Origin of the sequence: Bradyrhizobium sp. CCBAU 25360 (assembly GCF_028128695.1) — a bacterium.
Taxonomy (GTDB): domain Bacteria; phylum Pseudomonadota; class Alphaproteobacteria; order Rhizobiales; family Xanthobacteraceae; genus Bradyrhizobium; species Bradyrhizobium ottawaense.
The window spans coordinates 451,987-788,144 of the sequence record NZ_LBJA01000043.1 but is presented as its reverse complement, the minus strand read 5'-3'; the positions used below and the strand labels follow the sequence as shown (position 1 = coordinate 788,144).

Here is a 336,158-nt window from a genome sequence, read left to right as displayed (position 1 = left end):
CGCCCGAGATGATGGCGGCCTGATACGGCGGCATCGTCGCCGACGGACTTGCAATTGGAAGTGCCCCCCGCAAAGGGGGAGGAAGCAGAGGTTCACATGCGAACTTGTCTCGTCGTTGATGATTCCAGCGTCATCCGCAAGGTTGCGCGCCGGATCCTGGAGGGCCTCGACTTCCAGATCCTCGAAGCCGAGGACGGTGAGAAGGCGCTGGAGGCTTGCAAGCGCGGCTTGCCCGATGCGGTGCTGCTCGACTGGAACATGCCCGTGATGGACGGCTACGAGTTCCTCGGCCATCTCAGGCGCATGCCCGGCGGCGATCAGCCCAAGGTCGTGTTCTGCACCACTGAGAACGACGTCGCGCATATCGCGCGCGCACTGCATGCCGGCGCCAACGAATACATCATGAAGCCGTTCGACAAGGACATTGTGACGGCGAAATTCCAGGAAGTCGGCCTTATCTGAGCGATCGGCCGGAGGCCGAAGGATGCTTCGGCGCTCGTTTTCAACTGTACCCTTTCAGTCTGAGTTGGTGAGTAATGAGTGTTGCGTTCGCAGGTAATTCGACCACGACCGGCTCGCGCGAAGCGGGGCCGCTGCGGGTGATGATCGTCGACGACTCCGTCGTCATCCGCGGTCTGATCTCGCGCTGGATCGGTGCCGAGCACGACATGGAGGTCGCTGCCTCGCTGCGCACCGGCCTCGAAGCGGTCAACCAGATCGAACGCATCAATCCCGACGTTGCCGTGCTCGACATCGAAATGCCCGAGCTCGACGGCATCTCGGCGCTGCCGCAGTTGCTGGCGAAGAAGCGCGATCTCGTCATCATCATGGCTTCGACGCTGACCCGCCGTAACGCGGAGATCAGCTTCAAGGCACTGTCGCTCGGCGCCGCCGATTACATCCCGAAGCCGGAATCGACGCGCGAGGCGTCGGCCGCCGACATCTTTCATCACGACCTGATCCAGAAGATCCGCCATCTCGGTGCGCGGCTGCGTCGCAAGGCCGCGGTCGCAAGCCCGCCGCTGGCGCCCGCAAGCCCGGCTCCGGCCCCGCGTAGTCCTGTTGCGCGGCCCACAGCGCCCGTTCCGGCGGTGCCTGCTGCGTCGTCAGGGGCGCTCACCATGCGCCCGTTCTCCCCTCAGGCGCCCAAGGTGCTGCTGATCGGCTCCTCGACCGGCGGTCCGCAGGCGCTGATGGCGCTCGTCACCGAGCTCGGCCCGGTGATCGACCGCTTCCCGGTGCTGATCACCCAGCACATGCCGCCGACCTTCACCACTATTCTTGCCGAGCATCTGGCGCGTTCGAGCCGTAAGCCGGCAGCCGAGGCGGTCGACGGCGAGCCGGTGAAGCCGGGACGGATTTATCTTGCGCCCGGCGGCAAGCACATGCGCGTGGTGCGCAGCGGCGCGGACACCGTGATCGCGCTCGACGACGGCCCCGCCGTCAATTTCTGCAAGCCCGCGGTCGATCCGCTCTTCACCTCCGCCATCGACATCTGGCACGGCAGCATCCTCTCCGTGATCCTGACCGGCATGGGCTCGGACGGTATGCGCGGCGGCAAGGACATCGTTGCCGCCGGCGGCAGCGTCATCGCGCAGGACGAAGCCTCCAGCGTGGTATGGGGCATGCCGGGCGCGGCGGCCAATGCCGGCATCTGCGCGGCGATCCTGCCGCTCAACCAGATCGGCGCCAAGGTCAACCGCCTGTTCGCGGGAGATCGCGCGTGACGCCGGTCGACTACGATTATCTGCGCAAGTTCCTGAAAGAGCGCTCCGGACTCGATCTGTCCCCTGACAAGCAATATCTGGTCGAGAGCCGGCTCTTGCCGCTGGCGCGCAAGGCGAGTCTGTCAGGCATTCCCGATCTCGTGCTGAAGATCAGGAACGGCGACGGCCGGCTTGCCACCGACGTCGTCGAAGCGATGACCACCAACGAGACCTTCTTCTACCGCGACAAGATTCCCTTCGATCACTTGCGCGACACCATCCTGCCGGGCCTGATCAAGGCGCGCGCGGCGCGCAAGAGCTTGCGCATCTGGTCGGCGGCGTCGTCGACGGGTCAGGAGCCCTATTCGATCGCGATGTGCGTGAAGGAGATGGGCGCAGCGTTGGCCGGCTGGCGCATCGAGATCGTCGCCACCGATCTGTCGCAGGAGGTGCTGGAGAAATCCAAGGCCGGAATCTACAGCCAGTTCGAAGTGCAGCGCGGCCTGCCGATCCAGCACCTGATGAAGTATTTCACGCAAGCCGGCGAGACCTGGCAGCTCAATGCCGACATTCGCGCCATGGTGCAGTTCCGCCAGCTCAATCTGCTGCAGGACTTCTCCCATCTCGGCACGTTCGACGTGATCTTCTGCCGCAACGTGCTGATCTATTTCGACCAGGACACCAAGGCGGTGATCTTCGAGCGGATGGCGAAGGGCCTGGAGGCCGACGGCACGTTGCTGCTTGGCGCCGCCGAATCCGTCGTCGGTATCACCGATGCGTTCCGTCCCATCACCGACCGCCGCGGTCTCTACCAGCTCAACCCCGCACGCTCCGGCCGCCCCATGGGCGGATTGATGCCGCAGCCGCTGAAGATTGCTGCGGCGAGGTGAGCTGCTTCGTCATTCCGGGGCGGCGCGTCAGCGCCGAGCCCGGAATCCATAACCACAAGCCATCGTAACAGGCAGGTGGTTAGACGCGGGGCCATTCGATCCGCCTGTGACTATGGATTCCGGGCTCGCGACTTTGTCGCGCCCCGGAACGACAAATCACAAAATCGCATGCGGCAGAAACCGCGAGCGGTTGCCGGTGATCGGGCTCTCGTCCTCGCGGATCGACAATCCGCACGGCTCGTGGTTCACCAGCCAGCTTCCCACCACCGGATAGAAGCCTGAAAAATTCGGCAGCGGCGAGAGCGCCTGGCGCACGAAACCTTCGGCGCCGTAGGGACCTTCCTGCTCGTCCAGCGATACGCCGCCGGACACGATCGTGACGTTGGCGCCTTCGCGCGACAGCAGCGGCTTGCGGACATACGATGTTCCGAGCTCCGCTGCCCGCGCGTCGTCCTCGAAGAACGCCGGCAGCAGATGGGGATGGTTCGGAAACATCTCCCACAGCAGCGGCAAAATGCCCTTGTTGGAGAGCACCGCTTTCCACGGCGGCTCGATCCAGCGCGTCGGCGCCTCCTTCAGCTTCGCGCCGAAGGAATCCTGGAACATCCATTCCCAGGGATAGAGCTTGAAGGCGAGTGCGATGTCGGCCTCGTCGAGATCGACGAAGCCGCCAGGCTCATCGCGCCAGCCGACCTCTTCGATGTCGAGCAACCTGGTCGAGAGGCCGGCCTGGCGCGCGGTGTCCTCGAGATAAGCGAGCGTGCCGGCGTCTTCCGAGTTGTCGGTGGTGCCGGTGAGATGGACGTGGCGGCCCGCGGCGATCTCCTTCCACGCCGCGATCAATCGCTCATGGATGGAGTTGAACTGATCGGCGCGAACAGGGACGATGCGGCGCTCGATCGCCTGCTCGAGCCAGGTCCATTGAAACACCGCGGCCTCGAAGATCGAGGTCGGCGTATCCGCGTTGTATTCGAGCAGTTTTGCCGGCGACTTGCCGTCGAATTTCAAATCGAGCCGGCCATAGAGGCTGCGGTCGTCGCGCTGCCAGCTCTCGGCGATCAGGCTCCAGAACGCTTCCGGAATCTGCAAGCGCCGCAAATATCGCTCCTCGCCGATGACGCGGCCGGCAAGCTCCAGGCACATCGCCTCGATCTCGGCGGTCGGCGTCTCGATGCCGCGCTCGATCTCGTCGAGCGTGAAGCCGTAATAAGCGCGCTCGTCCCAATAGCGTTCGCCGTCGATGGTGTGGAAGACGAAGCCGCATTGCGCCGCGGTCTCCCGCCAGTCGTCGCGCTCCAGGCAATTGATGCGCTGCATGGATCAACCGCCGCCCGAGAAGCCATGGCCGAACGAGCCGAAGCCGCCGCGGCTGACGCCGCTGTGGCCGGAATCGGACGACGACGTTCCCGCCGAAGAATGGCTCGAAGAATCGCTGCTGAAGAAGCTCGACCGCGACGACCAGCGCGAGCTGCTGCCGCCTGACGAGCTGCTGCCGCTGCTGCTTGTGCAGGTCGTGGTCGTCTGCCCCGGCACGGCGCCGGCTGTGGGCTCGCAATTCTGCCGCGGCATCATCGTGTAGGCGGTGGTGCCGACCGCGAGCGTGCCCATCACCAGCAGGGCGACATGGCCTGAGCGCTTCGTCGGCTCTTTGGCCGGCAGCGGCAATGGCTGTGGCAGGCGTGGCCGACGCTTGCCGAACTGCTGTTTGGACGGTTTGTCGGCCATCTCAATAGATCATGCTGGCGGCGTTGAGCAGGCCCGCGGCGAGCGAGGACAGCCCGAGCCAGATCGCGGGCGCAAGCTCGCCGGCGGCGATCCGCTCCGACAGCTTCGGCACCGGCACTCTCACGAGAAAGAATACGATGATCTGCACGATCAGCGCGATCGTCGCCCAGATCAGGCAGTCCAGTACATTGGCCGAATGCGCGATGGCGCTGACCAGCGGCGCCACGAAGCCGAGCAGGCTGAGGCCGAGCGCGATCGCCGCGGCGGGCTCGTTGTCGCGGATCAGCTGGAACTCGTTATGCGCGGTGATGCGGGTATAGACGAACAGATACGCCACGATCGCGATCAGCCCGGTGCAGAAATAGACCAGGAAGGCGGGCAGGCCGGCCAGTGATTGCAGGATCATCGTTCCCCCATCGTGCAGCGACCATTCGTCGGCGGGGGAAGCATAGCGGTTCAATGGCGGGACGGCGACGAAGCCGCCTTCACGTCCCCAAAAAACAAAACCCCGCCATTTGCGGCGGGGTCCAGGCTGGGAGGAGCGAGCCCGAAAGGGGCCCGCGACGTAAACCCAGAAGATCAGGCGGGAATGCGCTCTTCGTGCTCGTGCGGCTCGCGCAGCACGTAGCCGCGGCCCCACACGGTCTCGATGAAGTTGCGTCCCTCGGAAGCGTTGGCCAGCTTCTTGCGGAGCTTGCAGATGAAGACGTCGATGATCTTCAGCTCGGGCTCGTCCATGCCGCCATAGAGATGGTTGAGGAACATTTCCTTGGTCAGGGTCGTGCCCTTGCGGAGCGAGAGCAGCTCCAGCATCTGGTATTCCTTGCCGGTCAGATGCACGCGCTGGCCGCCGACTTCCACCGTCTTGGTGTCGAGGTTGACGACGAGGTCGCCGGTCTGGATGACCGACTGGGCGTGACCCTTGGAGCGGCGCACGATCGCGTGGATGCGGGCCACCAGCTCGTCCTTGTGGAAGGGCTTGGTCATGTAGTCGTCGGCGCCGACGCCGAGACCCTTGACCTTGTCCTCGATGCCGGCGAGGCCGGAGAGGATCAGGATGGGTGTCTTGATCTTGGAGACCCGAAGCTGCTTGAGCACGTCGTAGCCGGACATGTCGGGCAGGTTGAGGTCGAGAAGGATAATGTCGTAATCGTATAATTTACCGAGATCGACGCCTTCTTCCCCCAAATCGGTCGTGTAGACGTTGAAGCTCTCAGACTTCAGCATCAGCTCGATCGACTGCGCGACGGCGCTGTCATCTTCAATCAGCAAAACGCGCATGCCAGTTCCCCATAGTCGCCGCTCCTGGGCGTCAGGTCGGCCGCATTCGCGGCACTCAACAAAACGCCTTTGAACAACTGATTCGGATCCTGACAACAGATGGTTAACAAATCCTGATTCTGGAACGCAAGTCCCCCGGGTGCAATTTTTGTCGAATCGCCCTAAGGTCCTGTGCGCGAAGCAGCTTTCGTCACCCAGCTCAGTTCAAGTTCCACTTTAAGAGACGGGCCTAACCGACTCCCGCGACTCAGCCTTCTTCTGAAGGGGAGTCACGCTCAGTCACAAAGACAGTGACGCAATGATTAATGATGCGGGTAAACACGAAGTTAAGCGCCGTTCAGAAATATGGCGAAACTTAAGGTTTTCACCGTGAAGTCCCGGGGATCGCAAAGGGCGACCCTGGGGATGACCAAGGCGCGGTCCTTAATGAAGGCTCTCTTATGAAGGCGCTTGCCGAACAGATCGGCGACATCGACGGCATCAATATCTATGGCCGCGTCGTCGGTGTCCGCGGCCTGATGGTCGAGGTGGCCGGCCCGATTCATGCGATGTCGGTCGGCGCGCGGCTGGTGATCGAGACCGGCGCCAACCGTTCGATTCCCTGCGAGGTGATCGGCTTCTCCGGCAACAATGCTGTCGTGATGCCGTTCGCCGGCCTCGACGGCGTGCGCCGCGGCTGCAAGGCCGTCATCGCCAATGCCGCCAATCTGGTGCGGCCGTCGTCGGCCTGGCTCGGCCGCGTCGTCAACGCGCTGGGCGAGCCGATCGACGGCAAGGGACCGCTGCCGCAGGGCGCCTCGCCGATGCCGTTCCGCAATGCGCCGCCGCCGGCGCATTCGCGCAAGCGTGTCGGCGCCCCGCTCGATCTCGGCGTGCGCGCGATGAACACCTTCCTCACCTGCTGCCGCGGCCAGCGCATGGGCATCTTCGCAGGGTCCGGCGTCGGCAAATCGGTGCTGCTGTCGATGCTCGCGCGCAACGTCGACGCCGCGGTCAGCGTCATCGGGCTGATCGGCGAACGCGGCCGCGAGGTTCAGGAATTTCTGCAGGACGACCTCGGCGAGGAGGGCCTCGCGCGTTCGGTCGTGGTGGTCGCAACCTCCGACGAGCCGGCGCTGATGCGCCGCCAGGCGGCGTATCTGACGCTCGCGGTCGCCGAATATTTCCGCGACGAGGATCAGGACGTGCTCTGCCTGATGGACTCGGTGACGCGCTTTGCCATGGCCCAGCGCGAGATCGGCCTGTCCGCCGGCGAGCCGCCGACGGCCAAGGGCTACACGCCGACCGTCTTCACCGAGCTGCCGAAACTGCTGGAGCGCGCCGGACCGGGCCTGGGGGAGGGCGCCATCACCGCGATCTTCACGGTGCTGGTCGACGGCGACGACCATAATGAGCCGATTGCGGATGCCGTCCGCGGCATCCTCGACGGCCACATCGTGATGCAGCGCTCGATCGCCGAGCGCGGCCGCTACCCCGCCATCAACATCCTCAAATCCGTCTCCCGCACCATGCCGAAATCGGCCGACCCGCAGTTCTGGCCGACCATCCAGAAGGCGCGGGCGGTGATGGCGACCTATGCCGACATGGAGGAATTGATCCGGCTCGGCGCCTACCGGGCCGGCTCCAGCCCCGAGGTCGACGAGGCGATCCGCCTGCACGAACCGCTCGAGGCGTTCCTGCGCCAGCGCAAGGACGAAAATGCGTCTCTGGCGGACGGGTATCGCCAATTGGCGCAAATCCTCGGTAATTTGGAAACGGAACGCTAACTTTGTCAGGTCATCATCCCATCCCACAGAGTAGCAGAGCCGGTCTTGGCCCCTGTTGGGCCTGTGGGGAGACCGGTGACGTCCCACGTGCAGCGAGGGGACTTCTGGGGAGTACGAGTCGATGAAGTCACGAGATACCCTCATCCGCCTGAAGAAGTTTCAGGTCGACGAGAAGCGCCGCCGGGTCACCCAGATCGAGACCATGATCGCCGACTTCCAGCGGATGTCGACCGATCTCGAGCGCGAGATCACGACCGAGCAGGAGCGAGCCGGGATCAACGATCCCTCGCACTTCGCCTATCCGACCTATGCCAAGGCCGCCATTCAGCGCCGCGAGAACCTGACCCGCTCGGCGGACGAGCTCAAGGGCCAGCTCGACGAAGCCAAGGCCGCGCTGGCCGAGGCCTTCGAGGAGCTCAAGAAGGTCGAGCTCCTGGACGAGCGCGACCAGGCCCGCGAGCGCGCCGAGGAAAATGCGCGCGAGCAGGCCGATCTCGACAGCATCGGCCTGATGCGCGCCCGCATCGGCGCCGTCGCCTGAGCCGCTAGCCGCCAGACCATCCTGGAATTATTGCCAAACCCGGACCCGCAAGGTCCGGGTTTTCGCATGTGCTATCCACAGTGTGGCGCCGCACCCCTTGGTGGACGGCTTGGCCGCGCGCTATGGTAGCGAAGTGCCGGGGCCTGCGCGGAACGCGATGGCCCGCGTGTCGGGGGGCTGAATGCTGACGCCAGCAGAGCTGGTCGGGTTGATCGAGGCGGTGGCGAAGGGCGATCAGACGGCGTTCGAGCGCCTCTACGCCGCCACGCGCGCGAAACTTTATGGCGTCGTGCTCCGTATCTTGCGCCGACAGGATCTCGCAGAGGAGGTCATTCAGGAGACCTACGTCAAGATCTGGAACGGTGCCGGCGGGTTCAATCCGGCGCTGTCGTCGCCGATCACGTGGATGGCCTCGATTGCGCGCAACCGTGCGATCGACATCGTGCGCAAGAAGTCTGAGGTCTCGATCGAGGAAGAGCCTCAGGCGATGGAGGTCGCGGCCGACAGCCCCGATCCGCTGGCGCGCCGGGAGATGACCGAAGAGTTGAAGCGGCTGCTGGAATGCGTCGGCCGGCTCGAGCCGGACCGTCAGCGGCTCGTGCTTCTCGCCTATTACAACGGCTGGAGCCGCGAGCAATTGGCGGAGAAATTCGCCGCTCCCGTCAACACGGTGAAGACGTGGCTCCGGCGCAGCATGTTGGATATCCGGGAGTGCCTCGGACTATGAGGGTTTATACTGTGAGGGTGGTTCTGGACTGCATGTGATGGCCTACTCGGAGGACCATATCGCGCTCGCCGCGGAATATGCGCTCGGCACCCTCGATGCCGATGAGCGCGCGCAGGTCGAGACCATGATGGCGGTGGACCCGGCGTTCGCCGACATCGTGCAGGCCTGGGCCTATCGGCTCGGCGCCCTCAACCAGATGGTCGGCTCGGTCGAGCCGCGTCCGATCGTGTGGGAGAACATCAGGTCCGAGATCGCGCGCACGGCGCTTGCGCAGCAGCCGCCCGGTCTGGCCGACGTCGTACCGCCGCCAATCCCGCCCGTCGAGGCCGCGCCGCCGGAAGCGCCGCTGGAGCAGGGACCGCAACCGGAGCCGCAGCCTCCCGAAGCAGAGCAGCCCGAGCCGATGCGCTCCGGATCCGATGTGATACCCGACATCGCGCCGGTGTTCATGCCGCAGGTCCATGCGCCCGATCCTGAGGTCGTCCGGACGCCGCAGGTGCCCATCGCCGACGACACCAACGTGATCCGTCTCGAGGGCCGCGTGAAGCGCTGGCGCTCGATCGCATCCGCGGTCGGTGCGCTCGCGGCTGCGCTGCTGGTGACGCTATCGCTTCAGATCTTCCTGCCCGACGCGCTGCCGGGGGCTTTACGTCCGGCGCCGCGCATCCAGACGGTGGAAGTGAAGACACCGGCCGCACCGCTCGCCGCCGCGGCGCAATATGTCGCGCTGCTGCAGGGCCAGGGCGGTGGCCCAGCCTTCATCCTCACCATCGACGGCGCGACGCGGAATTTCACGGTGCGCAAGGTCGGCGCGACGCCGGAGCCCGGCAAGAGCTTCGAGCTCTGGCTGATCTCCGACAAGCTGCCGCGCCCGCGCTCGCTCGGCGTGATCGGCGCGGGCGAATTCACCGCGCGTCCGCTGCTCGCCTCCTATGATGCCGACGTCGTCAACGGCGCGACCTACGCGGTCACCGTCGAGCAGGCCGGCGGCTCGCCCGACGGCCGGCCGACCTCGGCCCCGGTGTTTTCCGGCAAGCTGATCGAGACCGTGCCGCCGTCCCAGCCGCAGGCGCCCGCGAAGAAATAGGTGCCGTTCATGCGGGCTACGACCCTGTCGTCAGGGTCCGCTTCGCCGTCGCATCCCGACAAGTCTGCCTCAATCCGCCCCCGATTTGAACCTCGCCGCAATTTGCGGCGTCAAATCCCCGGAATTTGCAGTCGGCGCCGCCGATCGTGACGCCGGAGAGGGGCTAGAAATCAGATGGATGCAGCGAAAACGTCCGGCATCTTCGTTCACCAATACACGGGACTGCCGCACGGCCCTGCGTTCGAACATTGGCGCGAGCGGGCTTTCGGGGCCTGCGGCCTCGATATCGGGCCGAGTCATGGCGACAGCATCGATTGCCGGCTCCAGATCAGCGTGGTCGACAACATCGCGCTCGCCATTCCGGAAGGCGCCTCCGCGCAATATTCCCGCACCCAGAGCCACCTTGCCGACGGCAGCGACGACCTCGTGCTGATCGCCGCACATGCCGGCCTCGTGCGTGTCGGGCAGAACGGCCACACCGTGGAGCTTGCGCCCGCGCAGATGGTGCTCGTCGACATGAGCATCACCGGCACCGTCGGTCACACCGATGAAAACCGCTTCACCACCATCCGCATGCCGCGCCGCGCGTTGCTCGACATCAGTCCGCGTGCCGAGGACAAGCTGTCGCAAGTGCTCAGCGACGGTGCCGTCGCAGAGACCATCTTCCGCTACCACGCGCTCGCTGCCAATCACGCGCCGCATCTCGACGCGGTGGGCCAGCGCCTGACCGCGCAGCATATGGTCGATCTCGTCGGCCTCCTGCTCGGCACCGATGCCGAGCATGCCAGCCTTGCGCGCGGCCGCGGCCATGCGGCGGCGCGCCTCGACCTCATGCGCGCCGATGTGATGGCCGCGCTCGGCCGCAACGATCTCTGCCTGTCCGAGGTCGCGACGCGCTCGGGCCTCAGCCCGCGCCAGGCGCAGCGCCTGTTCGAGCAGGCCGGCACGACCTTCACCGAATTCGTGCTGGAGCAGCGCCTGCTGCAGGCACGCAAGCTGCTCGGCGATCCCCGCGCCAGGACGCGCAAGATCAGCGACATCGCACATTCCTCGGGCTTTTCCGATTTGTCCTATTTCAACCGTGCATTCCGCAAGCGCTTTGGCGCGACACCGTCGGAATTGCGCGAGGCGTGAGGCGCGCCGGTTTCGTTCTGCGGATCACGGTTGGCCCGTTGGCGGCGATGAGCTATATCTACCTGTGCGGGTAGACCGCTCGATCGCTTGTTGTTCGCTCGTCGTTCCATTGGGAAAGTGCAGTCAACGGACATGGCGCGTATCGTCGTGCTCGGCGCCGGATTTGCAGGCCTGTGGGCGGCCATCGGTGCCGCGCGCAAGCGCGACGAGATCGGTGCTGTCAGCGACATCGAGATCTGCGTGATCGATCGCAATCCCTATCACAACATCCGGGTGCGCAATTACGAGGTCGATCTCCGCGAGGTCGCGATACCGTTGCCGAAGCTGCTCGATCCCGTCGGTGTCCGTCACGAGATCGGCGAGGTCGAAGCCATCGATCCGGTCTGGCGCGAGATTTCGCTGGTCACGAGCAGCGGCGAGCGGACGCTGGCCTATGACCGCCTGGTGCTGGCGCTCGGCAGCGAGGTGATGCGTCCCGACATACCAGGCCTTGCCGAGCACGCCTTCGATGTCGATACCTATGTTGCGGCGCTCCGCCTCGAGGACCATCTCGCCTCGCTCGGCCGCAGCGCGCCCGCGCCGGGGCGGTCGACCGTCGTGGTGGTCGGTGCCGGCTTTACCGGCATCGAGGTCGCAGCCGAGATGCCCGACAGGCTGGCGCGGGCAGGCATCGCCGGCAGCCGCCGCATCATCCTGGTCGATCCCAATCCCGCGGTCGGCGCCACCATCGGCGCGCTGGCGCGTCCCATCATCGAGACGGCGTTGGCCGCGCTCGACGTCGAGACGCGTCTCGGCGTGCGCGTCGTCTCGGTCGAGGCCGCCGGCATTCGCTTGAGCTCCGGCGAGTTCATTCCGGCGCAGACGGTGATCTGGTGTGCCGGGATGCGTGCGAGCCCTCTGGCGGCGCGCTTTCCGGACGCCCGCGACCGGCTCGGGCGCCTGCTGGTCGATCCCTTCATGCGGGTTGCCGATGTCGGTGGCGTGTTCGCGGCCGGCGACGTCGCCTCCAGCGTGGTCGACGGGCTGCATCCGACCGTGATGTCCTGCCAGTTCGCGCGTCCCATGGGTCGTTTCGCCGGCCACAACGTGGTCGCCGATCTCGCCGGCCTGCCGATGTTGCCGCTGCGGATCGACTGGTACGTGACCGTGCTCGATCTCGGCGGCTGGGGCGCGCTCTATACCGAGGGCTGGGATCGCGAGGTCAAGGCGACCGGTCAGGCTGCGAAGGCGACCAAGAACATCATCAACCGCAAGCGCATCTATCCGCCGCTGACCGGCAGCAAGGATGAGCTGTTCGCCGCCGCTGCGCCGACGGTGCAGGCACCGCCGCCGACTTACGGGGCTCCGCGTCGTTGAGCTGGCTCGTGCGTATCTGCCCCTCCGCTCACGACCAGATAATCCTAAAAACGGAGGAACGTCGCTCCCTGGCGAATGTTGGCTTGACGGAGACAAAATCTTCGTGAGCAGCGGACAGTCGCCGTCGCAGCAGGAGCGGCGTAACGCCCGCCTGGTCGCGCGATCTAGTCCATCCCCTCATCGCGAAAGAAACATATGAACAGATCAAAGCCGACCCATTTCCGCAATTCGCTGGATTTAAGAGATAAAGTGCAGGTCAGGATCCTGCGCAGGCGGCTCAAGCTATCGGATGAGCAATTTACCAACGTCGTTCGCAAGTCTGGCAGTTCAATCTCGGCCATCACCAAGGAGGCCTCTAGTTTGAAGTAGCGGACCGCCGGCCGCCGTTGCCAACGCGATCGTCCCCGCAGCCATTTCGAGTCAATGCAGTCGAGGCAGGCCCTGAACATGAAAATACAGGTTGGCTTCGAGATGACCTACGAATTCCAGCAAGTCACACCATTGATTGCTGTCGTCGGTATGCATTTCACCCGGGCATCCGACATCATCGTGCCGGATTATCTCATCACCGAGCCTCCCGTGCCGATCTCGCCCTACCGCGACGGCTTTGGAAACTGGTGCAATCGATTTGTCGCGCCCGCCGGCCGCATGCGTCTTTCCGCCAACGGCACAGTGCGCGATAGCGGGCTGCCTGATGTCATTGTGCCTTCCGCCACGCAATGCGCGGTGCAGGATCTGCCACCTGATACCATCGTCTATCTGCTTGGCAGCCGCTACTGCGAAACCGATCGGCTTTCTGACATCGCATGGAAGCTGTTCGAGAACGTGGCGCCGGGTTGGTCACGGGTCCAGGCGATCTGCGATTTCGTGCACAATCACATCGCATTCGGCTACCAGCATGCGCGGGCCACCATGACGGCTTGGGACGTATTCAACGAGGGCAAGGGCGTCTGTCGCGACTATGCGCATCTTGCCATTGCATTCTGCCGTTGCTTGAACATTCCAGCGCGCTATTGCACCGGCTATCTCGGCGACATCGGCATCCCGCCGCCCCACGCCCCCGGAGACTTTGCAGGCTGGTTCGAAGCCTATCTTGGCGGTCGCTGGTACACATTCGATGCACGCAACAACACTCCGCGAATTGGGCGCGTCCTGATTGCACAAGGCCGCGATGCGGCGGATGTTCCGATTGCCCAGACTTTCGGACCCAACACGCTCGTCAGCTTCAAGGTGTGGACTGATGAACTTGTGTAGAGCGCTCGCCTTGGGCGATTGGGTGCCAGGCGGCTGAGATTGATCTCGCTAACTGATTAGAAGACTGCTACACAGTTCGCATCACCGTGCGCTACGTGGCCGTTATCGGTGACTGAGAGCTTCGCGCTCCCGCCTCAACCCAAGAGAAGGCGGTCAGATGTCAGATTTCGACAAATTCGACATTCGTGAGTGGCTCGTACCACCTTTGTTGGTGCCGGTCTTTCTCGTGCTGCTGATTGCGGTGACGGCCATTTTGTAGCGGCAAGTCGGTTCAATCACCATGCGTCAGAACTGCAAACCGCGGCGTTGAGCCAGTTCAAGCTAACGGGAGCCCAAAATGGCAAACACGGCGATCATCAGGGATGCCTACGGGGTTCCGGCAATCTTCGTTGGTTCGAAGACTGGCCGGGACGATGCGCCCTTTGTTTTCGTGAGGGTCGGAGGTGAGGAGCGCCGGATGCGTTGGTCCGAATGGGATGCTCTTCCGGCCTGGACCGGCGAGCGTCCCACCTGGGCGAGTAAAACCAAATAGCTATGGAGTGTTCAGCATGAGGATGGTTCGAACAGGCACATGGACCGCGGCGCTCTTGCTGGCATTCGCACTGGGCACATTCACGCCAACAGCTTTTGCCGCCGAGCCGAACTGCCGTGCGATCGAAAGTACCAGCGCGCGCCTTTCCTGTTACGATGCGGCATTTCCTCCAAGAACCAGGAAGCCCGATGAAGCCGGCATCGACCCATCGTCAGGTTACAAAGATCCATTTCGTGCGGAAGAAGCCCGAACCGCCGCGAAGCTCAAGAATATTTGCCGCGGTTGCTGAGTCTCGCTTCCGAACATGCGCGCCAATTGAGAGAGCCTGTGAGATGACGAACGATGATGCCAAAGGTTGTCGAGTGGTGCGCCAACGAAAGCGTGCTCTTCATCTGGCTGGCACGGTATTGGATGGGAGGGCAGACCGCACAAGGCGCCAGTGGATGCGGATAGTTGCTGCCAGGAACCGAACAAAGCGCTCGCTATCCGGCAGATAAAGGCGCACTGTCCCACGACCATCGAGCGGCCCATAGCATCTATCGGTGGTGTGAACGCAAGTTGCGCTCCCGCTCAACCCCGCAGCGGAGCGTCATACATGCCGGCTCAACGGTCCCCACGACAATCCTTGACATTCGAATACCGCCTTGCGCAAGAGGCGATCAATCTCCGCCTACAGGCCAACGGGATGCCCGCTGGCGTCCGCCGCGCGGAGCTTCTGCGAAAAGCCCGCCAGATCGATGTTGCTGGGGAGCTCAACAAGTGGCTGACCTCGCCGGGCCTACTGCCGCCATCTTGAATTCAGGTCTCGTTCTCCTTCATCGGGATTTTGCTCTCACCCTCCCGGGGGCTGGTAAGCCGCCGCCTGCGCTTCATTTAAGCGGTCGGCGTTTTTCTCGAGATGGAAAGCCATTGGGCGCGACGTCTAGCGGCTGATCGTGATTTCCATGTAGCTTTCCAGGAACGCCGCTGGAAGAGCGGCTTTAAGCTTTATACCTGACTTGCGGTGCGGTTCGCCGACATCAGCCTTGATTGCAATCCTGGAAATTTGACACGGAGGCTACTGACCGAGACCAATTCGGTGGATGGGCCCAGCTTACAAGCCCTTGTGTTGCCCGACGGGCAAAACACCCAATCCATCGGTCAATCGGCGCCTTAAAAATATTCCACTTTACCGAATTTCGGAAAGGGCGTATGTGTCGTCGCAACCCGGCCCAAGGAAGAGGGGCGTATCGCGATCGTCACGAACGCGGGCCGGGCGGCGGTGGACGCTGATTGCATCGGCGCGAAGAGCTTTCGCAGGGCGGAGAGCCGTGAGCGAAAGCATCGCGCACACGACCGGTGTGATCGGCGTACGGCAAAATCGTGTGGTCCTGGCGCCCGGGGTCTGTGCGCCAAGTCTTGTGGTGATGTGTGCGGTCCAACCGGGCCCACGCATCAGCCATCCGCAAGGCGACGGGGGCAATAGTGCAACGCTCCCCGGGGAGATCACGACATAAGCCGTAAAGCCACTGCGCAGGGAAGGCCGGGATGTCCTGGCTACACCTGTATGCCGCTGTGCAGCTTCTTGTTACGCAGGATTCGCACAGTGGACCGCGGGTGCCAGCCGGCGCCCGGTCTTCCCTGCGCCCTCTCCATTCAAGAGGGTGAAGAGATCAAGCAAAGCTCGGGCGAGATCAGCCGCGAGGATGCGAAGGCGTGTCTCGGAGGCGTAGGATGGGTAGAGCACTTGCGAAACCCATCATGTTTCAACACAGGGGAAGTGTTGATGGGTTTCGCTGCGCTCTACCCATCCTACGAGCTGCGTCCAAATTCCGCTCTCATGCCCCGGACGCAGCGCAGCGCTTCTTCAGCGATGCGCTGCAGAGCCGGGGCCCACGTGGCAGCAAATGCTGTGGCTTCCTGGGTCCCGGCTCTGCGCAGCAGCGTAAGATCGCTGCAGCGCGTCCGGGACACGAGAGTGGTGGGCGCTGGTACTTCACACTCCGTCACGGCGTTCGCACAACAGAGCAGGCGGTATCGTGACGCGGCAAGCTGCAACATCCTTCATGACGCCGGCGTGGCGAAATCCACACGCCTCGCGCGCCGACAACTCCGTCATCAAATTATTGCTTGATGTGCCCAGGTTGTTTCGTCTAGCGTCACCCGCAGGGGTTGGGAATGGCATTCTGTCCATAGCAGCCCGTAGGATGGGTTGAGCCCTTGCGAAACCCATCATCCTCTGCCGCTGAAACGATGGGTATCGCTTCGCTCCACCCATCCTACGGCCGCTCTCAACTTCGGCCTTTCTCGCAAGGAGAACAGGCCGATGCCGGGCACCGGGAAGAAGACGCGTGGAGAGAAGCGGATGACGAAGACCGGAGCCGCGAAGCGGATCGAAGAGCCAACGCCAGCGGCAGCAGGGCAGGCGAGCGCCGGCCTCGGCGAAGCGTCCGGCAGCGCTCCGCACGCGAACGGCGCCCAGGCCGCAAACGAATCCGGGGCTTCCACCGCCGCCGCGCAAGCGGTCCCGCCGCCCAAGACCGTGTCGCAGGTGCTCGGCGAGATCACCTGGCTGATGACGCAGTCGCCGCGCCACAAGGCGATCCCGCTCGGCGATCTCGAATGGCTGGTGATGCCGGCGATCCTGCTGCAGCAGTTCCGCATCTTCTACAAGGGCGAGCAGCCGGTTGGCGTCGCATTCTGGGCGCTGGCGGATGAGACCGTTGCGAAGCGGATCGATGCGGGGGATGTGCGGTTGACGCCGACGGAATGGAAGAGCGGGGCGAACAGGAAGATCATCGATGTGGTTGCTCCGTTTGGGGGCGAAAGCGAGATGCGCGATCAAATAGAGCCCGGTAAGTGGTAAATTCGATGCCGCCTGTGTTCCGCGTTTATGCGTATCGATTGGCTAATGCAGCTTGGTGTGGTCGGCTGCTGTCTGTTGCCGCGAGCTGCCTAGAGCCTACCATTAGGGCGCTTCCGGCTGCATTGTTTTTCCTCAGCTCGCTTAGCTGTCTGAACTTTCCTCTATCTGCCGAGCCGAGTAGCGGTAACGGACTTATATCATCGTCAAAATACCTTTGGTCTATCCCGGAGGTCACGGTACTGGAGGTTGCTCCAGCGACGAACGGCACCGCGGTCCTCCTTCTTCAAGATCGTGAGAAGCGCCTGGCATTGTCGATCGGCGCGAGCGAGCTTAGCACTGGTACCCGCGTTCCAATTCTGAGTGCGAAGATGCTTGCTGCCTCCGCCATCCATTTGGCAGTGGCAGCGGACGGCTCGCTCTGGGTCGGGGGAACGCAGAACATCCGACGTTCGATCGGTGGTGCTCCTTTGTCTGATGGCTACATCGCAAAGCTCGACCCGGCCGGGCACGTGATTCGGGAAATTGAGGTTGCGCGCAATCGTGATAACACAATTGCTGATATAGCGGTTTTGCCCAGCGGTGACGCGGTGATCGTCGGGAGAGAAGACGACGCAAGCTGGCTCGCGCGAATATCTGGAGATGGAGAGATCGTTTGGGAGAAGACGTTCGGCGCGGGCAAAATCGCCTCGGTTACTGTATTGAATGATTTGATTGCGGTAGTGGCTTTCGAAGCTGTCGATGGCCATCCTGTCGGCGCTGCTGTGCGAGTCGCTTTATGGCGGTTTGAGACTGAAGGTCGACTTCTTGATCGTCAACTTGTCCGTGAAGAGCCGGCTCAAAATCCAAGCTCCGCTTGGCTAATGAAAGTTGTTTCCGGACGGGGCGACCTTTACGCAGCGACTGCGTGGACTGAGCCATGGTCGAAGCCTCCTTCGGCAAAGCCATTGAGCGTTGCGCGCATCACTCCGAAGGGCCAGATTATTTGGCAGAAAGACGTTCCCGATACTGTTGTGCCAGGTCGCCTAGGACCCATGCCGTGCCCTCGTACCGTTGTTGCTCCTCTAGACGGTGGTCTGATCACCTTCTGTGTCGCTGCGGAAGGTACAAACCTTTTTTATCTAGAGCGGGCAACGGCCCAAATCACCCGTGATCTTCTCCCCAATACGGTAGAGCGAGTGTGCGACGGATCGAATGGGCGTGCCTCGTTCATGCTCCCGCATTCCGATTCGAGCATTTTGATATTCGGGACCGGCGGGAGTTGCAGTTGGCTTCAAAAGGTCCAGCTCAGGAAAAAGTGAACAAGTCTTGCTGAGCCCGTAGGATGGGTTGAGCCCTTGCGAAACCCATCACTTTCTTCTCGGCCAATTCATGATGACAAATTATCGTCGCAACTTCGTCCCGGGAGGCAGCTTCTTCTTTACCGTCAATCTGGCGGAGCGCAGGCTTTCCCTGCTGACGGACCATGTCGAGATCTTGCGCGCGGCCTTCCGCGAAACACGCCGACGTCATCCCTTCACGATCGACGCCGTCGTTGTGCTGCCCGATCATCTCCATGCGGTATGGTCGTTACCCGAAGGCGATTCCGATTTCGCAACACGCTGGCGACTGGTCAAGTCAGCATTTTCTCGCGGCGTCGAGCGCGGTGAACGAATATCATCGAGCCGCGCCGCAAGGGGCGAACGCGGAATCTGGCAGCGCCGCTATTGGGAGCATGCCATACGCGATGAAGGCGATTTCGTGCGCCATGTCGACTACGTCCACATCAATCCGGTCAAGCATGGGCTGGTCCCGCGCGTATGCGACTGGGCATGGTCCTCGTTTCATCGCCATGTGAGGCTTGGCAATTATCCGGTCGACTGGGCCGGCGATCGTTCGGAGGATGCACACGAATACGGTGAAAGAGGAGAGGGCAGATGATGGGTATCGCTGCGCTCAACCCATCCTACGCGGGCCGGGAATGACGGGGTGAGGCGGGTGCTGAAATCGCGTTGCAGCGCGTCCGGAACACGAGAGGAGACAGTCGTGTGTTTGATGAATTTGGCGAGCGCGCCTGCAATCACACCCCCAGACATGAGAAAGCGCCCGTGGGGGGCGGGCGCTTTCTGTAGTCGACTTGGGGTTGGGGTCGTCTACATATCCACGTGGCGACTTTGGGGGGCTGGTAAAGAGCCGCGTGAATTCAAAAAACTCGTCAGATCTCCTTAGCGAACGAGGGATGCATTCGCGCTGGTGATAACAACCGGCTTGTCGGCCTTGATGACGCGGGCGGTCTGGGTCAGACCTTCGTCCGAACCCGTGCGTGCCGTGATGCCGAGGCCCGCCACCGCGATCCCTGCGACGAGGGCAACGACCACGACTTTCAAATGGGTCGCGCGATCTGCGCTGTAGATCGAGTGGTTCATGGAAGCCTCCTGCCGCCATCTACCCGAAGTAGTCGCCGGCCGTTTCAGGCAGGTTCATGCTTCCGGTGCCCAACAACCTAGTATTGGGGGGATTCGTTCCCAAGAGGCCATCACAAGAGCGTGACAGGACGTGAAAGATCGCGATCAAAAGCGACCCTTGATCGTGCATTTTTGCAATTATTTCAAAGCTGTAATGTGCCTGTCAGGCGCCTTGTCGAGGTTTGGTCCACAAGGCGCCAGGAACTCAGAAACCATTTGCCTGTGGCCGAAAAACACACGGCTTCTTAAGGCAAATCAGATGCTTCCGACAGTTTTCAATCTCGCCCTGGGGTGGATCTCGGCCTGCGACAGCACCGTCGTCTGGGCCCGGAACCGCTCAACCAGGGACCGGACGAAGGGACGAATTGCCGCAGAGGTGACCAGCACCGGCGCCTCGCCTTCGCGGGCGGCGCGCTCGAACGCCTCGCGCACGCCGGTCATGAACTCCGACAATTTCGAGGGCTGCATCGCAAGGCTGCGCTCTTCGCCCTGGCCGATGATGGATTCGGCAAAGGCCTGCTCCCACCGCGCCGACAGCGCGATCAGCGGCAGATAGCCGGCATAGGAGGTGTTCTGCGCGCAGATCTGCCGCGCCAGGCGGGCCCGGACATGCTCGACCATGGTGGCGGGATTGCGCGAGAAGGCGAGCGAGTCGGCGATGCCTTCGAGGATGGTGGAGAGATCGCGGATCGAGATGCGCTCGGCGAGCAGCAGCTGCAGCACGCGCTGGATGCCGGAGACCGTGACCTGTCCCGGCACGATGTCCTTGACCAGCTCGCCCTGCTCCTTCGGCAGCTCCTTGAGCAGCTTCTGCACCTCGCCGTAGGAGAGCAGGTCCGACATGTTGGCCTTAAGCAGCTCGGTGAGATGGGTCGAGAGCACGGTCGCGGCGTCGACGACGGTGTAGCCCTTGAGCGAGGCCTCCTCCTTGAGGCTGGCGTCGACCCAGGTCGCGGGCAGGCCGAAGGTCGGCTCGGTGGTGTGGATGCCGGGCACCTGCACCTGGCTGCCGCCGGGGTCCATCACCATGAACTGGTTCGGCCAGATCTTGCCGGTGCCGGCGTCGACCTCCTTGATCTTGATGATGTAGGTGTTGGCCTCGAGCTGGACGTTGTCGAGGATGCGCACCGCCGGCATCACAAAACCCATCTCGATCGCGAGCGAACGGCGCAGCGCCTTGATCTGCTCGGTGAGGCGGTCGGTGCCGTCGGGGCCGTTGACCAGCGGCAGCAGCGCATAGCCGAGCTCGATCTTGAGGTCGTCGATCTTGAGCGCCGCCGAGATCGGCTCTTCGGCCGCCGCCGTGCCCGCCGCACCCGGCGTTCCCGCAGCGGGTGCGGCCATGGCGGCTTCCTCGGCCTTGGCCGTCACCCGATTGCGGTTGCGGGCGTGCCAGGCGAGCGCACCGGCGCCGGTGCCGAGCGCCAGGAAGGGGAGGGTCGGGATGCCCGGCAGGGCCGCCAGCACCAGCATGACCGCCGAGGACATCGCGAGCGCCTGCGGATAGCCGGAGAACTGCTTCATCAGCGCCTTGTCGGCGGCGCCGGAGACGCCGGCCTTGGAGACGAGCAGGCCGGCCGCGGTCGAGACGATCAGCGCCGGCACCTGGGTGACGAGGCCGTCACCGACGGTCAGCAGCGTGTAGCTGCGCCCCGCATCGGCAAAGGACATGCCCTGCTGCGCCACGCCGATGATCATGCCGCCGACGACGTTGATGAAGACGATCAACAGGCCGGCGATGGCATCGCCGCGGACGAATTTGGAGGCACCGTCCATGGCGCCGAAGAAGCCGCTCTCGTCCTCCAGCTCCTTGCGGCGGTGCTTGGCGACCTTTTCGTCGATCAGGCCGGCGCCGAGGTCGGCGTCGATCGCCATCTGCTTGCCGGGCATGGCGTCGAGGTGGAAGCGGGCGGCGACCTCGGCGATACGGCCCGAACCCTTGGTGATGACGACGAAATTGACGATGATCAGGATGGCGAAGACGATGATGCCGATGACGAAATTGCCGCCCATCACGAAGCTGCCGAAGGCCTCGATGACGTGACCGGCGGCCGCCGTGCCCTCGTGCCCGTGCGACAGGATCAGCCGGGTCGAGGCCATGTTGAGCGACAGGCGCAGCATGGTCGAGATCAGCAGGATGGTCGGGAAGGCCGAGAATTCCAGCGGTGTCTGGATGAACAGCGAGGTCATCAGGATCAGGATCGAGAGCGTGATCGAGATCGCCAGGAACAGGTCCAGCACGATCGCGGGCAGCGGCAGGATCAGCACCACCAGGATGGTGAGGATGCCGAGCGCCAGCGCGATGTCGCCGCGCTTGAGGACGTTGACGATCTCGTTGAGGGAGGGAATCGAGGGCCTTGCGCTGCCTACGCCCTGTCCCGCGGTGACGTCGACCATGGTAGCTGCCTCCCCGCGCGACTGCCGTCCGCGCGCCCCAAATGTCTGCGCGGCGGCCGAAGGGCCGCCGTTCCGAAAGTGAGGCACCGCACTGGCGTCCACGGGAGCTCCCGTTTTACGCGGCTGACGACACTCGACTTCACCCGGCAATTCTTGCCGGGTGTATGGTTAGCAAAGGGTTAACGCGGGGGTGGGAAGAGGGGCGGACCGGGGTGTTTTGGGAGCCAAGGTCGTCATTCCGGGTTCGCGCCGCGCGCGCCCCGGAGTGACCGGGCAACCCCTACTTCGCCTTGTCGATCTTGGTCACCGTATACCCCGACGCCGCCTCCTCGGCCTCGAAGGTCACCTTGTCGCCGACCTTCACCTGCTTGAGCAAAGCGGGGTCCTTGACGCGGTAGACCATGGTCATGGGGTCCTCCATGCCGAGGCTCTTCGCCGGCCCATGCTTGAGCGTGATCTTGCCGGCGCCCTCGTCGATCTTTTTGACCTCGCCGTTGATCGCGGCGGCCCCCGCCGCGAGGGCGGCAGTGGTAAGGCCGACAGCCAGCGTCAGCGCTGCGGCAATGCGGATGATGCGGTTCATGGGAGGCTCCTTTGTCGCTACTTCACGGTGACGTGGCCGACCATGCCGTAGTCGCGATGGTCGGGAATGAGGCAGGAAAATTCGAACGTGCCGGCCTTGCTGAACTTCCAGAGGATCTCGGCCGTCTTGTTCGGCGCGAGCCTGACGCCGTTGGGATCCTCGTGCTCCATGTGCGGATGCTTTTTCATCTCCACCGCATGGGCGAGATTCTCCTTGGGCGTGGCGAGCAGGAATTCATGGTCCTCCTTGCCGACATTGCGCAGCACGAAACGGACCTGTTCGCCGCGCTTGACGTCGATTTTGGCCGGCGCGTAGTCCATCTCGTTGAGCAGGATCTCGATGGTGCGCGCGGGCTTGTTGGGATCGCCGGGTTCGCCGGCCGAAAAACTCGCGTGCCCGTGCTTGTCGTGCGCAAGGACCGGCGCGGTCGACAGCGCCGCCAGCGCGAGGCCGAGCTTGATCGTCTTCTTCATCGTCATCTCCAGTTGGTGGTTCATCGAAACGCTCACATCTTCATCTTGTGCGTCGGCTTGCCCGGCTGCCGCACTGGTGCCGCATCGGGCGCCTCGACCTCGTAGGCGACGGTGCCTTGCGGGAATTTGTACGGGCCGGGATCGCGATAATCGTCGCGTGCGAGGTCCTCGCGGATCTTCATCACCGTGAACATGCCGCCCATCTCGATCGGCCCGAACTGGCCGGTGCCCGTCATCATCGGCAGCGTGTTGTCGGGCGCGGGCATCTCCATGTTGCCCATCGCCATGCCGGTCGAGCCCATCGCCATGCTGTCAGGCGCGAGCTTGCCGACCGCCTTGGCGAGGTCCTTGCGCGACACGCCGATCAAATTGCGCACCGCGTGCCCCATCGCATTCATGGTGTGATGCGACTTGTGGCAGTGGAATGCCCAGTCGCCGGGATTGTCGGCGAGCACGTCGAACACGCGCACCGCGCCGACCGGCACGTCGGTCGTCGTCTCCGGATATTGCGCGCTCTCCGGAATCCAGCCGCCATCGGTGCAGGTCACCGCGAAGCTGTGGCCGTGCAGATGGATCGGATGGTTGGTCATGCTGAGATTGCCGATCCGCACGCGCACCTTGTCGCCGAGCCTGACCGGCAGCGGATCGATGCCGGGAAACACCCGCGCATTCCAGGTCCACATGTTGAAGTCGGTCATCTCGTTGACCTGCGGCAGATAGGTGCCGGGATCGACGCGATAGGTGCTCATCACAAAGACGAAGTCGCGGTCGACCGGCCGGAAGTTCGGATCGCGCGGATGCACGACGACCATGCCCATCATGCCCATCGCCATCTGCACCATCTCGTCGGAATGCGGGTGGTACATGAAGGTCCCGCTCTTCCTCATCTCGAACTCGTAGACGAAGGTCTTGCCCGGCTGGATGTGCGGCTGGGTCAGCCCGCCGACGCCGTCCATGCCGCTCGGAATGATCATGCCGTGCCAGTGCACGGTGGTGTATTCGGGCAGGCGGTTGGTGACGAAGATGCGGACCTTGTCGCCCTCGACCGCCTCGATCGTCGGGCCCGGCGACTGGCCGTTGTAGCCCCACAGATTCACCTTCATGCCCTCGGCGAATTCGCGCACCACGGGCTCGGCGACGAGATGGAATTCCTTCCAATCGCCGTTCATGCGAAACGGCAGCGACCAGCCGTTCAGCGTGACGACGGGGCGATAGTCGGGCCCGCTGACGGGATGCAGTGGCGGCTGCATCACCACCTTGTCCATGTGCGCAGCTTCCGGGATAGATGCCGCCTGCACGCGGCCCTGGACCGCGGATGCGCCGACGAGCGCGGCGGTGCCCAAAAACCCTCTGCGGGAAAACATGCCGGCCTCCATCTCAGTGGCCGCCGTCGGCAGGCGCTGCCGCGGCGATGGTGGTTGAAGTGTCGCCGCCCGCAGCAGGCGCGCCGCCGCCGTTGACGGCGGTTTGCAGATCGGACTGGGCGAGGAAGAATCGTTGCCGGGCGTCAATCGCGCCGCGCAGCGAGGCCAGACGCTGTCGTGCCTCGGTGAGCAGCGCAAAGATATCGACCTGCATGCTGGAGAAGCGGAGCTGCATCTCCTCGGTGATGATCTTACGCAACGGGATGATCTCGCGCTGGTAGTGGCTGGCGACGTCGTAAGCCGAGCGATAGATACGATAAGCATCGCGTGCCTCCGAGCGCACGTTGACGGCGCGCTCGGTCAGGCGGTTGAAGGCGAGATTGTAAGTCTCGGCCGCCTGCCGCACGCGGACTTCGCCGCCGTCGAAGATCGGGATCTGGAACTGCACGTCGAATCCGCGTTCGCGGAAGGGCGCGCCTTCGGGATCCCGAGTGCGGCGGGAGATGCCGGCGAGATCGAGCAGCGTCACGAAGCGCGTCGCCTCGGTGAGGTTCAGCGACTTCGCCAGCGCCGTCAGCTCCAGCCGGGCGATCTGCAGATCGATGCGATGGGCCACCGCATCGGCCTCGATCAAGGGCAGTGCCTGCGGCCGGCGCGGCAGCGGTGGCAATTGGTTGGGCAGACGGAAGTCGAGGCCGCCGTCCCACAATCCCATCAGCCGCGCGAGCTTTTCGCGCGCACTCGCCGCAGCCTGGCGCGCGCTGGCGAGGTCGGCGGTGGTCTCGGCGTAAAACACCTGCTCGCGGGCCTGGTCGAGCTTGTTGAGCGAGCCGGTCTCGCCGAGCTTGACCGCGAGCTGCGCTGTCGATTCCGCCGTCGCCTTCGCATCCGTCAGCAGCGCCACCATCTCGTTGCCGGCGACAGCACGCACGTAGGTGCCGCGGACGTCGGCGGCGAGCCGCAACGTCGCCAGCGCCGCGCGCAACTGCGCCTGGCGGAACCGGTCGCGGGCAATGTCGGAGCGGAACGGCAGGGTGGCGAGCGCAAGGATGTCGCCGACCACCTGGCGCTCGATCTCGCTGGCGCCGTTGCCTGATATCCGCGAGATCGAGAACACGGGATTGGACGGCAGGCTCTGCTCGACCAGATCGGTCTCGGCCAGCGCCAGCTCGTTATAGACGGCTTGCAATCCCTTGTTGTTGAGCAGTGCGATCTGAACGGCGGTCTCCACGTTCAGCGTCCGCGAGAGCAGTTGGCGGACACGTTCATCGACTGCGCCCGCTCCCTCGGGCGTGCGAACGAAGGCGACATCCTTGTTGATGGTCTGGCTCGTCAGCTCGGAGACCGCGCTCATGCCGCTGTCGGGCGAGAACGCGGCGCAGCCGGCAAGACCGGGTGCGCAAAGGCTGAGCGTGGCGAGAACGAGCAGGCCTCGCGCGAATTGATGTGTCATGGCGCGCTCCTACCGGTCTTGCTTCGGCTGCGGCGTCACGGCCTCGTTGCGGTCGCGCCATGGCGCCGGCGCTGCAGGCCGCAGGCTGGTGTAGGGCGCAATGGTCGACCCATAGCCGACAGGCGCGACCTTCGCCGAGGGATCAGCGGGATCGGCGCCGGCGACTTGCGTCGTTGCCGGCATGCAGCCGGACAGCGCCAGCGCAAGTGCGGCCAGCAACGGCCAATGGAATCGAAAGTGTCGTCCTCGCGCCGTAGATGCGGCGGCGGACGTCGCCACGGAAAGCGTCAGCATGATTCATCCCTGATCTGAAAGACCACAGGTCCGCGCGCGCAAACGCGCGTTCGGCCCGAAATCGTCGTGTCAGATCAGGCGATGGGAGGGCGGTAGTGCAGGGGCGGCGCCGTGCTGTGCAGGCTGGCCACGATCTCGGGGGCACAGGCGGAGACGGGCTGAAGCGGCTTGGCGAAGCCAGGCAGATCGGCCGGCAGCGCGCTGATGCACATCATCGCGCAGCACGGTCCGGCCGTGCCCTTGCCGCCATGATGATGCGAAGAAGCGGGCGCGTCCTGCGCGGCGGCCTGGTGATGCGCGTGTGCCGCCGCGTGATCGTGCGAGCTGCCGTCGTGCATGTGACCGCCCGGCATCTGCTGATGCACCGGTGCGAGATCGGCCAGCAGGGTCTCATCGAGACACGGCGCCGGGCCGCTGCCCCAGGCGAGGCTTGCCGCCGGCGCGAGCACGCAAAACAGATAGGCGAGGGCAATGAAGCGTCCCACCTTGATCCGCATCGATCGTGTCAATCGCAGCAACATTCCGCCGACATGCTTTCGCGCGGCGATTTGCTCACGCGGATTGCAAACTAATGGCAAATCGCGCGTTCGCCAAGCTGCTTCTTACCGCAGTGCACCGCGCATGCCCAATATCGCGCCACGATGCTTGACCCTGTGACGATCCGCGGGCCATGTTCCGCCCCGTGCACGCGCCAAATCACTCCGGACAAACGCCTGGAACATTCAGCCCTGATTCCCGTCAGGCCTGGATACGGCTTGTGCTTGCGCTGGTGATCGGCTCGATCGGTGGCGTCGGCATGTGGGCGATCGTGGTGATGCTTCCCGCGGTGCAGACGGAATTCTCCGCCACCCGCGGCGCGGTGTCGCTGGCCTTCACCCTCATGATGTTCGGCTTCGGGCTCGGCGGCGTGATCGCCGGCAAGATCACCGACCGATTCGGCATCGTGCCGGCAATGGCGATCAGCATCGCCTTCCTCGGCGTTGCCAATGTGCTCGCGGGGCTGTCCGGGCAACTCTGGCAGTTCGTGGCAGCCTATTTTCTGATTGGGCTCGGAACGTCGGCGACCTTCGCGCCACTGATGGCGGAGGCTTCGCACTGGTTCGAGCGCTATCGCGGCCTCGCCGTGACCATCGTCGCGAGCGGCAATTATTTCGCCGGAACGATGTGGCCCCCGATCGTGAACTGGGGCATGCAGGAGGTTGGCTGGCGCTACACTCATATCGGCATCGGGCTCGTCTGCGTCAGCCTGATGACGATCCTCGTGCTGGTCCTGCGCGCACAGATTGGTCACGACAAGGTCCACGACCACGCCAATGCGCCGCCGCCGCGCGTCGATCTCAAGCTGTCGACCAACACGCTGACGGTGCTGCTCTCGATCGCCAGCATTTCCTGCTGTGTCGCCATGGCGATGCCGCAGGTGCATATCGTCGCCTATTGCGGCGATCTCGGCTACGGCGTGGCGCGCGGCGCCGAGATGCTGTCGCTGATGATGGCCTGCGGCATCGTCTGCCGGATCGGCTCGGGCTTCCTCGCCGACAAGATCGGCGGCATCCGCACGCTGCTGGTGGGATCGCTGGCGCAGGGATTCGCGCTGGTGTTCTATCTGTTCTTCGACAGCCTCGCCTCGCTCTATCTCATCTCCGCGATGTTCGGCCTGTTCCAGGGCGGCATCGTGCCGAGCTACGCCATCATCGTGCGCGAGGCGATGCCGGCGAGCGAAGCCGCAACGCGCGTCGGCATCGTGATCTTCGCCTCGGTGTTCGGCATGTCCTTCGGCGGCTGGGTGTCGGGCATCATCTTCGATGCGACCGGTTCCTACGCCGCGGCGTTCGCGAACGGTGTGGCGTGGAACGCGCTCAATATCGGCATCGTCCTGACGCTGCTGATCCGCTCGCGGATGAAGTCGGCCAGGACCGGACCGGGCTTTGCAACCTAAGCCGCCTGTCCCGCCTTCAGCAGCGAGCAGCCGGTGATCTTGTAGCTGCCGTCCGCCTGCTGCTCGAGCGTGTACAGGGCCTCCCACGCCTCGCCATTGGCGTCGATGATATGAACGCGCTGTGCGATCCAGCCGCCTTCGCTCTTGCTGTCTCCGAACTCGAAACTCTTGTGCCGGTAGACCGGCGCGTAGCCGTTCTGCACCAGGGACATGAAGATGTCGGGTGCAGGGAAGATCTCCTTGATCGCCGGCGCGGCGTGGGAATAGGCCGCGGCCGCATCGTCGCGCGCAAAAGCCTGCTCCTGGGCGCGGATGACGCCCTGTGCCGTCGCGACATCGTCGGCGCGTGCTGAGATAGGGTTGAAGGCAATAATGAGAGCGACCAGCAAGGCGGCAATGCGCATGACAGGCTCCGCGTTGAAATCCCGGCAATGCTGATCCTAGCATGACCTCAGGGAAATACGGGCGCGCTATCGCTTCCGTTTCACCGCCGGCTTCGCTGGCTTGGCCACGCGCGCCCTGGTCTTGGCAGCGGATTGCACCCGCAGCCCGTCGACGAACACGTCGAGCAGGCGCAGCACCGAGGATTGCCATCCCGGCTTATCGTGCATGTAGCACATCCCGAAAAACGCCCGCAGCAGGTCCTCCGGAACGATGTCGGCGCGCATCTGGCCGGCTGCGACCGCGCGCTCGAGCAGCGAGCCGATCGCCTTGGTCAGCCGGTCCATCGAGAAAACGGCAAGTTCCGACGAGCTCTGATACGCCAGCGCCAGCGCGGCCAACATGCCTTTTTTCGTGGCGACGAATTCGACGGCGGACTGCAGCCAGCGCCGCAGCGCCTCGACCGGATCCTTGGCGCTTCGCAGATGCTCGGCAAGCTCGCTGAGCTGCTCGACCTCGCGTCGGTACACGGCCTCGAACAGATCCTCGCGCGTCGGAAAATGCCGATAGAGCGTGCCGATGCCGACGCCGGCGCGCTTGGCCACGGCCTCCAGGCTCGCTTCCGGGCCGCCCGCGTTGAAAACGGCCTTGGCGGCTTCGAGCACGCGCTCGCGATTGCGCACGGCATCGGCGCGGGGCTTCCGGGTCTGGTCGCTGTGGTCGTCCATATCGGGCAATGTAGATCACGAATTGGTTAGATTGAACCCTTGTTGAACCCTTGCCGGGCTGCATCGCGTTGGTGGCGCATGGGCTTTTGACCAATTCCAATATTTTTCCACCGGCCCTTGTTAAGCGGAGGGAGCCTCCGTATCTTCGCCTGGATGTTGGCCGGCTTCTGCCCGCGTCAACGTAGATCGACGGCGGCCACGGCGGTGGCGCGCTGCGCGATCACTCATGTCCAAATCTGATCGGAGCCTTGTATGAACCACTCCATCAGCCTCACCGTGAACGGTGCGCGGCGCGACTTCGTCCTCGACGATCCGCGCGTCACGCTGCTCGATCTCTTGCGTGAGCGCCTCCATCTCACCGGAACCAAGAAGGGATGCGACCGCGGCCAGTGCGGCGCCTGCACAATTCTGGTCGACGGCAAGCGTATCAACTCGTGCCTCGCGCTCGCGGTCAGTCATGACGGAGCCGATATCCTCACCATCGAGGGCGTTGCGCGCGGCGACCAGCTGCATCCGGTGCAGGCCGCCTTCATCGCCCATGACGGCTTTCAGTGCGGCTTCTGCACGCCCGGCCAGATCATGAGCGCGATCGGCATGATGCAGGAAGCGCAGGCCGGCAACGATCCCGAACGCATCCGCGAATGCATGAGCGGCAATCTGTGCCGCTGCGGCGCCTATGCCGGCATCGTCGATGCCGTGCTCGACGCGCAAGGACGCGCTGACGAAACCAAACAGAGGCGCCCGGCATGAAACCGTTCGATTATGTCAGGCCCGCCACCGTCACTGAAGCCGTTGCCGCCGCCGCCCAGCCCGGCGCCGTCTATCTCGCCGCTGGCACCAATCTGCTCGATCTGATGAAAGGTGGCGTCAGCCGTCCGGATCGTCTCGTCGACGTCACGCACCTCGAAGGGCTCGACGGCATCGAGCGCCTCGCCGATGGCGGCCTGCGCATCGGCGCCCTGGTGAGCAACGCCGATCTCGCGCATGATGCGGACTTCGCAAGGGCCTATCCCGCCGTCGCGGAAGCCCTTCTCTCCGGTGCATCCGCGCAATTGCGCAACGCCGCGACCGTCGGCGGCAATCTCTTGCAACGGACGCGTTGTGCGTATTTCTACGACACTGCCAGCCGCTGCAACAAGCGCGAGGCCGGCAGCGGCTGCGACGCCCGCGGCGGCGAGAACCGCACCCACGCGGTGCTCGGCTGGAGCGAGAATTGCATCGCCACGCATCCCTCCGACTTCTGCGTGCCGCTGGTCGCGCTCGATGCCGTCGTGGAGATCGAGGGACGGGATGGCCGGCGCGAGATCGCGCTCGACGAGCTGCATCGCCTGCCCGGCGATACGCCCGGGCGCGAGTCCGCGCTCGAGCCCGGCGATCTCATCGTTGCGGTGCGCCTGCCGCCGGCGGCCCGCGAATTTGCCGCGCATGCGCGCTACCTCAAGGTTCGCAAGCGCACCTCCTACGCCTTCGCGGTGGTCTCGGCCGCGGCTGCGTTGCGGATCGAGAACGGCAGGATCGCCGAAGCGCGGCTCGCACTTGGCGGTGTCGCCGCAAAGCCCTGGCGCGCCCGCGCTGCGGAGGACGTTCTCAAGAGCGTCGCGCCCACGGCCGACGCCTTCCAGGAAGCCGCCTGGCGTGCGCTCACCGACGCAAAGCCGTCCGGCGACAACGCCTTCAAGATCGAGCTCGCGCGCCGCATCGTCGTGCGCGCGCTGACCCTCGCCGCCGCCGGGACGCCCGCGCGCCTGCCCGCCCTGCCGGCCTCTCCCTTTGCCTCGACGTCCGGAGCCATCCATGCCTGAGCTCAACCTCACCAGCGCACCCGCCCATCTCAGGCACGGCTCGAACATCGGCCAGCCGCTGACCCGCCGTGACGGCGTCCTCAAGGTCACGGGGCAGGCGACCTATGCCGCCGACAATCATCCGCCCGGCATGCTGTTTGCGGTGATCGCGACCTCCAGCATCGCGCGCGGACGTGTGGCGTCGCTCGATGTCGCTGCCGCCAAACGTCATCCCGGCGTCGTCGACGTCATGACGCCGGACCACAAGCCACCGCTCGCCATCGACCCCGAGATCAAGACCAATCCCTTCGTGTTTCGGATGGAGGCTTTGCAGAGCAACGAGGTCCGCTACGCCAATCAGCCGATCGCCGTCGTGATCGCCGAGACGCTTGAAGCCGCGACGGAAGGTGCCGCGCTGCTGGCGCCGCGCTACGAGGCGCAGCCTCCGCTCATCGGCCTCGATGCCGGCGAGAGTTTTGTGCCGCCCGTCGTCGGCGTCGGCAACCCCACCGAAAATCACCGCGGCGATGTCGAGGCGGGCCTTGCCTCGGCCGAGACGCAAATCGACGCGACCTATGAGACGCCGCCGCAATATCACAACGCGATGGAGCCGCATGCGGTCGTGGCTCGCTGGGATGGCGACAAGCTGTCCGTGGACATGCCGACCCAGGGCCTGAAGCTGTCGCTCGCGCGCATCGCCGAGCTGTTCGGCATCGCGCACGACAAGATCCACATCCGCAGCCCGTTCCTCGGTGGCGGCTTCGGATCGAAGGGGCTCATGGGCGGTCCGCCGGTCCTCGGCATCATGGCCGCGAAGCTGGTCGGCAGGCCGGTCAAGCTGGTGCTGCGCCGTGAGCAGATGTATGGCCCGGTCGGCCATCGCGCGCCGACCCGTCAGCGCTTGCGCATCGGCGCCGACGGCGAGGGACGTCTGACCGCGCTCGATCACCATGCGAGGACCGTGTCGAGCACGTTCGACGATTTCTACGAGCCGGCGGCCGACGCCTCGCACACGCTCTATGCGGCACCTGCGATCCGCACCTCACATGACGCCGTGCGCGTCAACACCGGCACGCCGCTGTTCATGCGCGCACCGGGCGAGGCGACGGGATCAATCGCCCTGGAGAGCGCGATCGACGAGATGGCCTGGGCCTGCGGCATCGATCCGCTCGCCTTCCGCCTGAAGAACTATGCCGAGGTCGAGCCGATCACCGGCAAACCGTTCTCGTCAAAGGCGCTGCGGGCCTGCTACGATCAGGGCGCGGCGCGCTTCGGCTGGGAGAAGCGTCCGCTGCAGCCGCGGCAGATGCGCGATGATGCCGGCCTGCTGGTCGGCTGGGGCATGGGCACCGCGACCTTCCCGGCACTGATGTTCCAGGCCGAAGCGCGCGCGGCGATCCGCCGCGACGGCTCAGGCGTGATGGAGATCGGTGCGCACGACATGGGGCAGGGCGCCTGGACGGCCCTGGCCCAGATCGCCGCCGACGCCGTCGGCCTCGATATCGACCGCGTCGCGTTCAAGGCGGGGACATCGGACCTGCCCGATGCCGGCATCGCCGGCGGCTCCGCGCACACCGCGACCGCGGGAGCTGCGATCCACAGCGCCGGCGCGGCCGTGATCGCAAAGCTCGCCGATCTTGCCACCGGTGACGAGCGATCGCCGCTGTTCGGGGCCGGCAATGCCGGCGTGATCGCGCGCGACGGCCGGTTGATCCGACGCGACGACGAGAGCCGCGGCGAGAGCTACACGGAGATCCTCGCGCGCGCCGGCGTCGCCGAGGTCGAGGCGCGCGGCACCGGTGCGCCGAACCCTGCGGCGATGGAGGAATATGCGATGCATGCCCATGGCGCCGTGTTCGCGGAGGTGAAGGTCGATCCCGAGCTCGGCCAGGTCCGCGTCACCCGCATGGTCGGCGCCTTCGCGGCCGGGCGCATCGTCAACCCGCGGATGGTGCAAAGCCAGCTGTTCGGCGGCATGATCTGGGGGATGTCGTTTGCGTTGCACGAGGAGGCCGTCACCGACCGGCGCAGCGGCCGGATCATGAACGCTGATCTCGGCGAGTACCATGTCCCCGTGAATGCCGACGTGCCGCCGCTCGAAATGATCACGGTCGAGGAGCACGACCCGCATGTCAACGCGCTCGGCATCAAGGGCGTCGGCGAGATCGGCATCACCGGCAGTGCCGGCGCGGTCGCGAACGCCGTCTGGCACGCGACCGGTGTGCGCGTGCGCAAATTCCCGATCCGGATTGAGGAGTTGCTGACGCAGCGTTGAGGCGGCAGGCGGGGCGAGCCCTGCTCGCTCCGCAGCGGCGATCAGTTCACCATCCTGCGGAGAGCCTTGATCTGCTCTCTCTGCGCTTCGATGTGTTTTGCGATGGCCTTGCGCAGCTCGCGCGAGTGGAGCTTGTCGGTGTCGCGCAGGACTTCGTCGAGCGCAGCTTCCGCATTGACAAGAGTGATCTTCATGCGCGGGCCTCTGTTACGAAGCGGCCCCGGAATACCCTGGAGTCCGGGGCCATAACCTCAGCACCTCTAAGCCAGGCTGCTCGGCTACGGTTCGTAATATATAGCGGTCTGGCGCACAGAAATGAGATGGCTCAACCACCGTAAGATACCGGTGGCCGCCCGCAACCTTCCGGATGCGACTGTTCGCAATTCAGAACGTCGGCGGCGTGCAGGCCGAGATCACCTCGCACGGCTTGCCGCCGACGCAGCGGAACCGATGCGGGCGGCGGCTCTCGAAGTAATAGGCATCGCCGGGGTTGAGGATGCGCCGCTCGTCCTCGACGGTGACTTCGAGCTTGCCCGAGATCACGATGCCGCCTTCCTCGCCGTCATGGACGAGGTGGACGCGTCCGGTGTCGCTGCCGGGCTCGTAGCGTTCTTTCAGGATCTGCAGGCTGCGACCGAACAGATTGTCGCCGACCTGCCGGTACGAGATCGGCTTCTTGCCGACTTCGGTCAGCTCCTCGGCGCGGTAGAAGATCTTGCGCCTGGACTCCGGCTCCAGCGCGAAAAACTCGGCGAGCCCCATCGGGATGCCGTCGAGGATGCGCTTGAGCGCGCCGACCGAGGGGTTCATCTGGTTGGATTCGATCAGCGAAATCGTCGAATTGGTGACCCCGGCACGCTTGGCCAGCTCGCGCTGCGACAGCTTGTGGCGCGCCCGGATGAATCGCAGCCGTCCACCGATGTCGACGCTCATGGCCCAGGTCCTGTGTTGCAGGTGTTGCGGATCGCGCAAATATGGCCCGACAGCCCCAGCTAAATCAATGGCTTGCAGGTCACCAGAAAAGGACTTGTTGCGCATTCCAAGCCGTGGCTCTGCTAGAGGGTCAGCAAAGGAGCGCGGCCGTGACCCTTCATCAGATTCCGAACACTATCAAGACCGACTCGTTCTGGATGCCGTTCACGGCCAACCGGCAGTTCAAGAAGGCGCCGCGCCTGTTCTCCTCGGCCGAGGGCATGCACTACACCACCGTCGACGGCCGCAAGGTGATCGACGGCTCCGCCGGCCTGTGGTGCGTCAATGCCGGCCACGGCCGCAAGCAGATCGCCGCCGCAGTCGAGCGCCAGCTGATGACGCTGGACTTCGCGCCGTCGTTCCAGATGGGCCATCCGCTGGCGTTCGACTTCGCCGAGCGTCTCGCCGAGATCGCGCCGAAGGGCCTCGACCGCATCTTCTTCACCAATTCCGGCTCCGAATCGGTCGACACCGCGCTGAAGATCGCGCTCGCCTATCACCGCGCCAACGGCCAGGCGAGCCGCACCCGCCTGATCGGCCGTGAGCGCGGCTATCACGGTGTCGGCTTCGGCGGCACCTCGGTCGGCGGCATGGTCGCCAACCGCCGCGCCTTCGCGACGCTGCTGCCGGGCGTCGACCACATCCGCCATACCCACGATCTCACCCGCAACGCCTTCGCCAAGGACCAGCCGGAGCATGGCGCCGAGCTCGCCGACGATCTCGAGCGGCTGGTGGCTCTGCACGGCGCCGAGACGATCGCCGCCGTCATCGTCGAGCCGGTGCCGGGCTCGACCGCGGTGCTGCCGCCGCCGAAGGGCTACCTGCAGCGCCTGCGCGAGATCTGCGACAAGCACGGCATCCTCCTGATCTTCGACGAGGTCATCACCGGCTTCGGCCGTCTCGGCACGCCGTTCGCCGCCAACTTCTTCGGCGTCACGCCTGATATGATGACGACCGCCAAGGGCATCACCAACGGCACCATTCCCTGCGGCGCGGTGTTCGCGCATCGCAAGGTGCATGACGCCATGATGATCGGCCCGGAAAACGTCATGGAGCTGTTCCACGGCTACACCTATTCGGCGCATCCGACCGCCTGCGCTGCGGGCATCGCGACGCTCGACATCTACAAGGACGAGGGCCTGCTCACGCGCGGTGCGTCGATCGCCGAATACTGGCGCGACGCGCTGCATTCGCTGAAAGGCCTGCCCAACGTCATCGACATCCGCAATTGCGGGCTGATGGGCGCCGTCGAGCTGTCGCCGCGTGACGGTGCGGTCGGTGCGCGTGGCTACGACGTCATGGTCGACTGCTTCAATCGCGGGCTGTACTTCCGCATGAGCGGCGACTCCTTTGCGCTGTCGCCCCCGCTCATTGTCGAGAAGAGCCATATCGACGATATCGTGTCGATCCTTGGTGACGCCATCAAGCGGGTGGCCTGATAATTGCTCTCGCCGTTGCGAGTTGTTTCCTTGCAGCGGCGAGCGTGATGCCGCGGGAGTTTGACCAAGCGTGAAAGTTCTGATCCTCGGCAGCGGTGTCATCGGTGTCACCTCTGCCTACTACCTTGCGCGTGCCGGCCACGAGGTCACGGTCGTCGACCGTCAGCCTGAGCCGGCGCTGGAGACCTCTTTCGCCAACGCCGGCGAAGTGTCGCCCGGCTATTCCTCGCCCTGGGCGGGCCCCGGCGTGCCGGTAAAGGCGGTCAAGTGGCTGCTGATGAAGCACGGCCCGCTCGTGATCCGGCCGAAGCTCGATCCGGTGATGTGGGTCTGGCTGCTCAAGATGCTGCGCAATTGCACCAGCGCACGTTACGCGGTCAACAAGAGCCGGATGATCCCGATCGCGGAGTACAGCCGCGATTCCCTGCGCGATCTGCGCCGCGACATCGGCATCCAGTATGATGAGCGCTCGCAAGGCACGCTGCAGCTGTTCCGTTACCAGGCCCAGCTCGACGGCACCGCTGAGGACATCGCCGTGCTCAAGCAATACGGCGTGCCGTTCGAGGTACTGAGCCGCGAGGGCTGCATCGCGGTCGAGCCGGCGCTCGCAGGCGTGAAGGAAAAGTTCGTCGGCGGGCTTCGTCTGCCGCAGGACGAGACCGGCGACTGCCACATGTTCACGCAGGCGCTGGCCAAGCATGCCGAGGCGCTCGGCGTGCGTTTCATGTTCAACACCGGCATCGACCGCATCATCACCGACGGCGCGCGCGTCAGCGGTGTTGTGACCAGTGCCGGCACATTGCAGGCCGACGCTTACGTCCTCGCGCTCGGAAGCTGGTCGTCGCGGCTCGCCGCGCCGCTCGGCATTTCGCTGCCGGTCTATCCGGTGAAGGGCTATTCGATCACGGTGCCGATCAAGGAGGCCGCAGGCGCGCCGGAATCGACCGTGATGGACGAGAGCTACAAGGTCGCGATCACGCGGCTCGGCAATCGAATCCGCGTCGGCGGCACCGCCGAAATCTCGGGCTATTCGGACAAGCTCTACGATGCGCGCCGCGCTACGCTCGATCATTCGCTGACCGATCTGTTCCCGCGCGGCGGCGATCTCGCCAAGGCGACGTTCTGGAGCGGCCTGCGTCCGATGACGCCGGACGGCCCGCCGGTGATCGGCCCGACGCAATACGCCAATCTCCACCTCAACACCGGCCACGGCACGCTCGGCTGGACCATGTCCTGCGGCTCCGGGCGCGTGCTCGCAGACATGCTGTCGGGCAAGAAGCCGGACATCGATGTGAGTGCGCTGACGGTGGAGCGGTATCAGCACCGGTTCGGGTAATGTGCTTCCCGGCACGATAAGCTAGGCGGTTTACCGTTGCGCTTTGGAAAGATCGAAGCGTGAGCCGTGGGCTAAGAAGGTCACTATCGTCTCAAGCGACGATTCATTTTAGTCAGTGTTGCTATCCATCGCCTCATAGGCCAGCCCACAACCTCTGTCAGAGACTCAATCTTTTCATTCGACATCAAACCTGTGGGAGGGAATTCATCCCGAATCGGCGCTTGGTAGGTGCCAAACACCAAATCCCACACCGGAAAAAAAGGCCGCAAAATTGTGGTTAGCGTGTTGTGGCAACTTGGAATGATGTAAGCGATGCAACTGTGGGGAAGTAATAAGCCAGGCACAGCTTCCCAGCTGTATTGGGAGATTTAGATGTGTGAAAAAGCTAAAGCTCGCAATGATTCCGGAAATGACCCAGAAAGTGACAGGCGTTAGTCGGAAAGCAATAATGATGGGAAGGTGGATCAGAAAGGCTTGAAAAATAACTTCAGTCCAGTGTTGACGAAGAAAAGTCGTCACACCGAATTCTGTATCACTGTGATGTACGGCGTGCTGTTCCCAAAGGGATGGATACACATGCTGAGAGCGGTGCCACCAATAGTAAAAGAAATCGAAGATAAATAAGTAGAGTGCGGCCGCACCAATCTCAGAAACAAATTCCGTCTCCGAAAAGATGCGAAGGTCAATCCAGCCAACACCTACTAGCGAGCGTGCGATATTAGCTAAACCGGTGATGATGGGGGCTGCAATCAAGTAGCCTGAGAGCAGGACCAGTATCCCACTAGCAATATTGACGCACAGGTGATGCAACGAAATCTTGCGCTTGGCTGTGCATTCGATTGCAAGGCCGAAGGCAACGGCAAGCAGCCAGTAAACTAGCGGGGTGTCTTGGATGATCCCAAGCACTAGAGTTTCTCGATGGCTCGTTGGAGTCCAGTGGGTCCAGAAATGCGGGAAAAGCGATTTACACAATTAAAAGTTGATGTATTGTTGCACGGTTGTCTATCCAATGGAGATTGTCAATGGCTGAAATTTCCCGACGATCGGTTGTTCAGTTGAGTGTGGCCGGACTTGCCGCGGGGGGGCTAGCTACTTCTGCTTCGGCACGGCCAGGACGTGACGCCTGGTTTGAGGCAGTGAATGCTAGCTTCAATAGATTTGACCCAGAGGCACAGGCGAAGATTCTTGAAAATTCGGGCTGTCTTGATGCCGAAGAGTTCTCGCTTCGGTTGTCAAAGCGTTTTCCAACGCTGTCGGCCGGGAGTAATGCGCCCGAGAAACTCAATTTGCTTGCTCAGGGTTCTCCGAGTTGCCCCTACACCAAGAGCAATAGCCACGACAAGGATTGCTCGCACAGTCGCTCGTGAGTGACACAATGCCAAGTCCTCCCATGCGTCAACGGAGGACTTGGCGTCCTGGAGTGATCTTTCCATGAACCCGCATAAAATGGTGCCAACGCAGTTGGTGGTGAAGGTTGCGAGCCACTGCAACATAGCATGCAAGTATTGTTACATGTACTTCAGGGGAGACGAGTCGTACAAATCCACTTCCCGGCGGATATCTAGAGAGACTGTTGCGGTGCTCGGCCTGCGAATAAACGAATACATCGAGGAGTACGGTCTGGAGCACGTGATTGTTACTTTTCACGGCGGTGAGCCCCTCCTTGTTGGGAAGAGATATTTCAAAGAGATGTTGGATGAACTGCTGAGCATCTGCTCGGCAGATCGTCTCGGCTTTACAGTTCAAACGAATGGAACGTTGTTGGACAATGAATGGATCGAGCTGCTTGCGAGATACAAGGTCAATGTAGGGATTAGTCTGGATGGCCCGCGATTGATCAATGATAGGTGGCGGGTTGATCACAAAGGTAAAGGAACTTACGCCGAGGCTACCCGAGGATTAGTCCTTGCGCAGAGTGCCGCCGATTTGCGGTTTCGAGGAGTGATCACCGTTATCGATCCATCGATTTCGGGAAGGGAGTATTATGAATTTATGACGTCAGAACTCTGTGTTGAAAGGATGAATATTCTCCTGCCTGACGCCGATCACGATACCATGTCAACATACGTCAAGAGTTCACTCAACGAATTCTCTAGCTTTTTGATGGAGCTTTTTGACGAGTGGTGGAAGGACTATCCACGCACAAATATTCGCTTCTTTGAGGATATTATCAACAAAATAGTCGGAGCGGACGCCAGCTCTGACCTTGTCGGATCGGCTGAGTGTCGGTCGATCATTATCGACAGCGATGGCGATATTGAAGCCCACGACGTTTCGCGAATAAACAAGAGTGGGGCACATTTCGAGTTCAATGTACATCGTGACTCGATTTCGAGGGTCTTTGATGATCCTACTTTCAAGAAGTTGAACCAGACGGAACGGGTACCCCAAAAATGTTCCGAGTGTCCGGTCTACAATATCTGCAGGTCGGGCTTTGTACCCCACCGCTACTCGAGGGAAAATGGTTATAACAATCCAAGTATATACTGCGAAGTTCTGTTCAACTTGATCTATCATATTTACTTCAAGCTGCTAACTGACGGTTGCTCTCCCACGGTCCACGATGCTCCGCACTCACAGCCTCAGTGGGCCTAGGAGAGGGGGCTGCTACACCGCTATGAAGTCTGTCGCATGATCTATGCGATGCAGTTCCCTGTGGGCGCCTTGCTTGATCGTAAGCTCGGCTAGCCCGTCACGCAGTTCACCCACAGCACCACAGCCTTCGCATCCTCGGCCGGATTTGAAAACCGGTGCGGCCTTCGGCTGGCAAAGCGAAAGCTGTCGCCGGTCTTCAGCGACCATGTCTCGCTGTCCACTGTCAGCATCATCTCGCCCTCGAGCACGAGGCCGGCCTCTTCGCCGTCATGGGTGTAGAGCTCGTCGCCGGTGGAGCCGCCGGGCTCCAGATGCACCAGGAACAGATTGAGCTTGTTGTCAGCGCTGGCCGGGCTCAGCAATTGCTTCGACACGCCGGTGCGCCAGAGCTTCAACTCGGGCCGCTGCAGCCCACGCGTCACCACCTGATCGGAGGTGCCGTCGGCGCTCGGGCTTGCGCCGAACAGTGCGGCGATGCCGACGCCGAGCACATCCGCGAGCGTCGCCAGCACGCGCAGCGATGGTGACGACAGGCCGCGCTCGATCTGGCTGAGAAAGCCGATCGACAGTGAGGTGCGCGCCGCGACCGTTTCCAGCGAGAATTGCCTGACGCGCCTGAGATCCCGGATGCGGCGGCCGACCGCCACGTCCATCGCAGGCTCCGCCGGCTTGGTGACGGCTTTGGGCTTCACCCGCTTCGCCGGCTTGGTTGCCGCCGGTTTGCGCATTCGTTTGCCACCGCTCACGTCAAACCGCTTCCTTCATGTGCATGAAAACCACTTGCATCATCAGCGAAAGTGTGACCAAATTTTCATATTGGTGAAAATAGGCCGAAACGGCTCGACTCGCAACACCCGCGAGCGCCGCCATCGGCCAGACCCAAAGGAGGATGCGATGAAGCGTTTTGGTCTGGCCGCGGTCGCGGCGCTCGCACTGGCGGCCGTGACGCCCGCTTCGGCGCAGCAGGTGCTGAAGGTCGGCTCGACCCCGACAGGCATTCCCTTCACCTTCCTCGACACCAAGACCAACACCATCCAGGGCATCATGGTCGATCTCGTCACTGAAGTGGGCAAGGATGCCGGCTTCAACGTGCAGATCGAGCCGATGCAGTTCTCGGCGCTGATCCCGTCGCTGACCTCGAGCAAGATCGACATCATCGCCGCCGCGATGTTCATCACCGCGCCGCGCAAGGAGGTCGTCGACTTCTCCGATCCGATCTACACCTATGGCGAAGGCCTCGTCGTGCCGAAGAGCGACACCAAGGCCTATGCCACGCAGGAGGATCTGAAGGGCGAGACGGTCGGCGCCCAGGTCGGCACCGCCTTCGTCGACGCGCTGAAGAAGTCCGGCCTGTTCGCCGACGTGAAGGCCTACGACACCATTCCGGACATCCTGCGCGACGTGAACACCGGCCGCCTCAAGGCCGGCTACGCCGATTATCCGATCCTCGCCTATAACCTGAAGCAGGGCGGCTTCCCCGAGGTGCGTCTCGTCGACGGCTACAAGCCCGTCACCGTCGGTTCGGTCGGCATCGGCGTGCGCAAGGGCGAGACCGCGCTGCTCGGCAAGATCAACGCCTCGCTCGCCAAGCTGAAAGCCAACGGCACCATCGACAAGATCCTCGATAAATGGGGCCTGAAGGCTCAGGGCTGATCGGTAGAGACTAGGCTGCCCGATGAAAGGCTTCTGGCACGACGCCGCCGAGTTCTTCCCGATCCTGATGAACGGCGTCGTGCTGACGATCGTCGTCACCATCGGCTCGCTGCTGCTCTCGACGGTGCTCGGCCTGATCTGGGCGATGATGCGGGTCTCCGGCATCAAGGCGCTGTCGATGATCAGCGCCAGCCTGATCAACGTGATCCGCGGCATCCCGATCATCGTGCTGTTGTTCTACCTCTACTTCGTGATGCCCGATCTCGGCGTCACGCTGTCCGCCTTGCAGGCTGCGATCCTCGGGCTCGGCATCGCCTATTCGGCCTATCAGGCGGAGAATTTTCGCGCCGGCATCGAGGCGATCGACAAGGGCCAGATCGAGGCGGCGCAGTCGATCGGCATGGGCTGGTGGCTCACCATGCGCCGCGTGGTGCTGCCGCAAGCCGTGCGCATCGTGCTGCCGCCCTACGGCAACGTCATGATCATGATGCTGAAGGATTCCTCGCAGGCTTCGACCATCACGGTCGCCGAGCTCGCACTGCAGGGCAAGCTGATCGCGTCCTCGACCTTCAAGAACACCAGCGTGTTCACGCTTGTTGCGCTGATGTACCTCACCATGAGCATCCCGCTGATCCTGCTGGTCCGTCACTTCGAGAAGCGGGCCGGCAAGCGATGATCGATCTGAACGACGTCCACAAGAGCTTTGGCGAGAACGAGGTGCTCAAGGGCATCACGGCCTCGGTGCAGAAGGGCGAGGTGGTCTGCATCGTCGGTCCCTCCGGCTCCGGCAAGTCCACCATCCTGCGCTGTATCAACGGGCTCGAAAGCTACGACCGCGGGGAGATCAGCGTCGAGGGGCTCAAGGTCGACCGCGACGCGCCGTCGATCGTGAACATCCGCACCCAGGTCTCGATGGTGTTCCAGCGCTTCAATTTGTTTCCGCATCGCACCGCGCTTGAGAACGTCATCGAAGGACCGCTCTATGTGAAGAAGGAATCGCGCGCGCAGGCGCTCGAGCGCGGCCGCGCGCTGCTCGCCCAGGTCGGGCTTGCCGAGAAGGCCGATGCGCATCCGCCGCAACTCTCCGGCGGCCAGCAGCAGCGCGTCGCGATCGCGCGGGCCCTCGCCATGCAGCCCAAGGCGATCCTGTTCGACGAGCCGACCTCGGCACTCGATCCTGAACTGGTCGGCGATGTCCTCGGCGTGATGCGCAAGCTCGCCGACGACGGCATGACCATGGTGGTCGTCACCCACGAGATGGGCTTTGCCCGCGACGTTGCCGACCGCGTGCTGTTCATTGACGGCGGTGTCATCGTCGAGCAGGGGCCGGCCAAGGCGCTGCTCAACCAACCCCAGCATCCGCGCACGCAGGATTTCTTGCGGCGTGTGCTGCATCCGCTCTGACCGGACTTCGCCATGCCCGCGCGCCTGCCTCTGCCGCCCTCGCTCTATGCCGACACCGCCGTCGCGCCGGTTGCCACGCCGCCGCTCGATACGGACAAGAATGTTTCGGTCGCGATCATTGGCGGTGGTTACACCGGCCTGTCCAGCGCGTTGCATCTGGCGGAGCAGGGTGTCGAGGCGCTGGTGCTGGAGGCGCAGGAGCCGGGCTGGGGCGCGTCCGGCAACAATGGCGGGCACACCAATCCCGGCCTGAAGCACGATCCTGATCAGATCGAGGCTGATTTCGGCGCTGACCTCGGCCGCCGCATGATCGCGTTCTCCTACGGCACCACCAACTTCACCCATGACCTGATCCGCCGTTACCAGATCCCCTGCGAGGCGCGGCAGAACGGCACGCTGCGTGCGGCCTATAACGCGGCCAGCGCCGCGGCGATCGAGACGACGGCGCAGCAATGCGCCCGCCGCGGCATGCCGGTGACATATCTGAACCGCGAGCAGCTGCGCGAGATGACCGGCACCGACCGCTACATCGGCGCCATGCTGGATGCGCGCGGCGGCGATCTGCATCCCCTCAGCTACGCCCGTGGTCTCGCACGCGCCGCGATCTCGGCCGGCGCGAAGGTGCATGGCGAGACGCCGGCGCTGTCACTGCGCCGCGATGGCAGAAGCTGGCGCATCGAGACGCCGCGGGCGGTGGTTCATGCCGACAAGGTCCTGCTCGCCACCAACGGTTTTACCGGGGATCTCTGGCCCGCGCTCCGCCGCACCATCGTGCCGGTGTTCTCGTCGATCGCGGCCACGGCGCCGCTCTCCGATGCGGTGGCCCGCTCGATCATGCCGACGCGGTCCGTGTTGTACGAGAGCGGCCACATCACCGTCTATTACCGCATCGACCAGCACAATCGCCTGCTAATGGGCGGCCGCGGCCCGATGCGCTGGATCAAGTCGCCGCACGACGTCGCCTATCTCATGCGCTATGCCGAGCGGCTGTGGCCGCAATTGAAAGGCGTTGCCTGGACTCACGGCTGGAATAGCCGTCTCGCCATCACCGGGGATCACTATCCCCATGTGCATGAGCCGGCCGAAGGCATCCTGATCTCGCTCGGCTGCAACGGCCGCGGCGTCGCGCTCGCGACCGCGATGGGGGCGCAACTCGCGCGCCGGCTGATCGGCGGCGCCGAGGCGGAGATCGACATGCCCATCACGGGCATCAAGCCGATCCCGATGCACGCGTTCTGGCCGGTCGGGGTGACGACCGCGGTGATTACGGGCCGCATACGGGACCGGCTCGGCATGTGAAGAAGGCGTCGCCCGGTCAGGAGCGGCGCCTTGCATCATTGGCAGATATCCGACTTCAGCAGCGGCCTTGTTTCCACAGGCCGGGCGGGCACCCGTGACCGCGCCAGCCGACCTTGCGTCCGCGCGACCATCCGGGCGGTGAGCCGTGGTGATGATGGCCCATCGAATGACCATGGCCGTGCCCATGTCCGCCTCCATGTCCGCCACCATGGCCGCCCTTGGCCAGGGCAGGACTGGTGAATGTGAGGCCGGCTGCAAGGATCAGCGACGCGGCGAGCGCAAGTTTCTTCATCATGTCCTCCACTGGGGCGAGCGCACTTGTCCGTTCAAATCAATGAACGACGGGTAGGTAAGTTCCCTGCGAATGTGGAGGAGTCGTGACGCTCGCGGAGATGCGCGATGGCGCATCGAATCAACGCAAGCTGGCGCAGTCTGGCACTGATCTGCGCGTCGAGCGTGCCCCGGACGCTGCGCAGCAGCGTAAGAACGCTGCAGCGCGTCCGGGACACGAGAGAGGCTCGCGTCGTGGCCACATGGGCGCGATGACCCGTTGAAGCAGTTGCGCGTCTCTGCTAGCGCCCGCTTCTTATTCGACGAACGCTCAGGCTTCTGCCACCGCCTCGGCCCAGGGCTGAAAGATCTCGACCGCGCCGGAATTGACGTCGCCCTCGCGCATCACCACGCTCGGGCAGGCGAATTTTTGCGGCAAGGTCTGCACGCGGGTCTCTTCATAGTCGAAGCGCGCGGCCAGCGTTTTGCGCACGTCCTCCGGCAAACGAGCATCGCCGATCACCACCGCGCCCTCGCTGGCATCGATGCGCGGCTGGTGGATGGCGGCGTCGAGGTCCATGCCGAAATCCATCGCGAAGGAGACGAGCTGCATCACCGACGGTAGGATGCGGCGGCCGCCTGATGCGCCGACCGCGAGCCGCTTGCCATCCCTGGTCTCGGCGATCACGGGCGTGTAGTTGCAGAGACAGCGCTTGCCGGGCGCGAGCGAATTGGTGGTCCCCGGCGTCGGATCGAACCACATGATGCCGTTGTTCATGGCGACGCCGGTGTGCGGCGTCACATATCTCGAGCCAAAGGACGAGAGCAGCGTCTGAGTCACCGCGGCGATGTTGCCGTGTCGGTCGACCACGGAGAAATGCGTGGTGCAGGCGGGCGCCAGATATTCGGCGCCGAGCGAGCGTTTGCCGTCGGCATCGCCCATGTCCTTGAGCCGCTCGCGGAAGGCCGCCTGCAGAGCGAGTGCATATTCGACATAGGCGGCCGCGTCCGGCGCGCTTCCCGGCGTCAGGCTCTGCTGCAACAGGCGCAGCGCGTTCGCCATGGTGGGCCCGGCCGTGAGCTCAGGCGTCGCATACACCTTGCCGCCGCGATACGGGATCGCCAGCGGCTCGCGCAGATGCGCGCGGAAGGCGGCGAGGTCCTCGACCGACAGCGAACCGCCATCGGCCTTGATGTCGGAGGCGATGCTTCTGGCGAGATCGCCCTGGTAGAAATCGCGCGGTCCGGCCTCGGCGAGATGCGACAGCGTCGCTTTCAGCGTGTCCTGCGGCAGTCGCGTCTCGGCCTTGATGCCCCATGGCGCGCTCGGCGGCAGCCCATCCTTCAGGAACGCCGCCGCGCTGGCGGGATAGCGCCTGAGATCGGCGGCCGAGCCCGAGATCGTCACCGTGGTCCACCAATCGACCAGCAGGCCTTCGCCGGCGAGCCTGGCTGCCGGCGCGACCAGATCCTTCCACGGCATTCTGGCGTAGCGGCGATGCACCTCTTCCATGCCGGCGACGACGCCGGGCACGGCGATCGAACCGGGGCCGTGGATGTTGCGATCGTCCTTCACCCGCGGCCAGGGGAAGAGATCGGACGCCGCGCCCTCGCCACTGAGCGGATAGTCGGCAACGCGCAGGCTCTGCGGCGCGCACATGCCGTAGTCGATCACCTCAAAGCGATTTTCCCTGGCGCGGTAGAGCACCATCGCACCGCCGCCGCCGATGCCGCTATTCCAGGGCTCCAGCACATTCAGCGCCATGGTGGTCGCCACAATCGCGTCCACGCAGTCACCGCCCGCCGCCAGCACCTGCGCCCCGACTTCGGCCGCTCGCCGCGATTGCGAGGCGACGATGCCGCCCTTGGAGGTGACGGCGGGTTTGCGGACGGTTTGGTTGAGGCTGAACTGATGAGGCATGATGTCGTCTTGATCTCTGTTGTTCTGGCGCCAGCTGTGTTGGCGCGGAAGCTCAGCATTGGCGGGGCATCCGAAGGATGGCACATTGCCACCAACGAGAAAATCCTAAGGGAGACGCGACATGGCTGGTGTGAAACAGGCGCGGGATGGCGCGGTCGGGATCCTGACGCTGGACGAGCCGGCGAGCCTGAACGCGATGACGCCGGACCTGCTCGGCGCGCTCGCCGCCGCCATCGGCGAGATGGCGCAGGACGAGGGTATTCGAGCCCTGATCCTCACTGGCGCGGGGCGCGGTTTTTGCTCAGGACAGAATTTGAAGGCGTCGGAAGCGCTGGGTGAGGATCTTGCTGCCGGCGTCATGCGCCTCTACTGGCCCGCCTTCAAGGCGCTGCGCGAATGCCGCGTGCCCGTCGTCGTCGCCGTCAATGGCGTCGCGGCCGGCGGCGGCTTCAGCCTGGCGATGGCCGGCGACATGATCGTGGCGGCGCGGTCGGCGAGCTTCATCCAGGTGTTCAGCCGCATCGCGCTGGTGCCGGATCTCGGCTCGACCTGGCTGTTGCCGCGGCTGATCGGTCGCCAGCGCGCCCTCGAGCTGATGCTGCTGAACGAGCCGCTGACGGCCGAACGGGCCCAGGAGATCGGCCTGGTGCGGCAGGTCGTGGACGACGCGAAGCTGATGGACGAGGCGCTGATTCTGGCGCGCCGTCTGGCGGAGGGCCCGACACGCGCTTTGGTGGCAACGCGCCTGCTCGTCGAGGAGAGCGAGCATGCGACCTACGAGGCGCAATTCCGCCGCGAGATCGAGCTCCAGGCGGTGGTTCGCAAGAGCGCGGACGCGATCGAGGGGCGCAATGCCTTCGTTGAGAAGCGCAAGGCTACGTTTACCGGGAGGTGAGGTGGGGTCCTATCACCAAGCCGTCATGGCCGGGCTTGTGCCGGCCATCCACGTCTCGCTTAGGTGATCTAAAAACGTAGATGGCCGGGACAAGCCCGGCCATGACGAAGGAGAGACGGAGTTGGAAGCGGCGAGGCCGTAGCGCTCAGAGCGAGCGGTTCAGCCGGCTGCCCTGATACTTGGCGCGCCATTTGGGGCCCGGCCCGCGCATGTAGTGCAACTCGGGGCGGTAGGGGTCGCCCGCGACCCTGATCAGCGTCTGCCATTTGGCGGCGACGAAGTTCACGGGCTGGCGGAACAGGCTCAGTGAAGCGAGCAACATGACATCACCTCAATGCGGCTTGCCGAGCATGGCGGTGAAAGGAAGATCGAACAGATCCTCGCCGTCGGAGCCGCTGACATGGATCACCCAATCGCGCCAGTCTTCAGCGCCGGGCGTCTGGATCATCGAATTCATGATCTGGGAGGCACGGTCGCGCGCCTCCGTGAGATTGGAGACGGCGGCGCCGTAGCGGTCGATCAGCGTGCCCTCGGTGTTGGAGCAGTGAAAATAGACCTGGACCATATGCGCCTCCTGGCGGAGCAACTTGGATGGCAAATCGATACCACCCGAAGCCTTCGCGAAACATTCGGGTCGAGCCCGGTAAGGGAATCTACGGATATTGGTCGGCTCAGAGGTCGTTACAGGTTTAATCACAGGCGAGTGATGTTCGGCTGGACGGCGTTCGGACGGCATGAAACAGCTTTTTCGGGGGAAATCTGGGGGGCCGCCGTGAGCTACTTCACATCCAGGCGTGAACGCCGAAGCCTGCGCGCGTGTGCGGGGGTGTTGGCGGCCCTGCTTGGGCTCATCTCGGCGGCGTCATCGGAGCCGCTCCGCCGCAGCGGCTATGCGATCGGCGCGGAAACCTGCGGCAATGGCGATCTCGCTTTTCCCAGGATCCAGATCGACATGAAGGCCGGATTTTGCGCCGGGGTCGTCGTCAGCGAAGAGGATGGCCTGAAATTCCCGCGCGCGATCGTCCAGCTGCCGGGCCGGGAGCTGTTCGTGGTGGCCGACATGGGCGGCTGGGGCCACACCGACGGACGGCTGTTGCTGCTCGATCCGCGCGCGGCCCAGGGCCAGCGGTTCAGGGAGCTCCTGGCGGGAATCGAATATCCGTTCGGCCTCGCCATCGGTCCGGACAGGAAGCTCTACGCCTCGACCGCCGAGACCATCTTCCGGTTCGATCCCATCGCCGACAATCCGCGCGGCACGGTCGAGACCATCATCCGTCATATGCCGGGCCGCCGGATCACGCTGCCCAACGGCACAAGGCTCCAGGAGAGCGCGCATCCGCTCAAGCAGTTTGTCTTCGACTGGAACGGGCGGCTATTCGTCAATGTCGGCTCGCACAGCGACGACTGCATCACGCCGGCGCCGATCACAAAGCCTTGCGCGGCGGCCGAGGGCGCTTTCGCGATGGCAGCAATCTGGCTGTTCACGCCGCCTCCGGGTGGTGTCTTCCCGGCGCTGAAGCCCGGCGATGCCGATCCGCCGCACACCGTCTATGCGCGAGGCTTGCGCAATTCGATGGCGCTGGCGCTGCATCCGAAGTTTCCGGAGGCCGGCTACGCCTTCCTGCAGGGCGAGAACAGCCGCGACTTGCCCGACATCTTCAAGCCGAACGAGGAGATCAACGCGATCGAGCAGGGCAGGCACTATGGCTGGCCCTATTGCTACGATCTGTCGACGCCGAGCCCGGAATTCAGGAACGTGCTGCAAGGCGGGCTCTACAAATCGCTCTGCACGGCCAACGCGCTCTACAAGCCGCCGCTCTCGCTGATGCCGCCGCACGGCGCGCCGCTCGCGATGCTCTATTATCACGGCAGCAAATTTCCGGAGCTGGAGGGCAAGCTGCTGGTCGGCCTGCACGGCTATCGCCCGACCGGAAGCCGCGTCCTCGTCTACGACGTCGACGATCGCGGCTTCCCCAAGCCTTCCCCCGCGCCGGTGCGCTACCACGTCAGTTGCGCCGCGGATCCGGTGCGCAGTTTTCAGTCCGACGCCGGCGAGGTCGCCGCCGCGCCGTTCGACGAACTGATCGCAGGCTGGCACCGCGTCAACGGCGCGCGGCCGCAAGGGGCGCCGGTCGGCATGACGGTCGCGGAAGACGGCGCGATCTGGCTGGTCGAGGACAAGAACCAGACGGTGATCCGGATCGATCGTGCCGCGGGTGATCCGCCGCCACCGCTGCCGTGCGACATGCGCAGCCAGGCGATGATCGATCAGCTCGCGGCCTTCGTCGCCAGGGATGCGCAGAACAGCGCCCGGCTGACCACGCTGCGCAAAGGCCTCGTCGAGAAGCATTGCGTCGGCTGCCATTCCGATTTCGGCTTGAAGGGCGGCCAATCGGAGGCGGAGAAGGATGCAACGGTGCTCCGCTTCATGCTTTCGCAGGACGGCTGGATCTATCCCGGCGATCCCGACGCCGGCAAGCTGCGCACGCGGCTGCGCGGTCTCGGCGCGGAGAAGCTGATGCCGCCGGGCGGCGAGAGCCTGCCGAAGACCGAGCCCGGCTACAGACGTCTGCTGGACACGGCGGATCTGCTCGTCGCGACAATGGTTCCGGGTACGCGGATGCGGATCAAGCCGGGCCCGCCGCAGCGCAAGTTCTTTGGCAAAACCAGCAAGGAATGCGGCGAAATACCGGCCGGAAAGGTCGTTGTCGTGACACAAAGGAGCGCTGTAGACAAACCCGGCTTCAGCCGATTCTTCCGGCCGGCCGATCCCTATTTGAATGGCGAGTGCACCGACGGCGATGGCTATTACATCCGGCAGGAATTTCTGGTGCCTGTGCAGTAGCGTCCTACTCGCCGTCGCGGCTGCGTCCGCCCATGCGGAAACGAAGCTGTTCGAGAGTGCGCAGGTGACGCCTCCCGGCGAATACACCTTCGGCATCGAGGGCCCGGCGGCTGACCTCGAGGGCAATTTGTTCGTGGTCAATCTCGGCAGGCCCGGCACCATCGGCCGGCTGCCCGCCGGCGGCACCGCGTCGGAGCCGTTCACGGCGCTGCCCGATGGCAGTGTCGGCAACGCCATCCGCTTCGACCGGAGCGGCACCATGTTCATCGCCGACTACAAGAAGCACAACATCTTCGCGATTGCGAAGGGGACGACCGAGCCGGGCATCTGGTTTCACTCCGACGAGATGAACCAGCCCAACGACATCACGATCGCCCGCGAGGGCACGATCTATGCGAGCGATCCGAACTGGAAGGGCCGGGAAGGCCATATCTGGCGGATTACGAAAGCCGCCGACGGCACGGTGCAGGGACAGATCATGTCGGCGCCGCGCGCGATGGGCACCACCAACGGCATCGATCTCAGCCCTGACGGCAAGACGCTCTATGTCGGCGAATCCAACAGCGGCCAGATCTGGTCCTATGCGATCAACGGCAACGAGCTGACGGCTGCAAAACTCGTCAAGGCGTTTCAGCCCGACACCGTCGACGGGCTGCGCACCGACGTTGCCGGCCGGCTCTACGTCGCGCGCATTCTCAAGGGCACGATCGCGCTGATGAAGCCGAACGGCGCGGTCGAGCGGGAGATCGCGCTGAAGGCCAAGGAGCCGACCAACCTCGCCTTCGGCGGCAGCGACGGCAAGACCGTCTTCGTCACCCAGCGTCAGGGCGGCTTCATCGAGTCCTTCCGCACCGATCAGCCGGGCCGCGAGCACTGCCTGCAGCGCGGGCGCTGCTGAGCGCCGATTGCGATCTGCTTCCGCCGCAGGGCGAGACGGCATTCTTCTTGCTTGCATCTGGCCGCCGCAGCGATCAAGACGTCTGTGGCAACGCCTCAAAGCGTTTTCGAGCGAAGTGGATACCGGTTCGCGTGAAGAAAACGCCTCAAGACCAGAGCATGCAAGCACGGAGTGTTTGAGTGAAAGCCGTCCATACCGAACTGCACCGCAGCCACGATCCGCAATTCTTCCTGGTTCGCGGTGTCGTCAAGCGCACCACCGAGCAGCCGGAGCGCGCCGACCGCCTGCTGAAGGGGTTGAAGGACGGCAAGCACCAGCTGGTCGAGCCGACCACATTCGGACAGGGCCCTCGCGCGCGCATTCACAGTCCGGAATATCTGTCGTTCCTGAGCGAAGCCTGGGACGCCTGGACCGCGCTCGGCGATTCCGGTCCGGAGATGATCGGCAACATCCATCCGGTGCGCCACGCTGCGACCTATCCGACCCACATCGTCGGCAAGCTCGGCTGGCACACCGCCGACACCGCGGCGCCGATCGGTCCGGGCACCTGGGCTGCGGCCTGCGCCGCGACGGATGTTGCGGTCACCGCCGCGCAGATGGTGATGGATGGTGAGGATGCGACCTATGCGCTCTGCCGTCCGCCCGGTCATCACGCCTATCGCGACATGGCCGGCGGCTTCTGCTTCCTCAACAACAGCGCGATCGCCGCGGCGCATCTGCGGCAGAAGCACGAGCGCGTCGTGATCCTCGACGTCGACGTCCATCACGGCAACGGCACGCAAGGCATCTTCTACGCCCGGCCCGACGTCTACACGGTGTCGATCCACGCCGATCCCATTGCCTACTATCCCTATGTGTGGGGCTATGCCCATGAGCGCGGCGAGGGGCCCGGCCTCGGCACCAATCTCAACATCCCGCTCGCCATCGGCACCGGCGATGACGGCTACATCCAGGCGATGGACGTGGCGCGCAAGGCAATCGAGTCCTTTGCGCCCGGCGCGCTCGTCATCGCGCTCGGCCTCGATGCCTCCGAGCATGATCCGCTCAAGGGATTGGCCGTCACCACGCCCGGCTTCCGCCGCATCGGCCAGGCCATCGCCAGGATGGGCCTGCCGACCGTGTTCGTGCAGGAGGGCGGTTATCTCTCGGATATTCTGGGCGCGAACCTGACCTCGGTGCTGGCCGGATTTGAAGAGGCGCGGTGAGGGATCTTCACCTCTTCCCGCGTTGGTCGTCATGCCCGGGCTTGTCCCGGGCATCCACGTTCTTCGAGCGTGGAGCAAGGTGTGGATGGCGGGACAAGCCCGGCCATGACGGCGAGAGTGATCTAAACATCCCGCTCGCCGCGAGCGCCTTGCAGACGTGCTGCATCTCGGTCTCGTCGGCGACCATGTCGAGCATAATAGTGGTCAGACCCTTGGCCGCAAAGTCCTTCAGCTTCGCGCCGATCTCCTGGTAGCTGCCGACGAGATAGGGACAGTCGGCCTGGAAGGTCAGGAACGGCAGTAGCCAATAGCCATTGTCCCCGAGCTCGCCGCTCTGGCCGGCATAGAGATGCCGCTTCCACACGGAATCGGTGTTCTCCATGGTGAGCACGAGAAGCTCGCGATCGTCAGGGTTGTCGCGGAAACGCAGTTTTGCGGCCTGCCGCGCCTCCTCGCGTCCCTCGCGGGCGAAGATGCCGAAATTCATGCCGGGCGCGTCAAGGCCGCGATCGAGATCCGGCGGCAGCATCTGCATCTTGATGCAGCCGGTCTCCTTCGCCACGCGCTGGGCCGCCTCGGATTGCCCTGCGATCAGGAATTCGGGCATCAGCTCCGCCGGCAGGCGCGGGCGAAGCTGCAGATGGTGCGCACGGTAGAAGCGGCCCGCGAAATTCACCGGTCGCGGGCTCGCCAGCAACTGCCGCATCAGCCCCACGAATTCTCCGAGCCTGATATAGCGGTCGGCATGCGACTGGTCGTCGCCGAGCCCCTGCAAGTCGCTGACCGCCGTCCCCGTGATCATGTTGAGATAGACCTTGCGGCCGTGAAGCTGCGCCAGGGAGGAGACGAATTTCGCCGCGGTGAACGGGTGCATGTAGACCGGATTGACGGCGATCAGCGGCGAAGAGCGCGTCGTCGCAGCCATGATGTGCTGGGCCATCGCCCAGGGCTCGACGAACACGTCGTTGCCTTCGAACAGCAAAATGCCTTCGAAGCCGTTGCGGTCGGCGAACTCAGCCACCCGCATCAGCTCGCCGATATATTTCTGGGGGTCGCGGTTGCGCGAAATCGCGGGAAAGACGCGCAGCCGCGGCGGCGTCATTCAGCCGCTTCCTGGAGCGGCCAGGCATTGCGGCTGATGGGAAGGCCGCCGTTCGCGCGGGAGCCGTCGGCAATCGCGAGGCGATGCGAGGGCGAGGGCGAGCACAGCGAGAAGCGCCAGCCGTCGGGATCGTCGGCGATATCGGGCTTGAAGCTGATCTCGATGGCCTCGCGCGAGACCTGCATCGCGAAAGCGTCGAGCGGCAGATTGAGCCCAAAGCCCCTGGCCTTCAGATAGGCCTCCTTGAGCGTCCAATAGTCGAAGAAGCGCTCGGTCGCCGCGGGCTCCGGCAGTCCGCGCAGCGTTTCGACCTCCTCCGGCGCAAAGAAGCGAAGCGCGGTGGACAGCGGCGCCACCCGCCGCGACACGGTTTCGACGTCGACGCCGACGGACTCATGCCTCGACACCACGCAGGCGACGCAGCCGTCGGCATGAGACAGGCTGAAATGCAGCGCGCTCGAGGTCGCGGGCGCTGCGACAAACGGCCGCCCATAGCGGCCGGCTGCAAAGGACCAGTCGGACGGCGCGACGTTGGAGGCGATCTGCGACAGCGCCAGGCGCAGCATCGCATGCGCGAAAATATACTGCCGCCGATGCCGCTCGAACATGAAGCGATCGGCCCGGACCCGTTCGTCGACCGAGAGCAGCCGTCGGCACGCCTCGACCGCGCCCGGAGCGTCGATGGACTCGATCAGTCCGACAAAGAGTTCAATTCTGTCGTCCGCCATCAATTGGGCCTTTTGCGTCAGGCCGAGGGCAGATCCCCGGTCCCGACGGAAGAAACAACTGAGCAAGAATCAATCAAGCGGACCGCTTCTAGCGGTCCACCCGGGCGAATTCTTGTCGATTTGCAGGCCGGTTTACAGGCGCAAGCTTGTGCGAGACCTTAACTCGACACGCGAGCGGCCCATCCCCGAAAAGCGAAGCTTGAAGATTCGTACGGCGTCCCGGCCGACGAATCTTACCTCTTCTTCTTCTTGGCTTTCTTCGAGCCGCCAAGCACCGAAAGGCTGGCGTCGACGTCCTTCAGCGCGGACTGGAGTTTCTTCTTCTCGGCACCGAGCAGCTTCTGGAGGGCCTTGCGGTCCTTGTCGCTCAACGAGGTACCCTTGGTAAATTTGATGAAACCCATAACACTCCCCCGGTTGAAAATAATCGTCCAAATCAAAACGCCGGAATAATCTTGCGCGACGACGCCAAATAATCAAGATGCAACTTGGTCATGCACAGCTTTGACGAGTGAACCCGTATTCGTCCGTGATGTCATCCGCTCACGCCGCGTTGCGCGCGAGTAATCCGTCGAGCGGCGTGTTGGGCTGGGCGACGGCGGCCCCCAGCAGCGCAACGAGATCCTCCATCCACGCGCCGACCGTGCGGCCGTCGAGCAACTCGTGCTTGTAATTGCATGAGCCGGTGATGCCGGTCGGGCGCTCCTTGAGCATCAGCGACAGCCAGGTCTGGTCGATCGGGAGCACCGGCTGACCTTCGCGTGCGATGTTGCCGATCGATCCTGTCGTGAGATCCGGCAGATCGAGCGGCTGGCGCAGCGGGTTTTGCAGCGTGAAATAGACGTGGAGCAGCGAGGCCGGATCGATCCCCTCCCGCTCCAGATGGTCAGCCAGGATGTTGAAGGGCAGCTCTTGGCGCGCATGCGCGTCGAGCACGCTCCGGCGTACCCGCACCAGCGCCTGCGTGAACGACAGCTCCGGCGTGATCTTGGTGCGGACGATCACCGTGTTCTCGAACGGGCCGACGATTCGGTCGGTGTCCGGCTGGGTGCGATTGGCCATGGCGGTGGCGATAGAGATGTCGGTGCGACCCGTCCGGGCCAGCAGCAAGGCCTTCAGACCGGTGAGCAGGCACATGAACAGCGTGCAATTGTGCCGGCCGGCGAACGCCGTGAGCAGGCTGATCAGCTCACGATCCAGATTGACCGGATGATGCCCGGTGGACGCGCCCGGGCTTGATTCGCCGTCGAAGACAGGGACCGCGCCGCGCAAATTTTCCGTCCAGTCCGCCGCCTGCCGGCGGGCGGCGTCCGTGCCGCACCACCAGCGCTGCCAGCGTGCGACGTCCGAAAAGGCCGGGGGCTGGCTCGGCAGCGGCGCCGACGGATATCCGGCCAACGCCGCATAGCGGCTCGACAATTCCTCGAACAGCACGCCGATCGACCAGCCGTCGACAATGGCGTGATGCAGCGTCAGCAGCAGCACGTGATCGTCGTCGTGGAGCCGCAACACCCGGGCGCGGAGCAGCGGCGCGCGCGACGTGTCGACCGGCGAAGAGGTCTCCTGTTGGATCAGAAGATCGATCTTCCGGAGCTCCAGGGCCTTGCGCCGCTTGTTATTGTGAGCGTGACCGTCGCTGATCGTCTCGATGGTCAGGACACGGCCGACGGATCCGGGTGCGGCGATATGGCTGACCGGCTCCTCGCCGTTCCAGCCGAACGCGGTCCGCAGCGATTCGTGCCGGCGCACGAGGTCCTCGATCGCCTGTGCCAGGGCGGCCGCATCGAGCGGACCCTGAAGACGGAAGGCGAAGGGTAGGTTGAACAGCGGCAACCCCGGGAGGTTCTGCTCGATCCGCAACATCTGGTCCTGTGCGATCGAGAGCGTTGGCCCGCCGCTGTCGGCCCGGCTCGCTTCAGCCAGGCTCGTCACGCTTGCGACAGGCTTGCGCGGCGTCGCCGCCATGGCCTGGTCGACCCGCCGGGCAAGCTCCTCGATCGTCGGTGCCTCGAAGATGGTCTTGATCGGCAGCGACACGCCGAGCGCGCGGGCGATGCGCGCCATCGCCTGGCCCGCCAGCAGCGAATGGCCACCGAGGTCGAAGAAATTGTCGGTGACGCCGAGGCTTTCCACCTTGAGCAGGTCGATCCAGATGTCGGACAGCACCTTTTCAGTAAAGCGCCGCGCCGGCACGGGCGCGTCCGGTCCGGGCGCCTCGTGCTGCGTCGGCGCCAGCAGTGCGGACCGGTCGATCTTGCCATGGGCATTGAGCGGTACGTGATCCAGGAACAGGAATGCGGACGGGATGGCGTGGCCCGGCAACCGGCTCTTCAGGAATTCGCGCAGCTCGCTGGCGCTGATCCGGCTGTCGGGCTTTGCGACGATATGGGCGATCAGCCTGACGTCGCCGCTCGCCTCGCGGCGCGGCTCGACGATGCCGGCCCGCACGCCCGGATGGTCGGCCAGCGCGTTCTCGATCTCCTTGAGCTCGATACGGTAGCCGCGGACCTTGACCTGATGGTCGGCGCGGCCGAGGCATTCGATCGTCCCGTCGGCGCGGCGACGGGCAAGATCGCCGGTGCGGTAAAGCCGACCGCCTGGCTGGCGCGAGAACGGATCGGGCAGGAAGCGCTGCCGGCTCTGCGCGGGATCGTTGACATAGAAGCGGCCGATGCCGGCGCCGCCGATGCAGAGCTCGCCGATCACGCCGACCGGCTGCGGCTGCAGGTTGGCGTCGAGCACGTAGAGCTGGGTGTTCGGCAGCGGCGCGCCGACCGGAACGTTGCCCGTCGCGGTCGCCGGCGCTTTGGTCAAGCGGTGCAGGGAGACGTCGTCGGAACATTCCGACGCGCCATAGGCGTTGATCAGCGGCACTTTCGGGCAGCAGGCGAACCAGGCCCGGCAGAGCTCGACGGGCAGCGGCTCGCCGGTCGAGATCAGGAGGCGCAATCTCGCAAAGGCGCGCTGGACCTGCGCCTCGTTCATCCGTTCGACGATGACGCGCAAGAGCGATGGGACGATCTCGAGCACCGTGATGCCTTCGCGTTCGATCTCCCGCGCCAGCAGGATCGGGTCCTGCACGATCGCATTGTCGCAGACATGCACGCGCGCGCCGACCATCGGCCCCGCCAGGAACTGCCAGACCGAGATGACAAAGCTCTGCGGCGCGGACTGCGCGATGACGTCCCTGGCGGAGAGGCCGAGCTCGGCAATCAGCGAGGCCAGATGGTTCGACAGGCCGCGCTGCTCGATCATGACGCCCTTCGGCGCGCCGGAGGAGCCGGACGTATAGATGAGATAGGCGAGGCCGGAGGCTGCGCGCCGTACCGCACGGGCCGGCTTGGTCGATCCCGAGGCGATCGTATCTTCGAGTTCGGCCACCGGGATGCGCTCGACCAGCGGTTCGAGCAGCGCGCCGACCATGGGTGACCGCGCGCGGCCGGTCAGCAGCATGCGGGCGCAGCTCGATCCGAGAATGGTCGTGAGCCGCGCCGGTGGAAGATCGGGATCGAGATTGAGAAAGGCCACGCCCGCGCGCTGCACCCCGATCATCGCGGCGAGCAAGTCGGGGCCGCGATCCGCAAGCAAGGCCACCACGCTCTCGGCACCGATCCCTTCGCGCACAAGCCAGCGCGCAACCGACCGGCTGCGGCGCGCCAGCTCGCGATAGCTCAGGCAGGTGTGTCCGTCCGTTACCGCGATGGCGGTCGGCGTCGTCCTGGCCTGGCGGTCGAAGCGTTCACTCACATTGCCGCGGGTGGTGAAATTGGCCGGCACGCCCCGGCCTGTCGCCAGCAATTGCCGGCGTTCGGCCTGGTTGAGGAGCGGCAGGCGCGAGATGCGCTGCTCCGGATTAGCGATGGCAGCCTTGAGCATTGTCTTGAACTGCGCGGCCATGCCGTCGATCGTCGCGGCGTCGAACAGGTCGGTGGCGTATTCGAAGAAGCCGGTGAAGTGGCCGTCGGCCTCGACCAGCTCGAGCGTGATGTCGAAGCGCGCCACTTTCGGATCGATCTCCAGCCGCCGCGTCGAGAGGCCGGGAAAGCGTGCCGCCTCGATCGAGGCGTTCTGGAGGATGAACATGATCCGGAACAGCGGATTGCCGTCACTGCGGCGTGCGATCTGCAATGCGCGCAACACCTCCTCGATCGCAAGGTCCTGGTTGCGGTAGGCATCGAGCGTGACCTGCCGGACCCGCCGCAACATCTCGCCGAAGCTCGGGTCGCCGCCAAAATCGTTGCGCAGGATCAGCGTGTTGGCAAACAACCCGATCAGGCGCTCGCTCTCGATCTGGTTGCGATTGGCGATCAGCGATCCCGTCGCGACGTCCTCATGCCCGGTGTGGCGGAACAGCAGGCACTGGAAGACCGCGAGCAGCGTCATGAAGGGCGTGACGCCCTGATCCTGGCTCAATGCGCGGACATCGCCCGAGAGAGCCTTGGAGAACGCGAAATAGTGGCGAGCGCCGTGACCGCTCCAGGCCTCCGGCCTTGGCCGGTCGGTCCGAAGCGGCAGCGTGGTGACGCCGTCGAGCTGGCCTCGCCAATAGTCGAGCTGGTCCTTGGCTGCCGGCGTCTGTGCCCAGCTCTGCTGCCAGAGCGCGAAGTCGCGATATTGAAAAGCTGGCGCGGGCAGGGCCGCCACGCTCTTCTCGTGTGCGGCGGCATAGTGGGCGGCAAGCTCCTCCCAGAACAGGCGTTGCGACCAGCCGTCGGTGACGAGGTGATGGACATTGACCACCAGCGCATGGCTCGTCCTATCGAACGACAGCAGGGTGACTTTCAGCGGCGGCTCGCGCGCCAGGTCGAACGGATATTGCGCGAGCTTGAGCGCCTCGCGCCTGATCACTGCGGCCCGCTTGTCGGCAGGACACGGCTTGAGCTTGATCCGCTCGAACCGCGGCGGCGATTGCAGCACGAGCTGCGCCGGTTCGCCCTGCCGCTCGATGAAGACCGAGCGCAGCGCCTCGTGGCGTGCGCAGATCGCCGCAAGGCTTGCCTGAAGTGCGGCGACGTCGATCTGGCCCTTGAGCACGGCGACTTCGACGACGTTGTAATTGTAGCGGGTCGGATCGAGCCGCGAGAGCACGTACATCCGCTGCTGCTGGAACGAGAGCGGCGCGTCTGCTTCCGTCACCTGCCGCCAGGCCGGCAGTGCCGCCCCATGCCGGCTTGCGGCGGTATCGATCCGGGCTGCAAGCGCGGCGACCGTGGCGCAATCGAAGATGTCCTCGAACGAGAAGTCGATGTTGAAGCGTTCGCGCAGACGAGAGCGCATCTGCGTCACTGCGAGCGAATCCGCGCCGAGCGCGAAGACGTCCTGATCGACGCCGACCTGCGGCAGCTCCAACAGGCCGGCCCAGATCGCGGCGAGTTGTGTCTCCAGCGCGGTGCGGGGCAGCCGCGCCTCGTCGCCGTCCTCCGGCTCGGCGATCAGCTCGGCCAGCGCGTTGCGCTTGACCTTGCCGCTGCCGCCTTTCGGCAGGGCTGCCACGCTGCGGATCAAGCTCGGCACCTTGTAGGCAGCGAGCCGCTTGCGCGCGAACTGGCGCAGGTGATCCGAGGTCGCCTCGGCATCCGGTCGCAGCACCACGACGGCGGCGACGTTTTCGCCGAGCTTTTCGTGCGGCACCGCGAACACGCCAGCCTCCAGCACGGCCGGATGGCTGAGCAGGACCTCTTCCACCTCGAGCGGCGAGATCTTCTGCCCGCCGCGGTTGATGACGTCCTTGATGCGGCCGACGATGAAGAGATAGCCGTCAGCGTCGAGATAGCCGAGATCGCCGGTCCGGAACCAGCCGTTGCGGAAGGCGGCCTGCGTCGCCGCCTCGTCGTTGTAATAGCCGCGGCTCACGTTCGGTCCGCGCAACATGATCTCGCCACGCTCGCCGCTCGCAAGTGCGCGGCCCGTCTCGTCCATGATGGCGATCTCGGGGCCGGCAGCGCGCCCGACCGATCCGACCTTGCGCAGCTCGAACGGGTTGGCTGCGATCTGCGAGGCCGCTTCGGTCATGCCGTAGGTCTCGAGCACGGGAACGCCGAACGTCGCCTCCAGCCCTTCGAGGATCGTGGGCGCGAGCGAGGCCGAGGCCGAGCGGATCACGCGCAGCGACGACGATCGGGCGCGGTCCGGGTCGGATTCCGCCGCCGTCAGCAGCGCGCGGTGAATGGTCGGCACGGCGGTGTACCAGGTCGGTTGCAGCTCCCGCATCCAGCCGAAGAAGGACGGTGCATCGAAACCGTCGGTGCAGATCACGCTGGAGCCTGCGGCCAACGCCGTCAGAAGGCCGGAGATCAAGCCATGGGCGTGAAACAGCGGCAGGACGTTGAGCAGGCGATCGTGAGAGGTGAGCGACAGCACGCGGCCGGCATTGGCGGCGGACAGGCATACATTGCGATGCGTCAGCGGCACCATCTTCGGCCGCGCTGCCGTGCCCGACGTCAACAGGATGAACGCATCGTCGTCGCCGCGCGAGGCGCCCCCGGTCGCCGCCGGCCCGACCGTCGGACCGATGAATTTGCAGCCGCCCAGATCGTCTTGCGGTCCCGGCACGAAATCGATCACCGCGATATCCAGCGCCTTGGCGACGTCGCGGCTCGCCGAGTTCATGTCGGCCCGGGTCAAGAGCGCGGTCAGCTTCAGTTCGCTGAAATAGCGCTGCAACTCGTCCGCGGTCAGATCGGGATTGACGGGGACGCAGGCGCCGCTCGAGGCAACCGCGATCAGCGCCAGTGCGCTGTCGGCGCCGCGCGGCAATGCAACCGCAATCCGGTCGGCAGTGGTGATGCCGAGCCGGCGCAGCGTGTCGACAAGATTTTGCGTCACCTCGCCAAGCGCGCCGTAGTTGAGGACGGGTCGACCCGGAGCGAGGAGGGCGGGTGCCGCTGGCGTCTTGCGGGCGTAGAAATCGAGAAGGCCGCCGATATGGGCGAATGTCTTGGTTTCGGCTGCCGTGCCGCTTGATTTCTCCGGGGCTGGGAGTGTGACGTCCGACAATTCCGTTCCCTTTTGATCCGATTGAGCTATTCTTCCAAGAAGTCAGGGAACGCGTCCAGTCTGAGGTGAAGTTTTGGCCGCAAAATCTGTGGTTGAGGGGCCCTAAGCCCTTCGACGGAATTATGGTCGGGCGGAAATCACCATGCTGGAGAATGAGCCGGACACGGGAACGGATGGCGGGCTGAAGCGCTGGCTCGAGGGCGTCGGCCTCGGCCATTACACCGATCTCTTCGCACAGCACCGTCTCGATCTCGACGTCATTGGCGACCTGACCGAGTCCGATCTGGTCGAGCTCGGATTGCCCCTTGGCGATCGCAAGCGGCTGCAACGGGCGATGGCAGCGCTGTTCCAGGCGGAAACGGCCGAGGCGCCCGCGACAATGGTGCCGCAAACCCGCACCGAGGTCGGCGCTGAACGGCGTCAGCTCACCACCATGTTCTGTGACATGGTGGATTCCACCTCGCTGTCCGTGCAGTTCGATCCGGAAGACGTCCGCGACATGATCGCGAGCTTCCGCGAAACCTGCGTCCGCGTGGTCAAGCATTACGAGGGCTTTGCCGCCCGTTTCGTCGGCGATGGTATCCTCGTCTATTTCGGCTATCCGACCGCGCATGAGGACGATGCCGAGCGCGCGGTGCGCGCCGGGCTCGAGATCGTGCGATTGCTATCGACCGCACGCGCGACCGAGCTGCGCGGTGGGCTCAGCCACGCACCCGCCGTCCGCATCGGGATCGCGACCGGCCTCGTCGTGGTCGGCGACCTCGTCGGACAGGGTACCGAAGAGCGCGACTCCGCGGTCGGAGAAACCGTCAATCTCGCCGCGCGCCTGCAGGGCCTCGCGCCGCCCAATGGCGTGGTGATTTCCTCATCGACCCAGTCGCTGCTGAAGGGGAAGTTCGACTACCGCAATCTCGGGGTCCACGCCTTGAAGGGGATATCCGAGAAGACGCAGGCCTGGCACGTTGTGCGCGCCTCGCGGGTGGAGACCCGATTCGCCGCCGCCATGGGCACGCGACTGACGCCGCTGGTCAACCGTGAGGAGGAGATCGCGTTGTTGATGGGCCGCTGGGAGCAGGCCAAGGATGGTGACGGTCAGGTCGTGGTCAAGTTCGGCGAGCCCGGCATCGGCAAGTCGCGCATCATCCAGGAGATATTCGAGCGGATATCGGGCGACCGGCATGGACAGGTCTCGTTCCAGTGCTCGCCCTATTACACGTCCACTGCGTTCTATCCGTTCGCCGAGCAGCTCAAATTCTCCCTTGGCCTCGACCGCGAGGATGCCTCCGCGCTGTCGCTGGCGAGCCTGGAGAGCGCGATTGCCGCCGCTCATGGCGACATCGAGCAGGTCACGCCGCTGTTTGCCGCGCTGTTGTCGATACCGACCGGCGACCGCTATCCGCGGCTCGAGCTGTCGCCGCAGCAGCAGAAGGATGCGACCGTCGGGGCGCTGGTCAATCATTTCCTCGGCCTTGCGCGCGAGATGCCGCTGGTGATCGCGTTCGAGGATCTGCACTGGATCGACCCGACCTCCCGCGAGGTGATCGATCTCCTGGTCGACCGGGTGCAGAACCGGCCGATCCTGGCCATCATCACAGCGCGGTCCGAATTCCAGCCGAGCTGGAACGCGCATTCGCACATCACGACGCTGGTGCTGAACCGCCTGAGCCGGCAGCTGCGCACCACGCTGGTGGAGCGCGTCGCCGGCAGAGAGCTGCCCAAGGAGGTCGTCGAGGAGATCATCGTCAAGACCGACGGCGTGCCGCTGTTCCTGGAGGAGCTGACCAAGACGGTCCTCGAATCCAACCTGCTGACCGAGCGGCATGGGCGCTACGTGCTGTCGGGCCCGTGGCGGCAGCTCGCGATCCCGGCAACCCTGACCGACTCGCTGATGGCGCGGCTGGACCGGATGGGGCCGTTCAAGCGCATCGCGCAGATCGGCGCCACCATCGGCCGCGAGTTCTCCTACGAGACGCTGCATGCCGTCGCCAACACGCCGGCCGAACAGATCGAGGCGGCGCTCAATCATCTGGAGCAGGCCGGGCTGATCATGCGCCGCGGTCTTCCGCCCGATGCGCTCTACTCCTTCAAGCACGTCATGATCCAGAACGCCGCGCATGCGAGCCTGCTGCACAGCGAGCGGCGCAAGCTGCATTCGCGGATCGCCCAGGTGCTTGCCGAGATGTATCCGGAGAAGACCGAGCGCGAACCGGAGCTGCTCGCCCATCACATGACCGAATCCGGCCAGAGCGAGGGCGCCGCGAGCTTCTGGCTCAAGGCCGGCAAGCAGGCGGCCAAGAGCGGTGCCAATCTGGAGGCGATCGGCCATCTGCGCCGCGGTCTCAGCGTCGTGCAGGCCAATGCGCGGATGCAGGGCGCGGACGAGATGGAGCTCGAGCTGCGCATCGCGCTCGGCAACGCGCTGATCGCCGCCAAGGGCTACGCGGTCCAGGAGGTCGAGGAGAACTACATCCGCGCGCTCGAGCTCGGCCAGCAGCTCGACGACGACGAAAAGATCTTTGCCGCCACCCGCGGCCTGTGGGTCTGCCACTTCATCCGCGCCGATCTCACCCGCGCGCACGATCTCAGCGTCGAGCTGTTGAAATTCGCCAAGCGCGAGCGGCTCAACGAGCGGACGCAGCCGGCGCAGCAGACCGGCTATCTGATCGAGGCGCACCGCTCGATCGCGATGACCATGCTCTATCGCGGCCGTTTTGCAGCTTCCCAGCATCATCTGCACCGCTGCATCAATCTCTACAGCCCCGATCTGCACTCCGATCTGATGGAGCGGCACGGCACCGATCCCGGCGTCGTCTCGTTGTCCTATCTCGGCTACCTGCTGTGGTTCCTCGGCCGGCCCGACGCGGCGCGCCAGCACAGCGAGCAGGCGATCGCGAATGCCGAGAAGATCCGCCATCCCTTCACGCTCGCCTTCGCGCTCGTGTTCGGTGCGTATCTCTGCCAGCATTTGCGCGACGTCGAGGGCACGCGCGATCATGCCAACCGCGCCATGATCATCGCCACCGAACATAATTTCCTGCATTGGAAACAGCAGGCGGCGATCCTGCGCGGCTGGGCGCTGACGCAACTCGGCGAGGCCGATGAAGGCCTCAGCCAGATGCGCTTCGGCCTCGACGAGTACGAGGCGATGGATTCCTGGCTCGCCGGCTGCTGGTTCCGCTGCCTGCTTGCGGAAGCCTACGCCAAGGTCGGGATGCGCGAGGCCGCCTTGCGCGCGCTTGACGGTGCGCTCGCGACCGCGCGGCGGACCGGCGATCACTCCTATCTCGCCGAAGTCTATCGCCTGCAAGGCGAGATCACGCTGTCGGACGGCGACCCGGCCTCGGCGCAGGAGGCCGGCGATCTGTTCGCGCTGTCGCTGGAGATCGCGCGCAAGCAGGGCGCGTTGTCCTGGGAGCTTCGCACGGCCGTCAGCCTCGCGCGCCTGTCGCATCAGGCCGGCAGGCGCGAGCACGCGAGTCTGCTGCTCGTGCCCGTTGTCGGCAAGTTCAGCGAGGGCTTTTACACCCCGGACCTGAAGCAGGCGGTGCAGCTCGTCAAGGAGCTCGGTGCGGACGCACCGGTCCGCGAACGCGCCGATCCCTGACATGAGTGATCTTGCCGCCGCGCGAGCGCGTTACGTCGAGCTGATTGCAAAGCGCGAGCGGATTGCCTCAAAGCGCCTGCTCGAAGCGCTCGCCGCCGTCCCGCGCGAAGACTTTCTGCCGAGGGGCCGCTGGCGCATCAAGAGCGAGGCGGCGCGCAGCTACCGGCTGACGCCCGATGCGGATCCGGTTCATCTCTATGACAACGTGCTGGTCGCGATCGACGCGCGCCGCAAGCTCGACACCGGGCTGCCGAGCCTGTGGGCCCATCTTATCGACGTGCTCGACATCAAGGAGAAGGACCGCGTGGTCCAGATCGGCTGCGGGCTCGGCTATTTCACTGCGATCCTGTCGAAGATGGTCGGTCCGAAAGGGCGCGTGATGGCGGTCGATTGCGACCAGCGCCTGGCGTTCCGTGCTGCGAACTATCTTCGCCCCTATCGCAACGTCATCGTGTTTCATGGCGATGGATGTGAGGAGATCCGCGAGCCCGCTGACGTGATCATCATCCACGCCGGCTTCTCACATCCGCATCCGCTCTGGCTCGAGGCGCTTCGGCCGCGCGGCCGCCTGTTGGTGCCGCTGACCCAGCGGGACCGTGAAGGCGCCGCCCTCAAGATCACGCGCAAGGGCAGGGGGTACGAAGCCGAGGCGGTGCAGCAGATCCGGATCTTCCCCGGCCACGGCCGGGGCACGACCGCGCTCGACGACCGCGTCGCCGACTGGTGGCAGCGGGCCTCAGCGCTGGCGCCGCTGCGCTTTCGCGGCATCGAGCAGGGACTGCCGTCGGATGGCTAACGCTTCGTTTCATTTTACCTTGATTGCGAATGGAAGTATCCAACGCACCCCGACGCCGCTATGAGTACGGCCTGATGGCCATTTGAGCGCGCTCCATGCATTCCGTTGCCCTGCTGACCGCCAGCTATGCCAAGGATATCGAACGCTTTTCGCTGCTCAGCGAGAGCATCGACACCTGGCTCTCGGGATACACGCGGCATTATGTTCTCGTTAACGATGAGGATGTGCCGCTGTTCGCGCGCTTCGCCTCCGACAGGCGCGTCATCGTTCCGGCCTCGCGCTACTTGCCGAAATGGCTGTTTGCGCTGCCGCCGGCGCTTCAGTTCATCAGCAAGCGCCGCGTCTGGTTGTCGCTGCTGTCCTCGCCGGTGCACGGCTGGCACATCCAGCAGATCCTGAAGATCGCCGGCGTCCTCAACGCGCCCGAGCAGCGCATCTGCATCCTGGATTCGGACAATCTGTTCTTCCGCGAATTCGACGTCGGGCAATATGCCGGGGCTGAGAAGACGCCGCTGTTCGTCACGCCGAAGGACATCGGTGCTGACCACCCGTTGCATGGGCTGTGGCTGCGCACCGTCGATCTGCTGCTCGGCATCAAGGACCGCTCCTTCCCCGCCGACGATTATGTCGGCAATGCGTTGGTCTGGGACAAGGACACCGCGCGCGCGATGACTGCGCAAATCAAGTCGGCGACCGGCTTGAACTGGGTTCTGGCGCTGTGCCGGAAGAAGAAGTTCTCGGAATATCTGATGTACGGCCATTTCGTCGCGAACTCGCCCGGGCATCTTGCCGCCCATCGGGTCACCGAAGACAGCGTCGCGGTCTCGCATTGGGACGACACGCCGCTCGACCGCCCGGCTATCGAAGCGCTGATGCGTGCCGCCTCGCCCGAGCAGGTCGCGCTCTGCATCCAGTCCTATTCGTCGACCTCGGTCGAGGACATCCGCGACGTGTTCCGCCTCAGCTCGCGCGATCGCCGGGCTCCGAGCCTGTCGCCCGAAGATATGGGAGAGGCGGCCGAGTTCGAGGTGAAGACGCGCGGCTAAGCTCGCGCGTTCAGGCGTCCTTCGTGAACTTGCTGATCACGTCCATGAACGGCTTCGGCTTGAACTCGCCGTCGAGCGGCAGCGGCCGGTTCGGCTGCTTGTCCGCGCGGGCGAAGGTGCCGTTGATCCAGCTGTAGCGATCCGAGAGACCCCAGGTCAGGATCGAGCGCACCGGGCCGCTGGTCGAAATCGCCGTCAGCAGGTCGTTGACGCGCTTGGCGACGATGGCGTCGCGCTCCGCCGGGTTTCCGGTCAGCTTCTGGTCGTCGACGTCGAGCTCGGTGACATACACCTCAAGTCCCCACGAGCGCAGCTCGGTGACGAACTCGGCGAGCCCATGGGTGTCGATCTCGAGCTCGGCATGCAGATGCGACTGCAGCCCGACGGCGTGCAGGGGGACGCCCTGGTCGAGCAGGGCCATGATCAGATTGCGGTAAGCAGCGCGCTTGGCAATGAAGGAGTCCTTGGCCGACTCGATGTCATATTCGTTGATCGCGAGCTTGACGAACGGATCTGCCGCAGCCGCCGTGCGGAACGCCAGCGGAATCCAGCCTTGACCGAGATGCTGCGTCCAGAACGTGTCGCGCCGGTCCTTTGGACTGCGGGGATTGTCCGGGATCGGCTCGTTGACGACGTCCCACGAGGTCAGCTTGTCCTTGTAGTAGGAGACGACGGTGCCGATGTGGTCGACATAGGCGCGCTCGACGCCGCGGGTGCCCTTGATCTGCTTGGCCCAGTCCGGAATGTCGTGATACCAGGCCAGCGCGTGGCCGCGCATCGTCAGATCGTTGTCCCGCGCAAAATCCAGAATCGCGTCGGCGCGCTCGAAATTGAACGTGTGCGCATTCGGCCGCAGCATCGGCCATTTCAACTCGAGCACCGGGACGACCTGGGTGCAATAGGTGCTGATGGCTTCGCCGAGCCTGGGATCGGCTTGCAGGTCCCAGAGCGTGGCCGCTGCGCCGAACCCCGGACGGCGCTGCGCCAGTTTCGACGCCGGCGCCGCCGACGCGGATGCGCCCGCCGCGAGTGCTGCGGCGCTGCCGAGGAGAAATTCGCGTCTGTCGAGCCTGGTCACTTCAGTCCTTTTCGAACCAACGCACCATCGTACCAAGCGACGCCTCGCGACGCCGGGGTTTCGGCTTGTTGGGTTAACCTCTGCCGCTTGGAAGTCGGTTCCTTTTCGTGATCGCGCCTTGCCATCCGAGGAAGGGCAAATTTAACGCTAACGCGCGAAAGCGGCTCCAAGGCTTCATTCGCCGCCCGATCTGCAGACTTATGTGACATTCTTGAGCGATGCTGCGGCGCATTCGTTTGCCCCGCCAAGGCCCCATTCAAGGCCCCATTGATGAACGGCCGCCACACTCGCAAGACCGTTGCCGGTCCCATGCTCGCATGCTGAACCGCCATTTCTCGATTTATCTCGTCGCCTACATCCTGCCTGCGGCAGTGGGCTTCTTCGCGGTCACGGCCTATACGCGGCTGCTGACGCCGGCGGAGTACGGCGTCTATGTCGTCGGCATCAGCCTCGCCGGCATTCTGGGTGCGATCTTCTTCGCCTGGATCAAGCTGTCGGTGTCACGTTATCAGGCGATGTCGGCGGAGGTGGATTTTCGCGGCACGGCGATGGTGGCTTTCGGGCTCACGGTCGCGGTGCTTTGCGCCACGACCCCGCTGGTCTTCCTGTTCCGCAGCGACCTCAGTGTCGAGCTGCTGCTCGCCAGCATGTTCGTCGCGATCATGGCCAATGCGGTCGATGTCGGCCAGGAGTTCGAACGCGCCAAGTTGCGACCCTACCGGTTTGCCGCGATTTCGATCGTGCGCAGCGTGTCGAGCGTCGGCTTCGGCCTCCTCGGCATCTGGCTCGGCTGGGGTGGATTGGGCCTGCTGGCCGCGTTCGGCCTGGGGTCGCTCACCGGCATCATCCTGAACCTCGTCGGCGACCGCACCAGGATCGCCCGCTTCCAGCGCAGCCAGTTCATGCAGCTCGCGCGCTACGGCCTGCCGCTGACGCTCGCCGGGCTTTCCGTCGCAGTTTATTCGGCCTGCGACCGGCTGATTGTCGCCTATCTGCTCGGCAAGGATGCCGCGGGCATCTTTGGCGTTGCCGCCGACCTGCCGCGCCAGTTCATGGTCATGATCGCCTCCAGCGTCGCCGCGGCCACCGTGCCGCTGGTGTTCCGGTCATTGTCCGAGAACAGCAAGGAGACGACGCGGGAGCGGCTGACTGAAAGTCTCGAGCTGCTGCTCGTCGTCGTCACGCCCGTTGCGATCTGGCTCGCGCTGGCAGCGGATCAGGTCGCCGGCACGCTCGTCGGCGTCGACTTCCGCGCCGGCGTGTCGGCGCTGCTGCCGACCCTGGTGCTTGCCCGCTTCTTCGGTATCGCCAATCAGTTCTACGTGCAGATCAGCTTCCAGCTCGCCGAGCGGCCCTTCATGCTGGCGGCGCAATCTTTCCTCACGCTGGTGGTCAGCGTGGTCCTGATGTTCGCGCTGGTCGCCGGCTACGGCCTTTACGGCGCGGCGCTGGCGACGCTTGCGACCGAGGCGCTCGGCTTCCTCGTTGCCGTCGTCCTGATGCATCGCGCCCACCCGGTCCCGTTCGACCTCGGCCGCCTCGCCGGTATTGCGGCCTCCGCTGCGGCGATGGTGGCTGCGATCCTGGCTGCGCGGTCGCAAGCGGGCGGCACCGGCTTCGTGGCGCTCGTCATCGTCAGCCTCGCCGGCGGCCTTGCCTATGTCGGAGCGGCCTGGCTGCTCAACGTCGCCAATGTCCGGACGCTGTCGCTGCGCTTCCTGCGAGGCTTCAACCGTAAGGCTCTGGGCGTCTGACGGGCGTGTCCTCGCCGGCACAGCCGGACATTCTGCCGCAGTGACTGCCACCTGGTTCGGACCAATCCCGGCTGCAACCGACCTTCCGCCGGCTCAGGCCGTCGTATATGAGGGATTTGTCGCCGGACCGGGCCGAATATCGCCACAGACGGAACGTATGGCGGCTGCGATTTCTTAATTGAATGACCGCAATCTGATACATGATCGGCACGAGCGGGCCGGCATTTCGACCGAGGATGGCATGAAAAACCGACTGACGACGGCGCAACCCACCAAGGCGATGCGGCGTCGGGTGCCTCCCGGAATCGTGACATTGGCGGCAATGGCGGTCCTGGCGGCGGTGGCGCCGGCGAGCGCGGCCAAGCAGGCGCGCCAGCCGGCCGAGGCGGTGGCCCAGCGCCAGGCCGGCGATCCCATCATGGCGATCGTGTCGATCAAGAGCCAGCAGGTCACGTTCTACGATGCCGATGGCTGGATCCTGCGCGCGCCAGTGTCGACCGGCACAACGGGACGCGAGACGCCGGCCGGCGTCTTCGCCATCATCGAGAAGGACAAGGACCACCGCTCGACCATGTATGACGATGCCTGGATGCCGAACATGCAGCGCATCACCTGGAACGGCATCGCGCTGCATGGCGGACCGCTGCCCGGCTATGCCGCCTCGCACGGCTGCGTGCGCATGCCCTTCGGCTTTGCCGAGAACCTGTTCGACAAGACGTATATCGGGATGCGGGTGATCATCTCGCCGCACGATACGGTCCCGACCGATATCTCTCACCCCTCGCTGTTCGTACCGAAGCCGGAAGCGATCGCGGCAGCGCCCAGGCAGGCCGACAAGCTCTCCGTCGAAGCCGACGAGGCCACAAGGGCTGCCGAGGAGGCCAAGAAGGCTGCCTCCGCTGCCGCGAAGGAAGCTGCTTCGCTTCCTGCCGTTCTGCGCAAGCTGGAACAGCAGAAGGCCCGCGCTGACGCCGAGCTCGCCTTCGCCGACAAGACGCTCGCGAATGCCAAGAACGATCAGGCCCGCGCCAAGGCCGAGGAATTGAAGCAGAAGGCGGCGACCAAGGCCGCCGACGCGGCGACGCAGCTCGACGCCGCCAAGGCCGCCGCGCAGCCGAAGCGCGATGCCGTGGCCGCGACGAAGGAGGCCGCGAAGGCCACCGCGGCCAGGAAGGCCGACGCCGTGAAGGCAGCGACCGACGCAAAGCTCGCCGGTGAGCCGGTCTCGGTCTACATCAGCCGCTCGACGCAAAAGCTCTACGTGCGGCGAAACACGCATAAGCCAGCACCTGATGGCGGCGGTGAGGTGTTCGACACCAGCATCGAAGTCCCCGTCACGATCCGCAATCCCGAGCAGCCGATCGGCACGCATATCTTCACGGCGATGGCGAAGTCCGCTACGGGCCTGCGCTGGAGCGTGGTCACGATCGAAAACGGCGACGAGGCGAGGAATGCGCTCGACCGCATCACCATCCCGCAAGAGGTGTGGGATCGCATCGGGCCGACCGCATTGCCGCGCTCTTCAATCATCGTCTCGGACGAGCCGCTGAGCAGCGAAACCAATTACCGGACCGAATTCGTCGCGGTGTTAAGCGACCAGCCGCAAGGCGGCTTCATCACGCGCAAGCCGACCGCACCTGCCATGATCGCCAGCGATGACGGCTGGGACAACGGCGGTAACGGCTTCGGCTTCTTCTACCAGCGTGACCCCTACGTACAGCCGGCCAATCCGCGCCGGCAGCGCGGCCAGTACCAATATTATCAGTCGACGCAGCCGATGCAGGGAAGCTGGTGGTAGGACGCGCGGAATAGCCGCCCGGACGACCTGCAGTTACGGACGCGCTTCGATCACCACAGCCTGAATCTTGCCCTCCACCGGTCCGGCGCCATGACGCGTCCGGATCGCCTCGGCGACGATGTCGGTCGCGGCCTGAAGCGTGCTGGCTTCCCTCGCCTCGATCTCGCCGCGCAGCGGCGTGCCCTGGCAAAGGGCGAGCGCGACATATTCGGGCGATGGCGCGCGGCTTGTTTCAGCTCGCGTCTCGATCGAGATATCGCGGAAGCCGGCACGTTCGAGGTCGGCTCTGATGACGTCTCTGTCGTGATAGCCGTGGGGCGTGCGGACCATGAAGCGCGGCGGGTCGTCGGGAAACAGTTTGCCGAGCGCGACCGTCGCTTCATGCGTCAGCACATTGTCCTCGATCCGATCCCAGACGTTGAACACGAACGTGCCGTCCGGCTTCAGGACGCGCTTCACTTCCGCGTAAGCCTTGGTGCGGTCCGGAAAGAACATGGCGCCGAACTGGCAGCAGACCGCGTCGAACTCGGCATCACCAAAGGGCAGGGCCGATGCATCCGCCTGGCGCCAGCTGATGCGGTCATCGTCCTTCTGGCGCTGCGCGGCGACCGCGAGCATGGGCTCGTTGAGATCGGTTGCCACGTAACGGATGCCGCGCGGCAGCGCCGCCGCCACGGCGCGCGTCACTGCGCCTGTGCCCGCGGCGATCTCGAGCAGCACGGAGGGCGAGCGGGCGGCGATGCGTCTTGCGATGTCCTCCGCGTAGACAGAGAAGATCATCGGAACGAGATACTCGTCGTAGATTTTCGGAATCGAGCCGGCGAAAACCTTGTCAGTGTCGGACATGATTGCCTCGCTGAAGGTTCGGACACGGGTTCATGCGAATTTCCCATCACCAGCGCCATGCGCTGGTCGGCAAACGCGCGAGCGGGCACGCAGGCCATGTCAGCCCGCTGAAAAAGAAAGAGAAAAAGAATTTCATCACGGCCCCCAAGCCGGGATCTGCAACATTTGCGAGAATAGCCGGCCGGGGCCGCAAGACAAACTCTATTTGAGCTTGGCCGGCGTCTCCTGCGGCTGCGCAGCTCTGAGGCAGGCAAGCAATCGCTTGCCGGTCGTAAGGATGGGTTTTGCCTGTTGGCGGAGCGTTTGGGTCGATGCTCGTCCCACGACCACGGCGCGCGCGCCTTCCCAGTCGTCCTGCGCGTCGTTGAAATAAGATGTCAGCTTGTTGACGCCACCACCGAAAAAGAGCGCAAAGGTCACGCGGGAGGCAACGCTGGCATTGAACAGCAGGTCCGGCTCCTCTTCGAGCGGTTCGCCAATCAGTGCCGCATATTTTTGATAGTTGCCGCGGCCGGTCAACTGGATCATGCCTCGGCCGCGATAGCGCCAGCCGTCGGCCGGCTCCGTGTTTCCCATCTTGCCGCTGTAAATCCTGTTTGCCAGACCCTCGGGATTGTTGACGAACCGTGGCGCTTCGTCCTGGGGGATACGAAATACGGACGTCAGCCTTGTCGCGTTCCTGTAGACGAGATTTTCGGACAACATCCTGAAATCCCAGGTTTCGTAGGCCGCGGTGGCGAGAACATAGGCGAGCTGCCGCAGGTCAGTCAGCTCTGGATGGTGGTCCCATTCCCTGAGCAGCGCCTGCAGCGCATGGACCTGGAACGACTTCACCGGAAGTCCCGATCCGTCGGCGTAGCATCGGCTGATCGCCCTGATGTCGAGCCGCGACGGAACATCCTGACGAGCATCGCCGAGCTCTCGATAGTGGTTCTCGATGGCGATCTCGTGGGCGGCCAAGTCGACCGTCTCATCCAGCTCGTGCGCGAGCAGGACCTGAATGCAATCCGCTGTCGCGCCGCTGCGATCGCTCTGGGTGAAGTCTCGCCCGGCTTCACAATCCCAAAAACGGCCGCTCTGCTTTTCGATGATCTCGCGGGTCTTGTCCGACATGGTCCATCCGAGCGGGAGCGGGTAGTACGGGTTGCTCAGCGATGCGAGACGCAGATTCCTGACGATGCTGGTCTCCTGCGTCCCATGGACGTCGATGGCGAAGGACTGCGCGGACAGCGCCCGGGCGGCGCGGTTGATCGCGATGTAGGCCCGGGAGTCGCGTGTGTTCAGCAGCGCCTTGATCGGTTCGAGCATCTCCCCGAAACTGAACGAGGTACGCTCGGGATAGCTGCCGCCTCCGAGCACGATCAGTTTGATCGAGACACGGGGGCTCGGCTTCGCTGCACCATCAGGCGCATCATCGGCGGACTTGTTGATCTCCGCGATGGTTCCCCGCAGCGAGTCGATCAGATCCATGGCCGTATCGACACCGGAATTCTCGAAATAGCCGCCGTCGACCAGCCGCATCTTGTCGATGCCGGGCGACGAAGGGTCCTTTGCCGTCACGCTGGCTGCGGGCGAGACCCATGGAAATCGCGCGCTGACGAACGCGGCGGTGCTCAGGGGAACGTTGATGGGACCGGAGTTGGGTGGCCCGCCGTCCGGCGGCTTGAGGGATTGGAAGAACGACAGCGAATCGACATTGTCTCCGTTCGCCTCCCTCCCGAACGTGAACGGTGAAAATATCACGCGCCGTCCGCTCGCCGCATCGGTTGCGTTGAGCAGCAGCGCCGGCCTGCTGCCATCCGCCAGCCAGTGCGCCATGAACGGCTGCTCCAGCGGCCCGGCCGTCGCGCCGGATCTCGTCGCGCTTTCGAGCGAATATTCGAGCGCGCGGGCCCGGTCGAGCGGTCCGACCGGACGGAAGATGAAGCGCTGGAGAAAGTCGCCGAACAGCGTCGAGGCGATGAGCGGCGAAAGCAGGTCGGCGGAAAGCGCCTGTCGAACGTACCGCTCGTTCGGTCCCGGCGTTTCGATCGCCGCGGCCAGCGGAGACTGCCGTTCGAGATAGCTGGCGATCTTGGGGCATGCCGTCTCGCCGGCCTCCTTCTGCGCAACGGTCGCAAGCGCCGACGAGAACACCGAAGCGCCGATGCTCCCGCCGGATACGCCGCTGATTGCGAACAGGTGATGGCGAAAGGCCGGACAAAGATCCTGCAGCCGGGCCAGGAAGATCGCGCTCTGATAGGCGGCGTAAATGCCGCCGCCGCGGGCGGCGACGACATAGACGGGATAGTCCTTGCTGAACTGATCGCGGTCGGGGCGGAGTGAGAGCCATCGTGTGAATTCGGATGTCGCCGAATCAAGGCCCGACGCCGGTGCCGGACCGTCCAGTGTCCGGATCCCGTGGTTGTCGTTGCAGTCGATCCAGGACAGGACGACCGCCAGGCCGAGAAACAGCGGCAACCACGGCATGCGCGAACGGACGGTAATGAGGCTCGCATAGGTACAGAACGCGGTGATGCAAACGGCGAAGAGCGCGAGGACGACGAAGGGCCCGAGCGCGCCGGCAAACCCCGTCGGCCCGACGGCGAAGATCGCGGTGGTGGCAAGGATAAGCCCAATCGTGCCGAGCAGGAACGATCGGCTGCGAAAGCGCTGAACGTAGGATGGGTCGGCCGCGTGCCCCTTTCCCACAGCGTACCAGAGGCAGGCCGCAAGAAGTGTGAGAAACAGGACTGCGTAGCCGCTTCGGTGCAGCGACTGCCCGACCGAGATGGCGAGCGAGGCGTCGAACTTGTCGAAGGCGCTTCCGGGGGCGTTGTAGATCTCGTTCAGCTTGGCGTCGGCTTCGCCGAGCCGCAGCGGAATTGCGCCGAAATGCCCGGCCGCACCTGCGATCAGCGGGAGTGCTCCCAGCACGATCGGTGCGAATCTGGCAGTCCAGTTGAACATCCTCGTCGGTTTGCCGGAGAGCCGGGCCCGGCTCTCCAGAACCACCATGGCGGAGCCGAACCATATCAGGCTGCCGACGAGAAGGAGCGTCAGCCACAGCAGGACGAGGTTCAGGAACTTCAGGTCGGCGTAGCTGATGCGATAAAGCTCGACGATCTGCGCCGGCAGCGACAGGATCGCAGAAAAGACCAGGCTGAGGACGACGAACCATTTGAGATTGCGGAGCAACCCAAAGACCTGGTCTCGGCTCATCTTGCGCCCCTGATGATATCCCCGTCGAGCGGACCTCCGGCCAACGCGGTTTCAATCAGCGGACCCTACCACACAGGCGTGCAAGTGATGCACCGGCCTTGCCGGCTATGATTTTGCCCCACCGACCTCGCGGATCGGCCGCGTGCCGTCCCAGCTCATCGCGGCTTGCCGGACCTTCTCGAAGAACGGCCCCTTGGTGCCGCTGATGTCCGAGATCTCGATCACCGTGCCCGGATGGTCCTGCGTGTCGAAATAGGCAAAGCGCCCCTTGTCGCCGCCGATCTGGCCCTCATGCCCGATCCTGTAGCCGAGCCCGAGCGCCTTGTCGTAGAGGGCTTGATAGTCGTGGCTCCAGTAGGACATGTGCTGGAGGCCTTCGTGCCCGGCATCGAGAAACTCCTTGTACAGCGAGGGCGCGTCGTTGCGCTGCTGGATCAGCTCGATCTGGAGGTCGCCGGAATTTGCCAGCGCGATGCTCATCTCCACGGCGGAGTCCTCGCCGCGGTGACGAAACCAGTCGGTCTTGACGCGGTCCATGTAGTACCAGGGGCCGACACCCATCACTTCGATCCAGTGCTTCATCGCGGCCTGGATGTCCCGCACCACATATCCGTTCTGGCGCACCGCGCCGAAGATGCGGCTCATGCCCGCGCTCCTGTTCTCTGCCTATTCACGACGGGACCTCATCCTGACGGCCCGCCGCCGGCGGGCGTCTCGAAGGATGGTGCACGCGAGCTGCCCGCCACGTTCCTGCTCACTTGACCTCAATGCCGGCGTCCTTGGCAACCTGCTTCCAGGCCGCGATGTCGCGCGCGTTGAGATCGCGCTGCTCGTCGCCGGGGACGAATTGCGGGGTGATGCCGAGTGCCAGCAGCTTCTGCTTCACCACCTCGTCATCGAGCGCGTCCTTCAGGGCCCCCGAGAGCTTCTGTGCGATCGGCGGAGCGAGGCCCGCCGGCGCATACATCGCCCAGGACAGGCTACGATCGAACGGCACGCCCTGCTCCCCGTAGCTGGCGACATCGGGCAGGCTCGGCGAGCGCTCGCCGCAGGCGGCCAGCGCCTTGATCGAACCATCTTTCACCAACGGCGTTGCGGTGGCCACGTCGAGTGTGGCCAGCGAAATGTGTCCCCCGAGCAGGTCGCCGGCGAGTTTTGCGATGCCGTTGAACGGCACGTGGTCCATCTTGATACCGGTCTGCTGCATCAGGATCTCCGCGCAGAATTGGCCGGTCGAGCCGACGCCCCAACTGCCGTACTGGATCGGCTCGCCCTTCCTGGCCAGAGCGACCAGGCCCTTGATGTCGTGGGCGGCAAAATTCTTGGTCGCAACCAGCATGATCGAGGAGGTGCCGACGCGGCCGATGGTCGTGAAATCCTTGATCGGATCGTAGGGCAGTTTTGGATAGATCGCGGGGGCCAGCACATGCGTGGTCATGCCGCCGACGGTGATGGTGTAGCCGTCGTTTGGCGATGTCGCGACCATCTGCGTGCCGAGCGTGCCGGCCGCACCGGTGTGGTTCTCGATATAGATGCTCTGCCCCAGCGTCTTGCCCATCTTGTCGGCGAGCAGCCGGCCGACCACGTCACCGCCGCCGCCGGCCGCGTAGGGCAGCAGCATCCTGATCTTGTGCGTGGGATAGGCGGCGGGTTCTTCGGCGTGTGACGGCAGTGCCGCCGACAGCAATGCGAGAAACGAAAGCGTGACGGTGCGCAGCATCATGATGGCATTCCCTAATCTTCGAAACGAAATCTGTAGGCGTCGCCGTGCCGGACCACGTGTCCCGCGGTCGGGGCCGGAAAATGGCCGGTGAGGAGATAGCTCGGGGTATCCGCGAGCTCTTCCAGCAGCGCCATGCGCGTTGCGAGCGCCGCGGCCGGATCGACGTCGGCGGCGTTCGACAGCCACGGCGCGGCGCACTGGATCGGATGATGAATGACGTCGCCCGACATCACCGCGTGATCGTGGCCGCCGGTGAGGTGGATCTGCATGTTGCCGGCGGTGTGCCCAGGTGCCGGCGCAAAGCGCAAGGCCGCGTCGCGATCGCTAAACAGGTGATGATCGGTCTCGACGAACTCGGCAAGGCCGGCCGCCACCACCGGCAGCACGGAATCCTCGAACGAGCCGTGGTTCACCGGGCTCCTCGGCGCCGCATTGTGCGCGGCCTCGAAGTGGCGATATTCGGCGCGGCCCATCAGATAGCGCGCATTGGGGAAGGTCGGCACCCAACGACCGTCGATCAGCCGCGTTTTCCAGCCGACATGATCGACATGCAGATGCGTGCACATCACGAAGTCGACCTGTTCGGGCGTAACGCCCAGCGCCTGCAAGTTCTCGAGATAAGGCTGGTCGAGGTTGTTCCACGCCGGCACGCGCGGCCGCCTCTTGTGGTTGCCGCAGCAGGTGTCGACGATGGCGGTCCAGCGCGGCGTGCGCACGAGATAGGAGTGGTGGCTGAGGATGAAGCGGCCGGTCTCCGGCTCGATGTAGCGGTGATCGAGCCAGCTCCGGTTTTCCGCGATCACCTCGTCGGTGACGTTGGCGAACAGCCAGCTCTTGTCGAAGGCAAGCGCGGGGATCTCGCTGACGAGATCGACCCGCATGCTGCCGATCGTCACCTGCCGCATCGGTCAGTTCTTCAGGAGATCGCCGAACGGCACCCAGCGCGTGCCGTCGAAACGGATCAGCTGGAGGCTCGTCATCGGCGTAAAGCGCTCGGGCGAGTTGCTCACCGCGGTGCCGTTGATCAGCATCGGCAGCTTCACGTCCTTCATCGTGGTCGCCTGCTTCATCACATTGGCACGGGTGAGGTCGTTGCCGGAGGCCTTCAGCACCGTCACCAGCGTCTGCGCGATGGTGTAGCCGTAGACGTTGAGCCAGTCGCTCTTGTTGGTATCAGGCATGTACTTGTCCATGAACGCCAGCCATTCCTTGTAGCCGGGGTCATCCTTGTTGGCGGGATCGGTTGCGTCCTTCAGATATTGGCTGGAGATGACACCGGTGGAATTGTCCTTGCCGGCCGGCTCCAGCACGCCGCTGATCGAGGCCGAAACGTTGGAGATGATGGTCGTCGGCTTCCAGCCGATCTCGCCGATCTTGCGGATCGCCTGAGCCGCGAACTTCGGCGTCGCCGCGACCAGCACGACATCGGCACCCGCGGTCTTCAACTGCAAAATCTGGGTGTCGACGGTCGGGGCCGAGGTCTCATAGGCCGCGCGCGCGACGATCGCTTCGCCGCTGCCGAGGCCTTCCTCCAGCGCCTTCAGGTAATCCTTGCCGAGATCGTCGTTCTGGTAGAGGACGCCGATCTTCGCATTGGCGCGGCTCGCCTTGATGTATTTTGCATAGGCAATCGCTTCGTCCCGATAGGTCGGCTGCCAGCCGACGGTCCACGGGAAATTCTTGGGATCGTCCCACTTCGCCGCGCCCGAGCCCAAAAAGAGCTGCGGCACCTTGCGGTCGTTGAGATATTTGTGCACGGCGCTGTTGGTCGGCGTGCCGACGCCGCCGAAGATCAGCAGCACCTCCTCGCTCTCGACCAGGCGCCGGGTCTGCTCCACCGTCTTGGGCGGGCTATAGGCATCGTCCGCGATGATCATCTGGATGCGACGTCCGTTGACGCCGCCGTCGTCGTTCACTTTCCGGAAATAGGCTTCGGCCGACTTCGCAATCTGCGCGAAGGCCGAGACCGGGCCGCTCAGCGGCGCGGTGGTGCCGATCTTGATGGTCTTGTCGTCGGCGCCGGGATCGTATTCTGCGGTTTGGGCTGAGGCGATACTGGCCGCGAGCAGCGGCAACAGGATGCAGGCCGCAGTGAGGCGAGGGCGGGCGAAGCGCGCCATGGGTCGTCTCCCAAAAATTGCTCTCCGCCTCTCGATCGAGCGGAGTTGAAACGCGAGAACAGCGCCCGAAGCAGGCTTGCGGGCCGCGACCGTTGCCGCCAGAGTGGGCGAGACGAACGATCGTTCGTACGGTTGACTAGCGAACGATCGTTCGTTAGTCAAGTCGCATGGCTCTCCACACCACAAGCGCGGCGGAAGCGGCTGCGCCCACGACCCGTGAGCGCATCCTCACCGAAGCGCTCGACCTGTTCGCGCAGAGCGGCTATGGCGGCGCCTCGATGCGGGAGCTCGCGCGCCGCGTCGGCATCCGCGAGAGCAGCCTCTACAATCATTTCACCGGCAAGGCCGCGATCCTGGAGGCGATCGTCAGCGAGCACGGTCCGGCAAGCTCGGCGAGCCGGCTGGAGGAGCCGCGCTACAAGCAGCTCGCGCGCCAGCCCGCCGCGTTCTGCCGCCAGTTTGCGCTCGACCTCGTCGAGCAATGGTCCGATCCGCGCGAGCACCAGTTTCAGAAGGTCATCACCGCCGAGCGTAACCGTGTGCCCGGCATCCGCGCCAAGTTCGCCGATCATTTCTATGCTCGCGAGCAGAGCATGATGACGGATTATTTCCGCGGCTTTGCGCTCGCCGGCCTAGTCAATACGCCGGACCCGCGCGAGACCGCGCGGCTGTTCGCGGCCGGCCTGATCTACATCCGCCTCGAGCACTACGTGATGGGCGCCGCGCCCTCGCCGCGGCAGAAGGTGATCGAGGCGATCGACCGCTATCTCGCCTTCTTCCTGTCGCTGATCGGGGCAGGCGAGGACACCGACAAGAAACGAAAGCCTAAGGGAGAAACGCGTGGCAAGGCTGCCCCTGATTGATCCGGAGACCACGAGCGGCGATATCCGCGCCTCGTTCGACCGCATGCCGGTCAAACTCAATATCTTTCGCATGATGGCCCATGCCGAGGCCAACATGATCCCGGCGATGCGGCTCGGCAATTCGATCCTGCACAAGCAGAAGCTCAGCGCGGTTAACCGCGAGCTCCTGATCCTTCAAGCTGCTCAGTTAGAGGGCGGCGCCTATGAATGGCGTCAGCATGTTCCGATCGCGCTCGGCGTCGGCTGCACGCAAGCGCAGGTCGACGCGGTCGAACGTTCCGACTACGGCGCGGCTGCCTTGAGCGAGGTCGAACGCGCGCTGCTGAACTTCGGGCGCGAGGTGGTCGAGAACGTCCGTGTGCCCGAGGCGACCTTTGCTGCTGCCCGCAAGCATTTCAGCGACCAGGAGATCGTGGAATCCATCGTCGCGCTCGGCTTCTACATGATGATGGCGCGCCTGACCGAGGCGACCGAAACCGATCTCGATCCCGCAGCCGGCATGACGGTCTATGACGGCGGCAAGAAGTAGGCGGTCGCGATGACTGAAACCGACAGCAAGCCGGAGCGCTATGTTCGTCCGCCGAGCGCGGAATCGCTCGGTGAGGCGCCGGGCAGGGGACGGCTAAAGGGCCGCCGCATCCTGATCGTCGGCGGCGGCCAGCGCGTGTTCGATGCCGCCACCGATCCGATCGGCAACGGCCGCGCCATGAGCATTTTATGCGCGCGGGAGGGCGCGAAGGTTGCAGTGGCTGACCTCAACCATGCCTCGGCTCAGCAGACCGTCAAGCACATCACCGATGAAGGCGGCGAGGCCTTTGCCATCGCGGCCGACGTGACGTCCGAGGCTGACGTCCAGCGCATGGTCGAGGAAGCCCATCGCGCCATGGGCGGCCTTGACGGCATGGTGCTGAACATCGGCACCTTCGGCAAGACCGGCCTCGATAACGTCAGCCCCGAGGAGTGGAACAGGATCTACGACGTCAACGTCCGCGGTCCCATGCTGTGCTGCCGCGCCGCGCTGCCGAAATTCGACGATGGCGGCTCGGTCGTCTTCATCTCCTCGATTGCGGCGTTGAAGGCGGGATCGCAGATGGCGGTGTATGATTCATCGAAAGCCGCACTCGGCGGCCTCATGCGCAACATCGCTCATCTCGGCTCGCGCCGTGGCGTCCGCGCCAACCTCGTCTATCCCGGCCTCGTCGACACCCCGAACGGCCGCGAAGCCGGCGCCGGCCGTCCCAATCGCGGCAAGGGCCACGTCCCGTTCGGCCGCCAGGCCACGGCGTGGGAGATCGCCTATGCGGTGCTGTTCTTCCTGTCGGACGAAAGCGTCTATGTCACCGCGCAGACGCTCGCGGTCGATAGCGGCCTGAGCGGAATGTGAGAGCGGATACGTAGTCCGGATTGCGCTGCGCACCACGTGCACCCGCGCCCCATCCGGTGGGCGGGGCTCTTGAGCTTGCCGGGCGTCTATAGTAAGGGTTCGGCCGGGTCTGCAGTTCACCCAGGCGTCACCGTCCCGCGAGGGAAGCTAAACCTGCAAGGCTCAATCGAATCGACACCAAACCTCGTGCCGCGTCGTAAGCTGGTGACCTCCGACAATCCATCTGTGGAACGGCACATCGAGGATTGGTCATGACCAGAACCCCCATTGAATTCGTTGCGGGCGACATTTCCGCGCTCGCGAAATCCCTGCGCGCCCAGCTTCTGGAGCGTACGTCGCCGCCCGGTCACGTCGAACTCCTCAACATTCTTGCACGTGCGACGGGGCACAGGAACTATCAGCATTTCCGCGCGCGTGCGGTCGGCACTGCCGTGGACGATCGCGGCACGCCGGCACCACAAGTCGATGCGGTCGATCTGAAGCGCGTGCAGCGCGCCGCGCGCCATTTCGACGACCACGGCAGGCTGCTTCGCTGGCCGGCCCGCCACAGCCTGCAGCAGTTGAGCCTCTGGGTGTTGTGGGCCGGCTTCCCGCCGCGGTGCAGTCTGGCCGAGGCGCAAGTGAAGACGTTGTTGAGCCGTCAGCACGCTTTCGCCGATGATGCCTTGCTCCGCCGCGCGCTGTGCGATCACGGCCTGGTCTCCCGCACGGCCGACGGACGCGCGTATCGCAGGATCGAGCGTCGGCCGCCGACGGAGGCGGCAGCGCTTCTGCGCCACCTCAAGGCCAGCGCATCCGGACGACCGGAAGCCGCGACATGATCGCAAATCCGGACGCATTGCCGCTCGCCGGGCCCGCTCCGGTCTCGGTGCGGACCTCCCGCGGGACAGTCCAATGCGCAATCGCAGGCGAGGGGCCCGCTATCATGGCCATCCATGGCGGCATGGGCGGCCACGACCAGTCGTGGCTGCTGGCGCGCGCCCTCGCCGCGACGCTCAGGGACAAGCGGGTGGTGGCCGTGTCCCGCCCGGGCTATCTCGGCTCGCGCCTCGAGCTTGGCGCGTCGCCCGACGACCAGGCTGACGTCTATGGCGCGCTGCTCGATGCGCTGGGGATTTCGACCGTGGCGGTCGTCGCGGTCTCCGCCGGCGGTCCCTCCGCACTGCAATTCGCCGCACGGCATCCCTCGCGCTGCCGCTCGCTCGTGCTGGTATCGGCCTGCACGGGGAAACTGCAAACGCCGCCGGAGATCACCGCGCGCCTGCGCATGATGCGCCACCTTGCGCGTCTTCCCGGATTGCCCCGCATCCTGAAGTGGCGAAGTGAACGGAATCCGCAGGCTGCCGCGCGCCGCGCGATTCCCGATGACGCCATGCGCGAACGGACCTTGCGACATCCGGAGGCAGGGCCGCTGTTCCGTGCCTTGCAGTCGACGGTGTTCGAGCATCTGCACGCCCGGCTTCCGGGGACCGTCAACGACATCGCGCAGTTTGCCGCGCTGGGGGAGTTGCCCGAGGGATCGATCTCGGCACCCGCGCTCATCGTGCACGGCCGCGCCGACAATGTCGTGCCGTTCTCGCATGCCGAGAACGTCTGCCGGGCGATCCCGCAGGCAAAGCTGCTGGCGCTCCCCGACGGCGGCCACGTGGCGCTGTTCACGCACCTGAACGTGGTGCGCAAGGAGGCCGAGCCGTTCCTGGACGCACACGAACGCGCTTCCCTGCACCCTCATCGCATCGAGGATCCCCATGAAGACGACATTGCTCAGACCTGAAGACTACACCCGCTCGCCCTGGAAGAACGGCGGCGGCATCTTCACCGATATCGCGGACGCACATCGCGCTGACGCTGGGGTGAAGGACTGGAGCAGCCTGCTCTGGCGCTTTGCGAGCACGCCGATCGTGGCGCCCGGTCCCTTCTCCCATATGCCGGGCATCGACCGCTTGCAGATGGTGGTTAGTGGGCGCGGGCTGGTGCTCAACGCCCCCGGCCAGGAATTCGACGAGCGTGAACCTTTTACGACCGTGCGGTTCACCGGCGAGCTCGAGATCGTGACGGAGCTTCAGGCCGGGCCGGTCGAGGTCGTTAACCTGATGGCGCGGCGCGGTGCGGTGGAGATCGAGCTCGAAGCGCTCAGGGAAGCCGGCGATCGACCGTTGCATGCCGGCACGCATCTGGTTTACGCGCCGCACGGCGATTGCCGCATTCGCCTCGATGGAGAGGATCTTGCCATCCCCGGCAACGGCACGCTCAGGATCGAATTGACCGAGACATCGAGGCTCGCGCTCGTTTCGGGTCCGGTGGTGCTGGGGTCGATCCGGATCGTCGATTAAGGGGGCGACAGCCCCGACAGCCCGATGCGCACAATCCATGCAACTGGCTAGGTTGACGCGGCGGAGCCGGGGCACGATATCTGCCCTGATGCAGACCGCCGTGAAGGGCAGGATATGACCGCGCAAGACAACCACGCCCCCGCCACGCAGGCCGACGGTGTCGTCGACTGGCTGACCAACGGCACGCGCGACGAGCGCTTCATCGACAATATCTTCGCCGACATGTGCATCCGTCTGCAGCAGGCGGGCATTCCGCTGAAGCGGTCGACGCTCCATGTCCTGATCCACCATCCGCAATGGCTTGGCGCCCGGTTCATGTGGTCCGACGGCATGCGCGAGGCGGAGATCGCGCGGGTGGATTATGACGTCCGCGAGCGGTCGGAATTCATCGGCAGCCCCGCCAATGAAATGCAGGACGGCGCGAGCGAGGTGCGCGAGAATCTCGAACGCGATCCCTCGCTCGGCCGCAAGCACGCCCTGTACGACGAGATGCGCGAAAAGGGCCTGACCGACTATGTGGCCTGGCCGCTCTACCACACGCTCGGCAAGCGGCATCTCATCACCTTCGCGACCGACCGTCCGGGCGGCTTCGAGGATTCGCATATCGCCGCGCTCAAGAAGCTCCTGCCGGTGCTGGCGCTGGTCAGTGAGATCCGCATCAAGAACCGGCTGGCGCGCACGCTGCTGGAGACCTATGTCGGCTCCCATGCCGGCCAGCTGATCCTCGCCGGCGCCACCAGGCGCGGCAGCGGCACGACGGTGCGCGCCGCGATCATGATCTGCGACCTCAGGGATTTCACCAAGATTTCCGACAACTGGCCGCGCGACGACGTCATCGATCTGCTCAACGATTATTTCGACGCGATGTCCGAGCCGATCGCGCGGCACGGCGGCGAGATCCTGAAGTTCATCGGCGACGGCCTGCTCGCCATCTTCCCGCTTCAAGAGCCCGATGCCTGCGCGAACCTGCTCCACGCCGTGACCGAGGCTCGTCAGGCCATGACCGCGCTGAACGAGCGGAACAATGCGACCAGCCGCGCGCCGTTGAATTACGGTATTGGCGTCCATGTCGGCGATGTCATGTACGGCAATATCGGCTCGACCAGCCGGCTCGACTTCACGGTGATCGGTCCCGCCGTCAACATGGCCTCCCGCCTCGAAGCCCTTACCAAGCAGCTCGGTCGAACGGTGCTGCTGTCACGCGACTTTGCGGAGCTGGTGGAAGAGAAGTTCGAGCTGGAGCACGTCGGCAAGCACGAGGTGCGCGGCTTCAGCGATCCGATCGAGCTGTTCGCGTATCACGGGTAGGGCAACTGCCTCACCCGGGACGAATTCCCAGCGGCGGCATCTATTTGCGGTTCGTCCAGGGGGCGGAGGTCGAGCCGGGGCCGCCATTCGCCGGACCTGTGAGACCCGGTGCAGGCCCAGGCCCTGGGGTGGCACCCCCGTAACGCCTACGCGGACCAACGATCCTGCTCTTGCTGGTGCGCGTGCTCGTTCAGGCGTTCGGCGATCTGGTCCGCAATCTGCTCCGACTCCGCCGAGGCGACGGGCTCGCCCTTGCGTGTCCTGAGCTTGTCCTTGTCGGCCTCGATCGGGAAGTCGTCAGGCTTCAGTCCATCATCCTTGCCCATGGCGCGCCTCACTGCATCTCATGTCGGAAGAACACGTCTGGAGGCTGATCGTTGCTTGGACAAGAGAAACTTCCGACCGACGAATGGACGGGGCGCGGCTCGCGTTTGGGCGTTGTCAGCACGATCCCGGTGTCAGGCGCCGCTGGCAGCCCTGGCAAGCCCCTATTGCCGATGCAGGATTGTACGAATAGGCTTCCGCCTCGAAGACGCCCAAACGGTCTTTCAAATCGGCCGCACGTTCATGCCCAAATTCCTTCGCATCGGAGTCCTCCAGTCCAACGTATCCGGCTACACGTCGAAGGCGTGGTGCGTTCGGCGCGTCGGCTCGGCGGTGTTCCTGAAGTGGGGTGCCGTTGAGGTGCAGGGCGCCGGTGATGGACGAAGGGTCTACTGGACGCGATTGCCGCAGGAGAAGACAGTTCGCTGCGGCACGACGCAGCGCGCCCAGGACTACGCCAAAGCCGCCATCGCCCGGCGCCGCAGCCACCGCTACGAGCCGCTGGCCGGGCCGATCGCGCTCCGGCGCCGATCCGCCGAGCGGAGCGCGGAACTCAAGCAGGCACTCGCCACCATCCTGATCGTCGATATCGTCCGCTCCACCGAAAAGGCGGCAAAGCTCGGCGATGCGCGTTGGACCAAGGTCATGGGCCACTATTACGCGGCCGTGCGCAAGGAGCTGAAGAGTACGCGTGGCAAGGAAGTGGTGACGACCGGCGACGGCGTGCTGGCGACATTCAAGGCGCCGGCTTCCGGCGTCCGCTGCGCGACCGCGATTCAAAAGGCCGTGCGCACGCTGGGGCTCGACATCAGGGTCGGGCTGCATGCGGGCGAGTACAGTGTGAGCGGGGGCGAGATGGTCGGTCTCGCGTTTCACATCGGCACGCGCGTCGCCGCCAAAGCGCGCGCCGGCGAAGTCCTGGTCTCGAGCGCGGTCAAGGACCTGATGGCGCAGTCGGAGATCCGCTTCAGGGATCACGGCGTGCATCAGCTCAAGGGCGTGCCGGAGCGGTGGCGGCTGTTTCGGGTGGAGGATTGAAGGGATTGAGGCCTATCTGTTCGGATCGGTCCGGTCGCATTTGGGGCATCGTCCGTCCGCGGCGGCGGCGAGTTGGTGGCCGATCTCTTCCCTGAGAGCGTCTGCCTCGAAGGCCGTGCCGTCGCTCCTGAGGATTCGCTTGGCGCGTTCGTAGGCGTGGCTCTCGGCGGCGTCGTCGCCGACGCGAACGATCACCTCATCGTGGAAAGGGCAGACCGTGGTCGCACGGGTGGTTTCGAGCGCGTAGCGTACCACTGCGGTCAGATCGTCGACGTTGGCGGATATCATGGCTGCTCTCCTGATCGTGGCGGTCCCGATGGTGGCCTGTTTCCGGCGGCGGGGGTACCGTACGGCCGTGTCGGTCCGGTCAGGCGACAAGGGCGACGTCAATCCACCCCGGCTTCCTTGGAAGCACCGAGGCCGATCGCGTATTCTGTCCAGGGCTGCATTCAACCCGCGGCTTTTGCAACCCGCGGCTTTTGCCCTGGTTCCATCGAACCCGTCGGCGAAGCCGCTCGTCCGGAGCCGGCTCCTGGTCGCGGTCGGTCAGTCCACGTCTTGCGAAGCGGTGCCCGGAGTGCCTAGGAGTCCGGGCTCCGCTTCGTTCGGCACCGGAGCAGGAGCGCGGCCGATGTCATGCAGAGCATAGGCGTGAGCAGGGCCTTTGCATTGACCCATCTCAAACACAGGGAGGGCCCCTAAGGAATCATCCGCAATTTCGCCGGCCGCGGTTCGGGCGCATGAATAACGACATGCAGCGCCAGATTCTCTTCAGGTGCCCGCGCACCGGCATAAACGTCCAGCATCGGATCGATGACGAGCGGCCCGAGAGTTCCGAGCCGGCGGACAGCTATGTGTCCGTGAGGTGCCCGGCCTGCATGTCGCTGCACTTCGTCAACAGCACCACCGGCAAGCTGCTGGGCGAGCGAAGCGCGCAGCCCGCCTCGATGTCGCGTTCCGCCTGATCCGTCCGCGTTGATTGTGCAGCGACGTGGCGGAAGGGCAACCGTCAATGGATCGCCGCGTACATGATGGATTCCTCGGTCGCCTCCAGCGCGGAAAACTCCTCGACGACCTTGCCTTGCCTGCAAACCAGGATGCGGTCCGACAGCGCCATGATCTCGGGCAGGTAGGAGGAGATCACGACCACCGCCTTGCCCTTGTCGGCCAGCGAATTGATCAGCTCGTGAATCTCGACGATGGCTCCGACATCGACGCCCCGCGTCGGTTCGTCGAATATGATCAGGTCCGGATCCTGGATCAGCGATTTGGCGATCACAACCTTCTGCTGGTTGCCGCCGGACAATTCGACGACCTTGGCCTCGTCGCCGATGGCGCGCACCTTGAGCCGTTCGATCCAGGACTTTCCGGTCGCCGTGCTTTCGCGTCGTGACAGCCAGGCGCGTCCCTTGGGAAACTTGGCGAGCAGGCCGAGATAGATGTTGCGCGCAATGGATGCGGTCTCGAAAAATCCTTCGACCTTGCGGTCTTCCGTCACGTAGGCGATGCCGGCCTGCACCGCCGGGGCGGGGACGCGGTAGCGTACCGGCTTGTCCTCGAGGATCACCTCGCCGCCGTGGAAGAAGTCGCGCTTCATGATGCCTGCGACGATCTTGAACGTCTCGGTGCGTCCCGCGCCGACAAGACCGAAGACGCCGGTGATCTGGCCTGCAAACACCGACAGCGAATTATTCTTCACCATCGGCGCCATCTTCAGGTTCTGCACCGTCAGCACCCGCTTGCCCGAGGCGCGGACCGTCGCCTTGCGCGCGCCATAGAGCGTGTTGGAGAGATCCCGCCCCACCATCGCCTGGACGATGCGCGCCCGGTCGAAGCGGGAGGCGTCGTCGGTCACGACATGCCTGCCGTCGCGCAGCACCGTGATGCGGTCGGCGAGCAGCAGCGCCTCTTCGAGGGCGTGCGAGATGAAGATGATGGAGACCCCGCGCTTCTTCAGGTCCTTGACCAGGTCGAAGAAGTACTTCTTCTCCTCCGGCGTCAACGTCGCTGTCGGCTCGTCGAAGATGATCACCTTGGCCTTGTGCAGGACCGCACGTGCGATCTCGACCATCTGCTTCTTGGCCGCCCCTAATCCGCCGACCGTCGCGGTGGGCGTCACGTCGAAGTTGAGCGATTGCAGGAATTGCTGGGCCGCGATGTAGATGCCGCGCAGGCGATTGTAGAACTTCTCCTGACCGAGAAACAGGTTCTGCGCCACCGTCATCGTCGGCACCAGGCTGTTCTCCTGGAACACCATGGCGATGCCGAGGTTGCGCGCCTCCAGCGGAGTCCTCGGAGTGACGTCGACGCCGTCGACAATCATGCCGCCGGACGTCAGCGTCACGACGCCGGCCATGATCTTGGTCAGCGTCGATTTTCCCGCGCCGTTTTCGCCGACGAGGGCGTGGATTTCGCCGCGCCGAAGCTCGAAATCGACGCCGTCGATGGCGGGCACGCCGGCGTAGAGCTTGGTCGCCTTCGACAGCGACAGGACGAGGTCGTTCATGCGCGGGCCTCCTCGCCGAGGGATGCCAGCGGCAGCTTGATGACGCGCCCGGGGCCCTTGGCAATCATCACGAGGTCGTTGCCGACTTCGACGGCGGACACGATGCCGTGGTTGACGCCGTCGGCCCGGCTGTGGAGCGAGTAGCGTGGAAAGCCGTCGGCTCCGAGCCGGATGACGAGACCATACGACCGCGGCGGCGCCCAGGGCTTCATCACGCCCATGGTCTTGATGTGGGCGCCCTGCAGCGGCTCCTTGAAGGAGTGGCCCGAGCGCAGACGCGGCGCCACCCAGAACTCCGGGTCGATCTCCGCGATCATGCGGCGGCGATAGGCGGGCTCGCGCAGCACGAACTCGACCAGTTGGGTGCGCGCGGTGAACGCGGTGAGCCAGAAGCCGCCGCCGCTCGCTGGAGAAAGCCGGGATGGGTAGACGGGCAGGTGCCGCAGCAGATCCTTGCGGCTTCCGTCCGGTGCGATCGAGACCAGGCGATGCCGCCAGCTTTCGCTGACGAGTACGGCGCCGTTGCTTGTGATGGCGCCGAAAGCGTAGCCCAATCCGCCGGCAAGCTCGCTGATCGCGCCCGTCTTCGGATCGAGCCGCAGCAGCCGGCCGGTCCTGCCGAGCTCCATCAGATCGCGCGCCCAGTCGCCGACATCGTGCAACGACGATCCATCGGTTGCGATCAACCTCCCGTCGGCCGCGGGCGCCAGCGCATTGACGGCGTGCAGCCCCTGCGTAAAGGCGGCCCTGGGTGTCTCGGCCGTGGCGTTGTCGTAGAGCCGGACCTCCATGCCGCCGAGCGCGACGGCAAGGCCACCACCGGGCAAGGACGCCAGCGCGGAGATCGGCCGCTCGAAGCTGCGAACCGTCGTTGTAGAGTTTCCGGCCAAACGCGTCAGCCGCGCGCCATCGGCGATGAGCAGCGAGGTGCCGTCCGGGGCGAGATCCTCCGGCGCGTCGCATTCGAGCAGGATCTCCGCCTGCTCGAGCGCCTGGTTGGGCTTCAACGCCCCGTCGAACGACGGCACGGTGATAGCCGCCTCGCCACGGCCGAGGAAGCGGTTGGCGAATTCTCTGATAGCGACGATCACGACGGCTTCCCCCAGCGCTTGTCGTACTGAACGAAGTCGGGATCGGCATTGTCGAGCTTGAAGCGGCCGATCCGGTTGTTGGCGATGCCGCCGAGATAGAGATAGCCGCGATGCTCCCGCATCGAGGTGATCATGGGGTGGTTGAGGCCCTTGAGGTCCCAGAACGATTCCAGGATCTTGCCCTGCTCGTTGAACTTGACGACGCAGCCGGTGTTGATGTTCGGAAACAGCCATTCGTCGACCGGCACGCGCTTGGCCATGCGCCGGCGGAAGCTCGGCATCTTCCAGGCGAGATCCAGTGACGGACTGCGCATGCCGACCAGCGCCAGCCAGTAATTGCCGTCCGAGGCAAGGTTGATGTTGTCGGGATAGCCCGGCAGATTGTCCATGACGGTCTCGACGTTGCCCTTCTTGGGACCTGCGAACCAGTAGCGCTTGATCGAGCAGCCGAACGTCTCCGCGAACAGGATGGATTGCCCGTCGCTGGCGACTGCGACGCCGTTCGGGAATTTGAGCCCGCGCAGCGCGGTGTGGGTGGTGCCGGTCTTGGTGTCGTGGCAGATGATGCGGCCGTTGCCGCGCGCTTCCAGCCCGTCGACTGGCCATTCGTCCATCTCGTAGCGGACGGTGGCTTCGGAGAAGAAGATCAACCCGTCGTCTGTGATGTCGAGATCATCGGCAAGCCGGAGACGGCTGTCGTCGTTCACGGAGTAGATGCTGCGGTTGGTCTCGTCGGTGGCTTTCTCCACGGTGCCGTCCGGCTTGATGCGATAGAGGCCCATGCCGCCGATGCAGACATAGAGGTTGTCCTCTTTGTCGAACGCCATGCCGAGCGGCTGGCCGCCGATATGTGCGAACACTTCCATCCGCTCGTAGTCCGGCGGGAAGAAGCGGATGATGTCGCCGTGCCGCGATCCCGCGTAGAGCACGTCGTTGCGGTCGAGAATGACGTCCTCTGGCGCCTCGATCCGGCCGAGCCCGATCAGCGAGACGTCACGCAGCTTGTCGTTCTGCTCGAACGGCCCACCGCTGCCGATCTCGGTCGGCGGCGGTGGCGGCAGCGCGTGATAGGTCGGGGCGACATAGACCTTGCTGATGATGCGGGTGCGATTCTTCTGCCAACGGATGTCGACCATCGCCGCCGCCAGCAGGATCGTCGCCAGCGCCATGCGGTTGACGCCGCCGCGCGCATTCATGGCGGTCAGGCCGTTGGTGACGAGCAGGACGACGAGCACGCCGACCATCGATTTGACGACCGACCCCTTGCCGCCGCCGAGCGTGATGCCGCCGAGCACGGTTGCCGTCAGCACGATCACCTCGAGGCCGACGCCGATATCGCCGCCGACCGTGCCGAGCCGGGCCGCGAAGAACAGCGCGCCGATGCTGGTCAGCACGCCGCTCGCGACGTAGCAGAGCGCGATTGTGCGGCGGACCGGAATGCCGGAATTGTAGGCCGAGCGCCGCGAGCCGCCGATCGCGGTGATGTGCCAGCCCGGTCGCAGCCGCGTCAGGAAGACGTGGCCGAAGATCGCGATGACGATGTAGACCAGCGCGACGCTGGGAATGCCGAAAACGCTGCCGCCGCCGATGAAATCCCAGGACGGAATGTCCGGGAAAGCCGACGCGATGGCGTTGGAATAACGCTGGATCAGCAGATCGTAGGCCGAGCGATAGATGATCAGCGTGATCAGCGTGGTGATGAAGGCGCGCAGCCTGAGATAGCCGATCAGCACGCCGTTGACGGCGCCGAGCAGCCCTCCGACGATCATGGTGACGACCACCACGGCGGGGACCGGCCAGTTGAGCACGTCGAGCAGGTAGAGCGCGCAGAAATCCGTCAGGGCGAAGATCGAGCCGACCGAGAGATCAATGCCGCCGACGATGACGACCAGCGCCATGCCGAGACCGATGAAGCCGATTTCGCCGGCCTGCCGCGCCGTGTCGGCGAGGCTCGATGGGGACAGGAAATGCTCGAGCGAGCGGCTGAGCGCGAAGCCGACGATCAGCAGCAGGATCACCGGGATGGCGGTTTCGGTCCAGCGTTTGGACAGGATCTCGCCGAGGAGATGGTCCGGCCAGTAGCGATATCGGAGCCTCGTCAGTGTCTCGCGCATCTGCCTTCCGCTGATTCCATGAGCAAGGTTGCGCGTTCCGCACCCGGAGCGACGGAACGCGCAGCTTTAGTGTGCGATCACTTCTTGAGATCGGAGAGATTCCAGCACGCCGTCTGGGTGTCGGCGTTTTCTTTCGTGATCGGGATCAGCGTCGTGTATTCGGAGCCCTTGACCGAACCCGGCTTGGCGCCCGACGACAACAGCCATTTGATCGTGCCGGCCATCTGCGCGGCCTGCGTCGGCACGTCGTAGCTCATGTTGAGATCGAACGAGCCGTTCTTCACCAGTTCGCACGCGCCCTTGCGCTCGCCGCCGCCCGAGGTCGCCAGGAACACCTTGCCGGTCAGGCCGGCTTCCTTGATCGCGGCGGCGGTGCCGATGTCCATGCCGTCCCAGAAGCCGACGATGCCGCAGAGATCGGGGTTCTGCTTCAGCACCGTCTGGGTGATCGCCTTGGCCTTGGCGGCATCCCAATCGGCGGCCTGGCTGGAGACGACCTTGATCTCGGGATGCTTGGCGAGGATGTTCTCGACGCCCTTGAGCGTGTAGGCGCTGGCCGCCGCCGAGAGCGCGCCCTGGATGATGGCGATCTTGTTCGATTTGCCCTGGCAGGCCTTCACCACGCCTTCGGTCTGGCGCTCGCCGATCTCGATCCAGTTGGCACCGACGAAGGCCGAGCTGCGATAGGCCGAGCCCATGTTGATCTGGATGACGTAGATGCCTTCGTTCTCGGCGCGCTGCAGCAGCTTGGCGTAGGTCTGGACGTCGGGATTGTGGATCACCATCACCGCCGGCTTCTCCGAGATCAGCGAGGTGACGGCTTGCGCGCCGGCGTTCGTATTCCAGTTGGGATCGCGAATCACGAACTTGACGCCGAACGGCTCGAGCTCCTTCTTGAGGCCGGCGTACCAGCCTTCGGTCAGGTCGAAGTTCATTGCCACCGGCACGTAGGCGACGGTCTTGCCGGCGAGCGCTTCGCGGAAAGGCTTCTGGAACGGCTCGTCGAGGCCCTGCTGGGCAAGGGCCGGAGCGGCGCCGGCTGAAAGCGCCAATGCGGCGATGCTTCCAAGCGCGAATTTATGAACGCAGGCCATTGTCTTCCTCCTTGTTGGATACGCGTTTTTTTCAGGCAGATCAGATGTCGCCCTGTTGGGCCGTTTCTTCGTTTCGTGGGTTGAGCAGCGTGTCCGTGATGACCGCGACCAGGAGCACGAGGCCCTTGATGAGGTTTTGGCCGGCATAGGGGACGTTGAGGATCGTCATTCCGTTCAGCATCGTTCCGATCAGGAGCGTGCCGATGATGACGTTGACGACCCCGCCGCGTCCGCCCGACAGGCCGATGCCCCCGAGCACGACGACGAGGATGACGTCGTAGATCAGCGTCGAATTGAAGATCCGGGTCGGCATGGAGTTGACGGACGCCGCCAGCACGAGGCCGGCAAAGCAGCCGATCAGCGCCGCAAGGACGTATTGCAGCACGATGATGGGCCGCGACGGGATGCCGGTCACGCGCGCGGCGAACGGGTTGTCGCCGATCGCGTAGATGTAGGCGCCCCAGCGCGTCTTACGCAGCAGGATGAAAACCACGACGCAGGCGATCGCGAACATGACGATCGAGGTGGGGATGCCGAGGATGCTGCCCTGGCCGAGCCGCTCGAACCCGGCCATGCCGTCGCTCCATTGCACGACGTCGAGCTGGAAGAGGGCGGCCTGGCCGAGACCGGCGACGAACAGGCCGGTCGCCAGCGTCGCGAACAAGGGCGGCACTTCCGCATAGGCGATGAGCCAGCCGTTGACGAGCCCGATCGCGATCGACAGCAGGCCGGCGGCGAGCAGCGAGGCCGGCAGCGAATGCCCATTCTGCACCATCTGCAGCACGAGGCCGCCAGGGACCGCGAGTGCGGCGATCAGCGACAGGTCGATGCCGCGGCCGATCACGACGATTGCCATAGCGAGGCCAAGGATGCCGAGCACCGCCACGTTCTGCAGCAATGTCAGCATGTTGTCGGCGGAGAGAAAGCCGCTGAGGAAGACCGAGAAGGTCAGGAAAAGTGCAGCGAAGACCGCAAACACGATCTCCTGTTGGCTGATCCGAACGCGCTTCATCGCTTGCCATCCCTGGGATCGGCATCGCGCGTGCGGGATCGCCGTCTCGGCGCGCGCTTGCCTCCCCCCGTCCCAAGATTTGTTTTGCGCTTGATAAGCGAGGAGCCTCAAGGCGGCTTGCTTGAACGCGCAAACCTTTTGCGTTGGCGCGCAAAGAGTCTTGCGCGAAGCTGACAGGAACCTAAGATCGGCCGGCAGCTTTTGTGCGCTGCACAGCCAGACCTCGCTGCAACGGGCCACCATGGATCTCGTGTTTACGACCGAGGAGCTAGACCCCGCCAAGCGCTTCGCAGCCTGGCAAGATGCGATCTGCGACCACTATGTTCATGTCGACGTGAACGCGGTGAAGCCGGCCGACTACCAGGGCTTTATCCGCGAGGCCCAATTTGGCTCGGTCACGATGAGCGACGTCTTCCTGTCGGAGCAGCGGATATCGCGGCGCGACCGGCACATCGCAAAGCTCGACAAGGATTGTTACTACGTCCAGTTTCTGCAGCAGGGCAGCATGGACGTGCTCCAGGCCGGCCAGACCCTGGTGACCAGCCCGGGCATCGGCGCGATCTTCTCGGCCTCCGACGCCTACGATCTGGAGTGCTCGAACCAATTCCGGTCGTTGTATCTGGAGATTCCGCGCAAGGAATTTTCATCGCGCTTCGCCGAAGGAAAGATGCCGTCGGCGGCGACAATTGCGACGGGGCGGGGTCTGGGCCGGATCGCCGCCGAATTCTGCGCGCTGCTGGCATCGGAGGCCTCGAGCCTGGAGGAGACGGCGCGAACCCGGCTTGGTCATGAGCTGATGGACGTGCTGGCGCTCGCGCTGGACATGGGCGACAAGGACGAGTTCTCGGAGGACGCCACGGCCCGGAACGCGCGGCTGCGCTCCGTCAAGGCCTGGATCGAGGAGCACCTGACCGATCCGGATCTGTCGCTGGAGAAGATTGCCAGGAACAACGGCGTCTCGCTCCGGCATCTGCATTACCTGTTTCGTTCGACCGAGATGTCGGTGTCCGAATGGATCCTGAACCGCCGCCTGCAGCGTTGCTACGACGCGCTGATGCGCCCGGAGCTGCGCGCGCTGTCGGTGACCGAGATCGCCTATCGCCTCGGCTTCAGCAGCTCGTCGCACTTCAGCACGGTGTTTCGCAGGAAGTTCGGCCACAGCCCGTCCGAGCTGCGCCGGCGGCAGATGACGTCGATCGAATAGGAGGATCGCGCGCCGAGCCGCCGGCGATGGCGTTCGGCGGCAACGAGCCCCTGCAGACCGGCCCGCGCGTCCTATTTCTCGACGGCGCCCGTCCAGTCCTTGAAGCCGCCGAGGTTGTAGACCTTCTCGTAGCCCAAATCCTTCAGCAACTTGCCGGCCAGCGCCGACCGGCCGCCGGACGCGCAGTAGAGAATGACGCTCTTGCTCTTGTCGAACGCCTTGTCGTGGGAAGGCAACTCCGGATCCGCGCGAAACTCCAGCATCCCCCGCGAGACATTCACGGCCCCTGCGATCTTGCCACTGGCCGCCACCTCCGGCGCATCGCGAACGTCGACGACCAGCGTGTTGCCGCTCTTGATCATGTCAGTGGCCTGTTCCGACGTAATCTTGGGCACCGCCGCGTTGGCGGCTTCGAGCATTTGCTTGACGCTGGTTGGCATGGGTTGTCTCCGTTGGTGGCCTAGCGGGGAGGATAGCATATTGGCCGCACTTCGCCTCCTTCTGTTGGAGGAGCGTGCTCTGCTTGATCATGCACTCATTCCGCGGCCAATATCGCCCGAGCCAGCTCCGACGGATTCTCGACAGCCGAGAAGTGGCCGGTATTCCTGAGCGTCACCACCTGCGAGTTGGGAATGAGAGACCGTGTGCGCTCGCGCTCGTCGGGCCGAGACCAATCGCTGTCGCCATAGATGAGCGTCACCGGCGCCGAGATCTGCCGATAGTAGTCGCGGGCCGTGCTCCAGGATCGCCAGCCCGCCAACACCTTGCGTGCGGCCCGCTTGTATCCCGGGCGGTGGGCCACCTTGTCGAACTCGGCGAGCAGATCGGCCGGCAGCTTGCGCGGGTCGTGGTATCCACCACCCATGATCTTGCCGAGAACGATCTTGTTTTCGAGCGACGCGTTGATCGCCCCGAGCACCGGGATCTGCAGACTTCCGATAATGAAGTTCGCGAGCCAATTGCCCCGTCGAATTCCGTCCCCATAGCGAGTTTCGTAGTCGTAGGGGTTGATTGCATAGACCCGCTTTACGCGGTGTGGGAGGGAGGCCGCCACCGTGAGGACCAATGCGCCCCCGATCGACTCGCCGACGAGCGTTATATCCGAGAGGTCTAGCGCCTCAATGAAGCGGATGACCGCCTGCCTGAAATAGGGCTCGTTGAAGCTCGCGCCCGGATCGATCGGTGAGTGTCCGTGGCCGGGCAGATCGATGGCGTACACCGTGTGCGACCGGGCGAGGAGAGGCGCGAGGCTGCGGAAATACTCGAGCTGCGTCCGGATCGTATGGACGAGGAGTAGCGGAGGCCCGCTGCCGGTCTTGTGAAAACGCACACTGAGCCTCTCCGATAATTTGAGCAAACTCGGCCCGGCTTCGCTCACGTCAAGCATCCGATCTCTCCAAGTTTCGAGGGGGCGGTCGTTCAAGCGGCGGCGGCTTCACGGACCAGCGCGGCTGCGGCATCCAGAAGGGCTCGTGCGAGGTCGGTGTCGTTGACCGCGCGCGCCAGCGTCACGGCGCCGACCATCGTCGCGAGAATGGCCATGGCCTTGTCTCTGGACCCCTGGTCGCCGTCCTTGGCGATGAAGCGGCCGAGCACGTCGAGATGGGCCTTGATGCCCGCTTCGAACTCGGCCTTGACGTCGGGACCCTGCCGGGCGGCGTCCGCGCCGAGGGCCACGATCGGACAGCCGTCCATTCTCTCTTCGCGATGATCTGCACTGAGATAGAATCCGATCACTGCGCTGAGCGGATCGTCAGGATTGCGCGCGGCCGCGTCCGACCATCGGCCGGAAGCGCTCTCTAACGCGCGCTTGGATGCCTCGACCGCCAAGTCCTCCTTGGACGCGAACTGCTTGTAGAAGGCGCCCTGGGTGAGCCCGGCCCCCTCCATCAGATCCTTGAGGCCAATGCCGTCAAAGCCGCGATCCCTGAAGAGGCGACTTGCCACATTGATCACGGTTTGGCGGTTCTCCGCGGCTTGAACGCGACTGACGCGCATCGTGCTCCTCCATTTGGATTTCAGTCGAAATCTATGTCCAATATAGATGTCGAATGACATCTATCAAGTGGGCAGTTGCAGCTGGACCGGTGATTTCCTGAGATCACGTTCCCGTCAGGTCGCCAAATTTAGATTGTGGTCGACCTCTAATTCGATATAGAGTTCGAACGAAATCTAAATCGCACAGGAGACTGTCATGAAAAGGGGAACTGCCGTTTTGGCCGGTATTATGATCCCGGCGGGGGTGGCCACATTCGTCAGTCTCGGCATTTTCACCCCAAAGGCCTCTGCCGTGAGCGACCCGAGGCAGGAGCCGCCGATGGTCAGCTTGGTGAAGGCCGCGCGGGTGAACGGCTCCGAGCGCGGGTTCACAGGCACCATCGGCGCGCGGGTGGAGAGCAATCTCGGCTTTCGCGTCGCCGGCAAGATCGTCGAGCGGCTGGTGAATGTCGGCGAGCAGGTCAAAGCCGGGCAGCCTCTCATGCGGATCGACGAGACCGACCTCCGCCTTGCGCTTGCGGCGAAGCGTAACGCCGTAGCCGCGGCTCGCGCGGTAGTCGTGCAGACGGATGCCGATGAGCGGCGATATGCCAACCTGGTCAACGATGGATGGACGTCCAAACAGCGCTACGAGCAGGCGAAGGCCGCCTCGGATACAGCCAAGGCGCAGCTCGCCGCGGCCGAAGCCGAGGCAGGCGTCGCCGAGAACCAGGCGACCTATTCCATCCTGGTGGCAGACGCGGACGGCACGGTCACCCAAACGCTTGGCGAGCCCGGCCAAGTGGTCTCGGCCGGCCAGGCGGTCGTTCGGCTTGCGCAGTCCGGGCCTCGCGAAGCCGTGGTGGCGCTTCCCGAAACGATCCGGCCGGCGATCGGCTCGTTCGCCGAGGCCAGCCTGTATGGAAGCGATGGACGCCGCTACGCGGCGCATCTGCGCCAATTGTCGAACTCTGCCGACGCGCAGACCCGGACTTACGAGGCCCGCTACGTGCTCGGCGGCGAGGCGGCGGCAGCACCGCTCGGCGCGACAGTCACCATTCGGCTCGCAAGCCAGGACAGTCAGCCGGAAGTCCAGGTGCCGCTGGGCGCCGTGCTCGATGACGGCAGGACAACGGGCGTCTGGGTGTTCGACAGCGGCAGCTCGACCGTACACTTTCGCCCCATCAAGCTTCTGCGCGTGACCAGCGAAGCGGCCATTATCTCTGGATCAAGCTCAGCTGATCCCATTGTTTCGCTCGGCGCTCACCTCCTGCACGAGGGCGCTCGCGTCAGGACCGCCTCCGACGGCGGGAGCAAATGATGAGCTTCAATCTCTCCGCGGTCGCCGTTCGCGAGCGGGCCGTCACCCTGTTCTTTATCATTCTGCTGGCGGCAGCAGGCGCCTACGCCTTCTTCATGCTCGGGCGGGCCGAGGACCCGTCCTTCACCATCAAGACCCTGACGGTCACGACGGTGTGGCCGGGTGCGACGGCACGCGAGATGCAGGACCAGGTCGCCGAACCCCTGGAGAAGCGGATTCAGGAGCTGACCTGGTACGACCGGGTGGAGACGACGACGCGGCCGGGTTATGCGTACATGACGGTGACGCTGAAGGACAGCACGCCGCCATCGAGCGTCCAGGAAGAGTTTTATCAGGCTCGCAAGAAGCTCGGAGATGAAGCCCGCAAGCTGCCGGCCGGCGTGCTCGGCCCCTTCGTCAACGATGAATATTCGGACGTGAGCTTCGCGCTCTACGCCCTCAAGGCGAAGGGCATGCCGATGCGTGAGCTCGCCAGGAAGGCGGAGGTGATCCGCCAGGACCTGCTGCATGTGCCCGGCGTCAAGAAGATCAATATCTTCGGCGAACGTCCCGAGCAGATCTTCGTGGAGTTTTCCTATCCCAAGCTGGCAACGCTCGGCGTGTCGGCACAGGATATCGTTGCCGCCTTGCAGCGGCAGAATACGGTGACCCCGGCAGGTTCGATCGACACGAGCGGGCCACAGGTCTTCATCCGGGTCGACGGCGGTTACGACAGCGTGCAGGCGATCGCCGACACGCCGATCGTCGCTGCGGGACGAACCTTGAAGCTGTCCGACATCGCCGAGGTTCGTCGCGGCTACGAGGATCCTCCCACCTACATCATCCGGCACCAGGGCGAGCCCACGATCATGCTCGCGGCAGTGATGCAGGAGGGCTGGAACGGTCTGGCGCTCGGCAAGGCGTTGGAAGAGAGGTCCGCAGCCCTGGCGCGGACACTGCCGCTCGGGATGACGCTCGACAAGGTGACCGATCAGGCCGTGAACATCACCTCCGCGGTCGACGAGTTCATGATCAAATTCGCAATGGCGCTCGCTGTGGTGCTGCTGGTCAGCCTGCTCAGCCTCGGCTGGCGCGTGGGAATCGTCGTGGCCGCCGCAGTCCCTCTGACGCTGGCCGTCGTGTTTCTCATCATGCTGGAAACGGGCCGATTCTTCGATCGCATCACGCTCGGTGCTCTCATCCTCGCGCTTGGCCTGCTCGTGGACGATGCCATCATCGCCATCGAGGTGATGGTGGTGAAAATGGAAGAGGGGATGGACCGCCTCAGTGCGGCGGCCTACGCATGGAGCCACACTGCGGCGCCGATGCTCTCGGGCACACTCGTGACGATCGCGGGGTTCCTGCCGGTGGGGTTCGCGCGCTCGACCGCCGGCGAATATGCCGGCAACATCTTCTGGGTCGTCGGGTTCGCTCTCATCGTCTCCTGGATCGTCGCGGTGATCTTCACGCCTTACCTTGGTGTCAAGATGCTGCCCGCGATCAAGCCTATCGAGGGCGGCCACCACGCGATCTACGACACGCCGAACTACCGGCGCTTGCGGCGGGTCATCACCTCGGCCGTGCGCCACAAGTTCCTGACCTGCAGCCTCGTCGTGATCGCTTTCGCGCTGTCCGGCCTCGGCATGGGCGCGGTCAAGCAGCAGTTTTTCCCGACGTCGGATCGCCCCGAGGTTCTCGTGGAGGTTCGCCTGCCGGAAGGCACCAGCATCGAGACGACGACCGCCGCCGTCGAGAAGCTCGAACGCTGGCTGCATGATCAACCCGAGGCGAAGATCGTGACCAGCTATGTCGGTCAGGGCGCGCCCCGCTTCTTCTTCGCGATGGCGCCGGAGCTCCCCGATCCGGCCTTTGCCAAGATCGTCGTGCTGACGCCAGACGCCGAGGCGCGCGAGGCTTTGAAGCAGCGGCTCCGGGAGGCGGTATCACACGGCCTTGCCCGGGAAGCGCGTGTGCGCGTCACCCAGCTCGTCTTCGGACCCTACACGCCGTTCCCGGTGGAGTTTCGGGTGATGGGCCCCGATCCCGCGAAATTGTACGCGCTCTCTGAAAAAGCCGTCGAGGTCATGCGGGGCGTTCCCGACGTGCGACAAGCCAATCGGGATTGGGGCAATCGCACACCCGTGCTCCGCTTCATTCCAGATCAGGATCGGCTGAACCTCATCGGCCTCTCGCCGGCGGAAGTCGGGCGGCAGCTCCAGTTCCTCCTCACTGGCATCGCCGTCACGCAGGTCCGCGAGGACATTCGCAATGTCCCGATCGTGGCGCGCAGCGCCGGCGGTGAGCGGCTGGATCCGACACGGTTGGCCGACTTCTCACTGACGAGCCGAGACGGCCGTCTGATTCCGCTCGACCAGATCGGCCATTCGGAAGTCCAGCTCGAAGAGCCGATCCTGAAGCGCCGCGATCGCACGCCGGTCGTCACGATTCGTTCGGACATCAATGAGGCGACGCAGCCTCCCGAGGTCTCCAAGGACATCGTGAAAGCCCTCCAGCCGCTGATCGCATCGCTTCCGGCCGGCTATCGCATCGAGACCGGCGGCTCGATCGAGGAGGCCACGAAGGCCAATGACGCGCTCGCGACCGTCTTTCCCGCCATGATCGCCGCAACGCTGATCGTCATCATGCTTCAGGTCAGATCATTCTCGATGATGGCCCTCGTCATGCTGACAGCACCGCTTGGTCTCGTCGGCGTCGTGCCTGCGTTGCTGATCTTCAACCAGCCCTTCGGATTCAACGCGATTCTGGGACTGATCGGACTGGCCGGGATACTGATGCGCAATACCCTGATCCTGACCGAACAGATCAAGGAGAACCGCGCGGCGGGCCTCGACGACTACCACGCCGTCATCGAAGCCACGGTGCAACGCACGAGGCCCGTGATCCTGACCGCACTTGCGGCCGTACTCGCGTTCATCCCCCTCACACACTCCGTCTTCTGGGGATCGATGGCCTATACCTTGATCGGCGGCACGGCAGTCGGCACGGTGTTGATCCTGCTCTTCCTTCCTGCGCTGTATGCCGCGTGGTTCCGCATCAAGCCGACTGCGGATGAGATCCCTGTGAGCGCGACGGACAAACCGGAGTTGCGAACAGCAATGGCTGCCGAGTAGGGCTATCTCTGATCAGCCGGCGGCGCGGCAGCCTTCACTCGCTTCGCTCTTGATGTGTGGCGCTGGCTTGCCGGGCCGAAGCTCGCGGCCGAAGTCCGTCTTCGCGTCCGCTTTGCTCCAGCTACGCCGGACCGTTCGCCCTTCGGTCGTTGCGTGGCTGTGCCGCGCGTAGCCCGCAGGGCGAAGCGTGGTGGGCCCGGCAGGACTCGAACCTGCAACCAGACCGTTATGAGCGGCCGGCTCTAACCATTGAGCTACAGGCCCCGCCGCGAGACGGCTCGCGGGAACGCGCGGCCGGCAACGGTGCGCGGTTCGTTTACAGGGATGGGGGCGGGGGTGCAATGCTGGCTCTGGCTCGCGAGAACGCCGGGCGCGCAGTTTCGGATAACCGAATTTGATGACGATGTCTGTATATCCCCTGTTTTGCCCGACGGAGCAAACGCCCCGCGGCGGGCCGCTTTTTGTCCCCCGTAACCCATTGAAATTATTAGACTCGTCTACTGTGCATGGGGTTGTTTTGCGATATTTGATGGAGGGGGCCTCCGGGGTCCCCTCCGATGTCCTGCCGGCTCGCCGCTGAGCTGCCGCTAGTCCACCGAGACCCCGGCGAACTCCACCACCTTGCGCCACTTCTCCGTCTCATCATTGACCAGCTTGCCGAACTCGGCCGGCGTCATCGGCTTGGGGATGCCGCCGACTTCAGTGAGGCGCGCCACCAGCTTCGGGTCTTTCAGCGCTTCGCCGACGGCCTTGTTGAGGGTCTCGATCACCTCGCTTGGGGTGCCCTTCGGCGCGGAGATGCCGTAGAAGCCGACCGATTCGAAGCCCGGCACGGTCTCGGCGATCGCGGGTACGTCGGGCACGCTCGGCCAGCGCTGCGGCGAGGTCACGCCCAGCGCGCGGACATTGCCGCCCTTCACCTGCTCCATGGCCGAAGGCAGATTGTCGAAGATCAGCTGCACCTTGTTGGAGATGATGTCGGGGAAGGCGATGGCGGAGCCGCGATAGGGCACGTGCACCATGTCGCACTTGGTCAGCACCTTGAACAGCTCGGCCGACATGTGCACCGAGGTGCCGTTGCCGGACGAGGCAAAGGAGATCTTGCCGGGATTGGCCTTGCAGTAGTCGACGAACTCCTGAACCGTCTTCGCGGGGAACGCGTTGGAGACGACCAGCATGTTGGTGAGCTGCATGATGCTGGCCACCGGCACGGTGTCGCGGATGAAGTCGAACGGCAGCTTCTTGTAGAGCGAGGTCGAGATCGCGTTGTTGGGCGCGACGAACAGCAACGTGTAGCCGTCGGCCGGCGAGTTGATCGCGGCGGCGGCAGCGATGTTGCCGCCGGAGCCCGTGCGGTTCTCGACGATGAATTGCTGGCCGAGACGGTCCGACAGCCACTGCGCCATGATCCGCGCCACGATGTCGACCGGGCCACCGGCGGCAAATCCAATCAGCCAGTGCACGGGGCGGTCGGGATAGGCGGCGGAGGAGGGAGGCGTGGCGCTGAAAAGACCTGTGAGGACTGCGAGCCCAAAAAAACCGCACCGCAAAATTCGCAACATGACGCCTCCCATTGTTCTATTGTCGTTGGGCGATATGCTTTCACAAAATCCGCTCCCTGCCTACATCGCCGCAAGTCGGTGTTGACGCAGGCCCGCCGGGAATGACCATGAGATTCGCGATGATCGCTCTTGCTGCAGTGCTGCTCGCCAGCCCCGCTGCTGCTCAAACCGGAGGCACGGCCATTCCGACCACGACGATCAGCTTGGGCACCGCGACGCCCGGCGGCGGCTTCCCACTCTATGGCAACGCCTTTGCCGAAGTGATGAACGCGGCCGATCCGCAAATCTCCATCGCCCCGCGCAACACCAAGGGCAGCAACGAGAACATTCCGCTGCTGGAGAAGGGCGAGCTCGATCTCGCGCTGGTCGCAGGCGAGCCGGCCTATGAGGCCTTTGCCGGCATCGGGCGTGCGCCGGTTCGGCTGAAGATACTCACGGCGATCTATTCCAACCCCGGCATGTTCGTGGTGCGCGCGGACAGTCCCTACAAGACGATCCGCGATCTCGTCGGTCAGCCCGTGGCGTTCGGCGCCAAGGGCTCGGGCCTGCCGATCCTGGCGCGCTATGTGCTGGATGGCCTCGGGCTGAGGCAGGATGAGGACTTCAAGGCCATCTATCTCGATCGCGCCGGCGACGGTCCCGCGATGGTCGAGGACGGCCGCGTCGCCGCGCTCTGGGGCGCCGGCATCGGCTGGCCCGGCTTTGCCGCGGTCGCATCGAGCGCGTCAGGCGCGCGCTTCATCGCGCCTGATGTTGAAGAGATGACGCGCATCCGCGCCAAGCATTCCTTCCTGAAGCCGTTGCTGGTGCCGGCCAATAGCTATCCGAACCAGTCCGCGCCGATCGCCTCGCTCGGGTCCTGGAGCTTTGTGCTGACGCGCGAGGATCTGCCCGACGAAATTGCCTATCGCCTGGCGAAGACGCTGCACGGCGTCGAGACGAATTTCTGCAAGAAGCTCGCGCAGGCCTGCGAGACCACGGCGTCGAACACGGTTGCCGCAGCGCCGAGGCCGGAGCTAATTCATCCGGGAGTCGCAAAGTACTTCCGCGAGATTGGAGTTATGAAGTAGCTCGCGACCACACCCGCGCTCGTCATGCCCGGGCTTGTCCCGGGCATCCACGTTCTTCTGTCTGCGCGGCTAGACGTAGATGGCCGGGACAAGCCCGGCCATGACGTTGCAGCTAGCTTGCGTTGCCGGTCACTTCTTCACCATCGCACATGCCGGGTCCGGCGGACCGAACGCCTTGTCGCCCGAGATGGTCGTGAGGATCTTGTAATAGTCCCACGGATACTTGCTCTCCTCCGGCGTCTTCACCTGCACCAGCCAGAGGTCGTGGACCATCAGATTGTCCTCCCGCAGCTTGCCGTTGCGGGAGAAGAAATCCTCGATCGGCTTTTCGCGCATCTTGGCTGCGACCTTGAGCGGATCGTCGGTGCCGGATTCCTTGATGGCGTTGAGATAGTGCATCACGGATGAATAGACGCCGGCCTGCCACATCGACGGCATCTTGTTCATCTTGGCGAAATAGCGCTTCGACCATTCGCGGGTCTTGTCATCCATGTCCCAATAGAATGACGTGGTCAGCAGCAGGCCTTGCGCCGCCTGCAGGCCGAGGCCGTGGATGTCGGTGATCAGCGCCAGCAGCGCCGCCATCTGCTGGCCGCCCTTGAACACGCCGAACTCCGAGCCGGTCTTGATCTCGTTCATGTTGTTGGGCGGTCCGGCCGCGATGCCGATGATCTTGGCCTTGGAGGCCTGCGCCTGCAGCACGAAGGAGGAGAGGTCAGGCGTCGCCAGCGGCGGCCGCACCGAGCCCAGCACCTTGCCGCCATTGGCGGTGACCACCGCGGAAGCGTCGCGCTCCAGCGAATGGCCGAAGGCGTAATCGTCGGTGATGAAGAACCAGCTGTCGCCGCCGCGCTTGACCACGGCGTCCGCGGTGCCGACCGCGAGCGCGCGGGTGTCGAACACCCACTGGATCGCGTAAGGCGAGCAGAACTTGCCGTGGAAATCGGCGGTGCCGGTGGAGTGGGTGATGAACAGCCGCTTCTTCTCGTTGGCGATGTTCTGCACCGCGAGGCCGACCGCCGAGACCGGCACGTCGACGATCAGGTCGACCTGCTCGACGTCGAACCAGCGCCGCGCGAGCGAGGCGCCGATGTCGGCCTTGAGCTGATGGTCGCCGACCACGACGCTGATCGGCTTGCCGAGCACGGTGCCGCCGAAATCGTCGATCGCCATCTGCGCCGCCGTCACCGAGCCCTGGCCGGTCGGTGCAGAGGCCGGGCCGTTCATGTCGGTGAGCACGCCGATCTTGACGACGTTGTCGGAAACCTGCGCCGATGCCGCACCGGACAGCAGCGCCGCCGTCAAGGCGGCCGCGACCGGCAGTCCAAATCTGATTGGATTCATGCTTGTCCTCCCCTGTTCCGGCACGTTGGCCGGTGTTGCCCCGGGTATGCCCGGCTGAATTGGTTTCTTTTGCAACTATTTTGGGGCGGGCGTCAATGTCAGGCTGCGAAGCGGATCTGTCCTGCGGGTGAGGGATCGTAGCCGGTCAGCTCCTCGGCGCGCTGGCGCAGCCGCCGCTCGTTCAGAAATCCGATCAAGGCCTGCATGGCGGGGCGAAAATAGCTGCGCTGCCGCATCGCGAGGTCAAAATTCTCCCAGACCAGCGGCACGAAATCGAGGCCGGCCGAACGCGCGGCGGCGCGCGTCGCGATGCCGCAATCGGCCTGGCCGGCGCGGACCAGTTCCGCGAGATCCGGTCCGGTGAGGGCCGGCGTCTCGACCCGGCGCAAATCCCGCGTCGTGGCGCCCGCGCGCTTCAGCAGCACGTCGAGCAGCATCTGCGCGCCCGTGCCCTGTTGCCGCATCGCCATCCGGGCGCCGAGCGCGAGCACGTCGGTCAGGCCGTGCAGATGCTTGGGATTGCCTTGCGGCAGCACGAGACCCTGTTCGCGGCGCACGAACGCGACCAGCACCGCATCATGCAAATCCGGAGCGGCCCGCAGCGCTTCGACACTGGCATCCCCAGTGAGATCGTCGGAAGCATCCAGGCCGTGGAAATGTATCGCCGCCGCCATCACCTCGTTGCGCTGCAAGCGCTCGAGCCCGCGCACGCTACCCTCGCTCATCGATCCCAGGCCCGAGCCGGATTCGCGCAGGCTCCAATCCAGCAGCTCGTCCTGGCTGCCGCCCACGACCGGCGGCGGCTCCGCGATCAGCATGCCGGCCGGACGCGCGAGGCCAGAGAGCACCCAGAGATCGAGTTCGTGGCGCGGGAAGAGCCACTTCCCGGTCACCTTGGTACAGGGGATCGCGCCGGTGGTGACGAGTTCGTAGAGCTTGCGTTCGCCGAGCCGAAGATAGTCGGCGGCTTCGCTGGTCGTCAGGAATTCCATCCTGCATTCCTATGCAAATTCTTGCTTCTTTTTGACGTTCGACGCAGGTGGAATTCTGCATTTCAATTCTCGTCTTCCGGGACCATGCCTGATCATCTCGCTGCTTTGCAACACATCCTCACGCGCGTCTTTTGCTTTGGTGAATGATCCTGCAGCGTGCGCTCATCGCCGGCGATGGCAATCGGCATGCCGATCTGCGTTGCCGAAATTTCCCGAGCCGCGCGATTGCCGCCTTAGGTCCAAGCCCTGCCGCCGGTAGTGGCTTGATTTAAATTCTATCTGTTGTTGTTCGCATGGGGCGTCGCAGCGCGCAAACACGTCACGAGTGCGGCGCAATCGATCATCATCATGATCGCGTCATAGCCAATGGGAACCTGATCATGGGCCGCCTGTCCGCTGCATTCGCGCTCTTCTGCGGCCTCACCGCGGGCGTTGCGGCCTCGTCCGCGGAAGACCGCGCAATCGTGCTGGCCTCGACCGCATCGACGCAGGAGTCCGGTCTGCTCGACTATCTGCTTCCGATCTTCCGCGACAAGACCGGCGTCGACGTGACGGTGATCGCGCGGCGCGCCGACGAGGTGCTCGACGGGCCGCGAAGAGGCGAGGCGGACGTCGTGCTGATGCATGCGCGACCGCAGGAGGAGAAATTTGTCGCCGACGGGTTTGGCGTGAAGCGTTTCGACGTGATGTACAATGACTATGTGCTGATCGGGCCGAAGAACGATCCCGCCGGCGTCAAGGGCAAGGATATCGCGACGGCGCTGAAGGCGATCGAGGCCAAGGGCGCGCCGTTCGTGACGCGCGGCGATCGGTCGGGCACGCATGCTGCGGAGCTGGCGCTCTGGATCGTCGCCGGCATCGACATCGCCGGGGCCAAGGGCGCCTGGTATCGCGAGGCCGGGCAGGGCATGGCCTCGGCGCTCGACGCCGCGCGCGCCGCCAATGCTTATGTGCTGTCGGATCGCGGCAGTTGGATCGCCTTCAGGGATCGCGGCGATCTCGATATCGTCGTCGAAGGCGACCGGCGGTTGCTCAATCAGTACGGCGTGATGCTGGTGAACCCCGAGAAGTTTCCGAACGTGAAGAAGGATCTCGCGCAGACCTTCATCGATTGGCTGACCTCGCCGGAGGGGCAGACGGCGATCGCAGGCTACAAGGTCGACGGGCAGCAGCTATTCTTCCCCAATGCGGATAGGTCGGGCGGTTGACGGCGGTATCGCCGGTGGTTGCCAAACCGGGCGATGCATGGTCCACCATGGCGCATGACCCAGCGCCTGCCGCCATCGCTGACCCCGCTCGACACCGCGCTCGCCGCGTTGCTGAGCGCGCTTGAACCGCTCGCACCGGTGGAGTTGCCGCTGAGCGAAGCGGCCGGCTGCATCGCGGCGGGCACGCCGCTGCTTGCGGCCCATCCGCATCACGACATCGCCGCCGCGGACGGCTGGGCGCTCTGCGCCAACGATCTCGTCGGCGCGTCCTCTTATTCGCCGCTGCCGTTGACACAAGCGCCCGTGTGGGTCGAAGCCGGTGACGCGATGCCCGACGGCTGCGACTGTGTACTCGATGCCGACGCGGTCGATCCATCGGGGCCGCTCGTGCAGGTGCTGGCGGAGGGCGTGCCGGGGCAGGGCGTCAGGCGTGGCGGCAGCGACATCGCGGCGCGCACGCCGGCCGGCGCCGAGGGCCAACCGGTCGCCGCGGCCGATCTGCTGCTCGCGCGCGTTGCCGGCTTGGACAAGCTCGGCGTGCGTCGGCCCCGGCTGAGCATCGTCAACGTGCCGGGTGCAACGGCAACGATGCATATGATCGCCGCGATCGCGGGCGCCGCGGGAGTGGATGTGAAGACGCATGAGGCCGGCGCGCGTGATGCGGTGTCGATTGCCGATGCGCTGGATATATCCTCTTGCGATCTGATCCTGACGGTCGGCGGCAGCGGAGTTGGCCGCGGCGATGCGGCCGTCGCCGCGCTGGCTCAGCGTGGTCATGTGATCGCCCACGGTCTTGCGCTTCAGCCCGGGCGTACCGCCGCGGTCGCGAAGCTCGGAAAGGTTCCCGTCGTCGCCTTGCCGGGCTCGCCGGATCATGCGCTGGCGGTGTGGCTCGCGCTCGTGCTTCCGCTCATCGACCGATTATCGCTGCGCCGGCCGCGCCGGCAGGTGAGCCTGCCGCTTGCGCGAAAAATCGCGTCCAGCGTCGGCATCGTCGAGATCGCTTTGCTGGCCAGGGAACATCACGGCTGGACGCCGCTCGCCGTGGGCGAATGGCCGCTCCAGGCCATTGCCGGTGCGGATGCATGGCTGCTCATTCCTGACAGCCACGAGGGATTTGCGGCAGGCGTGCCGGTCGATGCCTATCTAATGTGGGAATGATATGGGTTTTGGCATGTCGATGAACCCGCAATCGCAAATCCGCAGCGCGCTCGAACAGGAGCAGTTCCTCAAGATCCTCTCGCGCGAGGAGGCCCTGGCGCGCTTCGAGGCCGCGTTGTTCCCGCGCGCCGTTCCGAGCGAAAAGCGCAAGCTCGGCGATGCGCTCGGCGTGGCGCTCGCTGAAGACATCACTGCGCCGATCGACGTTCCCCCTTTCGATCGCTCCAATGTCGACGGTTTTGCCGTGCGCTCGGCAGACCTTGCGGCGGCTGGCGAAGGCGCTCCTCGGCGCCTCACGCTGAACGGCGAGACCATCCACTGCGGCACCGCGCCGACGCTCCAGGTGGCAGCGGGAACCGCAACGCCGATCGCCACCGGCGGTCCGTTGCCGCGTGGCGCCGACGCGGTCGTCATGGTCGAGCACACCCAGCCGGTTGGCCTTGATGCGATCGACGTGCGTCGGGCGGTCTCGCCCGGGCAATTCGTGTCGTACGCCGGATCCGACATTGCGCGCGGCGAGGCGCTGCTGCGTGCCGGCACCATCATCGGCTCGCGCGAGATCGGCATGCTGGCCGCGTGCGGCGTCGCCGGGGTGACCGTCGCGCGGAGGCCGCGTGTCGCCGTGATCTCCACCGGTGACGAGCTGGTCCAACCCGGCGGGGCTCTTCCGCCCGCCGCGATCTACGACACCAACGGCGCCATCGTCACCGCTGCGATCGACGAGAATGGCGGAGAGGCGATCTTCCTCGGCGCCATTCCGGACGATGAGGCGAAACTCGAATCCGCCATGCGCCGCGCGCTCGCCGAATCCGACATGCTGGTCCTGTCGGGCGGCACCTCGAAAGGCGCGGGCGACTTGTCGCATCGCATCATCGGCCGGCTCGGCCAGCCCGGCATCATCGCGCATGGCGTTGCGCTCAAGCCCGGCAAGCCGTTGTGCCTTGCGGTGTGCGACGGCAAGCCGGTGGTGATCCTGCCGGGCTTTCCGACCTCGGCGATGTTTACCTTCCACGACATGGTCGTGCCGGTGCTGCGCAAGCTGGCTGGCTTGCCGCCGCGCTCGGATGCCAAGGTGAACGCGACCGTGCCGGTGCGCATTGCGTCCGAGCTCGGCCGCACCGAGTTCGTCATGGTGTCGCTGGTCGAGGGCAGGGACGGTCTGATCGCCTACCCCTCCGGCAAAGGGTCTGGTGCGGTCACGTCCTTCGCGCAGGCTGATGGCTTTTTGCGCATTGATGCGCTCGCCGACCAGATGCCGGCCGGAACTGAAACCGAGGTGACGCTGTTCACGCCGCATGTGCGCGTGCCCGATCTCGTCATCGTCGGCAGCCATTGCACCGGCCTCGATCTCGTCACCGCCCAGCTCGCGCATGCCGGCCTGGCCGTGCGCTCGATTGCCGTCGGCAGCCTCGGTGGACTCGCGGCCGCAAAGCGCGGTGAATGCGATTTGGCGCCGATCCATCTGTTCGATGACAAGAGCGAGACCTACAACTCGCCCTATCTCGTCGAGGGGCTCGAGCTCGTACCGGGCTGGCGTCGGATGCAGGGCATCGTCTTCCGCCCGGACGACAGGCGTTTCGAGGGCCTCGGTGCGAAGGAGGCCGTCGCGGCGGCGCTCGCTGATCCCGCCTGCATCATGGTCAACCGCAACCAGGGCGCCGGCACGCGCATCCTGATCGACCGGCTGCTCGGCGGTGCGCGCCCGGAAGGCTACTGGAACCAGCCGCGGTCGCACAATGCAGTTGCGGCAGCTGTTGCGCAGCACCGTGCCGACTGGGGCATGACCATTGCGCCGGTCGCCCAAGCGGCCGGCCTCGGTTTCATTCCGTTCGCGGAAGAGCATTATGACTTCGCGCTGGTCACGGCGCGCAAGGACCGGCCGGCGGTGCAGGCGTTTCTCGATGCGCTTGGCTCGAATGAGGCGCACGCCGCGCTGGAGCGGGCGGGATTCCGGCCTGCGTAGCGACGGTGCAGAAGACCTCGCGCATCAAATATTCGGCTGAAGGAGCGGACTGATACCGGCTGGGTCTGCAGCTACGATGCCTGGTCGGTGCGGCTGGCGGCTTGATCGGACTGACCGCGTTTGCGCTCCCGTTCCTCGGCTTCGGCGAGCGCACGCTGGGCGGCGGCCGACAACGGTTTCGGGTCCGGCGGGACTTCCACGGTGTCAGGCTTGCCCAGCTGCTTCGTGCGATCGATTGCGTCCGAAACATCGAACGCGATATCGACAACATCGAAAATGACTTCCAAGAGCGAGTCGGCCATGGCTCATCCGGGGCAACGTCCCAATCATTGGTCGTTCGCTTCTTAGGTCCGGTTCATAGCCAGGAGCTCAAGGCCATGAACAGGCAACGCATTAGGATGCATCATCCAGCGCCGCCAGCCGTTCGGCCTCGGCGATATCCTCGACCGTATTGGCGTTGAAGAACGGATCTAGCGGCTCGGTTGGCCACGTCACCGTCGCGAGCGGATAGCGCGCGGTCCAACGGTCGATCTTGCGGAGGTCCTCGACGACCAGTGCGTGCCTGAGTTCGTCGCGCAAGCCGACGCGCCACAGGCCGATCACGGGATGGGACTGCTCGCCTGATGCCGCCACCGCGAGCTGAGCGTTCTCCCGTTTTCGCGCTTCATGCAGGCGCGCGACCAGATCGCGCGGCAGGAACGGGCAGTCGCCGGCGGCGCTGAGCACCCATTCGACGCCCGGCCGGTTCGCCGCGGTCCAGTCGAGCGCGGCGAGGATGCCGGCGAGCGGACCGGGAAAGCCGGGCACGTCGTCGGCGACGACCTGCAGGCCGAATGCGGCGAAACGCGCGGGATCGCCATTCGCGTTGAGGATCAGTCCGCTGCACTGGGGCGAAAGGCGCGCGATCACGCGCTCAAGGATGGTGCGACCGCCGATCGTGCGCATCGGCTTGTCGCCACCGCCCATGCGCCGAGCCAGGCCGCCGGCGAGCAGCACGCCTTGCGTCGGCAAACTCTCAGTCGTCACCAGCTTCACCCTTGCGCTTGTGCTTCGCCGACTCTTCCTCGACGTAAGCGAGGTCCTGGTCGTAGACGATGCGTTCCTCGCCCGCGAGGACGATGAAGCGTTTGCCGCGGGTGCGTCCGACCAGCGTCAGCCCGACCTGTCTTGCGAGATCGACGCCCCAGGCGGTGAAGCCGGAGCGCGACACCAGGATCGGAATTCCCATGCGGACCGTCTTGATCACCATCTCCGAGGTGAGCCGCCCCGTGGTGTAGAGGATCTTGTCGCTAGCATCGACACCGTGGCGGTACATCCAGCCCGCGATCTTGTCGACGGCGTTGTGGCGGCCGACGTCTTCGGTGTAGCAAAGCGGGGTGCCTTCCTTGCACAGCACACAGCCGTGGATCGCCCCGGCCTCCAGATAGAGCGAGGGCATCGTGTTGATGGTCTGCGTCATCTGGTAAAGCCAGGAGGTGCGCAGCTCGGCCTTCGGCAGTGCGACGCTTTCGACCGCCTCGAGCAGATCGCCGAAGGCGGTGCCCTGCGCACAGCCCGAGGTCTGCGTGCGCTTCTTCAGCTTGGCCTCGAAATTGGTGTGGTGCGTGGTGCGCACCACGACCACCTGGAGGTCGTCGTCGTATTCGACCTCCGTGACCACGTCATTATATTTCAGCATGTTCTGGTTCAGCAGGTAGCCGAGCGCCAGATATTCCGGGTAATCGCCGATCGTCATCATGGTGACGATCTCCTGGGAATTCAGGTAGAGCGTCAGCGGCCGCTCCATCGGCACCTTGATCTCGACCCTGGCGCCGGTCTGGTCGGTCCCGGCCACGCTCTGGGTCAGGCGCGGGTCGGCCGTGTCAGGGACGATCAGGGGCACGGGGGCTTTGTCGATCTTCATCATGGCGGCGAGGTTAGCATGACATTCGGGTCAAGCCGATATAAGCATGCTGACGGAAAACGAAATGCCTCCGTTCGTCATTGCGAGGAGCGAAGCGACGGAGCAATCCAGAGTGCCACCGTGGAAGCAGTCTGGATTGCCTCGCTTCGCTCGCAATGACGGGGAGGGATAGCGGTTCCACCAAAACCAAGTCGCTCGCGGACACGGAGCTGGAATGAAAGTCATCGGCCTTGCAGGCTGGAGCGGTGCGGGCAAGACCACGCTGTTGACGCGGCTGATCCCGCATTTCAACGCGCAAGGGCTGCGCGTCTCGGTCATCAAGCATGCGCATCACCAGTTCGACGTCGATGTCCCCGGCAAGGATTCCTGGCGCCATCGCGAGGCCGGCGCGGCCGAGGTGCTGGTTGCTTCGTCAAACCGCTGGGCCCTGATGCACGAACTGCGCGGGGCGGCGGAGCCGCGGCTGCCCGAGCTCCTGAGCAAGCTTTCCGCGGTCGATCTCGTCGTGGTCGAGGGCTTCAAGCGCGAGCCGCATCGCAAGATCGAGGTGCATCGCGCGGCGAACGGCAAGCCGTTGCTGTTTCCCGACGATCCCGGGATCGCCGGGATCGCGGCCGACACCGCCATTGACACGGGGCTGCCCACTGTCCATCTCGACGATGTCGCGGCAGCTGCGGCGTTGCTGCTGCGCGCCGCGATGCCGGTCGAAGAAGCGGTGGCGAAAAGCGCCGCGATACGCTGACGAGGCACCATGGCGCAACTGTCGGACGATTGCTTTGCCTTCGGCGGCCCGATGATGTCGGTCGACGAGGCCGTCGGTCTCATTACGACGCGCGTCAACGCGATCGCCGATCTGGAGACGGTGGCGCTGGTCGACGCGGACGGGCGCGTGCTGGCGCGCGATGTCGCAGCGCCTCTGCCGCTGCCGCCCTTCACCAACTCGGCGGTCGACGGCTACGCCGTGCGCAACGCCGACATTCCTGAAGCCGCGGAGCGGGCGTTCCCGCTCGATGGCCGCATCCAGGCCGGCGGCCTCGCACAGGCGCCGATCAAGCCCGGCCATACCGCACGCATTTTCACGGGCGCGCCGATGCCGCCGGATGCAGAAACCGTCTTCATGCAGGAGGACGTTCGCATCGACGATGACGGCAAGATCGTGCTGCCGCCGGGGCTGAAGCCCGGCGCCAATGTCCGCCCCGCGGGCGAGGACATCCCTGAGGGCCACATCGCGCTGCGCGCCGGCCAGCGCTTGCGGCCGCAGCATGTCGCGCTCGCCGCCGCGTTCGGACTTGTCAGTCTCGACGTCATCAGGCGCATTCGCGTTGCGGTGTTCTCGACCGGCGACGAGTTGGCCTCGCCCGGCGAGCCGCGCGCGGCCTCGCAACTGTTCGATTCCAACCGCTTCATGCTGATGGCGATGCTGCGCCGGCTCGGCTGCGAGGTCAGCGATCTCGGCATCTTGCGCGACGAGCGGACTTCGCTCGCGAATGGCTTGAAGCAGGTGGCCGGTGATCATGACCTGATCCTCACGACCGGCGGCGTCTCGACCGGCGAGGAGGACCACGTCAAGGCGGCGGTCGAGAGCATCGGCTCGCTGGTGCTGTGGCGGATGGCGATCAAGCCTGGCCGTCCCGTGGCGATGGGCATTATCGACGGCACGCCGCTGATCGGATTGCCCGGCAATCCCGTCGCGAGCTTCGTGACCTTCGTCCATGTCGTGCGCCCGACGGTGCTGGCGCTCGCCGGCGGCCTGCCGGAGCCGCTTCTGCCGATCCCGATGCGGGCGGCTTTCACCTACAAGAAGAAGGCGGGCCGGCGCGAATATGTTCGCGTCTCCTTGCGGCGGGCGCAGGACGGCACGCTGGAGGCGGTGAAGTTCCCGCGCGAAGGGGCCGGGCTGTTGTCCTCGCTGGTCGAGACCGACGGCCTCGTCGAGCTCGGTGAGAGCGTCACGGGCGTCGAGCCAGGGCAGGACGTAGGCTTTTTGTCCTACGCCGATCTGCTCTAGCGGCCTTGCGTTGACGCCATCGATCGGTCCCGCCATGTTGCGCCCATGACCAGAACGACGCTCGATCTCACCGGACTGAAATGCCCGCTGCCCGCCCTGAAGACGCGCAAGGCGCTCAAGCCGTTGCAGCCGGGCGATCAGCTCGAGGTCCACTGCACCGATCCCTTGTCGGTGATTGACATTCCGAACCTGATCCGCGAGACCGGCGACAAGGTCGAGATCACCGAGCGCAACGAGGCGCGCATCGTGTTCCTGGTCGAAAAGAGCGACGCCCCGTAGAAAGGCGAATATTCACGGCGGCGACGTTTGACTATGTTGCCTGCGCGGGACACGGCCGGAACTTCGCTGCAATGCGAAAGGCGCCGATTGGTGCCGTGCATGAGCTCAAACCCAAGTCTCTCAAACCCAAGACCCTCAATCCCAAGACCCTCAATCCCAAGACCCTCAAACCCAAGACTCTCAAAGACGTCGGGCATGACTTTCGCAACATCGAGGGCAAGCGCTGCTGCAGGTCCCGCGGCGGGCCGCGAGCCTGCCGTCAAGCCCGGCAAGACGGCTGCAGGGCCGGAGTTCGGCGCGCTGGCGCAGGCCTCGATCCTGATCGTCGACGACGAGCCGGGCATGCGCAATTTCCTGGTGCGCACGCTTGGACCGCGCTGCAAGCTGGTGGACGAGGCGGCCGATACCGACCAGGCCTCGCGCAAGCTCGATTCCAACCGCTACGACGTCGTCATTCTCGACAACATCATGCCAGGCAAGAACGGCGTCGATTGGCTCGCCGAGCAGCGCGCCGTCGGCTTTTTCGCCGACGCCATCCTGATCACCGCTTATGCCGACCTCGACACCGCGATCCAGGCCCTGCGCGCTGGTGCGGCCGATTTCGTGCTCAAGCCGTTCCGCTCCAACCAGATCCTCAACGCGGTGGCACGATGCCTCGACCGTGTCCGCCTCCAGCGCGAGAACTATGTCCTGCGCTATGCCCTGCGTGCCTCGTCCGACCGCACCTTTCTGCGCGACAATCTGATCGGACAATCGGCAGCGACGCTGCGCGTGCGTGAGACCATCGCGCGCGTCGCACGCCTGCCGACCTCGGTTCTCCTCACCGGCGCATCCGGCACCGGCAAGGAAGTGGCAGCACGCTCGATCCACTCGTTGTCCGACCGCGCCGATAAGCCCTTCGTGCCCGTCAATTGCGCGGCGATCCCGCCCGAGATGATCGAGGCGGAGCTGTTCGGACACATCAAGGGCGCCTTCACCGGCGCCGATTCGGGGCGTGAGGGCTTGTTCCTGTACGCGCATGGCGGCACGCTGTTCCTCGACGAGATCGGGGAGCTGCCGCTGCCGATGCAGAGCAAGCTGCTTCGCGTGCTCGAAGACCGCCGCGTCCGTCCGGTGGGCTCCGAGCGTGAAGTTCCGGTCGACCTGCGTTTCATCTTCGCAACCAATGCCGAGCTTCAGAAAGAGGTCGAGAAGGGCCGTTTCCGAGCCGATCTGTTCTACCGGCTCAACGTGATGCAGATTCACCTGCCGCTCCTGAAGGATCGCGGCGATGACGTGCAGGAGCTTGCCGCCATCTTCATGAGCAAGCTGTCGGCTCAGCTCGGCATGCCGCCGGTGCCGATCGACGCCTCGGTGCGGGCGGCGCTCGCAAGCTATGACTGGCCGGGCAATGTGCGCGAGCTGCGCAATTTGATTGAACGCACGCTGATCCTCGGCGCCTTCCCCGACGATTTCGCCGGTCCCCGCAACGACGGTCAGTCGGCACCTGCCGACAGTCTCGCCGAGCTCGAGCGCCGTCACATTCTCGGTGTGCTGAAGGAGGCCAACGGCAATCGCGAGGAGGCGGCGCGGCGTCTCGGTATCTCGCGCAAGACCATCGACCGCAAATGCGCGTTATGGGATGTCTGATGGTGCCCGCCGCAGCGGTGAGCTCGTGCGGGGACGCTCCGTCCGATTCCGGTTGCTCGCGATCGCTCTGCTGCCGATGCTGGTCATCCTGCCGCTCCTGCTCGGCGTTGCGATCTATCGCTGGAACGCGAAATTCGACGCGGCCCTGATCTCCAAGGTGAACGGCGATCTCACCATCGCCCATCAATATCTCGCCCGCATCCTGGAAAAGACCGGCGTCCAGATCCGGGCGCTCGGCCTGTCGGCCCGCTTCCAGGAGGTGCTGGCGCCGGATGCGCGCGGCTCGCTGCGGGACCTGCTCGACGAGACCCGCAAGGAGATCGGTCTCGATTTCCTGTATCTGACCAACGATCGCGGCGACGTTCTGGCCTCATCGCCCCCGCTGCAGCATCAACCGAGAGGCGACTGGCCGATCATCATGTCGGCGCTGTCGGGTCAGGTCCCTGCGACCGGCGTCGATATTTTCGGCAATGACGAGCTGGCCGCAATTTCGCCGGCCCTGGCCGAGCGCGCGCGATTGGATCTCGTGCCGACCCCGAATGCGGTGCCGACCGACCGCAGCACGGAGACGCGCGGCATGGTCGTGCACGCGGCGAGCCGGGCGATGCTGCCTGACGGAGGCGCCGCTGCGCTGGTCGGCGGCACGCTGCTCAACCAGAATCTCGAATTCATCGACACGATCAACGATCTCGTCTACCGCGCTGCGAGCCTGCCGGAGGGCAGCCAGGGCACCGCGACGCTGTTCCTGGACGACGTGCGGATATCGACCAATGTCCGTCTGTTCGAGGGACGGCGCGCGCTCGGCACGCGCGTGTCGGCGGCGGTGCGCTCGGCCGTGCTGGGCGAGGGGCACACCTGGCTCGACAGTGCTTTCGTGGTCAATGACTGGTACATCTCCGCTTACGAGCCGCTGGTCGACAGTTATGGCAAGCGGGTCGGCATGCTCTATGTCGGCTTTCTGGAGAAGCCGTTCAGCGAAGCCAAATACCAGACGTTGGTGATCATCATCGCAGCGTTCATCGCGATCACCGCCGCGACCGTACCGATCTTCCTGCGCTGGGCGACCTCCATCTTCATGCCGCTGGAGCGCGTCACGGCGACGATCGGCGAGGTGGAGCGCGGGAACCTCTCCGCCCGCACCAAGATGCCGGTGTTGGGTGACGAGATCGGCCGCGTCGCGGTTCATCTCGACAGCCTGCTCGACCAGATCCAGGAACGCGACCGGCAGCTCCGGGAATGGAATGAGGAACTGAACGTCCGCGTGCTGGAGCGCACCCGGGACCTCGAGCACGCCAATCTCAAGCTCGAGGCAACCACCAAGCAGCTCATCATGTCCGAGAAGCTGGCTGCGATCGGCGAGATCACCGCCGGCGTTGCGCACGAAATCAACAATCCGATCGCGGTGATGCAGGGCAATCTCGACGTCATCCGCAGCGTATTCGGGGCCGATGCCGACAAGGCGAAGGTCGAGTTTCGCCTGCTCGACGAGCAGATTCACCGCATCAGCCAGATCGTGACCAAGCTGCTGCAGTTTGCAAGGCCGGAGGAATATGCCGGCTATGTCGAGCGCCATGCGCCGACAAGCGTCATCTCCGACTGTCTGCCGCTGGTGCAGCATCTTCTGAACAAGACCGAGATCGCCGTGGTCAGGGACGACCGCGCCAGCCGGCTCGTGCTGATGAACCGGAACGAGCTGCAGCAGGTCCTGGTCAATCTCATCGTCAACGCGATCCACGCCATGCCGGACGGCGGAACCCTGACGCTCCGCTCCTTCGATGCCGAGCGCGACGGCCATCAAGGCGTCGCCATCGAGGTCACTGATACCGGCATCGGCATGAGCGCAGACGTAATCGCAAAGATTTTCGACCCCTTCTACACCACGAAACGGCGGCAAGGCACCGGACTGGGCCTCTCCATCAGCCAGACGCTGATCAAGCGTCAGGGCGGACAGATCACGGCCGAAAGCCACCTCGGTTCCGGGAGCACCTTCACGATGTGGCTGCCCGAAGCGACCTGATTGGACATTTTGTCCTTGGATTCGGGACATTCTGTCCGGCACGGCACGTTGCGCTGCGGGAAGTCGTTGAATCGTCACGATGCGACTTCTGGCACGCGCGTTGCTCCTCTCAAGACAGGGTGTTGAGGGGGATGAGGGCGCGATAGCCGTCACGGCAACGCTGCTTGCGAGGCGAAGGGACATCGCCCGCGATCAGTTGCTTGCTCGGCGCGCAAGACGGATGCGCGCCAGACGATTCCACTTCGGCATGAATGAAGTCCGACCTGTCATGCGCGGCTGCCAAGCACGCACACGACCGGTCGCAAACCGATATGCCGGCAAGGCCGCGCTTGGGAGGGAATGCTTATGACGACTGCCGATACCGTTCTTGCACCGGTTGGTGCTTCCGGCTTCCTCGATCGTGAACGCACGATCGCGAAGGCCGGGTTCAATCGCTGGCTGGTGCCGCCGGCCGCGCTGTGCATCCATCTCTGCATCGGCATGGCCTACGGCTTCTCGGTGTTCTGGCTGCCGCTGTCGCGCTCGATCGGCATCACGCAGAGCAAGGCTTGCCCCGACATCTCGTTGTGGCAGGAGCTGTTCACCACGACGTGCGACTGGAAGGTCGCAAGCCTCGGCTGGATGTACACGCTGTTCTTCGTCCTGCTCGGCGTCTCTGCCGCGATTTGGGGCGGCTGGCTCGAGCGTGCCGGCCCGCGCAAGGCAGGTTTCGTTGCCGCGCTTTGCTGGGGCGGCGGCCTCTTGATCGGCGCCTTCGGCGTCTACGTCCATCAACTCTGGATCATGTGGCTCGGAGCCGGCGTCATCGGCGGCGTCGGGCTCGGCCTCGGCTATATCTCGCCGGTGTCGACGCTGATCAAATGGTTCCCCGATCGCCGCGGCATGGCGACGGGCATGGCCATCATGGGTTTTGGCGGTGGTGCGATGATCGGTGCGCCGCTCGCCAATCTGCTGATCAACTACTTCAAGACTGCAACGGATGTCGGCGTCTGGCAGACCTTCGTCGTGATGGGCGTGATCTATTTCATCTTCATGACGATCGGTGCCTTTTCATATCGGGTGACGCCGCCCGGCTGGCAGCCTGACGGTTGGACCCCGCCGAGCGAGAAGAAGTCGATGATCACCGAGCACCATGTGCACCTCAACAACGCGCACAAGACGCCGCAATTCTGGCTGATCTGGTGGGTGCTCTGCTTGAATGTCTCGGCGGGTATCGGTGTGATCGGCATGGCTTCGCCCATGCTCCAGGAAATTTTCGCCGGCAAGTTGATCGGGCATCCGGAGCTGACGTTCAGCCAGCTTTCGGTCGAACAGAAGGCATCGATCGCGGCGATCGCCGCCGGCTTCGCCGGCCTGCTCTCGCTGTTCAATATCGGCGGCCGGTTCTTCTGGGCGTCGATGTCGGACCTCATGGGGCGCAAGAACACCTACTACACGTTTTTCATCCTCGGCATCGTGCTCTACGCGCTGGCGCCCACCTTCGCGGCGATGGGCTCGAAACTGCTGTTCGTGCTCGGGTTCGGCATCATCCTGTCGATGTACGGCGGCGGCTTCGCGACGGTGCCGGCCTATCTTGCCGACATGTTCGGAACCCAGTTCGTCGGCGCCATCCATGGCCGGTTGCTGACGGCATGGTCGACTGCCGGCATCATCGGTCCGGTCGTGGTTAACTACATCCGCGAGTTCCAGCTCGCGGCCGGCGTGCCGCGTGATCAGCTCTACAACACGACGATGTACATCCTATGTGCCATGCTGATCGCCGGTTTGATCTGCAACTACCTGATCAAGCCGGTCGATCCGAAGTGGAACATGAGCCACGAGGAGGTGGCCCGCCTGCAGGCGGCCAGTGCGAAGAGCGAGGCGTCGGTCCAGCACGGCTCGTTCGGCATCGGCAAGGGCGGGCTGGATGCCAATGCGGCGCTGTTCTGGGCCTTTGTTGGCGTGCCGCTGGCTTGGGGCGTCTGGAAGACGCTGGAGAGCGCGGTCAAGATTTTCTGATCGCACGTTCATCCCGGCGGGAGCGCACCATGCGCGCTCCCGCCGCTCATTTCGATTGTTTCAAAACTACCCCTGGGGGAATTCGATGGTTCGTAAGCTCGTTTGTGCAGCCGCCGTGCTGCTCGTCGCCGGCGCCCTGCAATCCGCATCCGCACGGACTGCCGCGCCACCGGCTGCAATGCCGCCCGCCGCGACCGAGGCCAAGCCCGGCAAGATCAAGCTGACCGCGCAGAAGCTCAAGGACATGAAGGCCAAGTGGAGCGCCAACAAGTCGAAGCTCAGGGAGTGCCGCAAGGACGTGAAGGCCAAGGGCCTCGCGGGCGACGAGCGCTGGTTCTATATCGAGGAGTGCATGGGCAAAAGCTGACCCGTCAGCATCGGGGCGTTGAGGGGTTACCCGTGGTCCCGGAGCGGGAGCTCGATACGATTTCGCTATCGCAGCATGGGAAGCCTTTATTGATCTCCAGACCAATTCAGGCTTCGTTCTATCGATTGGCGCGTTGGACCAACGCAAGGTCGTGTCCGGGCAACGATCCCAGGGCTGCTCTTGGGCTGCGCTTAACCGCTTCCGCGAGCATGATAATTTGCTTGGCATCTGGCATGCCAGGGGCTAAGACTGGAGCCGTTCTAAAAGACGAGATCGAGACGAATCGATGAGCCACGACGACGTGCACAAGGTCCGCCCGTTCGAGCATCCCGGTGAGGGACGCAAGCGAGCCAAGGCCACGCCCAAGGGGCGGCAGGTCGATCCCACCGCCGCGCACGAGATCGAGCAGCTGCTCGGCGACAGGCCGCGGCGGCGTGATCTCCTGATCGAATATCTGCACCTGATCCAGGACAGATATCATCAGATCTCGGCCGCGCATCTGGCCGCGCTCGCCGACGAGATGAAGCTCGCCTTCGCCGAGGTGTTCGAGACCGCGACGTTCTACGCGCATTTCGACGTGGTGAAGGAAGGCGAGCCGGATATCGCCCCGCTGACGATCCGCGTCTGCGATTCTATCACCTGCGCGATGCTCGGGGCCGAGAAGCTGCTCGAGGATTTGCAGAGCTCATCGGGTCCTGGTATCCGCGTCGTCCGCGCGCCCTGCGTCGGCCGCTGCGACACCGCGCCAGCCGCGGAAGTCGGCCACAACTTCGTCGATCATGCGACCGTCGCCAATGTGATGGCGGCCGCGAAGGCCGGCGACACCCACGCGCATCTGCCCAAATATGTCGACTACGACGCTTATGTCACGGGTGGCGGCTACAAGCTGCTCAATCGCGTGCGCTCCGGCGAGTTGTCGAAGGACGATCTCTTGAAGGGGCTCGACGACGCCTCGCTGCGTGGCCTTGGCGGCGCCGGCTTCCCGACGGGACGCAAATGGCGCGCCGTGCTCGGCGAGCCCGGTCCGCGGCTGATGGCGATCAACGGCGACGAGGGCGAACCCGGCACGTTCAAGGACCGCGTCTATCTCGAAAGCGATCCGCATCGCTTCATCGAGGGCATGCTGATCGGCGCGCATGTGGTGCAGGCCTCCGATGTCTACATCTATCTGCGCGACGAATATCCGGCCTCGCGCGAGATTCTGGAGCGCGAGATCGCAAAGCTCCCGCCGGGTGGCCCGACGCTGCACATGCGCCGCGGTGCCGGCGCCTATATCTGTGGCGAGGAATCCTCGCTGCTCGAAAGCATCGAGGGCAAGCGTGGCCTGCCCCGGCACAAGCCGCCTTACCCGTTCCAGGTCGGCCTGTTCGGCCTGCCGACGCTGATCAACAACATCGAGACGCTGTGGTGGGTGCGCGACATCGTCGAGAAGGGTGCCGACTGGTGGAAGGGCCATGGCCGCCACGAGCGTCATGGCCTGCGCAGCTTCTCGGTCTCGGGCCGCGTCAAGAATCCCGGCATGAAGCTCGCACCCGCGGGCATCACCGTGCGCGAGCTGATCGACGAATATTGCGGCGGCATGGCCGATGGCCATCAATTCTATGCGTACCTGCCGGGCGGCGCGTCCGGCGGCATCCTGCCGGCGTCGATGGACGACATCCCGCTCGATTTCGGCACGCTGGAAAAATACGGCTGCTTCATCGGGTCGGCCGCGATCGTGATCCTGTCGCAAAAGGACAGCGTGCGTGCGGCCGCATTGAACCTGATGAAGTTCTTCGAGGACGAGAGCTGCGGCCAGTGCACGCCGTGCCGCGTCGGAACCCAGAAGGCGGCGCTGCTGATGCAGAAGCCGGTCTGGAACCGCGCTCTTCTGGAAGAATTGAGCCAGGCGATGCGCGATGCCTCGATCTGCGGGCTTGGACAGGCGGCATCGAATCCGCTGGCCACCGTGATCAAATATTTCCCTGACGAGTTCAAGGAAGCGGCCGAATGACCAAGATTACCTTCGAGCTCGACGGCAAGCAGGTCGAAGCCAATCCCGGCGAGACGATCTGGCAAGTCGCAAAACGCCAGGGCCGCGAGATCCCGCATCTGTGCTATTCACCGGCGCCCGATTATCGGCCTGACGGCAATTGCCGTGCCTGCATGGTCGAGATCGAGGGCGAGCGCGTGCTCGCTGCATCCTGCAAGCGCACGCCGTCGGTCGGCATGAAGGTGAAGTCCGAATCCGCGCGCGCGGTGTCGGCGCAGAAGATGGTGATGGAGCTGCTCGTCGCCGACCAGCCGGCGCGCGAGACCAGCCACGATCCGGATTCGAAATTCTGGCACTGGGCCGAGACGACAGGCGTCACCGAGAGCCGCTTCCCCGCCGCCGAGCGCTGGGAAACCGACGCCAGCCATCCGGCGATGCGCGTCAACCTCGATGCCTGCATCCAGTGCGGCCTGTGCGTACGCGCCTGCCGTGAGGTCCAGGTCAACGACGTCATCGGCATGGCTTACCGCAACCATGGCTCGAAGATCGTGTTCGACTTCGACGATCCCATGGGCGAATCCACCTGCGTCGCCTGCGGCGAATGCGTGCAGGCTTGCCCGACCGGCGCGTTGATGCCGGCCGTGATGCTCGACGACAAGCAGACCCGCGTCACCTATGCCGACAAGAAGGTGGATTCGCTCTGTCCGTTCTGCGGCGTCGGCTGCCAGGTGACTTACGAGGTCAAGGACGAGAAGGTGATCTACGCCGAGGGCCGCGACGGCCCCGCCAATCGCAACCGTCTCTGTGTCAAGGGCCGCTTCGGCTTCGACTACATCCACCACCCGCATCGCCTGACCAAGCCGCTGGTGCGGCTGCCGAACGCCAAGAAGGATTCCAACGACCAGGTCGATCCCGCCAATCCCTTCACGCATTTCCGCGAAGCGAGCTGGGAGGAAGCGCTCGACATCGCCGCCAAGGGTCTCGTCAAGATCCGCGACGAGAAGGGCGTGAAGGCGCTGGCCGGCTTCGGCTCGGCCAAGGGCTCGAACGAAGAGGCTTATCTGTTCCAGAAGCTGGTGCGTACCGGCTTCGGCTCCAACAACGTCGACCATTGCACCCGTCTGTGCCACGCCTCGTCGGTGGCGGCGCTGTTCGAAGGCCTGAGCTCGGGCGCGGTGTCGGCGCCATTCTCGGCCGCGATGGATGCCGAGGTCATCATCGTGATCGGAGCCAACCCGACCGTGAACCATCCGGTCGCCGCGACCTTCATCAAGAACGCAGTCAAGCAGAACGGCGCAAAGCTGTTCGTGATGGATCCGCGCCGGCAGACGCTGTCGCGTCACGCGACCAAGCATCTGCAGTTCAAGCCCGGCTCCGACGTTGCGATGCTGAACGCGATGATCAACACGATCATCACCGAAGGGCTGACCGACGACCAGTACATCGCCGGCTACACCGAGGGGTTCGAGGACCTCAAGGAGAAGATCAAGGAGTTCACGCCGGAGAAGATGGAGGCGATCTGCGGCATCCCGGCGCAGACTCTGCGCGAGGTGGCGCGAACCTATGCGCGGGCAAAATCGTCGATCATTTTCTGGGGCATGGGCATCAGCCAGCACGTCCACGGCACCGACAATGCGCGCTGCCTGATAGCACTGGCGCTGATCACCGGCCAGGTCGGCCGTCCCGGCACCGGCCTGCATCCGCTGCGCGGCCAGAACAACGTGCAGGGCGCATCCGACGCCGGCCTGATCCCGATGTTCCTGCCGGACTATCAGCCGGTCGGCCGCGACGATCTGCGCGGCAGCTTCGAAAAGCTGTGGCAGCAGGATCTCGATCCCGTCCGCGGCCTGACCGTAGTCGAGATCATGAACGCGATCCACGCCGGCGAGATCACGGGCATGTATATCGAGGGCGAGAATCCCGCGATGTCCGATCCCGATCTGCAGCATGCGCGCCAGGCGCTCGCGATGCTCGACCATCTCGTGGTGCAGGACCTCTTCGTCACCGAGACCGCATTCCATGCCGACGTCATCCTGCCGGCCTCGGCGTTCGCCGAGAAGGACGGCTCCTTCACCAACACCGATCGGCGCGTGCAGCTCGCCCGCCAGGTGATCAAGCCGCCGGGCGATGCGCGACAGGATCTCTGGATCATCCAGGAGATCGGCAAGCGCATGGGCCTGCCCTGGAATTATGCCGGTCCCGGCGAGGTCTTCACCGAGATGGCAGAGCTCATGCCGTCGCTGAAGAACATCACCTGGGAGCGGCTGGTGCGCGAAGGCGCGGTGACCTATCCGGTCGACGCTCCGGACCAGCCCGGCAACGAGATCATCTTCACCACGGGCTTCCCGACCGCGAGCGGCCGCGGCAAGATCGTGCCGGCCAAGGTCATTCCGCCCGACGAGATCCCGGACGCCGAATATCCGATGGTGCTGTCGACCGGCCGCGTGCTGGAGCACTGGCACACCGGCTCGATGACCCGCCGCGCCCAGGTGCTGGACCAGATCGAGCCCGAGGCGGTCGCGTTCATGTCGCCGAAGGACATGCACAAGAAGAAGCTGGTGCCGGGCGATTTCATTCGCCTGGAGACCCGCCGCGGCGCCGTCGAGGTCAAGGTCCGCTCCGACCGCGACGTGCCGGAGAACATGGTGTTCATGCCGTTCTGCTACGCGGAGGCGGCGGCGAACCTGTTGACCAACCCGGCGCTCGATCCGTTCGGCAAGATCCCGGAATTCAAGTTCTGCGCGGCCAGAGCCGAACGCGCGGAGATGCGGGACGCGGCGGAGTAGGGTTCGGTATTCGTTTGGCGGCGCGTTGCTGCCAAACCATCGGTGTCGTCCTGGCGAAAGCCAGGACCCATACCGCGTGATTCCATCGATTGCAGACGGTCGCAGTACCGCGCACCACTAATCTTCGCCAAATTCCTCCCTGGGGTAATGGGTCCTGGCTTTCGCCAGGACGACGGCTGAGAGCGTGGAGTTCGACTTCGTTCTCCGCCGCACCGGTGCTACACATCGCCCATGTCCAAAGCCACCCCAGCCACCCGTGCGCTTGAAGCCGCCGGTGTTGCCTTCACCGTCCACGCCTACGACTACGATCCTGACGCCGAGAGCATCGGCCTTCAGGCGGCCGCCGCGCTCGGTGAGAACCCCGCGCGCGTCTTGAAGACGCTGATGGCGCTGGTGGACGGCAAGCCGGTCTGCGTGATCGTTCCGTCCGACCAGGAGATCTCCATGAAGAAGCTTGCTGCCGCTGCCGGCGGCAAGTCGGCGCAGATGATGAAGCCGCCCGAGGCCGAGCGCGTCACCGGCTACAAGGTTGGCGGCATCAGCCCGTTCGGTCAGCGCAAGCCCGTGCGCACCGTGATCGAACAGAGCGCGCTCGGGCATGATCAGGTCTATCTCAACGGCGGCCAGCGCGGTTTGCAGGTGCGGCTGAGGCCGGCCGATGTGCGGGACGCGTTGAAGGCGGTCGTTGTCGACGTCGTGGCCTGAGCGTCACGCGCTTACTGCTTCTGCAACAGCTTCAGCCGGCAGCGCAGCGCCTCGCGGATGTGCGCGCGCGCAAGCTGCTCCGCTTTGTCGCCGTTGCGGGCCGCGATGGCGTCGATCATTGCCTGGTGCTCGCCGTGGCTGGACGAGGGGCGGCCGGTTACGGTGAAGGTGGTCGGGCCGAGCAGGGCGATCCAGTCCTGCAATTCCCGCGAAGCGTTGTCGAGATAGCGGTTGCGCGCCGCCCGGCAGATGGCCTCGTGGAAGCTGCGATTGAGCCTTGCCATCTCGGCCGCGTCTGCTGCGGGAGTTTCGACAAAAGCCTGCTCGATGTCGTGGAGCGCATCGACCTCGGGCGCCGAAGCGTATTCGGCGGCGAGGCGCGCCGCGGCACCTTCCATGATCTCGCGCATGGCGTAGAGCTCGAGCACTTCCGAGATGTCGAGATTGCGCACGATCAGCCCGCGGCCGCCGGCGGGCTCGACGAAACCGCGCGCGGCGAGCCGGCCGAGCGCTTCGCGCACCGGGGTGCGGCTGACCTTGAGCCGCTGCGCGACCTCTTCCTCGCGCAGGCGGTCGCCGGCGCGGTAGCTGCCGGCCTGGAGCGCCTCGCACAGCGAGCGGAAAACAGCTTCGCCAAGGGCAACGCCGCCGCCGCGCGCGATCGATCCGCCTGTCTTTGCCGGACGCCTCGCCATGTTCCCTCGAAGCAAGGCGCATCCTGCCCATGCAGAGATGACGCTTGCGGGGTCTCTGTATATCTTTGTATACAAAAGTACGCAATGGCGGTGCCGGTTGACCGGGGCCGCCGGCGGATAGAATGTCTCAACTTCGTCGCATCGGGCGGACGGCATGAGCAGCAAATACGACGTGCTGGTGATCGGCGGCGGCAACGCGGCGCTGTGCGCGGCGATCGCGGCGCGGCGCGGCGGTGCCTCGGTGCTGGTGCTCGAAGGCGCGCCGAAATTCTATCGCGGCGGCAATACCCGCCACACCCGCAACATGCGTTGCGCTCATGATGCGGCAACCGAAATTCTGACCGGCCCCTATACCGAAGAGGAATTCTGGGAAGACCTGCTGCGTGTCACCGGCGGGCAAACGGATGAAGTGCTCGCGCGCCACATGATCCGAGAGTCCAAGGATATCCCGAACTGGATCGTGGAGCAGGGCGTGCGCTGGCAACCCTCGCTCGGCGGCACGCTGAGCCTCGGCCGTACCAATTCGTTCTTCCTCGGCGGGGGCCGCGCGATGTTGAATGCGCTCTATCTCACTGCCGAGCGGCTCGGTGTCGACGTCGAATACGATGCCGAGGTCACCGACCTCGTGATCGAGGATGGCATGTTCCTGGCTGCACGCCTCAAGCGGCCGATCAGGGGCGAGACCGAGATCCGGGCGACCTCGCTGGTCGCCGCGGCCGGCGGGTTCGAGGCCAACATCGAATGGCTCAAGCAATATTGGGGCGAGGCTGCCGACAATTTCCTGATCCGTGGCACGCCCTATAATCGTGGCTCGATCCTCAAGATGCTGCTCGACAAGGGTGTGCAGGAGGTTGGTGATCCCACCCAGTGCCATGCGGTCGCGATCGATGCCCGCGCACCGAAATTCGACGGCGGCATCATCACGCGCCATGACTCCGTCGTGTTCGGCATCGTCGTGAACAAGCACGCGCAGCGCTTCTACGACGAGGGCGAGGACATCTGGCCGAAGCGCTACGCCATCTGGGGCCGGCTGGTCGCGGCGCAGCCCGACCAGATCGCCTACATCATCTTCGACTCCACCGTGGTCACCAGCTTCATGCCGACGCTGTTTCCGCCGATCACCGGACAGACGGTGGCCGAACTCGCCGGCAAGCTGGAGCTCGACCCGGCGGCGCTGGAAAAGACCGTCGCCGAGTTCAACGCCGCGGTGCGCCCCGGCACCTTCGACCACACGATTCTGGATGACTGCGTGACCGAAGGCATCACGCCGCCCAAGACGCACTGGGCGCGCAAGATCGAGACGCCGCCTTATCTCGCTTATCCGGTGCGGCCCGGCATCACCTTCACCTATCTCGGCACCCGCGTGAACAAAGAGGCGCGCATGCTGATGGCTGATGGCCAGCCTTCAGGCAACATGTTCGCGGCCGGCGAGATCATGGCCGGCAACGTGCTCGGCAAGGGCTATGCAGCCGGCATGGGCATGACCATCGGCAGCGTGTTCGGACGGATCGCGGGACGGGAAGCGGCGCGCCACGCCAAGAACTAAAGAAAAGACTTAAGGGAGGAACCATGTCGCGCCTTGCCATTGCTTCGATCACGGCGCTGCTGACCGTCGGGCACGCCTACGCCGCCGAGCCGATCACCCTGCGCGACATGGGTTCGTTCCACGTCGGCGGGCGTCTCGTCGAAATCTCCGGCAAGCCGGTGAAGGGGGTGGTGTTCACGCCCGGCGGCGTGCCGGCCAAGGTCGATCCCAATGGCACGTATCAGGTCGAGCAGATGTACGTGCAGTATTTCCTGCCCGCGAACGAGAAGGGTGCCTATCCGCTGCTGATGTGGCATGGCGGCGGACTGACCGGCGTCACCTACGAGACCACGCCCGACGGACGCGAAGGCTGGCTGAACTATTTCCTGCGCAAGGGGTGGGCGGTCTATAATTCCGACGCGGTGGAGCGCGGGCGCGCTGGCTGGGCGCAATACCCCGACATATTCAAGAGCGAGCCGGTCTTCCTCACCACCGCCAATCCGTTCGAACGTTTCCGCATCGGCGAAGGGTCAAACTCCTACGATGCCGATCCCGCCAAGCGAAAGCTGTTACCGGGCAACCAGTTTCCCGTCGAGGGCTACGAGAATTTCGTCAAGCAGAACGTGCCGCGCTGGACCACGACGGATGATGCGATCGTCGCTGCCTATATCGCCGAGATCGATCGCGTCGGCCCGTCCGTGATCTTGTTCCACAGCCAGGCCGGCAGCTTCGGCTTCAAGGTCGCACAAGCTCGGCCTGACAAGGTCAAGGCGCTGATCGCGATCGAGCCGGCCGGCATTGGCGATCCCGCCAGGGCGGATGTGCTGAAGAACATCCCGACGCTCATCATCTATGGCGATTATATCGAGCGCGATTCACGCTGGCCCAAGATCCGCGCCAACGGCATCGCCTTTGCCGACGCCATCAAGGCTGCCGGCGGCAGCGTCGACATCGTCGATCTCCCGCAGGCGGGCATCAAGGGCAATTCGCATATGGTGATGATGGACAAGAACAACCTCGAGGTCGCGGGCCTGATTCAGAAATGGCTCGAGACAAAGGGCCTAACGAAGTAAAGCCATGCACGGAACCAGAATCCTGGACGAGGCCGACCGTCTGATGACGGTCTGCAATTCCTGCCGCTACTGCGAGGGGCTGTGCGCGGTATTTCCCGCCATGGAAATGCGCCGCGCCTTCTCCGACGGAGACCTCAACTATCTCGCCAATCTCTGCCATTCCTGCGGCGCCTGCTACGTCGATTGCCAGTTCTCGCCGCCGCATGAGTTCAACGTCAACGTTCCCAGAACGCTCGCGATCGCGCGGGCCGAGTCCTATGCCGCCTATGCCTGGCCGGGCGCGCTGTCCGGCGCTTTCGCCCGCAACGGTCTGGTCATCAGCATCGTCGCTGCGCTCAGCATGGCGGCCTTCATCCTCGGCTTCGCCGCCCTGAACGACGGCAGCGTGCTTTTCGGCGTGCACAGCGGTCCCGGCGCGTTCTACAGGCTGATGCCGCATAACGCGATGGCTGCGCTGTTCAGTGCTGCGCTCCTGTTTGCGATCCTGGCGCTCGTGATGAGCGTACGCGCGTTCTGGCGCGACATCGGCACGCCGATCGACGGCCGGGCCGATGGCGGCTCGATCATTCAGGCGATCCGCGATGCCGGCGAGCTGCGCTATCTCCATGGCGGCGGCGTCGGTTGCTACAACGAGGACGACAAGCCGACCGACCGGCGCAAGCTGTATCACCACCTGACCTTCTACGGCTTCCTGCTGTGCTTCGCCGCCACCTCGGTTGCCACGCTGTATCACTATCTGCTCGGCCGCGAGGCGCCGTATCCGTGGTGGGACCTGCCCGTGGTGCTGGGCACGCTCGGCGGCATCGGTCTGATCATCGGCCCGGTCGGTCTGTTCATGGCCAGGATGCGACGCGATCCGGCGCTGCTCGACGAGAGCCGCTACGGCATGGATGTCGGCTTCATCGCCATGTTGTTCCTGACCGGCCTCACCGGCATGCTGCTTCTGGTCCTGCGGGAGACCGCCGCGATGGGGCCGCTGCTGGCGTTGCACCTCGGCGCCGTGTTCGCACTGTTCGTCACCATGCCCTATGGCAAGTTCGTGCACGGCATCTACCGCTTCGCGGCGCTGGTGCGTTACGCGCAGGAGCGTCGCGGCGAAGCCGGCTCTTGAGGGGCGTGCAGGGCTGACGTATCTCTTGGCCGTTCGCGCGCTGCGCGAATCGCTTGGGGAGCCCGTGCTCATGTACATGTTCCTGCCTTTTCTGCTGGCGCTCGCAGGCTGCGCCAGCGTCTGGCGCTCGCGCGCGGGGCTGAGCTATGCGCTCTGGAGTGCAACGATCCTCGTCACCGTCGCATGGTTCTTCCACCACGCGACCGACCCGCTGAAATTCTCGTTCTGATGGTGTCGAGATGAATCCTGTAGAGACGAGCGAGCAACAGCCGGTCGGCGCGATCCTGAACATGCTTGGGTTGCTCGGGATCTCGCTGATCTTGACCGTCGCATTCTTCTATCAGCTTGCGCTCCGTGAGCTACCCTGTCCGCTGTGCTTGCTGCAGCGGGCCGGGTTCATCGCGATTGGCATGGGATTCCTGTTCAACATGCGCCTCGGTGAACGTCCATCCCACTACGCGATGATCCTCGTGGCCAGCCTCGTCACCGGCTTCATCTCGATGCGGCAGGTGTCGCTGCATCTGGCGCCTGGCGATCCTGGATACGGCTCGGCGCTGTTGGGCTTGCATTTCTACACCTGGGCGCTGATCGCGGCCGTCGGCGTCATATGCTATGTCGCGCTCGTCTTCGTCTTGAAGGATGTGACCGGCAAGCGGGACGGGAATGCGCCCCCGAGCGGACCGGCGTCGAACGCGGTCTTCGCGATCTTTGCGTTGCTGGTTGCCGCAAATCTGCTGTCCACCGTGCTCGAATGTGGAGCGGGACAGTGCGATGACAACCCGGTTCGGTATCTCTTGCTCAGGTGAGCGGCGCGGTGCGGAAACGCCCATCGCGCAGGAAGGCGATGGTCTGCTCGATTGCGGCGGCGTGACGCGGAAGCCCGGTATGAGACGCCTTCACGACGACATGGTCGGTCATGCCAGCCAGCATCGCGCTCTGCACCGACACCCGCCCGTCATTCGGTTTCGGCAGAACAAGGAGGCCGGCGACGGAATCGATGAAGCGGTTTCCGGCGATCACGCCAACGGGGTAGTCCACGGTGGGCCGGGCGCGGATCGCAGTCGTAAGTTCAAGTCCAGCCGGGCCGTAGAACGTGCGGTAGAGGCGGGATCCGCTGAGGAGATCGGCGACCTCGCTGCCGCTGTTCGGCGTGCCCAGCATCACGACGCGGCCAAGCCGGGCCGGCCGGTGTTTTGGGATATAGGCGCGCGCGACGAGGCCGCCCATCGAATGCGCGACGAAATGCAGCGGCGCGTCGCGTTCGGCGAAACCGGAGATCGCGGGGTGAATGTCGTCTGCAAGGGCCGCGATCGCCTTCTTGCGGCTGGGATAGTCGATGTTGAGCGTCGCAAAGCCGCTCGCCTGGAGTGCCCGTTCCAGCTTCCTCAGGGATGCCGAGGTTCGCGCGATGCCGTGAAGCAGAACCACTCCCGGGCATCGCGCGTCGCCTGATTGAGGCGCCTCGCGCATCTGTCTTACGCTACCTCGCGCTCCGGCGAGGACGCCTGCTCGCGGGCCATCGTGGTTGCGGTGACGTAGTCGGTCTTGCCGGTGCCGAGCAGCGGCACCTTGTCGACCACCATGATCGCCGCAGGAACGGTCAGCTCGGATGCGCCGATTGCTTTGGCCTGGCCCTGCATCGCGCTGCGCTCGGCGGTCTTCTCCGTCGTCAGCAGCACGATGCGCTCGCCCTTGCGCTGGTCGGGGATCGACACGGCAACTGATGCAGCTTGCGGCCACAACGTCGCGGCGATGCTCTCGACTGCCGACAGCGACACCATTTCGCCGGCAATCTTGGCAAAGCGCTTGGCGCGTCCCTTGATGGTGATGAAGCCGGCCGCGTCGATCGCGACGATGTCGCCGGTGTCGTGCCAGCCTTCGGGAAGTACTTCGAGCACGCCGGGATTCTCGGCCCGCAAGTAACCGAGCATCACGTTCGGCCCGCGCACCGAGAGCCGTCCACCTTCCTCGATGCCGGGGACCGGGTCGAGACGGCTTTCCATCAGCGGCGAGAGGCGGCCGACGGTGCCGGGGCGGTTGGCCATCGGCGTGTTCATCGCCAGCACCGGCGCAGTCTCGGTGACGCCGTAGCCTTCGAGGATGCGGATGCCGTAGCGTTCCATGAACACCTGCCGCGTGCGGTCCTTGACCGCCTCGGCGCCGGCGATCACGAGGCGCAGGGTGCGGAAGTCGTAGGCATGCGCCGAGCGGGCATAGCCGGTGAGGAACGTATCGGTGCCGAACAGGATGGTGGCGCCGGTCTGGTAGATGAGCTCGGGCACGATCCGGTAGTGCAGCGGCGAGGGGTACATGTAGATCGGAATGCCCGCGAGCATCGGCATCATCATCCCGCCGGTCAGCCCGAACGAGTGGAACACCGGCAGCACGTTGAACACCTTGTCATTGGCGTTGGCATCGACCCGCGCCAGCGCCTGCGCCGCGTTGGCGAGGATGTTGCGGTGGGACAGCACCACGCCCTTGGGCGTTCCTTCTGAACCCGACGTGAACAGCACGACGGCGGGGTCGGTTGCCTGGCGGGCGACGCGCGGCGCGGTGCCGGCGAGCAGGCCCTTGATCTTGTCGGCCGTCCCGATCGAGGCGCGGACGTCCTCGAGATAGACGACCCGGGCTTCCGCGGAGATCGCAGCCATCAGCTTGTCGAGCTTGCCCTTCTCGATGAAGGCCTTCGATGTCAGCACGGTCTTGACTTCTGCGGCCTTCATGGCGGCGAGGACGTTGACCGGGCCGGCCGAGAAGTTGAGCATCGCCGGGACCCGGCCGATGTTCTGCAGCGCCATGAAGACGACGGCGACGCCCGCCGAATTTGGCAGCAACACGCCGACATTCTCGCCCACGGCGGTACCGGTCTCCAGCTTCCGGCTCAAGACCTGAGCGCCAAGGATCAGCTTGCGATAGGTCAGCTTGGTGCCGAGCGCGTCCTCGATAATGACCTTACCGGTGTCGCGATCGCGATAGGCGTGTCCGAGCGCCTCGAACAGCGAGTGATCGAGCATGGCGTTCTTGACGAGAGCATCGATCATCACGTCCTGAAGCGCGGCGCCGGCGGCATTGCGGCGTGCCTTGCCCTTCAGCGCCGGATCGACCGGAAGCTTGACGGGCGGCAGGATAGTGACCGTCACCCGCGGAAACCACGAGCGCTTGATCTGGCTAGAGTTGAGGTAGCTGAGATGCGAGCGCTGCGCGCCTTCGATGCGAACCGGCACGACCACCGCATCGGCCTTGTCCGCGATCATCGCGGTGCCGTCATAGACCTTCATCAGCGAGCCCGAGACAGTGATACGTCCTTCCGGAAAGATCACCACCGGCTCGCCGGCGGCGACCAGCTTGATCAGGTCGCGCGCAGCCAGCGGCTTGCTCGGATCCATGGTGTAGTGCTTGACGACGCGCAGGAACGGCTTGGCCCACCAGGCCTTGGCGATGCCGGTATCCACCGCGAAGCTCGCGTCGATCGGCAGCACGGCGTGGAGCAGCGGGCCATCGATCAGGCTGACATGGTTGGGCGCGATCAGCATGCGCGTGCCGGCAGGCGGCAGGTTCTCGAGGCCGCGAACCTCAGTGCGGAACAGTGCGCGGAACAGCAGCCCGCCGAAATCGCGCACGCCTTCCTTGCCCCATTTCGTCAGCACGAACCACACCGCGCCGAAGCTCGCGACGCCGAGCCCGAAGAAGATCCAGCCGATGTGGAGGCCGGCCGCCTGCAGCAGCGCGACGAACAGCGAGCCGACCACCATGAAGGCGGCCTGCAGTACGTTGCCGGCGGCGATGATGCGGGCGCGCTCGGATGGTGCCGACCAGGCCTGGACCGCGGCGAAGGAGGGAACGACGAACAGGCCGCCGCCGAATGCGAAGGCGACGAAGTCGACGAGCATACGCAGGCCTGCGAACGAGGTCGCGAAACCGGCCGCGGTGATGTCCTGGCCCTTGGCGGTCACGCCGATGGCCCAGGCGAGATCGAGGCCGGCAAACCCCATGATGATGGCGCCGATCGGCACCAGCGCGAGATTCGGGCGAACGTGGCTGAGGCTCGCGGCAAACAGCGAGCCGATGGCGATGCCGATCGCGAAGATCGCAAGGCACAGCGTCACCACGCCCTCGGTGCCGCCAACGACATCCTTGACCAGCGCCGGCAGCAGCGACAGCACGATCGCGCCGACCAGCCAGAACCAGGAGACGATCACCGTGCCGTCCCACAGCCGATGGTCGGCATGCAGGGTCTTGAGAAGGCCCACCGTCGAGGTCCAGGGATTGGCATCGACGGGCAGGTCAGGCGCAGACGGCGTCGTCTGCGGAATGCGTGAGGCGAAGGCCCATGACAACAAGGCCAGCACGACCACGGCGGATGCGACCCAGCCCATATGCGCGGATCCCGCCACGAACTGGCCGCCGGCGACGGTGCCGAGCAGGATCGCCATGAAGGTCGCGCCTTCGACGAGCGCGTTGCCGGTCGCGAGCTCGCCGAGCTCGAGCTGATCCGGCAGCATGGAATATTTCACGGGCCCGAACAGCGCGGCGATGGTGCCGAACAGGGCGAGCGCTGCGAACAGCAGCGGCACCGAGTGCAGGAAGAAGCCTGCGGCGGCAAAGCAAGCAGCGAAGATCTCGGCGAATTTGAGCCGCCTTGCGACGACGGATTTGACGTATTTGTCGGCGAGCTGGCCGCCGAGCCCGGACAGGATGAAATAGGGGAAGATGAAGACGGCGCCTGCCACCGTCACCAGCGCATCGCCGTGGCCGGTTGCGGCACTGTAAAGCAGGATGATGACGAGCGCGTTCTTGAGCACGTTGTCATTGAGCGCCGAGAAGAATTGCGCCCAGAACAGTGGGGCAAAGCGGCGTGACGACATCAATTCCCTGATCATGACTAGTCCTGTTTTGGGAAGGCAGAATGAGGTTCGTTACGTTGTCTTTGAAGCGTCACGACCGGAAGGGGAGGGGACGAACGATTGCGGGCACTGATCGCCGCCTGCCTTGTCCCCTCGATCCCTCTGATCCTGTTGGTCTCCAGGCGGTGTCGTTAGGTTCGCAAAATATCTGGGCGCCCTCACGGGGTATGCGCCGAGCGATGAGGAAAAGCTGAACCGCGTCACTGAAGTCTGGCGAGATCGGCCGCGAACATCGGGACATGGTAAGTCCTTCCTTGCAACCAGTTCTTGCATTCGAGCCGACCCGCGTGTGCAGGTCGCGTGCGCCTCAGGTGAGATGGGCGAGGTGACGAAAGGGCGAGAGGCGGCGGAGCAGGCTGAATCGGCGGCCCTCTTGACGGGCGCGCGTGCGGCTGGCCCGCCACATCCGGAAGGTCGCGCGGCGTTCGGCAAGCACGCCGGCAATGTCGCAGGCATTTGCGATGCGATCGATCGGCGTCATGGCGAACCGCAGCAGGGCGCGGCCAAGGCCAGTCACCAGGGCGGTGGCGTCGTCGACAAAGGTGGCGGCGATATCAACAGCGAGGGTTTGCATTTTGGTCGTCTCCAGGTTAGTTTGAACAATGTTCACATGAGTAGCTCGAAAATGAACAATGTTCAAGAAGAATCGCTGCGGGATCAGAAAAAAAATCGGCGACGGCTCCAGATCCTGGAGATTGCCCGGGGGATTATCGCAACTAAAGGATTGAGATCGTTGAAGGTTCGGGACGTTGCAGAGGCCGCCGGCTGCTCTGTCGGCAGCGTCTACAACGAGTTCGGCGACTTCGACGGGGTCATCCTGACCGTCAATCGGGAGACCGTTCAGGCCCTCACGGCCCGGCTTCGCGGGGTTCCGGCCGATGACTCCGTGCGCCAGCTCTACGGGCTCGCCGAGACCTATCTGGAATTCTTCGCGGAGCACGCCAATCTGCTGCGCTCGCTGTTCGAGCATCGGATGGAGGACGACCGTCCTTATCCCGACGACATCCTGCAGATGGTGATGGACGCTTTTGCGCTGATGCATCCGCCCCTGGTGCGGCTGCTACCGGATGCGGATGACGTGAAGATCGCGCTGTTGTCGCGCACCTTGTTTTCTGCCGTGCATGGCATCATCTCGCTCGGTCTCGAGGAGCGCATGGTGGCCGTGCCGCCGCAGATGCTGCGTCAGCAGGTCGAACAATTCATCGATGCGCATCTGGTGGGTCTCGGGATCGTGTCGTCGCGGTGACGACGGAGAGCGTCAGGCGCGCGCGACCTCGCGCGGTCGGGCTGCAACGACGATGACATCAGGTCTTCCGCCGTCGACCTGAACGCGGTTGCGTCCCTTTTCCTTGGCGCGATAGCAGGCGGCGTCCGCGCGCCGCATCGCGCCTTCGAGCGTGGTGCTGGCGTCGGCGATGCAGGTGACGCCGATGCTGGCGGTCACCGCAAAGTAGCGATCGTCCCAGGCGAAGCTGAACAGCTCGAGCGATCGCCGCAGCCGTTCGGCGATGTCGACCGCGTTCGCAGGCGAGCACTGTGGCAGGATCAGGCCGAATTCGTCGCCGCCCAGCCGGGCCACCAGGTCACGCGGATGCCGATCCTGTTGCAGGAGGCGGGAGACCTGGCAAAGCAGGCTGTCGCCGGCAAGGTGCCCGCAGCTGTCGTTGACGTTCTTGAATTGGTCGAGGTCGAGCAGGATCAGGCCCAGCGATCCCGCCGCGGCAACGTCCAGCTCGCTTTGCAGGCGCGCCTCGAAGGCGCGGCGGTTGGACAGGCCGGTCAGCCAGTCGTGCGATGCCTGCCACGCCAGGCGTTCCTTCTCGGCATGCAGGGCGTCTTCGAAGGCCTGCCGCTGCAGTACCAATCGCCTGGTGTGCCAGATCAGGAGCAGGATCAGCGTCACGGCGGTGACGATGTTGAGGCCGGTCAGCGTCAGCTTGATGGCGCGGGAGCCTTCGCCAAGCACGGTGGAGAACCGGTTGGCATGCACCGTGAACTGGGTGTTGAGCTCGGAGAGCCGCGACGACAGGAATTGCAGCCGGCTTGCGTCTCGAACAGGACCGTTCTCCAACTCGGACCGGATGACTTCGCCGAAGACGCTTAGTTCGAGCAGCATGGGGTCGGTGGCGGCCCACTCGCGGATCGCTTCCTGAAGGAAGCTGACGCGATTAAAGTAGCGAAACAGCCAGATCAATCCCGCGACGTCATCGGGATGGTTGCCGCCTTGCAGGAAGCCGATGCGGGCGGCCTCGACGTCGATCGGATCGCGCTCGAGCGCCCAGCGCGCGAACTCGTCACCGATGGGAACGGCAAGCGAGGCTTGGTATTGCGTGAACTGGCTGGCATCGCCCGAATGCAAATAGAGATTGAGGAAATAGACGGCGTTCTTCTGCGAGCGCGACCACATCGCTTCGCCCGCGACATAGGCGCGGACCGACGACATCACCTCGAGACTGAATCCCGCGATCGCCGCCTGGAGCACGACGACCATCACGAAAGGCGAGACGAGCTTGATGACATGAAGGAAGCTGTGTCCCTTCGTCGACGTCGCTGTTCTGCGAAACACCCTGCGTTCCCCAAATCGCGCAATGACCCCCAGCGGAGCGCTGCGCCTGCAACGCGAAGTAGAGGATATGGTTGCTTAACTCGGCCTGAAAGGCGGGGGAGACTGCATCGCAGGGTGAAAGCGCTGTGAAGCCGATATGCGCAGATCGCTTCAAATGCCGGTAAATCGGACAAAGCGGGGCATCGACGAAGCAATGCCTCGCATTCGTCGTGCGCAGTTTACCCGATCGAGAGAGTCTCGATGGCGCCGTTAGACCAGCACCGGCTTGCGGACGCGGCCGGCGTCGCCGAACACGCGCAGATAACGCTCGATCTCCGAGGGCATGCCGGTCGCCTTTTCCGGATTGTCGGAGAGCTTGACGGCCGGTTGGCCATCGACCGACGACACCTTGCAGACCAGCGAGATCGGATCGAGATTGAACGAGCCGTCCGGCGGGCAGCCGACGAAGTCGTTGGTGAGGTTGGTGCCCCAGCCGAAGGAGAGCCGCACCCGGCCGGCGAAGTGGTGATAGGTCTCCTCGATCGAGCCGACATCCATGGCATCCGAAAAGACGAGCAGCTTGTCCTTGGGATTGCGCCCCTTCTTTTCCCACCAGGCGACGATCTCCTCGCCGGCCTGGATCGGCGGCGCGCTGTCGGGGCGGAAGCCGGTCCAGTCCGCGACCCATTCCGGCGCGTCGCGCAGGAAGGCCTTGGTGCCGAAGGCGTCGGGCAGCGCGATCAGCAAATTGCCGCCATAAGTCTGGCGCCACTGGTCGAGAATGCGATAGGGCGCCCAGCGCAACTCCTCGTCGTCCCTGGCAAGTGCCGCGGCGACCATCGGCAGCTCATGCGCGTTGGTGCCGATGGCTTCGAGATCATTATCCATCGCGAGCAGGACATTGGAGGTTCCGATGAAGGACGGACCGAGGCCTTCCTTCACCGCCTCCACGCACCAGCGCTGCCAGAGGAAGCCGTGACGGCGACGTGTGCCGAAGTCGGACAGACGCAGATTCTCCAGCTTGCGCAGCCGCTCCACCTTCGTCCACAGCTTGGCCTTGGCGCGGGCATAGAGCACGTCGAGCTCGAAGCGGCCGCGGCCCTTCATCGCAGCGCGCGAGCGCAGCTCGTTGAGAATCGCGAGCGCCGGGATCTCCCACATCGTGGTGTGGGTCCACGGTCCGTGGAAATGCAATTCGTACTGGCCCTCGACCTTGCGCAGCTCATACTCGGGGAGGCGGAATTCAGCCAGCCAGCGGATGAAGTCCGCCGAAAACATGTGGGTCTTGCCGTAGAAGGTGTTACCGGCCAGCCAGATCAGCTCCTTCTTCGTGAAGCGGATGGTGCGGGCATGGTCGAGCTGGGCCCGCAGCTCGCCCTCGTCGATGATCTCGGCGAGCCGCACGTGGCGCGAGCGGTTGATGACCGAGAAGGTCACCTGCTGGTTCGGGTAGGACTCCCGAATCATTTGCAACATCAATAGCTTGTAGAAGTCGGTATCAAGCAGGCTGCGGATGATGGGGTCCAGCCGCCAGCTGTGATTGTAGGTCCGGCTCGCAATATCGGTCACTGTCATGGGGGGATTTTAGCGCGGCGGCCCGCGCGCAACCAGTGGGTTTGGCGAGGGGTGGTCTTCCGAAAGGCGGTAACGGCGATCAGGCCTTGGCAGCCGTCGCTGCGACCGTCTCGAGCTGGCTCCTGACCCAACGATGAGCCGGATCTTTCTGATAGCGCTGGTGCCAGACCATGAACATAGGCAGCTCGGCCAGCGTCCGCGTGCGGGACGCCAGCGGTATGCGCGTTTGCGCGAAGCCGCGCATCACGCCGGATGCGAGCAGGCTCGGCATGCTCGCCAGCATCTGCGAGCCGCGCAAGAAGGACGGCACGCCGGAAAAGCTCGGCACCGAGATCGCGATGTCGCGGTGAAGACCGTTGGCCGCCAGCCGGCGGTCGAAGTCGAGCCGCTCATTGTCGGTATAGACGACGGTGATGTGGCGCGCGGCGAGATAGGCGCTGCGGCTGGCCGGCGCGGTGCGTGCCTTCCCATCGAAGTAACAGACGTAATGGTCCTGGAGCAGGCGCTTCTGCACGATGTCGATGCCGGACGGCGGCAGCGGCGTGATCAGGAGATCGCAGCGGTTCTCGCGCAGCATCGCGGGCGAAGGCGATTGCGAGGGGATCACGCGCAGGTTCAGGCTCTTCACCTGGCCGGCGACATGGTCGAAGAACCGGGGCAGCAGCAGATCGCGCTGGAAGTCATTGGCGGCGACCGTCAGCGAGAGCTGCGCGCGTGGCGGCTCGAAGCTGACGCCGCCGGCAAAGCTCCGCATCTCGTCGATCAGTGCGCGCGCCTTCGCGGCCAACGCTTGCGCATGCGCAGTGGCGACGATGCCACGGCCGGATTTGGCGAACAGTGGATCGCCCGCGATCCGCCGCAGCTTGTTCAGGGCGTGGCTGACGGCGGACTGGGTCAGGCCGAGCCGGGTGGCGGCCGCCGTGACCGAGCCTTCCTCCAGCACGGCGAGGAACAGTTCGAGGGCGTGGCCGTCGAGCGCCAAATGATCGATTTCCTTCATGCAATATATTATAATCGATCTATTTATCTGTGGAATAGACCGGCCCATGATCTCCCGATAAGCCGTGCGTCCGGACCCGGGCGCCCCAGGGAGAGACACGATGAATGCCCAGGCGCCAGTCTTGCGGGATCCCCGCCTCAACCGCCCCGAGCCCTTGACGCCGCCGCTCAGCGACGGGGGCTTCTTCCAGCGGGATCGCTCGATTCATCCGCCGGCGCATGCGCCGGGTTACAAATCCTCGGTGCTGCGCTCGCCGCGCCAGTCGCTGTTGTCGCTGGAGGGTTCGGTCTCGGAGATCACGGGGCCGGTGTTCGGCCACAACGATCTCGGCCCGCTCGACAATGATCTGATCCGCAACTACGCCAAGGACGGCGATCCCGTCGGCGAGCGCATCATCGTCCACGGCCGCGTGCTGGACGAGACCGGCCGGGGCGTTCCGAACACGCTGGTCGAGTTCTGGCAGGCCAATGCCGGCGGCCGCTACCGGCACAAGAAGGACACCTATCTGGCGCCGATCGACCCGAATTTTGGCGGCTGCGGCCGCGCGCTGACCGACGACACCGGCTACTACTATTTCCGCACCGTGAAGCCGGGCCCCTATCCCTGGCGCAACTATGTCAACAGCTGGCGTCCCGCCCACATCCATTTCTCCGTGTTCGGTTCGGGCTTTGCGCAGCGGCTGATCACGCAGATGTATTTCGAGGGCGATCCCCTGATCCCGGTTTGTCCGATCCTGACGACGATCCCGGACAAGGATGCGCTCGACCGTCTCGTGGCGCCGCTTGACCTCAACGCCTCGACGCCGTTCGACTCGCTGGCCTACCGCTTCGACATCGTCCTGCGCGGCCAGCGCTCCACCTATTTTGAAAACCGCACCGCGGGGAACTGAGCCATGCCGCAGCCGCTCAACTATCTCAAGGAAACCGCCTCGCAGACGGCCGGGCCCTACGTCCATATCGGCTTGATCCCGGCGATGGCCGGCTTCGACATCTTCGAGAAGAACTTCTCGAATGTCCTGACAACGCCGAATACGGAAGGCGAGCGCATCACGCTGGAAGGCAAGGTGCTCGATGGCACCGGTACGCCGCTGCGCGACGTGCTGCTGGAGATCTGGCAGGCCAATGCGGCCGGCCGCTACAACCATCCGGCCGACCGTACGGCCGGCGCGCTGGAGCAGGAGTTTCGCGGCTGGGGCCGCGCCGGCTCCGACTTCGAGAGCGGTCTCGTCACCTTCGAGACCATCAAGCCGGGCGCGATCGTCGACAAGGCGGGCCGGAAATGCGCGCCGCACATCAATGTCTGGATCGTCGCGCGCGGCATCAACATCGGCCTCAACACGCGGCTCTATTTCTCGGATGAAGAGGCTGCCAACGCCGCCGACCCCGTGCTCAACCTGATCGAACAGACGGCCCGGCGTTCGACGCTGATCGCAAAGCGCAGCGAGCGCGCCGGCAAGGTCGTGTATTCCTTCACGATCCATCTGCAGGGGCCGGAGGAGACAGTGTTCTTCGACGTGTGAGGATCCGGCCGCCGTCCGGCAGGATCACTCCACCGGATCGCCGCGATTGATCGCTCCGCGGGCGAGGAATTGCGGCGACTGACGCATTTCGCGCGATCCCGGCCGATCGGCCGGATCGCGCCCGACCCTTTGTCTCAGTTCTGCCAGGTCGATGAATATGTCGGCCTGTCGGCGCAGGTCGTCGGCGACCATGGGTGGCTGAGTGGAGAGTGTGGAGACGACCGTCAGGCGGACGCCGCGGCGTTGCAGGGCTTCCACCAGCGAACGAAAATCCCCGTCGCCCGAGAACAGCACGATCTGATCGACGTGCTTGGCGAGTTCCATCGCACTTACGGCGAGATCGACATCCATGCTGCCCTTCACCTTGCGGCGGCCCGTGGTGGCGTCGACGAACTCCTTGGTAAGCTTGGTGACGACGGTGTATCCGTTATAGCCGAGCCAATCGATCAACGGGCGGATCGACGAATACTCCTGATTCTCGATGAGGGTCGTGTAGTAGAACGCCCGCAACAGCACACCCCGGCTTTGGAATTCGCCGAGCAGACGCCTGTAATCGATGTCGAAGCCGAGCGCCTTGGAGGTGGCATGTAGATTGGAGCCGTCGATAAAGAGTGCGATCTTCTCAATCGAAGACATTGTGCTCAAATCTCCAGTCCACACGAAAGCTGGCCGATCAGCTGTCAGAGTACGGTATGTCGGCCGGAAAATACTGAAGGCGCCGATGACTTACTGAAAAAGCGGCGCAGACGACCGGACAGGGGTGGCCGTCTTGCGCCAAGGTAAGGGAGGTTCCATGCCACCAGCGCCAGGGCGCCGAATGCAGCCACGCTAAGGCGCGAGCAGGCCCTGCTCAATTGTACTGAGGTAAGGGGCTTCTATGCAAAGGATAGGACCCGATATACGAAGGTAAGTGGCTGCGCCGGCAACAAGGGCCATTGCGGCAATGTCGCCTTCAAACATGGGCGCGCTCGGTCTTTCGTCCGGCGTGTCAAATTTCATCACCATGCAGCTGGGTGCGAAAGGCGCGCGGTGACACCCCCGTGGCCGCGGCATAGACCCGGCTGAAATAGGCGGGGTCCTCGAAGCCCAGCGTGTAGGCAATCGTCGAGATCGGCAAATTGGTATAGACGAGGTTGCGTCGCGCCTCGCGGATCAGCCGGTTGAGGATGAGGTGCGAGGCGGTATCACCGGTCGCCGCCCGCGTGATCCGGTTGAGATGTGTCGGCGTCACCGCCAGCGCCTCGGCATAGTCCGCGACGCTCCAGCGTTCCAGGTGATGCTGCTCCAGCAACGCCTCGAAGCGGCGGAACAGGCTGGACTCGACCGTGCCGTTGCCGCCGCTCTCGCTCGTGAGTGCGCGGGCCACCAGCCCGATCATGGCCGACGACAACGCCCGCAGCACATGCGCGCGGCCGAAATCGCGCGCGGCATGTTCGGCGAAGATCTGCTTCATGGTGGCGCGGATCTGCGGCGTTCCGCGCACCACGGCCGAGCGCGCCAGCGCACCGCGCAGGCCCTCGGCGGCGAGCAGCGCCTCGTCCAGAATTTCCGCGGCGATGGTCAGCACCCACCCTTGCGTATCAGGCACGAAGCGGAAGCCGTGGACATGACCGACCGGCACGTTGACGATCTGCGCCGGCTTCAAGGGCACCACCCGCCCATCGAGCGTCGCCTCGCCGCCGCCGCGCTCGATCAGCAGCACCTGGTGCAGCCGGGCATGGCGGTGCACGGCCAGGGTCCAGTCGTGCAGCACCGAGCGGGACGCGATGGTCTCGCAATGCACGACGTCAGGCAGATCGCCGGACTCGCCGAACAAATTGTAGACCCGGATCGCCGGGGCAGGGAGCGCGCCTCTCATGTTCGAATAGTACAAGACAATGGCGAAACCCTCCATCGGTCTGCGCCGCCAAATCTGCAAAAAAGTGCCGACGGAGGACGCAAGAATGAAGGTTCAGGTCTGTATCATCGGCGGCGGGCCGTCCGGGCTGTTGTTGTCCCAGCTGCTGCACCTGAAGGGCATCGACGCGGTCGTGCTGGAGAAATACAGCCGCGACCATGTGCTCGCCCGCATCCGCGCCGGCGTGCTCGAGCACGGCTTCGCCGAGTTAATGCGCGAGGCGCAGTGCGGCGAGCGAATGGACCGCGAGGGCGAGATCCACACCGGTTTCGAGATCGCCCATGACGGCGTGCTGTCCAAGATCGATCTGCACAAGCATTCCGGCGGCAGTTCGGTGCTGGTCTACGGCCAGACCGAGCTGACGCGCGATCTCTATGAGGCGCGGGACCGCCTCGGCGGCAAGGTCGTGCACAATGCGCAGGACGTGACGCCGCATGATCTGACGTCGGACCGGCCCTACGTGACCTATCGAGCGAACGGCGAGACTGTCCGTGTCGATTGCGACTATATCGTCGGAGCCGACGGCTTTCACGGCGTCAGCCGCAAGTCGATCCCGAGGGATGTGCTGCGCGAATATGAGAAGGTCTATCCGTTCGGCTGGCTGGGGGTACTGTCGCGCACCAAGCCGGTGTCGCCCGAGCTGATCTACGTGAAGCACGAGCGCGGCTTTGCGCTCTGTTCGCTGCGCTCGCAGGTGCTGAGCCGCTATTACATCCAGGTGCCGCTGACCGACAAGGTCGAGGATTGGAGCGACGATGCGTTCTGGGCCGAGCTGAAGCGCCGCCTGCCGGGTGAGGTCGCCGGCAAGTTGATCACGGGGCCGTCGATCGAGAAGAGCATCGCGCCTCTGCGCAGCTTCGTCGCCGAGCCGATGAGCTATGGCCGGCTGTTCCTCGCCGGCGATGCCGCTCACATCGTGCCACCGACAGGGGCGCGCGGGCTGAACAGCGCGGCGTCCGACATCTATTATCTCTACCACGCCTTGCTCGCGCATTATCAGAGCGGTGATGATTCCGGCCTTGCAGGCTATTCCGCCAAGGCACTCGCGCGGATCTGGAAGGCGCAGCGCTTCTCCTGGTGGATGACGATGCTGCTGCATCGCTTTCCCGACCGGCTCGAATACGAGGATCGGCTTCAGCAGACCGAGCTGGATTATCTTCTCTCATCCGAGACGGCGCAGCGCCTGCTCGCTGAGAATTACGTGGGCCTGCCGTTTTAAGGCGGCCGCTACTTCCCTTCCAGCGTATTCACCGGAGTCCAATCCGCAGGCGGCGGATTGGCGGTGAATGCCTGGGCGCGTTTTGCAAACAGCGCCGACGCCGGATCGGTCTTTGCCGTCTGCCCGAACGCATCGGCCGCCTTCGCAAACTCCCTTGCACGCCAGCACGCCAGTCCTTCCGCATAAGCTGCGGTCACCTTCGCCTGTTCGGCACTCTCCACGTCCCTCTCCGCCAGCGGCTCGAACACCTTGATGGCCTCGCCGCGGCCCAGCACCCTGATCGCGTCCAGCTCGCGCCAGGCGAAGGCGTCGCCGCTCTGCGTCATCGTCGTCTCCGAGGCCATGATCGCGGTGCCGTAATATTTGTTGGCGCCCTCGAGCCGCGAGGCGACGTTCACGGTGTCGCTCATCACGGTGTAATTGAAGCGGCGGCGCGAGCCGATATTGCCGACCACGGCTTCGCCGCTGTTCAGCCCGATGCGATGCGACAGGCCGTGACCGGCGAAGGCGGGATTGCTCGCATTGAGCTCCGACAGCTTCTCATGGCACTTCAGCGCGGCGCGAACGGCGTTGGCGGCGTGTGCGGGATCGTCGGCCGGTGCACCGAACATCGCGACGATGGAATCGCCGATGTATTTGTCGACGTAACCGCCATGACCTTCGATGATATCCGTCATGGCGGACAGATATTCGTTCATCAGCGTCACCAGTGCTCCCGGCGTCATGGTCTCGGCAATGGACGAGAAACCGCTGAGGTCGGAGAAGAACATGGTGACGTTGCGCATCTCGCCACCGAGCGCCGGCATCTTGCCGGAGGTGACCATGGTCTCGATGACCTCGGGCGCGAGATAGAAGGCAAAGCTCTTGCGCAGGAAGCGCTCGTCGCGATCGGCCAGCATGAATCGGTAGCCGATCATGATCGCGAGCGCGGCAAGGCTGGCGAGTGCCGGCTCCGTCAACGGCAGCGCCAAGGCATGGACGAACGCGCTGACGGCTACGGCTGCATAAACGAGGGTGAGGGCGGACCACGTGAGCAGCGCGCCACTCGGTGCGAGCAGGCAGGCTGCGCAGGCGATGATCGCCGCGAACGCGATCGTGAGAATGGTACGCATCGGGAAGCCGAGCTCGGTCACGGCATCGCGCTCGATCAGATTTCGGACCGCGGTGGCGTGCACGAACACACCGGCGATGTCGCTCCGGGACTTTTGCACGGTGCTTGCCGGCGCGGGCAGGGCACATCGTGCCGCCGGCGTGCCGTCATACCCGCCGGCCAGGCGCATCGAGGTGAGCTTGCGGTCCTCGAAATTCAGGACCGTACCAAGCAGCACGACCTTGCCGTCGAAAGCGCGGCGAAAAAAGTCGCGGTCACCCTTTTCGACGCAGGCGCGCAGATCGACGAAAGAGTAGGTCGGGATGTCGCGTCCCAGCCCCCGGAAGTTGAGCGCCATTGTATTCGGCACGGCACTCGGGATCGCGTAGCCGGACAATTCGGTCGCGCCAGAGGACGCAATCTCGGGCTTTGCGCCCGCCGCGCGCGCAGCGAGCTCGACCGCCATCGCGGGGACCGGCCGCCCCTCGATGGCAAAGCTCAGCGGCATCCGTCGGATGACGTCGTCGTGGTCGGTGTGGACATTGAGCGCCCGCACGGTGTTGCGCACGGCGACTTGCTGGGCGCGATAGGGCACTTCCGGATGGTCATTGCTCAGGATTTCGCCGAGCACCAATTTGCCGCTGTCGGAGATTTGCCGAAGCGCGATCAGGTAATCCCGATCGAATCCCTTCATGCGGCCGCCAACGGCGGTGTCGCCAAAAGGAATCTCCGATTGCTCGATTGAGCTCGGAAAGATGACGTCGAAGCCGATCACCTTGGCGCCGCCCTCGGTGATGCTGCCGAGCACCCGGCCGATCTCGCGCGTCCAGGTCTGCGTCGGCGATCCCTTGAACGGTGGTGTGTCGTAGGTTTCACTGTCGATCGCCACGACGACGACCGGCGATGTCGCGGTGTTGCGGCTGTCGCCGAGAAGCCTCCCGCGCATCGCCGTGAGGATGTCGAGCGAAAGGCCTTGCAGGGTCTGAAGCGGCGGCGACGTGAAGATCGCGCCCGTGAGGAGCGCAATCAGGGTCGCCGCAACGATGTCCCGTCCCCCGATCCGCCGCATCGCCCGGTCGCAGGCTGCTTATTCGAGCCGCAGCAGGCGGCCGATGATCGGGGTCGGCGCCGAGGTAGCGCTGGCATCGACCTGGAAGGTGTAACGCTTGGCCCCGAGGCTCGCGACATAGCTGCCGCCCGGGGTCAGCGATTTCCCGGCCTTGGCAAAGTCATAGAATTTGCCGCGGATCATGATGTCGTTCTTGAGCGGCACGCTGATCGTGGGTTCCTTGCCGTCGGTGCGCTCGATCACCAGCGTGCTGCCGCTCTTGGCCTGGATCAGGGGCGCGACGCCATAGATCGTCGGCAGCTTGGACGGAGCGCTCTTGGCGTCGGACCGCATGGTCCGGAACGTGGTCGCCGCACTCTGGTTCGCCTCGCGTTCGGAGAGCTGCGCCGCCTTGGTGTCACAGGGCACCTTGGCGCGCTGCACGTCGCCGAGCTGCACGGTGCTCTGCTCGGCGCCGACCAGCACGACGCCCTCGCTGATGGTCTCGCGCAGGCAGGATTTGAGATAGCTGAGCGTAATGCTGGCCTTGGGCCCGAGCTTGATGATCTTGCCCGCGGCGACATAGTCCATGAACTCGACGCCATCGACCTTGCCTTGCACATCCTCGACGATCGCGGCCGGCGTCTCTGCCAAGGCAGTGGCCGCAGTACAGAACGCGCCGACAACAGCGCCGATCAGGCTTCTCATGACTATTCTCATTCAATTCGACCGATAATTTGCTGGTCCCCGTCCCGGTCCGATTTTTAGCATCGGAGGCGCCCAGGCAAGTGTGACCAGAATCACTCTTTGATTATTGGTGCACTCTAGCAGGAAGTGGTTCAAGCCGGCCATCGCCGACAAAGGAGGGGGCCAAGCTGTTGGCCGGACGGCGAAATCAGGTGGCCGTGACAGCCTCGGGCGAACGGCCCTCGGCCGGAGACGCCATGATCGGAGTGAGCGGAGCCTCGGCCTTGTGAAACGGCGTCGCCCGCTCACCGGAGATCTCGACCACCTCGTCCCAGCGCGACAAGAAGGCCTCGACGCAGGCCGGATCGAACTGCCGCCCCTTGTTCTCGACCAAATAGCCGCGGGCCACCTCGATCGGCATCGGCTCTTTATATGGTCGTCGTGTCGTCAGCGCGTCGAAGACGTCGGCCACCGCGACCACGCGCGCGGCGACCGGAATCTCGTCTGCCTTCAGACCGTTTGGATAGCCCGCACCGTCCCAGCGTTCGTGATGGCCTGCGGCAATTTGCGCACCGAGCTGGATCAGCTCGCAACCGGAGTCCGCCAGGATCCGCTCGCCGATGGTTGCATGGGTGCGGATCACCGCCATCTCGTCGTCGGTCAGCCTGCCGGGCTTGAGCAGAATGTTGTCGGGAATGGCGACCTTGCCGACGTCATGCAGGGGCGCGGCCAGATAAATGTCGCGGCAAAGCCGGGCCGGCAGTCCGAGCTGCTCGGCGATGATGCGGCTGTACCTGGCAACCCGCAGCGTGTGCTCGCCGGTGTCGTTGTCACGGTATTCCACCGCGAGCGCGAGCCGCAGGATGATCTCCTCCTCGCGTTCGCCGAGCTTTCGTGTCGCGGCTGCGACTTCGCTGGCCAGATGCGCCGCACGGTCGTTGAGCTTGCGTACGGCTGCACCAAGCTGAATCAAATTCCGCAGGCGCACCGTCATCTCGACGCTCTGCGGCTGCTTGGGCAGGAAATCGGTTGCACCGGCCTGCAGCGCTTCCATCTTGACGTCATCGGTCTGTCGCGACGTGATCATCGCGATCGGGATGTCGGCACAGCCGGGCAGGGCACGGAAGGTGCGGATGAAGCTGATGCCATCCATGTGCGGCATCTCGTAGTCGACCAGCACGAGATCGAAGCCGCGTTCGCGCGCGCAGGTCAGCGCTTCCACGGGATCGAGGAAGGTGGTGGCCTCGACCAGGCCTTCAGCCTCGATGTGACGTTTCAGGAAGTTGAGGACGGAGCGGCTGTCGTCAACCAGAAGTGCTTGGGTCAGCATCGGCGGCCGGGGCTCTCTTCGCTGGCAAAGACACGAACCCACGCCATAACCCGAGCGAATTTAACGCGAAGCAAATGCGCCGTACGGGAGCAACCGCGCCGCGGATATGCGCGCCGCGCATGAAAGATTTCAGGAGGCTGTGCACGCCTGCATACAGTTGCGCGAATTCCGCGAGAATGTGACCCGTAGTTGTACGGATGCCCGTGTTAGGGGTTTGCTCACCGGATTCGCGTCAAACGAGTAGTGGAATTTTAGCAAAGGCGGGGCAGCGATGGCGCTCAATCCCACGGAGCCGAAGTGGTCGTTGCGGTTGCCCGCCGATTGCAGCATCGCGGCCATTCGCAATGTCTATGAGCTCATTCGCGAGGCGTTCGGCCGCCAGGAGCGGCTCGAGATCGACTGTTCGAGCGTCGACAAGGCCGACGTGACCTCGATCCAGCTTCTGCTGTCGACAGCCAAGACGGGGCAGGCCCAGGGCCGCCCGGTGGTGCTGACCTCATTCTCACAGTCTCTTCGCAACACCCTTCGCCGCGCCGGCTTCACCAGCGAGGCGATGATCGATCAGCATTTCCCGCAAAAGAAAGATGGCACCTAATGGCCACGATTCTGACCGTCGACGATTCCCCCAGCATCCGGCAAATGATCAAGGTGGTGCTCGAGCCGGCCGGTCACAGCGTGATCGAGGCCGGCGATGGTGCGCAAGGGCTCGCCAAGGCGCAGGCCGGCAAGCTCGATCTCGTGATCACCGACCTCAACATGCCCGTCATGAACGGGCTGGAGCTGATCCGGGCGCTGCGCAAGCTGCCGAGCGCGGTCGGCATGCCCATCGTGTTCCTGACGACTGAATCCAACGACACGGTGAAGCAGGAAGCCAAGAGCGCCGGCGCCACCGGCTGGATCACCAAACCGTTCAAGCCTGAGCAGTTGCTCGCCGTGGTCGGCAAGCTGGTGCGCGCATGAGCGCAATGGACCCGACCGAGGTCTTTCGTCAGGAAGCCAGCGAGCTCTTCGAAGTTCTTGAAGGGGCCCTGCTCGATCTCGGCCAGCGTCCCGACGACCGCGAACTGGTCGATTCCGCCTTCCGCGCCCTGCATACGATCAAGGGCTCGGGCGCCATGTTCGGCTTCGACAAGGTCGCCTCTTTCACCCACGAATTCGAGACCGCCTTCGACCGCGTCCGCAAGGGCGAGATCAAGCCGACCCAGGAGCTGATCTCGGTCGCGCTCGCCGCCAAGGACTACATCCGCGCGTTGATCGAAGATCCCCAGTCGACCGACGACATCATCGGCGAGGCCATCCTCGACGACCTCAAGCGCTTCGTCTCGGCCGACCAGCCGGGTGCAGCGGTGATGGAGATTGCCGAAGCCCCGCTGCTGGCTCCCGCCGGGAGCAACCAGGCCGGCTGGCACCTCTATCTGGAATTCGAAACCCATATCCTGCGCAACGGCTCGAATCCGCTCGACCTGCTGGAAGACCTCTGCAAGCTCGGCCCCTGCTTCGTCGTGCCTGTCACCGACGGCGTCCCGTTCCTCGACGAGATGGAGCCGGAAGACTGCTATCTGAAGTGGGACGTCAAGCTGCACGCGGCCTGCGACAAGGATGCGATCGACGACGTCTTCATGTTCGTCCAGGACGAGATGAAGCTGACGCTGTCGCCCCTGGAGCATGTCGAAGCGCCTGCGCCGGCACCGCTGTTCCAGCTGCTCGACGAGGAGCTGGCTCCGGTAGTCGAGCCTGCGCCGCCGGTCGAGGCTGCTGCCGCGCCGGTCGCCGAGCAGCTCGTCGCAAAGGCGGAGCCGAAATCGGAATCAAAGCCTGAACCGAAGCTCGAGGCCAAGCGCGACGATCGCGGCATCGCCACCGTTCGCGTCCAGGCCGAGCGCCTCGACGAGCTGATGGACCGCGTTGGCGAGCTCGTCATCGCCCAGGCGCGGCTGACCCAGCTCGCCGCTTCCGGCTCCGACCTCTCGATCAAGATGATCGCCGAGGAGATCGAGCGCCTGGCCTCCTCACTGCGCGATACCACGATGGGTGCGCGCATGGTGCCGATCGGCTCGCTGTTCGGCCGTTTCCGCCGCCTCGTGCATGATCTGTCGCGCGATCTGTCCAAGCCCGTCGAATTCGTCACCTCGGGAGAAGATACCGAGCTCGACAAGACCATGATCGAGTGCCTGGCAGATCCGCTGGTGCATCTGATCCGCAATGCCGTCGACCACGGTATCGAAGACACCGCCACGCGCGCCGCCAATGGCAAGACCGAGCAGGGCCGGATCGAGCTCGCGGCCGTCCATTCCGGCGCACAGGTGCTCGTCACTGTGAAGGACAATGGCGGCGGCCTCAACACCGCGCGCATCCGTGCCAAAGCCGAAGAGCAGGGGCTGATTGCGACTGGCGCCGTGCTCACCGATCATGAGATCCATCAGTTCCTGTTCCATCCCGGCTTCTCGACCGCGCAGACCATCTCGGCGCTGTCGGGCCGTGGCGTCGGCATGGACGTGGTCAAGCGTACCATCGAGAACATGCGGGGCTCGATCGACCTGTCGACCCGGCCAGGCCAGGGCACCACGGTGACGCTGCGCCTGCCGCTGACGCTGGCAATCATCGAAGGTCTTCTGATCCGCGTCGGCGAAGGCCGTTACATCATTCCGCTGTCCGCGGTCGAGGAATGCATCGAGCTGACCGCCGAGGACGAGCGCTCCCGCGGTCGAAATTTCCTCAACGTGCGCGGCAATCTCGTGCCCTTCCTCCGGCTGCGCGAGATCATGACGGCATCGGGCACGCCCGACCGTCATCAGAAGACGATCATCATCTCGACCGGTGAGACTCACGTCGGCCTCGTCGCCGACCAGATCATCGGCAACCACCAGACCGTGATCAAGTCGCTCTCAAAGCTGCATTCGGATGTCACGATGTTCTCGGGCGCGACCATCCTGGGCGATGGCACGGCGGCATTGATCCTCGACGTCGCGCAGCTCGTCGCGTTGGCGCAGTCGAAGGTCGAGAAGCAGCATATCAGCGAGGCGGCGTGATGAACGATGGTTTGGCTGGCGAACGGCAGGCTGACGCGATGCAGGTCGTGATGATCGGCCTTGGCGAGGAGAAGTTCGCGCTCGACGCCGGCCTCGTGCGCGAGATCATCGATCCCGTCCCCGTGACCAAGGTGGCAGGCGCGCGCGCCTTCGTTCCCAGCGTGATCAACGTGCGCGGCAACGTCATTCCGCTCGCCGACCTGCGCATCCGCTTCGGCATGCCGCAGCTCGATGATTCCGCCGATACGCGCATCGTGGTCATCGAGCTCGAGCTCGACAGCGAGCCGGTCCTGGTCGGCGTCACCGCCGACAAGGTCTACGAGGTCACGGAGATCTCCCAGACCGACGTGCAGCAAACACCGCGCGTCGGCATGCACTGGAAGCCGGAGTTCATTCGCTTCATTGCCAAGTGGCGTGAAGAGTTCGTCATCGTTCCGAACATGGAACGCATTCTAAATTGAGATGAGGTCTCGGGCGAGACCGGGGTAGGGGCTGGAAATGAGATTTACCGTCAAGGCAAAGCTTGCCAGTGCGTTCGGCGTGATCATCGTCCTGTCCGGGATCGCGGGCGGCGTGGCTTACATGAAGCTCGGCGACATGATGGCGACCGCCGACAGCATGGTTCTGCGCGCAAACCGCATGGAAAAGGCGACGCAGATCGAAAAGGACATCCTGCTTCAGCTGCGCGCCGAGAAGAACTCGGTGCTCGGCACGGAGGCTCAGGCCGAACAGTTTGCCGCCGAGGCCGCCAGGCTTCGCGAGGAAGCGATGAAGACCAGGGACGAAGTCTACGCGCTGGCGAGCGAGGGCGGCAGGAAGCTGCTCGACAGCTTTGCAGCCACATACGCGAAGATGAATACCTACCAGGAAGAAACGATCCGGCTGGCGAAGACCGACAAGACGAAGGCCATGGAGCGCTCGATGGGTGACGGCCGCAAGGTCGTCGCAGACGCGATGGAATCCATGGGCGCCTATGTCGCCAATACGAAGAAGCAGATGGCAGAGCAGGCCGTCCAGTCCAAGGCAGAGGGGCACCAGGCCCAATTCCTGCTGATGACGCTGATCGGCATCTCGCTGGCGGTCGCGATCGGGGCTGCGCTCTGGATTTCCATCTCGATCAGCCGTTCGCTCGGAAGGGCCGTTGGCCTTGCAGGTGCGGTCGCTGAGGGCGATCTCAGCCAGACCATTCCTTCGGCGAGCAACGACGAGATCGGAGATCTCATCAAGTCGCTGAATGGGATGGTCGAAAAGCTCCGGCAGATCGTCGCCGAGGCAATCACTGCGGCGCAGAACGTCTCCGCCGGAAGCCAGGAGCTGTCCGCGAGCGCCGAGCAGCTCTCGCAAGGCGCGACCGAGCAGGCTTCGTCCGCCGAGGAAGCCTCCTCCTCGATGGAGGAGATGGCCTCGAACGTGAAGCAGAATGCCGACAACGCCAACCAGACCGAGAAGATTGCGGGGCAGTCGGCCAAGGACGCCGAAGCCAGCGGTGTCGCCGTGGGCCGTGCCGTCGAGGCGATGCAGACCATCGCCGAGAAGATCACGATCGTGCAGGAGATCGCACGCCAGACCGACCTGCTCGCGCTCAACGCGGCCGTGGAAGCCGCGCGCGCAGGCGAGCACGGCAAGGGCTTTGCGGTGGTCGCCTCCGAAGTGCGTAAGCTTGCCGAGCGCAGCCAGGCCGCCGCAGCCGACATCGGGACGCTGTCCACGGAGAGCGTGAAGGTCGCCCAGGAAGCCGGCCAGATGCTGTCCAAGCTCGTGCCCGACATCAAGAAGACCGCTGAGCTGGTCGAGGAGATCACCGCGGCCTGCCGCGAGCAGGACGTCGGCTCGGCCCAGATCAACCAGGCGATCCAGCAGCTCGACAAGGTCGGCCAGCAGAACGCCAGCGCCTCCGAGCAGGTGTCGTCGACCTCGGAAGAGCTCGCCTCGCAAGCCGAGCAGCTGCAGTCCACCATCTCGTTCTTCCGGATCGAGCAAGCTGCGCGCCGAGAGAAAGCGGCAGCCGAGCCGATCGACCGCGCCGTCGGTCAGCTCCGGGCCAAGGCTGCGCACATGGCGGCCGCCGATCGCGGCATGAAGAAGCCGGTGCCTGCCCGCAAGCCGGCACGTGCGATGAAAGTCGCCGGTGGCGGTGGCTTCGCCTTCGACATGAATGACGGCGAAGACGATCGCGACGCCGAGTTCCAACGCTGATCAACCGGTCCGGCCTTATGCCGGACCGTGCCCATTCCCAATCTGGAATCCTGGACTGCATCATGGCCGCAACCTCGCAATATCTGACGCTCGGGCTCGCCGGCGAGACGTTCGGCATCAGCATCCGCAACGTCCGGGAGATTCTCGACATGCGGCCGATCTCGCGGCTCCCGCACGCGCCGAACTTTCTGCTCGGCATGATCGACGTGCGCGGCAGTGGCTATCCGATCGTCGATCTCAGGAACAAGCTCGGCCTGCCCAGCGTGGCCGCCACCGAAGCGACCCGCATCATCATCCTCGACGTGCCGATGAAGGACCGCCTCGTCGGCGTCGGCTTCGTCGCCGATTGCGTGTTCGAGGTCACCGACATCGACGAGCAGGCGATCGAGCCCGTGCCAGAGGTCGGCGGGAAATGGCAATCGGACTATGCCGGCGGCATCGGCCGCAAGGGCGAGAAGTTCGTCGTGATTTTCGATCTCGCCAAGCTGATGGCCAATGACGAAGTTCCGGAAGGCCGCGACACGGCTACAGATGCGCCTCGCGCCGCCTGAGTTTGCAAGAGTGAAGCGTGGTCACGCGTAATCACCCCAATTCGAACCAACGAGACTGAAAATGAGATTCACCGTCAAAGCCAAGCTCGCCAGCGCGTTTGGCGTCGTCATTCTTCTGTTCATGGTAGCAGGCGCCGTGAGCTACATGAAGTTGTCCGACATGGCCGCGACCGCAGATTCCATGGTGCTTCGCGCCAAGCGGATGGAGAAAGCAGCCGAGGTCGAGAAGATCATCTGGCAGCAGGTCAGGGCGGAAAAGAACGCAATTCTGGGAACGCCAGGCGAGGCCGAGGAATTCGCGGTGAACGCGGCCAAGCTCCGCGATGAGGCCATGAAGATCAGGGACGAGGTCCATGCCCTCGCCAGCGAAGGCGGCAGGAAGCTGCTCGACAACTTCGCCAGCGCCTACGCCCGAATGAACGTCTATCAGGAAGAGACGATCAGGCTGGCAAAGACCGATAAGACCAAGGCAACCGAGCGCTCGATGGGTGACGGGCGCAAGGTGGTTGCAGATGCGACGGAGGCGATGGGAGCCTATGTCGCCAATACGAAGAGGCAGATGGCCGAGCAGGCCGTGCAGTCCAACGAAGACAGCCGTCGCGCCCAGTTGGTTCTGATCGTCCTCGTCATCGTCTCGCTCATCGTTGCCGCGATCGGCGCAGTCTGGATCTCGCTCAATATCAGCCGGTCCCTCGCCAAGGCCGTCGGGCTGGCGGATGCCGTCGCGATCGGCGATCTCAGCCACAAGATCGATACGTCCAGCAACGACGAGATCGGCGATCTCGTGAAATCCCTGAACGCGATGACCGCCAATCTGAACGCCACCGCGGCCGTCGCCAACGAGATCGCGCAGGGCAACCTCACGATCGAAGCCAAGCCGCTGTCGGACAAGGACACGCTGGGCCTTGCGCTCGAGCGCATGGTGGAGAAGCTTCGCCAGATCGTGTCTGAAGCCCTGACCGCGGCGCAGAACGTCTCCGCCGGCAGCCAGGAGCTCTCGGCGAGCGCCGAGCAGCTGTCGCAGGGCGCGACCGAGCAGGCCTCGTCCGCCGAGGAAGCGTCCTCCTCGATGGAGGAGATGGCCTCCAACGTGAAGCAGAACGCCGACAACGCCAACCAGACCGAGAAGATCGCCGCGCAATCCGCCAAGGACGCGGAGGCCAGCGGCGCTGCCGTTGGCCGCGCCGTCAACGCGATGCAGACCATCGCCGAGAAGATCACGATCGTGCAGGAGATCGCACGGCAGACCGATCTGCTCGCGCTCAACGCCGCGGTCGAGGCCGCGCGCGCCGGCGAGCACGGCAAGGGCTTTGCGGTGGTCGCCTCCGAAGTGCGCAAGCTCGCCGAGCGCAGCCAGGCCGCCGCGGCCGAGATCGGCACGCTCTCGGCCGACACCGTCAAGGTGGCGCAGGAGGCGGGCTCCATGCTCTCCAAGCTGGTCCCTGACATCAAGAGGACCGCCGAGCTCGTTGAGGAGATCACCGCGGCCTGTCGCGAGCAGGACGTCGGATCGGCTCAGATCAACCAGGCGATCCAGCAGCTCGACAAGGTCGGCCAGCAGAACGCCAGCGCGTCCGAGCAGGTGTCGTCGACCTCGGAGGAACTCGCTTCGCAGGCCGAACAGCTTCAGTCCACCATCGCCTATTTCCGCATCGAGCACGGCGTGAAGAGCCAGGCACCGGCGCCGATCGACCGGGCTGTGAGCCAGCTGCGCGCCAAGGCGGCCAACATGGCGGCTGCCGAGCGGCCGGCGAAAAAGGTCGTGCAGGCCAGGCCCGCCCGCGCCGTGAAGGTTGCCGGTGGCGGCGGTTTTGCCTTCGACATGCATGACGGCGAGGACGATCGGGACGCCGATTTCCAGCGCTAGGAGTTTTGCGGGCCGGTCTGCCCTGGGACGGTGGACCGGTCTTCTTTCAGCGGTTGTTTAAACGCGTAGGATTCGAGATGGCCCGTACGGCCCGACATTCAGTGCAGGTGGCCGTCGCGGACCGGGGCCGGCGGCCATGATGCCCGCCGTACAGGATACGGCCGTGCATCTATCGGACCGCCACTTCCGCACCATCGCCGAACTGATCGAGGGCCAGGTCGGCATCAAGCTGCCGCAGGGCAAGCGGCTGATGCTGGAGGGGCGGCTGCACAAGCGCGTGCGCGCGCTCAACTTCACCGGTCTCAACGAATATGTCGAGAACCTGTTTGAGGCCGATCATTTCGATACCGAGCTCACCCATCTCATCGATGTGGTGACGACCAACAAGACCGACTTCTTCCGCGAGCCGCAGCACTTCACCTTCATGCGCGACGTCGCGATTCCCGGCCTGCTCAAGTCGCATGGACGCAAGAACGCGAACCTGAAGATCTGGAGCTCGGCGAGCTCCACCGGCATGGAGGCCTACACCACCGCGATGGTGCTGGACGACATGACGCGGAACGGATCGCGCTTCCAGTACCGCATTCTAGGGACCGACATCTCGACCGCGGTGCTGCGCCTCGCCAAGACGGCGATCTACACGCGCGACGTGCTCGGCCCGGTGCCGGAGCAATTCGTGAAACGATATTTTTCGACGTCGCGGGACAAGTCGCGCGGTGAGGTGCGGGTCGTACCCGAGCTGCGGCGCGCGACACATTTCATGAGGATGAACCTCATGGACAAGTCCTATCCGGTCGATCGCGATGTCGACATCATCTTCTGCCGCAACGTCCTGATCTATTTCGAGCGCGAGACCCAGCGCAAGGTGGTCGAGCAATTGTGCAGCCATTTGCGTCCGGGCGGCTATTTGCTGGTCGGACATTCGGAATCGATGATTCACAGTGCCGTGCCCGGGCTGAAGCAGGTTCAGCCAACCATTTTTCAGGTCTAGCCGGAGCGCAACCAAGATGCCGAGGGAGAAGGTTCGCGTACTGATCGTGGACGATTCGGCGTCGGTGCGCCAAATCCTGCAGACGATTCTCAACGACGATCCCGATATCGAGGTGATGGGAGCGGCCTCCGATCCTTTCGTGGCGGCGAAGCGCCTCCAGAACGAGATCCCCGACGTGATGATCCTCGACCTGGAAATGCCGCGCATGGACGGCATGACGTTCCTGCGCAAGATCATGGCGCAGCGCCCGATCCCGGTGATCATCTGCTCCTCGCTGACCGAAGAGGGCTCGAACGTGATGTTCGAGGCGTTCGAGGCGGGCGCGGTCGACATCGTGCCGAAGCCGAAGATCGATACGCGGCAGGCGCTGCTCGAATGCTCGACACGGCTGCGCGAGGCGGTGAAGTCGGCTGCGCGCGCGCGGGTGCGCCCGCGTGCGGAACGCCGGGCCATCGAGAAGAAGCTGACCGCCGACGCCATCATCCCGCCGCCGGTGCAGGGCAGGGTCCGGCCGACGACGGAGCGCATCGTCTGTATCGGTGCGTCGACCGGCGGGACCGAGGCGCTCAACGATGTCCTCGAGATGCTGCCGGCGCACTGTCCGCCGCTTGTCATCGTCCAGCACATGCCGGCAGGCTTCACCGCGGCCTTTGCCAAGCGTCTCGACGGCGTCTGCCAGATCAAGGTCAAGGAAGCCGAGGACGGTGAGCCGGTGTTGCCGGGCTGCGCCTATATCGCGCCCGGCGCCCGCCACATGCTGCTCCAGCGCATCGGTCTGCGCTACCAGATCGCGATCAAGGACGGCCCGCCGGTGTCGCGGCATCGCCCCTCAGTCGACGTGTTGTTCCGCTCGGCGGCCCAGCATGCCGGCGCCAACGCGCTCGGCGTCATCATGACCGGGATGGGCGACGACGGCGCGCGCGGGATGCTGGAGATGCGCAAGCTCGGCGCCTCGACGCGGGCGCAGGACGAAGAGAGCTGCGTGGTGTTCGGCATGCCCAAGGAAGCCATCGCCCATGGCGGCGTCGAAAAGGTCGTTTCGCTGCATCACATCCCGCGGGAGATCATGCTCTGGTATCAGGCCGGGCACGCCGCGGTGGCAGGTTGATGGCCATGTCGCCCGTTCCGGCCAACACACTTACCGAGGCAACCACCGCGATCGAGGACGTCTCCTCGCGCATCGAAGACGTCTTTGCGCGCGTCGGTCAGCAACTCGGACGCGGCCACCTCATCTTCAAGGAGCTGAACCAGGGCTTAGCTACGCTCTCGGGTGAGCTTTCCGGCGCCGAGATCGAGGGCGCCGCAACGGCGCTGCAGGAGATCGCGGCGCGGCTGAGCGAGTTGGCGCAGGCGCTGCCGGCGGAGAGCGCGCTGCTGGAGACGATCGGCAAGAGCACGGCAGAGGCGTCTTCGTTGCTCAAGCCGCTGTTCAAGCACATCGGGATGATCACCATCATCGCGCGCAGCGCGCGGATCGAGGCGGCCTCGCTCGACGGCGACCGCGAGGGCTTTCTCGCCTTCACCCAGGAAGCCTACGATCTCGGCAGGGCCGTGCAGCGCTCGATCGAAGGCTGCGCGCGGGACCAGCAGCGTCTGTCCGAAGCGGTTGCCACCGCCTCCGGCCGGCAGAAGGAGTTCGAGAGCCGGTATCGGGCCCAATTGGTGTCGGAAAGCGCCGAGCTCGGCGCGGCCTATTCGGGGTTACGCGACCAGCGCAGCAAGAGCAGCCATTTGGCCGACCGCGCCAGTGCCAGCACCAGGAAGATCGCCGAGGCGGTCGGCAGCGCGATCATCTCGCTGCAGGCGGGCGACAGCACGCGTCAGCGTCTCGAGCACGTGTCCCATGGCCTCGGCCTTGCGTCGGAATCCGCGCCGAGCCTCGTTCCTGAAACGGTGCCGAGCGATGACGGCGTGGGTGCGATTTGCCGGTTGCAGGCGGCCCAGCTCAGGGATGCCCAGCGCGAGTTCGGCGGTGACGTCGGTCAGATCGTCGGCGCACTGACGGCGATCCTGCACGATGCTGGCGTCGTCGGCCACGGCCGCACGCTGTTCGGCGGCGAGGAGGGCGGCTCGTCGTCGTTCCTGACGCGCATCAAGCAGACGCTGGCACACGCATCGACCCTGATCGCCACCTGCGAGAGTGCCGGCCGCTCGGTCGACGAGGCGCTCGCGATCGTCGAGGACACGCTGACGAAATTTCGCCAGGCGATCGCCGGGCTTGCCGAGGCGACCGTCGACATCACGCTGATCGGAATGAATGCCGGCCTCAAGGCGAGCCATCTCGGCAGCCGCGGCAGCGCCTTCGTCGTCATCGCCAACGAGCTCAAGGCGACCGCCGACCAGGTCTCCGCGGGGGCGGGGCGCCTGAGGCCCGTGCTCGATGGTATCGAGCGCTCGGCCAATGAGCTGAAGGAGCTCCGCGTGCAGGGTGATCCCACCCAGCTTGCCAAGCTCGAGCCGCAAATCCTTCAGGCGCTGCGCGAGGTCGAGGCCGGCAATGAACGGCTCGGCAAGCTGATGAGCCGGCTCGTCGACGAAGGCGCGGAGTTCGAGAGGCTGATGAATTCGGCTCAGGGTCTGATGACGAGACTCGGCGAAAGCTCCGCAGCCTTGCCTGCGGTCGCCACGCGGCTCGAGACTGCGAGCGCAGGCGCGCAGCGGCTACAGCCAGAGCTGCGGGATCAGGCGATCCTCGACGATCTCTTCGCGCGCTACACGATGGAGCGCGAGCGGGACGTTCATCGCGAATTCCTGCAAGCGGTAGGACTTAAGTCGATCGCCGCGACGCGCCGGGTCGAGGCGGTCGAGACCGCGGATGACGGCATAGAATTGTTTTGACGACGTCGCCGCGGGCTGCGGCGTCAATTTGACGGGTTGGCTTTGCAGGGCGTTAACCGTCGCGGAATACTCGCCGCGTCGGTCATTGTCGCGCCCCAGAGTTGGTTGCAAATACCAGTGAATTTTACGGCGGACATTTCCATGATGCGAGACGGCAAATATGCGGCCTGGTTCAGGACCCCGCGCGGCCAGGGCACGGGCATCGTGCATCTGGCGGACGGACGGATCTCCGGCAGCGACAGCTTCTTCACCTATGGCGGCTCCTATCAGTTCGGTGACGACCAGCGCTTCACGGCCGTCCTGACCACGCGGCGCTATGCCGAGGGGCCGCCGACCGTGTTCGGTCTGGACGAGGTCGAGGTCCGCCTCGCCGGCGTGTGCAGCGGTGCGATGGCGACCTGCTCCGGAACGGCCAGGGAAGCGCCCGACGTGATGTTCGAGGTGACGCTGATCTACAGCCAGGAGGATGCGCCGGCGACGGAGGCTCGAGGCGCCGTCGTGAAGCTCAATGACAAATTGCCCAAGGGCCTCGACAGCCGTTCGCGGCCGCGCCAATTTCCCGCGCCTTCCAGGCCTCCCGCATCTTAGTCTTGCGTTGACGCTATCGCAGCGAAGCGGGCTGCGACCGCGGCGCGGCAACGGTGCATTTAGGCGCAGAGATCTAGGATGAGGCGGCAATCAGGGACGGACGAGACCATGCCTCAGATCTGGATGACATACGACGAACTGGCGACACTCAGCGGCTGTACGCCGGCAGAAGCCAGAATGCGGGCCATCCATCTGTCGCTCGACCGTCGCAAGAGCCGCGACGGCGCAACGCGCGTCAAGCTTGACCTCGCGCTGACGGCCAGGTTCTTCGCGTCCGTTCGCGAGGCGGATTTCGATCTCGACGGCGCCATCGCCGCGCTCCAGAGCACGCACAGGCAGATGGCCGAACTCCTGGCCCCGACCGGGTTCCGCGAGCGCGGGGCAGCGTAGCCTCGGACCGGCGGCGACAGCGACGCCGGTGGTATCTCCGATAGCCTTTGGCGAATCAGGCATAGACTCGTCTCCGGAATTTCAAGCCGGGGCCGGGGTTTCAACCGCATCGGGCCGTAGAGCCTGTAGGAGAATGCCATGAGGAAAGCCAAGTATCGGGTCGGCGTGACGCTGTTGGGAACGGTGATGCTCGGTGGGCTGCTGATCGTCACAACCGCGCCGTCACGTGCGGAGGTCGTCAAGCTGCAGGCCGACCTCAAGGGCAGCAATGAAGTGCCTCCGAACGGCTCGTCCGGTTCGGGCAAGGCCGAGGCCGCGTTCGACACCCAGACCAAAGTTCTGACCTATACGATTACGTTTGCCAATCTGACTGGTCCGGCGATGGGCGCCCATTTTCATGGCCCCAGTGATGCGGGCAAGAACGCCGGCATCGCTTTGCCCTTCAAGACGGTCCAAAGTCCTATCCAGGGCAGCGCCACGCTCACGGATGCCCAGGCGGCGGACCTGTTGGCCGGCAAATGGTACGCGAACATTCATACGGCCGCAAACCCAGGCGGCGAATTGCGCGGGCAGATGATGAAGTAGGGGGATGTCGCCCTAAAGCGCGATGCGATTAGGATGGATCGTCATCACGCTTTAGGTTGTTACTTAAGCATGATCTTTCGGAAAACCGCTGCGCACTTTTCCGGATCATGCTTTGGCGCTGAAGAATTTGTCAGCGCCGTGGGCCTCAGGCTGGCGGCCGAGGTAAGAAGGCCAGGATCGTCTGGGCGAGAATGACGCCGACGGTGCCTCCTGCTGCCTTTTGCAGCACGTCCAGGAAACCCGGATCACGATCGGGGGTCAGCGTTTGCAGGACTTCCAGCCCCATTGCGACTGCGATGACGAGCGAGCAGGCCAAGGCGAGCCGGCCGGGCAACAGGAAGGCGAGCAGGAAGCCCAACAGGCCATAGGCGCTGAAGCGCTCGATGACGACGATCCAGTAGGCCTCGTGATGCCCCATCAGCGCCGGCCGCCCCGCCAACCTTGCCAAGGTGGCATAGGCGATGAGGGCAAGGCAGATTCCCGCGGCTGCGATGAGGTGATTTCGACGCATGGCCCACCATAGCGGCTCGAGGGCCATTCCGCTTCGAAAGACGAGAATATCGTTAAAGCGCCTCGTCGTTCTTCCGGGGCAAGGACTGCCCAAAACCTGGCCGCCATCGCCGGCCGGGAGGCCGTGCAGCGAAGATGGTCAGGCCACCAGGACGCCGCCGGCCGGCGCTGCGGATGCGGAGTGGCGGCGTGAATCGACCAACTCGCTGAATTTCGCAAAGGGCAGCGGTGCGGCGACGAGATAGCCCTGTCCTTCCTCGACGCCGGAGGCGATCAGGGCGCGGCGCTGCTCCTCGGTCTCGATTCCTTCTGCTACGACCGTCATGCGGAAGTCCTTGGCCAGCGCGACCAACATCTCGACGATCGTCGTGGTCGATGCATCCACGGTGATGGTGTCGACGAAGAACTTGTCGATCTTGATGGTGTTGGCGCCGAGCCCCTTCAGCCGCGACAGACCGCTGTGACCCACGCCGACGTCGTCGATTGCGACGCGGAAGCCATGGTCACGCAGCTCGGCCACGACGGTCGCGGCGTGCGCGAGATCGTCGAGCTCGTCGCGTTCGGTGACTTCAATCACGATCTGGCGTGCGGAGATTCTCGCCGCCAGGACCGTGCGACGCAGCGTCTCGACGAAGCCGGCACTCAATAGGTGCTTGGGCACGACATTCACGGACATCTTGAAGGTCTTGTCCGCCTTCAGCACGCCCTGCAGTTCGGCGAGTGCCGATTTCAGGATCTGCCAGGTCATCACCTGGATGCGCCCGCTGGATTCGGCCAGCGGAATGAAGTTCATCGGCGGCACCACCGAGCCGTCCCGACGAACCCAGCGCGCCAGAATCTCGCAGCCCGTGATCTGGCCGGTCCTGAGGTCGAAGATGGGTTGGTAGTAAGGCTTGAATTCGCCGGCCGCGAGGCCGCGATCGAGATCGGCGACCGGTCCTTCCATCCGGCGGCTGCGTGCCAGCAGGATGCCGAACAGTGCGCCAAGCCCAAGGGCCACCGCGAGCGCCGGCCAATAGGCCTCGCTGTTCCAGCTCGAAAGCACGGCGTGCTCGAGCCGGATCGTGGCGTGAAGCGGGAAGCGCGTGGAATGCCTGTCGAAGCTGATCGGCTCTGACAGGGGCCTGTCGGCGTCGAGCCGGAATTCGCCGAGCTTCTCGCCATTGCTCAAGGCGAGGATCACCTCGCTGTGTGCGCGCAGCTCGGCGGGCATGAGATCGAACAGGCCGGCGTTGATGCCGACGATGGCGACCAGCGCGGAGCTGCGATTGACGTCCCTGAGCACGCCCAATGCGTCGCCGCCGAACTGCTCCACGCGGAACAGCGAGAGCGTCTTGTCGTGCGAGGGCAGCATGTCGCGGCGATCCGCCCATCCCTTGTCGAACTCCAGCGTCTCGGAATAGGCCGAGCAGATCACCGATCCGTCCGGGTTGACGAGACGGACGTCCTTGATCGCCGAGCGCTGATAGACGTGGAGCCGGATGGCTTGCAGCGCTGCCGGTGCGCAGCTGGCAAGATCACGGTTGGCGAGTTCGTCGAGGCTGGCCGCGGCGAAATCGACCGCAAATTCGGAGCGGCGCAGAACGACCTCGGTCAGCTCGTTCAGTTGGTGCGCCTGCTGGTGGCGAATGACGCCGTCTGCCGCAAAATGGCCCGCCAGCCCGAACGCCATCGTGCTCGCAATAACGAGCGCCGCAAACGAGAGGTTCGGCCGCTGTAATCTCATCCGGTCCAGGCGGAAATCAGGAGAGGCTTTGTGACTGATCTTGGGAATTGATTTTGGGAATTGATTCTAGCCAGCGGGGGCTAAGATAGGGTTTAACGGGCGGACCGGTCCGGAAGGGCTACCGAGTGGTTGCCTGACTGATGGTCGCGCGGCCCGAGCATTGAAAGTTGAGCAGTATGATCAGGACGTTAAGCCTCCTCCTGTCGTTGGTCGTCGGAATCTCCGTGGCTTGGGCGCAGGGAACCAAAGACCAGCCATCGGGCAATCAGCCCACTACCCGCAGCGGCACGGCGACGAATTCCGGTTCGGACAGCATGGGTGGTGCTTTCAAGGGGACGGGGACACCCAACTACGGCACCAGCCCCGGGATGGGTTCCCAGAAGAAGACGCGCAACTAGGTCTGAATAGGCCGGGCGGACTGAAGGCAGGACGCTTGGTCGCGCTCATCGGGGGCGGGCGGAGACGGCCTCTGGATAAGCTCTGCCTGACCTGTCGGTGTGGGGCGCGGCGGGATCACTGGCGACCCGCAGCCGAAGCACCACAAAAGCGATGTTAATCGCCAGCCAAATCAACATTGCGGAAATGGCAAAATGGACCACTGCCAGACCTCACTGCGAAGTCTGGATAACACCCAGTGATTGCTTTGGTTCCGTCCTGCATTGTGAAAAGCTGGACGGGTCCTCGACGAACTGTTTCCAAGACTAGCCCTTCTTCCCGGTCTTAGGCTTCAGCGAAAGACCAAGCCGCAATGCCATGCGCTTGATCGCATCAGGCGAGCGTCCGAGAACCTTCGCCGCCTCTTCCAGCGAAGCCGAAGACTTGGCCAGCTCCATGAGCCGGCGGTCTTCTTTGAACGACCAGGGCTTGCGCGCCATAACCGAAATCATCCTCTTGTCGACACAACGACAAAGCCGCCAAGCGACCCATGTTCGCTCGACGGCTTTGCTTGGGTGGGGCCGGGCTTGGGGGAGCCCGGTGCGAAGATGGATATGCGATCGGTGAGACTTCGCAACAAACAACGCGGATTAAGCTAACTGCTCAACCTTACCGCGATGAAATCGACGCGCGACGCTCCGTATAACCACGGTGTTTCGCTGGCGAATCCGATGCGCGCCTTCCGACGGTCGCTTTCAGCCGCGCCGGTCCAACGTTTGAAGCGCCAAATGAACGAGGGTTCATGGTGTCGGCCTGTCGAGTTCTGGTAAAAAGAACTGAGCCTCTTCTCCGCGCTCTGTGCCCTCGCGTGCCGACCAATCTTCAAGCATCACGTTGCACAAACTTCATCTTCGTCTGACAAAAGTTTCAGCGGTGACGATCTTGAAGTCGACACAACGAAAAGATGAAAATGAGCGCGGGAGGAACGTTCCGGCAAACGTGGGAACATTCCAATGTTAGCTGCCTTGGTTTTGATTTCGATTTTCGCCGCGGGCTTTGGCTGCGGCTATGGCGTACGGGCGTGGCGTTCGCGGAAGCGATCGGCACGATATCGTCTTTACGCACCCTATACCCCCGCCTCGATGGAAGCCGGTCGTACCCAGCGGCCATCGTAACCGCGGGACTGCGCGCGTATTGCCCCATGGTCGTGGCGAAGTCGAAATAACCATGTGCGGTTAGGTTAATCTGTCGCCGTCCTTGAGGGCCCAGGAAAGGCAACCTAAGACGGATCAGTTCATTGCGAATTCGAGTCCTCTATTTCCGGAGGGCGCGCGGGTAGGCGTAGATGACGTGGCTGATTGCGTTGCTGGGCGCGACGACTTGCGCTCTTATTTTGATTGCGTTTGTTTGTAGCTATGGCCGGCATCTGAGAGATCTTCCAGGTCCTTGGATCATGAGCGAGGGTCATTCAAATGATTGATCAACGGCAGAACGCGCCGCGCAGATATTTTGTTGACGCGCAAGGGCATCGTGTTCTGATAGGCCTGTCGCTGGAGGAGACGGCGGAATTCGAGGCGCTGGATCTTGCACCGAAGGAAACGGTGCAAATCGTGGCCGAAGCCCGCGCAGGCACGGGAGCGGCCGCGGTTGACGACGTTCGGTGGCTCGAGCTCTATTCCAAGCACGAAGGAGCCTGGCGGGCCTGGATCGCACAAAGCCAGGCGGGGCGGACGCAGGATTTAGGCTTTGTTAACTATGCCTGACCGATGGTAGCGGCTTAGATCTCGAAAATGGGGATGGCCCACATGTTTCAGCTGTTCCTGAGAGCACGCGCGCACAACCTCCTCGGCTCCCGCCGTGAGGACAAGGGCTTCAAAGCCCGCTCCGCCGAGCGTGATGCGGAGACAGACCGCGCGAGGGTCGACGCCGTTATGGTCGCCATCGACACCGCGCTACGAGATGCGGAGAGGGAGCAGGTCGGCCTTAGTCGACGTGTCGATGACGCGCTGGCGCGAGCATCCGTCACCTTTGGAAACGGCACCGACGAGTACCTCGAGCGGGAGGCGCTCGACAATCATCACCAGGATCTCTTCGCGGCGGACATCTCCAATGGCCAGCGGCGGCTCAAGGAGCTGGCAAGCACCATTGCTCATTTGAAGTTCGTCAAGACCGCAATGCTCACGCGTTTTCCGAATTTCAAGCCGCCGCAGCTCAACAGCTAGTATTGGAGTTCTTGCTGCGCGCGCTCGGCCATCCTTCGAGACGCCCAGGGCAGACCGCGTGACAATTCGGCGCCGCTTTGCCGTTTGGCGCGTCGATCCTTTTTGCTATGGTCCCGGCAAGCATTCACGCTTCGAGGGAGCAGCAAGGTGCCGGTCAGGAATATGCGAAGGTTGGTTGGATTGGCATGCGTGTTGACGTTGGCTGCGCCGGCGACGGCGTCGGCCATCACTGCCGAAGTGGCGCGCGCATGCGAAGCGGCGGTGGCCAAGGCCTTTCCGCCCAGGCAAATCGGCAACCCGGCGGCCGGGAGTGCCAAGGGAACGGCCAAGGATCAGCGCGCATATTTCCAAAAATGCGTCGCGAACAACGGTAAGGTCGACGACGTGCCGGCGGAGGCGGCCAAGGACGGCAAGCCTAGTAAGTAGCGGCCGTCGATCTAACGCGGCGGCGGGCAGGGAGAATAGAACGCGCCGTTCGCCGCGTTGATGCGTTCGACGCATTGGTTGGGATCGGTGATCGTCCCGGCCACGGTGAAATCGTAGCCGATGCCTTTGACGACGACGATGTAGCGGCCCGGCGAAAGCGTGAAGCCGTCCTGCTCCGGTTGCAGCAACAGCATCCTCTGCTGATCCTCGACCGGCCCCACTTTGTAGGGGTAGGACATGCTGCGAATGACCCAGGAATCGCCCGCGCTGACTATGGCGGCCTTGCCGGAGGCATCGACGCCCATTGACCGGGACACCTTCGCGACGACTCGAACCTCGGTCACGCTTGCCTCAATGCTTCCGTCCGGCCTGAACACGATGAAGTTGACATCTCCGCTTGTCAGGGTCGTTGCACTCGGCGTGTTGATGGCCGCCGAGATCGCAACGCGGCGGTCTGGAATCTTCCCGGGGACCGGCTTCAGTTCCTGGAGTTGCCCCTCGTTCAGCGCGTAGACGCCGAAGGTCGTCGGCAAAGGCATGGAGGGGTGTGCAGGTGGCGCCGGCTCCTTTGCGCTGTCGGGCGATCGTTCGACACTCGCGCTCTCCGACGGGGTCGGGACGGGGGCCGGCCGGGGCTCGGGGCTGCCCGGCGCGCGCTCGGATGGCAGCACCAACTGTGACAGTGCGGCCACTTGCGTCCTCAAACGCGGCCAATAGATCACCGCGCTGCTGGCGCCGGCCATGAGCAGGAGAATGCCGGCCAGTCGAACCAGGAAAGTGAAGGCGCCGCTCCGCTTGGGCTGCGAAGCCACGGGACGGCGCGCGGCTTCCGCGTCCTTCGCAGCAGGCGGCGAAGCGGAAACGGGTGACGATATCGGAATAGGCGGGGGAGCGGGGGTCTGGACGGACGGGGGAACCGGAGCTGCGGTTGCCGCAATTTTTTGCGGCTCAGACGCGGCGCTACGCTCGAAGGAACGCTCGACCTCCTTGATGGCACGTTCGAGGACTTGCTGAAACTCGCGCGATTCCCGCGCGTCGGCATGCGTAAATTGCTCCATAAGCTTGACGCGCGCCAGCTCATAGACAATCTCCCGCATCTGCCGGGGATCGTCGGATACGGCGCGGATGCGGCTCGACAGGAGACGGATAAACCCGGCTTTGATCTGTTGCGCCGAGGGAGCGTTGGCTGCAGTTTCACCGGAGTCGGTCATCAAGGCCGATCAAGTAGCCCGGATAGGGCTATTTCGCTAGGTCTTTCCGCTTCAAACGTCTCGAGTTGAGCCGGTTTGGCTTCGATTGGCGGGTCCGCAAAGGCCTCGCGCGGTGTTCGAAGGTGCTTGCTTTTGGGCGAGAACCTGTGACATTTCGCCAAGCTCTTCTCTTTCTGGTGCTCGACCATGCGCGGCGTTCTAGCAGTCCTCACGGTTTTGACCTTCGTGGTTTCGCCTGCCGTTGCGCAAGGGACCAAGGATCAGGCCAACACCACGAGCTCGAGCATCATCACGACCCCCACGAAAAAGGCGCAGACCAATCAGGCTGCTTCGCGGCCGACCGCCGTTCGGAACCTTTCAGGCAGGCTGCCTGCTGGAAAGTCGGCCCAGGGTGTCTGGCGAGACGGCAAGCTGGTTGCCGTCCCCCGCTAAGGTTCACCCAACGAACCGTGAAGGAACGGTGATCGCCTCCCTGACGTTCATGCTCGGGAGATATCGTATGAAACGACCAGTTCTGATCGCCATTGCGTTGCTTGTGCCCGCCGCTGCCTGGGCCCAGGGCGTCAACGATCCTTCGACGCCCAACCGCAACGTGACCATTGTCAATCCGTCGCAGCCCGCGCCGCCCAACGCGACGCGTAACATCCCGAGCCGGATCGAGCCCCCCGTGACGAGGGGCGGCGGATACGCCCGACCCTATCACGGGAATAGAACCCGGGGCAGTGGCTCGAGCCGCCGTTAGTCGCGCTGAACACCGCCAAGACGCAGGGCCGGCTATTGCGGATTGACCTCGACCTCCAGTGTCGATGTCCCCGCAACCTGACGGTTCTTGCCCGAGATCAGCAGCGTGAACTTGTCGCTGCCGGGCGCCTCGGCTTCTGCCGAATAGCGGAAGCCGGACCCAACCACCGCCAATTGTCCCCGTGATGGCCCGCTCACGACCGATACCTTGAAGATCTGCATGTACGACCAGCGCAGGCCCTGGATGCACTCCGCGCCAGGCGCGATCGACATCGTCCATTTCACCGTATCGTGCGACAACGCGAACGGCGTCCGTTCCTTGATGCAGATGGGGCTCGCCTGCGCCGCGAGGCCAGACATGGCGGACGCCGCGAGGACAACACCTGACAGCAATACCGGTCTTGTACGCATTCTCGGCAACTCCACCAGCTTATGCCGAAATCTAACGGCGACGATTTAACGAGGTCTTGGAACGCAGCTGTTTGCCTTTGAGCCGCTCATCACACGTGGATCTCGGAAAGCGCGATCATCCGGTCGGCTCTCTCCAGATCCTGCCATCCTACCTCTGTTTTGCCCGACGGATCAAATCGGATTTCGGGAAAGGCGTAACTGATTGAAATGGTTGGCGCCGGCTACTGTGCATGGGGTTGTTTTCGACTTTTGATGGGACGGCGCAGCGTTCCTAAAATCTTGCAATTGGCAGCCGCATGAGATGAAGTTGAGGGGGCCGCTGGATGCTGCTCGGCCCGCTTGGGAGTCATCGGAGTGCGATACATTCGCCGCAAGTCCACATCGGATCGCTGGATATCCGGGCGCGCGCCGGTTCAGGCGGCCGTGGCCGCCGCTGTCGGATTCGCCCTCTCTGCCTACCCGCTCTCATGTCGTGCTCAGACTGAGCCGGAGCCATCCATCAACGACTATCTTCCACCAAGCGAGCCGGAAGTGACGCGCGACGAATGGCGGCAGCGGATCGAGGACGCACGGCGCCGAGCCAAGGAAGCTTCGCGCGAGCGGCGGGAGCATCCCGAGCTCTACAAGCCGATTCCGGAAGATCCGGACCTTGTCGCGACCGAACGCCTTCTCCGAGACGATAGCCTGCAGCGAGGCGATATCGTCACGACCAAGAAGGGCATGTTCGTCTATCAGGGGCGATCCGACCAACCGCGTCGCGATCAGGACTTCGTGCCGGTCAACCCGAAATCGGTGCGCTGAAATTCAGTACCGCCGCAAGATCTCGTTGAATTTGGGATCGGTCACTTTCGTGGTGTCGAGCAGCAGCGCCTTGCCTTGCGGAGTTGCCTGCACATAGGCCGCGATCAGCAGCGGCTCGTAACGCGAGCGATTGGCAAGCGCTGCGCGGATGTCGGATTGCGCCAGCAGCTTGATCTCCTCGTCCGTTGCAGCCGCGCCCGAGGTCACGGTCCGGACGCGAGCGAAGGCGACGTCGATCGGCACCGATCCGGTCAAGTAGGACATCTTCACAGCCGGCGTCGCCGCTTCGCCAGCCTGCGCCTGCAGCGTGCCGAGCGTGAGCCAGAGCGCGGGCCTGATTGGTGATACTTTCAAGGCAGCGACGACGGCGCTTTGGGCGGCCTTGTTCTCGCTGGCCCGCCCGGCCGCATCGGTTGAAGGACGGTGCAGAACGTCAGCGGCCAGTGCCGCCGCGTAGTTCGCGAGCAGGTCCCCATCCAGCGAAACCGATGCCAAGACACCGCCGGCGGCCAGCTTGGCCTTCTCGGGCGGAATCTCGCCCGAGAACAAATCACTCGCGCGAAAGTTCGGTCGGACGAGATCGCCGTAGAATTCTATGCCGGCATGAAGCGCCAGCACGATCGCGGTGCAGATGCCGATGACGCGAAGCAGGAACATGCGGTTCATGGTGAAATCGACGAGGCCTGTGAGGGCGAAGCGAGCACGGGATTGAAACGAGAGCAGGGCTCTTAAATTGCGAGCAGACTATCACCTTGGATCGTCAACAGCGTCAAGTTTCCGGTCGCATAGGCGCCGGTGTCGATGTTGATGCGGTTCGGGCGAATATCGGGCACGCTGACCGGCGTGTGACCGTGGACGATATATTTGCCGAAGCGCTCCTCGGACGCGAGGAATTCCTCGCGGATCCAGAGCAGGTCCTCATCCTTCTGGCGCTCGAGCGGCACACCAGGCTTGACGCCGGCATGGACAAAGAAGAAGTCGCCGCAGGTGAAAGACGAGGGCAATTGCTGCAGGAACGCCAGGTGCTCGGGCGGTAGTGCGCGCCTCAGTCCTTCGATCAGCTCGACCTGCTGCTCCGCGGACGGATTCATGGTCGGCGTGATGCCGTAGGAGACCAGCGTCAGGAGGCCGCCATAGTGGCGCCACTCCTGCAGGCGGGCCGGATCCTTGAGGACCTCGAGCAGGAAGATTTCGTGGTTGCCCTTGAGGCAAACCGTCTCGTGTGTTTTCGAGCGTTCGATCAACAGATCAAGAACGGCGCGCGAGTCCGGGCCGCGGTCGACGTAGTCGCCGAGAAAGACCTGGATGGCCCGTTCGGGGGCCGAGCGGGCCAGATCGACGTCGATGACGGTTAACAGCGATTGAAGCAGATCGGCGCGGCCGTGCACGTCGCCGATGGCATAGACGCGAACGCCGTCGGGAAGCCGAGGCTTGGTCTTCTTTCGAAAGCGTGAGGAAAGGCCCATCAGGTCGGTCGAATCGCTTCCAGCGTCACGAGCGGAACGTCGCGATGGCTCTTAGCAGAACAAGTCACACATCGGTATTCTTAATTGTTTCCGACCAAGGCGCCCGCATTTTGATTAAAGGATCGCGCGGCTTTTGAGCCGTATTTCAAGACGTCCCGCGTAGCGTCTCCCCAACAAGAACGGGGAGCGCGACATGCGCAAAGTTGTAAAGTTCCTGGCGGCCGTGGCCGCCATCGTCGTTGCTGCGGGGGTGCAGCAGCGCGCTGAAGCCGCATTCGTCGGTGCGCCTTTGGGGCTGCGCGGGGCCATCCAGTACATCAAGTTCGACCAGCCGACGCTGGCGCCAATGGCGTTCACGCTGTTTTGCCTGAAGTACAAGGACGAGTGCAAGCCGCGGCCGCAGCACATCGTGTTCAGGGGCGGGCGCCTGAAGCTTACGGCGGAGCGGCTGGCGCAGATGCAAGAGGTCAACCAGAAGGTCAATACCGCCATCCGTCCCGAGGCCAATCTGGAAGGGCTGCGCGGCGAGAAGTGGCTGCTGCATCCGACCAGCGGCGACTGCAACGATTACGCTGTGACAAAACGCCACGAACTGATCGCCAAGGGCTTTCCGGCGCGCTCGGTGCTGCTCAGCGAGGTCGTGACCACCTGGGGCGAGCATCATCTCGTGGTCGTGGTTCGCACCTTCGCCGGCGATCTCGTGCTGGACAATCTCTCCGGCCACATTCTGCCGTGGTCGAAGAAGCCCTATCGCTGGGTCCGCATTCAGTCGCCCAAGAACCCGAACTATTGGGCCTCACTCGGCGATCGCGCGGTCTGATCACCCGCGCTCTATCGTGATCCGGATTGGCTGACGCTCTGCGACAGCCCCAGTCCCACGATCACTGCAAGGCACAGGATTGCTGCGGGCCGCAGCAATCCGGGCCCTGCGAAGCTCTGAACCAGCGCAAACAAAACACAGGCTGCGGCGGCCGCAGGGAAGAACGAGTCGCGTCCGCGCTGCAAGGCGCCGAAGAACAGGCGCAACAGCGCGATCGAGCTCACCGCCAGAGCGGCCGCCAGGCCGATCCATCCCGTGCCAGCAAAGACCGCCGTGGCTGTCGACGGCGCGGTCAAAGCGGCTCCGACATCGCTCTGGTAGATCCGGCCCACCGCAGCAAAGGTCCCGGCGCCCGCGCCGAACCAGCGCGTGTCGGTCAACATCCGCTCCAGCGCGGCCCGCGTTTCAGCCCCCACATCCGGGACGAGCCGCAAGAGGACCGGTCCGGAGCCCTTTTCGAACAGGAATGACAGGACGATCGCAGCCCCGATCAAGGCGGCGGCCGACAAGGCGCCCGCTGCGAGCGGTGATAGATCGAGCCTGCGAATGACGAGGATCAGCAGGATCAGCACAATGCCAAAGCTTGCTGCGATCGCGCTGTTCGTGCCCGACAGGCCGAACACCGCAAGCGCGCTTGCCAGTGTGCCCATAAGCCCGCAAAGGCCGATCGCCACCGAGCGAAGGACCGAGTGATGCGTCTCGGCCCGTTCGGCAGCGAGCTGCATCACCGCCAGATTGAGCATGAGACCGAGGCCGGCCATGGTTGCCGTGAGATCAGCGGGAACGGTCGCCGCAAGCGCCGGCGACAGCCGATGCAGGTCCAACATCAAGGCGGAGACCGCGGTTACGCCGCTCAGCACAAAGAGAACCAGCTCGGCACGGCTGCGGTTGCGGACCACCAGGATGGTGACGCCGAGCAACGAGATCGCCGCAAGCGCCAGCAGCAGCGCGCTGACGGTCAGGCCGATATCGGCCGTGATCGGTCCGAACGGCAGGCCACCTACGGCATCGTGCGTGCTGGCCCAGATCGGATGGGCAAAGCTCAGTGGAAGAGGGGCGAGTTGGGCCGCGATGGACAGCGGAATGGCGATCGGGATCCAGCGGCCCCAGGAGGTCGCGCGGACATAGTGGTCGTAATCGGCTTTTCGCGCGCTCGTGGTGGCCGCCAACAAGCTTAGCGCGGCGGCCATCGTCCCGAGATACGCACCGAACTTGGCGCCGGCGATTTCGAGAGCGGAAGCGGAGACGATGGAAACGATGAGGGCAAAATAAGCGAGGGACAAACGGCGCGCTCGAAGGGAATCCTGAAACGGTCAGGTCACCATACAAGCGAGCGGGTGGTTTTCAAACAGAGGCCTGCCTCGGTCCAACGCTTAAACCTTAAACCGTGAACCTTGGGCCATTTGCGCGCGGGCTCGTCGCGGCGTTGATCGGCGAGATCAGCGGGTGGCCTTGATCGGACGGCCGAAGACGCGGGCGGCACGTGCGGCGGCAAGGCCAAAGCGCGCCGCCGAGCCGAAGAGATAGCCGCCCTGAAGGGCGATGGCCGCGAGTGCCACGCCTTTGAGGCTCTCGAGCAACGTGAGATCGAGCATCAAGCCGACCGGGACGGCGGTGAGCACCATGACGAAGGTCAACGGCAGCAGGACCAGGACGCGAAAGCGTTGGCCCAGTACGGCACCTACGAGAAAGCTGAAAATCAAAAGCGCGGTCATCCGAAACACTCTCCGTGCTTCGGACCCTAGGTTCCCCACCCTAAAAAGACCCTTAAGCTGTATGGCTAAATTTGGCCTATTGGCTGCAATTTGCCAGCAGCGAATGATAGGCCTCCCGCAAGCCGTTCAGGGCCACCACGCCCTTGATCTCGCTGTCGCTTTCCCTGACCACCACCGACAGCGAGGCCGTCGTCTGCCACTTGCCGGCGGCAAAGGCCGAAACCTCGTCGGGCAGCAGCACCGCGGCGCCTGCGGCCGCCATGCTGGCGTCAAAGGTCAGGGTACCGCCGCCGCTCGCGGCGATGGTGACCTTGGGGTGGCTCCGCGGCGGGAACGGCCGGATCAGGGCCACCAGCACGTCGATCTTGCCCTTTGGCGCACAGCGGACGATGAGGCCGGCAAAGTCCGGGTCGGATTGGGTGGTATCCGCGGTCTTCGTGATGGCCGCGAAGCTTTCGCCATCCTTGCCCCCTTGCGTGCGGCTGAACTTCCAGACGGAGGAGGGGGCGGCCACCTCGACAATGGGTGCGCCCTGGCACGAGGACCGCGCGCTGCCAGCGCAGGAGGTAGCAGAGCCCCAGGGGCGATCAGCCGCGCCAAGGAGGGAGCCTGCCAACAGCGGGACAAGAAGGAGGCCAGACAATGGGAGTTCCTATCCTTAACGGCCCAGACTTAGCAGAGCGGCCAGAGGTCAAGAAGCCTCGCGCTCGACACACGGAGCCCTTGAGTTGGGCGGTTTGCTCGCCGACCGGGCACACGAAATACAACAAATGGTCACAAAGGGTTAAACCAAGCCCCAAAGAGTGGCCCGCACGCAACAGTAGCCGACCGATCGCTCCATTAACCACCGGGAACCCTTGTCGCACCACCCCCTAGGCCGTACCAATCAGGGCTAATTGGGGTCTCTTGGGGCGCGCGATTCATGCATTCCTTTGCCAAGTCTTATTTATTCAAGCCAGCGCTCCTGATGGCCGCTTTGGCGCTCGGAGCGTGCTCGACCAATCCCGGCTCGGGTCCGCTGACGGACGACGTCAACAACAAGATTCAGACTGAAAACGCTCCCGCTTACGAGCTGGTGCCGCTCAATCCGGCCACGGTGAAGATCCTGCACACCCATGAGCCCAAGGGGCTCGCGGGGGCGTTCACGGACAAGCGGCCGCCGGCCAGCATCGTATTCGGCATCGGCGACGTCGTCAGCGTCACTATCTTCGAAGCCGCGGCAGGCGGTCTGTTCATTCCGGCGGAAGCCGGCGTCCGCCCGGGCAACTATGTGACGATCCCGGATCAGTCGGTCGACAATGACGGCTTCATCACGGTGCCCTATGCCGGCCAGATCAAGGCCGCGGGGCTTACGGCGGTGCAGATCCAGCGCGCGATCATCGACAAGATCGGCAACCGCGCCATCGAGCCGCAGGCGGTCGTCGCGATGTCCTCGCAGCGCACCCAGCTCATCAGCGTGCTCGGCGAAGTCAATTCGCCGGCGCGTTACCCCGCGAGCGCGGCGGGCGCAAAGGACAAGGTGCTCGATGCGATCACCCGCGCCGGCGGCATCAAGGGCCAGGGCTTCGAGACCTGGGTCATGCTGGAGCGCGGCGGACGGCGGGCCACCGTGCCGTTCGAAAATCTCGTGATGGCGCCCGAGAACAACGTCTATGTTCGCCCCGACGACAGCATCTACGTCTATCGCGAGCAGCAGAAGTTCCTGGCGTTCGGCGCCAGCGGCCAGAGCGGCGAGTTCAACTTCGATGCCTGGCGCATCAACCTCGGCGAAGCCATGGGCAAGGCCGGCGGTCTTCTCGATGGCCAAGCCGATCCGGCCGCCGTGTACATGTATCGCCGCGAGCCGCGCGAGGTTGCGGCCCAGCTCGGTATCGACGTGAGCAAGTACACTTCCGAGACCGTTCCGGTCATCTTCAACGTGAACCTCCGCGATCCCGGCGGCTTCTTCCTTACCACCAAGGTCATGATGAAGAACGGCGACGTGATCTACGTCTCGAACTCCCGCAACGTCGAAGTTACGAAATTCCTGCAGTTCCTGCGCGTGATCATGGCCACCGGCTCGGATGCGGTGAATCTCTCCAACGACGCCCTGATCTTCCGCAACAACGTCAAGCTGGCGCCGTAAAGGCCGACTTGATCGACCAGAAGCGATGGCACCGGGGCTTTGTCCCGGTGCCATTTTCGTTTAGCAAGCGGTTCTGCTGCCGCTACCAATTCGGGATTGGGTCAAAGCGCCACTGGGCACGGCGCGCCGATCATCGGTCACCCCGCATTGTTGCAAGGGGCTTCATGCGCTTTCGGACACTTTGCCGTCTTTTGGCTCTCGTCCCCGTCGGCTTCGGGCTTGCACCGCTCGGGCAGGCTCTCGGCGCTGCTGCAGAGCTAGGCGTCCGCCACCGCATCGACGTGATGGTCTCCGCGGAGCCTGACGCTCCTGTCTTGTCGCGCCTCAAGGGCGCCAAGGGCGAGCTGTCCTTCACGGTCCGGCTGTCGGCGAACTCCAAGGAGAGCAAGTTCTTCGGGATGCTGCGTCCGTCCTTCCCGGATATCGCTGTCCCCGATGGTGCGGGAAAGCCGCTGGTCCAGCAGACCAAGCTATGGGAGGAGGAGGTCTGCCATCAGCGCCGTGGCCTGCCCAAAGTCACGGTGACGCAGCTCGGCGGGCATTTCGGCGAGGGGGAGGGGCGGATCGAGATTTCCGCCATCAACCGGCACATCGGCGTCCTGGTCCCGCCCGACGAATTAACCCCTGGAATAAAACTCGATCCGGGCAGTGATAGCTTTGGAGTATTCTTGGCATTCCGGGCGCAGACCCGGAACAGCCGCCTCAACGTGGATCTGAAGATCTATCCGATCGATTGCTTCCTCTAAGCTCAAGCAAGGCCCGCCTTAAGACAGCACGATGCGCCTTTGGCCTCCCAACATAGACTGGTTCAGGATTCGTTGGTCATGGAGCCTGCCCGCGACCTTCATCCTGTTCTTTGTGGTGGCCGGCGCGCCGTTCCCGTTCGGCTCGACCAATGATCTGTCGATCGCGTTCTGGTGCCTGTGCCTCGGGGTAGCGGTGATCGTCGCGCCGACGCGCGATCTGCGGGCACCGCATCTGTGGCTGCTCGCCGGCATCGGCGTGATCGTTGCGGCTTACGCCTTCGTGCTGCACGAGCAGCTCTCCGACCATCCCTGGATTGCGCCATTCCAGCCGATCTGGAAGCAGGCCGCGGATCTGCTGGGCGTGCCGATCGCTCCTTCGGCTTCCATCGTGAAGAACGAGGCGTTCTTCGCGCTCGGCGCGCCGCTCGCCAACATCCTCGCGATCGTTCTGGGCATCACTGTCGGAGCGAACCGCGATCGCGCCCGCCGCCTGCTCTGGGTGATCGCGATCTCCGGTGCGGCCTACGCCCTCTACGGCGTGCTCTCGTTCCTGATCGAGCCCACCATGATCCTGTGGCGGGACAAGACGGCGTATCTCGGCAGCGTCACCGGCACCTTCATCAACCGCAACACCGCGGCGGCCTATTTCGGCTCCTGCGCGGTGATCTGGATGCTGCTGATCCTGGAGGATGTCCGCCGCCGGCTTCCTGAGCGGCACATCGAATGGAAACGCCTGTCGCTCGACGTGCGCACGATCCCGCCAAAAGAGATCCTGCCGCAGCTTGGCTGCCTGCTGATCTGCCTGATGGCGATGTTCATGACGACCTCGCGTGCCGGCGTCGGCCTGTCGCTGCTGGCGATGATCGTCTCGTTCACGCTCTTCCTCCGAAAAGACCTGCCGCCGCGCACCGGCATCTGGATCTCGCTGGGCTCGGGCCTCGCCGTCGCGCTCGGCCTCTTGCAGCTGCTCGGCGGCCGCGTCTCCAGCCGCTTCGACAGCCAGGGCCTGGTCGACGAAGGCCGCATCGAGGCCTGGAAATCGACGCTGCGGATCATCGGCGACAATCCCTGGTTCGGCACCGGCATGGGCACCTTCCAATGGGCCTTTCCGCCGTATCGCAGCCCCAACATCTCGATTCGCGGAATCTGGGACGCCGCGCATTCGACGCCGTTGGAGCTTGCCTCCGAGGTGGGCATTCCGATGGCGCTGCTGGTGGCGCTCGGCTGGGCCATCATGCTGCTGGTGCTGGCCAGGGGCGTGTTCGGACGCCGGCGCGATGCCATCATCCCGCTGGCGGCGGTGGCGACCGCGACGCTGTCGCTGCTGCATTCGTGCCTCGACTTCACGCTTCAGGTGCCCGGTTACAGCATTCCATTCTTTGCGCTTTTCGGCGCGGGCCTGGCGCAATCCTTCCGCACCAAGGAGGCCCGGCCGATGGCGGAGGCGGGCGCTACCAGCCGGCGAGGCGAGGGTCGTCCGACAACCGCGGACGCAGCCCCGAGCCCGGTGCCTCAGCTTCACAAAAGTGTCTAGATTTGAAGCAGTTGCGTCGTTTACGAAGTCTTTAGAATAAGTGGACAGCTCTTTTCTCTTCGGTTAGGTTCCGCACTGCACAGCCATTTGCCCGGGCCGAGGAAGCACATCGGGGCAGCTGATTTTTTGGAGGTTGATTTATGAGCGTTATCAGGATTGCGCTTCGCATGGCTGCCGCCGTGGCCCTCGCCGCGACGATCTCGTCGGCCGCCAGCGCCGCCGTCTACCCGCCGCAGCGCCAGCTGCCGGCCACCGTCATTTCCGACTTCAAGGCTTCCCCCAACAGCCTGCTGCAGCAATATCCGACCGGTGGCCCGCAGCTGATCTCGCGCGTGCGCGACCTCGGCGCCTCCGATCCGACCACGCTTCCCGGCCTGATCGCGCTGTTGAAGGATCCCGCGACCACCAAGGACCAGATGCGCGCGATCGTCGGCGGCCTCGCCCAGGTCGCCCGCATGGCGGCGTCGAGCGACCAGGCTTTCGCCAATGAGATCCAGGGCGCGATCGCCAACACCGGCAACGCCGACGTGATCGCTGCCTACCAGGCCGCGACCGGCGACGTCGCGATCGCCGCGACCGGCGGTGGCGGCGGCGGCGGCAGCTCCGGCTCGGGCGGACCGGTCGGCAATCCCGGCAACACCGGCGGCAGCGCGAACGGCGCACCGACCTTCGGTGGCCTGCACTATGCGACGACGGTCTCGCCGAACGCAACGGCCGGCGTGACGGGCACGACCAACGCCGCGAATCGGATCAGCACGCGCTGACCCGTATTTGCCCGGAGACGAAAAGCCTCCGCGCAGCCTCCTTCACGACCTAACCAAAGCGGCGCCATCGAGCGCCGCTTTCACGTTTGGGCCGTTAAGCTTCATGCAAAATGTCGTGCAAGCGGAGCTGTGCGCTGCATCATGCGCGTTCAATTGCGGACGGGATTGTGCTAGTGTTTCGCGGAGCGCGGGCTTTGGCATCAGGTTTGCTGCGGACGCATGCAGGCTTTCGGCGAACATTAATCCCAATAAGACACATCGATCCATTTTCAGGAATTGCTAGATGTTGCAGGTGAACAAGCCGACCTCGGAGATCAACCGTGATTTCGCCGAGGCCGACGGCTCGGCGTCGCAGACGCTGACCTCCTATCTCGACATTATCAGGCGCCAGTTCCCGACCATGGTCGCGATTGTCTCGGCTTGCGTGATCCTGGCGCTGCTCTATCTGTTCACCGCCGCGCCGCTGTTCACCTCGACAGCCTCGATGGTGATCGACACCCGCAAGGTGCAGCTGTTCCAGCAGCAATCCGTGCTCGGTGACATCGCAATCGATTCCGCGACGGTGGAGACGCAGGTCGAGATCCTGAAATCGGAGAACATCAGCCTCGCCGTGATCCGCGACCTGCATTTGATTGAGGACCCCGAGTTCACCGGCAGCGGAGGCGGCCTGCTCGGCACGATCATTGGGGCAGCGACGGGCCTGTTCTCATCAACTCGCGTCCCGTCCGAGTTTGAGCTAACGCGCAAGGCGCTTGGGCAGTTCGAGAAGAATCGGACCATCAAGCGGCTCGGCCTCACCTATGTGATGGAGATCGGCTTCACCTCGCGGGACCCGCAGAAAGCAGCGCGGATCGCCAACGCCGTTGCGGATGCCTATATCGTCGACCAGCTCGAGGCGAAGTACCAGGCGACCCGTCGCGCCAGCGTCTGGCTCCAGGACCGTATCAAGGAGCTGCGCACCCAGGCCTCCGCCGCACAGAAGGCGGTCGTCGATTTCAAGACCGCCAACAACATCATCGCCACCGGCAAGGGGCTGATGAACGAGCAGCAGCTTGCGGAGGTCAACAGTCAGCTGATCATGGCGCATGCGGCGACCGCCGAAGCCAAGGCGCGGCTGGACCGCTTGAACGATATCTTCAAGCAAGAGATTCCGGATGCCTCAGTGGCTGACGCGCTGAAGAACGACACCATTGTCAAACTGCGCGGGCAATATGTCGACCTGGCCTCCAAGGAGTCGATCTGGTCGATGAAATACGGTTCGGATCACTTGGCCGCGGTCAATCTGCGTCGGCAGATGGCCGAGATCAAGAAGAACATCATCGATGAGCTGAAGCGCATCCAGGAATCCTACAAGAGCGACTACGACATCGCGGTGACGCGCGAAGAAAGCATCAAGACCAGCCTCGCCAACGTCGTTTCGGAATCGCAGCTCACCAACCAGGCGCAGGTGCAGCTCCGCGAGCTTGAGAGCAACGCGCAGTCCTACCAGGCCATGTATGATAATTTCCTGCAGCGCTACATGGAGAGTGTGCAGCAGCAATCCTTCCCGATCACCGAGGCGCGGGTGATTAGCGCGGCGACCACGCCGCTGGTGAAGAGCTACCCGAAGACGCCGATCATCCTGGCCGTAAGTCTGTTCGGGGGTATGCTGCTGAGCTTCGGCGCCGCGATGGCGCGCGAATTCACAGACAAGGTGTTCCGCACGACCTCTCAGGTCGAGGAGCAACTCGGGGCCAATTGCATCGCCATCCTGCCCGCGCTCGGCAACACGGTCTCTGCGCAGGGACTTGGCGAAAAAGTGTTGGGCGGCAAGCTTGCCAGGAAGGGCAATCCGCAGCCCGATCTTCTTCGCTATGTCGTCGACAATCCGCTGTCGCGCTTCTCCGAGGCGGTGCGCTCGCTGAAGGTGGCGGTGGATCTCAACTCTATCGTGCGGGAAAACCGCGTGCTGGCAGTGACATCGACCCTGCCGAACGAGGGCAAGAGCACGCTCTCCACTAACCTAGCGCAGCTAATGGCGCATTCCGGCGCCAAGGTGATCCTGGTCGATGCCGACCTGCGCAACCCCTCGCTGTCGCGCGCGCTTAGGCCGGACGCGAAAGTCGGGCTGGTCGATTTGGTCGGGCAGAAGGTTCAGCTTCCGGATGCCGTCAGCCTCGACCCGCAGACCGGGCTCGCGGTGCTGCCGGCCGGCACCACCTCAAAGCTACTGCATACCAACGAGATACTGGCCTCCAAAGCCATGTACGAGGTGGTCAGCCTGCTGCGCTCGAAATATGATTACGTGGTGCTGGACATGCCGCCAATGGCTCCGGTGGTGGATGTGCGCGTCACCTCGCCCTTCGTCGATTCCTACGTCTTCGTAGTGGAGTGGGGCAAGACCAAGATAGATGTCGTGCGACACAATCTGCGCAATGCGCCGGAGATCCACGACAAGCTGCTCGGCGTCGTCCTGAACAAGGCTGACACCAAGGCCCTCGCGCGGTACGAGTCCTATCACGGCCGCTACTACTATCAGAAATACTACGCCCGTTATGGGTATGTCGAATAGCGCTCACTGGCTGGCAGTAACGACCCTTCGCAGCCATTTTCTGCTGTGCGGTCTGCTAGGCGTCATTTGGTCTTACGCTGCCTTGCCGTCGTTTCGGCTAACTGGGCCAGCCCGTAACGTTTCGGCGCGGATCATCGCGGAGGAGCGCTTCAAGCCGGGAGTCTTGCCGGAGATGCTTTCCCAAATGGAGGCTGCTCCTCCTCCCGGCATAGTGCAACCCGAGTATTATGAAGCCCAGGCGCTGATGGGACTAAGTACGGGCCAAATGGCCGCCCAGAGCAATAGCTCCGAGTTTGATCGCGAGATCAGTGGCGCGGAGCGCAGGCTCAGGGCTGCGCTTTCGGCCACCCCATCTAGCGCATTCCTTTGGCTGATGCTGTATTCAGTTGAGACAGCCCGCAATGGGTTTGACCGTGCGTACATCAGTCTTATTGAAAAGTCCTATATCGCCGGGCCGCATGAGGGGTGGATTGCGCTCCGACGCAATCGGCTGGCCCTGGCGGTATTTGCGCTGTTGAGCGATGTAACGCAGAAGGCCGTCGTTTCCGAATTTTCCGAGTTGGTTGACTCAGACTTCATTGACGCAGCAGCTATCAACCTGACCACTATCGGATGGGAACATCGCGCGTCGCTCCTTGCGGGATTAGAACAGGCCGATATCGCCAGCCGAGAGAGCTTAGCCCGCCGTTTATCGCGCGATGGCTTCGAGGTGGGAATCCCGGGTGTCGATCGCGACGATCGCCTATGGAGACGGTGAGAACATTAATGAAGCGGTCCTCAAGCTTTTGCGCTGCCCTGGAGGTAGAAGCGTGCGCGTATAACCAGCCCATGATTGCGGGCATACAGCCTTTGCGCGTGCCGATCTTGATATTCCACTGGGCAACGAAGTGTGCAGCCCATGGGTGTCGCTATCGATCATTCTCATTTTCTTTTTTGCGAGTGATCTTGGCTTCGTCATTGTCCCGGATAAGCGCATGACGATGTTGGCCTCTTCCGGCGAAACTGAGGAAGGTATTCGGATTTTCCGGAGCGCATGGGTCGTCGTGCTTGTACGCCCGACCGCGGCGAACATCGTTGCTGCGCCAACGAGTTGAGTCATGATTGTCGACGGATCTCAGCTTTCCGGCAGTGCTGATCAATTGGAGGCCGACGTCATAGTTGTCGGCGCAGGAGCCGTCGGACTCACGTTGGCAATTCGGCTGGCACAACTCGGCAAGTCAGTCGTCGTTCTAGAGGCAGGCGATACGTCTCCCAGCGTCGACTACATCCAGTCGAATGAAGGAATCAATTATGGCTTGCAGCATCGGGGCTTGCGCCAAGGCAGAATGAAGGCATTGGGAGGAACAACCCGCCTCTGGGGCGGACAATTGGTGCCGTTCGAAGCAAAGGACTTCGAGAGCCGCTCTTACGATGGCAAGAAACATTGGCCCGTATCGTACGCCGAGATCCAACCGTTCTTCAGTGAAGCTTTCGAGATCTTGGGCGTGGGAGAGGGGGTCCAAGACACGGAACGCGTTTGGCGAGCCGTAACAAAGAGACTTCCCGAATTTGGAAAAGACCTAACGTTGGGAATGAATCTCTGGCTGCCGCAGCCTGACTTCAGCCGGCTCTTTAGGCGCTGGTTGCATGACCCAAAGGGGCCGCAGATAGTCACCAACTCGGAAGTGAAGCGCCTGTTGTTCGAGGAGGGGCGTCGTGTTCGCGGACTTGAGGTTGCCATTGCCGGCGGCGAAGTCTGCCGCCTCGCCTGTCGGCAGCTCGTTCTCGCCAACGGCACATTTGAGGCGGTGCGTCTCCTGTTGCGCGCCGTCGAAACGCCCGGCTCTCCTCTTCAACATAATAAGAACGTAGGAAAGTTTTTCATCGACCATTTGCACGGAATTGCAGGAGCGATCGCTGTTAAGGATCAGAATCAGCTGCGCGATCTGTTTGATCACGTGTTCTACAACCGGCATAAATATAGTGTGAAAATTCGCACTACAGATGACTTTTCCGAGAGAATGAAGATTGCGAATTGCGTGGGCACCATCAACACACCCAATGGTGTAGGTTCGCTGTTTCGAGATTCGCTTATGTTGGCGCGGCGGATCGTCGACTTGTCGCAATGGCGGCAATCGCTGGCTGCAGCAAATGATGCCAGCAAAATGGCTCGCATTCTGCTCCCGCTTGCCTGGCGATACCTGATCGAACGCCGCGCGACCAGTTTGCTCGATAACGGCGTATTTCTCGGCCTCGAAATCGAGCAAATTCCTACCGCGGCGAGCTATATAAGGCTCGATGCGTCTCAACACCCAGATGATGCTCCGATTGCTCTCCACTGGGCATTCGATGGTCGGGAAATGCGAGCTGCCAACGAAGTCTGCAAGGCGATCGATGCAGAATTTCGCGCATCTGGTCTGGGCGAGATTCAAATCGATCCCCGCATCCTCGATGAAGACCAGACTTTTCTGACCAGCTGCCACGACTCTTATCACCATATGGGGGGCGCGTGTATGGGCGAGAATGCCGAGGAGGCTGTTGTGGATCGGAATTTGAAGGTGTTCGGCACTGACAATCTCTACGTCTCCGGCGCTGCGACCTTTCCTTCCGGAAGCTTCGCAAATCCTACGCTGACGGCAATCGCCTTCGGTATGAGGTTGGCAAAATCTCTTGGACAAATCTGATGTTGGATGGACAGATCGTCTTTGGGTGCGCGAGGCTGAAGGGAGGAGCTTATGAGCGAAACTCCGCTCGCTTAATCGAATATTGTCTGCGAGCAGGTATCCGCCATTTTGATACCGCGCCATCCTACGGAATGGGAACGGCGGAAAACGTTGTGGGGAATGTTGTTTCGGGGCTTCGTGATGTCTTCCTTTCCGCCAAAGTCGGTTCGGTTCGGCCAAACCACGCGATCCTTCGCACTTACGCGAGCGCTCTCAAGCGCTTAATGCTGGAGCGACCAAAGCGCTCTGGTCCGACCTCAGCTCCGCAATCTCGGGGAGCCTTCATCCATCAGCATAGATTCGACTACTCGCCGGTAGCGATAAGAGAGTCTCTGGATCGGACGCGTGGCCGTCTTCGCCGAGAGCGCTTGGACTATTTGTTCCTGCACGAAGTACCTTCTGTAGAGTTGATACGATCCGCTGTCGAAGTTCTCGAGCAAGAGAAGCGTCGGGGCGCCGCGGTGGAGATTGGGTACGCAAATGGTCGATGCTTCGATCGCGGCCTCGATGCGATGCTCCCATCCGGTTTTGTACCGCAGTTTGCGGCGCGGCCGTGTGATCTCCAGCTCGACGGTCCAGGGCTTTCTAAGCCTCACTTCCTGCATAGCATTGCTAGCGCTGGGTTTGCATTGCAAAAGTCGGATGCTGCGTTTGGCGACAAGATCAGCCGAATAGCAGTGCCATTAGCAACATCGGCGCGCTTGGATCTGGCTGCGGTCGAGATAGCGGTATTTTTCACTGTTCTGCATGCAGGCTTTCCCTCGGCAAAGCTGATATTCGCTTCGACTAGTCAGGAGCGTACCAGAGCTTTTGTGGAGGCTCTGGCTCTTATCGAGAACTCGATCGGTATTGCCGCTGTGCTGCGCGCCCTGTCCCTTTTAGAGGAGAGCGCCGGTGAATCTTAAGCGTGTGAGCATCGGCGTCGCCGCAAACGTCTATGACAAGCTGGTCATTGCTGGAGTACAGCTTCTCATCGTGCCCGTACTGGCTGTTCATTGGGGGGTAGAGGCATATGGAGCGTGGGTCATTCTTGCGGCGGTTCCAAGTTTCCTTTCTGTGAGCGACCTGGGATTTGCGACTGCTGCAGGCAATCAGATGACCATGCTTGCTGCACGCGGAAGACACGCTGACACAGTTCGCGTGTTTCAGAGTGCTTGGGTTGTCATTTTGGCGTCGTCGCTTCTCGCGGTCTTGGGAGCGCTGTTGATTGTCTGGGGTATTCCTTCTGCAGTGTGGCCAGGTTTCTCGTCGATGACGCCCAGCGCTACACGCGTTACGCTTTCGCTACTGATCGTGTACGCGATTGTTTCTCTTCAGGGTAGCATCTTCATGGCTGGGTTTAGGTGCGCTGGCTTATTTGCGCTGGGAGCATTTTGGTCTGCTAATACTATCTTGTTCGAGAATGTGTGTATGGTCGCCGTAGTCGTCCTGGGCTATGGGCCTGAGTATGCGGCTGTGACGCTCGTTGTGGCGCGCTTTCTTGCGCTTTTGGTCCAGAACCTCCTCTTAAGGATTAATGTTCCTTGGCTGAAGATCGGCTTTGAAAAGGCCGATCGAGTAGAGGCGCTTGGCCTCCTCAAGCCTGCTCTAGCGGTGCTTGCGGTTCCGCTTGGTCAGGCCGCATTCCTTCAGGGTACAACCCTGGCTCTCGGAGCCGCGCTCTCCAGCGCGGCTGTGCCGGTTTTCACCGCGACAAGAACTTTCTCGCGAATCGGCATTCAGCTCACGCAGTTGCTCACACACGCGATCATGCCCGAGTTTTCGGCCGCCGTCGCACGGAAGGACCGACGAAGCGAGTTTCTCATTGTGCTGTTAACCGTAAGCGTGGCGTTGGCTGTCGCGCTGCCATTCGCGATTCTATTAGTCCTGTTCGGTCCTCAGCTGATAGCCCTCTGGACTCGCCAACTCATTATTCCCAGCCGGGAGTTAGTCGCTCTGATGGCGCTGACGGTGGTGCTGGGGGGCTTCTGGAATCCCCTCTCGAACTTGATTTTGGCGATTAACCGCCATGCGGGGTTTGCTTTCCCATTTCTCCTTCTTAGCGCGTTGACGATGCCTGTAACTTTTGTCTGTTCTCGAATAATGGGTCCGACGGGTGCCGCGTTATCAGTCGCGTTTCTTGATGTGATCATGTGCTTGGTCATTGCGAAGCAGGCGAGGAGGCTGTTTTACCGCCCCGACAATCCATTGCAGGCGGTGGGGGCCTATTTAGCAGGCGGCCTAACCCGATTGAAGTCTTGGCATTGATCTCAGCCTGCGAGGATAGCTTTTGCCCCAAGTGACTCATCGAGTTTGTTTCGTCATCAATCATATTGGCGACTACCATGCGAGTAGGCTCTCGTCGTGTCAGGAGCGGCTGCGTTTGGCTGGCCACGAGCTGGTCGCGATTGAGGCATCGAGATCGTCCGCTTTCTATGCACACAGGCAGCGACGAGCTGCGGCTCTAAAGGATGCAATCCGCTGTATCAAGCTTATCGGAAGTTTAAGTAAGCGGGAGAGGGCTCTTTCTCTCTGGCGCGCCCTGAAGATGGCTCGTCCAAGCCACATCTTTACGATCGGCTATTCTGACGAGTTGGCGTTAACGTCGCTGCTTTTTGCCAAGGTGAACAGCGTGCCTATATTTTTCATGTCGGACAGCAAAGCGGATGATCAGGAGCGCAGTGCTTGGTCCGAATGGATCAAGGCCGGCTTGCTTCGCCTGTTCGATGGCGCACTCGTCGCGGGCGCTAGGCACCGTTCGTACTTTCGATCGCTCGGTATGAGCCGGCCGATTGAAATCGGTTATGACGTGATCGACAACACGTTCTTTCGAGCTCAAGCTGCCAAGCTGGAGCGGCGGGCTCCGTTTCTTCTCCGCAAAGGCATTTTGCCTGAACGATATGTCATTTGTGTCAGTCGGCTCGTCAGTCGCAAACGGGTCGACGTGGCTTTGCGCATATATGCCGCCAGCGGCGCTCCACAGTGCGGTGTTCGCTTCGTGCTTATCGGGTCGGGGCCTGAGGAAGCAGCGGTTTCGGAGACAGCAAAGCAGCTCGGGGTCGATAACATGATGTGTCACCTTCGAGACGTTCCGAACAGCATTATGCCTATCTTCTATCGGCGATCCGAGGCCCTGCTGCTGGCATCAGAGTACGATCAATGGGGTCTCTGCGTGAACGAAGCGATGGCCTTGGGCATTCCCTGCGTCGTAACCAGCCGGTGTGGCGTTGCTGGCGAAATCGTCGAGCATGGAAAATCCGGATTTGTGTTCTCGCCAGGGAGTGTTGAGACCGCTGCGGGGTTCTTGCGTCAGCTGCTGTCCGAAAAGGCCTTGAGAGATACAATGTCTTTGGCGGCAACCAACACAATCGATCAATGGGACCTGCTCCGGTTTAGTACTGGCGTAGCAACGCTAGTAGGGGGGCGTTCGGGAACATGAGCGAGAGCAGGATGGTGCGGAAATACTTAATCGTGAATGCATTTGGTCGTTCAAATCGCGGGGACTCGGTCCTGCTGGACGAATGCATCGAACAGATGCGGATGGTCGATCCGGATGCGACGATCATGGGCATACTGTTCGAAGGCATTTCCTCCGCGCAAGCGGCGCATCCAGGCGTGGACTGGAGTGAGCGCATCGGAAATTCGTCGCGATTTTCGGGGCCCTTGGGACGCCTTGAGCAGCTTGTGTACCTCTTTGTAGCTTGGTTTGCGTGTGCGACCGGCTGGTTTGGATTGGCGCAAGTCCTTCCGGAGAGCCAGCGCAAGACGTTGACGGCTTATCGGGCTGCCGACTTCGTGATCAGTGCGCCTGGAGGATATATTCACGACGTCAATCTGTCCTATATCATTGCGCTATTGCACATCCATTTTGGAACTCTAGTTGGAGCCAAAACTGTTCTAGCTCCACAGAGCATTGGGCCGATCAAATCGAAGCTTGGAGCTGCGATGACGCGCCTTGTCCTATCGCCATGTGCACTGATGTGCGTGCGCGAAGGTTATTCTCGGCAGTTCCTCGTCGCAGAGTTGGGCATTGCTCCAGAAAAGGTCGTGGTGGCTGGTGACAGTGCCTTCTGGAATTTGCACGTGACCGAGAACGGGTCCGAGATCGACCATCTTCTGCAGGAAATCGGTCTTAAAAGGGGCGAGCAATTCGTCGGGGCAACTGTTGTCGATTGGCCATTTCCCCATCGGACAAATCCCGCCGAAGACAAGGCCAGGTACGAGGACGGCCTGGTACATATTTTTGATAAGCTATATCGCGAGCACGGGCTGAGGACCGTCATCTTCAACCAGGTTGCTAGTGATCTGGACTTAGCCCAGAGGGTCGCGGAGCGTTCGGGAGCACATGTTCTCGTGCACAAGACGGAAACCGAGCCAGAAATCCTTCGAGCAGCCATCGGACGAGCGCGAATCTTTGTCGGGACACGATTTCACTCCTGCATTTTTGCAATGATGGAGGCGCGACCGTTAACCGCGATCTCGTACCTTCCGAAGACGGAGTTCATCATGAGGGATCTCGGTTTGGACGACCTGGTAATCGATATCGCATCCATTGACCGCCAGGTGCTGAGCCGTTTGGTCGCAGAGAGCCTCAAAGAGGAGAAGGCTGTATCTGTCCGTGTAAATCGAGCCGTTAATCACTACAGGAATACAAAGATGCGCTTCGGCGCGGCCCTGGCTGAGGTTCTGGAGACCGAGAAAGAGCCGCAAATGAAGGGGGCCGTCTCGTGACAGGCCGATCCTCATTCGCGGACAAAATTGCGGTCTTTCATCCGGGAACGCAGCATTCGTGGCAGACTGCGCTGGCGTTGCAGCAGCTTGGACGGCTTCAATTCTATGCGACGTCGATTTTTTATCAGCCGGACCGGTGGCCCTATCGGATTGAACGGATGATGCCGTCGCCAATCCGGGAGAAGGTGCACTACGAGTTTCGTCGATTCAGCAGTCCCGCGCTTGATACTAACCTCGTCAAGACTGTTGGAGTCTCTGAATGGATAGAGCGATTGGCTCACCGCGCCGGATTCCGGCAGCTGTCAAGAAGGATTGATCAGTTCGGAAATGCAAGATTTGCGGAACTGCTGAAATCGGAAATGGAGTCCTCCCGAAGCTTTGACCTGTGGGGGTATAGCAGCTCGTCGGTCCACGCGTTTCGGGCGGCGAAAGCCGCCGGAAGGGCTTGCATTCTCGATCGGACCATTGGCGATGGGCGAGAGCACAACCGGATAATGGATGATCTACACGAGACATATCCGGAATTCTTCTCCGACTCCTCATTCCGAATACCGGCCGACCGCATCGAACGAGACGACGAGGAGTATAGCCTGGCGGATGTGATCTTGACGGGGTCGCCGTTTGCTGCGGATTCCGTGAGGAAACATGCGTCTGACGGTTCGGTTGGAGATCGGTTGCGCGTGTTGAACTACTGCTTCGACGAACGCTTGTTCGGAGGATTCAACCGGGCTGAAGATACCCCCCGGTCTGGGCCCGTTCGCTTCCTGTTTCTTGGTCAGGCCGGTGTGCGGAAAGGAATTCATCTGGTGCTCAAGGTGTTCGAAAAGATTCCACGCGAGCTGGCATCTGTGCAGATCGTCGGAGATATGCTTGTGCCTAAAGCGATCTTCTCGAAGTATTCAGAACGAGTGAGCTATCAGCCGACTGTCCCGCGTGCGGATGTTCCTTCCATCATGAGGAATGCGGACGTCCTGATCTTTCCGAGCTACTTTGAGGGCTCCGCTCTGGTGCTTCTGGAGGCAATGGCTTCCGGACTGGCGCTCATTCAATCGAAAAATGCCGGCGTTGCGGTCACGCCCGAGACGGGCATCATGCTGCCGGAACTCACGGAAGAAGCGCTCCAATCGGCTGTGATGGAAGTAATATCCAACCGTGAGAGGCTGGCTTCCTTCAAGGCGAACGCGCAGCGTGAAGCCCAGAAATATACGTTCGCGCGTTATCGGTCGTCGATCGAATCCCTGCTGGAAGGACCATTCTAGCTTCGCTGAACCGTCCAACGTTTTGTTGTGGATCCAAACAATGCAAAGAGCGCGAACATGATGAAGCCGGTAGACCGACGAGTTGTCCTCGCAGGACTGGCCTCCGGAACGGTGTGGTTGGCTGGACCGGCGTGCTCTGAAGAGTCGTTCAAGCGATTGCTTCCGATCAGTCAGCTTCGCAGCGCGCAAATTCCATTATCGGTGACGCAAATAGAATGCCTCGGGGACGGGCCAATTCCCGTGAACCTGATCTTCGAAAGTGACCCGCGCATTGATCCTGCGTTCTTGGCTGCCCACCCTTCAGCCACCTTCACTGCCTCGGATGGCCGAAACTTCCGTCTGAGCCCTGAGACGGTCTTCGTCGAAGCGTTCGGCGCGGTCGGAGACGGCCGTACAAACGATCAGGCAGCGATACAGCAGGCTATCAAATATGCCGAGACGTTTGGTGCCGGAACGGTGCGGTTCAAGCAGCGCGCCTATGCCGTTTGGTGCCCAAAGCGGACTAGCGATCCCGATAAGAACAATGCATATGACGGTCACTCGATCATCATCGAACGTCCGGTCGCTCTCGTCGGACATGGGAACAAGACTCGAATTCTGTTTCGAAGTCAGGATGGCCGGGAACTTCAGTCGAATTGGCAAACTGTCAATGGAAAGGTCTGGCGCGGAGCCGGCATATTCTTGAAGGGGTGGCCATCATCTCCTTCGGATCGTTCTAAATTGCCGTCGGTGAGCCTCACCGATATGGAACTAGACGGCGGATGTGACCGAACGGACGTCTATAGCTATCCAGCCGATGTCTCCACCGGTGAGGGGTGGGACCTCACGCACAAGGGCCTTTGGGCCGAAAACGATCGAGCAACCGGTGACTGGACCCTGGTTCGCTCCAAGGTCGTGCGCTTTAGAGGAGAGGTGTTCTACCAGGGCGGTGCTCATCATGGGGCATTCATCGGACGGGACATTGTTATGGGGCAAACGAACGCGGATATTCTTAATCCGTGCGGAACGAATCTGGATATCGAGCGAGGTTACTTCTTTGATGGCAATCAGGGTTGGGAGGGCTGGGCAGGCGCCCATGGAAGATTAATAGCTTGCACCTTCGAGAACTGTAGGTCGATGGGGGGCCTTCAGGGGGGGAAAGCAAGGCCGAGCAAGATACGAGGTAATTCCAGAAACGAGCCAACGCGGTGCTATCCTGAAGAGCTTCCGTGGCTTGATCTGGAGATCAAGGTGATCGATTGCGGACCCGTCTATATCGGGAGCTGGGTCAGAGGGCGGATTGATATGACGGACAGCTTCCTGGCCCTGTCGACAAAGGTTTATCCACGAATATCGGATGTTGTCCTTAGTATCACTGCCCGTTGTCACAAAAAAAACATGCCGTGCGTTGTCTCGGTTACTGCCGGAGAAAGCGTTCCAAATCTGATCAAGGACATCGCGATAAAGATTCAGTTGGATCAGTCAGCGAGCCAGGTTCGTTTTGCGCGACTCGTATCTCAACATGGAAGTCTGGATGATACGTCTAACGTCTCCGTCACACTTGAGCCCTAGAGCGCGTTCTGCGCAACGCCTCCACAAGAAGGGTAGGACTTTGACTATATTGAAAGCACTAATATGGTAGAAAACCTCGTAGACACACCGCTGATTTATGCTGCGCTGTTCAACTTCGTGGTGTGGCTTGCGGTCGGCTTTGTGGTTGTCAAAGTCTGGCGCGCCCCAGTCTATCATCCCTTTGTGATATACCTGCTCTACCACTTCGTAGGGTTCATTGTTCGACCGCTTCTGATCTATCTTGACGGGAAATCATTCATCTGGCTGCGCGTCGGGATCACACCGACCTCCGAGGACATCATCCGCGTAACGGCGATTGCGAATGTTGCTCTTATTGCCGCGTTCCTCGGGTTTACGTTTGCAAAACGCGCCAAGAGCATCATTCCAACATTCGCTCCGGTTCGCTTTGTCGTCCTGCGGCCCGTCGCCTTCTATGCCGCAGTCTTTGTGCTGGGCGTGGCCGGACTCTACGGCACGTATCGGGCCTACGGCGACGCTGGGCTCCAGTCGGTCAATGCGTTTCAAGTTACGCGAGACGCAGAGGGTGGACAGCGTCTCGTTGGCATATCCGGATACACCTTGGCGCTCGCCGAATTTCTTCCTATCATTTGCATCATGCTGTATCTGTGCAAAGGGTCGATCAGGACGCTCTCGATCTTTTTCATAGCGGCATTCGTCGCTCTTCGCGCGTATATTGGCGCACAGCGGCTTTCGTTCGTCGTCGTTCTCGTCAGCGTATTTTTTGTGTCGCTCATCGAGGCTCGAAGGCGATATCCAGGTGCTTTGATCATCATTGGAGTCTTGCTCGGTGCTCTGTTGTTCGACATCGTCGGGCATGATCGCTATGTGGTGCGCCGGGTTGTGCTTGGCGATGCGGATATTTCGTCGATATGGACATCCTACGTGGCTGACCGCGGCAGCAAGAGCTCAATGGACGTCGTTGAGTTCGATAGCGCGACCGTAGCGGCGATGGTTGTCGACGAGCGGGCGGGTTATTCTTACGGCACGCAATATCTTCGGTTGTTATATTGGCCAATTCCCCGGCAACTCTGGCCGGACAAGCCGGTATTCACGTCAATCGTGAATCTCAATGAGTATGGAAACTTCTCGTCGATGACTACCACTCTCTATGTCGACGTTTACATGGTCTACGGGTTCGTTTCGTTGATCCCTATGATGTTCCTCTTGGGGGTTGTTCAGAGTCGTCTCTATGACGCGGCGGTAAGGACGACAAGTCCTCTCCTGTTCACCTTTTTCTGGATATTCCTCATCTATTTCAAAACTATCTTGAGAGACGGGGGCGTAACCGTAGTGTACTTCTGGGCCTTCTCGATGATCGCAGCTGCTATCTTGATCGTTGTCGGAGGGATCAGGCTACGTCGTGAGACGACGGGTGCGCGAGCGCGACAAGATTATCCGGCGGCAACAGCATTGCGTCCCAGTGGCTAGGCGGCCGTATTAACTTGAAGCGTCGTTCTAGGTCTTCAGTTGCCGGCCGGATCACGAAAACAATTGCTTCGCGATTGCAGAGCTGGATGAATGAACGGCCCCGTATGCGTCAATGCAGGAACGACGTTCGCCACGGAGGTTGGTCAGCTGCCCGGCCGCTTGTCGCAGATAGTCGACTGAATCCTGGACAAAGTTTGAGTCTGTCGGAACGATCAACCCGTTCGTTCCAACTTGGCTCGTTATACAGCCCCGATCGAACGCGATGATGAGATTGCCCGCTGACAAAGCTTCAAACACGACGGTCGGTTCGGCCTCGTGCGAGTACTGCGTCGGAAAGACGAAAATGTCGATATCCCGGTAGAACGTGTTTTTCGAGGATCCGTAAAGGGGTCCCCGATACTCAAGGGCGTCGCGCAGATCGCGAGTTGCATCCTCCACCAGCTTGCGATCTGCCTCACCCGCAATTGGTCCGGCAAGAATTGCCTTCATGCCAAGACCTTGGGTTCGTGCAGAACGTACCAGTTCCAGAAACGTATGGAGCCCCTTCTCTTTGGTGAGATTGCTAAGAAGCCCGATGGTGAGCGGTCCGGTCAGAGTCTGGAAGTCCCAATCGGGCTCGACGAAGGCCGAGTTCGAAAGGATGCAAGCCTTTGGCTCGACACCATAAGCCGAAGCAAATTTGGTGCTCATGATGGGGCATAAGAACACGTGCGTAAGAGCCGGTCCGCCGGCACGCAAAAGCAGGCGCAGGAGTGCTCTCGGTCGGTCGATGTAGGCAAAGCTGTGGTGATGTAGAACGGTCGGATAGCTGCAGACGCGAGCCAAAGCGGCGAGGAAGATAATATACGCCAAGCCCCAATCGCCTTCGCACACCAGATAACAGCGACGACCGGTCCTGAAGGTATGCCTCAATAGAACGGCGCCCGCAGCGAGTACCCGAAGGGCTCTACGGATGTGCTTTGATAGTCCCGTCTGCCCGGGCTCAGCAGCGATATTCGCTGTACGGACGGGGTGCGTGCCTTTGATGGCATCGATCATGCGGGCCGTAATGTAGGATAGTCCGGTTACGGGGGGCGGCAGCTGACCAATTGCCACTACGAAGTCGTCGTTTGAAGTCACGACGCCAAGGCCCGCTTGAACATGAAGTCAGCCTGGAGAGGACCTCTCGTTGGATCGACGTGCTGGTTGAAGACGCCCCGGATCTCAAAGCCCCGGTGTCGAAGAAAATCGATGACCTCGCCGACCAGCGCCTGGCCCTCGTAGAGCTCCATATAGGAGGCCTCGACATAGAGGGTATCAAAGGATGAGAGGAGTTCCTCGCAACCGCGCAGCACATCGAGCTCGAAACCTTGAACATCGATTTTGAGGAGCGCGGGAAACGCGATCTGATCCTCTCGCAAGAGAGTCGCCAATCGACGCAGTTCGACTTTCTTTGTCGTATTCACTTTTGTTCCGAACACGTCAACCTGCGTAGGTGCCGGTGCAAATATCGAGGATGAGTCGTTCGCGTTGGTCACATTCATGAGGGCATCGGTATCGGCAGGCCCGACCCCACAACGAAAAAGATGAACATTCGGATCACTTCTAAAGATGGTGCTGAATGTGTCCCAGCAATCCTCAAGCGGCTCGAAACTGAAGATGTTGGCTTCCGGATACTGCTCGCGTACGAACAGTGCAAACTGACCGACGTTGGCTCCTATGTCGACAATGGTCCTATACGGGACCCCCTCGAGTGCCGAGCGGTGTTCAATGCTTGCGGCGACCCCCCGCTTAAGGGCTCGCCGACCTGACGACGAACCGACGGCGTGTAGGAGCTTGCGGACCCGGACGATAAACAGATTCATTGATCAACGTAACGGTGAGAGGACGGGTCAGTAGGCGGTAGGGCGACCGAACGTGACAATTGCTGTTCCCAGCATGATTCTTACGTCCAACCACAAGCTCCAATTATTGATGTACCAGAGATCATATTCCACGCGCTTCTGCATCAGCTCGAGCGTGCGGGTTTCTCCGCGGTAACCATTAACCTGGGCCCAGCCGGTGATGCCGGGCTTGACGTGGTGGCGGAAGGCGTAGTTGCCGATGATCTGCTCATATTCGGTGTTGTGGGCGGCCGCGTGCGGGCGGGGGCCGACCAGCGACATGTCGCCCTTGAGCACGTTGAGAAGCTGCGGCAGCTCGTCGATTGAGGTCTTACGCAGCCATTTGCCGATTGGCGTGACGCGTGGGTCGTTCTTCTGCGCCTGGACGATGGTCGGGCCGTCCTCCAGCACGCGCATGGTGCGGAACTTGAAGATCTTGAACGCGCGCCCGCCAAAGCCGTGGCGGGTCTGACGAAAGAACACCGGGCCCTTCGAGGTCAGCTTGATCAGGATCGCAGTCACCAGCATCACGGGCGCGAACACCAGGAGCGCAAAGCTCGCGCCGACGAGATCCAGCGCCCGCTTGAGCGCACGTTCGCGAAAGGTCAGCGGCGCGCGGCGCAGCTCGGCGGTGAAGGTGTTGCCGGTGCCTTCAAGCGGATAGCGCAGGAAGCGCGCCGTGTTGGCGTCCGGCACCAGATGCACCGGGACGGGGAGGATCTTCAGCGCGTCCAGGATGCTGTCGATCGCGTGCTGCCGGCTCCAGTTCATCAGCAGGAAGACGTGCTCGATCCGGTTTTCGCGCGCATAAGTGATCAGCTCCTCGAAGCGCGGCGCCTGCGAGGAGAGCAGCAGCGGCGAGGCGAGCTCCTTGGCGGGAATCTCCATCACCCGCATCAGGCGGTAGCCGTGCTGGCCGAGGTCGTCGACCGCGTTGGACGAGGTGGCAAGGCCGAACTCGGCGATCATGATCGCGCGGCCGTTGGCGAAGGCGCCGGTGCGTAAGCCATGCGCGGTCCAGCGCGCGGCCGCGGTCTTCCAGGCGAGCAGAACGGAGAGGCCGACCAGATAAAACGAGATGGTGGTGCCGCGGGAGAACTCGTCGCTGACCTTCATCGTGAAGGCGATCGCCAGCAGCGCGCCGAACAGGCCGGTCCACGTCGTCAGCGTCATCCGGAATGTGCGGGCTAAGTCAGTGATGGCTTTCAGGCGGTAGCCGTGCTGCACGATGGTCAGAAGGATGAAATTGATTGCGACCAGGACGCTGGCCGCCGCATAGACATCCGCCTTGCCGAGCGTACCGGCGGTCGCGATGTGATAGCCGACCGCGCAGCCGATCCCGCTGAACACGATCAGCGCCGCATCGACCACGGCCATCAACCGCTCGACAACCACGGGACGCAGCCAGCTCGGCGCATAGCCTGTTGCCGGGGATAGCTCGACCGCAGCAATTTCCGTCGTAGAATCAGGGACGGGCACCGGTCGAGTGGAAAGAATCGTCATCTTGCCAAGCCCATTGACGCAAAATTCATTATCCGAACGCGCCGTGCTATCGGTCAAAATCGCTTTTAAAACAAGGCGAAGGGAAAATTAACCTTACCCCAGAAGCTTCATTGTAGCCCATCTCGCCTCGACTGATATGCTAAATTTCACAACCCGTTAGGAAGTTCTCGTTGCCCCGAACCCAGTCCCGGCGGCGGACCCGGCCGAAAGGGAGGCGTTACCTTGCCATTGGCCTCGCTGCGGCGGCATTGGTGGGGACCGCGCTGCTGCTTCTTCGCCCCGATGCGGCCCCCATACGAACTCCGACGGCCTCCGCGGCCGTCGCGGTCAAACTCCTCCTGGACGGGCCATATGGCGCGCGGTTTGCCGGCGAACTCTCTGCATCGAGGCAGGGGTACTTCTCCTCCCGCATCGAAATGGCGGCCCTGCCCGAAGACCCAGAGTTCGTCCAGACGATTGCACGCCAACGTGCCATCGGCGTGACGAGCGGCCAGAAGTTCCTGCTGGCGAGTTGGCGCGGCGTCCCTGTGACTGCGTTTGCGGCAAGCTTCCTCGATACCTCTGTCGCGATTTTCACGCTTGAAGCCTCGGGATTGCGGCGTCCGGCCGACCTGGTCGGAAAGCGAGTCGGATACCGTAGGGCGAGTGAGGGCGACGTCGTTTTCGACGCCATGATGGCGCAGCTCGGGCTTCCCCGCAGCCAGATTACCAAGGTGCCAGACCGCGACAGCTTCGAAGCTCTGCGGGGCGGGCAGGTAGATGCCATCATCGCCGCCATCGACGAGCAACCGGATCCATCCAGTTCGACGTTCACGAAGCTGAATGTCATCAAACCGCAAGACTACGGCATCCATGTTCCTGGCTTGGTCTACTTCGCGAGTAACGCTCTCGTCCATGAACAGCCATCCATGATTGCCGATGTCCTTCAGGGCCTCATCAGAGGATGGCAATTTACCTACGCGGACTATGCACGGAGCGTGCCCGTTCTGGCCGGCGCCGGGCCGGCCAGGCTGAATTCAGAGCGGCTGAAATTCGAGCTGCAGCAGCTACGTCCGCTCGTATTGCCGACAGGGGGGCGCATCGGCGATTACGACGAAAGCCGTTGGCGGACGCTTCGGGACATTCTCCTCTTCGCCAAGCTTGGCGAAGAGGACGTGCCGCTGGCCCAGACCGTCAACTATCAGTTCCTTCGAGATGTGTACCGACGTTCACCCGACCTTGCTGCCCCGGGCGCCTGGAGCGAGGAAAAATAGGACCAAGAAGCCACAGTTGCCCGCCATATCGCTATAAAGGCCCTCCCCAAGCTGCGCCGTCGGTTGCCTTTTTGGCCCTAGCCTTGGTAATCTAGGCTTTACTATTTAGGCTGGTTCGCGGTGGTCCTCGGGTTGCGGCCTAGTGGGGCGCGGGGAATGGACCAAATCCGCAGGGGCGAGGAGCTTTTTTGGGATGTTTAAGACCTTGATGCGAGCAGGCCTTTTGGCCGCCACCGTTTCCTTCTGCGCAGCGAGCGGAGCAAGCGCGGCGATGCAAATGCCGGCGCCGGCGACCCTGCTCACGGGTGCAAGCCAGGCGACGCCTGTCACGTTCTGGGCGCAGCCCTACCCATATAGATATGTGCCGTCGCGCCATTGCCCCTTGGTGCGGGTCGAGACGCCCTATGGCTGGTATATGGACCGCGTTTGCGCGCCCGTCGGCCCTGTCCTGCGTCGGGCATATTGAGCTTCGGCTGACCTGAGCGGCGAGCGCCGCTTTTCAGAAGATTTACAAGGCAGCCGCACAGCTCATGCGGCTGCCTTGCTCATTTTTGTTTCGCCGTGTGCTGCTCTTTTGTGCGCGCAGCACGGGTTCACCATGAATATCTTTGTCGGGCCGGGATAGGCTGTTGCATGGTGAAGATTGTGTTACCAGTTTGGCGGGCTGCATCGGCAGCGTGATTGCGTAATGCGGCGGTAGCCGGATCTCACGGAAGTGACGATCCGGCCAATCCAACGCCGGTAGAGGATACGATGACAGGGGTTTCAACCTACGATCTCACGGGCAAACGTGTCTTCGTCGCGGGTCACCGCGGCATGGTGGGATCAGCTGTCGTCCGAAGGCTCGCGTCAGAGAATTGCACCGTGCTGGTCGCCGACCGGCGTGAGCTTGATCTGACCAAGGAAGAGCCCACGCTGAAATGGCTCGAGGCCAATCGTCCAGAGGTCGTCGTTCACGCCGCGGCAAAGGTCGGTGGTATCGCAGCCAACAATAATTTCCCGGTCGACTTTCTCTGCGACAACCTTGCGCTGGAATTGAGCGTGATCCGTGCAAGTCACGCGGTTGGTGTGCGGCGCCTGCTGTTCCTCGGCTCGTCGTGCATCTATCCCAAGCACGCCAAGCAGCCGATCGCCGAAAGCGAATTGTTGACCGGGCCGCTCGAGCCGACCAACGAGTGGTATGCGATCGCCAAGATTGCCGGCCTCAAGATGTGCCAGGCGTATCGTCGGCAATATGGCGACGATTTCATCTCGGTAATGCCGACCAATCTCTACGGCCGCGGCGACAATTATCATCCCGATCATAGTCACGTCCCGGCCGCGTTGATCCGGCGCTTCCATGAAGCCAAGCTGGCCAATGCAACCAGCGTCTCGGTGTGGGGCACCGGCACACCGCTCCGCGAATTCCTCAACGTCGACGATTTTGCCGATGCCTGCGTCTTCCTTCTGAAGAACTATTCAAGCGATCTTCCGATCAATGTCGGCAGCGGCGACGAATTGTCGATCGCCGATTTTGCGAGGACAGTCGCGGAGGTCGTGGGCTATCAGGGCGAGCTCGCGTTCGATACGTCAAAGCCTGACGGCACGCCACGCAAGCTGCTCGATAGCTCGAGAATTCGAGGGCTTGGCTGGCGACCGAATGTCGCTCTGCGGGCCGGTCTCGCGGCCGCCTACGCAGACTTTTTAAAGGGCTCTGGACGTCATCTGGAAGTCAGCGCGACGCGCTGAGAAAAACTACGTAAGACTACAAGAAACTTTTTTATTCTGAACTTTTGATTTGGGCGGGGCTTTATGCGTGTTCTCTTGGTCGGCATCAACTATGCCCCCGATCTGATCGGTGTGGCAAAATACAACGCTGAGCTCTGCGAAAGCTTGGCCGCCGAAGGTCATGAAGTCAGGGTCATTACGGCACCGCCCTATTATCCAGCCTGGAAGATTCCTCCGGCGTTCAAGTCGTCGTACTTCAGGTCGAGAGATATTCACGGCGTTCGCGTGACACGTACGCCGATTTATGTGCCCGGACATCCCTCGGGCGCCAAGCGGCTGGTTCATCACGCTTCATTCGCGCTTACGAGCGGGGCGCCGGTCCTCGTTGAGGCGCTATCCTGGCGCCCCGACGTTATGATCGCCGTCGCACCATCATTAATGTCGGCTGCCTTCGTCTCATTCGTCGCTCGTTGCGTCGGCGCCAAATCATGGCTTCATGTGCAGGACTTCGAGGTGGACGCGGCATTTGATCTTGGTCTGCTACGCAATCCTAACTTGCGAAAATGGATGCTTCGAGCCGAAGCGGCGATCCTCAAATCGTTCGACCATGTTTCAACCATCTCTCAAGCGATGGTGGACCGGTTGAGAATCAAGGGGTTGAGTCCTGACAAGACAGCCGAGGTGAGAAACTGGATTGACACCAACGCGATCTGCCCGGGTTCGCGAATGACCAAATACCGTCAGCAGCTGAAGCTGGGCGCGGCCGATATCGTTGCGCTCTACTCCGGAACAATGTCGAACAAGCAAGGCCTTGAACTCGTGATCGAAGCTGCGATCGGTTTGGAGGAGAGCCATCCTCATATCCACTTCATCCTTGCAGGCGAGGGGCCACATAAAATGAGGCTGGAGCAGCTTGCTGCCGGACGTCGCAATGTCCATTTTCTCGGGCTTCAGCCCAACGAAAGTTTCAATCAATTGATGGCCACGGCCGATTTTCATCTGATCCCGCAGAAAGCCGAGGCCGCCGATCTGGTGTTGCCCTCCAAGCTTGGCGCGATCTTCGCGTCGGCTCGGCCGGTCATTGCGATGGCTGAAGAAGGCACGGGCCTCGCGGCGGAAGTCACGGATGCGGGCCTGGTGATCCCACCCGGAGATTCGTCCGCGCTTGAGCTTGCAATTTGCCAGCTCAGCGAGGCGCCGGCTCTCCGTGAGCATTACGGCGAAGAAGGAAGAAGGCGCGCGCTTGATCGTTGGGATCGACGCGCAATTGTGCACCGGTGGTCGGAGGCCATGGCAGGGCAGGGCAGTGCGACAGGGCAGAAGAATGTCGACTCGAAAAACGCTGCCGGCGACATTGGGCTTCCAGTGGAGGATGCCGTTCGGTCACCTTAAAGCATCTGATCTCAATTCGTTGTCGTCCAAAAAAATGAGCGCCGCGATGGGCGCTCATCTGGCTTCTTGCCTTGCTGGCCGATCTGCCAGGACTACTCGTGGCGCGGGAAATACCTAAAGCCGTGCTGCTTAATCAGCTCATCGCGTTTTGCGGATTCGAGATCTTCCTTCATCATCTCGCGAACGAGGCTCTCGAATGAGGTCTGGGGCTGCCAGCCGAGTCTTTCTTTCGCCTTGGACGGATCGCCAAGCAAAGTGGCGACCTCTGTTGGGCGGAAATAGCGCGGGTCGACCGACACCACGCATTTTCCGTTTGCAACATTGTAACCCTTCTCGTCGACGCCGGCCCCCTCCCATCGGATCTGCATGCCGACTTCGCTCGCCGCCACGTTAACGAAATCTCGAACCGAATGTTGAACACCGGTCGCGATGACGAAATCTTCCGGCTTTTCTTGTTGCAACATAAGCCACTGCATCTCGACATAGTCGCGCGCGTGTCCCCAATCGCGCAATGCATCGAGATTGCCGAGATACAACCGCTCCTGCAGGCCCAGATGGATCCGGGCCAATGCCCGCGTGATTTTTCGGGTGACGAAAGTCTCACCCCGGACGGGAGATTCGTGATTGAAGAGAATGCCGTTGCAGGCATACATCCCGTAAGCTTCACGGTAATTGACCGTGATCCAGTAGGCATAGAGCTTGGCGACGGCGTACGGCGACCGCGGGTAGAAAGGAGTGGTCTCCTTTTGCGGGATTTCCTGGACCAGACCGTACAGTTCCGAGGTCGATGCCTGGTAAAATCGGGTCGTCTTTTCCAGTCCAACGATCCGCATGGCCTCGAGAATTCGAAGTGTGCCCAGGCCGTCGGAGTTCGCCGTATACTCCGGCTCCTCGAATGAAACGGCCACGTGACTCTGCGCCGCGAGATTGTAGATCTCGTCCGGCTGCACCTGGCCGACAATCCGGATCAGGCTCGAGGAGTCCGTCAGATCGCCATAGTGGAGCCGAAAGGGCGGGTCAGGCTCGTGCGGATCGAGATACAGATGATCGATGCGATCGGTGTTAAACAGCGAGGTCCGGCGCTTGATGCCGTGGACCTCGTATCCCTTCTGCAAAAGAAGTTCGGCCAAATAGGCGCCGTCCTGGCCAGTGACGCCGGTAATAAGTGCTCGTTTCTTTGTCATATCAGTCCCAAAGATGGAAATTGGTGCTTACACGAAATTGACCTGGTTAGGGAGGGCGAAATGGAGCGAAAATCAAGCTTAGATTAACAGCGTTTGGCTCCAGCCGGCGCGCCAAAGGATCTCCTCCGAGTACGTGCGAGGCGCAGTGCCGTTCAAGGTGTCCGTCCCTCGTTTGATCGTAGTCGGGCGAGAGGCCTCCAAACCGCGGAAAGAACTAGATCGGATTCTTGACCATATGAGGCTTGGCCCCGTTGATCAGAAGGCCAGCTAGAAGGTCGCGACTTCCCGTGTCCACCGTTGTGGATCCGTTCCCGACTCCGCACGCAGGATAGTGAACCGATCCAAAGCATCTACAAGCGGCGTGACCACTGGACTCAGATTATCGAGTACGAGGACTGCTCTTCCCTCACGCACGAGCAGCACAAGATGGTGCTCTCCAGTCGCTCGCACGACGACCTCTGCGAGAAGGAGGGCCGAGCTGGGCCAGCCGGATCGCAGCAGCAGATGCCGCTTGGTGACGGCATAGTCGCCGCAATTGCCCTCGTCAGGGAATATCTGCCATTCCGCGTCACGTCGGCTTGCGGGCGGATCCTTCGGCGCTATGCCGAAGTTCACGATTGAATTGATTTGTGCGAGTTCTCGCCAACGCTGAATTGAGGAACGGAAATCTCGGACCCTGCGGTCGTCGTGACGCTGGCAATCGTCGGGATATTGAATGCAGAATTGTGAGAATGACAGCGGTGGCGTCACCGCTTGGGATTCGTAGTTCGAATAGGCGGGCTGGCTGCAAACGCAATACATTATGGCCAGCATGCGGACCGCATGCCTGATCATCAAAACTTCGCCTGGCATTCCTGATTGCTAGGCGAAGTATATTGCGATGCGGTGGAAGCGCTACGATAATTGTGAGGCAATCGATGCACAATCGTGGAGCAGCGTGCGCGCGCTTGATCTGAACGAGGTGAAGGCGGCCAGGGTATAGGAGTCTGTGGCCTCGAACACCTGCAAGATTTGGAGGTGTCTGCTCCCGCTCTGTCGTATGAAGCTGCTTGCGGAATGAAGCTAGGGTCCGTGCAAGACCTCGTCCGGATGTCCTCTTCGCCGGAACGTGACGTAAATCTTGGTGCAAAAAGCACAGTTGGAGGAACGGCTCCACAGGATCGCCGTCCATACCCGCCCGTTCGTCCCAAATACCGAAATCCGAAGAACCCGTCGGAGAATGGTGCGGTCGCGGCAGGCTACCGCGGTGGCTCCAACCGCAGCTCCGAGGCGGTCGGCAGTTAGACGATTTCCTCATCGAGCGGGCTTCGGTTCAAAAGCGCGAGACAAATTGAGCGGTGGGTCGCGATCGCGTCGGAAACGCGAAATACTGATCTGCCCACCTGATCAAGGTAAGCAGTTCAAAGCCCCGGCGTCGCCCGGGGCTTTTTGTTATCAGGTGGTGAGCAAGCTCCCCAGGGGAGCCAGCAATTCCGCGTCGGGGCCTTCAGGTACCCGTGAGCGGGCAAACGAGCGATAGGATGGAGGCCGGCGGAAGGCCTGACGATGTCAGTTTTTGGCCCGAAGCTGCCCCGGCTGAGCGCGGACCAAGGGTCCGCTTCAAGGGGAGAACGGACAGTTGCCGGCCTAGCTTCGTTCGTCCACCTGTGACCCTGAGCAGACCTCAGCTCCTTATAATTTCGGGGACGTCTCCTCGCGTCCCATTCGCGAATGACGCCGCGCGCTCTTCGGCCTGCGCTCAGCGAGGCGGCGCGGACTAGATATGCTGACGTTGAGTTTCTTCGCATTTGGATCCAAAGCCGGTCGGGCTCCGGCCCATTGCGATGCGGTATTTCTCGGCGCGACAATCTGTATCGCGCGCGACGAACAGCTGACCTATACTCACTTAGCCGCCTTACGACCTTGAGGGCCTGCCCATGAAGTGGCGAGGATTGATTGCACTTTTCGGCGTCGCGGCAATTGTCTTCCCTTGCGCGGCATACGCGCAAAAGGGCGCACTTCCAACAATTGGCTATCTTGGCTTCGACTCAGCCGACAAAAGTAAGGAGTTGCTCGACGCCTTTCGGGATGGTCTCCGCACCAAGGGCCTTGTAGAAGGCCAGAACGTCACCATCGAGTATCGCTTCGCGGATGGAAAGTATGATCGCTTTCCGGAATTGATCGCAGATCTGATTCAGGATCGCGTTCGAGTGATCGTCGCTGCCACTGGTACAAACGGAGTCTTGGCGACAACGAAAGCGACTAAGACGATTCCGATCGTGTTTGCAATTGCCATGGACCCGGTACTTCTTGGCGTTGTTTCCAGTTTGAACAGGCCGGGAGGAAACGCGACTGGCGTGAGCATGTACACTCCGCAACTGACCGCCAAGCGACTTGAGTTATTGGCAGAGTTGACACCGGGAGGCGGAACAATCGCTACGCTGGTAAATCCAACGAATCCAAACGCGAATGTAGTGGTATCGGATGCCGAAGCTGCGGCCAAGTCGCTTGGCCGAGAAATTCACGTCCTGGAGGCGAGCACCGATGAGCAAATTTATGCTGCCTTCGGCGAAATCAGAAACCGGAAGCATGCCGCGCTTCTTGTCAGTCCAGATGCATTCTATATTGCACGCCGAGAGCAACTCGCAGCGTTGTGCGAGCAGTATCGGATCCCCGCGACTTATGAATGGTCATTTTTCGTCAAATCCGGCGGACTTATGAGTTATTCGCCCCGCATCACCGATGTTCAGCGTCAGCTTGCCGACTATACAGCAAAAATTCTGAGCGGCGCTCGACCCGCCGACCTTCCGATTGAACAGCCGACTAGATTCGAGTTGGCGATCAATATCAAAACAGCAAAGAACATCGGCCTTACTATCCCGCCCTATCTCCTCGCTCGCGCCGACGAAGTGATCGAGTGACGCATGCCTCTGCTCCTAGCCCTGAGGCGAAGACCGCGGTTCAGCCCGGCATATCAGCAGTTAAGGCACCCCCGGACGTGCCGAGAACGCGACTAGATCGACACGATTGACCCAGGGCGGGCATACTGTTTGTAACTTCGATGTCGGCGTTGCGCTGTTTAGGGAACGTGGACCGCGGCTCGACTGAGGTTTACGCCATGGAGGCGCACCTAGCTTCAACGGAACTGGAACAATGTCCGGGCGATCTGATTGGGAAATTGTTGCGGCTGATGAGAGAGACAAGGAAGTATTCCTGGACAAGCGTGTTTATCAGTGAGGAACAGCAAATGGATGACGAACGAAAAGCATCAAAGGCGGAGGAACGGGCCGCTGAAGGCTTGCGCGAGGCAACTGTTAAGGAAGAAGCGAAGAGCGAGAGCAAGACGGGGCACGATCTAGCCAAGGGCGCTGATCGCTTCGAAGAACGCTCTAAAAGCTCCGATGGAAAAAGCGCAGAAGAAAAACAAAAGGGTAAATGAAAGAGCAGACCTGACGCGGCGTTTCCGAGCGGGCCTCCGCAATGACCCTGGGGGCCTTTACTCACGAGGGCTACATCCGCCCTCGCTAACTTCTCGTTCTCTTATTTGGGCTTGAGAATGAGGCGATCCGGGCGTGAAGCGCGCCTGGCGTGCAGCTAACTCGCGGCCCCGGCAGCATCGAGCCGGTTCATGGATAAATCGGAGCTTGCCGGATACACGCCGCCGACGACGTGGCGATTGAAGAAGATCAGCGCGCCCGGCTTGTGGCGGGGAAATCCAGGACAAAAGCCCGCTTCCGTACCCGGCGAGGTTGCAATTGAAGGCGGGCGCCGTTCTGAACAGCTCGCTGACCTATTGTTCTCGCTGGGGACGAATATCGCACGATATTCAGAACAACCGTTGATTTTGCTCAGACTCCTGCCTGATTTTGATTCCGCCATTCGGAGGTTCGATCCCTCCCGCCCCAGCCAGATCTCAAGCTGTTGAGTTCATTCGGTAAGCAGTTGCACTTTGGGCGCGTTTGGAAACACAGATTCTAAGGCTCGGTCCAGAATCGAACTAAACGGCGTAGCCAGGCTGGCTTATCTCCGAGGCTTCCATCCCAACATATACCGCGGAAGCTGCTCGGGCAGGTCTGTTTTGCCCTCATCGTAGAATAGGGTGCTATGGCGAACGAAGCGGACAACCGGTCGAGATGCGCATGTGCGGAATTGCAGCCGTGCCGCAGTCGGCCCAGCCGGCGGCCCCAGGGGGGCGGTCGTTGCCCCGCTACCGGGGACCATTACGACTGCAAATCGCGTGGTCTTCGTTTCCTTGGCGGACCGGAACGATAAAGACCCCGCACTTTCTGCTGTTGAAAAAGCTCCCCGCATACGTCACGCAACCATTGGCTTGCCGGGTCGTGATGGAAGCGGGCGTGCCAATATTGCTTCACCGTAAAGCCGGCGATCGCCAGCGGGCAGTCGAGCACGCTCAGTCCGTAATAATGAGCCAACGTTTCGCCAATGTGCCTTGGGAGGGTAGCGATCAGGTCAGTCGTGCCGATGATCGCGGGTAGCCCCAAAAAGCCGGGTAGCTCAAGCACGACATCAAGGACTATCCGCTGCTCCCGTAGCGCGTCCGCGAGCAACTGATGTCCGGTGCCGGAGCGAATGAGGACGTGTGCCTCCCGCCTGAAATCCTTTGCGGTGATGCGCTTGCGGATCCGGGCATGTCTTGCGTTTGCCAGGCAGACCCAATCCTGCGGAAAGAGTGCCTGTTGGAAGTGCCCCGCGTCGAGGTCCGAGATGTAGCCGAGCGCCAGATCGGCCTCGCCAGACTGCAGCATTCGTGGGGTATCGCCGCCGATCTGCGCCGCCTCAATGCGGATGCCCGGCGCAACGCGACGAACGTGAGCGAGGATGGCCGGAAGCAGCGTGATGTGGCTCGCATCCGTCATGCAGATGACGAAGCGGCGCTTGGCAGTCGCCGGATCAAAGTCAGAGCGAAGCTCCGCCAGACGACGCAGCATCTCCAACGCTTGTCTGGCCGCGCCGATGAGAGCCTCGGCGCGCGGAGTCGGCAACATTCCCTGTGCTGAGCGGATGAAGAGTGGATCGTCCAGTTCCTTTCGCAGGCGTGCCAGCCAGATCGAAATGGTCGGCTGACTCTGACCGAGTTTCTCGGCTGCCTTGGTGACACTGCCCGTGGTGAACAATGCATCGAAGAGCCTGAGCAGGCGAGGCTCCAGCAGTTTCGTCTCGGGGTGATCCTGAGGTTTCATTGCAAATGACAATAATGCATATAAGAATCATAGCATATCTTAATGTCAACCAGCCTGCTACCACGCGACCAACGCCGAGAATGGCGCTGGGGGAAGCGTTCGATGAGGATCTGCTTTATCGGAGCGGGGGCCTTAGGCTCGACCATCGGCGGCACGCTGGCGCGTGGGGGAGCCGAGGTCTGGCTAATTGATCCGTTCCAGGCCCATGTTGACACAATCAACGCCCGCGGGCTTCGCATGCGCGAAGGTAGCGCCGAGACCGTCGTGACGGTCACCGCCTGCACGTCCGCGGCCCAGGTCGGCGTCAAGGCTGACCTCGTCATCGTCCTCGTCAAATCCTACCACACGAGTGAGGCCATCCGGGCGGCCGCGCAGATCATCGGGCCGCACACGGTCGTGATGTCGCTTCAAAATGGTCTTGGCCACGAGGACATCCTGTCGGAGGAAGTTGGTCGTGACCGGGTCATGGCGGGCAAGACCTACGTTGGTGGCGTGCTGCTCGGCCCCGGTCACGTTCGCTCCGGGGTCATCGGCAAGGAAACCATCATCGGCGAGCTTGATGGACGCTTGACGGAACGCGCACGGCGAATTTCCGAGACGTTCAACCGCGCCGGCATCCTCACACTGCTCAGCGACAACATCCTGGGCACGATGTGGGACAAGCTGTTCATCAACGTTGCCGGAGGAGGAATTACTGCCATTACCGGCCTGACCTATGGCGGTCTCTATTCGCTGCCGATCCTGGAAGATTGCGCGCTGGCCGCGATCTCAGAGGGCATCGCGGTCGCGCGGGCGGCTGGCGTGAAGATCTCGATCACCGACCCGCGGCGCGCTTGGACGATGGCATCCGCTGGTCTACCGCCCGAGTTCAAGACGTCGATGTTGCAAAGTTTGCAGTCCGGCAACTTGACTGAGATCGACTACATCCACGGGTCCGTCGTGCGCTGGGGCGCCAGGCTCAACGTCCCGACCCCCGTCAATTCCACCCTTGTCGCGCTGGTCAAGGGCATCGAATACGCCCGCAGCGACTATCCTGGAAGGTCCTAAGACGATGTCGCTGCCCCGTGCCTACATCGAACACGTCGCCATCCGTGTGCCGGACGTTGATCGTCACGTTGGTTTCTTTCGTGAGGTGCTTGGTCTTCCCATTCGCGACGAGCAACCCGCCGATGGTGCCCGCCCGCGTCAGGTATGGGTGCTCGGAAGCGTGCAACTCATCGAGGATCCGAACTTCGTCGGACCGGAGGGGCGCCTCGCCCATCTCGGGATCATGGTCGACGACTACGAAGGTGTGCTCGCCCGTGCCGCCGCCTGGGGCGCCAAGGCGCTGCCTACGGGACCGAACTGGCTCGAACTGCCGGGCGGGCTGAACGTCGAAATCTTGCAAGCCAGTGCAGGCGCTGTGGAAGCGGCCCTGGCGATCAATCCACGGGCCTAAGGAACACGCGACATGACCGATGAGCGCTACTGGGACGATGCCAAGGTCGGCGACGAATGCGTCACTCCCTCAGTGACGGTTACCGAAATGATGGTGAATGCCTACGCAGAACTGACGGGCGACTTCACGCCTGTTCATGTCGACGAGGAATACGCCAAGACCACACCATTCGGTACGCGCGTCGCGCACGGGCTGTTTGGTCTGTCGCTGGCCGACGGTTTGAAGACCCGTGCCGACTACCGCTTCCTTCCCGGAATGTCGCTGGGCTGGACGTGGGATTTCAAGCTGCCGATCAAGCTCGGAGATACCGTGCATGTGAAGTTCCGCGTTGGATCAATGCGCGCCACGAAGCGGGAAGGGTGGGGCATCGTGGTGCTGCCCTCGGAGCTGATCAACCAGCGCGGCGAAGTGGTGCAGCTAGGCGAGCACCGGCTGATGATTCCCATGCGGTCGAAGACTAGCGTCGCGGGAGAGCGGGCATGACCGCGCAGGATCTGCCGCTCAAGGGCATTCGCGTCATCGACTACAGCCATTTCCTGGCAGGCCCGTTCATGGGCCGTTGCCTTGCCGCGATGGGCGCCGAGGTCATCAAGGTGGAGCGTCCGACGGCAGGCGATGCGGGCCGCGCCCATGGCTATTTCAAGGACGGACAGTCCGGCTACTTCCTGCAGCAGAACATGGGCAAGCAGGGAGTGTGCATCGACCTGCGCGATAAGCGCGGTCTTGACATGATGATGAAGCTGGTCGACACGGCCGACGTCTTCATCGAGAACTACCGCCCCGGCGCGCTCGATCGACTCGGGCTCGGCTACAAGGCGCTGTCGGCGCGCAATCCCGGGCTGATCTACTGCTCGGTCTCCGCCTATGGCCACACCGGTCCCTATGCCGACCGTCCGGGCTTCGGCCTGATCGCAGAGGCGATGTCGGGCGCTTTGGCGCAGCTGGGCTGCCCCGGCGAAGCGCCGCCGCTGCTGCGGATGCCACTCGCCGACATGTATACCGGCATTCACGGTGTGGCTGCCATCAATGCCGCGCTGGTCGGCCGCGCGTCGTCCGGGCGCGGTCAACACATCGATCTGGCGCTGTACGACTGCATGGTCTCGATGCACGACTATGCAGTGCAGCGCTACTTCCTCTCCGGCGGTACCGATCTGCCGAAGCAGACTGGAAGCGGACAGCCAGACTCGACCGTCTACGGCGTCTTTCCGGCAAGGGACGGCAATCTTGTCATCGCCGCGCAAGTTGATGATGCGTGGCGACGATTGGCGAGCCTGATCGGAGGAGACGCGCTGGCATCCGACGAACGCTTCACCACGCCTGCTGCGCGCAACGCCCACTATACTGAAGCTATGGAGATTGTGCGCACCTGGACGCTGTCGCAGCCCTCTCGGGACGTCTGTCTTGCGGCACTCGACGAAGCAGGCGTGCCGTCCGCTCCCGTGCAGACCATCGAAGAGGTCGTGAAGGATCCGCAGATCCACGCGCGCGGCATGCTGGTCGAGCAGGAACATCCTGTGCTCGGCAAGGTGACGTTACCGAACTTGCCCTTCCGCTTCTCCAACTGCGACACCACGGTGCGAATTCCGGCGCCGCTGCTCGGCCAGGACAATCGCCGCATTGCAGAGTCGCTGGGACTTTCGGCCGAGCTCGTCGAGGCGATGGTGCGTGACGGGGTCCTCTACAACGAACTCGCAGTGCAGGAGTGAGCGATGAGCGACCGTTATGCGGTGATCGGCAACCCGATCGGCTTCAGCAAATCACCTCACATCCATGGCACTTTCGCCAGAATGACAGGACAGGACCTTGTCTATGAGGCGATCGAGGGTCCCCTCAATGGCTTCAGCGGGCGGGTTGATCAATTCCGGACCGAGGGCGCCAAGGGACTGAACATCACTGCCCCGTTCAAGCTCGATGCCTTCGCCTACGCAAACGAGCTTTCAGAGAACGCCGACCGAGCTGGCGCCGTAAACTGCCTGAAGTTCGACGGCCATCGGATCATTGGCGAGAATTTTGACGGGATCGGCCTTGTGCGCGACATCACCATCAATCTCGGCGTCAAAATGGCCGGCCAGCGAGTCCTGATGCTCGGTGCCGGGGGCGCGGCGCGTGGCGCGCTGCTGCCGTTCCTGCGCCAGGAGCCGTCCGAGCTGGTTCTCGTCAATCGTACCTTATCGAAGGCTGTGGCATTGGCCGAAGAGTTTGCCGGTTGTGGTCCCCTGATCGTCAGCGGCTATGCTGAACTGGCCGATCTTGCCGAGGGTTATGACGTCGTGGTTAACGCGACATCGGCCAGCCTGCGAGGTGAGATGCCGCCACTTCCCGGCAATGTCTTCCGCGGTGCGAAGTTGGCGTACGAACTTGCCTACGGCAAGGGATTGACTCCCTTTCTGCAAGCGGCCCGCGCCGAAGGCGTAGCCAAGCTCGCCGACGGCGTCGGCATGCTGGTGGAGCAGGCGGCAGAAGCTTTTGCCTGGTGGCGCGGCGTTCGACCGAGCACGGCTCAGGTCATCGCCGAGCTGACCCTACCATTGCGCTGACGGGCTATGCCGAGCATTCAACCCAAACCCAGCTTCCTCGTCGGCCTGATCGGCAGCGGCATTGCTGCGTCCCGCACGCCGCCCATGCACGAAGCGGCCGCTGACGCCGCTGGCATCCGCTATCTCTACAGGAAGATCGATCTGGCCGAGTTGAAGCTCGGTGCGGAGGCATTGCCGGAATTGCTCACGGCCGCGAGGCGGATGGGCTTTGACGGGCTGAACGTGACCCATCCCTGCAAGCAGGCGATCATTCCGCTGTTGGAAGAGCTTTCGCCTGACGCGCAGGCGCTTGGTGCCGTGAACACCGTGGTTATCAGGAACGGTCGAATGATCGGCCACAACACCGACTGGTTCGGCTTCGCCGAGAACTTTCGCCGCAACATGCAAGGCGCGTCGCTCGGTCGTGTCGTCCAATTCGGCGCCGGCGGCGCAGGCGCGGCAGTCGCTTTTGCGCTGATGAAACTCGGCGTGCAGGAGTTGATCATTGTCGACTTGGACCTGGCCAAGGCGCAGAGTGTGGTCGACGGCTTGTCCCCCCGATTTGCAGAGGGGCGCTTGAAGGCCGGCCAGGATGTTGCAGCGGCCGTGGCTGCCGCAGACGGAATTGTCAACGCGACTCCGATCGGCATGGACAAGTATCCGGGCACACCGCTGCCGACGGCCTTGCTGCGTCCCGATCTATGGGTCGCCGAGATCGTCTATTTCCCGCTGGAAACCGCACTGCTGCGCGCGGCCCGTACCCTCGGTTGCCGCACCGTCGACGGTGGCGGCATGGCGATCTTCCAGGGCACCGAAGCTTTCCGCCTGTTCACGGGCGTTTCACCCGATCCAGACGTCTTCTTCTCAACTTTCGCATCCCTGGGAGGGTGACACCCGGCCGATGGGCGAGCGGCACGCACAACGCCCGAGAGGAAACGCAAGATGGGCTATACGCTCGATTTCTCGGTGGTTTGGCATGCCATGCCCGCGCTGCTGTGGGGGTGCGTGGGCACGTTAGGTCTGGCGCTTGCCGGCATGACACTGGCGATGATCATCGGCGTCGCCGGCGTCGCGGCACGCGATTCGAAGGCGGCTTGGTTACGTGCCATCGTGATCGGCTTCGTCGAGATCGTGCGCAATACGCCTTTCCTGGTGCAGATCTTCTTTCTGTTCTTTGCACTGCCGCTCATCGGATTGAAGCTCAATCCGACCGCCACCGCCATTATTGCACTCGGCGTGAATGGAGGCGCGTACGCCATCGAGATCATCCGTGGCGGCGTGCAGTCTGTTCACCAGGGACAGGTTGAGGCCGGCTACGCGCTCGGATTGCACAAAGGACAAGTGTTTCGTTTCATTGTACTCAAGCCCGCGCTTCGCGCGATCTACCCGTCGCTCACGGGGCAGTTCGTCATGCTGACGCTGACCTCGTCGATCTGTTCGGCCGTCTCCGCCGATGAGTTGACGTCGGTTGCGCAGCGCATCGAAAGCGACACATTCCGCAGCTTCGAGGTCTATTTCTTCGTCACCTTCCTCTACCTCGCGATCTCCTGGCTGCTGATGTCGGGCTTCGCGATCATCTCCCACCGTTTCTTCTCGTATCCGACGCGCTGAGAAGGGCAGATCATGACACCGCATTTCGGTCTTCCCGAGTTCGGCTTCCTCCTGCGTGGTCTGCAGTGGACGGTGCTGCTGACGCTGGTTGCATTCGTCGGTGGCTGTACCGCCGGCCTGATCGTCGCACTGTTGCGCACCTGCGGTCGCACGACTGTGGAATGGATGGTCCGGATCTATATCGTTATCTTCCAGGGCACACCGCTGCTGCTGCAACTGTTTGTGGTGTACTACGGCTTGGCGCTCCTCGGATTGAAGCTGTCAGCATTCGTTGCGGTGGCGATCGGGTTCACCGTCAACGCCTCGGCTTTTCTCGGCGAGATCTGGCGCGGCGCAATCCAGGCCGTGCCTCGCGGTCAGACCGAGGCCGCAATGGCGCTCGGTCTACATTATTCCTGGCGCATGCGCGACATCGTGCTGCCGCAAGCTATTCGCATCTCGCTGCCGGCGACCATCGGCTATCTCGTGCAACTCATCAAGGGCACCTCGCTCGCCGCCATTGTCGGCTTCATCGAACTCGCCCGCGCCGGTCAAATCGTATCGAACCAGACCTACCAGCCGTTGCTGGTCTTCGGCGTGGTTGGCGCGATGTATTTCATCCTCTGCTGGCCACTCTCATGGTGGGGCAGCCGGATGGAGGCCAGGCTCGCCCTGGCCAATCAAAGGTAGGAACGGCGCACCTGCCCAATCAAATACAGCCATCACCAGGAGGAGATACTCATGTTGTTTTCACTCAATCGCCGCCAGGTCGGCATTGCGCTGCTGACTCTGTCGGCCATCGTTGTCGCAGGCGGCTCGCAGGCGGGCACTCTGGAAGACGTGAAGAAGAAGGGCGTCGTCGTCATCGGCATTCAGGGCGATAATGCGCCTTGGGGCTTTGTCGACAGCTCGGGAAAGCAGGAGGGCATCGATGCCGACATGGGGCGTGCCTTCGCTGAATTCCTTGGCGTGAGGGCCGAGTTCGCGCCTCTGGCCGTTGCCAATCGTATCCCGGCACTGACCACAGGCCGTGTGGACATCCTGTTCGCGACCATGGCCATGCTGCCGGAGCGTGCGAAGGCAGTGCAGTATTCCAAGCCGTATGTCGCCAATGAGATTACGCTTGTCGCGGCCCAGGCGACGCCGATCAACAGCAATGCTGATATGGGCAAATATGTCATCGGTGTCCCGCGCTCCTCGACGCAAGATACGCAGGTCACCAACAACGCCCCGTCCGGGACCGAAATCCGCAGATTCGACGATGACGCGGCCACGATACAGGCGCTGCTCTCTGGCCAGGTCCAGGCCGTCGGTGCGAACTTGTTTTACCCGCAGCGTCTGAATGCCGCGAAACCGGAGCTCGGGTTCGAACCGAAGCTTCATTTCTCCGCTCTATACAACGGCGCATGCACGCGCCTGGGAGACAAGGAGTGGAACGAGACGGTCAACAAGTTCATCGACCAGATCAAGTCGAACGGCAAGCTGGCCGCCTTCTACGCCAAATGGATGAAGGTGCCGGTCCCGGTTTTCCCCGACACGGTCCCCGGCGTTCCTTTCGCCGTTCAGTAGTCCCTGCGAGCGGCCGACGCGCGATCCGCGTTGGCCGCCGCCCGACAGCGGAGGCCAGCATGCAGGACCAGATTCTGATCGAAATGAAGCGTGTGCAGAAGTGGTACGGCGGGTACCAAGCTCTCCGCGATGTCGATCTCACCGTGCGCAAGGGCGAGAAGATCGTGCTCTGCGGTCCGTCCGGTTCGGGCAAGTCGACGCTAATCCGCTGTATCAACCGCCTGGAGGCGATCCAGCAGGGCAGTATCGTGGTGAACGGTCATCGGCTGGACGACAGCATCAAGGCCATCGATGTCGTACGTCAGGACGTCGGGATGGTTTTTCAGAGCTTCAACCTTTTTCCGCATATGACGGTGTTGCAGAACTGCATGCTCGCCCCCATTCGCGCGCGCCGCATCGGCAAGGCCGAGGCAGAGGCGACCGCGCGAAAATACCTCGAGCGCGTGCGCATTGGTGAACAGGCCGAGAAGTATCCAGCTCAGCTTTCGGGTGGTCAGCAACAGCGCGTCGCAATTGCGCGCGCGCTATGCATGCAGCCCAAGGTGATGCTATTTGACGAGCCGACCTCGGCTCTCGATCCTGAGATGGTCAAGGAGGTGCTCGATACGATGATAGGCCTCGCCAACGACGGCATGACCATGATTTGCGTCACGCACGAGATGGGCTTTGCCCGCCAGGTTGCGGATCGTGTGATCTTCATGGCTGAAGGCCAGATCATCGAAGAAGGCGCGCCCGAGGCGTTCTTCCGCAATCCAGAGCATGCCCGCACCAGGCAGTTTCTTGGCGAGATCCTTGCCCATCACTGAATGGAGGTCTTTCGTGAGTCGTCTTGTCTACGTCCTCAACGGACCAAATCTCAATTTGCTCGGCAAGCGCCAGCCCCACATCTATGGCCACGAGACGCTCGCGGATGTGGACCGAGATTGCCGTGCGCTGGCCGGGGAGCTCGGCCTGGAGATTCGCTTTCACCAGTCGAACAGGGAATACGAGCTGATCGACTGGATCCACGAGGCGCGCGAGACGGCTGCCGGGATCGTGATGAATCCCGCGGCTTTCACCCATACGTCAGTCGCCATCCTGGATGCGCTGAACACATTCGAGGGGACAGTGATCGAGGTGCACATTTCCAACGTGCACAAGCGCGAGGAATTCCGTCACCATTCGTTTGTCTCCAAACGGGCTGATGGGGTCATCGCAGGCTTCGGCACCCAGGGCTATCTGCTCGGCTTGCGTCGCGTGGCCAAGCTGCTTGATGAGAGCAAGGGATAGCATCGTATGAGTGCACCCGTCCGCCTGTCGCTGATGGGAGCGGGTCTCATCGGCAAGCGACACGTCGAGCACATTCTCGCGCGGCCGGAGGCGGTACTGTCGTCGATCGTCGATCCGATGCCGGCGGCCCGAGAGTTGGCGGCGTCGCCGAAGGTGGACTGGTTTCCGTCCTTTCAGGACATGCTGTCCGAAAATCGGCCGGAGGGGGTGGTTGTCGCCAACCCCTAATCAGATGCATGTAGCCAACGGCATGGATTGTATCGCAGCTCGCATCCCGGCGCTCATCGAGAAGCCGTTAGCGGATGACGTCGTCGCTGCACATGCACTGGTCGAAGCCTCCGAGCGGGCGGGCGTGCCGCTGCTTACCGGCCATCATCGCCGCCACAACCCGATGATTCAGCGCGCTAGGGCGGAGATCGAAAGGGGCCGGCTGGGCCAGATCGTGTCGGTGCATGGCATGTTCTGGCTGATCAAGCCGGACGACTATTTCGATGTGGCCTGGCGTCGCGAGAGAGGGGCGGGTCCCGTTTTCCTGAATCTCATCCACGATGTCGACCTGCTACGGTACCTCTGTGGGGATATCGTGGCGGTACAAGCGGCCCAATCCAATCGGCTGCGTGGAAATGAGGTTGAAGAGACGGCGTTGATCCTCTCACTTCGCCTCCGGCGCATTGGGAACGGTCAATGTCTCCGATACCATCCAGTCGCCCTGGAGCTGGGAATTCACCGCCGGTGAGAACTCGGCCTACAGTCATACGCAGGAGAGTTGCTACCAGATCGGCGGCACGAGGGCATCGCTGGCTATTCCGCAACTCGATCTATGGCATCATCCTAGCAAGGCCAGCTGGTGGGCGCCGATTGAGCGCGAGCGGCTGAGCTACGAGAACGAAGACCCGCTTGCTCTGCAGATCGCCAATTTCTGCGGAGTCATCCGCGGTACGGCCGAGCCTGTGGTGAGCGGGCGCGAAGGGCTGAAAACCCTCACAGTGATCGACGCGGTCAAACGCGCGGCGGAAACCGGAGATGGAACGTCCGCATCTTTTTCTGAGCCTGATGACCACCAGCCGAAATCTTGCGGTTGCTGCCTGACGACCGCTTGTGGCCCGAAGGCGAAGATCGGCATGGTGTCCCGGACGTCGGCAGTCGAGGCCAGACCAGACATCGCAGAGACGCGCGTGAATCGACGCGAATGCCCCGATTCGGGCAGGAAGCGACAAAATCACTGATGATCGAGGTAGATCGGCAACCCTGCGTCTCCCGAGGCATGACGCGGTCTGTCACTTGCCTGCCCTGTCGCTTGCAGGTGATTACTTTAAGTATTCGGTGAAAGTTCCTGCAGAGTCGATTGCAGCGCACCAGGCGAATACCACGGCCGGGCCGATCATTGTACCGGGTCCTGGGTACATGCCGCGGAAAATGGAAGATGAATCGTTACCAACGGCATACAGCCCTGGTATGATTCTATCGTCGTGAGACATCACCCGAGCGCGAGCGTCCGTTCGCAAGCCGGCGCTGCTGGCGAGATCTGATGGCCATACGGCAACGGCATAATACGGACCTGGGCCGATCCGCCGGAGACAAGGGTTCGGCTTGTTGTCGGGATCGCCATTGAACCTATTCAATTCGCTGGTACCTCGGCCAAACTCCTCATCGATCCCCGCTTCGGCGTAGCGGTTGTATCGCTTCACGGTCGAAGCAAGCTGGTCGGCGTCAGTGCCGATCTGTTGAGCCAACTCTTCGATCGTCTGACCTTCAAGCAGATAACCGGCTTGCAGGTAGGAGGTCAGGCTTCTGGTTCCTGGGTGAACCAGCCCGATTCCAAAATCCCTGATGAAGGTTCTGTCGCAGATCAGGAAGGCCGGCGTCGCCGCAGCATTCGACGCCAGCATCGCGGCGACGAAGTCGTGGTAGGAATTAGCCTCGTTGACGAAGCGTCGCCCTGACCTGTTGACGGCGAGTAGTCCCGGCTTGGCACGATCGAGCAGGATATGGGGGAAGACTGAAAGGCGGCCGTCCGTCTGCCTCATGACAGAACTCGGCATCCACAGGGCCGGACTATCGAGGCCGCGCTCCAGGCCGGCGCCGATGCGCTCCCCGGCCAGGATGCCATCGCCAGTATTGCTCGATGGCGCGAGCGAGTAGCGGCGCGCCGCGTGCGGAAACAGCCGTTCGCGGAGCTCTCGGCTCCAGCCAATCCCTCCGGTTGCGAGCACCACGCCCTTGTGGGCGCGTATGGCCAGCTGTCCGTTTGGTGATGAGAGGACAGCCCCTACGATCGCACCGCGGTCGCTGATCAACTCGCTCAACCCCGTCTCAAAGCGAAGAGTGACATTGGCGCGCCGAATGCTGTCAAAAAGTCGAGCCACAAGCGCATTGCCCATAATCAGGCGTGTGCCGCGCCTGTAGTTGACACGATCCAGCGCATACCGGGTGAGCAGACCTGCGGCATGCCGAAAACTGGACCAGTCGCGGAAAGGCGCCAATAGCGGCGGAATGTCCGCCTTCCCAACCATCATCCCGCCGAGAACCATGAATTCGCGGCGTGGCGGTCTGATCCGGGCGAAGTCGTCTCCGAGCTCGCGTCCGTCAAACGGAACTGCTCCGAGTGCGCGGCCGGCGATCGCGGCGCCCGGAAGGTCTTTGTAGTCGGGATGGACTGGGGGCGCCGCGAACCGGACGCTCGTTTTCTGTTCGAGATAGTCGAGCACGATCGGACCCGCCTTGAGATACATGTCCAGGCGTTGGTCGGTCGCGTGCTCGCCGAGCATTGCAGCAAGATAGGTGCGGGCGCCCTCGGGCGTATCAGGCTTTCCGGTGAGCCGTCCTTGCCGAGTACCCGGGATCCAGACGGTGCCGGCGGAGGTTGCGGTCGTGCCGCCCACCATGTCCGACTTCTCGCAGAGGATAGCCTGAAGCCCTTCGAGGGCGGCCACAAGTGCGGCCGTCATGCCCGCCGCACCGGCGCCGATGACTAGGAGATCGGTCTCACCGTCCCAGGAGTGATTGGCTTGCACCATCCCAAGCCGCCTTCTTTCACGTCGCGCGCGCCCTCTCGACAATGACCTTGGCCGCTGCCAGCGCTCGGCGCGCCCGCGCTTCGGCGTCTATGGTCTTTGCCAATCGAACGGTCGGAACCTCGACACTGATCGTCAGACTGTCCGGCATCGCCTTAGTCAAGCTGACCAGATCGATGCCACCCTCGCCCGGAAACATGCGCTCCTCGCGCGCGGCATGGATGAGCTGTTCCGTGTTCAGCGGGCGCTCGGCCGGGCCGTCGCAGATCTGCCAATAATGAAGACGATCGGTGGGGATGGAGCGAAGGTCCGCAAGCGAGCTTCGCGATCGATCAAAATGCAGCGCGTCGACTAGAATGCCGGCCGCGGGATGAGCGAGGTCGCTGACGAGCCGCAGCGCTGTCCGCAGATCTGGAACGCTAGTCCATGGCATGAACTCGAGGTCGGACGTGAGGCCATACTCCGCTCCAGCTTCGCAAAACTGCCGGTAGCGTTCCTCGAACCTTGCCAGATCTGGATCATAGGATGCGACAAGGATGTGCTTGGCCCCGAGGCGGGCCCCGGCCTCGAAGAAGGGGGCGAAAAAGGCAATGTCGGTGTCCGGTCTGAACGCAACGACCTCGAGATCGGCGACGGTTATTCCCGTCGACTGCAACCGTTGCAAAGTTGCCCGTAGCAGCGGTGCATCGTCCATCAGGCGATATGCAACTCCGCCAGGCGTTGCGGGTAACAGCCTCAGTCCTACTTTGTCGTAGCCGCAACGGGCCGCGAGTTCAATCATCTCGGGAGGTGCCAGCTCGAGCACGGTCAGCGCAGCGAGAGAGAACATGGCCATTAGCCGAAATCCGCAATGCGGGCCTCGAGCGCAAACATTCCCAAATAGACTTCCGGCTCGCTGGCCCGGCCCATGACGTCAGGAGCTACCGTCCGCGCCTGCTGCAAAGCAGCCCGCAAGGAGGTAGCGTCGAGCGCCTCGATCACCAGAAGACCCGAGAAAAAGCCCTCATCCTTCCGCATGCCCTTTTCAATTGTCTGCACCGATGTCCGCGCCTGGTCGGTCGCGCCGATCTGGACGGCGGCGACCCCATCGCAGGCTACAAGCGCGTCGGCGAGGTTTTGCGGGCTGGCTGGCAGCTTTTCGATCCGCTGCGCCGTGATCGTGGCTCCCTCGCCCCGTCCTGCGCGCGCCACCATAACGCCGCCGCCGCGCATGAAATTGCCGAGCTTCGGCATGATGCGCTGTGACCACGGCGTCGGTGCGTTGAGGCGCGCCAGATAGGCCTCGCCGTCGAGCACTTCGGGTGCTTCCAGCTCATACAAAATGAAGAAGCGGTTGATGTCGTCCCTTGCCGCCCGGAACACACGCGATGCCAGGAATCCCCTCGTTGTCACGCGCTCGGTCGTGTGCTCACGCGTCAACCAGTGCCGGTAATTGGTCAGGTCGTGTGCCTCGACGTCGCTCCAGATGGCGAGAAATCCTCTGCCGCGCATCCCGCCCTCCATGCCTACGCTCTGCTGCCGGCCGCAAGCCCGTGCAGAGCCGACGGAATGGTACCAGGCAATTGCCCCAGCCGCTGCGCGGCGGCCAGGATCGCAGCAAGATAGCCATAAGGACCCAGGCCGCAAATGACCGCCGTGCAGGCACTCGAGGTGATGGAGTGGCGGTGCAGCTCGTCCCGCGCGTGAATGTTCGAGATATGCACCTCGATCTTCACGCCCTCGAAGATCTTCAGCGCATCGATCAGCGCGATCGAGGTAAATGAATAGGCCGCGGGATTTATGATGATGGCATCCGCGTTGCCATGGGCGGACTGGATCAGGCTGACGAGTTCGCCCTCTATGTTCGATTGATGGAACGACATCGAAACTCCGAGCTGATCGGCCAGCACCTGGCAGCTCGCCTCGATCTGCTCAAGCGTCGTCGAGCCGTAGATGTGAGGCTCGCGGATGCCGAGGAAATTGAGATTGGGTCCATTGAGAATCATGATTTGAGCGGCCATTTTGTCCCTCTTGTCCTTTGCCAACGCGCGACTAGCCGCCAAACCACTTTGCCGGGATCGTCACCAACCCCGGGAACAGCACCATCGCGAACAGGACGATGAGTTGCGCGATCATGAAGGGCCAGACACCCTTGATGATATCCTCCATGCTGATCCTGGAGACGCCGCAGACGACATTGAGCACGATGCCCACCGGGGGCGTGATCAAGCCGATGGCATTGTTGATGATGAAGAGCACGCCGAAATAGACGGGGTCGATGCCCGCCGCCTTGACGATCGGCATCAGGATCGGTGTGAGAATGAGGATCGTCGGCGTCATGTCGAGCGCCGTCCCCACGATGACAACCACGACCATGATCGCGAGCATCAGCAGCGTCTTGTCGCCCATGAAAGGCTTCAACAGGGTCACGACCTGTGCGGATATCTCCGACACGGTGATGAGCCAGGACGATACCAGCGCCGCAGCAACCAGGAACATGACGATGCTCGTCGTCACGGCAGAGGAGACGAAGATCGCGTAGAGTTGCGACAGTTTCAGCTCGCGGTAGACGCAGGTCGCCACGAACAGGGAGTAGACGGCGACGACCACCGCGGCTTCCGTGGGCGTGAAGATGCCGAAACGCAGGCCGACCACGATGATGACCGGCAGCATCAGCGCCCAGAAGCCGTCGACGACGGCCTTGACGATCTCCGACCACGAGGCCCGTGGCGGCGGCGAAAGGTTCTCTTTCCGCACCACCCACGCCCAGGCCAGACAAAGCCCTGCGCCGAGCAGCAGCCCCGGCACGATGCCAGCCAGAAACAGTTTCGAGATAGATACGCCCGCGGCGACGCCGAAGATGACGAAGCCGATGCTGGGAGGGATGACGGGAGCAATGATGCCGCCCGCCGCCACGAGGCCCGCCGCATAGGACTTCTTGTGCCCCGCCGCCACCATCATGGGCACCAGAAGGGCCGCGAGCGCCGCTGCATCGGCAGCCGCCGAGCCAGACAGCGACGCGAGGATGCAGGACGCAAGGATCGTGACATAGCCGAGCCCGCCACGGAAATGCCCCACCGCGACCAGCGCGACGTTGACGATACGCTTGGCCAGCCCTCCCTTGTTCATGATCTCGCCTGCGAGCATGAAGAAGGGAATCGCCATCAGCGGAAAGCTGTCGGCCCCGTTGATGACGTTCTGCGCCACGATCTGGGCATCGAACATGCCGATCGTGCTCATCAGGGCCACGCCGCAGACGATGAGCGCGAAGGCGATCGGCATGCCCAGAGCCATGGCGCCCAGCAGCGAGAATGTGAAGACGGCGATCGTCATGACTCGATCCCGGTGGACTGCTGGAGGTGGATGCTGCCTGGCGCGGTTCGATGAGACATCAGTGCTCTTCCGATTCCTTGACGGCCACCATGTCGGATTCGCTCGCCTGTCCCGTAAGCACGCGGAGGAGGTCGTAGAGAAGGATGACTGCGGCCGACACGCCGAAGATCACGCCAACCCCGTAAAAGATCGCCATCGAGAGACCAGTCGCCGGCGCGCGATCGTCGATGTTAATGATGGTCTGGCGCCAGCTTCCCGACAGCAACAGCCAGTCGGCGAAGAGCATCAGGCAATAGTTGATGACGAAGCATATGCGCTTGCCAGAAGCCGGCAGCATCCGGACGAGGCTATCGACGCCAAGATGAGCGTGTTCGCGAAGCGCGACGATTGCGCCGAGGAAGGTCAACCAGACCAGCAACCAGCGCGACAACTCTTCGGAAATCGTGATTCCGGAGTTGAAGCCGTAACGCAGAACGACATTGCCGAAGACCAGGACCACCATGACCGCGAGGCACGCGGCAATGACGGCCTTCAGGAACGTGCAATAGAGGTCGAGAACTCGCGCCATGCGTGACGTCCGGGCATCTGAGGGCGGAGCCGGCCACTGGCCGGCTCGGCCTGCGTTATAAAAGAAGTCGACTACTTCACGTCCTTGCGGATGCGCTCGACTTCTTCGTTGAAGAGCTTCACCGTCTCGGGACGAAGGTTGGCCGACGTCTTGTCCGCGACCGGCTGCGCCGCCTTCCGCATGCGCTCCGTTTCTTCGGGAGCGATCGCGTTGTACTGCATGCCCTTGGCCTGCAGCTCCGCCAGAGCCTTGTCGGTCTGAAGGCGGGTCTGCTCCTTCTGATAGCCGCGGCTTTCTTCATAAGCTTCACGCATCAGGCCCTGCTCGGTCGGCGACAGCTTGTCCCAGAAGATCTTACTCACCAGGATGATGTTCAGAGTAAAGGTGTGATTTGTGGCGGAAACGTATTTCTGCACTTCGTAGAATTTGTTCGAGAGAATGACCGTGTATGGATTCTCCTGGCCGTCGACGGTGCGGGTCTCGAGCGCCGAATACAGCTCACCGAAAGCCATCGGGACCGGATTTGCCTTAAAGGCACTGAAGCTTTCGAGATAGACCGGATTCGGAATCACACGAAGCTTGAGGCCGCTGAAGTCCTCAAGCTTGGTGATCGGGCGAGTGCTGTTCGTGACGTTGCGGAAGCCCAGGCCCCAATATCCGAGGCCAATCAGCCCCTTCGACGGCAGCGCATCCATCATCGCCTTGCCGAATTTGCCGGTCGCGAGAGCATCGGCCTGCTCGGTCGTGTTGAACAGGAACGGGAAATCGATCAGGCCGAACTCTGGAATGACGGTCGCGAGCGACGTCGTCGAGGCCGACAGCATCTCCTGCGTGCCGCCCCGTAGCGCCGATTGCTGTTGCAATTCGTTGCCGAGCTGCGAAGCGGCGAACTCGCGCACCTTCATCTTGCCCCCGCTTTTGGCCAGCAGGATCTCAGCGAACTTTTGCACGCCAAAGCTGACGGGATGATCGGTGTTGTTGAGGTGCCCCCACCTGATCGTCCGATCCTGGATGTCGTCGGCGGCGGACGCCCCGACCGTCAGCGCTACGCAGATCGCCGTCGCAGACAGCGCCCGTACCAACAAGCTCATCGTTTCCTCCCTGGTTTGACCGGGCGCGACCGGCGACTTCGGCGCTCGTTTCGTGCCTTTAGCTGTTTTTAGACATCATACATCGATTTGGATGTCAAATGATAGATCAAAGTTCATATGAGATAGCTGAGAACGTCAGAGGTGATTGCGGTCCTATAATCCTTGCGGTAAAGATGGTTCGGCTCGCCTCCCGGTGGAGCATGATCGGTCAAGCGAGATCAGAGGCAATGACGGCACTTGAGGAACGGCCCTTATCAGCGGGCGACAGCGGCTATCAGCGCATTCGGTCCGACATCATTTTCGGCGTGCTCAGGCCCGCGGGCCGTCTCAAGCTCGATGCGGTCAAGGAGGACTACGGCGTCAGCATCTCGACGCTGCGTGAGATTCTCAATCGCCTAGCGTCGGAAGGTTTTGTGGTCGCCGAAGGCCAGCGTGGCTTTGAGGTGGCGCCTATCTCGATCCAGAACCTGCGCGAGCTTGCCGATCTGCGGATCCTGCTTGAGCATCACGCTATGGCGGAGTCGTTTCGGGCCGGGGACGTCGAGTGGGAGGGCCGCGTGGTGTCAGCGCATCACAAGCTGTCAGCCACCGAGCGCACTGTCCTTAAGGACGGCGACGATCCCGAGTTGCGCAAGCGCTACGACGGCGAATTCCATCAAGCGCTGATCTCCAGCTGCGGGTCGCGCGAGCTTATGCATACTCACGCGATCGTGTTCGACAAATATTTCCGCTATGCGCTGCGCTATCGCGGCAGGGAGACGATCAACCAGCACAAGGCGCTGCTTGAATGCGCCCTGAAGCGGGACATCAAGAGCGCTAAGGCCGTCCTCAGCGAGCACATCAATGGCTGTGTCGCGCATGCGCTGTCCTCCTGGAAGGACAGCTGACTTTTGGGTCTGCCCCGGGATCAAATCGTCGATGCAGAAGAACGATCAATGAGCGCGACAATCCCGTTCTCCACGGTCAAGCTGGATGGCCTGCTCGACGACTTCAACATCGACATCTTGATTGTCACCTCGAAGCACAACATCCAGTACCTTCTCGGCGGGTACTATCACTTCCAATTCGATTACATGGAGGCGATCGGCATCAGCCGATATCTCCCCATCTTCGTCTACGTGAAGGGCGCGCTCGACAAGTCGGTCTACATCGCCAATCGGAACGAGGGGGACAGCATCCAGAACAGGACGATCGACGGATGCTGGTTGCCGGCGGTCGTGTTTGGATCGTCAACCTCGGTCGAGGCTATGACGCTCGCGCTCAAACACATCAAGACGATGGCGACGCCTGCGCTTCGTATCGGCGTTGAGGCGTCGTTCCTACCGCTGGACGCAGCCGACGTGCTGCGCACGGAGCTCCCGCATTGTCAGCTCGTCGAGGCCATGCGGCCGCTGGAGAAACTACGATCGATCAAAACCGCGGGCGAGCTGGAGATCCTCCGCGAAGCGTCCGAGCGGGTGGTCGCCTCCATGATGGAGGCAGCCAGTCAAACCGGCCTCGGGCAGAGCAAGCGCGAGATCATAGATCGTCTGCGGCAAGCCGAATTGTCCCGTGACATGACCTTCGAATACGCCCTGGTGACGATGGGAACGAGCCTCAATCGGGCTCCCTCGCACCAACGTCTCAAGCCCGGCGATATCATCTCGCTGGATTCGGGCGGCAACTACCGAGGTTACATCGGCGATCTTTGCCGAATGGCGGTGCACGGGACGCCGGACAGCGAGCTTGTCGATCTGCTCGCTGAAATCGACCTGATCCAACAGGCCGCGCGCGCCCCAATTCGCGCGGGCCTGATGGGTAGCGAGATTTACGCCGCCGCCACGGAAGCGCTGGCGCGGTCGCCTCACGGCAAGCAGCTGCAGTTCGTGGCCCATGGCATGGGCATCGTCAGCCACGAAGCGCCACGGCTTATGGCGACCGGCCCCATTCCCTATCCCGCCGACGACGCCCATGTACCTCTCGAAGCTGGGATGGTCATTTCGATCGAGACCACGCTGCCGCATTCGCGGCGTGGCTTCATCAAGCTCGAAGATACCATCGCCGTGACCGCGACCGGCTTTCAAGCCTTCGGGGATGACGCGCGCGACTGGTATCGGATTTCGGCATGAGCGCCAATTTGATTCCCGCGTCCAGAGTCGAGACTGCCGTTGCCAGCGCAGACATCCTTGGCGAGACGCCCCTGTGGTGCGATCGTTCCCGCAAGCTGTGGTGGATCGACATCGATAGAAGGCTGCACCAATCGTTCGATGCGTCGACGGGTGCCTACCAGACATCCTCCTACGATTGCCAATTCCTGGGCAGCCAGGCTTTGACGGCGGACGGCGCGCACCTGCTTGCGCAGGATCTGCGTCTGTTTCGCCAAGGTGCCGACGGCGCGCCGATAGCCCAAGTGTGCGAAGTCGAAGGCGGGCTTGACAACAGGCTGAATGACGGCCGCGTTGACGCGCGTGGCAGATTGTGGATCGGCACCATGGACAATCAGCTACACCGTCCGAACGGCTCGCTCTACTGTGTGACGGGAAACGGCGAGGTGACGCGGTCTTTCGGCGACGTGATCGTGACCAACGGGATCGCATTCTCGCCTGACAATCGCACGCTTTATTTCACAGACACGCGGCGCTACCGTACTTGGATGTTCGACTTCGATCTCGACGACGGCGTAATCCGCAACCGGCGCCTGTTTGCGGATTACAGTTCCTCGCAGCAGCGGCCAGATGGTGCGTGCGTAGATGTCGACGGAGGGATTTGGACGGCGTTCTTTTCGGGCGGACGGGTGGCGCGTTATAGGCCGAACGGCGAGATTGACACGGTCATTGACTTACCGGTGACGAATCCGACCTGCGTGTGTTTTGGAGGCAGCGATCTCAAAACGCTGTTCATCACATCGGCGAGGAAGTTTCTAGATCCGCATCAATTGTGGGCAGAACCTCGGGCGGGACATCTTCTTGCGGTCCACGGCATTGCCGAGGGGCTTTTTGAACATCGTTTCGTGTCCAGCTCCCGCTGAAATTGCATGTTCGCTACTGCCCATGGCTGACTTCGGCTTCGCGTGCGTTCCAAACCTCGTTCCTTGCGCTCGGAGTCGTGATGCATGTTTTTCAACGTCGTCAACACCAAGCCTGAAAGTTGCGGCAATACATGTGTCCGGTTGTGGCCCTCAGCTGACCAATCGCGGCATGGTGCGCGATGGCAGCATTTGACCTGGAGCGGAAGCCCGTGGGTCCTGGCCGGTAGTCATGATTGCCAATGTAGGCTGGATAGGAGCGGTTCAGTTGCGAAACCGCCGCCGCTTACCCACCCAGAATCTATTTAAATATGTGATTTAATTAGTTTGAAAATGTGATTTAATTTTAACAACGAAACGTTGTAAGTCATTGGGACGCATCTCCGCGGCAACCTGCAAACCACGAGGGAGGGGTCACATGGCTGTTCTCTTTGGCGACACAAGTGGATCACTCACGGGACGACAGCATGGCGCAGCGCAAACACTGGTTGGTTCCGATCCGACAAACACACTGTTCGGGGATGCTGGCGTGGACTTGCTCGGCCGCGCGATCGGCGGCAACGACACGTTGCTGACGTCCGGCTCTGGAAGCCTATTCGGTGATGCGGGCGGAAACATTTCTCATCATGCCCGGGGTGGCAGCGACACGTTGTCCGCTCAATTACCGGCGTCCGCTATAATTCCTGGCGAGACTTTCAGCCTGGATATGTACGGTGACGCTGGAGGCAATATCTCGGACTGGGCCATTGCGGGCAATGACATGTTCAATCTCGAGTTGCCCCTGGCCTTTACGCCCGGAGCGAGGGTGAATGCCTATGGCGACGCTGGCGAGATATTGTCCGGTCAGTCCAAGGGTGGTGACGACAACTTCGGTGTCACCGCTGGCGGACATCAAACAATTACCGTGTATGGAGACGCGGGTGGAAACCTGATCAATTGCGCGGTCGGCGGTAATGACACATTCGTTGGTCACATCGGACCGGATGGCAGTTTTGTGTTCTATGGCGACGCTGGCGGAGGCTTGCTCGGGCATACCCGCGGCGGCAATGACAGCTTCACTGCGAGCGGATCCGAGTACAACAACTATCTCTATGGTGACGCCGGAGGCGACATGGCCGGTCATGCGGCCGGCGGCAACGATAGTTTCGCTGTGAGCGGGATTAATCCGTTCAATTTCGTCTTTGGCGATGCCGGTGCAAATATGTCCGCTTCTGCCGCCGGCGGAAACGACAGGTTCGACGACTCTAGCGATGCAACACTCGCCGACCGAAATGTCTTTTCCGGCGATGCTGGCGGAAACCTGTCCGGCTCTGCCCACGGAGGGGACGACACGTTCAACAAGACCGGCTTAGGGGGAAGTACGTTCTATGGCGACGCCGCGGGCGACATGTCTGGTCGTGCCAACGGCGGCAATGACACATTCCAGGCCTCAGGCACGCAAAACCAGAATCTCTTCTACGGCGATGCTGGCGGCAATATGGGCGATCAGGCCGTTGGCGGCGACGACAGCTATCTCGGCGGCAACGTATTTTCCCAGCTCATCAATCAAGCATATGGCGATGCGTCGACTATGTCGGGCCGCGCGCTTGGCGGCAATGACACCTTGGTCGGCGGCAATGATCCGTATCCGCGTGCCGCGGACAGCTACGAGACCATTCTCGTCGGCGACGCCCAATCCATGTCCGACTACGCGCGCGGCGGCAACGACAAGCTGGTTAGCGGCACGGGAAACGATAACATCTGGGGCGATGCCCAGATGATGCTCGGCTTTGCCCAAGGAGGGAACGACACGTTCGTGTTCGATTTCGATAACGGGCACGATAAAGTCGAGGACTTCGGACAGGGACTCACGAATCGGGGCGCCGATCACATCGACGTCTCTGCGCTCGGTATCGAGGACTTCAGCGATCTGAGCATCTCACCGTTCGATCCTGTCACGCACGAGAGCACGGTCACGTTCAGTCCGGGCAACGACGTGGTTGTGCTCAGCGAGCAAACGCTCAGGCCTGAAGATTTCATTTTCGCGCCTTCTCAGTACGATCTGTTGACCTGAGCCGATACTAACACTGCCCGCATACCGCACATGCGTTCTAAACCTCGTTCCTTGCGCTCGGACCGTCTCGTCGTGATGCATGCTTTTTCAACGTGGTCAACACCAAGCCTGAAAGTTGCGGCAATACATGAGTCCGGTTGTGGCCCATCTGCGAAGTTGCGCCTCGGCGGTCGGAAGTCCGCTCGTTGAGGCAGAGCGGACCAGATTTGCTCAGTTCGAGGTCTTCGCATTTTGACCCGCACCGGACCTCGTCAAAATTTCAATGCCCGCGGCGGCGGGTCTCCGATACGACATGGGATATAGTTACATTTCATAATTGAGCTGCTTAACTCTCTAATCGACTAGTAAATATTTCAAACAAATCACAGGAAGCCGCAATGTCCTCTCCAGAAGAAGACGATCGGCGCGAGTTTTTAAGATCCTGCGGCAGGTTCGCCTCCGTAACACCTCCGAAGATCACAGCCTTGCTTTCGACCTCACTTACTAGTAGCGCAATTACCACCACCGAAGGCTGGGGTCGTGTATGCCTAATAACCGGCGAACTTGCTTCGGCAGGACGATCCGATCAATGCATTGCTGAAGCAAAGCGATACCGCGACAACGCTGCCGAGGCAGAACAACTGGCTGAACTCGCGGTGACGGCGGCCCGTCGCCAAACACTGACCATCATCGCTCGCACTTATCTCCGGGCGGCGGCGCAGCTGGAGAGCATCGCGGAGCGATTGCTTGAAGCGATTGCAGAAGTAAAGTCAGGTAGCTGACGATAGCTGCGGGCGCATCTGCGAAGTTGCGTCGCGTCTGTCGAAGGTCCGCTCGGCGCGGCAGCTAGGCGCTGCCAGTCCGAATACCATGGTCGCCTTCGCCGCCAAGGCCGGATCGACGGCTTCGGACGGCGATTCCAGTAACAGCCGGTTCGCGGCTGCACTTGTTGAGCAGACTCTAGCAGTCCGTGACAATCACGCCGCGGCTTCTATCGATGCTGCAACGCTAAAAGACGCTCTGCAGTGACGCTCTATGCGGCAGCCCGGTGGTGTGTGCGGCGAGAGAGTGTGCGTGACTACCTCCCCGCAGAAGCCAGCTGGCCTTGTCGTTGGTAAGGCGGAGGAGGTCGGGCATGCCGCGATCAAGGACGCATAAGTACCTACATCCCCACGGCCCGTCCCAAGGGCACCTTGGGCGGTTGCTAAAGTCTATATGACGGCGGCTTGCTCATTATCTCGAAGTGGTTACAATACAACCAATGTTAGAGTTTGGTTCTTGGATCTACCCATTGGCAAACAAGCATTGAAGAGATTGTTTCGGCTTATGTACGTCTGAAGAACCGGCAAGCGTTGGAGAATATGCGAGACCTTCGCCGCCAATTGCTCGAACAGCTACAGTCCACATCAAGCGTTAATCCGGCTGACTCTCGGGATGCATTACTTGATGACCTCCGAGTGATCGAGGATGGACTCAAGCAGCTTCAGCTAGGGCAGTGACACGGACTCTCCATTCACCGGTTTCAACGGGTGCCGGATATGACTTAGGTGTGCAAATTTTCAAAGATCCCGTTCCGGCCCTAAAGCGGACGCATCGGATCTGCTGCACAGCACGGAAGCTGAGGTCGTGAACAGAAGCACCCACGTAGATCTGCGAGGGCTGCGAGCCAGGAACGACCATTCATCGTGGGGTCGTCTCAACGACCGGGCCCGGGGCATGCTCATGGATTGGGCTCGCTGCCCACAACTCGCTTGCAACGGTCAGCGGCGAGATCTGCATGTTTCGACTACCACGCTTTTTCGTTTCCGTGCCGGTGCAGCTGTTGATGATGCGAGCGGCACAAGGGCACCGTAAATTCGTCACTGACCTTACGGCCGATAGAACTCGGTTGCGCGAATTTGAGATGGTGGGGATCGCAGGGCGTCTGCTTGCAGACAAGGCAGGGAGGGCTGCGCTTGCCAACGAGCGTTACTTGTGACCCTGAGGCGGACTTCGGCAGCCTCAAGTAAAAGGGGCTCGCTAAAAATCTCCACTGTCCGACGCAAGGTGCTAATCTCAGGCTCAATAGCGTGGCCATTAGAGGGGGCACATGCGACGACGGGACTTCCTGGGGCTCGGCGTTCTTGGCGCAGCCGGATCGACACTGTTTGGTCCGGGCTCCAGCGCGCAGCCTGTGCGAAAACGACCGGTCATCGCATGGGCAGGAGCTCCACCTCCGGGGATGAAGTTGCCCCAATTCATGGTGGAATTGGTGTTCGGCAATTTCGTCAAGGGGCTTTCTGACTTCGGCTACGAGCTAGGTCGTAACATCGATATCATTCGGCGAACGGACGTTTTCCCGGACCGGGTACCATCGATTGAGGAGATGGTGGCTCTGCTCAAGCCCGATGTCATCGCTGCGCCTGCAACACTGGAAGCCGTCGCTGCCCGAAAGGCAACATCGACAATACCGATTGTCTGCCCCGCGCTTGCCGATGCGGTCCATCTCGGCTTGATTGCCAGCGAAGCTCGCCCGGGAGGAAATGTAACTGGCATTGCGCCATACATCGCGGGTTTGCCGACCAAGCAAATTGAACTCGCGCGAGAAATCGTGCCAAAAGCAAGTCGGGTGGGACTGCTGACCAACATGAACGATCCCAAGGGTCCGCCTCAAGTCGGGGATTTGAGGGCAGCTTGTGTTGCTTTGAGCCTCAGCGTCGTCGAGGCCGATGCCAGTACGGCGCAGGACGTTCCAAAGGCGCTCACTGCGCTGGCGAGCGAAGGAGTCGATGTCGCGGTCGTCCTTCAGACCAATCTTCTGCTCAACATGAGCGAACAGATCGGCGCTATCGCCCTTGAAAAATGGCTGCCAACGGTCTTCGGCTATCGCGAGCACGTCATCCACGGCGGCCTTGTGAGCTATGGCGTTGACTTGCGCTGGTGTTATCGTCGCGCCGGCTATTTTGTGGACAAGATACGTAGGGGGGCTCAACCCGGCGATCTTCCCATCGAATTTCCAAGCAAGCTTTGGTTGGCAGTCAACCTCAAGACGGCAAAGGCTCTCGACGTGGCTATGCCGGCAGGGCTCCTCGCCCGCGCCGACGAAGTGATCGAGTGAGGAAGGCATACTTCCTGCTCACGGCCCCTGAGCGAACATACACCAGTCGAATTCCCACGGCTGGCGGCAGAAGACCGGACATTGCCACGTCCACCGCTGCTCTCCCGGCCTCACTCGTAAGCTCAACTTACGAGCTGTCTCGGGAATACCATCACGATGTTGATCTCCCGCTCCAACATCTTTGAGGCAATGATCGATATGTGCAACGCGAATTCGTCCTCGATCTTCGCGGCGGTGTCCTCATCCTTAGCGTAGACGAACGGGATGTCCCCATCGACTTTATCGAACCGCACGCCTGCGAAGAGACGGTCGAACGTCCTTGCGCCGACGATGAGCGCCATGCGGGCTTGAATTGCTTGGTCGTGGATATCGGAAGTTGCATACGTCGAATATCGGGCCGAAGCACACCGTGACAAGTGTTCAGAACTTGTGCTGGGGCTCGATCTTCCTTCGGAGCCGCCATCACCGCGCATCACCGGGCGGCGGCCGTTTGCAGCGTCTTCGCTCATCCCATGGCGCTCGCATCCATATTTGCGCCCGTTAAGGAACTCGTTACTAGTCGCTGTCACCATTTGCTGTATTAGGTCGCCACAGGCGGCCAGCGCAATTCCGAGAACCCAGTTTAATACTTCGACCGCCCTGTTGGCGGTCTCTTGAAGGAGAGGCCCAATGTTTAAGGGCTTCACGGTGGCAGTTGTGGCGCTGATTAGCACAGCGCAGCTGGACCGATATCTAACTAACGGTCGGTACACCGACGCGGCCGCGGATATGCTGCGGCAAATCAGGCACGCGTTTGGGTTTTAGATAACTCCTTTTAGCGCGGAGGCGCGTGATGGACATTTCATGGGCCGATCTCGATAGCGATCAAAAACGCGCCATTGCGATATTGGGAGCCGGACTTTCCATCGAACTCTGCGACCCTCTTGCCCTTCTGACGTTAAGCCGGCTCGGCCTGATCATAGGGTCCCATTTGACGGCTGCCGGCCACAATCTGCGAAGGGATGCCGTTGTGAAGAGTGTCGCGGGCTGATGGTTGCGGGTGACTAGGACTGGGGTCGGTGATGCCAAAGGCGATCGAGCTTATTGTGGACGGTTACGTTCGCCTCAATGACAGGATAGCTCTCGATGATTTGCGCATACAGCGCCGGAAGCTGGCCGTGGACCTGAAGGCACGCACCGGCTTTGACTGCCGGACAACCATTCAGCAGATCGAGGAAGATATCATCGTGATCGAGGCTGGGCTGGCGCAGCTGGATGATGCGGCGAAACCTAACCGCCCACAGAGCCTTTAGCGCTCGACCTAGATCATCCGCTCCTTGGTGATGCGCAAACTGCGAAGGTAATAGCCCTGTCTTTGAACGGCTGACTTGATCTCGCTGCTGACTTTGAGAACTCGTTTTCTGCTCTTGCGCCACTTATTCTGAGAGCAAACAATGGGTATTGCAGAGCCTGCGCTTAGAACCAGAAAGTCGCGCCTCTCATTGCGATAAACATCAAACACTTTCCGTCCCCGCTATTCGAATGAAAAGTAAGCTATGAAAGTATGGTTCGGCCCGTCTCCATTGACGAGCTTAGTATCTTGAATGCTTATTTGGGTGGTAAATCTGCAACGCCCGCGACTTTGCTTCGCCGCGTTCCGCAACTAATGCAAAGCCCAGACCGTCGTCTAACTGGAGGCGCGCGCCTTAGCGCAGGGAGTAAGAACCTACCGAATTCCGCCACAACTGAATGCAAATGCACGCATGCTCAAAGCCACCCGATGCGATCACTGCAAAGAGGAGTTCGCGCTAGAAGAGCTGACCGTTCTTGCGCCACCGGCGGGGGACGGCATGAGGCGTCGAACAATGATCCAGACAATCTCGCGTGGCTGTGCAATCACCATCGTTGGTCTTTTTTCGCTTGCTGCGCTGAAGGCGCAACCTGCTCACTGGGCAGGAAGTGAAAGGAAAACGCACCAACGCCTACATGAAAGACGCCGGGAAGAAGGCTGCGGTCACACGTGCAGCAAACGCCGCAGCAAAACTACGAAGCGAAGCGGCTCGAAAAGCCGTTGCCACACTACGAGCTAATGCGTTGAGGGCTGGAAATGGTCAGGCTGCTAAAACGTAGTACTAGCCGGCTGACCAAAGGCGTCTCACTGTTGCATCGGCTGATCGCGAAACAATCCCCCGTGCTCTTAATGCTGCAAAGCCCCTCGGGCCAGCCTTGGCCCCTAGGGGCTGGAGGGGACAGTGCGGGGCCAAGGCGGTCCGACGGCTGGCGCTGAGGAGCGCCATGCAATTGGAGGCTAGTCCCAGTCGGCGATACCGCTGTGTTCACTTGTGACCGGGAACAGATATTTGTAATGTTCCAACCAGGAACTTGGCGACTGCTATGAAAGACAGGCAGGTCCAGTCCGAGAAGCTTCGCCGAGACGCCGCTGAGTGCGCCCTTATTCGCAACCTGGCGACTGATCTCAAAAAGCGCGAGTTGTTGCCAGATGGGCTGAACACCTTGACGTGTCGCATCGGCAGTGGAGCAAGTTATTGCCCACAGCGGTGATACCGACATCATGGACCGGTGAAAGGCTGCCCTTGGCTAGTTCGAATTGCGATGTTCGGCTCAGTTCCGAAAGCTACATCGCAGTCCTGTGAGCGAAGGGCAGCCACGGGCCCATCCGTACATGAGGGATTGCGAAGAATCCGGTCTCACACGGGTTCGGCGCCGTTCAAAGTGCGATCCGACTGAAATTGTCCTTGAGCGTAAATCTGAATAGGGGCACGTGCTCCATGACCAAAGCTATTCTTCAACGCGGCCGGCGCAGCGGTCCACTGAGGAGGCGCTGATTCCTGATTTCGCGAAGGAGCAGCATGCGCTTGGTTTGTGCTGCGTTGAGCAGCCCCTCGAACAAGACCAGGACCTCGCGCGCCTGAACGTAGACTTCGGTGGTGATGGCGTGTTGGTCAAAGCCATAGGCCGCGAGCCGCGCCTCGATCTCGGACGCAGCGACGGGATCCATCCGCCAGCTCAGTGCATTTTGTAGCGTGTAGGTCTCGGCCTCCGCTTCGAACTCGGGATCAATTCCAACCATGTCGATGCGCCGCAGCGCCGCCTCAACCGCCTTGTGGCGATAGGCCTCGAGCAATTGATGCCGCAACATGCGGTAGCGCTGGATGTCCCAGGACAGCTCGGCGACGTCAATGGCGAGCAGCCACTCGATGGCAGACCGCGGCGCGAGGTCGGCAAAGATCGCCTGCCGGAGCGCCTGGTAGTGTTCGAGCTGTTCGCCCGGCAGCAGCAGGGGCGGGGGCGCCAAGGACTCAAACTCGGCCGGCAACGCCGTTATGGCTAGCGCGCGCCCGGTTGGGAACAGGCCGTTCATCGGGCGGCCTCCGACCCAAAGCTGATAGCCACAGGCGCGGCGGCGACGTTGGCAGGATCGTGGACGGGGCTCGCCGCCCACAGCTCCTGTGCCACCGGCAACGGCGCGATCTGCAGGTTCGCCCACCACGCCCGTTCGTTGCCGTGCTGATGCAGCTCCTGGTGATGCGCGCGGCACAGGGGGACAGTGAACTCATCGCTGACCTTACGGCCGAGCGCCCGGGCTTGAGCGAATTTCAGATGATGCGCATCGCACGGGGTTTGCCGGCACACCAGGCAGGGCTGCCCCCTAACAAACAACAGGTGCGCCTTGCTGCGTTTGCGCGGCGGCTCCTTGGGATAGGCGAGCCCGGCCTCGGGGAGCGCGGGTTGCAGCGCGGCCTCGGCGTCAGCAGCAGGCGCTGCGGGCAGGTTTGGCATGCCAGCCAAGTCGGCCGCTTGCTCCGCCTGAGCACGGCCAGCGTCCTCAAGCTTGGCCTGATAAGCTGCCTCGACGCGCCGGGCATCCGGCTCCTGCAGGCTGTTCTTGAGCGGGAGGCTCGCCATGGCCCAGCTGAGCAGATCGGTGCTGGCGGGCAGCGCTTCGAGCTGGCGCAACAGCTGCTCCCGGAGTGCGGCGGACTCGCCCGACCGCAGCACCGGGGCACGGTTGAGAGCGCCCTTGCCGGGCGAGGCCTTGAGGTTCGGCGGTGCGGGGGAACCCGCGGCCGTATCGGGGGCGTCTAGATCATCCTCGCCGGCAATCCCGACCAGCGCGAACAGGGCGTAGCGTCGCGCGTAGGTGAGCGCCGCGCCCATCCGATGCGGGGCCTCGACGTCCCGTGCGGCGCAGACCGGCCAGTCCGAGGAGATCCATTCGCCGGAGGAATGGGCGAGCAGGGTGGTGAGATGGATGTGGCCGGAGGTTGCCTCGACCCGGGTGGTCTGGATGGCGGCGATCTCCTGCTGGCTCAGCGTCTTGCGCACGATGTCGAGGCCGCTCGCCAGCGAGGCGTAGCGAAAGGTGCGGTCGTCATCGCGCAGGAACGGCGAGCGGATCTGAGCGGTCAGGGTCTTTTCCGGGTTGGTCAGTTCGGCTTGGGCGCGGGCCAGCGCCGCCGCGATCGCCCCGATATGCTCACTGGCCTGGTGCATGGACGGCCTCCATCTCCACCGGATCAAAGCTGATGGCCCCGGCCTTGGAGCGCTTGGCGCGAATGCCGTGGCCGAACGCTTCCTTCGCATCCTCAGGCAGCAGCTTCTTGAGCTCGCTCTTGGCCAGTTCGTGCTCGCCATGGGCCTCGCGGGTGCGCAAATAGGTCGCCGCGCATGCGGCCCAGAGATTGGAGGCGGTCATGTCGACCACCTTGACGGCGGCGAGCCGCGGCCGCGGGGTGTCGATGCCAAACAGCAGCGGGGGCTCGCCGCTCTGCACGCAGCGCCAGAACTTCTTTTCCGCGGTCAGCAGCAGGTGCTGGTAGAGCGGGTCGGCATGGACGGTGATCTCGACCCATTTGCCGCCGCCGGTGATGATCGAGAGCACGGCCGCGCGCGCCGCGACCACCCACATGTTGTGCTGCAGCTGCGCCATGTGCTTGTCGGCCGCCGCCTCCTCGGTAAAGGCCCAGGGCAGCATGAACTTGGCCTCGAACACCGCGCCGGTCGGCGCGACGATGCCGTCCAGCGTGGCCGCCATCCAGGCATGGACGGGGTGCCGCACCCGCTTCTGGATGTCGGTGATGACGTACCCGGTGGCGTCCTGGTACCAGCTGCGGTTGAGGTCTTCGGTGGCGATGCCAAGCTGAACGATCAGGTTGCGGGACAAATCTTGCGGCGCGCTCTCGCCGCGTTTTTCCTGCCACAGGCGCAGCAGCTCGTCCTGATCATCGCCCATGATGATGCGGGCGTCCGAGCCGCCGATGAAGGCGCGGCGGTCGTGGCGGTTGAATGTGATGACGGAACGGGGCGCCGCGGCGCCGTCGGTTGCAATCGTGGTCACCGGTCTCTCCTGGGTTACGCGGCTTGCCGCCGCACCACCAAAAGCCCCGCCACTGCGAGGGGAGAGACCGGGGCCAAGAGCCCCCGGCCGGTCTTGTGATTAACGCTCCTTTTGCGCGGGAATGCCAGTCCTTTCTGCAGCGAATTTGCTGTTCTTTTGGCCTTAAAACCCTTTATCTTTCAATGCGTTGGAGCGACCTTTCCAATGGCTATGATCAGCCAAAACCGAGGACCTGGGACATGGCGTCAGTTCGACAAATCGAAGCCAATCGCCGCAATGCCACACGCAGCACCGGACCGAAATCGGCGGGTGGAAAGACAAGGTCCAGTCAAAATGCGGTGCGCCATGGCTTGGCGCGGAGCGCGATCGGCGATCCGGCGGAGACCGCGAATTTTGCAGTCGCGATTGCTTCTGGGCTCGGGCATGGGGTCACCCCGGCCTCGGCGCTGGCGCTGGCGCGGTCCAAGCTCGCGCTGCTGCGGCTCCGCCGTTTGCGGCAGGACATGTTGGCCGGGCTTTTGGCCGACCCCATTCCGGCAGGCCTCAAACGCCTCAAAGCGCTTGAGCGCTATGAGCGGTACGCTTTGGCGCAACAGCGGCGGGCGCTTCGCTCGCTAGGCACCACGGAAGGTTGACGCGCGAGCACTTGGCTTCGTTCTGGAAATTGACCGCATTGGTCCACAGCTGCGGCGAAGCTCCTCAGGGCCACGTAAGTCTGGCGGAGCTTAGCGCGTGGGGCTGCTTGGGGCCCGAACTGCGCCCTGGTACCCATAACTATTCCACTAACAGCTTCACGGCTTCACCGCCGAGCGCCTGGCGACCGCGACAAATGCCACCACGTCGACGCCCTTCGCCGAAGGGGGCGCTGAGCGCCCCCCACGATCGTTTTGATGTTCACGTCTGGACCCGTCGCGAACTCGGCTCGACCACCTGCGGCTCGGGCTGCATGAGGGTGATGGAGAGGCTCGCGGCCTCATCAGACCCAACTCAGCGTGTAATCGTAGCCGTTGTCCTCGTAGGCCAGCGCCTGGCTGATGCTGTCGACCTGGTCGTCGTGGCGGCCCTGCGGAAAGGTCAGTAGCTCCATCTCGAGCTCGGCCAGGAACGACGCGTTTCTCGGAAACAGTACGCGTCCGGCGGCAAATTTGCTCTGCTGGACGTAGAGCCGACCAACCTTATCATGATTGATTTTGACAGGGTTGACGAAGCAGTCGCCCTGGTCTCGGAGTTCCTGCGCCAGGGCAATTCCGGTCGAGGCCTCTTCGACCAGGATCTCGTGCGGCTTGAAGCGCTTGGCGAGCTGGAGTGCGGTGTCGCGGAGGGCGGGATATTCGAACCGACCGCGCACAAGGTCGAGCAGGTAGTAATTCCCGTCAATGACCAGCCACGTCGTACAAACAGACCAGTCGTTCTGCGCGCCATTTTTGGCGGCCGTATCCCAACTCTGGATGACGCGGCAGCCCAGCACATCTCTTGAGGGGGCTTCGTCGTAATATCGCAGCCAAACGCGCTTGATCATGGCGCCGCCGGCCGGCACCGGCGCCTGCTGGTACTGCGCCGCAAACACGTCCGGCCCGAGCGTCTGGCGCAGCTTGCGCAGCGTCTTGATCGATTCATGGGCCGGATGCAGCGCCTCTCCTGACTTCCTGAAATGGAATTGGTTGGGGCCGATCGGGATCGCGGCGTCGGTCTCCGCGATCGCGGGCAGGCTGAGCACCTCCCAATCATCGGATGAACTGGTCAAAAACCCGGACAGATCGTCGAGATGAACGCGCTGCATCACCACGATCACCGCGCTGGTCTGCTTGTTGTCCAGACGCGACATCAGCGTATTCGTTACCCATTGGTTGGTGCCGGTTCTACGCGAGTCCGATTGCGCATCGATCGGCTTCTGCGGATCATCAATCAGGATCACGTCGCCGCCGAGCCCTGTCAACGTCCCCGAAACCGATGTCGTTCTGCGCGACCCGCGTCGGGTCGTGATCAGCTCGGATTCGGTGCTGCGCACGATGCGCATGTCCGGAAACGCGCGCCGGTACCACTCGGCATGCACGATGGATCGGAAGTCGCTGGCATGTTTGGCCGAGAGCTCATCGCCGTAGCTGATGGAAATGATGCGGCGGCCTGGCGAGAGCCCAAGCAGAAAGGCCGAAAAGGCCACAGACACCGTGATCGATTTGAGGTAACGCGGCGGCATGTTGATGATCAGCCGGGTGATTTCGCCGCGGCGGACGCGCTCCAGCTGATAGGCAATTGCATGGATGTGCCAGTTGGGCAGGAATTGAGCACCGGGGTTGAGGTGGAGAAAGCAGCGGTAGACAAAGCTGACGAAGTCAGCGCGTATGATGGCACTGAACAATGCGAAGTCGTGTTTGGTCATTCGGAATCTCCTTGCTTTTTGAATTTCTCGTAAAGTTGGTCGGCGTAAAAATCCAAAACCTTGCGGTCGTCGATATCGAGGACGTCGTTGGCGGGCTGCTCGGATGACGTTTCGAGCAATTGTTGGCGGTTGAGAAGGAAGGCGGCCGATTTGTCCTTGCCCCTCAGCGCGTCGTCCGCAAATCTGGTCAGGATGCCTTCGAGCACGGTGATCTTGCGCAGTCGTCCGTTTTCACGAATGTCGATTTTTCGGTTAAGAAGCTTGTTGATGATGGTCCACTCATTCTTGCTGCCCTTGGGCCGCCCTTTCGGATTGCCGCTCTGGCCCGGTTTGAACCGATGCTCGGCCGGCGGTTTGCCGTAGCCGACTCCATCTTTTGCGTCGGACGCGCCGGCGCGGCGCGGGGGCCTGCGGCTCATGTGCTGCTCCCCGCCGTGGCGGCGGCGCGCTCGGCGGCGACCTCATCGAAGGTCTGGCCGGTCACTGCGAGAATCGCATCGCGTTTTGTGACGTTCTGCCAACGGCGGATCGCGGCGTCGACATATAGCGGATCGATCTCCAGCCCATAGGCCTTGCGGCCGACGCGCTCCGCGGCGAGCAGGCTGGTGCCGGATCCCAGGAAGGGATCAACGACGAGGTCGCCGCGCCGCGTGCAGTCCTTGATCGCATCCGCGATCAAGGCGACCGGCTTCACCGTGGGATGCACCGTGAGATCGTCGAGGCGGCCTTGGCGGAAGGTATTGACGCCGGCATAGGTCCAGACGTTGGAGCGGTTGCGGCCATGGCGGCCCAGCTCAACATTGTTGAGATGCGGCCCATCGCCATTTTTGTAGAGGAAGATCAGTTCGTGCTGGGACCGGTAAAAGCTGCCTTGGCCGGCATTGGTCTTGGTCCATACCACCAGGTTCTGCAGCGGACCGAAGACGGCACGGCCCGCGACATGCATTTCGCCGATATGGCGCCAATCGACGAACGCAAAGTGCAGTGAGCCGTCGTGCGAGAATTGGGCGGCCAAGCGCATCCAGCGCGTGAGAAAGTTGGTGAACTCGGGCGACGACATTTCACCGGACCCAACCGCAAATTCGCGGTGCTTGATCTTGCCGCGGCCGATCGTTGTGGAAATTTGCACATTGTAAGGGGGATCGGCGATCAGCATGCGGGCCCGATCGGACCCCATCAGCCTCGCCCAATCGCTCTGATCGCAGGCATCGCCACACAGCACGCGATGCGTGCCAAGCTGCCACAGTTCGCCCCTGCGGCTGATGGGTTGCTCGCCGATTGTGCAGGACGCGTCAGCTGAATCGTGCTCCGAGTTGCCGAAATCGAGCATCAGCCCGTCGATTTCGGCCGGCGCAAACCCGGTGATGTCGAGGGTGAGATTGAAGTCTGGGAGAAGCGAGGCAAGTTCACCGAGTTCCTCGGCGAGCAGCTTGCGATCCCAGCCTGCGTTCGCTGGAATCTTGTTGTCGGCGAGCGCCAGCGCGCGCTTTTCGGGGTCGCTGAGCCCGCGCAGCACCAGAACGGGGACGTCCTTGAGGGAAAGCTTCTTGGCCGCCTCCCAGCGGGCGTGGCCGGCGATAATGCGCCGATCCTCGTCGGCCAGGATGGGATAGGTCCATCCATAGCGCAGGATCGAGTTTGCGACTTGTTGGATCTGCTTCTTGGAGTGTGTCCGCGCGTTCTTTTTCGCGCGCTTGAGGGACGGGAGTGGCAGCAGCCGTGTTTCGCCCCAGTCGAGCTGCTGCTCGGGCAGGGGGCGGGCGTCATTCGACGCGGTTGATGCTGGTTTGGAGAGGCGAGATTTGCGCCTGCCCCGCCGAAGTTTGTGGACGGCCTCCATCGTGGCGCGGTCCAGGGTCATGGGGAGCTCCATTTTGTTCAACGAAGCTCGTCATATTCAGCATTTTCATAACTCGCGCATCAATCGTGATCCAAGTCCAATTGTGGCAACAAAACGCCTCAAGTCGCTGCGGTCGATCCGAGGCGTCGCGTTCTGCGCGTTCTCGGTATCCGAATGCCGAACTTGCACATTGCGTCCGCTATCTTTTGTTCGGAGAGGTCCTCAAGTGCGGGGTCTTGGTCGAGAATGTAGCCGCGGATCTGCTTTAACAGGGGAACGCGGTCTTGGAGAGCCGGGAGCGCGCTGCAATCGAGCGCGTAGCAGAACCGCTCGGAGGGGAGCAGGTAACGGCACTCCGACTCAACCCCCATGAATGCGATCGTATGGCGGATGATACACCACTCCAGCTCCGTCACATGATATGGAAGCAATGACGGTGTGAGCTCAACGGCGCGAAGCCGCGTGCCATCCGAAAGTTGGACCGCGCCGCTCCCGTCGAAGGTCGCGCCGTCGAGTTTGAAGATGTCGAAGATTTCAAACCCGGCGCTAATTTGACGCTGTGCCCGGAAGAACTGAGAGGTGTGCAGTGCGATCGTTTCGTCCGCCGCACTCTCGACAAAGGCGCCGACCAGGCCGACAATTTGTTGCGAGGGAAGCCGCAAGCCGCCGACCCTGATTTTCCCGACCTGCGCGCCGTCGAATGCGCCATTTAAGAGCAGAACTTCGATCACGTCCGCGATCGTGCGCGGCTTGTCGCGTTGGTCCTCGTGAAGGCTTCTGTAACGGGGCAATGCGGGTCCTCAGAATTAACCTGGGACGCAACCGCAAAACGTCAACCCCGTAGCTCTACGGTCGTTCAGACCGGGATGGTCGAATCCGGTGCAGCTGAGGATTTCTTTGCCGGTTTAGACAAATGAGCTTCGGAAGACGACGCCCGGTCCAGACCGCTCAGCTGCACATCAAAGGGGGAAGAACAGATCGCGTCCGCGCCGCGAATAGGCGATGAGAATTAGCTCCTGACAGACCTCGGACCTTGGCTGTCCAGGTAAGCGTTCATTCCTGACGCGTGGGATCAGTTGACGACGGTTGCTGGACGCCAATTCAAGGGCTCGTCGAGCCGGCTCGAGCAGCCGCGGCCGTTCACGGCGCAGCTTCGCTAGCCAATCCCAAATTAGAGATGGCGCCCTTGGGAGCGCGTGAAACGCGAGCGTCATTCCACGCTAGTGGGTGACCGCAGATTTCGGCCTGATGCGCAGGCGGGCAAGCGACTGTTGGGACACCTGGCAGATCAGCGCGCCGCTCTTGCGCTTGAGCAGGTGGTCAAGAGGCAAAGCAGGAGCTTAGGTTCAAGCCACACAGTGGCCAGCGCACCGCCGCCAATGCCTCCGCTGCAATTACGATATCTCGGATACGCGGGTCATCGTAATGTCCTTTGATTGACAATCGATTGCGCGAAGCGAGAATGGAGCGACTTTCAACAATTGGCGGTAGGCGACAGCGACATTTTACATAATTTTACATAGCGCTTTGAGCGGCCGCCGGTCGTTTCGGGTGTACCAGCAATCGCGCCGGTGTTGGCATCGATCGACCTGCCGAGCCGGTCTCCGAACGGAATTTATTAAGATCGACCCGTGCATTTTCCAAACTCAGTTATTGCAGCGGCTGCTGCTTCCTTTTGCTGGTGGTGAAGGCCTATGCCTGACGTGTATGCCACCAAGGCGACGTTGTACGCCTGCCAAAGCGTGTGCCGGTCGATATCCGGGAAACACTTCAACACGAGCGGTTCAACGTTAGTGATCTGATATTCGTCCAGGCATTGAAGAATAACGCAGCTGACGTCGGCGATGCTATGCATTGCCATTGCTCCCTGTTATGGACATCAGCTGGTTCTGGGCTGCGGTCTCTTGGTCTGTTGCCAGGACGACACGTGCAGCCACAAGCTGAAGCGACCCCCGGCAGACATTGACCGATGGCCCGATCAGCTGCGTGGAGCTTCGTTCGCCCGCAAGGTGTGCGGCAAGCGCGACGCCCTTCCTCAGAGCCGGTCGCGTCCCGATGATGATGTGCGGACGCTGAACTCTGATGAACCGCCAGATCCGTTGCTATGGTGGAGTTGTTCGAGTCGCCTGTCGAGTTCTTGCTTTTTGGCAACGATCCTCGCCGCGAGAATCTGATCGACGTCCGTGTAGAGAGCCCACAACTCATCGGCGGACATCTGCTCAAATTGCGGTCGGTAATCACGAATTTCCAAGGTCCTACCCCCCGGTTGGGGCGGGTAGCAGCAAATTCAGTCGTCAAAGCCCGGACTCTTACGCTGAATCAGATGATCGCGTTGATGGCCGGGCCCACCGCGCTGCCGTCGTAAACCGCCTTCCTGGCTCTAGTTTCGCCTGCCACACCGACGATTCCGCGCTCCGCCTTGGCCACTCGGTCTCGAAGGTCCTCAAGTTCGGATACTTGAGACGCGAGTGCCTCAAAATGTTGGCGCAGAGCGAAATGACAACCATCCAGTCGCGCACGAGCGTCCATTGCACGCCCCCTCCATCATACTGCCCCAGAACAGATGGCCCGCGATTGGGACCACCCCCCAGACTAGTTAAATTGGGCCATCGGTTCTGCTCGCTTTCGCACGCTGGTCGTATGGTTTTCTCGGCGGATCGTCCCACGTCGATGGCTGAAAGCGGCAAGCAGCTACACTTGCCGCTCGGGCCTCACGGTTTTCGGAGGCAAAATGGACAGCTCTGGGCGACTGCCGCCCGCGGACAAGGCCGCCCTTGGATATCGCCATCGCACAAAGTTCCGCCAGCAGCTTACCCGGCATTTAGGGTTGTGCAGGGACCGCTGTGGGTCGTGTCCCCCGGAGGGGTGTTAACTCGGTAGAGCAAAGCCGCCCGGACGCGCGCCGCCAATAGCGCCGCAGCGGGCGGGCGGCTTTGCGGGCTCACCGGCAGTTCTCCGGCAGGATCGGGTTGCGACACGCCAACGCAACCGAGGAATTCCACCGATGACATGATGAACCTGCGCAGGCTCGTGGAGAAGACCTGATGCCGATCTGTTGCGTGAGATGATCGGCTTTGCCGCCAAAAGGCCGATGGAGCTGAAAGAAGGCCAGACCGGGGCCGCCTATGGCGAGACGACCTCCGAATGCCTGCCCAGCGCAATGGTTACCGCGAACGGATCTGGGAGACCCGCGCTGGTGCGGTTGAGCTGCGGATTCCCAAGCTGCGCAAGGGCTCCTACTTCCCTCGCTTTCTGGAGCCGCGCCGCAGCACCGCCGTGGTGCAGGAAGCCTATGTGCAGGGTGTCTCCACCCGCTCGGTGGGCAATCTGGTGCAGGCGATGGGCATGACCGGCATCTCCAAGAGCGAGGTCAGTCGGCTGTATGGCGCGAGCACATCGTAGTCCGAAGTCGGGCGCAACATTTGCCCGATCCATCTCTTCAATGGGTTAGATCCGAAGCTCATGATAGCTGATAAGCGTTCCCTTGTTCTTGTCGGCCTCTGTCTGAAAGCCCGCGGGGTCATAGATCGACCGCCGCAGCGGCTCGGCTGGACCGAAACTCAGCCCTATCGACGAAGACGACGCATGAAAAGCAACAGTATCGGAATACTTTGCACCATCGCGTGACTGTCAATTTGCGCGCTCGACGCGATTCAGGCCTGCTGCGGTGAAGGCTTTAGATGGGGGGAATGACCAGAATGATTGTGGGTGCTCTCGGCGCTGCTGTCGTATTGCTGATTTCTCCGAGCTCCGAAGCGTTCGCAGCGCGCAATTGCAGCCCCTCCGGGCGCGTATCTTGTACGGACGTCAGATACTATGTCGCGAAGTACTCAACGCCCATGGCCGAGATGTATGCTCGCGGCGCCACCGACGCACAGATCGAGCGGGCACGACGTTGTTTGGCGTCAAACGAATCGGTCGAAACCGAGCGCCACCGCTCCTACACCGAATGAGCCTGATCGCCTCGGTAAGGCCAGGCGTCGGTTGAACGCGGACAGGCTTTCTCTCTAACAATAGATCGACGAAATTCGTGCATTATCATCTTTTCAGAAGTAGCCCCATTTCTCGCGCCATTCGCTTGACTGAGCCGACATGCCGGCGAAGGGCCGCGGCGATCTCCGCCGCGCCGTACCGCCGGCGGCTCATTGCCGAAAGCTTCCTGCGTTCGAGGTCGCTCCATTCCTTCGGCTTCGATGCTTTCATGTTGTCATCTTGTCGCCGGCCTGAGGCGGGCGACATTGGGAAATTTACGGGTGCTATCTAGAGTTTGCCCGACGGGCGGAAGCGAGGGTGGGGTGCATCCTTTGCGGGGGGCTTGCTGGGCCTTGGTATCTGATTGTCTGCGCATGACGATGGTCCCGACGCTGTTGCGAATGGCCAGAACAACAAAGGACCCGCAGGTTGCGTCTGCTTGATCCAGCGCGCATCCGATCTAAAGGACTTGTCCAGTGTGACAACAAAGGCAGCGATGACTCAGGTTAAGCGCGCATTTCTTTGAACGGGCGTCATCCATAAGCAGACGCCGGCAAACAGCACGCGGTCGTTATTCCACACTTGGCCTACCTCGCCTCGAAGCGTGGATCACCAAGGAGGGCCCGCCAGTAGTCCGGCGGCAGGCGTGGGGTGGAATGGCGGACTAGCGTCGCCATCCGCTAGGATTTCGCGGCGGGCGGATGGAGTCTGACAGACGTGCTTCCCTAACACTAATCCCCACGCTCCTATTGACTCGCGTCACGAATGGGCAAATCCTTTCAACGATGGCAGTTGCCATCGCCAATTTCAGCACTACGAACTTTCGGCGCCACAACTTTTATCAGCGCCATCCGACCAAATTGCTTTCTGAACAGAAACGGAGGGGCCGATGCGCGCGCTCGTCTTGAGAACCGTCTCTCTTCTCACCCTCGCTACCCTGGGCTCGATCTCCGGCACGCCTGCCGCCCGCGCGGAAGACGGCACCGACGAGCAGTTTGGCAAGGTTCACTTCCAGACCTCCTGCAACGAGGTGGCACAACGGCGCTTCGACCGCGGGATGCGCTATCAGCATTCGTTCTGGTACCGGCCGGCGAAAGAGATTTTCGAGGAGACGTTGCAGGCCGATCCGGAATGCGCGATCGCCTATTGGGGCATTGGCCTCAGCTTGCTGTACAATCCGCATTTTCCTGCGCCGAAGGAGAACCTCACCGAGGGCCTCGCCGCGCTGCAGAAGGCCAGGGCACTCGGCGCCAAGAGCGAACGCGAGCGCGACTATATCGACGCGCTGCTGGCCTTTTATTCGGGCGACGAGACGACGACGTTTGGCCAGCGCGCGCAGGCCTATCTCAAGGCAACCGAAGCCGTCGCCACGCGCTATCCCGATGATGACGAGGCGCAGATCGCCTACGCCATCACGCTGAACGTCACGGCGTCACCAAACGACAAGACTTATGCCAACCAGCTCAAGGGCGCTGCCATCCTGGAGCCGATCTTCAAGCGACAGCCGCGGCACCCCGGCGTGGCGCATTACCTGATCCATCTCTACGACTATCCGGCGATCGCAGAACAAGGTCTCGACGCTGCCAAGCGCTATTCCGAGATCGCGCCGGCGGCGCCGCACGCTTTGCATATGCCCTCGCACATCTTCACGCGCGTCGGCTACTGGAACGAATCCATCGAGGCCAATAGCCGTTCCGCCAAGGCTGCCAAGGAGGGCAAGGACCCCAGCGAGCAGCTGCATGCCGACGACTATATGGTCTACGCTCTGCTCCAGCTTGCGCAGGACAGCCGGGCCCGCGACGTCATCGCGGACATGGTTGCGACGACGGGCTATGCGCCTTCCGTCCGCGCCGGTCCCTACGCAATAGCGGCCAGCCAGGCGCGCTACATGGTCGAGCGCGGCGATTGGCAGGGCGCGGCCGCGCTGAAGGCCGAGCCGAGCCGGTTTGCCTATGTCGATGCGATCACCTGTTTCGCCCGCGCCCTTGGCGCCGCGCGCTCCGGCAATGCAGACGCCGCAACCGCGGACATCGCCAAACTGGCGGAGCTGCGGGACAAGCTGCAGCGGGACAAGGATGCCTATTGGGCGGAGATCGTCGACATTCAGCGGCAGGTCGCCGCAGCCTGGCAGCTCAATGCCCAGGGAAAACAGGCCGACGCGTTGGAAGCGATGCGCCTTGCCGCCGATGCCGAAGACAAGACCGAAAAATCCATCGTGACGCCGGGACCGCTTGCCCCAGCACGCGAGCTCTACGGGACCATGCTGCTCGAGCGCGGCATGGCCACGGAGGCATTGGCCGCCTTCGAGAGCACCATGCGCAAGGAGCCGAACCGCTTTGGCGCGACGATCGGCGCCGCTCACGCCGCCGAGAAAGCGGGTAACACTGTGAAGGCCCGTCAATACTACGCTAAAGTCGTCGACATGGCGCGCAATGGCGACCCCTCGCGGGAGGACCTCGCGGCCGCACGAAAGTTCATGGCTCAAAATTAGCAAGAGTGCCGCGGCAAGCTACCATGCGCCTGACAACCAAATTCGTTGCGATCAGCGCAGCCGCCGCGCTGCTGTGCGCAGCCGCTGCGATCTGGATATTGCGATCCGGCGAACCGGCGCGCACAACAGCGGCATCCAGCGAGGTCCGCCCGGTGTGGACGGAAACCGACTGGCCTTTCAGCGCAGATCCCTGGGGCAAAGGAAAGGCGTTCCGCTGCAAGGCCGGGGATTGCGGCGGCGAGATCCAGCTCTACGTTCGCGCTAAGCTCGGCTTCTGCAATTGCGCCACGGGCGTCGCCGACGATGGCGACCTCGAGCAAATGGGCGACTTGGCGCTGATTGGCAAGGCAACGCCGCTCGGTGCCGGCCGAGAGATCATCGTCGGTCCGATGCGCGGCCGCAGCCGGGCCTATCGCCTTGAAGCAAATCGCAACGCCGCGCTCTCACTCGCCTTCAATCAGCGCTGCGACATGGTGGCAGCGACGGCTTTGGTTGGACCGGGCGCGCCCGCGTCACTGGAGCCGGCGGTGCTGGCGTTCCTCAATAGCGACCGCATGTTGAAATGGGCCGAGATCGCGCTTGGCTTATAGCTTAGAGCGATTCTGCTTCCGCCTTCGCAAAGCCATAGGACCTTCTAGATGCGCGCACCGAGCGCGCTGCGGTCACCGGTCCCGACCATTCCAGCAAAGTCACCGCTGTACGCCCCAGCTTTGACCAGCAAATCCGCAGGTGCGTAGTTCTTGGTGGAGGCAGAGGCGCTCGTTTCGTCGTCCAGGGAGAATAGTGTCTTGGCCGCGCCACCAAGATCGTTTGCCGGCACCCAAGATGAGAATGTCATGGTGCCCTCTGAAGCGCCCGCTGACTGCCTCGCGCGCGTGACCGAATGGAAGGACGCAACCGAAACAATAAAGCTCCGGAGCAATTGTGGCTCATCCACCTCCAGGCGGCGAGCGATCTTGTCGATCGGGTGTCGGCGAACCAGTTCTCCCCGACCTTTTCGGCGGGGGAATCGGCTTGCGCGAGGGCAAGACAACCATCACAAACAGAACGTTGATCAGGAGCCATATCCCAAGAATAAGAAGGACAGTACGCACGATAACGACCATAGTTTGATTTGAAATCTGCCGAACTTACCTCCTGCCTCATGTTCTAGGATGCAGCTGGCACCATACCGCGTGCGAAATCGTACGCTAGAGTAGGCCAGTCCACGAAGTTAATGCTGTCTTTGTTCCAGCTCTTTGAGCAAGGCGTGGAGAAACGCGCTGGCATGGTCGTGATTTGTATTGTCGTCCGCCCCGCTGAGCACGCCGCCGACAATTTCCGGTCCCGGTGCCTCAATGCGCTCTGACCAATGATCGAGGAGATCATCGGACGTGTCTTGGCCGGGCGTGAGTAGCTTCAGCAGCCGAGGTGCACGATTGTGCCCATTGCTCGGTCGGCCCGCGCATGCATAGAGCGCGAACAAGCTTCGGAAATCATCGCGGGATATTGTTCGCATGAACGCCCTTCGATGTGAAAACAATGCTCAGCAAATCACAGTGCCAGTATGCGCGTTTCCCGGCCAGCAGATATATATCGAAAGTGCTAGGTTGCCTGTCGATTCAGATCCAGGCTAGCCCCGGCGGTCGCAACGTAAACGACCACCGGGTTTCGCCGCGCTGATGTCACTGGATGTCAGTTTTTCTGCTTTGGCGGCACGTGTCCGTTCGGTTTACGACTCTCATGTTGCCTGACAGCCAAATGTAGCGCGGGCGCAACACCCCGCTGCTTCGGCTGGTCTTGCATAATGGTCGCCATCACGGGCTTTGAGGCTCGTGGGTCCTCGGCCCAAAATCGGATCGCCATACAATCAACCTGAAGAAGCCGCTGAAGGATGGACGCCACGCCACGGCAACTCTGGTTCGGCATCCGTATAAGTACGGGCGGCGCTCGCCTAGCGTTGGGCTTTGGTTTGCGCAACAGCAAAGCGCATCACGCACGCGAAATGGTTCGTTAGCTTTCCTGTGGCTAGCTGGGTGCGTGCCGATTACCGCCGATTGCGGCACATTGGAATGGGAATGCCGGCCCCGGCTGCTGACCCCATCCTGCGGCTGGGGCCGTGTTGAACTTTCGCAGCATCGTTCAAACCCGGTCCCCAACCATGCTTAGAGGCGTTGCTATCGCGCTATTTGGAATGGGCATCTTTTCGCAGCTTGATCGCGCGCTGTTCTATGGCCGCCATACTGACGCCGCGCTCAGGCTGATGCGGGAGATTGGCCGAGGCTTTGGGCTGTAGAGCGGCCTACGCCAAAATCGATGAAATCTCGAGACTTCATATTCTCAGGAGTAATCCGATTTCTCACGCCATCCCTTGACCGAGCCGGTATGTCGCTATTTCAGCGGCGTAATCTCACTGCGCGCCGAAACGTGCGGCTGGCGCTTAAGAGCAAGAGGCTATCAAGCGTTTCACACGTCATTTGTGTCGGAATGATTGATCGAATGACATGCGAGCGGCCGACGGTGGACTCGAACGCGGCCCGGTGAGCGGTCGCGAGCAAGACGATCGCCGGCATGCCGGGACACCGGCGAATCTTCGGTATGCCCGCCAATTCGCTTTGATCAATCCGGACGAAGGCCGTGTAGTACGGCGCATTCGTCTTCGGATGCCCACGCAAGTGATTAATTGCCGCCCGCTGGCGGCGTGAGCACGCCAGTGCTGCTTTTTCAAAGATGCTTGAATGCGGTGAAGTGAGTGCGCCGTTTTGTCAGCGATAGCGAACAAAGGACGCAGCGCTTCAAACTTGATGACCGCCGCGCAAGTCGTCGAACGATGTCACTCGATCACAGGCTTCTTTACGGTTGTTCGATCAAGGCCGATTTGCACCGCCCATCGCAAACGCCACGGCCCACGCAACGGACTCGTCGCCTCATCGGTCATGGAGATGCTTCTGCGAAGCTTCCGCTTCCTCGTCACGTCGCAGCAAGCTATCGTGCAAGTGGTTCAGTCCCGAGACTCCAACGAGAGATAGGCCTTTGTCGCGCACAGCGACCTGGTCCAGGTCCAGATCCGGCTTTCGGAGCGCCTATCTTCGTCGTACGATGCATCCCCCAAAAGCTCGGGGTGAACACGAGATGGCGCGAATTCCTCGGGGTGCAACGGTGCCCTGTTCGTCCCACTGGTTCTAACGCAATCGGCGGGGATTGAACAGCAAGTCGGCCAGCTCGATCACGTGCCGTCTCTTAGTCCGCCAGCAAACTGCTGTGATCAATTGGACCTGAGTGCATCTGCCAGTATCCATCTAGCGATGTTAGATCCAGAGATCAAAAGTCAGTTTCGATAGACGAAGCATTTGCCTAGTCCAGGACGTGGACGATGTCCAATCCTCGATCATTAGCTCCCGAGACAAATTCTAGCCGAGTTGTCAGCTACGTCGGTTGTCTGGTCGCAATCGGCGCCATCTATCTCGTCTTGGCCAAAGGTGGGCTTGCTCTCGCGTCCATTCATCCCAGTTCAACGCCAATTTGGCCGCCGACAGGTGTCGCGCTGGCGGCGGTGCTGTTGGGGGGATATCGGACCTGGCCAGCAATTTTTGCGGCAGCGTTGATTGCAAATGCGACGACGGCGGGCTCGGTTGCTACCGCAATCGCGATTGCGGCCGGCAACGCTCTTGAAGCGATTGTAGGCGCTTACCTCATTAATCGGTGGTCGAGCGGATGTAACACGTTTTCAACCCCCGATTCTGTCGCAAAGTTTGCGGTGATCTGCGTCGTCATCGCGACGCCGATCAGCGCCAGCATTGGACTGACCAGTCTGACAATCTTCGGGTACATCGAACAGAAAAGTTTCGCGGACGCGTGGATCACCTGGTGGCTGGGAGACGTGACAGGCGCACTGGTCATTACTCCCGTTATCGTGCTTTGGGCATCAAGCCGCTATCATGACTTCGAACGCCATGCGCTTCAGGAGACGGTTGGCGTCCTCACGACAGCGGCGGTTGTTGGACTCATTGCTTTCAGCCCTTTGATCGAGCAAACGCCCGGCCGAGATCCACTGGGTTTTCTGGCGATCTTGCCGATGTTGTGGGCGGCGCTGCGCCGCGGTCCACGCGATACCGCGACGGTCGCCCTGATGCTTGCGGGCATCACGATCTGGGGCACGCTCACGGGCGGCGGCCCGTTCGCAACTACGGACCTTAACGCATCGTTCCTGCTGGTGTTGATGTTCTTGATCAGCATTACCGTTCCAAGCTTGTTGCTGAGCGCCGATGTCGAGGTGCGCAAGAAAGCGGAGGAGCGTCTGCGCCGCGCGCGCGTCGAACTCGAGCAGAAGGTCGCAGAGCGAACGCAAGAGCTGGAGCTCGCCAGTGCCGCAAAGTCACGCTTTTTTGCCATGGCAAGCCATGATTTGCGGCAACCGTTACATGCATTAGGGCTGTTTGTTGCCCAGCTGCGCACGCCGCTCGAACCAGGGGAGAGGGCAAAGACGATCGAGCGGGTCGACGCAACGCGCAAGGAAATGGATGAAATGTTCAATTCGCTGCTGGACATTTCGAGACTCGATGCCGGGATGCTCATCCCTTACATTACCGAATTCCCGATCGGACGCCTGTTGCAAAAAAGCGAGACGGCGTTTGATCAGGCGACGCGAGAAAAAGGCGTGCGCTTACGGGTCAGGCCAAGTGACGCCTGGGTACGGAGCGACGCCATGCTGCTCGAACGCATATTGCTGAATCTGGTATCCAATGCTGTGCGCTATACGTTAAAGGGCGGGATCCTGGTCGGATGCCGTCGGCGCGGTGAAATGCTGCGCATCGAAGTATACGATACCGGTCCCGGCATTCCCGAGGATCAAAAGCAGAATATCTTTGGCGAGTTTTTTCAAGTTCCTGCTCCGGAGCAGAACCGGTCCGGCGGCCTGGGGCTCGGCCTTGCCATTGTCGACAGGCTTCGCTTGCTTCTCAACCATCCCATTGAGCTCGCTTCGACTGTGGGTCGCGGTTCGCGATTCACGATTCTGGTTCCGAAGGTCGACGAATGCGTCAGAGCCGCAGCGCCCGCCGACTTACCACACCCCGGCGCTTTTGCAGTCGACGGCAAGGCAATTCTTGTTATTGCCGATACTCCCATCGTGCAGGAGGGAACGGGCGGATTGCTCAGCAAATGGGGATGTTCGGTTCTTGCCGCCGGATCCGACGAAGCCGCACTGGTTCGACTTGCTGAGCGCGAACAACGCCCCGACCTCATAATCTCGGACTATCATCTCGCACGCGGGAAGACCGGAATCAGGGCAATTGAACAAATCAATGCGGCGTTTGGCTCGTCAATTCCTGCCATTCTCATCAGCGGCGATACGGCAGCTGAGCCACTGCGGGACGCCAAGGATAGAGGATACGTTTTGCTGCATAAGCCTGTCGACCCAATGCAGCTCCGCGCTGTCATGCACAAGCTGTTTAGGGATCACGATGGTGGGAGAGACGCTGGGGCAGTTTCATGATCCAGATTTCGGCCACTCCCAGCCCATTTTTCCGACCTTTATGATGGCCTCGGTGCGCGTCGCTACGCCGAGCGCCTTGAGAACGACCGTGATGTGATTCTTCACCGTAGGCACTGCCATATTGAGCATCCTGGCAATGACCTTATTGCTCTTCCCCTTCATCAGGAGCGCAAGTACTTCAATCTGCCGATCGGTCAACCCGAGCCCCTTGAGCGAGTCGGGCGCCATTGGCTTGTTTGCATGCCGTGGGCCCGCTGTCTTCTCCAGTATCTCCAACGGGATGTAAACTCCGCCGGAGAACACCAATTCAATAGCCTTGAGCATCACCTCGCGTTCCGTGGTTTTCGGAATGAAACCCAGCGCGCCGAATTTGAAGGCGCGCCTGACTGTGTCTTGATCATCGGAGGACGAGAGAATGACGACGGCAGTCCTCGCATAGCGATCGCGCAGTTCGCAAAGGACGGAGAAGCCGTCGCGATCAGGCAAATTGATATCAAGCAGAATGAGGCTGATGTCGGGATGCTCCTCGACGATGTGCATGGCCTCTCGGCCGCTCGAAGCTTCGAATATAACGGCTTCTCGCTTTAGTTGCTTCAGGACAGCGTGCAGCGCGGCCCGAATCAATGTGTGATCGTCAACAACAAGCACCTTCATAGAAAAGGTCTCCGTCTTCTGGCCGCCCGGAGATCAATAGGAAATCATATACCCACCTTCGAAATCGTCCATCTTCTATCTCGGCTCCGGCCGGCGGTTCGCCGTCAGGTAAGAAGGGAGCGGACTACGTGAAGCGCGCAGCTCGCGGGCCCCTTCTAATGCGAGCGATGAATTGCTCATCATATGTCTGACCAAGGTCAAACGGACGGCAGGACGGACGGTACCTTGGTCATAGGACCTAGGCACCTCTCTGTACCGACCTCCGGCCGATTTACAGGCTGCGGCGCTTGCACGATGATGACGACAGTCAGCCATTCCACCAGAGGGTTTTGCGCAGCCCGGCCATATCGTCATTGTCGCAGTTGCTGTTGTGGCCGGGTCGGTGTGAAGCAATTCTGGACTGCGTCGCTGTCAGAATCCCGCAGCGTGCTTTTTGTTACATTCAGTTCCTCTCGATCGTTCCTCTCGAAGCCTGCGCGTACCCTGGACGAGGCAAGCCAATGCAGGATCGGACCGCATCCCCGAAGCTATTTGCGGGCGCTCGGCCGGAGCTCAAAGTCAACAGCCGCGACCCTCGCATTGATGCCTGCCGCGGCATCGCGCTCTGGTGCATCTTTCTTGATCATGTCCCCAATAACATTGGAAGTTGGCTGACGCTACGGAACTACGGCTTCAGCGATGCCGCGGAAGTGTTCATGTTCGTCTCGGGAGTCACCTGCGCGCTAGCCTACGGCAAAGTACGGAGTTGCGAGGGGTGGACCAGCGTGATCCGCCGGACCCTGCGGCGAAGTTGGGACATCTATGTCGCATTTCTGCTGCTGACGCTCGCCTGCGCCATCTTGGTTCACCTCGCAGGCGGGGACCGTCTTGCTGATGAGAGCAATACGCGCATTCTGTTGGATCAGCCGGGCTCGGCGCTCGCCCACGCAGCGATTCTGCAATACCGTCCGGTCAATACCGACGTATTGCCGAACTTCGTGCTTCTCCACCTCTTTTTCGCGCCGTTGCTGTGGTTGCTGCTCCGAATGCCGAACGTGACGCTTGGCGCCTCGCTGGCGCTTTATGCGCTGGTGCAAATGTTCGGCTGGTCCATGCCGGCGTGGCCGAGCGGCCATTGGGCTTTCAATCCACTGGCCTGGCAGCTATTGGCGGTTCTTGGTGCGTGGATGATAATCGAGGGCGAAAGAGTGCGCCCCTGGCTAACGTCTCGCACGGTGCTCGTGCCCGCCGCTCTCTATCTGATCTTCAGCCTCGTCATCGCATTGAGCTGGAGAATCAAGCCGTTGGAAGCGTTGATCCCGCAGGGGCTGACCAAATTGGCTTACCCGCTAGACAAATCCAATCTCGATCCGTTGCGTCTATTGCATTTCTTGGCTCTAGCGGTTGTGGCGGTATGGTTCGTGCCGCCCAATCGGCAAGCATTGACGAGTGCGGTGATGCGCGGCGCCATCCTCTGTGGCAAGCACTCGTTGCCAATCTTCTGCCTCGGCGTCCTGCTGACGCTCGCTAGCCTCCTGGCGCTGCTCGACATATCGGAAGGGCTTGCGATGCAGATCACGCTCAGCGTTGGTGGAGTCCTCATGATGATCGTGGCAGCGACGCTGCTGAACTTGGTCAAGATCACGCCCCGGCTGCAGCCGACTGTTGCTCTGGCTGCAGGCGTGCGCGTCCCGCCGGCTGCCTGGGGCACCGTTGGCTGGCGCCCCTTGGAGGCGTTCCGCCGAGGACTGCGCGAGCTCGGATGGGCCGGCGGCCGGAATCCCGTCATCAATTGCTGGTTCGTGGATAGGCAATCCCACCGAGTGTACCAGGTGTTTGGCCTCGCAGACGGATTAGTACGGCCGAAGGCGGATGTCATCGCGGCGTCGCCGAAGCCTGCAGCCAGGAATGCAACAGCGACCATTCCATCGGCGGAATATGGCTTTTGACGCATCGGCACGGAAAAGTTCCGGCAGACCTCGAAGCCGCTCTGAGAGATCACTAGGAGGTGAAGGATCGCGTTTCTTCGCAGCGAGAGGCCGAATGTCTCAGCAACGGGAATCGTACGGTTCAGTCGCCATCTGGCGTTCCGCCGTGTTGCTGATGTACGGAGCCATTTCGAAGGTCACAGCACGCAGCCGCAGCGGGCAGATTGAGCATAGGCCAGGAGCCGAAAGTCAGCTTTGGCATGCACCGTGCAAAACCGGTCGATGATCGGGGTCACCTTGTCACTGTAGCCGCGTTGCCAGTGTCCGACAGGCGCGCCACTGAAGTCCGCCGGATATTTTTCCGTGCTCACGGCCAGGAGAGTCCCTGTTTGCCAGCGAAAATTCCCTGTTCCGATGCGACCGCGACGCTCGGGATTTCGGCGGATTTTCAAGTGGTTCCCGCCAACTCTCGTTGCCAAGGCGGGTCCTGAAGTGGGCGTTTTCCCTGTAAATTTCCCTGTTCGCAGGGAATGACCCGTTCGTTATGGTCAGCGCCCGCTCCATCGTGCGCAGCGCGCAATCGTGCGGTTCGGGGACCCCGGTCCCGGTCCCCGAGCTGGACGATGCAAATCAACCAAGTTGCGAAACCAGACTGACCAGCTCCGACTGGCGGTGCGCGCCCGTCTTCGAGAAGATCGACTTGAGGTGGTTGCGGGCGGTTTCGCGCGAGATGCGCAGGTGCTCGGACGCGCTGGCGAGCGATGTGCCGGTTGCAAGCAGCGCGGCCAGTCGCGATTCCGCCGGCGTGAGGTCGAAGGCCTGGCCGATCAGCGCCGGGTCCGGCGCCGCGCGCGGGATGAGGTTGGACAGGATCAGCATGGCGCGAGCGCCGAGGAAGACGGAGCGCGCGGCGCCGTCCACCGGCAGGATCCGCAACACGACCGGTGGCTTTGCCGTCCGGCGGACAAGGATTGGAGAGGCGGGCATGGCCGCGGCATCCGGCGTCGATCGGATCATGCTGATCAGCTGATCGAGCCTCGTCATCGCCTGCTTGTCGTGAACAACGAGGCGCCGCTCCCTGATGCGGATCTCGTTGTCGAATCCAGTTTCGGCTGCCGTGTTGGTGCGCAGGACCATTCCTTCCCGATTGAGGATCAATGCGGGCTGTTGGACCCGGTCGAGCACATCGGTCATCGAGGTGAGCGCGACCCTTCCCATCACCGTCGCGAGCGTGGCGGTCTCGGTCAGGCGCGGCGCCAATTGGGCAAGCAGTTGCTTGTCGGCGGCCTCGAATGCGCCTTCGTGGCCGGTTCGCTGGATCGTCAATGCCCACGCTGCGCTGTCGGCCCAGAAGCCGATGCCGGCGAACCACCGGTATCCGAACGGGAACAGCACCTCGTTGTACATGGGATCGGCGCGAATCTGCTCCGGGGTCATCATATCGAGGTCGGTCACGACCTCGCCCGCCATCATGCGCGGAAAAGCCTTGGCGCGCGGGTCTCTTAAGTGCCAGTTGTTCCTGAAGTAGAGATCGGTGGCCTCGGCGATCGATGCCGTGCGTGGAACGTCGGGGGTCCTGATGTCACTTTGAAGGAGTATGGCCGCCGACGCGCCCACCGCCCTGCAGATGTCATCCATGATGTCGCGCCATGCTTCAGGATTCACGGCGGCCTCGCCAAGTCGATTGAGGATCCTCGACAGTCCTGCACCGTCGATTTTGTCGGCTTTCAAGCGCGGTCCCCTTCGCCCAGCCCCGCACATTTCGTTGCAGCCCGGCATGCATCCTTGCTGCATGCCGGGCAGAAAGTCCCCGACATCTGAGGCCCTCCAACGCGTTTCCCTGACCGGCGATGCTTCGTGAGGAGGCGGCTCGAAGCAAGCCCCCTTGCCTGTTTTTCCTGAAAAATCGCACTTGACGAAAGTCTAGCGGATGGCTGCGGAAGGCGGCGGCGCCCGGACCGGAATGACCCATTCGGGTCATGCGTCCAGATGTGCCGGCGCTATTCCATGGACGAGGAATATTTGCTGCACCAGGAATTGAGATGACATTGCTTTGCTTGAGTCAGTCGGATTTCGGCGTCGGCTTTCGGCTCCCGATATCGAGCTGCAGCAGGGATATCTGGGCGCGTCAGAATGTCGCAGTTCGTGTCCCCAGGCGCGGCGCGAATTGTTCAGCCGCGCTATCAACGGTCGCAATCCATTTTCTCGGCAGCTTAAGCGATCTGGTCAAGGCCAGCTGGGGAGGCAAGGCGATCGCTTCATTCCATCCCGTATTGTGCTGCAGTTCGGCAAAGCTTCGACCCCATGGTCTGCCGAACTCGGGCGCAATCGCAAAGCCGGGACACACGCTCTCTCGGCTGCGCTGTTCAATTCACGCCGCGCTTAAGGTTAGCAGCTGTGCTGCCTTGACGCAGTCACGCAACAATGGAAACAATTTGCAATTATCAGAAGTCCTTCGCTCCGTGACAGGACTTCGCCGTTCGCCGTCGGGCAACGACGCCTCGTCGAATCGATACCCAATACAACCATAACAAGACCATTTCATTTCCAACTCGCGCCGTTGGGCTGACGGCGAACTTTGAGCATCAGAATGTTAAAGGGGGGCTCGCCATGAGCGACCAGACGATTTTGCGCGCCAGTTTTGTCTCGGAGTCCGCGGCCTTTCGCAACACCTTTGGTTGGTACAACAGCTCAACGGGGCTCGGCGGAGTCCTGTTTGCAAATGCGGATTCGCAAGGGGCTGGCGCCCTCACCCCCGGTGTCTCCCATGTCGACTTCGCGGTGAACACCGCCGATCTCGGCAAGATCCAGTTCTTCCTCATTCCGGATGGTGCGGCGCAGGGCCGCAACGATGCCGACGATCTCACCGGCGCCATCAAGGTCATCAAGCTTTCGGACGGCACCTGGGCGGTCGCCGATGTCGATGCCAACGGCAACGTCATCTACGTTGCCGGCAAGCCCGATCTGCTCACGGGCGCCGGCGCCAATGCGTTGTTTACCGAGACCTCCAAGAACGCGGGCGGCGTCGATTATGCCTCGTCGGTCACGGGCAGCCAGCAGACGGCAGCCAAGCTCGCCGGCGACACTGCCGACGGCGCGACCGGCACCATCGCCTGGGAGGATACCGCCGCGACGCGCAGGTCCAACGGCAGCTACACCGCGCCGGGCGACGCCGACTACAACGACGCCGTCTTCCAGGTTTCGCTCGTGCAAAAACCGGTCGCCAGTGCCGATGCGGTCACGATCGGCGAGGATGCCGGCGTCACCGCGATCAACGTGCTCGCCAATGACACCAACCCCGCGGGCGGGACGCTGCGCGTCACCTCCGTCAATACACAGGGAATTTTGGGGACGGTCAGCATCGCCGCCGACGGCCACAACATCGCCTATACCCCGGGTTCTGCGTTCCAGTCGCTGCGCGCCGGCCAGTCCGCGACCGAGACTTTCACCTATACCGTAACCAACAGCGCCGGCCTGACATCGACGGCGACGGCGACCGTCACGATCCAGGGCGCCAACGATGCCGCAATCATCGGCACACCCTCGGCTGCCGATGTCACCGAGGATTCCCGCAATCCGACCCTGAAGCTCACTGGGACGATCGCGATCTCCGACGTCGATCAGGGCGAATCGGCGTTCAAGACCACCGTGTTATCCGCCTTGGGCAATTTCGGCACCCTGTCCCTGAAGGCCGACGGCAGCTACACCTATTCGATCGCCAACAGTGCCGTTCAATATCTCGGCGCCGGCGAGACCAGGGTCGAGACGTTTACGGTCAGCGCGCTGGACGGCACGGCCAAGCAGGTCTCCTTCACGGTTCACGGCACCAACGACGCCGCCGTGATCGGTGCGCCCGCCTTCACCACCGTCACCGAAGACGCCAGCGCGCCGACGCTGTCGGTGTCAGGCACGATCTCGATCTCGGATGCCGACCAGAACCAGTCCACGTTCCAGGCCGGCGTGATCACGGGGCAGGGCAATCTGGGCGCACTGACGCTGAATGCCAACGGCACCTACAGCTATTCGGTCGCCAACAGCGCCGTGCAATATCTCGGTGCGGGCGACACCAAGGTCGAAACCTTCACCGTCAAGTCGTTCGACGGCACGGCCAAGCAGGTCTCTTTCGTCATCAAGGGCGTCAATGACGCAGCGGTGATCGGCACACCCACGGTTCACGACGTCTACGACAATCCGTCGGCGCTCGTGCTCACCGCGTCCGGCAGCATCGGCATCACGGACGTTGATCAGGGCGAGGCGGCGTTCAAGCCGGCCGTTGGCTCCGCTGCCGGCAATCTGGGCTTCCTGCTGCTGTCGGGCGACGGCAGCTATGTCTACGTTGTGGCCGAAAGTGCTGCGCACAATCTGGCGGCCGGCGCCGTCAAGGTCGACACCTTCACCGTGACCGCTGTCGATGGCACCACCAAGCAGGTCAGCTTCACCGTTCATGGCCCGGCCGGCGGCAATCACGCGGCGACGATCGGCGATCCCACCATTGCCGACGTGACGGAAGACCTTGCGGCGAACAACGCCGGGAATCTGACCGCGGTGGGCAGCATCTCGGTCAGCGACCCGGATGCGGGCCAGTCGTCATTCCAGGCCGGCGTGCTCACAGGGCCGGGCAATCTCGGCACGCTGAACCTCTCGGCCAACGGCGGCTACACCTACGCTGTCGCCAACAACGCCGTGCAATATCTCGGAGCCGGCGAAACCAAGATCGATACGTTCCGGGTCACCTCTCAGGATGGCACCTCCAAGGACGTCACGTTCACGATCCACGGCGAGAATGACGGCGCGACCATTGGCAATGTCGGGGATCACGAGGTCACCGAGGACGGCCAACTGACAGCGTCCGGGCAGCTGTCCATCGTCGATGCCGACCAGAACCAGGCCGCGTTCCAGGCCGGCACGATCACGGCACAAGGCAACCTCGGCACGGTGACGCTGCTGGCCGACGGCCACTACACCTATTCGGTCGACAACGCCGCTATTCAGTATCTCGGCGCCAACGACACCAAGACGGAGACTTTCACGGTCACGTCCGTCGACGGCACGACCAAGAATATCAGCTTCGATATCCATGGCACGCAAGACGCACCGAATCTGAGCGTACAGGACTCGTCGGGCGCCGCCGACGGAAACATCACGCTTCACATAGCGGCCGACAAGGTCGATCTGGGCAGCACCTTGTCGGTGAAGATCGAGGGGGTGCCGTCGAGCTTTACGGTACAGAACGGCGCAGCGATCGGGGACGGCGCCTGGCTCGTGACGGGCGACTCCATTCAGAACGTCGTCCTGATCCCGAACCATGCAGTCGGCAGCGCGGATCCGTTCACCCTGCAAGTCACCGCCATCTCCGACGACGGCGTTCATCAGGCGGTGAGCTCGGCCGAGCTCGCGCTGACCGTGACGTCCGGTGCCAACGAGATCAACGCGCTGGATATCGACGGCTATATCGGCGGCGCAACCGTATTTGCTGACGCCAACAACAACGGAATACTCGACGCAGGCGAGGCGCACACGACGACACGGGCTGACGGCAGTTTTACGTTGGCGGGCGGCTCCGGTCCGCTCGTGAGTATCGGCGGCGTCGATATCTCGACGGGATTGCAGGTCGCCGGCGTGCTGAGGGCGCCGGAGGGCTCCACCGTCATCACTCCGCTGACGACGCTGATCGCCGCACTGGTCGACAGCACGGCAAACGATGAGCACCCGCTGACGGCGGACCAGGCCATGAGCGCCGTGGCGGCGGCTTTCAACCTCGATCTCACCGGAGGTGTCGACCTGAGGTCGTTCGACCCGGTGCCCGATGCGGTAAACAACGATGCCACCGCGACCGCGGTGCTCGCGGCAGCCATCCAGGTCCAAAGCACCGTCGCTCAGGTGTCGGCCGTCGGCGTGGAGACGGGCGCGGTCATTACAGCCATTGCAAGCGCTATTACGGCGTCTCTGAGCGGCCCCGGCGCGCCCGTCTTCGATCTGGCATCGTCCGATACGGTTCAGAGCGTCGTCACATCCTCCGGCGTCGATGCGGCGGCCGCCGCGACGGTTATCGAGGTCGTTGCTGCCGCGAACGACAGCATTCAGGCGGCCACGAACGTCACTGAATTGGCGCAGGCCGGTCAGGTTGCTCAAGGCGCGGCTGCCGACCAACTCGCCGCGACCGATTTTTCGGATCAACAATCGATTGATCAGCTCACAAACCGTTTTGTCGAAAATCTCGACACTGAGGTTGCAAATGCCGTGCTGACCCCGGTCGGGAATGCCCTGTTCGGCTCGCTCGGCGATGACGTGCTTTCGGGCGGAGGTGGTAACGATCTGATCGATGGCCAGGACGGCAACGATCGCATCAGCGGTGGCGACGGAAACGACATCCTCTTTGGCGGCGCTGGCAAGGACTATCTCGGCGGCGGTTCGGGTGACGATATCCTCGACGGTGGCCCGGGCTTCGACCGCGCCGTCTATACCGACGCGACCGGCGGCGTCACGATCGATCTGGCGGCCGGAACGGCGTCCGGCGCCGGCGTGGGGACGGACACCCTCGTCAACATCGAAGCTGCCGTCGGCAGCGACTTTGCCGATACATTCAACGGGGCTGGCTTCACCGGCGATGCACATGTCCCGGGTAGCCCTGTCGGCTACAACGAGTTCGAAGGCAGAGGCGGCGACGACACCATCATCAGCAACACCAACAGCCAGGGCGCCGAGCTGACGCGCGTCTCCTATGTCAGTGCCACCGGCGCGGTGACGGTGGATCTCGCCGCCGGCTATGCCCAAGGTGATGCATCGGTGGGCCACGACACCCTCATCGGATCCGGCTTCAACGGCGTCTGGGGCTCTGCGCATAACGACACGATTCTGGGCAGCAACAATCCGATGTTCACCGCAGAGGTGTATTCGGGCTTTGCGGGCAACGACTACATCGACGGCCGCGGTGGCTACGACCGCGTGGACTACAACGTCGATCCGAACACCACGACGGGAATTACGGTCAATCTCGCCGCCGGATCCGTCACCGGCGATGCGACCGTCGGCACGGATACGTTGCGCGGGATCGAGGCGATCCGCGGCACCAACTTCGCCGATACCTACAATGCCACCGGTTTCGGCTCGGGCAGCGTCAACGCCGGCTCGAACGGGACGTTCAACGAGTTCACCGGCAATGGCGGCGACGACACCATCACCGGCAACGGCTTCACGCGGCTCGGTTTCAACAACGCGACGGCCGGAGTCCAGGTCGACTTCGTCACCGGCACCGCCACCGGCGATTCATCCGTCGGCACCGATCATTTCACCGGCGTCAACGCCGTCCAGGCCTCGATGTTCGACGACACGCTGCTGGGCGGGGCGACCAACGACACCTTCACCGGCCTCGCCGGCAACGACTATATCGACGGCCGCGGCGGCTTCGACGTCTCGTCCTACAACAACATCTTCTTCATCACGGGAAGCATCACCGTCAATATGGCGGCCGGCATCGTCACCGGAGACGCCTCGAACGGCACGGATACGCTTCGTTCGATCGAGGGCATTCAGGGCACCAACTTCGACGATACCTACGATGCGACCGGTTACGGGGTGGCCGGCGCGAATGTCGGCAACAACGGGACCTTCAACCAGTTCGAAGGGCTGAGCGGTGACGACGTCATCACCGGTAACGGCAACACGCGCCTGATCTTCGCCAACGCGACCGGCGGGGTGACCATCAATCTCGCGGGCGGCACCGCCACCGGCGACGGCTCGACCGGTCACGACACGTTCACCGGCGTCAACAGCGCCCTGGGCAGCAACTTTGCCGACATCTTCGACGCAACGGGATTCTCTGGTCCGAGCGGGACCTCGTTCCAGGGGCAGGGCGGCAACGACCAGATCACCGGCAACGGCGCGACGCAGATTCAGTACAACAACGCCACTGCCGGCGTGACCGTCAACCTCACTGCGGGCACCGCCGACGGCGACGGCTCGGTCGGCCACGACACCATCACGGGCGGCGTGTTCAATGTCCTGGGGTCCAATTTCAACGACACCATCATCGGCAGCGCCAGCAACGACAGTCTCTCCGGCAACGTCGGCAACGACATCCTGGATGGTCGTGCCGGCAACGACTTCCTCAGTGGCGGCGCTGGCGTGGACACCTTTGTCTATGCGAGCGGCGGCGGCTTCGACTTCATCCAGGACTTCGTCCATGGCCAGGACAAGCTCGATCTGACCGGGGTCTACGGCATCTTCAGCCTCTCTGACCTGCAAGCGCATGCGGTGCAGAGCGGCCCCAACACGGTCATTACCTTCAGCTCGGGTGACGGCCTCACGCTTCAGAACGTCAATCTGAGCAGCTTGACGGCGAGCGATTTCCTGTTCGGCGCGCCGGCCGCGCCGATCGTCGGCGACGGAAACGCGAACGACCTCGTCGGCACCGCCGATGCCGAATCCATCAGCGGTCTCGGTGGCAACGACCGCCTCCAGGGCCTCGGCGGCAGCGACCTTCTGGATGGCGGTGCGGGCTTCGATCGCGCCATCTATACCGATGCGAGCGGCGGCATCGCCGTCAACCTCGCGGCCGGGACGGCCTCGGGAGCTGGCGTCGGGACAGACACGCTCATCGGCATCGAGGGTGTGGTCGGCAGCGATTATGCCGATACGTTCAATGCGGCCGGGTTCACCGGATCGACCGGTCTGCCCGGCGTAGCCGCCGGCCAGAGCGAGTTTGAAGGGCGCGGCGGCAACGATAGCGTCATCGGCGATCTCAACGCCCTGGGGCAGGCGGTGACGCGAGTGTCCTATCTGAGCGCCACCAGCGCGGTCACGGTCGACATCGGGGCCGGGACCACGGATGGCGATGCCTCCGTCGGTCATGACACCTTCTCCAACGTCTCGACGATCTGGGGTTCGGCCTCCAACGACACGTTCTACGGCAGCGACAATGCGGCCTTCACCTACGAGACCTATGAAGGTCGCGGCGGCGACGACTATATCGACGGCCGCGGCGGCTACGACCAGGTCACCTACAATTCGGACACGACGACCACGTCGGGCATCTATGTTCACCTTGCCGCGGGCATCGTGAATGGCGACGCCACGGTCGGCACCGACACCATACGCAACGTCGAGGCCGCGCGTGGTACCAATTTCGACGACACGTTCGACGCGACCGGCTTCGGCCAGGTCGGGGCGACCAATGTCGGTTCCTCCGGGACCTTCAACGACTTCGCCGGCGCCGGCGGCAACGACACCATCATCGGCAACGGCTCCACCCGCCTGAACTACCAGATCGCGGCCTCGAGCGTCAGCGTCGACCTCGAGACCAGCGTCGTCGGGACCACGAATGCCGTCACGGTTGCCGGCAGCGCGACAGGTGCGACCGAGGGCACCGACACCTTCACCGGCGTCAATGCGGTGCAGGGCTCGACCTTCGCCGACACGCTGCTCGGAAGCAGCTTCAACAACAACTTCACCGGTCTTGGCGGCGACGACTACATCGACGGCCGCGGCGGCTTCGACGTGGCCATCTACAACAGCCTCAGCACGGTCACGGGCGGCGTCGCGATCGACATGGCGGCAGGCACGGCGACCGGTGATGCGTCGATCGGGACCGATACGCTGCGTTCGATCGAGGGCATTCAGGGCACGGGCTACGCCGACACCTATGTGGCGACGGGCTATGGCCAGCCCGGTGCGCTCAATATCGGCAACAACGGCACCTTCAACCAGTTCGAGGGCCTCGGCGGCGATGATGCCATCACCGGCAACGGCAACACACGGCTGCTCTACACGAATGCCACCGGCGGCGTCACCGTCAACCTGAACGCCGGCTCGGTCACGGGTGACGTATCGGTCGGGCACGACACCTTCACGGGCGTCAACAGCGTCTATGGCGGCAATTTCGCCGACACTTACGACGCGACGGGCTTCATCGGTTTCAATTCCTTCCAGGGCCTCGCCGGCAACGACCTCATCACCGGCAACGGCAGCACGCAGCTGCTGTTCGCCAACGCGACCGGCGGCGTGACCGTTAACCTCGCAAACGGTACTGTGGACGGCGATAGTTCGGTAGGTCATGACACCATTTTGGGAGGGGTGACCAGCGTTGCGGGCTCGAACTTCAACGACACGATCACCGGTTCTGGTGGCAACGACCAGCTGTTCGGCAACGGCGGCAACGATCTGCTCAGCGGTGGTGCCGGCAACGACGGCCTGAACGGCGGCATTGGTGCAGACACCTTTGTCTACGCTGCCGGCGGCGGCGCGGACACCATCGGCGACTTCCTGCAGGCGGACGCCGACAAGATCGACCTCACGGGAATCCCTGGTGTCTCGACCCTTGCCGACGTTCAGGCGCTTGCCACCCAACAGGGGCCGAACACGGTCATCAACTTCGGCAATGGCGACACCCTCACGCTGCTGAACGTGACGCTGTCGAACCTCACGGCTGCCGACTTCATCCTGGGGCAGGGCGTGCACCTCACCGGCGACGCCGGTGCAAATACGCTGATCGGCACCGCCTACGCCGACAATCTGAGTGGCCTTGCGGGCAACGATCGCCTCAAGGGCCTCGACGGCAATGATCTACTCGACGGCGGCCTCGGCTTCGACCGCGCCGACTATGTCGCGGCAACGGGCGGCATTACCGCAAATCTCGCGGCAGGCTCCGTGACAGGTCCAGGGGTCGGCACGGACACGCTGGCGAACGTCGAGGGGATCGTGGGCAGCGACTATGCCGACACGTTCAACGCGACCGGCTTTGCGGGCGATACCGGCATTGCCGGCACCAATGTGGGCTTCAACGAGTTCGAAGGCCGCGGCGGGGACGACAGCATCACGGGAGCGATGAACAGCCTGGGTGCGCTCCTGACGCGCATCTCGTATGCCAATGCAACGGGCAGCGTGACCGTCGATCTGACGGCCCACTCGGCGGCGGGAGATGCCTCGGTCGGTACCGATACCTTGGTGGGTTCGGGCTTTGCGGGTGTTGTCGGCTCTGGATCTGGCGACCAACTGCTCGGCAGTGCCAATGGCCCAGGAACCGTGGAAACGTTCGAAGGCCGCGCCGGCGATGACTTCATCGACGGCCGGGCTGGTTTCGACCGGGCGGACTACGCGCTCGATCCGGCCGCGGTGGGCGGGATCGACGTTCAACTGGCGTCGGGAACCGTGACGGGCGACGCCGCGACGGTCGGCACCGACACGCTGCGATCGGTCGAGTCCGTGCGCGGCTCGAACGCTGCGGACGTCTTCAACGCCGCTGGTTTCACCGGAAGCAGCCAGAATGCCGGTTCCAACGGGACGTTCAATGAATTCATCGGCATGGGCGGCAACGACAGCATCACCGGTAACGGCAACACGCGCGTTGCATTCACCAACGCCACCGGCGCGGTGACGGTCGATCTGCTGGCAGGTACCGCAAGCGGTGACTTGTCCACGGGCAACGATACGTTCAGCGGCGTCAACGCCGTGATGGCCTCGATGTTCAACGACACCATCAGCGGTAGCAACACCACCACGGCGACGGAAACGTTCACCGGCCTTGCCGGCGACGACTTCATCGACGGCCGCGGCGGCTTCGACATCATCAGCTACAACAACATCTACTTCTCCACCGGCGCGGTGACGATCAACTTCACGGCGGGCACCGCGACCGGCGACGGCTCGATCGGCAATGATACGTTCCGCGGGATCGAGGGCGCCCAGGGCACCACTTTCAACGACGTCTTCACGGCCACGAATTTCGGCGCCGTCGGTTTCCAGAACGGTGCAACCAACAACGTCGGCAACAACGGCAACTTCAACCAGTTCGAAGGCCTGGCCGGCAACGACACGATCACCGGCAACGGTAACACCCGGATCATCTATTCCAGCGCCACCGATGCCGTGACCATCAACCTGCAGGCGGGGACTGCGACCGGCGGCGGCTCAATCGGCACTGACACCTATGTAGGCGTCAACAGTGCGACCGGCAGCAACCTGAACGACACCTACAATGCCACAGGCTTCACCGGCGTCACCTCGGCAGGATCGTTCGGTACCTTCAACCTGTTCGAAGGCCTGCTCGGCAACGATACCATCACCGGTAACGGCAATACGCGGGTCTCGTATTCCCAGGCGAGCGGGGGCGGAGTTTCCGTCGACCTTTCGACGGGACTTGTGAGCGGTGCGGCCGGCGCCGACTTCATCACGGGAGGCGTCAACAGCGTCCAGGGTTCGAACCAGGCCGACACGCTGGTCGGCAGCTCGAATAACGAGTTATTCTTCGGCGGCGGCAGTGGCGACACGATCAACGCAGGTGGCGGCAACGACGGCATCACCGGCCAGGGCGGCAACGATACGATCGACGGCGACGCCGGCACCGACATGGTGATCTTCTCGGGTACGCAATCGCAATACACCGTCACGACGGCTGGAACGATCCAGGTTCAGGACAATGTCGTGAACCGTGACGGCACCGACGGTCTGACCAACGTCGAAGCGCTGCAGTTCAGCGACGCCATCGTGTTGCTGTCATCGGGCTCGTTGGCGAGTCCGATCGATCTCTCGACGCAACAGTTCTCTAACACGGCACCCGTGAGCGGAACGGCTGGCGATGATTATCTTCGCGTCGGAGCCAATATCTTCGGACACGGGATCAATCTGGGAGCCGGGACGGGGGATACCGTCCTGCTCAACGGCACCTTCGGTAACGGCTACACGCTCAATCTCTCGGGTGTCGAAAACCTGGTCGGCAGCGGCAACGACGAGTTCGTCAACCTCACGACGACCGCCAACGGACTGGTCGTCGACCTCGGGGGTGGCAATGATCAGCTCAATCTCGCGGGCGGCGCCAACACGCTTAGTCTGATCGGCGTCGAGGGGGTCGGCGGATCCGATTTCGGTGCGACGCCCGGCGTCAACGACGTACTCACCTTGTCGACGACGGTGACGGGCCTGAACATCAGCCTCGGCAACGGCGACAATACGATGAACCTCGCTGCCGGCGCGAACTCGTTCGTGAACATCTACGACGTCAATCACGTGAACGGAACCGCGAGCGACGACACCTTGACTGTCACCGGTGCGATCGCAGCGGTCAACGGCGTCGCGATCGACCTTGGCGGCGGCGAGGATACGATCGCCCTCAACGGAAACTTCGCTGCATTCGCCGCGACCGGCGTCGAGCACATCAACGGAAATTCGGGCGACAATTCACTCAGCTTGACGAACAATGTCGATGGCATCGTCATCGACATGGGCGGTGGAAACGATCTGGTGTCGCTCGCCAATGGAGTGAATTCGGTCAGCATCAGTGGCGTCGAAAACCTCAACGGCAGTGATTTCACCGGCAATCTCAACCCGTCGGACGATACGGTCACGCTTCTGAATACAGTGTCCGGGGTGTCGGTCAATCTCGGCGAAGGGACCAACGTCCTGAATCTCGCCGCAGGCAGCAATTCGTTCGACAATCTGTGGAACGTGAATCTGCTCAACGGGAGCTCGTCGGACGACATTCTGACGTTGCAGGGCAGCCCGGCGAACGTGATCGATCTCGGCGGCGGCAACGACACTCTGAACTTCAGCGCGAATGTCTACGACATCACGGTGACCAACGTCGAGACCGTCAATGCCGCCGCGAACTTCGACAGGATCACGATCGGCAATGCGTCAGGTAACACGACGATCACTGCCGGCGCGGGTGCGGATGAGATTTTCGCCAGCGCGGGCCATGACAACTTCCGCTTTGTCAGCACCGCGGATTCCGCCGCCGGCGCTGCCGATACCATTCACAATTTCGACGCCGATAATGACAGCTTTACGTTCTCGGGCATTAGCGTCGCTGGCGGTCACATCGAGTACGTGGAGAATGCGGCGCTGCTCGGTGCCAACCAGGCTTCGGCTCACCTGCAGAATTCCGGGCCGGGTAACGACTATCTTCAGATCGATATCGACGGCGACGGAACGAGCGATATGGACGTGAGCCTGCAAAATGTCACGGGCACGCTGCACAACGGCAACTTCCTGTTGGCCTGAGAGAGAACCGGCTTCGGAGAGGCGTTGGCCGCCTGCCGGCCTGTCTCCGGGAGCCACCGTCCTGGCAATCGCCGCGCGACCCCAAGCAAAAACCGCCGCCACCAGCTATCCGGTGGATCGGCGGTCTATAGTCGAAGGTCGCTGGGTCGAAGGTGGCTGGCCTCTCAGGAGGCTCTTAGCCAAGCGTTCCCGCGCTCACCGAACGTACCAATAGCCCCACCAGCGTTGGGACACTGGACGCGCCTGCGCCTTCATGGCGGCGACTTCCTCGACGGAGCGAAGCTGCGGGCCGTAGATCGCGGGCGGATAGACGTCATCCCACAGCACGACCCCGGTTTGGGCGTAGGCCGCCCGCTGATGTGCCGGCGCAAGCGCGAGCTCGGCGGCCGGCGCTACGGATGCTGTCAAAACGAGGCCGAGAGCGGACAGGGCAATGGATGGAATAAGAGCGCGGACGGTCATTGGATTGAATCCCTCGTAATATGAGATGCGAAATAATGCGACGGGTCCCGAATGGTTGCAAGGGCATGGATTGGCCGGTTGGCCCGAAATTTCCTGTTCGTGGGAAGGCGTGCCAGGTCCGTTCGACGGCAGCAGCCTTTGGACAGGTCGGGATCGCGAAGGCATCTCTCTATATAGAGTGACTCTAATAGAGCGATCTTGATCGCAGAGTTTGATGCACGGGAGGTTATGCCGCATGCACGTAAGAGGTCAGGCATGAACAATCTTTCGGCGCCCGAAGTCGGCAAGAACCATGATGTCGACACACTGCTCGCTCTTGATGAGTCCCGGACTATCTAGGGCGACTCCTATGACTTCTGCATTCCTCTCCGCTTTCATTTTCGGCGCTGGCCTCACCTTGGGATACGCGCTACGCGCTTGGCGCGTGCAACGAAGCCCTGCGAGCTCATCCCGCGGCGCCTCGCGCCGAATGACCGGACCGACTCCCACCTCGACGTTCGGCCACGCCCGACGAGCCTTTTAGGCAACGTCCGATTCGCTGACGGGATCTCACTGGTACGAATGGGGCATGACGAGATGAGCGAACCCAAGAAGGATGCGCCGCGGCGTTACATCGTCGATGGCGCCGGACAACGCGTGCTTGTCGGGCTGACGATCTCGGAGACGGTCGAGTTCGAAGCGCTGGATAATCCGAGCTCCCGCCCCGGCGCCGATTTGCTTGTCGAGGCGCGCCGTGTCCGCCAGGACAGACATGGGGAGCGCTGGCTGGAGCTTTACGTCAAGCACGAGCGAGCCTGGAACGATTGGATGGCTGAAACACGTGCGCGGCTGGAAAAGCCCCGCTTGCTCAACTAGATCCGCTCGAGGTCGATGCCCATGGTCCGATAGGCGAGCCGTCGCGAACCAAGGCTCCACGTCATACCGCGAGCATGCGGCTGCCCTGGATGCTCATCAGGGTGAGGTTACCGGTCGCATAGGCACCGGTGTCGATGTTGACGCGGTTCGCCATGAATTCGGCACTACGGACCGGCGTATGGCCATGCACGATATACTTGCCGAATTGCTCCTCGCTGCGCAGGAACTCTTCGCGAATCCAGAGCAGATCGCGCTCCGTCTGCTCGGCCAGCGGAACGCCTGGGCGAACGCCGGCGTGAACGAAGAAGAAGTCCCCGCAACTGAAGCTCAGCCGCAAATTGTCGAGGAATTCCAGATGCTCGGTGGGCATCGCCCGAATCAGATCGCGCATGATCGATGCCGGCTCGTCGCGCTTCAGGTCCGGCGGCGCAAGCCCGTAGGACATCAGTGTCTGGGTCCCGCCGACGGCAATCCAATCCTCGAATAATGAGGGATCTTCGAACACCCTCACCAGAAATGCCTCGTGATTCCCTTTGAGGAAGACTGCGTTGCCCCGGCGGCTCCGTTCGATCAGGACGTCGAGGGTGGAGCGCGTATCCGGGCCGCGATCGATGTAATCGCCCATGAAGACCTCGACCGCGTAGCGCGGTCGGCTGCAGGCGACGTCGGCGTCGATCACCCGCAACATGGGCTGCAGCAGATGCGCGCAGCCGTGAATGTCCGAGATCGCATAGATGCGGACTCCCTCCGGCAATTGCGGTTTGGGAATAGGCGGGCGTGGTCGGGCGAGAGATATCATGGCGCTCAATCGATCGGGTGGTTGAAAAATTTCCCCAAGTCGCCGGCACCGGAGAGCTTCCATTCAACACGAACGACGTGAATTCGGTGAGGGAGCGTCCTTGTTCTCCGGCTCGATCACGCCAAAAGAAGGGCGGCATTTTTTGCCGACCTTGTTCGGCGATCGGCAGCGCGAATGGCGCGGCCCGCGGGAATCGCATCGCTGAAGGCGAGCGTGCAGCAAAGATGCATGCCTGGGCGCGATTTCGCATCGCACGCCCAGATAGAAAATCATCGAAATTCTCGCAAATGACTCATTGTGCTTCGTCGAAGGATTGCATCGCCTGAAAGATGAGCGAAGAGGTGCTCGCGCGCTGGCCAAGCATCGCGGTGGACGTGGAACTTGATTCAAAATAGGGCAACGCGTTCGCTCGTATGTCATCACTGTGACGACATTTTCAGCGCGTCGAATTTCGCTGCGCATTTCAACACGACGCATGATCCCTGCGCCGCAAAAGTTTTGCGTGCAACGCCACAATGTCGCTGCGATCACTCAACACTTTCCGTGCGGGGCAGTGACGAGTCTTCAGCATCACGATGAGCGTCAGGCACACTCTCGATAGGCAGAGGTTCGAATGGCTGTTGCAACTTATGGTTCTGAAAACGCTCACGCGCTGTCGTCGACGCGAGGTGGCGCTCTTCAGAGGCCATTTCAGATCGTCGTCATGGCGGCTGACTTTCTGCTGATCTTGTTGAGCTATGCCGCCGGGGCTTCGCTGTACGGCGTCGCCGTCGCTTCGCCCACCGACGGCGCTTCGGTGGGAGCGGGGTTGTTTGTCGGCGTGGTGTTCGTCGCAGTCGCCTATTTCCGGGACGTCTATGCCACGCACCGGCTGCTCAACATCGTCTGGCAGCTTCGAAAGGCGGTGTTAATCTGGCTGACGTCGCTGACGATCCTTGCTGTTGCGGCGTTCCTGCTGAAATCGACCGACAATCTGTCCCGCGGCACCGTCATCGTGTTTGCCGTGATCGGCGGACTTGGTTTGGTCAGCCTGCGCTTCGTCTGGCAGGCGGTGTTCGGCACGAGCTTTGCGCGAAGCCGGTTGGTCGATCGCAAGGTGATCCTGCTCAGCCTCAAGCCGCTCGACTTCACCTCCAGCCGCTTCAAGGACCTGCGGCGGAATGGCTTCGACGTCACGCGCCATTTCGTGCTCGGCGACGACCGGGATGATGGCCATTGGGAGCGGCAGATTCGCGACGTGATCCGTCAGTCGCGCTCGGCCGACGTCGATGAATACCTGCTTGCGATCGACTGGAACGAATTGCCGATGCTCCGCAAGCTCGGGCCATATCTGCGCGCCGTCCCGCAGCCGATACGCCTGCTGCCGGACGATCCGGTCGCCGATCTGGTGGCTCGTCCCTTCCTGCCGGTCAGCGGAACCGTAGCGGTCGAAATCCAGCGGCCGCCTCTCACCATTCTCGAACGGCTGCAAAAGCGCTGTCTCGACGTCGGCGTGGCCCTGTTCGCGCTCGTAATCTTGACGCCGCTGCTGCTCACCGTTGCCGTGCTGATCAAGCTGGATTCCCCGGGAGCCGTCATATTCCGCCAGTCGCGCCGCGGCTTCAATGGCAGGCCGTTCGAGATCTGGAAGTTCCGGAGCATGACCGTCTGCGAGAACGGCGAAACGATTGCCCAGGCGACCAAGCGGGATGCTCGGGTCACCAAGATCGGGCGCTTCCTTCGTATGACGAGCATCGACGAACTGCCGCAGCTCTGGAACGTGCTGCGCGGGGACATGTCGCTGGTTGGACCGCGTCCGCACGCGCTGGCCCATGACAATTACTATGACGAGATCATCAGCAAGTACGTCTACCGCCATCACATGAAGCCGGGCCTGACCGGCTGGGCCCAGGTGAACGGCTTCAGGGGGGAAACGCCGACGATCGATCTGATGGAGAAGCGGGTCGAATATGACGTCTGGTACGTTAGCAACTGGAGTATCTGGCTCGACCTGAAGATTATGGCCCGGACGGCGTCCGCAGTGATGTTCCAGGAAGCTTACTAGTCGTTTGATTTCTTCACTGTCCGGAACCTGCCAGCTTAAGGGATCAGGTTCCGTCTCTCGACGACCTGCTGAAGAGCCGCATGATCGCGTCGCGCAAGGCAAGCAACGGCGGCACCAGCACGAAGAAAGCCCCCATCGCAACGGAAACGATGACATGGCGGATCGAGAAGGGTTCGTCCTGCTCGATTTCCCTTTGACTCGGGTCGATGGGCGCGGGTGAGAGCGTCGTCGCCATTGGCTGCGGACGCGGCTTGCGTGGGGGAACCACGATCAACACGAACAGGATGTTGAGCAGAACCCAAATAGTCAAAATCGTCAGGACGATCAGCATTCCGAGCCCGCCGGAAATGAACGACAAATATCAGCCGAGGTTAGCCTCAGGGAACCCAGAAAGAAAGATGCCCAAAGTTTCAGCATTTTAAAGCATCGAGGACCGGATTGTCTCGTCTTGCCGATGAATGGTTGCCAATTGGCGCACTGTCCTAGCCATCGCAGCCTTCGTCAATCCTTGCTTTTGGCTAGAGCAATAACTGCAAGTTGTGGATTCCGGGCGAATACGGAGGCCTCGGCAGTCCGAGGTGGGCTCGGCGCAATCCTCCGTTCGTGTGTGCGAAGGCGCACTCGCTGCTCTTCAGGCGCTAGTTTCGAAGAACGCAAAAAATTGGCCCGCTGCCAAATGGCAGCGGGCCCGTCGTCTTTAGAAATCGGCTGGGCGCGGCCTGCCGCGCCTCCGCCTAGGCATGCTCGACGTAGTAGCTGTTGTGGTGCTTGCCCTTGTACGCCTCGATGCGCTTGAGCATCTTCGGGTTGGCGCGGTTGAGCACGGCGCCGAGCAATTTCTTCTGCAGGACTTCCGACCCGGAAACCGACTCCTGAAGGGCGCTTCGTGTCGTTTGCCCCCACTCGATCACATAGACCATGGCATCGATCAGGAAGCTGACGGCCTTTGAATCCGCCACCGGCATCACCGGGGCAAGATCGATCACGATGTACTCATAGTGCTCCTTCAGCACCTTGAGCAGATCGGCCATCGCCTTCGATCCAATGACGTCTGCCGAATTGACCATGCGGGAGGCCACGACGGACGGCAAGAAATCCAGGCCTGTTTCCTTGCTTCGCTGCACATGGTAGCCGAGGCTGGCCGGATCGCTGAGCGCCTCTACCAGTCCGCTCTTGGCGTTCGGCGCGAGCTCCCGCGTGAGCGAGCGCGTGTGCAGATCGCCGTCGATCAGGACCGTGCGATGCCCGGTGAGGGCGATCAACTGGGCGAAGTTGGCCGCCACCGTCGTCTTTCCTTCCTTGGGAAGGGACGAGACGATGCCAATCACCTTGATCTCGCGGGTCAGGCGCGCAACGTCGATCGACACCTTGATATTGCGCAACGTCTCGGCAAATCGCGAGAATGGATGGTCGACGACGTAGCGGGACAGATCGGGTGGACCGGCCTTCCCGGACGTGGATAGCAACGCGCCGGTCTTCGTCGGCGGACGAATGTCCGGCAGGACCCCGAGGCACTTCACGCCGAGCTCGTCCTCGACCTCGCCGGGGGTCCGCAACACGTCGCTGAGCAGTTCACGGGCAAAGGCGGCGCCGAAGCCGAGGCAGAGGCCGCCCACCAAGCCGCCCACCAGCGCCAGCACCGTGCGCGGCGAGCTCTTGCGATCCGGCTTGGCGGCGGTGCTGATGAGGCGCGCCTCGCTGAGCGGGAAGCTCTGGTTCTGCGTGGCGCTCTGCAGCTTCTCGAGGAAGTTGTTGTAGAGGTTGCGGTAGGTGTCCGCGGCGCTTTCGAGATCGCGCAGCTTGACTGCAGCCTGGCCGGTATCGCCGGCCTGGGCGACGAGTTCCTTTACGTTCTTCTCGAGCGAGGCTTCCCGGCTCTTTGCGATCTCATAGTCGCTGCGATAGGCGTCGCCGATCCGATGCAGCTCGTCGGCGATGTTCTTGCGCAGCTCCTCCATCTTGTTGGCCAGATTGACCGCAGCAAGATGTTGCTTGCCATAGCGCCGGGACCAGTCCGCATACTGGGCCTGGAGGTCCAGATATTGCGCGCGCAGGCGGGTGATGACCGAGTTGTTGAGAGCATCGGTCACCGTCGATTGTGCGACGTCCTGGTCCGAAATCGCGGTGATCCGGTCGAGCCGGGCCTTGGCTTCGGCCGTCGACGCCCGCGCTTGAACCAGCTGGGTGTTGAGGTCCGACAATTGCTGTTCGGACATCAGGCCGCGGCTGGTTCCGACGATGTTGTTTTCGGCCTTGAAGGTCTGCACGGCACGGTCGCTGGCGGTTGCCTGCTCGCTCAGCTCGATGCTGCGCTGCTGAAGCCATTCGGTCGCCCGCTTGGTCGACTGATATTTGGCTTCCAGGGCGCCGACAAGGTAGGCGCTGGCGACGGCGTTGACGATCTTGGCGGCCTTGTCAGGGCTTCGCGAGCGATAGTTCAGCGACAAGACATAGGTCGTCAGGACACGTTCCGTCCTCAGGTTCTTCTGAACCTGCTCGACCACGGCATGCTCGAGTCGCTCCTGCGACGCCGGTTCTCCGGTGCCGAACAACGACATGAACTTGCCGAGGACGATGGAAAGTAAACCCGGATTGGAGCCATTGAACTCCGGATCGTCCGTCAGCTTCAGGCGACGGACCACCGAGAGGATCAGGTCGTCCGAGTTGATGACCTCGACCTGGCTGTCGACGTATCCGGTATCGATGAGGGCGCTGTTGGCGTTGCTGTCCTTGTCCAGCACCTGCGCCTGACGGGTATCCATCATGATGCGGGCATTCGCCGTGTACATGGGTTGCGCCATGATCAGATAGACGATCACCAGCGCCAGCGAAGCGCCGGTGCACACCGCGATGATCGGCCATTGCCGGCGCAGGACATCGGCCACGCGTTCGAAGCTGAGGACTGCTCCGCCGAATTCGATGCCGAATCTGTGACCCGACGGGAAATGTTCTCTAGGCTGATACATTTGTTAATTCGCTGCCTTTTGACGATCGCTGATCAATTCGGAAGGGGGACGGGCTTGAACGGGTTGGCCAGCTTGGTCTTCCACTCGCCGTCGAGCAGCGCCCCGCCTCGGGGCGGTTGCGCACGGCCCTTGTCTTGGGATTGGGCCTGGGCGCCGGAGGTGTCCTCGCCGGCGGCGGCATAGCCTGCTTGCACGTTGAGATCGCCGATCCGCTGCGTGAAATCCCTGATCTTGCGCGCAGCGTCCGGCTTCGTCGACGTGCACCGCCCTTCGGCGATCCTCAACGCGGCGCCAATGGCTGAACGGTCGGTTGAACTCGACGCCGAGATGAGGGTCTGCACGGACGGCAACACCGAGGGGTTCGTGGCGATAAAGGTGGCGAGCCGATATCTCAGCTTCTCCTTGTCATTGCGCAGCTGTTCCAGAAGCGAGGAGGGCGATTTTACGAACGTGTCGAGTTGGAGCTGCGAGGCACGATCCGTAAATTCGACACACTGGGCGCGGCAAGCATCGATGCTCGCCACCATCAAGGCAGAAGCTGCCAAGATGATCGGTAGCCATCGCGATCTCGCAAGACGACGTGTTAGTCCGCAACCCATCTGTGTCCCTTGCTCCCTGTTGCAATAGGAGAACACGTGAAACTTGGCAGGCAACTGTGTCAATTTTTGTGCGACGCAAAAGCTGCGTGCGCGTGCTCGGTGAGACAACGCGTGCATTGCCTGTTTCGGTCGGTTGCAAAAATGAAGATCTGCAATGCCTGCGAGATCGGCACGCTGGCGCCTAGGAATGTTGCAAACTGAAAACATAAGAGGCGTTGAAAGTCGAAGGGCCGCGAGCATGCGTCGCAAAACCGACACAAGTCGTCACGCGACTCATTGTTCCCCGCTTGCGAAAAATTATCGGTGCGATATGTGGCATCGTGCTTGCGGAGAGATCAACGTCTTTCGCGGTCGGCTTGATCGCAACAGCGCCGAATTTCGCGCACACTTTGCACGCAAATACTCGCAATCATCACGACCGAATTGATTTGCGCGCCGACGCATGTCGATCTCAGGCAAAAAGTGGCGTGAACTTGGCGCTCGCATGTCCGAATGATCTGCGAGGGTTGAAATTATCGTCGACCCTCATGCGTCGAATGCGAGTCCGCGATCGCAGAGATTGAACACGCGCAAGACCTGATACACACTGCTGCGGTGCAATAGCTACGGAATGTTGATGTGACGGAGATGGTTCATCGTGAGAAGGCGCATGTCCTGCCGCTCGATAGCATTCGGGGGATCGCCGCGACGTCGGTGGTGATTCACCATCTCCTGCTGATGCCGACTTTCCTCGCGGCGTTCCCGCACAATGCGTGGATCAATTGCTCGTTCTTCAGAAGCTCCTGGCTGCTGGTCGACTTGTTCTTTGTTCTCAGCGGGATCGTCATGTCGCTCAGCTACGTCGAGAGCGACTTCGGGCGCTTCTCGCTGCGTGAGTTCATGGCGCGGCGCCTGGCGCGGGTCTATCCGCTGCATATCGTCATGCTGATGGCAAATCTTCTGTTTCGCCTCCTGCGGATCGGTCTGGTCATGGCCGGTGTCGTGGTGGCCGCGCCGGCGGCGTTCGAAGTGAACAATGCCTATTCCTTCGGTCTCAACGTGCTGCTGCTGCATTCGATGGGGTTCATCGATTATCTCAGCTGGAATGCGCCGAGCTGGAGCATCAGCGTCGAGTTCTACACATATCTGGTGTTTGGCCTGATCGTGCTGCTGGCCCAGCGCATGCGTTCCCTGCTCTGGTTCTACGTCCTCTGTGGAGCCCTTGCGATTAGCAGTCTGGTCTTCATCATCTTCGTGCTCGACAAGAGGAGCCTCGGGCTTCAGACCGACTTCGGCATCCTGCGCTGCTTCGTGAGCTTCTTCCTGGGCGTGCTGACGGTGAGGATCGTCGATCGCCTGCCGGCCAAGCCGGGCCCTGCCGTGCAGGGCGTGCTGCAGTTCGCCGCCATGATCGCCAGCATCGCTCTGGTGTCCGTGGCGGAGACCAATCCTGCCGCGACCTTCCTCGCGCCGGTGACGTTCGCGATCTTCCTCGGCAGCTTGCTGGCCTTTCCGGATGCGCTGCTGGTGCCGCGGATGCTGGTGGCCGGGCCGCTGGTCTGGCTCGGGAAACGTTCCTACTCCATCTATATGGTGCACGCGCTCGTGGTGCTGCTCGCTGAATATTTCGTGCGGGCAGTGGGGGCGGGGCGGATCGCCGCGCTGGATTCGGTCTGGGCAGGCCTGCCGGCCACGCTGAATCTCGTCGTCTCACTGGCTGCTGTGCTAGCGGTCTCGCACTTCACCTATCTCTACATCGAAATTCCCGGCGGCAGGTTCATGCGAAATGTGCTCGGAAGCCGTCGGGATTTCGCGCGATCCCCAGCGCCGTCGGCGCGGCTGACGAACTGAGTCGGTCATGAGCATCCTCGCACTGCAACGGCCGCGACTGATCCTGATCAGCCTCAGCATCGAGGCGATCGCGCTCGGGGTCTATCTGGTCCGCGACGCCTTTGGTGGCGTGATCCGCTATTACACCAGCATCTATCACATGGATGCGCTCTGGTATCTGCCCGATGCGGTCGCGCTTGCGTGTCTGATCCAGTTCATCGTGCATTGCATCCTGCGCAATCGCAGCACCCTGGCCCTGTTGGTGTTGGTCCAGATCATGCTGTCGCTCGTGCTTGGCTATTTCATGATGGGAACGGCAAACGCAGCGATCTCGTCCTTCAAGATGATGCTGCCGGTGTTCGTCGGCTTCTGCTTCTGTGATGCGAGTCTCGGCTCGTACAAGAAGCTGCTGTCGGTCATCGCCGTGACCTTCTACCTCTCGGTCATCGGGGTGTTGCTGACGAAGTTCTACCTCATGCCCTGGGTCGGGTATAAATATGAGTCTTTTGGCGCGGTTCGGGAGGCGGGCCGGCTGTGGTGGGCCTATGGCGGCGACGACCAGCGGCTCATGGGTTTTGCGGCCGACAACACCATGGCCGCCTTCTTCATTCTCGTGTCGTTCGCGATCACCTCGATTCGCAAGAGCACGACGTGGTGCCTTCTGTTCGGCTCGCTCGCGGTCTATGTCATCAAGCTGACCACGAGCAAGACGACGATGATCGTCCTCGTGCTCTATCTGATCCTGCTCGTGTTCGTGCGTATGCTGCCGGAGAAGTCGCGCTTTCCCGCAATCAGGGGCATCGCGCAATGGTCCTTTGCCGCGATCTTCGTTCCGTTCTTCATGATCGTTATCGCTTCCGGCACCGCCGCCGTCCCGCACTCGACCCTGTTCAGCATCGTCGATCGCATCAACAACAGCTGGCAGTTGCCGTTCGTCTACATGAACCAGCTCATGCCGATCGGTCTGGTGACGGGCTGCGGCGCTGGCTGCTTCAACTATCCGCAGAAGCTGTTCTCGCCGCTCGCGCACTTCTGGGTGCCCGTCGACAATTTCTACATCGGGACCTACCTGATGTTCGGTCTGCCGTTCGTCGCGTTCATGGTGATGGTGTTCAGGGCGACATTCGGCGCGACCGACGTGTACAAGCTGACGCTGATCTTCGTCGTCAACCTGTTCACGATCACGGTGTTGAACTACGGCCCGGCGTCCGGCCTCCTGATCATCGCATTGAGCTTCAGCGACGTGTTTTCGCGCCGCGCGGCCTCCGCACGGGCGGGCGACGCCGTGCCGATCGTCATGCGGCCGCCGATGCCGTCTTTGGAAGGCTTCCGCCCGGACATACCGGCGGCGAGCGGAAGCAGGTGAGAACGAACGATGCATAAACGGCTCGCATTTATCGACACGCTGCGCGGCATTGCCGTGTTGTCGGTCCTGGTCCAGCATGTGTTCGAGGTGATCGTCGAGAAGCACCCGACGGGCGCCTATTACTGGCCCATCCACGATTTGTTCGGCTACTACATGAACTTTGGCCGGTTCGGCGTGGTGTTGTTCTTCTTCGTCAGCGGCTTCGTCATTCCGTTCAGCTTCCCGGACAGCGCCACGCCCGTGCGGGATTTTTCGATCAGCCGCTTCTTCCGGCTCTACCCGGCCTACTGGACCTCGCTCGTGGTCGGGCTCGTGACGATGCAGCTGATGGATTCGAAGATCTATCCGCTCGGGCAGATCGCCGCGAACGTGACGATGTTGCAGACCTTCGTGAACGTCCCGAACCTCTGGGTGTTCTATTGGACGCTGGCGATCGAGCTGCTGTTCTATGTCGGATGCACCATTCTGTTTGCGATGGGGCTGCTGAACCGGCGCTTCACGGCGGTGACGATCGTCGTTGCGGCCGCGCTGGTCGGAACCACCGCTGCGCTCCTGGTGGAGAACAGGGCGGTTTCCTCGGTGATGGAGGTCGGGCTGAATCTGTCGGCGATGTTCCTGGGCAAGATCATCCGCGACACCGTCATCGGCGGAAAGCTGCGATGGTCCCACGTGGCGGTCTGCACGCTCCTGTATGCGATCTTCGCCATCACGCTGGCCGACCGGCGGTTCGGAGGCGTGTACCACGAGAACTTCTTCTACAGCTATTCGATCGCATCGGCCTATGTCTGCGCGGCGCTCGTCTTCATCGGCTTTGCCGTGTTCGGTGAGAGAATGGCGTGGCGGCCGATGGCATTCGTCGGCGTGATCAGCTATTCGGTCTACCTGATGTCGCCGTTCGTGCTCGTCTTCATCCATCGCCTCGTCTGGTTCGGCGACGGGCCGCTCGGATGGTCGATCTTCATGACCCTGATCCTGGCGTTGTCGATCCTCGTCAGCTGGATGACGTTTACATTCGTCGAGAAGCCCAGCATCGCCTTCGGACAAAGGTTCCGATCAGCACGGCGAAAAAAGGTCGTTCTTGAGCCCGTCCTCAGTACTCAGGGTGCTGCAGAGTGAGTAACGCGCTGCACCAGCCGGGCGCCGCCTACGACGGATCGTTCGTTCCCTCGGTCCAGGGGCTTCGGGGGATTGCCGCGCTGAGCGTGCTGATGGATCATTTCTACGACATGCCGAAGGGGGGCATGTACGACATCCCGGATCCCGGCTTCCTGCCGCCGCTCTGGCTCTGGCTGCAATCGGTTATCAATGTCGGCGGGCATGGCGTCGAGCTGTTCTTCATGATCAGCGGCTTCCTGATCCCGGCGAGCCTGGTGCGGCACGGCTCGCTGCCGCGGTTCTTCTTCGATCGCGTCCTGCGCATCATGCCGGTGTTCGTGGTCCTGCATCTTGCGCTGTTCGCGATAGGTCCGATCGTCGGCTACAAGTTCTTCCGTGGCATCGATCTGACCGGCTATCTCGGGATTTTCGCGGCCAATCTGTTCTTCGTGCAGGACGCGCTTGGCTTGCCCATTGCCCAGCAGAATGCCTGGACACTGACCTATGAGTGGGCGTTCTACATCTGGTTTGCGCTGACATTCTCGATGTGGCGCGGCGGGGGCAAGCTGCTGGCGGCGCCCCTGATCCTGCTGGGTCTGGCCTGCCTGATGCACTGGCCGATCACGGCGTTCTTCTGCATCGGCATGCTGTTCAGCGCCACCGGGTTTCGCATCTCCATTCCCGGACGGGTCGGCCTGCTCGCGGGCCTCGCCTGCGGAGCCGCCCTGTATGCGAGCCTCGTGCTGTTTCACCCGTTCGTGGGACTCCTTCCCGGATTCCTGCTGTTCGGCATGGTGCTTGCTCCGGAGTCGGGCCTGGGCAGGGCTCTAAGTGCCCCGGCACTGCAATATGTCGGCAAGATCAGCTACAGCCTCTATCTCGTGCATCCCTTCGTGCTCTTTCCCCTGCAGGTGATCGGCCTGAAGCTGGTCGCCGCCGGCGTCGATCGCTGGCTGCTGTGGGCCGCGTTCATCGTGCTTGGGCTGGTGATGTCATTGGTTGCAAGCGCGATCAGTTATGAGCTGATCGAGGTCAGGTTGAGGCGCCTGCTGGACGGCGCGATCCGCGGCATGTTCTTTCGACCGCTGAAGGTCGGGCAATCGGTTTGAGCGACCGCGTGCCCGTCGCGGTCAGCTCACGGTACGGCCGGCGAGCTTGTGATAGGACCCCAGCAGCTGTCCGGCGATGTGGTCCCAGTTCAGGATGCCGGCCGCGGTTTGCCGTGCGCCATCCGTCAATGTCGCGGCAAGCGGCTTGGAGGTCAGCACGCGCTCGAGTGCATCGGCCAATGCAGCGGCATCCCCTGGAGGAACCAGCAGCCCGTTGACTCCGTCGGCGACGACGTCGGGAATGCCGCCGGTGGCGCTGGCAACGACGGGACGAGAATTGCCGTAAGCGGAGGCAAGCACACCGCTCTGTGTTGCATCCTTGTAGGGCAAGGCGACCACCGTGGCGGATTGAAACAGCTGTCCGGTGTCCGCGGGCGAAATGTAGGCGTTGATGGTCTTGACCGTCGGCATCGCTTCCATCCGCGCGCCGAGCCGTGTCATCTCGGGGCCGCGCCCGGCGACGATCGCCTCATGCGCCACACCGCGCCGGGCCAACATGTCTATCGCGTCGATGAAGACGTCGAGGCCCTTGTAGGCCCACATTCGTCCAAAAAACAGGATGCGAGCGGCTTCGGGCGCGGTGACCGCATCTCGGGCCGGTGGAACCATGAGCACGCCGTGCATGCTTGAGACCGTTCCGCCCTTGAAGTCGGGCGAGGCGCGACGAAAATCCGCAATACAGCTCTCGCCATGCGTCGTGACGATCGACGCGGCGGCACGCATGTGCCCGCGCCAGGCGTCTTCACGCGGCGAGGTGCCGGAGCCGCCTTCCGAATGCGGGATAGCATCGTGAACTGTCAGCACCAGGGGAATGCCGAGGGGTCGAAGGAACTGAATCAGCTTGGACGTATAGATCTCCGGAACTTCGTGACAATGAACGACGTCCGGACGAAACGAAATTATGTCGAGGAAAGAAGCCGGGATGCCAATCACGCCACCGCGGCGCAGGCTCAAATCGCGAACCCGGGTCTCGAAGGGAGCCGCCACGGCGATGTCGGCCAGTTCCCATTGCTGGTTGGCGTCCTTGCGGTTGAGCACGAGCCTGACGTCGCAATGGTGAGCCAATCCCGAAGCGAGCCGATAGGAATATTCCGCAAAATGCGGGGCGTAAATCGCCACGCGCAAGCGTTTGGAGCTACGGAGAGAACGCGGGGCCGGCGAATTCATCAAGGCATCCATTTTGCATCACATCGCAGAGAGCGATTGGAGTGTAGTCCACGATTTGAACTCACTTCCACTCTAAATCGGAATCGTGATGGCGCTCATCTGATTGCCATCACTCCGTCGTATTGTAGCGAGCAATCAGTCGCCGTTGTGAGCGGCGACAAGCGGTAGCGTGTCATCATCATTGCCGCGTCGTCTGGATCGGAATTGGGTCGAATTGTTGATGAACGTCACTCGAGGCAGGCAACATCAGGTCGTGGTGGCGCTGTTTTGGTCGCTCGCGCAGAATTGGGGCGGCCGCGCATTGTCGTTCGTGCTGTTCCTGGTATTGGCGCGACTGCTCGATCCCGCGGATTTCGGACTTGCGGCGCTGGTCGCCTTCATCCTGCTGCTTTTGAGCTCCATCGCGGAATTCGGCTTCGGTGATGCATTGATCCAGCGGCGGACGCTCGAGCCCGCCGATGTGACGCTGCCGTTCTTCTGCTCGTTTGCTGCCTCAGTGCTCCTGGCCGTTCTGATCGCATTGCTGGCGACGCATATCGAGCAATGGTTCGACGTGAAGGGGCTCGCGCCGCTGCTGACGGCCGCCAGTCTCTCGCTTCCGATCGGCACCGCGACCCTGTTCCAGGAGGCGCTCTACAAGCGCCAGATGGATTTTCGGGTGCTCGCAGTCAGGACCATGGTGGCGACAGCCATCTCCGGCGTCGTGGGGATCGCCTGTGCCTATGCAGGGTTTGGCGCCCTCAGCCTCGTGATCCAGGTGGTCGTGCAGAGCGCGATCAGCGGCTTATGGCTCTGGAGCCAACCGCGATGGTTGCCGATGCGCGGCTACGATCTGAAGAGCTTTCGCGAGCTCTCCGGCTACAGCATCCACGTCATGCTGAACAGGCTGCTGGACTTCGCCATCGTTCGGACGATCGACATGATCATCCTGTCGCTCTATGGCGTCGCCGCCCTCGGCATCTACACGGTCGGCGCGAGGGTCTACATCATCCTGATGCAGTTGCTCACCCAGGCGGTCATGGACGTGGCGCTGAGCGCCTTGTCCAAAATCGCGCACGAGCGGGACCGCATCGCGGGCGCCTATTTGCGCAGCGTCAGTCTCGGCGCACTGATCGGATCTCCGGTCTTCGTGCTCCTCGCGGCGATCGCGCCGGAGTTCTCCCTGCTGCTGTTCGGTGCGAAGTGGGGTGGCAGCGAAGCGGTGATGCGGCCGCTGATGCTGATTGGCGCGGTCCAGACGGTGCAGTTCGTCAACAGCGCCTATTTTGGCGCTCTGGGCAAGCCGAACTACGTCTTTCTGCTCAACATCCTCAAATTCTGTACGGTCGTGCCGGCAATGTTCCTGCTTCCCTCGCGCGACATTGGTCAACTGGCCACGATCTTCGCATTCTCGCAGCTCGTGGTGACCCCCGTCACGTTTGCGCTGGCGCTCCGGCTGTTGGGCTTGAGCTGGAGCCAGTTTCTGCGCCCCATTGCGGGATGCCTTTGCGCCATCGTTCTGGCTTACGGCGCGGTCGTGCTGTGCCGGGAGGCGACGCCGGGCATGAATCCCTATTTGCGGATTGGACTGCTGGCGTCCTGTTTTGGCGCGACCTATTTGACGGGCATTCTGCTGTTCTGGCGGAAGCAGCTCCTTTCCCTGATTGATTTCGTCGTGAAGCGCGGTGCGACCGCCTGATGAAGACGAGGAGGACGTCGTGAAGCAATTGATCCCGGTGCCCGTACGCAGGCAGCTCCGAGGCTGGCTCAACAGCGCGAAGAATACGCCGTTGGCACTCGATCTGCTCGAACTGCGCAGGTGGCAGATCGCCCGGAGAGACGTCGGCGTCAACGTCGCGCCGCGCAACGATCCGCGCCGGCTCGTCGTGCTGCCTTCCGATCCCTGGAGCGTTCGTCAGTCGCGGGGCGATGAGGCGATGATCGAAGCGGCCACCGGGGAGGTGAAGCGGACCTATCCGAACCTCGAGATCTACATCGTCACCGCGACGCCAACGGCCAGTGCGGACGTGCGCGCGATGGGTTTCAAGCCGCTCGAACTCTGGCGACAGCCGTTCTCATACGAGACCGTGGCGCAGGAGCTGTCGCTCACCAGGCCGGATTTCGGATTGGTTCTGGGGGCCGACGTGCTCGACGGCTACTATTCGCCGGTGGATGCCGCGCGCATGCTGCTCGTTGCAGACTTGATGGCTGCGTTCGGCGCCAAGGTCAGCGTGCTCGGCTTCAGTTTCAACTCCCGGCCGGCGAAGGCGCTGCGCGAGGTGTTCCGGCTGCTGGACCCGGGCGTGGTCCTGAATCTGCGCGATACAATATCTCTCCAGCGTTTCGACGATTTTGCCCGGAAACGCGCCCGTCTGGTTGCCGATGCGGCGTTCATGCTGACTCCGCGGGCGGATACGGCCGCGGTGAAGCAGATCGCTGCCACGATCGCGCGACAGCGCGAGCAGGGTCGCAAGGTCTTCGTCTTCAACATCCATCCGATGTTGTTCAGGAAGCCGGAGCCGGCCAAGCTGCGGCAAATGATAGAGCTCGCCGCGGGCGCCATGGAGCGGCTGTCTCGCGAGCACAATGCAAGCTGGTTGTTGCTCGCTCACGACTACCGCCCCGAGATCGCCGACGACAATTGCCTACGGCCGCTGGCTGACCGCCTGAAGCCCACGCTCGGCGATCACGTGCATCATGTCGATCAGGCGCTGTCGGCGGGCGAGATCAAGGCCGTTGTCGGTCTGGTCGACGGCGTGATCACCGGCCGCATGCATCTGGCGATTGCGGCGCTGGGGCAGGGAACGCCCGTCGCAGCGATTACCTATCAGGACAAGTTCCAGGGCCTGTTTGCGCACTTTGGCGTCAGCGAATCGCTGTTGCTGTCGCCGGCCCAATTCCTGGTCGACGACAGTTTTGAGAAGTTTGTGCTGCAGTTCCTTGGCGCGCACGAAGCCGTCGGTGAGAAGGTACGTCAGATGCTGCCGAATGTCATGGAGCTGTCCCGCGCCAACATCGCACCGCTACTGGGCGAGAGCGCGATGCGCACGGTGCAGGAGGCCGGCGGCAAGGTCGCCTGAACGCCCTTATGTCGCCGGCAGACGTCAGTTGACCGCCCGCTCGGTGTTTTCAAAGCGCACGGGGGTGTCGGCTGCGGCCCGCTTGCGCGAGGACGTGGCACCAATGTCGGCCCAGCGGTTGATGAAGCGCCGCGCCGGATTCTCGAAATAGGCGTAGGTGCGGTCCGCGGCGATGGTCAGGACCGCACAGCACGCCAGGGCGAAGAGGCCGAACTGATCGGGACGCAGTCCGAGCCAGATCCACAACGGCTTGAACACGGCAATGAGGATGGCATCGTGCAGCATGTAGATCGCATATGAGGTGTTGCCGAGCCGTCCGAGCAGGCGGGCGCCCGGAAACTCCTTGAAGGCGCTTTCGCCGACCGCAGTGAGCAGGATGGCGCAGGAGAACAGCAGGATGGCGAGGTCCGGCTTGGCGAAGACGTTGAGGACGAGCACGGAGAGGCCGAACGTGCCGATGCCGGCGAAGATCATCCGCTTGTGCCGGTAGGGATGCGACATCCGGAATAGAATGGCGAGCAGGATACCGTTCAGAAAGCTCGGCAGTGCGCGGAGCATCCCGTAATCGAAATTGGCGCCATACATTTGCGACCGTTCCTGCCAGATCGGCAAATGGCCGTGGGCAAGGACCAGATAGAGCGCGGCCACGATCGCGCCGAGCACGATCGGTTGCATCTTGCGTGCAAGCAGCATCAGCAGTGGAAAGATCAGATAGCAGAAGAACTCCGCGCTGATCGACCAGGACGGCGAGTTGAAGCTGAGATGGTCGGTGACGCCCCACGCCTGGAGCAGCAGAAGGTTGTACAGGAAGTCCAGCGGGGTCGAGCGGGCCGTGCGCTCCAGGCCGACGCCGATGAGCACCACGAAGATGAGCAAGCTCAGCAGATGCAGCGGATAGATCCGTGCAATACGCCGGATCATGAAGCGGGAATAGGCCGCCACGCCACGTGCATCGGACGGGTAGGAATAGGAGATCACGAAGCCGGACAGGATGAAGAACATGTCCACGAACAGGCCGTAGGACCCGTTCCAGGCCGGCGAAATGCCCGTGTCGATCAGCTTCAGGTGGAAGATGAAGACCCCGAGCGCAGCGACGAAGCGGTAGAAGTCGAGAACGACAAAACGTCTTGCTTCACTTGCTTCCATCGGGCCTCGAAGTCCTTGCGCGGTTCGTCTCGCTTCTAGAGACGAATTGTGACGCAAGTTCGCTGGATGGAGCGGGGAAGGTGGCGTGATCGCGGATCGGTCGGCCTTGAGTTCCTCGAGACCATCTTGTCCGGGAAGGGAACGACTTCATCGTCCCAATTCTGCCTCTTGATGAGGCAGGCGCCTAATGAGCGGGCCGGGACCTTGGCTGGTCCCGGCCCGTGTCAACATTTATGCGTCCTGTCGTCAGTGCGCCGTGCTCAGACGAACAAGAAATCGTGGCTCGTCAGGCTGCTGACATAGACGTTCTTCAGCAGGATCGAATCATTGGCCGAGAACGTGATCAGCGCATTCGTGCCGGACTGCGTGATCTGCAGGTGACTGTAGTCAGCGGCCAGGAGCTTCGAGATCTGGACCACGTCGTGGGTTGTGCCGTCACCGGCCTGGAAGTTGAGGATCTGGTCCTGGCCGTGATCGTAGGCAACCGTTGTCGAGTTTGGCGCGGCCGAGAACACGTCATTGCCCGCCCCGCCCTGGATCGTCACGCCGCCGGCGACGGCTGTGACATTGTGGGTGCCGTCGGCCTTGGTCTGGTCGAAGAATTGCAGCGCGCTGGCGGAGTTGTAATTCTCGTGCTGCGTCGTCCCGGTCTGTCCGTTGAAGTTGAACAGGAAGACGTCCTTCGAGCCGTCGGTGTTGTTGGCGATCTCCTGGGTCTTGGTGCCGGCGCTGTTGTAGATGTCGGTCAGCTTGCTGCCGTCGTCATGGATGACCTGGGTATAGTCCAGGGTGCCGTCGGCGTGCGTCCGGGTGAGCTCGACCATCTTGCCCGAGGCATCGAGGTGCTGATGCTGGGTCGTATAGGACTGCCCGGTGATGTTGTAGTTCCAGTTGTCGGATGTGCCGTCGGCGTTCTTGATGTAGGCAGCGCTCTTCACGCCGCCGGCATAGACGGTCGTGGAGCTGTAACCGTCGCTCTTGGTCGTTACCTCACTGGTGATGACGCCGTTGGCATCGTACCAGTCGGAGGTCTTGGTGCCGTCGGCGCTCTGCTCCAGCGTGAAGGCCAGGCTGTTGTCCGCGTGGGTGCGAACAATATCGGTGAGGAAGCCGGTGGAATCGTAACTGTCGTGCTCGTTCGTGTAGTTCTGGCCGACGACGTTGAACTGGAAGACGTCCTTCGACCCGTCGGCGTGGTAGTCGGTTTCCGTCTTCTTGACCCCTGATGCATCGTAGTTGGTCACCACGCTGCTGCCGTCGCTGTTGACGACCTGGGTATAGTCGAGCGAGTTGTCGGCATGCCAGCGGGTCACCTCGGTGGTCTGGCCGGATGGATCGAGGTGCTGGTACTGCGTGGTATAGCTCTGCCCGGTGATGTTGTAGCTGTAATTGTCGTGACTCATGTCCGCGTTGGTGATGTATGCCGCGGTCTTCACGCCATTGGTGTACACCGTGGTCGAGCTGTAACCGCTCGGCTTCTGGACCACCTCGCTGGTCAGCGCGCCGCTGGCATCGTACCAGTCCGTGGTCTTGGCCCCATCGGCGCTCTGCACCAGCTTGAACGCCATGCTGCCGTCGGCGTGCTTGCGAATCAGCGTGGTGAGGAAGCCGGTCGCATCGTAGATGTCGTGTTCAGTCGTGTAGGTCTGGCCGGTGATGTTGAAGAGGAAAACGTCCTTGCTGCCGTCGGCGTGATAGTCGGTTTCCTTGGTCCGCGTTCCCGCGGCATCATAATTGGTGACGACGCTGCTGCCGTCGCCGTTGATCACCTGGGTATAGTCGAGCGTGCCGTCGGCATGCTTTCGGGTGACGGCGGTGACCTTGCCCGTGGGATCGACGTGCTGGATCAGCGTGGTGTAGCTCTGGCCGGTGATGCCGTAGGCATAATTGTCCTGGCTGCCGTCGGCATTCTTCACGTAGGCGTTGGTCTTGACCCCGTTGCTGTAGAGCGTGGTCGAGGAGAAGCCGTCGGCCTTCTGGATCACCTCGCTGGTGAGGCTGCCGGCGGCATTGTACCAATCGGTCGTCTTGGTGCCGTCGGTCGTCTGAGTGAGCTTGAAGGCGAGGCTGCCGTCGGTGTGCAGCCGCGTCAGGCTGGTGAGAAAGCCAGTCGAATTGTAGACATCGTGCTCGGTCGTGTAGTTCTGGCCCGTGATGTTGTAGGTCCAGACATCCTTGCTGTGGTCGGCATGATAGGCGGTCTCGACCAGCTTGACGCCGGTGGCGCTATAGGTGGTGATCACGCTGCTGCCGTCGGCGTTGTAGACCTGCGTCGAGTCCAGCGAGCCGTCGGCATGGCTGCGGGTCACCGAGGTGACCTTTCCGGATGCATCGAGATGCTGCACCTGGGTGGTGAAGCTCTTGCCCGTGATGCCGTAGGTGTAATTGTCTTGCGAGCCATCGGCATTCTTGACGTAGGCGGCCGTCTTCACACCGCTCGTGTAGAGCGTGGTGGAGTAATAGCCGTCGGACTTCTGGACGACTTCGCTCAGAAGGGTTCCGGCCGTGTTGTAGGTGTCGGTGGTCCTGGTTGCGTCGGTGTCGACATGAACGAATTTCGTCTTCACGCCGCCGGTGTAGCTGATCAGGTCCTTGGAACCATCGGTGTAGGCGACGGTGGTCGAGGTCGGCTGTCCGCTCGCATTCAGGCCAGTGTCCGACTTCGACACAAGCGTTCCGCTGGCGTTATAAGTCTTGGTGTTGCTCCAGGTTGCGGCCGAGTTCGTCACCGAGAACGAGTAGCCGCCCTGGATCTTGGAGAGGGCGCTGCCGTAATGGGCGATCATGTAGTCCATGGTCGCCTTCGAGGCGACCGGAAGGACGTGCGAGTCGGTCAGCGTGATGGTCTGCAGGGCCGTGGAGTCGCTGAGGTCGGACAGTTGCGGCACGATCTCGGCGGCCGTGCCGCTGACAGTGGTCCTTGTATCCGGCGGAGTCGTGGTCGTTGGAGGCGCATCGATCTCGATGATCAGCGGGTGATCGCTGACCGGGATGGTGATCGTGCTGACGTCGGTGTAGCTGGCGATCGCCGTGGTCCCCGTCAGCGTGTCGTACACCTTCACCGAATGATGCACGCCGCCGAGATTTACCGTGACGGTCTCGGTCGGATTGGAAATCTCGGTGTCGTTGGCGTCCTTCCAGAGCTTCGGCTCCGCCCACACGACGAGCTCGTAGGCGCCGTTGCTCTTGCCGAGCACCATGCTGTTGCCTGTGGCTGGCATGTTGCTCAGGGTGTAGTTCAACGGATCAGTCGGCTGCAGGCCGCCCTTGCCGTCGTCGGCCAGAATGGTGGTCAGGTTGTGAATGGCGGTCGCGGCGAGCTTCGGCGTCCCGTCGGAATTGAACAGTCCGAAATTGGCTTCGGGATTGGTATTGCCGGCGGAGGAGTCGCGGTCGAACAGCTCGTAGAGATAAGTCTCGCTGACGCCGGCCTTGTAGGCATCGACCAGGGTGTTCAGGATCGATTTGGCCTGCACCGTCTCGTTGACACCGAGATATTGGGTGTTGGCTTGCGTGGTGTAGCCGGTCTCGGTGATGACGACCGGCTTTCCCGGGGCCGCGGTCATCACTGCGCTCAGTGTCGCCGCAATCGAACTGCCGGTCGTCAGGCTGGTGCTGACATAGGCATGGGCGTTGGCGTAGTCGACCGAGCCCGACATGTCGCCGAGCTGGCTGTAGCCTTGCGGATCGTTGTAGGCCAGTGACAGATTGTAGACCGGGATGCTGCCGAGCGCGGCGTTGGCGTTGACGGCCTGATAGAGCGCGCTCTGGAACTGAGCTGCGGCGGTAAGGCTCGAGCTGCCGTTGTAGCTGAAGGGCTGGTGATTGGCCTCGTTGAGCCCTTCGATGGCGCTGATGCTGCCCGGGTGGCTCGCCGCGAACTTCTGGAGCGAGGCGATGTAGTTCTGCAGCCCGGCTGTGCCCGTCTGGGGCAGCGCCGACGACACCAGGAAGTCGAACTTGTAGCCGGCAGCGGCCAGACCCTCGACAACGGGTTGCGCGGCCGGGCTGGTCCCCATCGCGTCGCGGAGATGGGTGACGCCGAGATACTCGAGGTCATCGACCATCAGCGCGAGATTGTTGTAGCCGGTCCAGCCGAAGCCGGCGTGCGTGTTGACGCCGATGGAGTCGATGAAGCCGCTGGCGGACAGGATGGTTTGATCGGACATTGCACACTCGAGTTTCAGCGCGAACGAAATTGCTCGCAGGGATTGCGTTCAAGCTTCTCTGTCGAGTGTGAATTTCAGATAAAAATGGAAGCTACAAATCGCGAGCGAAACGAGGTTCCTTGTGCAGGAACAGACTTGCTCTGTGTTGCAGCAGAATATTGATGCGATGCCCGGGCAGCATGGCGTGAGGAAGGCGCTTTCAAGATTTTCGCGATTTGCGCTGCTGAATGTATGCGCAGGCCGCGCGAATTGGATTTTATATGACAGATCTGAGCGAGCGGTCGGCGCGCTCGCGGCGCGCGAGATCGGCAAGGAGCAGCAAGACATTTTCTCGCTGGCCGTCAATCGAAGTATCTTCGTCTCATTCCTTCGCAGCTCGCGCTTTCCTGCACGGGAAGTTCGCAGATGCCGCTTCCATGGGCGGTTAAACCAATCAATTTGCTCGCAATGGTTGTGGTTGCTCAGGGATGGTGCAGCGTTCGCCGCGGAAACTGCTGATGAAGACCCGGTTCCGTATCGGAACCAGATTCGCTTCGCATAACGCTGGTGCGGCCAATCAGCCGCGGCGGGCCAGCATTAGAAAATCTCCGCGCCATCCGATGACCGCCGTTGCAATCGCGGCGATCGCGATCTTGCCGGCCAGCCATGCCGCGGGCTCCGTCGGTATCGAACCGAGCGATCCGATCAGGATTGCGGCCACCCCCGCCTGCATGACCAACGGCCAGCGCGGGAGCGCCTCAAACCGCAGCGTGGGGCCGAGTGCGACCAGTATGGTCGCGAGCGTCGCGAGCGAAGCACAGCTGACTGCCGCTCGCGGCGACAGGCCGGCCGATACCGCGACCGCGGCGAAGGACACGACGAGGGCGAGCTGGCCGGCCGCGACGACGACGAGCCTGGTCGCCAGCTTCTCGAGGTGGGGAACGACCGCGATCGTCGCCTGCAGATGGGTGTGCAGGAAATAAAAGGCGGCGACCGTTGGGGCCGTCTCCAGAAAGCCATCCAGGCTGGCCTGCGGCACCAGGATACGGGCTGCATCTGGAATAAATCCAATCAGACCACCGAGCAGCACGAGGGTCGTGCAGATCATGAATTCGAACATCCGCCGCGCCGACTGCACCGATTTTGCGCTGCCTCCGTGTTCGAAGTCGTTGACCACTTCCGGATAGCTCACGGTGTGGATCGCTGCATTGAGGACCCAGAAGGGACGCTGCAGGAGGTCAAGCGCAATCGAAAAGCCCGCCCCGGCTCCGGTCGCACCCAGCTGGCCGACGACGATGACACGGAGCAGCACCGGCACCGACAGATGGATAACCGACGCGCCTGCCGCAAGCATGCCGTAGCGGGAGAAATCCTTCCAGTCGGCCAGCATCGTCTGCAGCGGGACGGGCTCCATCGGCGTGCGATAGGCGACAAGGCCGGCGAGCAGGCCGAGGGCGTGACCCGAGGCAATACCGAGCAGCGCCGCTTCCGCCGTTCCCGAGATCATTGCCCCCGCGGCGGCTCCGATCAGGAGGGCGGTGGCACGCAACGCAAGCAGAAAGGATGCGATGCCCAGCCGGTCGGACAGGCGGACCGACAGGAAGTAGAGATCCGTCAAGCCCTGTAGCACGGATATGCCGAGACCCAAGGCGACGATCCGCGTCGGGAGCACGCTGGCCAGAGACGCGCAACTCCCGACCACGACGAGCGCGGCTGCGCTCGACAGGCCTGCTGCAAACAGCGACCACCTCAGCCGCGCCGCCTCGTTTTCTTTGGCTGCCGCCAGAAACCGCAACCCGGCCAGCTGCAGCCACTCGAACATCAGGACGCAGAGCAATTGGCTCGAGGCCAGCGCGAGGGAAAAGTTGGTGTAGTCGGCGGCGGGCAACAGATGGCTGATCGCGAAGATCAGGATGATCGCCGCGGCGCTCTGGTAGACATAGCCCGCCATCGCGAGGAGGCGTGTCATCGCGGAATGAGGCGCTCCTTGCCGACGATCGACGGCCCCTGCGACGCTTCGGCCGTTGCTGCGCGCACGTGCGACATCCGCTGCTCGCGCAATTGTTCATACAGGTTCTTGTATGAAGACAGCACGTCAGAGAATATCCATTTGTTGGTATCCGCGATCAGGCGCCGGCTGATCTCGTCGATCTTGTGCGGATCGGCTGCGACCGCGAGCATGCTCCTGGCCAGGGATTGTGGATCGGCTTCGGTCAGCCAGCCGGTCACCCCGTGCTCGATGACCTCGGGCATGCCGCCGAAGCGCGTTCCGAGCAGCGGCCTGCCGGCAGCCTTGGCATCTGCGACGACGAGCGGACCGGGGTCGTGCCAGATGGAGGGCGCGATTACGACGTCGACCTGCTTGTAGAAATCGTCCGGCACCACGAAGCCCATGAACTCGATCCGCGCATCAGGCGCGAGCGCCCTGAGGCGCCGTTGCTCCTCCTCGCTGACCCGTCCGGCGATCATCATGCGAATCCGATCACGGGGCAGCTGAGCAAGGGCCTGCATCAAATTGTCGATGCCCTTTTCCTCGGTGAGGCGGCCGATAAACCCGAACGTCACTTCCGTGGTGCAGACCGGCCGAGGGTAGGGCTCGCGCGGCGGCTCGGTCGAGGCGTTGCGGATCACTGTGCGGATCGGCGTCTCCGAGAACATGCCCATGTCGGTATGAATGGACAGGACGCGCTCGCTCACGCCGACCACGGCGCTGAGCCAATGCGTGGCGCGCTTGCGATGAAAGCTCAGAATTCCGCAGCTCGTGCAGGTGTGCTCGCAGGACCGTCCGTTCTCGAAGCGGGAGCAGCGCGGGCAGGTCAGATAATAGTCATGAAGCGTATGGAGCACGGGGACCCCGAGCTGGGCGGCAACGCGCCAGACCGCGGTGGTGAGTCCCGACAGATTGTTGGAGTGCAGCACGTCCGGCTTGAAGGCCCGGATGCGTTCCGCGATCAGGGGGGCCTGCATCTGCCAGTCGTCGATCGCGTGCCAGATGCTGCGCAATGCGACGTTCTTCTGCTCCGTGAAGGGCAGATACACGTTTCGCACCGGCGCGGAATAGACGTTAATGCCGTCGCAGGTTTCCGGAGCCTGATGAGGCGTAGATGCGGCCCGGATCACTTCCACCTCGTCACCGCGTTGCACCAGGCCTTCGGCGAAGCGCCGGGCGAAGATCTCCGCGCCGCCGACGATCTTTGGGGCCTGAGGCGTTGGATAAAGCGTGGACGTCAAAAGAACTTTCATCGCGTCAACCTCATGTCTGCAAATCGCGTCTACCGCGCCGGCCTGATCTCCAGGGCGGGAACGGCACTGTCATTGGCGGCAATCAGAACCGGTGTGCTCGAAACGGGGATCCAGACCCCGGACGCAGGCCTTGCCGCCTGGTCGCACGGCATCGCAAAGCTTGCGCCCTGTTGATCGCCCTTGAGCCGGATCTCGTAACGTCGGTCCGGGGCCTCGGACCAGACCGCAATTCTGCCGCCGGAAGTCGTCGATGCATTGATCGACACGACGCCGCTGGCGAGCTCGCGGCGCTCGGCACTCAGGCTGGGGCGAATGAAGGCCCAGGCCCCCTGGGCCGCGCAGGCAACCGGCTTTGGCGAATTATCGAAACGATAGAGTCCGAAATTATCCTCCAGCTCCGACGGGTTCTTTCCACTGTCCTTGAGCTCGTAGAGCCACATGCCCTTGAGCCAGCGTGTCGCGGTCGACGCCCACAGGATCAGCTGCGCGGTATTGTCGGCCTGGGCCTGCTCGCTGACGCCGCATTTGTTGGTGGCCGTGGTCCAGCCCGTCTCGGTGACATAGATCGGGAAGTCAGGATTTCCGCTGGCCTGGCCGACCATACGGTGAAACGCCGTGAGCCGGTCGATGATCTCGGCCGACGTGCGTTTGCTCGGGCCCATGCAGAAATTGTAGAGATGGATCGAAGCACCGTCCGCATGCTGAAGAATGCCGGTTCGCAGCATCTTCTCCGTCCATGTCCAGCCCGGATCGTCGCCAAGAGCTCCGATCAGGAAAGGCGCATGCGGTGCTACGCGCTTCACCGCCGGCCGCGCGACTTGCGCGAGCGCCAGATAGTTCTCCGGCGAGAACGCCGGATCCTTCTTCGCCGCCAGATTCCATTCGTTCCAGAGTTCGAAGACCGGATGCTGTGCCACGACCGATTGCGCCGCCGCCGCGGCATAATCGGCGAACCGCTGCCGGGCCTCATCGGTGGTCGGTGGCGAGGAATTCGGAACCAGATGATGGCCGAAGGCGAGGATCAGGAGAGGGCGCGCGACGCCGGACCTGACCTGCGCTTCGAGCCTGCCGAGCCTGGGCGTGAAGCCCATCCGGCGTCCCCCCACCTCGAAATCGGACCAGGGAAAATCATCGCGGAAGGCGTTGAGGCCGAGTTGCTTGATCTGTGCGATGTTTTCCGAAGGAACGTATCCGCGCGCGCTCACCGGGCCACCCAGCCCCTGATGCGTGCCGACGCCCAGCAGGAATCGAGCATCGAGCGGTTGCGCCTGCTGTGCGCAGACAGAGACCGGCAGAAAAATGGATGCGATGAGGCCCGCGAGGCGGAAGCTGCCGCGAGCCAAGGTGCGTGAGAATATCATCGGGTAGTTCATGCTCGCGCGTGCTGCGTTCGCGCTGACACCCAGTCCGGTCCATGACATCGCCATCGCGATCTCCTGTATCTGCGACGGCAAGTGTGAACGTCGAGCCATCAGAAATTCTTGGAGAGGTCCGACCGCAGCCCCGCCTTCGCGTCGATCGGTGTCCGGTCGTCGTGGAGCAGCTCGGCATAGACCTGCTGCAATTGCCCATGCGTCTTCTGAACGTCATAAAACTGCTTGAACCGGTCGTAGCCGCGCTGTCCCAGCACCTTGAGGTCGAGATCGAGTGCTCGCCGGAAGCCGTCGACGAGCGGCTGGACCGCGACGGGCTCGCAAAGCACGCCGGTCACGCCATCGACGACGATCTCGGGCAATGCTCCGCTACGGAACGCCAGGATGGGTTTGGCCGCGCGCATCGCTTCCAGGGCAACGAGGCCGAAGGCTTCCCATCGTGACGGGATCACGACGAGGTCGGCGGCCTCGAGCTGGGTCTCGATGGTCGGGCGATCGAGCCAGCCCAGCAGGGACACGTTGGACGGGACGCTAGGGCCTTCGTACTTATTGACGACGGAGGCGCCGATCATGCGGATCTCCAACACATCCTCGAGCGAGCGTGCCGCCTCGATCAGGAGATCAAAGCCCTTCTGGCGGTCCAGTCGTCCGATGAACAGCACCTTGACCTTTTTGGACGTCCAGTCGGCCGCGACAGGCTGCGGTGTGCGGCTCTTCGAGATGCCGTTATGGACGAGGGTGAGGCGCTCGGCGGGAATTCCGGCGCGGACGGCTTCGTTGAACTCGTCGCTGGAGATGCAGATGATTCGGTCCGAGGTGCGTGCAAGGAGGTTCTCCGCCGCTTTCGTCACGAGATGACTGAGGCGGCCGGTCTCGCGTGAAAACGCCCAGCCGTGCGGGCAATAGACGACGCGCGGACCGTCGGAGCGGGCCGCCAGCGCCGGGCGCAGCACGAGGCCCGCAAACGAGGAATGCAGGTGGACGACATCAGGACGAAAGGCATCCAGCGCTTGCATGCTTGCGCGCAACATCTGGAATAGCCCGGCGATGCCGCGGCCGGATCGTTCGAACGTCGTAATCTGGTTGTCGTCGATCGCCGGAAGATCGCGGCGATGATCCGACGGCACGACGTAGTGCACGTTCCCGGTGCCGAAGCTCGCCTGTTGCTGTGGGTGCAACTCGTTCAGGTAGCTGGCAATCCCGCCCCGGATCGTCTCGGCGATGTGCAGCACTTTCATCGTTTGCCTTCCGTAGGGCCGCGTTGGAGAGCCGGACATCCTGTATCCCTGTTCTGAGTTCGCTAGCGTTCGCTAGTGCGAGAGACAGTTCCTCGAATACGTAGCGATATTGGGGCAGCGATGTGGTGATGTTGCGCCAAGCTCTTTGTGCGCACGATGGAAGAAACGAAAAATTCTCGTGGAACCAAGCGCACGTGCGCGAGTTGCAGCCAGTTGCAAATTGTTTGTGCGAAAACCGATGCCCGCGATAAGCGAAGTGCATCGAACTTCAAGCAGCGCTGGCAACGTTTGCCGATGGTGTGAGATGATCGAGCAACGACTTCGCCGACTTTTGCCACGAAAAGAACGCAACGCGTTCCTGCTGCCGCCGGCGCTCCTGATCGGAGATGGCGCCGATTGCCAATCTTTCGAGCATCAGTTGCTTCAACGATTCGGCATCATTGGCGTCAAAATACGCAGCGGCGTCGGCACACGTCTCCACGACGGCATCGGCCGTCGAGGCGATGACCGGGCAACCGAAGATCATCGCTTCGAGCGGCGGCACGCCGAAGCCCTCGTACAGCGAGGGAAACACAAATGCCGATGCATGCGCGTAGAGCGCTGCGATCTCGCTGTCCGTCAGACGCCCGGCGAGCAGCAGGCCGGCAGCGCCCTCGCCCGAATTGTCCTGAAAGACCTTGCTGTTGTCGCCGCCGACGATGACCAGCGGAACGTCAGTCCGGTCGAGCAGCTGGATGGCACGGATCGCGACCGAAAGATTCTTGTTCTTGGTTCTGGAGCCCACATAAAGAAAGAACTTCTGCGGCCGAACGCCGAGCCGGGCAATGATGTCGGGATCAGGGTTCGTCCTGGCGAAGTGTTCGGCGCTATTGGGGAAAACCGGGATCGCCGTTGCTGACAGATTCAGCACCTCGGCAAGCTCTTTGCGCGAAAAGGCCGATACGGTTGCGATGCTTGCGTGCCGGGCGAGCAGCCGGCCCATGGTTCGGTGAACTGCAAGATAGCGCCAGTTGAAGAAGTCGGGCCTGCGAAAGACTTGTGCGTCGTGGATCACCACAATGTGGTCGCGATGGAACACGGGGCCGGAATTGGCGAGACTGATCAAGCGGCCTCCCGCAGCGGCGCGCGCCAGGTCGATTTGGTCCCAGGCGTGCCCGCGCAACCGGCCGACGGCGCGAATCTTGATTCGCTCCAGCTGGAGCTGCTCGCTTGCATCCACGGGCGTCAGCAACTGCCAGTCTGCGTTCCGCAGCGCGGCGGGAGTTTGCTCCGACGCCAGAAGCACGTCGATCGCCTTGACGATCTCGGCGGCATAGCGCTGAACGCCGGTGAGCTTTTGCGACAGAAAGCGGCCGTTGATGAAGAATTTCAATTGGCTACCACATTGGTTGATCGGAGTCCGGGCCGACCTTGCGGCGAAGCAAGGCGGAGGACGGGCCGCAAAGGAGCAACCGTTAGGTACAGAAATATGACGCAGCCTCGCACAGTGGAGGCGCTCTGCCTGCATGGCTGGCGCTGCCTTGCTGCGTGCGAGGTCGCGGTGTAGATGTCCGCCATGAGTGACGATACCCACTCCCTCCGCAGCGGAGGGTTGACCGCGACCGTCAAGGCGCACGGCGCCGAGTTGTGCTCGTTGAAGGACGATGTCACCGAGTTCGTCTGGCAGGCCGGGCCGGAATGGCCGCGCCATGCGCCGCTGCTGTTTCCGATCGTGGGGCGCCTTGCCCGGGACGAATTGCGGCACCGGGGCAAGACATACCGGATGACCCAGCACGGCTTTGCGCGCGACAGCCGCTTTGCATGGGCGGAGCGCGGCGAAAGCCGCTGCACGCTGGTGCTCGAAGACAGCGAGACGACCCGCGCGCTCTATCCGTTCGCGTTCCGTCTGACCGCAATCTATGCGCTCGACGCCGCCGGCCTCGATCTGACACTTTCGATCGCCAACACCGGCAAGGAGACATTGCCGGCTTCGATCGGCGGCCATCCCGCCTTCAATTGGCCCCTCCGGCCCGAGAGCGCGAAAGAGGACTACGCGCTGACCTTTGCGAAGGTGGAATCGTCTCCCGTCCGCCGTCTTGATGGCGGGCTGCTGCGCGCGGCCGAGGAGCCTGGTCCCGTCAAGGGTAATCAGCTCGCCTTGTCCGAATCCCTGTTCGTCGATGACGCCATCATCTTCGACCGGATCGACAGCAACGCGGTCCGCTATGCTGCGTCCTCCAGCCCCTGGCTGAAAATGTCCTGGCGCGGCTTTCGCGAGCTCGGCGTCTGGTCGAAACCGTCGGGCGCGCCGTTCCTCTGTATCGAGCCCTGGCGCGGCTATGCCAGTCCCGCCGGCTTTGACGGCGAATTCACGGACAAGCCCGGCCTGATGCATATCGCGCCGGGTGCGGAAGAGCGCTTGTCGTTCCGGATCGAGGTCGGAACGTCTTGAGGCCGAAGGGCGAACCGATCGTCGGCCCTCAGACCTCGATGCGCGTGAGATCCTCGCCGAGCACGACCGGCCCCGCATAATCCCGCCGGACATCCGCAAGCAGCGCGTTCAGCATGACATCGTCGGCGCGCGGCCGGTGATGGGTCAGCGCGAGCTTCTTGACGCCGGCCTTGGCCGCAACCTTGCCGACGGCGTCGCCGCAGGCGATCGTGAATTTCGCAAGGCGGCGGAGGTGCTCGTTGTTGATCTCCGGCGTTGCGAGAAAACAGCACTGGACAAGCAAATCGGCTCCCTCAGCCAGCCGCTCGAGCCCGGGGCAGGGGACCGTGTCGCCCGAAATTGCAATGACCTTGCCCTCCGCTTCGAAGCGGTAGCCGAGACACATCCATCGCGCGAGAAAGGCCGGCGGCATGTCGAGGCCGTCGCCATGCGACACCAGCTCGGCGCTGATCTTCCAGCGCCCGGTGTCGAGAACGGGCCCTGGTATGATGTCCGTCGCGACGACGGGTTTCCAGCCGCCGAAGGCCGGCTCGCCCTTATCGCGCCAGGTGATGTCCTTGTCGTAGACCTGCGTGATCAGCGTGTCGACGAGCCGCTCGGTATCCGGCGGTCCATAGACGCGCAGCTCGTCCTTGCGTCCGTGCATCCATGAATTCAGCATCACATCGTAGAGGTCGCCGATGTGGTCGAAGTGATGATGCGTGAGAAAAACCGTGTTGATCGCGCCGAGCGGAACGCCGGCCTTGCTGAGCTGCACCACAACGCCGCGGCCTGCGTCGAACAGGATATTCTCGTCGCCGAGCCTGATCAGGGTGGTCGTCGCCATGCGGCGCGGGTCCGGCCGCGGGCCGCCGGTGCCGAGCAGTATGACCTGCATGGTGCCTACTCCAGCGTGAAGTGTCTCCACAGTAGAGTTTAAGGCGGCAATGAAGCAAGCCGCATCGGGCCGGCAGGGACGGAGCGGGGGCGTTCAGCGCGTGCCGGCCGCAGTGGCGGCGATGGTCGGCGGGAGGATTGATCGGTCCGATCCCGCCGATGTCAGACGGTGCGCCAAATCCTGCGCGCGCCGTTCGACCAGATGCCAGGTCGCGCGCGCGACGAGATAGCTCAGCGCGGCGGTGACGACATAGGCGATGAGCAGCGAGACCAGTCCATCGGCGAGCGGCCAGATCTGATGCAGGCCGTAGATCACCGCGAAGTGCGACAGGTACATCGAATAGGAATTGCGGCCGAGCGCCTCGAGTGGCTGGAAGCGGATCGCAAGCTTGATGCAGCCGGCAACCAGCGCGCCGAGCACGAGGTTGATCATGAGATAGTTGAATTCGTGCGAGCCGGTTATGCGGTTGGCGACGAAGGACAGCGCGATGAAGACCGCGTAGATCGCTGCGTCCGACCGGGCAAACCCGTCGCGCAGCGCGAAAAACAGCGCGCATCCGACCAGGAAGACCGGAAGCTGGTTCAGGAAGCTGATGTGCAGCGTGGTCCAGACGAACGCTTCGTGACCGGGACCGTAATAGGCGGAGAACAGCGCGAAGGCCCACGGCTTGAACAGGCAGACATTGACGAGATGCAGCACGATCGCCAGCGCGAGATAGAGATGGCGGCGCGAGCCGAACGCGGTGATCAGAAGCGGGAAGACGAGATAGAAGGTCATCTCGGCCGCGATCGACCAGTCGCCGGGCACGACGCTGTTGACGCTGTCCGGCCAGAAGCCGTGCAGGAACGTCGCAGTCAGGATCACTTGAGCTGCCCCGATGCCGCCAGGCGCGTTGTCGCTCGGCCCGGTGCCGTTGATGACGAGGTAGATCGGGATCGCGAGCCAGAACAGTGGCGCGATGCGCAGGAAGCGGCGGATATAGAACTTCCGCGTCGGACTGGTTTCGACGCGCCGCGTCCACATCAGGCACATCGTCATGGCGCTGACGAAGTAGAACACGTTGACGCCGGTCCAGCCACACATGAAGGCGTAGTCGACGGCGTGGATATTTGATGGAAACGACTGCGAGACGTGGATGGCCATCACGCCGGCGATGGCGAGGCCGCGCAGGACATCGAGCGTGTGCGAACGGCCGAACGGCGCCGTGCCTTGCTCGGTTCGACCGGCAGCCAACCGGGCCTGCCCCTGCATCACGTCTGCTCCGTGGTTCCACATTGTGCGGGCGGGACAATAGAGGCGCAGGTGGGCCTTCCGAAGCCGAAGGCCATTTTTACGTTAACCGGCGGTTGAGTCCGAAGCCGAATGTGAGGGATCGGCGGGCACGGGCCGGCGCAAGGCCCCTGCGGGGGCCGCCCTGCGCTATGATGCGCGGAATGAGAATTGTGGGCCAATTCATACTTAATCCCTGGAGACCATGAGCAATATTGTTTGCGCGTCGCAACGCGCCTAATATTCCGGCAGGCAATTTCGGGGGCTCGAACAAGTCGTGAATGTCCGTTCACATGACAGCGCATTGCGCGGTGACTTGAATTTCCAGGTCGGGTCCCAGGCACACAAGACCAGGACCGTGGTTGATCCCGCACTTAAGGAGTTGCGTCCCGCCGGCCGCGAGCGGCTGATCGTCGTCGAGGACGATCCGGTGACGCGGACCATGCTGGTCGGCTATTTCAGCGAGAACAATTTCGACGTGGTCGGCGCCAGTTCCTGCGCTGAGTGCCGCCAGGCGTTGCGCGCCCGAACCGATCTCATCTTCCTCGACGTGCAACTGCCCGATGGCGACGGCTTCGAGCTCGCCAAGGAGATCCAGGCGACCAGCAACGCGGGCATCATCTTCGTGACGCGCCGCGACACCGACGTCGATCGCATCCTCGGCCTCGAGATCGCCGGCGACCACTACGTCACCAAGCCGATCAATCTGCGCGACCTGCTGGCGCGCGCACGCAGCGTGCTGCGGCGACGCTCGCTCGACCGCAAGGCGGCGCGCAACCACAATTCGATCGCCTTCGGCGACTGGATCATCGACCTCACCCGGCGTGAATTGCTCGGCAGCGACGGCAAGCCTGTGGCGCTGACGCGCGCCGAATTCGACCTGCTCGCGGCGCTCGTCGGCGCCGACGGACGGCCGCTCAGCCGCGACTATCTGATCGAGGTCGTCAGCAACCGCCAGGCCGAGGTCGACATCCGCACGGTCGACGCGCTGGTAGCACGACTGCGCCGCAAGCTCGTCGGCAGCGGTACGCCCGTGATCGCGACTGTCACTGGCGTCGGCTACAAGCTCGCGCTCAGCGAGCGGCTATAGGAACTTGTCGTCAGCGCGATGCGACGCGCTTCCATCGCGCTGCGATGCGAGCCTTGATCTGGCTGACCCTGGCCTCGTGCGCGGCCCAATAGGCGCGGCTGGCGGCTGCGGTGCCTTGGCGATAGCGGGCATAGACGGCTTTGGGCTGCGCCGCCATCTTCGGGCGGCTCGCGGGTTTTGCCGGAGCTGCTGCAGGTGCTGCGGAAGTGGGCCGGGGCGCCGGATCCGGAGCGGCCGCAACGTCGGTCTCAAGAGCCTTCGAATTCATGGCGGCAAGACGGTTACGGGCGCGGTTGCAATAGACCTGCGACCGCGCGGTCATCGCTTCCTCGCCATGGCCTGCTCGATACTTCATGAGCGCGCGGCACATGTCCCCGCCAGCCAGCCGCCACGCCTGGCTGAGATAAAGCACCCCATAATGGATGTTGATGTCGGGTTCGGCGAGTTCCGCCTCGCTGCCCTTGAAGCCCAGCATCGCGGCCGTCTCGGGCCGCACCTGCATCAGGCCGATCTCACCGACGCTGCCGACGACGGCCGAATTGTAGCCGCTTTCGACGAAGACGACCGCTTCGGCGATATCGGCCGGCAAATTGGTGTTTGCGGTTTCTCGCTCGATGATCTTCCGGATCATGGACCGGGATGACGGCGTTTCGCCGGCACCGAGCTCCGTCCTGGAGATCGCCGACGTCGTGTCCGGCCGGCCCAGATCGCCGTCTCCAGCCTGTGCGCAGATCGGGGCCGACAACAGCAGGACGACCGCCACGTGTCTCCACGTCGCGCCGAGATTGGAGTATGCCCGATCCCACAGCATCGGTCCGTCATAGAGCCCCGGAGTTAACAAACCGGCCTCCGCTGCGGCGACTAGCGCGCGCGGGCGCTCTGATCGGTGGACGTCGCTTGCGCAGGTTCAGCCAGCCGGTCGTCGATCGCATAGAGCGTGCAGGTGGGCGACCATTTCATGCAGGCCGCTAGCGAATCGCGCCGGGCGTCGTCGGCCGTGATGTGTCCCGAACGCCGGCCGTAGCCGCCGTTCGGCGACACCGCGAAAGCCTTGTGCGGCAGCATGCTGGCGAGATAGCGCGCGAACTCGGCCCGCGCGGCCTCGTTGAGCTGGCGCGGCGGCGGCAGCGGGTCGGGCGGGCTCAGGATATCGCGACTGAGGAGGCCGCGCTCGCGCAGGAAGGCGTCGACATAGGGCGTCCATTGCGCACGGCTCGCCACCGCATAGAGGTAGTGGCCGTCGTCACCGAACGGCGGCGCCGCGATGAATTTTGCGTTGCCACCACTGGTGCGAAATCCGTCATGGAGGCGGCGCGCGAGGTCGGGGCCGAAATATGAATCGTTGGTCGCATAGACCCACAGCATCGGCGCGCGCGAGGTCTTGCCGAAGGTGGCGAAGGCCTGCACCAGCCCATCGGGATTGCAGACGTCGTCGTCGTCGCGCGAGCCGCGGCCGCCCGCGAAGTTGATCGCGGCGACGAGACCGGCCGGTGCCTGCGCGGTCAGTGCGACGGTGGCGAGCCCGCCGGCGGAATGACCGGCCGCGATCATGCCTGTTGTTGTGACGTCGGTCCGGCGCGCCATCGCATCGATCGCGGCGCGCAAGTCGGCAACCGCGACCGCGGCTGCAGGCAGGTAAGCGGCTTTCGCGCAGCCGCCGACGCTGTCGACGCGACCGCCAGGCGAGGTGCCGTAGCCGCGCCGCATCACGATCAGCGCGGCAAAGCCGCGCCGGGCGTATTCGAGCGCAATGCCGTAATATTTATGCGCGGACATCGTCGCGCGGTCGTCGAAGCTGCGCGGCGAGCCGTGGCTGAGCAGCGCCAGCGGATAGCGCTTCGTCCCGGCCGGGCGCACCAGGAAGGCCTCCAGCCCCTGTGGCCCGGCCTCCGCCATGGGGATACGGAGATCCTCGGTGTAGAACTCCGCAGCACGCGCCGGCGCACCGGCCACGACGAGGCCGGCGATCAGCAGAAGCAGCTTGCGTGAAAGAGCCATTGGGCGATTCGGAGGGCCTCGATGGCCGGAAGCATAGCATGATCTCCTTGCTTGAACCGTGACCTCGCAGCTATCGCCGTCGTCCTCAGGATGACGGGACGGGCGCCGCCTGTGTCGCCCTCTGTCAACCCATCCCCACAAAAATATTCCACTTTGCCGAAATTCGGTTTTGTCGTATCTATCGCACATCCCGGCTCACCCAAGGGGGGCGATCATGTGTCGTCACGCATCGCGAGCCGGGTTTGCGGTGGACGCGGCAGCGTCGGCACGAGAGGCGCGGGCAGGGCGGGGTGTCCCTGTGAGCCCGAGGCTTCGTGCGACGAGCGGCGCTGCTAGGCTTCGTCTCGTCTGTAAGTTTCCGGCTTCGTCGACAGGGCCAGGAAAAACTGCGGCGAAATGGCGGGCCGTGCGTACGGCAAAACCGTGTGGTCCTGGCCGTCGTTGCTACGGTCAAGTCCTTCGGAGGTGCGAGCGAGCCCAACCGGGCAGACTGCATCATCCAATTCGCGGGGCGAGGGAGGCCAGAAGGAATGGTCGGCTCCCGGGAGATCACGGCATAAGCCGTCCAACCACTGCGCAGGGAAGGCCGAGTGATTGGCCACACCTGTATGCTGCTGTGCGGTTCTTTCTGCGTGTGCATTTCGCGCAGCGGACCGCGGGTGCGAGCCAGCACCCGGCCTTCCCTGCGCCCTCTTGGATTAGAGGGTGGAGCGACGAAGCAAAGCTCGGGCGAATCAAGCCGCGAGGCCGCGAAGGCATGTCCTCATTGAAGATCTCACATCGATGATGCAGGCTCAGATTCATGACCGTCGCAAGGCGAGCCTCCGTTTCGCGGTTGCGCGGGTATGACTCTGGGGGGCGCGGACTTTCGCTGCAGCCACCTACCCAGGGAACGCCTTCCCCACCGCGGGTGTTGTGCCCCTTGGCGGGGACCCGGCCGATGCTATGGTGTCGCGCTATCTCAGTACGACAGGACGAGGATATTTCAGTGGCTGATGTTCATCCCGGGGCGGGCAAGCAGGCTTCGCCGGACGCGCTCACCAATATTCCGCGGCTGGTGACGGCCTATTTCGCCGGCAAGCCCGACGTCGCGGATCCCGCGCAGCGCGTGGCGTTCGGCACCTCCGGCCATCGCGGCACCTCGTTCAAGAACACTTTCAACGAAGGCCATATCCTCGCGACCACGCAGGCCATTTGCGACTACAGACGGGAAAAGGGGCTGACCGGACCGCTGTTCATCGGCATCGACACTCACGCGCTGGCCGAGCCGGCACTGGTCAGCGCCGTCGAGGTGTTCGCCGCCAACGGCGTCGACATCATGATCGACAAGGACGGCGGCTACACGCCGACGCCGGTGATCTCGCACGCGATCCTCACCTACAACAAGGGCCGCACATCGGGTCTCGCTGACGGCGTCGTCATCACGCCCTCGCACAATCCGCCGGAGGATGGCGGCTACAAATACAATCCGCCGCATGGTGGGCCGGCCGATACGGACGTCACGGGCGTTGTCGAGAAGCGCGCCAACGCCTATCTCGCCGACGGCCTCAAGGGCGTGAAGCGCATCGACTATGCCAAGGCGTTGAAGTCTTCGAACGTCCATGCCACCGACTTCGTCACGCCTTACGTCGCCGATCTCGGCAATGTCGTCGATCTCGACCTCGTCAAATCCGCCGGCATCAAGATCGGCATCGATCCGCTCGGCGGCGCCGCCGTACACTACTGGCATCCGATCATCGAGCGCTACGGCCTGAAGGCCACCGTGGTGAACGAGGCGATCGACCCGACCTTCCGCTTCATGACGGTGGACTGGGACGGCAAGATCCGCATGGACTGCTCCTCGCCCTACGCGATGGCGAGCCTGATCGCGATGCGCGACCGCTTCGACGTCGCCTTTGCCAACGACACCGATGCCGATCGCCACGGCATCGTCACGCGCTCCGGCGGCCTGATGAATCCGAACCATTATCTGGCGACTGCGATCTCCTATCTGTTCGCGCATCGTCCGAACTGGGGCAGGGATGCTGCGATCGGCAAGACCGTGGTGTCGAGCTCGATCATCGATCGCGTTGCCAAGAAGCTCGGGCGCAAGCTGGTCGAGACGCCGGTCGGCTTCAAATGGTTCGTCGACGGTCTCCTCACGGGCGGCTTCGGATTCGGCGGCGAGGAGAGTGCGGGCGCCTCGTTCCTGCGCCGTGACGGCGGGGTGTGGACGACCGACAAGGACGGCGTCATCCTTGGCCTGCTCGCCGCCGAGATCATGGCGAAGACCGGCCGCGACCCCAGCCAGCTCTTCAATGATCTGACCGCCGAGTTCGGCGTGCCGCATTACGCGCGCATCGACGTCGCCGCGACCGGACCGCAAAAGAACATCCTCAAATCCGTCACGCCTGAGCAGCTCGGTCTGAAGGATCTCGCCGGCGACCCCGTCCGCGCAACGCTCAGCAAGGCGCCCGGTAACGGCCAGCCGTTCGGCGGAATCAAGGTCGAGACCGATTTCGGCTGGTTCGCCGCGCGGCCGTCAGGGACCGAGGACGTCTACAAGATCTACGCCGAGAGCTTCCGCAGCACCGAGCACCTGACGCGGATTCAGGAGGAGGCCAAGGCAGGACTGGCGAAGGTGTTCGGGGCGTAAAGCGCCGGACCAAATCGCCGTATCGCCTTCTTCGACCAAGGGTAGGTCTCGCCATCACACGGTGTCATCAGTGCGCAATTGCGCACAGGGGGCGGGCGATCCGGGCAGAAATTGTCTGAACCAATGTCCGCTGCGGAGTCCTGGATTCCCCGCCTCCGAATTGCTTCTGCTGGTATGTATACATTCATGAAGCTATAGGTATCTAAATGCGCCGATTTCGGCCTTGAATAATTCCATCCCTCAGCTATTGTATACATAACGCATACATACGCCGTGGGAGTGAGACCAATGACAAAGCCCTTCCCCATGAATGCCTGGTACGCCGCGGCCTGGGACGCGGACGTGAAAGCTGCGCTGCTGCCGCGAACCATCTGCGGCAAGCATGTCGTGATGTACCGGAAGGCCGACGGTGCGGTCGCCGCGCTGGAGGATGCCTGCTGGCACCGTCTGGTGCCGCTGTCCAAGGGCCGGCTCGAAGGCGACACCGTCGTCTGCGGCTATCACGGCCTGAAATACAACGCGCAGGGGCGCTGCACCTTCATGCCCTCGCAGGAGACCATCAACCCGTCGGCCTGCGTCCGCGCCTATCCCGTGGTCGAGCGCCATCGCTACATCTGGCTCTGGATGGGCGATCCCGCGCTGGCCGATCCCGCGCTCGTGCCGGACATGCACTGGAATCACGATCCGGCCTGGGCCGGCGACGGCAAGACCATCCACGTCAATTGCGACTACCGCCTCGTGCTCGACAATCTCATGGACCTCACCCATGAGACCTTCGTGCACGGCTCCTCCATCGGCAACGACGCGGTGGCGGAGGCGCCGTTCGACGTCACTCATGGCGAGAAGACTGTCACGGTAACGCGCTGGATGCGGAACATCGAGCCACCGCCGTTCTGGGCGAAACAGCTCGGCAAGACCGGCCTGGTCGATCGCTGGCAGATCATCCGCTTTGAGGCGCCATGCACCATCGCCATCGACGTCGGCGTGGCGCCGACAGGCACCGGTGCGCCGGAAGGTGATCGCTCGCAGGGCGTCAACGGCTTCGTGCTCAACACCATCACGCCCGAGACCGAGAAGACCTGCCATTATTTCTGGGCCTTCGTGCGCAACTACCAGCTCGGCGAGCAGCGCATCACCAGCGAGATCCGCGAGGGCGTCTCCGGCATCTTCCACGAGGACGAGCTGATCCTGGAAGCGCAGCAGCGCGCGATGGACGAAAACCCCGATCGCATCTTCTACAACCTCAACATCGACGCCGGCGCGATGTGGACGCGCAAGCTGATCGACCGGATGGTAGCGAAGGAAAACGGGCCGCAGCACCTTCAGGCGGCGGAGTAGGCCAGGTGAAAGCAGCAGCCCCCGAACGTGAGGTCGACCGCTCCGTCTCGCAGACCGTGAAGGCGCAGCTTGCGCTGCGCGACCAGATCCTGTCCGGCTCTCTGCGGCCGGGCGAGCGCATCTCCGAGCTCCAGGCGGTGGAGACCACCGGCGCCTCGCGCACCCCGGTGCGCATGGCACTGGTGCGGCTGGAGGAGGAGGGCCTGCTGGAGGCGATCCCGTCCGGCGGCTTCATGGTGAAGGCGTTTTCGGAACGCGACATCTCCGATTCCATCGAGCTGCGCGGCACGCTGGAAGGGCTCGCCGCGCGCTTCGCCGCCGAGCGCGGTGTCTCCGCGCGCGAGCTCGAGCCGCTCAAGGAGTGCCTTGCCGCGATCGACGAATTGCTGCGCCAGGTGCCGATCTCGATCGAAGCGTTCTCGTCCTATGTCACGCTGAACGCGCGCTTCCACGCCCTGCTCACGGAATTGTCGCGCAGCCCACCCTTGGTCCGCCAGATCGACCGCGCCTCGGCGCTGCCGTTCGCATCCCCGAGCGGCTTCGTGATGGCGCAATCCGCATTGCCCGAGGCGCAGCAGATCCTGATCATCGGGCAGGAGCACCACCGCGTCGTGATCGACGCCATCGAGAACCGCGAAGGCGCGCGCGCCGAAGCCGTCATGCGCGAGCATGCGCGGCTCGCGGTACGAAACTTGAGGCTCGCGCTGCGCAACCGGACCCATCTCGACCTCTTGCCGGCGCTGGCGCTGATCAAGACCGCAACCGATTGAGGGCAGTGCCATGCGCTTCATCGAAACCTGGATTCCGGCAACGCTGGTCGCGACGCGCGATCTCGCTCCCGGCATCCGCGAATTCCTGATCCGGCCTGATCGGTTCGACGCCGCCGCCTATCCGGTCGGCAGCCACATCAATATCAGCGTGACCATCGACGGCCTGCCGGAGACGCGGTCCTATTCGCTGGTCGGCGAAGCCACCTCGGCCGGCTTCAAGATCGCGGTGCGCCGTGCCGAGGATTCCCGCGGCGGCTCCCGCTACATGTGGCAGCTCGCGCCGGGCGCGCGGCTCGACATCACCCAGCCCGCTTCGCTGCTCGCGGTCGACTGGGCTCGCGAAAGCTATTGTCTGATCGCCGGCGGCATCGGCATCACGCCGATCCTCGGTGCCGCGCAGGCGCTGGCGCGGCGCGGCGTGGATGTCACGCTGCACTATGCGGTGCGCTCGCGCGCCGAGGCTGCCTATCTCGACGATCTCGCCGCGATGCTCGGCGATCGCCTGGTCGTTCATGCCAGCGATGAAGGCAGACGACTCGACCTCGATGCGGTGTTCGCGTCATTGCCGCAAGGCGCGTTGTCGCTGTTCTGTGGCCCGATGCGGATGCTGGATGCCGCGCGCCACGCCTGGATCGGCGCGGGCCATCCGCTGCCCGACCTCCGCTACGAGACCTTCGGCTCCAGCGGCACGCTGCCGACCGAGACGTTTCGCGTGCGCCTGAAGGGCTCCGACGTCGAGCTCGAAATCCCGCGCGAGCGCTCGATGCTGGACGTGCTCAACGCCAGCGGTCACGACGTGATGTACGATTGCAAGCGCGGCGAATGCGGCCTCTGCGCCATCGACGTGGTCGAGGTCGACGGCGAGATCGACCACCGCGACGTCTTCTTCAGTGACCATCAGAAGCAAAGCAACCAGAAGATCTGCGCCTGCGTCTCGCGGGCCCGTGGCACCATCACGGTGGACACGCTGCTGCGCGCGGACGCGGTTTGAGCGAGCCTTGAGCTGGACTCCATTAAGAAGGAATGGACGGCGCCGCGGGCTCGACCTCTCCCGCTTGCGGGAGAGGTCGCGCCGAAGCGCCGGGTGAGGGCTCTCTCCTCTGAGGGAGTGTCCCGTTGCGGAGACACCCTCTCCTCAACCTCTCCCGCAAGCGGGCGAGGGGGCTCACCGCCGTCGTGGTCGTCACTAGCTCAAATCTAAGTTCCACCTACGCCGCAAACGTCGCCCGAAGCTTCTTCGTATCCAGCAGCGCCAGCACGCCGTCCACCGACACCGGCCGGCTGATCAGATAGCCCTGCACCTCGTCGCAACTGATCTGCCTGAGATAGTCGAGCTGGTCGGCGGTCTCGACGCCCTCGGCGACGACGGCGATGCGCAGGTCGCGCGCGAGCGAGATCACCGATTTGACGATGGCGGCACAGTCGGGCTGCACCAGCATGTCGCGGATGAAGGACTGGTCGATCTTGATGCGGCTGAACGGCAGCTTGCGCAAATAGGTGAGGGAGGAGAAGCCGGTCCCGAAATCGTCCAGCGCCACGGTGACGCCGAGCTGCAGCAGCGCGTTCAGAACCGGCTCGGCCGAGCCGTATTTCGACAGCAGCATCGATTCCGTGATCTCGATCTCGAGCCGGTGCGGGGCGATCTTCGCCTCCGCGAGCGCCTGTACGATGATCTGGAGGATGCCGGCGTTGTGAAACTGCGCGGCCGAGAAGTTCACGGCGACCCTGATGTCGTCCGGCCACTCGGCAACCGTCGCGCAGGCGCGGCGGACGACCCATTCGCCGATCTCGTGGATCATCCCGGTCTCTTCCGCGATCGGAATGAATTCGCTCGGCGGCACCAGTCCGCGCTCAGGATGTTGCCAGCGCAGCAGCGCTTCGAAACCAGTGATCCGGCTTTGGTCGAGATCGAGGAACGGCTGGAACACGAGGAACAGCTCGTTTCGCGCGATCGCGCCCTCGAGGTCGGATTGCAGCGCCTTGCGATCGCGTGACACCCTGTCGTCGCTGGTCTCGAAGAAGCGGATCGTGCCGGGGCCCGCCTTCTTGGCGCGGTAGAGGGCGGCATCGGCATTCTTCATGACGTCGAGCGGCGTGGTGCCGTCGCGCGGCGCCAGCACGATGCCGACGCTGGTCGCGCCCACGATCTGGCGGCCCTCGATGCGGAACGGTTCAGTGAAGGCGGCGACGAAGCGTTCGGCGATCTCGAGTGCATCCTCGGGACGCGCCAGATTGGCCATCACCAGCGCGAACTCGTCGCCGCCGATGCGTGCGACATGCTCGGCGGCGCGCGTGCAGCGTCGCAGGCGGCTTGCAACCTGGACCAGGAATTCGTCGCCGGCGGGATGGCCGAACTTGTCGTTGACCTCCTTGAAGCGATCGAGATCGAGCAGGAGCACCGCAAACTCCTCGCCTGACAATGCCAGCCGCTTGAGCGCGGCCTCGAGCGTCTCGTTGAAGGCGACGCGGTTGGGCAGGTGGGTCAGAGGATCGAGCCGCACGGTGCGCTCCGCCTCGATCTGCCGCATCACGCGCCGCGCGAACGAGAACGAGTTGACGAACACGCCGCGCAGCAGCACGCTGCCGTAGACCACGACGAGGAAGGCGATCAGCAGGAAGGCCAGATCGCCGTTGCTGCCGAGGCAGATCGCGATCCCGACGAAGATCGGGGCCGTGAAGGCGATCGCTGCGATCGGGATGGTGGCGAAGGCGAGCGCGCCGCCGGCCAGCATGCCCGAGCACAGGCAGGTGATGACGAGCTGGCCGCCGGTCGAAGCATTATTGAAGAAGGCGACGGGGACGATGCCCCAGGCGGTGCCGAGGACGAAGGCATTTTGCACCAGCCGGTGCATGGCGCGGCGCGAGACGAATTGCGGCTTGGTGATGCGGCGCGCGGCGCGGGATTGCAGACCGAACATGATCGCGCCGCCTGCGACAGCGCCTGCCCAGATCAACGCAAGAATCCTGTCCGGCGATTGCCACAGTGCGATCGCGAGCACGATGGCGTTGCAGGCATTGGCGAGCATGATGCCGACCGAATAGCCGAGCACCAGCGACATCTGTTCGGCGCGGATATGGCCGGCCAAGGCTTCGTCGGTTGCGGGACCGCCAAAGGCCGACAAATCGCCCGCGAACAGCCGCGCGACATAGCTGGTCGTTTGAGTCCGCATTTCAGAGCCTAGCAGGACGGGCCGTTGGTCGGCTCCTTCAGGGAGAATTCGCCGCAAACCTTTGACGAACTATGAATTATCCCTGACTGCGGCCTTCGCCGCGACCATTTCTGCGTGTTCGTGACGCGATATCGATAACAAATCGATACAAATGCAGACTTCGACACTTACGGAGGCGGCTGGAGGCCCTGTTCGGCCAGGAAATGCGTGAGCCCATCGACCTGCCGCGAGCCCACGAATGCGCCTATGTAACCGTCAGGACGCACCAGCACCCAATCCCCGGGCGACACGGCGTATGCGTCGCGAAAGTGCTCGCTGTCGTCGACGAGCTCGGCATCCGGGCCGATACGGTGGATGTGCAGTCCAGTGCACGCCGATACGGTCTCGCGTTTCACCTGATAGCCAAGCAGCGTCCAATGAGTCCCCTTGAGCAACGCGAACAAGCGTATGGGTTGTCCGGCGGCTCCGCGTAGCGGCGCATCCGGCGCGCGGGCTCCCGCGGACGGGCCTGCCATGCGCCCTGGTTTTTCCAGTGCCAAGGGCGATCCCGGATAGCCGATGTCGAGTTGCTGCACCTCGCGGCCGCGCCTCATGTCGCCGCGCTTGGCCGCCTCCAGCAAGTCGGTGGAAAGGCCGAGCACCTTTGCAGCGACGGGGCGTCGTTCTGCCTCGTAACTGTCGAGCAGAGTTGCGGACGCACCGCCGATAACGCTCGCCAGCTTCCAGCCCAGATTGTAGGCATCCTGCACGCTGGTATTGAGACCTTGTCCACCTGTCGGAGGATGGATGTGAGCCGCATCGCCGATCAGAAATGCACGGCGATCCCGGTAGCGATCGGCGAGTCTCGCATTCATCTGATAGGCCGACGCCCAAAGCACGGACTGGATGCGGATGTCGTTGCGTCCCGTGCGCTCGGCGACCATGGCCGACAGCCCTTCGGCGGACAGATCGATCTCGCCATCGAGCTGAACGGGTGCCTGCAACTGAAACAGCTCCGTTCCGGCCAGTGGGCACAGCGAAATCTGGCGGTCCATCGCGCCATCGTGGAAGCGGTGCCACGCCAGGCGGTCCAGGCCCGTCAGCACGACATCGGCCACCACGGCTCGTACGCCGAGCGTCTTGCCTTGAAAACCAATGCCGAGTGCGTGACGCACGAAGCTGCGGCCGCCGTCTGCACCGACGAGGTAACGCACGCGGATCGTCTCTTCGCCGGCCCGGCCTGAAAGGCGCGCAGTCACACCGTCCTCATCCTGCTCCAGGCCGACCAATTCGTAGCCAAATTCCACCCGCCCGCCGAGTTCGAGCAGCCGTTCGCGCATCACGCCCTCGGTCAGGAATTGCGGGATCATCAGCGCCATGTTGTAGGGCTCGGCCGGGGTGGGGGCTGCGTGCTCTGCAATCTCCGACTCGATGAAGCTGCCGTCATCGCGGTATTTGCGCTGCGGCGGGTAGAGACCTCCGGCGGCAACGATGCGGTCGATGATGCCGAGATCCTCGAAGATCTCGAGGGTTCGAGGCTGGATTCCCTTGCCGCGAGACCCATGGAACGGACCGGCTTGCTTCTCGATCAGCCGAAAAGACACGCCTCGCCGCGCGAGGTCGATGGCGAGCGTAAGGCCGGCCGCACCTGCTCCGCAGATCAGAACGTCCGCCGTGAATTGCTTTGTCATGGCATCCTCAATATGTGTAATATGCACACATTAGGCAGAGGGTCATCGGGATGTCAAGAAAGGTGCAAAATACACATATTAAAAAGCAGGTGCGCTCGCTTCACGAAGCGTTGATCGACATCGTCAGTGTCATGAACCGCCGGCAGGGCGACGACATGATGATCCGCGAGGCGGGCATCTCGCTCGATCGTGCGCTGTTTCCGCTGCTCGTCGGCATCGAGCGGCGCGGCCCGATCGGAGTCGTCGACCTCGCGGATCGCATGGGGCGGGACTACACCACGGTCAGCCGGCAGGTCGCGAAACTGGAAAATCTCGGCTTGATCAAGCGCCACGCCAGCGAAGCGGATCGCCGCGTCAGTGAAGCCACCATCACGCCCAGCGGCAAGGCCATGACGGACGCGGTGGACAGGGCACGCGAACGGATTGTCGGGGGGATGTTTGCGACCTGGGACGATCAGGATGTGGAGGATCTGGTGCGCCTGATGCGCAAGCTCGCCGACGCCATGATGGCGCCGGGCGAGTCAGCTTGAAATCGATTGCGATAGGGCGGCTTGTCACCGCCCGAGCTGCTTGGGGTCGTAATAGAACCGCTCCTCGATCAGCTTGTCGCCGCGCCAGGTTTGCCACGCGATCTCGTCCAGCGTTCGTGCGACACCCTCTGCGTTGGTGAAGCTGAACGTCCAGCGCGTCGCGACATGGTCGCCGTCGATCAGGCTCGGTCCGATGCGGACGGCCCTGACCTCTTTCGAGGCCGCCAGCACGGCACGCTCCTTGGCGACTAGCTTGTCACGGCCGATCGTCGGAGCGCCGTTGTTCTCATAGGTCGCGGCGTCGGGCGTGCAGAACTGCTCGATCGCACCGATGAAATCCCCGGCCTCCAGCCGCTGCGCAAAAGCTTCGACGACGTCACGGCTCGGCATATCAAACCCCGCAATTAAAACCGACTGATAGTCGGTAAATACCGACCGGTGGTCGAAAAGTCAACTGGCTGCTTCTGCCGAATTCGATTAGACGAGACCCATGGCAAAACAGGCGGAGCGGCGGGCGGCGACATCGGAGGCGATCCTGACGGCGGCGCGCCGCCTGTTCGGGACGCAAGGCTTTGCCGCCACCAGCATGGACGAGATCGCGGCGGCGGCCTCTGTCGCCAAGGGTGCGGTCTATCATCACTTCAAGACCAAGGAGGCAGTGTTTGAAGCCGTGTTCGACCAGGTCTCTCGGGATCTCGTCGTCGAGATCGACAGCGCCGCCCGCGCCGAGAAGGATGTGCTCGCGGCGATGGTCGCCGGCACGCAGCATTATTTCGCGGCGACCGCCAAGGGCCCGACCGGCCAGATCATCCTGCGGGACGGGCCGGCCGTGCTCGGCTGGGAGAGGTGGCGCGAGATCGACGCACGGCATTTCGGCGGCAAGCTGCCACGTGCGCTCTCGGTGGCGATGGAGACCGGCCTCATCGCAAAGCAGCCGGTCGAGCCGCTGGCGCGGCTGCTGCTCGGCGCGGTGACGGAGGCCGCGGTCGCCTGCGCCGGGCGCGCCGATATCGCAAGGGCGGGTGCGGAATATGCCCGTGCGTTCAAGTCGCTGGTCGAGGCGCTGCGCCATCGCGCATGATTGTGCTAGTGACGAACCAGAAACGCCCACACAACAAGAAGACTAGCGCATGAACGCAAATTCCTCTCTCGCATCCACCGATCCCGAATTCGACTACATCATCGTCGGCGCCGGCTCCGCCGGCTGCGTGCTCGCCAACCGTCTATCGGCAAGCGGCAAGCACAGCGTGCTGCTGCTCGAGGCCGGGCCAAAGGATTCCAACATCTGGATCCACGTGCCGCTCGGCTACGGCAAACTGTTCAAGGAGAAGACGGTCAACTGGATGTACCAGACCGAGCCGGAGCCTGAGCTGAAGGGACGTCAGGTGTTCCAGCCGCGCGGCAAGACGCTGGGCGGATCGAGCTCGATCAACGGTCTGCTCTATGTCCGCGGCCAGCACGAGGACTACGACCGCTGGCGTCAGCTCGGCAACACCGGCTGGGGCTATGACGACGTGCTGCCCTACTTCAAGAAGGCCGAGAACCAGTCGCGCGGGGCCGACCAGTATCACGGCAGCGGCGGCCCGCTGCCGGTTTCCAACATGGTCGTGACCGATCCGCTGTCAAAGGCCTTCATCGACGCCGCGGTCGAGACCGGTCTGCCCTACAATCCCGATTTCAACGGCGCCACGCAGGAAGGCGTCGGCCTGTTCCAGACCACGACGCGCAACGGTCGGCGCGCCTCGACCTCGGTGGCCTATCTCGGGCCGGCGAAGGCCCGCGGCAATCTCAAGGTCGAAACCTCCGCGCTCGGCCAGCGCGTGCTGTTCGAGGGCCGCCGCGCCGTCGGCGTCGAATATCGGCAAGGCTCGCAAATCCGACGTGCCCGCACGCGCAAGGAGATCGTGCTGTCGAGCGGCGCCTACAACTCGCCGCAGCTGCTGCAGCTCTCCGGCGTCGGGCCCGGCGACCTCCTGCGCAAGCATGGCATCGATGTCGTGCTGGATGCGCCGGGCGTCGGTCACGACCTCCAGGACCACATGCAGGTCCGCATCGTGATGCGCTGCTCGCAGAAGATCACGCTGAACGACACCGTCAATCATCCGCTCCGCCGCACCATGGCCGGCGCGCGCTATGCGCTGTTCCGCAAGGGGTGGCTGACGATTGCGGCGGGCACGGCGGGCGCGTTCTTCAAGACCAGCCCGCGGCTGGCCTCGCCCGACATCCAGGTTCACTTCCTGCCGTTCTCGACCGACAAGATGGGCGAGAAGCTGCATGATTTCTCCGGCTTTACCGCCTCTGTGTGCCAGCTCCGTCCTGAGAGCCGCGGCTCCCTGCGCATCAAGAGCGCCGATCCGACGGTGCCGCCGGAGATCCGCATCAACTACATGTCGACCGAGACCGACCGCACGACCAACGTCGAAGGTCTGAAGATCCTGCGCAAGATCTTGAATGCGCCGGCGCTGAAGCCGTTCGTGGCTGGTGAGTACGATCCCGGTGCGAAGGTATCCACGGACGCCGAGTTGCTCGATTATTGCCGCGAGCGCGGCAGCACCATCTACCATCCGACCTCGACCTGTCGTATGGGCAATGACGCGCTCGCGGTGGTCGACCAGCGGCTGAAGGTGAGGGGGCTCGAAGGCCTTCGCGTCGTCGACGGCTCGGTCATGCCGGACCTCGTGTCGGGGAACACCAACGCCCCGATCATCATGATCGCCGAAAAGGCCTCCGACATGATATTGGAGGATGCGCGGTAATTTCGCTGCTTGAGAGGGTTTGGACTTGGCTACGCGATTCAAGATCGGCACACGCAAGAGCGCGATGGCGCTGGCACAGACGGAAGAGATCGCGCGCCGCCTGACCGCCGCCGTGCCCGGTCTCGACGTCGAGATCGTCAAGTTCGACACCACGGGCGATCTCGACCAGACCAGCAAGCTCCTGCCGCATGGCGGCAAGGGCGGCGCCTTCGTGGCGCAGATCCGCGCCGCGGTGCTGTCGGGCGAATTGCAGGCGGCGATGCACTCGCTGAAGGACATGCCGGGCAATGAGGACACGCCCGGCCTCGTCATCGGCGCCACCTTGTCGCGCGATCCGCCGAACGACGCGCTGGTGCTGCGCGACGGGGTGACGCTGGAGGCGCTGCGCCAGTCCCGCGGCAAGGGTTTTAAGATCGGCACCAACGCGGTCCGCCGGGCCGCTTACGCGCGACGCCTGTTGCCGGATGTAGAGGTGATCCACTTCCGCGGTGCCGCCGACACGCGCGTCCGAAAGCTCGACAATGGCGAGAAGCAGCGCCTGCCGGACGGCGGCACGGTGGGGCCGGCCGATGCGCTGATCATGGCGCGTTCGGGCCTCGACCGCGTCGGCCTTGCCGGCCGCATCGCGTACGAATTCACCGCAGCCGAGATGCTGCCCGCGGCGGGGCAGGGCATCGTTGCAGTCGAATGCGCGGCGCAGGACTGGCAGACGCGGCAGATCCTGTCGTCGATCGACGATCCCGCCGCGCATGCCAGCGCGGACGCCGAGCGCGAGGTCTTGTGGGTGCTGAACGGCCACTGCAATTCGCCGGTGGCGGGTTTCTCGACCATTGCCGGCGATCAGATGTCGCTGACGGCCTCCGTGCTCGACCTCTCCGGCAACACCATCATCGAAGCCTCGCGCGAAGGCCCCGCCAATCGGCCGCGTGAGCTCGGCCGTGCCGTGGGTCTGGATCTGCTGACGAAGGGCGCCGCCGAGATCATCGAGCGCAGCCGGCCGCGCTAAGCCTTCCCGCGAAAGCGCAACCGGCCATCTTATGATTCCGCGCCTGATTTGCCCGACGTGTCAAACTCGCCTCTGAGCCGCGCGTGGCAGGCCCAGAGTTTTCAATGACTTGTCTACTGTGCATGGGGTTGTTTTCGCGTTTTTGTTTCCGCGCCCGTTAGGGCGGGCGAATTACCCCCGCACCCGCCTGATCATCTGCTCGACATGGGCGATCGGCGTTTCCGGCTGGATGCCGTGGCCGAGATTGAAGATGAAGCGGCCTTGAGCAAAATTGGCCAGCACGTTGTCGACCGCGCGGTCGAGCGCCGCGCCGCCCGTGATCAACACCAGCGGATCGAGATTGCCCTGCACGGCGACCTTGCTTTGCACGCGTTCGCGAATGAAGCCCGGCTCCGCGGCCCAGTCGATGCTGACCGCATTGACGCCGGTCGCCTCGACATAGCCAGGCAATTGCGCACCGGCCCCGCGGGGGAAGCCGATGATCTTCGCATCCGGCACCTTGGCCCGCACGCCCTCGACGATGCGGCGGGTCGGCTCGACCGACCAGCGCGCGAACTCGGCCGGCGGCAGCACGCCCGCCCAGGTGTCGAAGATCTGCAAGGCATTGGCGCCGGCGGCGAGCTGCAACAGCAGATATTGAATCGAGTTCTCGACCAGCACGTCGATGATTTTCGAGAACGCCTCCGGATGCCGGTAGGCCATCATCCGCGCCGGCGCCTGATCCGGCGTGCCCTGGCCGGCGACCATGTAGGTCGCAACCGTCCACGGCGCGCCGCAGAAGCCGATCAGCGCGGTCTTTGGATCGAGCGCGCCGCGGACGAGCTTGAGCGCCTCGAACACCGCCTCGAGCATGCCGAAGTCGGCGCGCGCGGCGAGCGTTGCGACCTTCGCCGGATGATCCAGCGGATCCAGCCGCGGGCCCTCGCCGACCTCGAACCGCACCGAGCGCCCGAGCGCATAGGGGATTACTAAGATGTCGGAGAAGATGATCGCCGCATCGAAGCCGAATCTGCGGATCGGTTGCAGCGTCACCTCGGCCGCAAGCTCCGGGTTGAAGCACAGATCGAGGAAGCCGCCGGCCTTGGCGCGGACCTCGCGATATTCCGGCAGATAGCGGCCGGCCTGCCGCATCATCCACATGGGCGGGATGCTCTGGCGCTGGCCGGAGAGCACGTCGATGAAAGGTTTCGTCGCAGATTGGGGCACGAATGGTCCTGAGAAAGGTTATGGCCTCTGATACACCGCTCCGGCCCTCAGCGGAACAGGGGAACCAGCGCAATCGGGCCGCGTTGACCAGCCGATGGAGGACATCATGGCTGAGACATTCAATCCCGCGCCGCATGACAAGCACGCCGACGATCTGCGTGAGGCGCTCGTCGCCGACCGGCAATCCAAGCTCGACGCCGGGCTCAGGGACAGCTTCCCAGCATCTGATCCCGTAAGCGCCACCCAGCCGACGCCCTCGAAGGCCGATGCGGAAGCCGACAGTCCCTCGCTCTGGGACAAGGTGAAGGCGATCTTCAGCTAGGGGAAGGCGACGCCGGGATTCCGATCGGCTTGCTAATACCTTGTTAGCGATGTGCTTATCGCGGCGTCCGTAGGACTACTGGAAACCGTGTAGATGGCTACGTATTCCAGTAGTGATTTCAGAGTTCAATAATAGAAGCGGCAGAGTTTCCGACGATCGGAGAATTCTGCCGCATGAGCCTTGCGACCCAACGAGCTGGATGGAGCCGTCTGCCGCTGCGCGCGGCGGCGTTCGTTGTGCTGACCTGCGCGACCATCCTCGGCGTCAGCGGCTGGCGGGAATGGGCTGCGCGCGACGCGGTGCTCAGGGGCGCCGAGACCGAGATGGCGAACGTTGCCCGCTCGCTGACCCAGCATGCCGAGGACAGCCTCGATCTGCTGGATTCCGGCGTCGTCGGCGTCGTCAGCCGGCTCGAGATGGACGGCACTGCACCGGCCACGATCGCCAAACTGCGCACCCTGCTGGAAGTACGCAAGAAGGCCATCGAGCGCGTTCACAGCCTCGCCATCATCGACGACCAGGGCAACTGGCTGACCTCGCCCGGGACGATCGGCTCAACGCTCAGCGACGACGCGTTTTTCCGCTATCATCAGCTCTCCCCGAAACGAGAGCCCTATGTCGGCCGTCCCGTAAAGAGCCTCCTCGACGGCCAATGGGTCGTCACCCTGTCGCGCCGCTTCGACAAGCCCGACGGCAGCTTCGGCGGGGTCGTGCTCGCGACCATCAGCTCAAAATATCTTTCGCATTTCTACGAGCAGTTCGAGATCGGCCGCAACAGCTCGGTTTCGCTCACGCATGGCGATGGCCTGATCATCGCGCGCAACCCCAGCAACGAGACATTCGTCGGACGCAGCGTTTCCGACAAGCCGTTATTCCGCGACGCGAGCCTGCAACGGCCGAGTGGGGCCTACTATTTCAAGTCCCCCCTGGACGGCGCCGAGCGCGTCAGCTTCTTCAAGCGCAGCAGCCGTTTCCCGCTCCTTTTGCTTGCCACAGTCGACAAGGACGAGTTGCTCGCGCCCTGGCGCGCCGCGGCAATCTCCCGCATGCTCTACGTCGTCGCGCTGGTGATGCTGATTGCGGTCATCGGCGCCGTGCTGGTGCGACAGTTGCAGCGCGGCCAGCGCATGGCCGCGGCCCTGGTCGAGAAAGAGGCGCATTTCCGCCTGCTCGCCGAAGGCTCCAGCGACATGGTGACGCGCATCGGGCTCGACGAGCGGCTGCGCTATGTCTCGCCCTCGTCCGCGCGGGTCGTCGGCTGGCGCGCCAATCAATTGATCGGCACGCCGGCGCTCGCGGGCATCAATCCGGAGGATCTGCCGGAGGTCCAGGCGATCGTCGACGCCATGAAGCGTGGCGAGCGGGAGGAGGCGCGCCTCACTTATCGCAACTCGCACCGGCAGAACGGCGAAGTCTGGCTGGAATCGACCATGCGGGTGACGCGCAAGGACAATGGCCGCGTCGACGGCGTGGTCGCGATCTCCCGCGACATCACCGAGCACAAGAAGCTGGAAACCAGGCTCGAGACGCTCGCGATCGAGGACAGCCTCACCGGCCTTGCCAATCGCCGCCGCTTCGACGAGCGGCTGAAAGAGGAATGGGCGCGCGCCTATCGCGACCGCTCGAGCCTTGCTTTGCTGATGATCGATGTGGACCACTTCAAGGCCTATAACGACGAATACGGCCATCCCGCGGGCGATGCCTGCCTGCGTCTGGTCGCAAAGATCATCGCGGCCGAGACGCAGCGCGCCGGCGATCTGGCGGCGCGCTATGGCGGTGAGGAATTCGCCATGCTGCTGCCGAACACCGATGCCGCCGGCTGCGCTCTTTTCGGCGAACGGATCCGCAGCGCCATCCACAAGGCCGGCCTCGTTCATGCCACCAATCTGGAATCCGGATGCGTCACCGCCTCGGTCGGCGGTGCGACCTGTCGGCCGGCGCTGGAACGCACGGCGGGCGTGGCCTCGCTGGTTGAGGCTGCCGACCGGGCGCTCTACGCCGCCAAGGATGCAGGCCGCGACCGCCTGGTGATGTCCGGCGAGCTCATGAATTTGATGCCCAAGGCCTCCGGCCAGTAAGACGGCTCAATAATGTGGCGGAGGTTCGTTGGCTGGTCCAGGCGCATTGGCCTCGGCTTCCTGCAGCCGCTCGCCGAGTTCTGCGATCTTCCGCGTCAGCAGATCGATCTGCTTCCACTGCGCGGTGATGGTCTGGTTCAACGTCTCGATCGTGTCGTCCTGGTAGGCGAGGCGCGTTTCCAGTGTGTCGATGCGCTCGCTCAGCGTCTTGATCTCATTCGTCACGCGTCGCATCCTTGTTTCGTTCGCGCAAACCGGATTCTTGCAGGCCGGATTCTTGCAGGCCATGGCCGAGCGCGACGCGCTCATCGAACACGAAGCATTCGCCGCGCCAGCGGCTCTGCGCCTCCGGCACCTCTTCCAGATATTTGAGAATGCCGCCCTTGAGGTGATAGACCTCGGCAAAGCCGCGCGCGAGCAGATGCGCGCTCGCCTTTTCGCAGCGGATGCCGCCGGTGCAGAACATCGCGATCCTGCGGTGCTTTGCCGGATCGAGCCCGACGGCGGCAAAGTCCTTGAACTGGCCGAAGCTCCTGATGCCGGGATCGACGGCGCCTTCGAACGTTCCCATCGCCACCTCGAAGGCGTTGCGGGTGTCGAGCAGCAGCATGTCGGGCGCCGAGATCAGGGCGTTCCATTCGCTCGCATCGACATAGGTGCCGACCTGGCGGGTCGGATCGGCAGCCTCATCGCCAAGCGTGACAATCTCCTTCTTCAGCCGCACCTTGAGCCGCCTGAACGGCATCGCTTCGGCGGCCGAGAATTTCAATTCGAGATTGTTCAGCCTGCCGCCGAACATGTCACCGTGCGTGAGCTCGCAGGCGAGGGCGTCGATTGCCTCCGGCGCACCGGCGAGCGTGCCGTTGATGCCCTCATGCGCGAGCAGCACGCTGCCCTTCAGCTTAAGGCCGGCGCAGAACGCGCGCAGGGGTTCGCGCAGCTCGCGGTAATCCGGGAGTGCGGCGAATTGGTAGAACGCGGCGACCTTGATCGAATCCGGATCAGACATGGCGGCTCGTTTAGCAGGCGGCCGCCGTCCGGAAAACCCGCATGGCCGCCGGCCTCGAAAGGTCTATTCGCTCAGCGGATGGCTGCCATTTCCCTGGTATGCCAGCATTGCCCCGGCGGGCCGGAATGTGTCATGTAACCCCGGTTTTTTCCGAGATGGCGCGCCATCCGCGCCACGGGCCCAAGAGAGCAAGAATTCGATGAGAAACTTTCATTTCCCAGGCAGGTCCACGGTCCACGCCACCAACGCGATGGTGGCGACCTCGCATCCGCAGGCCTCGCTCGCCGCGATCGAGGTGTTGCGCGAAGGGGGCACCGCGGTGGACGCGGCGGTAGCGGGTTCGGCCCTGCTTGGCGTGATCGAGCCGCAATCGACCGGCATCGGCGGCGACTGCTTTGCGCTGATCCAGCCGCGCGGCGAGGGCAAGATCATCGCCTATAACGGCTCCGGCCGTGCCCCGAAGGCGGCGAACGTCGACTGGTACCTGGAGCGCAAGATCAATTCGGTGCCGCTGACCTCGGCGCATGCGGTCTCGATCCCCGGCGTGGTCGATGCCTTCGCGACCGTCTTGCGCGACCATGGCAAGTTCGGCTTCGACCGGCTGCTCCAGCCCGCGATCAAGGCGGCCGAGGAAGGCTACGTCGTCGCACCCCGCATCGCCTTCGACTGGAAGAACCAGTTCGAGAAGCTGAAGGGCGGTACCAACACAGTGCGTTACCTGTTGCCGGGCGGTAAGCCGCCGGTGGCCGGCGACGTCATCCGCCAGGCCGAGCTCGGCAAGACCCTGCGCGCGATCGCCAAGGACGGCCGCGACGCCTTCTACAAGGGCCCGATTGCCGAAGACATGGTCGAGACCCTCAGGGGCATCGGCGGCTTGCACACGCTCGACGATTTCGCCGCGCACACCACCGAGACGACGACGCCGATCGGCACCGTGTACAAGGGCTACGACGTCTGGCAGTGCCCGCCGAACGGACCCGGCCTCACCATGCTGCTGATGCTGAACATCCTGTCGCGGTTCGACCTGACGAAATACGCGCCGCTCAGCATCGAGCGTTTCCATCTCGAAGCTGAGGCCGCGCGCATCGCGTACATGCACCGCGAGCTGCACGTTGCCGATCCCGACCACATGCAGGTCGAGGTCGCCAGGATCCTCGCCAAGGAATTCTGCGACGAGCACATCGCCAAGATCCGCATGGACGGCATGCTCGACCTGCCGAACGTCGCACCGCCGATGAATCCGTCGACGATCTACATCACCGTCGTGGACAAGGACCGCAACGTCTGCTCGTTCATCAATTCGATCGCGCATTCCTTCGGCTCGGCGATCGTCTCGAACAAGACCGGCGTCCTGTTCCAGAACCGCGCCGGCGGCTTCCGCATCCAGCCCGGCCATCCCAACTGCATCGCCGGCGGCAAGCGGCCGCTGCACACGATCATGCCGAGCCTGCTCACCAAGGGCGGCCGCTCCGTGATGCCGTTCGCGGTGATGGGCGGGCAGTACCAGCCGGTCGGCCAGACCCGCGTCGTGACCAACATCCTCGACTATGGCTGCGATGTGCAGGAGGCGATCGACATGCCGCGCGGCCTGCACTACGAGGGCCAGTATCAGCTCGAGGACAGCGTGCCGACTGACATCGTCGAGGGCCTGAAGAAGCTCGGCCACAAGACCACCAGTGTGGTCGGCCCGCTCGGTGGTGCGCAGGCGATCTGGATCGACTGGGAGAAGGGCACGCTCACCGGCGGCTCCGATCCGCGCAAGGACGGCTGCGCGCTCGGCTATTGAGTGCTGCCGCGCGGGGTTCCGCGCGCAAGATCAGGAAAAGTTGACGAAGGGCGGCGCGGCATTTGCTGCGTCGCCCTTTCTCGTTCGGAACAGAGTTCATTGCTTCCGGTTAAGGGGCGATGGGCGGTGCAGGCGTGCGCTGCTTTGCAGATAAGCGGCGGAGGCGTCGATGTCCGACACATCAAGTTCCAAACAATCAGCATTCGATCGGCGCGCCTTCATGGCCGGCGCGGCTGGCAGTGCGCTCGTCCCGATCACCGCGCGCGCGGCCACAGAGGAAGCCAAAGCCCCAGCTGCACAGGACCCCTCACTTCCCGTCGACGTCACGCTGCGGGTCAACGGCAAGGACAAGCGCCTGCGCATCGACGCGCGCACCACGGTGCTCGATGCGCTGCGCGACCACCTCAAGCTCACCGGCAGCAAGAAAGGCTGCGACCACGGCCAGTGCGGCGCCTGCACGGTGCTGATCGACGATCGGCGGGTGGTGTCGTGCCTGACGCTCGCGCTCGCGGCGGAAGGGCAGGAGATCACGACGATCGAGGGGCTGGCGACCGACGATCGCCTGCACCCGATGCAACAGGCTTTCGTCGACAACGATGCGTTCCAGTGCGGCTATTGCACGCCTGGCCAGATCATGTCCGCCGTGGCTTGCGTCAAGGAGGGACATGCCGGGAGCGAAGCCGACATCCGCGAATACATGAGCGGCAACATCTGCCGTTGCGCGGCCTATCCCAACATCGTCGCGGCCGTGAAGCAGGCCGCGCCCGAGATCATGAAAGGCTAGGCGCATGCGACCTTTTTCGTATCAACGGGCAACAGACCCCGACATGGCCGTGCAGGCGCTGAGCGCTGCCGCGGCGGCAGCCAGCAATCCGTTGACCCAGGCGACAGCCCAGCCGCTTGCGGGCGGCACCACGCTGATCGATTTGATGAAGCTCGACGTGATGCGGCCCGCCGCGATCGTCGATATCAATCCGCTCGCGCACGCCTGGTCGGCGATCGAGCCCGGCAGCGACAGCTTGCGGCTCGGCGCGCTCGCAAAGATGTCCGATGTGGCCGCCCATGCCGAGATCCAACGCAATTATCCGGTGATCGCGAGTTCCCTGAAGCTCGCAGCCAGCGCCCAGTTGCGCAACATGGCAACGCTCGGCGGCAACGTGATGCAGCGGACGCGCTGCAGTTATTTCCGCGACGTCTCCTACGAGAATTGCAACAAGCGCAATCCCGGTTCCGGCTGTGCCGCCATGGACGGCGTCAACCGCATGCATGCCGTCCTCGGCACGTCAGATCAGTGCATTGCGACCTATCCCGGCGATTTCGCGCAGGCGTTGATCGCCCTCGATGCCGTGGTCGAGATCACGGGCAGGGCCGGCACGCGCACGATGCCGTTCGCAGAGCTGCACAAGGCGCCGGGGAACTCCCCCGACATCGAGACAACGCTTCAGCCCGGCGAGCTGATTTCGGCCTTTTCGATCCGGGGCCGCTGGCCTCGCTCGGTGTATCTCAAGGCGCGCGACCGGCAATCCTACGAGTTCGCACTGTCCTCGGCTGCGATCGCGCTCGACGTGCAAGAGGGCACGATCCGGGATGCGCGCGTCGGGCTCGGCGGCGTCGCCACCATGCCCTGGCGGGCGCGCGAGGCGGAGGCGCTGCTGAAGGGACAAAAGTTCGACGAAGCTCTGGCGCAACGCGTCGCTGATGCTGCTTTCGCAGACGCCCGCGGCCGCCGGCACAACAGCTTCAAGATCGCGCTCGGCAAGCGCGTGGTGGCGCGCGCGCTCCAGCAGGCCGTAACGATGGAGATCTGATCATGACCGCTGCAGCTCCCTCGCCCAAGTCGAATATGGGCCAGCCCGTGCCGCGCTATGATGCGGCTGCAAAGGTCACGGGGCGGGCGACCTACGCCTCCGACATGCCGCTGGATAATCCGGCCTATGCATTCCTGGTCACCAGTGCGATTGCCAAGGGCCGCATCGACCGTTTCGATCTCGATGAGGCCAAGGGTGTCCGCGGCGTAATCGAGATCGTCACCCACGAGAACGCCCCGAAGCTGAGGGAGTCGAAGCTATTCAGCAATGGCGGCTATGCCGGAACCACGATCCAGCCGCTGAAGTCGGCCGAGATCGCCCATGACGGCCAGATTATCGCTGTCGTTGTCGCGGAGAGTTACGAGGCCGCGCGCGAGGCCGCCAATCGTGTCAAGGTCAGCTACACCGCCACCGCGCCCAGCGCGAGCTTCGATTCGCCGGGAACAACCACGGCTGCCGCAAAGGGCCAGAACGCGCAGTTCAAGGAAGACCCCGCGGTCGGCGATTTCGCCAAGGCATTCGATGCGGCCGAGGTCAAGCTCACCGCCGCCTACGACACGCCGACGCAGCATCACAATCCGATGGAGCTGTTTTCGACGAGCTGCGCCTGGATGGGCGACAATCTCGTCATCTACGAAGGCAGTCAATTCGTCTATGGCTTGAAGCACGGCGTCGCCGAGCAGCTCGGCATCGACGCCGACAAGGTGCGCGTGGTCAATCCCTATGTCGGCGGCGGCTTTGGTTCGCGCGGTTCGATGACGCCGCGGACCGCCATCATCGCCGGCATTGCCAAGCGCCTGGGCCGCCCGATCAAGCTGGTCCCGACCCGCGATCAGGGTTTCACCATTACGACCCACCGTGCCGAGACGCGCCAGGAGATCAAGCTTGGCGCAAACCGGGACGGCAAGCTGCTGGCTTTGAGGCATGAGGGCGCCGAGGTCTCCTCGCGCGCCGATGCCTATTGCGTCGGCGGCACCAAGACGACGACGCGGCTCTATGCCTGCCCGAACGTCGACAGCCTGGTGTCGATCGTGCGTGCCGACCGCAACACGCCGGGCTTCATGCGCTCGCCGCCGGAGGTGCCGTATCTGTTTGCGCTGGAGAGCGCGATGGACGAGCTCGCGGTTAAGCTGAACATGGATCCGGTCGAGCTTCGGCGCATCAACGACACCACCAACGAGCCGATCGGTGGCAAGCCCTACACCTCGCGCTCGCTGATGGCGTGCTTCGACGAGGCCGCCAAGGCCTTCGGCTGGGCGCAGCGCTCGCCGCAGCCGAAATCGATGTCGGACGGCGACTGGCTGATCGGCTATGGCTGTGCCGCGACCTGCTATCCGACGCAGATGGGGCCGTCGGCCGCGCGCGTGCGCCTGCAGCGCGACGGCCGGACCCGGGTCGAGATCGCCGGCCACGAGATCGGCACCGGTGCCTATACGGTCATCGCCCAGACCGCGGCCGAGCGCCTCGGCGTGCCCCTCGAGAAAGTTGCGGTCTTCATGGGTGACAGCGATCTGCCACCGGCGCCGGTTGCCGGCGGCTCGAACTCGACCGCGAGCACCTGCTCGGCGGTGATGATGGTGTGCGACCAGATTCGCCAGCGCCTGTTCAAGGCCGCGATGCCGGCTCAAAGCCTGACCGACCGGGCCAAGGAGACCGTGGGTCTCGGCCAGACACCGGCCACGCAGGCGGCGAAGGGCGATCGTCCACTCGACATCGAGAAGGCCTTCGACGCGCTCGGTGTCGGCGTCGTCGAGGAATATGGCGAGTGGAAGCCGGAAGGCGCGCCGCTGGATTCTTTCCGCGCCATGCACAACGGGCAGGTGCGGCTCGTCGGCGGTCATGCCATGAAAGACCAGATCGCCTACGCATTCGGCGCCGAGTTCGTCGAGGTCCGTGTCAATCGCTTCACCCACGAAATCCGCTGTCCTCGCCTCGTCGGTGCGTTTGCGGCGGGCAGGATCATGAATCCGCGCACGGCGCGCAGCCAGCTGATGGGCGGACTGATCTGGGGCATGTCGTCGGCACTGCTGGAGGCCACCGAAATCGACGAGCGCAATGCGCGCTACGTCAACGACAATCTTGCCGACTACCTCGTGCCCGTGAATGCGGACGTCGCCGGAGTCGAGGTCATTTTGCTCTCCGAGCAGGATGACCGCATCAATCCCGTCGGCGTGAAGGGCCTCGGCGAGCTCGCCAATGTCGGCACCAATGCCGCGATCTGCAACGCGATCCACCACGCCACCGGCCAGCGCATCCGCAAGCTCCCGGTCCGACTGGAAAATATCGAGGTGTGAGGGGTGGAAACCGCACCCGCGTTGCGCTAGACACCTTCCGCCTCAAACGGAAGGTGCCTTATGCAGCGTTTCCAGCGCGCGCTCCTCACCCTGATGTCGGCACTCGCGATCACGGTGATCGCAGGCGTGTCGCATTTCGTTTCCACCACGGCCTCGGCCCAGACCGCAGGAAAGACCATGACCACAGCTTCAGGCTTGCAGATCATCGACTCCACCGTCGGCACCGGTGCCTCGCCGCAGCCCGGCCAGATCTGCGTGATGCACTATACCGGCTGGCTCTATGAGAACGGCCAGAAGGGCAAGAAATTCGATAGCTCCGTCGATCGCAAGGAGCCGTTCGAATTCCCGATCGGCAAGGGCCGTGTCATCGGCGGCTGGGACGAGGGCGTCGCCTCGATGAAGGTCGGCGGCAAGCGCACGCTGATCATCCCGCCGCAGCTCGGCTACGGTGCCCGCGGCGCCGGCGGCGTGATCCCGCCGAACGCGACGCTGATGTTCGACGTGGAATTGCTCGCGGTGAAGTGACGCATCGCGTCATTCCGGGATGGTCCGAAAGGACCAGACCCGGAATCTCGAGATTCCGGGCTCGGTGCTACGCGCCGCCCCGGAATGACGGCAAGAAAAAGACCGGCCTTTCGGCCGGTCTTTTCGCTTTTAGATGCCGCGCGTCATTCCGTCGCGCGCTTTGCTCCTGCCGCTGCGCGATCGATCGCGTCCTTTGCGGCGTCCTTGGCATCGCCCATGGCCTGCTGGCCCTTGCCCTTCACTTCCTGGACCACGCCTTCGCCCTTCATGCGTTCGGAACCGGTGGCTTCACCGATGCCCTGCTTGGCCTTGCCGATCGCTTCGTTGGCGTTACCCTTGATCTTGTCGGTCGTGCTACCCATGAGACTCTCCTTCCATTTTGCTCGCAAAGGCAACGTCCCGCAGCTACGAGGGTTCCGATTTTGGTATGGCTCGCGAGTGCGGCTTCGGGTTAGTTTGCCGCGCACGGAACCAACAGAAAGCAAGTCCATGACCGGCCATGACCATTCGCATTCCCACCATGACCACGATCACGACGATCGCTGGAAACATGACGGCGTGCGCGTCATTCCCGGCAACCAGCTCGATACCAACGTGCCGTCGACGGCGGGCATGGACCGCGCGGCCGCGATCAATTTCGCGCGCGTCGGCGCCCAGAAATTGTGGGCCGGCACCGTCAGCATCAAGCCCGATGCCAAGACCGGCGCACACCATCACGGCCATCTCGAAAGCGTCATCTACGTGGTGAAGGGCAAGGCGCGGATGCGCTGGGGCGAGAGCCTGCAATTCACCGCGGAGGCCGGCCCCGGCGATTTCATCTTCGTCCCGCCTTACGTGCCGCACCAGGAGATCAACGCCAGCCCCGACGAGGTGCTGGAATGCGTGCTGGTGCGCAGCGACGGCGAGGCAGTGGCGATCAACCTCGACATCGAGCCGGTCGAGAAGCCCCAGACAGTGCTGTGGGTCGACCCCATCCACCGGGATCCGAACGAGAAGAAGTAAGACCGCCCCGCGGTGGGAGGCGCGATCGTCTCCGGGGGGTGAAAAAATATCCGGAAGCCGTGTCGGGTGGCCCCCTGGCGATCCGTCCTTGGGCAGAACCCGCCCAAGGAGCTTCCGATGCCCAGGATGATTTTCCTCAATCTTCCCGTGACCGACCTCAAACGTGCGACCGCCTTCTATGAGGCGGTCGGCGCGACCCGGAACCCGCAATTCAGCGACGACACGGCGAGCTGCATGGTCTTTTCCGAGGCCATCTACGTGATGCTGGCGACCCACGACAAATTCCGCCAGTTCACGCCGAAGCCGATCGCAGATGCCAGGACCTCGAATCAGGCGCTGTTCTGCCTGTCCGCCGACACCCGCAACGAGGTCGACGCGATTGTCGGCAAGGCAGAGGCGGCAGGCGGGGTGGCCGATCCCAGCCCGAAGGACGAATACAGCTTCATGTACGGCCGCAGCTTCGAGGATCCGGATGGCCACATGTGGGGTGTGAACTGGCTGGACATGGCGGCTGTCCCTCCGCAGCCCGTTATGGCGAATGCCTGATCCCAGTCCGTCGAACGCTAAACCAACGAGGAGCATTCACGATGTCCAAGGTCGTACCCTGCATGTGGTTCAACGGCGATGCCGAGGAAGCCGCGAAGTTCTATGTCTCGCTCGTGCCGAACTCGGCGATCACGCACGTTCAGCGCAATGTTTCGGACGGCCCCTCCGGCAAGGAAGGCTCCGTGCTCGTCGTCGAGTTCATGGTCGCCGGTCAGCCGCTGGTCGCGCTCAACGGCGGGATGAAGATGGAATATACCCATGCCATTTCGCTGATGATCCATTGTGATGATCAGGCCCAGGTCGACAGCGTCTGGAATGCGTTCCTCGCCCATGGCGGCAAGGAAGAGCAATGCGGCTGGCTCCGGGATCGCTGGGGCGTGGCCTGGCAGGTGGTGCCGAAGGTGATGTTCGAATTCCTGTCGAGCCCGGACAGGGCAGCGGCCGCGCGCGCGATGCAGGCGATGATGAAGATGGTGAAGCTGGATGTCGACGTGCTGCGCCGCGCGTTCGAGGGCAAGTCGGCGGCGTGACGACGACACGGGTGCCGTAGGTGGGCAAAGGCGATCTTGCGCCGTGCCCACGATCCGACTCCGGTGGAGACAAGTGGTGGGCACGCGTTCGCTTTGCCCACCCTACGAAGCTGCCTCAGTAATTTATCCGTAAGCCCACGCCGCCGTGGATGGTGTTGCCGACGGGCTGCGGGCCGAGCGTGCCGTTGGCGAAGAGATCCACGACCCAGCCCTTCTGCACGCGGAAGCCGAGCCGCCCGCCATATTCGAACCAGCCCTGGTTGCCCATGGTCGGCACCACCACGCCATCGCCGGTCACGGTGGCGACGATGCCGCTGTGGCTCGCAAACGACTGCACCCAGCCGCCGTTGATGTTGGTCTCGACGTTGCTGCCGAACAGATGCGTCCACTGGCCGCCGATCTTGACCAGGCTGGTACGGTCGGTGCCGGTCGCGATGGTGGCGTCGAACGGGTTGAAGGCCACGGCATTGTCGCTGTAGCCGGACACGCGCTGCCAGAGCTGCCAGACTTCGATCGAAGCTGCGACCTCGTCGCGCGGCGAGACGCGGCTCATCCAGCCGGCGCGGCCGTAGACCGCATAGTTCGAAGCGTTGGTCGAACTCGTCACGCTCACAGGACCGAGGCTGGTATTGTAGCTGCGGGTGTAGCGCGCCTTCTCCCACGGCGTCAGGATCGTTCCGACGTCGAAGAACGGACGTGACGATCCCCAGTCGGTGAAGTCGTAGCGGAGGGCAAAGGCGCCGATCGGCGCGCCGGTGATCTTGTAGCCCCCCTCGTTGTAGTGCGTGTAGGCGATGCCGGCGAGCAGCGACAGATTGTTGGTGAGCTCCTTGCGGCCGTGGATGCCGGCCGAGAACGAGCCGGCCGAGCCGAACGCGCTGATGCAGTCGCTGCAATTGACCTGCTCGTTGACGCCGAGCAGGACCGTGCCGAGCACCCGGTTGGTGATCATCTGGTTGAAGCGCTGGCCCGCGAGGCCGCCGATCGAATTGCCGCTGGAATCGGCCCCGGTCGGTGTCGGGCTCGGCGACGGATATGGACTCGGCGACGGGGAAGGATAGGGGCTCGGCGAAGGGGTGGGTGAGGGCGACGGAGAATATGTCGGCGTCGGAGATGGTGAATAGGTCGGGTAGGGCGTCGGCTCGCCGCATCCGATTTCGCAGGTCGCTTGAGCTGCGGCGGGACGAATGTCGAGCGCGACAAACGCCAGCGCAGCGGCCGCGGTCAGCAGGCCGGTGAGGGCGAAGAGCCGAAAGTTGAATTTCGCCATCGTCAGCGCCCGCACAGCATGCCGTCGTCCTGGACGGCCGGCGTGATGGTCGGCGAGGCGCCGGCATATTGGTTCACCGCGCACAGGCCGGCACTTGCGGCGCAGTTGGCGGCGAAGGTCCAGGGCGGCGTGTTGGTCTTGGTGATCGAGACCTTGCCGCCGGTTGATGTTATGATTGCGGTGTCGCCCGGCTGGGTGAGCTGCACGCATTGTGAGCTCGTCGTGCAGACGCTCGCCGCGCCGTCCTGAAGCACCACGACGGAGCGTCCGCGCTGCGAGAGGATGTCGAGCGTGGTGCCGCGCACACCGATGGTCGCAAGCGGCGTCGTGATCTTGTAGGCGGTCTTCTCGGAATGTCCGGTAACGAAACGGAATGCGCCGGTGGTCATGCGGATCGCGACGTCACGATAGCTGTGCTCGTCGTTGAAGACGGTGCGGTCGAGCTTGAGCGTGGCGCCGGGGCCGAGCGACAGATTGGTGCTGTCGGCCATCACGAAGCGCGCGGCACTGTCGACGCCGGTGCGCACGGTCTCGTCGCGCAGCATGCTGTCGCCGACACTGATCGGCGTGGTGGCCGCGGCCACGCGCACCACTTCGTTCTGGATCACGACCGCTTCGCCGACGCGCGTCTGCGCCTGCGCAGCAGGCGCCGCGCACAATGCGGCCGACGACAGGATAGGGAAAAGCCAGAAACGGAAATTCATTTCGCAACCGATCGATGTGTCCCTGATCGTACCGGATCGCGCGCGCTTCTGATGTGGCGAAATTATCACAAGCGGAGCGGTACGTGCGTTATGCTTAGTGACAGCCGCGGGGGAATGCGTTCAATGAAAGCAGCGATCTCTATTTTTGTCCGCGGTGACGCAAATTTGCCACGCAAAACATCCCCACAGCAGCTGCTTGAACGGTCCGCAGTTCCGAGATTGTCGCGAAGCGCAGTGGTAGCTGTCG

291 protein-coding genes, 1 tRNA gene and 2 pseudogenes (1 of these 294 running past the window's edge) are annotated in these 336,158 nt (G+C 63.0%); 169 read left to right on the top strand and 125 right to left on the bottom strand.

What is annotated here, in order from left to right; translation table 11 throughout:
• Positions 1-96 precede the first annotated feature (96 nt).
• The 3 genes from XH81_RS30595 to XH81_RS30585 all read left to right on the top strand — a co-directional run bounded on the left by XH81_RS30595 (position 97) and on the right by XH81_RS30585 (position 2,596).
• Positions 97-462, top strand: a complete 366-nt coding sequence (locus tag XH81_RS30595) for a response regulator (protein WP_007600538.1) — start codon at positions 97-99, stop codon at positions 460-462.
• 74 nt (positions 463-536) lie between these two features.
• Entirely contained in the window at positions 537-1,727 is a 1,191-nt protein-coding gene (locus tag XH81_RS30590) for a protein-glutamate methylesterase/protein-glutamine glutaminase (RefSeq protein WP_028142185.1), read from the top strand.
• The gene (locus tag XH81_RS30585) at positions 1,724-2,596 is read left to right on the top strand and encodes a CheR family methyltransferase (RefSeq protein ID WP_028142186.1); all 873 of its coding nucleotides are present in this window, start codon (positions 1,724-1,726) and stop codon (positions 2,594-2,596) included. Before XH81_RS30590 ends, XH81_RS30585 begins: the two co-directional genes overlap by 4 nt.
• Before the next feature lie 156 nt (positions 2,597-2,752).
• On the opposite strand, the gene XH81_RS30580 is transcribed toward XH81_RS30585, so the two are convergent.
• The 4 genes from XH81_RS30580 to ctrA all read right to left on the bottom strand — a co-directional run bounded on the left by XH81_RS30580 (position 2,753) and on the right by ctrA (position 5,602).
• Entirely contained in the window at positions 2,753-3,913 is a 1,161-nt protein-coding gene (locus XH81_RS30580; RefSeq protein ID WP_028142187.1) for a glutathionylspermidine synthase family protein, read from the bottom strand.
• A gap of 3 nt (positions 3,914-3,916) precedes the next feature.
• The gene (locus tag XH81_RS30575; protein WP_080670171.1) at positions 3,917-4,321 is read right to left on the bottom strand and encodes a hypothetical protein; all 405 of its coding nucleotides are present in this window, start codon (positions 4,319-4,321) and stop codon (positions 3,917-3,919) included.
• A gap of 1 nt (position 4,322) precedes the next feature.
• Positions 4,323-4,727 (bottom strand): DUF350 domain-containing protein, encoded by a 405-nt coding sequence (locus tag XH81_RS30570; RefSeq protein ID WP_028142189.1) that lies wholly within the window; start codon positions 4,725-4,727, stop codon positions 4,323-4,325.
• Positions 4,728-4,900: 173 nt separating this feature from the next.
• Complete coding sequence (gene ctrA / locus XH81_RS30565) at positions 4,901-5,602, bottom strand: response regulator transcription factor CtrA (protein WP_008138878.1); 702 nt, start codon at positions 5,600-5,602, stop codon at positions 4,901-4,903.
• Positions 5,603-6,042: 440 nt separating this feature from the next.
• Here ctrA and fliI point away from each other — a divergent pair, with 440 nt between their 5' ends.
• The 12 genes from fliI (at position 6,043) to XH81_RS30505 (ending at position 18,761) form a co-directional block, all read left to right on the top strand.
• Positions 6,043-7,368: a flagellar protein export ATPase FliI gene (fliI, locus tag XH81_RS30560; RefSeq protein WP_028142190.1), complete on the top strand. Its 1,326-nt coding sequence runs from the start codon at positions 6,043-6,045 to the stop codon at positions 7,366-7,368.
• 121 nt (positions 7,369-7,489) lie between these two features.
• Positions 7,490-7,909 (top strand): flagellar export protein FliJ, encoded by a 420-nt coding sequence (gene fliJ, locus XH81_RS30555; RefSeq protein ID WP_008138882.1) that lies wholly within the window; start codon positions 7,490-7,492, stop codon positions 7,907-7,909.
• 181 nt (positions 7,910-8,090) lie between these two features.
• The gene (locus XH81_RS30550) at positions 8,091-8,636 is read left to right on the top strand and encodes a sigma-70 family RNA polymerase sigma factor (RefSeq protein WP_028142191.1); all 546 of its coding nucleotides are present in this window, start codon (positions 8,091-8,093) and stop codon (positions 8,634-8,636) included.
• 37 nt (positions 8,637-8,673) lie between these two features.
• Positions 8,674-9,723: an anti-sigma factor gene (locus XH81_RS30545; RefSeq protein ID WP_028142192.1), complete on the top strand. Its 1,050-nt coding sequence runs from the start codon at positions 8,674-8,676 to the stop codon at positions 9,721-9,723.
• Positions 9,724-9,897: 174 nt separating this feature from the next.
• Positions 9,898-10,857: a helix-turn-helix transcriptional regulator gene (locus tag XH81_RS30540; protein ID WP_028142193.1), complete on the top strand. Its 960-nt coding sequence runs from the start codon at positions 9,898-9,900 to the stop codon at positions 10,855-10,857.
• Positions 10,858-10,989: 132 nt separating this feature from the next.
• Positions 10,990-12,213 carry an NAD(P)/FAD-dependent oxidoreductase gene (locus tag XH81_RS30535; RefSeq protein WP_028142194.1) on the top strand — a complete coding sequence of 408 codons (1,224 nt, stop codon included), beginning with the start codon at positions 10,990-10,992 and terminating at the stop codon, positions 12,211-12,213.
• 195 nt (positions 12,214-12,408) lie between these two features.
• Entirely contained in the window at positions 12,409-12,582 is a 174-nt protein-coding gene (locus XH81_RS30530) for a DUF3606 domain-containing protein (protein ID WP_080670172.1), read from the top strand.
• A gap of 78 nt (positions 12,583-12,660) precedes the next feature.
• Positions 12,661-13,467 (top strand): transglutaminase-like domain-containing protein, encoded by an 807-nt coding sequence (locus XH81_RS30525; protein ID WP_028142196.1) that lies wholly within the window; start codon positions 12,661-12,663, stop codon positions 13,465-13,467.
• A gap of 548 nt (positions 13,468-14,015) precedes the next feature.
• Entirely contained in the window at positions 14,016-14,288 is a 273-nt protein-coding gene (locus XH81_RS30520; protein WP_080670183.1) for a hypothetical protein, read from the top strand.
• Positions 14,289-16,343: 2,055 nt separating this feature from the next.
• Complete coding sequence (locus XH81_RS30515; protein ID WP_161966252.1) at positions 16,344-16,844, top strand: toxin-activating lysine-acyltransferase; 501 nt, start codon at positions 16,344-16,346, stop codon at positions 16,842-16,844.
• A 368-nt stretch (positions 16,845-17,212) separates the two neighbouring features.
• On the top strand, positions 17,213-18,142 hold the full coding sequence (locus XH81_RS30510; protein ID WP_131233109.1) for a hypothetical protein: 930 nt from the start codon (positions 17,213-17,215) through the stop codon (positions 18,140-18,142).
• A gap of 73 nt (positions 18,143-18,215) precedes the next feature.
• Positions 18,216-18,761 carry an REP-associated tyrosine transposase gene (locus tag XH81_RS30505; RefSeq protein ID WP_028142197.1) on the top strand — a complete coding sequence of 182 codons (546 nt, stop codon included), beginning with the start codon at positions 18,216-18,218 and terminating at the stop codon, positions 18,759-18,761.
• A 284-nt stretch (positions 18,762-19,045) separates the two neighbouring features.
• Here the strand turns inward: XH81_RS30505 and XH81_RS30500 are convergent, their stop codons facing one another.
• The 8 genes from XH81_RS30500 to XH81_RS30465 form a co-directional block, all read right to left on the bottom strand.
• Positions 19,046-19,246 (bottom strand): hypothetical protein, encoded by a 201-nt coding sequence (locus XH81_RS30500; RefSeq protein WP_028142198.1) that lies wholly within the window; start codon positions 19,244-19,246, stop codon positions 19,046-19,048.
• Between the two features lie 294 nt (positions 19,247-19,540).
• Entirely contained in the window at positions 19,541-21,682 is a 2,142-nt protein-coding gene (flhA, locus tag XH81_RS30495) for a flagellar biosynthesis protein FlhA (protein ID WP_028142199.1), read from the bottom strand.
• Between the two features lie 280 nt (positions 21,683-21,962).
• Positions 21,963-22,265 (bottom strand): copper-binding protein, encoded by a 303-nt coding sequence (locus tag XH81_RS30490; protein WP_028142200.1) that lies wholly within the window; start codon positions 22,263-22,265, stop codon positions 21,963-21,965.
• A gap of 17 nt (positions 22,266-22,282) precedes the next feature.
• Positions 22,283-22,738 (bottom strand): cupredoxin domain-containing protein, encoded by a 456-nt coding sequence (locus XH81_RS30485; RefSeq protein WP_049801759.1) that lies wholly within the window; start codon positions 22,736-22,738, stop codon positions 22,283-22,285.
• A 32-nt stretch (positions 22,739-22,770) separates the two neighbouring features.
• Positions 22,771-24,102, bottom strand: a complete 1,332-nt coding sequence (locus tag XH81_RS30480; RefSeq protein WP_028142202.1) for a copper oxidase — start codon at positions 24,100-24,102, stop codon at positions 22,771-22,773.
• A 13-nt stretch (positions 24,103-24,115) separates the two neighbouring features.
• Positions 24,116-25,555, bottom strand: coding sequence for a TolC family protein (locus XH81_RS30475; RefSeq protein WP_028142203.1), 1,440 nt, complete (start codon positions 25,553-25,555; stop codon positions 24,116-24,118).
• A 9-nt stretch (positions 25,556-25,564) separates the two neighbouring features.
• Complete coding sequence (locus tag XH81_RS30470) at positions 25,565-25,849, bottom strand: hypothetical protein (protein WP_028142204.1); 285 nt, start codon at positions 25,847-25,849, stop codon at positions 25,565-25,567.
• A 74-nt stretch (positions 25,850-25,923) separates the two neighbouring features.
• Positions 25,924-26,346 carry a hypothetical protein gene (locus XH81_RS30465; RefSeq protein WP_244439151.1) on the bottom strand — a complete coding sequence of 141 codons (423 nt, stop codon included), beginning with the start codon at positions 26,344-26,346 and terminating at the stop codon, positions 25,924-25,926.
• 173 nt (positions 26,347-26,519) lie between these two features.
• On the opposite strand from XH81_RS30465, the gene XH81_RS30460 reads away from it, so the two are divergent.
• A complete protein-coding gene (locus XH81_RS30460) occupies positions 26,520-27,785 on the top strand; it encodes an MFS transporter (protein ID WP_271596510.1) in 1,266 nt (421 codons plus the stop codon).
• Here XH81_RS30460 and XH81_RS30455 read toward each other — a convergent pair.
• Positions 27,782-28,189: a DUF4864 domain-containing protein gene (locus tag XH81_RS30455; protein WP_028142207.1), complete on the bottom strand. Its 408-nt coding sequence runs from the start codon at positions 28,187-28,189 to the stop codon at positions 27,782-27,784. The two genes, XH81_RS30460 and XH81_RS30455, sit on opposite strands and share 4 nt — an antisense overlap.
• Before the next feature lie 66 nt (positions 28,190-28,255).
• A complete protein-coding gene (locus XH81_RS30450; RefSeq protein WP_028142208.1) occupies positions 28,256-28,894 on the bottom strand; it encodes a TetR/AcrR family transcriptional regulator in 639 nt (212 codons plus the stop codon).
• Positions 28,895-29,146: 252 nt separating this feature from the next.
• Here XH81_RS30450 and XH81_RS30445 point away from each other — a divergent pair, with 252 nt between their 5' ends.
• Genes XH81_RS30445 through XH81_RS30435 form a run of 3 tightly spaced genes read left to right on the top strand, consistent with a single transcriptional unit; the run spans position 29,147 to position 32,950 of the window.
• On the top strand, positions 29,147-29,644 hold the full coding sequence (locus XH81_RS30445; protein ID WP_028142209.1) for a (2Fe-2S)-binding protein: 498 nt from the start codon (positions 29,147-29,149) through the stop codon (positions 29,642-29,644).
• Positions 29,641-30,696 carry an FAD binding domain-containing protein gene (locus tag XH81_RS30440; RefSeq protein WP_028142210.1) on the top strand — a complete coding sequence of 352 codons (1,056 nt, stop codon included), beginning with the start codon at positions 29,641-29,643 and terminating at the stop codon, positions 30,694-30,696. Before XH81_RS30445 ends, XH81_RS30440 begins: the two co-directional genes overlap by 4 nt.
• Positions 30,689-32,950, top strand: coding sequence for a xanthine dehydrogenase family protein molybdopterin-binding subunit (locus XH81_RS30435; protein WP_028142211.1), 2,262 nt, complete (start codon positions 30,689-30,691; stop codon positions 32,948-32,950). Before XH81_RS30440 ends, XH81_RS30435 begins: the two co-directional genes overlap by 8 nt.
• 41 nt (positions 32,951-32,991) lie before the next feature.
• Here the strand turns inward: XH81_RS30435 and XH81_RS30430 are convergent, their stop codons facing one another.
• Together XH81_RS30430 and XH81_RS30425 are read right to left on the bottom strand one after the other, a co-directional pair.
• The gene (locus XH81_RS30430; protein WP_162832250.1) at positions 32,992-33,144 is read right to left on the bottom strand and encodes a hypothetical protein; all 153 of its coding nucleotides are present in this window, start codon (positions 33,142-33,144) and stop codon (positions 32,992-32,994) included.
• A 190-nt stretch (positions 33,145-33,334) separates the two neighbouring features.
• Positions 33,335-33,883 carry a cupin domain-containing protein gene (locus XH81_RS30425; RefSeq protein WP_018646206.1) on the bottom strand — a complete coding sequence of 183 codons (549 nt, stop codon included), beginning with the start codon at positions 33,881-33,883 and terminating at the stop codon, positions 33,335-33,337.
• Between the two features lie 149 nt (positions 33,884-34,032).
• On the opposite strand from XH81_RS30425, the gene XH81_RS30420 reads away from it, so the two are divergent.
• Together XH81_RS30420 and XH81_RS30415 are read left to right on the top strand one after the other, a co-directional pair.
• Positions 34,033-35,361 carry an aspartate aminotransferase family protein gene (locus tag XH81_RS30420; protein WP_049801758.1) on the top strand — a complete coding sequence of 443 codons (1,329 nt, stop codon included), beginning with the start codon at positions 34,033-34,035 and terminating at the stop codon, positions 35,359-35,361.
• Between the two features lie 70 nt (positions 35,362-35,431).
• Positions 35,432-36,697 (top strand): D-amino acid dehydrogenase, encoded by a 1,266-nt coding sequence (locus tag XH81_RS30415; protein ID WP_028142213.1) that lies wholly within the window; start codon positions 35,432-35,434, stop codon positions 36,695-36,697.
• A 204-nt stretch (positions 36,698-36,901) separates the two neighbouring features.
• On the opposite strand, the gene XH81_RS30410 is transcribed toward XH81_RS30415, so the two are convergent.
• Positions 36,902-37,603: a sterol desaturase family protein gene (locus XH81_RS30410; RefSeq protein WP_271596509.1), complete on the bottom strand. Its 702-nt coding sequence runs from the start codon at positions 37,601-37,603 to the stop codon at positions 36,902-36,904.
• Positions 37,604-37,719: 116 nt separating this feature from the next.
• Between XH81_RS30410 and XH81_RS30405 the strand changes: the two genes are divergently transcribed.
• Both XH81_RS30405 and XH81_RS30400 read left to right on the top strand, forming a co-directional pair.
• On the top strand, positions 37,720-38,064 hold the full coding sequence (locus XH81_RS30405) for a hypothetical protein (RefSeq protein WP_131233111.1): 345 nt from the start codon (positions 37,720-37,722) through the stop codon (positions 38,062-38,064).
• 64 nt (positions 38,065-38,128) lie between these two features.
• Positions 38,129-39,292, top strand: coding sequence for a radical SAM protein (locus XH81_RS30400; RefSeq protein WP_049824206.1), 1,164 nt, complete (start codon positions 38,129-38,131; stop codon positions 39,290-39,292).
• A gap of 89 nt (positions 39,293-39,381) precedes the next feature.
• Here the strand turns inward: XH81_RS30400 and XH81_RS30395 are convergent, their stop codons facing one another.
• Entirely contained in the window at positions 39,382-40,020 is a 639-nt protein-coding gene (locus tag XH81_RS30395) for a helix-turn-helix domain-containing protein (protein ID WP_038974372.1), read from the bottom strand.
• A gap of 166 nt (positions 40,021-40,186) precedes the next feature.
• Between XH81_RS30395 and XH81_RS30390 the strand changes: the two genes are divergently transcribed.
• From XH81_RS30390 to XH81_RS30375, 4 genes are read left to right on the top strand one after another with little or no spacing between them, the layout of a single operon-like run.
• Positions 40,187-40,945: an ABC transporter substrate-binding protein gene (locus XH81_RS30390; RefSeq protein WP_028142216.1), complete on the top strand. Its 759-nt coding sequence runs from the start codon at positions 40,187-40,189 to the stop codon at positions 40,943-40,945.
• Between the two features lie 22 nt (positions 40,946-40,967).
• On the top strand, positions 40,968-41,621 hold the full coding sequence (locus XH81_RS30385; protein ID WP_028142217.1) for an amino acid ABC transporter permease: 654 nt from the start codon (positions 40,968-40,970) through the stop codon (positions 41,619-41,621).
• Positions 41,618-42,349, top strand: coding sequence for an amino acid ABC transporter ATP-binding protein (locus XH81_RS30380; protein WP_028142218.1), 732 nt, complete (start codon positions 41,618-41,620; stop codon positions 42,347-42,349). The genes XH81_RS30385 and XH81_RS30380 overlap by 4 nt, the downstream gene beginning before the upstream one ends.
• A gap of 12 nt (positions 42,350-42,361) precedes the next feature.
• Positions 42,362-43,648 (top strand): NAD(P)/FAD-dependent oxidoreductase, encoded by a 1,287-nt coding sequence (locus tag XH81_RS30375; RefSeq protein ID WP_028142219.1) that lies wholly within the window; start codon positions 42,362-42,364, stop codon positions 43,646-43,648.
• A gap of 55 nt (positions 43,649-43,703) precedes the next feature.
• Here the strand turns inward: XH81_RS30375 and XH81_RS30370 are convergent, their stop codons facing one another.
• A complete protein-coding gene (locus XH81_RS30370; RefSeq protein WP_080670176.1) occupies positions 43,704-43,943 on the bottom strand; it encodes a hypothetical protein in 240 nt (79 codons plus the stop codon).
• A gap of 306 nt (positions 43,944-44,249) precedes the next feature.
• On the bottom strand, positions 44,250-45,839 hold the full coding sequence (locus tag XH81_RS30365; RefSeq protein WP_028142221.1) for a gamma-glutamyltransferase family protein: 1,590 nt from the start codon (positions 45,837-45,839) through the stop codon (positions 44,250-44,252).
• Positions 45,840-45,960: 121 nt separating this feature from the next.
• Here XH81_RS30365 and XH81_RS30360 point away from each other — a divergent pair, with 121 nt between their 5' ends.
• Positions 45,961-46,734: an enoyl-CoA hydratase-related protein gene (locus tag XH81_RS30360; RefSeq protein ID WP_028142222.1), complete on the top strand. Its 774-nt coding sequence runs from the start codon at positions 45,961-45,963 to the stop codon at positions 46,732-46,734.
• Positions 46,735-46,879: 145 nt separating this feature from the next.
• On the opposite strand, the gene XH81_RS30355 is transcribed toward XH81_RS30360, so the two are convergent.
• Positions 46,880-47,056 carry a hypothetical protein gene (locus XH81_RS30355; protein ID WP_162832249.1) on the bottom strand — a complete coding sequence of 59 codons (177 nt, stop codon included), beginning with the start codon at positions 47,054-47,056 and terminating at the stop codon, positions 46,880-46,882.
• A gap of 9 nt (positions 47,057-47,065) precedes the next feature.
• On the bottom strand, positions 47,066-47,299 hold the full coding sequence (locus XH81_RS30350; RefSeq protein WP_018316955.1) for a DUF6894 family protein: 234 nt from the start codon (positions 47,297-47,299) through the stop codon (positions 47,066-47,068).
• 261 nt (positions 47,300-47,560) lie between these two features.
• Between XH81_RS30350 and XH81_RS30345 the strand changes: the two genes are divergently transcribed.
• The 3 genes from XH81_RS30345 to XH81_RS30335 all read left to right on the top strand — a co-directional run bounded on the left by XH81_RS30345 (position 47,561) and on the right by XH81_RS30335 (position 51,682).
• Complete coding sequence (locus XH81_RS30345) at positions 47,561-49,579, top strand: PQQ-dependent sugar dehydrogenase (protein ID WP_442868207.1); 2,019 nt, start codon at positions 47,561-47,563, stop codon at positions 49,577-49,579.
• Complete coding sequence (locus tag XH81_RS30340; RefSeq protein ID WP_028142224.1) at positions 49,536-50,477, top strand: SMP-30/gluconolactonase/LRE family protein; 942 nt, start codon at positions 49,536-49,538, stop codon at positions 50,475-50,477. The genes XH81_RS30345 and XH81_RS30340 overlap by 44 nt, the downstream gene beginning before the upstream one ends.
• Positions 50,478-50,656: 179 nt before the next feature.
• Complete coding sequence (locus tag XH81_RS30335; RefSeq protein ID WP_028142225.1) at positions 50,657-51,682, top strand: histone deacetylase family protein; 1,026 nt, start codon at positions 50,657-50,659, stop codon at positions 51,680-51,682.
• Positions 51,683-51,689: 7 nt separating this feature from the next.
• Here the strand turns inward: XH81_RS30335 and XH81_RS30330 are convergent, their stop codons facing one another.
• From XH81_RS30330 to XH81_RS30315, 4 genes are all read right to left on the bottom strand, one after another.
• Positions 51,690-52,784 carry an LLM class flavin-dependent oxidoreductase gene (locus tag XH81_RS30330; RefSeq protein WP_244439150.1) on the bottom strand — a complete coding sequence of 365 codons (1,095 nt, stop codon included), beginning with the start codon at positions 52,782-52,784 and terminating at the stop codon, positions 51,690-51,692.
• Positions 52,781-53,512 carry a 4'-phosphopantetheinyl transferase family protein gene (locus XH81_RS30325; RefSeq protein ID WP_028142226.1) on the bottom strand — a complete coding sequence of 244 codons (732 nt, stop codon included), beginning with the start codon at positions 53,510-53,512 and terminating at the stop codon, positions 52,781-52,783. The genes XH81_RS30330 and XH81_RS30325 overlap by 4 nt, the downstream gene beginning before the upstream one ends.
• Positions 53,513-53,745: 233 nt before the next feature.
• Positions 53,746-53,916: a hypothetical protein gene (locus XH81_RS30320; protein ID WP_162832248.1), complete on the bottom strand. Its 171-nt coding sequence runs from the start codon at positions 53,914-53,916 to the stop codon at positions 53,746-53,748.
• Between the two features lie 139 nt (positions 53,917-54,055).
• A complete protein-coding gene (locus XH81_RS30315; protein WP_271596507.1) occupies positions 54,056-60,508 on the bottom strand; it encodes a non-ribosomal peptide synthetase in 6,453 nt (2,150 codons plus the stop codon).
• 142 nt (positions 60,509-60,650) lie between these two features.
• On the opposite strand from XH81_RS30315, the gene XH81_RS30310 reads away from it, so the two are divergent.
• The 3 genes from XH81_RS30310 (at position 60,651) to XH81_RS30300 (ending at position 65,954) form a co-directional block, all read left to right on the top strand.
• Positions 60,651-64,112 carry an AAA family ATPase gene (locus tag XH81_RS30310; protein ID WP_028142228.1) on the top strand — a complete coding sequence of 1,154 codons (3,462 nt, stop codon included), beginning with the start codon at positions 60,651-60,653 and terminating at the stop codon, positions 64,110-64,112.
• A gap of 1 nt (position 64,113) precedes the next feature.
• Positions 64,114-64,908, top strand: a complete 795-nt coding sequence (locus tag XH81_RS30305; protein WP_038949734.1) for a protein-L-isoaspartate O-methyltransferase family protein — start codon at positions 64,114-64,116, stop codon at positions 64,906-64,908.
• A gap of 95 nt (positions 64,909-65,003) precedes the next feature.
• Positions 65,004-65,954, top strand: coding sequence for a DUF6492 family protein (locus XH81_RS30300; protein ID WP_028142230.1), 951 nt, complete (start codon positions 65,004-65,006; stop codon positions 65,952-65,954).
• A 10-nt stretch (positions 65,955-65,964) separates the two neighbouring features.
• Here the strand turns inward: XH81_RS30300 and XH81_RS30295 are convergent, their stop codons facing one another.
• Positions 65,965-67,032, bottom strand: coding sequence for an endo-1,4-beta-xylanase (locus XH81_RS30295; RefSeq protein WP_028142231.1), 1,068 nt, complete (start codon positions 67,030-67,032; stop codon positions 65,965-65,967).
• A 317-nt stretch (positions 67,033-67,349) separates the two neighbouring features.
• Here XH81_RS30295 and XH81_RS30290 point away from each other — a divergent pair, with 317 nt between their 5' ends.
• Together XH81_RS30290 and XH81_RS30285 are read left to right on the top strand one after the other, a co-directional pair.
• Positions 67,350-68,786, top strand: coding sequence for a lipopolysaccharide biosynthesis protein (locus XH81_RS30290; protein WP_028142232.1), 1,437 nt, complete (start codon positions 67,350-67,352; stop codon positions 68,784-68,786).
• A 241-nt stretch (positions 68,787-69,027) separates the two neighbouring features.
• Positions 69,028-70,584 (top strand): L,D-transpeptidase, encoded by a 1,557-nt coding sequence (locus XH81_RS30285; RefSeq protein WP_028142233.1) that lies wholly within the window; start codon positions 69,028-69,030, stop codon positions 70,582-70,584.
• Between the two features lie 33 nt (positions 70,585-70,617).
• Here XH81_RS30285 and XH81_RS30280 read toward each other — a convergent pair whose 3' ends face one another.
• On the bottom strand, positions 70,618-71,430 hold the full coding sequence (locus XH81_RS30280) for a class I SAM-dependent methyltransferase (RefSeq protein ID WP_212476378.1): 813 nt from the start codon (positions 71,428-71,430) through the stop codon (positions 70,618-70,620).
• Between the two features lie 32 nt (positions 71,431-71,462).
• Between XH81_RS30280 and XH81_RS30275 the strand changes: the two genes are divergently transcribed.
• A complete protein-coding gene (locus tag XH81_RS30275; RefSeq protein WP_212476380.1) occupies positions 71,463-71,639 on the top strand; it encodes a hypothetical protein in 177 nt (58 codons plus the stop codon).
• Here the strand turns inward: XH81_RS30275 and XH81_RS30270 are convergent.
• The 5 genes from XH81_RS30270 to XH81_RS30250 all read right to left on the bottom strand — a co-directional run bounded on the left by XH81_RS30270 (position 71,632) and on the right by XH81_RS30250 (position 78,474).
• A complete protein-coding gene (locus XH81_RS30270) occupies positions 71,632-74,631 on the bottom strand; it encodes a patatin-like phospholipase family protein (protein WP_271596506.1) in 3,000 nt (999 codons plus the stop codon). The genes XH81_RS30275 and XH81_RS30270 overlap by 8 nt on opposite strands.
• Before the next feature lie 105 nt (positions 74,632-74,736).
• On the bottom strand, positions 74,737-75,276 hold the full coding sequence (locus XH81_RS30265; RefSeq protein WP_095425565.1) for a VOC family protein: 540 nt from the start codon (positions 75,274-75,276) through the stop codon (positions 74,737-74,739).
• A gap of 109 nt (positions 75,277-75,385) precedes the next feature.
• A complete protein-coding gene (locus tag XH81_RS30260) occupies positions 75,386-76,354 on the bottom strand; it encodes a Bug family tripartite tricarboxylate transporter substrate binding protein (RefSeq protein ID WP_271596505.1) in 969 nt (322 codons plus the stop codon).
• An 11-nt stretch (positions 76,355-76,365) separates the two neighbouring features.
• On the bottom strand, positions 76,366-77,259 hold the full coding sequence (locus XH81_RS30255) for an MBL fold metallo-hydrolase (protein WP_271596504.1): 894 nt from the start codon (positions 77,257-77,259) through the stop codon (positions 76,366-76,368).
• A gap of 3 nt (positions 77,260-77,262) precedes the next feature.
• Positions 77,263-78,474, bottom strand: coding sequence for an ABC transporter substrate-binding protein (locus XH81_RS30250; protein ID WP_028142238.1), 1,212 nt, complete (start codon positions 78,472-78,474; stop codon positions 77,263-77,265).
• Between the two features lie 167 nt (positions 78,475-78,641).
• Between XH81_RS30250 and XH81_RS30245 the strand changes: the two genes are divergently transcribed.
• From XH81_RS30245 to XH81_RS30215, 7 genes are all read left to right on the top strand, one after another.
• Positions 78,642-79,337 (top strand): TetR/AcrR family transcriptional regulator, encoded by a 696-nt coding sequence (locus XH81_RS30245; protein ID WP_028142239.1) that lies wholly within the window; start codon positions 78,642-78,644, stop codon positions 79,335-79,337.
• On the top strand, positions 79,315-79,866 hold the full coding sequence (locus XH81_RS30240) for a carboxymuconolactone decarboxylase family protein (RefSeq protein WP_028142240.1): 552 nt from the start codon (positions 79,315-79,317) through the stop codon (positions 79,864-79,866). The genes XH81_RS30245 and XH81_RS30240 overlap by 23 nt, the downstream gene beginning before the upstream one ends.
• A 9-nt stretch (positions 79,867-79,875) precedes the next feature.
• Positions 79,876-80,721 carry an SDR family NAD(P)-dependent oxidoreductase gene (locus XH81_RS30235; RefSeq protein WP_028142241.1) on the top strand — a complete coding sequence of 282 codons (846 nt, stop codon included), beginning with the start codon at positions 79,876-79,878 and terminating at the stop codon, positions 80,719-80,721.
• 251 nt (positions 80,722-80,972) lie between these two features.
• A complete protein-coding gene (locus tag XH81_RS30230; RefSeq protein ID WP_028142242.1) occupies positions 80,973-81,542 on the top strand; it encodes a DUF2087 domain-containing protein in 570 nt (189 codons plus the stop codon).
• A gap of 104 nt (positions 81,543-81,646) precedes the next feature.
• Complete coding sequence (locus XH81_RS30225; protein ID WP_063615323.1) at positions 81,647-82,495, top strand: alpha/beta fold hydrolase; 849 nt, start codon at positions 81,647-81,649, stop codon at positions 82,493-82,495.
• Positions 82,470-83,054, top strand: a complete 585-nt coding sequence (locus XH81_RS30220; protein WP_028142243.1) for a HutD/Ves family protein — start codon at positions 82,470-82,472, stop codon at positions 83,052-83,054. The genes XH81_RS30225 and XH81_RS30220 overlap by 26 nt, the downstream gene beginning before the upstream one ends.
• A 114-nt stretch (positions 83,055-83,168) precedes the next feature.
• Positions 83,169-84,362 (top strand): adenylate/guanylate cyclase domain-containing protein, encoded by a 1,194-nt coding sequence (locus tag XH81_RS30215; RefSeq protein WP_028142244.1) that lies wholly within the window; start codon positions 83,169-83,171, stop codon positions 84,360-84,362.
• Between the two features lie 146 nt (positions 84,363-84,508).
• Here the strand turns inward: XH81_RS30215 and XH81_RS30210 are convergent, their stop codons facing one another.
• Entirely contained in the window at positions 84,509-84,688 is a 180-nt protein-coding gene (locus XH81_RS30210) for a hypothetical protein (protein ID WP_028142245.1), read from the bottom strand.
• Positions 84,689-84,929: 241 nt separating this feature from the next.
• Here XH81_RS30210 and XH81_RS30205 point away from each other — a divergent pair, with 241 nt between their 5' ends.
• Positions 84,930-85,724, top strand: coding sequence for an adenylate/guanylate cyclase domain-containing protein (locus tag XH81_RS30205; RefSeq protein ID WP_028142246.1), 795 nt, complete (start codon positions 84,930-84,932; stop codon positions 85,722-85,724).
• A 12-nt stretch (positions 85,725-85,736) separates the two neighbouring features.
• On the opposite strand, the gene XH81_RS30200 is transcribed toward XH81_RS30205, so the two are convergent.
• A complete protein-coding gene (locus XH81_RS30200) occupies positions 85,737-86,012 on the bottom strand; it encodes a hypothetical protein (RefSeq protein ID WP_028142247.1) in 276 nt (91 codons plus the stop codon).
• 452 nt (positions 86,013-86,464) lie between these two features.
• Here XH81_RS30200 and XH81_RS30195 point away from each other — a divergent pair, with 452 nt between their 5' ends.
• Positions 86,465-86,689, top strand: a complete 225-nt coding sequence (locus XH81_RS30195; protein WP_240536433.1) for a hypothetical protein — start codon at positions 86,465-86,467, stop codon at positions 86,687-86,689.
• Positions 86,690-86,733: 44 nt separating this feature from the next.
• Here XH81_RS30195 and XH81_RS30190 read toward each other — a convergent pair whose 3' ends face one another.
• From XH81_RS30190 to XH81_RS30170, 5 genes are all read right to left on the bottom strand, one after another.
• Entirely contained in the window at positions 86,734-88,230 is a 1,497-nt protein-coding gene (locus tag XH81_RS30190; protein WP_028142249.1) for a sugar ABC transporter ATP-binding protein, read from the bottom strand.
• Positions 88,227-89,321, bottom strand: coding sequence for a hypothetical protein (locus XH81_RS30185; protein ID WP_028142250.1), 1,095 nt, complete (start codon positions 89,319-89,321; stop codon positions 88,227-88,229). Before XH81_RS30185 ends, XH81_RS30190 begins: the two co-directional genes overlap by 4 nt.
• Positions 89,318-91,435, bottom strand: a complete 2,118-nt coding sequence (locus XH81_RS30180) for an ABC transporter permease (RefSeq protein WP_271596503.1) — start codon at positions 91,433-91,435, stop codon at positions 89,318-89,320. The genes XH81_RS30185 and XH81_RS30180 overlap by 4 nt, the downstream gene beginning before the upstream one ends.
• Before the next feature lie 77 nt (positions 91,436-91,512).
• Positions 91,513-92,529, bottom strand: coding sequence for a sugar ABC transporter substrate-binding protein (locus XH81_RS30175; RefSeq protein WP_028142252.1), 1,017 nt, complete (start codon positions 92,527-92,529; stop codon positions 91,513-91,515).
• A gap of 40 nt (positions 92,530-92,569) precedes the next feature.
• Positions 92,570-93,541, bottom strand: coding sequence for an ABC transporter permease (locus tag XH81_RS30170; RefSeq protein ID WP_028142253.1), 972 nt, complete (start codon positions 93,539-93,541; stop codon positions 92,570-92,572).
• Positions 93,542-93,782: 241 nt separating this feature from the next.
• Between XH81_RS30170 and XH81_RS30165 the strand changes: the two genes are divergently transcribed.
• Positions 93,783-94,745, top strand: coding sequence for a helix-turn-helix domain-containing protein (locus tag XH81_RS30165; RefSeq protein WP_028142254.1), 963 nt, complete (start codon positions 93,783-93,785; stop codon positions 94,743-94,745).
• A 71-nt stretch (positions 94,746-94,816) separates the two neighbouring features.
• Here the strand turns inward: XH81_RS30165 and XH81_RS30160 are convergent, their stop codons facing one another.
• The 3 genes from XH81_RS30160 to XH81_RS30150 all read right to left on the bottom strand — a co-directional run bounded on the left by XH81_RS30160 (position 94,817) and on the right by XH81_RS30150 (position 96,743).
• Positions 94,817-95,185 carry a rhodanese-like domain-containing protein gene (locus XH81_RS30160; RefSeq protein WP_028142255.1) on the bottom strand — a complete coding sequence of 123 codons (369 nt, stop codon included), beginning with the start codon at positions 95,183-95,185 and terminating at the stop codon, positions 94,817-94,819.
• 95 nt (positions 95,186-95,280) lie between these two features.
• Positions 95,281-96,132 (bottom strand): alpha/beta fold hydrolase, encoded by an 852-nt coding sequence (locus XH81_RS30155; RefSeq protein WP_028142256.1) that lies wholly within the window; start codon positions 96,130-96,132, stop codon positions 95,281-95,283.
• Between the two features lie 32 nt (positions 96,133-96,164).
• On the bottom strand, positions 96,165-96,743 hold the full coding sequence (locus XH81_RS30150; RefSeq protein WP_028142257.1) for a TetR/AcrR family transcriptional regulator: 579 nt from the start codon (positions 96,741-96,743) through the stop codon (positions 96,165-96,167).
• A 196-nt stretch (positions 96,744-96,939) separates the two neighbouring features.
• Here XH81_RS30150 and XH81_RS30145 point away from each other — a divergent pair, with 196 nt between their 5' ends.
• Positions 96,940-98,043 (top strand): efflux RND transporter periplasmic adaptor subunit, encoded by a 1,104-nt coding sequence (locus XH81_RS30145; RefSeq protein WP_038949707.1) that lies wholly within the window; start codon positions 96,940-96,942, stop codon positions 98,041-98,043.
• The gene (locus XH81_RS30140; RefSeq protein ID WP_028142259.1) at positions 98,043-101,153 is read left to right on the top strand and encodes an efflux RND transporter permease subunit; all 3,111 of its coding nucleotides are present in this window, start codon (positions 98,043-98,045) and stop codon (positions 101,151-101,153) included. The genes XH81_RS30145 and XH81_RS30140 overlap by 1 nt, the downstream gene beginning before the upstream one ends.
• 188 nt (positions 101,154-101,341) lie before the next feature.
• Here XH81_RS30140 and XH81_RS30135 read toward each other — a convergent pair.
• Positions 101,342-101,417: transfer RNA gene (locus XH81_RS30135), tRNA-Ile, on the bottom strand.
• A 323-nt stretch (positions 101,418-101,740) separates the two neighbouring features.
• Entirely contained in the window at positions 101,741-102,715 is a 975-nt protein-coding gene (locus XH81_RS30130; RefSeq protein ID WP_028142260.1) for a Bug family tripartite tricarboxylate transporter substrate binding protein, read from the bottom strand.
• A gap of 107 nt (positions 102,716-102,822) precedes the next feature.
• On the opposite strand from XH81_RS30130, the gene XH81_RS30125 reads away from it, so the two are divergent.
• Positions 102,823-103,785, top strand: coding sequence for a TAXI family TRAP transporter solute-binding subunit (locus XH81_RS30125; protein WP_028142261.1), 963 nt, complete (start codon positions 102,823-102,825; stop codon positions 103,783-103,785).
• A gap of 129 nt (positions 103,786-103,914) precedes the next feature.
• Here XH81_RS30125 and XH81_RS30120 read toward each other — a convergent pair whose 3' ends face one another.
• Together XH81_RS30120 and XH81_RS30115 are read right to left on the bottom strand one after the other, a co-directional pair.
• Positions 103,915-105,129, bottom strand: a complete 1,215-nt coding sequence (locus XH81_RS30120) for an ABC transporter substrate-binding protein (RefSeq protein ID WP_028142262.1) — start codon at positions 105,127-105,129, stop codon at positions 103,915-103,917.
• Between the two features lie 98 nt (positions 105,130-105,227).
• Complete coding sequence (locus XH81_RS30115) at positions 105,228-106,121, bottom strand: helix-turn-helix transcriptional regulator (RefSeq protein WP_028142263.1); 894 nt, start codon at positions 106,119-106,121, stop codon at positions 105,228-105,230.
• A gap of 380 nt (positions 106,122-106,501) precedes the next feature.
• Between XH81_RS30115 and XH81_RS30110 the strand changes: the two genes are divergently transcribed.
• From XH81_RS30110 to XH81_RS30100, 3 genes are read left to right on the top strand one after another with little or no spacing between them, the layout of a single operon-like run.
• Positions 106,502-107,329: a substrate-binding domain-containing protein gene (locus XH81_RS30110; RefSeq protein WP_038949543.1), complete on the top strand. Its 828-nt coding sequence runs from the start codon at positions 106,502-106,504 to the stop codon at positions 107,327-107,329.
• Between the two features lie 54 nt (positions 107,330-107,383).
• Positions 107,384-108,490 (top strand): molybdopterin-binding protein, encoded by a 1,107-nt coding sequence (locus XH81_RS30105; protein WP_028142265.1) that lies wholly within the window; start codon positions 107,384-107,386, stop codon positions 108,488-108,490.
• Between the two features lie 13 nt (positions 108,491-108,503).
• The gene (locus tag XH81_RS30100; protein ID WP_028142266.1) at positions 108,504-110,453 is read left to right on the top strand and encodes a molybdopterin biosynthesis protein; all 1,950 of its coding nucleotides are present in this window, start codon (positions 108,504-108,506) and stop codon (positions 110,451-110,453) included.
• A 71-nt stretch (positions 110,454-110,524) separates the two neighbouring features.
• Here XH81_RS30100 and XH81_RS30095 read toward each other — a convergent pair whose 3' ends face one another.
• From XH81_RS30095 to fdhD, 3 genes are all read right to left on the bottom strand, one after another.
• Positions 110,525-110,755 (bottom strand): hypothetical protein, encoded by a 231-nt coding sequence (locus XH81_RS30095; protein ID WP_028142267.1) that lies wholly within the window; start codon positions 110,753-110,755, stop codon positions 110,525-110,527.
• 91 nt (positions 110,756-110,846) lie between these two features.
• A complete protein-coding gene (gene mobA, locus XH81_RS30090; protein ID WP_028142268.1) occupies positions 110,847-111,488 on the bottom strand; it encodes a molybdenum cofactor guanylyltransferase MobA in 642 nt (213 codons plus the stop codon).
• Entirely contained in the window at positions 111,469-112,359 is an 891-nt protein-coding gene (gene fdhD, locus XH81_RS30085) for a formate dehydrogenase accessory sulfurtransferase FdhD (protein ID WP_028142269.1), read from the bottom strand. Before fdhD ends, mobA begins: the two co-directional genes overlap by 20 nt.
• Before the next feature lie 211 nt (positions 112,360-112,570).
• On the opposite strand from fdhD, the gene mobB reads away from it, so the two are divergent.
• The 10 genes from mobB to ybaK all read left to right on the top strand — a co-directional run bounded on the left by mobB (position 112,571) and on the right by ybaK (position 126,117).
• Positions 112,571-113,098: a molybdopterin-guanine dinucleotide biosynthesis protein B gene (mobB, locus tag XH81_RS30080; RefSeq protein WP_028142270.1), complete on the top strand. Its 528-nt coding sequence runs from the start codon at positions 112,571-112,573 to the stop codon at positions 113,096-113,098.
• 9 nt (positions 113,099-113,107) lie between these two features.
• Positions 113,108-114,364 carry a molybdopterin molybdotransferase MoeA gene (locus tag XH81_RS30075; protein WP_152103449.1) on the top strand — a complete coding sequence of 419 codons (1,257 nt, stop codon included), beginning with the start codon at positions 113,108-113,110 and terminating at the stop codon, positions 114,362-114,364.
• Between the two features lie 45 nt (positions 114,365-114,409).
• Complete coding sequence (locus XH81_RS30070; protein ID WP_028142272.1) at positions 114,410-114,643, top strand: sulfurtransferase TusA family protein; 234 nt, start codon at positions 114,410-114,412, stop codon at positions 114,641-114,643.
• Between the two features lie 195 nt (positions 114,644-114,838).
• The gene (locus XH81_RS30065; RefSeq protein ID WP_271596502.1) at positions 114,839-116,272 is read left to right on the top strand and encodes a sigma-54-dependent transcriptional regulator; all 1,434 of its coding nucleotides are present in this window, start codon (positions 114,839-114,841) and stop codon (positions 116,270-116,272) included.
• Positions 116,265-118,289 (top strand): sensor histidine kinase, encoded by a 2,025-nt coding sequence (locus XH81_RS30060; protein ID WP_212429302.1) that lies wholly within the window; start codon positions 116,265-116,267, stop codon positions 118,287-118,289. The genes XH81_RS30065 and XH81_RS30060 overlap by 8 nt, the downstream gene beginning before the upstream one ends.
• A 345-nt stretch (positions 118,290-118,634) precedes the next feature.
• The gene (locus XH81_RS30055; protein ID WP_028142275.1) at positions 118,635-120,287 is read left to right on the top strand and encodes an OFA family MFS transporter; all 1,653 of its coding nucleotides are present in this window, start codon (positions 118,635-118,637) and stop codon (positions 120,285-120,287) included.
• A gap of 85 nt (positions 120,288-120,372) precedes the next feature.
• A complete protein-coding gene (locus tag XH81_RS30050; RefSeq protein WP_271596501.1) occupies positions 120,373-120,654 on the top strand; it encodes a hypothetical protein in 282 nt (93 codons plus the stop codon).
• A 286-nt stretch (positions 120,655-120,940) separates the two neighbouring features.
• Positions 120,941-122,647 carry an NADH-ubiquinone oxidoreductase-F iron-sulfur binding region domain-containing protein gene (locus XH81_RS30045; protein WP_038949552.1) on the top strand — a complete coding sequence of 569 codons (1,707 nt, stop codon included), beginning with the start codon at positions 120,941-120,943 and terminating at the stop codon, positions 122,645-122,647.
• Positions 122,644-125,412, top strand: coding sequence for a formate dehydrogenase subunit alpha (fdhF, locus tag XH81_RS30040; RefSeq protein WP_038972026.1), 2,769 nt, complete (start codon positions 122,644-122,646; stop codon positions 125,410-125,412). Before XH81_RS30045 ends, fdhF begins: the two co-directional genes overlap by 4 nt.
• A gap of 231 nt (positions 125,413-125,643) precedes the next feature.
• On the top strand, positions 125,644-126,117 hold the full coding sequence (gene ybaK / locus XH81_RS30035) for a Cys-tRNA(Pro) deacylase (RefSeq protein ID WP_038949556.1): 474 nt from the start codon (positions 125,644-125,646) through the stop codon (positions 126,115-126,117).
• Between the two features lie 11 nt (positions 126,118-126,128).
• Here the strand turns inward: ybaK and XH81_RS30030 are convergent, their stop codons facing one another.
• Positions 126,129-126,812, bottom strand: a complete 684-nt coding sequence (locus XH81_RS30030; protein WP_038972025.1) for a GntR family transcriptional regulator — start codon at positions 126,810-126,812, stop codon at positions 126,129-126,131.
• Positions 126,813-126,966: 154 nt separating this feature from the next.
• Between XH81_RS30030 and tcuA the strand changes: the two genes are divergently transcribed.
• The 5 genes from tcuA to XH81_RS30005 all read left to right on the top strand — a co-directional run bounded on the left by tcuA (position 126,967) and on the right by XH81_RS30005 (position 131,327).
• Complete coding sequence (gene tcuA, locus XH81_RS30025) at positions 126,967-128,358, top strand: FAD-dependent tricarballylate dehydrogenase TcuA (RefSeq protein WP_038949558.1); 1,392 nt, start codon at positions 126,967-126,969, stop codon at positions 128,356-128,358.
• Positions 128,359-128,381: 23 nt separating this feature from the next.
• On the top strand, positions 128,382-129,410 hold the full coding sequence (locus XH81_RS30020) for an esterase (protein WP_271596500.1): 1,029 nt from the start codon (positions 128,382-128,384) through the stop codon (positions 129,408-129,410).
• Positions 129,411-129,414: 4 nt separating this feature from the next.
• Positions 129,415-130,521 (top strand): tricarballylate utilization 4Fe-4S protein TcuB, encoded by a 1,107-nt coding sequence (tcuB, locus tag XH81_RS30015; protein WP_271596499.1) that lies wholly within the window; start codon positions 129,415-129,417, stop codon positions 130,519-130,521.
• 70 nt (positions 130,522-130,591) lie between these two features.
• Entirely contained in the window at positions 130,592-130,750 is a 159-nt protein-coding gene (locus XH81_RS30010; RefSeq protein WP_271594510.1) for a DUF5993 family protein, read from the top strand.
• Between the two features lie 10 nt (positions 130,751-130,760).
• Positions 130,761-131,327, top strand: a complete 567-nt coding sequence (locus XH81_RS30005) for a disulfide bond formation protein B (protein WP_271596498.1) — start codon at positions 130,761-130,763, stop codon at positions 131,325-131,327.
• Here the strand turns inward: XH81_RS30005 and XH81_RS30000 are convergent.
• Entirely contained in the window at positions 131,320-131,991 is a 672-nt protein-coding gene (locus tag XH81_RS30000) for an esterase/lipase family protein (RefSeq protein WP_271596497.1), read from the bottom strand. The two genes, XH81_RS30005 and XH81_RS30000, sit on opposite strands and share 8 nt — an antisense overlap.
• A 5-nt stretch (positions 131,992-131,996) precedes the next feature.
• Positions 131,997-135,401: an acyl-[ACP]--phospholipid O-acyltransferase gene (locus tag XH81_RS29995; protein WP_028142287.1), complete on the bottom strand. Its 3,405-nt coding sequence runs from the start codon at positions 135,399-135,401 to the stop codon at positions 131,997-131,999.
• 649 nt (positions 135,402-136,050) lie between these two features.
• Between XH81_RS29995 and XH81_RS29990 the strand changes: the two genes are divergently transcribed.
• Entirely contained in the window at positions 136,051-136,671 is a 621-nt protein-coding gene (locus tag XH81_RS29990) for a TetR/AcrR family transcriptional regulator (protein ID WP_028142289.1), read from the top strand.
• A gap of 12 nt (positions 136,672-136,683) precedes the next feature.
• Here the strand turns inward: XH81_RS29990 and XH81_RS29985 are convergent, their stop codons facing one another.
• The 3 genes from XH81_RS29985 to XH81_RS29975 form a co-directional block, all read right to left on the bottom strand.
• Positions 136,684-137,991 (bottom strand): GGDEF domain-containing protein, encoded by a 1,308-nt coding sequence (locus tag XH81_RS29985; protein ID WP_095424388.1) that lies wholly within the window; start codon positions 137,989-137,991, stop codon positions 136,684-136,686.
• A 249-nt stretch (positions 137,992-138,240) separates the two neighbouring features.
• Positions 138,241-139,545 carry a nicotinate phosphoribosyltransferase gene (pncB, locus tag XH81_RS29980; RefSeq protein WP_028142291.1) on the bottom strand — a complete coding sequence of 435 codons (1,305 nt, stop codon included), beginning with the start codon at positions 139,543-139,545 and terminating at the stop codon, positions 138,241-138,243.
• 79 nt (positions 139,546-139,624) lie between these two features.
• Positions 139,625-140,545, bottom strand: coding sequence for a LysR family transcriptional regulator (locus XH81_RS29975; protein ID WP_038949568.1), 921 nt, complete (start codon positions 140,543-140,545; stop codon positions 139,625-139,627).
• Positions 140,546-140,645: 100 nt separating this feature from the next.
• Here XH81_RS29975 and pcaH point away from each other — a divergent pair, with 100 nt between their 5' ends.
• Together pcaH and pcaG are read left to right on the top strand one after the other, a co-directional pair.
• Positions 140,646-141,434 carry a protocatechuate 3,4-dioxygenase subunit beta gene (pcaH, locus tag XH81_RS29970; protein WP_271596496.1) on the top strand — a complete coding sequence of 263 codons (789 nt, stop codon included), beginning with the start codon at positions 140,646-140,648 and terminating at the stop codon, positions 141,432-141,434.
• A gap of 3 nt (positions 141,435-141,437) precedes the next feature.
• Positions 141,438-142,064, top strand: coding sequence for a protocatechuate 3,4-dioxygenase subunit alpha (gene pcaG, locus XH81_RS29965; RefSeq protein ID WP_038972018.1), 627 nt, complete (start codon positions 141,438-141,440; stop codon positions 142,062-142,064).
• Between the two features lie 24 nt (positions 142,065-142,088).
• On the opposite strand, the gene XH81_RS29960 is transcribed toward pcaG, so the two are convergent.
• Both XH81_RS29960 and XH81_RS29955 read right to left on the bottom strand, forming a co-directional pair.
• Positions 142,089-142,700 (bottom strand): LabA-like NYN domain-containing protein, encoded by a 612-nt coding sequence (locus XH81_RS29960; RefSeq protein WP_028142295.1) that lies wholly within the window; start codon positions 142,698-142,700, stop codon positions 142,089-142,091.
• A 352-nt stretch (positions 142,701-143,052) separates the two neighbouring features.
• Complete coding sequence (locus tag XH81_RS29955) at positions 143,053-143,958, bottom strand: helix-turn-helix domain-containing protein (protein ID WP_028142296.1); 906 nt, start codon at positions 143,956-143,958, stop codon at positions 143,053-143,055.
• Between the two features lie 49 nt (positions 143,959-144,007).
• Here XH81_RS29955 and pobA point away from each other — a divergent pair, with 49 nt between their 5' ends.
• Positions 144,008-145,180, top strand: a complete 1,173-nt coding sequence (gene pobA / locus XH81_RS29950) for a 4-hydroxybenzoate 3-monooxygenase (RefSeq protein WP_038972016.1) — start codon at positions 144,008-144,010, stop codon at positions 145,178-145,180.
• 8 nt (positions 145,181-145,188) lie between these two features.
• Here pobA and XH81_RS29945 read toward each other — a convergent pair whose 3' ends face one another.
• The 3 genes from XH81_RS29945 to XH81_RS29935 form a co-directional block, all read right to left on the bottom strand.
• Positions 145,189-147,339, bottom strand: a complete 2,151-nt coding sequence (locus tag XH81_RS29945; protein ID WP_028142298.1) for an adenylate/guanylate cyclase domain-containing protein — start codon at positions 147,337-147,339, stop codon at positions 145,189-145,191.
• A gap of 18 nt (positions 147,340-147,357) precedes the next feature.
• Positions 147,358-148,026 carry a hypothetical protein gene (locus tag XH81_RS29940; protein ID WP_028142299.1) on the bottom strand — a complete coding sequence of 223 codons (669 nt, stop codon included), beginning with the start codon at positions 148,024-148,026 and terminating at the stop codon, positions 147,358-147,360.
• Positions 148,027-148,213: 187 nt separating this feature from the next.
• Positions 148,214-149,335: an HD domain-containing phosphohydrolase gene (locus tag XH81_RS29935; protein WP_271596495.1), complete on the bottom strand. Its 1,122-nt coding sequence runs from the start codon at positions 149,333-149,335 to the stop codon at positions 148,214-148,216.
• A gap of 271 nt (positions 149,336-149,606) precedes the next feature.
• On the opposite strand from XH81_RS29935, the gene XH81_RS29930 reads away from it, so the two are divergent.
• From XH81_RS29930 to XH81_RS29870, 13 genes are all read left to right on the top strand, one after another.
• Positions 149,607-149,930 (top strand): STAS domain-containing protein, encoded by a 324-nt coding sequence (locus XH81_RS29930; protein ID WP_018317042.1) that lies wholly within the window; start codon positions 149,607-149,609, stop codon positions 149,928-149,930.
• On the top strand, positions 149,930-150,295 hold the full coding sequence (locus tag XH81_RS29925; RefSeq protein ID WP_018317043.1) for a response regulator: 366 nt from the start codon (positions 149,930-149,932) through the stop codon (positions 150,293-150,295). The genes XH81_RS29930 and XH81_RS29925 overlap by 1 nt, the downstream gene beginning before the upstream one ends.
• Positions 150,292-152,364, top strand: coding sequence for a chemotaxis protein CheA (locus XH81_RS29920; protein ID WP_271596494.1), 2,073 nt, complete (start codon positions 150,292-150,294; stop codon positions 152,362-152,364). Before XH81_RS29925 ends, XH81_RS29920 begins: the two co-directional genes overlap by 4 nt.
• On the top strand, positions 152,364-152,825 hold the full coding sequence (locus XH81_RS29915) for a chemotaxis protein CheW (RefSeq protein ID WP_038974359.1): 462 nt from the start codon (positions 152,364-152,366) through the stop codon (positions 152,823-152,825). Before XH81_RS29920 ends, XH81_RS29915 begins: the two co-directional genes overlap by 1 nt.
• Before the next feature lie 37 nt (positions 152,826-152,862).
• Positions 152,863-154,560 (top strand): methyl-accepting chemotaxis protein, encoded by a 1,698-nt coding sequence (locus XH81_RS29910; protein ID WP_028142303.1) that lies wholly within the window; start codon positions 152,863-152,865, stop codon positions 154,558-154,560.
• Positions 154,561-154,622: 62 nt separating this feature from the next.
• Positions 154,623-155,111 (top strand): chemotaxis protein CheW, encoded by a 489-nt coding sequence (locus XH81_RS29905; RefSeq protein ID WP_028142304.1) that lies wholly within the window; start codon positions 154,623-154,625, stop codon positions 155,109-155,111.
• A gap of 61 nt (positions 155,112-155,172) precedes the next feature.
• Positions 155,173-156,978: a methyl-accepting chemotaxis protein gene (locus tag XH81_RS29900; RefSeq protein ID WP_271596493.1), complete on the top strand. Its 1,806-nt coding sequence runs from the start codon at positions 155,173-155,175 to the stop codon at positions 156,976-156,978.
• Between the two features lie 136 nt (positions 156,979-157,114).
• Positions 157,115-157,969: a CheR family methyltransferase gene (locus XH81_RS29895; protein WP_028142306.1), complete on the top strand. Its 855-nt coding sequence runs from the start codon at positions 157,115-157,117 to the stop codon at positions 157,967-157,969.
• A 16-nt stretch (positions 157,970-157,985) separates the two neighbouring features.
• A complete protein-coding gene (locus tag XH81_RS29890) occupies positions 157,986-159,077 on the top strand; it encodes a protein-glutamate methylesterase/protein-glutamine glutaminase (protein ID WP_271596492.1) in 1,092 nt (363 codons plus the stop codon).
• A 5-nt stretch (positions 159,078-159,082) separates the two neighbouring features.
• Positions 159,083-160,807: a chemotaxis protein gene (locus XH81_RS29885; RefSeq protein WP_333913874.1), complete on the top strand. Its 1,725-nt coding sequence runs from the start codon at positions 159,083-159,085 to the stop codon at positions 160,805-160,807.
• A gap of 141 nt (positions 160,808-160,948) precedes the next feature.
• Complete coding sequence (locus tag XH81_RS29880) at positions 160,949-161,395, top strand: hypothetical protein (RefSeq protein WP_028142308.1); 447 nt, start codon at positions 160,949-160,951, stop codon at positions 161,393-161,395.
• Positions 161,396-161,503: 108 nt separating this feature from the next.
• Positions 161,504-161,785: a hypothetical protein gene (locus XH81_RS29875; RefSeq protein ID WP_028142309.1), complete on the top strand. Its 282-nt coding sequence runs from the start codon at positions 161,504-161,506 to the stop codon at positions 161,783-161,785.
• Positions 161,786-161,923: 138 nt separating this feature from the next.
• Positions 161,924-162,370 (top strand): CHRD domain-containing protein, encoded by a 447-nt coding sequence (locus tag XH81_RS29870; RefSeq protein WP_038949582.1) that lies wholly within the window; start codon positions 161,924-161,926, stop codon positions 162,368-162,370.
• A gap of 145 nt (positions 162,371-162,515) precedes the next feature.
• Here XH81_RS29870 and XH81_RS29865 read toward each other — a convergent pair whose 3' ends face one another.
• From XH81_RS29865 to XH81_RS29855, 3 genes are all read right to left on the bottom strand, one after another.
• The gene (locus XH81_RS29865; RefSeq protein ID WP_018317055.1) at positions 162,516-162,881 is read right to left on the bottom strand and encodes an antibiotic resistance protein VanZ; all 366 of its coding nucleotides are present in this window, start codon (positions 162,879-162,881) and stop codon (positions 162,516-162,518) included.
• Between the two features lie 138 nt (positions 162,882-163,019).
• Positions 163,020-164,606, bottom strand: a complete 1,587-nt coding sequence (locus XH81_RS29860) for an EAL domain-containing protein (protein WP_028142311.1) — start codon at positions 164,604-164,606, stop codon at positions 163,020-163,022.
• Between the two features lie 701 nt (positions 164,607-165,307).
• Positions 165,308-165,481, bottom strand: a complete 174-nt coding sequence (locus XH81_RS29855; RefSeq protein ID WP_162832246.1) for a hypothetical protein — start codon at positions 165,479-165,481, stop codon at positions 165,308-165,310.
• Between the two features lie 972 nt (positions 165,482-166,453).
• Here XH81_RS29855 and XH81_RS29850 point away from each other — a divergent pair.
• From XH81_RS29850 to XH81_RS29840, 3 genes are all read left to right on the top strand, one after another.
• Positions 166,454-166,744 (top strand): hypothetical protein, encoded by a 291-nt coding sequence (locus XH81_RS29850; protein WP_028142313.1) that lies wholly within the window; start codon positions 166,454-166,456, stop codon positions 166,742-166,744.
• 42 nt (positions 166,745-166,786) lie between these two features.
• The gene (locus XH81_RS29845; protein ID WP_028142314.1) at positions 166,787-167,203 is read left to right on the top strand and encodes a hypothetical protein; all 417 of its coding nucleotides are present in this window, start codon (positions 166,787-166,789) and stop codon (positions 167,201-167,203) included.
• Between the two features lie 189 nt (positions 167,204-167,392).
• Entirely contained in the window at positions 167,393-167,629 is a 237-nt protein-coding gene (locus XH81_RS29840; protein WP_240536527.1) for a hypothetical protein, read from the top strand.
• An 11-nt stretch (positions 167,630-167,640) separates the two neighbouring features.
• Here the strand turns inward: XH81_RS29840 and XH81_RS29835 are convergent, their stop codons facing one another.
• Both XH81_RS29835 and XH81_RS29830 read right to left on the bottom strand, forming a co-directional pair.
• Positions 167,641-168,840, bottom strand: a complete 1,200-nt coding sequence (locus XH81_RS29835) for a hypothetical protein (protein ID WP_028142316.1) — start codon at positions 168,838-168,840, stop codon at positions 167,641-167,643.
• 774 nt (positions 168,841-169,614) lie between these two features.
• A complete protein-coding gene (locus XH81_RS29830) occupies positions 169,615-169,941 on the bottom strand; it encodes an Ig-like domain-containing protein (RefSeq protein WP_244439148.1) in 327 nt (108 codons plus the stop codon).
• 405 nt (positions 169,942-170,346) lie between these two features.
• On the opposite strand from XH81_RS29830, the gene XH81_RS29825 reads away from it, so the two are divergent.
• Entirely contained in the window at positions 170,347-170,793 is a 447-nt protein-coding gene (locus XH81_RS29825; RefSeq protein WP_244439147.1) for a hypothetical protein, read from the top strand.
• Positions 170,794-170,796: 3 nt separating this feature from the next.
• On the opposite strand, the gene XH81_RS29820 is transcribed toward XH81_RS29825, so the two are convergent.
• Together XH81_RS29820 and XH81_RS29815 are read right to left on the bottom strand one after the other, a co-directional pair.
• Positions 170,797-171,459 carry a hypothetical protein gene (locus tag XH81_RS29820; RefSeq protein WP_028142320.1) on the bottom strand — a complete coding sequence of 221 codons (663 nt, stop codon included), beginning with the start codon at positions 171,457-171,459 and terminating at the stop codon, positions 170,797-170,799.
• 62 nt (positions 171,460-171,521) lie between these two features.
• Positions 171,522-172,259 (bottom strand): metallophosphoesterase family protein, encoded by a 738-nt coding sequence (locus tag XH81_RS29815; RefSeq protein ID WP_028142321.1) that lies wholly within the window; start codon positions 172,257-172,259, stop codon positions 171,522-171,524.
• Positions 172,260-172,452: 193 nt separating this feature from the next.
• Here XH81_RS29815 and XH81_RS29810 point away from each other — a divergent pair, with 193 nt between their 5' ends.
• Complete coding sequence (locus XH81_RS29810) at positions 172,453-173,079, top strand: transglutaminase-like cysteine peptidase (RefSeq protein WP_038949591.1); 627 nt, start codon at positions 172,453-172,455, stop codon at positions 173,077-173,079.
• Between the two features lie 11 nt (positions 173,080-173,090).
• Here the strand turns inward: XH81_RS29810 and XH81_RS29805 are convergent, their stop codons facing one another.
• The 3 genes from XH81_RS29805 to XH81_RS29795 form a co-directional block, all read right to left on the bottom strand.
• Complete coding sequence (locus XH81_RS29805; protein WP_038949592.1) at positions 173,091-174,362, bottom strand: hypothetical protein; 1,272 nt, start codon at positions 174,360-174,362, stop codon at positions 173,091-173,093.
• 156 nt (positions 174,363-174,518) lie between these two features.
• Positions 174,519-174,794 (bottom strand): hypothetical protein, encoded by a 276-nt coding sequence (locus XH81_RS29800; protein WP_038949593.1) that lies wholly within the window; start codon positions 174,792-174,794, stop codon positions 174,519-174,521.
• Between the two features lie 76 nt (positions 174,795-174,870).
• Positions 174,871-175,308 (bottom strand): hypothetical protein, encoded by a 438-nt coding sequence (locus XH81_RS29795; RefSeq protein ID WP_271596490.1) that lies wholly within the window; start codon positions 175,306-175,308, stop codon positions 174,871-174,873.
• A 408-nt stretch (positions 175,309-175,716) separates the two neighbouring features.
• Here XH81_RS29795 and XH81_RS29790 point away from each other — a divergent pair, with 408 nt between their 5' ends.
• The 14 genes from XH81_RS29790 (at position 175,717) to XH81_RS29725 (ending at position 194,185) form a co-directional block, all read left to right on the top strand.
• Positions 175,717-176,919 carry a polysaccharide biosynthesis/export family protein gene (locus XH81_RS29790; RefSeq protein WP_028142326.1) on the top strand — a complete coding sequence of 401 codons (1,203 nt, stop codon included), beginning with the start codon at positions 175,717-175,719 and terminating at the stop codon, positions 176,917-176,919.
• 8 nt (positions 176,920-176,927) lie between these two features.
• Entirely contained in the window at positions 176,928-177,665 is a 738-nt protein-coding gene (locus tag XH81_RS29785; protein ID WP_271596489.1) for a hypothetical protein, read from the top strand.
• 31 nt (positions 177,666-177,696) lie between these two features.
• Complete coding sequence (locus tag XH81_RS29780) at positions 177,697-179,199, top strand: O-antigen ligase family protein (RefSeq protein WP_271596488.1); 1,503 nt, start codon at positions 177,697-177,699, stop codon at positions 179,197-179,199.
• A 140-nt stretch (positions 179,200-179,339) separates the two neighbouring features.
• Entirely contained in the window at positions 179,340-179,963 is a 624-nt protein-coding gene (locus XH81_RS29775) for a hypothetical protein (RefSeq protein ID WP_271596487.1), read from the top strand.
• Positions 179,964-180,246: 283 nt separating this feature from the next.
• On the top strand, positions 180,247-182,514 hold the full coding sequence (locus XH81_RS29770; protein ID WP_271596486.1) for a polysaccharide biosynthesis tyrosine autokinase: 2,268 nt from the start codon (positions 180,247-180,249) through the stop codon (positions 182,512-182,514).
• 172 nt (positions 182,515-182,686) lie between these two features.
• A complete protein-coding gene (locus tag XH81_RS29765) occupies positions 182,687-183,271 on the top strand; it encodes a hypothetical protein (RefSeq protein ID WP_271596485.1) in 585 nt (194 codons plus the stop codon).
• 340 nt (positions 183,272-183,611) lie between these two features.
• Positions 183,612-185,177, top strand: a complete 1,566-nt coding sequence (locus XH81_RS29760; RefSeq protein ID WP_271596484.1) for an FAD-dependent oxidoreductase — start codon at positions 183,612-183,614, stop codon at positions 185,175-185,177.
• On the top strand, positions 185,177-186,121 hold the full coding sequence (locus XH81_RS29755; RefSeq protein WP_271596483.1) for an aldo/keto reductase: 945 nt from the start codon (positions 185,177-185,179) through the stop codon (positions 186,119-186,121). The genes XH81_RS29760 and XH81_RS29755 overlap by 1 nt, the downstream gene beginning before the upstream one ends.
• Positions 186,111-187,463, top strand: coding sequence for a lipopolysaccharide biosynthesis protein (locus XH81_RS29750; protein WP_271596482.1), 1,353 nt, complete (start codon positions 186,111-186,113; stop codon positions 187,461-187,463). Before XH81_RS29755 ends, XH81_RS29750 begins: the two co-directional genes overlap by 11 nt.
• A gap of 115 nt (positions 187,464-187,578) precedes the next feature.
• Entirely contained in the window at positions 187,579-188,634 is a 1,056-nt protein-coding gene (locus XH81_RS29745; RefSeq protein ID WP_271596481.1) for a glycosyltransferase, read from the top strand.
• Between the two features lie 11 nt (positions 188,635-188,645).
• Positions 188,646-189,926: a polysaccharide pyruvyl transferase family protein gene (locus XH81_RS29740; RefSeq protein ID WP_271596480.1), complete on the top strand. Its 1,281-nt coding sequence runs from the start codon at positions 188,646-188,648 to the stop codon at positions 189,924-189,926.
• Complete coding sequence (locus tag XH81_RS29735; protein WP_271596479.1) at positions 189,923-191,185, top strand: glycosyltransferase family 4 protein; 1,263 nt, start codon at positions 189,923-189,925, stop codon at positions 191,183-191,185. Before XH81_RS29740 ends, XH81_RS29735 begins: the two co-directional genes overlap by 4 nt.
• Positions 191,186-191,242: 57 nt before the next feature.
• Positions 191,243-192,736 (top strand): glycosyl hydrolase family 28-related protein, encoded by a 1,494-nt coding sequence (locus XH81_RS29730; RefSeq protein WP_271596478.1) that lies wholly within the window; start codon positions 191,243-191,245, stop codon positions 192,734-192,736.
• A gap of 63 nt (positions 192,737-192,799) precedes the next feature.
• Positions 192,800-194,185 (top strand): hypothetical protein, encoded by a 1,386-nt coding sequence (locus XH81_RS29725; protein ID WP_271596477.1) that lies wholly within the window; start codon positions 192,800-192,802, stop codon positions 194,183-194,185.
• A 51-nt stretch (positions 194,186-194,236) separates the two neighbouring features.
• Here the strand turns inward: XH81_RS29725 and XH81_RS29720 are convergent, their stop codons facing one another.
• From XH81_RS29720 to XH81_RS29710, 3 genes are all read right to left on the bottom strand, one after another.
• On the bottom strand, positions 194,237-195,037 hold the full coding sequence (locus tag XH81_RS29720) for a glycosyltransferase family 4 protein (RefSeq protein ID WP_271596476.1): 801 nt from the start codon (positions 195,035-195,037) through the stop codon (positions 194,237-194,239).
• Between the two features lie 263 nt (positions 195,038-195,300).
• Complete coding sequence (locus XH81_RS29715; RefSeq protein WP_271596475.1) at positions 195,301-196,029, bottom strand: FkbM family methyltransferase; 729 nt, start codon at positions 196,027-196,029, stop codon at positions 195,301-195,303.
• Between the two features lie 27 nt (positions 196,030-196,056).
• Positions 196,057-197,550 carry an undecaprenyl-phosphate glucose phosphotransferase gene (locus XH81_RS29710; RefSeq protein WP_271596474.1) on the bottom strand — a complete coding sequence of 498 codons (1,494 nt, stop codon included), beginning with the start codon at positions 197,548-197,550 and terminating at the stop codon, positions 196,057-196,059.
• 251 nt (positions 197,551-197,801) lie between these two features.
• Between XH81_RS29710 and XH81_RS29705 the strand changes: the two genes are divergently transcribed.
• The 3 genes from XH81_RS29705 (at position 197,802) to XH81_RS29695 (ending at position 201,902) form a co-directional block, all read left to right on the top strand.
• The gene (locus tag XH81_RS29705) at positions 197,802-198,803 is read left to right on the top strand and encodes an ABC transporter substrate-binding protein (RefSeq protein WP_271596473.1); all 1,002 of its coding nucleotides are present in this window, start codon (positions 197,802-197,804) and stop codon (positions 198,801-198,803) included.
• 753 nt (positions 198,804-199,556) lie between these two features.
• Positions 199,557-200,531 (top strand): GDP-L-fucose synthase family protein, encoded by a 975-nt coding sequence (locus XH81_RS29700; protein ID WP_038949607.1) that lies wholly within the window; start codon positions 199,557-199,559, stop codon positions 200,529-200,531.
• A gap of 63 nt (positions 200,532-200,594) precedes the next feature.
• Entirely contained in the window at positions 200,595-201,902 is a 1,308-nt protein-coding gene (locus XH81_RS29695) for a WcaI family glycosyltransferase (protein WP_271596472.1), read from the top strand.
• A 92-nt stretch (positions 201,903-201,994) separates the two neighbouring features.
• Here the strand turns inward: XH81_RS29695 and gmd are convergent, their stop codons facing one another.
• Complete coding sequence (gene gmd, locus XH81_RS29690; protein ID WP_028142344.1) at positions 201,995-203,086, bottom strand: GDP-mannose 4,6-dehydratase; 1,092 nt, start codon at positions 203,084-203,086, stop codon at positions 201,995-201,997.
• A gap of 267 nt (positions 203,087-203,353) precedes the next feature.
• A complete protein-coding gene (locus XH81_RS29685; protein ID WP_271596471.1) occupies positions 203,354-203,938 on the bottom strand; it encodes a transglutaminase-like cysteine peptidase in 585 nt (194 codons plus the stop codon).
• A gap of 317 nt (positions 203,939-204,255) precedes the next feature.
• Here XH81_RS29685 and XH81_RS38760 point away from each other — a divergent pair, with 317 nt between their 5' ends.
• From XH81_RS38760 to XH81_RS29665, 4 genes are all read left to right on the top strand, one after another.
• Positions 204,256-204,420: an H-NS family nucleoid-associated regulatory protein gene (locus tag XH81_RS38760; RefSeq protein WP_371731599.1), complete on the top strand. Its 165-nt coding sequence runs from the start codon at positions 204,256-204,258 to the stop codon at positions 204,418-204,420.
• 582 nt (positions 204,421-205,002) lie between these two features.
• The gene (locus XH81_RS29675; RefSeq protein ID WP_028142346.1) at positions 205,003-205,986 is read left to right on the top strand and encodes an ABC transporter substrate-binding protein; all 984 of its coding nucleotides are present in this window, start codon (positions 205,003-205,005) and stop codon (positions 205,984-205,986) included.
• A 326-nt stretch (positions 205,987-206,312) separates the two neighbouring features.
• The gene (locus XH81_RS29670; RefSeq protein WP_028142347.1) at positions 206,313-206,504 is read left to right on the top strand and encodes a hypothetical protein; all 192 of its coding nucleotides are present in this window, start codon (positions 206,313-206,315) and stop codon (positions 206,502-206,504) included.
• 189 nt (positions 206,505-206,693) lie between these two features.
• The gene (locus tag XH81_RS29665; RefSeq protein ID WP_143279304.1) at positions 206,694-206,990 is read left to right on the top strand and encodes a hypothetical protein; all 297 of its coding nucleotides are present in this window, start codon (positions 206,694-206,696) and stop codon (positions 206,988-206,990) included.
• Between the two features lie 295 nt (positions 206,991-207,285).
• Here the strand turns inward: XH81_RS29665 and XH81_RS29660 are convergent, their stop codons facing one another.
• A complete protein-coding gene (locus tag XH81_RS29660) occupies positions 207,286-208,266 on the bottom strand; it encodes a LysR family transcriptional regulator (RefSeq protein WP_028142348.1) in 981 nt (326 codons plus the stop codon).
• A gap of 102 nt (positions 208,267-208,368) precedes the next feature.
• Between XH81_RS29660 and XH81_RS29655 the strand changes: the two genes are divergently transcribed.
• The 12 genes and pseudogenes from XH81_RS29655 to XH81_RS29600 all read left to right on the top strand — a co-directional run.
• Positions 208,369-209,313 carry a ketopantoate reductase family protein gene (locus XH81_RS29655; protein WP_028142349.1) on the top strand — a complete coding sequence of 315 codons (945 nt, stop codon included), beginning with the start codon at positions 208,369-208,371 and terminating at the stop codon, positions 209,311-209,313.
• A gap of 4 nt (positions 209,314-209,317) precedes the next feature.
• Positions 209,318-209,704, top strand: a complete 387-nt coding sequence (locus XH81_RS29650) for a VOC family protein (protein WP_028142350.1) — start codon at positions 209,318-209,320, stop codon at positions 209,702-209,704.
• A gap of 12 nt (positions 209,705-209,716) precedes the next feature.
• Complete coding sequence (locus XH81_RS29645; RefSeq protein ID WP_038949613.1) at positions 209,717-210,187, top strand: MaoC family dehydratase; 471 nt, start codon at positions 209,717-209,719, stop codon at positions 210,185-210,187.
• Positions 210,184-211,410: a CaiB/BaiF CoA transferase family protein gene (locus XH81_RS29640; RefSeq protein ID WP_038973326.1), complete on the top strand. Its 1,227-nt coding sequence runs from the start codon at positions 210,184-210,186 to the stop codon at positions 211,408-211,410. The genes XH81_RS29645 and XH81_RS29640 overlap by 4 nt, the downstream gene beginning before the upstream one ends.
• 3 nt (positions 211,411-211,413) lie before the next feature.
• Entirely contained in the window at positions 211,414-212,241 is an 828-nt protein-coding gene (gene aroE / locus XH81_RS29635; protein WP_038973325.1) for a shikimate dehydrogenase, read from the top strand.
• A 6-nt stretch (positions 212,242-212,247) separates the two neighbouring features.
• Complete coding sequence (locus XH81_RS29630) at positions 212,248-213,111, top strand: shikimate dehydrogenase (protein ID WP_028142354.1); 864 nt, start codon at positions 212,248-212,250, stop codon at positions 213,109-213,111.
• Positions 213,112-213,162: 51 nt separating this feature from the next.
• On the top strand, positions 213,163-213,831 hold the full coding sequence (locus tag XH81_RS29625; RefSeq protein ID WP_212476466.1) for an amino acid ABC transporter permease: 669 nt from the start codon (positions 213,163-213,165) through the stop codon (positions 213,829-213,831).
• 12 nt (positions 213,832-213,843) lie between these two features.
• Positions 213,844-214,500, top strand: coding sequence for an amino acid ABC transporter permease (locus XH81_RS29620; protein WP_028142356.1), 657 nt, complete (start codon positions 213,844-213,846; stop codon positions 214,498-214,500).
• A gap of 51 nt (positions 214,501-214,551) precedes the next feature.
• On the top strand, positions 214,552-215,379 hold the full coding sequence (locus tag XH81_RS29615) for a transporter substrate-binding domain-containing protein (RefSeq protein WP_028142357.1): 828 nt from the start codon (positions 214,552-214,554) through the stop codon (positions 215,377-215,379).
• 59 nt (positions 215,380-215,438) lie between these two features.
• On the top strand, positions 215,439-216,185 hold the full coding sequence (locus XH81_RS29610) for an amino acid ABC transporter ATP-binding protein (RefSeq protein WP_028142358.1): 747 nt from the start codon (positions 215,439-215,441) through the stop codon (positions 216,183-216,185).
• Positions 216,186-216,198: 13 nt separating this feature from the next.
• Complete coding sequence (aroQ, locus tag XH81_RS29605; RefSeq protein WP_028142359.1) at positions 216,199-216,648, top strand: type II 3-dehydroquinate dehydratase; 450 nt, start codon at positions 216,199-216,201, stop codon at positions 216,646-216,648.
• A 6-nt stretch (positions 216,649-216,654) separates the two neighbouring features.
• Positions 216,655-217,673 (top strand): annotated as a pseudogene (locus tag XH81_RS29600) (Gfo/Idh/MocA family protein); the annotation flags it as partial.
• Between the two features lie 282 nt (positions 217,674-217,955).
• Here XH81_RS29600 and XH81_RS29595 read toward each other — a convergent pair.
• From XH81_RS29595 to XH81_RS29565, 7 genes are all read right to left on the bottom strand, one after another.
• The gene (locus tag XH81_RS29595; RefSeq protein ID WP_271596470.1) at positions 217,956-219,665 is read right to left on the bottom strand and encodes an FAD-dependent oxidoreductase; all 1,710 of its coding nucleotides are present in this window, start codon (positions 219,663-219,665) and stop codon (positions 217,956-217,958) included.
• Between the two features lie 16 nt (positions 219,666-219,681).
• The gene (locus XH81_RS29590; RefSeq protein WP_028142361.1) at positions 219,682-220,497 is read right to left on the bottom strand and encodes a sugar phosphate isomerase/epimerase family protein; all 816 of its coding nucleotides are present in this window, start codon (positions 220,495-220,497) and stop codon (positions 219,682-219,684) included.
• A complete protein-coding gene (locus XH81_RS29585; RefSeq protein ID WP_240536517.1) occupies positions 220,497-221,165 on the bottom strand; it encodes a hypothetical protein in 669 nt (222 codons plus the stop codon). The genes XH81_RS29590 and XH81_RS29585 overlap by 1 nt, the downstream gene beginning before the upstream one ends.
• A gap of 2 nt (positions 221,166-221,167) precedes the next feature.
• On the bottom strand, positions 221,168-221,662 hold the full coding sequence (locus XH81_RS29580) for a type II 3-dehydroquinate dehydratase (RefSeq protein ID WP_028142363.1): 495 nt from the start codon (positions 221,660-221,662) through the stop codon (positions 221,168-221,170).
• Between the two features lie 31 nt (positions 221,663-221,693).
• Positions 221,694-222,974: a TRAP transporter large permease gene (locus XH81_RS29575; RefSeq protein WP_028142364.1), complete on the bottom strand. Its 1,281-nt coding sequence runs from the start codon at positions 222,972-222,974 to the stop codon at positions 221,694-221,696.
• A 58-nt stretch (positions 222,975-223,032) separates the two neighbouring features.
• Positions 223,033-223,542, bottom strand: coding sequence for a TRAP transporter small permease (locus XH81_RS29570; protein ID WP_028142365.1), 510 nt, complete (start codon positions 223,540-223,542; stop codon positions 223,033-223,035).
• A 71-nt stretch (positions 223,543-223,613) separates the two neighbouring features.
• Complete coding sequence (locus tag XH81_RS29565; protein ID WP_028142366.1) at positions 223,614-224,633, bottom strand: TRAP transporter substrate-binding protein; 1,020 nt, start codon at positions 224,631-224,633, stop codon at positions 223,614-223,616.
• A gap of 227 nt (positions 224,634-224,860) precedes the next feature.
• Between XH81_RS29565 and XH81_RS29560 the strand changes: the two genes are divergently transcribed.
• The 5 genes from XH81_RS29560 (at position 224,861) to XH81_RS29540 (ending at position 230,451) form a co-directional block, all read left to right on the top strand.
• Complete coding sequence (locus XH81_RS29560; protein ID WP_028142367.1) at positions 224,861-225,520, top strand: GntR family transcriptional regulator; 660 nt, start codon at positions 224,861-224,863, stop codon at positions 225,518-225,520.
• A 48-nt stretch (positions 225,521-225,568) separates the two neighbouring features.
• Positions 225,569-226,741 carry a M24 family metallopeptidase gene (locus tag XH81_RS29555; protein WP_028142368.1) on the top strand — a complete coding sequence of 391 codons (1,173 nt, stop codon included), beginning with the start codon at positions 225,569-225,571 and terminating at the stop codon, positions 226,739-226,741.
• Positions 226,738-227,640 (top strand): SMP-30/gluconolactonase/LRE family protein, encoded by a 903-nt coding sequence (locus XH81_RS29550; RefSeq protein ID WP_028142369.1) that lies wholly within the window; start codon positions 226,738-226,740, stop codon positions 227,638-227,640. The genes XH81_RS29555 and XH81_RS29550 overlap by 4 nt, the downstream gene beginning before the upstream one ends.
• A 415-nt stretch (positions 227,641-228,055) precedes the next feature.
• Complete coding sequence (locus XH81_RS29545; protein ID WP_212429275.1) at positions 228,056-229,690, top strand: calcium-binding protein; 1,635 nt, start codon at positions 228,056-228,058, stop codon at positions 229,688-229,690.
• 377 nt (positions 229,691-230,067) lie between these two features.
• Positions 230,068-230,451: a hypothetical protein gene (locus XH81_RS29540; RefSeq protein ID WP_152103421.1), complete on the top strand. Its 384-nt coding sequence runs from the start codon at positions 230,068-230,070 to the stop codon at positions 230,449-230,451.
• 1,004 nt (positions 230,452-231,455) lie between these two features.
• Here XH81_RS29540 and XH81_RS38755 read toward each other — a convergent pair.
• The gene (locus tag XH81_RS38755) at positions 231,456-231,746 is read right to left on the bottom strand and encodes a DUF968 domain-containing protein (protein ID WP_081494361.1); all 291 of its coding nucleotides are present in this window, start codon (positions 231,744-231,746) and stop codon (positions 231,456-231,458) included.
• A gap of 12 nt (positions 231,747-231,758) precedes the next feature.
• Between XH81_RS38755 and XH81_RS29530 the strand changes: the two genes are divergently transcribed.
• Positions 231,759-232,766 (top strand): ABC transporter substrate-binding protein, encoded by a 1,008-nt coding sequence (locus tag XH81_RS29530; RefSeq protein ID WP_081494362.1) that lies wholly within the window; start codon positions 231,759-231,761, stop codon positions 232,764-232,766.
• A gap of 122 nt (positions 232,767-232,888) precedes the next feature.
• On the opposite strand, the gene XH81_RS29525 is transcribed toward XH81_RS29530, so the two are convergent.
• Positions 232,889-233,275, bottom strand: coding sequence for a hypothetical protein (locus tag XH81_RS29525; protein ID WP_271596469.1), 387 nt, complete (start codon positions 233,273-233,275; stop codon positions 232,889-232,891).
• A gap of 323 nt (positions 233,276-233,598) precedes the next feature.
• On the opposite strand from XH81_RS29525, the gene XH81_RS29520 reads away from it, so the two are divergent.
• A complete protein-coding gene (locus XH81_RS29520; RefSeq protein WP_028144297.1) occupies positions 233,599-233,796 on the top strand; it encodes a hypothetical protein in 198 nt (65 codons plus the stop codon).
• 31 nt (positions 233,797-233,827) lie between these two features.
• A complete protein-coding gene (locus XH81_RS29515) occupies positions 233,828-234,058 on the top strand; it encodes a hypothetical protein (RefSeq protein ID WP_028144296.1) in 231 nt (76 codons plus the stop codon).
• A 1,493-nt stretch (positions 234,059-235,551) separates the two neighbouring features.
• On the opposite strand, the gene XH81_RS29505 is transcribed toward XH81_RS29515, so the two are convergent.
• The 3 genes from XH81_RS29505 to XH81_RS29495 are packed head-to-tail and all read right to left on the bottom strand — an operon-like array spanning position 235,552 to position 238,095.
• On the bottom strand, positions 235,552-236,127 hold the full coding sequence (locus XH81_RS29505; protein WP_212429273.1) for a hypothetical protein: 576 nt from the start codon (positions 236,125-236,127) through the stop codon (positions 235,552-235,554).
• A complete protein-coding gene (locus tag XH81_RS29500) occupies positions 236,124-237,260 on the bottom strand; it encodes an ERF family protein (RefSeq protein WP_271596468.1) in 1,137 nt (378 codons plus the stop codon). Before XH81_RS29500 ends, XH81_RS29505 begins: the two co-directional genes overlap by 4 nt.
• Positions 237,244-238,095 carry a YqaJ viral recombinase family protein gene (locus XH81_RS29495; protein WP_442868208.1) on the bottom strand — a complete coding sequence of 284 codons (852 nt, stop codon included), beginning with the start codon at positions 238,093-238,095 and terminating at the stop codon, positions 237,244-237,246. Before XH81_RS29495 ends, XH81_RS29500 begins: the two co-directional genes overlap by 17 nt.
• A gap of 104 nt (positions 238,096-238,199) precedes the next feature.
• Between XH81_RS29495 and XH81_RS29490 the strand changes: the two genes are divergently transcribed.
• Entirely contained in the window at positions 238,200-238,739 is a 540-nt protein-coding gene (locus tag XH81_RS29490; RefSeq protein WP_271596466.1) for a hypothetical protein, read from the top strand.
• A 341-nt stretch (positions 238,740-239,080) separates the two neighbouring features.
• Here XH81_RS29490 and terL read toward each other — a convergent pair whose 3' ends face one another.
• The 4 genes from terL to XH81_RS29470 all read right to left on the bottom strand — a co-directional run bounded on the left by terL (position 239,081) and on the right by XH81_RS29470 (position 243,055).
• The gene (terL, locus tag XH81_RS29485) at positions 239,081-240,484 is read right to left on the bottom strand and encodes a phage terminase large subunit (RefSeq protein WP_271596465.1); all 1,404 of its coding nucleotides are present in this window, start codon (positions 240,482-240,484) and stop codon (positions 239,081-239,083) included.
• Positions 240,481-240,903, bottom strand: coding sequence for a DUF5681 domain-containing protein (locus XH81_RS29480; protein ID WP_271596464.1), 423 nt, complete (start codon positions 240,901-240,903; stop codon positions 240,481-240,483). The genes terL and XH81_RS29480 overlap by 4 nt, the downstream gene beginning before the upstream one ends.
• Positions 240,900-242,345, bottom strand: a complete 1,446-nt coding sequence (locus tag XH81_RS29475) for a site-specific DNA-methyltransferase (protein WP_271596463.1) — start codon at positions 242,343-242,345, stop codon at positions 240,900-240,902. The genes XH81_RS29480 and XH81_RS29475 overlap by 4 nt, the downstream gene beginning before the upstream one ends.
• A 98-nt stretch (positions 242,346-242,443) precedes the next feature.
• The gene (locus XH81_RS29470) at positions 242,444-243,055 is read right to left on the bottom strand and encodes a hypothetical protein (protein WP_271596462.1); all 612 of its coding nucleotides are present in this window, start codon (positions 243,053-243,055) and stop codon (positions 242,444-242,446) included.
• Between the two features lie 2,278 nt (positions 243,056-245,333).
• Between XH81_RS29470 and XH81_RS29465 the strand changes: the two are divergent.
• Positions 245,334-245,705 (top strand): annotated as a pseudogene (locus XH81_RS29465) (transposase); the annotation flags it as partial.
• Positions 245,706-246,022: 317 nt separating this feature from the next.
• Positions 246,023-246,277 (top strand): hypothetical protein, encoded by a 255-nt coding sequence (locus XH81_RS29460; RefSeq protein WP_271596515.1) that lies wholly within the window; start codon positions 246,023-246,025, stop codon positions 246,275-246,277.
• 85 nt (positions 246,278-246,362) lie between these two features.
• Here the strand turns inward: XH81_RS29460 and XH81_RS29455 are convergent, their stop codons facing one another.
• Complete coding sequence (locus tag XH81_RS29455; protein WP_212447855.1) at positions 246,363-246,527, bottom strand: hypothetical protein; 165 nt, start codon at positions 246,525-246,527, stop codon at positions 246,363-246,365.
• A gap of 658 nt (positions 246,528-247,185) precedes the next feature.
• Between XH81_RS29455 and XH81_RS29450 the strand changes: the two genes are divergently transcribed.
• Positions 247,186-248,787 (top strand): hypothetical protein, encoded by a 1,602-nt coding sequence (locus tag XH81_RS29450; RefSeq protein ID WP_271596461.1) that lies wholly within the window; start codon positions 247,186-247,188, stop codon positions 248,785-248,787.
• Positions 248,788-248,810: 23 nt separating this feature from the next.
• Complete coding sequence (locus tag XH81_RS29445) at positions 248,811-249,377, top strand: hypothetical protein (protein ID WP_271596460.1); 567 nt, start codon at positions 248,811-248,813, stop codon at positions 249,375-249,377.
• Between the two features lie 44 nt (positions 249,378-249,421).
• Here the strand turns inward: XH81_RS29445 and XH81_RS29440 are convergent, their stop codons facing one another.
• Positions 249,422-249,625 carry a hypothetical protein gene (locus XH81_RS29440; protein ID WP_271596459.1) on the bottom strand — a complete coding sequence of 68 codons (204 nt, stop codon included), beginning with the start codon at positions 249,623-249,625 and terminating at the stop codon, positions 249,422-249,424.
• A 375-nt stretch (positions 249,626-250,000) separates the two neighbouring features.
• A complete protein-coding gene (locus XH81_RS29435; RefSeq protein WP_212429263.1) occupies positions 250,001-250,252 on the bottom strand; it encodes a hypothetical protein in 252 nt (83 codons plus the stop codon).
• A 1,887-nt stretch (positions 250,253-252,139) separates the two neighbouring features.
• Here XH81_RS29435 and XH81_RS29430 point away from each other — a divergent pair.
• Entirely contained in the window at positions 252,140-254,260 is a 2,121-nt protein-coding gene (locus tag XH81_RS29430) for an MASE1 domain-containing protein (RefSeq protein ID WP_162832245.1), read from the top strand.
• Here XH81_RS29430 and XH81_RS29425 read toward each other — a convergent pair.
• Positions 254,255-254,914 (bottom strand): response regulator, encoded by a 660-nt coding sequence (locus XH81_RS29425; protein ID WP_028144290.1) that lies wholly within the window; start codon positions 254,912-254,914, stop codon positions 254,255-254,257. The genes XH81_RS29430 and XH81_RS29425 overlap by 6 nt on opposite strands.
• A 500-nt stretch (positions 254,915-255,414) precedes the next feature.
• Here XH81_RS29425 and opgC point away from each other — a divergent pair, with 500 nt between their 5' ends.
• Positions 255,415-256,842, top strand: a complete 1,428-nt coding sequence (gene opgC, locus XH81_RS29420) for an OpgC domain-containing protein (protein WP_271596458.1) — start codon at positions 255,415-255,417, stop codon at positions 256,840-256,842.
• Between the two features lie 176 nt (positions 256,843-257,018).
• On the opposite strand, the gene XH81_RS29415 is transcribed toward opgC, so the two are convergent.
• A complete protein-coding gene (locus XH81_RS29415; RefSeq protein ID WP_157158179.1) occupies positions 257,019-257,192 on the bottom strand; it encodes a hypothetical protein in 174 nt (57 codons plus the stop codon).
• Between the two features lie 259 nt (positions 257,193-257,451).
• Entirely contained in the window at positions 257,452-258,552 is a 1,101-nt protein-coding gene (locus XH81_RS29410; RefSeq protein WP_271596457.1) for a helix-turn-helix transcriptional regulator, read from the bottom strand.
• Positions 258,553-259,431: 879 nt separating this feature from the next.
• Between XH81_RS29410 and XH81_RS29405 the strand changes: the two genes are divergently transcribed.
• Entirely contained in the window at positions 259,432-270,813 is an 11,382-nt protein-coding gene (locus XH81_RS29405) for a beta strand repeat-containing protein (protein ID WP_271596456.1), read from the top strand.
• Positions 270,814-271,008: 195 nt separating this feature from the next.
• On the opposite strand, the gene XH81_RS29400 is transcribed toward XH81_RS29405, so the two are convergent.
• Complete coding sequence (locus XH81_RS29400) at positions 271,009-271,275, bottom strand: hypothetical protein (protein ID WP_028141813.1); 267 nt, start codon at positions 271,273-271,275, stop codon at positions 271,009-271,011.
• A 576-nt stretch (positions 271,276-271,851) separates the two neighbouring features.
• Between XH81_RS29400 and XH81_RS29395 the strand changes: the two genes are divergently transcribed.
• On the top strand, positions 271,852-272,130 hold the full coding sequence (locus tag XH81_RS29395; protein WP_038972575.1) for a hypothetical protein: 279 nt from the start codon (positions 271,852-271,854) through the stop codon (positions 272,128-272,130).
• A gap of 61 nt (positions 272,131-272,191) precedes the next feature.
• Here XH81_RS29395 and XH81_RS29390 read toward each other — a convergent pair whose 3' ends face one another.
• Complete coding sequence (locus XH81_RS29390) at positions 272,192-272,929, bottom strand: metallophosphoesterase family protein (protein ID WP_050995698.1); 738 nt, start codon at positions 272,927-272,929, stop codon at positions 272,192-272,194.
• Between the two features lie 613 nt (positions 272,930-273,542).
• Between XH81_RS29390 and XH81_RS29385 the strand changes: the two genes are divergently transcribed.
• A complete protein-coding gene (locus XH81_RS29385) occupies positions 273,543-274,973 on the top strand; it encodes an undecaprenyl-phosphate glucose phosphotransferase (RefSeq protein WP_152103414.1) in 1,431 nt (476 codons plus the stop codon).
• Between the two features lie 43 nt (positions 274,974-275,016).
• On the opposite strand, the gene XH81_RS29380 is transcribed toward XH81_RS29385, so the two are convergent.
• The 3 genes from XH81_RS29380 to XH81_RS29370 all read right to left on the bottom strand — a co-directional run bounded on the left by XH81_RS29380 (position 275,017) and on the right by XH81_RS29370 (position 278,466).
• Complete coding sequence (locus XH81_RS29380) at positions 275,017-275,304, bottom strand: hypothetical protein (RefSeq protein WP_028141809.1); 288 nt, start codon at positions 275,302-275,304, stop codon at positions 275,017-275,019.
• A gap of 403 nt (positions 275,305-275,707) precedes the next feature.
• Complete coding sequence (locus tag XH81_RS29375) at positions 275,708-277,939, bottom strand: Wzz/FepE/Etk N-terminal domain-containing protein (protein WP_271596455.1); 2,232 nt, start codon at positions 277,937-277,939, stop codon at positions 275,708-275,710.
• A 32-nt stretch (positions 277,940-277,971) separates the two neighbouring features.
• On the bottom strand, positions 277,972-278,466 hold the full coding sequence (locus tag XH81_RS29370) for a hypothetical protein (protein ID WP_028141807.1): 495 nt from the start codon (positions 278,464-278,466) through the stop codon (positions 277,972-277,974).
• 699 nt (positions 278,467-279,165) lie between these two features.
• Here XH81_RS29370 and XH81_RS29365 point away from each other — a divergent pair.
• From XH81_RS29365 to XH81_RS29350, 4 genes are read left to right on the top strand one after another with little or no spacing between them, the layout of a single operon-like run.
• A complete protein-coding gene (locus XH81_RS29365; RefSeq protein ID WP_028141806.1) occupies positions 279,166-280,368 on the top strand; it encodes an acyltransferase family protein in 1,203 nt (400 codons plus the stop codon).
• 7 nt (positions 280,369-280,375) lie between these two features.
• Positions 280,376-281,713 carry a hypothetical protein gene (locus XH81_RS29360; protein ID WP_028141805.1) on the top strand — a complete coding sequence of 446 codons (1,338 nt, stop codon included), beginning with the start codon at positions 280,376-280,378 and terminating at the stop codon, positions 281,711-281,713.
• Positions 281,714-281,722: 9 nt separating this feature from the next.
• Positions 281,723-282,829: an acyltransferase family protein gene (locus tag XH81_RS29355; protein WP_028141804.1), complete on the top strand. Its 1,107-nt coding sequence runs from the start codon at positions 281,723-281,725 to the stop codon at positions 282,827-282,829.
• Positions 282,826-283,917, top strand: a complete 1,092-nt coding sequence (locus XH81_RS29350; RefSeq protein ID WP_038972556.1) for an acyltransferase family protein — start codon at positions 282,826-282,828, stop codon at positions 283,915-283,917. The genes XH81_RS29355 and XH81_RS29350 overlap by 4 nt, the downstream gene beginning before the upstream one ends.
• A 21-nt stretch (positions 283,918-283,938) precedes the next feature.
• Here the strand turns inward: XH81_RS29350 and XH81_RS29345 are convergent, their stop codons facing one another.
• Positions 283,939-285,096: a glycosyltransferase family 4 protein gene (locus XH81_RS29345; RefSeq protein ID WP_271596454.1), complete on the bottom strand. Its 1,158-nt coding sequence runs from the start codon at positions 285,094-285,096 to the stop codon at positions 283,939-283,941.
• A 208-nt stretch (positions 285,097-285,304) separates the two neighbouring features.
• Between XH81_RS29345 and XH81_RS29340 the strand changes: the two genes are divergently transcribed.
• Both XH81_RS29340 and XH81_RS29335 read left to right on the top strand, forming a co-directional pair.
• Complete coding sequence (locus XH81_RS29340; protein WP_028141801.1) at positions 285,305-286,762, top strand: lipopolysaccharide biosynthesis protein; 1,458 nt, start codon at positions 285,305-285,307, stop codon at positions 286,760-286,762.
• A gap of 19 nt (positions 286,763-286,781) precedes the next feature.
• Complete coding sequence (locus XH81_RS29335; RefSeq protein WP_244439140.1) at positions 286,782-288,143, top strand: polysaccharide pyruvyl transferase family protein; 1,362 nt, start codon at positions 286,782-286,784, stop codon at positions 288,141-288,143.
• Between the two features lie 24 nt (positions 288,144-288,167).
• On the opposite strand, the gene XH81_RS29330 is transcribed toward XH81_RS29335, so the two are convergent.
• A complete protein-coding gene (locus XH81_RS29330; RefSeq protein ID WP_028141799.1) occupies positions 288,168-289,289 on the bottom strand; it encodes an acyltransferase family protein in 1,122 nt (373 codons plus the stop codon).
• Positions 289,290-289,549: 260 nt separating this feature from the next.
• Positions 289,550-293,458 carry an RHS repeat protein gene (locus XH81_RS29325; RefSeq protein WP_271596453.1) on the bottom strand — a complete coding sequence of 1,303 codons (3,909 nt, stop codon included), beginning with the start codon at positions 293,456-293,458 and terminating at the stop codon, positions 289,550-289,552.
• Positions 293,459-293,579: 121 nt separating this feature from the next.
• Between XH81_RS29325 and XH81_RS29320 the strand changes: the two genes are divergently transcribed.
• Positions 293,580-293,999, top strand: coding sequence for a hypothetical protein (locus tag XH81_RS29320; RefSeq protein ID WP_131233094.1), 420 nt, complete (start codon positions 293,580-293,582; stop codon positions 293,997-293,999).
• 15 nt (positions 294,000-294,014) lie between these two features.
• Here the strand turns inward: XH81_RS29320 and XH81_RS29315 are convergent, their stop codons facing one another.
• From XH81_RS29315 to XH81_RS29295, 5 genes are all read right to left on the bottom strand, one after another.
• On the bottom strand, positions 294,015-295,406 hold the full coding sequence (locus tag XH81_RS29315; RefSeq protein WP_028141797.1) for a hypothetical protein: 1,392 nt from the start codon (positions 295,404-295,406) through the stop codon (positions 294,015-294,017).
• Complete coding sequence (locus XH81_RS29310; protein WP_028141796.1) at positions 295,403-296,680, bottom strand: glycosyltransferase family 4 protein; 1,278 nt, start codon at positions 296,678-296,680, stop codon at positions 295,403-295,405. The genes XH81_RS29315 and XH81_RS29310 overlap by 4 nt, the downstream gene beginning before the upstream one ends.
• A gap of 29 nt (positions 296,681-296,709) precedes the next feature.
• Positions 296,710-298,041 carry a hypothetical protein gene (locus tag XH81_RS29305; protein ID WP_271596514.1) on the bottom strand — a complete coding sequence of 444 codons (1,332 nt, stop codon included), beginning with the start codon at positions 298,039-298,041 and terminating at the stop codon, positions 296,710-296,712.
• Between the two features lie 110 nt (positions 298,042-298,151).
• A complete protein-coding gene (locus tag XH81_RS29300; protein WP_028141794.1) occupies positions 298,152-299,291 on the bottom strand; it encodes a glycosyltransferase in 1,140 nt (379 codons plus the stop codon).
• 268 nt (positions 299,292-299,559) lie between these two features.
• Complete coding sequence (locus tag XH81_RS29295) at positions 299,560-300,663, bottom strand: glycosyltransferase family 4 protein (protein ID WP_038951063.1); 1,104 nt, start codon at positions 300,661-300,663, stop codon at positions 299,560-299,562.
• 183 nt (positions 300,664-300,846) lie between these two features.
• Between XH81_RS29295 and XH81_RS29290 the strand changes: the two genes are divergently transcribed.
• Positions 300,847-301,722 carry an aldose 1-epimerase family protein gene (locus XH81_RS29290; RefSeq protein WP_038972565.1) on the top strand — a complete coding sequence of 292 codons (876 nt, stop codon included), beginning with the start codon at positions 300,847-300,849 and terminating at the stop codon, positions 301,720-301,722.
• A gap of 28 nt (positions 301,723-301,750) precedes the next feature.
• On the opposite strand, the gene XH81_RS29285 is transcribed toward XH81_RS29290, so the two are convergent.
• The gene (locus XH81_RS29285) at positions 301,751-302,599 is read right to left on the bottom strand and encodes an MBL fold metallo-hydrolase (protein WP_038972566.1); all 849 of its coding nucleotides are present in this window, start codon (positions 302,597-302,599) and stop codon (positions 301,751-301,753) included.
• Positions 302,600-302,692: 93 nt separating this feature from the next.
• Positions 302,693-303,850 (bottom strand): acyltransferase family protein, encoded by a 1,158-nt coding sequence (locus XH81_RS29280; protein WP_271596452.1) that lies wholly within the window; start codon positions 303,848-303,850, stop codon positions 302,693-302,695.
• A 295-nt stretch (positions 303,851-304,145) separates the two neighbouring features.
• Between XH81_RS29280 and XH81_RS29275 the strand changes: the two genes are divergently transcribed.
• Positions 304,146-304,958, top strand: coding sequence for a response regulator transcription factor (locus XH81_RS29275; RefSeq protein WP_028141790.1), 813 nt, complete (start codon positions 304,146-304,148; stop codon positions 304,956-304,958).
• Positions 304,959-304,968: 10 nt separating this feature from the next.
• Here XH81_RS29275 and XH81_RS29270 read toward each other — a convergent pair whose 3' ends face one another.
• Together XH81_RS29270 and XH81_RS29265 are read right to left on the bottom strand one after the other, a co-directional pair.
• Positions 304,969-305,721, bottom strand: coding sequence for a transglycosylase SLT domain-containing protein (locus XH81_RS29270; RefSeq protein WP_080670145.1), 753 nt, complete (start codon positions 305,719-305,721; stop codon positions 304,969-304,971).
• Between the two features lie 98 nt (positions 305,722-305,819).
• Positions 305,820-306,956: an alpha/beta hydrolase family protein gene (locus XH81_RS29265; RefSeq protein WP_028141788.1), complete on the bottom strand. Its 1,137-nt coding sequence runs from the start codon at positions 306,954-306,956 to the stop codon at positions 305,820-305,822.
• Between the two features lie 940 nt (positions 306,957-307,896).
• Between XH81_RS29265 and pgm the strand changes: the two genes are divergently transcribed.
• From pgm to XH81_RS29245, 4 genes are all read left to right on the top strand, one after another.
• Entirely contained in the window at positions 307,897-309,591 is a 1,695-nt protein-coding gene (gene pgm, locus XH81_RS29260) for a phosphoglucomutase (alpha-D-glucose-1,6-bisphosphate-dependent) (protein WP_085967707.1), read from the top strand.
• 288 nt (positions 309,592-309,879) lie between these two features.
• A complete protein-coding gene (locus XH81_RS29255; RefSeq protein ID WP_028141786.1) occupies positions 309,880-310,929 on the top strand; it encodes an aromatic ring-hydroxylating dioxygenase subunit alpha in 1,050 nt (349 codons plus the stop codon).
• Between the two features lie 5 nt (positions 310,930-310,934).
• Positions 310,935-311,699 (top strand): GntR family transcriptional regulator, encoded by a 765-nt coding sequence (locus XH81_RS29250; RefSeq protein ID WP_028141785.1) that lies wholly within the window; start codon positions 310,935-310,937, stop codon positions 311,697-311,699.
• Positions 311,700-311,709: 10 nt separating this feature from the next.
• Positions 311,710-312,690 (top strand): PDR/VanB family oxidoreductase, encoded by a 981-nt coding sequence (locus tag XH81_RS29245; RefSeq protein ID WP_028141784.1) that lies wholly within the window; start codon positions 311,710-311,712, stop codon positions 312,688-312,690.
• Positions 312,691-312,907: 217 nt separating this feature from the next.
• Here XH81_RS29245 and XH81_RS29240 read toward each other — a convergent pair whose 3' ends face one another.
• Both XH81_RS29240 and XH81_RS29235 read right to left on the bottom strand, forming a co-directional pair.
• A complete protein-coding gene (locus XH81_RS29240; RefSeq protein ID WP_028141783.1) occupies positions 312,908-314,869 on the bottom strand; it encodes a putative bifunctional diguanylate cyclase/phosphodiesterase in 1,962 nt (653 codons plus the stop codon).
• A gap of 167 nt (positions 314,870-315,036) precedes the next feature.
• Entirely contained in the window at positions 315,037-316,539 is a 1,503-nt protein-coding gene (locus XH81_RS29235; RefSeq protein WP_028141782.1) for an FAD-dependent oxidoreductase, read from the bottom strand.
• A gap of 50 nt (positions 316,540-316,589) precedes the next feature.
• Here XH81_RS29235 and XH81_RS29230 point away from each other — a divergent pair, with 50 nt between their 5' ends.
• Positions 316,590-317,069, top strand: coding sequence for a MarR family winged helix-turn-helix transcriptional regulator (locus XH81_RS29230; RefSeq protein WP_028141781.1), 480 nt, complete (start codon positions 316,590-316,592; stop codon positions 317,067-317,069).
• Positions 317,070-317,093: 24 nt separating this feature from the next.
• Here the strand turns inward: XH81_RS29230 and XH81_RS29225 are convergent, their stop codons facing one another.
• Complete coding sequence (locus XH81_RS29225) at positions 317,094-317,459, bottom strand: nuclear transport factor 2 family protein (RefSeq protein ID WP_028141780.1); 366 nt, start codon at positions 317,457-317,459, stop codon at positions 317,094-317,096.
• Between the two features lie 100 nt (positions 317,460-317,559).
• On the opposite strand from XH81_RS29225, the gene XH81_RS29220 reads away from it, so the two are divergent.
• Genes XH81_RS29220 through hemC form a run of 3 tightly spaced genes read left to right on the top strand, consistent with a single transcriptional unit; the run spans position 317,560 to position 320,831 of the window.
• Positions 317,560-318,150: a TetR/AcrR family transcriptional regulator gene (locus tag XH81_RS29220; protein ID WP_028141779.1), complete on the top strand. Its 591-nt coding sequence runs from the start codon at positions 317,560-317,562 to the stop codon at positions 318,148-318,150.
• Positions 318,151-318,199: 49 nt separating this feature from the next.
• Entirely contained in the window at positions 318,200-319,825 is a 1,626-nt protein-coding gene (locus tag XH81_RS29215; protein WP_028141778.1) for a GMC family oxidoreductase, read from the top strand.
• Positions 319,826-319,850: 25 nt separating this feature from the next.
• Positions 319,851-320,831: a hydroxymethylbilane synthase gene (gene hemC, locus XH81_RS29210; protein WP_028141777.1), complete on the top strand. Its 981-nt coding sequence runs from the start codon at positions 319,851-319,853 to the stop codon at positions 320,829-320,831.
• 171 nt (positions 320,832-321,002) lie between these two features.
• Here the strand turns inward: hemC and hemE are convergent, their stop codons facing one another.
• Positions 321,003-322,037: a uroporphyrinogen decarboxylase gene (gene hemE, locus XH81_RS29205; protein WP_028141776.1), complete on the bottom strand. Its 1,035-nt coding sequence runs from the start codon at positions 322,035-322,037 to the stop codon at positions 321,003-321,005.
• Positions 322,038-322,143: 106 nt separating this feature from the next.
• Between hemE and XH81_RS29200 the strand changes: the two genes are divergently transcribed.
• A complete protein-coding gene (locus tag XH81_RS29200; protein WP_028141775.1) occupies positions 322,144-322,359 on the top strand; it encodes a hypothetical protein in 216 nt (71 codons plus the stop codon).
• A gap of 173 nt (positions 322,360-322,532) precedes the next feature.
• On the top strand, positions 322,533-324,437 hold the full coding sequence (locus XH81_RS29195) for a sensor domain-containing diguanylate cyclase (protein WP_028141774.1): 1,905 nt from the start codon (positions 322,533-322,535) through the stop codon (positions 324,435-324,437).
• Positions 324,438-324,443: 6 nt separating this feature from the next.
• Here XH81_RS29195 and XH81_RS29190 read toward each other — a convergent pair whose 3' ends face one another.
• Entirely contained in the window at positions 324,444-324,662 is a 219-nt protein-coding gene (locus tag XH81_RS29190) for a SlyX family protein (RefSeq protein WP_028141773.1), read from the bottom strand.
• Positions 324,652-325,446: an oxygen-dependent tRNA uridine(34) hydroxylase TrhO gene (trhO, locus tag XH81_RS29185; RefSeq protein ID WP_028141772.1), complete on the bottom strand. Its 795-nt coding sequence runs from the start codon at positions 325,444-325,446 to the stop codon at positions 324,652-324,654. Before trhO ends, XH81_RS29190 begins: the two co-directional genes overlap by 11 nt.
• Positions 325,447-325,645: 199 nt before the next feature.
• Between trhO and ggt the strand changes: the two genes are divergently transcribed.
• From ggt to XH81_RS29160, 5 genes are all read left to right on the top strand, one after another.
• Complete coding sequence (gene ggt, locus XH81_RS29180; protein WP_028141771.1) at positions 325,646-327,232, top strand: gamma-glutamyltransferase; 1,587 nt, start codon at positions 325,646-325,648, stop codon at positions 327,230-327,232.
• A 169-nt stretch (positions 327,233-327,401) separates the two neighbouring features.
• Positions 327,402-328,016 carry a (2Fe-2S)-binding protein gene (locus tag XH81_RS29175; protein WP_028141770.1) on the top strand — a complete coding sequence of 205 codons (615 nt, stop codon included), beginning with the start codon at positions 327,402-327,404 and terminating at the stop codon, positions 328,014-328,016.
• Positions 328,017-328,020: 4 nt separating this feature from the next.
• A complete protein-coding gene (locus XH81_RS29170) occupies positions 328,021-329,040 on the top strand; it encodes an FAD binding domain-containing protein (RefSeq protein WP_038972588.1) in 1,020 nt (339 codons plus the stop codon).
• A gap of 2 nt (positions 329,041-329,042) precedes the next feature.
• Positions 329,043-331,334 carry a xanthine dehydrogenase family protein molybdopterin-binding subunit gene (locus XH81_RS29165; protein WP_028141768.1) on the top strand — a complete coding sequence of 764 codons (2,292 nt, stop codon included), beginning with the start codon at positions 329,043-329,045 and terminating at the stop codon, positions 331,332-331,334.
• A 60-nt stretch (positions 331,335-331,394) separates the two neighbouring features.
• On the top strand, positions 331,395-331,859 hold the full coding sequence (locus tag XH81_RS29160; protein ID WP_028141767.1) for an FKBP-type peptidyl-prolyl cis-trans isomerase: 465 nt from the start codon (positions 331,395-331,397) through the stop codon (positions 331,857-331,859).
• Positions 331,860-332,002: 143 nt separating this feature from the next.
• Here the strand turns inward: XH81_RS29160 and XH81_RS29155 are convergent, their stop codons facing one another.
• A complete protein-coding gene (locus XH81_RS29155; RefSeq protein WP_026202894.1) occupies positions 332,003-332,221 on the bottom strand; it encodes a CsbD family protein in 219 nt (72 codons plus the stop codon).
• Positions 332,222-332,348: 127 nt separating this feature from the next.
• Between XH81_RS29155 and XH81_RS29150 the strand changes: the two genes are divergently transcribed.
• From XH81_RS29150 to XH81_RS29140, 3 genes are all read left to right on the top strand, one after another.
• Entirely contained in the window at positions 332,349-332,861 is a 513-nt protein-coding gene (locus XH81_RS29150) for a cupin domain-containing protein (RefSeq protein WP_028141766.1), read from the top strand.
• Between the two features lie 117 nt (positions 332,862-332,978).
• Positions 332,979-333,407 carry a VOC family protein gene (locus tag XH81_RS29145; protein WP_028141765.1) on the top strand — a complete coding sequence of 143 codons (429 nt, stop codon included), beginning with the start codon at positions 332,979-332,981 and terminating at the stop codon, positions 333,405-333,407.
• Positions 333,408-333,448: 41 nt separating this feature from the next.
• Entirely contained in the window at positions 333,449-333,937 is a 489-nt protein-coding gene (locus XH81_RS29140; RefSeq protein ID WP_028141764.1) for a VOC family protein, read from the top strand.
• 115 nt (positions 333,938-334,052) lie between these two features.
• Here the strand turns inward: XH81_RS29140 and XH81_RS29135 are convergent, their stop codons facing one another.
• Positions 334,053-335,207 carry a hypothetical protein gene (locus XH81_RS29135; protein ID WP_038948360.1) on the bottom strand — a complete coding sequence of 385 codons (1,155 nt, stop codon included), beginning with the start codon at positions 335,205-335,207 and terminating at the stop codon, positions 334,053-334,055.
• A gap of 2 nt (positions 335,208-335,209) precedes the next feature.
• Complete coding sequence (locus XH81_RS29130) at positions 335,210-335,911, bottom strand: FecR family protein (RefSeq protein WP_028141762.1); 702 nt, start codon at positions 335,909-335,911, stop codon at positions 335,210-335,212.
• Positions 335,912-335,962: 51 nt separating this feature from the next.
• Between XH81_RS29130 and XH81_RS29125 the strand changes: the two genes are divergently transcribed.
• Positions 335,963-336,158, top strand: the 5' end (the start) of a protein-coding gene (locus XH81_RS29125; protein ID WP_038974340.1) for a phospholipid carrier-dependent glycosyltransferase. Its footprint extends 1,235 nt past the window's final position; only the first 196 of its 1,431 coding nucleotides appear in the window; the start codon lies at positions 335,963-335,965; its stop codon lies off the right edge, out of view.

Excerpts from the sequence above, each read along its gene's own strand:
- XH81_RS30595 (WP_007600538.1), top strand. The coding sequence starts at position 97 with ATGCGAACTTGTCTCGTCGTTGATGATTCCAGCGTCATCCGCAAGGTT.
- XH81_RS30590 (WP_028142185.1), top strand. The coding sequence starts at position 537 with ATGAGTGTTGCGTTCGCAGGTAATTCGACCACGACCGGCTCGCGCGAA.
- XH81_RS30580 (WP_028142187.1), bottom strand. The coding sequence starts at position 3,913 with ATGCAGCGCATCAATTGCCTGGAGCGCGACGACTGGCGGGAGACCGCG.
- XH81_RS30575 (WP_080670171.1), bottom strand. The coding sequence starts at position 4,321 with ATGGCCGACAAACCGTCCAAACAGCAGTTCGGCAAGCGTCGGCCACGC.
- XH81_RS30570 (WP_028142189.1), bottom strand. The coding sequence starts at position 4,727 with ATGATCCTGCAATCACTGGCCGGCCTGCCCGCCTTCCTGGTCTATTTC.
- ctrA (WP_008138878.1), bottom strand. The coding sequence starts at position 5,602 with ATGCGCGTTTTGCTGATTGAAGATGACAGCGCCGTCGCGCAGTCGATC.
- fliI (WP_028142190.1), top strand. The coding sequence starts at position 6,043 with ATGAAGGCGCTTGCCGAACAGATCGGCGACATCGACGGCATCAATATC.
- fliJ (WP_008138882.1), top strand. The coding sequence starts at position 7,490 with ATGAAGTCACGAGATACCCTCATCCGCCTGAAGAAGTTTCAGGTCGAC.
- XH81_RS30550 (WP_028142191.1), top strand. The coding sequence starts at position 8,091 with ATGCTGACGCCAGCAGAGCTGGTCGGGTTGATCGAGGCGGTGGCGAAG.
- XH81_RS30545 (WP_028142192.1), top strand. The coding sequence starts at position 8,674 with ATGGCCTACTCGGAGGACCATATCGCGCTCGCCGCGGAATATGCGCTC.
- XH81_RS30540 (WP_028142193.1), top strand. The coding sequence starts at position 9,898 with ATGGATGCAGCGAAAACGTCCGGCATCTTCGTTCACCAATACACGGGA.
- XH81_RS30535 (WP_028142194.1), top strand. The coding sequence starts at position 10,990 with ATGGCGCGTATCGTCGTGCTCGGCGCCGGATTTGCAGGCCTGTGGGCG.
- XH81_RS30530 (WP_080670172.1), top strand. The coding sequence starts at position 12,409 with ATGAACAGATCAAAGCCGACCCATTTCCGCAATTCGCTGGATTTAAGA.
- XH81_RS30525 (WP_028142196.1), top strand. The coding sequence starts at position 12,661 with ATGAAAATACAGGTTGGCTTCGAGATGACCTACGAATTCCAGCAAGTC.
- XH81_RS30520 (WP_080670183.1), top strand. The coding sequence starts at position 14,016 with ATGAGGATGGTTCGAACAGGCACATGGACCGCGGCGCTCTTGCTGGCA.
- XH81_RS30515 (WP_161966252.1), top strand. The coding sequence starts at position 16,344 with ATGACGAAGACCGGAGCCGCGAAGCGGATCGAAGAGCCAACGCCAGCG.
- XH81_RS30510 (WP_131233109.1), top strand. The coding sequence starts at position 17,213 with ATGCTTGCTGCCTCCGCCATCCATTTGGCAGTGGCAGCGGACGGCTCG.
- XH81_RS30505 (WP_028142197.1), top strand. The coding sequence starts at position 18,216 with ATGACAAATTATCGTCGCAACTTCGTCCCGGGAGGCAGCTTCTTCTTT.
- XH81_RS30500 (WP_028142198.1), bottom strand. The coding sequence starts at position 19,246 with ATGAACCACTCGATCTACAGCGCAGATCGCGCGACCCATTTGAAAGTC.
- flhA (WP_028142199.1), bottom strand. The coding sequence starts at position 21,682 with ATGGTCGACGTCACCGCGGGACAGGGCGTAGGCAGCGCAAGGCCCTCG.
- XH81_RS30490 (WP_028142200.1), bottom strand. The coding sequence starts at position 22,265 with ATGAACCGCATCATCCGCATTGCCGCAGCGCTGACGCTGGCTGTCGGC.
- XH81_RS30485 (WP_049801759.1), bottom strand. The coding sequence starts at position 22,738 with ATGAAGAAGACGATCAAGCTCGGCCTCGCGCTGGCGGCGCTGTCGACC.
- XH81_RS30480 (WP_028142202.1), bottom strand. The coding sequence starts at position 24,102 with ATGTTTTCCCGCAGAGGGTTTTTGGGCACCGCCGCGCTCGTCGGCGCA.
- XH81_RS30475 (WP_028142203.1), bottom strand. The coding sequence starts at position 25,555 with ATGACACATCAATTCGCGCGAGGCCTGCTCGTTCTCGCCACGCTCAGC.
- XH81_RS30470 (WP_028142204.1), bottom strand. The coding sequence starts at position 25,849 with ATGCTGACGCTTTCCGTGGCGACGTCCGCCGCCGCATCTACGGCGCGA.
- XH81_RS30465 (WP_244439151.1), bottom strand. The coding sequence starts at position 26,346 with ATGCGGATCAAGGTGGGACGCTTCATTGCCCTCGCCTATCTGTTTTGC.
- XH81_RS30460 (WP_271596510.1), top strand. The coding sequence starts at position 26,520 with ATGTTCCGCCCCGTGCACGCGCCAAATCACTCCGGACAAACGCCTGGA.
- XH81_RS30455 (WP_028142207.1), bottom strand. The coding sequence starts at position 28,189 with ATGCGCATTGCCGCCTTGCTGGTCGCTCTCATTATTGCCTTCAACCCT.
- XH81_RS30450 (WP_028142208.1), bottom strand. The coding sequence starts at position 28,894 with ATGGACGACCACAGCGACCAGACCCGGAAGCCCCGCGCCGATGCCGTG.
- XH81_RS30445 (WP_028142209.1), top strand. The coding sequence starts at position 29,147 with ATGAACCACTCCATCAGCCTCACCGTGAACGGTGCGCGGCGCGACTTC.
- XH81_RS30440 (WP_028142210.1), top strand. The coding sequence starts at position 29,641 with ATGAAACCGTTCGATTATGTCAGGCCCGCCACCGTCACTGAAGCCGTT.
- XH81_RS30435 (WP_028142211.1), top strand. The coding sequence starts at position 30,689 with ATGCCTGAGCTCAACCTCACCAGCGCACCCGCCCATCTCAGGCACGGC.
- XH81_RS30430 (WP_162832250.1), bottom strand. The coding sequence starts at position 33,144 with ATGAAGATCACTCTTGTCAATGCGGAAGCTGCGCTCGACGAAGTCCTG.
- XH81_RS30425 (WP_018646206.1), bottom strand. The coding sequence starts at position 33,883 with ATGAGCGTCGACATCGGTGGACGGCTGCGATTCATCCGGGCGCGCCAC.
- XH81_RS30405 (WP_131233111.1), top strand. The coding sequence starts at position 37,720 with ATGGCTGAAATTTCCCGACGATCGGTTGTTCAGTTGAGTGTGGCCGGA.
- XH81_RS30400 (WP_049824206.1), top strand. The coding sequence starts at position 38,129 with ATGAACCCGCATAAAATGGTGCCAACGCAGTTGGTGGTGAAGGTTGCG.
- XH81_RS30395 (WP_038974372.1), bottom strand. The coding sequence starts at position 40,020 with ATGCGCAAACCGGCGGCAACCAAGCCGGCGAAGCGGGTGAAGCCCAAA.
- XH81_RS30390 (WP_028142216.1), top strand. The coding sequence starts at position 40,187 with ATGAAGCGTTTTGGTCTGGCCGCGGTCGCGGCGCTCGCACTGGCGGCC.
- XH81_RS30385 (WP_028142217.1), top strand. The coding sequence starts at position 40,968 with ATGAAAGGCTTCTGGCACGACGCCGCCGAGTTCTTCCCGATCCTGATG.
- XH81_RS30380 (WP_028142218.1), top strand. The coding sequence starts at position 41,618 with ATGATCGATCTGAACGACGTCCACAAGAGCTTTGGCGAGAACGAGGTG.
- XH81_RS30375 (WP_028142219.1), top strand. The coding sequence starts at position 42,362 with ATGCCCGCGCGCCTGCCTCTGCCGCCCTCGCTCTATGCCGACACCGCC.
- XH81_RS30370 (WP_080670176.1), bottom strand. The coding sequence starts at position 43,943 with ATGATGAAGAAACTTGCGCTCGCCGCGTCGCTGATCCTTGCAGCCGGC.
- XH81_RS30365 (WP_028142221.1), bottom strand. The coding sequence starts at position 45,839 with ATGCCTCATCAGTTCAGCCTCAACCAAACCGTCCGCAAACCCGCCGTC.
- XH81_RS30360 (WP_028142222.1), top strand. The coding sequence starts at position 45,961 with ATGGCTGGTGTGAAACAGGCGCGGGATGGCGCGGTCGGGATCCTGACG.
- XH81_RS30355 (WP_162832249.1), bottom strand. The coding sequence starts at position 47,056 with ATGTTGCTCGCTTCACTGAGCCTGTTCCGCCAGCCCGTGAACTTCGTC.
- XH81_RS30350 (WP_018316955.1), bottom strand. The coding sequence starts at position 47,299 with ATGGTCCAGGTCTATTTTCACTGCTCCAACACCGAGGGCACGCTGATC.
- XH81_RS30340 (WP_028142224.1), top strand. The coding sequence starts at position 49,536 with ATGGCTATTACATCCGGCAGGAATTTCTGGTGCCTGTGCAGTAGCGTC.
- XH81_RS30330 (WP_244439150.1), bottom strand. The coding sequence starts at position 52,784 with ATGACGCCGCCGCGGCTGCGCGTCTTTCCCGCGATTTCGCGCAACCGC.
- XH81_RS30325 (WP_028142226.1), bottom strand. The coding sequence starts at position 53,512 with ATGGCGGACGACAGAATTGAACTCTTTGTCGGACTGATCGAGTCCATC.
- XH81_RS30320 (WP_162832248.1), bottom strand. The coding sequence starts at position 53,916 with ATGGGTTTCATCAAATTTACCAAGGGTACCTCGTTGAGCGACAAGGAC.
- XH81_RS30310 (WP_028142228.1), top strand. The coding sequence starts at position 60,651 with ATGCTGGAGAATGAGCCGGACACGGGAACGGATGGCGGGCTGAAGCGC.
- XH81_RS30305 (WP_038949734.1), top strand. The coding sequence starts at position 64,114 with ATGAGTGATCTTGCCGCCGCGCGAGCGCGTTACGTCGAGCTGATTGCA.
- XH81_RS30300 (WP_028142230.1), top strand. The coding sequence starts at position 65,004 with ATGCATTCCGTTGCCCTGCTGACCGCCAGCTATGCCAAGGATATCGAA.
- XH81_RS30290 (WP_028142232.1), top strand. The coding sequence starts at position 67,350 with ATGCTGAACCGCCATTTCTCGATTTATCTCGTCGCCTACATCCTGCCT.
- XH81_RS30285 (WP_028142233.1), top strand. The coding sequence starts at position 69,028 with ATGAAAAACCGACTGACGACGGCGCAACCCACCAAGGCGATGCGGCGT.
- XH81_RS30280 (WP_212476378.1), bottom strand. The coding sequence starts at position 71,430 with ATGTCCGACACTGACAAGGTTTTCGCCGGCTCGATTCCGAAAATCTAC.
- XH81_RS30275 (WP_212476380.1), top strand. The coding sequence starts at position 71,463 with ATGCGAATTTCCCATCACCAGCGCCATGCGCTGGTCGGCAAACGCGCG.
- XH81_RS30270 (WP_271596506.1), bottom strand. The coding sequence starts at position 74,631 with ATGAGCCGAGACCAGGTCTTTGGGTTGCTCCGCAATCTCAAATGGTTC.
- XH81_RS30265 (WP_095425565.1), bottom strand. The coding sequence starts at position 75,276 with ATGAGCCGCATCTTCGGCGCGGTGCGCCAGAACGGATATGTGGTGCGG.
- XH81_RS30260 (WP_271596505.1), bottom strand. The coding sequence starts at position 76,354 with ATGATGCTGCGCACCGTCACGCTTTCGTTTCTCGCATTGCTGTCGGCG.
- XH81_RS30255 (WP_271596504.1), bottom strand. The coding sequence starts at position 77,259 with ATGCGGCAGGTGACGATCGGCAGCATGCGGGTCGATCTCGTCAGCGAG.
- XH81_RS30250 (WP_028142238.1), bottom strand. The coding sequence starts at position 78,474 with ATGGCGCGCTTCGCCCGCCCTCGCCTCACTGCGGCCTGCATCCTGTTG.
- XH81_RS30245 (WP_028142239.1), top strand. The coding sequence starts at position 78,642 with ATGGCTCTCCACACCACAAGCGCGGCGGAAGCGGCTGCGCCCACGACC.
- XH81_RS30235 (WP_028142241.1), top strand. The coding sequence starts at position 79,876 with ATGACTGAAACCGACAGCAAGCCGGAGCGCTATGTTCGTCCGCCGAGC.
- XH81_RS30230 (WP_028142242.1), top strand. The coding sequence starts at position 80,973 with ATGACCAGAACCCCCATTGAATTCGTTGCGGGCGACATTTCCGCGCTC.
- XH81_RS30225 (WP_063615323.1), top strand. The coding sequence starts at position 81,647 with ATGGCCATCCATGGCGGCATGGGCGGCCACGACCAGTCGTGGCTGCTG.
- XH81_RS30220 (WP_028142243.1), top strand. The coding sequence starts at position 82,470 with ATGAAGACGACATTGCTCAGACCTGAAGACTACACCCGCTCGCCCTGG.
- XH81_RS30215 (WP_028142244.1), top strand. The coding sequence starts at position 83,169 with ATGACCGCGCAAGACAACCACGCCCCCGCCACGCAGGCCGACGGTGTC.
- XH81_RS30210 (WP_028142245.1), bottom strand. The coding sequence starts at position 84,688 with ATGGGCAAGGATGATGGACTGAAGCCTGACGACTTCCCGATCGAGGCC.
- XH81_RS30205 (WP_028142246.1), top strand. The coding sequence starts at position 84,930 with ATGCCCAAATTCCTTCGCATCGGAGTCCTCCAGTCCAACGTATCCGGC.
- XH81_RS30200 (WP_028142247.1), bottom strand. The coding sequence starts at position 86,012 with ATGATATCCGCCAACGTCGACGATCTGACCGCAGTGGTACGCTACGCG.
- XH81_RS30195 (WP_240536433.1), top strand. The coding sequence starts at position 86,465 with ATGAATAACGACATGCAGCGCCAGATTCTCTTCAGGTGCCCGCGCACC.
- XH81_RS30190 (WP_028142249.1), bottom strand. The coding sequence starts at position 88,230 with ATGAACGACCTCGTCCTGTCGCTGTCGAAGGCGACCAAGCTCTACGCC.
- XH81_RS30180 (WP_271596503.1), bottom strand. The coding sequence starts at position 91,435 with ATGCGCGAGACACTGACGAGGCTCCGATATCGCTACTGGCCGGACCAT.
- XH81_RS30175 (WP_028142252.1), bottom strand. The coding sequence starts at position 92,529 with ATGGCCTGCGTTCATAAATTCGCGCTTGGAAGCATCGCCGCATTGGCG.
- XH81_RS30170 (WP_028142253.1), bottom strand. The coding sequence starts at position 93,541 with ATGAAGCGCGTTCGGATCAGCCAACAGGAGATCGTGTTTGCGGTCTTC.
- XH81_RS30165 (WP_028142254.1), top strand. The coding sequence starts at position 93,783 with ATGGATCTCGTGTTTACGACCGAGGAGCTAGACCCCGCCAAGCGCTTC.
- XH81_RS30160 (WP_028142255.1), bottom strand. The coding sequence starts at position 95,185 with ATGCCAACCAGCGTCAAGCAAATGCTCGAAGCCGCCAACGCGGCGGTG.
- XH81_RS30155 (WP_028142256.1), bottom strand. The coding sequence starts at position 96,132 with ATGCTTGACGTGAGCGAAGCCGGGCCGAGTTTGCTCAAATTATCGGAG.
- XH81_RS30150 (WP_028142257.1), bottom strand. The coding sequence starts at position 96,743 with ATGCGCGTCAGTCGCGTTCAAGCCGCGGAGAACCGCCAAACCGTGATC.
- XH81_RS30145 (WP_038949707.1), top strand. The coding sequence starts at position 96,940 with ATGAAAAGGGGAACTGCCGTTTTGGCCGGTATTATGATCCCGGCGGGG.
- XH81_RS30140 (WP_028142259.1), top strand. The coding sequence starts at position 98,043 with ATGAGCTTCAATCTCTCCGCGGTCGCCGTTCGCGAGCGGGCCGTCACC.
- XH81_RS30130 (WP_028142260.1), bottom strand. The coding sequence starts at position 102,715 with ATGTTGCGAATTTTGCGGTGCGGTTTTTTTGGGCTCGCAGTCCTCACA.
- XH81_RS30125 (WP_028142261.1), top strand. The coding sequence starts at position 102,823 with ATGAGATTCGCGATGATCGCTCTTGCTGCAGTGCTGCTCGCCAGCCCC.
- XH81_RS30120 (WP_028142262.1), bottom strand. The coding sequence starts at position 105,129 with ATGAATCCAATCAGATTTGGACTGCCGGTCGCGGCCGCCTTGACGGCG.
- XH81_RS30115 (WP_028142263.1), bottom strand. The coding sequence starts at position 106,121 with ATGGAATTCCTGACGACCAGCGAAGCCGCCGACTATCTTCGGCTCGGC.
- XH81_RS30110 (WP_038949543.1), top strand. The coding sequence starts at position 106,502 with ATGGGCCGCCTGTCCGCTGCATTCGCGCTCTTCTGCGGCCTCACCGCG.
- XH81_RS30105 (WP_028142265.1), top strand. The coding sequence starts at position 107,384 with ATGACCCAGCGCCTGCCGCCATCGCTGACCCCGCTCGACACCGCGCTC.
- XH81_RS30100 (WP_028142266.1), top strand. The coding sequence starts at position 108,504 with ATGTCGATGAACCCGCAATCGCAAATCCGCAGCGCGCTCGAACAGGAG.
- XH81_RS30095 (WP_028142267.1), bottom strand. The coding sequence starts at position 110,755 with ATGGCCGACTCGCTCTTGGAAGTCATTTTCGATGTTGTCGATATCGCG.
- fdhD (WP_028142269.1), bottom strand. The coding sequence starts at position 112,359 with ATGATGAAGATCGACAAAGCCCCCGTGCCCCTGATCGTCCCTGACACG.
- mobB (WP_028142270.1), top strand. The coding sequence starts at position 112,571 with ATGAAAGTCATCGGCCTTGCAGGCTGGAGCGGTGCGGGCAAGACCACG.
- XH81_RS30075 (WP_152103449.1), top strand. The coding sequence starts at position 113,108 with ATGGCGCAACTGTCGGACGATTGCTTTGCCTTCGGCGGCCCGATGATG.
- XH81_RS30070 (WP_028142272.1), top strand. The coding sequence starts at position 114,410 with ATGACCAGAACGACGCTCGATCTCACCGGACTGAAATGCCCGCTGCCC.
- XH81_RS30065 (WP_271596502.1), top strand. The coding sequence starts at position 114,839 with ATGACTTTCGCAACATCGAGGGCAAGCGCTGCTGCAGGTCCCGCGGCG.
- XH81_RS30060 (WP_212429302.1), top strand. The coding sequence starts at position 116,265 with ATGTCTGATGGTGCCCGCCGCAGCGGTGAGCTCGTGCGGGGACGCTCC.
- XH81_RS30055 (WP_028142275.1), top strand. The coding sequence starts at position 118,635 with ATGACGACTGCCGATACCGTTCTTGCACCGGTTGGTGCTTCCGGCTTC.
- XH81_RS30050 (WP_271596501.1), top strand. The coding sequence starts at position 120,373 with ATGGTTCGTAAGCTCGTTTGTGCAGCCGCCGTGCTGCTCGTCGCCGGC.
- XH81_RS30045 (WP_038949552.1), top strand. The coding sequence starts at position 120,941 with ATGAGCCACGACGACGTGCACAAGGTCCGCCCGTTCGAGCATCCCGGT.
- fdhF (WP_038972026.1), top strand. The coding sequence starts at position 122,644 with ATGACCAAGATTACCTTCGAGCTCGACGGCAAGCAGGTCGAAGCCAAT.
- ybaK (WP_038949556.1), top strand. The coding sequence starts at position 125,644 with ATGTCCAAAGCCACCCCAGCCACCCGTGCGCTTGAAGCCGCCGGTGTT.
- XH81_RS30030 (WP_038972025.1), bottom strand. The coding sequence starts at position 126,812 with ATGGCGAGGCGTCCGGCAAAGACAGGCGGATCGATCGCGCGCGGCGGC.
- tcuA (WP_038949558.1), top strand. The coding sequence starts at position 126,967 with ATGAGCAGCAAATACGACGTGCTGGTGATCGGCGGCGGCAACGCGGCG.
- XH81_RS30020 (WP_271596500.1), top strand. The coding sequence starts at position 128,382 with ATGTCGCGCCTTGCCATTGCTTCGATCACGGCGCTGCTGACCGTCGGG.
- tcuB (WP_271596499.1), top strand. The coding sequence starts at position 129,415 with ATGCACGGAACCAGAATCCTGGACGAGGCCGACCGTCTGATGACGGTC.
- XH81_RS30010 (WP_271594510.1), top strand. The coding sequence starts at position 130,592 with ATGTACATGTTCCTGCCTTTTCTGCTGGCGCTCGCAGGCTGCGCCAGC.
- XH81_RS30005 (WP_271596498.1), top strand. The coding sequence starts at position 130,761 with ATGAATCCTGTAGAGACGAGCGAGCAACAGCCGGTCGGCGCGATCCTG.
- XH81_RS30000 (WP_271596497.1), bottom strand. The coding sequence starts at position 131,991 with ATGCGCGAGGCGCCTCAATCAGGCGACGCGCGATGCCCGGGAGTGGTT.
- XH81_RS29995 (WP_028142287.1), bottom strand. The coding sequence starts at position 135,401 with ATGATCAGGGAATTGATGTCGTCACGCCGCTTTGCCCCACTGTTCTGG.
- XH81_RS29990 (WP_028142289.1), top strand. The coding sequence starts at position 136,051 with ATGAACAATGTTCAAGAAGAATCGCTGCGGGATCAGAAAAAAAATCGG.
- pncB (WP_028142291.1), bottom strand. The coding sequence starts at position 139,545 with ATGACAGTGACCGATATTGCGAGCCGGACCTACAATCACAGCTGGCGG.
- XH81_RS29975 (WP_038949568.1), bottom strand. The coding sequence starts at position 140,545 with ATGAAGGAAATCGATCATTTGGCGCTCGACGGCCACGCCCTCGAACTG.
- pcaH (WP_271596496.1), top strand. The coding sequence starts at position 140,646 with ATGAATGCCCAGGCGCCAGTCTTGCGGGATCCCCGCCTCAACCGCCCC.
- pcaG (WP_038972018.1), top strand. The coding sequence starts at position 141,438 with ATGCCGCAGCCGCTCAACTATCTCAAGGAAACCGCCTCGCAGACGGCC.
- XH81_RS29960 (WP_028142295.1), bottom strand. The coding sequence starts at position 142,700 with ATGTCTTCGATTGAGAAGATCGCACTCTTTATCGACGGCTCCAATCTA.
- XH81_RS29955 (WP_028142296.1), bottom strand. The coding sequence starts at position 143,958 with ATGGAGGGTTTCGCCATTGTCTTGTACTATTCGAACATGAGAGGCGCG.
- pobA (WP_038972016.1), top strand. The coding sequence starts at position 144,008 with ATGAAGGTTCAGGTCTGTATCATCGGCGGCGGGCCGTCCGGGCTGTTG.
- XH81_RS29945 (WP_028142298.1), bottom strand. The coding sequence starts at position 147,339 with ATGCGGCGGATCGGGGGACGGGACATCGTTGCGGCGACCCTGATTGCG.
- XH81_RS29940 (WP_028142299.1), bottom strand. The coding sequence starts at position 148,026 with ATGAGAAGCCTGATCGGCGCTGTTGTCGGCGCGTTCTGTACTGCGGCC.
- XH81_RS29935 (WP_271596495.1), bottom strand. The coding sequence starts at position 149,335 with ATGCTGACCCAAGCACTTCTGGTTGACGACAGCCGCTCCGTCCTCAAC.
- XH81_RS29930 (WP_018317042.1), top strand. The coding sequence starts at position 149,607 with ATGGCGCTCAATCCCACGGAGCCGAAGTGGTCGTTGCGGTTGCCCGCC.
- XH81_RS29925 (WP_018317043.1), top strand. The coding sequence starts at position 149,930 with ATGGCCACGATTCTGACCGTCGACGATTCCCCCAGCATCCGGCAAATG.
- XH81_RS29920 (WP_271596494.1), top strand. The coding sequence starts at position 150,292 with ATGAGCGCAATGGACCCGACCGAGGTCTTTCGTCAGGAAGCCAGCGAG.
- XH81_RS29915 (WP_038974359.1), top strand. The coding sequence starts at position 152,364 with ATGAACGATGGTTTGGCTGGCGAACGGCAGGCTGACGCGATGCAGGTC.
- XH81_RS29910 (WP_028142303.1), top strand. The coding sequence starts at position 152,863 with ATGAGATTTACCGTCAAGGCAAAGCTTGCCAGTGCGTTCGGCGTGATC.
- XH81_RS29905 (WP_028142304.1), top strand. The coding sequence starts at position 154,623 with ATGGCCGCAACCTCGCAATATCTGACGCTCGGGCTCGCCGGCGAGACG.
- XH81_RS29900 (WP_271596493.1), top strand. The coding sequence starts at position 155,173 with ATGAGATTCACCGTCAAAGCCAAGCTCGCCAGCGCGTTTGGCGTCGTC.
- XH81_RS29895 (WP_028142306.1), top strand. The coding sequence starts at position 157,115 with ATGATGCCCGCCGTACAGGATACGGCCGTGCATCTATCGGACCGCCAC.
- XH81_RS29890 (WP_271596492.1), top strand. The coding sequence starts at position 157,986 with ATGCCGAGGGAGAAGGTTCGCGTACTGATCGTGGACGATTCGGCGTCG.
- XH81_RS29885 (WP_333913874.1), top strand. The coding sequence starts at position 159,083 with ATGTCGCCCGTTCCGGCCAACACACTTACCGAGGCAACCACCGCGATC.
- XH81_RS29880 (WP_028142308.1), top strand. The coding sequence starts at position 160,949 with ATGATGCGAGACGGCAAATATGCGGCCTGGTTCAGGACCCCGCGCGGC.
- XH81_RS29875 (WP_028142309.1), top strand. The coding sequence starts at position 161,504 with ATGCCTCAGATCTGGATGACATACGACGAACTGGCGACACTCAGCGGC.
- XH81_RS29870 (WP_038949582.1), top strand. The coding sequence starts at position 161,924 with ATGAGGAAAGCCAAGTATCGGGTCGGCGTGACGCTGTTGGGAACGGTG.
- XH81_RS29865 (WP_018317055.1), bottom strand. The coding sequence starts at position 162,881 with ATGCGTCGAAATCACCTCATCGCAGCCGCGGGAATCTGCCTTGCCCTC.
- XH81_RS29860 (WP_028142311.1), bottom strand. The coding sequence starts at position 164,606 with ATGAGATTACAGCGGCCGAACCTCTCGTTTGCGGCGCTCGTTATTGCG.
- XH81_RS29855 (WP_162832246.1), bottom strand. The coding sequence starts at position 165,481 with ATGGCGCGCAAGCCCTGGTCGTTCAAAGAAGACCGCCGGCTCATGGAG.
- XH81_RS29850 (WP_028142313.1), top strand. The coding sequence starts at position 166,454 with ATGATTGATCAACGGCAGAACGCGCCGCGCAGATATTTTGTTGACGCG.
- XH81_RS29845 (WP_028142314.1), top strand. The coding sequence starts at position 166,787 with ATGTTTCAGCTGTTCCTGAGAGCACGCGCGCACAACCTCCTCGGCTCC.
- XH81_RS29835 (WP_028142316.1), bottom strand. The coding sequence starts at position 168,840 with ATGACCGACTCCGGTGAAACTGCAGCCAACGCTCCCTCGGCGCAACAG.
- XH81_RS29830 (WP_244439148.1), bottom strand. The coding sequence starts at position 169,941 with ATGTCTGGCCTCGCGGCGCAGGCGAGCCCCATCTGCATCAAGGAACGG.
- XH81_RS29820 (WP_028142320.1), bottom strand. The coding sequence starts at position 171,459 with ATGAACCGCATGTTCCTGCTTCGCGTCATCGGCATCTGCACCGCGATC.
- XH81_RS29815 (WP_028142321.1), bottom strand. The coding sequence starts at position 172,259 with ATGGGCCTTTCCTCACGCTTTCGAAAGAAGACCAAGCCTCGGCTTCCC.
- XH81_RS29810 (WP_038949591.1), top strand. The coding sequence starts at position 172,453 with ATGCGCAAAGTTGTAAAGTTCCTGGCGGCCGTGGCCGCCATCGTCGTT.
- XH81_RS29800 (WP_038949593.1), bottom strand. The coding sequence starts at position 174,794 with ATGACCGCGCTTTTGATTTTCAGCTTTCTCGTAGGTGCCGTACTGGGC.
- XH81_RS29790 (WP_028142326.1), top strand. The coding sequence starts at position 175,717 with ATGCATTCCTTTGCCAAGTCTTATTTATTCAAGCCAGCGCTCCTGATG.
- XH81_RS29780 (WP_271596488.1), top strand. The coding sequence starts at position 177,697 with ATGCGCCTTTGGCCTCCCAACATAGACTGGTTCAGGATTCGTTGGTCA.
- XH81_RS29775 (WP_271596487.1), top strand. The coding sequence starts at position 179,340 with ATGAGCGTTATCAGGATTGCGCTTCGCATGGCTGCCGCCGTGGCCCTC.
- XH81_RS29770 (WP_271596486.1), top strand. The coding sequence starts at position 180,247 with ATGTTGCAGGTGAACAAGCCGACCTCGGAGATCAACCGTGATTTCGCC.
- XH81_RS29765 (WP_271596485.1), top strand. The coding sequence starts at position 182,687 with ATGCTTTCCCAAATGGAGGCTGCTCCTCCTCCCGGCATAGTGCAACCC.
- XH81_RS29760 (WP_271596484.1), top strand. The coding sequence starts at position 183,612 with ATGATTGTCGACGGATCTCAGCTTTCCGGCAGTGCTGATCAATTGGAG.
- XH81_RS29755 (WP_271596483.1), top strand. The coding sequence starts at position 185,177 with ATGTTGGATGGACAGATCGTCTTTGGGTGCGCGAGGCTGAAGGGAGGA.
- XH81_RS29740 (WP_271596480.1), top strand. The coding sequence starts at position 188,646 with ATGGTGCGGAAATACTTAATCGTGAATGCATTTGGTCGTTCAAATCGC.
- XH81_RS29730 (WP_271596478.1), top strand. The coding sequence starts at position 191,243 with ATGATGAAGCCGGTAGACCGACGAGTTGTCCTCGCAGGACTGGCCTCC.
- XH81_RS29725 (WP_271596477.1), top strand. The coding sequence starts at position 192,800 with ATGGTAGAAAACCTCGTAGACACACCGCTGATTTATGCTGCGCTGTTC.
- XH81_RS29715 (WP_271596475.1), bottom strand. The coding sequence starts at position 196,029 with ATGAATCTGTTTATCGTCCGGGTCCGCAAGCTCCTACACGCCGTCGGT.
- XH81_RS29710 (WP_271596474.1), bottom strand. The coding sequence starts at position 197,550 with ATGACGATTCTTTCCACTCGACCGGTGCCCGTCCCTGATTCTACGACG.
- XH81_RS29700 (WP_038949607.1), top strand. The coding sequence starts at position 199,557 with ATGACAGGGGTTTCAACCTACGATCTCACGGGCAAACGTGTCTTCGTC.
- XH81_RS29695 (WP_271596472.1), top strand. The coding sequence starts at position 200,595 with ATGCGTGTTCTCTTGGTCGGCATCAACTATGCCCCCGATCTGATCGGT.
- gmd (WP_028142344.1), bottom strand. The coding sequence starts at position 203,086 with ATGACAAAGAAACGAGCACTTATTACCGGCGTCACTGGCCAGGACGGC.
- XH81_RS29685 (WP_271596471.1), bottom strand. The coding sequence starts at position 203,938 with ATGCCAGGCGAAGTTTTGATGATCAGGCATGCGGTCCGCATGCTGGCC.
- XH81_RS29675 (WP_028142346.1), top strand. The coding sequence starts at position 205,003 with ATGAAGTGGCGAGGATTGATTGCACTTTTCGGCGTCGCGGCAATTGTC.
- XH81_RS29670 (WP_028142347.1), top strand. The coding sequence starts at position 206,313 with ATGGATGACGAACGAAAAGCATCAAAGGCGGAGGAACGGGCCGCTGAA.
- XH81_RS29665 (WP_143279304.1), top strand. The coding sequence starts at position 206,694 with ATGGATAAATCGGAGCTTGCCGGATACACGCCGCCGACGACGTGGCGA.
- XH81_RS29660 (WP_028142348.1), bottom strand. The coding sequence starts at position 208,266 with ATGAAACCTCAGGATCACCCCGAGACGAAACTGCTGGAGCCTCGCCTG.
- XH81_RS29655 (WP_028142349.1), top strand. The coding sequence starts at position 208,369 with ATGAGGATCTGCTTTATCGGAGCGGGGGCCTTAGGCTCGACCATCGGC.
- XH81_RS29650 (WP_028142350.1), top strand. The coding sequence starts at position 209,318 with ATGTCGCTGCCCCGTGCCTACATCGAACACGTCGCCATCCGTGTGCCG.
- XH81_RS29645 (WP_038949613.1), top strand. The coding sequence starts at position 209,717 with ATGACCGATGAGCGCTACTGGGACGATGCCAAGGTCGGCGACGAATGC.
- XH81_RS29640 (WP_038973326.1), top strand. The coding sequence starts at position 210,184 with ATGACCGCGCAGGATCTGCCGCTCAAGGGCATTCGCGTCATCGACTAC.
- aroE (WP_038973325.1), top strand. The coding sequence starts at position 211,414 with ATGAGCGACCGTTATGCGGTGATCGGCAACCCGATCGGCTTCAGCAAA.
- XH81_RS29630 (WP_028142354.1), top strand. The coding sequence starts at position 212,248 with ATGCCGAGCATTCAACCCAAACCCAGCTTCCTCGTCGGCCTGATCGGC.
- XH81_RS29625 (WP_212476466.1), top strand. The coding sequence starts at position 213,163 with ATGGGCTATACGCTCGATTTCTCGGTGGTTTGGCATGCCATGCCCGCG.
- XH81_RS29620 (WP_028142356.1), top strand. The coding sequence starts at position 213,844 with ATGACACCGCATTTCGGTCTTCCCGAGTTCGGCTTCCTCCTGCGTGGT.
- XH81_RS29615 (WP_028142357.1), top strand. The coding sequence starts at position 214,552 with ATGTTGTTTTCACTCAATCGCCGCCAGGTCGGCATTGCGCTGCTGACT.
- XH81_RS29610 (WP_028142358.1), top strand. The coding sequence starts at position 215,439 with ATGCAGGACCAGATTCTGATCGAAATGAAGCGTGTGCAGAAGTGGTAC.
- XH81_RS29595 (WP_271596470.1), bottom strand. The coding sequence starts at position 219,665 with ATGGTGCAAGCCAATCACTCCTGGGACGGTGAGACCGATCTCCTAGTC.
- XH81_RS29590 (WP_028142361.1), bottom strand. The coding sequence starts at position 220,497 with ATGGCCATGTTCTCTCTCGCTGCGCTGACCGTGCTCGAGCTGGCACCT.
- XH81_RS29585 (WP_240536517.1), bottom strand. The coding sequence starts at position 221,165 with ATGGAGGGCGGGATGCGCGGCAGAGGATTTCTCGCCATCTGGAGCGAC.
- XH81_RS29580 (WP_028142363.1), bottom strand. The coding sequence starts at position 221,662 with ATGGCCGCTCAAATCATGATTCTCAATGGACCCAATCTCAATTTCCTC.
- XH81_RS29575 (WP_028142364.1), bottom strand. The coding sequence starts at position 222,974 with ATGACGATCGCCGTCTTCACATTCTCGCTGCTGGGCGCCATGGCTCTG.
- XH81_RS29570 (WP_028142365.1), bottom strand. The coding sequence starts at position 223,542 with ATGGCGCGAGTTCTCGACCTCTATTGCACGTTCCTGAAGGCCGTCATT.
- XH81_RS29565 (WP_028142366.1), bottom strand. The coding sequence starts at position 224,633 with ATGAGCTTGTTGGTACGGGCGCTGTCTGCGACGGCGATCTGCGTAGCG.
- XH81_RS29560 (WP_028142367.1), top strand. The coding sequence starts at position 224,861 with ATGACGGCACTTGAGGAACGGCCCTTATCAGCGGGCGACAGCGGCTAT.
- XH81_RS29555 (WP_028142368.1), top strand. The coding sequence starts at position 225,569 with ATGAGCGCGACAATCCCGTTCTCCACGGTCAAGCTGGATGGCCTGCTC.
- XH81_RS29550 (WP_028142369.1), top strand. The coding sequence starts at position 226,738 with ATGAGCGCCAATTTGATTCCCGCGTCCAGAGTCGAGACTGCCGTTGCC.
- XH81_RS29545 (WP_212429275.1), top strand. The coding sequence starts at position 228,056 with ATGGCTGTTCTCTTTGGCGACACAAGTGGATCACTCACGGGACGACAG.
- XH81_RS29540 (WP_152103421.1), top strand. The coding sequence starts at position 230,068 with ATGTCCTCTCCAGAAGAAGACGATCGGCGCGAGTTTTTAAGATCCTGC.
- XH81_RS38755 (WP_081494361.1), bottom strand. The coding sequence starts at position 231,746 with ATGGCCACGCTATTGAGCCTGAGATTAGCACCTTGCGTCGGACAGTGG.
- XH81_RS29530 (WP_081494362.1), top strand. The coding sequence starts at position 231,759 with ATGCGACGACGGGACTTCCTGGGGCTCGGCGTTCTTGGCGCAGCCGGA.
- XH81_RS29525 (WP_271596469.1), bottom strand. The coding sequence starts at position 233,275 with ATGAGCGAAGACGCTGCAAACGGCCGCCGCCCGGTGATGCGCGGTGAT.
- XH81_RS29520 (WP_028144297.1), top strand. The coding sequence starts at position 233,599 with ATGGACATTTCATGGGCCGATCTCGATAGCGATCAAAAACGCGCCATT.
- XH81_RS29515 (WP_028144296.1), top strand. The coding sequence starts at position 233,828 with ATGCCAAAGGCGATCGAGCTTATTGTGGACGGTTACGTTCGCCTCAAT.
- XH81_RS29505 (WP_212429273.1), bottom strand. The coding sequence starts at position 236,127 with ATGAACGGCCTGTTCCCAACCGGGCGCGCGCTAGCCATAACGGCGTTG.
- XH81_RS29500 (WP_271596468.1), bottom strand. The coding sequence starts at position 237,260 with ATGCACCAGGCCAGTGAGCATATCGGGGCGATCGCGGCGGCGCTGGCC.
- terL (WP_271596465.1), bottom strand. The coding sequence starts at position 240,484 with ATGACCAAACACGACTTCGCATTGTTCAGTGCCATCATACGCGCTGAC.
- XH81_RS29480 (WP_271596464.1), bottom strand. The coding sequence starts at position 240,903 with ATGAGCCGCAGGCCCCCGCGCCGCGCCGGCGCGTCCGACGCAAAAGAT.
- XH81_RS29475 (WP_271596463.1), bottom strand. The coding sequence starts at position 242,345 with ATGACCCTGGACCGCGCCACGATGGAGGCCGTCCACAAACTTCGGCGG.
- XH81_RS29460 (WP_271596515.1), top strand. The coding sequence starts at position 246,023 with ATGATTGTGGGTGCTCTCGGCGCTGCTGTCGTATTGCTGATTTCTCCG.
- XH81_RS29455 (WP_212447855.1), bottom strand. The coding sequence starts at position 246,527 with ATGAAAGCATCGAAGCCGAAGGAATGGAGCGACCTCGAACGCAGGAAG.
- XH81_RS29450 (WP_271596461.1), top strand. The coding sequence starts at position 247,186 with ATGCGCGCGCTCGTCTTGAGAACCGTCTCTCTTCTCACCCTCGCTACC.
- XH81_RS29445 (WP_271596460.1), top strand. The coding sequence starts at position 248,811 with ATGCGCCTGACAACCAAATTCGTTGCGATCAGCGCAGCCGCCGCGCTG.
- XH81_RS29440 (WP_271596459.1), bottom strand. The coding sequence starts at position 249,625 with ATGACATTCTCATCTTGGGTGCCGGCAAACGATCTTGGTGGCGCGGCC.
- XH81_RS29430 (WP_162832245.1), top strand. The coding sequence starts at position 252,140 with ATGTCCAATCCTCGATCATTAGCTCCCGAGACAAATTCTAGCCGAGTT.
- XH81_RS29425 (WP_028144290.1), bottom strand. The coding sequence starts at position 254,914 with ATGAAGGTGCTTGTTGTTGACGATCACACATTGATTCGGGCCGCGCTG.
- opgC (WP_271596458.1), top strand. The coding sequence starts at position 255,415 with ATGCAGGATCGGACCGCATCCCCGAAGCTATTTGCGGGCGCTCGGCCG.
- XH81_RS29405 (WP_271596456.1), top strand. The coding sequence starts at position 259,432 with ATGAGCGACCAGACGATTTTGCGCGCCAGTTTTGTCTCGGAGTCCGCG.
- XH81_RS29400 (WP_028141813.1), bottom strand. The coding sequence starts at position 271,275 with ATGACCGTCCGCGCTCTTATTCCATCCATTGCCCTGTCCGCTCTCGGC.
- XH81_RS29395 (WP_038972575.1), top strand. The coding sequence starts at position 271,852 with ATGAGCGAACCCAAGAAGGATGCGCCGCGGCGTTACATCGTCGATGGC.
- XH81_RS29390 (WP_050995698.1), bottom strand. The coding sequence starts at position 272,929 with ATGATATCTCTCGCCCGACCACGCCCGCCTATTCCCAAACCGCAATTG.
- XH81_RS29385 (WP_152103414.1), top strand. The coding sequence starts at position 273,543 with ATGGCTGTTGCAACTTATGGTTCTGAAAACGCTCACGCGCTGTCGTCG.
- XH81_RS29380 (WP_028141809.1), bottom strand. The coding sequence starts at position 275,304 with ATGCTGATCGTCCTGACGATTTTGACTATTTGGGTTCTGCTCAACATC.
- XH81_RS29375 (WP_271596455.1), bottom strand. The coding sequence starts at position 277,939 with ATGTATCAGCCTAGAGAACATTTCCCGTCGGGTCACAGATTCGGCATC.
- XH81_RS29370 (WP_028141807.1), bottom strand. The coding sequence starts at position 278,466 with ATGGTGGCGAGCATCGATGCTTGCCGCGCCCAGTGTGTCGAATTTACG.
- XH81_RS29365 (WP_028141806.1), top strand. The coding sequence starts at position 279,166 with ATGGTTCATCGTGAGAAGGCGCATGTCCTGCCGCTCGATAGCATTCGG.
- XH81_RS29360 (WP_028141805.1), top strand. The coding sequence starts at position 280,376 with ATGAGCATCCTCGCACTGCAACGGCCGCGACTGATCCTGATCAGCCTC.
- XH81_RS29355 (WP_028141804.1), top strand. The coding sequence starts at position 281,723 with ATGCATAAACGGCTCGCATTTATCGACACGCTGCGCGGCATTGCCGTG.
- XH81_RS29345 (WP_271596454.1), bottom strand. The coding sequence starts at position 285,096 with ATGGATGCCTTGATGAATTCGCCGGCCCCGCGTTCTCTCCGTAGCTCC.
- XH81_RS29340 (WP_028141801.1), top strand. The coding sequence starts at position 285,305 with ATGAACGTCACTCGAGGCAGGCAACATCAGGTCGTGGTGGCGCTGTTT.
- XH81_RS29330 (WP_028141799.1), bottom strand. The coding sequence starts at position 289,289 with ATGGAAGCAAGTGAAGCAAGACGTTTTGTCGTTCTCGACTTCTACCGC.
- XH81_RS29325 (WP_271596453.1), bottom strand. The coding sequence starts at position 293,458 with ATGTCCGATCAAACCATCCTGTCCGCCAGCGGCTTCATCGACTCCATC.
- XH81_RS29315 (WP_028141797.1), bottom strand. The coding sequence starts at position 295,406 with ATGACACGCCTCCTCGCGATGGCGGGCTATGTCTACCAGAGCGCCGCG.
- XH81_RS29310 (WP_028141796.1), bottom strand. The coding sequence starts at position 296,680 with ATGAAAGTTCTTTTGACGTCCACGCTTTATCCAACGCCTCAGGCCCCA.
- XH81_RS29305 (WP_271596514.1), bottom strand. The coding sequence starts at position 298,041 with ATGATATTCTCACGCACCTTGGCTCGCGGCAGCTTCCGCCTCGCGGGC.
- XH81_RS29300 (WP_028141794.1), bottom strand. The coding sequence starts at position 299,291 with ATGAAAGTGCTGCACATCGCCGAGACGATCCGGGGCGGGATTGCCAGC.
- XH81_RS29290 (WP_038972565.1), top strand. The coding sequence starts at position 300,847 with ATGAGTGACGATACCCACTCCCTCCGCAGCGGAGGGTTGACCGCGACC.
- XH81_RS29285 (WP_038972566.1), bottom strand. The coding sequence starts at position 302,599 with ATGCAGGTCATACTGCTCGGCACCGGCGGCCCGCGGCCGGACCCGCGC.
- XH81_RS29280 (WP_271596452.1), bottom strand. The coding sequence starts at position 303,850 with ATGCAGGGGCAGGCCCGGTTGGCTGCCGGTCGAACCGAGCAAGGCACG.
- XH81_RS29265 (WP_028141788.1), bottom strand. The coding sequence starts at position 306,956 with ATGGCTCTTTCACGCAAGCTGCTTCTGCTGATCGCCGGCCTCGTCGTG.
- pgm (WP_085967707.1), top strand. The coding sequence starts at position 307,897 with ATGCTATGGTGTCGCGCTATCTCAGTACGACAGGACGAGGATATTTCA.
- XH81_RS29255 (WP_028141786.1), top strand. The coding sequence starts at position 309,880 with ATGACAAAGCCCTTCCCCATGAATGCCTGGTACGCCGCGGCCTGGGAC.
- XH81_RS29245 (WP_028141784.1), top strand. The coding sequence starts at position 311,710 with ATGCGCTTCATCGAAACCTGGATTCCGGCAACGCTGGTCGCGACGCGC.
- XH81_RS29240 (WP_028141783.1), bottom strand. The coding sequence starts at position 314,869 with ATGCGGACTCAAACGACCAGCTATGTCGCGCGGCTGTTCGCGGGCGAT.
- XH81_RS29235 (WP_028141782.1), bottom strand. The coding sequence starts at position 316,539 with ATGACAAAGCAATTCACGGCGGACGTTCTGATCTGCGGAGCAGGTGCG.
- XH81_RS29230 (WP_028141781.1), top strand. The coding sequence starts at position 316,590 with ATGTCAAGAAAGGTGCAAAATACACATATTAAAAAGCAGGTGCGCTCG.
- XH81_RS29225 (WP_028141780.1), bottom strand. The coding sequence starts at position 317,459 with ATGCCGAGCCGTGACGTCGTCGAAGCTTTTGCGCAGCGGCTGGAGGCC.
- XH81_RS29220 (WP_028141779.1), top strand. The coding sequence starts at position 317,560 with ATGGCAAAACAGGCGGAGCGGCGGGCGGCGACATCGGAGGCGATCCTG.
- XH81_RS29215 (WP_028141778.1), top strand. The coding sequence starts at position 318,200 with ATGAACGCAAATTCCTCTCTCGCATCCACCGATCCCGAATTCGACTAC.
- XH81_RS29200 (WP_028141775.1), top strand. The coding sequence starts at position 322,144 with ATGGCTGAGACATTCAATCCCGCGCCGCATGACAAGCACGCCGACGAT.
- XH81_RS29195 (WP_028141774.1), top strand. The coding sequence starts at position 322,533 with ATGAGCCTTGCGACCCAACGAGCTGGATGGAGCCGTCTGCCGCTGCGC.
- trhO (WP_028141772.1), bottom strand. The coding sequence starts at position 325,446 with ATGTCTGATCCGGATTCGATCAAGGTCGCCGCGTTCTACCAATTCGCC.
- ggt (WP_028141771.1), top strand. The coding sequence starts at position 325,646 with ATGAGAAACTTTCATTTCCCAGGCAGGTCCACGGTCCACGCCACCAAC.
- XH81_RS29175 (WP_028141770.1), top strand. The coding sequence starts at position 327,402 with ATGTCCGACACATCAAGTTCCAAACAATCAGCATTCGATCGGCGCGCC.
- XH81_RS29170 (WP_038972588.1), top strand. The coding sequence starts at position 328,021 with ATGCGACCTTTTTCGTATCAACGGGCAACAGACCCCGACATGGCCGTG.
- XH81_RS29165 (WP_028141768.1), top strand. The coding sequence starts at position 329,043 with ATGACCGCTGCAGCTCCCTCGCCCAAGTCGAATATGGGCCAGCCCGTG.
- XH81_RS29160 (WP_028141767.1), top strand. The coding sequence starts at position 331,395 with ATGCAGCGTTTCCAGCGCGCGCTCCTCACCCTGATGTCGGCACTCGCG.
- XH81_RS29155 (WP_026202894.1), bottom strand. The coding sequence starts at position 332,221 with ATGGGTAGCACGACCGACAAGATCAAGGGTAACGCCAACGAAGCGATC.
- XH81_RS29150 (WP_028141766.1), top strand. The coding sequence starts at position 332,349 with ATGACCGGCCATGACCATTCGCATTCCCACCATGACCACGATCACGAC.
- XH81_RS29145 (WP_028141765.1), top strand. The coding sequence starts at position 332,979 with ATGCCCAGGATGATTTTCCTCAATCTTCCCGTGACCGACCTCAAACGT.
- XH81_RS29140 (WP_028141764.1), top strand. The coding sequence starts at position 333,449 with ATGTCCAAGGTCGTACCCTGCATGTGGTTCAACGGCGATGCCGAGGAA.
- XH81_RS29135 (WP_038948360.1), bottom strand. The coding sequence starts at position 335,207 with ATGGCGAAATTCAACTTTCGGCTCTTCGCCCTCACCGGCCTGCTGACC.
- XH81_RS29130 (WP_028141762.1), bottom strand. The coding sequence starts at position 335,911 with ATGAATTTCCGTTTCTGGCTTTTCCCTATCCTGTCGTCGGCCGCATTG.